This is a genomic window from Massilia sp. GER05 (assembly GCF_052056005.1).
GTDB classification, from domain to species: domain Bacteria; phylum Pseudomonadota; class Gammaproteobacteria; order Burkholderiales; family Burkholderiaceae_D; genus Telluria; species Telluria orientalis.
In genome coordinates, this window is sequence record NZ_CP178858.1 from 5,613,603 (window position 1) to 6,067,490 (window position 453,888).

Here is a 453,888-nt window from a genome sequence, read left to right on the forward strand (position 1 = left end):
CACGTCGCGGTAGGGCTGGTCCCAGGTCGTGTAGCCGAAGTGGGTCTGCGACATCATGTGGTTCCACTTGCCGCCGCTGATGCCCTGCTGGTACTGCTTGACGAGATCGGCGTCGCGCTGGAACAGCCGGCGCACCCGCGCGGCCATGTCGTTGGTGGTCACCCTGCCCTGGCGCGCGTACAGGCGGTTCCTGCCGGCCGAGACGAGCATGTCGACGGCGTTGGCGGAGGCGAGGACCGGATACTCGACGAGCTGGAAATAGGCGTCGCGCATGGTCTTCGGCAGCGACTGCCCGACGCGTTTCGCCTCGTCCGCCAGCTGGTTGTAGTCCGCCACGACGCGCTCCGCCTCGTCGTACGCGGTCAGGCTGTACGTGTCGGGATCGATCTGCTCCGGATGGCGGCGCGCGTTGTAGCGCGTGTAGCGTTCGACGATGGACGCGATCTCGTTCGCGTGCGCCGCGCCGAATTCACGCGCAGCCCATTCGCGCAGGAATTCCGGCAATCGCTCGGCCGGCCATGCCCGCGGGTTCCAGCCGTAGGCGAGGAAAAACTCGGTTGGGATTTCCATCGGCTTCAGGTCGCCCACGTTGACGATCCACAGCCGGTTCGCGCCATACTCGTTGGCCAGGTTCATCTGCTCCCACACCTTCGGGATCTGCGTGACGTTCAGCCACTTGTAGGAGCGGGGCACGCCGACATAGTCGAAGTGATAGTAGATGCCGGCACCGCCACTGCGCTTGCGCTCCTCGCTCGTCGGCAGGCGCCGGATATTGCCCCAGTTGTCGTCGCACCAGAGCAGCAGCATGTCGTCGGGAACGCGCATGCCCTTCTCGTAGTAGTCCTGCACTTCCTTGTACAGCGCCCACAGCTGCGGCACCTGTTCCGGCGGCTTGCCCAGTTCCTTGCGGATGATGGCGCGCTGGTCGCGGACGATGTTCTGCAGCAGTTCGACGTTGGCGTCCTGCGACATCGGCTCGTCGCCGTCGCCGCGCATGGCCATCGTGATCACCTTGTCGTAGTTGCCGGCATTGCGCAGGCCCTGCGCCCAGAATTCGCGCAGCACCTCGCCGTTGCGGTGATAGTCCCACGGACCCTTGCCGTAGCGGTGCCATTCCTTCTGCGCCCGCATCATGGGCTCGTGGTGCGACGTGCCCATGACGATGCCCATCCGGTCGGCCAGCGGCCAGTTTTCCTTGTCGTCGTCGAAGAACGACGAATTCCACATGGCCGGCCACAGATAGTTGGCACGCATCCTCAGCATCAGTTCGAACAGCTTTTCGTAGAACTTGTGATTGAAGCCGCCGAACCGTTCCTTCGCCCAGTTCGACAGGGCGGGCGCCTCGTCGTTCAGGAAGATGCCGCGATACTGGACCGCCGGCTTTTCCCCGATGCGCGTTCCCGCCGGGACGGTGAGCGCCTTGTGATGGGCCACCGGGACGTCCGCCCACCAGTACCAGGGCGACACGCCGATCTGCTCGGAGACGGCATATGTGCCGAATATCGTGCCGCGCTTGTCGCTGCCCACGACGACCAGCGCGCGCTGCACGCCGGGCATGGGGTTGTCGACGGCCTGGATGACGAAGCCTTCCCACTGCCCCGCGAGTTCGCGGACATCGAGCTTGCCTTGCTGCGCCAGGCGGTCGATCAGCGGATTCTTGCCGAGCGTCCCGATGATGATCACGTCGCGCGCGGTGCCCGGATCGCCCTCGATCCACTGCGGCGTCTTGCCGGTGACGCTGCCGATGTCGCGCTGCAGGTCGCGCGCCGCGCGCACCACGCCCGGGAAATCGTCCTTGCCGACGAGGATGGGCGCCACGCGCCCGCTCCCGGCCAGCACGACGCCGGCGCCGGCCTTCTCGTCGAGATCGACGAAATGCTTGATACCGAGCGCCTGCGCCTGCGGCGGGGCCGTTCCCAGGACGGCCGCGATGGCGAGGGCAAGCGCGCTCGCGACCCGCCTGTTCAACTTGTGCTTCATGTTTCCTGACTCCTTTGTTAACAAGAGGCGGGCACCACGAGGGAACGTGGTGCCCGCCCATGAACCGCTCACGCGATCCGGCCAGCCTTAGAACGACGTGCGCGCGGACAGCGTATAGCTGCGGCCGGGCTTGTACTGGTCATAGATGGCGTTCGGGAACTGGACATAACTCTGGCTGACGGCGTTATTCAGGTTCCAGGCACTCAACGTCACGTCCAGGTTGTTCTTCATGTCGAACAGTTGTTTCAGGTTGGCACCCAGCGACAGATCGATCGACTGGCGGCCGGACTGGTACGCATAGGCCGTCGCGCCATCCGGTGGGCTGATACCCGTGTTCGTCTGCGTGACCATCGAGGACTGATATTGGCGCGAGACGCGGACGTTGAAGCCCCTGCCCTCGTAATAGAGGGTCAGGTTGTTCGTGCGCTCGGGGACGCCTGCCACGGGCGGTGCCCCGGCCGTGGAGTCCTTTTGGTGAACGAACGTCATATTGCCCGTGAAGCCGAAGCCCTTGATCGGCAGCATGTCGAGCGGCTGCTGCCAGGTCAGCTCCAGGCCCCGTACCTTCAGCTTGGTGGCAATGTTCACCGGCTCGGACACCGTGACGATATGGTTGTCCGGACCGCCGTCGTTGTCCACCACCGTCTGCTGCGTCGTCGTCAGGGCGACCGCGTAGCCGTACTTCTGCTGGTACTGCGACAGCGACATCACGTTGCTCATCGTAACCGGACGATCGATCAGGTCCTTGGCAAAGCCTGCCACCGCGACATAGGCTTCCTTCGTGTAGTACCACTCGAGACCGACGTCCAGGTTGTTTGACTTGAACGGCTTCAGGTTCGGATTCGTCACCGTGATCTTGGCCAGGCTGATGTCCGACGTATCGTAGCGGGTCTGCTTCAGCGAATTCGGATCGGGCCGGGTCATCGACCTCGACGCCGCGATGCGCAGGAGCAGGTCGTTGCGCAGGTTGTACACGAGGGCGCCGGCCGGCAGGACGTTGTTGTAGTACCTCGTCTCGTACTCGAACGCGATCTTGTTCGGATACAGGCCGCCGTTCGCCAGCATCGCATTCCGTGGATCCGTCACGACGTTCGATGCGCCGATCGTCTGTCTCGTCCGCACGTAGCGCACGCCGGCGTCGTAGCGCAGGGTATGGCCGAACAGATTCACGCGACCATCGAACTGCACATAGGCCGCCCCCACGGTCTCGCGGAGATAGCCCCCGACATTGCTGGCGGTGCTGCCGGCGGCTGCGCTGTTGACGACCTGGTTCGCCATGTTCTCGAAGTACTGGTAATTCGTGTCCCTGGCGAACTTCGCCCAGTCCAGCGTGACGAAGCCGTGGTTGGTCGCTCTCAGATAATTGGCCACGGCGGCGTTCGGCACGACCGAACCCTGGTAAGCCAGCGGCTGCGCACCATTCGCCGACGACCCCGTGCCATAGCCGGGATAGGCCGTGGCCGCAACGGGGCCGGGTGCGACGCGTCCATCGCACGTGCCCTGCATCCCCGTATTCGGCGGCAGGAACGTGGCGTTCATGTTGTTCCCGCACGTGAGGTTCTGCCAGCCGTTCGCCGGCTGCTGGTCGTAGCTGAACGACCGGCGCGCAATATCGTCGTAGCTGACGCCGGTCTTGACGGTAAAGTCGCTGTCGCCCCATGCGACATTCAACCGCGAACCGCGCGTGGTGTTATACCGCTGGTACAGGTTCAGGCGCAGGCCGGACGTGCTGTTGCCGGCCTGGTACCAGCCGAAGCCGGCATTCGGGTCGTTGACGTCGATATTGCCCGTGTAGGTCGGCGGCTGGTCCGGCGTCGTGTTGTCGTAGCTGATGACCGATGGCGCGGACTGCGTCGCCACCAGCACGCCCGGCGTGATCCGGTAGAAGGAACTGCGCGTGTAGTTGATGTTGCCGTCGATCGTCAGCTTGTCGGTGGGACGCCATTCGAAGCCCGGGTTGGCGCTCTGGAAGTGCGTGTTTTCCTTGATGGGGTGGTATTCCAGGCCCCAGAACGTGTTGGCGAAGATGCCCTTCGTGATCGTGCAGCCGGTGGTGCAATCGCTCCGGTCGAACTCCAGCCCGATCGGAATCGGCGTCGAAGCGCGCGTACCGACGTTCATCTCCTGCTGGACGACGTTGCTGCCCTTCTGGGCGAACATGGTGTCCAGGTAGAGCATCAGGTCCTGGTTCGGCTGCCACTGCGCGCTGATCACCTCGCCCTTGCGATGGCGATCGCCGGAATTCAGCATATGGCGTCCCAGGCGTCCCATCAGGCCGTTGTCGATCTGCTGGATCGTCGCACCGGGGTTCAGGGCGAGCAACATGGCCCGGTCGATCGGCTTGCCGGGCACGAGTACGGCGCGGGCATAGTCGGGCAGCAAATTCAGCGGCAGGCCGGCGGGCACGGTGGCCGGCGTCGATTGCGAGCCGCCGCTGGTGGGATTCGGCTTTTCGCCCGGGCCGACCTGGCTGGACGTCAGCTGGAAATTGCGCATGTCGACCGACTGGAACGCGTCCGTCGAAAACTTGGTGTTACCGAAAGCGAATCCGCCCAGCAGGCCGACCTTGCCGAAGCGCGTGTTCCAGGTATTGCTGATCACGCCGGAACCCGTGTTGCCGGGCTTTTTGTCACGGTCGCGATAATTGCCGCTGAGTGTGAATGCCGAGCGGAAGCCGCTCTTGTCGAACGGCCGCACGCTGCGCATGTCGACGACGCCGGCGATGCCGCCCTCGATCATGCTCGCCGTCGAACTCTTGTACACCGTGGCGCGGCGGAACAGTTCGGACGGCAGGAAGTCCATGTCCACTTCACGATTGGCGCTCGGCGTGTTCCCGTAACCGCCACCGGAGGCCGACGCCATCGGTGCACCGTTGAGGATCACCCGGGTGAACGACGCCCCCATGCCGCGGATCGAGATGTTCGTTCCCTCGCCGTCGAGGGTACTGCGGGTGACCGTCACGCCCGGGACGCGCGCGAGCGCGTCGGCAATGTTCGGGTCGGGGAATTTACCCAGGTCTTCCGAAAACACCGAGTCGCTCAATCCGATATTGTCGCGCTTTTCCAGCGCCGACATCGCGAGCGACGAGCGAATGCCCTTTACCTCGACCTTGTTCGCGACGGGCACGACATCGCCCTGTACCGGTGCCGGATCGCTCTGCGCCGGCGCCGTCTGCGCATAAGCGCTCGAGATCAAACCCGCCAGGACGGTCATGGCAAACAGGTCGCGGCCTCCGAAAAGACAGCGCCGCGTATAAAAATTCGAATAATTATTCATTGGTTTTTCAAGTCTCCACTATTTCCTTTCCATGTTTAAAGCACGCAAACATGGAAGACTATTTATTAGCATTTCTGCTCTGCTAATTTACGTTAGCCGATATATAAGAACCAATCTTTTGTTTATATTGACCAATACAACTTCCGCATCCACGGGAAGTTTTTGAAATAGGAAATCGTGTGATCTCGAAGGTTCGCGGAGAAGCCAACCAAATGAATATGCAAACAGGCGGGAAGTCACGCCGGTATCTCGGAAAGCGGCGAGCCGGCGTGCGTATTGCTAGACCAGCTTGTAATACTGCTCCCACTCCTTGCGTGGCGGCATGCCGGCCAGCAGGGCGTTTGCCAGCTTGTGGTTGGTGATCTGTTTCGTCGCGGGATCGAACGCGAGCCTGGCGTTGACCCGCTGGGCGATCACGCCGAGCCCCATCGTCTGGCACAGGGGTCCCGCGACGGCAAAGCGCGAGCGGCAGGTTTCCTCGCCCATGCAGGCCTTGAGGAAGTTGGCGAAGTGGTTCGACGGACTCCTCGGCACGGCGGGCAGCGCGATATCCCGCGCGGCGTCGCCGAGGATCTGGAGCTCCGAGCCATGCGAACCGCCCTTGAAGGTCAGGCCGTCGCCGTAGATGACCTTCCCGGGCGGAAGCACGGCGCCGGTGGCGCTGCCTTTCGAAGGCGGCGGCACGCTCGGGTCCACGATTGCGGTGCCGAAGTTCTTCGGCAGCGGCGGCAGATTGTTCACGCCGTCGTACCAGGTCAGTTCCAGCGGCGGCAGCGCGCCGCGTTGCGGGAACCGGAATGCCAGCGTCGACGCCTGCGGGAAGATGAAGGGGCTGTGCCCTTCCAGCCGCACGGCTTCGACTTCGGTCGGCAGGCCAAGTTGCAGGAACTCGTGGGCGGTATCGAAGATATGCGCGCCCCAGTCGCCCAATGCACCGTTGCCGTAGTCGAACCAGGAGCGCCAGTCGCCATTGACGTATCCGCGATTGAAATCATGGTAAGGGCCGGTCGCGGTCCAGGCGTCCCAGTCCAGCGTTTCCGGTACCGGTTGCCGCGGCAGATATCCGGACACCGCCATGCCATGCCAGCGGCGCGGATTGTTCATGAACGCCGTGATCGCGCGCACGTTCTTGATGATGCCGGCGTCGACCCACGATTTGAATTGAAAGTAATTCGCCTCCGAATGGCCCTGGTTGCCCATCTGGGCAGCCACCTTGTACTTGCGCTCGGCGGCCATCATCATCTCGATTTCGCGGAAGCTTTGCCCCATCGGTTTCTCGCAATAGACATGTTTTCCCTGCGACATGGCGAGCATCGCGATCGGGAAATGCGAGAAATCGGGCGTGCCGACGCTGACCGCGTCGAATTCCTTGCCCATCTTGTCGAACATGCGGCGAAAATCCTGGAAGCGCGGCACGTCGGGGAACATTTTAAGGATCTCGACGGTATGCGGCGCGCCCATGTCGACGTCGCACAAGGCCACGACGTTCGCGAGCCCGGTCGCGTGCAGCGCCTTGATGACCTGGGCTGCGCGATTGCCGATGCCGACGCAGGCCAGGTTGACTTTGCCATTGGATGCCTTCGCCTGCGCCAGCATCGGCGTGGCCATCGCGGCCAGGGCGCCCTTGACGATCGTACGGCGACGGGTAGAGAAAAGCGGCTGCGGCATGGTGTCTCCTTGTAGTAGTCGGGTTGTCGTTATTGATAGCTGCCGGGCCAGGCGATCTCGCGGCCCTCGTCCATGGCCGCCTGCCCCATCAGCGCGGCGATCCCGGAACGGTAGGCGTGTTCGATCATGTGGGGCATCCGCTGGCCCAGGCGGATCGCGTTGGCGAAGGCGGCCATCGACAGCTCGGTGCCGTCGCCGCCGCCCAGTTCGTGCCGCAGCTGTTGTCCGACCTCGCCGGACTTCGCTTCCGGCTTCCAGCTCGGCGCACCGATCGGCACCGTCTCGGCCCTGCCCTGCCCGATTTGCTTGACGAGTGCCGCGACGGCGGGCGCCGGGGGCGGCCCCTCCGTGTAAAACCTGCCGCTCTCGCCTTCGATCGTTCCCCTGGGTCCCATGATCTGGATTTCCAGCCCGTGGTGACGGTTGCTGGTGAGCGAGTCGTAGACCAGGGTCACGCCGTCGCGGTAGCGGAACAGCACATTGACGTTGTCGTACACGTCGCGCCCGTCCTTCCAGTGATTGACGCTGCCGTAGCCGACGCAGGACAGCGGCGCGGCGTCGAGATACCAGTTGGCGACCTGCAGGTGATGCGACGCCAGCTCCGTCAGCAGGCCACCCGAGCTGGCGCGGTACAGCCGCCAGTTCAGCTTGCGCTCCAGGCGCGGGTCCGGCACCGGACGACGCCAGTCGTTGTTGCGGTGCCAACTGGCGCGGATCTGCGTGATCGGGCCGATGTGCCCGGAGCGCACCAGCGCGTGCGCATGCAGGAAGGTGGCGCTGAACAGGCGCTGGTGACCGACCTGGAACACCCGCGGGCTGGCGCTCGCCGCCCGCGCGATCGCCTTGCATTCGTCGACCGTGAGCGCCAGGCTCTTTTCGCAAAACACGTGCTTGTCGGCCGCGAACGCGGCCAGGCAGACCGGCGCGTGCTGGTGCAGCGGCGTGGCAACCACCACGCCGTCGATCCCCGGCATCGCCAGCAGCTTGCGGTAGTCGCTGAACGCCTTCGGCCGGCCGCCCGCCGCCGCCATGGCGTCGGCCAGGTGCGGCGGATAGTCGTCGCACAATGCCGCGACGTCGACGCCCGGGGTCCGCAGCAGGTACTGCAGCAGCAGGCTGCCGCGCGACCCGGTGCCGATCACGCCGATGCGCACCCGGTCCGAGGGCGCATCGCCCGCCGGCTGGGCGCGGAGCGGCGCCATCCACGGCAGCCCGCTCAGCAAGGAGGAGCCTGCCACCACGCCCGCCACGCGCGCCAGGAAGCGCCGCCGTTCCTGCGCCTCATGGCGAATGTCGTCCAAAGATTTACTGCGCATATCGCCATTCCTTTTCTACGCGCCAGGCCCCGCGCTCCAGGCCATAGTCGAACGCCACGGCCTGCGCGCCCCGATAGCGCCGCAACACCTCCGCACGCCGCGCTGCCGGCAGCACGAACAGGGCAGTCGACAACGCCTCGGCATCCGCGGCGCCGGCACAGGCGACGGACACGGTCCTGCACCCGGCCACCGCCCGGCCGTTCGCCGGATCGATGATGTGGGTCTCGCCGGGACGATTGCCCGACGTGGACATCGCGCCGTCGCGCAAGTCGAAGCGGTGCAACGACGTCCCGGGCGCGAACATGTGCTCGACGCCGACCGGCCAGCAGGCGCCGGCGGGGTGGCTGCCGATCACGGCCACCGAACTCTCCCCGAAACTGAGAAAGGCCTGGCCGACGTGCCGATCGAGCAGGACCTGCCTGATGAGGTCGAGTGCGATTCCCTTGCCGATACCGCCCAGGTCGAGTTGCCCCCCCGGCTCGGTGAAGCGCACGGTCTGCGCACCGGGATCGAGGTCCAGCAGGTGCATGCCATGGCCGGGACGGCCCGCGCCCTGGGCGATGTCGAATGCGCCCCCGGTCAGGCGGTGATGCCGCATGCAGGCGTCCAGGACCGTCCACAGGGCGTCGCTCACCCGGACGGCCCCTCGGCCGGCGTTCCGGTTGAGCACCGCCAGGTCGCCATCGGCCACGAAGCGGCTCATGATCGACTCCTGTTCGCGCAGCAGTCCCCGCACCTCGTCCGCAAGCCGCTCGCCGGCCTGGTCTGCCGTTGAGGGCAAGACCATGCTCAGCCGCGTGTTCATCGACGCGAAGGTCCGGTGAAACATCGGGCCGCTTATTTGCCGTGGAGGTCGCGGATCAGGACATTGCGGAAAGCAACCTCGTCGCCGTGATCCTGCAGGAGGATGTGCCCGTCGGCCCATTCGCCGAACCCGGGGATGTCGCGAAACTTGCTGGCCGCGACGGCTTCCCGAAAGGCGGCCGAGCCGCGCTCGAATTCCACGGTCTTCCTGCCGTTCAGCCAGAAAGTCACGGTCTTCCCTCGCGACAGGATCCGCACGTGATTCCATTGGCCGACCGGCGCGGGGATCTTGTCCTTTGCGGCTGGAATGAGGTCGTAGAGCGAACCGATGGTCCGGTTGCCGTTGCGTCCCAGTTTGGCATCGGGATGGCGCTCGTCATCCAGCAACTGGAACTCGAGGCCGATCGCCGAACCCACCGCGCCCGGCTTGCCCGTCACTTTGTCGATCGGCGCCAGATTCGGCTGGGTAAAGACCTTGACCCCGCTGTTCGCGCCGGGTGTGAGCCGCGCATCCAGCGTCAGCTCGAAATCGGCATAGCGCTTGCGGGTGATGATGTCGCCACCTCCGCGCGATTCCTCGCCGCCTTTCCCTGCCATCGTGAGCAGGCCGTCGCAGGTCCGCCATCCATGTTCCGGGAACCGGTCCGATTTCACGCTGCGCCAGGCGTCGGTCGAGGTGCCGTCCCATAAAACGGTCCAGCCTTCGGCTTTTTGCTGGGGCGTCAGCGCCAGGGCCGTCCTGGTGACGGCGCATTGACCGGATTGCGCCTGAGCGAAAGGCGAGGCGGAAAACATCGCGGCGACGAGGATCGCCGGTAACATGCGGTAGCGGGGCATTACGGTCTCCATGTGTACGAAACGCTAATCAGCAGGGCCGCGAGCACAACATGTGGAAACCCGCAATCGATTCCCTACCCGGATAACAGAATAAATAAAAAGACGTTATCCACGGGCGCATTTGTCAATACAAAGGATTCGATTCCATCGCGGGTTAATGCAACACGATGGTGGCCGGCACTCATTCATTCACTCTATTTCAATAAAATAGTTAGAACCAATGTTTTGTGTATATCGATTGGTTCAAAAAAGGTATTGGTGACGGGCTAATTGACGACGAATGCGTCGAATTTGGCCGCGCCATTTAACGCATCCAAACCGGTTCTCTTGTCCAAGGGATAAATCTTATGCCGCGAACCAGGCCATCTTCGAAAACTGCAGGAAGGCCTGGGCAGGGTGCCCAACCTGTACGCCACGCTGGCGCACTCCGAGCACGCACTCGGCAACTACCTGACCCTGCAGAACGGCAAGAGCTGGCTGAACGCGAAGGAGCGCGAGGTCATCAACCTGGTAGTCAGCCAGGCCAACGAATGCGCCTACTGCCTGGCGGCGCATACCGCGCTTGGCGGCATGGTCGGCTTCACGCCGGTCCAGATCATCGCGATCCGCAAGGGCAGCGCGCCCTTCGATTCATGACGCTGCAAGCCAAACTCGACGCATTCAAAGCCGACTTCAAGGGCGGCAAGGCCCCCTATTTCGCACCGCCGGAAATCCACCCGATCATGGAGCGCGCCACCGCCGAACTGGTCGCCTCGGGCCAGGCCGGCCGCGCGCTCAAGGCAGGCGACGGTGCACCGGTCTTCACGCTGAACGACCAGAACAAGCTGGACTTTCCGATCCTGAGCGACACGCACAACGATGTCGCCGCCGCGTTCGGCCTGGGCTTTGCGCTGCCGGACTACCTGGTCGACCTGTACAAGAGCCTGAAGAACGATCTGCCGGCCTTCGACGACGACCCTGCCTGGACGCTGCCGATGTCCACCCGCTACGTCATCGGCCACGACGGTGTCATCGCCTACGCCGAAGTCAAGCCCGACTACACGCGGCGTCCGGAGCCGGACAACATGCTGCCGGTCCTGCAGCAACTGCTGGCGACCACCGTCTGATCGGATCCCATCATGACCCGACGAACCTTCCTCGTCACCGGCCTGGCGCGCCACACCGAATGGCCCGACTTTCCCGGCACGCTGGTCGCCGTCGACCTGGACGCCATGGATGTCGTGCTCGACCCGAACCTCGGGTTGGCGTTTCGTGCCGGGCGTCGCTGGGGTAGAAAGCGGGCGCGCCTATAATTCATTCCTGTGCGGAATCCCGGCATCGAGACACGGGCGTATTGCAAGTGCGGACTCAGCCGCGCGCCGCGAGCCGGTTTCTGGCCAGCCATGCGCGCACCCGGTTGGCGTCGGCCGCCCGGGAAAATTTTCCCTGCGCGTCGAGGAACACCATGACCGTCGGGCGCCCCGCGACAGTGGCGTGCAGGACCATGCAACGGCCGGCCTCGGCGGTGTAACCCGTCTTCTGCAATCGGATCTTCCAGCGCGGGTTTGCCGTCAGCCGGTTCGTGTTGTGGTAGTCGGTATGCTGCCGGCCCTGGCGGATCGTGAAATGCCGGTCCGTCGAATACCGCCGTATGAGCGCATGGCGTTCGGCGGCAACGACGAGGCGGGCCAGGTCTTCCGGCGTGGAGACGTTGGCGCTCGACAGGCCGGTCGGTTCCACGAAATGCGTACGCCGCATGCCCAGCGCCCGTGCCTTCGCATTCATGGCCGCGACAAATGCCTTCGTTCCTCCCGGATAGTGCCGCCCGAGCGCCGACGCCGCGCGGTTCTCCGAACTCATCAGTGCAATGTGCAGCATGGCCGAGCGCGACAGGCGCGTACCGACGTGCAGCCGCGACGACGAGTATTTGAGACGGTCGACGTCCGCATCCGTGACGGCCAGCACCTCCGCCATGTCCTGCTTCGCTTCCAGGACGACCAGGGCCGTCATCAGCTTCGTCAGGGAAGCGATGGGCATGACGGCCTGCGCATTCTTCCCATACAGGACGGCCTTCGTCTTCGGGTCGAGGATGAGGACGGCGCTGGACTTCAGCGCCACCATCCTGGCCGCCCGCGCCGCCGGCGCCCGATGGCGCCTGTGCGGCCTGGCATGCCGGTGCGTATGTGCCGGTTTCGTCTTGACGACCTTGACGGTGCGCGCAGCGCGCGCCTGGACGCTGGATACCGGCCCTGACAGGAACGCCAGCGCCAGCATGAGAGATGCAAAGTATTTCATATCGCCGGATCGGCAGCTGAGGGAACCCGGCAATGGTAGGCAGGCCGACTTAGCAAACCCTTAGCGTCAGGAAATCAATACGGTTCATGTTTACGCCAGGTGCCGGTTACCGGCAACGCCATCGGTATGCCTCCATACCGCTGCGGCAGGGTGCGTAATGCGACTGCGCCGGCGGCTAAGTATTCGCTAAGTGAGGCCCCCTATCCTTGCGCTCGTCACGCGTTCAGGGAAGGAAGTCGAACATGGCTGGATCGATCCCGCCGCCGCGGTTCGCCGCCGCGCGGCCGGGCAGCATGAGGATCGGACTCGAGTGGATGGTGCTCGACCGCGAGACGTACGATCTGCATCCCGCGGCGCCCGACATCGCGTTCCGGCTGGAAGGGCAGGACGCGGCCTGGGCGGCGACGCCGGACATCGACGCGACGACACTCGACGTGGCCACCTCGGCGCTGGACGGCTACTGCGCGGCGGCGGACGCGCTCGAAGACATGCGGTGCCGCGTGCGGCGGGCCGCCCGCTCGGTCGGGGCCGCGGTCGCGGGCGGCGGCACCCATCCGGTCCGGACAGGCGGCAGGCAACGCAACCATGGCGCGGGCTTCGGCATGCACGTCCGGATCGGTGCGCCGAGCGCCGACGAGGCGGTGCGCATCGGCGCCTGGCTGAATCAGCGCGCGCCACTGTTCATCGCGCTTTCCGCAAGCTCGCCGTACTGGCGTGGGCACGACTCGGGCTTTTGCAGCGCACGCAACAACGTGGCCGGTACGTTCCAGGGCAGCGGCATCATGCCGCCCGCGCTGCGCAGCTGGCAGGATGTCGTGCAGCATGTCGCGCGTCTTGCGCGCTACGGCCTCGCCACGCGCGTCGAGGACGTCGACTGGGACGTCCGTCCGGATCCCGCGAATGGGGCGGTCGAGCTGCGCGCGCTCGATGCGCCTTTGCGTCCGGCCTATGCCGCGGCCCTCGCCTGCTACGCGCGCGAGTTGTGCGTCGAAGTCGCGGAACGCCCCGGCAGCTGGCCCGGCCGGCGGGCCGCCGACGTGTATCCATGGAACCGCCTCAACGCCACGCGGCGCGGCGTGCTGGGCGCGTGGATCGACCCGTGCACGCGGAAGAAACACAGCATAGCCCACGTGGTGCGAGACGACCTCGCCCGCCTGGCGGCACGCTCGGACGATCCGGACTTCCCGGCCGCGTGCGTATTGATCGATGAGCTGCTGCATAATGGTGGACAGGCACGCTGGCTGACCGCGCACATGGCCGCCGGCGCCCGGCCGGCTGACCTGGCGCGGCTGGCGAGCACGATGTTCGACAGCCCGGTGGTGCCCGGATGGAAAGTGGAACGATGAGAGTATTGCTGGTGGAAGACGATCCCATGATCGGCAGCGTCGTGCAGCATGCGCTGCGCGACGCCAGCTACGCGGCCGACTGGGTATGCGACGGCGAAGCGGCGCTGACCGCGCTGCTGGTGCATGAGTACGCGCTGGTCCTGCTGGACCTGAACCTGCCCCGCATGGACGGCATGGAGGTGCTGCGCCGCATCCGCGCGGCGCACAACGGCGTTCCGGTGCTGGTGCTGACGGCGCGCGAAACGACGGAAGACCGCGTGGCCGGCCTCGACGGCGGCGCGGACGACTATCTCGTCAAGCCGTTCGCGATGAGCGAACTGCTGGCGCGCATGCGCGCGCTGAGCCGGCGCGCCGAGGGTACGGGCTGCACCGTGCTGGGCAACGGCATCGTCGAACTCGATCCCGCGACCCACGAGGCGCGCGCCGGCACGGCGACCGTGCGCCTGACGGCGCGCGAATTCCCCCTGCTGCAGGCGCTGCTCGTACGGCCAGGCGCCATCCTCTCCCGCCTGGAACTCGAACACAGGGTCTACGGCTGGAACGAAGAGGTCGAGAGCAACGCGATCGAGTTCCTGATCCATTCGATCCGCAAGAAGCTGGGCAGCGACATCATCAAGAACGTCCGGGGCGTCGGATGGATGGTCGCGAAGGGCCGTTGACGGCGTCGTTGCGCTTCAGGCTGTCGCTGTGGATCTCGGCGGCCATCCTGATCGGTGCCGCCGTCGCCGGCCTCTACTCCTACCTGGCCGCCACCGCCGAGGCGCACCGCGGCCAAGACACGCAGCTGCGCCAGGTCGGCTACCTCATCAGCAGACTGGACGCCGTGCCGACATCGCCGATGGCGCGCGAAAAGGTGGGCGACGTCGATTTCGACGCACGCCTGGTCGTGCGTTTCATCGACGCGCCCGGCACGCGCATTCCCGAACCGGAAAGGCCCCCGCGTTTCGGCCCGTCCCTGCCCGACGGGTTGCAGACGGTTGCCATCGGCGACGAAACCTGGCGCGTCTTCGTCCGCACCAACGCGAAAGGCGTACGCGTCGCCGTCGCGCAGCAGACGGCGGTCCGCGACGCCGCGGCCCGCTCGAGCGCCCTGCGCACCGTGATGCCCATCCTGTTCCTCGGTCCGGTCCTCATCCTGCTGGCGGCGCTGCTGGTGCGTACGATGTTCCTGCCCCTGCAAAGGCTGGCCGTACAGCTCGGCAAGCGCCGCGGCCACGACTTGCGGGAACTGGACCGGACGCCGCTCCCGTCCGAGGTGTGGCCTTTCGTCAGCGAGATCAACAAGCTGATCGCCCGCACCGCGCGCGCGCTGGCGCTGCAGCGGCGCTTCATCGCGGACGCGGCGCATGAACTGCGTTCGCCGATGACGGCCATGTCGCTGCAGGCGGAACGCCTGGCGGCGACCGAGATGCCGTGCGAGGCGCGGGCCAGGCTCGACGCGCTGTCGGCGGGCCTGGCACGCACGCGCATCCTGCTCGACCAGTTGCTGACGCTGGCACGCTCCCAGGAGGGCGGCGGCGAGCCGTTGACGCAGGTACCGTTGCAAAAGGCGATCCAGGAAGCCTTCGAGGACCTCGTGCCGCTGGCGGAGGCCAAGGCGATCGATCTCGGCATGGTAGGCGATGCCGATGCGTCGGTTACGGGGCGCGCCATGGACATCCGGATCCTCGTCAAGAATCTCGTCGACAATGCGATTCGCTACACGCCGGAGGGCGGACGCATCGACATCCGCGTGACCGCCGCGAGCGACCGCATCGTTCTCGACGTCGACGACACGGGACCGGGCATCGTCCCCGCCGAGCGCGAGCGCGTGTTCGATCCGTTCTACCGCGTGCTCGGCAGCGGCGAGATCGGTTCGGGCCTGGGGCTCGCGATCACGGCGTCGATCGTCGACCGGATCGGCGCGACCATCTCCCTGCTCGACCGGCCGGACGGCGAGCGGGGGCTGCGCGCCCGCGTCATCTTCCGTTCTTCCAACATTACGCAAAGCTAGCCATAGATAACTTTGCTATTGGATTCCTGCTTCGCCGGGACCGGTTTCGCCCTGCGCTCGCGCGTGGGGCCAGCGTCTTCCCCTCCACAGGCAGATGCGGTAGAACTCACCGCCCTGTTTCTTGGATTGATCGCGGCGTTCACGTCGCGGTCATGGGATGCCCCGCAACCCGGGCAGGTCCAGCGACGCACATCGACGACGAGCGTTTCCAGCCGAAATCCGCAGCACGCGCACAGCTTGCTGCTTGGGAACCAGCGATCGGCCAGCGCGACCCGCCCGCCACGCCAGGCCGCCTTGTACTCGAGGTGGCGGCGCAGCTCGTGAAAGCCCATGGCGGCAATGGCCCGCCAGATGCCGGTTGCCCAGCATGCCTTTGACGTTGAGGTCTTCGCTACCGATCTGATGGCCATTTGCGGCGCGCACTTGGTAACCTCTAGCATCCAGGGAAACTGCTCGCGCTTGATGCTGTTGAGTAGACGCCGCAACCCGCTTCGGAAGGCTTGGGCAGCGTCGGATCGGTTTTGCAGGCTTCGTACTGTTTCCGCCACTCGCTCAATGCCCGGTTATAGGCGAAACGGGCCGTGCCGGCCGCGCGCGCACAGTAGGTCGCCGGCAACTTGTTCGGGTCCAGCCTGATGCGGTGCGCTACGAGCATTGCTCTTGCTCTGGTGTTGGTCGAGACGTCGGGAGGTTTGGTAGCCGTGCTGAAAGGAACAAACTTACGTGTTTTGCTTAAGATCGCAGAGAACTTGCTAAGTGCCGAACGAGCTGTTGCAACCCCCGCCGGCGTGCATGGCCAGGCCAACAGTGTAGCACGCGCGGCAGTACCACCTGAGAAACAGCGGTCGAGATGACTTCCAGGGACTATGTTCTGGCGAATCCCCCCGCAGGACGTACAAGCGTCCTGCTCGCCTGTTCTGTTCCAGAAAAGAAAAAGTCACTTTTTGCAGGTTCTTTGAATCTCTGGCGGAGGCGGTGGGATCCCTATTCTCTCCCAAACCCCGCATGATTACTGGCTTCGCCTCGACTCGCATCACGGTTCACCCTTACTCGTACCCTCACATATGCTGGTCGTGGCAGGACGATCCTGTACGCACCATGCAGTGCCCTGCAGACGCGCCGATTGTACTGCGGTTTGGGGCAGTGACGACTACTTACCTGGATTCGAGCCGCACACGACCATTCCGACGGTTCAACTAAGGCGCGACCGGAATGGCACACTTCCCTCCATTGTCATCAATGGCGCAAGCCAAGCCCTCCGCTTGCGCCCCTATCAAACCCAACTTTCCTAAACTCCAGCAATTTTCCGTGGATACATTGTTTTTGGACTGGATAAAACGGTCCTGCACAGACTTTGGAGAGTGGGCATGGTTGCAATTGTTGGCGGAAAAGGCTTTGGGCTGCTGAACGGTTCGGCTGGTGTGCTGGGACAAAACGGGTTATTCGGCAATGCGCTCTTCGGCTCTGCGAAAGAAAAAGCCGTCCTGAACGTTTCTAGCGGCAACCTGACACTCCAGGACGTCGACGGTCTCACCGTCAACACCGGCGTCGACCTTGCCCTCACCCGCACTTACAACTCGCTGGGGAATTATTTCGGAAGCGGGTTCGGCCACCAGTGGACGGATGGCCTGGCGAAACTCTCCGGGCTCCCTGCCACCCCCGACAATCCCACGAGCCTGCGCGGCACCACGCTCAGCCGCATGGCGCCCGACGGCAGCATCTCCCTGTTCACGTACGATACCGCGCGCGATGCCTACACGTCCACCGACGGTGGTGGCGCCTACCAGACGGTGCGTTACGACAAGACCCTGCAACAATGGTTCTGGAGTGGCGAGCGCGACGACAAGAAAGGCGTCTACGAGCGCTACAACCTCAGGGGAAGTCTCGTCGGCATGGGAGACGAGACAGGCATTCACAACACGTACAGCTACGACGCCAACGGCAGGGTGACGTGGATCGGCAACGGCAGCGAGCTCACGGGGTTCACGTACACGACGAACGCCGACGGCAGCACGACGATCGACATCCGCCAGACACTCAGCGGCAGCCAGTCGATCAAGACGTCGTACACGGTCGACACGCTGGGGCGCCTGACGACGGTCCGCAACACGGGCGTCGGCGCCGGGTACGCAGTGACCTACGGCTACGACGGCAACTCCGACCGGATCCGCTCAGTCGTCCAGTCGGACGGCTCGACGCTGGCAGTGACCTACGATGCCCAGGGACGCGTCGCCGAATTGGTCGAACACGACAATTCCGGCACGCCCGACCGCAGCACCCGGCTGTCGTATGCCGTTGCCACCGACGGCAGCGTCACCACGACGGTCCTGGACAAGCTCGGCCACCAAACGGTCTACGTCAGCGACGCACGGGGTCAACTGGTGCGTGTGACGACCCCGATCACGGGCGGCACGCCGATCACGCTGGTCTACAGCTATAACGACAATGGCGACGTGATCTCGGTGTCGGACGGCCCCGGCCGCCTGACGACGTACGAATACGACCCGCACGGCAACCGGACCGTCGAACGGCGCGCCGACGGCACCACGGTTACACGCACGTATGCCACCTACGATCCGGGCAAACCCACCGCCCAGTTCGGCAACCAGCTGTTGACGGAATCGGTCGCCGTGGGCACGGATGCGGACGGTACCGGGCCGCTCCTCGCCCCGGCGCTCACGACCCGCTACGTGCTGAACGCCGCCGGGAAAGTGCGTTTCGCGATCACGCCGCAAGGCCGTGTCACCGAATACACCTACAACCCAGAACGGGCTCGTGCAGCGCGAATGGACGTTCATGTCCGGTGCCTACGACGTCTCGGGCCTGCAGTCGAACCAGGTACCCACCGAAGCGGCCGTCGATCTCTGGTCGAAGGGCGCGGTCAGTACGGGCCTGGTCAGCAGGACCGATTACACCTACTTTCGCGGACGCGTCGCCACGAGCACGCATTTCCCGAACGCTCCTGCGAACAACACGGCCGCCCCCGGCGGGGTTGCCACGCTCTACACGTACGACCTCGCGGGCAACCTGTTGTCGGTAAAGGATGGCAACCTCAACACCACGACCTGGACCTACGACGCATTCGGGCGTCCGCTCACGCAGGTCGACGGGAACGGCACGACGCTGTACGCCTACGCCGGCAACGGCACGAGCGTCACTACGACCGATCCGTCCGGCGTGAGCACGCTGCGGGTGTACGACAGCAACGGCCGCCTCCTGAGCACCACGCAGTCGAAAGGCACGCTGACGCTGACCACGCGTAACGTCTACGACGCCGCGGGCCGGCTGCGCATGAGCATCGACCAGGCCGGCCGCCAGACCATCTGGCTGTACGACGACGCCGGCCGCAAGCTGGCCGAGATCGGCCCCGACGGCGCCATGACGGAATATGTGTATCAAACAAGTTCGAACGCGCTGCCGGGACGGATCATCCAGTACGCCACGCGCATCGCCACCAGTGCACTGTTCGATGCGACCGGCAAGCTGCTCGATACCATATCGTGGGCCAGCATCCGCCCAGCCGCCACGGCCTTCGACCGCCGCACCGCGCACTATTACGACGCGGCCGGACGGCTGCTCGCCGAGGTCGATCCGGAAGGCTACCTGAGCCGCAACCTGTACGATGCCGCCGGCCGCCTGAACAAGACGATCGAACGCGCGACCGCCGTGCGGGCCGACCAGCGCGACCGCGACACGCTGTGGAGCAGCGCGGAAGACACGGTCTCGGCGCAGGACCGGGTCACGGAGACCGGCTACGACGCCGACGGCAAGGTCATTTTGAAGATCGATCCGATGGGGTACCGCACCCAATACGTCTACAACGGCGGCGGCCTCCTGACCGATACGATCTCGTACAGCAAGGACAATACCGTCACCCTCCGCACGCACCGCATCTACGACGGATTCGGGCGAATGGTCGCGAGCGTCGATGGCGACAACTACGTCACCGAATACCTTTACGACGGCAACGGCAACGTCGTGCGCCAGATCCGCTACGGCACCCCGACGGTGTACCCGGCCGCCGCCACGCTCGCCGAGGTCAAGCAGGGCCTGTCGGCGACCCATCCTGACGTGCGCGCCACGACGTACACGTACAGCGCGCTGAACCAGGTGCTGACGGAAACCACGACGAATCCGGCCGGAACCGTCGCCGGCAAAAGCACCACGTACACGTACGACAAATTCGGCAACGTCAAGACGAAGGTCCGGACAGCCGGCATCGCCGCCCAGTACGATTACGACGACCTCGGCCGATTGATTACCGAAACGCCTTTCGCCGGCGCCAAGGCGATCCGCCACACCTACGATAACAAGGGCCGGCGACTCAGCACGACCGACAAGAACGGCAAGCGCACGCTGTTTTTCTACGATACCGCCGGCCGTCTGGTCTACACGGTGAACGCGCTGGGCGAAGTCAGCGAGCGCACCTATGATGCGTTCGGCGAGTTGGCCGGAGAGCGCCTCTATCGCACACGCATCGAAGCCTCGACTCTGGCGGCGCTCACCGGCGGCGATGCCGCCAGGCTGCCTGCGCCGACCCAGGCCCTGGCCGACGACCGCACATATTACTACTACGACCGCGACGGCCTGCTGCGCTACACGATCAACGGCGACGGCGAGGCGACCGGACGACAATACAATGCGTTCGGTCAGGTCGCAGTACTCCAGCGCTACACGACGCGCCTGTCGAGCCAAGCGGCGGCTGCGCTGACGGGAGGCCTGCCCCAGCCCGATCTGATCGCTGCGCTGGGCACGGCTGTGCAGAACACGCGCTACGGCTTCGACAACGACGGCCGCCTCAACTACACGGTGGACGCGCTCGGAAATGCCGAAAGCCGCGCTTATGACGCGTTCGGCCGCGTGACCTCGATCCGCCAGCACGCGCAGACGACGGCGGGCCAGCCCGTCAACAGCAGCAGCGACAGCGTCGTCACGATGGGTTACGACAACCGCGGCAACGTCGTCAGCTATGCGGACGCAGCCAGCGTGGTCACGACAACCTACGATGCCCAGGGCCAGGCGATCACGGTCAGCCGTGCCGGCAATTACGTCGGCCCGGCGGGGACCAGCGGCGCGGCGACCATCCTGCAGGCCGCAACCGAGCGGACACTCTACGATGCCGAAGGCCGGATCACCGGCAAGATCGACGCGACCGGCACGGTCACGGTCTTCAAATACGACGCCAACGACAACCTCGTCGAGCGCACCACGTTCGCCACCGCTGCGACCCCGGCCGCTGCCGCCGCGGCGACCTCGGCGACGATCGGCACGCTGGTCCCCGCCAACAATGCCCTGGATGCACGCGAACGCTATTTCTACGATGCCGCGGGGCGGCTCACGACGACGTTGACCGCATCGGGCGCCAACGCCTGGACGGTCCAGACGCGTCGCTACAACGACACGGACGACGTCGTGGAACGGCGGTCGTATGCGACGACCATGGCCGTGGCGGACAGGACGGCGCCGACCTCGGCTAGCACCGCCACGTGGATCGCGAGCAACGCCAACCCTGCGGATGCGGTCCAGCGCATGGTGTACGACGGCGCCGGGCGCCTGATCGCGACCGCAACGCGCCTGCTCGACAATCAATGGTCTATCGTCGCCCTGACGTACTACAGCGATGGCCGCGTCAGCCAGCGTACCGCGTTTGGCAAGCCGCTAACGGCCGTTGCGCCGACGGACGCCGACATCCTGGCCATGGCCCCGAGCACCGCGGACGCCATGACGGCTTACCGATACGACCAGGCCGGCCGCGTACTGACGACCGCGGTGGCGCAATCGATGGACGTCGATGCCGCTGGTGCGTTCACTGTCCGCTGGGCCGTGACCAACAACGACTACAATGCACTTGGTCTGTTGACCAGCACGACCCAGTACGCCACCCCCGCCACGAATAGCCGCCAGTTCAACTTTTTCACCACTCTGCAGGCGGCCGCCCTGGACCGCGTCGACCGTTACTACTACGATGCTGCCGGACGACTGGTCGGCACAGTCGATGCGATGCGGGCCTACGTCGGCATTGCCTACGATGCCAAGGGCAATGTAACCCAGCGAATTGCATATGCCACGACGTCGCCCGACGGCAAAGTGCCGCTGTCCAGCCCGCTCGACCGCGTCACGCAATACGTTTACAACCTCAACAATCAGGTCGCCTACGAAATCGATCCATCCCTTGCGGTGACGGCTCGCGACTACGACGCGTTCGGCAACGTGACCAGGGAAACCCGCTATGCGCAGCCGTTGAAGAGCGCCCCGGCGGCCAACTCGACCGTCGCCGCCGTCGCAGCGCTTGTCGTGGCGTCCAGTACCGACCGCACGACCCGCTTTTACCATGACGCGGCGGGTCGCCGCCGTTTCACGGCCGACCCGGCCGGCTACCTGACGGAAACGCAATACGATGCCCTCGGCCGCTCCTTGGTGGACCGCGCCTTCCAGACTGCCGTTCCGACGACCACCACGCTGGCCGACCTGGCCGCGGCCGCGGCCGCCCAGGCCAATGGCACCGTCAAGCCGCGCACAACGAGCCGAACCTACGATGCGCAGGGCAACGTGCTGACGACGACCGACGCCCTGGGGTACGTCGAGACCAACACGTATGATGCGCTCGGCAATCGCAAGACGCTGTCGAAACGGCCGGACGTCGCCTCGACGGCCACGGTGACGTGGACCTATTCCTACGACGCGGCCGGCCGCCTGATCTCGGAAATCACACCTCTCATCGACATCTATGCCGCCCCGGCCACCGAACCGGTCGACGGCTGGGCCAGCGTCGCGCCGACGAAAGGCACCCTGACCACGAGCTACGCCTACGACACACTGGGCAACCTGGCCCAGCGCGCCGAAGGCGTCACGGGCGCCACCGCCAGCCGGGTGACCTCCTACGCCTATGACCTAGTCGGACGCCAGATCCGTACGACGGTGCCGGACACCACGGTGTACGACGCCGCCAACGACAAGCCTCCCTATAGTGCACGCACCGAGAAAGCGGCAACCGCGCTCACGGTCGAGGTGACCTACAACGTGTTTGGCGATGCCATGGTCAACAAGGACGTCGGGGGCAATCTCAGCTACCAATTCTATGACAATCGCGGCCGCGTGATCCGCGACGTCGACGCATCGATGAACGCGACGACGTACGCGTACAATGCCTTCGGCGATGTCGTACAGGTGACGCGGCACACGGCGCGCGTGGCGACGCCCGACGGTCCGCTCACGGCATCGCCGGATGACCGATACGTCCGCACGCAGTACGACGTGCGCGGCAAGGCGATCGTGATCATGGAACCATCCGTCGCGATCAACGACGACTGGATGCAGCCGGGCGTGACACAACGCACAGCGGCACGTACCACGGCCAACGTGTACGACGCCTTTGGCGACCTGATCCGCCGCGACGTGTACGGCAGGGGCGCCAACGACGCGCAAGTTACCGTGAGCGCGTCGACGCTCATCGCCTACGACCTGCGCGGCAACGAGACCGCGCGGATCGAACGGGCAACGTATAAGGACAACGCGCAGACCGGCTACCTGACGACGTCCTCCTATGACTACGCGGGCCGGCTGCTGGTGCGCAAGGAATACGCCACGAGCACCACGAGCTGGACCCCGGCCACCGCCACCGTATCCGCGAGCGCGGCCGACCGCACGACGACCTACACATACGATAACCTCGGCAACAAACTGAGCGAGCGACACACCGGGTTGCTGACTGACGCCACGACGACATACAACTACGACGACCTGGGCCGCCAGCGCAGCACGACCGATGCCACGGGCGTCAAGACCGTCACGTACTACGACGCCCTGGGCCGCACCACCGGCACGGCCATGATCGAAAAGACGGCGAACGCCGCCCAGTCGATGCCGATGAGCGAATTCCGCCTGGACGCCTTCGGCAACGTCGTGTTCCGCATCGACTACGCCACCTCGGTCCCGGACGGTCTGGCCGAGACCACCCGGCCTGCCCTGCCTTACGACAAGGCGCGCGACCGCGTCACCGTCAACCAGTACGATGCGCTGGGCCGCCTGAAGACGAGCATCGATGCCGAGCGCCACGCCACCTGGTATTCGTACGACGTGTTCGGGCGCGTTGCCAAGCAGTGGGGCATCGTCAATGAAAACACGCCCTATGCGCAGACCGCGTTCGAGCTGAACCGCTACGACAACCTGGGCCGCCTGACCGACGTCGTGCGGCCCGGGAACTACAACGTCCTGACCGGCAGCGCCGCACCGGACACGACCGAACACCGCGCATACAATGCCTTCGGCGAGGTGACGGCGACGACGGTGTCCAGCGGCACCCAGGTGCTGCGCTCGGAAGAGACCCGCTACGACAACGCCGGCCGCGCGTGGCTGACCAATGCGGGCGACGGCGTCTATCGCGCGACGCTGTACGACGTGCGCGGCAACGCCACGGCCACCTTCATCAGCGCAGCGGACGGCGCCACGAGCCTGAAAAGCCTGAACAGCGCCGTGGAAGTGCTGGGGCGCGCCGACGTGCGGCGGGTCGACACGCGCTACGACCTGCTCGGGCACGTGGTGGACGTCAGCCAGTCGTACGCACCGCACCAGTTCTTCCTGCACCGCGAGCCGGACTACACCTGGATCCGCGTCGCCTACGATCCGGCCAAGCCGGAGCAGGATGGCCTGCTGGTGCTCGGCGACCGCAACGACGTCGGCAGCACGTTCACGGTGAACTACCGCATCAAGGGCACGCTGCCCTGGCGGACGTCGGCCGCGCGCGTCCAGTGGGTCGAAGGCTATCCCGTATTCAACACCGGCGCACTGGCGCAGGGTACGTACGAGCTGTCGATCACGGTGAAACCCACTTCCGGCGCGTCGTTCCAGCTCGACGCGGGCGAACTGGCGATCGTGGCCCAGCCCAGCGAAAAGAAGATCGGGCAGCTGATCGAGCTGTACCTGGCAATGAAGCAACAGGTACCTGACCCGAATGGTCTCGACTACTGGTTGGGACGCTTGAATGAAGGCAGCACGCTGGCACAGATTGCCACCGAAATGGTCGCGAACAAGGACGTCACGACCGTAATCGGCGGCACGACGACCACCCAGATTCTTACCAAGGTGCTCGTGATGTTGGGCTACACGGAGAACACGCCGGCGTTCGCCGATGCGCTCAAGACGTGGAGCGCACGGTACGACGAGGTGTCGTTCGGCACGACGGACCACGGCCAGGTCCTCGTCGACCTCGTCGCGGAAAGGGCGAGCGTGCTGTCCAACCAGGTGAAGGTCGCCCAGGCCTACCTGACCGGCGGCGGCAGCGACCCCGTCAAGGCCGAGCAATTCAGGAAGCAAGCTCTGACCGCCCCCGACGCGGCCCTCGTCGACGCGAAAGCGGCCGCGGCCGACGAACTGCGTTCGATGAAGCTGGCGCGCCTGTACATCGCCCTGCTCGGCCGCGCGCCGGATCCCGCGGGCTTCGCGGCCTTCGAATCGGGACTGCGCGGCACGCAGACGCTGACGACGACGGCGCAGAACATCCTCAACAGCACGGAGTTCCGCACGATCCTGCCCGCGACCGGGCTCACCACCGTCCAGTACAACGAGCAGTTCGTGAACCGCGCCTATATGGCGCTGGTCGGGCGCGTGCCCTCCACCGCCGAGCTGAACGACGCACAGGCCGCATTCGCAGCTGGCACGACGTTCGCCGACTGGACCGTGAAGCTCATCGACCGGATCGGCAGCTACGCCGGCACCGACGCCGGCGCCATTGCCGACCGCCGCACCTCGTTTGCGAAGACCGCACTCGCGCTGGCGTTCGCCCGCATGGACATGAGCGCCGTGGACACGCAAACGCAGGTGCAGATCGCCCGGACGCTGCTGGACGGCAGTGCCCCGAATGCCTCCGTGGCCACGGCAGCCGAACAGGTCAAGCTGAAGCTCAAGGCGCAGATGCTTGCCAAGGCTACGTACGCCGCCGCGGCGAACCTCGTAGTCAAGGACCACCCGCTGGAGGCGTTGCAACTGCGCCTGGCCCAGCTGTACGTCGCAGTGCTCGGCCGCGCACCGGACCGCAAGGGCTATGACTTCTGGACCGATTCCCTGGCGTCGGGCCAGGCCACGCTGGCCGGTGTCGCTAAAGACATGCTGGCGGCCGCGGGTGCCCCGGCCGCCGGCAGCACCGACGCGGACTTCATCCGTACGATCTACCAGCGCGCCTTCGGCAGCGCCATCGGTGCGGACGCGTTGACCCAATGGGTGGGCGAAGTGACCCGCAACGGCCGTGCCGCCGCCGTGATCGCCTTGATCGATGACGTGACGTCCAGCGCGGATCCGGCCCTGAAAACTGCCCGCGACCTGTTCAACAACCGCACCGCGGCCGGCATGACGTACGCGCTGTACATGGACGGCAACAACCTGCAGATGGCCGCCACCATGCTGGCGCAGGTCACCGCCACCGACACCAGCGCCGCCATCGCCACCGCCTACAAGGCGAGCGACGCGCTGGCCGCCGCCGCCGCGGCGGAAACCGCGAAAGCGGCGCAGAACGCGGCCAAGTTGCTGGCAGATGCGGCGACGGCGGCGCTCACGTTGGCGAGCCGCACCCGCAGCGAAGCCGATGCAGAAGCGCTGGCCGCCGCGAACCCGATGGCCAAGTACGTGCTGACGGCGGCTCGCCTGTACGTCGGCCTGCTGAACCGGGGAACCACCACCAAACCCCTCGACCTCAACGGCCTCGTCAACATGGCGGGCGAACTGATGTCGCAGACCGACGTGCAGATGGCGCAGAACATGCTCGTCAGCGCCGAGGGCGGCGTCATCTACCCCGCGACCCTGTCGAACGACGCGTTCGTCACGCAGATCTACAATCAGATCCTGCATCGTGTTCCCGATACGGCCGGCCTGGCCTTCTGGAGTAAGAGCCTGGCGTCGGGCCAGAGCCGGGCGGCGGTGGCCGTGTCCATCATGAACACGTTCCTCAACGGCAAACTCGCCAACACCGATCCGCTGAAGGACGACAACCTCGCCGGCCTGCAGACCTTCGACGCCCAGGTCGCGAACGCACTGACCGCCATCTCGCAGCAGGCCACGACCGCCTACAACGCCGCGACCGCCGCGCTCAATGCAGCCGTGAAGGCACAGGGGGCCGTGAAGGCGTACACCGACGCACTCGCGGCCCAGTCGGCGGCCGTGAACGCGGCGGCCGGCACCAACGCCCTCGTCACGCTTACGCTGGCGCGCCTGTATGTCGGCGTGTTGAACCGTCCGGCCAGCGGCATGGCGCTGGACTACACCGGCATGACGTTCTGGACGAATGCCCTGATCAAGAACCTCGACACGCCGGCATCGATCGCCCAGAAGTTCATCGACTCGGCCGAGGGCATGAGAGTCTTTGCCAATGCTTCGACACCGGAACAGTTCATTGCGCAGATCTACCAGCAAGTCCTGGGCCGCGCACCGGACGCCGGCGCCGCCGGCTGGGTCACGAACATCAAGAACGGCGTCAGGACGCGCGGCCAGACTGCGTGGGACATCATCGACAGTCTGGTCAACCATACGGCGCAGCTCGAATCGGAATACAACACCCGAGCGTCGTTCGACCAGCGCGTGGCCGACGCCGCGCGCGCCTACAGCACGGCCGCCACGACCACGAGTGGCATCGCCGGCGCCGCGGCCGATGTCAGTGCCGCACTGACCGCACTCAACAGCGCGAACAGCGCGTTGAATGACCGGCAGAACGAACTGAACGCGGCATGGACCGCGAAAACGAATGCGGATCAGGCTGTGGCTGCGGCCCGAGCCGGCCAGAACTTCTACAATTCCTCGTATCGCGACTCGCTGCAGGAACTGCTGGTGGCATTCGGCCGCGGCACGGCCTACTCAACCGTGGAGGCATTGCTTGCGGACCTGGGCGCTGGGCGCACGACGCTCCAGCAGCTCGCCGGTCAGGGCCTGTCGCTCTCCGACAAGTCGGCGTTCTACACGACGCTGTACAGCACGCTCCTGTGGCGCGCGCCGGACGCCGCGGGACTCGCCTGGTGGGTACAGAACACCTCGACGACCGACCCGGGCGCCGCCGCCTACAACTTCTTCCTGAGCGCGCTGGGCGAACTGAAGGGTGGGCAGACCAGCTACCGCGTCCGCAACAATTTTCCCGCCGAACTCAGCGCGGTGACCGGACCGAACAACCAGCGCGCGAAATCGCTGGCCGACGGCTACAGCGCCGCAGCGAGTACCGCGCAAGCGGCACTCGACAGGGTCCGGCAGGCACAGGTGACCTACGACACGGCCGCGGCGACACAGCGGCAGGCCAACTCCAACTACCTGGACAAGGTCGCCATCAACGACGTCGCGAAGAACACCCAGACCGCACTGGCGAGACTGCTGGCGATCCAGGACAAGGCCGTCCTGGCCGGCCGTACGGGCGCCACGTCGATCACGGCCATGGACGCGTCGCGCCTGGCCACGAAGAACTATGACGTGACGGCCATCACCTGGAGCCTGGACACGGTCATCAGGGAAAGCACCAAAGACGCCCAGGCCGACGCTGCCGTCGCGCAGGACAGCAACCTGAGCGCGGCGCTAGGACAGCTCGCGGGCGCCAACCTGCAACTGCTGCTCAGCGAACAGAAGATCGAGAGTACCGACAAGCCCACGCAAAACCTGATCCACGTGGTCCAGCTGTACACGACCTTGTTTGGCTCGACCCGGCAGCCGACACTGCTGGAGCTGAACAGCGCGATGATCCAGCTGCGCGACGGCGAATCGCTCGCCGCCATCGCCGACACGCTGATCGGACGCGACGCCACGCTCGGCGCGAAAACGAACTCGGCCTTCATCGACGCGCTGTACCAGAACACGAGCGGGCGCGCGTCGGACGCGACCGGTCTCGCCTTCTGGACGAAGGCACTGTCCGGCCCGCCGGCGATGACGCGCGGCGCGCTGGCCACGGGCTTCATCGACAGCCTCGTCATCGGCACGTTCAACAACGACACCGCCGTGTTCCACGGCAGGGTGTCGACCGCGCTCGCGTCCGTCAGCCAGAGCGCCGCGGCTGCGGCGCAGACGCCCAGTACCGCGGCCTTCGTCAACGCCATGGCGCTGGCGATGCGCGACATCCGGACGCGCAACGACGCCGCGGCCCAGGCCGCGCTCACGCCGGAAGCCCGCTACGCGATCGAGATCACCCAGCTCTACGTCACGCTGCTGGGCCGTACCCCCGAGCCGGCAGCCCTGCTGTCAGGTATCGACCAGCGGCGCCAGGGCACGCCGCTCGACACCATCGCGAGCAGCATCCTGGCCTCCAGGGAGATCCAGGGAAGGCTGCCCGCGACCGCGGACAACGCGACATTCGTGAGGCTGCTGTTCGCGCAATCCGTGGGCCGCGCGCCCACCACAGACGAGCTCAACAGCCTGACCGCGAAACTCGCAAATGGCACGTCGACCCGCGCGCGCCTGGTCATCGACTTCATCGCCAGCACCTATGCGTACACCGGTGCCGATCCGGCCGTGCTGACCGGCCGCGAACTCCTCATGGGCAAGGTCGAAACGGCGCTGGACGACGGCGCCGCGGGGCTGCAGGCATACCTCCAGGCGGTGAGCAGCACTACGTTCAACACGGCGCTCGCCGACGCATTGTCGAAGGCGACCTTGCGCTACGTGGACGGCTACCGCACCGTACTGGACAGCAAAACGACCGGTGCCCTGGTGCTGCACACGACGCCGAACCGGATGACGGTCGACCGCTGGGGCAACGTGCAAACCGTTGCCGACGCGCGCAATCCGAACTGGCTGACGACGTACACCTACAACGCCAACAACCAGATGCTCGACACCGCGCTGCCCGACACCGGCGCCGGCGTGCTGAAGGTGATAAACCGCTACGACAACATGGGCCGCCTGCTCAAGACGGCGGACGTCGACGCGGCCGGCACCATGAGCCATGCGACGGACTACGCCTATGACGACAAAGGCGCGCTCATCAGGGAAACCCGTGCGGACGGCGGCTCCACCCTCTACACGACCGACACGTTCGGCCAGCGCCTGACGAGCACCCAATACCTGTCCGGCAGCCAGTCGGTCACCTACTCCTATGCCTACGACCGCGTGGGCAACCTCGTCTCGCGCACGAGCGCGCCGGTGACGGTGTACGACTGGGCCGGCACCGGCACGGCCACCGCGGCCACCGCCGTGGCGAACCGCTCCATCGTCGACGCCTATTCGTACGACGAGCTGGGACACCGGACGGTCACGCGCAACTACACGGTCGATGCCGCCGGCAACAAGTACGGCGTGGTCAACACGGGCACGCAGGTGTACGACGTGGGCGGCAACATCATCAAGTCGACGGATGCCAATGGCCTGACGACCTATCGCGCCTACGATGCCTTCGGCAACAAGATCGCCGAGCGCGAAGCCAGCACGGCGGCGCCGGGCAGCGGCACGGCGCTCCGCCAGTCGTGGACGTACGATGGCTACGGCCGCGTGCTGACGCACGTCGACCTGGGCGGCAACACGACCGTCAACACCTATAACGGAGCGGGACAACTGGCCACGACCGAGCGGCGCGCCAACGGCGCCACGACGTGGGCCCGCAAGACCACCTTCGGCTACGAAGGCGGCACCGGTTATCTGGTGGAGGTGAGGGACAACGATGCCATCACCCCTGCCCTGAACCAGCTCGTACGCTACAGCTACGACCGCGCCGGCAACCGCATCACCGAACAGACCTGGCTGCTCGGCACCAACAACCTGCTGCAACGCGCGCTGCAGGACAACGTGCTCGGCTACAACGCGCGCAGCCAGCTGACCGACATCACCTCGTCGGTCCCCGGCGCCGACTACCGCATCCACTACGACTACGACGCCTTCGGCAACCGCAAGAAGGTCACGACCGGCTTCACCAACGACATCGGCGACAAGAAGGCCATCGAGGTCAACTACGAATACGACGCGATGGACCGCATGACCAAGGTCTCCGGCAACGTCAACACGACCTACCACGCCCCGGTCTACACGTCGACGTACCTCCCGAAGGAAAAGCCGGGGATGACGTACGAGGACATCGCGCCCGACGTCATCGTCACATGGACGTCTTTCGACAACAAGCCCATCGAGGCCCACACGATCACGTACGACTGGGCCGGCAACCGCGCCACCGACAACGGCGAGACGTACGGCTACGATGCGCTGGACCGCCTGTCGACCATCAGCACGTCCGCCGGCCAGACCGGCTACCGCTACTACGACAGCGCCAGCCGCGTGATCGAATCGCGCGACGGCGCCGACGTGCAGCTGAACGACTACGACGCGGGCGGCCGTCTCGTCGTGCAGCGCATGCAGGGCCAGTCGGACAGGGTCCAGCGCAGCCTGGTCAAGTACAACTACCACAACGAACTGGGCTACCTGGCCTCGTACACCGCCCAGGGCGCCAGCGGCGCGAAGCTGCAGACGACCACCAACACGGTCGACGTGCTGCGCGACACGCGCCTGACGAGCCTGACGAAGGTCCAGAACGACGGCGAGACGGCCTACAAGACCAGCGAGATGCAATTCAACCTCGCCGGCGCCATGACCGCCGTGACCGCGCGCAACTACAAGGACGGCGTGGCCACGGTCGACAACGCCAACTCGCGCTCGATGATCGGCGACTACGCCGGCCACGTTTTGGAAAAGACCCAGAACGGCCTGCGCACCCACACGCTGATGGCCGACGACGAGATGATCGGCTACAGCAGCGCCGCCTATGAATCGTTCAGCAGCGTGCACGAAGGCCTGAGCGCGGCCTCGAACGCCGACGTCGGCGTCTACGTCGTGCAATCGGCGACCGACACGCTGACGTCGATCGCCAAGTCGGTCTGGGGCGACGAGCGCCTGTGATATCTGATCGCGGACGCGAACGGCCTGACGATGGCAAACGGCACGCTGACGGTGGGCCAGTCGCTGAAGATCCCGGCCAAGGCCGGTGCGACCTACAACGGCGCCGGCACCTTCAAGCCGTACGACGCCGGCGCGATCGTCGGCAACACGACGCCCGAAATGGCGTTGCCGGTGCCGCAGCAGTCGAGGGGTGGTTGCGGGGGGCTGGGGCAGCTCGTCATGGTGGTCGTGGCCGTGGTGGCGACGATCTACACGGCGGGGGCTGCGGCGGGCATGCTCGGTGCCAGCGGCGGTGCCTGGAGCGCCGGACTGGCGGTGATGCAGGGCGCAGCGACCGGCACGATAGGCACAATGGGCACCGTCGCAGCGGGCGCGATTGGTGGCGCGGCCGGATCGATCGCCAGCCAGGCGGTTGGCATGGCCATCGGTGCGCAGGACAGCTTCAACTGGAAAGGTGTGGCGCTGTCGGCCGTGGGCGGCGGCGTCTCCGCGGGCGTCGCTTCGGCGAGCGCCGGTACGGCCCTGGGCGCGAAGGACATCGCCGGCGCCATCGGCCGCGCCGCTTTGTCCAACACGATCAGCCAGGGTGTCGGCATCGTAACCGGTCTGCAGAATGGGTTCAGCTGGCGCAGCGTGGCCGCGTCGGCGGCCGGCGCCGCGGCCGGCTATCGCTCGGCCCAGGCGCTGCAGGATTTTGACATGCAGGACCTGTTCAAGCAGACCGCGACCGGAATGGCGGCCGGGGCGACGACTGCCATCGCGCGCGGTGGGAAGTTCGATATTGTGCGGGTTGCGACGGATGCATTTGGCAATGCGCTGGGCAATAGCTTGGCGTACCAAGGTTTGTCCGCGCGAGAGCAGAAGTTCGCAGCCATGGACGCACGGGTCGACGACGTTATGGCCGACGTTCTTGGAAACGGAGAGAGACTGGTATCGAACACGGCCATTGACACTCGGTCCCTCAACTTGGTCGATAAGTTGCATGCCGAAGAAATGGCACGCATCACATCGCAAGCACGTGAAGAGAAACTAACTTGGGATTCCGACGTCGGCGGCTATCGAGACGCTGATGGCCTGTTTCATGTCGAGATGGCGCTCGACAGAGAAAAGCCACCAGTTGAGCGTGCAGATGACCTGATCGAGGCTGCTGGTGGCCTAGCTATCGAAACGCCACTCGCAGTCCTGTCGGGTACGGTTGCTTCGGTTGTAGCCCCACTTTATGGGGTCTACACAGATATCGCTAGCGGAAAGTTTGGCACTCCGGAGGGCATCCGAATTGGCGAAGAGGCGGCATCTCAGCTCGTGCAGCGCATGACCTTTAAACCTCAAACCGCCACTGCTCAGTACGTGCTCGGAAAAGCCGCTGACTTCGTGTCGTACAGCGGGATTCAAGGGCTAGGATTCTCGGAACTCTCAGCGCTGCGCTCAGCGTCCTCGACGGCGCCATTCATCACTAACGCGATGCGTGATGTAGAGTTCGTAGGTTCTGGAAGCGGATTTAAAAACCCACGCCTACAAATTGGAGCAATCAATCCGAACGGTCCGAAACCATCAGCAACAGGAAACTTTCTTGTAGCTAACCATGGCGACATGCCATCCCCGCGTCCAGGTCAGCAGTCACATCATGGCGTAATGTCTGCTTGGGTAAAGACGAACTATCCGAACTATGATCCGAACCTTGCACCCGCCATTTTGATGCCGGAAGCAAATCATCGTGCAACCTTCGGCGTCTACAATACATGGCGTGCGCAAGCGCGTGCAGAGATGGGAGGAACATTTGATTGGTCGAAAGTTCCTGAAACGAAGATGCTCGACCTATCGGAAAAAATGTTTGATGCGGCAAAAGTACCAAACGCAGTTCGCCAAAAATATTGGGAACAATATGTCAAGATGAAAGGCAAGCTTACAGATGAATAAATTGTTGACAGCGAAGGAAATTGAAGAAGCATGGGGCGATGCTTTTCCAGCCTCTGAGAAGGTAGTGCTAAATCGAGCCGAAGTGCCAAATGATCTATATGTGCTGATACCTTACGCCGAGATATGGGGAATTGCTGATGACTGGAAGCGAGAACACGTGTTGCAGGCTACTCCTAGCCAACTAAAAGAAAACCTTAAAGCTGTCGTCTCGCAAAATGATGATGTGCTGGACGCTTGGCTAGCCGGACCTGAGGCAACGAGTCCAGATCCCTCTGACGCATATGTAGCGTTTTCAGCAATGCGCATGGCTGCAGATTTTGCATAGTTTTCATCTGCTCGTTTCTTTAAAACCCGACGATTTCGGTCACAAGCCGCTCATCCTCGTCGAACACGCCCAGGCGCTGGTCCTTTAAACTGGCGCGGCAGGCGAGTTCGTAGAGGACGATGGCTTTCCGCAAAATCTCGGCTTTCGTCGCGCAGTTGGCCGTCGCCAGCTGCTCCAGTTTCGCGTTGAGCGCCGGCGACATGGTCAAGGTCAGGCGGATCGGTTCGTTGTCGGCGGCCATGGCGGAGTCCTCTCGTCGATGCGTGGATTATGCGTAGATTCTACGCCTGCGCTCGTGGTCGTCGCAAGCGGTACTCCGGCGTTTCGCGGGACACCCGCACCCGAAGTCATGTACACACATTACGCACGAAACGTGCAGGCGGTTTTTTAGCCGTAAGTGGTTGAATTCAAAGCTGATTCGCTGTTTACACTTTGGGCCTCGCTGCGCTCGTCAAAAGCCGCAGCATCGGGAAATCGTCGTGAAATCAATGGTGTAGGTGATTACAAATGAAAACGGGGCATGGCCCGCAATGCCACTGGCCGTGCCCTGTTCGTGTGCAATTATGAGGTTCTTCGCTCGCCGAGTCGCGCAGCTTTTTCTCTTTTTAGCAGCTAAAAAGATTCCCCAACCCCGGCGCCGCTGCGCGTGGGGTGCAAGGGTACAACCGAAACGCAAAACTCAGTCGGGCATGAAAAAGGTTTTTGCGTCCTGCTGGATGTGGGTCCATCTGGTGCTCTGGTTTCGCCGTTGCGCGAAGTCATGGGCACACTGGCCAAGTAGTCGCCGCGTCTTGTCCAGGTTCGCCAACGAGACCCGATTGCCCTGCTTGTTGTTGTCCAGCCAGCCGCAGAAGAAACGCTTCTGCGCATCCTCGATATCCGGGTAATGGCGTACCACGTCGTCCGGCGTGGGCGCCTGGTCAGGTGTGGCATGCTGGGGGATGTGCCGGTTGAACTCGACGAAGAACGTGGTCGGATCAAAACGGTGCTGGCTGCCGCCGCCTTGCTTCAAGGCGTCGCACAGCGCATAGAAGGTCGCCTTCGGCTCGATGTAGGGCGTGATTTCAAAACCTCTGCGCACCTCTACGAAGATCGCGAAATTGTGCCCGAGGCACCCCATCACCAGCTCGAACGGTTCGACGTCGGCGAAGAAGAGGCATTCGAACATCAGGTGATTGAGCTTGTAGCGAAACTTGACGCGTCCCATCCCTTGGTCACGCATGCTGCGGTACAGCGTCTGCAGGCCGGTCAACTTCATTTTTCTTTAGTCGCCGGCTGCCCGTTCACACGAGCCAGCGCCCCGGCCACCTGGCTCTTGACGATGATCGCGTCCAGCACCGCCTTGGCCACTTCCTGCTCTTCCGGCCGCATCGCCGCGATCGCCTCGAAGCGCAGTTTCATGTCGTCGTCCGGTTCGCGCTCGCCTTCCTCGAACAGCAGGAAGTCCGTGCTCACGTGCAGGGCCAGCGCGAGCTTCTTCAACGCCTCGGCCGTAGGCTGTGCGCTACCGGCCTCGTAGCGCTTTATCTGCTGGACATGGATGCCCGAGGCGTCGGCCAGGCCCAAGCGCTGCAGGACAACGTACTCGGCTACAACGCGCGCAGCCAGCTGACCGACATCACCTCGTCGGTCCCCGGCGCCGACTACCGCATCCACTACGACTACGACGCCTTCGGCAACCGCAAGAAGGTCACGACCGGCTTCACCAACGACATCGGCGACAAGAAGGCCATCGAGGTCAACTACGAATACGACGCCATGGACCGCATGACCAAGGTCTCCGGCAACGTCAACACGACCTACCACGCCCCGGTCTACACGTCGACGTACCTCCCGAAGGAAAAGCCGGGGATGACGTACGAGGACATCGCGCCCGACGTCATCGTCACATGGACGTCTTTCGACAACAAGCCCATCGAGGCCCACACGATCACGTACGACTGGGCCGGCAACCGCGCCATCGACAACGGCGAAACGTACGGCTACGATGCGCTGGGCCGCCTGTCGACCATCAGCACGTCCGCCGGCCAGACCGGCTACCGCTACTACGACAGCGCCAGCCGCGTGATCGAATCGCGCGACGGCGCCGACGTGCAGCTGAACGACTACGACGCGGGCGGCCGTCTCGTCGTGCAGCGCATGCAGGGCCAGTCGGACAGGGTCCAGCGCAGCCTGGTCAAGTACAACTACCACAACGAACTGGGCTACCTGGCCTCGTACACCGCCCAGGGCGCCAGCGGCGCGAAGCTGCAGACGGCCACCAACACGGTCGACGTGCTGCGCGACACGCGCCTGACGAGCCTGACGAAGGTCCAGAACGACGGCGAGACGGCCTACAAGACCAGCGAGATGCAATACAACCTCGCCGGCGCCATGACCGCCGTGACCGCGCGCAACTACAAGGACGGCGTGGCCACGGTCGACAACGCCAACTCGCGCTCGATGATCGGCGACTACGCCGGCCACGTTTTGGAAAAGACCCAGAACGGCCTGCGCACCCACACGCTGATGGCCGACGACGAGATGATCGGCTACAGCAGCGCCGCCTATGAATCGTTCAGCAGCGTGCACGAAGGCTTGAGCGCGGCCTCGAACGCCGACGTCGGCGTCTACGTCGTGCAAGCGGCGACTGAGACGCTGACGTCGATCGCCAAGTCGGTCTGGGGCGACGAGCGCCTGTGGTATCTGATCGCGGACGCGAACGGCCTGACGATGGCAAACGGCACGCTGACGGTGGGCCAGTCGCTGAAGATCCCGGCCAAGGCGGGCGCGACCTACAACGGCGCCGGCACCTTCAAGCCGTACGACGCCGGCGCGATCGTCGGCAGCACGACGCCCGAAATGGCGTTGCCGGTGCCGCAGCAGTCGAGGGGTGGTTGCGGGGGGCTGGGGCAGCTCGTCATGGTGGTCGTGGCCGTGGTGGCGACGATCTACACGGCGGGGGCTGCCGCGGGCATGCTCGGTGCCAGCGGCGGTGCCTGGAGCGCCGGGCTGGCGGTGATGCAGGGCGCAGCGACCGGCACGATAGGCACAATGGGCACCGTCGCAGCGGGCGCGATTGGTGGCGCGGCCGGATCGATCGCCAGCCAGGCGGTTGGCATGGCCATCGGTGCGCAGGACAGCTTCAACTGGAAAGGTGTGGCGCTGTCGGCCGTGGGCGGCGGCGTCTCCGCGGGCGTCGCTTCGGCGAGCGCCGGTACGGCCCTGGGCGCGAAGGACATCGCCGGCGCCATCGGCCGCGCCGCTTTGTCCAACACGATCAGCCAGGGTGTCGGCATCGTAACCGGTCTGCAGAATGGGTTCAGCTGGCGCAGCGTGGCCGCGTCGGCGGCCGGCGCCGCGGCCGGCTATCGCTCGGCCCAGGCGCTGCAGGATTTTGACATGCAGGACCTGTTCAAGCAGACCGCGACCGGAATGGCGGCCGGGGCGACGACTGCCATCGCGCGCGGTGGGAAGTTCGATATTGTGCGGGTTGCGACGGATGCATTTGGCAATGCGTTGGGCAATAGCCTGGCGTACCAAGGTTCGTCCTCACGAGAACAGAAGTTCGCGGCGATGGACAAGCAGGTCGACGAGGCCATGGCCAATGGCCTTGGAGATGGCGAAAGACTAGTTGCCAACACGCTCACCGATACTCGCTCCCGCAGCCTGCTTGATAAGCTTCGTGCCGAAGAAATGGCACGTATCACTTCTGGAGCGCGGGAAGAGAAACTTACTTGGGATTCAAATGATGGCGGCTATATAGACGCTGACGGTCGCCTTCACGTAGTCGTCAACGGAGTCAATCCACCGGTTGAGCGGCCAGACGACCTGATTGAGGCCGCTGGAGGTCTCGCTATCGAGACACCGCTCGCAATCGCGTCGGGCGCGGCTGCGGCCGTTGTGTCTCCGCTTTACGGGCTTTACACCGACATTGCTAGCGGAATTTTTCACTCCGGAGGGCATCCGACTTGGCGAAGAGGCGGCATCGCAGCTCGCGCAGCGCATGACGTTCAAGCCTCAAACGGCCACTGCTCAATACGTACTCGGAAAAGCCGCTGACTTTGTGTCGTACAGCGGCATTCAAGGACTGGGGTTCTCGGAGCTCTCAGCGCTGCGTTCAGCGTCCTCGACGGCGCCGCTCATCACTAACGCCATGCGTGCTGTAGAATTCGTAGGCTCTGGGAGCGGATTTAAAAACCCACGTCTACAAATCGGCGCAGTAGGAAATATTGATAAACTTATCGCAGATAGAGTTAGTGCTAAGCCGCTGAACTCCCCAAATCCGCAAAAATGGATAGACAACGGTGGCAGTGTGTGGAACGAGCTTGATGGGACGTGGGTGTATAGCGACAAAGTAGGTAACGTTGTTCGCTACCCGAACGGATTCCCTGATTTTGAAGGAGGCGGATACGTGCGACAATCTGTCGACATAGACATGGTGCCCAATCACACAACTGATTTCATTAACGCTAACAAGACCGCTCCACTAGGCCCAAAACTGCCGACAAATACATGGCACCATAACGAAAACGGCGTAACCATGCAAGAAATCGACAAAATTATCCATAGTCGCTTTACCCACCGAGGTGGCGTTTCCATTATGAAAGGTCAACAATAATGTTCACACCAAACGGAGCGATCAATGAGATGAACGTGGACGACTTTGAGAAAGCGATTGGTTTTTCCTTGCCGAGAGATTATCGGGATTTTTTGATTCATAAAAACGGAGGCGTGTTTAGCAACGCTCTGATAAATCCTGAAAAGCCAGGAGAACTGCTGATTGACTGTTTATTCGGTCTCGGCTTGCCAGATCAACTTAGCCTTCAATTCTGGTATGATGAGTTAAAGAACGACATCCCCAGCAACAGTCTCATTGTTGGTAGCGATGCCGGGGGAGGTTTTTTGCTCTTATGTATCGAAGAAGACTCTTCTCCCGTGTACTATTATGACCACTCTTACTTGTTCCAATCATCAAACGATGATCAAAATACATACTTGATATCGAAATCCTTCTCTGAGTTACTAATGCAATTAACTCGTACGAATGTCGCCTGAGTTATAGTCCCACAATTTCTACTACAAGCCGCTCATCCTCGTCGAACACACCCAGGCGCTGGTTCTTCAAACTGGCGCGACAGGCGAGTTCATAGAGGACGATGGCTTTCCGCAGAATCTCGGCTTTCGTCGCGCAGTTGGCCGCCGCCAACTGCTCCAGTTTCGCGTTGAGCGCTGGCGACATGGTCAGGGTCAGGCGGATCGGTTCGTTGTCGGTGGCCATGGCGCAGTCCTCTTGTTCATGCGTGGATTATGCGCAAATTCTACGCCTGCGTTTGTGGCCGTCGCAACCGGTGTTCCGACGTTTCGCGGGACACCCGCGCCCGAAATCAAGTACACACATTACGCACGAAACGCGCGGGCGGTTTTTCAGCTGTAAGTGATTGATTTCAAAGCAGATTCAGTGAATACATTTTCGCTCTCGCTGCGCTCGAAAAAAAACGGCTCATAACAAAACCGTCGTGAAATCAACGAGATGCGTGAGTTCAAATGAATACCGCGCTCAGTCGGCAGGGCTTTCGTCCTGCGAGCTGCCGGGTGTGATGTTTGTGTGTTCCTGCTGGATGAGTTGCACTGCCATTTCTCTTTTTAGCAGCTAAAAAGATCCCCCAACCCCGGCGCCGCCGCGCGTGGGGTGCGGTATTTCCATCGGATGTTCAGCGCCGTCCGCGCGTCACTTTTCCTTAGTCGCCGGCTGCCCGCTGACACGGGCCAGCGCACCCGCCACCTGGCTCTTGACGATGATCGCGTCGAGCACCGCCTTGGCCACTTCCTGTTCTTCCGGCCGCAACGCCGCGATCGCCTCGAAGCGCAGTTTCAGGTCGTCGTCCGGTTCGCGCTCGCCTTCCTCGAACAGCAAAAAGTCGGTACTTGCGTGCAGGGCCAGGGCGAGCTTCTTCAACGCCTCGGCCGTAGGCTGTGCGCTACCGGCCTCGTAGCGCTTTATCTGCTGGACATGGATGCCCGAGGCGTCGGCCAGGCCCAAGCGCTGCAGGACAACGTGCTCGGCTACAACGCGCGCAGCCAGCTGACCGACATCACCTCGTCGGTCCCCGGCGCCGACTACCGCATCCACTACGACTACGACGCCTTCGGCAACCGCAAGAAGGTCACGACCGGCTTCACCAACGACATCGGCGACAAGAAGGCCATCGAGGTCAACTACGAATACGACGCCATGGACCGCATGACCAAGGTCTCCGGCAACGTCAACACGACCTACCACGCCCCGGTCTACACGTCGACGTACCTCCCGAAGGAAAAGCCGGGGATGACGTACGAGGACATCGCGCCCGACGTCATCGTCACATGGACGTCTTTCGACAACAAGCCCATCGAGGCCCACACGATCACGTACGACTGGGCCGGCAACCGCGCCATCGACAACGGCGAAACGTACGGCTACGATGCGCTGGGCCGCCTGTCGACCATCAGCACGTCCGCCGGCCAGACCGGCTACCGCTACTACGACAGCGCCAGCCGCGTGATCGAATCGCGCGACGGCGCCGACGTGCAGCTGAACGACTACGACGCGGGCGGCCGTCTCGTCGTGCAGCGCATGCAGGGCCAGTCGGACAGGGTCCAGCGCAGCCTGGTCAAGTACAACTACCACAACGAACTGGGCTACCTGGCCTCGTACACCGCCCAGGGCGCCAGCGGCGCGAAGCTGCAGACGACCACCAACACGGTCGACGTGCTGCGCGACACGCGCCTGACGAGCCTGACGAAGGTCCAGAACGACGGCGAGACGGCCTACAAGACCAGCGAGATGCAATACAACCTCGCCGGCGCCATGACCGCCGTGACCGCGCGCAACTACAAGGACGGCGTGGCCACGGTCGACAACGCCAACTCGCGCTCGATGATCGGCGACTACGCCGGCCACGTTTTGGAAAAGACCCAGAACGGCCTGCGCACCCACACGCTGATGGCCGACGACGAGATGATCGGCTACAGCAGCGCCGCCTATGAATCGTTCAGCAGCGTGCACGAAGGCCTGAGCGCGGCCTCGAACGCCGACGTCGGCGTCTACGTCGTGCAATCGGCGACCGACACGCTGACGTCGATCGCCAAGTCGGTCTGGGGCGACGAGCGCCTGTGGTATCTGATCGCGGACGCGAACGGCCTGACGATGGCAAACGGCACGCTGACGGTGGGCCAGTCGCTGAAGATCCCGGCCAAGGCCGGTGCGACCTACAACGGCGCCGGCACCTTCAAGCCGTACGACGCCGGCGCGATCGTCGGCAGCACGACGCCCGAAATGGCGTTGCCGGTGCCGCAGCAGTCGAGGGGTGGTTGCGGGGGGCTGGGGCAGCTCGTCATGGTGGTCGTGGCCGTGGTGGCGACGATCTACACGGCGGGGGGCTGCGGCGGGCATGCTCGGTGCCAGCGGCGGTGCCTGGAGCGCCGGGCTGGCGGTGATGCAGGGCGCAGCGACCGGCACGATAGGCACAATGGGCACCGTCGCAGCGGGCGCGATTGGTGGCGCGGCCGGATCGATCGCCAGCCAGGCGGTTGGCATGGCCATCGGTGCGCAGGACAGCTTCAACTGGAAAGGTGTGGCGCTGTCGGCCGTGGGCGGCGGCGTCTCCGCGGGCGTCGCTTCGGCGCGCGCCGGTACGGCCCTGGGCGCGAAGGACATCGCCGGCGCCATCGGCCGCGCCGCTTTGTCCAACACGATCAGCCAGGGTGTCGGCATCGTAACCGGTCTGCAGAATGGGTTCAGCTGGCGCAGCGTGGCCGCGTCGGCGGCCGGCGCCGCGGCCGGCTATCGCTCGGCCCAGGCGCTGCAGGATTTTGACATGCAGGACCTGTTCAAGCAGACCGCGACCGGAATGGCGGCCGGGGCGACGACTGCCATCGCGCGCGGTGGGAAGTTCGATATTGTGCGGGTTGCGACGGATGCATTTGGCAATGCGCTGGGCAATAGTTTGGCCGGCATGACGACGCAATCTGGCGGTACTCAGGACACGCCAGGAACGTCCAAGCCGATCTCCCAAGAACAGGCTGAACGCAACATGTACGGTGGAATGACCTCGCGCCAAGTGCTTGGCGGAGATAAGGACTGGCTCAGCGCCCTGGGAGCTTACGACGGTCCTTACGGAACGGGTGGTAACGACGAACGCATTCCAAATTACCAGGCACCTATTCGACAAGTCGTTGTTGACGGGGGCGATGTAAACCAGCGGTTGAATGCCATCTTCGGCCTGACGCCGAAGAGTATTGGCAGCGCACAGGCATCCAATGACATCGTAGCGCAACAAATGTCCGATTTGGGAGCTGGTATTTGGGATGGCATCAAGGCGATTCCAAGTGGCATATGGAATGGCGTGGTCACGGTCGCTGATGGTTATCGGGGACTAGCTTATTTAGCCACTGGCAACATCAACAGCTTCCGACCGCGCTCCAACGTCACGCTGGATGGCATCGCTCGGGGCATTGTTGACAATAGTCCCGTTGGCGTACTAGGAGCCATGTTCGACAATAATTATCGAGCTGCAGGCAGCCGCTTCGTCGGCACTGTTGCGGGCTTGGGGGGCAGCTACGCTAGTCCATACCTGACCAAGATTCCGGGTATGAGCTACGATGTTGGCGCAACAGCGAAGTGGCTTGCGCCGAAGGCTGGAGAGCTTCTCGAAAATTACATGTACCGCTCCGGCAGCCTGACTTACGCGGTGCCGCCGGTGACTCGCTTAGGTAGCGGTGGTGCTAACGCACTTCTTCCGGAGTACGTTGCAGGCTTTTCGGAGTCGGATGTCTTGGCGGTTTCTAAGGGTTCGCGCCCAGATCCTGCAACCTATCTTACGCAATCCTATCAAGACGCCCACGCAGCACTTTTCCAGGACGGTGCCGTGCGAATTCAACCAACAGCACCGACCGGTACAATTGGAAGAACCGAAACTTGGGTTTTCCCGAAATCTCTTGCAGACGATGCTATAGCTGGTTCGGGTGGCAATGTCCGAGCGCTTGAGAAACTATTAGGCCTAAGTAGTCATGCAAAATTTATCGTGAACTTGCTGCCGAAGCCTCTCATCAAGGATTGAATCTCGTCGAGCAAATCTGCGCCGTTCCTGGCAACGAAGCGGCGCCAGAAATGCTTGGCATGCTTCCACAAGATCTCAATCCGATTGAGCTCCGGGCTATAGGGAGGCAAGTAGTACAGATACAGCCCGTGTTTGGCCCACTGGCGTCGCTTCTTCTCCATCAGGTCGCCCTTGTGAATACCTGCATTGTCGATCAAGACGATGCGTGGAACCGCGTAAGGCTGGAGCGCAATCCGATCGAAGAATGCGATCACATCGTCGCGTGTCGTCGGCCGTTGCTGAGTGCTCCAGGTCAGTTGGCCGTCGTGACGCAAGGCTCCAAGCACATTCACGCGCGGTCGGTGCGCGAGCGGTTCGACGGCCCGGGTCTCGCCGATCCTGCCCCAGCCGTACTGCACGGGAGGATTTGGACTGAAGCCTGATTCGTCGAAGTACAGCAGCTCGCAGCGTTGTTCATGGTCGAGCTTGGCCAGTGCGTTGATCACTTTTCTGGCGTGCTCGAACGCCACCTGATTTCGCTTTTTTTTAGAGCGTACCGATAGCGCTTGTACGTGAAATTCATCTCCTTGAGATACCGTTTGGCTGTGCTTTCGCTGATCGACGCATGGTCTCGGCATTGCTCGATCTGGCGCAGCAGTGCAACCACGCTTCCGCCCTCGGAATGCGCCAACTCGCCAAGAGCCTGCTGCTGCTGAGGCGTCCACTTCCTGGGTCGACCGGTATGACGCCCCTCGTACAATCCGGCCAGGCCAAGCTTGTTCCAGCGTTGCCTCCACTGCTCGACGCTGTTCAGGTGCACCCCGAACTCATCCGCCGTTTTCTGCAGCGTTAATCCCTGACTCAACCGCAAAATTCCCTGTGCGCGCATCCGTGTCCGCGGATGCGGGTGGAACACGCCCATCTCACGCAGCGTGCGCCGCTCGTCTTCGGACAACTCCAAGTGCTTCATCGCCCAACCCCTGCTGCGTGATCAATTTAGCTTTGACAGCAAAAATTGGGCGACTACTTAGATGATGGATATTTGGGAGGTGCACCCGTCCGAGTCGATATCCCGAAACCGCTTGGCTATAGAATCCCAACAGGAAATGAATTCGGAGCCAATTCATTCTGGCGGCCCGGTGGTGTGACCTGGCCAGGTGGCCTGCCTGAAGCTGTTATCAACCCGGTGCCGCCGGGAGGATATGTTGTGAACCCAGTATTTGGACGCTAAAGATGAAAAAAGTCATTTTCGATGCAGACGGTTTGGTGGTGTCCCAAGCGGGCACAAAGTTCTATGTACAGTACGATGCTGGTGCACACCAGATCGCTATTCGGGAGGATGAAATATCTGAGGAAGACGCACAGCGAATCATGTCCAGCCCGGCTGAAGCGAACAAGGTTCTATTTGAACTACAGAAAAGATTAACAGAGGCTGGAGTTGATCCGTACGTGTCAAACGTCAAGCATAGTACTTAACCCGATTCGCTCTGGAGGGAAAGCGAGAGCCTGAGTCCAACTCTACAGCCCAATGATTTCGGTCACAAGCCGCTCATCCTCATCGAACACGCCCAGACGCTGGTCCTTCAAACTGGCGCGGTAGGCGAGTTCGTAGAGGGCGATGGCCTTGCGCAAAATCTCGGCTTTCGTCGCGCAGTTGGCCGTCGCCAGTTGCTCCAGTTTCGCGTTGAGCGCTGGCGACATGGTCAGGGTCAGGCGGATCGGTTCGTTGTCGGTGGCCATGGCGCAGTCCTCTTGTTCATGCGTGGATTATGCGCAAATTCTACGCCTGCGTTTGTGGCCGTCGCAACCGGTGTTCCGACGTTTCGCGGGACACCCGCGCCCGAAATCAAGTACACACATTACGCACGAAACGCGCGGGCGGTTTTTCAGCTGTAAGTGATTGATTTCAAAGCAGATTCAGTGAATACATTTTCGCTCTCGCTGCGCTCGAAAAAAAACGGCTCATAACAAAACCGTCGTGAAATCAACGAGATGCGTGAGTTCAAATGAATACCGCGCTCAGTCGGCAGGGCTTTCGTCCTGCGAGCTGCCGGGTGTGATGTTTGTGTGTTCCTGCTGGATGAGTTGCACTGCCATTTCTCTTTTTAGCAGCTAAAAAGATCCCCCAACCCCGGCGCCGCCGCGCGTGGGGTGCGGTATTTCCATCGGATGTTCAGCGCCGTCCGCGCGTCACTTTTCCTTAGTCGCCGGCTGCCCGCTGACACGGGCCAGCGCACCCGCCACCTGGCTCTTGACGATGATCGCGTCGAGCACCGCCTTGGCCACTTCCTGTTCTTCCGGCCGCAACGCCGCGATCGCCTCGAAGCGCAGTTTCAGGTCGTCGTCCGGTTCGCGCTCGCCTTCCTCGAACAGCAAAAAGTCGGTACTTGCGTGCAGGGCCAGGGCGAGCTTCTTCAACGCCTCGGCCGTAGGCTGTGCGCTACCGGCCTCGTAGCGCTTTATCTGCTGGACATGGATGCCCGAGGCGTCGGCCAGGCCCAAGCGCTGCAGGACAACGTGCTCGGCTACAACGCGCGCAGCCAGCTGACCGACATCACCTCGTCGGTCCCCGGCGCCGACTACCGCATCCACTACGACTACGACGCCTTCGGCAACCGCAAGAAGGTCACGACCGGCTTCACCAACGACATCGGCGACAAGAAGGCCATCGAGGTCAACTACGAATACGACGCCATGGACCGCATGACCAAGGTCTCCGGCAACGTCAACACGACCTACCACGCCCCGGTCTACACGTCGACGTACCTCCCGAAGGAAAAGCCGGGGATGACGTACGAGGACATCGCGCCCGACGTCATCGTCACATGGACGTCTTTCGACAACAAGCCCATCGAGGCCCACACGATCACGTACGACTGGGCCGGCAACCGCGCCATCGACAACGGCGAAACGTACGGCTACGATGCGCTGGGCCGCCTGTCGACCATCAGCACGTCCGCCGGCCAGACCGGCTACCGCTACTACGACAGCGCCAGCCGCGTGATCGAATCGCGCGACGGCGCCGACGTGCAGCTGAACGACTACGACGCGGGCGGCCGTCTCGTCGTGCAGCGCATGCAGGGCCAGTCGGACAGGGTCCAGCGCAGCCTGGTCAAGTACAACTACCACAACGAACTGGGCTACCTGGCCTCGTACACCGCCCAGGGCGCCAGCGGCGCGAAGCTGCAGACGACCACCAACACGGTCGACGTGCTGCGCGACACGCGCCTGACGAGCCTGACGAAGGTCCAGAACGACGGCGAGACGGCCTACAAGACCAGCGAGATGCAATACAACCTCGCCGGCGCCATGACCGCCGTGACCGCGCGCAACTACAAGGACGGCGTGGCCACGGTCGACAACGCCAACTCGCGCTCGATGATCGGCGACTACGCCGGCCACGTTTTGGAAAAGACCCAGAACGGCCTGCGCACCCACACGCTGATGGCCGACGACGAGATGATCGGCTACAGCAGCGCCGCCTATGAATCGTTCAGCAGCGTGCACGAAGGCCTGAGCGCGGCCTCGAACGCCGACGTCGGCGTCTACGTCGTGCAATCGGCGACCGACACGCTGACGTCGATCGCCAAGTCGGTCTGGGGCGACGAGCGCCTGTGATATCTGATCGCGGACGCGAACGGCCTGACGATGGCAAACGGCACGCTGACGGTGGGCCAGTCGCTGAAGATCCCGGCCAAGGCCGGTGCGACCTACAACGGCGCCGGCACCTTCAAGCCGTACGACGCCGGCGCGATCGTCGGCAACACGACGCCCGAAATGGCGTTGCCGGTGCCGCAGCAGTCGAGGGGTGGTTGCGGGGGGCTGGGGCAGCTCGTCATGGTGGTCGTGGCCGTGGTGGCGACGATCTACACGGCGGGGGCTGCGGCGGGCATGCTCGGTGCCAGCGGCGGTGCCTGGAGCGCCGGACTGGCGGTGATGAGCGGCACCTCGAGTCTCACCGCGATGACTGCCATCGCAGCCGGCGCAATCGGCGGCGCGGCCGGATCGATCGCTAGCCAGGCGGTTGGCATCGCCATCGGTGCGCAGGACGGCTTCAACTGGAAAGGTGTGGCGCTGTCGGCGGTGGGCGGGGGCGTCTCGGCGGGCGTCGCTTCGGCGAGCGCCGGTACGGCCCTGGGCGCGAAAGAAATCGCCGGCGCCGTGAGCCGCGCCGCCCTGTCCGACACGATCGGCCAGGGCGTCGGCATCGTGACCGGCCTGCAGAGCGGGTTCAGCTGGCGCAGCGTGGCTGCGTCGGCGGCTGGCGCCGCTGCCGGCTAACGCGCGGCGGAAGCACTGCAGGGCGCCGACTTTCCGGCCTCCGGTGGCCTCAACCTCGCACTCACCCGCATCAACAATGCCGTATAGCCCGCGAAAGACCTCCGACTTCGGACTGATCTAAAGACGCAGTGGTGACACGATTTCTATAGAGCTTCGGACGAGGTCAGCGTGGGGGCACAGCCAAATGATGATGCCCGACGACCGGCCAAGCCCATCGAACCCTCAGCCGGTTCAAATAACTCACTGCGCAAACGGCGCTGGCTATGGCGGTCAAAATCACAATCCTGCAGAGAAGCGGTTTCCTACTGGATCGAGTTACACGCGAACACAGGTCTCGAACCGCCTCGCTGGCTTTGCAAGCCGTTGACGCACCTCAACGGAAGCGGCGCATCTCGCCCTACTACACAGCAATTTTTATTCGCCGCACACCGGTCCGTTCGCAGGAGCTCCCACTGCCGAGCTTTCGTCCACGACTGGGCGTCTCCTTAGGACTCCACGGCTCCCCAGAGGCCTCAACCCACCGGGGTCTGACGCATCCTAAGTCAGATCCGCCCATATAAATAATCTCAACGGATACGAATCCCATTGCGGGATTCATATCGATGTTAAATCAGGGCGTTAGAAAGACAAAAGACCCGCAGCTCACAGAGCTAGCGGGTCTCATGAATGTTAAAGATTTCTCTCTAACAATTGTCTTGGCGGAGGCGGTGGGATTCATATTGTCGCCCGATGTCAGCAGCGGTTGTAAACTGATACAGGCAGCGATTGAAAACTGATACACCGATTTGAGAAGATGGCCGCTTTGCGGAGCGGCCTTGAAACCCAAAGAGGTGTACGTGGAAGTCAAGCTACTGAAGAAGCATGGGTTGAGCCTTCGGCAGATTGCCGCTGAAGTCGGCTGCGCAGTGAACACGGTGCGCCGGCATCTGGCTCTGGAGGCCGTGCCGAAGTACGAGCGCAAGGTCAAGCGCCAGACGAAGCTGGCGCAATTCGAGCGGTATCTGAGGGATCGGCAGCAGGCCGCCCAGCCCGATACGATTCCAGCCACGGTGCTGTACCGTGAGATCGCAGCGCGCGGCTACGAAGGCGGCATGAGCCAGCTGCGCGCCTTCATGCGCACGCTGCGCCCGACGCCGCCGGTAGATCCGGTGGTGCGTTTCGAGACGGCGATGGGCGAGCAGCTGCAGGTGGACTGGGTCGAGTTCCGCAAGGGCAGCGCGCCGCTGTATGCATTTTGCGCCACGCTCGGCTTTAGCCGGGCCAGCTATGTGGAGTTCGTCAGCAACATGAAGGTGGAAACCCTGATCGCTTGCCACGAGCGCGCTTTCGCTGCCTTCGGTGGCGTGACGCGGCGGGTCCTGTACGACAACATGAAGACGGTGGTACTGGAGCGCGACGCTTACGGCGAAGGCGAGCACCGCTTCCATGCCGGCTTCCTGGACTATGCCAGGCATAGCGGCTTTGTGATCAAGCTGTGCCAGCCGTACCGTGCCAAGACCAAGGGCAAGGTCGAACGCTTCAACGGTTATCTGCGCCGTTCGTTCTACGTGCCGCTGGTGAGCCGGCTGGCGCAGAGCGGCCAGAAGCTTGATGTCGTAACGGCCAACGTGGAAGTGGCTCACTGGTTGCAAGAAGTGGCCAATGCACGCATCCACGGCACCACCGGGGAGCCGCCAGCCGCGGCGTTGAAGCGGGAGTCGGAGCACCTGCAGCCACTGCCAGCACCGTGGCGGGCAGACATTGCGGCAGCCCGGCCGCAACCGGCAGTAACGGCGCCTGCGGCACCACGGCCGGCGGCAGTGGTGGAGCGGATCGCGCAACCTTCTCCGGTACAGCATCCGCTGCAGGTCTACGACGCGCTGCTGATGCGGGTATCGGAAGGAGTGGTGGCATGAATCTGCAGCATGAGCGGATCGCGGCGCTGTGCGAGAGCCTGAACCTGCCGTTCGTGGCGCAGGGCTACAGCGCCGCAACCCAGAAGGCAGCCAAGCAGGGAACGGCCTACAGCGACTTCCTGGAAGGCTTGCTGAGGGAGGAAGTAGCTGGACGCAATGTGCGCAAGCAAAGCACGCTGACCCGGCTGGCCGGATTCCCGGCAGTGAAGACGCTGGATGAGTTCAACTACGACTTTGCCAAGGGCGTCAAACGCAGCCAGGTCGAGGAGTTGGCCGGCCTGGGCTTCGTCGAACGGCATGAAAACGTGGTACTGGTCGGCCCCAGCGGCGTGGGCAAGACGCACTTGGCAATGGCCCTCGGTTACAAGGCCACGCAGGCCGGCATCAAGACGCGCTTCACGACGGCAGCCGACCTGTTGCTGGCGTTGACGACGGCGCACACGCAGAACAATCTGAAGGCGGTGATGCACCGCGCGATCAAGGCATATCGGCTCCTGATCATCGACGAGATCGGCTACTTGCCGATGAACCGGGAACAGGCCAATTTGTTCTTCCAGGTGATCGCGGCCATGTACGAGCGCAGCAGCCTGGTCGTGACCAGCAACCTGCCGTTCGGGCAATGGGACACGACCTTCGCGCAGGACACGACGCTGACTGCGGCCCTGCTCGACCGGTTGCTGCACCATGCGCATATCGTGCCGATTGCAGGGGAAAGCTATCGCTTGAAACACCAGCGACAGGCCGGAATGATGAGGGGGAACGACGTTGCAGAACTGGGCTGAACACGGACGGTGTTCGGCGACGGCGGTGTATCAGTTTTAAATCGCTGGCATGACGAAATCTGTATCAGTTTTCAATCGCCGTTGACACCCGAAACCCGCATGTGTACTGGCCCGAGCCAATACGCCTTACGTGCGTACCCTTTCCCGTACCCTTACCTGTGCTGGTCAAGTCAAGACGACGATGGACAATCCTGGACTCATCGACGTCTGACCAGCCGAGTGTCATTTAGCGCTGATTTGCGGTGTGCTTGCAAAGGCGTCCTCGCAACGGCATGGAAGGCCTCTTTGGTCGCCACGGATCAAAGGGCATCGATCTTGCCGATACGTAAATCCGTAAAGGCCAGGAAGATCGCATCCCCACCCATCGGAAAAACCGGTAATGGCTATCCGGAATACCGTTTTTACATATCGGCGCCCAGCTGCTATCGTCGAACCATAACAAAGGAGACACGACGGCTGACTTGCCCTTGCCGGCACGCACCCGGGCAGCACGCTGCCATCTGGCCTGACGGGCCGTTCCATCATTACCATGCTTACGTTCTGGCGGCCCCGGCCGCATGCTCCTTTGCACCCGAGGACAAGGATCCGCCGCCGTATGGGGTCCTCCCCTTTGAACCCGCATTTCCGGACTGGAGCACCTCAGATGTCGACACCCATGAAGTCATACCATACAGCGGCCCTGCTGATCACTCACGTGGCAGGCATGATCGACCTGGTCGCCCTCCCCGTCTGGGTCGGCACGCTGGTACAGCATTACGCACTGGACTTCGAACAGGCCGGGCTGACCGTGACATCTTTCCTGCTCGGCGTCGTCGCCGCCAGCCTGCTGCTTGCGCCGCTGTTCAACCGTCTGCCCCGGCGCCTGATCGCCATCGGGGGCTACGGCACCGCGGCCGCTGCATTCTTCGCTGCGGCGCACGGCGCAGGATCGGCCAACCTGATCGGATTGCACGTCATCGCCGGCGCAGGTGTCGGATGCGGGCTGTCGATGACGCATGGCGCCATCGGCCGCAGCAGCAACCCGCACCGGCTGTTTGCGATCGCCGGTTCGGCACTCGGATTGTTCGCCGTCGCCTTCTATGGTTCCGTTCCAATCCTGATCGCCGCACGCGGCGGCCAGGTACTGTTTACGGTCATCGGCGCGCTGATGTCGATCGCGGCGTTTGCATCCGTGATGTTTCCACAAAAGCTGGACGATGCAGGCCGGGTGCCCGCTGCGGCCACGTCCACACCTATCACGCCTGCCACCTGGTACGCGCTCGCGGGCCTCGTCTGCCTGACCCTGAACCAGGCCACGATCTTCAGCTTCATGGAGCGGATCGGCGTGGCCCGCGGCTTCGGCCAGGACCGCGTGAACCTCGTCCTTGCCATCGTAGGGATCGTCAATCTCTTTCCCGCAGCGCTGGCCGGACTGCTTCAGCGACGCCTGTCGCCGCTGACCGTGGCCATTGCCGCCCCCGTCGTGCACAGCGGGCTGGCGATCGCCATCACGTCGTCCACGGTCTTCCTGCCATTTGCCGCCGCAGCCAGCGTGTTCGCGTTCGTCATGATCTTTGCGCACACGTTCCTGTTCGGACTGATTGCCCGGCTGGACCCGACCGGCCGCGCCACCGCGTCGATGCCCGCCGGGCTCATGATCGGTTCCGCGCTCGGCCCGGCGCTCGCTGGCACGGTCTCCCAGCGTTCTGGGGTTCGGTGGACTTGGCGTGAGCGCGGTATGCGTGGCAGTCGTCGGCATCCTCTGCTTCGTCAGGGCCGGGCGCGCGGGGAGTTCGGCGCCGGGCGCGTCCGACGGCTCGCCGGCCGTATCGACGACCTCGGCAGGCTGATTTATCTGCAGGACAACGAACTCGGTACGACAGTCGACGTTGTCCGGTCAAGTACGAACAGCTGTACCGAGTCGATCATGTCCCGGATACCCTTCGATCTCAAGCAGCACTGGCACCGAAGATGGCAGCGCCGTCGAGATCGGCGACGCAGGTTGCGGCCGCGTCCCGCCACGCCCGCCGTCCGGTACCGAGCCGTAATGCACCCGACGGACGACAGCGTGACACCGCCTTCGAGTTTGCGGCAACGGTCTTCCTGACATCGGCGCTGCCGCCGACTTCCTTCGGCGGCGTCGCCTTGCCGGTGAAGACCAGCTTGTACCACAACCCCTTCACTTGCGACATGTCCTTGTCCGCGCCCTTCTTGTAGAACTCGGCGCTGATCGACGCGCTTTCAGGTTGGTCGACCGGGGGTGGCGCCATGGATTTGCCGAGGAAGTACTGTACGACCTCATCCTTGGTCATCGATGCCTGCGCAGCAGCCGGATTGACAACGACGACTTCCGCGATCGCCGGCAGCGCGGCGCCAAGGGTCACGGCAAGGACGAGCGAGCGAATCATGTTGTTCATCTCTGGCTCATCAGAATACGAAGTCGACGGCAATCTTGTCGACGGTGACGGGGCCATGGAACACAAACTTGCCTCGACGCCATTCACCGGTTTCATCGATAGCTGCTATCGAAAAACTCCATTTCCCGTCCCGTCGCAAACGTCCTAGGATCGGACGCAATAGACACCAGATGCAGCGGTGGCACACGGTGCCGCCGGTCACCGCTTGAATACCGGTGCGACCGACATTGGAGGAGCACGCATGCACATCTCATTCGAAGGCAGCCTGCAGTTGCAGCTGCTCGTTCTCGCCTGCGGGCTGGTTTCTTTCTGGGCCGCGCTGGCGTGCGGCAGCAATCCGCTCTGCTCGTGGCTGGAATGGATCGACGGCCATGGCGGGGCCGCGGCGCGCGGCCCCGAGGCGCTACAGGTCGAGCATCAACACCCGGCTTAGCGCGCGTGAGCCTGAACGTGCGACCGCTCAGGCCTCGCCGGCGAGCAGCGCAGTCCCACCGTGCTGGACGCGGTGGCGTTCAGGCACGTGCACATCGGGCGTCAGCCTGAACCTGGCCACCACGGCCGCCAGCCGCTGCGCCTGTTCGCGCATGGCGGCGGCCGACGCCGCGCCTTGTTGCACGAGTACCGCGTTCTGCTGCGTCACCCCGTCCATGCCGACGATGGCCCGGCCGACCTGGTCGATCCCGCCGGACTGTTCCGCGCTTGCGCGCGCGATGTCGCCCACCATGGCCGTCGCACGGCGCACGCTCGCGACGACTTCCGCTATCGTCGCCCCCGCTTCGCCGGCCAGCCTGTTCCCGTCCTCGACCTGCGCCGTCGAAGCGCCAATCAGTGCCTTGATCTCCTTCGCGGCCGACGCGGACCGATGCGCAAGGTTGCGCACCTCGCCGGCGACCACGGCGAATCCGCGCCCCTGTTCCCCTGCCCGGGCCGCCTCCACGGCGGCGTTCAGCGCCAGCAGATTGGTCTGGAAAGCAATGCCGTCGATGACGCTGATGATGTCGACGATCCGGGCCGACGCGGCCCCGATGGACGCCATCGTGGTCACGACGTCGCCGACCACCTCGCCGCCCCGTGCCGCCACCTCGGCGGCCCCCTTGACCAGCGCGTCCACCTGCCGCGCGCTGTCCGCGTTCTGCTGGACGGTCGTCGTCAGCTCCTCCATGGATACCGCGGTGGTCGACAGTGCCGATACCTGCTCGTCATTGCGCTCGGCCAGCTCGCGACTGCCGCTCGCCAAGTCCTCCGCCATCGGCAATAGCATGCCTGTCGTCTCGCGCAGGTCCGCCACCATGCTCCGGATGCCTTCCTGCATGCGCGCGAGCGCCGCGGTGATCTGGCCGATCTCGTCGCCCGACGCGGGCTCGATGCGACGCGTCAGATCGCCCGCGGCGATCGCCTGCGTCAGGTCGATCACGTGACGCAGCGGCCTCGAGATGGAGCGCAGCAGCGACACCGCGACGGCCACCGCCGTCACCAGGCTGAGCAACAGGACGGTGAGCGCGCAGCGCATCGAGAACGCCAGGTCGTCGAGAGCCTGGCGGTAGGCGTGGCCGCCATCGCGCTCCTGGGCCATGCTGATGCGCTGCGCCTGCGCGATCGCAGTTGCCATGTCCTGCTGCAGGGCCGGCATCGACACGGCGGCATCCGGCTTCGACAGCGCGCGCAGGTCGCTGGCCAGTGCGCCCCAGGTACGGTCGAAGCCGTCCCCCAGCTTGCGCGTGTCCGCAGCTTGCGGCTTGCGGCGGTAGTCCGCCCAGTTGCGCGCGAGGTCGGCCGCCAAGCCATCCAGGACCTTGGCTTCGGCCGGTGCCGTCCCGCCCGCGTTCAGGATCGCGCCCTGCATCGAGAACAGGTCGACCTTTACGCGGTCGAGCAGCGCCATCGCCATCAGGCGCTGTTCGTACAACGTCCCCAGAGACGACTTCGAGGTATTGAAACTGGCGATGGCGCCCACGCTGGACACGACCGACAGGATGGACAGGATGGCGAGGCCGCACAGGAGCCGCGTCCTGATCGACAGATTGCGCAGCATGGCGTCAGTCCGCATGACGGGCAACGGCATTGACCACCAGCCGGTCGACGTCGCCGTCGTGGCGGAACCCGATCGCTTCGGCGGCCGTCGCATCGAGGGGCGGAAAGCGCCCGAATGCCTGCTCCAGCCCGTCGTTGGGCGCGTACGAGACCAGGCCGCGGCGGTCCTCGCCGTAGCGCCGCGCCAGCGCATCGACCAGCTCGGCGATGCGCAGCCGCAGCACGGGCAGCGTCCAGTCGCGCCGCATCTCGACCTCTTTCTCGTCCAGGGCGGCGGCATGCAGCAGGTTGTCGACGCAGCAGCCCACCGACATCCACCACGCCACCGCGTCGGCCGACACGGGACACGTGAACGGTTCGCCGGCGCGCAGCTTCCAGAAGATGTCACTCATGAACGCGGACAGCAGCCCCGATGGCTCGGCCGGCCGGGCGACGATGCCGGGCAAGCGCACGATACGACCGTCGATCCAGCCGCGCCTGCTGTAGTCCTTGATTAGGATTTCATCGACCAGCTTGTGCGCGCCATAGCTCAGACCAGGACGCATCGGAGTGGTGTCGTCGACCACCGCCGGCATGGGCGAACCGTACACCGCGATCGTGCTGGCGAACGTGAAACGCGCGGGTGGCGCCGGCTGGCCACGCAGCAGTTCCAGCATTGCCAAGGTCGCGCGCACGTTCACGTCCAGGCCCAGCGCAAAGCTCTTCTCGGCCGCGCCGCCTGGCACGCTGGCCAGGTGGAAAACATGGTCGACACGGTCGGAAAACGCCGCGCGCAGCACCGTGTCGTCGGCGATGCTTCCGCTGACGACGCGAACGCGCGCGTCGTCGATACAGTCGTCCGCGCCGAGGTCGACGAGGGTCAGGCGGGAGAACGGCACCTGGTTCGCGCCGATGCGCCCCGCGCGCAGCAGGCGCTGCACCAGGCGGCGGCCGACGAAGCCGTTTGCGCCCGTGATCAGGATGTTCATGCCGTGTCTCCCTGGCGTGCCGCCACGAAGCGATGCTCGATCGCGCCGAACACCGACTGCCCGTCGCCACCCTTCACGTCGAAACGCAGCCGGTCGCCAAAGCGCAGGAACGGGGTGCGCGGCTCGCCGTGATCGATGGTTTCGATCGCGCGCCGCTCCGCGAGGCAGGCGGACCCGACCTCGCGGTAGTTCTTGTTCGACACCGTGCCGGAGCCGACGATGGTCCCGGCACCCAGGTTGCGGTTGTAGGCGAGGTGGCGAATCAGTTCGCCGAAGCCGGCATCCATCTCGCCGCCGTTGGGGTGACCGAACCAGCCGCCGTTGCGCTCGACCTGCATGTCCAGGTGCACGCGGCCGTCGCGCCAGGCGTCTCCCAGCTCGTCCGGCGTCACGGCGACCGGTGCGAACACGGTGGCCGGCTTGGCCTGGATGAAGCCGAAGCCCATAGCCAGTTCGCGGAACAGGTGGGCGCGCATGCTGACGTCGTTGAAGATCGTGACGAGCTTGACATGGTCCAGCGCGTCCGCGGCATTCACGCCCATGCGGACGTCGTCGAGGATGACGGCGAATTCGCCCTCGAAATCGCCGTTGTCGTCTTCCGACGGGAAGGCATAGTCATCGCGCGGGCCGCGAAAATCGTCGCCCTGGCGCTGGATCAGGATCGGCACACCGGGCGTCTTCTTGACGGACAGGTTGTAGGCCCGCTCCATGATGTCGCCGTGGTTCGAGAATGCGGACCCGTCGACGAACTGGTAGGCGCGCGGCAGCGGCGCCGCCGCCTGCGCCGGATCGAAAGCAAAGGCGTCAGGTAGCGTTCCGGCGTTGAGGGCGTCGTAGCGGGCGCGCAGCAGTGGTTCGACGGTGCTCCAGCGCTCGATTGCATCCTGCATCGTCGCCGCGACGGGTGCTGCGTCCACGGCGCGGCCAAGGTCGCGCGAGACGACGACGAGGCGGCCGTCACGGAAACCGTTCTTGAGAGTTGCGAGTTTCATGTGTCTCCTTCGTTATTGTCGTTCGGGTTACCAGTGGATCAGCGGCAGGCCTGCCACCGGCGCCTGGAAATACGGGATCGTCGTGCCCATCAGGCTGCCCAGGTAAACCGTGCGCAGGTCGGGGCCGCCGAACGTCAGGCTCGCCATCCACGGCGCGAGCGGTCCGCGCGCCGCCTGCATGATCTCGGGCGTCAGTGTCTTGTCGGCGAAGTGGCGGTTCAAACGGGCCGTCGCTTCCGGGTTGCCGTCGTCGAGCAGGGTCAGGACCTCGCCCTCGGGCGTCAGCGCGATCAGCTTGTCGCTCATGATCAGGGTGATCCACAGGTTGCCGTAAGCGTCGAAGGCGAAGCCGTCAGGGAACCCTTCGAGTTCGGCCGGGCCGTAGACCTCGCGCCCGTACAGCGAGCCGTCGTCGCCCACGCGCAGGCGCGAGATGCGGCGCGCGTTGCTCTCCACGACATACAGCCACTCTTCCTTGGCGTCGAACCGGATCTCGTTGGTGCCGCCGAAGCCGTCCGCCACGATGCGGATGCCCTTCTCGTCCATCAGCGCGATATAGCCGTCGAGGACGCCCGAATTGATGGAATCGGTCCACGGCACGGTACGCGTCGTGACGGTCAGCCAGGTGCGGCCCTTCGAATCGCGCATGACGAAATTGGCCTTGCCGATCGGGCGGCCGTCGATCTCCGTGTACAGCGTGCGCAGGGTGCCCTCCGCCGTGAGCAGTTCGACGCTGTCGGTGCCCCAGTTGGCGATCAGGATGTCGCCGTTTTCCATCAGCGCGAGGCCGTTCGGCAGCGAGCCCTTGGCCATCACGTAGCGGTCGGCGAAGCTGTCCTGGGCGGCCGCCCCTTCCGCCCGCACGGGCACGATCAGGCGCTGGCTACCGTCCGGTTCGATGCGCATCACGCCACCCCTGGCGTCGGCCGCCAGCAGGCTGCCGTCGCGTTGCGCCAGGATGCACTCGGGGCGCTGCAGGTCGGTGCCGATGGTGCGGATCTGGCTGCGGTCGACCTGCCAGCCCTTGAGAGGATTCATGCTCATGCTTGTGTTGTCTTTCTGAATGATGTTGCGGGTACGGTCATCTTAGGGACCAAAAAAGCCTATGAATAACCGTTTATATCGATTTAAACTAACGGAAAAAGCGATAGAAGGCCGAAGGCCGCGGAGACACCATGCGATTCAAGAAACTCGACCTCAACCTCGTCGTCGTGCTCGATGCGCTGCTGGACGAGCGCAGCGTCACCCGGGCCGGCGTGCGGTTGAACGCGAGCCAGACCACCATCAGCGACGCGCTGGGCCGGCTGCGCCAGTACTTCAACGACGACCTCCTGACCCAGGTCGGCCGCAAGATGGTGCCGACGCCGCTCGGGGAGAGCCTCATCGGACCGGCGCGCACCTTGCTGCTGCAGGCGGAAGCGATGGTCAATACGAAGCCGAGCTTCGACCCCGCAGCCGCTGTCCGTACGTTCACGCTGATGGTGAGCGACTACGTCTACACCGTGTTGGTCGCGAAAGTGGCGGCGGAACTGAGCCGGATCGCGCCCGGCATCACGCTCGAGATCATTCCCCATTCGACCGTGCCGTGGGAATCGCTCGACCGGGGCGAGGCGGACTTCCTGATCATGCCGCAGAATTACATGACCGCCGGGCACCCGAGCTCCCTGTTGTTCGAGGACGACTTCTGCTGCATCGCCTGGCGCGACAACGATCTCGTGGACGATGCCATCACGCTGGACCGCTTCATGGAGCTGGGACATGTCGTGACGCGCTTCGGCCACAACCGCACCCCGGCGATCGACGAATGGTTCCTGCGGCGCTTCGGCGAGTTGCGCCGCATCGAGATGATCACGACGGGCTTCTACGGCCTGCCCCAGGCCGTGATCGGCACCAGACGCATCGCGACGATCCAGCGCACGCTGGCCGATTACTATGCCGACCTGCTGCCCATCAAGGTGATCGAGCCCTCGTTCGAACTGCCGACCGTCTCCGAGGCGATGCAGTGGAACCGGTTCGCCGACAGCGACCCGGGCATGGCCTGGATGCGGCAGGTGCTGGCCGAGCATAGCGCCACCATCCACGCCCGGCCCGTGCCGGGCGCTTAGGAGCGCGGCAACGCCAGCAGGCCGTCGTCGATGATGGCCACGGCGCGGGTCCAGCCGGCCGAGCCACGCCGGACCTTGTGCGGGAAGCAGCTGACGTAGAAGCCGTGGGCCGGCAGCGCTTCCAGGTTGTGCAGCTTCTCCAGGTGGCAGTAGCCGATGTCGCGGCCGGCCTTGTGGCCCTCCCAGATCAGCGACTTGTCGCCCGTCTCGGCGATCTTCTTCGCCGTGTACGAGAACGGCGCGTCCCAGCTCCACGCATCCGTGCCGGTGAGGCGCACGCCCCGCTCCAGCAGATACATCGTCGCCTCGTAGCCCATGCCGCAGCCGGCCGACACGTAGTCGTTATGGCCGTAGCGGCTGCCGGCGCGCGTATTGACCATGACGATGTCCAGCGGCTGCAGGTTATGGCCGATGCGCTTCAGTTCCGCCTCCACGTCGGCCGCCGTGGCGACGTAACCGTCAGGGAAGTGACGGAAATCCAGTTTCACGCCGGGCTGAAAACACCACCCGAGCGGCACCTCGTCGATGGTGATCGAGCGCTTCTTCTCGCCCGTCTTCGCATCCATCGTGGAGTGAAAATGATAAGGCGCGTCCAGGTGCGTGCCGCTGTGGGTAGTCATCGTGACCCATTCGGCGGCGGCGGCCTCGCCATCCGGATAGTCTTCCGGTGTCGTACCCGGAATCATCATCATGAATTCCGGGAGCGTTTCCTTGTGTCGTTGATAAGTGATCTTCGGCGCCAGTGGCGGGGGGTCCGAGAGGACTTCGTTTTCGAGATAGATCGACAGGTCGACGAAACGACGGGTCATGGTGTCTCCTGGTGGATATCAGTCGGTGATGAGGGTGCCGCCGTCGACGACGAGCGTCTGCCCCGTGATGAATGCGCCGGCGCGGCTCGCGAGCATGACGGCGACGCCCGCCACCTCGTGCGGCTCGCCCACGCGGCGCAGCGGCGTGAGCGCGAGGCGTCGCTCCATGAATGCGTCGGACGCGAGCAGCCCCTGCGCCAGCGGCGTACGGATCAGGCCCGGCGCGATGGCGTTGATCCTCACGCCGTGCGGTCCCCACTCGACGGCGAGGTTGCGCGCCAGTTGCGCCAGCGCCGCCTTGCTCATGCCATACAGGCCGATGGCCCTGTTGCCGCGCAGGGCCGCGATGCTGGCCATGAGCACGACGCTGCCCGCGCCCCGCGCCGCCATCGCCGGCACGACGAGGTTCGCGAGCCGCGCCGCACCGCGCAGGTTGACGCCGAATACGTGGTCCCAGTCGGCGTCGGTCGTGTCGGCAAGCGGCCCGGCCGGGCCCTGCACGCCGGCGTTGCAGACGAGCGTATCGATACGCCCGCGCCAGCCGGTCGCGGTCTCCGCCAGGCGGACGAGCGCCGCGGGGTCGGCGACGTCGCACGGAACGGCCAGCGCGTCGACGCCGTCCGCGCGCAGCGCCTCGGCCGCCGCCGCACAGCCGGCGGCGTCGCGGTCGGCCAGCACGACGGCCGCGCCGTGTGCCCCCAACGCCGCGGCGATGGCGCGGCCCAGGCCCTGCGCTGCGCCGGTGACGAGGGCGACCTGCCCGTCCAGGTCGAATAAGCCCTGCTCCAGATCCAGTGCGCGCGGCATCGCGGCCTCAGATCGGTTGCGCGAGCGCCATCAGCGACTCGCGCATGATGCGGCTGTGCTCGTCCTTGTCGCCGCCGGCGATCTCGATCTCGCCGAGGCGCCCCGAGTTCTCGACCACCATGCGGCAGCGTTCCCAGCGCCGTTCCTGGAACGCGTTCAAGGCCTGCACGAGATCGGTCGTTTTTTCCAGCTCGTCGGCGAGCACCAGCGCATCCTCGATGCCGATGCAGGCGCCGGAGGCCAGGTGCGGCGTGGTCGCGTGGACGGTGTCGCCGATCAGCACGACGCGGCCCTTGTTCCACGGGCGCGGCAGCAGCAGGCCTTCGAGCGGCCGGTAGATGATCTGCGACGTCTCGTCCAGCCTGGCGCGCACGTCCTGCAGCACGGGCACGTCGAACGGGGCCAGCAGGTCGCTGAGCATGGTCACGAACCGTGCCGGGTCGATGTGCACGTTCTCGACCCGGTCCTCGGTGACGTACAGGTAGATCTCGCTGTCCGACACGGGGCTTACGCCCGCCTTGATCTTCGGCCCCAGCCACATGGCGGCGCGGTTGACTTCCGGCGCGCGCGGCAGCACCGCGCGCCACACGCCCTGGCCGCTGTAGCGCGGCGCCGGCGCGTCCGGGAACAGCGCCGCACGCGTCTTCGAATACAGGCCGTCGGCCCCGATCACGAGGTCGTAGCGGCCGCTGGAGCCGTCGGTGAAGCCGACGTCGACGCCGGCGTCGTCCTGCGCGATGGTGGTGAACGAGCAGCCCAGGCGCACGTTGGCGCCGGACGCGCGCGTGGCCTCGGCGAGGATCGCTGCGAGCACCGGACGCATGATCGAGCCGCCGCCCGGCACGTCCGCGCCGGCGACGCGCGGCGTGGGCAGGGTGGCCACGTGCACGCCGTCCTGCCGTCCGATCTCGACGCCGTCGAACGCGGCGCCGCGGCGCAGGAATTCGTCCAGGATGCCAAGCGTGCGGAAGGCGCGCAGCGTGGCGCCGCCGAGGCTGATGCCGGCGCCGTAGGAACGCCAGCCCGGATCGATTTCGACGATGTCGACCTCGGCGCCGCGCTTGCGCAGTTCGATGGCGGCGGACATGCCGGAAAAACCGCCGCCGATGATGAGTACCTTGTTTGCTGCCGTCATGATGTCCCTCTTATGTCTCTTCCAGTACTGCATAGATGTCGTCCGGCGCGGCGAGCGCGAGCGGCACCGGGGTCAGGGCCTGTCCAAGGCACGGCCCCAGCGTGCAGATGCCCGTGTCGATCGCGAACTGCGCGCCGTGTGCGCTGCATACGATGCGCGTGGCGGCGCCGTCGAGGTAGGCATCCTTGCGCCAGGCCATCGGTGTGTCGCCGTAGTGCGGGCAGGCGTCGCGATACGCGTGCAGGCGGCCGTCCTTGCGCACGACGAAGATCGTGTCGTCGCCCTCGCCGCGCGGGTCGAACCCGCGCGCGCATCCCTCCGCCAGGTCGCTGCCCTTGCACAGGTAGTGATGCGCCATCGCTCAGTGGCGCTCGCCCGCGCCTGCTGCACCCGGCGGCGGCCCGCCCGGCGCCCACTTATCGCGCTGCTGGAACAGGAACAGCTGCGATGCATCGGCGCTCATCGGCACGGCGCGCGCGGTCCATGTGGCGTCGTGCAGGTCCATGTCCGCGTCGTACTCGACGTGGCAGCCGAGCGGGCTGTTGAAGTACCAGAACCAGTTCGATCCCATCTTGTGGCGGCCCGGGCCCCAGAACGACTGGTAGCCCTTGTTCACGAAGCGCGTACCGGCCTGCATGAGTTCCGTCGGGCCGCCCATGTGGAACGTGAAGTGCTCGCAGCCCTGCATGAACGGTGGCGTCTGGATCAGGAACAGCGTGTGGTGGTCGATCGTCCCGCCGGGCTGCAGGAACGGGCCGGCGCCGAGCAGGCGGTCGGTGCAGCGAAACCCCAGGCGCTGCACGTAGAACGCCTCGGCCTTCACCGCGTCGGGTACGAAATACACGACGTGCGACAACGTGCGCGGCAGCGCCTTCGCGTCTTCGTCCACGGCGACGTGGTTGACCGGGCGGTTGTGCGCCTCGGGCGCGTTCACCGCTTCGGCCGGCAGGTCGAGGGGACGGCGCACCGTCACCTGGAAGCCCAGCACGAAGCCCAGGTCGTCCATCGTTTCGAGGCTGCCATCGTCCAGGCGCTTGACATCACGATCGGAGGCGAGTTCGATGGCGATCTTGTCCAGCGACGCACGGTCGGCGACGCCGTATATCGTCTTGCGCAGCATGCTTGCTGTGCCCAGCGGCGGCGGTAATGCCGGGTCGTCCTTGTGCGCAAGGATGATTGAGGTGCCGTCCAGCGCCTCAAAGCGACCACCGCCCACATGAGTGAGGCCGTAGTCGGTGAGGTATTGGGAACAGGCGGCGACGTCGTCGACGCCGAAGACCAGTGCGTCGGGTCCGATGATGTTCATGGGGTTCTCTCTATCGTGTCGTGGTTCAGACGGCGGTACGGCCGCCCAGGGTTTCGGCCACCCAGTCGGCGATGTACGCGCCGGCATTGGCCGAGTTGTCGAAGCTGGAGTGCTGCACGCCGCCTTCGCGCTCGGTGAACACCTTCAGCTCGCGCTTCGGGCTGTTCACCAGCTGGTCGTACGTGCGGAGGGCCCACTGCAGCGGGATCTGCGAGTCCTTCTCGCCATGCGTGACGAGGAACGGCACTTTGATGCGGTCCAGGATGCCGTCCAGGTGGACGTTCTCGGCGATGCGCATGAAGTCGTCCTGGTCCTTCGCGCCCCACACCCAGCGCACGTGCTCCCAGTAGTGCGGCACCGGGAAGCTGCCCTCTTTCGCGAGGCGCTTGTTCTGCACGTCGCGCCAGTCGTGGTTCGCGCCCCAGACGACGCCCATGGCAAAGCGCGGCTCGAACGCCACCGCGCGCGGGCAGTAATAGCCACCCAGCGACACGCCTTCCAGGCCAATGCGTTTCGAATCGACGTCGGGGCGGGTCTCGAGCCAGTCGACCACCTTGCTGGCCCAGCGCTCGCTGTCGTAGACGGCATGCATGCCGTGCAGGCGCAGCGCTTCTCCGGTGCCCGGCTGGTCGATCACGAGCGACGACACGCCGCGCTTGGCGAGCCATTGCGGCAGGCCCACGCGGTATTTCATCTCCTTCGTGGAATCGAGGCCGTTGACCTGCACGAGGATGGGCGCCGGACCGTCCACGTTCTCGGCGCTCACGTACAGGCCCGCGATGTGCGCGTCGCCGTACGGGATCTCGACACGGACGCAGTTCTCGCCGCTGAGTTTCAGGCCGCGCGCGAAGACGTCGAGAAACCGTTTATACAGTTCCACGCGGCCGGGCGCGCCGTGCGCCTGCAGGCGCTCCGCCGTCAGGTAATAGGTGGCGGCGCGGTTGTACTTGTCGCCGGCCGAGATCAGGCGGCCGCGGGCCTCGTCTTCCTCCGCCAGGCCGCACAGCTTGTCGGCCATGCGCGCCCAGGTCTCGCGGAACGCCTTCGTGCCGGCGGCGTCGGGCTGCTTCGCCGCGTCCTGCAGTGGCGCACACATCTCCTCGATCTCGCCGATCTTCGCGCCCATCTCGATCGCCAGGTCGACCGAGAGGTTCCAGACGTAGTTGGTTGGGAAATACTTGAACATGTTTCGCTTTCTATCGTTGTTGGGTGGTTGGCATGGTGTTGGGAACGTCCGCCGCCACGCGGGATACCGGCGCCGAACGCAGGAGGAAATGGCCCAGCGCGGGCAGCAGCACGAGTGCGCCGAGCATGTTCAGCAAGAACATGAAGGCAAGCAGGATGCCCATATCGGCCTGAAACTTGATGGGCGAGAAGGCCCACGTTGCCACGCCGACGGCCAGGGTCACGCCCGTCAGCATCACGACCTTGCCCGTGAAGAGCAGCGCGCGGTAATACGCTTCGGACAGGCTCATGCCCTCCTTCATGCGCGCCTGCGTGACGCTCAGGATGTACAGCGCGTAGTCGATGCCGATGCCCACGCCCAATGCGATCACGGGCAGCGTCGCAACCTTGACGCCGATACCCAGGACCACCATCAGCGCTTCCGCGAGCACGGACGTCAGCATCAGCGGCATCACGGCCACGACGACGGCGCGCCAGGAGCGGAACGTAATAAAGCACAGGACGATCACGGCGCCGTACACGAGGAACAGCATCTCGTACCAGGAACGCTTCACGACGATGTTGGTCGCGGCCTCGATGCCGGCGCTGCCCGCCGCCTGCAGGAACTTGACGTCGGCGGTGTCGTTGGCGGCGGCGAACGCATCGACGTGCGCGACCACGCGCGACAGCGTGTCGGCGCGGTGATCCTTCAGGTAGACGTAGACCGTCAGCAGGTTGCAGGCATCGTTGTACAGGCCGCGCGGCGCGCCGGCGGTGATCGAATTCAGCATCTCCTGGTTGCGGGACATCTCGTACCATTTCGGATTGGCTTCGTTCAGGCCGCTGAGCATGCGGCGGTTCAGCAGCGCCAGCGTGTTCACCGATTCCACGCCCTCGACCTGGCGCAGCTGCCAGTCCAGCGCATCCACCCGTTTGAGCACGTCGTAGCCGGCGCAGCCGCCGTCCGGTGTTTTCACCAGCACGGCATACACGTCGCTGCTGGCGCCGTAGTGCGCGCTGATGTACGCCACGTCGCGGTTGTAGCGCGAGTCGGGACGCAGCTCCGGCGCGCCCGGATCGAGGTCGCCGATTTTCAGGTAATGGCTTGTGACGCCCGCGCCCACGGCCAGCACGCAGGCAGCGACCACGGCGACGCCCGCCCATGGCTTGCGCGTGAACAGGTCGAGGAAGCGCCACAGGCCTTCCTTGCCGCCGCCGGCCCGCTCCGTCTCTTCGGCGCGCAGGCTGCGCTGGGCCGCCGCGGCGCTCACGCCGGTGTACGACAGCAGGATCGGCAGCAGGATCAGGTTCGTGAAGATCAGCGCGGCGACGCCGATGCTGGCCGCGATGGCCAGTTCGCGGATCGCCTGGATGTCGATCACGAGCAGCACGGCGAAGCCGACGGCGTCCGCCAGCAGCGCCGTCAGCCCGGCCAGGAACAGGCGGCGGAACGTGAAGCGTGCCGCGACGAGCTTGTGGGCGCCGCGACCGATGTCCTGCATGATGCCATTCATCTTCTGCGCGCCGTGGCTCATGCCGATCGCGAAGATCAGGAACGGCACCAGCATCGAGTACGGGTCGAGCGCATAGCCCAGCGTCGGCAACAGGCCGAGCTGCCACACGACGGCGACGAGCGAACTCGCGACGACCAGCAGCGTCGAGCGCGCGCAGCGCGTGTACCAGAACACCATCGCGGCGGCGATGGCGATCGCTACGCCGAAGAACAGCAACACCTGGCGCAGGCCGTCGATCAGGTCGCCCGCGATCTTGGCGAACCCCGTCACGTGGATGCGCACGCCCTGCGCCTCGTATTTGGCGCGGATCGTCTCCAGTGCACCGGACAGGGCCTGGTAGTCGAGCGGCTTGCCCTGCGCGTCGACGGCCAGCAGCGGTACGTAGATGACGCTGGAGCCGGCGTCGCGCGCGACGATCTGGCCGATTTCTCCCGAGCGCGCGACGTTGGCCGCCATCTTGCGCAGGCTGTCCGGCGAGCCGTCGTAGCCTTCGGGGATCACGGGACCGCCGTCCATGCCTTCCTCCGTGACACCGACCCAGCGGGTGTTGGGCGTCCACAGCGATTTCATGAACGGACGGTCGACGCCGGGCAGCAGGAAGACCTCGTCGCTGATCCTGGCCAGCAGATCCAGGTAGCGCCGGTCGTATATCGTGCCATTCGGATTCTCGACGGCGATGCGTACGGCGTTGCCCAGGCCGCTCAACTCCTTCTGGTACTTCAGGTAGTTGGCGATGTACGGATGGCCGGCGGGGATCGCTTTCTCGAAGCTGGCGTTCAGGCGCAGTTTGCCGGCCTGCCAGCCGAGCAGCACGGTGACGACGGCACACAGCACCACGACGACGATGCGGTGGTTGAACAGCAGGCGTTCGAGGAACGAACCGGAGCGCGGATCGAACTGCGCCAGGTCGGCGGCGACTTGTTGGGGAGCGTGGGTCGGGTTCATCGTGAGGCCATGGACGTGGTGGTTGCGGCGTGCGCGGGCAGACGGACGACGCCGGCCACGCCGACTGTCACGATGGTGCCGTCGGGCAGTGCGATCAGGTCGTTGGGCTGGGGCAGCGCCTGCGTGTTCAGCGGTGCGATTGCGGTGGCGCCGGCGGCGCCGGCCAGCAGCATGCCGGCCTGGTTCGCCATCAGCAGGCGGCCGTCGCGTAGATGGGCTGCCGTCACGGAGACGGACGCGGGCACCGCCAGCGCGGTCCAGGTTGCGCCGCGGTCGTGCGATGAGAACGCGTTGCCCCCAAGGCCCGCAACGACCGCATCCGCGCCGCCCAGCGTCAGCGCAAAGAAGCTGCCCTTGTACGGCAGTGCGATGCGCGCAAAGGTGGCGCCGCCGTCCGTGGAGCGCAGCAGCACGCCCTGTTCGCCGACGATCAGCACGTCGCTGCCGGATGCCTCGACGGCGTACAGGTGGCTGGCCTTCGGGTTGTCCAGGCGGTTGCCGAATGGCGCCCAGGTCTCGCCGCCGTCGCGCGTGCGGAACGCCAGGTTGTAGGCGCCGACGATGAAGCCGTTGTTCTCGTCGGTGAAATGCAGGCCGAGGAAGGGCTTGTCCGGTCCGTCCGCGACGAGGCGCTGCGCGTCTGCCAGATAGGCTGCACCGCCCTGCGCCGCCTGGGCGTCGCGCAGTACCAACTGGGCCGCCTGTACGCCGTCGAGCTGGCGCGTCCAGGTCGCGCCGCCGTCGCCGCTGTGCAGCACGACGCCGTAATGGCCCACGGCCCAGCCCTGCGTCGGCGTGGGGAACTGGACCGCGGCCAGCGTCACGCTGACGGGGACGCTGGCCTGGCGCCAGGTGGCGCCGTCGTCGTCGGACAGCACGATGACGCCGCGTTCGCCCACGGCGATGAGGCGCTTGCCGGCGCGGGCGATGCCGGTGAGGTAGGCCCTGGCCGGCTGCGCCACCATCAGCGCGGGGCGCGCCATCGGATCGGCAACGGGGGCTGCGGCGACCGGCACGGTTGCGGCGCCGATCCAGGCCGCCGCGAGGGTCAATGTCAATCTGTTCAGGTACATGAAACGCTCCACGATGCTAATCAAGGACCGGTATCGCGGGCAGGCATGCGGCGGCCCGTCCGGCACGCCGTGGCGGCCGCCGGATGAACGATACTGGTCCTGGGGGCCAGCCCGCGCGTGCGGGCCGGCGCTGCGGTATTGCGAGGGATCAGCTCCGGCGCAATGGCGCCGAAGCGTGCATGCGTGGCTGCGGTGGGAGGGTAAACGTTGCGGTCATGATGCTCTCTCCTTGGTGGCGCCGGCTCGTGTGAGCTCTTTGCATGAATCCATCATAGTTCCGATCAATAGAGAGGAAAAATCGTTTGCACCGTTCCGAACTAACGGAAAATCCGATAACTTCGCGGAAGCCTTCCCGGCGCCATCCCGTTCACGGGAGCCCCCCCTGATCGCGGACGCCATGTCAGGTCCGGCCCGCATGCACGACGTCCTCGCGGGCGAGCAGCGCCACGACGCCGCCCGGGCAGGCCAGTCCCGGCTTCACGAGCTTATCGGCCAGCACCGCGGACCACGACGCAAGGAACCTCCGGGCGTCGGCTTCGTTCGGAAGCCAGAACTCGTCGATCGCGTCGGCTGCGGGCGCCGCGCCCGGCAATGCCACGACGTCGTTCTGCACGTGTCGCAGCGGGAGCGTGCCTGCTGCTCCGGCTGCATCGACCCACGCCTTTGCGTAGTCGCCTGGGTCGGCGTCGGCCGCCCGCCGCATCAGGGTGAACAGCTTGACGGACGTTGGCGGCTGGTCGCCACGCGCCACGATCTGCCGTTCCCGCGATGGCAGGAACACGACCGTCGCCTGGTCGACGAAATTGTCTTCGTCGTCCTTCAGGCTGGCGTTGTAGAACGGGTGGCGCCGCGACGCTTCGAGCATCGCGAAGTCGTCGACCCAGACCTGGGTCACGAAATCGCGGTTCAACGCGAAGGGGTCGGTGCCCGGTGGGGTCGTACGATACTGTCCGTCGAACACCGCGTTCTGCACGTAGCGGTGCGGGGCACAGTCCGGCGCCACCTCGATGAAACGCAGGACCATCTCCCCGTGCACCGCACGGATGTGATGGCGGTGGTCGGCAATGGTCGTGCCGGGCTTGCGGCGCCCGACGATATTGAGTTTGAGAGACATGCCATCCTCCTGATCAGCGTACGCCGCTGTTCAGCGAATCCTGCGAGAACGTCGTTTCCGGGTAGCGCGGCATCGTCTTGTATTGCTGCGGTTTTTCGTTCTCGATCCCGTTGACGAACCAGGTGCTCGACAGCAGGTCGTAGAAGCCGAATACGGTCGGGGTCGTCGCCGGCAGGTCGGGCATCATCACCGGCAGTTGCCACGTGGTCTTCCACAGCTGGCCCTTGGCATCCCAGCGATCGCCCAGCACCGCCGTCCAGGTATCCTCGTCGAGGTAGTAACGCCCTTTCGGCGCCACGTGCCGCATGCCGGGCTTCAGGTTCGCTTCCACGACCCAGACGCGGTGCAGCTCCCAGCGCACCATGTCGGGGTTCAAGTGGTTCGCGCCGATCAGGTCGAGATCCTTGCCCTTCAAGGAACGGTTCGTGTTGTACGGGATGAGCATCTCTTTCTTGCCGAGCAGCTTCCAGTCGAAGCGGTCGAGGCGTCCGCCGAACACGTTGACCTCGTCGAAGCTCATCACGCCTGCGGTCGCGGGCGTCGGGGTGTCGCAGCAGGCGTTCGGCAGCTTGCGCGTCCGGCGCTGGCCGGCCAGGTAGACATAGCTGCTGTCGCGATCCGCATCCAGGTTCAGGCGTCCCAGGATGGCCTCGCCGGCACGAATCGGCGGCCCGACGTTCACGAGCCGGATGTTCCAGTAATTACCCCCGGCCGCCTCGGCGCTGCCGTCCTTGAAGAAATACGGCATGCTCTGGGCGCCTACGGCGTCGACCGTCATCACCGGCTTGCCTTCGGCGGTGATCAGGTAGCCGCGAATGTTGAGCTCCCAGTTTTCGCCACGCCAGTTCAGCAAGTGGTTCCACATCGCCTCGGCACCGCTCTTCGGGATGGGAAACGGTATCCCGCCGTAGACTCCGGTGGGGAATTGTTTCTCGCCGAGCTTGCCGGCCGTCGCGTTCTTCGCCGTGTTTTCGTATACCCATTGCGGCGCCGCGGCCGTGCGGTGCGTCGGGTACACGTCAATGCGGTAGCTGGCGTGCTTCTTCAGCATCGCCTTCGTGCCGTCGGTCAGCTTGTCCGCGTACTGGTCCATGTTCTTCGCCGTGATCGAATACAGCGGCTTTTCGCCGGCGTAGGGATCCTGGTCGCGCCGCCCGCCGGCCTTATAGCCTGCCGCCGCCTTGGTCAGGCCGCCGTCCCAGGCCGGGATCGTGCCGTCCTTGTTGCCGGCTTTTTCGGCGCCGAACGGTGTCAGCGTCTTGCCCAGCTGCGCCGCCTCCTCGGGCGTGGCCGCGCCGACGGCACCCGTCATGGCCGCAGTCACCGCGGCGGTCACGATTGCTCGCGTGAAGTTCATTGTCGTCTCCTGACTATTATGTGATTAGAAGGTGCGGCGCAGCGAGAACGACGCGAAATCGCGGTCCTTCAACGCCTGCTTGTACGTGTAGACGGTGCCCGCGGCGCCGTTCGTCGCGATGGTCGCCGCCGCCCCGTAGTAATGCGTGACGTTGATGCTGGCGAACCAGACATCCTCGTAGCGGCCGTTGACGCCGATGCTGAAATCGCCGCCCTTGTCCGCGCCGAACGACGGGCCGAGCGCCCCGGAGCGGCCCTTCGGCGTGTAGCCGACGCCGACCGGCACATCGATGTCGAGGCCCGGCCGCACCTGGCGGTAGGACGGCGTGTACACGGCGCGCAGGCCCCACGCGTCGCGTGCGGCGTTCGGGTCGAGGTGGTCGGCGTTCTTCGTCACGCTGGTGACGCGGTTCCAGGCGATCTCGCCCGCCAGCGACGACTCGGCGGAGATCGCGTTCGGTGCGAGCGTGGCCAGCGTCGACACGTTCAGGTGCGCCGTCCGGCCCACCGGATACACCGGATTGCCACGGTTGTCGGAAGGCGCCACCGGGCCGCCGAACGCGGCCGGCACGACGCCGTAGAGGTCCGGCGAGCCGGCATTGCTCAACGCGGCGTTACGGCGCACCGAGGCTTCGGCGGACACGTTGAATTCGCCGAAGGTCTTGCTGGCGCTGACGCCGTACGTGAGGGTGCCCTCGTGGTAGAAGTGACGGAACGTGGCCGGGAACGCACCGACCGGCGTCGGCACGAGGCCCAGCACAACCTGGGGCGACTTGTCGTTGTAGCGCGCGGCGTAGAAGCCCAGGTCGACGTCGCTGCCCGCGGGCGTCCACTTGATCTGCATGCCGCCCTGCCCGGAATTCTTCGCGTTGACGACGCCCATGTAGATGCTGCGCGGCGTCGGCGGCGCGCCGAGGATCAGGCTCTCGACGCCGGTGCCCACGTTGTCGACGAAGTTGAAGTAGCTGCCGATACCGGGCAGCCGGTTCGCCTCCCAGCGATACTGGTAGTAGGCGCCGAGCGTCAGGTTCGACGCGAGCTGCACCTGGCCCGAGACCTGGCCGACCGGCCGGATCAGTTCCTTGAACTGCGTGTTCGGCACCGATTGCGCCTTGACGACGTCGATCGGCTGCTGGGCGGCGGCGATGCCGTTGGCGCCATAGAACAACGTTTCGCCATACACCAGCGCATGGCGGCCGAGACGCACGGAGACCGGTTTGCCCGCCACGTCGCCGTTGGCGAAGAGGAAGGCTTCCAGCAGCTCGGCCTTGCGTCCGTGCAGCGTGCGCGTCGCTTCGGTGAACTCGCTGGCAGGTACCGACAGTGCGTTGTAGGTGAAGGGGGAATCGTTGTCCGTATGGCGGTTGTAGACCGAGTCGTACCAGGCGGCGCCGCTCACGCGCGCGCCGACGTTCTTGTAGGTGAGGTCCATCTCCGACAGCAGGTCGACGCGATTCGAGATGAGACCCTTGCCGAAGTTGCGGTCGCCGTCGTCGAAATTGGGTGCGTCTGGCGTGGCGATCAACTCGGCGCTGCGTTCTTTCAGGCGGAACGCGGCACTGTATTTGATCGTGTTATCCCAGCGCAGCTTCAGTTCGGGGTTGCCGGTATCGATTTCGCCAGCGCCGGCGCCTGTGGCTGCGAACAGCGTCCCGAAGGCGGCGGCCAGCGTGCAGGCAGCGCCCTTCCGAAGTTTGGTGGTCATGTGGCCGAAGCCGAATGTGTGGTGGTGCATTGGGTCTCCATATAGTTATTCGTGCGCGGCGTGCCAGGCCTGCCGACGAGGAATCCCGACTGCGACGGACGTGATGCGGCCGCCGGAACTGCAGGTCGCACTACCGGGACTCCATCGAGTGATTGCGGCAGGAAGTCGGCGGACGCTTGATACGCCGCGAGATGCGGCTCGGTTCAGCCGGTGGTATGAGTCATCGATGTCATGCGCATGTCTCCGATTTGTGATTGGTTCTGCCAAGGCTTGGCTTAAAACTGATCATATCGGCGAATGAGAAACGTTTAAAACCGTTTCTACCGATTGTTAGTACCGGAAAAAACGATGCGTCCATGCGCATGTTGAGCGTCGACCTGCCAAAGCTGGCTGGTTCAATAAGCAAGTCCGAAACCGAACGGGAACAAGGGTCGTTCGCTGTCGTACGGCAGGTCCGAACGCTGCCTGGCGACGGCCGCCATCGAAGACGGCAGCTCCACCGGCAAGTGGCCTTCCGGCGTTCCCTTCCCGGTCACGACATCCAGCAAGGCCTCGTCGCTTATGCCGAAAGTGGCCAGCACCGCCCTTGTCTTGTCGACGACATTGGTTAGGATCGCGGGTCGCTCGAGGTTGACGGTGACGATGGTGGGGATGCGTGCGCCGGCGCGCTTGATCGCTTCGTAGTCGGGATTGCCGTCCACGAAGGCGAGGCTCCCTCGCTGGACAGTATCAGACAACAAAAAACCCGCTGTCTCTACGAGAACAGCGGGTTCTTTGATGTCCCTGAACACTCAGGGACGGTGTCCTGGCGGAGGCGGTGGGATTCGAACCCACGATACAGGTTTAAGCCCGTATGCTTCCTTAGCAGGGAAGTGCCTTCGGCCACTCGGCCACGCCTCCAGTCAGCTTCAACGTTTATGCGTCAGCGCTGAGTGCACGCATATTAATGGCCACACCCTTTTTGGTCAAGGAAGCACGGCCATTTTTTTGAAAAAAGTTAAGCTTGCTCCAGGTTAAACGCCTTGTGCAGGGCGCGCACGGCCAGCTCCATGTACTTCTCGTCGATCAGGACGGAGATCTTGATCTCCGACGTCGAGATCATCATGATGTTGATGCCCTCTTCCGACAGCGTACGGAACATCTGCGACGCGACGCCCACGTGGCTGCGCATGCCCACGCCCACGGCCGATACCTTCGAGACCTTGGCATCGCCCAGGATCCTGTCGGCGCCGATTTCGGCCTTCACGCCTTCCAGGACGCCCATGGCGCGCTGGTAATCGTTGCGCGACACGGTGAACGTGAAGTCGGTCTTACCGTCGACCGACTGGTTCTGTATGATCATGTCGACCTCGATATTGGCCTCCGAGATCGGCCCGAGGATGTGGAAGGCGACGCCCGGCTTGTCGGGCACGCCCAGGACAGTGATTTTGGCTTCATCGCGGTGGAAGGCGATGCCCGAGATGACGGCTTGTTCCATGTTGCTTTCTTCCTCAAACGAAATCAGGGTACCCGAGTTGGCTTCTTCTTCGAGCGACATCAGGGGGTCGGTCAGCGACGACAGCACGCGTGTCGGCACGCGGTAGTTGCCGGCAAATTCCACGGAGCGGGTCTGCAGGACTTTCGAGCCCAGCGACGCCAGTTCCAGCATTTCTTCGAACGTGATCTTCGACAGGCGGCGCGCTTCGCTCACGACGCGCGGGTCGGTCGTGTAGACGCCGTCGACGTCCGTGTAGATCAGGCATTCGTCGGCCTTCAGTGCGGCCGCGATCGCGACGGCGGAGGTGTCCGAACCACCACGGCCCAGCGTGGAGATATTACCGTCCTCATCCATGCCCTGGAAACCGGTGATGATGACGATCCTGCCAGCGTCCAGGTCGGCGCGCACGCGGGTGTCGTCGATCGACTGGATACGGGCCTTCGTGAAGGCCGAGTCCGTCTTGATGCCCACCTGCCAGCCCGTGTACGACACGGCATCCTTGCCACGCGCCAGCAGTGCCATGGCCAGCAGGCCGACCGACACCTGTTCGCCGGTCGATGCAATCATGTCCAGTTCACGCGGGTCCGGCTGCGACATAATCTCTTTCGCCAGGCCGATCAAACGGTTGGTTTCACCGGACATTGCCGAGGGGACGACAACGACTTGATGGCCGGCGTCGTGCCATTTGGCGACGCGGGCCGCGACGTTCTTGATGCGTTCCGTCGAACCCATCGACGTACCGCCATATTTGTGGACTATTAAGGCCATGACTGAAGGGATTTCCGCTTGTAAAAAATCAAATGAGCCTTTTACTCTACATGCTGCGGCGCGGAATCACAAGCCGTCAGGATGCGAAATCTATACCAAATAGGAATATGGTAATACGGAAAGGGTATTAACGCGGGATGGCTGCCGTCGCGCTTTCCCAACGCAACGCGACGCGCTCCGGGCCCTCGGTCACGTGCCGGCAATCCATGCCGAGCCCCGCCGCGAACAGCAGGTCGAAGCCGGCATTCACGATGGGCAGGCGCCCCCGTTCCCAGGCCGGGATGCCGCTCGCCTGGTAATGCATCTTGAGGCTGCGGCTGGGACGGTTGTGCGCCAGGCGCAGCCGTTCGCCGCCCTTGCGGAAATCGATCTCGAGTCCCTGCTCGCGCAGCCAGGCCGGATCGAACCCGCGTTCGGCCATATCGAAATGCAGCACGCCGCCGTAATCGGGAAACGCAATGGATGCCTCGCCATTCCAGCGGAACGGCTGGGCGTGCTTGTCGATGATGCCGGCGTCCTCGGGATCGCGCATCCCGGCGAGGTCCGGCAGGCGCGGCACGAGATACAAATGGTCGCGGTGGCGGCGCACGTCGACGTCCGGGTGTTCGACGAGCAATTGCGCGTCCTCGCGCGCGGACAGGATCTGCGCCACCATCTGCGCCAGCCAGGCCGTCGACGGCATCGCGAGGCGGCGCACGGTGAACCAGTGGCGCAGCAGGTTGTCGATGCGGTCGCGGCTCAGCGCGCGCACGCGGACGAGGTCGAGACCATCGCCGGCCAGGCAGGCCTGCAGGTCCTGCTCACCCAGCTCGTCCAGCAGGCGCTGGGCCGAGCGCGTGTGGGCGCTGCTGCGCGCCACGCGTTGCTGGTAGCCGGGAAACGCGGCGGCCAACGCCGGTATCACCTGGTGGCGCAGCGCGTTGCGGGCATAGCGCGGATCGGTATTGGATTCGTCTTCGACCCACGTGATGCCCCGCTCGCGCGCGACCTGTTCGAGGTCGGCGCGCGCGACGCCCAGCAGCGGGCGCGCCATGGCCAGGCGTTCGTCGCCCAGCAAACCGGGTGCGCGGTTGGCGGGATCCATGCCGGACAGGCCGGCCGGACCGGAACCGCGCAGCAATTGCAACAGCACCGTTTCGACCTGGTCGTCGAGGTGATGGGCGGTCAGCAGCACGCCGGCGCCATGGGCCCGGCACATCTCGCCGAGCGCCGCGTAGCGCAGCTTGCGCGCGGCAGCCTCGATGCCGCTCTTCCCTTTCGCGACGACGACAGCGCGCCAGTCGAACGGGATGCCCAGCGCAGCGGCGGCGGCCGCGCAATGGTCGCGCCAGGCGTCGGCGTTCGGGCTCAGCCCATGGTGGACGTGGAAGGCGCGGGCGTTCAGGCCGTGCGCGTGCACGAGGTGCAGCAGCACCATCGAATCGAGGCCGCCGCTGAGGGCGACCGCGACGGGCGGCATGGCATCGGGAAGGTATGCTTCGCGCAGGGCCGCGATGGCCTGCGCGAACTGGGCGACAAGCACGGCCGCCCCCTGCGTACGACGGCTCACTCTTCGCGCGGCGTCGTTTCCTTGAACTTGCCGTAGGCCAGCAGCTTGGCGTGGCGGGCATCCAGCAGTTCCCTGGTCTTCATGCCCTGGAACTGGCGCAGCGTGTCGGCCAGCGCGCGCTTGAGCATCTGGGCCATCTGGGCCGGGTCGCGGTGGGCGCCGCCCAGCGGTTCGTTGACGATCTTGTCGATCAGGCCCATCGCCTTCAGGCGGTGCGCCGTCAGGCCAAGGGCGTTTGCCGCGTCCGCCGCCCGCTCCGACGTCTTCCACAGGATCGACGCGCAGCCTTCCGGCGAAATCACGGAATACGTCGCGTACTGCAGCATCAGCACGGCGTCGCCGACGGCGATCGCCAGCGCGCCGCCCGAGCCGCCTTCGCCGATGATCGTGGCGATCAGCGGCACTTTCAGCTCGGCCATCACGTACAGGTTGTGGCCGATGGCTTCCGACTGGCCGCGCTCTTCCGCGTCGATGCCGGGGAAGGCGCCGGGAGTGTCCACGAACGTGAAGATCGGCAGGTTGAATTTCTCGGCCACCTTCATCAGGCGCATGGCCTTGCGGTAGCCTTCCGGACGCGGCATGCCGAAGTTGCGCATCGCGCGTTCCTTCGTGTCGCGGCCCTTCTGGTGGCCGATGACCATGCAGGACTGGCCGTTGAAGCGGGCCAGGCCGCCGATGATCGACTGGTCGTCGGCGAAGGTACGGTCGCCGTGCAGCTCATGGAAATCGGTGAAGATCGCGTTCACATAATCCATCGTGTACGGACGCTGCGGATGGCGGGCGATCTGGGAAACCTGCCAAGGGGTCAGCTTGGCATAGATGTCTTTCGTCAGTTGCTGGCTCTTCTTGGCCAGGCGGTCGATTTCTTCCGAGATGTCGACGGCGGAATCGTCCTGCACGAAGCGCAGCTCTTCGATTTTCGAATCGAGCTCGGCAATCGGCTGCTCGAAACTGAGGAAAGTTGTTTTACTCATTGTACCTCCGGGTGTGTTCGTGGCCGCGGAAGATCATCCGCGCGGCGGCAAGGGCGCTATTCTATACCGGAACCGGATCCAGGCTACGCCATAAATACCATGTAGCAACTGTTCGCCAGGGCTCCCAATTGGCGGCGACCTCGCGCGCATCGCTGCGCGAAACCGGCTCGCCGGAGAAGTAATTCTGGCTGATGCCCTGGATCAGGCCGGGATCGTCCAGGGGCAGGACGTTCGGTCTGAGCAGATTAAATATCAAAAACATCTCGGCTGTCCAGCGCGTGATGCCGCGGATCTGGACCAGCTCGGCGATGACGGCCTCGTCATCCATCTGCGACCATTGGTCGGCATGGACGCGCTTCGCCTTGAAGTGATCGGCCAGGTCGAGGATGTATTCCGTCTTCCGTTTCGACAGGCCGCAGCCCGCCAGTTCTTCCGCGCCGGCCTTGATGACCTGCGACGGCGTCATCTTCGGGCACAGCGTGCGCAGCTTCATCCAGGCGGTCTCGGCGGCCTTGACCGTCACCTGTTGGCCGACGATGGAGCGGGCCAGCGTGGTGAACGGGTCGGGATGGCCACGCAGGTGCATATCGCCGAATTGCGGGATCAGCTTGTTCATGATGCGGTCCCGACGCATGAGCTCGGCCTTCGCCTCCGCCCAGTACGGTGGGACGGAAGGCTGAACGTCCGGCGGCGCCGGGACGGCGCCCGCGAGGTCCTTGGAAAGTGCCATGCTCGTGCGCGGAGGGCCGGTCAGGCGCGACGCCAGTTGGTGCTGCCGTCCGGCTTGTCCTCGAGCACGACGCCGCCTGCGGTCAGCTCGGCGCGGATCGCGTCCGCCTCGGCGAAATTGCGCGCCTTCTTGGCGGCGGCGCGGCGCGCGATCGCGTCGACGATCGCAGCTTCGCCCAGGCCACCCTCGCCCGGCGTGCCGGCCTGCAGGAAGGCTTGCGGACTGCGTTCGAGCAGGCCCAGTACGGCGGCCAGCGCCTTCAGCTGGCGCGCGGCCGCGACGGATTTGCTCTTGTTGACTTCCGTGGCCAGGTCGAACAGCTCGGCCACCGCCAGCGGCGTATTGAAATCGTCGTCCATCGCGTCGCGGAAGCGCTGCGCATGGGCTTCGTCCCAGTCGACGGCGAGCGGCTCGAGGCCGACATCGACCTCGGACAAGGCCGTGTACAGGCGCGTCAGCGCGCCCTTCGCGTCGTCGATGTGGACGTCCGAGTAATTCAGCGGGCTGCGGTAGTGGGCACGCAGGATGAAGAAGCGGATGACTTCGGCATCGTATTTCTTGAGGACGTCGCGGATCGTGAAGAAATTGCCCAGCGACTTGGACATCTTCTCGTTGTCGACGCGCACGAAGCCATTGTGGATCCAGTAGTTCGCCATCGGCGGGCCGAACGCGCCTTCCGACTGGGCGATCTCGTTCTCGTGGTGCGGGAACTGCAGGTCGGCGCCGCCGCCGTGGATGTCGAAGTGTTCGCCCAGCATGGCGCACGACATGGCCGAGCACTCGATGTGCCAGCCCGGACGACCTTTACCCCATTTCGAATCCCATTTGGCTTCGTCGGGCTCGGATTCCTTGGCGGCCTTCCACAGCACGAAGTCGAGCGGATCGCGCTTGCCCGTGTTCACGTCCACGCGCTCGCCGGCGCGCAGGTCGTCCAGCGACTTGCCGGACAGCTTGCCGTAGCCCGGAAAATTCCGCACGGCATAGTTCACGTCGCCGTCCTCGCCCCGGTAGGCGAGTTCCTTCGTTTCCAGCTTTTCGATAATCGACAGCATGTGCGGCACGTACTCCGTCGCGCGCGGCGCGAAATCCGGCGGCAGGATGCCCAAGGCAGCAGTGTCTTCGTCCATCGCCTTGATGAAACGGGTCGTGAGCGACGTCATCGTTTCATTGTTCTCGACGGCGCGCTTGATGATCTTGTCGTCGATATCCGTGATGTTGCGGACGTATTTGACCTCGTAGCCCGATGCCTTGAGCCAGCGGTAGATGACGTCGAACGCCATCATCATCCGGCCGTGACCGACGTGGCAGTAATCGTAAACCGTCATCCCGCACACGTACATGTTGACCTTGCCGGACTGGAGGGGAACGAATACCTGCTTGTCACGCGCGAGCGTGTTGTAGATCTTGAGTTGGCTCATCGGATGTTTGCTAGAGGGTTGGAGCATGACGCTCGAAACGCAGCCTTGCGGCAGTGCCGTGACGTGGCAGGCGCGTCGGGAGTGTCAGGACAGCGAATCTTGGGAACCTTGTTCTTTTTGATAGAATCGGCAGTCCGTCGCAAAGTATAGCATTGATAAAATCCCGACTGGCCGCATATGCCATAGGTTTATTTTTCTGCAAAACCCTTGACAGCACTTTGCGCTATATCCACCGAGAGGAAGCTACGATGCACGTCCTGAAATCGCCCGGCGCCCGCTTTACTGCCCGCTTTGTCGCAGGTGTGGCCGCCCTGACCCTGTCCGCAGCCGCGTTCGCCGCCGACCCGCAAGTCTCGCTGAAAACGTCGATGGGCGAGATCGTGCTGGAGCTGAACCAGGAAAAAGCACCCATCACCGTGGACAATTTCCTCAAGTACGTCAAAGCCGGCTTCTACAAGGGCACGATCTTCCACCGCGTGATCGACGGCTTCATGATCCAGGCCGGCGGCATGGATGCCCAGTTCCATGGACGCAAGACGAACAAACCGATCAAGAACGAGTCCAACAACGGCCTGTCGAACGAAAAGTATACCGTCGCCATGGCGCGCGAATCCAATCCGGACTCGGCCACCTCGCAATTCTTCATCAACGTGGTCGACAATCCCGGGCTCGATTATCCGAACATGCAGGGCTCGGGCTACACCGTATTCGGCAAGGTCGTGAAGGGCCAGGACGTCGTCGACAAGATCAAGGCCGTCGTCGTGGACGACATCCGGGGCCTCGAAAACGTGCCGGTCACGCCCGTCACGATCCAGTCCGCGACCCTCCTCAAGGGCGATAAAGTAAAATAACGAACTCGCAACTCCAACGATAGGAAAAAACATGACCACCGTACTCATGACCACCAACAAGGGCAACATCAAGGTCGAACTGGACGCCGACAAGGCACCGAAGACCGTTGCCAACTTCCTGGACTACGTGAACAAGGGTCACTTCTCGAACACGATCTTCCATCGCGTGATCAAGGACTTCATGATCCAGGGCGGCGGTTTCGAGCCGGGCATGAAGCAAAAGCCGACCGAGCAGACCGTCGAGAACGAAGCGAAGAACGGCCTCAAGAACGACAAGTACACGATCGCCATGGCCCGCACGATGGCCCCGCACTCGGCATCGGCCCAGTTCTTCATCAACACCAAGAACAATGACTTCCTGAACTACCCGGGCCAGGACGGCTGGGGCTATGCCGTGTTCGGCAAGGTCGTCGAAGGCCAGGACATCGTCGACCAGATCAACAACGTCAAGACGAGCCGTGCCGGCATGCACTCGGACGTGCCGAGCGAAGACGTCGTCATCGAAAAGATCGAAGTCGTCCAGTAAACACGTCGCAAAACCTGCTGCGCGTTGCATATTGGCGGGGGCGCCTAGCCCTGCGATGCTCGCTGTACTCCTCGTACAGCTGCGCTTCCCGGCCAGATCCGCTGCCGCTCGCGACGGTTTTTCGAGGTGTTTAGCAATCCCAGACAGGCAGGCATGACGCACGGGATCCACCTCCCGGTCGTCCTGGCAACATGATGACCGCACCCGCGCGCACGCTCGCACTCTTCATTTCCGACCTGCACCTGCAGGCATCCCACCCGCGTACGGCCGAAGCGTTTTTCCGCTTCCTGGCCGAACGCGCGGTGCATGCCGAGCGGCTTTATCTGCTCGGCGACATCTTCGAATACTGGGCCGGCGACGATGACCTCGACGACCCGTTCAACCGCAGCGTCGCCACCGCGCTGCGCCGCGTGAGCGATGGCGGCACGGCCGTCTACTGGCTCGGCGGCAACCGCGACTTCCTCGTCGGCACGGGCTTCGCCGAGGCGGCCGGCCTCACCCTGCTGCCCGAGCCGCATGTAGCGACCATCGGCGGCTGCCAGGTCGTCCTCGTGCACGGCGACGCCCAGTGCACGGACGACGTCAAGTACATGGCGTTCCGCGCCCAGGTGCGCGACCCGGCATGGCAGACCCAATTCCTCGCCATGCCGCTGGCGCAGCGCAAGGCGATCATCGCCGGCCTGCGCGAAGGCAGCCGCGCGGCGCACGGCGAAAAATCGTACGAGATCATGGACGTCACCCCGGCCGCCGTCGCCACGCTGCATGCGGACACGGGTACGGACGTCATCATCCACGGCCACACCCACCGCCCCGCCCTGCACGAGGCCGGCGGCATGCGGCGCTATGTGCTGCCCGACTGGGAACTCGACGCGGATCCCGTCCGCGGCGGCTGGATCGCAATCGACGAGGACGGACGCATCCTGCGCTTCGACCTCGACGGACAAACAATCTAACCCCTCTCAATCCTGCTAGGTCACCCTCGTATTGACCGCTGCCGGCATGGTGTTATACTTAACTACAACACCACTACTCTACATCACCAACATGGAGGCAGGCATGACAAGTACTGCACCGCGACGAAAGGAGGCCGGCAATGACGATCGGCTGGAATGACAACTCTCCAATCTACCGGCAGTTGAAGGACAGGGTGATCGGTATGATGCTCGATGGCGCCCTGAAGGCCGGGGATCCGCTCCCCTCCGTGCGCCAGATCGCAGCGGAATACCAGCTGAATCCGATCACGGTCTCGAAGGCTTACCAGGAACTGGTCGACGACAACTTAGTAGAAAAACGAAGGGGGATCGGTATGTACGTCACGGAAGGCGCGAGCGAGAAACTGCTCGCCAGCGAAAGGGAGCGCTTCCTGCGCGAGGAATGGCCGGCGATGCTGGAGCGAATCCGCCGCCTCGGCCTCAATATCGATCAATTGCTGCGTGAACCGGCCGGAGGCGACAAATGAGCGCCGTGATCGAAGCGAAAAACCTGACGAAGCGCTACGGCAAGCGCACGGCGGTGAACGGCATCGACTTCACCATCCCCGCCGGCCGGATCGTCGGCCTGATCGGCCCGAACGGCTCGGGCAAGACCACTACCCTGAAGGCCGCGCTCGGTCTGATCCCGTTCGAGGGCCAGTTGTCCGTGCTGGGCCTCGACCCGCGCGCCCACCGCGACGAGCTGATGCAGGATGTCTGCTTCATCGCCGACGTCGCGATCCTGCCGCGCTGGCTGCGCGTGCGCGACGCCATCGACTTCGTGGCCGGCGTGCACCCGCGCTTCAACCGCGAGAAAGCGGAGCGCTATATCGCGAACACGAAGCTGCAGCCGGGCATGAAGGTCAAGGAAATGTCCAAGGGCATGATCGTGCAACTGCACCTGGCCCTCGTGATGGCCATCGATGCGAAGCTGCTCGTGCTGGACGAGCCCACGCTGGGCCTCGACATCATCTACCGCAAGCAGTTCTACCAGAACCTGCTGGAGGACTATTTTGACGAGCACAAGACGATCGTCATCACGACGCACCAGGTCGAGGAAGTCGAGCACATCCTGACCGACCTGATGTTCATCCGCGACGGCCGCATCGTGCTGGCCGCATCGATGGAAGAGATCGGCGAGCGCTATGTCGAAGTCATGGTGCCGCAGGAAAAACTGAGCGCCGCCAACGCGCTGCAGCCACTCGACCGCCGCACCGTGTTCGGCAAGGCCGTGATGCTGTTCGATGCCGGCCCCGGCGGCGCATCGCGCCAGCAGCTGGCCGCGCTCGGCGAAACCCGTAATCCCTCCGTCGCCGATTTGTTCGTCGCGACCATGAAAGGAACCTACGCATGAACTCGAACACCATGAAATGGCTGCTCAGGCGCGAGTTCTGGGAGCATAAAGGCTCGATGTTCTGGGCGCCGCTCATCGTCGGCTCGCTGCTCGTCGTGCTGCTGGGCTGCACCATCACCTACGGCATCATGCAGCACGGCATTCCCGCGCACGTGACGGTCAACGGCCAGACGCTGGATCACGCCCGCCTCGACCAGATCCTGCCCGAGGAAACGAAGCTGGTGGTCGCGAAGATCGCCACCGGCATGTACCTGGGCGCATCGGCGCCGCTGTTCGCAATCCTGGTCGGCGTCGTGTTCTTCTACTGCCTCGGTGCACTGTACGACGAGCGCCGCGACCGCAGCATCCTGTTCTGGAAGTCGCTGCCCGTGTCCGATCCGATGACGGTGCTGTCGAAGGCCGCCATGGCGACGGTCGTCGCGCCCGCGATCACGCTCGTGCTGGCCGTCGCCACCTCGCTGGCGCTGCTCGTCATCGCCTGCCTGGCGCTCAGTGCGCAGGGCCTGAACCTGTTCGCGTCGCTGCTGGCGTCGTCCGATCTGTACCTGTCGCCGCTGCGCCTCGCCGCACTGCTGCCGGTGTACGTCGTGTGGGCGCTGCCGACGGTGGGCTGGCTGATCCTCGTGTCCAGCTGGGCGAAATCGAAGCCGTTCCTGTGGGCCGTCGGCGTGCCGGTCGTCGCGCTCGTCATCATCAAGTGGATCAACGCGGCGCTCGAGAATTTCTCCGGCCAGACGCTGCTGCTGTCGCACTACGCGAGCGACGTCGTCGCCCGCATCCTCGGCGGCATCGTGCCCGGCATCTGGTTCACGTTCCAGCCGGCCCTGCAGACAGGGGTGCGCCCGACCGAGAACGGCGTCGACATGAGCGGGCTCGTGTCCCAGTCGTACCTGTCGCTGGCCGGGATCGATGCCTGGATCGGCGTCGCGATGGGCGTCGCAATGTTGTATGCCGCCATCCGCATGCGCCGCTGGCGCGACGAAGGCTGAGGCCATGCGCCCCGCCCTCGTCGCCCTCGCCCTGCTGTCCGCGACGGCTTACGCGCAGGACATCGAGCCGGGCGCAAACCCGAGCGCAAACGGCGCAGGCGTGGTGCACGTGAATGCGATCAAGAATCCGGAGATGCATTCCTACCGCGCCATCGCCGCCGGCCTCGACACCTTCGACGCGCAGCATGCGCTGGCGCCCGCCGTCCCGCAACTGCGGTTCGCCGTACGCAAGCGTGGCGGCGCCCTGCTGGAAGGCGACCTGCCGACGGCGAAGCTGACCGCCGACGCGTTCACGCTGGCACTGCCGGTCGGCACGGACGCGCTGTTCGACGTCCCGCGCAGCCAGCCGGCGTGGGATGCGGACGCGGAACTGGTGCTGAGCCGCAAGCGCAAGGACGTCCGGGTCTGGCCCTACGTGCGCACGCCCGGCCTGGCCGACAACCAACGCCGCCTGGGCGACCTGCGGCTCGAATGCCAGGTCTTCGTCACCGTCGCCAAGAAGGAGGCGCCGTTCTGGGTCGTCGCGCTGGCCAACACCGTGTTCCTGACGGGCGACTGGTGCAGCTTCTTCAAGGACCAGGACCGCACGTGGTCCGTGAACGTGGAATCGCCGCTCGCGTCCGCCATGTTGCGCGAAGGCGAGCGCACGCTGCCGCTGAAGGTGAAGGGTCGCCAGTTCGAGCTGCCGCTGTATGACGCCGGCTGGGGCAACGATGCCGTCGTCGACCTCGCGTTCGTCGCGCCCGAAGGAGCCACGCCATGAGAACCAGGCCTATCGGGTTATTGTTCGCGCTCGCTTGCATCCCGCCGGCCGCACACGCCGACGAGCCCGTGCCATCGGTCCAGGTGAAGGGCATCGCGGATCCGGAAATGCGCTCGTACCGCAGCGTCGTGGCCGGCCTCGACGCGTTCGACGCGCACCGCGCGCTGGCGCCGCACGCCCTGCTCCGCTTCCGCATGCGCCACGCGGAAGGCGCGCCGGCGAACGCGGGCGACGGCCTGCGGCTGCGGCTCGCGAGCGACGACGGGAGCTTCCAGGAAGACGTCCCCATCGATGCCGCCGGCCTGCTCACCGTCGGCCGCAACCAGGCCGCCTACGATGCGGACGCCACGTTCATCCTGAACCAGAAGAACGGTTTGTACACGGGACATCCGGAAGTGCGCACGGCCGGCCTGCCGGACAACGTCCGCCGGCTCGGCGACCTGCGCCTGGAGTGCCGCGTCACCATCGCCATCGTCAAGGACCAGATGCCGTTCATGGCGAAGGCTGCCATCAACACGCTGATGCTGACGTCGGACTGGTGCGCCAAGAAGGATTTCAACTACGGCACGCTGGCGCCGCGACCGGGCGGGCGTGCGGTGCTGCGCGACGGCGAACGGTCGCGCACGCTGGAAACGCAGGGCTGGAACATGATGGTGCCGATCGGCGACACGGGCTGGCCGGACGACGCCCTCGTGCAATTCGACGCGGGTGCAGACGAGCGCGCGCCCGCGAGCACTACTCGAACTGCTGGCGAAACGCCGCGAACTGCGCCTTGAGTTCGTCGACTTCGCTGCGCAACGCGGCCACTTCCTGCTCCAGCTGCGCCACGCGGGCGCCCGTCGTACCGCCGGCCGCGCCGGCGGCTGCGCCAGCGCCCGCATCCACGCGCGCGACGTCGATAGCCCCGCCGAGCAATTGCCCGTAGCGGGATTCCTTCGTGCCGGGCGCCCGTTCGAGCCGGACGACGAGCGGTGGGTACTTGTCGATGAGGAATTGCAGCGCGCTTTCCACCTCGGCCACCGATTTGAAATCGTGCAGGCGGCCCGTGCGGCTGCGGATTTCGCCCGCCGTCTGCAGGCCGCGCAGCATCAGCACGGCCAGCACGGCGACCTTGTCCTGCTCGAGCGTCCACTTGATGCGCATGCGGTGCTCGTACTTGATGACGCGCGCGCCGGCCTGGGCGATGCCGTTCACGAGCTTGCGCTGCATGAGGCGCTGCAGGGTGTCGTGGACGACGTCTTCCGACAGCTGCATCACGGGGTCGCGGCTGGACAGCTGGTTGCAGCCGTTCATCACCGCATTCAGCGACATGGGGTAATTGTCGGGCGTCAGCGCCTCTTTTTCGGCGAGGACGCCCAGTACGCGGATTTCGTTGGGGTCGAGGTCGGATGCCGGGTCGAAGCTGCCCGGGATGTCGTCTTGCATCGGTGGTCCTTTAGTCTACGAGCCGGTTCAGTTGTGCCTGGTCGAGTTTATCACTCTCGTCGGGGGTATGGCAGCGGATGCCGGCCGCCTTCATCGTCGCGCACATGCGCTCGATCTGCTCGTCCTGCTGGGCCACGTGGTTGATCAGGTTGCGCAGTGCCTTCGATAGCGGATCGTCGCCGTTCGGCGTGACGCCGTACGCGGCGAACATCTGCGCGCTGCGCGTCTGATCTTCCTTGCGCACGATGTGGGCCGGGTTGCCGACGGCCGTCGCGCCGGCCGGAACCGCCTTGACGACGACGGCGTTCGAACCCACCTTCGCGTATTCGCCGACCGTGAACGCGCCGAGCACCTGCGCGCCGGCCCCCACGATCACGCCGCGCTCCAGCGTCGGATGGCGCTTCGTGCCCGCGACCAGGGTCGTGCCGCCCAGGGTGACGCCCTGGTAGATCGTGCAATCGTCGCCGACGACGGCCGTCTCGCCGATCACGACGCCGAAGCCGTGGTCGATGAAGACGCGCCGGCCGATCGTCGCCCCGGGGTGGATTTCGATGCCCGTGAGAACGCGCGCGAAATACGAGATGAACCTGCCCAGCCAGCGGAAGTTGGCGCGCCAACAAGCATGCGCCCAGCGGTGCATGACGACGGCATGCAGGCCCGGGTAGCAGGTGAGCACTTCCCATGCGTTACGTGCCGCAGGGTCGCGTTCGATGATGCTCTGGATATCTTCGCGCAGGTTGGAAAACATAGTCGTGATTCGTGCAAGTGAAGCAGCATGGTAGCTTATCCGCGCCGTACTTGCTTATGAGGGAATCAATTTTGGGGAGGCGGAATGCCGGCGGTCGGTGGGCACAAGGTGCCCGCCCTACGGCGGTGATGCATGTCGTAGGGTGGGCTCCCCGAGCCCACCTTCGCGAACCGGATTATTAACCTTCGCGCGCCAGGCGCTGGCGGCGGGCCTCGTACAGGCAGACGCCCGAGGCCACGGAGACGTTCAGGCTCTCGACCGAGCCGAACATGGGAATGGAAACGAGGATGTCGCAGGTCTCGCGGGTCAGGCGGCGCATGCCCTCGCCTTCCGAGCCCATCACGAGCGCCGTCGGGCCCGTGAAATCGCCTTCGTACAAACCCTTGTCGGCATCGTCGGACGTGCCGATCAGCCAGATGCCCCGCTCCTTCAGGTCGCGCATCGTGCGCGCCAGGTTCGTCACGGTGATGTAAGGCACGGTCTCGGCGGCACCGCTGGCGACCTTCGCCGCAGTCGCGTTCAGGCCGACGGAGCGGTCCTTCGGGGCGATGACGGCATGCGCGCCGACGCCGTCCGCCACGCGCAGGCAGGCACCCAGGTTGTGCGGGTCGGTGATGCCGTCCAGGATCAGCAGCAGCGGCGGCCCTTCCACGGCATCCAGCAACTCGTCCAGGTTGCGCGCCAGCGACAGCTGGCTCGCGAACGCGATCACGCCCTGGTGGCGGCGGGTGCCGACGATCTTGTCGAGGCGCTCGGCGTCGACGGGCATCACGCGCACGCCGGCCGATTTCGCGTTGGCGATCAGGTCCTGCATGCGGCGGTCCTGGCGGCCGGCATCGACGAAGATCTCTTCCACGCTGGCGGCCTCGTGGCGGAGGCGCGAGGTCACGGCGTGGAAGCCGAAAATCATTTTATTTTTCATGCGTTACTTCTTCTTCCTGGTTTTGGAGGCGCTCTTGGTGGGAGCGCTTTTATTCGCCGCGGTCTTCTTGGACGCGGTCTGGTTTGCCGCGGCCGCTTTTGCGGCCGGCGATCCATTCCTGTTGCCGCGTCGGCTGCGCGTCGGCGGCACGAACACGACGTCTTCTTCGCTCTCGTCGGTGGCACCGAACGTCGATGCGGCCGGCTCGGCCGGCGTCGCGCGGGCTTCCTGCTGCGACACCGGTACGGCGCTCCCCTTCGCCTTGCGGCGACGCGGCGGCTTCGGTTCGCGGGCGTCCAGCGCAGCGGCGCGGGCGCGTTCCAGCGGCGCCGGCGCTGCCTCGCTCGGCTGGGCCAGCACGAGATCGATCTTGCGCGATTCCAGGTCGACACGCGCGACCTGTACCGTCACACGGCCCGTCAGCTGGTACACCTGGCCCGTGCGTTCGCCGCGCAGTTCGTGGCGGGCTTCGTCGTACTGGAAGTAATCGGTCCCGAGACCCGTGACGTGCACGAGGCCTTCGACGAACAACTGGTCGAGCTGGACGAAGATGCCGAACGGCGTCACGCCCGAGATCACGCCCGTAAATTCCTCGCCGAGTTTGTCCTTCATGTAGTAGCACTTGAGCCAGTTCTCGACGTCGCGCGACGCCTCGTCGGCACGGCGTTCGTTGGCCGAGCAGTGCACGCCCAGCGCATCCCAGATCGTCAGGTCCTTCGGATCCTTCTGCTTGCCTTCGGCCTTGTCCTTCGTTGCCTGCTTGCGCACCGCTTTCGACACGGTCGTGTTCAGCTTGGACAGGTCGATGCCGGTCGGCTCGTACTTCTTCCCCTTCAGCACGGCCTTGATGGCGCGGTGCGTCAGCAGGTCGGGGTAGCGGCGGATCGGGCTCGTGAAGTGCGCATAGGCTTCGTACGCGAGGCCGAAGTGGCCGACGTTGTCCGGGCTGTAGACGGCCTGCTGCATCGAGCGCAGCAGCATGGTCTGCAGCAGGGTCGCGTCCGGACGCTCCTTGATGCGCGTCATCAGTTCGGCGTAATCGCGCGCCTGCGGCGTCGTGCCGCCGCCCAGGTTCAGGCCCACCTGCTTCAGGAAGGTGCGCAGCTGGTTCAGCTTTTCCTCGGTCGGCACGGCGTGGATGCGGAACGTGCTCGGCTGGTCGTGGCGGATCAGGAAGTCGGCGGCGCACACGTTGGCGGCCAGCATGCATTCCTCGATCAGGCGGTGCGCGTCGTTGCGCGTGCGCGGCAGGATCTTCTCGATCTTGCCCATCGCATTGCAGACGATATACGTTTCCGTCGTCTCGAAATCGATGGCGCCCCGCTCCTGGCGCGCCTTCAGCAGCGAGCGGAACACTTCGTTCAGGTTCAGCAGGTGCGGCACGATGCCGGGACGGCGGCCCGCTTCCGGTCCGCTCGTGTTGCCCAGGATAGCGGCGACCTCGTCATAGGTCAGGCGCGCCGCCGAATGCATCACGGCCGGATAGAACTGGTAGGCCTTCACTTCGCCGTCGGTCGTCACGACCATGTCGCACACGAGCGTGAGGCGGTCGACGGCCGGGTTCAGCGAGCACAGGCCGTTCGACAGCTTTTCCGGCAGCATCGGGATCACGCGGCGCGGGAAATACACGGACGTCGAACGCTCGATCGCGTCGCCATCCAGCGCATCGTTCGGCTTGACGTAGTGGCTGACGTCGGCAATGGCGACGAGCAGGCGGTAGCCCTTCGTGCGGCCGATCTTGACGGGTTCGCAGTAGACGGCATCGTCGAAGTCGCGCGCATCCGCGCCGTCGATGGTGACGAGCGGCACGTCGCGCAGGTCGACGCGGTCTGCCAGGTCGGCGTCGCGCACCTCGTTCGGCAATTTATTGGCCTGCTTGATGGCGGCCGGCGAAAAGATATGCGGCACGCCGAACTTGCGCACGGCGATCTCGATCTCCATGCCCGGGTCGTCCAGTTCGCCGAGTACTTCGACGATCCTGCCGGTGGGCTGGCGGAAGCGCGACGGCTGCTCGAGGAGTTCGACGCTGACGACCTGGCCGGCCTTGGCCTTGCCGGGCGCGCCGGACACGAGGATGTCCTGGCCGATGCGCTGGTCTTCCGGCGCGACGACCCAGACGCCGTTCTCGTTCAGGAGGCGGCCGATGACGTGGGTGTTGGCGCGTTCCGTGACTTCGACGATCGTGCCTTCGGCGCGGCCGCGGCGGTCGGTACCGACGACGCGGGCCAGCACGCGGTCGCCGTGCAGGACCTTCTGCATTTCCTTATCGGGCAGGAACAGGTCTTCACCGCCCTCGTCGGGGATGACGAAGCCGAAGCCGTCGCGGTGCGCGCTGATACGGCCGGAAATGAAACTCGAGTGGTCCGTGAGCGCATATTCGCCCGCCGGATTGGCGCGCAACTGGCCGTCGCGCTCCATCGCATTCAAGCGGCGCGACAGGACGCCTTCCGCTTCCGGGTTGACTTGCAGGGCTCGGGCCAGGGCGCCGCTGTCGAGCGGCCCCTTGGCCTCACGGAACACGCCGAGGATTTCCTCGCGGCTTGGGATGGTATGAGTTGGGTGCTTCAAATTTGTATTCTTTATCTTCTCAGTGGTGGCGCCGTCCGTTTGACAGCGCGGATCTCGTTACATTGACACGCAGGCACGCGTAGTGTAACGGAGGACCGGCAAATTCGCCTAACGTCGCCCGTGAACCGTGCAGGGAATGTCCGGTTCGGAGGGTCTTTGACATTTGCCATCCATCCGCTATACTCTCGGTCTCTTCGGAAACGGCCCAGCCGGAAACGAAGGCGCTGCGCAGGCGGTGCGCGCCAGGATCGAACGAAAGTTGGTCTAGCGCAAAACGGCAAAGCCTGATATCGTAGCGGAATTCGACGGCAACGTCGAGCAATGCAAGCAAAGCGGTCCAATGCCCACGTGGCGGAATTGGTAGACGCGCATGGTTCAGGTCCATGTGCCGCGAGGTGTGGGGGTTCGAGTCCCTCCGTGGGCACCAGCTGGCGAGCATTGATGGTTGTTTTGTATGCCCACGTGGCGGAATTGGTAGACGCGCATGGTTCAGGTCCATGTGCCGCGAGGTGTGGGGGTTCGAGTCCCTCCGTGGGCACCAGAAGCTACCGCTGTTGTTGTACGTTTTGATGTTTTGCATGCCCACGTGGCGGAATTGGTAGACGCGCATGGTTCAGGTCCATGTGCCGCGAGGTGTGGGGGTTCGAGTCCCTCCGTGGGCACCAAAAGCTACCGCTGTTGTTGTACGTTTGATGTTTTGCATGCCCACGTGGCGGAATTGGTAGACGCGCATGGTTCAGGTCCATGTGCCGCGAGGTGTGGGGGTTCGAGTCCCTCCGTGGGCACCAAAAGCTACCCGGTCTTCGAGACCACCAGGATACTGGCGCAAAACGCCGCAATCTTTGCAAAAGGATTGCGGCGTTTTGCGTTTCAGCGTTCGTCCGCGACCGATACCGGATCCAGATGCGCCGCCAGGAACGCGCCGATGCGCCGCTCGTATTCCTCGCGCGCGTACGCATGCAGGTTCACGTGCGCGGCGCCCTCCACCACCCACAACGCTTTCGGCTGCGCGGCGGCCTCGTACAACCGCTGCGTTTCGGCCAGGGTCGTGTGCAAATCGGCACTGCCGGACGCGATCAGCACCGGTGCCTTCACCTGTCCCACGAATTTGATCGGGTGCAGCGCATCCGGCTGGATCCCGAGACGCAGCGGCAGCTGCCACAGCAGCAGCACGGACAGCGGCCCGCCCACCGGCCCCAGCCGCATGCGCAAGCGGTTGGCGACGGCTTCCTCGATCGTCGGATACATCGATTCCAGCACAACGGCATCGACGGGAGGGCAATCGCGGCACAGCACGAGCGACGCCGCGCCGAGCGACACGCCGATCACGCCGATGCGCTGCCCCGGCGCCCGCCGCCGCAACTCCTCGAGCGCGGCCCGCACGCCATCCGCCTCGCGCAGGCCGAACGTGACGCAGGAGGCCGTGCTGGCGCCCTGGCCCGGCAAGTCGATCAGCAGGACGGCATAGCCCTGGCCGTTCAGGAAACGGGCGCGATCGGCCATGTCGCGGCGGTCGCCGTGGATCCCGTGCAGCAGCAGGACGGCGCCGCGGCCTCGCCCCGGCAGCCACGAACCGATGACGCGCTGGTCCGGGGCCGCGCGCAGCACCACGTCCTCGAAGCCCGGGCCGGCCAGCGCCACGGGCCGCGACTCGACCGCGATCAACTTCGAACCGATCGCCCACACGATGACGGCGCCCACCAGCAGGAGGGCGGCGAGTGCGAACAGGCAGGCGGAGAGCGGCAGGCGGAGCGGCATGCCAGCCATTAGACCGCAATGCCGGCCTCCGGTCCAGCCGGCTCGTTCAGTGGGCCGCCAGATCGTCGAGGATGGGGCAGTCGGAGCGGGCGTCGCCATGGCAGGAGCTGGCCAGCGTGGCGAGGGTCCGCTTCATCGCTTCCAGTTCCGCGATCTTGCGGTCCAGCGCGGCTATGTGTTCGAGCGCCAGGCGGCGCACGTCGGCGCTGGCCCGGTGCTTGTCGCGCCACAGCGCCAGCAGGTCCGCGATCTGGTCGAGCGAAAAACCCAGCGCGCGGCCGCGATGGATGAATTGCAGCATGCGCACGTCGTCGTCGCCATACAGCCGGTAGCCCGCCTCCGTGCGCCGCGCCGGCGGCAACAGGCCAATCGATTCGTAATGACGCACCATCTTCGCCGTCACGCCGGACGCCTTCGCCGCCTCGCCGATGTTGAAATATGTGTCGTTCATGGCGCCAGCATACACCTTCCCACGATGGGAAGCTCAAAGGGCCGCTTGACTTGTCGCGCCAAGCGGTTAAGCTCGGCGAACCATGAAGAAGACTGTCCTCATCCTGTTCGCCATCGCCCTGGCCGGCCCCGTCGTCCTGAACGCGGCCCCGGCGCCGTGGTATCACTGGCGCAGCAAGAGCACGGGCACGATCGTCTGCTCGCAGACGCCGCTCGGCGAAGGCTGGGCGCGCGCCGACGGGCCGTATCGTGACGCCCGTTGCGAAAAACCATTGCCTGCTAAATAATCCACCAGAGGAGCTTGCAACAAGAAGGTCGCCGTAGTCCCCTAACCGAGGAGAAATCGATGTTCAACAACCCCGAGCAATTCGCAAACGCCACCAAGACCCTGTTCGATCTGCAGATGCAGACCTTCAATGCCCTGGCCACCAAGGCCGTGCAGGGCGTCGAGCAGGTGGTGGCGCTGAACCTGGCGACCGCCAAGCAATCGATGGAAAACACGCTGGAGGCCAGCCGCCAGTTCAGCCAGGCACCGGACCCGAAGACGGCCATTGATGCCCTGCAGGCGCGCGTGCAGCCGGGCGTGACGGAAGCGACGGCCTATGGCGAACAGCTCAAGCAGATCATCGGCGACATCAAGAGCGAATTCGAGCAGGCCGCCGACACCCACCTGGCCGAAGCGAAGAACACGCTGTCCGCGCTGATCTACGACGTCACGCAAAACGTCAAGCCGGGCCAGGAAAACGCGGTGGAAATCATCAAGGCCGCGATCGAGAATGCGTTCAAGGGCTACGAGCAGGTGACGCAGTCGACACGCGATGCCATGCGCCGCGTCGAGGAGGAGGTCGCGCGCGCGACCGAGCGGTTGAAAGCCGCCCAGTCGCAAGCGCCCACGTCGCACTGAATCAGGACGGCCGCGGCCCGACGCCCAGCATCTCTTCGATCTGGGCGAACGCCGCGTCGTCCTTCACCACCGACCGCAGCCACACGTGCAGCGGTTGCTCGCCCCAGTGCGCGGCCTTGTCGGCCAGGTAGGCGACGGGGCTGTGCGGCTCCGTGCGCCGGAAATAATCCGCCACCGCGCGCAGCTGGGCCAGTGCCTGGGCGCGCGATTGCAACGGCCCTCCCGCCACCGGCGATTGCGCCGGCGCCGCGACGACGACATCGTCCGCGCCGGGGACCGGCACCGCCGCCTTCAATGCGGGCTTGATGAACAGGACGAGGCCCTCCAGTCCCGAGCGTGCGGCGCTGAAACTGGGACCGTCCGCACCGACGACCGCGTCGACACTCTTTTCCAGCCGGTCGAGCGCACCCGCGCAATGCTCGCATTCGCGCATCAGGTTCGCATAGAACGTTTGCGACGTGCGCTGGCGCGCGCCTTCCAGCTTCGCCAGCGAATCTCCGCCCTGCATGCGCGCGGCGTCGAAGTCGCGCTGGGCGTGGCCGTCCGCGCCGTCGGTGAGCGGCACGGCGCGCAGCCACGGCGCGATGCGCGCCGCCAGCCAGGACAGGTTGCCGATGCGGCGCTCGACGCCGTCCTCGTCCGGCAGCGGATGCAGGCCGTCCCAGTAACGCTCGCACAGCATGGCGATCAGCAGCAGGCTGTCGGCCAGCGCGCGCACGCCGGCCGTCTGCACGCTGGCCTCGGCCAGCCACACGGCCAGCTGCAGGTCCTTGCTGCGCTGTTCGATCAGCCGGACACACTCCCGGCCCACGAACTTCCAATCCGCCTCCTTGAGTTCCGTGACCCAGGCGCCCTGCTCCAGCGACGGATCGTCGGCCTGGCGCGCACGCACGATGGCGTCGATCTCGCTGGAAAACGCGAGGTCGTCGCCGCAGGGCTTGTCCGCGCTGACGGGCGCGAGCAGCCGTTCCAGGTTCAGCATGGTGCCCTCCTCACGCCGGTTCGACGGCATATTTGATCTTGCCCGCCTTCGTGGCGCCGACCTTCACCTTGCCGATCGCGCCGCCTTCCGCCATGCGCGCCAGCACGGCATCCGCGATCTCGGGCAGCAGCGTGCCGTTCAGGATCGTGTCGACATTGCGCGCGCCCGAATCGACCTCCGTGCAGCGCGCCAGCACGGCCGCCACGAGCGCATCGTCGTATTCGAAGCGGGCGTTGTGGTTGACGGCCACACGCTGCTTGATGCGGTCCAGCTTCAACCGGATGATGTTGGCGAGGACGGCGTCGTCGATCGGATAGAACGGCACCACCGTCAGGCGGCCCAGGAACGCGGGCTTGAAATGCTTCATGAGGGCGGGCCGGATCAGTTCCGCCAGCTGGTCCGGCGTGGGCCGCTCGTTCGGCGCCTTGTTCAGGCAGGCCTGCATGATCTGGCTCGACGCCGTGTTCGACGTCAGGATGATGATCGTGTTGCGGAAGTCGATCTGGCGGCCCTCCGCGTCGTCCAGCACACCCTTGTCGAAGACCTGGAAGAACAGCTCGAGCACGTCGGCATGCGCCTTCTCGACTTCATCGAGCAGCACGACGCTGTACGGATTGCGCCGCACGGCTTCCGTCAGCACGCCGCCCTCGCCATAGCCGACATAACCCGGCGGCGAGCCTTTCAGGCCGGAGACGCTGTGCGCTTCCTGGTATTCGCTCATGTTGATGGTGACGAGTTTCCGTTCGCCGCCGTACAGCAGGTCCGCGAGCGCGAGCGCCGTCTCGGTCTTGCCGACCCCGGACGTGCCGACGAACAGGAACACGCCCTTCGGCTTGTTCGGATCCTCCAGGTTCGAACGCGCCGTGCGCACGCGCTGGGCGACGATCCCGCTCGCGTGGCCCTGGCCGAGTATCCGCTCGTCCAACAGGCCCTGCAGATTCATCACGGTGCGGATCTCGTCCTTCACCATGCGCCCGAGCGGGATCCCGGTCCACGCGGCGACGATGGCGGCCACCGTCTGGCCGTCGACCTGCACGGGCACGAGCGGCGTCTCGCCCTGCAGCGCATGCAGCTCCGCGATCTTCGCGCGCAGCGCGGGACTGTCGCCCTGCCCCGCTTCCAGCCGCGCGCGCATCGCGTGGATCTCGGCGCACAACGCCTGCTCGGCATCCCAGCGCGCGCGCAGGCGGTCCTGTTCTTCCAGCGCCTGGGCGCGCTCGGCGTGCAGCGCGGCCAGCGCGGTGCCGTGGTCCGCGCCCGCGCTTTCCTCGCGCACGAGCGCCTGGATGCGCGCGTCCAGGCGCTCCACCGCGCGCGCGCAATCCTCCAGCACGGCGGGCGTCGCCTTCTGCCCCAGCGCGACCTTGGCGCAGGCCGTATCGAGCACGCTGACGGCCTTGTCCGGAAGCTGGCGCCCGCTGATGTAGCGGTGCGACAGCCGGACGGCTTCCACGATCGCCTCGTCGTAGATGCGCACGCCGAAGTGCGCCTCCATCAGCGGCGCCATCGCGCGCAGCATCGCACTCGCCGTCTCCTCGTTCGGCTCCTCGACCTGCACGACCTGGAACCGGCGCGCCAGCGCGGCATCCTTCTCGAAGTATTTCTTGTACTCGCTCCACGTCGTGGCGGCCACGGTACGCAGCTCGCCCCGCGCCAGCGCAGGCTTCAGCAGGTTGGCCGCGTCGTTCTGGCCGGCCGTGCCGCCCGCGCCGATCATCGTGTGCGCCTCGTCGATGAACAGGATGATCGGATGCAGGCTTTTCTTCACCTCGTCGATCACGTTCTTCAGGCGGTTCTCGAACTCGCCCTTGACACTGGCGCCGGCCTGCAGCAGGCCCAGGTCCAGCGTGTGGATCTCGACGCCGCGCAGGACATCGGGCACGTCGCCCCGCGCGATGCGCAGCGCGAGGCCTTCGACGACGGCCGTCTTGCCCACGCCCGCCTCGCCCGTCAGGATCGGATTGTTCTGGCGCCGGCGCATCAGGATGTCGATCACTTGCCGGATCTCGGCATCGCGCCCGATCACGGGATCGAGCTTGCCCTCGCGCGCGCGCGCCGTGAGGCAGGCCGTGTACTGGTCGAGCGCGGGCGTCTTGCCGGGCGCGCTCGCCTGCAGTTCGGTGACTGGGTCCGCGGACGGCGCCGGGGTGGCGGCCAGCACGGCCGGCGCTTCGTCGGAGCCGTGCGTCAGCTTGTCGAAATCGTGTTTCAGGCGGTCGAGCGGGAAGCCGGCGAAGTGGCGCGATGCGCGCTGGGCCAGTTGCGCGAGGCCCGGCTCCGTCAGCAGCGCGAGCAGCAGGTGGCCGCTGCGGATGTGCTGCGGCTGGCCCGATGCACCAAGTGACGCGATCAGCCACGCATGCTCGAACAGCACGGGCAAATGGCGCGAGAACACGGGCGTGCGCGCGCTGCCCGACGGCAGGCGCTCCACTTCCTTGCGCAGATCGGATTCGAGGCCGGCCAGGCTGACGTCGGCCGCGCGCGCCACCACCACGAGGTCGCTCCCGGGCTGCTCCAGCAGCGCGAGGAACAGGTGCTCGATATCGACTTCGTACTGGCCGAGCCCCACGCAGATGCCGGCCGCGCGCGTGGCGGCCGAGCGCGTGACGTCGTTCAGCTTGGCGATCAGGGTCTTCAGGTTGATGTCCATGTCGAGGTCCTTTGTGGAGTTGACGCGGCAGCCTTGCAGATCGCGTAGTTCAGCGAGGACGGCTGCAGCACGGCGTTGAAGTTGACGGGAACGACAGCCGCGCCGGGGCCGGCGTGCAGGGTCGCGTTGATCACGAAATTCAGGTGGTTGACGCCGCCCTGCTCCGAAGCCAGGGCCGCGCTGACGTTTTTCAGGCGCGGCTCGTGGCGCTCGATGGCGTCCTTCAGGCAGGCGCAGATCGCGGCCCGGTCCTCGCTGCTCGACAGGCAAAACGCGGCGAAGTCGGTCAGGCCATAGTTCAGGACCGAGGCGCGCGCCAGCGGCCAGGCGTCGAATGCTCCGGGCGGCAGGCCGGCGCGGGCATTCAGCAGCGCTTCCAGGTCGCGCGCGATGCTGTCCCTGAGCTGCTCGCCCGCTGGTCGGCCGGGGTGGGCCCGCTCGCCCATCAGGCGCTCGAGCAGGCCGGGAAGATAGGCGGTCATCGCGGCTCCCGTACAAAGACGCAGTAAAAAAACCGCGGCCCGGGGGCCGCGGAAGACGCGGGGTAAGTCAGGAATGCCTGTTCAGACGACCCGGTTGGTGGCGAGATCCCAGCCGCCCGACGTGTTGCCGCCGGCGCCGCCGCCGATCTTCTGCTGGGTGTACTTCCATTTGATCTTCGAGAATTTCAGGCCGACTTTCTCGTGCAGGAAATCGCCTTCCGCGACCGTCGGCTTGACGGAGCCGATCAGCACGTTCTCGATCTCGATCTCGAAGTACTTGACGCGTTCGCCCTGCCCGTCGGCGCGCATGAATTCGAATTTCGCCTTCGGGATCGTCTTGCCCGACGAGCAGGTCTGCAGCAGCAGCGGCGAAGACAGGTCGGCCAGCTTGGCGATCTCGATCTCCTCGTGCTCGCAGCGCTCGGCCGTATGGCCGCCACCCGTCGACGCCGTGGCGGACTTCGGCTGGGTCACGCCCCAGTTGACCGCCTTGCACTCGATCCAGTCCTTGTGCTTGTCGTCGGCCGATTCGCCCTTGATGCCGTCGATTTGCAGGTATACGTCAATTGCCATGTTCTACTCCAGTTCAGGTTGTTGAAAAAATCAGTTCTTGGTCGATTGCGGCAACTCCGCGACCAATCGGAGCGAAACGGACAATTCGTCGAGCTGGAAATGGGGCCGCAGGAACGACACGGCCCGGTACACGCCCGGCCGCCCGGGCACCTCGGCCACCTGTACGCTCGCCTCGCGCAGCGGGAATTGCGCCTTCTGTTCCTGGCTCGCGTTGTCGTCCAGGAGGACGTATTGCGTCAGCCAGCGGTTCAGGTAATCCTCGACGTTCGATGCGGCGGCGAAGCTGCCGATCTTGTCGCGCATCATGGCCTTCATGTAGTGGGCGATGCGCGACACGGCGAAGATGTATTGCAGCTGCGACGACAGCAGCGCGTTGGCATTGGCCGCCTCGTTCGCGTACTTGCGCGCCTTCTGCGCCGACTGCGCGCCGAAGAACGCCGCGTACGACGTGTTCTTGCAGTGCACGAGCGAGATGAAGCCCAGGTCCGACAATTCCTTCTCGCGCCGGTCCGTGATCGCCAGCTCGGTCGGGCATTTCAGCGCGATCTCGCCCTCGTCCGTCTTGAACGTGTGCGTGGGCAGGTTTTCCACGAGGCCGCCGCCTTCGACGCCGCGGATCGCGGCGCACCAGCCATAATCCTCGAAGGCCTTGGTCAGCTTGGTCGCGAAGGCATACGCGGCGTTGCACCACAGGTATTTCTGGTGGTCGGTGCCGTCCACGTCCTCGACGTAGTTGAAGCCTTCCGTGGCGGTGCCGTCGGCCGGGTTGTATGGCAGGCGGCCCAGGAAGCGCGGCAACGTGAGGCCGACGTAGCGCGCGTCTTCCGATTCGCGGAACGCCTTCCATTTCGCGTATTCGACGGTATCGAACACCTTGGCCAGGTCGCGCGGCTTGCCCAGGTCGCCGAAGCTCTCGATACCGAACAGTTCCGGCCCGGCGGACGTGATGAACGGCGCATGACTGGCCGCGGCCACGTGCGACATCTGCTCGAGAAAATAGATGTCCTCGGGCTGGCGCGTGATCTCGAAGTCGCCGATCAGGGTGCCGTACGGCGCGCCGCCGAAGCTGCCGAATTCTTCTTCGTAGACTTTCTTGAACAGCGTGCTCTGGTCGAATTCCAGCGCCGACTGGAAGTCCTTCACCAGCTCGCGCTTGCTCGCATTGAGCATGCGCACCTGCAGGCCGTTGCTCGTCGCCGTGTTCTGGACGAGGTAGTGCAGTCCGGTCCAGCTGCGTTCCAGCTTCTGGAATTCGGGCGCGTGCATGATCGCGGACAACTGGGCCGAGATCATCCGGTCCAGCTCCGCCAGGCGCGCATCGATCGTGGCCGACAGATTCGTCGACACGACCATCGTGCCCTCCATCACCTGGCTGACGAGCTCGGAGATGATGTCGCGCGCCCGTTCGTGTTCGCTGCTCGATTTCGCCACCCGGCTCTGTTCCACGATCTGGTCGAGCAGGGACATGTTCAGTTCAGGCGCCGCTGCCTGCGCCACGTTCGCCGTATCGAGGATCGCGCTCATGCTTCCTCCTTGCCGCCCTTGCCGCTTTTGCCGCCTTTGCGGAGACTGCCGAGTTTTTCCGTATTCGACAGCACGTCGCTGAGCAGATCTTCCAATTTGTCGTTGCCGGCCAGCTTGTTGCGCAGGTCGGCCAGCTTGCCGCGCGCCTCCAGCAGGCCCTTCAACGGTGCCACCTGCTGCACGACGGCCTCGGGACGGAAGTCGTCCATCTGCTTGAACTGCAGCTGCACGGCGAATTCGCCGCCTTCCGGCGACAGATGGTTCTCCACGCGGAAGCTCGTCGCGGGGGCCACGCCGCCCAGCACTTCGTCGAAATTGTCGGCGTCGACGTTGACGAAGTTGCGGTCCTTGAGGCGCTTCTTCGCTGCCTCCGGATCTGCACCGAAGTCGCCCAGCACGCCGACCACGAACGGCAATTCCTTGTTTTCGATCGAATCGCCGATCTCGACGTCGTACGTCATCTGCACGCGCGGCGCGCGCACCTTCTGCAGGCGTTTCTGCACGCTTTCATTCTTTGCCATGTCGACTCCAGTGGGCTGTGGACGGATTATTTGAGCGCGCCGAACGGATCGCTCGATGCGGTGGTACGGGCAGTGGACGCGGCACCGACGGCCTTCTTGATCGTCTCCTTCACGCGCGGCGCCACGGGACGGTTGTTCGGCACCAGAACGTCTTCGTTGAGGCTCGTGCGCAGCAGCTTGGCCAGGTCCTGCGCCTCCGTGCGGACGTTGCCGGTGAGGTTGTTTTTCTGGCTCAGGTCGGACAGCGCCTTGCTCGTCACGCGCAGGCCGCTGACGGCGACGATGCTGTTGGCCAGCGTATCGTCCGGGTCGCGCTCGAGCGCTTCCAGCGCGTCGACGATCGCCTCGCCATAGTTGGTACTGTCGAAATGCATCTGGGCCATGCGCACCCACGGCGTCTTGTCGGTCGGGAAGGCGGTGCCGGCATTCTTCAGGATCGCGTAGGCCTTGTCGTTCTGGCCCGCGAGCACGGCGGCATCCACTTCGGCCATCGCGCTCGCCATCGTCGGCGCCGCCCTGGCCGCATGGCTTGCTGCCGGCGCGGTACTGGCACAGGCCGACAACAACATGACACATGTGATGGGCACCGCCGCAAGCGGCATCAGGCGTTCGAAAGTCATCTGGCTCTCCCGGGTTGAAATCAGACGCCATTATTGGTGAACGGTTTCTCGGGAGAATTGCGTGCCATCAACGCAGGTTTGCCGCCGCATTGCGCCGCGTCGAAGAGGCTGTTGCGCGGGTATTGCGCCTGCTCAGGGTGCATGGCGGGCGATCCCGTTAAATCGTCGTGTTCTCTTTATCAGATGCAAGGAGCAACGATGAAACGAACGTGGATCGTGTTGTGCGCCGCCGGTCTGCTCGGCGGTTGTGCCGGCGGCACGCTCGGGCTGCGCAAGCCGGCGCCCGTACCGGAATCCCAGCAGCCACCGCGCAGCGTCGTCATGCACCTGCATGCGGCGCCGCGTTTGAACGTCGACGCGCGCGGCCAGTCGCTGGCGCTGCTCGTCAAGATCTACAAGCTGCGCCAGCGCGGCGCGTTCGACCAGGCGCCCTACGCTGCGTTCCTGTCGCCGCAGACGGAGCGCGAGGCCCTCGGCGCCGACCTCGTCGAGGCCAGGGAAGTCACATTGGTGCCGGGCCAGCGCCTCGACATCACCGACAGGCTCGCGCGCGACACGCCCTGGCTCGGCGTCGCCGCCCTGTTTCACGCGCCGTCAGGCAATGCCTGGCGCGCCGTCATCCCGGCCGCGGATGCCGAAGGCGCCGGCGTGACCATCGGCCTGCATGCCTGTGCGTTGTCGGCCGGAAATGCCGCCAAGCCTTTGTCTCTTGTCCACTGTCAATAAGCCCCGCAACGTTTCCAGCAAGCTAGAGATTTGCGAAGGGAGGCTCATGAACATTCCGGCGAAGGTTTTATGGGGCGAAGGGCTGTTCCTGCGTCCCCAGCACTTCCAGCAACAGGACCGCTACCATGAAGCGCGCCTGAACGAGACAGCCAGCGCCCTGCATCCCTATTGCTGGGGCGTGCGCCGGCTGGCCATCGATGCCGACGCCCTCAAGGCGGACACGTTGCGCGTGACCGAACTGGCGCTGATCTTCCCGGACGGCGACCTCGTGCGCGCACCGGACCAGGATCCGCTGCCGCCCCAGGTTCACCTCGACGAGCTGCCGCCCGACGTCCAGACGATCACGTTTCACGCGGCCCTGCCCGTGTTGAAGCCGCACGGCGACAATTGTGCCGAGCGGGGCGCGACCCGGCCCGACGCCCGTTTCGGCCAGCGCGAGCACGACACGCAAGACCTCTTCAGCCAGGCCGCGCCTGCCCCGGTGGCCTACCTGACCCGCGCGATGCGGCTCGTGTCCGAGCTCGATGCGCTCGACGCCTACGACAGCTTTCCGCTCGTGCGCCTGCAGCGCGTGGCGACGGGCGGCTTCGAGATCGACCAGGCATTCACGCCGCCCAGCCTGTCCATCGCGGGCGCACAAGGCCTGCACGGGCGCCTCGTGCGCCTGATGGAAAAACTGCTCGCCAAGGTGAATGCGCTGTACGGCCATTACCGCGAACCGGGCCGCCACGTCGTCGAACTGCGCGGCGGCGACGTCGCGTCGTTCTGGCTGCTGCACACGGTCAGCACCGGCTACGCGGCGCTGACGCATTACCTCGCCCACCGGGAACTGCATCCGGAGCGCCTGTTCCAGGAGCTCCTGTCGCTGGCCGGCGGGCTGATGACGTTTTCGCGCACGGCCCGGCTGGAAGACCTGCCGGTCTATGCCCACCAGGATCCCGGACCGGCCTTCGCCCGCCTGGACGGCATCCTGCGCGAACTGCTCGACACCGTGATCTCGTCGCGCTACTTCGCGATCGCGCTGTCGAACGACCGTCCCTCGTACCACCTGGGCGCGCTCGACTCCGGCAAGATCAATGTCCAGACGACCTTGTACCTGGGCGTGGCCGCCGACCTGCCGGCGCTGCAGCTCGTCGACATCGTCCCGCTGCGCTTCAAGATCGGCGCCCCCGAAGACGTCGACAAGCTGGTACTGACCGCCATGCCCGGCGTGAAGCTGGCGCATGCGGCCCAGGTGCCCAGCGCGCTCCCCGTACGCCCGGACATGGTGTATTTCGTACTCGACAACCGCGGCGTGCTGTACGACAGCATGCTCAAGGCGCAGGCCATCTCGATCTATGTCCCGAACGGTATCCGTGACCTCAAACTCGAACTGATTGCGATCGCAGCATGAACCATCCCGTCGAACGGCGCACCGCGCCCTCCCCACGCGGCGCCGCCGGCACCGCCCCCGCCTCCCTCGTCGACCTGATGTACGAGGGTTTCTATGCCCTGTTCCTTCTGAAAAGCGGTTGCGGCCCGCAGGAGCAGGCCGCGTTCGCCGACCGCATGACGGGCTTCCTCGGCGAAGTCGATCGCAGCGCCAAGGCCCTCGGCATTCCGGCCGACGACGTGACGGCCGCCAAATATGCGTTCTGTGCGGCCGTCGACGAGATCATCCTCGGTTCCGAGTACGCCATCCGCGAAGCGTGGGAAACCCGTCCGCTGCAGCTGCGCCTGTTCGGCGACCAGCTCGCCGGCGAACATTTTTTCCAGCGCCTGGAAGACTTGCGCGCCAAGGGCAGCGCGCACCTGCAGGCGCTCGAGGTGTATCACCTGTGCCTGCTCCTCGGCTTCCAGGGCCGCTTCGCACTGGACGGCCGCGACAAGCTGAACTACCTGACGGCACGCCTGGGCGACGAAATCGCCCGCATGCGCGGCAAGAGCCGCACGTTCGCACCGCATGCGGAACGACCCGACCAGATCGCCCACAAGCTTGGGAGCGACACGTCGCTGTGGGTCCTGTGCGGCGTGTTTGCGCTGGCCGGCCTGGGCGCCTACCTGGGCTATCGCAGTGCGCTTGGGCGCGAGACCGATCGCGCGCTCGCCAGCTACAACGACCTCGTCAAGCTGCCGCCGCGGTCGGCCAATGTGACGATCACGCTACCGTGACGTGCCGGTGCGCGAACGCCTGCGTGACGAGCGCGACGGCCGCGTCGACGCCATGCTCGTGCTTCATCGCACCGGCGATGTCCGCGGCCCGCGCCGCCATCTCAGGTGACGCCAGCACGTGACGGAGCCGACTCGCCAGTGCCGGCGCCGTGACCTTGCGGCGCCTGGCCGGCCGGCCCGCGATGCCCAGGCGGCGCAGCTCCCTGCCCCAATGCTCCTGCTCACTGATGTTGGCGACGACGACCGACGGCTTCGCCGCGCGCATGACCGACTGCGTCGTTCCCGCGCCGCCGTGGTGCACGACGGCGTGGCAATGCGGGAAGATGGCGTGGTGCGGGGCTGCGGCGATGTATAGGATGTCGCCGTCGGACTGGAAGCCGCACGCCGCCGCGGAGGGTGCCTGGACAATGGCGCGGCATCCGGCCTGGCGCGCCGCGTCCGTCAGCAGACGCAAGGCTTTCGCCTGTCCCGTCGGGTCGCGCGGCATCCAGCTGCCGAACGTCATGTAGACAGGTGCGTCACCGGCCACGAGGAATCCGGCCGGGCCGGGCGGGATGTCCCCTTCCATCGCCAGGTTCAGCGTATCGAGGAAACCGCAGACGCGGACGGACTGGGGCCAGTCCGTCTGCGCGCGGCAGATCGTGGCACTGACTGCGGCCAGTGTCAGGTGGTGCGACAACCAGACCTGCGTGACGACGTCCCGCACCGGCGGCAACCCAAGCCGGCTGCGCAACCGGTCGGGATAATGCTTCAACGTGCGGTTGAGCAGCGTGCGGGTCAGCCACCAGAGCACGCGGTGGATGTATTTGCCGGCGCGAGACCCGGTCAATGGATGGTCGAAGTCGCTGGGGATCGCCGCGTGCGACAGCAAGACGCTGACATACGGCCGTCCCGCCGCCTCCGCCGCGGTCTGTAACGGGTGCATGAAGTAATGGCCGACCAGCACGTCGGACTCGGCGCACAGGCGGCGCGCGGCGTCGAACATGGCGTCTTCGACCGGGTCCAGGCACAACCGCAGGATGTGGCCATCTGCGTCATCGGATTGCGGATGGCGTACGCCGTCCGGCCGACGGTTTCCTGCTGTTCCGGTGTGAGCACGGGCGACGCCACCACGCTGATCTTCACCCCGTTCGCCGACGTCACGCTTTCGTAAGCACCACTGTCGACACAGGTAATCACGAGGTGCACGTCATTGCCCGCCGCCTGCAGGCCCTCCGCGAGCGCCAGGAAGGGCCGGATGTCGCCATGGCTGCCCCACTTTGCATGCCGATTTTCATACGCCCTATTGCAAGGATATTAACCTTGCAAATATACAATAAAAGTACGTGGGCGATTATTGGACGACCTTGAATTCGATGCGGCGGTTGCGTGCGCGTCCCTCCGGCGTACGGTTGTCGGCCACGGGCCGATCCGGGCCTTCGCCGGACACGGCGACCATGTCGGGCTTGACGCCGCGTCCGACGACGTACGCCTTGACGGCCTCCGCGCGCGCCTGGCTGAGCGATAAATTGCCCGCGCGCGAACCGGCATTATCCGTATGACCGATGACTTCGACCCGCTTGTCCTTCAGGCGCAACAGCGCCACGCTCATCTGGTCGAGAATGGCCTTGCCGGAATCCGTCAATGTGGCCTGGCCCGATTCGAATTCGATGATGCGGTTGGCGAGCGCCGCATCCAGCATGCCCTGCTCCGTCGCCGCCACGCGCAGGCCGTTGTTGACCGTGTAGCCCGGATCGAGGGCGAGCGCGATGTCGCTCGCGATCTGCGTGCGCTGGGCTTCGCTCGCGACGTCGCCGCGCAGGCTGACGCTCGTGCCGTCGACCTGCAGCTGGCCGCGGCTGATCAGCTTCAGGTTCGGGCCGATCAGCTTGCCGACATGGTCGTTCCAGTTCGCCGGCATCGACACCCGGCCGACCGCGAGCTGGTCCACGATCCGGTCCGCGCCGTACACCGCGCGCAGGCGGGCCAGCAGGGCGGCCTTGCTCGCGTCGTCGGCGACCGTGCCGGACACGACGATGGGTGCCGTGGCCTGGGCCTGGACCTGCGTCTGCGTCTGCGCGCTGACGGGCACGCTTGTGACGGCCGCAATGGCCGCGTAAAGGATCAATGTCTTCGGCATCACGGCGCGGCTCCGATAAAGGTTTTCAGGAACAGTTCGTGCGCGAGCCGCAGGGGCAACGCCGGCTGCTCGAGGTAGCTGGCCAGCGCACGCACGTCGACGTCCAGGCCGAGCTGCTCGTCGATCCAGGCATTGTCCGCGAGGTGCACCTGCTGGTCGGCGGCGACGATCGGATCGATCAGGGCATGCAGCGTACCGGCCGCCGCCCCGCCGAAGCCGACGACGAGCGCCGGATGCTCGCGCACGCGGGTGACGAACAGCACGAGGTCGAAGCCGCTGCGCCGGATGAACGGCAGCACCAGTTCCAGCCAGAAGGCGGCCGCCGCATAACGTTGGGAACCTTCACGCGGCAGCGGCAGCACGAGGCTCTTGTGCAGGCTGGCGGGACGGCTGCGCATCACGGGCTGCAGCAGCAGGCCGAGCCCGAGGATCATCCGGTTGACCTCCAGTTCCAGCTGCGCCGTCAGTTCGCCTACGGTGGACAGGGCCAGATAGCTGTCCACCGCGACGTCGTGTTCGCCCAACGCCACGGGTGCGTCCGCGATCGCCTGCAGGTGGGCGCTCGGGTCGGTGCTGCCCAGTATTTGCGACGCCATGCCCTCGAGGTAATCCCACAACGGCGCGAACGCGAGCGGGCAGCGCGCGACGAAGCCGGCGGGGTCGGGCAGGTCGACGGTCCGCATCATCAGGAACGGGAAGCGCCGCCCCGAGCGGTCGTGGCTGGCGACGAGGTGGCCGGCGACGGCATGGCGCCGGTCCGGCCCCACGAATGCGAAGCTGGCCGGGGCCATCGCATCGTAATTCAGCTTCCAGCGCGCATCGGACGGCAGCCGCGTCATGACCTGCGCGATCCAGTCGTCCAGCATGCCGATCACGGGTTGGTCGTCGGCCAGCTTCACGAAGTCGCTGTGCGCCGGGATCTTGCCGAAATAGCCGATGCGGCTCACGGCGGGCGCGCGCTGGGCGGCCCGGTTCGGGACGCGGTTCACTGCGCCGCTCCTGCAAGCGTCGGGCCGGTGCCGCTGGCGCCGACCGCACCTGCGCGGCCGACGATGGCGTCGGGCAGGCGCAGGCCGCGGAAGCCCTGGCCGGCCTGGGCGTTCCCGGCGGACGTGTCCGTGCTGCTGACGCGCTTCAGGTTGACGGCCACCGAGACGTTGCCTGCATTCCAGCGCAGTTCGTGCGTACCCGCATCGAGGCGCTTCTTGGCCGCCGCCTCGATCATCTTCTGCAGCCCGAACTCGCCCGCCTCGTTGAACAGTTCGACCGTGCGGCCGTCGAACGTCACGGCGCTGATCTTCGCACCGCTGCTGCCCTGCGGGCCGGGATGCACCATGTTGACCCAGGCCGGCGGCGTGTTCCGGTAGCGCAGTTGCTGGCCGTCGATCTCGATCGTGTATTCGGTGACGCCGGGCGCGGTCAGCGGCAGCAGCTGGAATACGGTCTGCGGGCCGCCGCCGGCCGCCACGCCATTGGCCGATAACGGCGCCACCCAGCCGGGGAAGCCACTGACCGCCTGCGGCGCCAGCGTGATGCCGATGTCGGCCCAGGTGCGGCTGCTGAGCACGTCGCCGCGGCGCACGACCAGCGGCCCCATCGTCGTGCCCACGAATTTGGCGACGACGCCGTCCGGACCGAACACCTGGCCGATCTCGGCCGGCGTGGCCTGGATCTGGGCCGACGGCGCGAACGGATACTTGGCCGCCAGCGTCTTCTGGAACGGCTCGACGACCTGGGCCTGCCACGTCTTGTTGATCTCCGATTCCGAGGGCAGCACGATCATCGCGAACGTCTGCACGAGCGGCCGCACGAGAAGCGGGCGCAGCATCTGCTTCTGGGTATCCGTCATCCCCGTCAGCATCTGTTCGTCGACGTACTTCAGTGCATCGGCCAGCTCGGAACCAGTGCCCTCCAGCGTCTGCTGCATCAGCTGCCTGGCGCCGGGGCCGGGATCGCCCTGGTTCTTCAACTGGTTCAGGCGGCTGCGCAGCTTCGACAACGCATCGAGGTAGCCGGTCATCAGCGACGCATCTTTTTCCTTGACGCCGACCAGGCGCGCGACGCCGGCGAATTCGCGGCCGACCGGGCCGGCCGCCTGCACGCCTCCCACCGGCAGCGGACCCATCGCATCGGCCACCTGGCGCGCCTCGCTCGGTGCCTGCCGCAGCACCACTTCGCGGAACCAGCCTGCGAGCCCCCGCTTGAGCTTGACGGTGTCGACGCGGGCTTGCGTGGGGTCGTCCCAGGACGTTTGTTCGTGGACAGTCTTGAGCACTTTCGCCAAGGGCGACGTCAACGGATCGCCGAGGCGGTTCATCGCCTGCACGCTGGCGTCGAAACCATTGAGGTCGGCGATCGTCACGCCCTGCACGAACTTGCTCCATTCGCGCGCATAGTCGGTCTTGTACATCTCGACGAGGGCTTTCTGGATCTGCTCCGGGCTGCCCTCCAGCGTGAGATCGTCCTTGGCGACGCTTTTCAATACCCAGTCGCTGCTCTGCAGTTCGCGCATCGACGCTTCGCGGATCGCGCCCTGCACGAATTTTTCCCACGCGTCGCGGGTGTACGCGCCGCCGACGGCGTAACTGCCGACGACCAGCGCCTGGTCCTGTTCACCGACGATGCGGGCCACCGTCACGCCCGGGAACCGCGTCGAGGCGCGGGTGCGGATATCGGCATACACGCGCTCGCGCGCGGGCGTGCCGCGCACGACGCGGCGCAGGTTCTCGCGAGCGGTGTCGAGCAGGCTGAGCTTGGGTGTGATTTGGGGCCACGCCTGGTCGTCGATATGGGCCAGCACGAAGGTCAACTGGCGCTCGGCGCTGCGGATCATCTGCTCGCGCGGCATCGTGCCCCGGTTCGCTTCCAGCCAGCCGCGCCAGAAGCGCGTCAGCTGGTCGTTCAGATGACCGGGTTCGGCATGGCTCTTGTCCGCCAGCATCAGGTAAGTCTTGAGTGCGTTATAGGCGTCGCCGACGTTCGTGGCCGATACGTCCTGGTAGGGCTGGCCGGGTTTGGCGGCCGGCGTCGCCCGCACGGTCGGGTCGAGCTGCGAGGCGTTCGCGTTCATCTCCGTCAACAGGTTCTCCAGCGCCCCCGCCACCGGCTGCACCATGACTTCGCGCACGCCGGCGAAATACTCGTCGCGCAGCTTGCGCTCCAGCGCCTCGCCCTGGTACAGGCCGAATGCCAGCGCCCACGGACGGTCCTGGCGATACTTGTCGAGCTGCTCGATACGGTCCTGCAGGATGTCGAGCCCTTCCAGCCGCGACTGCAGATCGGTCCGGCCAGCCTGCAGCTTCATGACCTTGTCCAGGTCGGCCCTGACGTTCGCGACCAGCTGCCGGTTCCCCATGTACGACCAGCTCCAGCCGCCCAGCGCACAGCCGAGCAGCAGGGTGGCGGCGAAGAACGCGCCGATCTTCACGCGTGTGGCGGCCGGGCTCGTATAGCGCTTGACCAGGTCGCGGTCGGCGAAGATCACCTTGCGGAACAGCTGCAGCAGGAAAAAGCCCGACTGCTCCGCGCCGGGCGCGGCGTCGTCGCCCGCTTTCTCGCCCAACGGGCGCAGCTGCAGGTCGAACCGTCCCGCGACGCGCCGTGCCGACTGGTTCTCCACGCTGCCCTCCTGCAGGGCGCTGGTGAAATAAAAGCCGCGGAACACGGGTTTGAACTGCCACGTGTTTTCCTCGAACAGCGTAGCGAGGAAGGCACGCAACTGGGGCTTGAGCGCGGCAAATTCGAGCGGGAACGTGAACACGCCAGGGCGCAGCGCGATGCTGCGGTTGCCCGCCATGCTGGCCACGCTCATCTCCTTGAGGCCGTCGTGCAATTCATCGAAATGCTGGTCGAAGAATGCCAGCACGTCCTGCGGCGTGCTGCGCCGGTTGTAGCGCAGGGTCGCGCCCCAGACGCGCTCGCGCTCGGTCAGTTCGCAGCCGTGGAAAAAATCGGCAAAGCCGGCGATCAGGTCGGCCTTCGTGAAGATCACGTACACGGGCGCGTGGACGCCCAGCCTTTCGGTCAGTTCCTGCACGCGCGTGCGCAGGCTCTTCGCCAGTTCGATCGAGGTCTCGGGACTCCCGCCAGCCAGCTCGGCAACGCTGACGGCGATCAGGATGCCGTTGATCGGCGCACGGGACCGGTATTTGCGCAGCAGGTCGAGGAAGCTGAACCACTCCGCGCGGTCCGCCTCGAATACGGAATAGCGCCCCGCCGTGTCGAGCAGGATGCCATCAGTCGTGAAGAACCAGTCGCAGTTGCGCGTGCCCCCGACGCCCTGCACCGCCTTGCTGCCGGGGATCGGGAACGTCAGCCCGGAATGCTTGATCGCGCTGCTCTTGCCGGCCGCGGGGTTCCCGATGATCATGTACCAAGGCAACTCGTACAGCGCCGCGGCGCCGCGCGTCAGGCCCAGCTTGGAAGTCTTGATCGTGTTGATGGCTTCCAGCATGCCCTTGCGCAGCACGGCCGCGTCGTTGCGCGCCGCCTGGGCCTTGCCGTCGGTCTCCGCGCCGGGCAGGATCGCTTCGCCCAGCCGGCTGGCCGCGCGCTTGCGCAGCCAGGCCCGGATGAGCCAGGCGATCCCTCCCGCACACAGGAGGAGCAGGCCCAGCAGTGCGGCCCAGATGAGGGCCACGTCGAGGGAATCCGCGCCCAGCAGCACGAGTGCTGCAAGCACGCCGATGCCGATCACGGCCAAAACGCGTCTGTCGGTGAGGAACTGCCAGAGTCGGGCCATCATGTTCGTTCGGAAGGTTGGTGAATACCATCGGCAATACTGGCACTATTTCCTTGTCGAAAATTTGAGGTGAGACAACGCTCCGGGAACCATCCGCCATCAGCGCCGCATCACCCCGCGCATCCGCAACTCCGTATGGCCGAAGTCCATCATCGTCCAGCGCCCACCCCAGGTCAGGCCCAGCGATTCGGCGACCTCGCCGTAGAGCTGGTAGCCACGCATGGCCCAGGGGTCTTTTTCCGAGATCACGAGTTTGCCGTCCCGCCAGAACGCACAGTCCGCCGCCAGCCCGTACTGGTGCCAGCTCTGGAATGCACGTGCGTTCGTCACCTGTGAACCCATGCCGGCCAGCATGTCCTGACGGGCCGGACTGCGGTACCCCTCCAGCAAGGCCATCTCGTAACCGTACTTCTCCTTCATGATCTTGAACACCAACAGCAGGCGCTGGCTGAACTCCGGCCGCAGCAGCCCCCAGTTGCGACTGGCGTCCACCAGCATCGGACGCACCAGTTCCACTTCGCGCGTGCCGAACGCGAGCGGCGGCAAGGCAGCCGGCGGCACCAGCTGCTCGCCCTTCAGCAACGCGGCCACCTGGGCATCGACGACGGTGTCGGGGGGCTCGTAGTCGGGCAGCATGTCGGGCCGGCGCATCAGCAACGCGAGCAGCGTCGGAATCAGCACGAGCGGCACGCCGACGGCGAACCACGCCCAGTGCCGCCGCAGCAGCCTGCGGCCGTCGTACCACACGCCGCGCGCGCCCGACCAGGACGCCCTCAGCGTGGCATTACCGCTGCGCTGCCAGCCCCCGACGCGCCATTGGAAGCGGCGTTGCAGCATGCCGAGCACGTGCAGCACAGAGGCCCGTCCGCCCGGGAACAGGGCGAGCCAAATGACGCTGCAAGCCAGGCAAAAGTACAAGAATGCGAGGAAGATCAGCATCGGCTTCTCCCGTTTGTTTCTAATTGGAATTAGTTTTCCAATCTTAGGAGTAATGCGGTGCGCCCTACAGATGAAAATCAACCCGGCTCCAGACGTCCCAACCTGATGTCGTCGTCGCGCCGGGCGACCAGCGAAATCAATATCCTTGCCATGCTCGACGGCCAGGCACCCGGGCGCCGGCTCCGCGCCCTGCCGGCCGTCGTCTGGTACGGCGCCGCCGGTGTGCTGGCGTGCTCCCTGCTCGTCGTCATCGCGTGGCTCGTCCGCGGCGCGACGCCGGCGCCCGACAGCACGCCCGTCGACGTGCCAGGCACGCGCGCCACGCTGGCTGCGGACGGTCCGGTGTCCATGCCGGCGCCCACTGCGTACGCGACACCTGCGGCAGCCGTCCCAGCGCGCGGCGCCGTCATCATCGATCTGCCCCAGCCTGCCACCGCCATCGCAGTGTCCGACGTGGCCGGACGTGCCCCGGCCAGTACGACGGCGCCCCCTTCGTCTGCCCCGTCGCGCCATCCGGTCACGCGTCCCGCCACGCCGGCCGTTCCTCATGCACGGCCGCATCCGGAGTCCCGGACGACCGCATCCCGGGTGCTGGCCCATGCGGACCCGGCGCCGCCGCGCCAGAAGCGGACCGCGAGCGCCGCCAGGACGACGCCGTCGACGGCCGGGGTCGATACGGACGTCGCCCTGATCTCGGCCATCCTCCAGCACACCGGCACCCGTAAGGAGGCGGCCGATGGCGCGGGAACCGCGGCGTGCGCCGACAAGCCGTGTGGCCCACGCATGCCACCCCGACAATAAGGCGGCCTGCGCGGAAAACCACGCCGCGGGCTGTAACCATAGCAAAACTGCTGGGCCATCGTCGCCGGCACCGTTATACTGTACAAAAGTACAGTTGGCGCGGTATGACGATGATCAGAGTCCTGGAAAACGAGTTTTATTATCTGGATAATTTCCAGCGCGTGCTGGACTGGATCGCCGAGCGCTACCCCGACCTCCTCATCGGCGAGGAACACGCGTTCATCGCCGCCTTCCCACAATTGCCGCAACCGGCCCGCGCCCTGTTCGTGCGGATGGTGATGCGCAAGGGCACCCTGTTCCGGGCGAGCAAGCTCAACTACGCGGAGATCGGCTGCCCGCGCGCAGCGGCGGAGGCGCTGCTGCCCAGCGGCTGGATCGAGTCCGATCCCGTACTGACGCTCGACGAGCTGTTCGACCTGCTGTCCAAGCCCGAACTGGCCGAGGCGTTCCGCCTGACGGGCGCGCAGAAGAGCGCGCGCAAGGCCGAGCAGCTCGAAGCGCTGCGCGCAGATCCCGCGCACGAGGTAGAGCGCCCGTTCTCGCATTGGCACCGGAGTTGCGACGACCTCGCATTGCGCCTGCTCGTGCAACCGCTGTGCGACCGCCTGCGCCTCATCTTCTTCGGCAACCTCTCGCAGGACTGGACGGAGTTCGTGCTGTCCGACCTCGGCCTGTTCCGCTACGAGCGCGTCGAATTCTCGCCGGCGTCGCGCGGCTTCCGGGCCCGCCACGACATCGACCACTACCTGCAGCTGCACGCGTGCAAGGAACGCTACTACGCGGGCGAGGCGGCGCTGGACGTGCTGGCCGACCTGCCCCGCCATGCATTCGGCAACGACTGGCTCGACAGCCGGCGCGAACGTCTGCTGTTCCAGCTTGGCCAACTGCTCGAAAAAGAGCGGGACTGGGACAATGCGTATGCCGTGTACGCGGATTGCCGCTATCCGGGTGCGCGCGGACGGGCGATCCGCGTGCTGGAAAAGCACGAGAAATTCGACGCAGCCTATGCGTTGTTCGAGACGGCGCAACAGGCCCCGGAAAGCGAGGCGGAGCGCCAGCACCTGCTGCGCCTGGGCCCGCGGCTGGCACGCAAGCTGGGCCACCCGAAGGGCCCGCCGCGCCGCGCGACGCCGGCCGCGCGGCTCGACCTGAGCCTGCCGCTGCCGGGCGGCGAATGGAGCGTCGAAGGCGTGGTGCTGGCGCATCTGGCGCGCGCCGACGCGCCTGTCTTCTACGTCGAGAACACGCTGGCCAACACACTGTTCGGCCTGTTGTGCTGGCGCACGATCTTCGCGGCCATCCCGGGCGCGTTCTTCCACCCGTTCCACCGCGGTCCGGCCGACCTGTTCGCGGCCGACTTCTACCAGCGCCGCAAGGACGACTTCGAGGCCTGCCTCGCCCTGCTGGACGACGGCCGCCACCGCGCCGCCATCCTGGCGACGTACGACGAGAAGGCAGGCCTGCAATCGCCGTTCGTCGCGTGGGACTGGCTCGATCGCGGCATCATCGAACTGGCGCTGGACTGCATCCCGGCGGCGCACCTGGCACTGTGGTTCCGCCGCATCCTGCAGGACGTGAAGGAAAACCGCACGGGCTTCCCCGACCTGGTCCAGTTCTGGCCTGAAGAAAAGCGCTACAACATGATCGAGGTGAAGGGCCCGGGCGACCGCCTGCAGGACAACCAGCTGCGCTGGATCGATTACTGCGCCGAGCACGGCATGCCGGTCACGGTGTGCTACCTGCAATGGGAGCAGGCCGCCGCATGAACGACGCACGCTACGTCGTGTCCGTGCGTGCCCTGTGCGAATTCACGGCCAAGCAGGGCGACCTCGACCTGCGCTTCACGCCGTCGCCCACGGCGCAGGAAGGCATCGCGGGCCATGCCGTCGTGGCATCCCGCCGCGACGACAACTACCGCAGCGAAGTGACGCTGGCGGGCGACTGGGGCCCGCTGCACGTGCGCGGGCGGGCCGACGGCTACGACCCCGACCGCAACCTGATCGAAGAGGTCAAGACGTACCGCGGCCAATTCGCGCGCATCCCCGACAACCACCTGCGCCTGGCCTGGGCCCAGCTGCGCGTCTACGGACACCTGATGTGCGAGGAGCTCGGCATGGACGACGTCAACCTGGCGCTCGTCTACTTCGACATCGGCACCCAGCAGGAAACCCTGCTGCGCGAGACCCGCACCCGCGCCGACCTCGCCGCGCTGTTCGAAGACCAGTGCCGCCGCTTCGTCGCCTGGGCCGAACAGGAACTCGCGCACCGCGGCGCGCGCGACGCCGCGTTGACGGCGCTGCGTTTTCCGCACGCTGACTTCCGTCCCGGCCAGCGCCAGCTCGCGGAAGCCATCTTCCGCGCCAATGCCGGCAAGCGCAGCCTGCTCGCGCAGGCCCCGACCGGCATCGGCAAGACCGTCGGCACCCTGTTCCCGGTGCTGAAAGCGGCGCCCGGCCAGGAGCTCGACAAGGTGTTCTTCCTGGCCGCGAAGACGCCGGGACGCCAGCTCGCGCTGGACGCCGCAGCGACACTCAAATCCGGCGGCACGCTGCCATTGCGCGTGCTCGAACTGAGCGCGCGCGACAAGGCCTGCGAGCACCCGGACAAAGCCTGCCATGGCGATTCGTGCCCGCTTGCCCAGGGCTTCTACGACCGCCTGCCGGCCGCGCGCGACGCGGCGGCGAACGCGGGCATGCTCGACCGCGCCGCGCTGCGCGAGATCGGTCTCGCGCACGACGTCTGCCCGTACTACCTGGGCAGCGAGATGGTGCGCTGGAGCGACGTCGTCGTGGGCGACTACAACTACTGGTTCGACGGCGGCGCGATGCTGTACGCGCTGGCGCTGGAACGCGGCTGGAAGGTCAGCGTGCTCGCGGACGAGGCGCACAACCTCGTATCCCGCGCACGTTCGATGTACACGGCGACGTTGCAACGCGCGGACCTGCGCGCGGCACGGGCCGTCGCACCGCCCGTGCTGCACAAGCCGCTCGACAAGGTCAAGCGCGCGTGGACGGACGTGAGCAAGTCCGCGCCCCTGCCCTACCAGGTGCTGGACGGCCTGCCCGACAAATTCCTCAACGCGCTGCAGGGCGCGGCCAGCGCCATCACGGAGCACATGGCCGCGTTCCCCGTACCGCTCGACCCGGAACTGCAGGATTTTTATTTCGGCGCGCTGCAGTTCGGCCGGCTCGCGGAATCGTTCGGCGCGCATTCGCTGTTCGACGTCACGCGCGAGGACGAGCGCAACACGACCCTCTGCATCCGCAACGTCGTCCCCGCATCTTTCCTCGGCCCGCGCTTTGCGTACGCCCATTCGACGACGCTGTTCTCCGCGACCCTGAGCCCCTGGCATTATTTCGCCGACCTGCTCGGCATGCCGGCGGACACCGCGTGGATCGACGTCGACTCCCCGTTCACCGCGAGCCAGCTGGACGTGCACGTCGCGCACGGCATCTCGACGCGCTACCAGGCCCGGGCCAGTTCGCTCGCGCCGATCGCGGCCCTGATGGCGGACCAGTACCACGAAAAGCCCGGCAACTACCTCGCGTTCTTTTCCAGCTTCGACTATCTGCAGCAGGTGGCGGACCGCTTCGAGCGCGACCATCCCGACATCCCCGCATGGAGACAGGCGCGCCGCATGAGCGAACCGGAACGTGCGGACTTCCTCGCGCGCTTCGTCGCGGGCGGCCGCGGGATCGGCTTCGCGGTGCTGGGCGGCTCGTTCGGCGAAGGCATCGACCTGCCCGGCGAGCGGCTCATCGGCGCCTTCGTCGCGACCCTTGGCCTGCCACAGGTAAACCCCGTCAACGAGCAGCTGCGCCAGCGCATGCAAGCGATGTTCGGCGTGGGCTACGACTACACCTATCTCTATCCCGGCATGCAGAAGGTCGTGCAGGCGGCGGGCCGCGTGATCCGCACGGAGCAGGACCGCGGCGTCGTATGGCTGATCGACGACCGCTTCGCGCGGCCCGACGTGCGGGCGCTGCTGCCCGCCTGGTGGCACGTCGACAAGGCCGCCTTCTAGCGGCTCATTCAGGGTGGACAGGGCCAGGCGCGGCGACGAAGACAGTGCGGTTGCACGGCGCGGAGCCGCAGCGACGCCATGGCCGCCCTGAATCAACCGCTAGCGCATCAGGTCGCGGACCTTTTGATAACCGCTGCGGCTGATCGGAATGCGCGCCCCGGACTTCAGCACCGCGCAGTGACCGTCCTTCCCGGTCGGCTCGATGCGCGCGATGGTGCCCAGGTTGACGATGTACGACCGGTGCACGCGCAGGAAGGCCTGCGGATCGAGCTGGCTTTCCAGTTCGGCCATGCGCTGGTTCTTCAGCCACTGGCGGCCTTCCGAGCAGATGGCCACGTAATCGTCCTGGGCCTCGATGTAGTCGATGCGCGCGACGGGGATGACCTGCACGCGCGCGCCGTCGCGGATCAGCACGCGCTCGATCGGCTGGTGGCGCGCCCGCGCATCGCTCATGAGCGCGCGCATCGCCGCCTCCCCCTCGGTCGCGGGCGCGGCGAGGCGTTCGCGCGCATGCGCCAGCGCCTGCGCGAGGCGTTCGCGCGTGAACGGTTTCAGCAGGTAGTCGAGCGCGTGGACGTCGAAGGCCCGCAACGCGAACTGGTCGTACGCCGTGACGAATACGTAGTGCGCCTTCGCGCCGGCCAGCTCGACGACTTCGAAGCCGTCCAGCTTGGGCATCTGGATGTCGAGGAACACGAGATCGGGCGCCAGCTCCGCGATGGCCTTCACGGCCTCGAAGCCGTTGGCGCATTCGCCGACGATCTCCACGTCGGGGTGTAGCCCGAGATGCTCGCGCAGCACGGCGCGCGCCAGCGGTTCGTCGTCCACGATGATCACGCGCATGCGTCAGGTCCTTTCGAGTTCGGGTTGGGGTTCGTCGGCCGTCACGGCCGGCAGTGCGAGCTCCACGATGAAGCGGCCGTCGCGCCGCATCCAGTGCGCGCTCGCCTCATGCCCATGGTCCGCCGCGAGGCGCTGGCGCACGTTGACGAGGCCCAGGCCCGTGCCGCGTGCCGAAGCGGCACCGTCGACGCTGTCGGGGTCGACGTCGTTCTCCACGCGGATGCGCAGGATCGATCCGGCACGCGTCGCTTCGATGCGCACGAGGCCGGGCTCGATCATCTGGCCGATGCCGTGCTTGATCGCGTTCTCCACGAGCGGTTGCAGCAGCATCGGCGCCAGCAGGCACTGGCCGGCGGCGGGATCGATGGCGGCATCGAAGCGCAGCCGGTCGCCGTAGCGCACCTGCTCGATGGCGACGAAATGCCGCACGAGCTGCAGTTCCTGGTCGAGCGTCACCTTGCGGTCGGCGCGCAGGCCCAGCGTGTGCCGGAAGAACTCGGCGAGCTGCACGGTCATGGCACGTGCGGCCGCCGGGTCGAGCGACGTCAGCGCGCTGATCGAATTCAGGCTGTTGAACAGGAAGTGCGGATCGACCTGGGCGCGCAACATGCGCAGCTCCGCATCCTGGGCCATCAGCTTCATCTCCAGGCGCTGCGTCTCGAGGTGGCGCACGCGTTCGGTCTCGATCAGCAGGTAATTCACGGCGGCCGCCAGGCCGTACAGTATCAGGCCGAGGCCGAACATCGACGCCAGCACGGGGCCGCTCGCGACGGGCACGTAAGCGTCCGGCGCCAGCGCGGCCAGCAGGCTGTTCCAGACCGCGCCCATGCCGCACCACAGCGCGGCCACGCAGGCCGCCGTCATGCCCACGCCGGCGGCGATGGCGAGCGGACGGCGCCGTCCCAGCGGGTACGCGCGGCACACGTAGTAGGCGGAAAAGCCCGCCGCGTACGCGAACCAAAGCGCCAGCGGCACGGCGAACAGCACGCTCGCCCCCCAGCCCGCCCCACTGACGGCCAGCATGACCGCCAGCAGCAGGCCCAGCATCAGCCAGGCCAGCAGGTAGAGCGCCGCCGCGCGCCAGCTCGCAAAAATACCGTGCACTGGCCGCGCCTTTAGTTGCGCACTTCCACGCCGCCCATGATGGCGTAGCCGGTGATGACGAGGCGCTTGCTGGCGTCGGGCGGCCGGGCCGTCTTTTCCGCGAAGCCGCCCATCACGGGCGTGCCGTTCAGGACGACGGTCCAGTCGGGCGGAACCTTGATGTTGATGCCGCCCCAAACCGTGAAGATGTTGATCACGGCTTCCTTGACGATGGACGCGTCGCGCAGGTCGAGCGCGCAGCCGCCCATCACGGCCGTGATCTCGCCGCCGCGGAAGTCCTGCGTGCCGACGCGCCGCTCGAAACCGCCCAGCACGGCGACGATGTCGACGACGTTGTCCGGACTCGCGCCTGCGGCAACGCCTTCGCGCGCCACCCGCCCCGGGCCCAGCGAGCGGTACAGCACGAGACCGCCGAGCGCGATCATCACGAGCGGCCACAGCGTGCCCCAGCTGATGGTGAAGTAGCCCATGCGGCTGACGATCATCAGGAGGCCGACCGCGATCAGCACGCCGCCCATGTAATTGCCGCTGCGGCCGCTGCGCGTCCCGTTGCCGAACAGCGCGACGCAGCCGGCCACGATGAAGGCGAGCGGCCAGAACCCGATCGCATGGCGGAAATTCAGGATGTCGAGGTTATCGAGCAGGAACAGGACGCCCATGCCCACGACGAGCAGGCCCAGCACGACCTGGCTCGACGCGCGGTTCGTGTTATTTTCCATGGCCGTCCCCTCCCTTCTGGCCGAAGCGGCGCTCGGCGATCGGCCGGATCGCCATCGTGATGCCGCTGATGATGATGAACAGGGGCCAGCTGTTGCCGAACGTGAGGCCCCACAGGCCCTCGAGCACGGCGAACAGCCACAGGCCGATGAAGACGGTCCACAGGCCGTTGGAGAATTCGCGGGCGCTCGGGTAGCCGATGGTCTGGTTGATGCCCACGACGACCAGCAGCAGCGGCGCATAATGCCACAGCGAGCGGACGTCGAACACATCCATCTGGTCCAGCAGGAAGGCCACGCCCAGCCCCACCAGGACCAGGCCCCACAACACCTGGCGCCGCAGGTGGTAGGACGCTTCGCTATTCATGTTTCCTCCATTGTGATCGAATGTCGACACGATAACGGAGGTCGGCGCGCGGGTGGAAGTGCTTTTCGGCCAATGGCGGCGCTTTGCCGGTGAATGGCGAAGGGCCCGCCATGTCGCCATGGCGGGCCCTTCGGAAAGCGGATGAATCAGGCCGCGGCTTGCGGACGCAGCCCCTTCTGCTGGTTGCGGTACCTGGCGCGGGCAGCGGCAATCTTGAGGGCTTCGCGCGCGACGTTCATCTTGTGGATCTCCTCGCGCTCTTTCTTGCCGCGGTGCTGGGCCACGTGTTTGCTGCCGATCTTGGCGGTCATGATGCTTCTCCTGTTCGGTGACGGTGAAACTGGTTCAGGAGCGGGAGGCGCCGATCCGGTCGTCCGACGGCATCAGCATGCCCCACCCCAGCTGGCGCCGGATTTCTTCCGGCGTCGGCGGCGGTTTCGGGTCTTTCGAACGCCGCTCGAGGTACTCGCGCACGAGATGCTTGGGGGGGTGGTTCGTCGTCGTGGTCATGGCAACCTCCGCTTCCGTTGAAGCCGGCGCGCTTGCCGCCGGCTTCGAAATTGGTGCCGGTCCTCGAGGCGACCGGCTGACCTGTCGAGGTGGTTGGCCACCTGCGGAAGATCGCTTGGTGCCTCACTCGACGCCTCCATCGTAGCGAGTCCGCCCGGGTCGTAACCGTTAGATGCCGCACACTGTGCGTCCCCATGAGTTCCAGTCCTACAGGCCACCTTCAAAGAGGCCTACGCGGCGTCGAGAAATGCAACAAAAAAGGGGGCCGCGGCCCCCTTGCACCCACTGGCGATGACGTCAGAAGCGGTATTTCAGGTTCACGTAGAACTGGCGGCCACTGACGTCCAGCTTCTGCTGCTCCTCCTCGCTGTAACGATAGTAGGCGCGCTTCACGTTCGTCAGGTTCGTCGCGTCGAACGTGAGCAGCAACCGCGGCGTGAGGTTGACGCTGGCGTTGAAGGCCAGCGTCGTCACCGGCGCGGCCATCGTCGGCGCGGTCGGCATCATGACACCATTGACGCTGTACAGGCCCTGGCTGTTCGCCGTCGGCGCGGGCGCCGTGGAGCTGTTCACGTATTCGCTGCGGTAGTTCGCGACGAGGCGCAGCGACACCTTGTCGTTCTCGAAATAGCCGCCCAGGTTCGCGGCCCATTCGGACGCGCCGACCATCGGCCGGCCGTCGTCGACCTTCGTGTGCGCGCGGCTGATGTTGCTGGTGAAGCCGAAGCCCGTCGTGCCGAACGGCTGTTCGTACGACAGTTCGAGGCCGGCGATGTGCGCCCCCTGCTGCTCCGACGTCTGGACCGTGTACGTCTTCATCGCCTGCGCCGCCGAATCCCACAGGTCGATCGTGGCGCCGCCCGTGGTGCCGGTCTTCGCATAGCCCTGGATGCGCGAGTAGAACAGGTCCACGCCCACCATCGAGCGGCGCGAGAAATACCACGCCCACGACGCATCGAGGTTGTCCGACGTGAGCGGCTTGATGCCCGGGTTCGGCCCCGTCACGCGGCATCCCTGCGCATCGCACGTCGGCGAGCCGAAGCCGGCGCCGAGCAGGTTGTAGTTCTGGCGGCCCACCGTGCGGCTCGCGCCGAAACGCAGGATCTGGTCCTTCGTCAGCTCGTAGCGCACGTTCATGCTGGGCAGCCAGTTGTTGAAGCGGCGGTCCGTCTTGATGAAATAGTAGGTGTTGCCCGTGTTGTTCTTGAAGGGCTCGTTGTCGTAGACCGGCTGCAGGTCGCCCGACGTCGTGATCGCATCCGGATAGGCCGCGCACGGAATTGCCGGCTGGCCGGGTGCGGCACGCAGGCAGACGCCGGCCGGAATCGGCGTCGGGATGTCGGCGTTGATACGCGTCTGCACGAAGCGCAGGCCCACGTTGCCGGACCAGCGCTCACCTTCCAGGTTGGCCATCACATAGGCCGCGCCCTGGCGTTCGCGCATGTGCAGTTCGGATGCGACGCGGCGCTCGTACTGGTCGCTCGTCGCCTTGGTCGCGCCCTGGAAATACGCCATCAGCACCGCCGGGTCGAACGTGTAGCCCGTGTTGTCCCAGCCGGCCGGGCCGTCGAGACCCGCACCGAAGTCGGACGGCCACGGAATCGTGCCGGTCGGCGCGCCGATCGTGATGTCGCGGTTGTGATAGGCCGGGTAGCGGCGCGCGCTCTCGCGGTGGTGGTCGGCGTAGCGCACGCCGCCTTCGACCGACTGGACCCAGCCGTTGTCGACGCGCCATTCGCCGTCGACCTGGCCGCTCGTCTCGCGGTCCGTCGTCTTCAGGCCGGAGATCGTACGCACCACCAGTTGGTCCGGCTTGGCGCCGGTGCCGTAGTACTTCACGTACGGCGCGTTGTCGACACCGGCCAGCGCGTACGACACGCCCGTGCCGAAGCTCGCATAGGTCAAGCCCTGGTCGTAGTCCGTCTTGCCGACGCCGCGCGTCGTCGACAGCAGCGTCTTCAACGTGAGGTTCTGGTTCACGCGCCACTTGCCGTCCAGGTCGAGGAAGGAGCTGGTGGCCCGCGCGCCCTGCCGATAAAAGCCTTCCGAGTTGCCGATGTACTGGGGCGGCGTCCCGTCGGGGAACATGATGTCGGCGCTTTTCAGCACGCGCAGCTGGTCGCCGTACATCGTCGTCTCGGTGACGATGACGGGATTGCGGATCGACGCGAACACCTGCTGCCCCTGGACGCCCACGGTGTTCGGCGCAGTCGCGCCGGTGGCGCCGTCGGCGAGCGACGCTTTCCCGAGCAGCATGCTGTACATGGCGCCGGCTTTAAGGCGGCCGTAGTTCGGTGCCTTCAAGGTGGAAGTAAAGCCTGTGACGGTGACGTCGACGTCCTGGTTCGGCTTGAACTCCAGCGAGAACATGCCGCCCTTGCGGTCGCGCACGCCCTCGACGAATTCCGTGCTCATCGAACCGGGCAGGCGCACGCCGTTCAGGTCCGCGGCCTTGTAGCCGCTGCCGGCCAGCGACGCGTCCGTGATGCCCTTCATGGTGGTCGTGTTGATGACGTCCCAGCCGCTGCTCGTGCCGTATGCGAGGCGCGACGCGGAATCGCGCCGGATGTAGCGCTTTTCCGCAAAGCCCTGCAGGATGAAGCCGAACGTGCCCGCCTCGTTCTTCCAGTTCACGGACGCGTTCAGGTCGGGCGCCGTCTTGCCCGGCAGGGTCGCGTAGCTGGCGCCGACGCTGGCCACGCCCGACAGGCGCTCCTTCTGCGCCAGGGGTTTGCGCGTCGTGACGTTGATGGTGCCCGCGAGACCACCGTCGACGATGTTCGCCTGCGACGTCTTGTACACGATGGCCTGGTTCAGGACCGACGACGGCATCAGGGACAGGCTCGTGGACCGGCTGCTCGATGCCTGGTCGGCGATGTACCAGTCGCCGCTGCTGACCGTGTGGCCGTTGAACACGATCAGCGACATGTCCGGATTGGTGCCGCGCATCGCCACCTTTTCCGCTTCGTCGTAGTCGGTCCGCACCGCCACGCCGGGCAGGCGCTGCAGCGAATCGGCGAGGTTCTTGTCCGGCATCTTGCCCACGTCCTCGGCCGTGATCACTTCGACGTTGGCGGTGGCGTCGCGCTTGACGGCCAGCGACTTCGCCATCGACGCGCGGATGCCCGTCACTTCGACCGTTTGCATCTGCGTGCTGCCGGCGTCGTTCTGGGCCAGCGCGGGCGTACCCGCCACGCCCAGCCATGCCAATGCGACAGCGGCCGCGAGCGGCTTCTGTTTCATCATTTCTCTCTCCTCTGTAGTCATCGTCGGGACCGGTGTTTCCCGGTCTCTCGCTCAGTATTGACTGATGACACAGCGGTTGGATAATGATTACTGTTGAACAATCTATAACTAAAAGGAATGCTCGGACTGCAATTGTTTTTGACGGCACCGTGCGGCCGGGTTAGCGTAGCGTTTTATCCATCGAGACCCATCATGCCTCCTGTCCGCGCGCTGCCCGCGCTCCTGCTTTCCATACTCGTTGCCGGCTGCGCGACGCCGCCCGCCGCCACACCGGTTGCCGCGCCGGCCGCCGCCGAACCCAGCCCGACCGCGCAGGCTGCGGCCACGGAGCCGCTCGAGACGATCCTGGGCAAGCCACTGTTCCGCATGCATCCCGTCGAAGCTGGCCGCTACATCGCCTGGGTGCACGAGGCCGAGCCCGACCTGCGCAAGCGCATCGCCGCCATCGGCCGCAAGAACCTCGGCCAGCCGTACCGCCTGAACCTGCTGGGCGAATTTCCGTACCAGGTCCATGACGACCTGCCGATGTTCAGCCTGGACCACAGCGACTGCGTCGTGTTCGCGGAGCACACCTACGCGATGGCCCTGTCGCAGTCGTGGGAAGAATTCTTCTGGATGCTGCAGCGCATCCGCTACCGCGACGGCGTCGTCGGCGTGGCCACGCGCAACCACTACACGGAGATGGATTGGAACGTGGCGAACCGCTGGCTCGTGACGGACATCAGCGCCGACCTGGCCGGCCCGGATGGCCCGGCGTACACGATGACGATCGACCGCGCCCGCTTCCTCAAGACGCGCCACCACACGGACGCCAGCATCCCCGTCGAGACGAGCCGCCAGGCCTACGTGCCGAAGGACCGCGTGACGGCCATCGCGGGCCAGCTGCGCGAAGGCGATCTCGTCAACGTGATCTCGACACGCGACGGCCAGTTCTGGGCTTCGCACGTGGGGCTCGTCGTGCTCGGGCCGGACGGCGAGCGCCACTTCCTCCATTCCTCCGAGCCGCAGGTGCGCGAGGAAACGTTCGAGTCCTACATGGCCCGCGCCGCCGCGCGCGAGGAACGCAACCGCCAGGCGGGCAAGAACGGCCAGGTGCTCGCCGGCTTCAAGTTCCTGAGCCTGAACGATGACATCGTGGTGCCGCCGATGGCACCGCAGCCGCGCCCGGGACGTCCTGCCGGCGCCTGAATCCCGCCGCCACGGCGTCCATCACGCGTGATGGACGCCCCTCTTCCATCCCCCTTCATTTGCTGCCTTCCGCCTTGCAGCCAGCCCCGTATTACATTTCGAATCGTCGCGAATTCCAATTTAAAAATAAAGGGAAATATTCTTTGAATTAATTTCCCAATGTTACCGTTTATGGGTTCCAAAAAGAATTCCCTATTGCCGGTTGAGCATGGTCAAATCTTTATCGATGTGTATCGAGATAATAAATAGACCTGCTCATCAAAATAACAAACAACAATTTATCCACGAATAAATATAAATTTTGAATTCGCTTTTCCGGGATACCAGTGCTTGTCTCAAACTTTGGAAGTTTGCATTCATCAACTCACGCAATGCTTCAGAATCATGCCCAAGCTCAACCAAGTATTCGTTCGCCGAATCTGCTCCCGGATGGTGTCCATGCACCGCACGTCGAAAATCGCGCTGATGATCACGGCCGATCTGATCGCACTGCCGTTTTGTTTCCTGGGCGCGATGCTCCTGCGCGGCGGCGATTTGAAACTCGCCTCCCATTTCGGGCCGGGTTCTTATGTTCTCGTAGCAATCGTCACGATAGCGGCGTTTTCCATTTCGGATCTTTATCGCGCAGTGATTCGCTTTATCGACCAGCGTCTATTGAGCGCGACAGGCCTGGCATTGGCGATTGCCGTTCTCTGCGCATACACCATCACGTTTTCGGTGAACGAAGCAAATTTTCCGCGCAGTGCTTTGGCCATTTATTGGTTTATCGCTTTTTCGTATGTCGTGGCATCGCGCATCGGAGTGCGCAATCTGCTGCGCAACCTGAACGGGAACCAGCGCGGCACGTCGGAGGTGGTGGCAATCTACGGCGCCGGCGAATCCGGGGCGCAGCTGGCCCAAACGATGCGCAACAGTGACGAATATCGCCCTGTCTGCTTTTTCGATGACAAACGCGCGCTCAGTGAACGCACGATCGGCGGCCTCCGCGTTTTTCACACCGATCGTCTGGTGGAAACGGTCAATGCGATGGGCATCCGCTCGATCGTGATCGCCATCCCGGCCGTGGCCCCCGGCCGCCTGCGCGACATCATGCAGCGGCTGGCCCAGGCCGGTATCACGACCAAGATCCTGAGCCGTCTCGTCGACCTTGGCGACGACAAGGTCACGCCGCGCGAGAGCATCCGCGACCTGAAGTTCGAAGACCTTCTTGGCCGCGCGCCCGTGCCGCCGCGCCTCGACCTGTTTGCGCTCTGCGTACGCACAAAAAATGTCATGGTCACGGGCGCAGGCGGCTCCATCGGCAGCGAACTCTGCCGCCAGATCGCCACCTTGAGGCCAAGCCGGCTGCATCTGCTCGACCACTCCGAATTTGCCTTGTACACGGTCCGCCAGGAGATGGCCAATCGCTATCCCGACGTGCCCGTGGTCGCCCATCTCGGCTCGGTCTGTAATACGGACCTGATCGAGCGCATCTTGCGCGACAACCGCGTCGACACCATCTACCACGCCGCCGCGTACAAGCACGTTCCTCTTGTGGAGACGAATATCGTCGAAGGCCTGCGCAACAACGTGATGGGCGCCCAGGTGATCGCCACACAGGCGGCAAGACACGGCGTCGAAACCTGCGTGCTGATTTCGAGCGACAAGGCGGTGCGTCCGACCAACATCATGGGCGCCAGCAAGCGCATCGCAGAACTCATCTTTCAGGCAGCGGCCGCGCGACCCGGCGCGGACACGACGTTCTGCATGGTCCGCTTCGGGAATGTGCTGGGGTCGTCGGGTTCGGTGATTCCGCTGTTCCAGCGTCAGATCGCACGGGGCGGCCCGGTCACCATCACACACCCCGACGTGTCGCGCTACTTCATGCTGATTCCCGAGGCGGCCCAGCTGGTGATCCAGGCAGGGGCGATGGCAAAGGGCGGCGACGTGTTCGTGCTCGACATGGGCGAGCCAGTACGTATCGTGGACCTCGCACGGACGCTGATCGCGTTGTCCGGCCTGACCGAGAAGACGCCGCAGAATCCGGGCGGGGATGTCGAGATCGACTATGTCGGCCTCTTCCCCGGCGAGAAGCTGCACGAGGAATTGCTGACCGACGGCGTCGTATTCCCGAGCGAACATCCGCGCATCATGCGCATGAAAGAGAACGCCTTGCGGCCGAGCGTGCTGGACACCTTCATCAACTGCCTCATGATGGCCTGCGACACGCATGAACGCGGCCTGATCGAAGGCATGGTCAAGGCCATCGTGACCGAGTACAACCCCGGCCGGCACGCCGAAGAGGCTGCACCGGTCCCCGTCCCGGCACCGGCCGTGGCCGCGCCGGCCCCCATCGCTGCGCCGCAGGAACGGCTGGCCCTGATCAAGAAATTCGTGCCGTTCCGGATCTAGGCGCGGCAACCGGAACGCCCCTTTTACCCAACCAGTTCGACGAGGATCCACATGCGTGACGAAAGCAAACCGGCTTATCTCGAACAGCTCACCGCCCGTCTGAGTGAGCGCACTGCCCTCATTGGCATTATCGGCCTGGGCTACGTGGGCCTGCCACTGACGCTACGCTATGCCGAAGCCGGCTTCCGCGTACTCGGGATCGATATCGACGGCAGCAAGGTCGAACGCCTCAACAGGGGTGAAAGCTACATCAACCACGTCCCTGCGGCCGACATCGCGCGGGCGCGCAGCCAGGGCTTCGAAGCGACCACCGATTTCACCCGCGCGGGCGAGCCGGATGCCTTGATCATCTGCGTGCCGACGCCGCTCAACCCGTATCGCGAACCCGACCTGTCTTTCGTACTGGAGACGACGGAAGCCCTGCTGCCGTTCATGCGGCCAGGCCAGGTTCTGTCGCTGGAAAGCACCACATACCCGGGTACGACTGAAGAGGAACTCAAGCCGCGCCTCGAATCGCGCAGCTTCGTGATCGGACGCGACATCTTTCTCGTCTTTTCTCCCGAGCGCGAAGACCCGGGCAATCCCGACTTTCACACCCGTACGATACCCAAGGTCTGCGGCGGCGTGACGCCGGCCTGCCTCGAAGCCGGAGTCGCCCTGTACAGCGCGGCCATCGACCGTGTCGTCCCGGTCAGTTCGACCCGCGCGGCGGAGCTGACCAAGCTGCTCGAGAACATCCACCGTGCCGTCAACATCGGTCTCGTCAACGAGATGAAGATCATCGCCGATCGCATGAAGATCGACATCCACGAAGTCATCCGCGCAGCCGCAACGAAACCGTTCGGCTTCACCCCCTATTACCCCGGCCCCGGCCTCGGTGGGCACTGTATCCCGATCGACCCGTTTTACCTGACGTGGAAAGCGCGCGAATACGGGCTGCACACGCGTTTCATCGAGCTCGCCGGCGAAATCAACAGCGACATGCCTCACTGGGTCGTCAGCAAGCTCACGGATGCGCTCAACCAGCGCGGAAAAGCCGTGATGGGAAGCCGCGTGCTGGTGCTGGGCATCGCCTACAAAAAAGACGTCGAGGACATGCGTGAATCGCCTTCGGTCGAACTGATGGAAATCCTGCGCGACAAAGGCGCCGTCGTCGACTATGCCGACCCACACGTGCCCGTCTTTCCACGCATGCGCGAACACCACTTCGACCTGAAAAGCGTCGAACTCACCCCGCAGCGTATCGCGTCCTATGACGTCGTACTCCTGGCCACGGCACACTCCGCCTTCGACTATGACCTCGTACGGCAATACGCCAGCCTCATCGTCGACACGCGCGGCGTCTACCTCGCCGCGCTACCCAACGTCGTGAAAGCCTGAGGACCGTCATGATGCGCCACTATCCTGCTCCCATCCAGGACCGCAAGATCCGCTTCGCGCTGGTCGGCTGCGGCCGCATCGCCAACAATCACTTCGAGGCCCTGCGCAAACACCAGGACCGCGCCGAGCTGGTCGGCATATGCGACGTCGACCCGCGTGCGCTCGACCGCGCGGTCGGACTGACCGGCGCCGAAGGCTACGCCAGCCTCCACGAGATGCTGCGCCGCGCCGACGCCGACATCGTCGTCGTCACCACGCCCTCGGGCCTGCACCCCGAGCAGTCGATCCAGATCGCCAACAGCGGCCGCCACGTGATGACGGAAAAGCCGATGGCGACCCGCTGGGAGGACGGCAAGCGCATGGTGGCCGCGGCCGACGCCGCCGGCGTACGCCTGTTCGTGGTCAAGCAGAACCGCCGCAACGCCACCCTGCAGCTTCTCAAGCTGGCCGTCGACAAGAAGCGCTTCGGCCGCATCTACATGGTCAACCTGAACGTGTTCTGGACCCGCCCGCCCGAGTACTACCACAGCGCCAAATGGCGCGGCACCTGGGAATTCGACGGCGGCGCCTTCATGAACCAGGCCAGCCACTATGTCGACCTGATCGACTGGATCGTCGGCCCGGTCGAGAGCCTGCAGGCCTATACCGCCACCCTGGCGCGCGACATCGAGGTCGAGGACACCGGGGTGCTCAGCCTGCGCTGGCGCAACGGCGCCCTGGGTTCGATGAACGTTACCATGCTGACCTACCCGCGCAACCTCGAAGGGTCGATCACTATCCTGGGCGAGCACGGCACGGTGCGCATCGGCGGGGTGGCCGTGAACGAGATTCAGCAATGGGAATTCGCCACCCCCGATCCCGACGACGACAGGGTACGCGACGCCAGCTATGAAACCACCTCGGTCTACGGATTTGGGCACCCGCTGTACTACGACAACGTGATCAAGGTGCTGCGCGGCGAAGCGGAGCCCGAGACCGACGGACGCGAAGGGCTGAAGTCGCTCGAAGTACTGATCGCCGCCTATAAATCGGCGCGCGACGGCAAGCGCGTGGCCCTGCCGCTGGAGTACTGATCATGAATGCTCCCATCGACAGCAGGGACGTCCACCCGAGCGCGATCGTCGACGATGGCGCTGTGCTCGGGCCCGGCACCCGGGTCTGGCACTTCGCGCATATCTGCGGCGGCGCCCGCATCGGCGCCGGCTGCTCGCTCGGCCAGAATGTCTTCGTGGGTAATGACGTCGTCATCGGCGACCGCGTCAAGATCCAGAACAACGTCTCCGTCTACGACGCCGTGACGCTCGAGGCCGAGGTGTTCTGCGGCCCCAGCATGGTGTTCACGAACGTCTACAACCCGCGTTCCGGCATCGTCCGCAAGGATCAATACCGGCGCACGCTGGTCAGGCGCGGCGCCAGCATCGGCGCCAATGCCACCATCGTCTGCGGCGTGACGATCGGCGCGTACGCATTCATCGGCGCCGGCGCCGTGGTCAAGCACGACGTGCCCGACTTCGCCTTGATGGCCGGCGTGCCGGCGCGCCAGGTCGGCTGGATCAGCCGTTTCGGCGAACGCCTGCCGCTGCCCACGGCCGGCAACGGCGAGGCGGTCTGCCCGCACACCGGCGAATCGTACGTCCTTGTCGACGGCGTCTGCAGCCTCGTTTCCGCCCCCTCCCGACTCTGAACCGCCCCGACTCGCGAACGGACCGACTACCATGGAATTCATCGACCTCAAGTCTCAATACCAGGCATCGCGCGACCTGATCAACGGCCGCATCCAGGCCGTCCTCGACCATGGCCAGTACATCATGGGTCCCGAAGTGGCCGAACTCGAGGCGCGCCTGGCCCAGTTTACGGGCGCCCGCCACTGCATCACCGTGGCCTCGGGCACGGAAGCGCTACTGATTGCGTTGATGGCGCTCGGCGTGGGCCGCGGCGACGAAGTGATCACCACCCCGTTCACGTTCATTGCCACCGCCGAGGCCATCGTGCTGCTCGGCGCGATCCCGGTGTTCGTGGATATCGATCCGGTCACCTGCAATCTCGCCCCGGCGCTGATCGAAGAGAAGATCACGGCGCGCACCCGCGCGATCATCCCCGTGTCGCTGTACGGGCAGCCGGCCGACATGGACGAGATCAACGCGATTGCCGTGCGCCACGGCCTTTCCGTCATCGAGGATGCCGCCCAGAGCTTCGGCGCCACCTACCGCGGCAGGCAGAGCTGCAACCTTTCCGGCATCGGCTGCACCAGCTTCTTTCCCAGCAAACCGCTCGGTTGCTATGGTGACGGGGGCGCCCTGTTCACCAGTGACGACGAGCTGGCCAAGGCCATGCGTGAAATCCGCGTGCACGGCCAGTCGAAGCGCTACGTGCACACGCGCATCGGCGTCGGCGGCCGCATGGACACCCTGCAGTGCGCGATCGTGCTGGCCAAGCTGGAGCTGTTCGATTGGGAACTGCAGCAGCGCCAGCGCGCCGCCTCCGCCTACGATGCGCTATTGCTCGGCAAGGACATGGGGGTTCGTCCGGTCGGCCGGCGGGACGACCGGACCAGTGTCTACGCCCAGTACACGGTGGTCGTGGAACAGCGCGATGCGCTGCAGGCGGCGCTGCACCGGGCCGCAATTCCGACCGCCATCCATTATCCCGTTCCCATCCACCGCCAGCCTGCCTATGCATCGCCGGGCGCGGCGGACGCTTGCCCCGTTGCCGTCGAGATGGCCGGAAAAGTGATGAGCCTGCCGATGGGCCCGTACCTGTCGACGGCGAGTGCGCAACACGTTGCAACGGTATTGCTGGACGCGGCCGACATCAGCCGGCGCAGCAGCGTGGAACCCGTGGCATTGCCGGAGTAGGCCGTTCACCAAAGGATGCCCCACAATGTGCAAGGTCGTTCATCTCACGTCCGCCCATCCTCGCAACGACACGCGTATCTTCATCAAGCAGTGTCGGACCCTGGTCGCGCACGGGTATGACGTGACGCTGGTCGTCGCCGACGGTCTGGGCGACGACCAGCTGGACGGGGTAGCGATCGCCGACGTCGGCCTCCCGGGTGGCCGCGTCAAGCGCATCCTGCGGACCACGCGCCGCGTCGGCGACAAGGCAATTGCGCTCGATGCCGATATCTATCAACTGCACGATCCCGAGCTGTTCCCCGTGGGATTGCGGCTCAAGCGACGCGGCAAGAAGGTGATCTTCGATTCGCATGAAGATGTTGCGCGCCAACTGCTGGGCAAGCCCTACCTGGGACCGCTCTCGCGCAGGCTGCTGTCCTCCGCCTATCTGGCCGTGGAGCGTCACGCCTGCTCGCGCTTCGACGGGATCATCACGGCAACTCCTTTTATTAGAGAAAATTTTCTCAAGATTCATCCTCTGACTGTCGATGTGAACAATTTCCCCATGGAGGGGGAACTCGACGGTGACGGTCCCTGGGAAAACAAGGAGGCCGAGGTCTGCTATGTCGGCGGTATCGGCAGTATTCGCGGCATCCGCGAGTTGGTCCAGGCGGGCGAATTGCTGGCCTCGGCGGCTCGGGTGAACCTGGTGGGGACATTTTCCGAACCCTCGGTCGAGGCGGAAGTGAAGGCGAGTCCTGGATGGCGCCGCGTGAATGCCCATGGGTTCCTCGACCGCCAGGGCGTGCGCGACGTGTTGAAACGTTCGATCGCAGGCATCGTGACGTTCCATCCGCTGCCGAACCACCTGGATTCCCACCCGACCAAGATGTTCGAGTACATGTCGTCCGGTATTCCCGTGATCGCCTCGAATTTCCCGCTCTGGCGCGACATCATCGAAGGCAATCGATGCGGGATCTGCGTCGACCCGCTCGATCCCGAAGCGATCGCAGCCGCGATAGATTACATCGTGACCCATCCGCAGGCCGCGAGGGCGATGGGCGAAAACGGCCGCCGGGCCGTGCTGGAAAAGTACAACTGGACTGTCGAGGCAAACAGGCTGACCGACTTCTACGGAGCGATATCCCATGACAAGCAAGCTGTCCCAGCTGTTTAACCTGGCCCTCGACATCAGCAAGCTTCCTGTCGCACGCCTCGAATTCCGCCTGGACCTGAACCCGGATAGCGTACGGCGCATGCACGCCCATTTCACGAAGCCTCACCCGAGGTACAGGATCTTCCAGAATAAATCGTTAGGTGCGGCACTCGTCGACCTGAAGCGCTTTGCGGACCCCGACGAGTATATGGCGAACATGAAAGGGCGTAACTCGGCGGGATACTACGCCAGGAAAGCCAGGTCGCGTGGTTACTCGGTCGTCGAGATCGACAGGAACGTGTTCGTCGAGGACATCCATGAAATCAACACCTCGCTCGATCAGCGCCAGGGCCGGCCGATGGCCGACGCATACCGGCAAAAACAAACGCACTTCAGCCCGGAGAAGAACTACAAATATTTCGGTGTGTTGAACTCCGCCGGGAAATTGGCAGCCTACAGTGATATTGGGTTTTTCGGCAATTTTGTCGCCTTCGACCGCCTGCTTGGCCTGCGCAACAATGACGGCGCCATGCACCTGATGGTAACGGAAATTATCTGCCGGATGATCGAAAGCCACGCCTACGGCTACCTCATGTATGACACGTTCTTTGGTGCCAGTCCCGGGCTCAGGACCTTCAAGACGATGCTCGGTTTCGAACCCTATCGCGCAAAATATTCACTCCAATGACTCCATTACTAAGGCGTATCTATAGCGATTACGGGATGCCGTCGCGCCTGCGTACGCACGAAAAACTGATTTGTGCCGCCAGGGACGCCGGCTACCTCCAGACCTCGATCCGCGATTTCCTCGACCGTACGCGGGCCGGCGTTTCGGCGACCTCGACATTCATCGTGCATCGGCACGACATCGATACGGACCTGCGCACGACCAGGAAATTATTTGAGATGGAAAAGAAGTATGGCGTCAAGGCGAGCTACTACTTCAGATTGTCCACGCTTGACTTTGGCCTGATGCGTGAAATCGAAGATTACGGCAGCGAGGCCAGCTACCACTACGAAGAAGTGGCCTCTTTCGCCAAGAAGAACAAGATCAAGGATCCTGCCCTCGTGCGCGACCGACTCCCGGAAATCAGGCATGTCTTCCGCAAGAACTTCCAGTGGCTCGAACAGCAGCTTGGAAAAAAGCTCCGCACCGTTGCCGGCCATGGGGACTTCGCGAACCGCCGCCTGAAGGTGAACAATACGGAAATCCTCGCGGACCAGCAGTTGCGCGAAGACTGTGGCATCGAGTGCGAGGCCTACGACCGCAACCTGCTCGACCATATCGACATGTATATCGTGGACCGGCCGCCTCCACAATATTACTGGCCGACCTCGCCCCTGAACGTGGTCTCCGCACACCGCAGCCTGTGCCTCGTGACCCACCCGCGGCAATTCGAAACGAACTGGAAGGAAAACACCAAGGACAATCTTTTCCGCTTTTATGAAGCTGTGACGTGGTAAGCGGCACCCCGCATTCAACCGGTAAGCAAAGAAAGCCCATGAATACAAAGAAAATCGTCACAGTGATCGGCGCTCGCCCCCAATTCATCAAGGCGAGTGCGGTCTCGGCCGTCCTTGCCGAATCCGGCCAACTTCGCGAGACCGTCGTACACACCGGCCAGCACTTCGACGCCAACATGTCGGATGTATTTTTTGCCGATCTGGGCATGAAGCCGCCCGCTTATCAGTGCGGGATCCACGGCGGCACCCATGGCGACATGACTGGACGCATGTTGATCGACATTGAAAATATATTGCTGCTGGAGACGCCCGATGCCGTCCTGGTATATGGCGATACCAATTCCACACTTGCAGCATCATTGGCGGCGGTCAAGCTCCATATGCCGGTCGCGCACGTCGAAGCAGGTCTGCGTTCATTCAACATGAGATCGCCGGAAGAGGTCAACCGTATCCTTACGGACCGGGTATCGCGTTGGCTCTTCACGCCGAACCATAAGGCGGGCGTGCATTTACTGAACGAAGGCGCCAGTGCCGATCGTATTCATCAAGTCGGCGACGTCATGCTCGATGTCGCGCTTCGGCATGGCGCACGGGTCACGCCCGACGGGGGTGTACTGGGGCGGCTGCGGGAAGAGCACGGTATCCGGGCAGGCGAGTATTGCCTGGCCACCATACACCGGGCAGAGAACACCGACGATCCCGTCAGGCTGACAACGATAGTCGACGCCCTTTCACGTTTCGCCAGCGATATCAACGTGGTACTGCCCCTGCACCCCCGTACGCGCAGCACTCTCGCGAAACAGGGCAAATTGAAGGCCTTGCAAAACGCGGTGATCGTGCTTGATCCACTGGGCTATCTGCCGATGGTGCAGCTGGAGAAATACGCTGCGATCATCGCTACCGATTCCGGTGGCGTCCAAAAGGAAGCCTTCTTCTATGGTGTTCCCTGCGTGACCTTACGGGATGAGACCGAGTGGACGGAGTTGGTGGACGCTGGATGGAACCGGCTGGCGCCACCAGTCGATGTCGCTTCCGTGCTGCATGCCCTGCAAGCCAGCCTTGGACTTACCGGTCAAGACATTGCCCCTTATGGCGTGGGCGACGCGGCGGCGCGGATCGTGAAACGTCTATCGGACGAGCTTGCCTGAACCACCGACGCTGTACCAGCGCGCCGTCGGCGGACACCACGGAGGTACGCATGAGAGAGTCAACACCCTACGAAAAGCCACGCCATGTGCCGAACCGTCACGAAGCCCGGGCCGGCGGCGAGGTGCAGCTTCAAGTGGCTGCGCACGTGGTTTCAATCATCAGCCTGGCTGCCCTGCTCGCCTCCTGTGCCGACACCAGACAGCTGTATGTGGCCCCCCATGGTGCCGACTCGAACCCTGGAACGAAAGACGCGCCCTTCCTGACAATCGGACGAGCAGATGCCGCCGCCGCTCCCGGCTACACGATCCATGTGGCGCCCGGCGAGTACAGGGTCTCCGCGCCACGCGCGGACAGCGCAGGCATCAGCACGCTGCGCAGCGGTACCTCCTCCGCTCGGCTCAAATTCGTATCCGACGTCAAATGGGGCGCAAAAATCATTGTGGTGGGAACCGGCATCGCCTGGCATTCAAAAGGCAGCCATGTCGATATCGAAGGTTTCGACATCAGCGGCACCGGGCGCCACGGCATACTAGCAGACGGCACGGATCTCACGATCGCGAATAACTTCATTCACGAGCTGACGGTCAGCGGCGGATGCACCGGTAATGGCGGCGCCGCGATCGATACCAACGGTGGTGACGGCAAGGTATTGATCAAAGGGAACGTGGTCAGGAATATTGGCCAATCGATGATTGGCAAGTGCAACACGGTGCAGGGGATCTACATCGCCAACCCGAAGAATACGGTCGTCGACAACATCGTGTCCGGTGTTGCGCTGGCAGGCATTCAACAGTGGCATGGCGCCACGGATTCAACCATTGTGCACAACACAGTCTTCGGCTGCAAAATCGGCATACTCATCGGCGGCGGAGACGCCGGCACCTTGCCGAACGGTTCAGAAAACAATTACGTCGCAAACAATATCGTCTACGACAACATGACCTACGGCATTATCGAAGCCGGCAAGGTCGGCGCGAACAACCGCTATGTCGATAACCTGGTGTATTTGAGCGGAACCAGTGTGCGCGCGGCCGGCCACATCAGCGGCACCATCTCAGCTGATCCCGAATTCGTGAATTATCAGGCTGACGGCACTGGCGATTATCGTTTGCGGAAAAGCTCGCCAGCCATCCGCAAATACGCCACCGCTTCTTCCCACGAAACGCGAGCAGAGCTCGGGGCATACAGTATTGGGGCTGCCGGACATTAACCGGGACTGTGCAAGCCCACTTTCGACGCACCTTGCAATGCTCGCGGCTGCCGAGCGGCACATGTGTCCACCCCGCCGGTCCATCGATAAGGCTGTTCACGCCCGGAGAAATAGAGCGCGACGTCGACCAGCCGGTGGTTGATCGTGGAGGGCTTCAAACTGCAGATAAAAAAGAAAGCAAGCAAGCTCATCGCCACGGTCTGGCGATTTGCACCGGGCGCCGGCAGTGTCGCCGACAGACGTACAAACACACGGCCGGCAGCGACGCCGAGCACCAGGCTCGCAAGAACCTCCGAAGCCGTGTGGAACCTGAAAAGAATGAGCAGTGCGCCGAGACCAATGCTGAACGCCACACCGGCCGCGAATCCGCGTTCGCGCCAGCGGTCAGGGGCGCCCTGCAGAAGGACGAACAACAGAACGGGCAGTACTGCCGCGGTCCGCCACGCGTGACCGCTGAGCGCCTTGAAACCAAGCGAAGGCACATGCAGTCCCCACCCGAGGAAGGCAATCTTGGACAGGGCCACCAACCCCAGGCCTGCGGCAAAGATCAGGCACCAGCATGACGCCAGCTTCCACGCCCGGCCGCAGATGAGCCAGACAGCGATCGCACCCGCCGTTGGCACCATCACCGCCGTATGGCCAATATCGATGACATGCATCCACGCCATCATGGACTCGTCGGCAATGCTGCGCCTTCCGCCACGGTCATGACTTCCCGGATGACCCGGCAGGTCTTCTGCATATCCTGCTCGCTCAGCGACGGGTGTACGAGGAACATCAGGCTTGTCTCGCCCAACGCCTTCGCGACCGGCAACCGGTACGTCGGGCGATAGCCTGTGTTATCGAAGGCCTTCTCCAGATAGAGTTCGGAACACGTGCCTTGAACGCACGGGACACCTCTTGCAGAGATTTCCTCGATGATCCGGTCACGCGTCCAGCCGCCTGCCAGTTTCTCGGGCTCCACGAACACGTAGAACTTGTAGAAGGCGTGCTGCACGTCAGCCGGCACGACGGGTACCCGCAATGCCGCAAATTCCCGGCATGTAGCAGCGATCCTCGATGCATTCGCCTGCCGCCGGGTCGTCCACATGGGCATGTGCTGGAGCTGGATACGCCCGATAACGGCCTGGATTTCCAACATCCGCCAATTGGTACCAAAGGACTCGTGTACCCACCGGTAGCCGGGGGGGTGCTGACGTTCGTACATGGCCTCCCACGACTTGCCATGATCCTTGTACGACCACATGGTGGTCCACCATTGGCGGGAATTGGTGGTCACCATGCCGCCCTCCCCGCCCGTGGTCATGATCTTGTCCTGGCAGAACGACCAGGCACCGATGTGGCCGATGCCTCCCACCATCCGGCCCTTGTAGCGCGCGCCGTGGGCCTGGGCACAATCCTCGATCACGAAGATGCCGCGTTCCTCGGCAAGCTCCATGATAGGGTCCATGTCACACGGCCAGCCCGCCAGGTGTACGCAGATGATGGCCCTGGTACGTGGTGTCAGCACGGCCCGGATGGTCTCGGCCGTAATATTCTGGCTGTCCCGGTCCACATCAGCGAACACAGGAACCGCGCCCGCATTGACGATGCAACTCGCGGACGCCAGGAAGGTCCTTGGCGTCACGATCACTTCGTCGCCCGGCGATATGCGGAGTGCCTTGAGAGCCACGTCCAGCGCGAGCGTACCGTTCGATAGCGCGACGGCGTACCGGGTCCCGACCCAAGCCGCAAATTCCTTTTCGAACTCCCGGCATTCCGTGCCCGTCCAATAATTGACCTTGTTCGACAGGATGACATTCTTGACAGCGGTTGCTTCCTCGAGTGAGAAGCTTGGCCAGGTAGCGCATGAAGTACTCATGACCTTATCCGAAAATGGTATAAAAAATATAGCGCAGATCGCGCAGCAGGGAATAATTATTGAAATACTCCCGGTTTATTTTTACCTTGTCGGGCCAGATGATCCGGTCGTTATACGTCTCTGGATCATCGACCGACGCCAATATGGCCTCCTCATCCTTGTACTTGATCGATGCCGGACCGGTAATTCCTGGCCGCAATGAGAGAATGATGCGGTCCTCACCCTGCAGACGGTCTGCATACCCAGGCACATCCGGCCTGGGGCCGACAAAGCTCATGCTTCCAGCCAGAACATTAAACAGCTGAGGTAATTCATCGAGTTTATATTTCCTGAGAAAGCGACCGGATTGCGAAATCGAAGCGAGATTTCTTGATGCGATGGGACTGCGCCGGGTGTCGCCCGGATACATGGTCTTGATTTTGCAAACGCGGATGATGCGGCCATGGCGCCCAATGCGCTTTTGTATAAAAAAACCATTGCTTCGGGTTTCAATCGCAGCGACCAACCAACATAAGAGTATGACTGGCGCGAGCAACAGCAATCCCGCAAGCGATGCAACGATATCAAATGCTCTTTTAAATAAAATGTCGGCTTTTGACATTTCATTCACCTCGTCGATCGGCTATACGCATGGCCCGCCTTTCAGGCACTGCAGGCAGCCAGAAAACGTTCGCTCAGGATTGGATAAACATGGTTATCCATGACAAAACGCTTGCCGCACAGCCCCATGGCTTGACGCTCGCCGGGACTCAAAGCCAGCAGATTCCGGATGCCTTGCGCCGCGACTGCCGGATTTTCCGGTGCGACCGTCAATCCGCAGCCTGCGTCGCCGACCGGATCGTTACCCGCGTCGACGGCATGCAATACCGGGCGGGCAGCCATCATGTAATCCATCAGTTTGTTTGGCGCAATACCGAAACGGTAGAGAGATTGGCGTTGCCAGCCGATATACGCGATGTCGAAGCGTTGAAGCAGGGCCGGAATCTGCTCCTTGGCAACCGGATCGATGAAACGAACGTTTTGCAACTCCTCTGCCTGCGCCCGGCGCTGCAAGCCCGCTTTTTCCGGACCGCCTCCGACCAGCACAAAAACCACTTTGTCGTCGCGCATGAGTGCTGCGGCATCAAGCAAGGTGTGCAGCGAGTTCGATACGCCATGCGTGCCTGCGTAGCCAACCACGAAGTTTCCCGCATCCCTGATAGCGGAAAGTGCCACCTCGACGCTTGCCTGGAGTTCGGCGCCACCTGTCGTCCACTCCCGCGGATCGACGCCATTCGGGACGATGTGCAATCTGTCACGCGTTACCCCGCGGGATTCCACGTAGTCATGCACTTTCGGAAGCATTGATACGACCGTATCCGCATGACGATAGGCATAATCCTCTGCTGCTTGCACCAGCATGATGAAGGGATGCCATTTCGACATCCGCCCGAGTTCCATTGGCGTCAGCGGCCATAAGTCATGTATTTCGAAGACGAGTTTCGCACCGGCCAATTTTGCTATCCGGCGCGCGGGCCAAATGTCCATTGGATAGGTGCTCGACGCAATGACCACATCCGGTTTGAACGATGCGGCAATTCGCTTGCTCTCGAAATACAAATGGCTGACGAAGGATGCCATATTGCGCACCCGTCCAATGCCGTTACCGCAATACGCGGGCGTCTCGAGCCACGTGTATTGAATACCGTCGATGGTTTCATTCAGGCGGTTTTGGCCTGCGAGCCGAGGCTGCCGGCTTCGGATATGAGATTGGGAAGCTGCAACAATCTGCACATTGTGCCCCATGCGCACCCATTCTCGTGCCAGGTAATACGGCCGATACTCCATGCCATAGTACGGCGAACCCGCATAATGATTGACGTAGAGAATGTGCATCGTTTCGACACCTGGCAATCCAGCACGACGATCGAACAACAGGTGCGATTATCATATTTTTAAGACCGCACAAACTGATTAACATCAATCGTAACCAATCCGAGTATTTATCGAATTTTTCTTTTATTCCATTGAGCGAACTTAAAAAGTCGACGTCGGAGTGTTTTCTCGTGTTTTGATGTGATTTAGCTTTATGCAGCATCAATAACGCTGGTGCCGGCATCGATATCGTCCGATAGAGAACCGGTCGCATAGCTCCCAAAAGGAAATGAATCATGGCTATCAATAAAATGCCTAGGATCACATTCCAGGCACACAGTCAGGCCGGCGACGACTGCTGGCATTCGGTCGTGATTTCGCTGTTGCGCGGGCTGGCGGCTATCGAGGTTGCCGCCGCGCACCTGCGCGCGGATGTGTACCCGAGCTTGCGTACGGTCGTGGATCCATCGATCTGGTTCAAAGGATTCACGTTCGCTACCGGCTTTGCGCACCATGCGGTACTGGTGTTTTTCGTCATCAGCGGCTGGCTGGTGGGGGGCAGCCTGCTGGACAAGATCCGGCAGCCCGATGCGATTGTCGGCTATGGGATCGACCGTGTAACACGTCTGTGGACGGTGCTGGTGCCGACCTTCGTGTTGACACTGCTGTTCGGCTTCGCCACCGGGATCGTGGATGCGCAAGACATCGATTTTCATCCTGCCAACGATTACTCCGCCGTGGTGTTCGGCGCCAACCTGGTCGGCCTGCAAACCATCGCCGTGCCTGCGTTCGGCGGCAACTTCCCGCTCTGGAGCCTCGCCAACGAGACCTGGTATTACATCCTGTTCCCGCTCCTGGTCGTGCTGTTGCGCGCACCTGGCCGCGCCCTGCGCGTAGCGTGCGGTGCCACGCTTCTCGTGCTGGCAGCCCTGTTGCCCGCCGCGATCGTCGGCTACTTCGGCATCTGGTTGCTGGGCGTGACATTTTCGCGGATCCGGATCGAGTGCAGCACCGGGCAGCGCACGGGCTGGTTGATACTGGTCGCCGCGCTGTGGGCGTATTACCGGCTGACTGGCGACATGAACGCGTTCACCCTTGCCAACCTCCTGCCGGATCTCGGGTGCAGCCTGGTATTCCTGGTGCTTTTGTCGAGCCTGCAATTCAAGGCCGCCGCAACGTCCAGGCTGCGGCCGCGCCTGAGCAGGATCGGCACCTTCTTCGCGGAATTCTCCTTCAGCCTCTATGTTGTGCACGTGCCGCTGATCGGCCTGCTGCAGCATTGGACATTGAAGCGCTGGGGGCTGCGCGAGTTGTCGCCGCACGAGCCGCTGCACTTCGCGATCTATCTGGCCATGCTGGCCACATTGCTTGTGGGTGCCTATTTATCATACCGGCTGTTCGAATCGCACACTTACCAGATTCGGCGGCTGCTCAAGCGCATGCTGCTGCAGCGCCCTGCCCGCACGCCCGTCGCACCGACCTTTCGCGCCGATTGAAGCCCGCGGACGGCTCGGCGCGCGCCTTCAGGGACGGGACGCGATGTCGACCAGGGATTGGCCGAACTGCGGGTAATTGTGGGCGGCGCTATATTTTTCCTGCCAATCGGCGCGCGCACGCGTCCGGTAGGCCACAGCCGACGCCCTGTCCCGGAAGCGCGCCAGCGCACTGGCGATGGTCGCGACGTCAGGATCGGCCGGGATCAGGATGCCATTGCTTTCATTGACGATTTCGCTGTTGCCGCCAACGTCGGTTGCCACCATCGGAATGCCGACCGAACTCGCCTCCATGAGACTGACAGGGATCCCTTCGCTCGAACTGACGTTAATGAATACATCAAAGGTTTGCTCCCGGTACAGCTTCATCACGTCTTCCTGCGCAAGATAGCCCGTGAACACGACCTCGGCGCGCATTCCCCCCAGCTTCGACTGGGCGTATGCCTGGAGCTCCTCGAACAGCCCGCCGTCCCCGATATGGGTCCACCGGACACTCAGCGATGGGGCTGCCTCCAGCAGGTGCGCAATCGCATCGACGATGAGATGCAGGCGCTTCTCCTCCACGACGAAGGAACACGAGACGACGGAGAGCGCTTCCTCGTGCGGCTGCGCATTCTCGAACCCGGGGTCATCCACGCCGAGGCGCGCGGTGAAGCACTTGCGTGCCGCCGCAGGATGCTCGCGCGCCACGTAGGCCCGGCCATGGTCGGAAATGCTGAAGACAGCGTCGATCCCGGCCAACACCCCCTGCCGCAAGCCTGCATACCCACCGCTGCGCTTGTCCTCGTACAGGTCGCCGCGATGGGCTCGCGACACCACCTTGAGCGAGGGCTGGTACACATTCCGGAAACGGATCGCGCCAGCGATTTCCGGGAACATCCAGTAAAAATAAACGATGTCGATTTTCTTGTTCGCGTACTGAACCTGCTCGACCAGAAAGCGCTCGAACAGGCGGGCGCGGTACAGGGCGCGCGCCAATTCCTTTACGTTCTCCCAGCGGTGCGCGCCGCGCATGACACGCCGCGCATCGTCGAGCCACGCGTAGCGCCACAGTCCTCCCAAGAATGAACTGACCAGCATGAAGCGTCGCTTCATGCCCCAACGCGCATTCGCGTAGTCGAGGTTGACCGGTAGCGAGGTCGGGCGCGGCGCGGCGTCCCGCGAGTAGAAACCCGGCACGAGTTCGACATGCGCGAAACACTGGGCAAGATATTCCAGCTCGGCCTTGATGAAGGCTTCATTCCGGCCGTAAGGGTAAGATGTGGTCACCACCAGTATGCGTTCCTGTTTCATTCACTCGTCTCCATCGACAAAGGTCTCGACATCGGTGCGCGCGCCACTCGCCTCCGCCCGCTTCGCGGCCATGATCTTCCTGTACATGACCACGGTATAAAGGGCAGTGATCGAGAACGCGACCGTCGACGCGAGTGCCGCACCGCTCGTTCCCATGACTGGAATGGCGAGGACGCCGCAGATGGCATTGATCACCAGGCACAAGATAGCGCCTTGGATATTCACTCTTTGAAATCCCATCCCGGCAAGGGCATTCGAAATGATGCTCATATAGCTCCAGGTGACGATCCCCGGCAGCAGAATGATGAACGGTGCGACACTGCCCCGGAAATCCTTGCCGAATGCGAGCGGGATCGCGAATGACGAGATGGCGGCAGCGGCCAGCGCGCCGGCCAACGTCACCTGCACGACCAGTCTCGCCACTTTCGTCACCATGGCTTCCAGCGCCTCCGGCGACCTGCTGTTGGCGGCCGACTCCGGGTACACGATCGACGACGCGGCGCCCGAGAACAGCCACAGCATCTCCGCCAGCTGTACCGCCAATGCGTAGAATCCAGTCGCGGTGGCGCCCAACATGAAGCTGACGAGATACAACGCGAGCCTGTAGTTAAGAAAGGTGATGACATTGCTGACGTGAGCGCGCAGCCCGAACGCAACCGCAGCGCGCAACCGGTACTGGCCGGTGGCGCCAGGCGCGATTTTCCCGAGCCGCGCTTCGCTCATCAGCCAGAGCGACAGTTGGCCGATGATGTGGCACGTCACGACGGCCGCCACGCTGACGCTGCCGGTCAGCCCCAATAAGGCAACCGCGGCGAAAAAAATGAACGGGTGGATCAACAGCGTTCTGTTGTAGGTGTGATAGTCACGCTGGCCCCGGATCATCGACGATGACCATCCTGCCAGCAGCAGCAGCGGGAACAGGAGACTGGCATACAGGGCCAGGCCTTTGTGTATGCCGGGAAGGTAACGGGCAATTCGTTGCTCGCTGCCGGCCGCCAGTACCAGCGCGACGACCACCCATAGCAGGGCTGCAAGAAGCCAGTTCGCGGCGCGCATCTGCCGCGGATTGCCGGAACCGGAGCTCAGGTGGTACACGTGGCTCGCACCCATGCCGAGGTTGAGAAATGCGTACAGCGCCTGGGGCAGCAGCATCGCCGTGGCCAGCACCCCGTTACCCGCCGGCCCGAGCAACCGCGCGGTGATGCACATCCCGGCAAAGTACAGGGAACCTGACAGGATCTGGCGGGCGACAGTCGCACCTATGGTGGCAGACAGGTTCAAGTGCGAATCCGGGGATCGCCCCAATGAGAACGCTGCAAACAGGCTTCGCATCATGGTCTTCATCGCTAGGCCGAGTAGCCCAGCTGCGCCGCCTCGTCGATGTACTGCGTACGACCGGCGCCAATTCGCAAGGCCATGTCGTTGAACAGCACCCCGCGCGGCGAAAGGCCTGCATGATTCAGGCGCTTGATCGATTCCGTGATCTCGGCGTCGGTCGTGACGCGCGCGCGCGCGAGGAGGAATATGGCACCGGCGTGATTGCCGATGATGAGGGCGTCGGAGGCCAGCAGGACTGGCGGCGTGTCGATCAGCACCAGGTCGTAGTTGGCGCCAGCGGCTTCGAGTAACGTGCTGAAATTCACGTGCAGCAAAAAGTCCGAGCGGTTCGGCGGCAACGGGCCCGTCGGGATGAAGTCGAGATTCTCGAAGACCTCGTGGTGCACGACGTCTTCGATCCGCATCGATCCATTGATGGCCTTGGACAATCCCTGGTCGCGGCTGACGCCGAAGTAGCGGTGCAGGTGGCCGCTGCGGAAGTCCGCATCGATCAGCAACACCCGCTTGCCGCTGGCCGCCATCACGGCTGCGAAGTTCGTCAGCACGAAGGACCTGCCGAGGCCGTGGGTCGGCCCGGCGAACATGACGATGTTGTTCCTGAAGTGGGGCATCGCGAACTGCAGGGCAGCCCGGAAGCTGCGCAGGCTTTCCACGGCGGCGTCCCCGGGAATGACACGGGCCAGCAGAGGCATGGGCTCCATGCCGCCCCGCGCCTTGTGCATCAGCTTGTCCTGGTTGCTGCTGTGCGGGATCGTGGCATAGACCACACGGGCATGCAGCAAGCGCTCGATCTTCTGCGGATCGTCGATGCCGCCCTTCATCGCATTGCGTGCAAACGCGACCATGGTGCCGAGCAAGAGCCCCGTGACCACCGCGAGCGCGACGATCAAGGGACGGTTCGGCTTGAGCGGCTTTTCGGGCGGCACCGGCTCATCGACCATGCGCACGTTGCTCACCCGGCCCACCGAAATCAGTCGCAACTGCTGGGCCGTGTTCGACAGTGCCGTGTACAGGTCCGTGCTGACCTTGATGTCCCGGGTCAGTCGCGCTTCTTCCTGCTCCAGTGCCGGCAAGGCCTTGATGCGCGCGTTGACTTCATCGATTTCCGCCTGGGCTTCCTTGCGCTGGCGATTGATGGTCGCGATGATCGGATGGTCTTCCGTGAAGCGTCCCAGCAATTCGGTTTTTTTCTGGATCAGGTCGAGGCTGCGGGTGCGCGTCGCTGCCGCCTGCGCGAGCATTTCCTTGGCCTCTTCCTGCAGGTCCACGGTGCCGTGGGTGTTGCGGAATTGGTTGTAACGGTCTTCGGCCTGCTCGAGCTGGCGCTTGAGGATCGGCAGTTGCTGGTTCAGGAAGGCCAGCGACTTTTCCGCTTCCTCGGTCTTGCGCGCCAGATTCTGGCGCATGTACTCGCGCCCGATCTCGCGCAGGACCGCGTAGGTGCGCTGGGCATTCTCGCCCTGCAGCTTGACCTCGATCACGCCGGACTGCTTGCCCTGTTCCGAGATCACGAGGGCGCTCTGGATCGCCTGGATCATGGCCACCCTCGAGATGCGGCGCAGGCGGAAACGCGCGCCGGCCTTCGCCTGGATCCGATCGACCTTCAGCTCGATGGTCCCCTCCGGCGTCGGTACGCGGTAGCGCTGGCCGACGATGCCGTCGAAAACGGTGCGCTGCCCGCCGCCGGAAAAACGGAAGCGCCCGCTCCCCAATGACGTCAGTGCGAACTCGCGGCCCAGCCAGGCCTCGGGTACCTCGAAAAGCGAAACTTCGGCCCTTTCCCCACCCCAGACATAGCCGCCGTAGCCGAACAGTCCCGGTTCGGACAGCGCGCCGCTGTTCTGGTTGGCGAACCAGAATCCGGCGACAGGGAAATACTTCGGCTGCGTGTCGATGTACAGCTGCAGGTTGTCGATTGCGCGCGATACGACCATCCGCGAGCGCAGCAACTCCATCTCGGCGATGGCTGCCTTCTTGGTCTCGAACAGCGACGACGCTTCGCTGAGGATGTTCTTCGTGGCGTTCGGGCTCTCCTCCTCGACGTGTATCAGCAGGTCCGCTTCGAACACCGGCATCGCAAGCAGCGCGTACAGTACGGCTGTCAGCGTGATGAGGGCCGTGATTCCGCCGATCAGCCAGCGGCTGTCATAGAGTGTGTGCAGGTGGCTCTTGAGGTCGAAAGGCGGGTCGTTTGCCCCACCCGCTGTCGCGCGCGGATCGAAAGGGACACTGATGATAGGCGGCGTATGGACCACAGGTGTCAGGGAATGCGACTCGCCGAGGGTGCTCATGGTCATGCTCCTGCAGGGTTCCGTGTGCGTGATCAAGCGTGCGTTCGTGTGCGCGGGTTTCAGGGCCGCGTGGTGGCGCTGACGGCCGACGTCAGTGCGCCCGGAAACAGGAGGCTCAGGTTCCGGTTCCAGTTAGCCAGGGGCGTCGCTGCCACGTAGACGATGTCCTTGGGCTGCAATTCGAAGCCTTCGGCCAGCGCCAGCGAACTGGCCTCGCGGGCGTCGAGCCGGAACACGCGGGTCCGGCCGGACGTCTTGCGCACCACGTAGACCTGCCGCGCATCGCCGCTCAGCGGACTGATGCCGCCGCTCTCGCCGAGCGCCTCGTTCAGCGTGAGGCGCCCATCGTGCATCGTCAGCGCCTTGGGCGTGATGACCTCGCCGGAAACGAAGACCTTGCTTTCGTCTCGCGATTGCACGCGGACCACGTCGCCCGGCTTGAGCATGACCAGTCCGGGATTGATGCCCTTCTGCACGAGGTCGCGCAGGTTGACGCGGTAGCGCTGCTGGCTGCGCTCGAGGACGATCCTGCTCTGGTCGGCGGTGGGCAGCAGGCCGCCGGCACGGTTGAGCGCCTCGACGAGGGTCATCGGGATGTCGTTGATGGCTTGCAGGCCGGGTGCCTTGACCTCGCCGTCGATGTACACGCGCTTGCTGCGGTAGGACTGGACCCGCAACGTGACGTTCGGGCCCGCAAGATACCTGGAAAGTTTCTTCGTCAGGACCGCGCGGGCCTCCTCCTCGGTCAGGCCCTCGACGGGCACGAGGCCGATGAGCGGAAACTGGATGCGCCCGAGATGGTCGACCACGAAACCCGGCGGCGCCGCGTTCGCTCCGCTGGGATCGGGTGCGCCAGGGGACGCGTTTACGGCAGTCCCGGCCAGTTCAGGGTGGTCCCAGACCACGATGGACAGCACGTCGCCGCTGCCGATCGCGTAGGGCGCCGGATTCTGCACGAGCAGCTCGTCCAGGCCCTGGTTGGCCACGTCCTGATGCTGCTGCCGTTCCACGGTGATCAGTTGTTCCGTGATCATTTCTGTCGGCGGCGCGGGTTCGTCGGTCCCCGCTTTGTCCTGCGAGCGGAACTGGATAACGGGGGCGCATCCGCCTAAGGCGAGCGCCAGCAAGGCGGCCGCCATAAATTGCGTAGAGGAAGCTCTCATGATTTGCCTGTCGGAATGTGCTGCCAACCCCTGGCGATCCGAGTCAGGGTAAGCCCGCTACCCGGAATGGCTTTGGCGCACGTCAAACGGCAGGCTCAGGTCAGCATTAACGCCAGCGGCAACAGTTTGCCCGCGAGTGTGCGTATAGGCGGCGGGGAAATAAAAATACCCGCATCGAACTTCGATGCGGGTATCGTTCTCGCTAGTGCGAGATGAGCGGATCAGCGTAAGCCGGTGCGATCAGTACTCGTAAGCGCCGACATCGACTGCCGCGCCGCGCGGACGGGCCACGCCTGCGAAATCGATCACCGGTGCCTTGGCCGACGTGCCGCGGTCGATTGCGGGCGAGCTGCTGTACACGCGGTAGTCGCCGGTGCCGTTCGCCAGGTAATTCCTGAACAGCGGATCCGACGAAATCGAACCGGACACGGAACCTTTCACTTTCCAGCTGGTGCCGCTGCGTGCGACCAGGTTGTTGGCATAACGGTTGTTACCGCCCATCTTGCCCATTTCGATCACGCCGTAAGCACGGTTGTCGTAGACGATATTGTTGGCGACGTAGTTGTTGGCAGAGCCGGTCGTGGTGCCCGCGTCGCCCTGGCCCAGCAGGATACCGATCTTGTTGTGGAACGACGTGTTGTTGACGATCGTCGACGCGGTGGCGCCGTGCCATTGCTGGATACCGGCCATTGCAACGCCCGAGACAATATTGTTCGTGACGACGTTGTTGGCATTGGCGATATAGATGCCCTGGATCGTATTGCATGCGCCGATATAGCGATAACCGATGTTGCGAACCACGTTGCGGTCGATGAGGACGTTACCGACCGGACCATACGTGTCGATCGCTGCGCCGCCGCTGCCGTTGCAGCCGCCGCTGACCGTCAGATCGTGGATGTAGTTGTTCTTGAACGTCAGGTACGCCCCCGAAGCCAGGAGACCGTGACGGCCCGAGCCGGTGATCTGGAAGCCGTCGATATCGACATAGCTGCCGCGCGAGTCCCACGTGATGCCGGTGCCCGACACGACGATCTTGGCGCCCCACTTCACATCCGACACGAAGCGGATACGCGCGCTCGAGGTGCCGCTCTTCCGGGTCACGATGCCGGCATTGCTTAAGGAAGGTGCCGACACATAATATGTACCAGCGGCAACGTGGACCGTCGATCCAGCGCTTGCCAGCGCGTCCGCACGCGTGATCGTCTTCACTGGCGCTGCCTGCGTGCCTGGGTTGGAATCGGAGCCCGTGGGCGATACGTAGATGTTAGTGGCTGCAACTGCGCTCCCACCGACTGCCAGCAACGCGACAGCGCCAAAGCACGACAACAGGTTGATACGAACGTTCGGAACAAGCTTGACTGCGTTTTGCATTTAACTGCCTCAACAAGTGAAAGGAGTAGCTTTGAGGCGTGGAAACTTCCTAAGTTCAATGAATTTGCAGAAAAATTTTTTAGGAGTAACAAACAATACAAAGAAATTTCCCCTGCGAAAAATTTCTTAGGAGGATATTCATTTATTGTTTGCTATCCCGTGACGCAGGCGTGGGACGGTCGCTGAAGGGCTGGACGGTGGGAATGCTGGACGAGCGACATGAACGCTGAAACATGTCGCATGCTTCAGCGTTCGAATGAGAACAGGATTGGTCGCGGCTCTGTGGCCGCGCCGACCACGGAGGTCAGCGCATCTCTTCCATCAGCCGCAGGGCACCTGCGAAACGCCACACGCGCCGCAGTTCGATCACATCGTAGTTCGCCGCGACGTTCGGCGGAAACGCCGAGTAACGCGCGTTCAGGCGCACGATGCGGCGCACGAAGTCGTCGATGTCGGCTCGGCCGCTGGAGCGCAGGATGGTCACGTCCTCGACACTGCCGTCGCTCCGGATGGCCACGCTGACGATGGGATCGGTGCGCACCACGTCGGCCGACAGTTGGGCGTCGCTCAGAACGGCGTTACGCTCGATTTTCTGGCGCACGCTGTCCATGTACATGCGCAGCGGAATGTCGTGGCGCGCCGCCTCGGCCAGGGCGCGCCGAACGGCACGTGCCGCGTCCTCGGCGGGCTGCACGGCCCGCGGCACGGGTTTCAGGATGTCGATGCCGCGCGTCATCTCGCGCGCACGCGAGGCCAGGTCGCTGCCCAGCGCGCCGCGCGGGAACGTGCCGTTGCCGCGCCCGGCGCCATCGCCGCTGCCGCCGTCCGCGCCTGCGCGCGCGGGGCCCGGTGCCGCGGCGTCGGGAACGGCACGCTCGCGTGCCTGGCGGGCCTGCTCCTGGGCCAGTCGGGCGTTCTCTTCCGCCTGGCGCCGTGCCGCCTGTTCGGCCTGGGCATGTTCCTGGCGCGACCTTTCTTCAGCGAGCCGGCGGGCCCGTTCCTGATCCGCCAGCTGTTGCCGGACGGTCTCCTCCGCGCGGCGTTGCTCGGCCAACTGCTGCGCGCGCGCCTGCTCGGCTTGCTCGATACGCTGCTGCTCGGCCAATTGCCGCGCCCGCTCCTGCTCCGCTTGCTGAATACGCTGCTGTTCGGCCAGCTGTTGTGCCCGCTCCTGCTCGGCTTGCCGGATACGCTGCTGTTCGGCCAGCTGTTGTGCCCGCTCCTGCTCGGCTTGCTGGATACGCTGCTGTTCGGCCAGCTGTTGTGCCCGCTCCTGCTCGACTTGCTGAATGCGCTGCTGTTCGGCCAGCTGTTGTGCCCGCTCCTGCTCGACTTGCTGAATGCGCTGCTGTTCGGCCAGCTCTTGTGCCCGCTCCTGCTCGGCTTGCCGGATACGCTGCTGTTCAGCCAGCTGTTGTGCCGTTTCCTGCTCCGCCTGCCGGATACGCTGCTGCTCGGCGAGCTGCTGCGCCCGCTCCTGCTCGGCCTGCCGAAGGCGGCGCTGCTCTTCCCGGCGCCGCTCTTCCTCTTCCTGGCGTACCCTCGCCTGCGCTTCCTCGGCCGCGCGCTGCCCGGCCAGCGCCGTCTCGTATTGCGCGGATTGCTCGGCGAGACGCTGGCGTTGCTGCTCGGCCTCGGCCCGCAGCCTGTCCTCGGCCTCGGCCCGCAGGCGGGCTTCGTCCGCTTCGCGCCGCAGCGCCCGCTCCTGCTCGCGTTCTTCCGCCACGCGGGCGCGCTCGGCCCGTGCGGATTCTTGCGCCATCGCATCGTCCTCGACGGGTGCATCGGCCTCGGCCGGCGGCTCGGCGCGGGCCACCGGGTCTGGCACGGGATCGGGCTCGACAGCCGGCAGCGGCACGTCGAACGTGTTGTCCTGATGGGTTTCCTGAGCGATCACCCGCGTGTGCAATCCGTCGGCCACGCGCGTGGCAGGCGGTTTGCGGCGGCGTTTGACGACGCGCCGCAGCGGCGGCGCGGGCGTGGGTGCCGGTGCCTTGGGCGCCGGTACCGGCACGACGGGATCGACGACCGTGAAACCGTGGCGCGCTGTGGCCGGCTGCTTCGGCGGAAAGGGCAGCGGCGCCGCTGCCGCGGGCGCAGATGTGGCTGCGGCGGGCGCAGGTGCGGCTGCGGCTGCGGCGGGCGCAGGTGCGGCTGCGGCGGGCGGCAACGCAGGTACCGGCGGCGGTGGCACGGGCGACGGGGCCGGCGCAGGCACCGCTGGCGTCGTCAGCCGGACCGATATCGGACCGCCGGGTCCCGGCCGTAACCCGGGAATGCCGAACTGCAGGGACAGTACGAGGGCATGCAGCAGCAGGGAAACCAGCACGCCCATTGCCAGCCTGCGCTCGGACGCATCATTGGATAGCACAGGTCGTACCGCAGTGGCATTGGGCATGCTGGTCGTGTCGCGTCAGGAGATGAAGAAATGAAATGTTGCTGTATTGATAGCACAGCTTACACGCGACAGTAAAGGGGGCGCGCGCAAATGGGGGCGCGCACGGTTCGGAACGCTGTTTGCAATCCCGGCTACAATGAATTGGACCGATCAGCAGCCAGAGGTTCGCATGTCGCCAGGATTTATTTTCGCTACGGGTATCGAAAACAGCATCCCCACGATCGACAACGGTCGCGTGCGTATGGACGAGATGGAAAAGTGCGGCCACTACAAATACTGGCGCACGGACTTCGACCTCGTGCAGGAACTCGGGTTGAAAGTCCTGCGCTACGGGCCGCCCTTGCACAAGACGTGGCTCGGGCCCAAGCGCTACGACTGGGAATTCGCCGACCTGGCGCTCAACGACCTGCGCCAGCGCAACATCGCATCGATCGTCGACCTGTGCCACTTCGGCGTGCCCGACTGGATCGGCAACTTCCAGAATCCGGATTTTCCCGAATTGTTCGCCGAGTATGCCGGCACCTTCGCGCGGCGCTACCCGTGGCTGCAGTTGTACACGCCGATCAACGAGATGTCGATCTGCGCCCTCTTCTCCGCCCTGTACGGCTGGTGGAACGAGCAGTTGACGACGGACCGCGGCTTCGTCACGGCGACGAAGAACCTCGTCAAGGCAAACATCCTGGCCATGCATGCGATCCTGCAAGTGCGTCCGGACGCCCTGTTCGTACAAAGCGAATCGACGGAATACTTTCACGCCGAAAGCCCGTCCGCCATCGGCCCCGCCGAGCTGTACAACGCCCGCCGCTTCCTGTCGCTGGACCTGAATTACGGCCGCCGCGTCGATTCCGAAATGTACGAATACATGATGGACAACGGCATGACGCGCGAGGAGTATCACTTCTTCCTGAACAATAATCTGAAGCACCACTGCATCATGGGCAACGATTATTACCAGACCAACGAGCACTATGTGTCGGCGGACGGGCTGACGCGGGCGGCGGGAGAGATTTTCGGCTATGCGGTCATCACGCACCAGTACTACAACCGCTACCGGCTGCCCGTGATGCACACGGAAACGAACTTGTGCGAAGGGCCGCGCGGCGACGAGGCCGTGCACTGGCTGCGCAAGGAGTGGGCGAACGTCCTGCGCGTGCGCAACAACGGCGTGCCGCTCGTCGGGTTCACCTGGTATTCGCTGACGGACCAGGTCGACTGGGACACGGCCCTGCGCGAGAACAACGGCAACGTCAATGCGCTGGGCCTGTTCGATCTCAACCGCAAGATCCGTCCCGTCGGCATCGCCTACAAGGAGCTCGTGCGCGCGTGGATGGAAGTGCTGCCGACGCAAAGCGTCTGCCTGCAAGTGCCGATCGTGATGCCGCACGAATTCCAGCGCCATGTGCCGCCGCCGAGCGGCTGGCCATTCGACGACGACGCAACCCTGGCGCCGCGCACCGAAGAGCGCGAGTAATCGATTAGTGTTCGCTGGGCCCGAACGTGTAGGTATCGCCGTGCGCCAGGTAAACGACCTGCTGGTCGAGTCCGGCCGCTTTCACTTCCCGTGCGAAGTCCGACAGCGGGGACTTGAACACGTCGTAGTCGTCGTAATGGATGGGAATCGTCTTTTTCGGCTGGACGATCTGCATCAGGGTCACGCCGTCCTTGCCGTCCATCGTGACCTTGAAGACACCCAGGATGCGCGTGCCGCCCAGGTGCAGCAGGGCCAGATCGACACCGGGAAACCGCTGCGGGATCGCCTTCAGGTCGTCGTAAATCAGCGTATCGCCGCTGACATACATGCGATAGGCCGGGGCCGCCGTGTTCGGGCCGAAGTCGAGGACCGATCCCATCACCGAGGGCAGCAGCGCCTGCATGCCCGCCTTGCCGTGGCGGCCCGGGGCTGCCGTGATGCGCAGCCGGGCCTCGCCTTTTTCGACGTCGATCCGGTCCCACGTCGACAGGCCGAACGTGCGCTGGAAGCCCATGTCCTTGAGCTTGTTCGCCGCCGACTTGGTCGTAATGATGGGAATGTTCTTGTCGAGTTTTTCCTGCACGAGCTTGTCGAAGTGATCCTCGTGCAAGTGCGACAGCACGACGAGATCGATCGGCGGCAACTGTTCGAGAGTCAGGGCAGGATTCGTGAGGCGTTCGGACGTGATGCCGTAGCCGAGGTGCACGTGGTCGCCCTTGTGCAGGAAATTGGGATCCGTCAGGATCGTGAAGCCCTGGTAGCGGATCAGCACCGTCGCGGTGCCGATGAACTGGACGGTGCCGTTCGCTTCAGCGGGCGCGCCCGCCGGTGGCAGCCTGAGCGCGAGCGTGGCGGATTCGGGCGCCTTCGTTTGCGCGTGTGCGACCGCGCAACCCGACAGGAACATCACCATCGTCAACACCGCCCGGACCATCACCATGCCGCCTCCTTGCCATTGTCGAGTCAAGGCTAGCATGGGGGTTTGCACGCCGGCGTTCGCTAGCCTGCAGTCAACGAAAGGATGGGGGATGGCCTGCCCAGCTGGGTTCGAACCAGCGACCCTCAGCTTAGAAGGCTGATGCTCTATCCAACTGAGCTATGGGCAGTATGGCTTCATAAATGAAAACGGGCCGTCGAGGACAGCCCGTTTGCAAACGGTGGTCGGAGTACAAGGATTCGAACCTTGGACCCCCTGCTCCCAAAGCAGGTGCGCTACCGGGCTGCGCTACACTCCGATTGGGACGATCATACCCCGCCGGGAGGGAGGCGTCAATGAAGGGGCTCGCCCCGGCGGATGGTCAGACTTCGAAGCGCGCGGCGATGCGTTTGGCCATCGACTCGGCCAGTTCCGCGTTCTTCGCCTCCACCATGACGCGCACGAGCGGTTCCGTGCCGGACGGGCGGATCAGCACGCGGCCATTGTCGCCCAGTTCGCGCTCGACGTTTTCCTTCTCCGCCACGACAGCCGCGTTCTTCGTCCAGTCGGTACCCGGCTGCACGCGCACGTTGATCAGGGTCTGCGGATACAGCGTCAGGTCGCTGCAGCACTCGGCCAGGCCCTGGCCGGAACGCTTGAGCGCGGTCAGGACCTGCAGTGCCGACACGATGCCGTCGCCGGTCGTATGCTTGTCCAGTGCCAGCAGGTGGCCCGAGCCTTCGCCGCCCAGCAGCCAGCCGCGGTCCTGCATCATTTCCAGCACGTAGCGGTCGCCGACCTTCGCGCGCGCGAAGCCGATGCCCATGTCCTTGAACGCCACTTCCAGCGCCATATTGGTCATCAGGGTGCCGACGGCACCGGCCACCGGGCCGGTCGCCATGCGCGCGCGCACCATCACGTACAGCAGCTCGTCGCCGTTGTACAGGCGGCCTTTGGCGTCGCACATGATCAAACGGTCGGCGTCGCCGTCCAGCGCGATGCCGAGGTCGGCCTCGTGCTCGACGACCGCGGCCGCCATCGCCTTCGGTGCCGTCGCGCCGACGCCGTCGTTGATGTTGAAGCCGTCCGGCTTGGTGCCCAGCTCGATGACTTCGGCGCCCAGTTCATGGAACACGTGCGGCGCAATGTTGTAGGCGGCGCCGTGGGCGCAGTCGACGACGATTTTCAGGCCGCGCAGGTCGAGCTCGTTCGGGAACGTGCTCTTGCAGAATTCGATGTAACGGCCCTGCGCGTCGCGCAGGCGCGTGGCCCGGCCCAGCTTTTCCGACGACACGCAGCCCATCGGCTGGTCGATCATCTCCTCGATTTCGAGCTCGACGGCATCGGGCAGCTTGGTGCCATGGCCGGAGAAGAACTTGATGCCGTTGTCCTGGAAAGGATTGTGCGAGGCCGAAATCACGACGCCCGCCTGCAGGCGCAGTGCGCGCGTCAGGTACGCGATGGCCGGGGTCGGCATCGGGCCGGCCAGCATCACGTCGACGCCGGCTGCCGAGAAACCGGCTTCCAACGCCGCTTCCAGCATGTAGCCGGAAATGCGCGTGTCCTTGCCGATCAGGACCGTGGGACGTTCGCTGGTGCCGGCCTTGTCCTTGGCCAGCACCTTGCCGGCGGCATAGCCCAGCCGCATCACGAAGTCAGGGGTGATGGGCGACTTGCCCACCAGGCCGCGTACGCCATCGGTACCGAAATATTTGCGTGCCATTAATTAAATTCTCTTCATCTATTGATTATTCGTAGTGGCCGCTTGCCAGACTTTCAGCGCATCCACCGTCTCTGCCACATCATGGACCCGTACGATCCGGGCGCCCTGCGCTACCGCAGCGAGCGCACCGGCCAGGCTGCCGGCCAGCCGCTGCTCGACGCTGCGGCCCGTCACGGCGCCGATCATCGATTTGCGCGACAGGCCCGCCAATACGGGCAGGCCGAGTTCGCTTTCCATGCGATTTATGCTCCGGAGCAAAGCATAATTATGCTCGACACTCTTCCCAAAACCAAATCCGGGATCAATCGTGATGCGTTCGCGTGCCACACCCGCCGCCAGCAGCGCATCGATCCGCTCGCGCAGGAACGCGATCACGTCGGCCACGACGTCGACGTATTCGGGCTGTGCCTGCATGTCCTGCGGGGTGCCCTGCATATGCATCACGCACAGCCCGCAGTCGCCGTCCTTCACGGCCTCGATCGCGCCGGGCGCCCGGAAGCCGTTGATGTCGTTGATCATGTCGGCGCCCGCGATGATCGCCTCGCGCATCACCTCGGGCTTGCAGGTATCGATCGACAGCGGATAGCCCAGTTCGCGCAACGCGTAGATCGCCGGCATGACGCGGCGCAGTTCTTCGTCGATGGGGACGCTGGGCGAGCCCGGCCGCGTGGATTCGCCGCCGATGTCGATGATGTCGACGCCGTCCTTGATCATCTGTTCGGCCCGCTCCACGGCGAATTCGAGGCCCTGGTAGCGGCCGCCGTCGGAAAAGGAATCGGGGGTGACGTTGAGGATGCCCATGACCAGCGGGCGCTGGGCGAGGTTATAGCCGAAACGGCCGCACTGCAGGTATTGACGCATGACGAAAAACCAACGGAATAAAGAATAAAAAGGCACCCGCTCGGGGTGCCTTTTCGAGGAGAGACCGCGCTGGTCAGGCCGGGGCGGTCGCGTTCGGGGCGACGCCGCTGTCGCTCGGAGGCGTGCGCTTGGTCAGGACCACCGACTTCGGCGGGCGCGGCTCGCGGCCGGCCATGATGTCGTTGATCTGGTCGGCATCGATGGTTTCCCATTCGAGCAGCGCCTTCGTCATCACTTCGACCTTGTCGCGGTTTTCTTCCAGCAGGCGACGGGCCAGCGTGTACTGCGTGTCGAGGATGTTGCGAATCTCGGCATCGACCTTTTGCTGCGTCGCTTCGGAGATGGTCTTCACGGAGCCGCCGAAGAAGCCTTCGTTCGGATCATCCTCGTAGACCATCACGCCCATGCTTTCCGACATGCCGAAACGGGTCACCATCGAGCGGGCCAGCTTGGTCGCGCGGGCGAAGTCGTTCGATGCGCCGGTCGACATCTGGCCGACGAAGATCTCCTCGGCGATACGGCCGCCGAACAGGATCGAGATCTCTTCCAGCATCTTGTCCTTGTAGCCGGACAGGCTGTCGTGCTCCGGCAACTGCCAGGTCAGGCCGAGGGCATAGCCGCGCGGCATGATCGTGACCTTGTGCACCGGATCGGCCTTCGGCAGCAGCTTGGCGATCACCGCGTGGCCCGACTCGTGGTACGCGGTGTTGCGGCGCTCTTCCTCGCGCATGACCATCGACTTGCGCTCCGGACCCATGAAGATCTTGTCCTTCGCGTCTTCGAAGTCGCTCATCTCGACCAGGCGCTTGCTGCGGCGCGCGGCGAACAGCGCGGCTTCGTTGACGAGGTTGGCCAGGTCGGCGCCGGAGAAGCCCGGGGTGCCGCGCGCCAGGATGTCCGCCTTCACGTCGGTGCCGATCGGCACTTTACGCATGTGCACATTCAGGATCTGCTCGCGGCCGCGGATGTCCGGCAGGCCCACCATCACCTGGCGGTCGAAACGGCCCGGACGCAGCAGCGCCTTGTCCAGCACGTCGGCACGGTTGGTCGCGGCGATCACGATCACGCCCGACGATGCCTCGAAGCCGTCCATCTCGACCAGCAGCTGGTTCAGCGTCTGTTCGCGCTCGTCGTTGCCGCCGCCCATGCCGGCGCCACGGTGGCGGCCGACGGCGTCGATCTCGTCGATGAAGATGATGCACGGCGAGTGTTTTTTCGCATTCTCGAACATGTCGCGCACGCGGGACGCGCCCACGCCGACGAACATCTCGACGAAGTCCGAACCGGAGATCGAGAAGAACGGGACCTTGGCTTCGCCGGCGATGGCGCGGGCCAGCAGCGTCTTACCGGTACCCGGGGGACCAACCATCAGCACGCCGCGCGGGATGCGGCCGCCCAGTTTCTGGAACTTGGTCGGATCCTTCAGGAAATCGACGATCTCGCCCACTTCTTCCTTCGCTTCGTCGCAGCCGGCGACGTCGGCGAACGTGACGGTGTTGTTCGTCTCGTCCATCATGCGCGCCTTCGACTTGCCGAACGAGAACGCCCCGCCCTTGCCGCCGCCCTGCATCTGGCGCATGAAGAACACCCAGACACCGATCAGGAGCAGCATCGGGAACCAGGAAATGAAGACTTGCTGGAGGAACGACGGTTCCTCGGGCGGCTTGACGTCGAAGCGCACGTTGTTGTCGCGCAGGTCGCCGATCAGGCCGCGGTCGAGCATGGTCGCGGTGGTGCGGACCTTGGTGTCGTCGGTGCGGGTCGCGGTGATGCTCGAACCTTCGATCACGACGTCCTTGATGCGTTTCGCCTTGACGTCATCGAGCAGCTCGGAATAAGCAATGGTCTTGCTGCCGCCCGCGACGCTGTGGTTGTCGAACTGCTTGAACAGCATGAACAACAGCAGCGCGACGACCACCCAGATGGCGGATTTGGAAAACATATTATTCACGAAGACTCCTCTGATGCGAACGCATCTTTTCCCATTTTTTCAAAGGCAGATTTTACCGCAATAAGCAGCCCGTGCCACGCACGACCGCCATAGTGCCTTCCGGGACGTTGAAAAACCTGCTGCGCGTTGCACTGTCGTGCTGCGATGCTCGCTGTACTCTCGTACAGCTGCGCTTCTCACACAACATTGCGGCCGCTCGCGACGGTTTTTCAAGGTTCCCTTTTCTCCACTATAGCCGGTTTTTATTTCCGTTGCGCAGCCATGATGCACACAGACGTGGCTGTCCTTTGCTGATGTGCGGTTGTACTGCAGGAAATCAAGGGCGTTTCCGTCGATTTTCGCAATTTCAGGCGGCCGGATTTTTCAACCCACGCCCCAGCAGGAAAATTTCCGAGGATTTGTCGCGGCTGGCCTTCGGTTTGATCTGTTTGACGACCTTGAATTCGGTGCGGAACTTCTCCAGGACCTGGGTGAATCCCATGTCCTTGAAGCATTTCACCAACAATGCCCCTGAAGGTTTGAGGTGCATTTGAGAGAACTCAATAGCGAGATCGATCAAATCCTCCATGCGCGCCGCATCCGCCGACGGAATACCGGACAGATTCGGCGCCATGTCGGACAACACGAGGTCGGCCATGCGGCCTTCGAGAACGCCCGCCAGCTCGTCGAGCACCTCCTGCTCGCGGAAATCGCCCTGGATGAAATGCATGTCGGCGATCGGCTCCATCGGCAGGATGTCCAGGCCGATCATCGTGCCCTTGATGCCGCCCTCCTCGCCGCCGGCCAGCTTGCGCCGCGTGTACTGGCCCCAGCTGCCGGGCGTGCAGCCGAGGTCGACGATCACCTGGCCCGCCTTGATGAGCTTTTCGCTTTCGTCGATTTCCTTCAGCTTGTAGGCCGCACGGGCCCGATAGCCCTCTTTCTGTGCCAATTTGACATACGGATCGTTGATGTGATCGTGGATCCAGTTTTTATTGAATTTGTTCTTGGCCATTCGCGTAAAATACTGCTTTTAATAGGTATCTCAAAATAACATCATGATCAAACTTACACCGGTCGAGCGTGCAGCGCTGCGTGCGGAAGCCCACGGCCTCAATCCTGTCGTCATGATCGGCGCAGACGGCCTGACCGAGGCCGTCATGAAGGAAATCGCGTCCAGCCTCGACGCACACGGCCTCATCAAGGTACGCGTGTTCGGCGACGACCGTGAAGAACGCATCGCGATCTACGAACGCATCTGCGCGGAACTCGACGCCGCGCCGGTCCAGCACATCGGCAAGCTGCTCGTGCTGTACCGCCCGAAGAAGGATGACATCAAGGAACGTTCGACGAAGGCCGGTAAGGGCCTGCGCGAAGTTACCATCGTCAAGCCGAGCCCGAGCGGCACCAAGAAGCCGACCGTAACCAAGGTCCTGCTGAAAGGTAACGAGCGCGTCACGCAAGGCGGCAACATCAAACGGGCCAAGCCACGTCAGGCCAGCACCAAGAAGACGGCCCTGAAATAAGCCGTGTTCACCAAAAATTAACCGGGGCCGCTACCCCGGTTTTTTTATGCCTCAGCGGGCCTTCACAACAAGAAGCGCACCAAGGATGCTCTCGGCCAGGTACAACACCTGCGAGACCCCGTGCAGCGCCGCGAACGTCCCCCACTGCGGCGACGCCCGCACGCCGGCCGGCCCGGCCGCTGCGCGGATCGCCGCCATCATCGGCTGCAGGCCCAGGTAGACGACGAGGCTGCATGCCAGCATGCCGGCGATCAGCGCATACAGCCAGCGCTTGCGCCGCGCGTCGACATCCGCCGCACGCGACGTCAGCAGCGCCAGCGGCACGGCGAGCGCGATCGCCAGCCAGGCCGAGCGCGTCAACATGACGCCGACGACATTGCCGGCCTGCGTGCTGTCGAGCACGGCAAAGGCGCTCGGCGCGGCCAGGTAGCTGACGGCCCACACGCTGCCGGCCCACAGGGCGGCCAGCAGCAGGCGCGCATTGGCAAGCATCGTGGCGAACTTAGACGTAACGGACTTCCAGGATTTCGTATTCGCGCGGACCGGACGGGGCCTGCACTTCGACCACGTCGCCGGCGTACTTGCCGATCAGCGCGCGCGCGATCGGCGAGGTGACGGAGACCTTGTTCTCCTTGAGGTCGGCTTCATCGATGCCCACGATCTGGTAGGTGACCTTCTGGCCGTTGTCGAGGTCTTCGAGGTCGACGGTCGAGGCGAACACCACGCGGCCTTCCGCATCCAGCGTGGCCGGGTCGATGATCTGCGCGGTGGACAGTTTCTGTTCCAGCTCGGCGATGCGGCCCTCGACGAAGGCCTGGCGCTCCTTGGCGGCGTCGTACTCGGCGTTTTCCGACAGGTCGCCGTGCGAGCGCGCCTCGGCGATCGCATCGATCACGTTGCGGCGTTCCTTGGTCTTGAGCTGGTGCAGCTCTTCCTTCAACTTCTCGGCGCCGAATTTGGTCAATGGAGTGTTCATCGTATTCTGTTCTCAGTGTTTGCGGACGTACCAAGTGAAAACCACAGAGCCGCACGGCGCAAGCCGCGCGAACTCTGTGGTCTTGGGTACTGCTAAGCGGTGCTGCTATGTTACCGCATCGCCGCTTAGTTTAAGGTTTTATGCAGGCCTTGTAAATCGTACACCCGCAACTCGTCCAGGTGACGCATGCCCTGCACGGCCGCCTCGGCGCCGGCGATGGTCGTATAGGTGACCACGCGCGCCTGCAGTGCCGACGTACGGATCGTACGCGAGTCGGCGATGGCGCTGCGCTTCTCTTCGACCGTGTTCACCACCATCGCGATCTCGTGGTTCTTGATCATGTCGACGATGTGCGGACGGCCTTCGATCACCTTGTTGACCGGGGTGACCGGGATGCCGGCGGCGGCGATGACGGCCGCGGTGCCCTTCGTCGCGACGAGCGAGAAGCCCAGTTCGACGAGGTCGCGCGCCACTTTCACGGTGCGCGGCTTGTCCGAACCCTTCACCGACAGGAACACGCGGCCCGTCGTCGGCAAGGTGATGCCGGCGGCCAGCTGCGACTTGACGAACGCTTCGCCGAACGTCGTGCCCACGCCCATCACTTCGCCCGTCGACTTCATCTCGGGGCCGAGGATCGTGTCGACGCCCGGGAATTTCACGAACGGGAACACGGCTTCCTTCACGCTGTAGAACGGCGGGACGATCTCTTTCGTGATGCCCTGCTGTGCGAGCGTCTGGCCGACCATGCAGCGCGCGGCGATCTTCGCCAGCTGCAGGCCCGTCGCCTTCGACACGAACGGCACGGTACGCGAGGCACGCGGGTTCACTTCCAGCACATACACGGTGTCCACGGTCTGGCCGTCGACTTCCGACTGCTGGATCGCGAACTGCACGTTCATCAGGCCGACGACGTTCAGCGCCTTCGCCATCAGCGAGGTCTGGCGCTTCAGTTCATCGATGGTCGCCTGGGACAGCGAGTACGGCGGCAGCGAGCACGCGGAGTCGCCCGAGTGCACGCCGGCCTGCTCGATGTGTTCCATCACGCCGCCGATGAACGTCGTCTCGCCGTCCGAGATGCAGTCGACGTCGACTTCGATCGCGTCGTTCAGGAAGCGGTCCAGCAGCACCGGCGAATCGTTCGACACCTTCACGGCTTCGCGCATGTAGCGCTCGAGGTCGCGCTGCTCGTGGACGATCTCCATCGCGCGGCCGCCCAGCACGTACGACGGACGCACGACGAGCGGATAGCCGATCTCGGACGCCAGCGCCAGCGCGTCGGCTTCCGTGCGCGCGGTGCGGTTCGGCGGCTGGCGCAGGCCCAGGTCCTGCAGCAGCTTCTGGAAGCGCTCGCGGTCTTCGGCCGCGTCGATCATGTCCGGCGACGTGCCGATGATCGGGACGCCGTTCTTTTCCAGATCCAGCGCGAGCTTCAGCGGGGTCTGGCCGCCGTACTGGACGATCACGCCTTCCGGCTTTTCCAGGTCGACGATTTCCAGCACGTCTTCCAGGGTCAGCGATTCGAAGTACAGGCGGTCGGAGGTGTCGTAGTCGGTCGACACGGTCTCCGGATTGCAGTTGACCATGATGGTCTCGTAGCCGTCTTCGCGCATCGCGAGGGCCGCGTGCACGCAGCAGTAGTCGAACTCGATGCCCTGGCCGATGCGGTTCGGGCCACCGCCCAGCACCATGATCTTCTTCTTGTCGGTCGGGTTCGACTCGCACTCTTCGTCGTACGTCGAGTACATGTACGCGGTATTGGTCGCGAATTCGGCGGCGCAGGTGTCGACGCGCTTGTAGACCGGACGGATGCCGAACTCGTGGCGTTTGGCGCGCACGGCTTCCGGCGTCGTCTGCATCAGGAACGCGAGGCGGCGGTCCGAGAAGCCCTTCTGCTTAAGCTTGTACAGCGTCGGCTTGTCGAGGCTTTCCAGCTTCTGGTGATCCAGCCACAGTTCGATGTCGACGATTTCCTTGATCTGGATGAGGAACCACGGATCGATCTTGGTGAGGTTGTGCACCTCTTCCAGCGTGAAGCCCTGTGCGAACGCGTCGCCCACGTACCAGATGCGTTCCGGACCCGGCTCGCCCAGTTCTTCCTCGATCTTTTCGCGGTCGCGGGTCTTTTCGTTCAGGCCGTCGACGCCGACTTCCAGGCCGCGCAGCGCTTTCTGGAACGATTCCTGGAACGTGCGGCCCATCGCCATCACTTCGCCGACGGACTTCATCTGCGTCGTCAGGTGCTTGTCCGCAGTCGGGAATTTCTCGAACGTGAAGCGCGGGATCTTGGTGACGACGTAGTCGATCGACGGCTCGAAGCTGGCCGGGGTCGCGCCGCCGGTGATCTCGTTGCGCAGCTCATCCAGCGTAAAACCAACGGCCAGTTTCGCCGCAACCTTCGCGATCGGGAAGCCGGTCGCCTTCGATGCCAGCGCGGACGAACGCGACACGCGCGGGTTCATCTCGATGACGATCATGCGGCCGTCCTTCGGGTTGATCGAGAATTGCACGTTCGAGCCGCCCGTGTCGACGCCGATCTCGCGCAGCACGTTGATCGACGCGTTGCGCATGATCTGGTATTCCTTGTCCGTCAGCGTCTGTGCCGGCGCGACGGTGATCGAGTCGCCGGTGTGCACGCCCATCGGATCCAGGTTCTCGATCGAGCAGACGATGATGCAGTTGTCCTTCTTGTCGCGGACGACTTCCATCTCGTACTCTTTCCAGCCGAGCAGCGATTCTTCGATCAGCAGTTCGGAGGTCGGCGACGCTTCCAGGCCGCGCTTGCAGATCGCTTCGAATTCTTCTTCGTTGTAAGCGATGCCGCCGCCCGAACCGCCCATCGTGAACGACGGACGGATGATGGTCGGGAAGCCCAGTTCGCGCTGCACGGCACGTGCTTCGTCCATCGAGTGGGCGATGCCGGAACGGGCCGAACCGAGGCCGATCTTCGTCATCGCTTCCTTGAACTTGAAGCGGTCCTCGGCCTTGTCGATGGCTTCCGGCGTGGCGCCGATCAGTTCGACCTTGTACTTGTCGAGGACGCCGTGGCGGTGCAGGTCCAGCGCGCAGTTCAGCGCGGTCTGGCCGCCCATCGTCGGCAGGATCGCGTCGGGACGCTCCTTGTCGATGATGCGCTCGACGGCCTTCCACGTGATCGGCTCGATGTAGGTGACGTCGGCCGTTTCCGGGTCCGTCATGATGGTCGCCGGGTTCGAGTTGACCAGGATGACCTTGTAGCCTTCTTCGCGCAGCGCCTTGCAGGCCTGGGCGCCGGAGTAGTCGAATTCGACCGCCTGGCCGATGACGATCGGGCCCGCGCCGATGATCAGGATGCTTTTGATGTCAGTACGTTTTGGCATTTATTTCTTCTCACTTGCTGGCGTGGGCTTGCATCTTGCTGATGAAACGGTCGAACAGGTAGGCGACGTCCGTCGGGCCGGGCGACGCTTCCGGGTGGCCCTGGAAGCAGAATGCCGGCTTGTCCGTGCGCTCGAAGCCCTGCAGCGAGCCGTCGAACAGCGAGACGTGCGTCACGCGGCAGTTGGCCGGCAAGGTCGCGGCATCCACTGCGAAACCGTGGTTCTGCGACGTGATCATGACCTGCTTCGAATCCAGGTCCTGCACCGGGTGGTTGGCACCATGGTGGCCGAACTTCATCTTGACGGTCTGCGCGCCCGAGGCCAGCGCCATGATCTGGTGGCCGAGGCAGATGCCGAACGTCGGGATGCCCGAGTCGATCACTTTCTTCGTCGCGGCGATCGCGTAGTCGCAGGCGGCCGGGTCGCCCGGACCGTTGGCGAGGAAGATGCCGTCCGGGTTCAGCGCCAGGGCTTCTTCCGCGGTGGCCTGCGCCGGCAGCACGGTGATCTTGCAGCCGCGCTCGGCCAGCATGCGCAGGATGTTGCGCTTGACGCCGTAGTCGAACGCGACGACGTGGAACTGCGGGTTTTCCTGCTTGCCGTAGCCCTCGCCCAGCTTCCATTCGGTCTGGTCGAAGGTGTACGGTTCCTTGACGGAGACCACTTTCGCCAGGTCCATGCCGTTCAGGCCCGGGAACGAGCGCGCCAGTTCCAGCGCCTGCGCTTCCGACGGCTCATTGCCCTGCGTGCCGGTCAGGATCGCGCCGTTCTGGGCACCCTTCTCACGCAGGATGCGGGTCAGCTTGCGGGTGTCGATACCGGCGATGGCGACGACGTTTTCCTGCTTCAGGTAGTCCGCCAGCGATTGGGTCGAGCGGAAATTCGAGGCCAGCAGCGGCAGGTCGCGGATGATCAGGCCGGCGGCGTGGACTTTCGAGGCTTCGACGTCTTCGGCATTGATGCCGTAGTTGCCGATATGGGGGTACGTCAGCGTGACGATCTGACGCGAATAGCTGGGGTCGGTCAGGATTTCCTGGTACCCGGTGATGGCGGTATTGAATACCACTTCACCGATGGTGTGACCGGCGGCGCCGATCGAATATCCTTTGAAAATGGTTCCGTCTGCCAGAGCGAGGATGGCTGGAACGGCTGGGCCAGAAAAAAATGGCGGCAAGGGCAACTCCCGATAAAGTTGCCGTAGGCTGCGCCACGTCAGACCGGCCCGGACAGGGGGTGTGGGCATGCATCTCGCCCAGTGTCACAGGTCGCTAGATAGAGGTTTGGGTGGGTAGTCGCTACGGCAGATAAGTGATGGCTAAACCTCTGAATTATAGCGTGATTTATATCGGCCGGCAATCGCCTTGCCTTCGGTTTTCGTCTAAATACTCTCTGGAAATCCATTCACATATCGAATCCAGCGCGTAGGGCGGGCTCCCCGAGCCCGCACGGCAGTGCGCGACACGCGGACGCACGCGTGGGCACAGGTGCCCACGCTACACACCACAAAAAAAATCGGCGGGCGGGCGCGACGTTTCATCGCACCACGCCCGCCGACTTGACGTAAACGTAAATTACAAGCCCAGCGCGGCGATACCGGCCTTGGCGATCTGCGCGTCTTCCGCCGATTTCACGCCCGACACACCCACGGCGCCGACGACTTCACCATTGACGACGATGGGCACGCCGCCTTCCAGCATGCCGTCCAGCTCCGGCGCGCGGGCGAACGACACGCGGCCGTTGTTGATCATGTCCTCGTAGATCTTCGACTCACGACGGCCCAGCGCGGCCGTCTTGGCCTTTTCCGGGGCGATGTGGGCCGACACCGGGGCGGCGCCGTCCAGGCGCTGCAGCCACAGCGGGTGGCCGCCGTCGTCGCAGATGGCGATGACGACTTTCCAGCCGTTCGCGACCGCTTCGGCTTCGGCACCGGCGGCGATCTTCTTGATGTCTTCGAGGGTAAGGACGGGCTTGGTTTGCATCTTGAGTCTTTCTTTCGTGTGGCGTTACAAAAAAGGTCTGCGATCAGCGCGCGGCCGACAGCGGGGCCGGCGTGCCCTGTTTGGCCCTCAGCCTGGCCTTGAGGTCGGCCATGACGCCGGCCGCGGCCTGCTCCCCGGCCAGCACGGCCAGGTTGCGGCCGGTGAAGTCGGCGCTGCCCATCGTGCCCAGCGCGGGCGTGATGACGACGTCGGCATCCTTCAGCTCGTACTGGTTCAGGCGCTGGCCCATGATGGTGAACGTCTGCATCAGCACGTCCACGGAACTCGCGGTGGCCTGCGCCTCGGTCGCACTGGAGATATTAACCGCGATGATGAATTCGGCGCCCATTTCCTTCGCGAAGCGAACGGGCACGGGGGCGACGAGGCCGCCGTCGACATAGCTGCGGCCGCTGATGACGACCGGCTGGAACACGCCGGGCACGGACGACGACGCGCGCACGGCCATGCCGGTGTTACCGCGGCGGAACAAGATCGGCTTGCCCGTCTTCAGGTCGGTGGCGACGGCGCCGAACGGAATCTTCAGTTTTTCGATCGGCTGGTTGTGCACGGCCTTGTTCACATAGGTCTGCAGCGCCTCCCCTTTCAGCACGCCGGGGGCCTTGCTGAAGAACGGGATGGCCCAGTCGGAGATCGTCGTCTCGTCCATGTCGAGGGCGATCTTCTGCAGCTGGAAGCCGTTGTAGCCGGACGCGTACAGCGCGCCGACGACGGAACCGGCACTCGTGCCGACGACGATGTCGGGCACGATGCCCTGGGCTTCCAGGGCCTTGATCACGCCGATGTGGGCAAAGCCGCGCGCGGCGCCGCCGCCGAGGGCGAGCGCGATTTTCACGTGACGCAGAGGAAGGGGCGCCGGCGTGGCGGCCACCGGGGCGGCCGGCTGCGTGGGCGTGGAGCCGCAGCCCGCGAGCAGTGCCGCGGCGCCGAGCGTGGCAAGAAGGGAACGTCGGGAGAAGGTCATCCCGAGATTGTAACCCGATCCCGCCCGTTTGCCGCCCCCGGTTTAAGCGCCGCGTAAGATGATGGTCGGACGATTAACCCGGCAGCGACGTATTCGGCAGCGTGGCCGTAAACACGCTGCCCTTGCCGGGCACCGAGCGGATCGCGAGCTTGCCGCCGTGGCGCAGCAGCACGTGCTTGACGATGGCGAGGCCGAGGCCCGTGCCCTGCGTCTCGCGCGAGCGGCTCTTGTCGACGCGGTAGAAGCGCTCCGTCAGGCGCGAGATGTGCTGCTCGTCGATGCCGATGCCGTTGTCGATCACTTCGAAGCGCAAGTCGTTCGGGCCGCGCAGCCAGCGCAGCTCGATCTTCCCGCCTTGCGGCGTGTAGCGCACGGCGTTGCTGGCCAGGTTGCCGAACGCGCTGCGCAGCTCTTCGCTGCTGCCCATCACGTCCGGACCGTCGACGGCGAAGTCGATCTCGTGGCGGCCGTTGGACAGCGCGCGCGCATCGTTCGCCACCTGTTCGACGAGAGCCCGCACGTCCACCCGCTCGCGCTTCAGGGGATACTCGTCCGATTCGAGGCGCGACAAGGTGAGCATGTCCTCGATCAGCCGCTGCATGCGCTGCGCCTGTTCCGTCATCAGCATCAGGTGCGCGGTGCGCGTCTTCTCGTCCAGGCCCGGATCCGCGAGCGCGATCTCGAGGAAGCCGACGATCACCGTCAGCGGCGTGCGCAGCTCGTGCGACGCGTTGGCGATGAAGTCGCGGCGCATCGCCTCGATGCGGTCCGTGTCCGTCGCGTCGTGGGTGACGAGGATTTGCCGGCGGTTCTCGAACGGGATGATCTGCACGATCAGCTTGCGGCCGCGGATCGACAGGGTGAGCGGCTGTTCGTAGCGGCCGAGGATCAGGTAGTCGATGAATTCGGGGTGGCGGATCAGGTTCGTCACACGCCGGCCCTTGTCGTGTTCCAGCGTGAGGCCCAGGTGGCGCTCGGCCGCCGGGTTGCACCATTCGAGGAACAGGACGTCGTCCATGATCGCCACGCCCTCCGGCAGCAGGTGCATGGCCTGGCGGAAGCGCGCGAGCCATTCCGTCAGCTCGTCGCGGTTGCGTTCGTCGTCGCGGCGGAGGCGGTACAAGCGCGCGAAGACGTCGGTCCACGCGCCCCACCCGTCCGGCAGCTTCGTGCTCTGCGGGTCGTCGAGCCACTCGCCCAGCTTGTGCAGGTAGGCCAGTTGGGAAATCAGCAGGCCGAGGGTAATGAGCAGCGCGAGCGCCAGCCCGGAGACAGGGCCCAGCAGCCACCAGGCGATGCCGGCGACCGCGAGCATCAGGCCCAGGCGCAGCAACGCCGGGACCCAGAACATGACGCGAGGATTCAAGCGGGCGACCTTTCTATTTTTCTTTTTCGGACAGCATGTAGCCCACGCTGCGCACGGTCTTGATCAGCTTTTCCGCTTCCTTCAGCGCCTTGCGCAGCCGGAGGACGTGGACGTCGACCGTGCGTTCCTCGACGGCCGCCGCGTCGCCCCACACCTTGTCGAGCAGCTGGCTGCGCGAGAACACGCGCTCGCGGTGCGCCATCAGGAATTTCAGCAGGCGGTATTCGGCATTGCCCATATCGAGCTGGCGGCCGTCCAGGGTGACCGTGCAGCTGGCCGGATCGAGCATGACCGGACCGGCCGACAGCGGCGCCTCGGCCAGGTGCGGGCTCTTGCGGCGCAGCAGCGCTTTCGAGCGGGCCACCAGTTCGCGCGGCGAGAACGGCTTCGTCACGTAGTCGTCGGCGCCGGTATTGAGCCCCGCGATCTTGTCCTCTTCCATGCTCTTCGCCGTCAGCATGATGACGGGGATGTCCTGGAAATCGCGGTCGCCGCGCAGGCGCGACAGCAACCGCAGGCCGCTCTGGTCGGGCAGCATCCAGTCCAGCAGCAGCAGGTCGGGCCTGCCGTGCACGATCGAATCCCAGGCCGCCGCCACGTTGGCGGCCGTGCGGATCTCCCAGCCCGTCTCGCGCAGCGAATAGCTCACCAGTTCGACGATCGCCGGCTCATCTTCGACAATCAGGACGCTCGTGTTGGCCGCCATCGATCACCCTTCTCCGCCAGCCGCGACGGCTTGTGGTTTGCTATGCCTGATGTCCCGCCCCTCGACGACGTAGATCACGTACTCGGCGATGTTCTTGGCGTGGTCGCCGATGCGCTCGATGGCCTTGGCCACCCACAGCACGTCCAGCGCCGACGAGATCGTGCGCGGGTCTTCCATCATGAACGTGATGGTACTGCGCATGATGGTGCGGAACTCGTGGTCGATCACGTCGTCCTGGGCGATGATCTGCACGGCAGCCTTGCCGTCCAGGCGCGCGAACGCGTCGAGCGCGTCGTGCAGCATGTCGGCCGTCGCGCGCGAGATCGTGCGCACCGTCTCGTAGTGGTTGAAGCTGACCATGCCGCGCTCGTGCAGGCTCTTGGCCGTGCGGGCGATCTTGGCGGCCTCGTCGCCGATGCGCTCGAGGTCCGTGATCACCTTGATCGTCGCCATGATCGTACGCAGGTCGTTGGCGGCCGGCTGGCGGCGCACGATCAGGTGGCTGCAGGCGTCGTCCAGCTGCACTTCGAGCTGGTTGACGGCGTGGTCGTCCGCCACCACCTTGTCGGCCTGCTCGGTGTTGCCGACGCGGAACGCATTCACCGCCTCGTCGAACTGCGTTTCCACCATGCCGCCCATGAGCAGCACTTTCGACCGGATCGCTTCCAGTTCCTGGTCGTACTGCTTGGAAGAGTGCTCGCCTACCATGTTTTCGGTTCCTATTGAATATCGTAATTTTAACTTGACTGGCGTATCGTTAGCTTTTCGGGGGGCTCTACAACCGTAGCGAGCGGCGGCAGGGGTGGCCGAGAAGCGCAGCCGTACATCCGGTACGGCCGGTCCGCCGTAGCGGAGCATCGCAGGCCGGCCCTGCAACGCGCAGTAGGTTGTAGAGCCTCCCCTCGCTCAACCGAAGCGGCCGGTGATGTAATCCTGGGTCTCTTTCCGCACCGGGTTCAGGAACAGCTGGTCGGTCTCGCCGAATTCCACCAGTTCGCCCAGGTACATGTACGCCGTGTAGTCCGAGCAGCGTGCGGCCTGCTGCATGTTGTGCGTGACGATGGCGATCGTGTAGTCGCCCTTCAGTTCGCTGATCAGTTCCTCGATCTTCGACGTCGAGATCGGGTCCAGCGCCGACGTCGGCTCGTCCAGCAGCAGCACGTCCGGCTTCACCGCGACGCCGCGCGCGATGCACAGGCGCTGCTGCTGGCCGCCGGACAACGACAGGCCGCTCTTGTTCAGCTTGTCCTTCACTTCGGTCCACAGCGCGGCCTTCTTGAGCGCCCATTCCACGCGCTCGTCCATCTCGCCTTTCGACAGGTCTTCGTACAGGCGCACGCCGAACGCGATGTTGTCGTAGATGGACATCGGGAACGGCGTCGGCTTCTGGAACACCATGCCGATCTTGGCGCGCAACATGTTCACGTCGACACCGGGCTCCAGGATATTCCGGCCGCGGTAAAGGATGGCGCCTTCCGCGCGCTGGCCCGGGTACAGGTCGTACATGCGGTTCAGCGTGCGCAGCAAGGTCGACTTGCCGCAGCCCGACGGACCGATGAATGCGGTGACCTGCTTGTCGTGGACGTCCAGGTTGACGTTCTTCAGGCTCTTCGTCTTGCCGTAATAAAAGTCCAGGCCGGAGATCTCGATGGTCTTGGTCTTGGGCTTCGAACCTTGCGTCGTTTGCGACGGGGTGGACAGGGTCTGGGTCATCATGGGATCTGGGATCTTCGTCAACTTATTGCGGGTTCTTTTGGCGGAACAGGGTCCGCGACAGGATATTCAGGAGCAGCACGCTGAACGTCACCAGCAGGGCGGCACCCCAGGCGAGGCTGCGCCAGTCTTCGTACGAACTCATCGCGAACAGGTAGATCGCCACCGGCAGGTTGGCCATCGGCTGTTTCATGTCGAGGCTGAAGAACTGATTGTTCAGCGCGGTGAACAGCAGCGGCGCCGTCTCGCCGGCGATGCGGGCCACGGCCAGCAGCACGCCGGTCACCACGCCCGCCTTCACGGCGCGCAGGCGCACCATCGTCGCCACTTTCCAGCGCGGCGCGCCCAGCGCGAACGCCGCTTCCAGCAGGCTGTTCGGCACCAGGTGCAGCATGTTGTCGGTCGTGCGGACGACGACGGGGATCGCGATCAGCGACAGCGCGATCGTGCCCGCATAGCCGGAGAAATGCCCAAAGCGCGCCACGCACAGGGCGTACACGAACAGGCCGATCACGATCGACGGCGCCGACAGCATGATGTCCGTGACGAAGCGCGTGACGGCGGCGAATTTGTTGTTCTGGCCGTACTCGGCGAGATAGATGCCGGCCAGGATGCCGACCGGCGTCGAGATCGCCGTGGACAGGCCTACCATCATGAGGCTGCCGACGATCGCGTTGCGCAGGCCGCCCGGGCTGCCCGGCGCCGGCGTGTCCATCGTGAACAGCGTGTGCGACAGTGCGCCGAAGCCATTGACCAGCAGGGTCTCCAGGATCCACAGCAGGAAGCCGAGGCCGACGGCCATCGCCAGCACGGACAGCGCGATGCCGATGCGATGGCCCAGCAGGCGGCGCCGATACACGGAATTGACAACGGCATCCATTACTTCACCCCTTCCTTGCGGGACATCCCGACGAGCATCAATTTGGCGGCCGACAGCACGATGAACGTGATGGCGAACAGGATCAGGCCCAGCGCGAACAGCGCGGACACGTGCAGTTGCGAGCTGGCTTCGGCGAATTCGTTGGCCAGCGTCGAGGAAATCGAATTACCCGGCGCGAACAGCGACAGCTTGATGTCGTTGGCATTGCCGATGACGAACGTGACGGCCATCGTCTCGCCCAGCGCGCGGCCGAGGCCCAGCATCACGCCGCCGACCACGCCGGCGCGGGTGTACGGCAGCACGATCTTGCGCACGACTTCCCATTTCGTGCAGCCGAGGCCGTATGCGGATTCCTTCAGCACGGCCGGCACGATCTCGAACACGTCGCGCATCACGGACGCGATGAACGGGATGATCATCACGGCAAGGATGATCCCGGCGGTCAGGAGGCCCAGGCCCATCGTCGGCCCCTGGAAGAACGGGCCGATGAACGGCAGCACACCGAGCGTCTCTTTCAGGAACGGCTGGATGGTGTCGCCGAACAGCGGCGCGAACACGAACAGGCCCCACATGCCGTAGATGATCGACGGCACGCCGGCCAGCAGTTCGACGGCCATGCCCATCGGGCGGCGCAGCCAGGCCGGGCAGATCTCGGTGAGGAACAGCGCGATGCCGAAGCTGATGGGAAAGGCAACGAGCAGCGCGATGATCGACGTGACCAGCGTACCCGTGATGGCGATCAGCGCGCCGAATTTGTCGTTGACGGGATCCCACTCGTTGGTGGTGAGGAAGGACGCGCCGAATTCGCGGAACGCAGGCGCCGCGCCGATCGCCAGGGAAATGATGATGCCCACGAGGACGATCAGGACGCTGGCGGCGAACAACAGGGTCACCTTGTGGAAGATGAAGTCCTGGATGCGCTGCACGCGCATGGTATTGCGCAGTGCGACGTTGCGGGCTTCTTCCTGCAACGCGGCCTGGCCGGCCTCGTCGGCGGCGAGCGCGGGGTGTGCGTTCATGTGTTTGTCCAATTTATTACCTAGAAGCAAAAACGCGCCACTCCCACCTGCCCGACCTCGCGCCGGGAGGTGGGAGCGGCGCTACCCACGTGTCGGGTATTGCTCAATTACCAGAGCGCTTTTCCCGAAGCATCCTTCAGGTTGGCCTTCCAGGCGTCTTCCACCAGCTTGGTGGTCGCAGCCGGCATCGGCACGTAGTCCAGTTCAGCGGCGGCGGCAGCACCGTTCTTGAACGCGTAGTCGAAGAACTTCAGCACTTCCTTGCCCTTGGCGCCATCGGCTTGCGACTTGTGCATGATTGCGTACGTCGCACCGACGATCGGCCATGCGGCCTTGCCGGGCTGGTCGGTCAGCACCACGCCGAAGCCCGGTGCCTTGGCCCAGTCGGCGTTGGCGGCGGCGGCCTTGAACGCGTCGTCGTCCGGCTGCAGGAAATTGCCGTCGCGGTTCTTCAGCTGGGTATGGGCCAGCTTGTTCTTCTTGGCATATGCCCATTCGACGTAGCCGATCGAGCCCTTGATGCGCTGGACGTTGGCGGCGACGCCGTCATTGCCCTTGCCGCCCACGCCGACAGCCCATTTCACGGCGGTGCCGGCACCGATCTTCGCCTTGAAGTCCGGGTTGGTCTGCGACAGGTAGTTCGTGAACAGGAACGAGGTGCCCGAGCCGTCGGCGCGGTGCACGACGGTGATGTCTTCGGCCGGCAGCTTCACGCCCGGATTCAGCGCGGCGATCGCCTTGTCATTCCACTTGGCGATCTTGCCCAGGTAGATGTCGGCGATGACCGGACCGGTCAGTTTCAGCTGGCCCGGCGCCACGCCGTCCAGGTTGACGATGGCGACGACGCCGCCCATGATGGTCGGGAACTGCACCAGGCCCGCCTCGTTCAGGTCTTCGACCGACAGCGGCATGTCCGATGCGCCGAAATCGACGGTCTTGGCCTTGATCTGCTTGATGCCGGCGCCGGAGCCAATCGATTGGTAATTCAGGCCGTTGCCGCTGGTCTTCTTGTACATCTCCGCCCATTTCGAATAGATCGGGTAGGCGAAGGTGGAACCAGCACCGGTGATGTCGGCAGCCAGGGTCGCGGTGCTCGCGAACGCGGCGGTGGTGCCGATGATGATGGTTGCCAGCAGTTGCTTCATGCGCATATCAAGGTCCTTTGGTTAGGTGTGACACGGTTGATGCTGCGCAGTGTAGTGAGGAAATATGACGGCTTTATGACATGGCCAGCCTGGCCATATGACATGCGCGGCGCATAATGTGACCGCCCGAAATAACATGTCACACAGCCCTTCGACCGCTGTCACAATCTACGGCTCTACCCTCTTCCGAGGTCGAGAAAAAGCGCCTTGTAAATACTCTTTCTTATGCTAATTTGAAAGTGTTCATGCAATATGGAGGAGTAGTCCTACAATCTCGAATGACAGATAGGGGGGAGCGCTCAACGGCGTTCGAACGGTATGTTATTCATTACAGGCATGCTGACCGGGATGGTCGTCCTCGTGCTGTATGGGGTGATTTCCGAAGGCATCGGCAGTTCACAAAGGTTGCACGACCGCTATCACGAATAGCATTGGGGGCCGCAGAGGTCTCATCAAAGAAAAAGCGGCGGGGCCCAAGGCACCCGCCGCTTTTCTTGTCAACCGGCCAATGAATCAGCGCAGGAAGCGTGACACCTGGCTCATCGCCGCCAGGTCCAGGTTCATGAACTGCAACCCGGCCTTGAACTCGCCATTGCTGAAAATGCAATACATCACCTTGACGCGCGCATGCAGGGGAAACGGCGTGCCGTCGACGAGCAGGTCGAAGCCGACCTGGCCCGTCTGCCCCGTCTGCAGCGGATGCGGCACGGTAATGCTGACGCCATTGGAGCCGATGTCGGATGTACGTCCCTGGGCGGGGGGCTGGCCCTCCATCGCCAGGACTGCCCGCACCTTCAGGATCTTGCGTGCGGATTGCCTCTGATCTATTGCCACGATAAGCCTGTGAATCTTTTAAAAACGAGGGGCATTATAGGTGCAAACGATAATCTTGCGTGTTACCGCTATTCACGTTAAGGTGATCAGTCGAGCTCGCGCAGCTTGCTGAACGCTTCATCGATCCGCTCGACGGCCACAATGGTCATCCCCTCGATCTTTTGCTTCGGCGCATTGGCTTTCGGGATCACGGCGACGGAAAAGCCCAGCTTCGCCGCCTCGCGCAAACGCTCCTGCCCACGCGGGGCGGGACGGATCTCGCCGGCCAGGCCCACCTCGCCGAACACGACGAGGCCGCGGGGCAGCGCCTTGTTGCGCATCGATGAATTGATCGCCAGCAGGACGGCCAGGTCGGCCGCAGGCTCCGTGATCTTGACGCCACCCACCGCGTTGATGAACACGTCCTGGTCGAACGCGGCAATGCCGGCATGACGGTGCAGCACCGCGAGGAGCATCGCGAGGCGGTTCTGCTCAAGGCCGACGGACAGCCGGCGCGCGTTCGGCAAATGGCTCGCGTCGACGAGCGCCTGCACTTCGACCAGCAGCGGCCGGGTGCCCTCCTGCGTCACCATCACGCAGGAACCGGGCACCTGGTTGTCGTGTTGCGACAGGAACAGTGCGGACGGGTTCGACACGCCCTTCAGGCCCTTTTCCGTCATCGCGAACACGCCCAGCTCGTTGACGGCGCCGAAACGGTTCTTGATGGCGCGCACGAGGCGGAAGCTGCTCTGCGTATCGCCTTCGAAATACAGCACGGTGTCGACGATGTGCTCCAGCACGCGCGGCCCCGCGAGCGCGCCTTCCTTCGTCACGTGGCCGACGAGGATGATCGTCACGCCCGTCTGCTTGGCCACGCGCGTGAGCTGCGCCGCGCATTCGCGCACCTGCGAGACGGAACCGGGGGCCGACGTCAGCGCATCCGAGTACACGGTCTGGATCGAGTCGATGACGGCGACCTCCGGCTTGAGGTCGGCAATGGTGCCGAGGATTTTTTCCAGCTGGATCTCGGCTTGCAGCTTCAGGTCTTTCGCCTCGACCTGCAGCCGGCGCGCGCGCAGGGCGATCTGGGCGCCGGATTCCTCGCCGGACACATACAGCGTGCTGCGCGCCGCGGCCAGGTTCGCCAGCGCCTGCAGCAGCAAGGTCGACTTGCCGATGCCGGGATCGCCGCCGATCAGCACGACGCCGCCCGCGACGAGGCCGCCGCCCAGCACGCGGTCGAATTCGTCGATGCCGGTGCCGAAGCGGGGCACGTCGATCGCCTCGATGTCGGCGAGCGACAGCACGGGGGCCGTTTGCGCGAGGCTCTTATGCATGTGCGGCGTTTGCGACATGCGATTCAGGCCGGCGGTCTCGACCTGCTCGGTCATCGTGTTCCAGGCCTTGCAATCGGCGCACTGGCCGGTCCAGCGGCTGGCGACGCTGCCGCAATCGCTGCAGACGAAACTGGTACGGGGTTTAGCCATGATTCCTTGGTTATAAAATGGGATCGCACCCGAGCGGCGCCTCGGCCACGCGCACGCGCGGCGCCACGGCGCACATCAACTCATAGCCGATCGTGCCGGCGGCATGCGCCACCTCGTCGATCGGGAGACCGTCGCCCCACAGGGTGACCTTGCTGCCCACGCGCGCGTTCGCAATGGGCGACAGGTCGACGGCCATCATGTCCATCGACACCCGGCCGACGAGCGTCGTGCGGACGCCGTCCACCAGCACGGGCGTGCCGTGCTCGGCATGGCGCGGGTAGCCGTCCGCATAGCCGCAGGCGACGATGCCCACCGTCAGCGCGCGGTCCGCCTGGAAGCGGCTGCCGTAGCCCACGCTGTCGCCCTGCTCCAGGTGCTGGATGCCGATGACTTCGGATTTCAGTGTCATCGTCGGCAACAGCCCGTAGTCCTTGGCCGAGCGGCCACCAGGCGTGCCGCCGTACAGCATGATGCCGGGGCGCACCCAGTCGCTCTGCAATTCCTGGACGAGCTCCGCCGTGTGCAGCACCCCGCCGGAATTCGACAGGCTGCGCTCGCCCGGCAAGCCGTCCGCGCCCAGCCGGAACCGGCGTACCTGCTCGCCGATCGACAGGCGCGGATGCTCCAGCTCGTCCGCGTTCGCGAAATGCGTCATCAACGTGATGTTGCGGATGCCCGGGATAGCGCGCAGCCGCTGGTAGGCCGCCGCGAACTCGTCCGGCTGAAAGCCGAGGCGGTTCATGCCCGTATTCATCTTGAGGTGCACGTCGATGGGACGGTAGAGCTGGGTGTACTCCAGCATCTTGACCTGCTCGATGCAATGGACCGTGCTGTTGACATTATGTTCAGCCAGCAAGGGGATGTCCGACGTGTCGAAGATTCCCTCTAATAAGAGGATCGGCTTCGCCCAGCCCAGCTCGCGCAGGCGCAGCGCGCTTTCCGTTTCGATCAGGGCCAGGCCGTCGGCCTGCGCGAAGCCGCGCATGCCCCGTTCCAGACCGTGTCCGTACGCGTTCGCCTTCACCACCGCCCAGACGTTCGCCTGCGGCGCACAGGCGCGCGCACGGGCCAGATTGTGCTGCATGGAGTCGAGGTGGATGGTGGCGTGCAGGGGACGTGGCATGGCTTTCAGATGGGGGCGACGGCTGAGAACGAAAGGTTTATTTTACTCCCGGCAGTGAAATGCCGTATTGTCGATTCCTTGGGCGAACCGGTCTTTCATGGTATAAAGCAACCCATCCAGTTTTTTGAACCTTTCGAATGAACCGTGGTTTTTATACCATCATGGCGGCGCAGTTCTTCTCGTCGCTGGCAGACAACGCGCTGATATTTGTCTCGATCGGTCTGCTAACGGCGATGAAAGCCCCGGCTTCGCTTACTCCGCTGCTGAAGCTGTCGTTCGTCTTGTTCTACGTCCTCCTGGCACCATTCGTCGGCGCGTTTGCCGATTCAATGCCCAAGGGACGGGTGATGTTCACCGCCAATTTAATCAAGGTTTTCGGCTGCTGCCTGATCTTCTTCGGCGCCCACCCCCTCATCGCCTGCACTGTCGTCGGCTTCGGCGCCGCCGTCTACTCTCCCGCCAAATACGGCATCCTGACCGAGCTGCTGCCGGCCGAACGACTCGTCGCGGCCAACGGCTGGATCGAGGGCCTGACCGTCATGTCCATCATCCTCGGCGCGGCCATGGGCGGCGCCCTCGTCAGTGCCCACGGCAGCGCCTGGCTGATGACGCTCGACGTGCCCTATATCGACACCGGCATCAACTCCTCGACCAAGGCCCAGCTCGCCGTGCTGATCGGCGTGTACGCGCTGGCGGCCGGCTTCAACCTGCGTATCCCCGACACCGGCGCCCGCTACGAGCACCAGGAACGCAATCCGGCCAAGCTGATCGCCGATTTCGCCGACTGCTCCGCCACGCTGTGGAAAGACAAGCTGGGCCAGATCTCGCTGGCCGTGACGACGCTGTTCTGGGGCGCCGGCGCGACGCTGCAATTGATCGTGCTGGAATGGGCCAAGCGCTCGCTGCACATGTCCCTCGACAAGGCGACGGGGCTGATCGGCGTCGTCGCCATCGGGTCCGCGATCGGCGCGGCGATGGCGGCGAAGATGATCCCGCTGAAGAAATCGCTGACCGTGATTCCGCTCGGCATCATCATGGGCCTCGTCGTGACCTCGATGACGATCGTGTATTCGCTGCCGATCGCCGTCGTGCTCCTGCTGCTCATCGGCCTCCTGTCCGGCTACTTCGTCGTGCCGATGAACGCCCTGCTGCAGCACCGCGGCCACGTGCTGATGAGCGCCGGCCACTCGATCGCCGTGCAGAACTTCAACGAAAACCTCTCCATCCTCACCATGCTGGCGCTGTACGCCATCATGATCACGCTGAGCCTGGACCTGGACGTCATCATCGTCCTGTTCGGCATGTCGCTGGCCGGCATCATGTGGCTGATCGGCCGCCGCCATGCGGCGAACCAGCGCGAGCACGACTCGCTCGCGCTGATCGGCGAGCACAAGCACTGATCCAGCCAATTCGGCAATTCGGGGTCAGAGCACTTTTTCGAGAAATTGATCGGTACGGGCAGCGATGCGCAAGCCGTGATCGCGCGAGGGCCTGCATGCGGGCGCGCGGCGTCAAACAATGCCGAAAAGACAGTGCGCCGAAATGTGCTCTGACCCCGAATCTTGAGGTCTGACCCCGGTCAGGGGTGCAGGCGGGCGTTGGCGCGGTCGCGCCAGTCGTTCGGGACGATGAAGCCCCGTTCGACTTCCACGATGTTGTCCGGCTCTTCGCGCACGAGCGCCACGAGCACGGGTGCGCTTGACGCCATGAAGTGGTCTTCCAGTTCCGCGGCCAGCTGGGCCTTGTCCAGCATCCACACCGCCGATTGCGCGCGGAACGGCGGCAGCCATTGCAGGCGCGGCAGGATCAGGAAGCGATCGCCGGGCAAGGCGTCGAGTTCTTCCAGTGCGCACCAGAAGCCGCGGCAGTGGCCCGCCGTGATGCCCTGCATGGCCTGGTACGTGCCGCGCGGGTAAAACAGCCAGCCCTTGACGAGCGCGCGCGCCGCGACGACGGGCCGCGGCAATACGTCCTGCGCGGCCGGGTGGCGGCCCAGCTCGAGCTGGCGCTCGAACACCTTGCGCATCTTGCGGCCCAGGCTGTCGGCCAGGTTCGGACCGACGAACGTGTCGAAGCCCGTCGCGGCATCGCCCTGCAGCAGGTAGAACTTGGTGGCGAACTCGATGTGTTCGGCACCCTCGCCCGCATCCAGCAGAAAATCGAACTCGCCGACGGTGTCGTTGCGGCTGGCCCGTACCTGCAGGCCGTGCGCGACGAGGCGGCCCTGGTGCGCGAAATAAAAGGCCATCAGCTTTTCCGCGTACAGGCCGAGGCGCGTATACATCTTCGAACCGAGTGCCGCGTCCAGCGGCGCCGGATCGGCATCGAGTTCGGCCAGCCAGCGCGCCGTGGCTTCCGTCATCGGACCGAGCGTCGCGATGCGGCCTTCCCAGTGCGGGTCGTGGATGTCGAGCAGGTCCGGGGCGTCCAGCAGCCAGGCCAGCGCCCGCACCCGCGCGCGCCGCAGATGGCGCCAGCGGCGTTCGAACAGCGCCTGGTACGTGTCAGCCTGAGCGCGCACGGGCGTTCCTTGCCCTGCACAAGTCGGCCCACGCGAGGGCCTTGTCGGCACCGCGCCGCAGCAGTTCGCCCGGATGCAAGGTCGCCACCAGGTTCACCGTGCGTCCGCCCGTCTCCAGCGCGTGAGCGCCGCCCCGCGCGCCGGCCAGCGGCTCCGGCAGCGCGCGGCCCAGCAAGGTGTTGGCGGCGATCTGGCCCAGGGTCAGCACGGTCTCCGCGCCCGTCAACGCCACCTCGCGTTCGAGGTAGGGACGGCACGCGGCCGCCTCCTGCGGCGTGGGCGCGCGCTCGCCGCCGTTCGGCGTCGTCGGGCGGCATTTGATGAGGTTCGTCACGTAGACGTCGCGCTCGCGGCCCATGCCGACGGCGGCCAGCATATTGTCCAGCAGCTTGCCGGAATCGCCCGCGAGCGGGACGCGCGCCTTTTCATCGGCAGCCGTCGTGGCGCCGGCCGCGACGACCCAGCGCGCCTGCTTCGCGCCCGTGCCCGGCACCGGCGCGCGCCCTTCGCGGCACGCGCTGCAGCGCCGGCACGCGGCGATGGCGATGGCGAGCTGGTCCCAGTCCATGGCCGCGATTTCTTCCGGCGTCGCATCGCTCGGCAACGCGGCATCGTCCCAGGCGGAATCGTGGTCGGCCGGCGGCGCCAGCGCGGATACGGATTGCGCGACCGGTTGCAGCGGCGTCGGGCCGGGCGGACGCGGCCCCGCCGGCGCGGGCCGTGGCGGCCGCGCGACCGGCGCGGGCGGTTCGACGACGGCCGCGGCGACGGGCGCCAGCGCGGACGCCGACTGCGCCACCGGCTGCAGCGGCGTCGGCTGCGGGGCAACCTCGCGCGGCGGCGCCGTGCGCAACTGCCACAGCGGCCCGAGGCCCATCTCGTTCAGGAAGATGGCGTCGCGTTCGCTGACACCGTTCATAACACATACCTCATCACGATCGCATCCTCGCGCCGCCCTTCGTGCGCGGGATAATAGCCCTTGCGGCGGCCGATCTCTTCATAGCCGTAGCGCCGGTACACCTCGAGTGCGCGCGTGTTGGACGGCCGCACCTCGAGCAGGATCGACGCCATGCGCTCTGCCCGCGACCTGGCCGCGATGCGGTCCAGCAGGTAGCGCCCGACGCCGCGTCCGTGCAGCGGCGCCGCGACGGCCACGTCGAGCAGGTGCGCTTCGTCCAGCGCATACATCAGCAGGAAATACCCGGCCAGCGCGCCCGCCGGGTCGCGCAGCACCCAGGCATCGTAGCCGCTCGCGAGCGAGTCCATGAAATTCGCGCGGCTCCACGGATGCGGAAACACGCTGCATTCGAGGGCATGCACCTCGTCGACGTCGCCCACGACCATCGGGCGCAGTTCCAGGTGCGCGGCGTCGGTCATCGCGCCTCCGCCCTGGCCGCGTTGATGGCCTGGCGTTCCGCGCTCGTGTACGCGACCTTGTTGCGCAGGTAGAGCGGCTGCGCCTCGTCGGCCGGCACCGCGCGGCCCGCCGCCAGCGCGGCCACGCCCAGCACCGCGAATTCGCGCGCATGCGGCAGGATGTCGCTGTGCGCACCGGCCACGAACGGCGCATCCGCGAAGGCTTCCGGATACGCCGCGAACCCGTTGCCGCAGGCAGTCAAGCCTTCGACCATCTCCGGCGCGACGGCGCCCGGCGCGCTCAGCGCAGGCGCGCGCACGGCCTGCCAGGCGCCGGTCCAGCGGTACTGCGCCCAATAGACTTCGCCCATGCGCGCATCCAGCACGGCGAGCACGTCGGACGCGCCCGTGCGTGCGCGGCACGCCTCGGCCATCGCTTCCAGCGTCACCAGCGGCAGCACCGGTTTGCGGGCGCCGAACGCGAGACCCTGCGCCACGCCGCACGCCGTGCGCACGCCCGTGAACGAACCCGGACCGGCGCCGAACGCGATCGCGTCGCAGTCGGCCAGCGCGATGCCGGCGTCGCGCAGCAGTTCCTGCACCATGGGCAGGACGGACTGCGAATGCGTGCGGACGCCGGACGATTCGCGGGTCAATACGCGAGTCAATACGTGGGGCAATCCGGAGGTGTCCGCGCCGTCCGCGCTGTTCAATAACGCGCAGGACGCCAGCTCGGACGAGGTTTCGATGGCGAGGATGATAGGCATGGCGTATTGTAACCCGGCGGCCCGGCCAGCCAAAAGCGCGGAACCGTTGTAGAATCGCGCCCATGTCCAGTCTGACCCTCGATCCCGATACCCGCGACCAGGTTGCCGCCGCCCTCCACGGCGACGGCTGGATCGTCGCCTGCCTGTGCGCTGCCTGGTGCGGCACCTGCTCGTCCTACCGCGCCGCGTTCGACGGCCTGGCCACGCGCCATCCCGACAAGACGTTCGTCTGGATCGACGTGGAAGACCAGGCCGACGTCGTCGGCGACCTCGACGTCGAAAATTTTCCCACGCTGCTCGTGCAGCGCGGCGATGCCGTCGCGTTCTTCGGCACGATGCTGCCGGATCCGAAAGTCGCGGACCGGCTGATCCAGGCGCAGGCGGAGTTGAGCGGCGACGAACTCACGCGCCAGGCGGCCTCCACGCCGGAACGGCAGGCATGGCAGCGCGAGTGCAACCTGCGCACGCTGTTCGCCAACGCCGATGATTAGGTAGCGGGTGGGACGGGCACAGGGGTACCCACCCTACGACAGTCGCAACGGTAATGTCCGCAACCGCTGGCCCGTCAATTTGAATACGGCGTTCGCCACCGCCGGCGCCACGGGCGGCACCGCGGGTTCGCCCATGCCTTCCGGCGGTTCCGCGCTCGGTACGATGACGGTCTCCACCTCGGGCGCCTGCGCCATCCGCAGCACGGGATAATCGCCGAAATTCGTCTGCTGCGGCTGGCCGTCCCTGAAGGTGATCTCCCCCGCCAGCGCGGCCGACAGGCCGAACACGACACCCGACTCGACCTGCTGCGCGACGATGTTCGGATTGACGACGAGGCCGCAATCGACGGCGCACACGACCTTGTGCACGCGGATCTCCTTGTCTTGCACCGACACTTCCGCGACCTGCGCCACCACGGTCCCGAACGACTGGTGCACGGCGACGCCGTGCGCGCGGCCCTCCGCCGGCGTGCCCGCACGCGCGAGCGCCGCGTCCAGCGCGGCCAGGTGGCGCGGATGGTCCTTCAGCAGCGCGCGCCGCCACGCGACCGGGTCCTGCCCCGCCGCATGGGCCACCTCGTCCGCGAAGCTCTCCTTGAAGAACGCGTTGTGCGAGTGGCCCACGGAGCGCCAGTACCCGATCGACACGACGCTGTCGACGGTCACGTGGCGGCTGCGGCGGTTCGCGATCGCGTACTGCAGGTCGTACTCGCCCTCGGCCGTCGTCTTGTCCGGACCGACGCCGGGCAGGCCGAGGTTGCGCGGGAAGTACTGGTGGCCGATGGCGCCGCTCGCGAGCTTGCTGTCCCACGCGAGCACGCGCCCGTCGGCGCCGACGTGCGCCGTGTACCGGGCCAGCGCGGCCGGGCGGTAGACGTCGTGGCCCGTGTCGTCCTCGCGCGTCCAGAGCAGTTGCACCGGGCGGCCGCGCGTCTGCATGGCCACGGCGACGGCCTGCGCCACCATGTCCGTCTCCAGGCGCCGGCCGAAGCCGCCGCCCAGCATCGTCACCTCGATGGTCACATCCTCGCGCGCGACGCCCGCGACCTTCGCCGCCACGTCCACCGCGATGCTCGGGACCTGCGTGGGCGACCACAGCGTCACTTTCCCGTCCAGGACCTGCGCCGTGCAGTTCTGCGGTTCCATCGTCGCGTGCGCGAGGAAGGGCGCGCGGTATTCGGCCTGCACGGTGCGCGTGCCCGCGAGTTCGGCCGCGTCCTGGCTGCCGGCCTCGAAATACGCATGGCCCGATTCTTCATCGAGCGCCTTCGCAAAACCGGCGAACACGGACTCGCTCGACAACGCGGCATGCGGGCTCGCGGTCCACTGCACGGGCAGCGCCAGCGCGGCCTGCTGCGCCTGCCACCAGCCCTTCGCCACGACCGCGACGCCGGCGCCCGCACCGGACAACGGCGCGAGCGCGGACGATACGTCGACGACGTGCTCGACGCCCGGCAGCGCGGCCACCTTGCCCGCATCGAACCCCGCGACACCTGCGCCCAGCACGGGCGCCATGCGCAGCGCCGCGTACAGCAGGCCTTCCGGCCGCACGTCGATGCCGAACACCGCGCGCCCGTTGACCTTCGATGGCGCGTCGCGCCGCGGCACCGGCTTGCCGATCAGGCGGAAGTCCGCGGGCGTCTTGAGGCGGACGTCGTCCGCATCGATGTCGCCGCCCAGCGCAGCCGCGCGCTGCGCGAGCAGGCCGTACGGCGCGCGCCGTCCGTCCGGATGGAGCACCATGCCGTCGCGCGTCGCCAGCGTCTCCGGTGTCGTCTTCCACTGCTCGGCGGCCGCGCGCAGCAGCATCGCGCGCGCGACGGCGCCGGCCGTCCGCATCGTCGGCCACGCATCCTTCACGCTCGTCGAACCGCCCGTGAACATGATGCCCAGCTCGCGCGCCACCTTGCCCGCGACCCAGCGCGCACCCAGCTGGAAGTTGCCGGCATCGTCCGGATGGAACGGCAGGGTGTCGCGCAGGACGGTGAGGTTGGCGAAGATCTTGTCGATGGGCGCCTGCACGACGCGCACGGCTGCCAGCGGCGCGTCCAGTTCCTCGGCCAGCAGCATGGGCAGCGCCGTGTGCACGCCCTGCCCCATCTCGCTGCGCGGGACGACGACGTCGATGGTGCCGTCGGGAGAGATCGCGACCCAGCCGTTCAGGGCGATGGCGCCGGCATCGCGCACGGCAGCCGGCCCGGTCGCGCGCAGGCGCTGGCGCGGCGGCGCGACGCCCCAGCCGACGACGAGCGCCGTGCCCGCGGCCAGGCCGCCCAGCAGGAACCGGCGCCGGCCCCCGCGCACGGTGCGTACAGGACCACCGTCCTCCTTATCCGAACCTGGTCCGCCCGTGTCCCGCATCGTCCTGCCTCCATGTCTCCAACAATTCAGCCGGCTCCACCGGCCGGCCGTACAGATAGCCCTGCGCGCGCCGGCAGCCGTGGCGCAGCAGGAAGGCCGCCTGCTCGGCGGTCTCCACGCCTTCCGCGATCACGGCGAGGTCCATGCTCTTGCCCAGCTGGACGATGGCGACCGCGATCGCCTCGTCGTCCTTGTCGGCAGCGATGTCCTTGATGAAGCTGCGGTCGATTTTCAATGTCTGCACCGGCAGCTGCTTCAGGTACGCGAGCGACGAATAACCCGTGCCGAAATCGTCGATCGCCAGTTCCACGCCCAGGGCGTGCAGGTCGTTGATGTACTGGAGCGCGTCGCCCGTATTCATGATCACGGACTCCGTCACCTCCAGCTGCAGCCGCTGCGGCGCGAGGCCAGCGTCGGCGAGTACGCGCGCGACGAGCGGCGCCACGCTGCCGCGGTCGAACTGGCGGCCGGACAGGTTCACCGCCACCTTCGGCACGTACAGCCCGGCCGTCTCCCAGCATACCACCTGGCGGCATGCCTCTTCCAGCACCCACGCGCCCAGCTGGCCGATGAAGCCGATGTCCTCGGCGAGCGGAATGAAGCGCACCGGGGGCACATGGCCCAGTTCCGCGCTGTGCCAGCGCACGAGCGCCTCGACGCCGATCAGGCGGCCCGTCTCGATCTCGACCTGCGGCTGGTAATGCAGGCGGATCTCGCCCCGCTCGATCGCGCGGCGCAGCAGGCCTTCCATGCGCAGGCGCTCGGCGCCGTCGCCATCCATCGACGGGGCATACAGCTGGTAGCCGTTGCGGCCACGCGCCTTGGCCTGGTACATGGCCACGTCGGCATTCCGGATCAAGACGTTCATGTCGACGGCATCCTGCGGGAACAGGCTGATGCCGACGCTGCCCGTGACGAACAGTTCGTAATCCGACACGAGCGCGGGCCGCTCGAACAGCTGCATCAGTTTTTCCGCGACCTGGCGCGCGCCGTGGGCGCCGTCGACGTCTTCCAGCAGCACGATGAATTCGTCGCCGCCCAGGCGCGCCAGCGTGTCGCCGTCGCGCAGGCACCCGGCCAGCTGGCCCGCCACCTGTTTCAGCAGCTCGTCGCCGACGTGGTGGCCGAGCGTGTCGTTGACGGTCTTGAAGCGGTCGAGGTCGATGAACATCACCGCGAGCTGGCGGTTGTTGCGCGCCGCGCGCACCATCGCGTGCTGCAGGCGGTCGTGGAACAGCAGGCGGTTCGGCAGGCCCGTGAGCGGGTCGTGGTGCGCCAGGTGGTCCAGCTTGTCCTGCGATTCCTTGACCTTCGTGATGTCGGAAAACACGCAGACGTAGTGCGTGACGGCGTCGGCATCGTCGCGCACCGCGGACACGGTCAGCCACTCGAGGTAAGTCTCGCCGTTCTTGCGGCGGTTCAGGAGTTCGCCGCGCCAGAAGCCCGTCTCCGCCAGGTCGGTCCACAGCGCCTCGGAGAACCCGGCGTCGTGGCTCGCCAGGCGCGTGAGGCTCGAATGCGTGCCGACCGCTTCGCTCTCCGTGTACCCGGTGATCTGCGTGAAGGCGGGGTTCGTCGCGACGATCTTGCCGTGCAGGTCGATCACCATCACGCCGTCGGCGATGTGTTCCAGCACGGTGGCCGACAGGCGCAGCTTTTCCTCGGTCTGGCGCCGCTCCGTGATATCGGCGAACACCCAGATGCTGCCGTCGTCCTGGCGTTCCGGGTCGAGCGCGCGGCCGCTCACGGTGCACCACACCAGGCTGCCGTCGCGGCGGCGGAACTGGCGCTCGTCGCCGAAATCGCCGCCGCGCGCCAGCACGGGTTCCGCCGCGTCGATGCCCTGCACGTAATCCTCGACGGTCGGGAACAGCACGCCGATCGGATCGCCCTGCAGCTCGCCCTCGCCGTAGCCGAACAATTCGTCGAAGCGGCGGTTGGTCGACACGACGCGGCGCTCGCGCACGTACATGATGCCGAACATGACGTTGTCCAGCACCGCGCCCTGCTCGGCCAGCAGCGCCTCGATGCGCATCTCGTTGTATTTGCGCTCGCTGATGTCGGAGATGATCCCGTCGATCCAGAACGCGGCGTTGCCGTCGAAGCCGACCGGCTGGCCGCTCTCCAGCACCCAGCGCTCGATGCCGGCGGCGTCCGTGATGCGGTATTCGATCTCGTAAGGCCGCACGGCCAGCACGGCCTCCTTGACGAGGTGCCGCTGCATCTTGCGGTCTTCCGGGCAGATGACGTCGGCCCAGCGGTCCGTGTGCGCGCCGATGAAGTGAGCCGCTGGATAGCCGGAGATGTCTTCGATGGCGTCGCTGACGAAGTCGATCGGCCCACCCGGCCGGGCACGGAACACGGCGCCCGGCACCTGCGTGACGATGGTGCGGAAGCGTTCCTCGCGCCGCGCGATGTCCTGGAACAGGTCGCCGATCGCGATACGCATGTGCTCCAGCTGGCCGCCGAGCCGGCCCAGTTCGTCGTTCGTGGACAGCGCGAGCGGCGCGTCGAACTGGCCGCGCGCCAGGTGATCGGAAAAGCTCATCAGGGTGCCCAGCGGCGCCAGCAGGCGGCGCCGCAGCAGCATCAGGATCAGCAGCAGCGACACGCCCAGCTGCACCGCCAGCACCAGCGCGTAGCGCACCTGCTTGGCGCGCAGCGATTGCTGGCTCAGGCTGTCGTCCATCTCGACCGTCACGTGGCCGATCGGCTGGCCGTGCACGACGACCTCGCGCTCGGCGCGCAGCACGTGGCCGCCGGGCGCGGCCGCCGCGCGGCGGTCGATGAAATCGCCCTCCGCCTGCGCGCCCACATGCACGCGCACGACGGCCGGGTCGCCCATCAGCGAATCGACGAGCGAGCGGGCCGCGTCGATGTTCATGTTCCACAGCGATTCCTGCATGCCGAGGGCGAGGATGTCGGCATTGCGCTGGAGGGTCTCGTCCAGCTCGCGGCGCGCCGCATGCTGTTCCTGCACGCCGATCATGAGGTAGCCGCCCACGACGGCCGGTATCGCCAGGCCGCCGGCCACCAGCACGAGCAGCGCGGCGTACAGCGAGCGGCCGTACAGCCGCGCGAGGCGCGACGGTAACGCGGACAGGGCGACACGGGACAGGAAGGACATGGCGGAGAGATGCGGTGCCGGTCAGCCTGTGGCTGATACGACATCTTTCTGTGGTAAATCAATAAGTTAATGTTTTTTTGATTATGCACGCAACAGTTGCCGTACGTCACACCTTTTTAGGCGTGCGCGCACGGTGATAGCGGTAACCGTTACCTGGTTGCCACGTTGGCGACGCGGATTTACGTAATTTTCCATGCCGGTTGTGGGATTTCGCGATTGCAAGCGTAATACGGCCGATCACAAAATCGATACGCCACTTATCACACCGACACATCATGCTCCCACCTCGACACCCACAAGGCTGCCTCGGCCTGGCCCTCGCGCTCGCCTGCGCCGCTGCGCACGGCGCCCCCATTCCCTATGCGACGGAACACGTCATCGCCGCGGACGACACCCCCGCCACGATCGTCGCCAAGGCCGCGACAACCCTGCCCCGCCCCAACCAGTCCGCCTGGATGCGGCTGGAGCGCACGTTCTTCCTGCACTTCGGCGTCAACACGTTCAATGAAGTGGAATGGGGCAACGGCAAGGAAGACCCTGCCCTGTTCAATCCCACGCAACTGGACGCGCACCAGTGGTTGCGCGCGGTGAAACAGCTCGACGGCAAGATGCTCGTGCTGGTGGCCAAGCACCACGACGGCTTCGCGATGTGGCCGTCGCGCTATACGAATCACTCGTCGGCCGCGAGTCCCTGGCGCGGCGGCAAGGGCGACCTCGTGCGCGAGGTGGCCGATGCGGCGCGCGGCGCCGGCGTCAAGCTCGGCATCTACCTGTCGCCGGCCGACCTGTACCAGCTGAAGACCAACGCCGCGAACCCGGCCGGTTATTACGGCAACGGCAGCGCGAAACGCCGCTCGACGATCCCGACCGACCCGGCCCGCTTCCAGAGCGACCCCGCGCAGGGGCGCACCCCGCCGCCGGGCCGGCCCGTGTTCACGTACGAGGTCGACGACTACAACCGCTACTTCCTGAACCAACTGTACGAACTGCTGACGGAATACGGACCGGTCCATGAAGTGTGGTTCGACGGCGCCAATCCCGACCCGAGCGTGGCCGAGACCTACGACTACGCGGCCTGGTACGACCTGATCCGCAAGCTGCAGCCGGACGCCGTCATCATGGGCAAGGGGCCGGACGTGCGCTGGGTCGGCACGGAAAGCGGCTACGGCCGCACCACCGAATGGAGCGTGATTCCACTGCCCACGGCCCCCGGCGCGTTCCAGTGGCCCGACATGCAGGGCGCGGACCTCGGCAGCCGGGCGCAGCTCAAGCCCGGATCGCACCTGTGGTGGTACCCGGCCGAGACCAACGCGACCCTGCTGGCGAACGGCCAGTGGTTCTGGGCGCACGACAAGCGGCCCCGTCCCGTCACGCAGCTGGTCGACATCTTTTATTCGTCGATCGGCCGCAACGCCAACCTGATCCTGAACCTGTCGCCGGACAAGAGCGGCCTCGTGCCCGACGACCAGGTCGCGACGCTGGGCCAGCTGGGCGCCATCGTGCGCGCCACGTTCGCCGTCAACCTCGCACGCGGCGCGCGCGTGACGGCCGACCACGCGGCCCCGCGCCATGCCGCCCCGGCCGTCCTCGACGGCAGCCTGGACACCTGGTGGGAGGCGGCGCCCGGGCGCAGCGACGGCACGCTCACGCTGACCCTGCCCCGGCGCACGCGCTTCGACGTCGTGTCGCTGCAGGAAGCGGTGGACCGGCGCGGCCAGCGCATCGAGTCGTTCGAGATCGAGACGTGGGACGGCACGGCGTGGACCGCGCCCGCGCGCCACCCGGCCGACGTGACGACGACGGTCGGCCACCGCCGCCTGATCCGGCTGCGCGCGCCGGTGACGACGGACCGCGTGCGCGTGCGCATCACGGGCGCGCGCCTCGAGCCGACGCTGGCGGAGATCGGGCTGTACAAGCAATCGGAAGACCTGTTGCCGCCCACGATCGCCGACCGCGACGCCGCCGGCGCCGTGCGGCTCGACCATCCGGCCGGCGGCACGATCGTCTACACGGTCGACGGCTCGGCCCCGACGGCCGCGTCGCCCGTGTACCGCGCGCCGCTGGCCATGCCCGGCAGCGGCATCGTGAAGGCGGCGCGCCTGCTGCCCGGCGGGCGGCTCGGCGTCGTCGGCGTGCGCGACTTCACGGGCTTGTCGCCGCGCGGCTTCACGGTCGTGGCGGCGGATGCCGAAGATGCCGGCCACGCGGCCGCACTCGCCGTCGACGGCGATCCCGCCACGTTCTGGCAGACGCCGTGGGGCGGCGGCCGGTCCATCCAGGTCGACATGGGCCAATCCCACCGCATCGCGGGCCTCGCCTACCTGCCGCGGCAGGATGGGCAGGTGGCGGGGACGGCCGTGAACTACCGCTTCGAGACGAGCGCGGACGGGACGCACTGGCAGGCCGCCGTCGAACGGGGCACGTTCGCGAACGTCCACAACAACCCCGACCTGCAGACGGCCCGTTTCGCGCCGGTCACCGCCCGCTTCTTCCGTTTCACGGTGCTGGACGATGTGTGGCGCTCCGGCTCGGCCAGCGCGGCCGAGCTGTCCGTCATTTCCGCCGACGCCGATTGAGCGCAGCCCGCATGATGACCGGCCACGACCACCGCGGCGCCTGGATGCGCGCCGCCCTCCACCGCCTGCTCACCGCCTGCGCCGTGCTGCTGGCAACGTTGCAACCCGCCCACGCGGCCCCGCGCGAGCGACTGTCGCTGGATGCGGGCTGGCGCTTCCTGCAGGGCGACGTGCCCCTGCCGGCCATCAAGGGCCATGGCGCCAGCTACCTCAATGCCAAGGCGGGCGAGGCGCAGGGCCCGGCCAATGCCGACTACGACGATTCAGGCTGGCGCCGGGTCGACCTGCCGCACGACTGGGCGGTGGAAGGCCCGTTCGACGCCGCACAGAACAAGTCGCAGGGCTACCGCGCGCGCGGCATCGGCTGGTACCGACGCTACTTCACCCTGCCGGCGTCCGACCGCGGACGGCACATCGAGCTGCGGTTCGACGGCATCGCCACGCACAGCACCGTGTGGGTCAACGGCATCGTGGTGAACCGCAACTGGTCGGGCTACAACGGCCGCCACATCGACATCACGCCGTACATGCGCTACGGCGCGGAGCCGAACACGATCGCCGTGCGCGTCGACGCCGAAGTGATGGAAGGCTGGTGGTACGAAGGCGCCGGCATCTACCGCCACACCTGGCTCGTCAAGCGCGACGCCATGCACATCGCCACCGACGGCATCCACGCGAATCCGGTGCGGAAGGACGGCCGCTGGACGCTGCCCGTGACGGTGGACGTCGACAGCAGCGCAGACAGCGCACGCAAGGCGCGCCTGGAAGTCAGCCTGCTCGATCCGGCCGGCCATGAAGTCGCGCACGCCGGCGCGCCCGTGCAGGTCGATGCGCTCGGCAGGGCCAGCACGCGGTTGGCCCTGGCCATACGCAATCCCCAGCCGTGGACGCTGGCCGGGCCGGCGCTGTACCGCGTGCGCGCCGTGCTGCGCGATGCGACCGGCGAGCTGGATCGCGCCGAGACGCACACGGGCTTCCGCACGATCCGCTTCGACGCCGACCGCGGCTTCTTCCTCAACGGCCAGCCCACGAAACTGCAGGGCGTGGCGATCCACCAGGACCATGCCGGCGTCGGTGTCGCCGTGCCCGACTCGATCTGGGAATTCCGCCTGCGCCAGCTGAAATCGATGGGGGTGAACGCGATCCGCTTCGCGCACAACGCGCCCGCGGCCGAAGTGCTGGACATCGCCGACCGCATCGGCCTACTCGTGATGGACGAGAACCGCAACTTCAACACGTCGCCCGACTACATGCAGCAACTGACCTGGCTCGTGAAGCGCGACCGCAACCGTCCGAGCGTCATCCTGTGGTCGATTTTCAACGAAGAGACGCTGCAGGGCACGGAGGTCGGCTACGAGATGGCGCGCCGGATGGTCGGCGCCATCAAGCAACTCGACACGACGCGCCCCGTCACCGCCGCGATGCACGGCGGCCTGTTCGCCGCCAGGAGCGCCGTGCAGGCGCTGGACGTGGCGGGCATCAATTACCAGGTGTGGGAATACGACCGCTTCCACAAGATGTACCCGCACAAGCCCGTGTTCAGTTCGGAGGACACGTCGGCCTTCATGTCGCGCGGCGAGTACACGACCGACCAGGACAAACACCTCGTCGCCAGCTATGACGACGACGCGGCCCAGTGGGGCCAGACGCAGCGCGGCAGCTGGAAGCAGATCAGCGCCCGCCCGTTCCTGGCCGGCAGCTTCGCGTGGACCGGTCTCGATTACCGCGGCGAACCGACGCCGCACGAGTGGCCCAGCGCCGGCTCGTTCTTCGGCATCATGGACCTGTGCGCGCTGCCGAAGAACGCGTACTGGTTCCGCCAGGCGCTGTGGCTGAAGGACCGCACCGTCGTCAAGGTCATGCCGCACTGGAACTGGGCCGGCAAGGAAGGACAGCCGGTCAAGGTGCGGGTCGCGACCAACGCGCCGCGCGTGCGCCTGGAGCTCAACGGCGCCGTCGTCGGCGAGCAGGACGTCGATCCGTTCGACATGGCCACGTTCCAGGTGCCGTATGCGCCGGGGCGGCTCGAGGCCGTGGCGCTGAAGGATGGCGCCGTGGTCGGGCGCGACCAGGTCGAGACGAGCGGCGCCCCCGCCCGCCTCGTGCTGGCGCCGGACCGTCCGGCGCTGGCCGGCGACGGCGCCGATGCCGTGCCCGTGACGGTGAGCGCCGTCGACGCGCGGGGCCGTCCCGTCCCCGACGCCAACCTGCACGTGACGTTCGACCTGGCCGGCCCCGGCGCGATCATCGGCGTCGGCAACGGCGACCCGAACTCGCACGAGTCCGAGAAGGCGCCCGAGCGCAACCTGTACAACGGCCTCGCCCAGGTGATCGTGCAAAGCCGCCGCGCCGGCCAGGGTCCGCTGACCTTGCGTGCGCACGCGGACGGCCTGCAATCCGCCGCACTGGCGCTGGACGTGCGCGCCGTCGCGCCCATCCCCGCCGTCGCCGAGGCGCAGCCGCTCGTGCGCCCGGCGCCGTGGCGCACGTCGCCGCCGCAGGCCGACCGTCCGGACCCGAACCGCGTCCTGGCCGACAACGACATGAACACGTGGGGCTGGGGCGAACCGCCGCTGAAGCAGGCGCCCGACGCGCTGCCGTGGCGCAGCTACCGCGTCGCGTTCGGCCTGCGCAGCGACCGCAACGACGGCCATGCGCGGCTCGTCATGCGCGAGATCGCCGGCAAGGCCGAGGTGTGGCTGGACGGCGTCAGGCTGGGCGAGAAGACGGCGTACGAACCGGGCCCGCTGACCCTGGCGGTGCCCAAAGGTGCGGGTTGGCGCACGCTCACCGTGCTGGTCCAGGCACAGCCAGGCCAGCCGTCCGGCCTGACGGGCGACGTGACGATCGAACCGGGTACGCCATAAAAAAAAGGCTGTGTTCGCGCTAGTTATGTGAACTGTAATTCGTTGCAGAGGTCATACGCATCGTCGAGTTAACTCATGAGGAGTGGCGATGCGCGGCCTGACGTTCGACGAATTGTTCGCCATGTTGCTGGCGGTGCGGTTGTCGCCAGAACGACCTGGCCCGGCTACGGGAATGGATCGGCGGCATCGCGGATCCGGCCGAGTGCATCGCCCTGATCGAGCAGGCGGCGGCGGGCCGGCCGTGTCCGCACTGCGGCTGCGCCCGCAAGCACCGCTGCGGCCAAGCGAGCGGAATGCAGCGCTTCCGTTGCCTCACATGTGGGCGCAGCCACAACGCATTGACCGGTACGCCGCTGGCGCGGCTGCGCAAGAAGGAGCTCTGGCTGCCGTATCTGCAATGCGTGCTCGAATCGCGCACGGTGCGTGATGCCGCGCAAGTCGTCGGGGTGCATCGTACGACCAGTTTTCGATGGCGCCACCGGTTCGTGCCCGGTGCGATGCGCGACCGGCCGGCAACGCTGTCGGCCATCGTCGAAGTCGACGAGACGTATCGGCTCGAATCGCAGAAGGGGGCACGGAATCTCGCGCGGCCGCCGCGAAAGCGGGGTGGCGTGGCCAAGCGGCGGGGCATCAACCGGGAACACGATTGCCTGCTCATCGCGCGCGACCGCAGTGGCCGTACGCTCGATTTTCATACGGGGCGCGGCCAAGTGACGGTGGCGCAATTGCATGAGTGCCTCAAACCCGTGCTGCAGGACGACGTCCTCTTGATCACCGACGGCGCCATCGTCTATCGGCATTTCGCGGAGCAGGCCGGCATCACGCATGAAGCGGTGAACGTGAAAGCGGGCATCCGGGCGCGCGGCGCGATTCACATTCAAAACGTGAATAGCTGGCACAGCCGCTTCAAGACCTGGCTGGTGCGGTTTCGCGGCGTGGCGAGCCGCTACCTGATCCATTACTCGGGATGGCAGCGCATGCTGGACGATCGTCGGCTCACGAAGCCGGCTCATCTGCTGTGCGCTGCGGTCCAGCTCGGCTAGACGAGCGGGTTACCGAATTATCGCGAACACAGCCAAAAAAAAAGCGGAGGCACACAGCCTCCGCTTTGCATCCCGCTCCCCGGATCAGGTCCGGCGGCGCGCCAGGCCGAAGGCCGCCACGCCGCCCAGCAGCAGCGGCAAGGTGCCCGGCAGCGGCACGGTTCCCGACGCTTCCACGTCGACGTTGGCGAGCGCATTGACCGCACCCGACGTGAAACGCAGCTCCGTGATGGCGTTCAGCGCCGTGTTCCAGGTGCCGCCGCCCTCCAGGAAGGCCTGCAGGTTGCCGTCGGTCGACAGCGCGCTGCCGGTCGTGTAGTAGTCGAAGCCGCGCAGGTCGAACAGGCCGCCGCCGATGCGCGTCAGCGTGACGAAGGTGTCGGCGCCGTTCTCGAAACCGTCGTGCCAGTTGTACGTCTGCGGGTCGAACGTGCCGTCGCCGACGTGGGCCGCGCCGGCGTCCGCCCCCGGCGCGTTCAGGGTCAGGCGGTAGCCCGACTCCTCGTACACGAGGTTCGTGCCGTCATAGCGCATGTTGGCGGCGAGCGGGAAGCCGTCGCCGTACATCATCTCGGTCAGGCTGTCGAACGTCAGGACGGTCGCGCCGGCGTTGGCGGCCGCGACGCCCAGTGCGAGCGCGGCCAGGATTGCTTTCAGTTTCATGTAGATGTCTCCAGGTATTCGGATAGAGGCCGGTCCCGTGTCCGACACGCGGGACCGGCGTTGCGTCAGTAGGTGTACAGGACGCCGCGGGCGGCGCCGGCGAAGTACACGCGGCCAGGCACGGTCTGGTCGGCCGCGAGGTTGCTGATGCCGGCGTACTGGTGCTGGTCGTCGTTGATGCGGGTCCAGTTGGCGGCGCCGTCATCCGAGCGATACAAGCCCCATTGGCCGTTGATCACGCCCACGATATAGATCGAGGACGAGTATTTGGCGCCGGCCGGGGCCTTGCCGAGCGCGATCGACGTGGCGCCATAGATCTTCGGCTCGTAGTAGTTGCTGGGGTTCGGAACCGACTGGGTCACGTTCAGCTTGGTCCAGTTGGCGCCCGCATCGGTCGAGTGCAGGATACTGAACCCGTCCGCCAGCCAGATGTCGCCTTCCGCGTTCGGGTTGACGGCGATCGAGGTCTGTCCGAACTGGTTCAACGCGGCGATGTTCTTGAACGTGGCGCTCTCGGTGAACGTGCGGCCGCCGTCGGTCGACGTGTAGAAGTGCGCCGCGCCGCCCCATTGCGCCCACCACGCGCCGCCCGAGTCGTACGCATAGACCTTGTTCGGGTTCTTGCGGTCGGCCACGACTTTATAGCCGCGCGACACGCTCATGCGGGGCAGCGCCGGCAGGTTCGTGTAGGTCCACGTGTTGCCGTTGTCGGCCGTCCAGGCCGGTACCGACTCGGCCGGCGCCCAGACCGCGTTGGCGGCCTTCGTGACCGCGATGCTGCCCGTTTCGGACTGGTGCGCCTTCGCGTCCGGGTGGTTGGTCGCGAACTTGTTCCAGCTTACCCCGCCGTTGGTGGAGTAGGCGCCGACGATGTCCGGGTAGTCGTACGACCCGGCGCCGATGGCGGCGATGTAGTTGGGGTTGGACCATGCGGCGTCGATGCCGAACGCGCTGCCGAACCAGTTGCCCGAGGTGCGCGTGGGCGACTTGAGAAGTTCCGTCTGCACGGTGACGCCGATGTCGAGGCCGGCGCGCATCAGCGAGTAGCCGGCGCCCGACGCCGGGGCCATCAGGGCCTTCGTCGCGACTTCCTCGACGCCGCTGACGATGAAGTTCCACGTCGGCTGCGCGGCCGACGCGTTGCGGGTCTCCCACACGCCGCCGCCGGTCACGTGCAGGACGCGGTCGGGATTGTTCGGGTCGATCTCGACGTCGTCCACCCAGCCGGAGTAGCCGCCATCGGTCGGGTTGCGCGGCATCAGGTTGGCGATTTCGCGCCAGGTCGCGCCGCCGTCGTCGGACATCTGCACGGCCGGCATGCCGACCCAGTTCCCCCACGTGTTGGTCACGCCCAGCGCGATACGGGTGTTGGCGCCGGTGCCGGACACCGACAGGCCGCCCATGCCGAAGCTGGACCACTGGGTGTCGTCGTAGCCTTTCAGCAGGGTCCAGTGGGTGCCGTCGAACTTGTACAGCCGGCACGGGCCGCCGGCGCCGGGACCCTCGCCCTTCGTGAACGCCACGTACATCATGCCGTCCTTCGCGCGCGCCATGTGCGGGATGATGTAGCCCTGCACGTCGGCCGGGACCGGAATGCTGGTCCACGACGCGCCGCCGTTGGTCGTCTTGTACAGGCCCGCGGTCAGGCCGGCCATGCCCGCGTAATCGGGCGCCACCGCCGTGTAGATCGTCTGCGTGGCGGTGCCTGTACCTTTGGTATCGGTGTCGAAGATCACCTGTTCGATGCCGACCGGGCTGCTCCAGTAGGTCGTGTCGATCTGCGCCTGGGTCATCGTCAGCGGCGAGAGCGACGTCACCTGGTTCCAGGTCTGGCCGCGGTCCATGCTCTTCCACAGGCCGGCCGTGCGCGTGGCGTAGAACAGGATCCTCGAGTCGTTCGGGTCGACCATCAGCCGTTCGCCGATCGCGCGGCCCTGGTTGTTGCCGCCCGCGGGGAACGGCAGGTCGACGTGCGTCCAGTGGCTGCCGCGGTCGGTGGAAATGTACAGGCGCGCGGTGCTGCTGGCCCAGTTGTACATGCCGGCGCTCATGTAGACGCGCTGGTCGTCGTTCGGGTCGAGCGCCATCGTTTCGCTGCCGTGGTAAAAGCCCTCGTCGGGGCCGAACATGTCCGTGATCGCGATCCAGGACGAGGTGGCCGCATCCCAGCGGTAGGCGCCGCCGACGTCGGTGCGCGCATACAGCACGTCCGGGCTGGTCGGGTGGAAGATCAGGCCCGGCACGTAGCCGCCGCCGCCGAACTTCACGCTCGCGAAGCGGGCGGGCTTGATGGTGGGACTGGCCGATCCGATGGTGCCCGCCAGGACGGTTTGACCGTTGCCGTGATCGGCGTTGCCGCCGCCGCAGCCGGCAGCGAGGCCCGCCACGACGCCAGCCAAGGCGATGAGTCGCATCTTGTGCATGTTTGTGTCTCCAGAATGATGTGATGTCGTACCGGCAGCGGGCACACCCGCCCGGATTCGATACATTCTGTGAGACTGTCCATACGGCGGCAATTTCGAAAACCCTCAGGCCAGCCACGAAATCCCGGAGCGTGCACGCGGCGCGACATGAAATTCCGCAGCGCCGGCAGAATTTTCACCAGCGGCGCCGGACGACGCCGGCGCGCGGCCGCGCCGGTGTTAGCATCCGCGCGCCAACCCATCACCTACGCCCATGACACCTCGACATCTCTCCCGGACCGTCCTTGCCGCGGCGGTCGCCCTGACGCTGTCCCTGCCCGCCCTGGCCGCGCAGGCCGATCCCGCCGCGCGCGCGCACGCCCTGCTGGCCCGCATGACGCTGGACGAAAAGGCCGGCCAGCTGCAATCCACTTCACCCGCCATCGCGCGGCTCGGCATCCCGGCCTACAACTGGTGGAACGAAGGCCTGCACGGCGTCGCTCGCGCCGGCAACGCCACCGTGTTCCCGCAGGCGATCGGCCTGGCCGCCACGTGGAACGCCGCGCTCGCCGAACGCGTCGCGGACACGGTCGGCACCGAGTTCCGCGCGAAGTACCTGGAAACCGTGCATCCCGACGGCGGCGCCGACATGTACCGCGGCCTCACGGTGTGGTCGCCGAACGTGAACATCTTCCGCGATCCGCGCTGGGGCCGCGGCCAGGAAACCTATGGCGAGGATCCCTACCTGACGTCGCGCCTGGGCGTGGCCTACATCCGCGGCCTGCAGGGTGCCGACCCGGGCGCGCCCAAGGTATCGGCGACGGTCAAGCACTTCGCCGTGCACAGCGGGCCGGAGGCCGACCGCCACCGCGAGGACGTGCATCCTTCCCCGCGCGACCTGACGGAAACGTACCTGCCCGCGTTCCACGCCGCCGTCACCGAGGGGCACGTGCTGTCCCTCATGTGCGCGTACAACGCGGTGAACGGCTTGCCCGCCTGCGCCAGCGCTCCCCTGCTCAAGGACCTCCTGCGCGATGCGTGGAAGTTCCAGGGCCATGTCGTGTCCGACTGCGGCGCCATCGCCGACATCCACTCGGAAGGCGCGCACCGCTACGTCGACACGCCGGAGAGGGCCGTCGCGGTCGCGATCAAGACCGGTACCGACGTGATGTGCGAATTCGGCAACAGCCCCACGGCGACGCCCGCTACGACCGTGCGCGCCGTGCAGCAGGGCCTGCTGGCCGAGGCCGACGTCGACCGTGCCGTGCTGCGCCTGCTGGAAGCGCGCATCCGCCTCGGCCTGCTCGATGCGCCGCGTCCTTGGGCCGGCATCACGGCGAAGGATTACGACACCCCGGCCGGCCGCCGCCTGAACCTGGAAGCGGCGCGCCAGTCGCTCGTGCTGCTGAAGAACGACGGCCTGCTGCCGCTCAAAACGGCGCCGCGCCGCATCGCCGTGATCGGCCCGAACGCCGACAGCGTCGACGCGCTGGTCGGCAACTACAGCGGCACCCCGTCGAAGCCGATCACCGTGCTGGCCGGCCTGCGCGCCCGTTTCCCGCAGGCGCAGGTCACGTTCGTGGAAGGCACGGGCTGGGTCGCGCCACCGCTGCAGGACGTGCCGGCGGACGCGCTGTGCCTGGACGCCGGCTGCGCCCAGCCCGGCGTGCGCACGGAACGGTTCGACAACCTCGACCTGGCGGGCACGCCGGCCGCCGTCACGACCAGTGCGCAGGCGGCGTTCCGCTGGGGCTGGCCGGACAACGTCGAGCGCAAGACCTCCACGCGCTGGAGCGGCTACCTGCGCGCCTTCGAAACCGGCCCGCATCACCTGCGGCTGAAAGGCGGCCAGGGCTATCGCATCCGCGTCGATGGACGCCTCGTCACGGACTTGTGGGACATCGCCTGGCCGACGTCGAACACGCCAGTCGAACTCGCGGCCGGCAAGGTGTACCGGATCGAGATCGAGGCCCGCCAGGCCGGCTGGGACGGCGACCAGAAGCTGCAGTGGACGCGGCCCAGCTTCGACGACACGGCCGCCCTGGAAGCGGCGCGTGCGGCGGATCTCGTCGTGTTCGCGGGCGGCCTGACGTGGCAGCTGGAGGGCGAGGAGATGGCGGTCAACGCGCCGGGCTTCGCGGGCGGCGACCGCACGAGCCTCGACCTCCCCGCGCCGCAGGAAGCGCTGCTCGAACGCCTGGGGGCGCTCGGCAAGCCGCTGGTACTCGTCAACATGAGCGGCAGCGCGGTGGCGCTGAACTGGGCCGACAAGCACGTGCCGGCCATCATCCAGGCCTGGTATCCGGGCGGCGAAGGCGGCCAGGCCGTGGCCGAACTGATCGCGGGCGACTTCAGCCCCGCCGGCCGCCTGCCGGTGACCTTTTATCGATCCGCCGCCGACCTGCCGCCGTTCAAGGACTACGGCATGCAGGGCCGGACGTACAAGTACTTCAAGGGCGAGCCGTTGTACCCGTTCGGCCATGGCCTGAGCTACACGCAGTTCTCGTACAAGCTCGCCGCGCCCGCGCCAAGGGCCGTGTGCGCCGGCTGCGCCGTCAAGGTCGCCGTCGACGTGAAGAACGACGGACCGCGCGCCGGGGACGAAGTCGTGCAGGTCTACGTCGCCAGGCCGCGGCCCGGGGCGCCCAACCGCACGCTCGTCCGCTTCGCCCGCGTCACGCTGCAGCCGGGCGAGAAGCGCCGGCTGACGTTCGACCTGGACGGCAAGGCCCTGAGCACGGTCGACGCGGCCGGCAAGCGCAGCGTCGAGCCGGGCCACGCCACCGTGTGGATCGGCGGCGGCCAGCCTGGCCCGCGGACCGCGGGCGTCGCGCTGAAGTTCGGCGTCAAGGGCCGCCGCAACCTGCCGTCGTTCTGACGCGCGCTACTCCTGCACGGCGACGACCACGACGGACTTCGCCGGCAGGGACAGCACCAGTTTTCCGTCCCGGGCCGCGGCCTGGAACGGCGCGGGCCTGACGGCATCGGGCGCTGCGAACGTGTTGTGCGCGTCCATCGCGGCCGCCGTCAGCACGGCACCGGCCGCCCCGCGTGCGGCGGTGCCGCTCACGTCGACCGTGACGTCGGCCGCCTCGCGCGGGTTCGCGTTGACGAGGGCAAGATACAGCTTGCCGTCCTTGCCGCGCGCCGCCGACGCGCTGACGGCCGGGATCGCGTCGGTGCCGAACGTGTACAGCGGATTGTGCGCCAGCGTCACCGGCACCGAGACCGCATCCTGGAATGGCACGTACATCCTGAAGACGTGGTAGGTCGGCGTCAGCACCATCCGCGCGCCGTCCGTGCGGACCATGGCCTGCAGCACGTTCACCATCTGCGCGATGCTCGTCATGCGCACGCGGTCCGCGTGGACGTGGAAGATGTTGAAGTTCAGGGCCGCGACGAGCGCGTCGCGCAGGGAGTTCTGCTGCTGGAGGAAGCCCGGCTTGCTGCCTTGTTCCGCGTCGTACCAGGTGCCCCATTCGTCGACGGCGAACATGAGTTTCTTCTGCGGGTCGTGCGTGTCCAGCTTCGCGACGTTGGCCGCGATGAACCCTTCCATGCGGCGCGTCTCGCTCAGCGTGTGGATCCAGCGGCTTTCGTCGAAGCCGGTCGCGCCATATTTGCCGTTCGCGTCCGCGCCGGGCGACGTGTAATAGTGGAACGAGATGCCGTGGGCGCGCACGCCCCAGCCGTGGATATGCTGGCTCAGGTACTCGGTCCAGCCAGTATCGTCGTCGTGGCCGCCGGCCGCGATGAATTGCGTGTCGTTGCCGCCGCCGGGATGCAGGAAGGTCGCGTAGCGGCGGTAGGCGTCGGCGTACTGCTCCGGCCGCATATTGCCGCCGCAGCCCCAGGCTTCGTTGCCGATGCCGAAGAACGCCACCTTGTACGGCGCCGGGTGGCCGTTGCGGGCACGCAGCCGGGCGAGGCTCGACGTGCCGTCCGCCGTCATGTATTCGATCCATTCCGCCATCTCCCGCACGGTGCCGGTGCCGAGGTTGCCGTTGACGTAGGCATCCGCGCCGAGCTGCTCGACGAGGTCGAAGAATTCGTGCGTGCCGACGGCATTGTCCTCGTCGACGCCGCCCCAGTTCGTGTTGATGCGCACGGGGCGCTGCGCGCGCGGGCCGATGCCGTCGCGCCAGTGGTACTGGTCGGCGAAGCAGCCGCCGGGCCAGCGCACGAGCGGCACGTGCAGCGCCTTCAGCGCGGCCACGACGTCGTTGCGCCAGCCGCGCGTGTTCGGGATCGTCGAGTCGGGACCGACCCACAGGCCGCCGTAGATGCCGGTGCCGAGGTGCTCGGCGAACTGGCCGTACACGTAGCGGCTGATGACGGAGCCCGGTTTGGCCGCGTCGATCGTGACGCCGACCTGCGCGGCGGCGCATGCGGATGCCCACATGCTGGCGGCCAGCGCGCCCATGCGAATGATCTTCATGACGAGCACTCCCTCTTCAATACGCGCGCAGCCGGATCTTCAGGATCGTGGGCCGCGCCGGCAGGTTGACACCATGGTCGACCTGGTCGCCATTCCAGTTGCGTTCCATGATCCAGCGCCCCTGCGGGTCGAACTGCCCTTCCTCCACGCGCGCGAACATGGAGCGTTTGCCCTCATTGGCGCCGGCCGGCCAGAAATGCAGGCGGACGTGCTGTCCGATCACGATGAACTCGTCGGCGCCGATCTGCGCGAACGCCGCGCCGCCGTTCGGGGCCGCCGTGCCGGGCGGGTAGTCTTCCTCCTTCGCGTCCTTGCCCATCGTGCCGAACTGCCACTCGCGGAACGAGGCGGAGACGCCCCAGTCCTTGAGTACCAGCGACTGCGGCTTGCGGTCGTCGCCTTCCGCGATGCCGGCCGTGCGGCCCTCCAGCGCCCATCGCCCCCACTGCCGCGCCAGCGGCGCGAACGCGGCATAGATGGTCCCGAACGGCTCGACCATGCTCTTGTCGGTGCGCTTGGAGCCCAGCGGATAATTGCTGTAGTCCGCGTAGTCGATGCCGAACGGCGCCACGCCGATCGCACCGGCGCCGAGGATCCGGTAGACATAGCGGGCATACGTGGCCGCGTTGCCCATCTCCGGCACGAACAGCGCGTTGTCCGGGCGCTGGAACTTGTCCAGCGTCGCCGCCACGCTGTTCGATTGCGGCGCGTACAGGTCGGGACCGGCGACGTCGATGTGCGGGGCGGCGGCCTTGTAGATGTCGATCACGTCGTACGTCGGACCGCCGCTGGCGAAGTTGCCCTTCCACGGTGCCAGCGGTTCGAGCGGATCGCGCAGCGCATTGTTGACGAACATCGGCAGGTCGTACACGGCGCGTCCCGCCTTCGCGATCTCTTCGATGTAGCTGGCCACGGCCCAGGCGTGGAAATATTCGTCGGCATACGGGCCATACACCTCGGACCACGTGCCGCTCGCGGCGCCGGGCACGGGCGGCTTCTTGCGCGCGAGGACGGCCGCCGGCACCGGCTGGCGGAACGCCGCCTCGCCCCGCGCTGCGAAATCGCGCACGGTGCCGTAGGTGCCGACCTCGTTCTCGACCTGCACCATGATCACGGTGCGCTGCGCTTCGTCGATCTGCTTCAGGTGGCGCATCAGGGCGACGAACGCCTTCCTGTCGGCCGCCAGGGTCTGCTCGCCCAGCGGCGACAGGCAGTAGCTGGCCTTGCCGTCGCGGCCGAGCATGCGCGGGAAACGCTTGTCGTCGAACTTGACCCATTCGGGCGTGTACGCGGGGCCGGTGTTCTTCCAGGTGCCGAACCACAGCAGCACGAGGCGCACGCCGTTGCGGCGGGCCTCGGCCACGAGCGTGTCGACGTAGCCGAAATCGAACTTGCCCTCGACGGGCTCGATCTGTTCCCACGCCACGGGGATCTCGAGTGTGTTGGCGTGGGCATCCTTGACGGCGGCCCAGACCTTGGGCAGCGCATTCGGATAGTTACTGGAATTGTGGGCCTGCACGCCCAGCATGGTGAACGGCTTGCCGTCGACCAGCAGCGCATGGTGGCCGTCTTGCTGGACCAGGCGCGGCATCGGGGCGGCGGCCAGCGCCTGGGTGGAGATCAGGACGAGCGTGGCCAGCAGGTGATTGGAGCGTTTTTTCATACGTGGATCCGTCGGGTTGAATGAAATGGCCTCCCGCGACCGGCAAAGGTCGCGGGAGGCCTGTTTTGCGGCGGCGTGCTTAGAACGTGTAGTTCATCTGGGCGCTGAACGTGCGGCCCGTGTAGAAGGCGTTGTGCAGTTTCATGCCGACCTGTTGCTGCATGTACTGCCGGTAGACCTGGTTCGTCAGGTTGCCCACCTGGCCGCCCAGGCGCAGGTGCTCGGTGAACTTGTACTGGAAGCCCAGGTCGAGCTGGCCGTATGCGCCGCCCCACGTCGGCAGACCGTAGTTGACCGAGTAACCCTGGCCGTAGTTCGGGCTGTCCGGGTTGCGGTCGATGCCATCGTTGCCGGCCGTGCCCCACGAGTTGGTCGACTGCAGGTACTTCGAGCGCCAGCTGTACGCCAGGCGCAACGACACCGCATCCTTGTCGTACAGCAGCGCCACGTTGTACGAGTTCTTCGACAGGCCCACCAGCGGCATGTCGCCGAACACCCTGCCGTCCGTGTCGCAGCCCTGCAGGTTGCGGACCATGTTGGCCATCAGCGTGTCCTTCGGCGTGCACCAGGTGCCGTTGACCGGGTTGTGGTACGTCGTGCTGCTGTCGATGTACGTGAAGTTGCTCGACACGCCGAGACCCGAGAACAGGCCCGGCAGCTTGTCGAAATAGGTCTGGAAGCCCGCCTCGACGCCGCTGACGCGGGCGTCCATGCCGTTCACGGGACCCGTGACCATGAAGTCGTGCGTCGTTCCGGTGACGTCCTTCAGCGGGTAGACCGTCGTCTGCGCGATGATGACGTCCTTCAGCCGCTTGTTGAAGACGCCGAACGTCGCCGAGCTGGCGCGGCCGAAGTAGTACTCGGCCGTCAGGTCGAGGTTGGTGGCCATGACCGGACGGAGCGACGTATTGCCGCGCAGCTGGCCGTTGTACGCGATCGAGTCGACCACCGGCTTCTGGTCGTCGCCGGGCGGCGTGTGCGTCTTGATGTCCATGCCCAGCGTCGTGTACGCCTGCAGCAGGTAGAAGTCCGGACGCGACATGCCCTTCGACAGCCCGAGGCGGAACTGCAGCTCGTCGCTGACCTTCAGTTTCAGGTTCAGGCTCGGCAGCACGCGCGTGTAGGTGCTCTCGAACGTCTGCTTCTCCGACTGTGCCGGAATGTCCGGCACGCCCGGCAGCAACGGCTTGTTGGGCGGCGTGAACAGCGTGTAGCCGATCGACTTCGGATTCGTGCGCACGACGCGCACGCCGACGTTGCCGTCGATGGGATACGCGAGCTTGTCGAACGCGAAACGCAGCTGGGCGTAGGCCGCCTGCGTGCGTTCGTGCTGGTCGTTCAGGCCGATCGCATCGCCGAACTTCGGCGGTTTGTAGCTGCAGTCGTTGTTGCGGCCGGTCGCGTTGGCTTCGTTGCACAGGGTCGTGTAGTAGTCGTGCAGCTTGTTGACGGCATCGACCGAGTTGGCCAGCGACGCATCGGGCACGATCACCGGTGCCGGCGACGCCGCGGAACCGCCGAAGAAGTTCTTGAACTGGTGCAGGCCGAAGCCCTGCGCGAAGCGCGGGTCGCCCAGGCCGGCGAACTGCGCCAGCGGCTGCCACGACTGGTTGCCGACCGCCCATCCCTGCGAGATCTGGACCCATTCCGAATCGTGGGTGGACTGCGTCACCGCCGAGCGGTCGGTCACGCGCACGCCGAAGCGCAGGTCGTTCAGGATCGGATGGTCGAACGTGTACTTGGCGTCCAGGCGCGCCGTGTTCATCTGCGCCTTCGCCACGTCATGGTGCACCTGCGTGAAGCCCCAGTAGTAGTGGGACGGATCGGCCAGGTATGCCCGCGACGCCTGGTCGAACGAGATCGTCGGCATGCCGCCGCGCAGGTCGACCGTCTGGCCTGGCACCCAGCCGCCCAGGCCCACCGTATTGTCGTAGCCGTCCGTCGTGGCCTGCACGTGCTGCAGGTCGGCCTTGAGGGTCCATGCGTCGCTGGCGCGCCAGGTGCCCGACCACGACACGTCGCGCGTGTCGGACGTGCGGCCGCTCGCGCGCGCGTCGGTGCCGAAGCCCAGGCCCGTACCGAAGCCCGGACCGCTGTTGGTGGTGTCGTGCAGCGTGCCGGTCAGCAGGGCGCCGTTGGCGTCGTACGTGGCGCCCGGATCCAGCGACAAGGTGGCCGGGTTCGTCCCGCCGAAGTAGGAATGCTCGTCCGAGTGCTGCTTGTAGCGCGAACGCAGGAACGTCACGTACGAACTGAAATCGCCCTTCTTCCACTGCAGCGCGCCATACAGGCCGTCGCGGGTGCGGTCGAAGGTGTTCTGGCCCCAGCTCGCGGACGGGGTGACCCAGACGCGCTTGCCGGGCACGAGGTCGTCGCGCGAGCTGTACGGGGCGATCGACAGGCTGTCGCTCTGGTTCGCGATCTTCGAGTGCGCGAGGTCGATCAGCACGCCGACCTGGCCGAACCGCGTGTCCCAGCGGTCCGAGTACAGGCCGGACACCGACGGCGGCGCGGTCTTCTGGCGCAGCGACGAGCGCGAGACCTCGGTCGACAACGCCACCTTGCGGCCCTTCGAATCGAACGGCAGCGCGGTGCGCAGGTTGACCAGGCCGCCGATGCCGCCTTCGATCTGCTCGGCGGACGGGTTCTTGTACACGTCCACGCCGGCCATCAGCTCGGGCGGCACGTCCTCGAAACTCAGCGCGCGGCCGCCGTTGGCGGAGAACGCGTCGCGGCCGTTGAACTCCGACCGGACCTGCCCGGCGCCCAGGCCGCGGATCGACACGCCCGTGCCTTCCGCCGCGTAGTGGTTGACGCTGTCGCCCACGCCCTGCTGCGGGTCGACCCGGTTCATCGTGCGGTCGATGCTCACGCCGACCACGCGCTGCAGCACTTCCGTCACCGACTTGTCCGGCAGCTTGCCGATGTCGTCGGCGACGATCGAGTCGACGATTTCGTCCGCGTTCTTCTTGATATTCTGCGCCGAATCGAGCGCCGCGCGCTGTCCGTACACCACGACGGTCGTCGGTTCGGTCTGCGCCAGTGCGGCGCCGCCCGCCATCAGGGCGAGCTGCGCGACGCCGATGGCGATCGCTGTTTTCCTGGTATTGTTCACGTTATCAAGTCTCCGTGTTGTCTTGGATGTCGTCGCCGTCGAGCACGCGCGGCGATCGTATGCATTCTGATTGCCGCCCCTGCCCCCAGCAATTTCGAAATCCGTCAAACAACCCACGAAAACACGGCGCGCCTGGGCGCGCGCGAAAAAAGGGACGGCCGAAGCCGTCCCTAACCCACTTGAACGCGGGAGGAGATGATGCTGCGCATCGAACGACGGAACGATGCGCGAGCCACCAATGCATTCTACGAACCGCCGCCCGGCGTCGCCAGAACGAAATCCGTCAATCGGCTGGTGAAAATCCGTGGGAGCGGGCGCGTTACGGCCCGGCGGATTCCGGTGCGCTGTCGCGCAGCTTGCGGAAGGTCTTCGGCGTGCAGCCGTATTCTTCCTTGAAGAGTTTGTTGAAGTACGAGACGTTCCGGTAGCCCACGGCATACGCGATTTCCGCCACGCTCGTGTCCTCCTTCGCGCCCAGCAGGCGCGCCGCCTCCGTCAACCTGAGCTTGTTCAGGTACGTGGAAAACGTGAAGCCCAGCTCCGCCTTGAGGATCTCGTTGATCTTGTTGCGGCTGATGCCGAGCGCGTTCACCGTGGTCTCGACATCCAGTTCCGGGTTGACGTATTCCGTCGCCATGAAGCGCAGGATGGCGCTCTGCTCCTTGTCGCGGTGCAGGTCCTGGGACAATTGCTGGTAGGCGACCAGGGGAATGTCGCGCCGCATCTTGTCCTTCACTTCCGCCAGCAATGCCTGTGTATGACGGCGGAAGAACCACAGGCCATAACCGGGCCAGGCGACGACCATGAATGCCGCGAACAGGTACAGGTAGCGCATGTCGCGCCCGGTCAGCGTCAGGTTCCTGACCTGGACTTTCGAGAGCACGCCGTAGGGACTCTGGAACGTGCTGCCGAACGAGAGCTTCGCGATCCGGGTCAGCGTGTGTTCCTGGCGCGCGAGGTTCTGCCCGTACCTGTCGAACCACCACTGGTCGGTCCGCAGGCGCGCCAGGTCGAGCTCGACGTGTTCGCCCTTCTTGTTGCAGAAAAAATAGGTGTACGGGGCGCGATAGGTATCGAACTGGCCGGGCACCGATACCTGGTCATCGAACATCACGAGGCCGAACGCCAGCGTGTTGGCCGGCGCGCAGTTGACGTCGAACTCCACGGCGCTGTAGCGGGACAGGTCGACGTGCGTGAACTTGCCGGCGCGGTCGCGGAACGCCAATTCCGCGTGGACGAACGGATACGCGGCCGCCTTGACGGACGTGAACTCGAAGCTCAGCGTGGCCGTGTCGTCGATCAGCCTGGCCGTCGAACGCCCGCCCACGGCCGAGTCGGCCATGAGCTCGGCGCGCCACGCCAGGCCGCTGTCCGCGGCGGGCAGCAGCGGAAGCCGGATCCAGGTGCTGCGGACACAGGCATAGCCGATGAGAACGCTCGCCACCACGAGACCCAGCAGCCCGGCGAGCGCTTTGTTGTAGAAACTCTGCATTACCTGCTGCCACCTCGACAAATATGGGCCTGGCGGCCGTCTTGCGGCCACATCAATATAATGACAGGTCGCCCATGGATTTGTCGAGATGCGCGCCGGGTGGCGCAGGCGTCAAGCCTGCAGCGCGGCCTCCTGCCGCGACGCCACGCGCTGCTGGTACTCCCGCGGCGAACAACCGAGCTCGCGCTTGAACACGGCGAACAGGTATTGCATCGATGTAAAGCCGCAACGCTGCGCCACCTCGGCCACGCTGCAATCCCCTTCCGCCAGCAGCGCGGTCGCGGCATCGAGCTTGAAGCGCAGGATCTCGTCGTGCACGCTGCAGGCCAGTTCCTGCTGGAAATACGTTTCGAGGGTGGAGCGCGAGACGCCGACGTAATCGGCGACCTGGTCGCCCTTGATGCCCTGGCAGGCATACTGGCGGATGAAATGCCGGGCACGCATGACGCGGGGGTTCTTGACGGGCTGGTGGCTGCTCGACGTGAGCACGTTGATGCCGGCGGGCGGCACCAGGATGCGCGAGCATTCCAGATACGTCCCTTCGAGCAGCTGATGCAGCATCCGGGCCGCGGTGCGGCCGATCTCGTTCGAGCCCTGGATCACGGAGCTGAGCGGGATACACGACAGCATGCGTGCCAGCGGATCGTTGTCGATGCCGATGATGGCGACCTGTTCCGGTACGGCGATATTGGCAAACTGACAAGCCTGCAGCAACTGGCGCGCGCGGGCATCGGTGGCGGCAATGATCCCGATGGGTTTTGGCAGACTCTGCAGCCACCGTACCTGCTGCGCGACGTCCTCCTCCCAGTTGCAGGCACCCTCTCCGCGCAAGATCTCGACATCGAATTTGTCGCGCTGCATCAGGAACCGGAACGCCTTTTCGCGCTCGAGCGCCCATGGGTGCCTCGTCCCGTCGGGCAGGGAAAACAGGGCGAACTGACGCAATCCGACGTCGATCAGGTGGGTATAGGCGAGGTTGACGAGCTTGAAGTTGTCAGTCGCGACATACGGCACGTTGGCCGGATAATCGGCCTCGTTCGCGTACGAGCCCCCGACGGCGACGACGGGCACGCGGCTGTCGGCCAGCGCCGCGGCCACGGCCGGGTCGTCGAAGTGGGCGATGATGCCGTCACCTTGCCAGCGCGCAAGACTCGACAGGCGCACACGAAAATCATCTTCGATGAACAATTCCCACGATGTACGCCGGCTCGACAGGTAAGCGGCGATCCCGCCGATGACCTCCCGGGCGAACGCCTGGTTGGCATCAAATAACAAAGCAATGCGATGTGTTTTTGGGCACTTCATTGGCGACGGTCTCCATGTTGCGTCCTGGCTGGACGTCTCTTTTCAATCCGGCAATGTCCCAAAGTATCTTTTCGAGTGCGCTGTTCTCTGTAGAATTTTTTTAATCGACTCCTATGAGGATACGAATAGTTGAAGTTTTACATGCCAAAAGTGTTATTTGCGGGCGCCAAGCAGCAACGATGCAGGCTTGCTATCATCGGGCTCTTTACATATTGAGGAGGCATCGATGACACTTTCCCTGTACACGGCTTCGGTCCCCGTGTTCCGCCAGATCCTGGGCAGCCTGTCCGCCATCCTGACGAAGGCCGAGGCGCACGTGGACGCGAAGAAGCTGGATCCGAACGCGCTGCTGCAGGCGCGCCTGTTCCCGGACATGTTCCCGCTCGTGCGCCAGGTGCAGCTGGCGACGGATTTCGCCAAGGGCGCGGCCGCGCGCCTCGCGGGCGCCGAGGTGCCGCGGTACGACGATGTGGAGACGGATTTCGCGGGCCTCCAGGCACGCCTGGAAAAGACGCTGGCCTTCCTGGACACGGTGGCGCGCGAGGCGGTGGATGCCGGCGGCGACCGCGACGTGACGATCGGCACGGGCGCCAACCAGCGCCAGTTCAAGGGCCAGGTCTATTTATTGCACTACGCGCTGCCGAACTTCTATTTCCACGCCGCGACGGCGTACGACATCCTGCGCCATAACGGGCTGGACATCGGCAAGCGGGATTTCGTCGGCACGTTCTGATCAGGTATTGCGGCGCGGGTAGCCCTGCGCCAGGATGCGCTGCCACACGACTTCCTTCTGCTCGGCCGTCATCGAGACCCAGTGGGCCACTTCGACGACGGTCCGGCCGCAGCCGCGGCAGATGTCGTCGAAGGTGGTCGAGCAGACCGCGACGCAGGGGGTGTCGGGGCGCTGCGGGAGCGCCCCGGCAAGTCGCACGGACGAGGACGCGGGCACCGTGTTCTCGTCCTCGGGGAGCGGTGCTCCCTGTGCATCAACGAGCGGGGCCGACATCGAGCTTGTCCCAGCCTTCATGGCCGAGCTTTTCCATGGTCTCGATATTCTTCTCGAAGATCTCGGCCGCATCGGGGATCGCTTCCACGGCGCGGTCGATGCTGTCTTCGCGCAAGAGCTGCAGCACCGGGTAAGGCGAACGGTTGGTAAAGTTCTCGATGCCGTTCGGGTCCGTGTCCGCGAACTGGTAGTCCGGGTGGAAGCTGGCGATCTGCAGCTCGCCGTCCAGGCTCATGTCTTCGACGGCGGCGTCGGCGACGTCGAGGAATTCATTGAAGTCCAGGAAATCCTGCAGCACGTACGGGTGGATCAGCAGGGTCGTGTCGACCTGTTCCGGGTCCGTGTCGGCCAGCAGCTGCAGCTCGTCCATCAGCGTGTCCAGCAGGGACTCGGGCGTGCGCGCATGCGCGACGACATAGCGCACCTGGTCCTTCACTTGCACCGCCTTCGCGAACGGACAAAGGTTCAGGCCGATCACGGCGCGGTCGACCCAGCGCCGGGTGGCGGCGATGACGGCGTCATCGTCCACGTTCTCGTTGGCAGTGCTCATTTCTTACTTTCAAAAAATACAAAACCGCGTCCTGCGGAGACGGCAATTGTACGCTTTTTGCGTCCTCTCATGGAGCATCCGACCAGCCGGACTAACTTGAAAGACAGGCTGGTATTACCCGGCAGTCCATGAAGTCCAGGTACAAATTTGACAATACCGGGCTCGTGAAAGCACCGATTTTCCTCTTGGAAATTTCATATACACCCAGGGGTATACATAAAAACGCTTGATCCTCGTCAGTCAAAGACGAGATCGCCGGAACCATACCCCCACATATATCGTCATAACGGGTGCCTGCGTTAGCAAAAAGAGTAGACAAGATTTTTTGTAACTGCGCCGACATACTTCTTGACTGACTCGGTAACTGGTCCGTACACTCCGACTTCACTCGTCAGTCCTGCCGTTCCTGGACGCAACACTGGAAAGCTATGAACGAAACGACTCGCTCCACTTACGCCCTGGCCATCGCGCTCCTGTCCGTCTCCGCGATCAGCCACGCCGCCGACAGCGCCCCGAGCCCGATCGCCCAGAGCAGCAGCAGCGCGGCCGCCATGGCCAAGGCGATCCTGCCGCAATCCCCGGCCCCGTCCAAGTCCGACGACTACAAGGACCCCGACCTGTGGGCCCGCATCCGCAGCGGCTATGCCATTCCCGACATCGACAACGCCCTCGTCGCCAAGCACGTGCAGTGGTACGCGAGCCGTCCGGACTACCTGACGCGCACCTCGGGCCGCGCGTCGCTGTACCTGTACCACGTCGTGCAGGAGCTGGAAAAGCGCGGCATGCCGACGGAACTGGCCCTGCTGCCCGTGATCGAATCCGCGTTCAACCCGCAGGCCCTGTCGAACGCCGACGCGGCCGGCATCTGGCAGTTCGTGCCGGGCACGGGACGCGACTTCAACCTGCAGCAGAACATGTTCAAGGACGAGCGCCGCGGCGTACTCGCCTCGACCGACGCCGCCCTCACCTACCTGCAACGCCTGTACACGATGTTCGGCGACTGGCAGCTGGCCCTCGCCGCCTATAACTGGGGCGAAGGCAATGTGCAGAAGGCGATCCAGAAGAACCGCGCGCTGGGCAAGCCGACCGACTTCGAGAGCTTGGCCGAGCTGATGCCGGCGGAAACCCGCAACTACGTGCCGAAGCTGCAGGCCGTCAAGAACATCATCGCCAATCCGGCCCAGTACGGCGTCGCGCTGCCGACGATCGACAACACGCCGTACTTTGTCGCCGTCGACAAGACGTCCGATATCGACCTGGCCGTGGCCGCCCAGCTGGCGGAAATGTCCGTCGACGAATTCAAGGCCCTGAACCCGCAATTCAAGAAGCCCGTGATCACTGGCGAATCGACCAAGATCCTGCTGCCGAAGGAAAACGCCGAGAAGTTCAACCTGAACCTCGCGCAATGGGGCCGCGCATTGTCCACCTGGACCACGCACAAGATCACGTCGGCCCGCGAAAGCATCGCTTCGCTGGCCGCGAAACTGGGCACGACCCCGGAAGTCATCCGCCAGGCCAACAATATCCCGCCGCAGATGCGCTTGAAGGCCGGCTCGACCATCCTCGTGCCGAAGACCAGTGCCACCGCCAGCAACGACATCGCCGAAAGCATCGTCGAGAACGCGTCGATGATGCTGGAAGCCGACCGCGGCGAGTCGCGCCGCAGCGGCCGCAGCGGCCGCAAGCTGTCCGGCGCCCAGCGCTTCAAGGCCAGCGCCGCGCATGCGGTAGCCGAGATCAAGAGCCGCGTGTCGCGGGGTTCCAAGCCCGCCGTCAACGCCAACGGCCGCAAGCGCCGTTGATATCGTGTCATTTTGACCACGCGACGGGCTCCTGGCCCGTCAATACGCGCACAACTCGACGCATGCCGTGCACGCTCTTCAAAAGTACGGTATAGTGTTGGTTGTGCGCTGCAATAAACGCGTTTGAAAAGACTTCCGCGGCAGTTCACCGACAGTAGTACAACTAGCAGCTACGCAAGCCCAGGCATCCACGAAGGATGTCCTTTCATAAAGCCCTCCCGCCCTGCGTGCCGAAAATGGCACCGTCCCGGCGCAAAGCTTTTGTGCCGAAATTTCTTTCGTTTCAGAGTCATTTCGTATTGTTGGCTCGCGTTGCTATTTCGCGTTCCGCTCCGAATAGCGTGGACGCTCACTGATCCATACCGAAAGTAAATAAACAATGAGTTTTGAAGCACTAGGCTTACACGCGTCCATCGTCAAGGCAGTTACCGAAGCAGGCTACGAAAAGCCGACCCCGGTGCAGGAGCAGGCGGTGCCGGCGGCGATCGCGGGCCGCGATCTGCTGGTCTCGTCCCAAACCGGTTCGGGCAAGACGGCAGCGTTCATGCTGCCCGCCCTGAACAAGTTCGCCAACGCCGAACCCGCCGCGGCCGGTCGCACCCCCGCACAGGAAGCGCAATCGACGCGCGCCCGTGGCGAGCGCGTCCGTTTCAAGGCAGCCCAGCCGAAAATGCTGGTCCTGACCCCGACCCGCGAACTGGCCCTGCAGGTGACCACCGCGACGGAACAGTACACGGCGCACATGCGCCGCATCCGCGCCGTCTCGATCCTGGGCGGCATGCCGTATCCGAAGCAGATGCAACTGCTGGCCAAGAATCCGGAAATCCTCGTCGCGACCCCGGGCCGCCTGATCGACCACATGGAGTCGGGCAAGATCGACTTCTCGCAGCTCGAGATCCTCGTGCTCGACGAAGCCGACCGCATGCTGGACATGGGCTTCATCGACGACATCGAGAAGATCGTCGCCGCGACGCCGGAATCGCGCCAGACCATGCTGTTCTCGGCCACGCTGGATGGCGTCGTCGGCAACATGGCGCGCCGCATCACCAGGAACCCGCAGGTGATCCAGATCATGAGCGCGGCCAACCGCCACGAGAACATCACGCAGAAGGTGCACTTCGTCGACGACCTGTCGCACAAGAACCGCCTGCTCGACCACCTGCTGCGCGACGAGACCATGGACCAGGCCGTCGTGTTCACGGCGACCAAGCGTGATGCCGACATGATCGCCGACCGCCTGAACATCGCCGGCTTCGCGGCTGCCGCACTGCATGGCGACATGCACCAGGGCGCCCGCAACCGCACGCTGGACAGCATGCGTCGCGGCCAGGTGCGCGTGCTCGTGGCAACCGACGTCGCCGCGCGCGGCATCGACGTGCCGTCGATCACCCACGTGGTCAACTACGACCTGCCGAAGTTCCCGGAAGACTACGTGCACCGCATCGGCCGCACGGGCCGCGCCGGCCGCAACGGTACGGCAGTCTCGCTGGTGAACCACGCGGAAAGCATGAACGTGCGCCGTATCGAACGCTTCACCAAGCAGACCATTCCGGTCGACGTGGTGGAAGGCTTCGAGCCGAAGCGTTCGGCGGCACCCCGTTCGGGCGCCCGTCCGGGCTGGAAACCGGGCGACGGCCGTAATGCCAGCGCCAAGCCGGGCCAGCGCAGCTTCCACAAGCCGGCCGGTGAAGGCTACCGCGGTGACGCACCGCGTCGCGAAGGCGGTTACCGCAGCGAAGGCGCACCGCGCACCGAAGGCGGCGGCTATCAAGGCCAGCGTCGCGAAGGCGGCTTCCGCACCGAAGGCGCCCCGCGCAGCGAAGGCGGCTACCAGGGCCAGCGCCGTGAAGGCGGCTTCCGCAGCGAAGGCGGCCAGCGCCGCGAACGCCCGGCCTTCGGCGCGCATCCGCGCTCGGCCGACTCGGCTCGTCGTACGTTCGGCGACCGCTAAGCGTCAGCAGGCATAACGAAACCCCCGGCATCGCAAGGTGCCGGGGGTTTTGCTTATTTTGTTCATAAGGCGCAGCTGCGGAATCCGGAAAAAATATCGTCCCGCTCCGGCGTGAAGAAATTGCGGAAGTGAGGCGAGCGCAGCCGTGCCGGCGTCGCGAACGACGCGCCGCGCAAGGTCTGGCGCGTGCCGAACCACGGCGCCGAATAATCGCGGTAGCGGTCCGCCTCGAAGCCCGCGAACGGCAGAAAGGCGGACGCCGTCCATTCCCACAGCTGCCCCCACGCAAAGCCCGGCTGGCTCGACCCCGCCGCGTATTCCCACTCGTCTTCCGTCGGCAGCCGGCGGCCCGCCCACGCGCACCAGGCCTGCGCTTCGTACAAATTCACGTGGCGCACGGGTTCCGCGAGGTCGAGGGCGACCGGCCGGCCGAAGCGCACCGTGTACCAATCCTCCCCTTCGCGCGCCCAATAGCGCGGCGCCGAGCGCTCCTGCGTCATGAGCCACGCGCGGCCCGCCTCCGTCCAGTACGGCGAACGTTCGTAGCCGCCGTCGTGCACGAAGTCGAGGTAGGCGGCCGTGCTGACGAGTCCCGCGTCGATGGCGAACGGCGCCACCCTGACGAGCGCGGCGTTGCGCTCGTTGTCGAACACGAAGCCCCTCGACTGGTCGCCGCCGCGCATGAACGCCCCGCCGGGGAACGCGATCTCGCCTGCCCGGCCCGCGGCCGTCGACTGCGCGCGTGGCGCCAGCGCACCCGCCGGCGCCGGCGTGCCGCGCGACTGCAGCGTCTGCAGGGAGTACAGGAAGGCTTCGCCGTGCATGTCCTCATGCGCCAGTGCCAGACGGTACGGATACAGCGCGAGGTCGTCGTCGGCCTCGTGCGCGAGGCGGTCGAGGATGCGGTCGAGCACCTCGTGGCAATAGGTTTTCACCGCACCCGGCGGCGGCAGGTCGAGCGTCCAGCGCGCGCTGTGCGGGACGGTGCCGGAATCGAACCAGTCGTCGCCGCGCGCCAGCAGCGAGTGGCCGCTGGCGGCGCCGGGCCGGCTGTCCAGCGCGCCGCGCAGCACGAACCATTCGGCGAACCAGGCCGTATGGCCCAGCTCCCACAACGGCGGATTCACGATGGGCAGGCGCGGCACGCGGGCCGCGTCGTCGTAGCCGGCGGCCGCGAGAGCCTCGAACAGCGCGAGCGTATAATGCCGCGCATCCTGCAATGCGACGGCCAGTTCCCTGGGTCCCGCGTGGCGGAACGATGCTTGATTGACGGTCATGCATCATTGTACGACCAATCCCGACTCCGATTCCTACCGATGCCCCGAGCGCACCTCCACATCGTCAGCCCCGCATCCGCCCGCGAAAACAACGGCAACTGGCAGACCGCCAGCCGCTGGCGGCGCCACCTCGCGCGCGACTACCGCGTCACGATCGGTCCCGGCTGGCAGGACGGAGACGCGGTACCCGACCTGTTGATCGCATTGCACGCGCGCCGGTCCGCCGCCGCGCTGGCAGCATTCGACGACGCGCACCCGGACCGGCCCACGCTGCTCGTCCTCACGGGCACGGACCTGTACCGCGACATCCGCGACGAGGCCAGCGCACAGGCCTCGCTCGCCCGCGCGCACGCGCTCGTCGTGCTGCAGCCGCGCGGCCTGGACGAACTGCCGGACGCCGTGCGCGCAAAGACGCACGTGATCTACCAGTCGGCCCCGCGCCTGCGTGCCGCCCGGCCACGGATGCCGCTCGACGTCGCGATGATCGGCCACCTGCGTGTCGAAAAGGATCCGCAAACGTTCATGGATGCGGCCCGCCTCGTCGGCACGCCGGGCGTGCGCCTCGTGCACATCGGCGCCGCGCTCGACCCGGACCTCGGCCGCCGCGCGCAGGAAACACAGGACGCGACCTCCACTTACCGCTGGCTCGGCGCCCTGCCCCACATGGCGACGCGGCGCCGGCTGCGGCGCTGCCACGCGATGGTCATCGCATCGCGCATGGAGGGCGGCGCGAACGTCATCATCGAAGCGGTGACGAGCGGCGTGCCCGTGCTTGCATCGAACATCTCAGGCAACGTCGGCATGCTGGGCGGCGACTACGCGGGCCTGTTCGCACCCGGCGATGCGCCGGCGCTGGCCCGTTTGATCGAACGCAGCGCGACCGACCCGCGCTTCGCCGCGCGCCTGCGCCGCCAGTGCGCGGCGCGCGCGGCACTGTTCGCTCCCGCCGCCGAGCGAGCGCGCCTGCTCGACTTGGTGGATAATCTTCTCTTCAGATCAACGCAAGTTTAAAAAAGAGCACCGTATGAACACATCCGCCGACCAACCCATCAAACTGACGTCGTTCTCCCACGGCGGCGGCTGCGGCTGCAAGATCGCGCCGGGCGTGCTGTCCGAGATCCTGAAGAAGTCGAGCGGCTTCCCCGTGCCGAAACAGCTCATGGTCGGCATCGAGACGGCCGACGACGCGGCCGTCTACAAGCTGAACGACGAGCAGGCGCTGATCGCGACGACCGACTTCTTCATGCCGATCGTCGACGATCCGTTCGACTTCGGCCGCATCGCCGCCACCAACGCGATCTCGGACGTGTACGCGATGGGCGGCACGCCGATCATGGCGCTGGCCCTCGTCGGCATGCCGATCAACAAGCTGCCGCTGGAGACGATCGGCAAGATCATCCAGGGCGGCGAATCGATCTGCGCGGAAGCGGGCATCCCCATCGCGGGCGGTCACACGATCGACTCCGTGGAACCCATCTACGGCCTCGTCGTGCTGGGCCTCGTGCACCCGTCGAAGGTGAAGCGCAACGCGGATGCGCGCGCGGGCGACGTGCTCGTCCTCGGCAAGCCGCTGGGCGTGGGCGTGCTGTCGGCCGCGTTGAAGAAGGATCAACTGGATGCGGACGGCTATGCCGCCATGGTCGCGAACACGACGAAGCTGAACAAGCCGGGCAAGGCCCTGTCGGAACTGGCCGGCGTGCACGCGCTGACGGACGTCACCGGCTTTGGCCTGCTGGGCCACCTGCTCGAGCTGGCGCGCGGCGCGCAGCTGACGGCGCGGCTGGACATGGCGAACATCCCGCTGCTGCCGGGCGTCGAGGCGCTGGCCCACGCCGGCTATTTCACGGGTGCGTCGGGCCGCAACTGGGATGCATACGGCCATGACGTCGAACTGGGCGGCGCGATCACGGACACGCAGCGCGTGCTGCTGACGGACCCGCAGACGTCGGGCGGCCTGCTCGTCTCGTGCGCCCCCGACAGCGTCGACGAGGTGCTGGCGCTGTTCCGCCGCGAAGGCTTCGGCGATGCGGCCGTCATCGGGTCGATGGCGGCCGGCGCGCCGCGAGTCGTCGTCGGCTGAACGCTCAGTTAAACCATGAACAAGCCGCCGTCGCGGTCCGGATGCGTCGCGTCCGGATCGACGTCGAGCACGATCCCGTCGGCACCCGGGATGCGCGCCGGAAGCAGCTGGATGATGTCGTAGCGCTTCTGTTCCGCGTACAGGCGCGAGCCCGCGAAGGCGGTCGACTGCGACAGCCAGGACAGGGCCGCCTGGCCCCGCTCGACGAGCGTGCCGCAGCACAGGCCCGAGCCGTACACGCCCACGCGGTACGACGGCTTGCCTTCCGCCGCCACGTACAGCGCCGCGTGCACGCCGGTAAAATAATGACTGACGGCGCCGTCGAGATCGGCCTGCGTCGGATCGTAGTCGACCGCGAAATAGATCGCGGAGCCGAACGGTTGCCCGATCACGTCACGCGCCATCCGGAAGGCCGCCGCGCCGTCCGCCAGGCCCTGCGCGCGGGTAAAGAAGCCGGCGCGGGTGCCGCTCGTTTCCCACACGGCGCCGAGCGCGAGTCCCGCCTGCGTCAGCGCCCGCGCCTCGCCGAGCGACAGATTCTTGGCCGCGTTGTGGCTGTAGTAGCGCAGCGCGAACGCGTAACCCTGTTCCTTGAGCGCCTGGGCGTGGCGCGTCAGTTCCATCGTCGTGTCGAGACCTTTCAGTACGGGCATGGTGTCCTCCCTGGCGACATGAAGCGCGTACTGTGACACTCGGCGCATCCGGAGAAGTTGATTGTTCGCAAAAAGCGTGGTGACCAAACGACAACACACGAAACGCTTGACACGCCAAACAAAATTCACTTAGAGTGGAGAAATGTTCTCCCCTCTGCCTCTGTCGACTTCCCTATCGCTTGCCCGCGCGCTAACGCCGGCAGCCCTGCTACTACGCGCGTAAATCGCCGCTGTCCCGCCCGGCCAAGGTTGCCGGATTCGTAGCCCAAGGAAAGTTGTACCGATGTTTGCCACTACCACATCCACGCTGTCTGTTATTTCCGCCGGAGCTATCCTGCTGTCTGCCGGCGCACGTGTGGTGTTTCGCTCGCTAAAACTACCGATCGGTTGCCGGGCCTAGCGTCCGTGGCCCGTCCGGCAGCCCCCCGCCACAACGATCGAAACGACACCTTCACCAGCATTTGATAATCAGGAGCACCGCCATGTTGACCAACCCTTCCGCCAAATACCGCCCCTTCCCCGCCGTCCCGTTGGCCGACCGTCAGTGGCCGAACCGCATCATCGACAAGCCGCCGGTCTGGATGAGCACGGACTTGCGCGACGGCAACCAGGCATTGATCGAGCCGATGAGCCCGGAAAAGAAACTGCGCTTCTTCGAAAAGCTCGTGCAGATCGGCGTGAAGGAAATCGAGGTGGGCTTCCCGTCCGCGTCGCAGACGGACTTCGACTTCGTGCGCATGCTGGTCGAGGAAAAACGCATCCCGGACGACGTCACCATCATCGTCCTGACGCAGGCCCGTGAAGAACTGATCCGCCGCACCGTCGAGTCGTGCGTCGGCGCGAAGCAGGCCATCGTCCACGTCTACAACTCGGTCGCGCCGGTGTTCCGCCGCGTCGTGTTCGGCATGAACCAGGACGAGATCGTGCAGATCGCCGTCAACGGCACGAAGCTGATCAAGGAGCTGGTCGCCCAGCATCCGGACACGAAGTGGGGCCTCGAATACTCGCCGGAATCGTTCTCGACGACCGAACTGGATTTCTCCAAGCGCATCGTCGACGCCGTCGTCGACGTATGGCAGCCGAGCGCGGACAACAAGGTGATCGTCAACCTGCCGTCGACCGTGGAAGCGGCGACGCCGAACGTCTACGCCGACCAGATCGAATGGATGTGCCGTAACCTGAAGCAGCGCGAGAACCTCGTGATCAGCGTGCACCCGCACAATGACCGCGGCACCGCCGTCGCCGCCGCCGAGCTGGCCGTGATGGCCGGCGCCGACCGCGTCGAAGGCTGCCTGTTCGGCAACGGCGAGCGCACCGGCAACGTCGATCTGGTCACCCTCGCGCTGAACCTGTACACGCAAGGCGTGCACCCGGGCCTGGACTTCTCGGACATCGATGCCGTCCGCCAGCTGGTCGAGGAATGCAACCAGATCCCCGTGCACCCGCGCCATCCGTACGTCGGCGACCTCGTGTTCACCGCGTTCTCCGGCTCGCACCAGGACGCGATCAAGAAGGGCTTCGCGAAGCAGCAGGCGGACGCCATCTGGGAAGTGCCGTACCTGCCGATCGACCCGGCCGACCTGGGCCGCAGCTACGACGCCGTGATCCGCGTGAACAGCCAGTCCGGCAAGGGCGGCATGGCCTACCTGCTCGAGCAGGAATACGGCCTCGAACTGCCGCGCCGCCTGCAGATCGAATTCTCGCGCGTCGTGCAGAAGCATGCCGACGCCACCGGCCGCGAAGTCGCCGCCGCCGACATCCACGCCCTGTTCGACCGTGAGTACTTCAACCAGGAAAACGCCGCCTACCGCTACGTCTCGCACCGCCTGGTCGAGAACAGCGAGGGCGAGGAGCGCGTGCAGATCGACACGACCGTGCAGCACAACCGCGTGACGGAACCGCACCAGGGCACCGGCAACGGCCCGATCGACGCCTTCGTCAACGCGCTCGGCCTGGACATCCGTTTGATGGACTACCACGAGCACTCGATCGGCTCGGGCGCCGATGCGCGCGCCGCCTGCTACGTCGAGCTGCGCCTCGCGAACGGCCCGACGCTGTTCGGCGCCGCCATCGACAGCAATATCGTGACCGCGTCGTTCAAGGCCGTGCTGTCGGCGGTGAACCGCCAGCTGGCGCTCAACGCGGAACAGGCGCCGCAGCAGGCCGCGTAGGGTGGCCGGCGCTCCGCCCAGGCGAACGCCGGCATGATGTTGGCGTCACGCGTGGGCACAGGGCGCCCACCCTATGGCAGCGTCTCCAGCACGTCGGCAATTGCTTCCGCCTGACGGTCCGCATCGAACGCCGCGTGGCGCCGCGCAAATGCTTGCGCCGCCACGCGCAAGCCGCTCCCCTCCAGCATCCGCCCCACGACGGCATCCCAGTCCAGCGGGCGCGCCATCTCGTTCACGTTGATACCGGCACCCAGCCGGCGCACGCGCCGCGCCGTCAGGAAGGACTCGGCCGTGCGCGGCAGCAGCAGCAACGGCACGCCGGCCAGCAGAGACTGCGATACGGTCGATTCGCCCGCATGGCAGACCGCGAAGGCCGACTCGCGCAAGGCCTTGTCCAAAGCCACCGGCCCCGCGGCCCACGCGATCAGCGGATGCGCGTACGGCGGCGCGGCGCCCGCCGCCACGTCGGGCAGGTAGCACAGCGTGTGGCAGCCGGCGCGCGCCAGCGCTTCCAGCATCGCCCCATGCTCCGGATGCGGCCCGCGCAGGTAGGCGAACACGCGCGGACCGGCGCCTTCCGGCCAGGCCGGCACGCCCGCGCCGGCGCCGCCGATCGTGGGGCCGAACCAGCGCGCATCCGTCTCCGCGCGGCCCCACGGGTCCAGTTCCGGCCACGTGCACAGCAGCGGCATGTCTCCCCGCAGCAGGTCGGCCGCGCGCGCGTACGGCGCCGCGCCGTGGCGGGCCAGCACGGCGTTGGCGGTCGCCAGCACGCGTGCCTCGGTCGCCGCCATGCGCGCCTGGGGGACCGCTTCCCAGTCGCGCAGCGGCGGCAGCGGTGCCGCAGGCGGAATCTGGAAGCCGGCGCCGACGGCGCTGCTCGCGATCCCGAGGCTGCGCGCGGCCAGCAGTGCGCCCGGTGCGTAATCGCCCACGACGACGTCAGCCTGGAGCGCGCCGAATAGATGGCGCCAGCCGTCGACGAGGCCCGCCATCGCGTCCGCGTCGAGCCAGCCGCAGGCGAGCAGGATGTCGGCGAGACTCGCCTCGCCGGGCGGCAGCCCTTCCACGCGGTGCAGCCACAGGGGCGCCTGGTAGACCGGAACCCCTGTCCCGGCCAGCAGGCGGCGCGTGTGCACGAGGTCGCGCAGCACGAAGGACACGGCGTGGCCGCGCGCGACGAGCGGTCGTGCGAGCGCTTTCAGGCGGCCGGCGTGGCCGAGCGCCGCGCCGAGTTCCCAGCAAAAGACGATGTTGGCCATCAGGGCGCCGTCCGCATCGGCTGCGGATCTTCTCCTTGTCCCTTCTGTCCCACGCGCTCGTATTCCGCGATGACCTGCGCGCCGAACAGCAGCAGGCTGGCCGCGATCTCGAGGCTGAACATGACGACGATCGCGGTGCTCATCGAGCCGTACACCAGGTTCACCTTGGACAGCGTCGTGAAGTACCACACGAGGACGTGACGGGCGGCTTCCCACAGCAGCGCGGCCGTCACGCCGCCGATGAGCGCATGCGACAGCGACAGCCGTCCCACCGGCATCACGAGGTAGATCGACGTCAGCACGAGGATCTCGCCCACGAGCCCCAGCAGGTACAGCAGCGCGCCGGATACGCCGTGCAGCGACCACGTGTGGCCGAACAGTTCGACGCTCTCCGAACCGATCACCTGCAGCGTGCCGGCGACGAGCGTCACGATCATCACGCCGAAGCCCAGCGCGAGGATGTAGCAGTACGGGAGCACGGCCGACACGAGGAAGTGACGGCGGCGCACGGCCACGCGGTGCACGAAGATCACGCTCATCGCGTTTTCCAGCACGGTGAACGCGAGGGAGCTGAAGAACAGCATCGTGAAGCCGAGCACCCACGTGATCAGGTCGCGCGTGTCGAGAAAATGCGCGACCTCCGCCACGATCGAGCCGGACTGCCCCGGCACGAGCAGTTCCAGGTAGCGGCGCAAGGTGAGCAGCAGGTTGACCTGGTCGATGAAGTGCGACAGCACGACGACGACCAGCATCAGGAACGGCACGATCGACAGCAGCGCGTAATAGGCGACGGCGCCCGCCAGCAGCAGGCCCTGGTTGGCGCGGAACGCGCGCACGCACTGCAGGGTGAAGTCGAGCGGGTGCGCGACGATCCACGCATTGGCGCGCCGGTTCAGCACGCGCAGGCGCAGGCCGCGCGCCGATTTCATCGCGCGAGCCTGATCCCGGTGAACTGCCAGCGCGCGCCGGCCGGGAAAAAGTTGCGGTAGCTGGCCCGCGCGTGGCCGTGGGGCGTCGCGCACGACGAGCCGCGCAGCACGTACTGGTTGACCATGAACTTGCCGTTGTACTCGCCGATCGCGCCCGCGGCCGGGGCGAAGCCGGGGTAAGGCGCGTAGCCGCTCGCGGTCCACTGCCAGCACTCGCCGAACATCTGCGCCAGGCCGCTGCTGCCCGCCGCGCGCGGATGCAGGTCGCCGCAGGTCAGCGCGGTGTCGCGCGCGGCGAATTCCCATTCCGCTTCGGTCGGCAGGCGCGCGCCGCGCCAGCGCGCGTACGCGTCGGCTTCGTACAGCGACACGTGGGTGACGGGCCGCGCCAGGTCCAGCGCCTGCAGGCCGTGCAAGGTGAACTCGCGCCGGCGGTCGCCGTCGCCGACCCAGTACAGCGGCGCGTCCAGCGTGCCGTTCGCGACGAGGTCCCAGCCGTCGGACAGCCACAGCGCCGGATCGCGGTACCCGCCCGCCTCGACGAATTCGAGGTACTCGCCGTTCGTCACGAGGCGCGACGCGAGCGCGAACGGTTGCAGGTACTGCCGGTGGCGCGGGCTTTCGTTGTCGAAGGCGAAGCCCTCGCCGGCGTGGCCGATCTCGGCGAGGCCGCCCTCGAAATCGATCCAGGTCAGCGGTTCCACCGGGCCCGAAGCGGGCAGCGGCGAATCGATATAGGCCGGGTACAGCGGATTGCGCGACAGCAGGTGCTTGACGTCCGTGAGGATCAGTTCCTGGTGTTGCTGCTCGTGCTGCAGGCCCAGCTCGACCAGGGCGGCCAGGTCGGCGTCGTCCGGCCTGGAAGCCAGCAGGCGCAGCATGCGGGTGTCGACGGCGGTCCGGTAGGCATGCACCTCGGCCAGCGTCGGCCGCGTCAAGAGGCCCCGCTGCGCGCGCGGATGCTTCGCGCCCACGCCGTTGTAGTATGAGTTGAACAGCACGCGGAACGCCGCGTCATGGGGCCGGAAGCCGGGTTCGCGCGGCTCGAGGATGAAGGTCTCGAAGAACCACGTCGTATGCGCCAGATGCCATTTGATCGGGCTCGCGTCGGGCATCGACTGGGCACAGCAGTCCTCGGCCGTCAGCGGTTCGGCCAGGTGCAGCGTGCGCTGCCGCACGTGTTCGAAAGCGGTGGACAGGCGGTGTTCGGAAGCTCCCATCGCGGCTCCTTCAATGCGATAGTGCGCGCGCGTAGATCACGGCGAACCACTGTTTCGGGTCCGTCCACACGCGCGTGGCCGCGAAGCCCGCCTGGGCCAGCAGGCCGACGGCGTCGCTCTGGCGGTATTTGTAGCTGTTTTCCGTGTGGATCCACTCGCCCGCCGCGAACCGGCGGCCGCCGCCGCGCCACGTCACCTGCTGCACGGTCTGCGCTTCCAGGTGCATCTCGACGCGGCCCTGGGCCGGGTTGTAGAAGCCGCGGTGGCGCCACTGGCGGATGTCGAAGTCGGCACCCAGCAGGCGATTCACGTGGCGCAGCACGTTGAGGTTGAACGCGGCCGTCACGCCCAGCGCATCGTCGTACGCCGCGTCCAGAACGGCGTGCTCCTTGGCAAGGTCGATGCCTATGAGGAGTCCCCCGTCGCGCCCGCACTGCGCGTGCACGCGCTGCAGGAAATCGCGCGCCTCGTCGGGCGTGAAATTGCCGATCGACGAACCGGGATAAAAGAACAGGCGGCGCTCCTCGCGCACGCTGTCGGGCAGCTCGAGGCTGCCGGAGAAATCCATGCCGAGCGGGCGCATCTCGATGTGGCGGAAGCGCTGGCGCAGGCGCTCGACGGCATCGGCCAGGAATTCCGCCGAGATGTCGACGGGGACGTACTGGCGCGGCTGCAGCAGCGGGAACAGGTTCGCCGCCTTCGCGCAATTGCCGGCGCCCAGGTCGATCAACGTGGCACCGGTGCCGACCGTACGCGCGATCTCGGGACCGTGCAGGTCGAAGATGCCGGCTTCCGTCCGCGTGGGGTAGTACTCGGGCAATTCGCAGATCGCCTCGAACAGCTTCGAACCCAGGGGGTCGTACAGGAACTTGGGCGAGATCCAGGCCTGGCGGGCCGTCAGGCTTTCTGCCAGCTCGGCGGGTACGTGCAATCCATCGTTGTTTACTACGGGCACTGCGGGCGATGTCGCGTTCAGCATCGGGTGTCCTCGGTGGTGCGGCCGCACCGTGCGGCCAGCTGGAATGTTGCCGTTCCGGCCATGATACGCGATTCCGCGATTCCGCACGCACGCCCTTACCCTGCAAGAATTCGGGGTCAGAGCACATTTTTCGGCGAATTCGGGGTCAGAGCACAATTTGATATGGCATAAAATTCGGGTTTCGAACGCTGCGGGCCGTCCCGATCAAGCCGTTTCGCGCATGTGTGGACGCGTCGTCGTCCGTAGCACAATTTCTCGAAACCGGGCTCTGACCCCGAATTTTGGCAAGAATGTGCTCTGACCCCGAATTGGGGGGCGTGCTAGAGTAGTGGTTTTGTCAATCGGCGTTCCATGCTCGAACTCGTCAATCTCAGCAAATCCTATGGCGGCCGCGCCGTGCTCGCGGCGCTGTCGCACCGCTTCGAACCCGGCGAGTTCGTCGCGATCATGGGGGAGTCGGGCGTCGGCAAGTCCACCTTGCTGAACCTGATTGCCGGACTCGACGCGCCCGATAGCGGCGAAGTCCGCGTCGATGGGACGCCGATGTCGGCGCTCGACGACGATGCCGCCACCCGGCTGCGCCGTACGCGCATGGGTTTTATCTTCCAGGCCTTCCACGTGCTGCCGCACCTGACGCTGCTGCAGAACGTCGCACTGCCGCTGCTGCTGAACGGCCGCCCCGACCCGGCCCGCGCCACACAGATGCTCGACGCCGTGGGCCTCGGGGGACGCGGCGCCGATTTTCCGCGCCAGCTGTCCGGCGGCGAGCTGCAGCGGGTGGCCATCGCGCGCGCCCTCGTGCACCGCCCCGCCCTGCTGCTGGCGGACGAGCCCACCGGCAACCTCGACCCCGACACGGCCGACGGCATCCTGCAACTGCTGCGCACCGAGATCAAGGCCAGCGGCGCCGGCGCCATCATGGTCACCCACTCCCATGCGGCCGCCGCGCTGGCCGACCGGACCTTCGTGTTGACCCGTGCCGGATTGAAATTAGCGTAAGTTCCCGCAAGAAAGACGAATCTTATGGCGTTTTAGTCATGAACAGTGCGTCATAATTGTCAACTCCGTAGTAGCATTCCAACAAACCCACCAGGCATAAGTCATCAACAAATCGGTCGGGCTGGATTCCGTTCGGGCGGGGGATGAGCCGGACGGACCCTGCAACTCTCCAAAACAGTCGATCTGTCTTGAACACAACCCCAAGGCGGAGGAGTTCATGAGCGTACGGCAGAAAAAACAGGAGTTGCTCGAGGCGATGCATCGCGCCCGGGCCATGGAGCCGTCGAGTTTTGTTCCGAACAAATTGCTCGACACATTGATTCAACGAATGCAGCTGAAGAACGACGCGGAACTGTGCCGCGTCCTGGAGGTACAGCCGCCCATCATCAGCAAGATCCGGCACCGCAAGCTGAACGTCGGCGCCACGATCCTGCTGCGGATGCACGAGAAGTCGAATATCCCGATCCGCGAGCTGAAGGAATTGACGGCGGAAGCGCGCACGGAGCCGCCGCCGACCCATCACTGAACGCGGTTCATTCGCCGGGCGGACGGCCGGTCTTGAGCTGGGGCAGGCTGCCGAGCACGGCGCGTAGCGACGCCGTGTCGAGCTGGCCGAGCAGCGCCACGCCGATGCGCAGCAGCTCGCTCTTCTTGACTTCGAAGCCGGCCTTCAGGCAGGCCTGCTTGACGGTGGCGAGCACGGCGTATTCCTGCTCCGGCATGGTGAAGCTGTCGCGCACGAGGTGCGGACGCGTGGCCGGTGCGGGCGCGGCCTTGGCACGCGTGGATTTCACCGGCGCCGCGACCGCGCGCGCGGCTTCGCGCGCCACCTTCGCCGGCGTGGGCGCGGCCTTCGCGCGCACCGGTTTGGCCGGCGCGGCAGCCGGCTTCTTCATGGCCGCCTTCTTCGCCGGCGCGGCCTTCGTCGCGGCCGCCTTCGTCGCCGCGGGCTTCGCGGCCGTCTTTACGGGCGTCTTCGCCGCCGTCGTCCTCGCCATGGGACCTCCATCTTCAAACAAGCCAAACAATATATATCATTTAGCCGTTTTCCGGAAGATCAGGCCTCGGGCTCCGCGTCGCGGAACTCCTCCGCGATCGCCGCGAACTGCCCTTCGATCTCGAAGAACGCATCCAGCACGTCCGGATCGAAATGCGTGCCGCGGCCCTTGCGCATCACCTCCAGCGCCTGCTGGTGCGTGAACGCGGGCTTGTACACGCGGCGCGAGATCAGCGCGTCGTACACGTCGGCCACGGCCATCAGGCGCGCCGACAGCGGGATCTGCTCGCCCGCCAGGCGGTCCGGATAGCCGGAACCATCCCACTTCTCCTGGTGCGAGTGGGCGATCTCGCGCGCGAACATCAGGAAGCCGTTGGTCCCGCCGATGTGCTTCTCGACGAGCATGATGGTGTCGCGCCCGTACACGGCGTGCAGCTTCATGACCTCGAATTCCTCCCGGTCGAGCACACCGGGTTTCAGCAGGATGCGGTCGGGGATGCCGACCTTGCCGATGTCGTGCAGCGGCACGGAGCGGTACAGGAGCTCGATGTTCTCGTCCGTGAGGTCCGCCGCGAAGCGCGGATGGTGCTGCAGGTGCCGCGCGAGCGCGCGCACGTAGTGCTGCGTGCGGCGGATGTGGTGGTCGCCCTTGGTCACGGCCGCGTTGTCGCGCGTCTCGGCCAGCGTGCCCATGGCCATGATGATCGCTTCCTGCATCAGTGCCAGCTGCGCCGTGCGGTCCTGCACGAGCTTTTCCAGGTTCTCGTTGTGCGCCTGCAGCTGACGGCGCGCATCGAGCAGCGTCAGTTGCGTGGCCACGCGGGCAAACAGGATCGGGGGGCTGATCGGCTTGGCGATGTAGTCGACGGCGCCCAGCGACAGGCCCATCGCCTCGTCCTCGACCTGGTTCTTCGCGGTCAGGAAGATCACGGGGATGTCGGCCGTGACCGGGTTCGCTTTCAGCTGGCGGCACGTCTCGTAGCCGTCCAGGCCGGGCATCATCACGTCGAGCAGGATCAGGTCCAGTCCGGGCGTGGACTGGGCGATCTGCAGCGCCAGGCTGCCGTTGTTGGCGACCTTCGTGTTGTAGCGGTCCTTCAGCAGGCGCGACAACAGCATGATGTTGTCGGGCGTGTCGTCGACGATCAGGATCGTCGGCTTGTCCTTGTTGCTCGTGCTCGTCTTTTCGGTGGTGACAATGTTCATCAGGTTTCCGCGGTATCGGGGCGGGTTGCGGCGGGCAACTGCTGGCGCGCCTCTTCGAATTCGTAACGGGACAGGTGCTGCTCCAGCCGCGCCATGTGCTCGGCGTCGAGCACGCCGGCCAGGCGCGCGCGCACCGTCTCGAAGTAGTCAATGGCATCGCCCGAGTACTCGGCCAGCAGCTGGTCGAGCTGGGCCACGGCGTCGAGCGCGGCGTCGTCCGCATCGGGAGCGACCGAAGGCGGCACGGGCGGCGGCGGGGCGATGGCGGCGCGGGCAAAATAGCGGTCGAGCGATTCCATGGTCGCATCGACGGCCGCTTCCAGCGCGCGCACGCCGGCCGCGAGACGGCCGCGGTCGGGCGCCGCCAGTCCGAGGCCCTCTTCCACCGACTGCGCCAGCGTCTGCAGCTCGCGCGCGCCGATGTTGCCGGCCACGCCGCGCAAAGTGTGCGCCCGCGCGGCCGCCTGGCGCAGGCGGCGCGCCTGGTAGTCCGCGCGGATCTGGGCGCCCGCGTCGCGCTGGGCGGCGCGGAAGCGGTCCAGCAGCTGCACGTACAGCGCGACGTTGCCGGCCACGTGGCGCAGGCCGTACGCGGAGTCGATGCCGGACACGGTCGACAGGCCGGGCAACGTCGGGCCGTCCGCCACGACGGCACCGCCGGCCGACAGCGGCGGCGGCACGGCCTGGCCGATCCAGCGCGCCAGGGTGGCGTACAGCTTCTCCGGCTCGACGGGCTTGGTGATGTAGTCCTGCATGCCCTCGCGCAGGCAGCGCTCGCGGATCTCGGCCAGCGCATGTGCCGTCATGGCGACGATCGGCAGCTTGTCGAAGCGCGCATCCTTGCGCAGCTCGACGGTGGCCGCGTGGCCGTCCAGCTGCGGCATCTCGAGGTCCATCAGCACCAGGTCGTAGGCCTGCGGGCCGCCTTCGTACAGCATGTCCAGCGCCTCGTTGCCGGTGGCGGCGACGTCCACCGCGATGTTCTGCGCCTGCAGCAGTTCCAGCGCGATCTCCTGGTTGACCTGGTTGTCCTCGACGAGCAGCACGCGCGCCGCGTGGTCGCCCGACGTCTCGAACCTGCTGCGCGCATTCGATACGCGCGGCGGCGCGAACAGGGCGACGAGCGTGTCGACGAGGGCGGACTGGCCGATCGGCTTGCACAAGAAGCCGCGGATGCCCGCCGCTTCCGCTTCTTTCTGCACTTCCTCGCGGCCGAACGCGGTCACGAGCACGGTCGACGGCGGATGGCGCAGCGCCGGATTGCCGGCGATGCGGCGCGCCAGTTCGATGCCGTTCATGCCCGGCATCTGCCAGTCCGTCAGCACGACGCGGTACGGGTCGCCGGCCGCATCGGCCGCGAGCAGCGCGCTTTCCGCTTCGGCGCCGCTGGCGGCGAGATCCACGCGCAGCGGCAGCGTCTGCAGCGCTTCGCTCATGATCTCGCGCGCGACGTCGGAATCGTCGACGAGCAGCAGGCGCGCGCCGTCCAGTTCCGGCGGCGCGACGGCCACGCGTTCCGGCTCGCCGGACAGGGGGAAGTCGAGGTCGAAGTGGAACGTCGAGCCCTTGCCCGGGCTGCTCGCGACGACGATGCGCCCGCCCATCAGGCCGACCAGTTGCTGCGAGATCGACAGGCCCAGGCCGGTGCCGCCGTATTCGCGCGTCGTGCTGCCGTTGGCCTGGCTGAACGCGCGGAACAGTTTCGCCTGCTGCTGTTCGCTCATGCCGATGCCGGTGTCGCGCACGGCGAAGCGCAGCGTCGCGTAGCCTTCGCGGAAGCGGTCCGCGGCCGGATCGTCGAGGCGCACGCACGACAGTTCCAGCTCGCCCGCCGGCGTGAATTTCACCGCGTTGTTGACGAGGTTGATGAGGACCTGGCCCAGGCGCAGCGGGTCGCCCACGAGCATGCGCGGGATCGCGTGCGGCACGTGGAACAGGTATTCCAGGTGCTTGTCGGCCGCCTTCTGGCTCGTCACGCTGGCCACGTTCGCGAGCACGTCGTCCAGGCAGAACGGGATGTGCTCGACGTCCAGCTTGCCCGCCTCGATCTTGGAAAAGTCGAGGATGTCGTTGATGATCCCCAGCAGCGACAGCGCGGCGCGGTGGATCTTGCCGACGTAGTCCTGCTGCTTGGGCGAGAGCTCCGTGCGCAGCGTGAGGTAGGCCATGCCGATGATCGCGCTCATCGGCGTGCGGATCTCGTGGCTCATGTTGGCGAGGAATTCGGATTTCGCCACGTTCGCCGCCTCCGCGCGCACGTTGGCCGCGACGAGCGACTGTTCGCGCTCGCGCCGCTCGGAGATGTCGCGGATGAACGAGCAGAATTCGTAGTCGTCGCTCGTGGCCAGCTGGACGCGCGTGATGGCCAGCTCGATCGGAAATTCCACGCCGTCGCGGCGCAGGGCATACGTCTCGATGCGGCTGTCCAGCACCCCGCCCACGCCGCTCCGTTCGTAGCGCGCGAGGCCGTTGCGGTGCGCGGCCCGGTGGCGCTCCGGCACGATGCATTCGGAGAGATCGCGGCCCAGCACCTCCTCGCCCTTCCAGCCGAACATCTTTTCCGCCTGCGCGTTCCAGCCGACGATGCGGCCTTGCCGGTCCATGCGCACGACAGCGTCCAGCGCCGTGTCGACGATGGCCTGCAGCTTGGCCTGGCTGCCCTGCGCCATGCGCATCGAGTCCAGCAGCTCGCGCGTGCGCGCGGCGATCTTCTGTTCGAGGTCTTCGTTCAGGTCGCGCAGCTGCTGTTCGATCACGCTCTTTTCGCGCAGCAGGCCGTTCGTCACCTGCTCGGCGCGGCGCAGCCGGTTCAACGTGTCGCGGAAGCTCCGCACGGCCGAGGACAGGCGGCCGATCTGGTCGCGCCGGCCGATGCCGGACAAGTGGATGTCGGTCTCGCCGCGCGCCAGCTTTTCCAGCGCTTCCTGGATGTCGGCGAACGGCTGCGTCATGCGGCGGCCGATCAGCAGCACGCACAGGGTGATGGCCAGGGTGAGGATCAGGTTGCCCAGCACGGTCTGGATGATCTGGCGGCGCAGGTCCGCGTCGATCTGGCGGCGCGAGATCGCCAGGTCGATCGAGCCGACCAGGTATTCGCGGTTGCCGTCGTGGTACACGACCTTCTGCTGGACCCGCTCGGCGCCCTCCTCGTCCGCGCCGGAGCCGAGCGACGCGAGCACCATGCCGTTCGGCGCCAGCACGCGCAGCATGATCACTTCCGGCGTGCCGCCCAGCGCATCGACGACCGAGGACACGGCCGCGCTGTTGATGTCGAACAGCGGACGCGCCAGCGCGTGCGACACCACGTTGGCCTGGCGTTCGACCCGTTCCCCCAGCCGCGCGCTCGCTTCGCGGTGCAGCGAATGCATCACCCAGGTCGTGTACACCGTCGTCGACAGGGCTACCGCCAGCACGATGCCGGCGCCGAGCCGGAACACGATGTTCTGGCGCCAGCTGTCGACCAGGCCGCGCACCAGGCCTCCCGGGCGGCGCGCGCCGGTGGAGATCAGCGGATTAATGACCGCCTCCCGCATGGCCGGTCAGCTCGCGCTCGCGGCGGCGGTAGGCGGGGCTCGTGCGCACGTCCTCGATCGTCTTCCAGATGCGTTCCGCAAGGTCCGGCCGCTGCGCGACGAAGGCGTGCGACAGCAGCAGGTAGTACGGCTTTTCGATCAGCGGCACGGGCAGCATTTCGATCTGGGTGGCGTACGCCGACCGCATCAGCCGCATCGCGTCGCCGCCGCCGAGGGCCGCCGCCACGAGGCGGCCGGCCAGCATCTTCTGCACCAGTTCGTCGGCCTGCTGGCTGCCCTCGTCCACGGGCACGTTCTGGGCGCGCAGGAAGTCGCCGACGGAGTAGCCGAGCTGGAAGCCGATGCGGCCGTCCACGTTGGCGAAACGCTTGCCGTCCCAGTCGACCTTGCCGCCCTTGCGGCGCACCAGGACGTAGCGGTCGACGTGCATGCGCCGGGCCGGATCGGCCAGGCCATCGCCGCCTTTCACGCCGGGATAGGCGCCCAGCGCCAGGCGCTCGCGGCTGAAGCTGACGGCGAAGGCGCCGTCGACCTGGTTCGCCTTGACCTGCGCGAGACAGCGCTTCCACGGCATGCTCTGGTAATCGAGCGTGAGCCCGAGGCGCCGCGCCACTTCGGCCAGCAGCTCGAAATTCAGGCCGCCGCCGTCGAGGGTGCGCCACGGCAGCACTTCCTGGCGTTCGAAACACAGGGACACGGTGCCCGCCGCGAACGACGGCGCGCCGACGAGCAAACAGCAGGCGATCGATCCGTGGCGAAGGAAGCGCAGCATGGCTTGGGTAGGGCGGCGGCGGCAATAATGATTAAAAACAGACAACAGTATGCCAGACCTTGCCGTCAAAACCTACCTGGACCGTCAAGCCGCCAGCGCGGCGCGGCCGTGGCGCAACTCGGCCAGCACGCCGGCGCGCAGCCCCGTCTTCGGCACCTCCAGTTCCTCGATCTCCAGCTCTTCCATGAGGCCCAGCAGGATGGCCAGCGCGGCCGTCACGTCGCGCAGGCGCAAGTGACCGAGGCCGGCCAGCGGCGCCCCGCCGCCGCCCTGGCCGAGCGCGCGCGCCGCGAGCGACTCGAGCCGGGCGCGCGTGATGGGACCGGCCAGGTCGTTGTCGGCCAGCAGCCGCGCCAGGGTGTGGATCGTGCCGGACGCGCCGCACGCGCGGTCGCGCCGGCCGGGGCCGAACGCGGGCGTCTCGTCGCCCAGCTTGGCGCGCGTGGAGGCGATCGCGGCCGCGAACGACACCGCGTCGATGCGCCCGCCGCTGAAGAACGTCAGTGCCAGCCGCGACGTACCCAGGCCCAGCGACGCCACCTTCTGCACGTGGCGCCCGGTGCCCAGCGCAAGCTGCGTCGAGCCACCGCCGATCCCCAGCACCAGCGTGCGCGTATCGCTTTCGTGCGCCGCGCTTTCGTGCGCCGCGCCGTCGGCCACGCCGAGATACGTCAGGACGGCTTCCTGCTCGCCGGTCAGCACGTGCACCGGATGGCCGAGCAGTTGCTGCGCGGCCGGCAGGAACAGGTGGCTGTTGCGGGCCATGCGCAGGGTCGACGTGGCGACCACGCGCACGGCGGCCAGCGCATGGTCGGACAGGCGCGCGCGGATCGTACGCAGGCAGTCGAAGGCGCTGTCCATCGCCTCGGGGCTCAGGCAGCCCTGCGCGTCCAGCGCGGCGGCCAGCCGCAGCGGCGCATGAAAACTGTCGAGGGGACGCAGCGCGCCGTCCTCGACGGTGCCGACGAGCAGGCGGAAACTGTCCGAGCCAAGGACGAGTGCGGCGTGAATGGGAGGTGTGGTGCTCATGCAGACTCCGAAGTCGAAAACGGCGCCACGATAGCGGGGCTGGATGACGGATCGATGACAGGAGCATCGTTGATCACATCATCATAAGCCATGCGCGCACAAGGCGCCATGGCTGACACGGGTGTTCGTACGCGCCCCGGCGCGGGGGCGTTCATTCTTCTACCGGCGCCAGTACGGCTGGCGCCACTTCGACCCGGTTGCGCCCCGCCTTCTTGGCCACCCGCAACGCCTCGTCGGCACGGGCCAGCAAGGTGACGGTGCTGTCGTCGGGGCGGATCGTCGTGACGCCGAAGCTGGCCGTCAATGAAATCATCGCGCGCTCGGTCTTGACGCGCTCCGCTTCGATCGCGCCGCGCATGCGCTCGGCGACCATCGCCGCATCGTCCAGGTTCGTGCGCGGCAGCAGGATCGCGAATTCCACGCCCACCAGGCGGCCCAGCAGGTCGCTGTCGCGCAACTGGCGCTTGCACGTATTGATCAGGTGCGCGAGCACGACGTCGCCGGCCGGGTGGCCGTAGCCGTCATTGATGCGCTTGAACTGGTCGAGGTCGAACACGACGAGCGCGGTCGGCTGGCCGGGACGGCGCGCCAGCGCCATCCACGGGGCCAGGGCCTGGAAGAAGCCGCGCCGGTTCGGCACGTCGGTGAGCGGGTCGTTGATTTCCAGGCGCGCCAGCTCGGCCTGTTCGCGCTCGCGGCCCAGCAGCAGCCAGCCGAAGCCGCCGACGAGGGCCAGCAGATACAGGGCGCCCGAGTGCAGCTGGCGCAGGATATCGCTCGTCATCCAGCCCCAGCCCTCGGGCGCCAGCAGCACGAGCGCCCCGCGCGCGCCCACGACGACGGCCAGCACGGTCGTCGCCAGCGCCAGGAAGCGTTGCAGCATCGATGCGGCCGCCCAGCCGCGCGCCAGCGCCGCCGCGAGCGACAAATAAAAGCCGCCGAGGACCAGGGACGCGGCCACGGCGCGCAGGCCGATCGGGTCGATCAGCCAGCACAGCAGGAAGGCGGCGACTGCCAGTCCCAGCGCGGGGAGCGTGGCGCGGCGCCAGCGCAGGCGGCCGGCGCGTTCCCACGCGGCACCGGATTCCCAGGCCACGCCGGCGAACACGAGGACGTAGGCAACGGGCAAGGCCAGGCCTTCCGGCACGACGCCCGCCGCGCCGATGGCCAGCAGCAGCCAGCCGGCGCCCTGGTAGAGGCGCGACCAGCCCCACGTGGGCACGGCCGGACGGCCGGCATGGCCGGACTGTTCGAAGAAAAACAGGGTGGCGCACAAGGCCAGGTTGCCGAGTGCCAGTGCCAGGACCATCGTGGTCGCGTCCATCGTCACCTCAGCATTCGTGCACGACCGCGGTCGTGCCGTCGCCGACGCGGCTGGACCAGGCACGCGCCCAGTACTCCCGTTCGGCCTCGGTGGGCTGCTCGTGCCAGAACACGATCAGGGTCCCTTTATGATCGTGGATCTGGGTCAGCTTTTCGACGAAACCCGGGTTGCCGTCCACGTCCGCCAGCGCCATCGCATATCCATAGACGCGATCCAGGCGCTCGATGCGGTCCGGCTCGGTCTGGCTGTTGGTGGCGGTAATGGTCGGGTGGTCCAGGAACATGAGGTCTCCGCTTGGGCTGCAACGGCCAGCTTATCAGAAACCTATCGACCGCAACAAGTTCACCTATACTTGACGGCATGCCTCACAACAGCCCCACCCCGCCGCTCGTACGTACGCGCCGGGGTCGCCGGACGCTCGAATTCGTCCCCGGCGACATCCAGAGCGAGATGCTGCTGGCCCGGCCCGACGCCCTCGTGCTGGCCTATTTGCGCGCCATGATGGGGTTTGTCCTGTTCGCGCCGGCTCCCGCCCGCATCGTGATGGTCGGGCTCGGCGGCGGCTCGCTGGCCAAGTTCTGCCACCGCCATTTTCCCGACGCGCACATCACCGTCATCGAACTCCGCGCCGACGTGATCGCCCTGCGCGACGCCTTCCACGTGCCGCCCGACAGCGCGCGCTTCGCGGTCGTCCAGGCCGACGCGGCCGAGTGGCTGGCCGCGCATCCCGGCTCGGCCGATGTACTTCTGGTCGACGGCTTCGACGCGCGCGGGCTGCCGCCCAGGCTGGCCGACACGCCCTTTTATACGGACTGCCGTCACGCGCTGCGGCCCGGCGGCGTGCTCGTGGCCAACGTCTTCACGTACGATCCGCGCTACCCGGACGTGATGGACGCGCTCGATACCGTGTTCGCCGGCCACACCTGCTGGTTCGACAAGGTCGCGGGCAACAACCGCATCGTGTATGCATTGCACGCCCCCGCGGATGCCGTCCTGCGCCGCCTGACGGCGCTGCGGCGCCGGCGCGGAATCGGCCTGGGATTATTGAATCGGCTAGCCGTTCGAGCCATCCTTGCCTGGATCGCATCGCGATCTGTTTTGGCCCTACCACACCTTCGCGCTACGCGGTCCCGCTTGTGACAATTTGTTTGCGGAAACTAGAGTTTCTGTGACAAACTGATGCCTCTTCATGCCTTAGGGCAAGCTCTCATCTTTCATGCATAGGGAACCCTGGATGTCGCGTCGCCGACTGCCGTTTTCGCTCACGCTCGCAGCAGGCCTCACGCTGGCCGGCGGCCTGGCCGCAACCGCGGTGCTGGCGGTTGCCGTCAGCCGTCTCGAATACGACAACAAGGCGCTGGCCTTCGAACAGGGGACCGGTGTGCGTGTGGCTGCCCTGCGCCAGGGCATGGACGATGCCGTCGAAGTCCTGAACGTCACCAACCAGTTGTTCACGACCGTGCAACCGGTCACGCGCGCGCAATTCCACGATTTCACGACGCCGCTGCTGCAGCGCAATCCGTACATCCGCGCCTTCAATTTCCACCGCGTCGTGGACGCCGCCGACCGCGCCGCGTTCGAAGCGGAACTGCGCCAGTTCCAGCCCGACCTCGTGGTGCGCCAGATGCGCGGCCCCGCGCGGGTGGCGGCCCCGGCGCGCGAACGCTACCACGTCGTCGACTATCTCGAACCCATGCAGGGTAACGAGGCGGCCCTCGGCCTGGACGTCAGCCAGAACCGCCAGGTCATGGACGCCCTCGGGCGGGCGCAGGCGAGCGGCCGTGCCGCCCTCACCAGCCTGCTGCAGATCGCCCAGGCACCGGGCGCCCCCAGTTTCGAAGTGCTGATGCCCGTGTACGCCCGCGGCGGCCGCCTGCTGGGCGACACCGCCGCCGTGGTCTCCGTGCCGACCCTCGCCAATGCCACGCTGGCCAGGGCCGGCCTGCTGGACGACCACAGCATCCAGTTGAAATTCTATGGCGGCGGCCGCGCCGATCCGGCCCGCCTCGCCTATGCGAGCCGCGACGTGACGGCGTCCGAATCGCCCGTCCCGCTGCTGTCGGGCGGGTACACGGGCCGCGCCTTGAACACCTTCACGGTCGGCGGCCAGAACGTGGACCGTGGAAGCCATCGCCGCGCCCAGCCCGTGGCTGGCCGACCATCTCGGCTCGACCCTGCTGCTGACCGGCGGCGTGCTGTCGACCCTGCTCCTGTGCGCCTTCGTGCAGGCGGCCGGCGAGCGCGCGCGGAAAGTCCAGGAACTGGTGCGCGAGCGCACCGCCGACCTGAAGCTGACGAACCAGCGCCTGATCGACGACGTCCTCGCGCGCAAGCGCACGGAAAAAGCGCTGCAGGAAAGCGAGCAGCGCTTCCGCCAGCTCGTCGCCATGTCATCCGACTGGTATTGGGAACAGGACGAGGAATTCCGTTTTACCCACGTCACCGGCGATTTCACGGAAAAATCCGGCATCGCCACCGAGCGCGTGCTCGGCCGCCGCCGCTGGGATTACGTGCCGGCGCTGACGGACACGGAACTGGGCCGCGACCACGTCGCCACCCTGGAAGCGCACGAGCCGTTCCGCAACCTCGAATACCGCGTCGTCGACGACAACGGCGAGGAGCGCTGGTTCTGCATCAACGGCCAGCCGACGTTCGACGAGACGGGCCGCTTCACCGGCTACCGCGGCACCGGCAGCGACATCACGGCGCGCAAGGTCACCGAGCAGCGCGTGCACCACGTGGCCCAGCACGACGTGCTGACGGGCCTGCCCAACCGCTCGCTGCTGCAGGACCGCCTGGGCCAGGCCGTCGCGTACGCCACCCGCAGCGGCCACCAGGTCTGGGTGATGCTGATCGACCTGGACCGCTTCAAGTACGTCAACGACAGCATGGGCCACAAGGCCGGCGACGTCCTGCTGATGACGGTCGCGGCGCGCCTGCGCTCGTCGCTGCGCGACACGGATACCGTCGCGCGCCTGTCCGGCGACGAATTCGTCGTGATCCTCTCCGAGCATCACGACCAGCCGCTGACGCCGGACATCGTGCAGCGCGTCATGGACTCCGTCGCGCAGCCCGTCATGCTGGGCACCAAGGAGTTCTTCGTCACCTGCAGCATCGGCGTGGCCGCGTTCCCGAGCGACGGCACGCCGTCCGAGAACCTGATCGAGCACGCGGACATCGCCATGTACCGCGCCAAGAAACTGGGCCGCAACAACTTCCAGTTCTACACGCCGGCCATGAACGAGGAATCGCTGGAGCGCGTGCGCATCGAGAGCGCGCTGCGCAACGCCCTCGAACGCAACGAATTCGTGCTGCACTACCAGCCGCAGGTCGACCTGCAGACGGGCCGCATCGTCGGCATGGAAGCGCTGATCCGCTGGAAGCATCCGGAACTGGGCATGGTGCCGCCGTCGCGCTTCGTCGGCATCGCCGAGGACACGGGCCTGATCGTGCCGATCGGCGCCTGGGTGATGCGCACCGCGTGCGCCCAGAACAAGGCCTGGCACGATGCGGGCCTGGGCAAGCTGCGCGTGGCCGTGAACCTGTCGGCGCGCCAGTTCGGCGCGGCCGACCTGCTGCCGGGCATCGAGGCCGTGCTCGACGACACGGGCCTGGATCCGTCCTGCCTCGAACTGGAACTGACGGAAAGCCTGTTCATGAGCGACGTCACGCCGGCCGTGGAATTGCTGCACCGCATGAAATCGCTGGGCGTGAACCTGTCGATCGACGATTTCGGCACGGGTTACTCCAGCTTCTCGTACCTGTCGCGCTTCCCGATCGACGTCCTGAAGATCGACCGCTCGTTCGTCAACGACATCACGCACGACGCCAACGATGCCGCCATCGTCGCCTCGATCATCGCGCTGGCGCACAACCTGCGCCTGTCCGTGATCGCCGAGGGTGTCGAAACGGCCGAACAGCTCGATTACCTGCGCCACCAGGGCTGCGACGAAATGCAGGGATATTATTTCTCGAAGCCGCTCCCGGCCCATGAATTCGAGCAATTGCTACGCCAGCGACGCGGCCTGACGGCCCCGGAAGACGAGCCGCAGACGGCCGCCGCCTGAAGAAATCTCGAATCCGCTTTAAGTTTGCATGACAAGTGCGAGATTTCGTGCAATTTCCTGTGGCTAAATCAATATCGTTCTCATACAATACTCCGTGATTCTTTAGCAATACACTCACCGAGCATAGATGATGACTGAACTGAATATCGACACCGCCACGGCCACCCTGGCGGAACGCAGGCCGCGCACCGACATGCGTACGCGCGACCTCGTCAACCAGGCCGTCGCGTCCGTTCCCACGCTGGGGCTGCAGCGCGCCGCGGAATTCCTCGCGGCGATGGGCGTGCCGGCGGAGATCGCGGTACGGGCACTGGTGTACCCGAACCGCCGCCGCACCAATTAATACGCGACGTCGGCAATACGTTGGGTGGGCTCCCCGAGCCCACGCGTAACGTGGCGTCCGCGTGGGCACAGGCGTGCCGACCCTACTCCTGGGCAGAGATATCTGCCAACGACTCGCGACCACGTTCCGTCAATTCGAACCCGCCCTCGGCCCGCGCCGCAATGTGCGACTTGCGGCTGAGGAACTGGGCGACGTCGTCATCCACATTCACCGCCGGGTCCGCCTCGAGCGCGCGCAGCGCCTGCACGCAGCGGCGCAGGAACAGCAGTTCCGTCCCCTGCGGCGTCAGCGCCAGGCTCCCGTTCTTCGCGTACTGGATCAGCTTCAGGCCCGACAGGCGCTTTGCGTTACGCCCGACACAGGCATTGACGCGGTCGGTCTTCGCGCCGCGCCGGATGAATTCGAGCGCATCGTATTCGTCGCCCGTCAGTTTCAGATTCTTCATTACCACTTTCCAAGAGAACAAGCCCGCCATGGTAACGGCGACGGGCCGTCCCGGCAACCTGTCTGGCCTTCAGCGCAACGCCCGCACGGCGGCCCAGACGAGGCCCGCCCCCGCCAGGACACCCAGCGCCACGGCCGCGTGCATCTTGTGCGACCCCAGCAGCGGGCCGCGGCCCAGCGGAATCTTGTTGTACAGGGTGGTGCTCATGCTTTTCTCCTCCGAGAGTCGTTGGCCTCAAGCCTATTATTAAAAAGTTCCTAAAAGATATATGTGCGCCAACGTACACAATCGGCGATCCTATTGCGCGCCGGGGCCGGACATGGACTGTTAGTATTGCGCCAACACGACAACGCAATGGAGCACACCATGAGAACCGACATTCCGAAACCGGATCCGGGCGCCGACGCCCCGCCCAATTTGCACGAAGCGGACATCGGCAGCGGGGAGCGCTCGCCAGGCCAGCATGAAACGGACGAGATGATTCGCGACATTCCCAAGCGCGGCAGCAATGAGGGTAACAAGCAGGACGCCGGCCAGGCCGGTAACCAGCAAACCGCCCCAGGCAAGGCCTGACCCTCTCGTGACAAAGGATGGGGCGACACGACGGTCCGCCCCATCCTATTCCCTTCACCTGCTTATTCCGCCTTGATGGGCGGTTCCGGCGCATCCGGCTCCTTCACCGGTGCGCGCGCCGGCGCCGGTACGTCGTCCGGATCCGGACTCGGCTGCGGCGGCGGCAGCTCCGGGTCGGGCGTCGTGGGGTCCGGCGTGGAATGTGCGTGTTCCGGCAAACTCATCGATTTTCTCCGGCGAACGGGCTCAACGGCCTTCTTTCTGCTTGGCGCCGCCGCCCGCACCCTTGTCCTTGCCGGCCTTCACGGTCGACATGTGGTCGTGGCTGCTTTTCTCCTTGACGCCCGCCTTCTGTTTCTGGACGTCTTCCTCGGACTGGTTACCCGACTGCTTGTTCTGGCTGCCTGTGGATTTCGATTGGGTCATGATGATCTCCCTATGGTTGCGGTTGACGTTGTGTGCAGCCTAGCATGGAAGATCGCGGCGGGTTTTCAATCGTGCGGGGCTGGTATAGTCGAGCCCATGACACGCCTCGCTGCCCTTGCGCTCACTCTCGCCATGACCTCTACCGTGTATGCCGCCCCGATGACGCTGGACGACTACCTGGCCCTGTCCGGTCCCGCGCCCGCCGCCACCCTGCGCTACGGCGCCGCGCCGTCGCAGTACGCCGAACTGTTCCTGCCGTCCGGCACGGGACCGTTCCCCGTGGCCGTGCTGGTGCACGGCGGCTGCTGGACGAAGGAATTCGGCGGCATCACGCAGCTGCGCAACGTGGCGGGGGCACTGGCGGCGCGCGGCATCGCCGTGTGGAACGTGGAATACCGCCGCGTCGACGAGGCCGGCGGCGGCTACCCGGGCACCTACCAGGACATGAACGCAGCCCTCGACCTGCTCGCGCGCACGGCCCGGGAACATCCGCTCGACCTCGGCCGACTCGTGGCCGTCGGGCACTCGGCCGGCGGCCAGCTCGTGCAATGGCTGGCGGCACGGCCCCGCATCCCCGCGTCGAGTCCGCTGTACCGCAAGGACATCGTCCCCGTGCGCCAGGTCGTCAGCCTGGGCGGCCTGGCCGACCTGCGGCGCGAAGCCGCGCTGCTGAAGACGAGTTGCGGCCGCGAGACCGCCGAACTGGCCGGCACGCCCGGCGAGGGCCGGCCGGACGTGTTCTCCGACACGAACGCGGGCGACCTGATGCCGAACGGCAGCCATACGATCCTCGTCACCGGCGAACTGGACACGATCTCGCCCCCGCGCGTCGCGCACGACTTCGCGGCCCGCGCCCGTGCGGCCGGCGACAGCGCGGAGGTCGTGATCCTGCCGGGCGCCAGCCATTACGACGAGGTGGCGGCGACGTCGGGCGCGTGGCCGCGCGTGCTGCGCGCGATCGAGTCGGCGCTGGGCCCGGACGCGCGCTGACGCGGCCTGCCATGGCCGCAGCGTGTGTCCGTTATCGCCCGAAGCCGCCATCGATTTTGCTAACTTATAGGACGCCGATTTCCTTGAGCCAGTTTTCCACCAACGAAGGCCAAGCTGCTAAAGGATGGTCTTTCTCCCGAAGACCGAAGGCGTGCCCTCCTTTTGCAAAAAGATGAACCTCGGCCGGTACGCCTGCCTGATTCAGCGCCCGGGCATACAGCGTGCTATTGCAGATAGGGTCGACCGGATCGTCCCAGGCTTGCAATAGAAATGTGGGCGGTGTTTCCTTCGTCACGCGAATGCCTGGTTCGAGTGTTCCAGAGCGACACAGGTGACCCGGATAAAGCGCAATAGCAAAGTCGGGGCGACTGCTTAACTTGTCCACGGCGTCGACCGGCGCGTAGGCAAACGCAACGATGTTGCTGGTTTGGGCGACCAGATAGCCCCCGGCCGAGAAGCCGATGACACCGATCTTGCGCGCGTCCAGGTTCAGTTCGGTTACCTTCGACCGCACGAGCTTGATGGTCCGCTGCGCATCCTGCAGCGCAAGCGGTATCTTTGGAAAGATTCTGCATCGACATTTCTCATCCCAGTAGTCGTTCCCTCCGGGGACGCGGTATTTGAGCAATACGCAGGTAATCCCGCGTGATGTCAGCCAGTCGCAGATTTCCGTCCCTTCCAGGTCAATGGCCAGGACTCGGAATCCTCCACCGGGAAATACGATGACAGCGGCTCCGGTGTTCACGCCCTTCGGCGAGTACACGGTCATCGTTGGATTGCTCACGTCATTGATCTGTGCCCATCCACCGTGTCCCGTCGCAGCGACGACCGATTCCGGCTGCTGGGTAGCCACCGCATTGGGGATTGCACCAGGCCAAATATCAATCTGCACATGTCCCGGCGACGGCTGCCAGGTCGCCGCTTGCGCAGACGCGAAGCCCATCAGGAAAACAACTAGACCTATCAAGAAACATGTACGCACGGCCTTCCCCTTGAATGATTTACATTTGCGCCCCTTCCCGGGCTGTGCGGGAAGTGTGTATCAGATAGGGGTTCAGCGGGCAGGCGTGTGACGAACCGAGCGGACTACGTGATGAGTTACCGGTACCGGCCTGGCAATCGGTCAGTTCCTGGCCCGATAGCGAACGTTGGTCAGCCGAGTGCATGAGGCTGTTGCTATCGAAGCAGGTCTGCAGCTGTGCCGGGCGCTCTCAGTCGGGAAACACGATCTTCTTCGCGAGCCGCTGGTCGACCACGAGATCGTCCTGCGCGACCGCGACGCACGGCAGGATATAGCCCTCGCGTTTTTCGTCGAGGGACAACCCCGGCCATTCCACGAGATAGCGCACCGTGCCGCGCGCGAGGCGGCAGATGCACGTGCGGCACGTGCCGTTGCGGCAGGAGCTGGGCAGGTCGATGCCGGCCCGTTCGGCGGCGTGCAGCACCGTCGTCTCCGTGTCGGTGTCGAAGGACCAGCCGGACGGCTGCAGGGTGATGGTCAACATGGTCATGCGGCGGATTGTACCGCCGGCCCGACGAAGCTGGGTTCGTTCCCGCACAGAGTCCCGTCTTGCGCGGCACTAACCTGAAGCCAACGCAATTTCAGGCAGGACACCATGTTGAAAACGACCCGCATTCCCCTTTTGATCGCCCTGCTGGCCGGCCTCGCCGGTCCGGCGGGCGCCGCGCAACCGCAGGCGCAGCCGGCCGCCGCCACCCCGGCCACGCAGGCCGAGCCGGCCGCCGCGCAGGCGGCCGAATTCGAGCGGCTGCTGCGCGCCCAGGTGCTGCTCGACCGCGCCCACTTCTCGCCGGGCGAAATCGACGGCGCCTACGGCTCCAACATGCGCCAGGCGCTGGCCGGCTTCCAGAAGGCGCGCGGCCTGAATCCGACCGGCAAGCTCGACGACGCCACATGGAACGCGCTGAACATCGACCAGACGCCGACCCTGCTGACCTACACGCTGGCCGACACCGACGTCGCGGGCCCGTTCCGCCCCGTGCCGGACGACATGATGGAAAAGGCCAAGCTACCCACGCTCGGCTACGCCACGCCGGCGGAAGGTCTCGGCGAGAAATTCCACGCGAGCCCGGCTCTGCTGGAAAAACTCAACCCCGGCAAGGACCTGGGCCGCGCCGGCGAGCAGATCGTCGTGCCGAATGTCGTCGGCACCCCGGCGCTGGCGGCGGCAGCGCGCGTCGTCGTGTCGAAGGAGGCCCGCATCCTGCAGCTGCAGGACGCCGGCGGCACCGTGCTGGCCCAGTATCCCGTGTCGAGCGGCAGCGAACACGATCCTCTGCCGATCGGCAACTGGAAAATCGAGGGCGTGCACCGCAACCCCACCTACCACTACAACCCGAAACTGTTCTGGGACGCCAAGCCGGGCGACAAGAAGACGACCGTCGCGGCGGGCCCCAACAACCCGGTCGGCGTCGTGTGGATCGACCTGACCAAGCCGCATTACGGCATCCACGGCACGCCGGTGCCGGCCTCGGTCGGCAAGAGCGAATCGCACGGCTGTATCCGCTTGACGAACTGGAGCGCATCGGAAGTGGCGGGCCTCGTCCAGGCGGGCACGGAGGTCGTGCTGCAAGACTGAACCGAAACAAAGGAGACGGCGATGAGATGGTTGATGACCTTCCTGCTCGGCGTGCTGGTGGGCGCCGGCGGCCTGTTCGTCTGGCTGCGCCAGATGCCCCACGAACCCGCCACCGCACCGGCCGTGGCCGCGAACACGGGTGCCCTGCCCGCGCCGCCGCCGCCCGCCAGCGGCATCGACGGCAAGCTGCCGCCGGCGCCGCAGGTCATGCCCGACCTCACGGAACTCGACCTGCCGCTGCGTCCCGCCGCGCCGGACACGCCCGCCGCCGCAGCGGGCACGGCCCCCGCGCCAAATGTCCCGCCGGGCAAGCTGCTCGTGCCCGTCGACGGCATGCCGTTCTCCAGGCTCGCCGACACGTACGACCAGCCGCGCGGCACCGAACGCCACCACGAAGCGCTGGACATCATGGCGCCGAAGGGCACGAAGGTGGTCGCGGTGGCGGACGGCAAGATCGTGAAGCTGTTCACGAGCAAGCCGGGCGGGCTGACCGTGTACCAGTTCGATCCGACCGAAAAATATGCCTATTACTATGCGCACCTGGACCGCTATGCGGACGGCCTGCAGGAAGGCGCGCAGGTCAGGCGCGGCGACCTGATCGGCTATGTGGGCGCGACCGGGAATGCCGATCCGAACGCGCCGCACCTGCACTTCGCCGTGTTCGAGCTGACGCCCGACAAGCAGTGGTGGAAGGGAACGCCCGTCAATCCGTATCCGTTGCTGCAGCCCTGAAGTTTTGCTTTTCGACCACTCCTCGGCCATTGCGATAAGATGAACAAAATCGCTGGCTGAGGAGACTATGAAGAAGATCGATCGACGCCGTCGCGCCGTATGCATGGGCATGCTGGGCGGACTTGCCGGACTCACCATGGGCAACGCCGCCCGGGCGCGCCCCACCATTGACGACGCGGCACGCGTCTTTCGTCTCGACGGCGGCGCCGTCACCTATGCGTTCGGCGTCAACCCGGATGGCCGTCTGCAGACCATCTACTGGGGCAGCGCGCTGGCCCCGGGCGATCCGCTGCCGGCGCCGGTGCCGGTCGCTGAGAACTCCAGCAACGAAACGTCGATCACCGTCACGCCGTTCGAGTATCCCGGCTTCGGCGCGGGCCTGACGGTGGAGCCGGCCCTGAAGATCACCTTCCCCGACGGCGTGCGCGACCTGGACCTGCGCTACGTCGACCACCAGCTCGACGGCGAACGCCTCGTGGTCAGGCTCAAGGACGTCAGTCGCGCCGTGCACGTCACGCTCGCCTATGCGATGGAGGCCGCAACCGGCATCCTGACGCGCAGTGCCGTCGTCGAGAACCGGACGGACGGCTGGATCCAGGTCGACCAGATGGCGGCGGCCAGCATCAACCTGCCTTACGACGACGATTACCGCGTGTCGTACCTGACCGGGCGCTGGGCCGGCGAGTTCGCGCTGCAAACCCGCCCGGTCGGTCCCGGCGCGACGGTGATCGAGAGCCGCAAGGGCGTGACGTCGCACCAGGCCAACCCGTGGATCGCGCTGAGCCGGGCCATGACCGAAGATGAGTCCGGCCCCGTGTGGTTCGGCGCACTGGGCTGGAGCGGCGCGTGGCGCATCGGTGTCGACATGGATGCGCTCGGCGGCGTCCGCGTGACCGCCGGCTACAACCCCTTCGATTTCGCGTATCGGCTCAAGCCCGGCGAACGCCTCTCCTCGCCCGTGTTCCATGCCGGGTTTTCCAATGACGGTTTCGGCGGCGCGTCGCGCCTGTTCCATCGCTACCAGCGCACGCGGATCCTGCCGGGCGCGCCGGCGCTCCGTCCGCGGCCCGTTCTCTACAATTCGTGGGAGGCGACCGAGTTCGCCGTCGACGAAGCGGGCCAGATGGCGCTCGCGGAGAAGGCCGCCAGCATCGGCATCGAACGCTTCGTCGTCGACGACGGCTGGTTCGGCGCGCGCAACAGTTCGAAAGCGGGCCTGGGCGACTGGGTCGTCAACACCAGGAAATTCCCGAACGGGCTGACGCCACTGATCAAACGCGTCAATGACCTGGGCATGGAATTCGGGCTGTGGGTCGAACCGGAGATGGTCAATCCGGACAGCGATTTGTACCGGGCCCATCCCGATTGGGTCATCCATTTTCCGGGACGCGCGCGCTCCGAAGCCCGCGACCAGCTGGTGCTCAACCTGGCGCGCAAGGACGTGTACGACCACCTTCTCATGGTATTGGACGGGCTGCTCGGCGCGAACGACATCGCCTTTCTCAAGTGGGACCATAACCGCGCCTGGTCCGAACCGGGCTGGCCGCAGGTGCCGCCCGCGGAGCAGCAACGCCTGTACGTGACGTACGTGGACAATCTCTACAAGCTGCTCGGCGAGCTGCGCCGGCGCCACCCGAAGGTCGAGATCGAATCGTGCGCCAGCGGTGGCGGCCGGGTCGATCTCGGCATCATGGCCCTGACCGACGAGGTCTGGGTGTCCGACAATACCGATCCGTACGACCGGCTGTTGATCCAGGACGGCTTCAGCCGGGCCTATGCGCCGGCGATCATGATGGCATGGGTCACCGACTCGCCCAACTGGGTCAACAAGCGCGCCACGTCGCTGGAATACCGGTTTCTGTCGTCCATGCAGGGGTCGCTCGGGGTCGGCGCGAACCTGAACCACTGGAGCGCGAACGACTTCGCGCAAGCGAAGCGCCTGATTGCCGAGTACAAGCGTATTCGCGTAACCGTCCAACAAGGCAATTTATACCGGTTGATATCGCCGCAGGGCGGCTCGGCACGGTCGGCGACGCTGTCGGTCGCGCAGGACGGTAACCAGGCCGTCCTCTTCGCCTTCCTCCACTCCGGCGGCATGCGCAATCCGGCGCCCCATATCCGGTTGCGCGGACTCGATCCACGGAAGACGTATGCGCTGCGCACCATCGCAGGCGGCGTGGCGCCGCGCACACCGAAACAGGCGAGCGGCGCCTACTGGATGGGACAGGGGATCCAGCCCAACCTCGCCGGCGACTTCCAGGCCGCGGCCATTGTCCTGGAAGCCGCCTGACGAGGTGCGTCTTTACTGCCCCGGCGCTTCGTCCACGTCCGCGCCCACGTTGATCGCGGCGTACGCCCGCTGCACGGCAATGGCTTCCTTGCTGTTCTTGCCGTACAGCTCGCCCGCCGCCTCGATCATCCCGGCGCGCGCATCCGCGTAATTGGTGCTCGACGTGAACTTGGTCGTGTTCGCCTTGAACCAGATCCGGTAGGCCTTGTCGAGCCCGATGCCCGTCATCGCGGCCGGCGTCTTGACGAGGTATTTGCTGTAATAATCGCCGGCCTTGTCCGCGCTGGAGCCCTGCGCGAGGAAGTAGAACATGCGGTTGTTCGGGCCGCTGCTGTAGTGCACGTCCAGGCGCTTGATCGAGCTGTTCCAGGCGTCCGGACTGCTGCCGTCCTTGCTGGGGCGGTACATCCAGCGCAGCGGCGTGCCCGACTTGCTGATTTCCTTGCCCAGCACCCAGTCGTTGCCCGTGAGCGGGATGCTGTCGCCCTTTCCGCCCCCGCGCGCATACGCTTCGACGGCCTCGCCGTTGATGTCCGACGACGATTCGTTCAGGCCGCCCGATTCGCCCGAATACGTCAGGTTCGACGTGGCGGCCGTCACGCCGTGGCCCATCTCGTGGCCGATGACGTCGATCGAGCCCAGGCTGTTGAAGCTGGAGCCGTCGCCGATGAACATGCAGCGGCACGTGTCGCTGTAATAGGCGTTGTCGTAGGCCGTGTTGACGTGCGCCGCGATGTACGTGGCCGTGTTGTGCCCGTCCAGCGACAACCAGTTGAACACGTTCTTCATCGTGTCGTAGGTGTTCATCAGGCCCCACATCGCGTTCACGGCGGCCGTCTGGCCGTTCGCGTTCGTCGTCGAGCCGCCGTTCACGTACTGCTTGCCGTCGCCCCACGTGTTCGTATCGTTGACGTAGACGCTGCCCGCGCTCGTGCCATGGTTCGCGTTCGTGATCGCCATCGCGCCGAACGTGCCGCCCGTGCCGCGGGTGTCGTCGATCATCCTGTACTTGCCCTCGGCGAGCGTCGTGTTGATGGGCACGTCGCCGTTGTACTGGCTGTGGCCCACGCCGACCACCGTCTGCAGCATGCTCCACTGCGCGAGGATGGCGCCGTCGCGCGCGCTCACGATGGTGTCGTGGTACACGGGCTTGTCGCCGACGACCATGCGCGTGTGCACGAGGTAGGCGAGTTCGTAGTGGTCGACGACTTCCTGCACGTCGAGCGCGTTGAGCTCCTGCTCCTGCTTGTCGCGCGCGTCCGGCACGCGTTCCGTGCGCATCGCGGGCCAGATGATCAGCTCCGCGCTGGGCGGCGTCTCGTGGCGCGCCGAAGCGCCCAGCGACGCCAGCGCCGCATCGATCGCGGCCTTCGACGAGATCGCGGGCACGACGCTGAAATCCGAACCCGGCCCGGTGGCGGCAGCCTTCACGAAGTTGGCGCGCTGCTCGGAGTCCGATTCGGACAGGATCTTGCCGTTGGCATCCAGCACGAGCACGGATTCGAAGCCGAAGATGCGCAGGTTCTTGTACGTATGGGCCACGCGCGCGACCTGCGTGCCCTGCGTGCCGGGATGCCGCGCGACGATCGCATACCCGTAGCGCGCATCCTGCCCGCGCGCGGCGCGGCGCGCGTCCAGCTGGGCCAGCAGCGCCGCGTCCAGCTGCGGGGACGCGGCAACCGCCGGGCTCATCGTGCCGGGGCCGGCCGCGCCCGCGGGCACGACGACCGCCAGGGACAGGGCGCCGAACGACGCCAGCAACATCTTGCGCTTGTTCATGAGATTTCCTTTCATTGAGCGGACACACCGATGCAGTGTGGCCGAGCTCGCTTAAAGGAATTTGCTCAAGCGCAAAGAGCCCCACGGCGCCTTGCGGCTGCCGTGAGGCGGTCTGTAGGGTGGACACCCTGTGCCCACGCGTGGGGCATGCAGTTTGTTGGCGTCAGGCGTAGGGCTCGGAGAGCCAGCCCTATGTTCGCATCAGCGCTCGCGCCGGCGCAGCAGGTACACGGCCGTGCCGACGACGGCACCGGCCAGCACCGCCTTCTTCACGAGGCCGGCCCGGTTGTGCTCCCACTCGGCCTTGATGCCCATTTCGCCCAGCACGTTCGGTACCTTGCCGTGGGCGAGGTCTTCGCCGATACCCTCGACGACGTTCACGCGGTCCGCCGCGAGCAGCAGCAGCCAATGGCGCAGGTCGTTTTCCGACCATTTGAAGGCGAGGCGGCGCATCATGCCGGACAGGCCTGTCGGCGGCTGCGCGGTGCCGAAGATCGGCGTGATGCCGGGCCGTTCGGTCGACACGAGAACCTCGACGTTTTCCGGCTGCTGCGGCAGCTTGCCGTCGTGCGCATGGATGAAGCGCGGCGGCGTGCGTTCCATCGGCACGGCGGGGCGGTTCTTGCGGTCGAGGTCGGCGCCCCAGCCCTCGATGTGCGACAACTCCTCGCGGCCTGGACGGCGCGGGCCTTCGGCCATGTCGCCCTGAAGCGGATGCGCATGCACGTGGTCCACGTCGCTGTCATGATGGTGATGTTGGTGTTCCATGGCGTCTCCTCAATGCAGTGCGGTGGCGTTCACGGCCTGGACTTCGCGCGCCGACGGCGGGATCAGGACGGGCTTGATGCAGTTGTCGAGCTTGCTCGAGAAGATGTGGTACGCGTCCGCCACCTCTTCCAGCGGCACCCGGTGCGTGATGATTTCTTTCGGGTTTATGCGGCCTGCGCGGATGTGTTCGATCAGGCGCGGCAGGTGGCGCTTCACGCTCGCCTGGTTGGCGCGGATCGTCAGGCCCTTGTTCACCACGTTGCCGATGGGGACCGCGTTGAACGTCGGGCCGTACACGCCCACGATCGACACGTTGCCGCCCTTGCGCACGCTGTTGATGGCCCAGTGCAGCACGGTCGAGGCGCCGGCCTGCATCTTCATCAGGCGGCCCGTCAGCGTCTGCGCGATGGAACCGGCCGCGTCGCCGCCCACGCAGTCGATGGTGACGTCCGCGCCCATCCAGTCGGTCATCTTCTTGATGTGCTCCGCCATGTCGTTCACTTCGCGGAAGTTCACGACCTCGCATTGGGCAAAGCGCTTGACGAATTCCAGGCGGTACTCGACCTCGTCCACGACGATCACCCTGCCCGCGCCCATCAGCCACGCGGCTTTCGCGGCGAAGATGCCGACGGGGCCGGCGCCGAAGACGACCACCGTGTCGCCTTCCTGGATGTCGCCCATCTCGGCGGCCTGGTAGCCCGTCGGGAGAGCGTCGGTCAGCAGCACGGCGTCGTCCAGGTGCAGGTCGTCGGGGATCGGATACGGGCCCACGTCGGCCATCGGCACGCGCACGTACTCGGCCTGGCCGCCGTCGTAGCCGCCCGCCGTATGCGAATAACCGTAGATGCCGCCGACGGCCGTCGCTTCCGGATTCGTGTTGTGGCAATTGCCGAAGAGTTCGCGCTGGCAGAAGAAACAGGAGCCGCAGAACAGGTTGAACGGCACCAATACCCGGTCGCCGGCCTTCAGCGTCTGCACGTCGCGGCCCACGTCCACGACTTCGCCGACGAATTCATGGCCGAACGTATGGCCCACGCGGGTGTCGGGCACCATGCCGTGGTAAAGGTGCAGGTCGGACCCGCAGATGCAGGAGCGCAGCACGCGCACGATGGCGTCGCCCGGATGTTCGATGACGGGATCGGGCTTGTAATCGGCGCGGACGCGATACGGTCCCCGGTAATTCATTGCCAGCATAATTCCTCCTCATTGGATGACGGCTCGCCGTAACGGACGAGCGCTTGACAACAAGGTATGTCAAAACGCTAAGGAAGGCGATAGGCGCACGGAAACGAACAGGGGTTTCGGAACGCTTTTTTCGAGGCTTCGTAGTGCTTTGTTTTTAAAAGGAAATTTATTGATTTTACGAACGAAAACGGCCGCACGCGGCGGCCGTTGTCCGGAGGCGGAGGCGGGTCAGAGCTGGCGCGCCTCGAACGTATTGCACTGCTCGACGGAGCCCGTCTCCAGGCCGCGCTTGAACCAGCGCACGCGCTGGGCCGACGTGCCGTGCGTGAACGAATCCGGCACGACCTCGCCGCGCGACTGGCGCTGCAGCGCGTCGTCGCCGATGGCGCTCGCCGCGTTCAGCGCGGATTCGACGTCGCCCTGTTCGATGATCTGCTTGGCCTGGTTCGTGTGGTAGGCCCACACGCCCGCGAAGCAGTCGGCCTGCAGTTCCAGCCGCACGGACGCCGCGTTGGCCTCCCGTTCCGACAGGTGCTGGCGCGCGCTGTCGACCTTGCCCGAGATGCCCAGCAGGTTCTGTACGTGGTGGCCGACCTCGTGCGCGATCACGTACGCCTGCGTGAATTCGCCGCCCACCTTGAAGCGTTGCTGCATCATGCGGAAAAACGTCAGGTCGATGTAGACCTTGCGATCGGCCGGGCAATAGAACGGCCCGACGGCGGACTGGCCCGTGCCGCAACCGCCGGTCGGCGTGCGGCCCGAGTACAGCACGAGATGCGGCGGCGAATACGTCGCGCCGTTGGCGCGGAAGATCTGCGACCACGTGTCTTCGGTGTAGCCGAGCACGGTGCGCACGAACTGCGTCTCGCGGTCGTTCGCGGGCGGATGCGCCGGCGCCTGCTGGACCTGGGCCGGGGAGCCGCCCGACAGCAGGCTCAGGATCGTGGACGGCGACACGCCGAAGAACCACGAGCCGATCAGTGCCACGACGATCGTGCCGATGCCGACGGTCCCGCCGCCGATGCCGAATCCGCCGCCGCCCCCACCGCCGCGGCGGTCCTCGATGTTGTCGCTCTGCCTGTCGCCTTCCCAACGCATGATGTTCTCCTTGCTTGTTGTCGAGCCGGAGGACCGTCAGCGCTCCTTGGCACGCCTGATCTTCACCGACCCCATGTTTTCGCGCGCATCCTTGAGGCGGAACTCGTCGTCCACCGCCAGGCCGGCGCGCTCTTCGTCGTGCAGCAGGCGTTCGTGGCGTTCCCGCTGGACCTCACGCTCCAGTCGCTCGCGAATGGTTACGTCCGGCGTCGTCTTCATGGTCATCCTCGTCTGTAGGGCCACGCTTCCTGCATCAGTCCGTCCATTGTGCATACGGCGCGCGGCCGCATCTGTTCGAACTTTCACATAAGCCGCATCATGCCATATGGCAGACCCGGCGTGCATGACGGCCTGTCCACGTCTCCGTGCGCTCCCGTACGGACGCGGGCACAGGCAACGCGCATGCTTGCGCGCATGACCCCCACCTTCGCCCACCACGACGCGCTGGCCGCGCTCGGCCGCAGTCTACAGGCCACCGGCTACCGTTTCGTGACCGTCACCCCCGCCACGCACCGCCGGGTCAACAATCGCCCGGAAAATGCCTGGGCCCTCGACCTGCGCGGCGTGTTCGGCTGGAGCCGGCCCTGGCGCGCCGGCGTGCTGCCCGAGCCCATGGCCGGCCAGCTGCGCGCGGCCGGCCTGGCGGTTGCGGAGGGCGCGGACGGCTGGCGTGCCGGCGTGCGCGCCTCGACCATCGGCGACCACCTGTACTTCCACTCGGCCTGGCCCACTTCCGACGAGGACGCCGTGTTCTTCGGTCCCGACACCTACCGTTACACGAGCGCCCTCAAGCGCGTCCTCGGTGCGCACGGGGGCTTGCGCCGCGCGGTGCGGCGCGCCGTCGACATCGGGGCCGGCGCCGGCCCGGGCGCGATCGAACTGGCGCTGCGCTGTCCCGACGCCACCGTCTACGCGGCCGACATCAACCCGGCCGCGCTGGCGCTCGCGGAAGTCAACGCGGGCCTGAACGGGGCGCACAACGTCGTGCCCTGCCACAGCGACCTGCTGGACGGCATCGAAGGCGGCTTCGACCTCATCATGTCGAACCCGCCGTACATCCTCGATCCGGACGAGCTGACGTACCGCCACGGCGGGGGCACGCACGGCGCCGAACTGTCGATCCGCATCGTGCACGCGGCGCTGGACCGGCTGCATCCCGGCGGCAGCCTGCTGCTGTACACGGGCGTGGCCATCGTCGACGGCGCCGATCCGTTCCTCGCCGCCATCCGCGACCGCCTCGATGCCGACACGGACGGCTGGTCGTACGAGGAACTCGACCCGGACGTCTTCGGCGGCCAGCTGGGCTGCGAAGGCTACGAACAGGTGGAGCGCATCGCGGCCGTGTGGCTGCACGCCGTCAAGCGCGGTTGACGCCGCACGTCACTCCCAGCCCGGCGTTCCGGTGACGAGGAGGCTCACCGGGTACCCGCGTTGGCCGAGCGGCTGGCGCAATACGATCCGGCTCACGAACTTTTCGATCCCGATATCGTCGTCCCGCAGCCGTTCCATGAGCGCGTGAAAATGCCCCATGCCGGGCACCACGATTTTCAGCAGGTAGTCGTAACCGCCGCTGACGTTGTAGCATTCGACGATCTCCGGGTACCTGCCGGCCCCCGCCTCGAACCTGGCGAAGTCGCTCAGCCGGTGATTGCCGATGGTGACCTCGCAAAACACGATGAGGTGATTGCCCAGCTTCTCCAGCGCGACATCGGCGCCGTAGCCGCGGATCACGCCGGTTTCCTGGAGCCGCTTCGTACGCGCCAGGCATGGACTCTCGCTGAGGCCGACGGCCGCGGCCAGATCGACGTTCGAACAGCGTCCCGCACGCTGGAGGTGCACGAGGATCTTGATGTCGAACTGGTCGAGGGACACTGTGGAATGCATGACGGTCAGCTTCGTAGCGCGGATTGCGCCGTGCCCAGCGCCTCGTCGATCACGTCGATCACCATGCCGGCCTGTTCCGCCGAGAGGACGAGCGGCGGCCGGATCTTGAGCACATTGTGCCCCATCGCGCAGGCGCTGAGCAAGACACCGTTGTCGCGCATCCGGTTCACGACCCGCGTGGTGAGCTCGCGAGCCGGCGCGCGCGATGCGCGGTCCGTCACGAGTTCGACGCCGACGAACATGCCCGCGCCACGCACGTCGCCGATGGCCTCGTGGCGTTTCGCCAGCTCGGCGACGCCATCGCGCAGGATCTTGCCGACCCTGGCGGCGTGCCGTACGAGATCTTCGCGCTCGATCGTGTCCAGCACCGCCAGCGCCGCCGCGCACGATACCGTATTGCCCCCGAACGTGTTGAAGTAGCGCGAGTTCTGTCCGAACTCCGCCAGCGCATCGGCGGTCGCGAGCAGACCTGCGACAGGTTGTCCGTTGCCCATCGGCTTGCCGAGCGTGACGATGTCGGGGACGACGCCGTGACGCTGGAAGCCCCACATATGTTCGCCCGTCCGGCCAAAACCGGGCTGGACCTCGTCCGCGATGAACAGGCCGCCGGCCCGCTTGATCGCGTCGACCGCGCCCTGCAGGAAGCCGGCCGGATCCGGAAGGATGCCGTCGCTCGTGAACATGGAATCGACGACCAGCGCCGCCGGTTTGATGCCGTGGCGGCGCAGGTCGGCGATGGCCGCCTCGACGTCGCGGGTAAAGCGTTCGGCCAGGTCGGCGTCCCCGGCATGATACAGGCGCGGTGCCGGCACCAGGCGGACATGCCCCCCCAGATCGACCGTCGTGCCGAGCGACGGCGAGAATTTCGACACGGCGTCGGTGAAGCCGTGATACGCCGTCTCCGTCACGATCACCCCCGTGCCGCCAGTACGGACCTGGGCGATGCGATAGGCGAGATCGTTCGCCTCGCTGCCGGTGCAGGTCAACATGAGATGCGCAAGCTTCGTCTCGGGTACGGTCGCCAGCAGGCGCTCGGCCAGTTCGAGGATCGTGTCGTGCAGGTAGCGGGTGTTCGTCGCGAGGGTGCGCGCCTGCGCGCAGATCGCCTCGGTCACCGCCGGGTGGCAATGCCCGAGCGAGGCAACGTTGTTGTATACGTCGAGATAACGGCGGCCGTCCGGATCGATCAGCCACACGCCTTCGCCCCGCACGATGTGCAGCGGGCGTTCGTACATTAGCCGGTAGGCCGGGCCAAGCAGCGCATCGCGCCGTTCGATCATCGCCGCAGTGAGCGGTCCCACGTCGGCGCGGCCGGGGATGTAGGCGTTCACCATATTGAAGTCAGTGGTGCTGTTCATTGGCGGTTCCTTTTCGTGCTTCGGTCAGTAATCGGTCGCGTGCCTCGTTGCGCGACATGTCGGCCATCTGGGTCAGCGCCTCCCATGCCGCCGGGTTGTGGCGCATGATGTAGGCGCGGTTCTCGGGGTAGCGCGCGGCGCGCCATTCGGAGATCAACACCGTGATGAGGTGGCGGGTCGCCATCAGGTCGGCCACGATCTCCTGCTCGACGGCGGCAAGCGGCAGCGCCGCGTGATAGGCGCCGACGAACTGCGCCGACCCCTCGAACGGATCGGCGTTGCCCGTCATGTGGAAGGCCGCCGCCGTGGCGACCTCGCCGACCAGCGGCGCGTGCAGCATGTCGCCGAAGTCGATGATGCCCACGATGCGTTCGTGATCGCCGGGTGCGACCAGCACGTTGTAGAAGTGATAGTCGTTGTGGATCACCTGCGCCCTGACCGAACCGAGACGCGGCAGGACATGGTCGATGAAGCGTCTCATGAACGCCTCGGCGAGTGCGCGGCGGGGGGCGTCCATGATGCCGCCGAGCTTGTCGACCAGGCGGTGCGCCGCCGCCACGTTCCACAGCAGGTCGTGCGTCGCGGCGGGATGCGCGAAGCCGTGCAGCGCCTGGTCCAGCCGCGCGAGCAGCGTCCCCATCGCCCGGCGCTGCGCCGCGGTCCGGGGCGTTTCGCGGATCTGGATGCCGTCGAGATAACTCAGCATCCGCACGGTGCACCGGCGCCCGTCGGGCAAGACCGTCGCGGCGCGCGCCTGGCCGTCCAGCGTCCGCACGACGCGCGGCACCGGCAGCCGGGCCGACGCGCGGGCGATGTGCTCGAGCGCGGCGATCTGGAAATCGACGACCGGCACCGGCTCCGACGGATTGCCGATCTTGACGACGTAACGCGTGCCGTCGGCCGTCTCGATGCGGCAATTCTGGTCGCGTTCGCCCGCCAGCGGCGTGACGGCGCCCTCGATACCATACAGACGGCGGACCAGGCGCCCCACGTCGTTCGGTGGAAGGCTGGGCGCCGTCGTGCTCAACGCCGCTTCCGCGTGCGGAGGGTTCCCGGCCATCATGCCACCCGTTTCGCCGCGCCGGCCTGGGGCAGGAGGTCGAGCCCCAGCAGGCCCGGAAGCTGACGGATATCGGTCAGCCGGTCGACGCCGTAGCCGTCGCAAGCGGGTTCGTGGCCGCGATCGATGAACGCTTTCGCCATGAATCCCAGGTCGGCCGCCGTCATGAGGTCGTAGCGGAAGCTCGACGAGACGTGCATCATCTGGTCCGGCCCGCAGCCGAGTCGATCGAACATGTATTCGAATATCTGTGCCCGCGGCTTGTAGGCGCGCGCTTCCTCGGCCGTGTACACGGCATGGAACGGCGCCTCGAGATGGGCGACGCTATGCGGAATCAGGTCGACCATCGAGTTCGACAGGATCACGAGCGGGACGTGCGGCGCGATCGCCTGCAGCGTCTCGACGACATGCGGATGCGGTTGCCAGGTCGGCACGGCCGCGTACAACATGGCCGCGTCCGAGTCCCGGTATTCGACGCCGTGCGTCCTGCACGCCCGCTGCACCGAATTGGCGATTACGTCGAAGAACGGTTTCCACTCGCCCAATACTTCATCCAGGCGGTAGTAGCGAAAACTGTCCAGGAACGCCGGCATCCGGCCGGGCGGAACCCGGTCTTCGAACAGCCGCCGTGCAGTGGGCCCCATGTCGAAGTCGATGAGCGTTCCGTAGCAATCGAAGCTGATGAATTTCGGCTTGTACTTCATTGGTTTGTCTCCTGCTGGTGGGTGACCGGTTGATGACAGTGGATGAGTACAAGTGTAGGGATGTCGCTGCCACGAAAATGCCGTATTGCCGCGCAGCTCGCGCAGTTTCCTTTTCATTCGGACGTCGTCCCGGAATTTTCTGTGGTCCGGCTCAAATCGAGACGATCGGGCAAAACGCTGCCGCATCCGGGCATGGCCGCACGCGCGCCGCGCCTCCAGAATGACCTCCTCAGCACGATCACGAGGAGGCATACCATGCAAGCCGCACGCCCCGCTGCCGCCGCCGCGCCGGCCGTTCCGACCACCCTGGCCTATTTGCCCGTCGGCCTGTTCGGCGCCGTCATGGGCCTCACGGGCCTGGCCGTCGCCTGGCGCCTCGCGCACCAGGCGTTCGGCGTGCCGGCAGCGATCGGCCAGGCCATCGGCGCCCTCGCCATCGGCACCTTCGCCGTGCTGGCCATCGCCTACGGCATCAAGGCCGCCGCCGGATGGTCCACGGTACGCGCCGAGTTCTCCCATCCGGTCGGCGGCAATCTGTTCGGCACGCCCCTCATCAGCCTCCTGTTGCTGCCGTTCCTGCTGGCCGACGTCAGCCTGGGCCTGGCCCGCCTCGCGTGGGTGCTGGGCGCCGTCGGGATGACCGTGTTCGCGTGGGCCATCGTCACCCGCTGGCTGTCCGTGCGCCATACGCCGGCCCAGGTGGCGCCGGCGTGGATCGTGCCGGTCGTCGGCATGCTCGACATCCCGCTGGCCGCGCCCGTGCTGCGCTGGGACGGCCTGCATGGCGTGATGGTGTTCGGCCTCGCCGTCGGCCTGTTCTTCGCGCTGCCGCTGCTGGCGATGCTGCTGTCGCGCCTCATCACGGAAGACCCGCTGCCGCCCGCGCTGCAGCCGTCGCTGCTGATCCTGCTGGCGCCGTTCGCGGTGGGCTATTCGGCGTACACGACGACGTTCGGCCGCGTCGACGCGTTCGCCCAGGGACTCGTCATGATCATGCTGTTCCTGCTGCCGGTGCTGCTGGCGCGCCTCGTGCACCTGCCGGCCTGCTCGCCGTTCCGCGTCGCGTGGTGGGCCGCCAGCTTCCCGCTCGCCGCCTCGGCCGTGACCGCGCTGCGCTACGCGGCGGTGGTAGACAGCCCGGTGATGGATGGCATTGCACTGCTCATCCTCGGCATCGCGATGCTCGTCATCGCCGTGTTTGCGGTGCAGACGCTGGCCGGCATCGTGCGCGGTCGGCTTCGTGAACTGAGTTAGATAGCCTCACACGTCGCCCCCGCGCAGGCGGGGGCCCAATATGCACGTGTTATCGCGATGCACGCAGAACTTGGGTCCCCGCCTCCGCGGAGACGACGGATCAAAAGTTAGATGCTCACAAGGCCGTTCTTCATCGCCATCGCCGCCGCATGCCCGCGCGTCGAGACGTTCAGCTTGGCCATGAAGTTGCGCACATGGACCTTGACCGTCCACGGGCTGATGCCGAGGATGGAGCCAATGGCCTCGTTGGTCTTGCCGACGCAGACCAGCTGCAGGACTTCGCGCTCGCGGGACGACAGCTCGACGTCCCGCGCGCGGACCTTGAGGCGGTAGTGCGTGCGCAGCGCCGTGTGCAGGTGCGGCACGATGAGCTGCGGCAGCCGCATCTTTTCTTCCCCGCCGTCCGGCACGCCCGCGAAGCAAAAGTAACGGGTCGCGCCGCCGTGCAGGTCCTTGACGCCGTGGGCCATCATGTTGCGCATGCCGTGCCGGCGGAACGACGCGAGCCACGCGGCATCCTCCGGCTCGACGAATGCGGCGCGCGCGGCCTCGTCGAAATAGACGGGCGCGTCATCCATCAGCCAGCGGCGGATCACGGGACTCGCGATGCGGCCGCGGCCGCGGCCGTCGACGATGCCGTCGACGAACCCACTCGGAAAGCCGGCATCGACGACGTCCAGCACGGCCACCGGAGCGGCCGAATTCGGGCGTGAGCAGGGCATGAGCCAGCTTGTCCCACTGGTCCGCCGCGCGGGGCGCGTCGAAGAACGCCGCGTCGAACGTGACCGTGTGGCTCGATTGCACGACGACCCGCGATACCGGCGCGCCGCCGGACAGGCGCATCATGTGGGCATGCGCCAGGCGTTCGAGGACGTGCAGCCGCGCGCGCATGAATTCGGCAAACACGACCGCATCGAGTGCGATCCAGCGCTCGCGCACGTGCGGGTACGTCGCGAAGAACCGGTCGAGCTGGGCGCGTTCCAGCGGCTTGCCGCGCTTCCGGCTCAACAAGCCTTCGGTTCCCCCGTCCAGCATCCGCCGCTTCAGCCGCTTGACTTGCCGGACGCTGATGCCCAGCCTTCCCGCCGCGCTCGCCTAATCCAGCTTCCCCTCCAGTACTTGGCCATCACCTGGCTGCGCAACACATCCTTGGCCGTCATCATTATCACTATCCCATCCTCCCCTACGACGAATGCTAGGGGACATTACTACTTTGCGCTAACAAGACACAGAGGCGACGCTTGCGATTCTCTTACCCACCGTCTATAATTCGGCCTCACGCGAAACGACCGCATGATAAAAGTTACCAGGAGAGGTGGCAGAGTGGTCGAATGTACCTGACTCGAAATCAGGCGTACGGGTGACCGTACCGTGGGTTCGAATCCCACCCTCTCCGCCAGGATTCAAAGAAAAGGCTCCCATCGGGAGCCTTTTTCTTTTGGCGGAAGAGCAGGCGCTCAGCCGAGCGGGACGCGGTTCACCAACTCCGTCCCCAGCTCGAACGCCGTCAAACTCTCGATGGTCGTCCGCATGATCTGTCCGATGGCTTCCACCGTGAAAAACGCCTGGTGCCCGGTGACGATCACATTCGGAAACGACACCAGCCGCTGGATGACGTCGTCGGTGATGATCGTCGACGACAGATCCTGGAAGAACAGGCTCGCTTCCTGCTCGTACACGTCGATCGCGAGACCGCCCAGCTGCCCCGTCTTCAGCGCGGCAATCGCGGCCTCCGTGTCGACCAGCCCGCCGCGGCTCGTGTTGACGAGGATGCTGCCCCGCTTCGCCCGCGCCAGCGATGCCGCGTTCACGATGTGGCGTGTCTCTTCCGTCAGCGGGCAGTGCAGCGAGACGACGTCGCTGCAGTCGAGCAGTTCGTCGATGGTGGCGTAGCGCCCGCCCAGCGCCTCGAAGGCGGGCGACGGGTAGCGGTCGTGGCCGACCACCGTGCAGCCGAAGCCGGTCATGATGCGGGCGAAGATCGTGCCGATCTTGCCCGTGCCGATCACGCCCACGATCTTGCCGTGCAGGTCGAAGCCCATCAGGCCGTGCAGGTCGAAGTTGCCGTCGCGCGTGCGGGCGCTCGCGCGGGCGATCTTGCGGTTGACGGCCAGCAGCAGGCCCACCGCGAATTCCGCCACCGAGTGCGGCGAATAGTCCGTCACACGCACGACGGCGATGCCGAGCCGTTCCGCCGCGGCGACGTCGATGTGGTTGTAGCCGGTGGAGCGCGTCGCCACCAGCCGCGTGCCCTGCCGGGCGAGCAGCGCGAGGACCTCTGCGTCGACCGCGTCGTTGACGAAGACGCAGACGGCCGCGCAGCCTGTCGCGAGTGCGGCCGTCGACGGCGTCAGGCGGTCTTCCAGGAAGCGCAGGTCGTGGCCGGCTTCCCGGTTGGCGTCCGACAGCATCGATTTGTCGTACGGACGGGCACTGAAGATGGCGGTTTTCATGACCGCCAGTCTAGCGCAATCAGGGAGCGAGGCCCGCCATCAACGCATCCAGTGTCGCCTGGCCGCGCACCTGGTACGTGCGGCGGTCGAAGATGCTGCCCGACTGGTCGTCCGGTGCCCCGACGTCCCAGAAGAACGGCAGCACGCCGTTGGCGCGGGCCTTCTTGACGACGTAGGTGTGGTAGTAGTTGCGCGACTTGAGGTGCAGCGCCAGCGAGTCGCCCGTCAGGTTCGTGCGACGCTGGGCAGCGAATTCGCCGAGCAGGACCGGAATGCCCTTGTCGACGAACGCCGTCTTCAGGCTCGCGAACTGGGCATCGACGTAGTCTTCCTCGCCCCACGTCGGATTGCGGTCGGTATCCGTCGTCGAGTGGTTGCCCGCGCCCCAGTAATAGGCCTGCTTGCCCCAGGATTCATCCTTGTTCATCAGCGCGAAATTGAACGGCGCGTAGAAGTGGATCTCGGCCATCATCCGGCCGGCGACCTTGTCGGCCGGCAGCGTCGGCATGTATTTCACCAGCAGGTCGATGTTGGTCTCCGGGGCCTGCACGACCAGCACGCGGTAGGCGTTGCGGCCGCCGGTGGAGCGCACGGCGTCGACGAAGGTCTGGTGATAGCTCTGCAGGACGGCGACTGCCGTTTTCAGCGTCGGCACGTCGGTATTCTGCTCGTTGCCCGTCGCCGGTTCGTTGGCGCTGGCGAACATCACGTGGTCGTCGAAATCGCGCAGCGTGGTCGCGATCTGTTCCCAGTATGCCTTCTGCTTGGCATTCACGGCATCCTTCTTGTCGGGTGTGATGTTCTTTTCCAGCCAGCCGCCGTCCCAGTGGATGTTGACCAGAACGTACATATCGTTGTCGACACAATACTGAACAACCTGTTTCACTCGGGCGAGCCAGGTGGCGCTGATCTGGCCCGTCTTCTGGTCCGCGTACTGGTCCCACGCCACGGGCAGGCGGATCGCGTTGAAGCCGGCTTTCTTGACGGTCTGGATGAGTTCGTTCGTGATCAGCGGATTGCCCCAGGCCGTTTCGCCGCCGATGGCTTCCATCGTATTGCCGATGTTGAAACCGATACGGATCGATGCCGCGATCTGCTGGGCGTCGTGCGACATGCCCGACATGTCGGCCGGGATGGGATTCGTGTTGTAGCTCGGGTAGGTGCCTGCGGTCGGTGCGGGCGTGGGTGTCGGCGTGGGTGTCGGCGTGGGCGTCGGCGTCGGCGTCGGCGTCGGCGTCGGCGCCGGTGCAGGCGCCGGTGTGGGCGTCACGGCAACCGGTGCGGTCGCCGGCGATGCGGAACCGCCGCCGCCGCCGCAACCGGCGAGCAATGCCGCGAGCAATGCGGCGGACAGCGTGGACAAGGCTTTCATGGATCTCCCCCAGGTATTTCTAATAAACCTGCAGGGTAGAAAAATCTTATGCCTTGAGGATAGCTATTGGCGGGAAAATGCTAACAATATGCAGATTGTTGAAGGATTTTTGGAGGCTGTGTTAGCGGCGCGGGCTTTGTGGGCTTTGCCCGCTTTGCAGCGCGCGCCCTCGGCGCGCGGGGCCGTCCGCAAGGCGGACGGCAGATGGGCGATTCGGAGAGGGCTGGCCTTGCAAGGCCAGCCCTTCGAATCCCACCGCGCAGGGCGCGCAGGCGCCCTGCTCTCTCCGCCAAAACAAAAAAGGCCCCGGTGGGGCCTTGTTTGTTCTGGCGGAGAGGGTGGGATTCGAACCCACGGTACGGTCACCCGTACGCCTGATTTCGAGTCAGGTACATTCGACCACTCTGCCACCTCTCCTGGTAACCGGTCGCTTGTATTCGCGTGAGGCCGCATTATAGACGGCCTCACGCGAAAACGGAAGGGCTATTTGATCACGCCGCCGGTGCCAGTCGCTCCAGCCCGCCCATGTACGGGCGCAGCACCTCCGGAATCACGACGCTGCCATCCGCCTGCTGGTAATTCTCCAGCACGGCGACGAGCGTGCGGCCCACGGCCAGGCCCGAACCGTTCAGCGTGTGCAGCAGTTCCGGCTTGCCCTTGGCGTTGCGGAAGCGGGCCTGCATGCGGCGGGCCTGGAATTCTTCGCAGTTCGACAGCGACGAGATCTCGCGGTACGTGTTCTGCGCCGGCAGCCACACTTCCAGGTCATAGGTCTTCGCGGCCGAAAAGCCCATGTCGCCCGTGCACAGTTGCATCACGCGGTACGGCAGCCCCAGGTTCTTCAGGATCGTCTCGGCCTGGCCCACCATCTCTTCCAGCGCGTCGTACGACTGTTCCGGATGCGCGATCTGCACGAGCTCGACCTTGTCGAACTGGTGCTGGCGGATCATGCCGCGGGTGTCACGGCCGTAGCTGCCCGCTTCCGAGCGGAAGCACGGGGTGTGCGCCGTCATCTTGATCGGCAGGGTGTCAAGCGCGACGATCTCGTCGCGCACCATGTTGGTCAGCGACACTTCCGACGTCGGGATCAGGTAGAAATTCTCGCCCTCGCCTTCCGCGCCGCCCTTTTTCACCGCGAACAGGTCTTCCTCGAACTTCGGCAGCTGGCCCGTGCCGCGCAGCGAATCGGCGTTGACCATGTACGGGGTGTAGCACTCGGTGTAGCCGTGCTGGCCCGTGTGCGTGTCCAGCATGTATTGCGCCAGCGCGCGGTGCAGGCGGGCGATGCCGCCTTTCATCACGGCGAAGCGCGAGCCCGTCAGCTTGGTCGCGGTGTCGAAATCGAGGCCCAGCGGGCTGCCGACGTCGACGTGGTCCTTCACTTCGAAATCGAAGGCGCGCGGCGTGCCCACCTTGCGGACTTCCACGTTGCCCGACTCGTCCTGGCCCACCGGCGTCGACGGGTGCGGCAGGTTCGGGATCGCGGCCATGAAGTGCGCCAGCTGGTCCTGCACCTGGGCGAGCGCGGTTTCGTTGGCCTTCAGCTCGTCGCCGATGCCGGCCACTTCCGCCATCACGGCGCTCGTGTCCTCGCCCTTGCCTTTCAGCATGCCGATCTGCTTGGACAGCGAGTTGCGCTTGCCCTGCAATTCCTCGGTGCGCGTCTGGATCGCCTTGCGCTCGGCTTCGAGGGCGCTGAAGCCGGCGACGTCGAGCTGGTACTTGCGGCTCGCGAGGCGTGCGGCGACGTTGTCGATGTCTTTGCGGAGGAGTTGAATGTCTATCATTGTCGGGATTGTCGCAGGGTGGGATATCGAAACCGCAATTGTACCAAGTCGTAGGCGGCGCATGTCCTCATCCGCGCGCCGATCTTTTGGGCATGCACGACAGTCCAATGGCCAGGAGGCCGTCCATGGATGTCGACTGGGAATCGCTGTTTACGTTCAGCTTGCCGCCGCTGGAACTGTTCGTGCGCGGCACGCTGACCTATCTTTTCCTGTTCTGCCTGTTCCGCTTCGTCGTGCGGCGCGACGCCGGGGCGCTGGGCCTGTCCGACCTGCTCGTGCTGGTGATCATCGCCGACGCCGCCCAGAACGCCATGGCCGGCGACTACCTCTCCATCGTCGACGGTTTCCTGCTGATCGGCACCATCATCGGCTGGAGCTACGGCCTGAACTGGCTGAGTTACCGCTTTCCCCGCTTCCGCCGCTTCGCGCTGGCGCCGCCGATCTGCATCATCAAGGATGGCGTCAAGCAGGACGCCGCGCTGCGCCGCGAGCTGATCAGCGACGAGGAATTGCGGGCGATGCTGCACGAGCACGAAGTCGAGGACGTCGCCCAGGTCCGCCGCGCCTGGCTGGAGCCGGACGGCCAGTTGACGGTGCTGCGCCGCCGCGGCGCGCGCGACGAAGGCGGCACGGACAGCCAGCCGCGCCGCGGGTTGTAGTCAGTCAGTGCGGGCGTCGTCGTCCAGGCTGCGCAGCCACGCCAGCTTTTCCGCGATCTTCGCCTCGATCCCGCGCGGCACCGGCTGGTACCAGCCCGGCTCCGGCATGCCGTCCGGCAAATAAGTTTCGCCGGCCGCGTACGCATGCGGCTCGTCGTGCGCGTAGCGGTATTCGTGGCCATAGCCCAGTTCCTTCATGAGCTTGGTCGGCGCGTTGCGCAGGTGGACGGGCACTTCGCGCGATTTGTCCTTGCGCACGAACGCCATCGCGGCATTGAACGCGTTGTAGCCGGCATTGCTCTTGGCGGCGATGGCGAGGTAGATGACGGCCTGGCCCAGCGCCAGTTCGCCCTCCGGCGACCCGAGGCGCTCGTAGGTCTCGACCGCATCGTTCGCGAGCTGGATGGCGCGCGGGTCGGCGATGCCGATATCTTCCCACGCCATGCGGACGATGCGCCGTCCCAGGTATTTCGGATCGGCGCCGCCGTCCAGCATGCGGCACAGCCAGTACAGCGCGGCGTCCGGATGCGAGCCGCGCACGGATTTATGCAGCGCGGAGATCTGGTCGTAGAAATTGTCGCCGCCCTTGTCGAAGCGGCGCGCGTTCAGGGTCAGCGCGTTTTCCACGAATTCGCGCGTGATGTGAATCGTCTGCGCGGTCTCCGCCGATGTCTTCGTCTGCTCCAGCAGGTTCAGGAAGCGGCGGGCGTCGCCGTCCGCGTAGCCGATCAGCGTCTGCACGGCGACGTCGTCGAACTGCAGGTGCGCCAGGCCGCCCTGCTGGCGCGCGCGTTCCAGCAACTGGCGCATCTCGTCGTCGTTCAGCGCCTTCAGCACGTACACCTGCGAGCGCGACAGCAGTGCCGAGTTGACTTCGAACGACGGGTTTTCCGTCGTCGCGCCGATCAGCGTGACGAGGCCCGACTCCACGAACGGCAGCAGCGCGTCCTGCTGCGACTTGTTGAAGCGGTGGATCTCGTCGATGAACAGGATCGTGTGGTGGCCGGACGCCAGGTAGTGCTCGGCCTGCTCGATGGCGGCGCGGATGTCCTTCACGCCCGACAGCACCGCGGACAGCGCGATGAATTCGCAGTCGAACGCGTTCGCCGTGAGGCGCGCCAGCGTGGTCTTGCCGACGCCCGGCGGGCCCCACAGGATCATCGAATGCGGCCGGCCCGACTTGAACACGAGGTTCAGCGGCTTGCCCTCGCCCAGCAAATGGCTCTGGCCGATCACCTCGGCGATCGTCTTCGGGCGCAGGCTTTCCGCCAGCGGGGCGGCGGGTTCGGTCTTGAAAAGGTCATCCATGGGCTGCGTTGTTATAGTTCATCCTGCCTATGTATGGCCGGCGCGTTGAAAGCGCAAGTGGCTTACTGCACGGGGTCTACTGATTGACGACCTCCGCGCCTTTCGGCACGTCGAACTTGAACGTTTGCGCGCCGAGCGCCGGGTTGCGCTGGACGTTCGTGAATTTCAGCAGCACGGTCTGGCCGAAGTTGTCCTTCAACTCCATCGCCTGCGGGAAGCCGTCCTTGAGGCCGATGCCGATCTGTTCGAACGTCGTGTCCTTCGATTTCGGCGTCGCGTTCAGCCATTCCAGGCCGTCGTGCGTGCCCGCTTCGGCCAAGGTGAAATTCTTGTCCAGGTCATTGCTGCCGAACAGGATCGCGGCCGGCGAGCTGCCCAGCGCGCCGCCCAGCTTGCGCGTCGTGACCTGGTTCAGGTCCTTGTCGTACAGGTACAGCGTCTCGCCGTCGGCCTGCAGCAGTTGCTCGTACGGCTTCCGGTACGTCCAGATGAATTTGCCGGGGCGCGCGAACACGAAGGTGCCGCTGGACGTCTTGCCGGTCTTGGTCTTCATGACCTGCGTCTGGGTGAATTCGCCGCGTGCGGATTTCGTACCCGACACGAAGGTCTTGAATTGGTCCAGCGCCGTGGCGTGGGCCACGCCGGCGATCAGCAGGGTTGCCGCCATCAGAGTAGTCTTCAGCTTGATGTTCACTTATCGGTTTCCTTTTTTTATATGCTGGCGACGCGGCCGTTCACACGCTGGCTGAACGCGGACGTTTGCGTGACGTCACTCGGCGTTCGTTGCAGGCACCAGGATGTCCCGGTTGCCGTTCGACTGCATCGGCGACACGATGCCGCTTTGCTCCATCTGCTCGAGCAGGCGTGCGGCGCGGTTGTAGCCGATACGCAGGTGGCGCTGCACCAGCGAGATCGACGCCCGGCGGTTCTTCAGCACCACGGCCACGGCCTGGTCGTACATCGCGTCGGACTCGCCGCCGCCTTCGCCGGCCGGCGCGCCGTCGGCACCGCCGCCGCCATCCTCAGCCACGCCGCCTTCGAGGATGCCCTCAATGTAATTCGGTTCGCCCGTGGACTGGAGATGTTTTACAACTCGATGCACTTCGTCGTCCGACACGAACGCGCCGTGCACGCGGATCGGCAGGCCCGTGCCCGGCGGCATGTACAGCATGTCGCCCATGCCCAGCAGCGTTTCCGCGCCCATCTGGTCGAGAATCGTGCGCGAGTCGATCTTGGACGACACCTGGAACGCGATACGCGTCGGGATGTTCGCCTTGATCAGGCCCGTGATGACGTCCACGGACGGACGCTGCGTCGCGAGGATCAGGTGGATGCCGGCCGCGCGCGCCTTCTGGGCGATACGGGCAATCAGCTCCTCGACCTTCTTGCCGACCACCATCATCAAGTCGGCCAGCTCGTCGATGATGATGACGATCGTCGGCAGTTTATCCAGCGGTTCCGGCGCGTCCGGCGTCAGCGAGAACGGATTCGGGATGTGTTCCTCGCGCTTGGCCGCGTCAAGGATCTTGCCGTTGTAGCCGGCCAGGTTGCGCACGCCCAGCTTCGACATCAGTTTATAGCGCCGCTCCATCTCGTTCACGGCCCAGTTCAGGGCGTGGCCGGCCTGGCGCATGTCCGTGACGACCGGCGCCAGCAGGTGCGGAATACCCTCGTACACCGACATCTCCAGCATCTTCGGGTCGATCAGGATCAGGCGCACGTCGGCCGGATCGGCTTTATAGAGCAGCGACAGGATCGTCGCGTTGATGCCGACGGATTTACCGGAACCGGTCGTACCCGCCACCAGCAGGTGCGGCATCTTCGCGAGGTCGGCGACGACCGGCTTGCCGGCGATATCCTTGCCCAGCGCGACCGTGAGGCTCGACGCGCTGTCGCCATAGACTTTCGAGCCGAGGATTTCCGTCAGGCGCACGATCTGGCGCTTCGGATTCGGCAGCTCGAGCGCCATGTAGTTCTTGCCGGGGATCGTCTCGACGACGCGGATCGACGTCAGCGACAGCGAACGCGCCAGGTCGCGCGCCAGGTTGACGATCTGGCTGCCCTTCACGCCCGTCGCCGGCTCGATTTCGTAGCGGGTGACGACCGGGCCCGGATACGCGGCCACGACCTTCGCCTCGACGCCAAAGTCGGACAGCTTCTTCTCGATCAGGCGGCTCGTGAATTCCAGCGTGTCGACGGCGACGGATTCCTGGACGGGCGGCGCCTCGTCCAGCAGCGCCAGCGGCGGCAGCGTGCTGTCGCCGTGGACCTCGAACAGGTGCGACTGGCGCTCCTTTTCGGCGCGTTCCGAGCGCGGCACGCTCGTCATCGCCGGTTCGATCTTGATCGGCGACGGGTTGGGCGCGGATGCCGGCGGCAGCGGCGCCTTTACGGGCGCGGGTGCGCGCGGCGCCTCGTCCGGCTCGTCGAACGACGGTTCCATGGCCACCTGTGCTGGCGCCTCCGCATCGTCGATCTGCGGCTCGGCGCGGGCGCGTGCCAGCTTCGCTTCGCCGCGCGCCTTCACCTTCGCCTTCATCTTCGCGAGGAAGCCCGGCGCCGGCGGCGCGGCGTCCTGTGCCTCGTCGAAGTCGTCGTCGCGCGGCGTTTCGATGCGGACCGGCGAACCGGCGTGTTTTTCCACGTACTTGGCGCGCTCGTGCACGACGACTTCATCGCGCTTGTTCGCGGCCACTTCGCCGTAGCGGCGGTCTTCGCGGTCTTCGTAGCGCAGGCGGAACCAGTCCCAGGTCGTCTCGACGGATTCGCCGATGCGCTCGGCCACCGCGAGCCACGACACCTGGAAATACCAGGAAAAACCGAGGCCGAAGAGCAGCAGCAGGAGCAAGGTCGCGCCCGTGAAACCGAATGCGGTGTGGGCGGAATGGCCGATCAGCTGGCCCAGCACGCCGCCGGCCGCGCGCGGCAGCTCGACTTTCAGCGACCACATGCGCAGGTATTCCAATCCCACACTGCCGGCGAACATCAGCACGAAGCCGATCCAGCGGATCAGGGTCTCGCCCTGGTGCTCGGGCTCCTGTTCCGCTTCCTGGACGATGAACCGGGTGTGCAGCCGCCGATAGCCCTTCCACACGGCGCGCGTAAAGCAGACGCACAGCCACCAGGCGGAAAAGCCGAAGATGAATAACAATAAGTCGGCCAGCCAGGCGCCGGCACGGCCGCCCAGGTTGGCGACGTGGGCGACGGCGTTCTCGTGCGACCAGCCCGGATCGGCCTTGTTATAGCTGAGCAAAATGAGGACGAAATACAACAGCGCGACGGCCGTGGCCAGCCACCGCGCCTCCGACAACAGGCGCACGAGCCGGTTCGGCAGCGGCTGGCGGGGCGGTCGCGGCTTGTGAGTATAGGTCGTGCTCGTCGATGGACTATTCTTGCTCATTGCGGTGTGAAACGGTACTGCCGGGTAACAATTCCCCAAAGATGACCATTCTAAGCGATATAGCGCCGCGATGGCCCCACGATTCATGCTTGTTTGCATCATCGACTATAATCGCGGGTTCGACGCCTCTTGATTCCCGCACTGCCCGGCCCCACTTTCCGGGCATCATCCAATAGAAGAAGTTCACACATGACCACTCGCAAACATGCCAAAGTCCTGATCCTCGGTTCCGGCCCCGCCGGTTACAGCGCTGCCGTGTACGCCGCGCGCGCCAATCTCAGTCCGATGCTGGTGACCGGTGTCGAGCAGGGTGGTCAACTGATGACGACGACCGACGTCGAGAACTGGCCGGGCGACCCGCTGGGCGTGCAAGGTCCGGAACTGATGCAGCGCCTGCTGCAGCACGCCGAGCGCTTCAATACCGAGATCGTGTTCGACCATATCCACACGACCTACCTGAACGAGAAGCCGATCCGGCTGGTAGGCGACTCGCACGAGTTCACGTGCGACGCGCTGATCATCGCGACCGGCGCCTCCGCGCAATACCTCGGCCTGCCCAGCGAACAGGAATTCATGGGCAAGGGCGTGTCCGCCTGCGCCACCTGCGACGGCTTCTTCTACCGCAACCAGGAAGTGGCGGTGATCGGCGGCGGCAACACCGCGGTCGAGGAAGCGCTGTACCTGTCGAACATCGCGACGAAGGTCACGCTGATCCACCGCCGCGACAAGTTCCGCGCCGAGCCGATCCTGGTCGACCGCCTCATGGCCAAGGTCGCAGAAGGCAAGATCGTGTTGGAACTGAACCAGACGCTGGACGAGGTCAAGGGCGACCAGAGCGGCGTGACCGGCCTGCAGCTGAAATCGACGGACGGCGGTTCGACCAAGGAGCTCAAGGTGCACGGCCTGTTCGTGGCGATCGGCCACAAGCCGAACACGGGCATCTTCGAAGGCCAGATCGACATGCACAACGGCTATATCAAGACCCGCGGCGGCAGCGAAGGCATGGCCACCGCGACCAACGTCCCGGGCGTGTTCGCGGCCGGCGACGTGCAGGACCACGTGTACCGCCAGGCGATCACGTCGTCGGGTTCGGGCTGCATGGCCGCGCTGGATGCCCAGCGTTACCTGGAAGCCCTGGAGTAACGCCGGGTTGCCGGGGCAACCCGGCGAATCTAGATGAGGTTTTATGGCGATGAAGGACTTCGCTGAACTGAAATCCCTGCGCGACAAGCTCAAGGAAGACGAAAGGCTGCGCGCCATCGAAAAGGCCGAGCGGGAAAAGCGCGAGCGCATCGCGCGCGAGCACGCCGTCGAATTCCGCACGGCCGTCACGGACGTCGTCAAGATGCCCGAGTCGGACCGCTACGTGTGGCGCCCGATGCACGAATTCGAAACGCGCGGCCAGCCCCTGCCCACGCGTCCCCGCACCCTGGAAGAAGAAACGGCCGCCGTGCTGCGCGAGTCGATGCTGTCCGACCAGTTCGACGTGGACGGCCTCCTCGACGAAGATCCGTCCCTCAGCTGGTCGGCGCCGGGCGTCGGCCCGGACGTGGTGAAAAAGCTGCGCAAGCGCCACTGGCCCGTCGAGGACGAGCTGGACCTGCACGGCCTCACACGCGACCTGGCGCGCCGCCACGTCGACGCCTATCTCCGCAAATCCACCCGGCGCGGCATCCGCTGCGTGCGCATCATCCACGGCGTGGGCTATGGTTCGGCCGGCGGCGAACCGGTCCTGCGCGGCATGGTCCACAGCTGGCTCGTGCAGACGGACGACGTGGTCGCGTTCTGCGTCGCGAACCGGGCCGACGGGGGCAATGGCGCATTGATCGTCCTCCTGCGCCCCGCACTGCTGGATTGAAGTACTCTTTCCCACTGTCAAGTCGTAGAATAAATCCGTTAAACCATGGCCATATTGGCATGTTTTATTGTCAGAAATACGCGCCGATTTGACGAAACGGGTAAGATGCATACGACGTAGTGCCGAGGTGGTGCTGCCAGCATAAGGATGAGCGAGTGAAGTCCAGTAGCCCGGTACCGATGGCAGCGCCGCAGCGGGTCGGCCTGCACAATTGTGCGGACGAGCCGATCCATATCCCCGGCTTCATCCAGCCGCATGGCGCCCTGCTCTTCCTGTCGGACGCCGGGCGCGTCGAAGGCTGGAGCACCAACATCGCCACCGTCATGGACCACGAACCCGCGCTGGGACAACCCTTCGGCACGCTCGGGCTGCCGGGGGCGGTGACTGAACTCATCCAGGAATGCCTGGCCACGATGGAGGACGGCGACGCGCCGGCCACGGTGGCGGCCCTGTCCATCGGCGGGCGCGAATACGACTGCGTCGTGCACGGGCACATGCGGCGCGTGCTCGTCGAATTCGAGATGCGCGAGGCCAGCATGGCGGAAGTGGCCCAGTTCGCGATCAAGGCGCACTCGTCGATCGACCGCCTGCGCCGCCAGCGCAGCATCGACGGCCTGCTGGAGGCCACCGTGCGCCAGATCCGCGAATTCACGGGCTTCGACCGCGTGATGGCCTACCGCTTCCGCGGCGACGATTCGGGCGATGTGGTGGCCGAGGCACGCCGTGACGACCTCGTGCCCTACCTCGGCCAGCGCTACCCGGCCGGCGACATCCCGCCGCAGGCGCGCCGCCTGTACGTGCTGAACACCCTGCGCATGATCGCCGACGTCGGCTACCACGCCGTGCCGCTGCTCGGCGCGGAAGGCGGCGCGCCGCTCGACATGAGCTTCGCCGTGCTGCGCAGCGTGTCGCCGATCCACGTGGAGTATCTGCAGAACATGGGCGTGGGCGCGTCGATGAGCGTGTCGATCGTCATCCACGGCCGCCTGTGGGGCCTGATCGCGTGCCACCACATGGCGCCGAAGCGCGTGCCCTACTCCGTGCGGATGGCGGCCGACGTGCTCGCGCAGGTGATCGCCTCGACCGTGCAAGGCATCGAGGCGCGCGAGGACGCGGAACTGGTCGAGCACGCGGCCAAGGTGCGCACGAGCCTCATCGAATCGCTGCTGCTGGAAGAAGACCCGCTCGAAGCCCTCGTCGAGCATGGCGACGGCCTGCTCGAATCCACGCATGCGCAGGCGCTCGTCGCCTGCCAGTACGGGCGCGTCGTGTGCCGCGGCGTCGACCAGGCGCTGGGGGACGCCATCGTCGCGTCGCTGCCGGCCGAGCCGCACGACACCGTCACCCGAACGTCCGTGAAGGAGTGGCCGGACGCGATCCAGGCCCGGCTCGGCAAATGGGTCGGCATGCTGGGCCACGACCTGCGCGATCCGCTCAACTCGATCAACATGGCCGGCATGGTCCTCGAACGCACGGACGGCGTCGGCAACAAGGGCACGCTGGGCAAGCGCATCCAGTCGTCCAGCAACCGCATGCAGCGCATGATCGGCCAGGTGCTGGACATGAGCCGCATCGACCGCGGCCTCTCGCTCGGCATCGACCTCCAGCCCGTCGACCTGGCGGCCCTCGCCTGCGACATGGTCGAGGAAGCGCGCCTCGCCTATCCGACCATCGTCTACGATTTGCACACCGCCGGGCCGGCGTTCGTGCTGGCGGATGGCGGCCGGCTCGGCCAGGTGATCTCGAACCTGCTGTCCAACGCCCGCCACCACGGCGAACCGAACCAGCCGATTACCATCCGCCTCGCGCCACGGGACGGTCCCGGTCTTGGCCTTGCCGTGCTGGAAATCGCGAACGCGGGCGCGCCGATCCCGGCGGAGACCGAGGCCGCCCTGTTCAACCCGTTCAAGCGCAGCTCGCTGAACAATCCCCGCAACCGCACGGGCATGGGGCTCGGCCTGTACATCGCCCAGCAGATCGTGCGCGAGCACGAGGGCGAGATCGACTACCGCCACGAGGGCGGCAAGGTGATCTTCGCCGTGCGCCTGCCGCTGGCACCGAACGCCAGCTGACGCGGCCCGGGCCCTCTCCTCCCGCATGCACCTCATCACCGTCATTGAAATCGTTGCGATCCTGGTGGGCGCGTTCTCGGGATTCATCGAGGCGCGGAGAAAGCGCATGGACGTGGTGGGGGTGTTCACGGTGGCCTTCATCGCCGCATTCGGCGGCGGTACCCTGCGCGACATCCTGCTGGATAAACGGCCGCTGTTCTGGGTGATCCACCAGGAATACGCGATCCTGATCTTCGTGCTGGCCCTCGTCGCGACGCCGCTGATCCGCACGCTGCGCCAGATCGTGTCGGAACGGCTGATCGTCATCGCCGACGCGGTCGGCCTGGGGCTGTTTTCCGTGGCGGGCGTGTCGTCCGCGCTGGACGCGCACATGCCGCTGTTCATCGCCTCGATGATGGGCGTGATCACGGGGATCTTCGGCGGCGTGATGCGCGACATCGTCTGCAACGAAGTGCCGATGGTGTTCAGGGACGGCAAGCCCTACGCCATCTGCGCGTTCCTCGGCAATTGGATGTTCCTGCTGCTGGGGATGAACGGCTTCCCGCACGATTTCGCGCTGTGGTCCAGCGCGATGTTCATCGTCGTGTTCCGGCTGGTGGCGTGGAGGTTCGATATGCGGGTGGGGCGCTAGGGCGTGTCTGACTGACCTCAGAGCAGCCATAAAACAATTGTCGCCACAAGCACGGCGGTGAAGAAGTTATGGCCGCGTTTATCGTATCGCGTTGCGACGGCGCGGAAGTCTTTTAATCGGTTGATGGCGCGCTCGACGACGTTACGCCCCTTGTACGCTTCAGCGTCGAAGCGCGGTGGCGATCCGCCCCGACGCCCTTTGCGCAGCCGGTTTTTCTGTGCATCGAGTCGTTCCGGGCAAACGCAGCGAATTCCCCGCTGCTGGATCTCTCGCCGATAATGACGCGCGCCATATGCCCGGTCGACACGTAGGCACGTCGGGCGTTTGCGCGGACGCCCTCGTCCCGATCGGGGCACGGAGATGGCATCAAGGACGGTGCCGATGTTCGCCGCGTCGCTGCATTGCCCGGCTGTGACTACGAAAGATAAAGGCAAGCCATGCCCGTCTACGCAGAGATGGATTTTGCTGGTGAGGCCACCACGCGAATGTCCCAGCCACTCGTCAGTTACATCCCCCTTTTTTCTGACGAAGGAAGCGTCTTCCGGGCGCCGGCCGCACTTCGTTGCGCCTTCACATGGGTCGCGTCAAGCGCAGCGCCATCCCAGTCGATGCGGCCAAACGCATCCGCTGCCGCTTGCATGATCTTGAGAAGGCGGTGCCATGTACCGTTGCGCGACCAGCGCACAAACCTGTCGTAGCAGGTCTGCCAGGGACCGTAGCGAGGCGGAATGTCGCGCCAGGGCGCGCCAGTTCGCAATCGCCACAAGATCCCGTTGATCACATGTCGATGCCCGACATACGCATGACCGTGACGTGGATTGGGCGGCAAATGTGGCTCCAGCTGCCGCCATTGCTGTTCAGTTAGATCAGTTCGGCTCATCGCCATCTGACCAACCAAACAAAATTTCGTTCACTCAGTCAGACAGACCCTAGTGCGTCCTTCCCGCGCAGGCGGGAATCCATGCTGAGCCTCAGAATACGCCCAACGCTGCATGACTGTATCGATTGCCGGAGCTTCAGTATGGGTCCCCGCCTTCGCGGGGACGACGTTATACGGCGTCCGGCCCCGTCTCGCCCGTACGGATACGAATCACCTGCTCCACTTCCTGCACGAAGATCTTGCCGTCGCCGATCTTGCCGGTACGCGCGGCCTTGATGATCGCATCCACGACCTGCTCGGTCAGCGCATCGTCGACCACCACTTCGATCTTCACCTTGGGCAGGAAGTCGACCACGTATTCGGCGCCGCGGTACAGTTCCGTGTGGCCTTTCTGGCGGCCGAAGCCCTTCACTTCCGTGACGGTCAGGCCGGTGACGTTCACTTCGGCCAGCGCCTCGCGCACTTCGTCCAGTTTGAACGGCTTGATCACGCAGGTAATCTGTTTCATGTTTATCTCCTAAAAATTTCCCGGGATTATCGCATGGTGCCCGGTCAGTCCGGAATCCTCGCCAGCTGGTCCATCCACACGGTTGCTTCCGAGTCGCTCGGCGCGCGCCAGTCGCCGCGCGGGGACAGCGAGCCGCCGTTGCCGACCTTCGGCCCGTTCGGCACGCACGAGCGCTTGAACTGGCTCGTCTTGAAGAAGCGCCACAGGAAGATGCCGAGGTTTTTCTTGATCGCGGCGAGGTCGTACTGGTTGCGCGCCGGGCTGCCGCCTTCCGGCCACGGACCGGCCGCGCGATCCTGCCACGCGCTCCACGACAGGAACGCGACCTTCGCCGGGCCGAAGCCGTAGCGCAGCGTGTAGTACAGGTTGAAATCCTGCAGCTCGTACGGACCGATGAAGTCTTCCGTCACCTGCGCCGGCTTGTTCGCCTCCCCCACCTTACCCGGGACCAGCTCCGGCGAGATCTCCGTCTCCAGCACGTTGATCAGGACGTCGGAGCCCGTGTCGCCGATCTGCTTCGTATCGGCGACCCAGCGCACGAGGTGGGAAATGAGCGTCTTGGGCACGCTCGCGTTGACGTTGTAGTGCGACATGTGGTCGCCCACGCCATACGTGCACCAGCCCAGCGCCAGCTCGGACAAATCGCCCGTGCCGATCACGATCGCATGATGGTGGTTCGCGAGACGGAACAGGTGACTGGTGCGCTCGCCCGCCTGCACGTTCTCGAACGTGACGTCGTACTGTTCCGCGCCTTCCGCATACGGGTGGCCGAGGTCCTTCAGCATCTGGATGCAGCTGGGGCGGATGTCGATCTCGTGCGCCGTGCAGCCCACGACGCGCATCAGTTCGCGCGCCTGGCGCAGCGTGCGTTCGCTCGTCGCGAAGCCGGGCATCGTGTACGCGAGGATGTTCGTGCGGGGAAGCCCCAGCTTGTCCAGCGCCTTGGCGCAGACGAGCAGCGCGTGTGTCGAATCCAGGCCACCGGAAATACCGATGACGACCTTCTCGTGCCCGGACGACTGCAGCCGCTGCACGAGCGCCTGCACCTGGATGTTGTAGACCTCCGTGCAGCGCTCGTCGCGGCGGCGGCCGTCGGCCGGCACGTACGGGAAGCGCTCGACGAGGCGGGCCAGCGGCAGGTCCCGGTCGACTGGCAGCGGCACGGCGAATTTCTGTACGCGGAATTTTTCGACCTCATGCGCGTGGCGGCGCACCGATTGCGCGAACGTCGTCGTGTGCATGCGGTCGACCGACAGGCGTTCCAGGTCGACGTCGCCGAAGATGATGTGCGAATCGGCCAGGAAGCGCCCCGACTCGGCCAGCTTGTCGCCCTTTTCGTAGATCAGCGACTGGCCGTCCCACGCCATGTCCGTCGTCGATTCGCCGCGGCCCGCCGATGTGTACAGGTACGCGGCCAGGCAGCGCGCCGACTGCTGCGACACGAGCTGGTGCCGGTAGCCGCTCTTCCCGACGACGACGTTCGACGCCGACAGGTTCACCAGCACCGTCGCGCCGGCCAGCGCGGCGTACGAGGACGGCGGGACCGGCACCCACACGTCTTCGCAGATCTCGACATGGAAGCGGAACAGCGGTTGATTCTCGAGCTCGAAGATCTGTTCGGGACCGAACGGCACGTCCTGGCCCAGCAAGGTGATCCGGTCGACGGCCGCGTTGTCCGCGGGACTGAACTGCCGACTTTCATAAAATTCGCCATAATTGGGCAGGTAGCTTTTCGGGACCACACCCAGGATGCGGCCACCCGCGACGACCACGGCACAGTTGAACAGCACGTGGTTGACGCGCAGCGGCGCGCCGACGACGAGGGCCAGCGGCAGAGTGCTCGACGCGGCGACCACCTCGGCCAGCGCGTCCAGCACGGCGTCGAGCAGCGCGCGCTGGTGGAACAGGTCGTCGCACGTGTAGGCCGACAGCCCCAGTTCGGGGAACGCGGCCAGCACGGCGCCATTCTCGGCGACTTCACGCGCAAGGCGGATCGTTTCCTGCGCATTGAACGCCGGGTCGGCAACCTTGCAACGCGGGCTGGCGACGGCCACGCGCGCGAAATCATGGGAATACAGGTTGAAGAATCGCTTATCCATAGGTCTCAACAGCTCACGGAAGTCATCTTGAATTATCGCACGCATATCGTTTCTTCTCTGTCCGAGATCGGGCAGGCGGACTGGGATGCCCTCGTGGCCCTGCAGCAGGATCCGAACCCGTTCCTGTCCTTTGCCTTCCTGCACGCACTGCACGAATCCGGCAGCGCCACGCCGGAGACGGGCTGGCAGCCGCAATACATCGCCCTGTACGACGCGGATGAGCAGCTGGTCGCCGCACTCCCCCTGTACGTGAAAGGCCATTCGTACGGCGAATACGTGTTCGACTGGGCCTGGGCCAACGCCTACCAGGAGCATGGGCTCGACTATTACCCGAAGCTGCTGTCCGCGATCCCGTTCACGCCCGTGAGCGGCCCGCGCCTGCTCGCGCGCGATGCGCCCGCGCGGGCGGCCCTCGTCGACGTGCTCGTGAAAACGCAGAAGGCGACGGACGTGTCGTCCACGCACGTGCTGTTCCCGCCGGACGAGCAGGCGAAGCAGCTGGCGGACGCCGGCTTCCTGCTGCGCAGCGGCGTGCAGTTCCACTGGATGAATGCGGGCTACGCCACGTTCGACGAGTTCCTCGCCACGCTCGAACAGAAGAAGCGCAAGAACATCCGCGCCGAGCGGCGCAAGGTGCGCGAGGCGGGCGTGACGTTGCGCCGGGTGCGCGGTCCGGCCATCACGGACGAGGAATGGCGGTTCTTCGCGCGCTGCTACCGCAACACCTATTCCGAACACTTCTCGAAGCCCTATTTGAACCTGGACTTCTTCCGCCGCATCGGCAAGACGATGCCGGACAACCTGCTGCTCGTGATCGCGGAACGGGACGGCCACCCGATCGCGGCATCGCTCGTCGTGCACGACAAGACCACCTTGTACGGCCGCTACTGGGGGGCGCTGGAACACGTGCCCTGCCTGCACTTCGAGACGGCCTATTACCAGCCGCTGGAATTCTGCATCGAACAGGGCATCCAGGTGTTCGAAGGCGGCGCGCAGGGCGAGCACAAGATGGCGCGCGGGTTCCTGCCGACGCGGACGTGGTCCGCGCACTGGCTCGCGCACCCGTCGTTCCTTGACGCCGTCGCGCGCTTCCTGGAACGGGAGGCCGGCGGCATCGACGATTACATCGATGAACTCAACGACCGGAGCCCGTTCCGGACCGAAGCGCGTTAGAAGACGCGAACGTTGACGTTGCCGTAGATACTGTTATCCCGGTCAAGCGGCGTGCAGGTCTGGATTGAACTTTTGTCCGGACTTCAGCACGCCGAAGGCGACATGAAGCAGCTTTCTCATCATGGCGACGATAATGACCATGGGCTTTTTTCCAGCGCTGGACAGACGAGCGAGGAAGCGCTTTCCCCAGTTCGTTCGATACAACGTGACCATAGCCGGCATGTACAAGCCTTTCCGGATCAGATTGTGACCGACCCTGGAGATGCGTGTCTTTCCTTGAACGCTGCTGCCTGACTCATGATGCCGCGGATCGAGCCCGGCATAGGCAGTCACCTGTCGGGCGTTCGCGAACCGGCCTGGAGCGAGCGAAAAAGCCAGCAGCAATGCGATCGTACGTTCACCGACGCCAGGAATGCTGTCCAGCAGCGCTTTCCGATCCTTCAAATCGGGATCGCTGTCGATGTGATCGCGAATTTTCTTGCTGAGATGCGCGATTTCCTCGTCAAGCCAGACGATATGGGATGTAATGCCGTCCTTGACGGCTTCACGCGCCACTTCGAGACGATTACTTTCCTGAGTCCGGATCTCCTGAAGAGCGTCCAGGCGCAGCACCATGGCCCGTAACTCTTGTTCTTGCAAAGACGGGGCCTTCCACGGTTCCGGCCGACTCTCCTTGCAGAAATCAGCGATCAACTTCGCGTCGACCTTGTCAGTCTTGGTCCTGACAAGACGCGACGCACCAAACGCTTTGATCTGCACCGGATTGACGATACTGACCACGTACTGATGGTTCGCCAGATACTCGGCGACGGCTTCCCAGTACACCCCGGTAGCCTCCATGCAGACGTGAAGCTGGGGCACGTCAAAGCTGCAAATCCATTGTTGTAACTCTTTAAATCCGTTGGGCGTATTGTCGAAAACCTTATGCTTGTGCTTGCCGTCCGGTTGGCGCAGCGCGCAGTCGAGCTTTTTCTTGGCAACGTCAATTCCCAGGTACCACTCTTGCATAGATATCCTCTTCTGATCCACCTTGCGAAATACGGGCTCACGGCTAGCCGGGCCAAAGATACTGTCCGATCTTCGAACGAGGGAGAGCAGCTGGTGCGAAATCTACGAAACTGGCTCGTGCCAAAGGGTGGGCTCGGCATCCAGCTGCTCAGAACCTGAGGTGCCCCTCAGGTAAGCAAATTGCTCAGAAGGATAATACAAGGGTGGGCTCCCCGTGCCCACCAAGCCGACGCATCATGTCACTGTTCGAGGACACCGCGCCGGCGCCACGCCCTCGCCCGGCGCCCGTCCCGCAAGCAGCGGCTGCAACGTCTGCGTCGCGCGGCTGCACGAATCCGATCCCCACGCGGCACCTGCTTCCGCGACCGCGCGTGCGTTCCCGGCCAGCAGCCGGCGCCGCGTCGCATCGTCCGGCTTCCAGTAGCCCTTCTCGATCGCGGACAGCATGCGGTCCGTGACGGCCTGCCACGCGCGCAGGCTCCCCGCCTGCGCGATGCGCTCGCGCACGTCGAAGCCGTGGCGGTCGGCGACCTACGTGTCGTACATGCGCTGCCACGTGCCGCCGTCGACGACTTCCGGCGCCGTCACACCATCTACGGCCTCGACGACCGCTACCGCGGCGTGTTCGGCATGCGCCGCGTCGTGTTCATCCACCGCGACGATCTCGCGATGCCGGGACTGGAGGCGGGCGACAAGGTCGACTTCGCGAGCGTGTGGAGCGACGGCATCGAACGCCGCGCGGACGGCTTCCTGCTCGTCGAATACGACATCCCGCGCGGCTGCGTCGGCGCCTGCTATCCGGAGACGAATCCCCTCGTGCCGCTGGACAGCGTGGCCGTGGGCGCGGGCACGCCGACGTCGAAGTCGATACCTGTGCCGCTGCATCCGGCGGACCAGGCCCGCGGCACATGAACTGTCGCCCCCCAATTTGCACGCGCTATCGCGAAGCTGGCGAACCTTGGGTTCCCGCCTTCGCGGGAACGACGTGTCGATGGCATGACGCCGTCCCCAGCTTGACCAGCGCCGCGGGGATGTGTGCGGCCGGCAGCATAAAACGCGCATACGGTACGCCGCGGTTGGGCGGCAGGTCGTGCTCGCGCAGAAAGCCGATGGATTCGTACAGCCGCAGCGCCGTCGCCATGATCGGACTCGTATGCAGTCCCACGGCCGGCGCGTCCGTACGCCGCGCCCGTTCGAGCGTGGCCGCGACGAGCGCGCGGCCGATGCCGCCGCCGCGCGCCGCCGGGTCGACGACCAGCATGCGGATCACCGACCAGTTGTCCGGATAGATCGCGCTGCGCGGCCGTCCCGGCCCCACATGCACGACGGCCCCCGCGACAACGCCGCCACGCTCGGCCACGAGCAGGTCGCCGTCCGCGGTCAGGTCGGCCATGCGGCCGATGCCCGCGCTGAACGTGGGCCAGTCGTCGTAGTCGCCCGCGTATTGCGCGAACGCGGCCAGCGCGACGGCGTTGACCGCGGCGTGGTCGGTCTCGACGTAGCCGCGGATCGTCGTCGCGTTCATGCCGCCTCCCCCATGTCGCCGTTGTGCCACCACAGCTTCGGATTGTTGTCGGCCAGGTCGCGCAGCAGGTCCCACACGACTTTCACGCGGCGCAGCCGGTACAGGTCCGTCGGTGCCGCGAGCCAGAACGAGCGCTCGGCATAAAAGCCCGGCAGCACGGGCACGAGGCGGCCGTCGTCCGGCACCGCGTACGGCGGCGCCATCATGAGGCCCATGCCCAGCGATGCCGCCTCGATCTGCGCCGTCATGCCCGAGCAGCACAGCCGGCGGCGCGGCGTGAATCCGAGCTCGTTCAGGTACGACAGCTCGCGGCTCGCGAGGCGGTCCTGCACGTAGTCGACGAAGTCGTGGCGCTCCAGGTCCGCGTGCGTGCGGATCGGCGGGTGCTTCGCCAGGTAGGTCGGCGCCGCGTACAAATAAAATCGAAAGGAGGCGAGACGGGTGACCATGTACCGCCCCGTCGACGGCGGGTCGAGCATCACGCCCAGGTCGGCCTCGCGGTTGGCGAGGTTGGCGAAGCGCGGCAGCGCCAGCAGGTCGATCGACAGATCCGGATGATCCTCGAACAGCTTCACGAGCAGCGGCGCGACGACCCGCGTGCCGAACACCTCGGGCACGCCCAGCCGCACGACGCCGGCCGCCGCGACCTCCGCGCCGCCCAGCTGCTCGGTGGCCGCGAGCGCCGCGCCTTCCATCGCTTCGGCGTGCGGCAGCAGCGCCTGGCCCATCTCCGTCAGCTCGTAGCCCTCGCGCGAACGGTCGAACAGCGTGGTGCCCAGTTGCTGCTCGAGGCGGTCGATGCGGCGCGCCACCGTCGTGTGCTCCACGTCCAGGCGGCGCGACGCCCCGGACAGGGTGCCGGCGCGCGCCAGCTCCAGGAAAAACCGCAGGTCCGTCCATTCCGGCAGGCTGTGCATGTCCGTCTCCCCCATTCTCCGACCCGCCACGCATGGGATCGCCATTCGCTGCGGCTTTTTCGGGAACCGTTGTTTGATATCAAGGTGACATATTGTGCACCAGTGCACATTGCCGCTGCAACGTTTTCGGAACAGCGCTTGCGTATGCACAGCAAACCCGCTTTCCGGACGTCGCGACACGCCGCGCCCTCTGGCGCCGCCCCTCACGGGACGTCCCGCGGCGTTGTGCATAAATGCACACCCTGTGGGCGCGGCGTTGTCTTTTCAGCCAAATTCATCCGAGGCACACTGTGATGCATGCGAAGACTGAACGCATGACACCACAACAAAATCAGGAGACCTCAATGCGTCTTAGCAAGAAGAAACAGCAGCTGCTCCAGCGCTCGGCTGCCGCCCTGCTCGTCCTGTCCGGCGGTGCCGCCGGCGCCGCGCACGCCCAGGACACGGGTGCCGCCAGCGGTGCCGCCGGCAGTGTCGTCACTGCACCGGAAGGCACGATCGAGAAAGTCGTCGTCACCGCGCGCCGGCGCGAGGAAACGCTGCAGGATGTCCCGGTGTCCGTTACTGCGTTCAGCGCCGACCAGCTGTCGAAGCAGGCCGTCCCCGACGTCGTCGCCCTGGCGACGGCGCTGCCGAACACCACCCTGAAGGCGTCGCGCGCCACCAACTCGACGCTGACCGCGTTCATCCGCGGCGTGGGCCAGGCCGACCCGCTGGCCGGCTTCGAATCCGGCGTCGGCATCTACCTGGACGACGTCTATCTCGCCCGTCCGCAAGGCGCCGTGGCCGACATCTACGACGTCGAGCGCATCGAGGTGCTGCGCGGCCCGCAGGGCACGCTGTACGGCCGCAACACCATCGGCGGCGCCGTCAAGTACGTCACCCGCAAGCTGGCCCCGCAGACGGACGTGCGCCTGCGCGGCACCCTGGGCAACTACCAGGAGCGCGACGCGGTCATCACGGCCAGCACGCCCGTCAACGAGCAGCTGCGCGTGGGCGGCACGGTCGCGCGCTTCAAGCACGGCGGCTACGGCACGAACCTGTTCGACGGCTCGCCGAACTACGACAAGGACCTGAAAGCCGCGCGCCTGTCGGCCGAATGGACGCCGACGCCCGACCTGTTCATCCGCCTCGCCGGCGACATCACGCAGGACGACTCGCATCCGAAGAACGGCCACCGCCTCATCGTCGGCCGCACGAGCGGCGCGCCGATCCTGTCGAACGTGTACGACACGAATGCGGAGATGCTGACGGCCCTCGGCCACAAGCAGTCGGTGCGCCAGCACGGCGTCGCCGCCACCGTCGAGTGGAACGTGTCGCCCGAGCTGACGTTCAAGTCGATCACCGCGCAGCGCCAGGATAAATCGTGGGCGCCGATCGACTTCGATTCCCTGCCCGTCGTCGACATGGAAGTGCCGGCGCTGTACACGAACCGCCAGTTCAGCCAGGAATTCAACCTGACCTACACGGGTCCGAAGATCCAGGGCGTGGCCGGCGTCTACTACATCGACGCGAACGCGTACAACAAGTTCGACACGATCCTCGCCGGCGCCGTCCCGACCAGCACCTTCACGAGCGGCAGCATCGACACGAAGGCCTGGGCCGCATACGCCGACGGCAGCTACAACCTGACCGACGCGCTGCAGCTGTCGCTGGGCGGCCGCTACACGGTGGACAAGCGCGACGCCGACATCTACCGCCAGATCTACCTGGGCATGAAAGGCACGCCGGAGATGGGCAACCCGGGCGCGATCCTGTTCCGCACCGACACCGACCTGCGCGACCTGTCGCGCGAGGACAAGAAGTTCACGCCGCGCATCGCCCTGGGCTGGAAGGCGACGCCGTCGCAGAACGTGTACGCGTCGTATTCGAAGGGTTTCAAGGGCGGCGGCTTCGATCCGCGCACGAACGTGGTCGGCACGAAGATCTCGCTGGCGCAGGCCCGCGCCGGCTACAAGCCCGAGACGATCGGCACCTATGAGCTGGGCCTGAAATCCTCGTTCAACGGCGGCCGCATCACGACCAACACGGCCGTGTTCTACAGCGACTACAAGGACGTGCAGATCCCGGGCTCGGTGGCCATCGACACGAACGGCGACGGCAAGGACGACAGCTTCGCGGGCCTCACGACCAACGCCGGCAAGGCCAAGATCAAGGGCTTCGAATTCGAGGCCGTGGCCCACCTGACGAAGGAATTCTCGCTGTCCGGCATGTACAGCTACATCGACGCCAAGTACAACGAGTACATCGTGGCGGGCGTGAACGTGGCCGACCAGCGCCACTTCCAGAACACGCCGCGCAACTCGGCGAACCTGCGCGCCACCTACGAGGTGCCGATGCCGCTGGCGGGCTACAACGGCCGCCTGTCGCTGATCGGCAGCGCGTCGTACCGCGGCCAGACGTACCAGTTCGAGACGCCGTCCGTGATCGACCAGGACGCGTACAAGCTGTACGACGCCAGCATCGTCTGGACCCGCGCCGACGGCAAGATCCGCGCCGGCCTGCACGGCAAGAACCTGTCGGACGTGCACTACAAGACGGCGGGCTATCTGTTCCCGACCCTGGGCAACGAAGGCACGCTGACGGCCTTCTACGGTGCGCCGCGCACCGTGCAGGGAACGATCGAGTATCGCTTCTGACTCGCCCCACCGCGTGGCCGGCCCGCCCGGCCACGCGCCCCACACCGGCATCCGCCGCACCACCGGACATCGAACGACAGGATATCGCCAGCGTGGCCAACTACACCTCCATCCGCTATACGAGCAACGACGGCCTCGCGCTGCATGCGCGGGACTACGCGGCGGCCGGCGCACCGGCGGCGGACGCCGACCAAGTCCGCCTGCCCGTGATCTGCATCCACGGGCTGACGCGCAATGCGTCCGACTTCGACGAGTTCGCACCGATCGTCGCGCGCCAGGGCCGGCGCGTGCTGGCGCTCGACATGCGCGGCCGCGGCGAGTCGCAGCGCGATCCGAATCCCGACAACTACACGCCGAGCGTGTACGCCGGGGACGTCGCCCGGTTCATGGCGAACCTGCACATCCCGCGCGCCGTGTTCGTCGGCACGTCAATGGGCGGCCTGATCACGATGACCCTGGCCGCGAAGCACATCGACCTGATCGCCGCCGCCGTGATCAACGACATCGGCCCCGTGATCTCGGAAAAAGGCCTGGCACGCATCGCCGGCTACGCGGGCCGGACGGCTACGTTGGATTCGTGGGCCGCCGCCGCCGGCTACGTCCGCGCCATCAACGCGTGCGCCTTCCCGGACAACGTCGATGCCGACTGGGACAAATGGGCGCGCCGCGCCTTCGCCCCGGACGCCGCCGGCCGGCTGGCGCCACGCTACGACCCGAATATTGCGATCGCGCTGCAAACCGGTAAACTCAGGCCGACGTCGCTGCCGCTGCGGATGGCGTTCCGCAAGCTCGCGCAGGAACGCCCCGTATTGCTCGTGCGCGGTACGCTGTCGGACCTGCTCGAAGAACGCCAGACTGCATGGATGCGGCGCGCGGCGCCGACGATGACCTGCGTCGAAGTCCCGAACGTTGGCCATGCGCCGATGCTGACGGAACCCGTCGCACTCGATGCGATCCTGCATTTCCTGGCCCAAGTACCCTAAAAAGTAGGGTGGGCACCTCGTGCCCACCATCTCAAGGAGACGAGATGAAATACGTAAAACCCCTGCCCTTCGCCCTGTTCGCCGCCTTCGCCATGACGGCGACCGCTTCCGCCCTCGCCGCCCCCGACCTGAAAGTCGCCCTCATCGCCGGCAAGACGGGCCAGCTGGAATCGTATGCCAGGGAAACGGAGACCGGCTTCATGCTGGGCCTCGAATACCTCACGGGCGGCAAGATGGAAATCAACGGCCGCAAGCTGAAGGTGATCGTCAAGGACGACCAGGGTAAGCCCGATCTCTCGCGCACGCTGCTGGCGGAAGCCTATGGCGACGACAAGGCCGACATCGCCGTCGGCACGACGTCGTCCGGCGCCGCGCTCGCGATGCTGCCCGTCGCGAAGGAATACAAAAAGGTGCTGATCGTCGAGCCGGCCGTGGCCGACGAGATCACGGGCGCCAAGTGGAACAAGTACATCTTCCGCACCGCGCGCAATTCGATGCAGGATGCGCTGGCCGCCGCGTCGACGCTGAAGAACGGCAGCGTCGCATTCCTCGCGCAGGATTACGCGTTCGGCCGCGACGCCATCAAGGCCGGCAAGGAAGCACTGGCCGCCACGGGCAGCAAGGCGAACGTCGTGCACGAGGAATATGCGCCGGCCGCCGCGACGGACTTCACCGCGCCCACGCAGCGCCTGTTCGACGCGCTGAAGGACAAGCCGCAGCCACGCGTACTGGCGATCGTCTGGGCCGGCCCGAACCCGATGAACAAGATCGCGGACATGAAGCCGGAACGCTACGGCATCTCGCTCGCCCCGGGCGGCAACATCCTGCCCGTGATGAAGACGTGGAAGGCGTACGCCGGCACGGAAGGCACGATCAATTACTACTACGGCTTCCCGAAGAACAAGATGAACGACTGGCTCGTGGCCGAGCACACGAAGCGCTACAAGGTGCCGCCCGACATGTTCACGGCAGGCGGCATGGCGGCGGCAGCGGCCGTCGTCGCGGCGCTGCAGAAAGTCCCGTCCGGGAACGGCGACCAGATGGCGGCGGCGATGGAAGGCATGTCGTTCGAGACGCCGAAGGGCACGATGACCTTCCGCAAGGAAGACCACCAGGCGCTGCAGCCAATGTACCACTTCCGCATCAAGAAGGACCAGAAGAACGAATGGGACTTGCTGGAACTGGTGCGCGAAATCCCGGCCAGCGAGCTGCCGCTGCCCGTGCGGAACAAACGCTGACATGGCCGCGCCTTCGCTCGCCACGCGCGATTTGACCATCCGCTTCGGCGGCCACGTGGCCGTCAACGCGGTGACGGCCGAGTTTTATCCGGGCACGCTGACCGTGATCGTGGGCCCGAACGGCGCCGGCAAGACGACGTACTTCAACCTGGTCTCGGGCCAGTTGCCCGCGACGTCCGGCAGCGTGTTCGTGGGTGGCCAGGACGTCACGCGGCTTGGGCCCGCGCGCCGCACGCGCCTGGGCGTCGGGCGCGCGTTCCAGCTGACGAACCTGTTCCCGCATTTGACGGTGCTGGAAAATGTGCGGCTCGCGGTGCAAAGCCGCGCCGGCATCGGCATGAGCATGCTGTCGCTGTGGTTCGGCCACAAGGAAGTCATCCAGCGCGCCGAACACTACCTCGAGCGCGTGTCGATGAGCGGCAAGCGCACCTCTCTCGTCGGCACGCTGTCGCACGGCGACCAGCGCAAGCTGGAGGTGGCGATCCTGCTCGCGCTGGAACCGTCCATCCTGATGTTCGACGAACCCACGGCCGGCATGAGCGTGGACGAGGTGCCGGTCGTGCTCGACCTGATCCACCAGGTCAAGGCCGAGCGCAACCGGACCGTCCTGCTCGTCGAACACAAGATGGACGTCGTGCGTGCACTCGCGGACCGCATCGTCGTGCTGCACAACGGCACCCTGGTGGCGGATGGCCAGCCGGCCGAGGTGATGCAATCGAAAATCGTGCAGGAGGCCTATCTTGGCACCCCCGAACCCGCATGACACGCTGAGAACGAAACTGCCCATGACCGAACCCATCCTCACGCTGTCCGGCGTCCACACCCACATCGGCCAGTACCACATCCTGCAGGGCGTCGACCTCGTCGTCCCGCGCGGCGGCCTGGCCGTGCTGCTGGGCCGCAACGGCGCCGGCAAGACGACGACCTTGCGCACCATCATGGGCCTGTGGAAGGCCAGCCGCGGGACGATCACGTTCGACGGCCGCGACATCACGAAGCTGTCCACGCCCGACATCGCCCGCGCCGGCATCGCCTACGTCCCCGAAAGCATGGCCGTGTTTTCCGAACTGACGGTGCGCGAGAACCTGTATCTCGCCGCGCGCAACGGCCCGCTGGACGCGGCACGCGTGGACTGGATCTGCGGCTTCTTCCCCGCGCTGAAGAAATTCTGGAACTACCCGGCGGGCAATCTGTCGGGCGGCCAGAAGCAGATGGTGGCCATCGCCCGGGCCATCGTCGAGCCGAAGAAGCTCCTGCTCGTGGACGAGCCGACCAAGGGCCTCGCACCCGCGATCGTGCAAAGCCTGATGGCGGCGTTCCGCGACCTCAAGGACACGAGCACGACCATCCTGCTCGTCGAACAGAATTTCAACTTCGTGCGCACCTTGGGCGACAGCGTGAGCGTGATGGACGACGGCCGTGTTGTCCACGCGGGCCTGATGCACGACCTGGCGCACGATGACGCCCTGCAGCAGCGCCTGCTGGGCCTGTCGCTCGACTCCCACCAATAGGACAACGATGAGTGCAACCTTACCTATTGCGCAGCAGGCGGACGCCCCGCTGCCGGCGGCACGGCGCGACCTCGCCCCGCTGCTGCTCGTGCCGGCCGTCGTGCTGGCGGCGCTGCCCTGCATGAGCCTGCCGACCTGGGTCACCCTGACGGTGGCCGGGCTCGCGATGGGCATGATGATCTTCATCATGGCCAGCGGCCTCACGCTGGTGTTCGGCCTGATGAGCGTGCTGAACTTCGGCCATGGCGCCTTCGTCTCCGTCGGCGCATTCACCGCGACGTTCGTGCTGCTGCCGATGCGCGGCTGGCTCGAGATGGATTCACTGCTCGCCAACCTCGGCGTGCTGGGCCTCGCGGTCCTCCTCGCGATGGTCGTGACGGCGCTGCTCGGCTGGGCGTTCGAACGGGTCGTCATCATGCCCGTCTACGGCCAGCATCTGAAACAGATCCTGATCACGATGGGCGGCATGATCGTGTCCGAACAACTCATCAACGTGATCTGGGGGTCCGAACAGATCGCCCTGCCGCTGCCGGCCGCGTTGCGCGGCGCCGTGTTCCTGGGCGAGGCGGCCATCGAGAAATACCGGCTGCTGGCGGTCGTCGTCGGCCTCGTCGTGTTCGCCGCGATGTTCGTCACCCTGAACCGCACCAGGATCGGCCTCCTGATCCGCGCCGGCGTCGAGAACGGCGAGATGGTCGAGGCGCTGGGCTACCGCATCCGCCGCCTGTTCGTGGGCGTGTTCGCGGCCGGCTCCGCGCTGGCGGGCCTCGGCGGCGTCATGTGGGGCCTGTACAAGGAAACGCTCGTGGCGCACATGGGCAGCGAGATCATGGTGCTGACGTTCATCGTCATCATCATCGGCGGCCTGGGGTCCGTCGGCGGCTGCTTCATCGGCTCCCTGCTGATCGCGCTCGTCGCCAACTACGCCGGCTTCCTCGCGCCGAAGGTGGCGCTCGTCTCGAACATCGTGCTGATGATCGCCGTCCTCCTGTGGCGCCCGGCCGGCCTGTACTCGAAAGGACGTCATTGACATGCTGACCCGGCTTCTCTCCGGCGACCTGCCGCGCAGCCGCGCGCTGACCGCCCTCCTCGTCGTCATCCTGCTCGGCCTGCTGTTCGCGCCGTTCCTCTTTTCCGGCGCGCGCCCGCTGAACACGGCGGCCACGATCTGCGTCTACATCGTGCTCGTGGCGTCGTACGACCTGCTGCTCGGCTATACCGGCATCGTCTCGTTCGCCCACACGATGTTCTACGGCATCGGCGCGTACGGCGTCGGCATCGCGCTGGCCAGCGTGGACGAGCCGACGTGGGGCGCCATCGTCACGGGCATCGTCGCCGCGCTCGCGCTGACCGTGGTCCTTGCGTTCGTCATCGGACTGTTCGCCCTGCGCGTGCGCGCCATCTTCTACGCGATGATCACGCTGGCCGTCGCGTCGTCGTTCTCCGTGCTCGCGTCGCAGCTGTCCGACTTCACGGGCGGCGAGGACGGCCGCACGTTCAGCGTGCCGGAAGTCCTGTCGCCGGGCTTCACGCTGATGGAGAACGACCTGTTCGGGCGCAGCGTCGACGGCAAGCTGGTCACCTATTACGTCGTGTTCGCGGGCTGCCTCGTGCTGTTCCTGTTCCTGCTGCGGCTCGTGAACTCGCCGTTCGGCCGCGTGCTGCAGGCGATCCGCGAGAACGAGTTCCGCGCGGAGGCGCTCGGCTACCGCACCGTCGTCTACCGCATCTGGGCCAACGTGCTGGGCGCGGTCGTGGCCGCGCTGGCCGGCGCGCTGATGGCCCTGTGGCTGCGCTACGTGGGGCCCAAGACGAGCCTCGGCTTCGAAGTGATGACGGACATCCTGCTCATCGTCGTCATCGGCGGCATGGGCACGATGTATGGCGCGGTCGTGGGCGCCACGCTGTTCATCCTCGCGCAGAACTATCTCAAGACCCTGATGGGCCAGGCCTCCGGGATGCTGTCCGGTGCCCCGCTGCTGGCCGCCGCGCTGCATCCGGACCGCTGGATGCTGTGGCTCGGCATGCTGTTCATCCTCTCCATCTACTTCTTCCCGATCGGCATCGTCGGCAAGCTGCGGATGCGCCGTCGCGCACGCTGAATCACACTACGTCGGTGGGCACGGGATGCCCACCGACTACGGTCGCAATAGCGTGGAGTCGGCTCCCCGTTCCCACGATGCAGCTCCGAAGTCCCTCCACACACCACCGCCCGGACCGCGTATCGGTACCTCCGTTTTGTCCAGGCTGTTCGTTAGCTTAAAATCAAGGATCGTTATCATCCGACTCATAAGATGGGCCCATTCATATTTCATGAAAGGGCTTCCATGAAACCCGTAAAAGCCTTGTTCGCGACAGCCGCGCTGTCGCTGGCCGCGTTGGGCGCGACGACCGCGCGGGCGGCCGGGGTCGAAGTGCTCAACGAAGGATTCGACGACGTGGCGGGCCTCGCCGGATGGGCCCAGGTGAACCACAGCGTGCCGGCCGGCAGCGCGTGGTTCCAGGGCAACCCGGCGCTGTTCCCGGCCCAGTCCGGCGCGCCCGACGCCTATGCGGCCGCCAACTTCCTCAGCGCCGCGAACGGCAGCGGCAGCGTCGACAACTGGCTGATCACGCCGGTGCTCGACCTGTCCGGCACCACGGTGCTGAGCTTTTACACGCGGCACGATGCCCTGCCCGGCTTCAACGACCTGCTCGAAGTGCGTTACGCGGCGGGCACGGGCACCGACATGGCCGACTTCACGACGCTGCTGACGACGATCGGCGGCACGGCCGGCTACCCGACGGACTGGCAGCAGTTCACGGCGACCATCACGAACAGCGGCAACGGCCGCTTCGCATTCCGCTACCTGGGACCGGCCGATACCCTGAACTATATCGGCCTCGATACGGTCTCGGTAGTGACGGCGGTGCCGGAGCCCGTGCACTGGATGATGCTGGCGCTGGGCCTGGGCATGATCACCCTGCTGCGCCGCCAGTCACGCCTTTGAACCGGAGGAAGCCATGTCCAAGGAAAAACTGCTCACCATCGGCACGCTGGCCGCCCTGTGCGTGCTGGCGGCCTTTTCGATGCACGCCAGGGCCGCGGGCCAGGAGGGCATGGTCGTCGTGCGCGATCCGCAGACCGGCCAGTTGCGCGCGCCGACGGCCGACGAGCTGAAGGAACTGCGCGCCAGGGCACCGGCCAACGCCGGCCTCGCCGCACCCCGCGCGCAAGGTACGATGAGCCGCCGCGACGGCTCGCGCGGCGTGCGCCTCGGCGAGAAAAGCATGGTCTACGAAGTCGTCACGCGCGGTCCCGACGGCAAGCTGACGAGCGAATGCGTGCAGGGCCAGACACTGGACCACAACCCGGACCACATCCACGGGGAGCCGAAGCATGAAAGCCGTTGAATCGTCGCGCCTGCAACGGGCCCTTGGCGCCCTCGCCGGCATCGCTGCCGCCTGTGCATTCACCTTCGGCGCGGCCGCCCCGGCCCAGGCCGCGGCCACCATCGTGATCGTCAACCTGAACGCGCCCGGCGTCGGATTCAACGACGCCACCCCGGTCGCGCCCGTCGGCGGCAATACCGGCACGACGCTTGGCGAGCAGCGCCTGAACGCATTCCGGCGCGCGGCCGACATCTGGGGCGCGACGCTCACGAGCAGCGTGCCGATCCGCATCGGCGCGTCGTTCGAGCCGCTGTCGTGCACGGCCACGAGTGCCGTCCTCGGCGCGGCCGGCGCCAACGAGGTCTGGTCCGACTTCCCCGGCGCGCCGCGCACGTCGACGTGGTATCCGAGCGCCCTGGCCAGCAAGCTGGCGGGCCAGGACGTTGCGACGCCGGGCGAGCCGCACATCATCGCCCGCTTCAACTCGCGCCTCGGGCTGTTCCCCGACTGCCTGCCCGGCTCCGGCTTCTACCTCGGCCTCGACGACCAGTTCGGCAGCCAGATCGACCTCGTCACGGTGCTGCTGCACGAATTCGCGCACGGCCTCGGCTTCCAGACGTTCACCGACGACGAGACGGGCGCCGAGATCCAGGGCATCCCGTCGATCTGGGATTACTACCTGCTGAACAACCGCACGGGCAAGCTGTGGGTGGAAATGACGGACGCCGAACGCGCCGCGTCGGCCGTGTCGTGGCGCGGGCTGTCCTGGAACGGGCCCATCGTGACGGCGGCCGTGCCGCAGGTGCTGGACCCGGTCTCGAACCTGGCCGTCAGCGGCGCCGCCGCCGGCACCGCCGCGGGCAACTATGCAGTGGGCGATGCGTCGTTCGGCCCGCCGCTGTCCAATCCGCCCGTCGCCGGCCAGCTGATGCCCGTCGTCGACCAGCCCACCGGCACGGGCCTCGCCTGCGATCCGCTGAATGCGGTGAACCGCCTCGCCGTGCGCGGCAACATCGCCCTCGTGGACCGCGGCACGTGCGACTTCGTCACCAAGGCGCGCAACGTGCAGGCGGCGGGTGCGCTGGGCATGGTCGTGGCGGACAACCAGCCGGGCGACGTCGGCGGCATGAGCGGCAACGACGCCAGCATCACGATCCCGTCCGTGCGCATCACGCAGGCCGACGGCATCCGGCTGAAGGCAGCGCTGGAGCGCCGCTCGCGCACGCAATCGGGCGTCGTGGCCGGCCTGGGGCTCGACACGACGCGCCTGGCCGGCACGGACGGCGCGGGCCGCATCCTGATGTACACGCCGACCACGTACTCGCCGGGCTCGACCGTGTCGCACTACACGACGGAGGCCAAGCCGAACCAGTTGATGGAACCGGCGATCAACACCGACCTGACGCACGAAGTGACGCCACCGCGCGACCTGACCTACCCGCTGCTGCGCGACATCGGGTGGTGACGTAAACGACAAAGGGCCGCTCACCCCGGGGTGGCGGCCCTTGCATCCGGAGGGGCGGGAGTTATGCGCCCTTCGACTCGTGGTTCTTCACGCCGGCAAGGATCTCTTCCTTGGCCGCGTCCGGGCCTTCCCAGCCTTCGACCTTGACCCACTTGCCCTTTTCCAGGTCCTTGTAGTGCTCGAAGAAGTGCTGGATCTGGCGCAGGGTCAGTTCCTGGACGTCTTCGACCTTTTGCAGGTGCGCGTAGACCGGCAGGATTTTTTCGACCGGCACGGCCAGGATCTTCGAGTCGCCGCCGGCTTCGTCCGTCATCTTCAGCACGCCCAGTGCGCGGCAACGCACGACGACGCCCGGGATCAGCGCGAATGGGGTGATGACCAGCACGTCGCACGGGTCGCCGTCGTCGGCGATCGTGTTCGGGATGTAGCCGTAGTTGCACGGGTAATGCATGGCGGTACCCATGAAGCGGTCGACGAAGATCGCGCCGGATTCCTTGTCCACTTCGTACTTGATCGGGTCGGCGTTCATCGGGATTTCGATGACGACGTTGAAGTCGTTCGGCACATCGCGGCCGGCGTTGACGTTATTCAGGCTCATGGATAGTCCTTGGTTGCTGGGGAAACAATAAAAGGTCGATTATAACGAATCGCCTTGGGCTTGTGCGCCGCACAAGGTTGCGTAAGCACCGAAATGCCCGCCGCAACAGGCAGTCTGTTGGTCCGCCCCCCACACACGGCAGCACAGTGTTGGCGGGGTCCCGACCCGGCAGGCCTCTTTTGCCACGGGAATCCCCCGATCGCGGGATGGCACGCCTCCTGCTGGATGGTCGTCGGCGGGCAGCCGCCCGCGTCACCAACCCGAGGGGAACAGCATGAACATCCAGAAACACATGGAAGCCATCTTCATCGCGACGCTGGCCATCGCCGGCGCCGGATCGATCGTCATCGACCGCCTCCCGGATGCCCGGGCAACGCCGGCCGTCCCGGTCGCGAACAGCATCGGCACGCCGGGCCACATGGCCGTGATCATCGTGCGCGGCAAGCGCGACGCACACCGCGCGTGACGGTCACAGCACCGTCGCCAGCGCGCACAACCGGTAATGCCTGTCGGCCTCTTCGCGCTGGCCCAGCGCCTCGTGCAGCTGCGCCAGTTTCAGGTGGGCTTCGCGCACCATGTGCGGCTCGGTGGCGTCGGACAGCGCCTGCTCCAGGTAGCGCTGGGCCTTGCCCCACAGTTTCTGGCGCAGGCACAGGGAACCCAGCGTCAGTTCCAGTTCCGGATCGTTCGGATGGGCGCGCAGCCAGGTTTCGCAATTTTCGATCTGCGCCAGCAGCGTGGCCGAACCTTCCGGACCGGCCGCCTCGCGGTAGGCGCGCACGACGCGCTCGTCCCAGCCGGCTTTCAGGGCATCCTCGACGATGCCGCGGGCGTCGTCGTGCAGGCCGCGCGCATTCAGGGCAGCCGCGGCACGCGCCGCGATGGTCGGTTTCACCCGGTCGCCGGCGGGGACGCCGGCCCACACGCGGCGGATCGATTCGGCGTCGTGGCCGCCTTCGGACAGCAGCGCGTCGTAGGCCAATTCGCGCAGGCGCGCGGACAGCGCGGGGTGCAAGGCGTTGCGCTTGTCGAGGATGCGCACCAGACGCAGCACCTCGGGCCAGTTGCGCGCCTGCTGGTTGGCCTTCATGGCCCATTGCAGCGCGTGGATATGGCGCTGGCCGCTGGCGTTCAGTTCGGCGACGGCTTCCAGCGCGCCTTCCGGCTTGTGGTCGTCGACGAGCAGTTCCGTGACCGTCATCAGGCGCGCCGTCTTGAGGGACTGGTCGTGCACGATGCCCGCGAGCCAGGCATCGCGGCGCGCCGGTTCGCGCATGCGGTGCGCGGCGCGGGCGCCGATCAGCGCGGCGAGGCCGGCGTTCTCGGGTAGGTCGGCGGCGCGCATGGCGGCCTTCTCGGCATGGCCGAAGCGGCCTTCGAACAAGGCTTTCAACGCTTCGCGCAGACCGCGATTCGCTTCGCGTTCACGCTTGCGGTAGCGGTACTGGGCCACGCGCTCGGGCATGCCCAGCGTGGCACGCACGGCGCGGACGAGGCCGTACAGCACGAGGAACAGCAGGAACGCCAGCACGACGAACAGGTTCAGCGACAAGTCGATCCGGTGCGGCGGATAGAAAAAGACGACGTTGCCGGGATTGAAGCGCGCGGTCACGGCGATGCCGATCGCCGCAGCCATCAAGGCGACTAACCAGAGTAATAAACGCATCGTTCAGGCCCCGCGCTTCACGGCTTCGATTTGTAATTGCGCACGGCGTTCAGGCTCTCCGACAAGTCGGGCACGTCGATGGTGACGTTGTTGGCCTGCACCTGGCGCAGCAGGGCCTGCGCGGCCTGCGTCGAGCGTGCCTTCGTGTCGAAGTACTTCACGAGCTGCTGCTGTGCGGTATTGATGTCGTCGCGGAACGTGCCTTCGTTGCGCGACAGCAGCGCCAGGCGCGCGTTCAGCAGGCGCAACTTGAGGTTCTCGCGCACGAAATACGATTCGCTCGGCGACAGCATCAGCGCATCCGGATTGTCGACCGTACGCACGCGGATCAATTGCCGGATGTCGTCCCACATCTCGTGGCTCCAGTTGCGCCACGTCTCGACGGCGCGCTGGGCCAGCGTCCGCTCGGCCGGCGCCGCCGTTTTCCCGGCGGCGGGCGCGTTGACGCGCGACGGCGCGATCGGCTCGGCCGGCTTTTCGTCGGACAGCAGCGGCAGATTGTCGATCTGCGAGATGACGTTGTCGAGGCGCAGCGCCATGCCGGGCTGGTCGACGGACGGCAGCGCCTTCAGTTTCTCGATGTCACGCGCAATGGCGCGGCGGATCGTGATGAATTGCGGCTTGTCGGAGCGCGACAGGGACCGGTCGGCGTTCTGCAGCGCGATCAGCGCGCCCTGCACGTTGCCGGCCAGCTGCAGCTGCTGGCTCGCGGTGGACAGCACCTGCTCGATCTCGGACAGCGCCCATTCGTCGCGGTTCTTCGAGATGTCCTGGTACATCTGCTCGAGCGCGGCCTGCTGGCTCTGCGCCTCGGTCTGGCGGTTTTCCAGCACGCCGACCTTCACCTGCAATTCCTTGGCCGTCTCCTGGATCTCGCGCACGGTCTGCGCCGTCTCGGCGTTCGAGGCATTGTCCTTTTGCAGCGTGCGCGCGACATCCTCGCGCAGCTTGTTGAAACGGCTGTGCGTGGAATATGTCTGGAGGGCAAGCAGAATGGCCAGGGCGAGGATCGCGACGTTCTGCGGCTTCTGCAGCAACCCGCCGACGCGGCCCCCCTCGGGGACGCGGGGCTCGCCCGGGCCCATCGGCGCCGGCGTCACATAGCTTTCCGGCGGAACGACCGGACCGCCCATGTTTGGTTTTTCTGGATTGTTGGGCAATTCGTTCATGCTCGTGATTGTAACGCGGCAAGCAGCCGCTCGTCGCCCGACCCCGTGAGCGTCACAGTGGCGAAACCGAGTGCGGAGGCCGTTTCCGCGATGCGGGCATGCGGAACGATCAGGTGCTGCCGTTGCAAATTTGCCACACTTATTCCACCGTCAAGCTGCTCGACGAGGGCCGCCAGCCCGCGCAGGGCTTCCGAGCTCGTGATTATCCAGTCGTTCGGGCCGGCCAGCAAGGCACGCAGCGACGCGGCCAGGTCCGGCGTCAGCACGGGAACGGCACGGCGGTAGGCGGCAACGGTCTCGACCTCGATGCCGGCCGCGCGCAACGCATCCGGCAACACTTCGCGCCCCGTCTCGCCGCGCACGACGAGCACCTTGCGGCCCGCCAGCGCGGCCAGGTCGAGCGCCTGCAGCAGGTGTTCGGAATCGCTGCGGGCCGGGTCGAGCGGCACATGGACGCGGTAACCGTCGCCGGCGATGCCGTGGCGGGCCAGCGCGGCCCGGCTGCCCTCGCCCACGACGGCGAGCGCCACCTCGGCCGGCCACGCCTCGAGATGGGCGAACGCGGCGTCGACGGCGTTGGGGGACACGAACGCGACCAGCGCATACTCGCGCAGGCGGGCGAGCGCGGCGCGCAGCGGGGTGGCATCAAGCAGCGGAGAAATTTCCAGCAATGGCAAGATGAACGGTGTGCGGCCGAGCGCCGCCACCGCGCGGGCCAGCGGCTCGGCCTGCTGGCGCGGACGGGTGATGACGACCGCGTCAGGCATCGCCCGCGGCGGTCGCCTTGCATTCGGCGAGGATCCCGGCGGCGTCCTGCGCGGCCAGCTTCTGCGCCACCTGCTCGCCCACGGCTTCCGGCAACGCGGCCGGGCCGCTGGCGTCCGCGAACGCGCTGCGGCGGCCGTCCGGCGTGGCGACCATGGCGCGCAGGTGCAGGGTATCGCCGTCGACGGTCGCGTGCGCCGCCAGCGGAATCTGACAGCTTCCGCCGAACACTTGTGACACTTTGCGTTCGGCCTGCACGGCCTGCGCCGTCTGCGTGTGGTTCAGCGGCGCCAGCAGTGCGCGGACGTCGAAACCGGCGGCATTGCCCGACAGGATCTCGATCGCCATCGCGCCCTGGCCGGCGGCCGGCAGGCTGTCTTCCGGCTCGAGGTAGGCACGGATGCGGCGCGTGAGGCCCAGGCGCTTGAGGCCGGCGGCGGCGAGGATGATCGCGGCGTAGTCGCCACGGTCGAGCTTGCCCAGACGCGTGTCGAGGTTGCCGCGCAGCGGCTTGATCACGAGCTGCGGATAGCGCGCGGCGATCAGGGCCTGGCGGCGCAGGCTGCTCGTGCCGACGATGCTGCCGGCCGGCAACGCGGCCAGGCTGTCGACATCGTTGGAGACGAAAGCGTCGCGCGGGTCTTCGCGTTCGAGGATGGCGGCCAATTCAAAGCCTTCCGGCAATTCCATCGGCACGTCCTTGAGGGAGTGCACGGCCAGGTGGGCACGGCCGTCGGCCATCGCCACTTCGAGCTCTTTCACGAACAAACCCTTGCCGCCGACCTTCGACAGCGTCTTGTCGAGAATCTGGTCGCCGCGCGTGGTCATGCCGAGAATGTCGATTTGGCACTGCGGATATAATGCTGCGAGGCGGTCGCGCACATGCGTGGCCTGCCACATGGCCAGGCGGCTTTCGCGCGATGCGATAATCAGTTGCGCGGGAACGTGCTGCGTCGTGTCGTTGGAGTTCAAAACGGTTTCTTTCACTGTCGTTGCGCCCGGATCGGGCAGCGCCGGTTAAGCCCATACCTGAGATCACAAATTCTAGCATGGGCCTACCCGCAGGCCATGGCAAACCGCCAGCGCGCCCCGCAGGACCTTTGGTAATACCGATTCGTTGTATCTGCAGTTTCAACAATTCAACCATGGTCGATATGGACAATCCCGCTGCACTCTCTCCCCAACCGCCCGGCAACGTCGACAAGGACGCGCCGCTGAAAGAAGACATCCGCCTGCTCGGCCGCCTCCTCGGCGACGTGCTGCGCGACCAGGAAGGCGAAGCCGTGTTCGACGTCGTCGAGACGATTCGCCAGACCGCCGTGCGCTTCCGTCGCGAAGACGACGAGCAAGCCGGCACCGAACTCAAGACGCTGCTGGCGAAACTGTCGCGCGAAGAGACGAACTCCGTCGTACGCGCCTTCTCGTACTTCTCGCACCTGGCCAACATCGCGGAAGACCAGCACCACATCCGCCGCCGCCGCGCCCACCTGCTGGCCGGTTCGAAGCCGCAACCGTCCAGCGTCGCCTACGCCCTCACCCGGTTGAAGGACGCCGGCGTCGCGCAGAGTGCGGTGGAGGCTTTTCTCCGCGAGGCCCTGATCGCGCCCGTGCTGACGGCGCACCCGACCGAAGTCCAGCGCAAGTCGACGCTCGACGCCGAACACGACATCGCCCGCCTGCTGGCCGAGCGCGACCTGCCGCTGACGCCGAAGGAACGCGCGCGCAACCTGCAACTGCTGCAGGCCCGCATCGCGACGTTGTGGCAGACCCGCATGCTGCGCTACGAAAAACTGACGGTGGCGGACGAGATCGAGAACGCCCTGTCCTACTACCGGACGACATTCCTGCGCGAGCTGCCGGCCGTGTACGACGACGTCGAGGAAGAGATCGCGGCGCAGTACGGCATGGCGGCCGCCGGCCTGGACGACGCGGCCTACATGCAGATGGGCAGCTGGATCGGCGGCGACCGCGACGGCAACCCGAACGTCAACGCCGCGACGATGCAGCGCGCGCTCGTGCGCCACTCGACGACCATCTTCGATTTCTATCTCGACGAAGTGCACGCGCTGGGCGCGGAGCTGTCGCCGTCCACGCTGCTCGTGTCCGCGAGCCCCGCGCTGCTGGCGCTGGCCGATGCGTCGCCCGACCACTCCCCGCACCGCAGCGACGAGCCGTACCGCCGCGCGCTGATCGGCGTCTACGCCCGCCTCGCGTCGACGGCGCGCGAACTGGGCGCCACCAACATCCTGCGCAAGGAAGTGGGCCATGCGGACGCGTACCGCGACGCATCCGAATTCCGCGCCGAGCTGCAGGTGCTCGTCGATTCGCTGAACGAAAACCACGGCGCGATCCTCGCGGTGCCGCGCCTGAACGGCCTCGTACGCGCCGCGCGCATCTTCGGCTTCCACCTCGCCTCGCTCGACATGCGCCAGAGCTCCGACGTGCACGAGAAAGTGCTGGCCGAGCTGTTCGCGCGCGCGGGCGTGGAAAGCGATTACGCCACGCTGTCCGAGGACGCGAAAGTCAGACTGCTGCTGGACGAACTGGCGCAGCCGCGCCTGCTGTACACGCCGTACGAAAGCTATTCGGACATCACGAATTCCGAACTGCAGATCCTGCGCACGGCGCGCGAGATCCGCAAGCGCTACGGCACGCGCGCGATCCGCAACTACATCATCTCGCACACGGAAGAAGTGTCCGACCTGCTGGAAGTCCTGCTGCTGCAAAAGGAAACGGGGCTCTTCCGCCCCAGCGAGAAGCAGAGCGACGCGATGGTGATCCCGCTGTTCGAGACCATCCCCGACCTGCAGCGCGCGGCCGAGATCATGGGCACGTGGATGGCGCTGCCTGTCGTATCGGACGTGATCGAGCGCCAGGGCCGCCTGCAGGAAGTCATGCTGGGCTATTCGGACTCGAACAAGGACGGCGGCTTCCTGACGTCGAACTGGGAGCTGTACCAGGCGGAGCTGAAGCTGGTGAAGGTGTTCGCGGACGCGAACGTCAAGCTGCGCCTGTTCCACGGCCGCGGCGGCACGGTGGGCCGCGGCGGCGGTCCGAGCTACGACGCGATCCTCGCGCAGCCGCCGGGCACCGTCAACGGCCAGATCCGCCTGACGGAACAGGGCGAGATCATCTCGTCGAAGTTCAGCAATCCGGAAATCGGCCGCCGCAACCTGGAACTGCTCGTCGCCGCGACCTTGGAAGCGGGCCTGATGCCGCACGACGCGGACCGCGAACAGATCGAACGCCTGGCGCGCTTCGAGCCCGTGATGGCCGAGCTGTCGCAGCGCGCCTACAAGGCGTACCGCGACCTCGTGTACGAGACGCCGGGCTTCACGGACTACTTCTTCGCCGCGACGCCGATCGCGGAAATCGCGGAACTGAACCTCGGTTCGCGCCCGGCGTCGCGCAAGTCGACGCGCCGCATCGAAGACCTGCGCGCGATCCCGTGGGGCTTCTCGTGGGGCCAGTGCCGGCTGCTGCTGCCGGGCTGGTTCGGCTTCGGCGCCGCCGTCTCCGGCTGGCTGGCGGAAGGCGACCGTGACCAGCGCCTGGCGCTGCTGCGCGAGATGGGGGAGCACTGGCCGTTCTTCGCGACGCTGCTGTCGAACATGGACATGGTGCTGGCCAAGACCGACCTCGCCATCGCGTCGCGCTACGCGGAACTGGTGCCGGACGCCGATCTGCGCGAGCGCATCTTCAAGCGCATCGCGGCCGAGTATGCGGAGACGCTGCATTGCCTCACGCTCGTCACGGGCACGGAGGAACGCCTCGTGAACAACCCGCTGCTGGCGCGCTCGATCCAGAACCGGTTTGCGTATCTCGATCCGTTGAATCACTTGCAGGTGGAGCTGATCCAGCGGCATCGCGCGCTGTCGGCCGAGGAGAAGGTCGACGAGCGGGTGCATCGCGGCATCCATCTCTCCATCAACGGCGTGGCGGCCGGGTTGCGCAACACGGGCTGACGGACCGCCCGCCCATCGTCCGGCGGTTCACCCCGAACCGCCGGGCTCCCGCCGCCTGAACGTCTCGCGCAGGAAGTCGACGAACGCCTTGACCTTCGCCGCGCGCAGGTGCTGCCGCTGGAACAGGACCGAGACGTCCGGCCCGGCGGCGGCGTAATCCGCCAGGACGGGAACGAGAACACCTCTTGCTATCTTGTCCTGCACGGACAACGACAAGACCTGGATGATGCCGCCCCCGGCCACCGCGGCCGCCACCAGCGTTTCGACGTGATCCGTGCCGAAGACACCGCGCGGCGCCAGCGGCGCGGGCTGTCCATCCCGTTCGAAGAACCACGGGCGGATGCGGCGCGATTTCGGATAAACGAAGTTCAGGCAGTCGAATGTCGTGAGATCGTCGGGCGACTGCGGCGTGCCGCGTCGTGCCAGATAATCCGGCGCGGCACAGCAGACATAACGCGTCGTCGCCAGGGTTTGTGCGACGAGGTGGGTATCGGGCAGGTCCCCGATCCGCACGAGGACGTCGATGCCCTCCTCGACCATGTCGACGAAGCGGTCGTTGGCCGTCATCCGGACCGTGATATCCGGATAGTCGCGGAAGAACAGCGGCAGCGCCGGCGCGACAATCAGGTCGCCAACGATGCCCGGCATGTCGACCCGCAGGACGCCGCTGGGCGTCGCATTCGACTGCCGCAGCGCGCTTTCGAGTTCATCCATGTCGCCCAGCAGCCGAACCGCGTTGTCGTAGCACTGGCGCCCCTCGTCGGTGAGGGACATGCGGCGCGTCGTGCGGTTCAGCAGCTTCACCCGAAAATGGCTCTCGAGCGACGCCACCTGGTTCGTCACCGAAGACGTGGAAATCCCCAGCCGGTCGGCCGCACGGCTGAACGCTCCAGCTTCCACGACGCAACAGAAGACTTTCAATGCATCCAGGCGGTCCATGCTTCCTCGTCCCGGTATGAGTGACAGGCGGGTATTGTAATAGTGGCAATCCGATTATCCACGAATCCGAAATTCTGCATTGGCGGCCGAGCCATTTTTCCGGCTGCGCATTTTTCCTACACTGGGTTCACTGGCGCTGCGATCGAAGCTGGTGCCAACCACAACCGCCCGAAAGGAAATATCATGAGCAACCCGACCACCATGCAAGCCGTTGTCCTGACCGCGTACAACGAACCCCTCGTGCTGCGCGACGTCGCCCGTCCGGTCGCCGGTCCCGGCCAGGTACTGGTCCGTGTCGCGGCGAGCGGCGTGAATCCGCTCGACACCAAGATCGTGGCCGGCAAGGCCGATCACGCACGCACCGTCCTGCCGGCGATCCTCGGCATCGACATGGCCGGCGTCGTGGAAGCCGTCGGCCCCGGCGTGGAAGGCTTCCGCCCCGGCGACGAGGTCTACGGCATGACGGGCGGCATCGCGGGCGTGCAAGGATCGCTGGCGCAATACGCCGCGGTCGATGCGGACCTGCTGGCACACAAACCGCGCAATATGTCGATGCGCGAAGCCGCGGCGCTGCCCCTCGTGTTCATCACGGCCTGGGAAGGCCTGGTGGATCGCGCCAAGGTCGGCGCGGGCATGAAAGTGCTGGTCCACGGCGGCGCGGGCGGCGTCGGCCACATCGCCGTGCAGATCGCCCGCGCTTTCGGCGCCGACGTGTATGCGACCGGCTCCGCAAGCCAGCGCGAGACCATCGAAGGATACGGCGCCACCGCGATCGACTACCGCACGCGCACCGTGGACGACTACGTGGCGCAGTACACGGACGGCGCAGGCTTCGACATCGTCTTCGACACGGTCGGCGGTGCCACCCTCGACGCCTCGTTCCGCGCCGCCCGCCTGTACGGGGGCCACGTCGTCAGCGCCCTCGGCTGGGGCACCCATGCGCTGGCGCCGCTGTCCTTCCGGGCCGCGACGTACTCGGGCGTCTTCACGCTGCTGCCCCTCATCAGCGGCAAGCGTCGCGCCGCGCACGGCGCCATCATGCGCGAAGCCAGCCGGCTGGTGGAAGCCGGCAAGGTCCATATTCGCATCGACCCGACCGAGTACACGCTCGCCAACGTGGCCGACGCGCATCGCGCCATCGCCGACGGCACGGCCGCCGGCAAGCTGGTCGTGTCGGTGGCCTGAGCAGGGGGACACGTCGCGTCCGGGATCAGCGCCGCACCGAGATCCCGAACGCGAGGCTGAGCCCCGGCGTCTGGCGATTCACTCCATGCACGACCATCGCGTCGATCTGGCAATCCCTGTTCACCAGCCACGCCACGCCCGTGTCCACGATCGCCTGCGTCCCGTGCCCGATCTGCGGCGCGGCCACTTCCGCGAAACCGTGCAGCCGCTCGCTGAACGCCTTCCCGACCGACGCCGCGAACACGCCGTACGTAACGTCGCTATCGCGCGCCATGCCCGGCATCACGCCCAGCGACCAGTCGTGCCCGAGATCCCACTCCACCGGCAGCTCGACCGCGGGCCGGAACCCGCTGCCGCGCAGCGCCGCACTGCCCGTGGGCAGCGCCACCTCGGCGATCATCCCGACGGATGGCCGCATGCCGTCCTGGTCGGCGACGTGCCACTTCACACCGGCGGACAGATCGGCCCAGCCCGCACTGACCGTGTGCGCGCCGGACGCGGGGTCGCTCGCGTGCTCGATCGTGCGCCCGTCCGTCTCCACGCGCAGTTCGAGCGCGTCGGCCACGCCGATGCGCAGCAGGGTCGGCGTCGTGAGCGTGCGCACGTGCGCGTCAAGGTCGCGCTGGCGGTCCCATTGCACGCCCGTCTCGAGCTGGACGCGGTGGCTGCCCACCACCTGGCTCGAGTTGGCGATGTTGGGACGGTCGGGGTTGATGGTGTCGTCGTCCGCATGGGCGGCCGGGACGGACAGGACGCCTGCCAGCAGGCAGGCCAGGGAAGCGGAGCGGATCGAAGTTTGCATACCGACAGTATGCCAAGGCCGGGCCGGCGCGGCCCAACCTGTCTACATCGTAATCATTGCAGGGCCAGGCGCGCGGCGTGGCCGCCGGCGGCGCGGGTGTCGTCCGACCCGGCTTCGATGCGTCCGGACAGCGTCTCCATGCTTTTTTCGAGTACGTGGAAGCGCTCCATGAACGCCGGATACGCGGCGCGCGCGGCGGCCCGGAGGGCGTCATGCGCCTGGTCGGCCTGCACCTGGTGGCGGATGGCGCTGCCGTTGCCGGTGATGGCGTCCATGGCGCCGTCGAGCGGTCCGACGGCCAGTTCGCCGATGCCGCCGGCCATCACGACGAAGACGATGGCGGTGACGTTCCAGGCCAGCATGGGATTCTCCTTCAGCGGCGCACCGACAGGCCCAGGCCGATGCCCAGGTCCGGCGTGCGGCGGTTCAGGCCGCGGCTCACCGCGGCGTCCAGTTGGATGTCGTTCGTGACCAGCCAGGTCACGCCGGCGTCGAAGACCGCCTGCGTACCGCCGCGGTTGGCGCGGGCGATCCGCGGCGCGGCCAGTTCGACGAAGCCGTGCAGGCGTTCCGTGATGTCGCGGCCGACCGTGGCGGCGAGGATGCCGTAGCCGCGGCGGGCGCCACGCTCGTCGTTGTCGGTCCCGACGCCGGGCATGATGCCGATTTCGACGCCATTCGCCAGCTCCCACTCGGCGGCGACACGCAGCGACGGGCGCACGCCGGCGCCCCGCAACGCCTTGCTGCCGCTGGGCAGGTCCGCGTGCAGCAGCCAGCCCAGCGACGGGGTGGCGCCATCCTGGCCGGCCGTGTGCCATTTGATGCCGACGGACGTGTCGGCGTAACCGGTCATCGTCGCGCCGCCCGCGTGCTCGATGGTGCGGCCGTCCGTTTCGAAGCGCAGTTCCATCGTCTCGCCGAGGCCGATGCGCAGCAGGGTCGGCATGGTCAGCGTGTGTACCGTGGCGCCGCCGGCGCGGTCGCGCTCCCACTGCAGGCTCGTTTCCAGCTGCAGGCGGCCTTTGCCGACGACCTGGCTCGATTCGACGACGTCGGGACGGTCGGAGGTCATCGTGTCGTCAGCGCCGGCCGATGCGGCGAGCGGCAGGCCGCAGACGGCGGCTAACAAAAGGGAAGAAAAGCGATCCATGCGGATATTCGGAACAGTCGATGTGCCCAGTATCCGCAAGCTGGCTCAGCAATACCAAACGGACTGTGAATTTCTCGATAGAACCATTTTTCGTTTGATAACTTGTGTCGGGGCGGCACAACACAGCTTGCCGGACCGCCATGTCGAACGCCGTGCATCAGCCCTGGAAAGAAATGCGATGACCAGGGCGCAATGGAATGGCGATGAGCGCCAGCACGAGGCACAGCGCGGCCATCAACCACCATGCGGGTGCTAGATTCGAGAGATGCTCGCGCAGCAGTCCGGCAACGAGCGGCAGGATCGCCGCAAGCAGGTAGCCGCCGCCCTGGACGAAACCCACGATGGCACCGGCATCCGCCGGGTTATCGCCATGGTCCATCGCGACGATGAGCGACAGGGGGAACAGGGCACCGATGCCGAACCCGGCCAGCAGTGCCGCCGGCCATGCGAGCGCGGCCGGGGCGACGGAAAAGCCGAGCATCCCCGCGAGGAGCGCGCCGATCGCCAGGAGCAGCACCACGCGCCGGTCGGGCGTCCGCCCGACCACGGCGGACACGGCGATCCCTGCCGCCACTTCCGCGCAGGTCAGGGCGCCGAGCAACGCCCCCGCCGCTTCCGGCGACCAGCCGAGCTGGGTGTAAAACGGCGGCAACCACGCCAGTACCAGGGTATAGGCACCGGTGCCCAGGCCGAAAAAACCCAGCAGGAGCCAGCCGCGCGGCTTCCGGTGGACCGGGCGCCGTGCCGTGGGCACAGGAAGTACGTCGGGTCGCGACGTGGCCAGGCACCAGGCCGCCAGTCCCACCAGGGCGGGAAACACCCATACGCCCAGGGCTGCGGTCCAGTCCATGCCTTGCGCCAGCCATGGACTGGCTGCGCTGGAGATCATCGCCCCGCCCATGATTGCCGTCGAATAAATCCCCATCACCGTTGCCGTGTGCCCTCCCGCGCGGTGCCGGATCACCATCGGCATCAAAGCCTGGACCAGCGCGATACCGATGCCGCCTGCGATCGCCGTCGCGAGTAACGCCGTGGGGCCGCTCCACACCCAGCGTCCAAGGCAGGCCAGCACGACGAGCAGCACGCCGGACGCGATGCCCCGGCGCGCGCCGAATACGGCTTGCAGACGGGACGCGCCCAGCATGCACACGCCCATCAATGCGACCGGAAGCGTGGTCAGCAGGCTGGCCCCGGTATCGCCCAGCCCCGTCTCGCGCTGGATCACGTCGAGCAGGGGTCCGATCGTCGCCATCGTGGGACGAAGATTGATTCCAACGAGCACTACCGCTGCCGGAAATGCAAATGCGCCGCGTGGTTTTACCATGATGAATTCCTGGAAGCGTTTGGCGCTTGGCTGCGCCATCGGCATTCCATATAATTTGACGTGAAGATATTTTATCTCTACATCAAGATACTTGCAAACATGGACAGAGCGCAGAAAGCAGCGGAACAATGGGCGCGCGAACGCCCGGATCTCGACGTGGGACCCATGATCCTGTTGGGACGACTGGGCGAAGCGGGCGTGGTGATCATGCGCGACCACCTCAATCCGCTATTCGCGCGCTTCGGCTTGCAGCCGGGCGAATTCGACGTGCTGGCAACGCTGAGGCGCAGCGGACCGCCCTTTGCGCTGACGCCGACCGACCTCTACGAAGCGGCCATGATCTCGTCGGGCAGCATGACGAACCGCATCGATCGGCTGGAAAAGGCCGGGCTCGTGCAACGGCAGCCCAATCCAAGGGATGGCCGGGGCACCCTGGTGGCGCTCTCCGCCGCGGGACTTGCCCTCATCGACGAGGCTGTTGCCGAGCATGTCGCCAACCAGCAGGCGATCGTCAGCGGGTTGACGGACAAGGAGCAGGCGCAACTTTCAACGCTCCTGGCCAAGCTCCTCGCCTCGACCAGCGGCAAGGCGCCAGGCTGATCACGTCGCGGCTTCGGCACGCAACGACGCCAGCACGGCGGGCCGCGCGCCAATCCGCCCCACATAGGCCTGCAACGCGGGCCAGTGGCCGAGATCGATGGCAAAGAACCTGCACCAGCCCAGCATGGTGAACAGGTATCGGGGGGCGTAGTACAGCTTCATGGAGCTACTCGGAACGTTGGACACAGTCGAGCAGCATCCTCGTGGCCCATTAGTCCGTTAAATTAACGCTTGATTTTCCACGTATTGCTGAGCTACTGATTCCCATGATGAACCTCTTGCATTGGCGCCTGCTGGTCGCCATGGCCGATGCCAGCCAGGCCATCGCGCAACTGGAAGCGTCGCTGGGATTCAAGGTGTTCACGCGCGAGCGGCGGCACATCGGCATCACGGCGCTGGGCGAGCAGGTCGTGGAGCAGGCCCGTGCACTGGTGGCACTGGTAGGCACGAACGAGGAAGTGGAAGCGTGGCTGGCCGCCGGCACGGTGGAGTTGCGCGTGGTGCTGAATCCCGCCCCGGGACGGGCGGCTGCGCCATGCACGGCCGGAGTCTCGTGGAACAGGCGGGCCTGCGCCTGCCCGACATCCGCGTGACCGTGCGCGACTGGGCCAGCGCCTGCATGCTGGTGCGCGAAGGCATGGGCGTCGCCCTCGTGCCCGAATCGACGTTGCCTGAAGACCGGCGCGGCCTACGCGTCATGCAGCTGACGCCGCCTGTTCACCGCGAATTCGGCCTGGTCTGCTCCGAGACCGGGAAGGCGTCCCGCCCGGTGCAGGCTTTCCTCACAGGACTTCTACCCGCGCAATGAAAAAGCCGCGCGGCCCGGACGGGCGGCGCGGCTGTTCGGGACTCGCGTAACGCTTACTGGTTCTGCAGGAACGTCTTGAGCTTGTCCGAGCGCGACGGCTGGCGCAGCTTGCTCATCGCCTTCGCTTCGATCTGGCGGATACGCTCGCGGGTCACGTCGAACTGCTTGCCCACTTCTTCCAGCGTGTGGTCGTTCGACATCTCGACGCCGTAGCGCATGCGCAGCACCTTCGCTTCGCGCGGGGTCAGCGAGTCCAGCACTTCCTTGATCACGTTGCGCATCGACGCGTGCATCGCGGCGTCCAGCGGCGCCAGGGTCGCGTTGTCTTCGATGAAGTCGCCCAGCTGCGAATCGCCGTCCTCGCCCATCGGGGTTTCCATCGAGATCGGCTCCTTCGCGATCTTCATGATCTCGCGGACCTTCGATTCCGGCATCTCCATCTTCGTCGCCAGCGTGGCCATGTCCGGCTCGGTGCCCGTTTCCTGCATGATCTGGCGCGAGATGCGGTTCATCTTGTTGATCGTCTCGATCATGTGCACCGGCACGCGGATCGTGCGGGCCATGTCGGCGATCGAACGCGTGATCGCCTGGCGGATCCACCACGTCGCGTACGTCGAGAATTTATAGCCGCGACGGTACTCGAACTTGTCGACTGCCTTCAGCAGGCCGATGTTGCCTTCCTGGATCAGGTCGAGGAACTGCAGGCCGCGGTTGATGTACTTCTTCGCGATCGAGATCACGAGACGCAGGTTGGCCACGGTCATTTCGCGCTTTGCCGTGCGGGCGCGCTTTTCGCCGGCCGCCATCTGGCGGTTGATGGTGCGCAGGTCCGCCAGCGGCAGCGCCACGCGCGCCTGCAAGTCGATCATGCGCTGCTGCAGTTCCAGGATCGCCGGGGCGTTGCGCTTCAACACGGCGCTGTACGGATACGCGCAATCGACTTCGCGCTGCACCCATTCCAGGTCCGTCTCGTTGCCCGGGAAGACCTTGATGAAGTGGGCGCGCGGCATGCCGCAGCGGTTCACGCAGATGTCCAGCACGGCGCGTTCGATCGAGCGCACCTCGTCCATCTGGTGGCGCAGCGTGTCGCACAGCTTTTCCACGACTTTCGCCGTGAAGCGGATGCCCAGCAGTTCCGACGAGATCACTTCCTGCGCGGCGGTGTAGGCCGGCGAGCCATAGCCCTGCGTCTTGAACGCGTGACCCATCTTGTCGAACTGCTTCTCGATGAGGGAGAACTTCTCCAGCGCGCCCTTCTTCAGCGCGGCCAGCTGTTCGGCCGAGTAGCCCGCCGCGGCGCTGCCGCCGGCACCGCCGTCGTCTTCCTCTTCCTCGACGTCGTCGTCTTCCTCGTCCTCGTCCTCGTCGCTCGCGCCGGTCACCGGCGCGGTGGCGGGGGCGCCTTCGTTGTGGTCGATCAGGCCGTCCACGACGTCATCGATCTTCAGCTCGTCCTTGGCGATCTTGTGCGACAGCGCGATGATCTCGGAAATCGTCACCGGGCACGCGGAGATCGCCTGCACCATGTCCTTCAGGCCATCCTCGATGCGCTTGGCGATGGCGATCTCGCCTTCGCGCGTCAGCAGCGACACGGCGCCCATCTCGCGCATGTACATGCGGACCGGATCGGTCGTGCGGCCGAAGTCGGAGTCGACGGTCGACAACGCGGTCGCGGCGGCCGCTTCCACTTCGTCTTCGGAGGTCGGCGTGACGACGGCGTCCGACAGCAGCATCATTTCCGCTTCCGGCGCGCGCTCGTAGACGGCGATGCCCATGTCGTTGAACGTCGCGATGATGCCTTCGATCGCTTCCGGATCGATGATGTTTTCCGGCAGCTGGTCGTTGATTTCCGCGTGGGTCAGGTAGCCGCGCTCCTTGCCCATGTTGATCAGGTTCTTCAGCTGCTGGCGGCGCTTTTCCAGTTCCTCGGCCGAAAAGCCTTCCGCGGCGCCGAACAGGTTGGCACTGCCCTTGGCCTTGCGCTCACGCAGTTTCGACGCGGCCTTCAGCTCGGCGCGCTCGACGGCGTTCAGCGCCGCGATCTCGTCGTTCTCCGGCACGAATTCGCTCGGCTTGCGGCCGCGGCGGCCCGGCACCTTCACTTGCGGCAGCAGGTAGCCGGACGTGTCGATCGCGGCCAGCGCGGCGGCGTCCGTCGTCGTGCTGACGGTGCCGGTCGGCTGCGCGGACGTCGTCGCGGCGGACGGCTCGATGCGGCGCGCCGTGCGGGTGCGCACGACGCGGGCGGCCGGCTCGGCGGCGGGCGCGGCCACGGCCGGCGCCTGCGGCGCGGCGGCGACCGGTTCCGGAACGGCGGCGGCGGCAGGCGCGGTGTCGGCTTTCAGCGCGGCCAGGCGCGAGATGCGCTTCTTGACGATCACCGGCGGCGCGGCGGGCGCGGTCGGCGTCGGGATCACGTCGTCCGTCTCATCGAAGGCCACGGCGGCGACGGGCGCGACGACGGGCTCGGCAGCCTCTGCGACAGGCTCGGCAACGTCTTCCGATGCCTGCACGTCGGCAGCGACGGCCTCGGCCTGCGCTTCGTCCGCGGCGGCGGCGTCGTCGAACTGTTCCGGTTGCAGACGCGGCGCTTCCTCGGCCTGCACTGCCTTCAGCGACGCCAGGCGCGAACGCGTCTTCACCACCGTCACCTTGGCTGCCGCTTCCGTTTCGAGGAAATACGAGGTCGCGGTCTTCGGCACCGACAGCTGGGCCGTGCTCTTGGCCGGCGCTTTCTTCGCTGTCAGTGTCAGGGTCTTGGCGGTGTTTTTCATAGTCTTTCTCCAGTCGAGGCGTGGCGCGGTGCCTGCGAAGTCAATAACCCACCTGGTCCGCTTGGCGGTCCTTGTGGGCGGGGATGAGGGGAAGGCCCTAGCTAGGGGCGGAAAGCCCGATATCAAGCACTCCTGCCGCTGCCCGGCGGGCGCCCCGGGCAGCCGGGATGGGCTGCGGCGCGCGTGCACAGTGGGTTCAAGCGGAACGGAACGTGGTCGAAATCGCGGGTTAACATGTCGGAACGAAAAAAAGCCCGTCAGACAACGGGCTTGAATCTATTTTCCAGAGAAGAAATAGAGGAGACGGAGGCATTATGCCTTAAGGAAATTTTTAGCGATAATTGAAATATCCGATATGGGATATCACTCAGACGCATATTTCCTTTTCCTCTTCCTGACCCTGGCTGCGTCGGCGCAAACCGTGCGCAAGGAAAGGGGCGGATCATACACGATTTCTTGCCCGCGCGCCGCTGTACATGCGTGAAATCGCAGTCGTCGACTCAATAAAACGATACGTTACATGGCTGAGCGGCACGCGCGCGGCGCGGCCATGCTATCCTTCCGCTTCCCGTTCTTACCATGAAGTCAATGAATACGATGAGTCCTGTCGCCGAGCTCCCCGAGGCCACCGAAAACGCCACCCCCGCCACGCCCGACGCGCCTGCGAATGACGCGCCGGCTGCGGCCCCGGAAGCCGCCCAGTCGCCCCGCGCCCTGCTCAAGCAGCTGCAACAAGAGTTCAAGGCCTTCCGCGACTGCCTGCCGCTGGCGATCGGCATCGACAAGCAGGTGCTGGCCCGCCTGCCCGGCCTGAACCGCAAGACCATGCGCGCCGCGCTCGGCATCCACACGGGCTCGATGCGCTACCTGCGCGCAATGGAAAAAGCCACCGTGCGCTACGACCTGGACGGCAATCCGGGCGCCGAAGTGACCGATACGCACCGCCAGCACGCCAAGGAACTCCTGCAGGAACGCTTCAAGAAAGAAGCCGAGCGCAAGAAGGCCGAGCGCGACGCCGCCGCCCAGGTGGAGGCCGACCGCAAGCGCCAGGAAAAGCTGCAGCAGCTGGCCTCCAAGTTCGCGAAACGCTGATCCGGCAGCACGGATGAGCGAGGCCGAGGACGCCCTCCCCCCTTACGAAGGCATCACCCTGGCCGACGTGCGTCTCGTACGCACGCGCCAGGATGCGGACGGCGCGCTGTCCGCGCTGCTGGCATCCGACGTCATCGGCTTCGACACCGAATCCAAGCCCACGTTCCAGAAGGGCGAGCAATCGACGGGGCCGCACCTCGTCCAGCTCGCTACCGACCAGCACGCCTATCTGTTCCAGATCGGCGTGCTCAAGCCGCGCGCGCCGGACGCGACTCCCGAGCTGCCGCCCGGCGTCGACGTGTTGCGCGCCGTGCTGGAATCGCCTGCCATCCTGAAAGTCGGCTTCGGCCTCGGCGACGACCTGCGCCGCCTACGCGCCAAGCTGGGCATCGAAACGTGCAACGTGCTCGACCTGTCCACGGCCCTGCGCCGCGGCGAGCGCAATGCGCTGGGCGCGAAGACGGCCGTCGCGCGCTTCTTCGGCAAGCGCCTGCAGAAATCGCGCAAGATCACGACGACCAACTGGGCCCTGCCGCGCCTGTCCGACAAGCAGATCCTGTACGCGGCCGACGACGCCCACGTCGCCCTGCGCATCTACCGCCACTGGCGCGCGAATCCGCCGCCGCCGTTGCCGCCGAAGCCCATCGCCGGCGGGCCGCGGCGCGCCGCGCAGCCCAAGCCGCGCACCTGAGCATGCGTGTCATCGTCGTCCGGCCGCTGTTGGCGGCCCTCTTGCTGGCCGGCTGCTCGCGCCACGAGGGTCCGGTCGACGGCGCCACAGTCTTCAAACCATGCGCGTCCTGCCACCAGATCGGCCCGAACGCGCGCGGCGGTTTTGGTCCGCAGCTCAACGGCCTGTTCGGCCGCCGCGCCGGCAGCACGCCCGATTTCAAATACTCGGATGCAATGATAGCGTCGGGCATCGTGTGGGACGAACGCACGCTGGCCGCGTACCTGCGCGATCCGGACAAGATGGTACCGGGCACGAAGATGCGCTTCTGGGGCATCCACGACGAGCAAGAGATGGCCGCGCTGCTGGCTTACCTGCGCACGTTCCAGGACGCGCGCTAGTTAGCTTTCTCAAAAGATTGCGTGAAGTTCAAGTCGACGCGGTATCATGCCGCTTGTACTTTCTCGTCGACCACAGGAACGTCATGCATTTGCGCCCTGCCCCGCTGTTGCCATTGCTATTGCTGGCAAGCTTGCACGCGGCGCCGGCACGGGCCCGGCAAGCCGTGCCGGACACGCTGGAACGCCGCGTGGCCGCGTGCACGTCGTGCCACGGCAGCCAGTCCGCGCCGGCGCCGCAGCCGTCGGCGGGTCCGAACTACTACCCGCGCATCGCCGGCAAGCCGGCCGGCTACCTGTATAACCAGTTGCAGAACTTCCGCGCGGGGCGCCGCCAGTACCCGTTGATGACCTACATGGTCGAGCACATGTCCGACGATTACCTGCGCGAGATCGCGACATGGTTCTCGACGCAGCACGTGCCCGCGCCCGTGCTGGCGCGCTCCAGCCTGCCGGCGGGCCAGCTCGAGCGGGGGCACGAACTCGTCACGCGCGGCGACGCCACGTTGAAGGTGCCGGCCTGCATCGCATGCCACGGCCAGCGCCTGACGGGCGCCCTGCCCGCCATCCCGGGCCTGCTCGGCCTGCCGCGCGACTACATCAACGCCCAGTTCGGCGCCTGGCGCAACGGCACCCGCCGCGCCCACGCGCCCGACTGCATGGCGACGATCGCCGGGCGCCTGTCGCTGGCGGACGTGGCCGCGATCTCGGGGTGGCTCGCGAGCGAACCGGTGCCGGACGATGCCACGCCCGCGCCCGACGTGCCACACCCGATGCCGCTGGCGTGCGGGAGCGAGCCGGAGCGGCGGCCATGAAGCGCATCGTCATCCTGGTCCTCATCGTGGCGGCGCTGGCCGCCCTGTTCGTCGCGTGGCCGCGCGCCGAATTCATCCCGTCGCGCTCGCAGGCAGCGTGGGCGGCGACACAAGCCAACATCGCCCGCGGCGCCTATCTCGCCCGCGCGGGCGACTGCATGGCGTGCCACACCGCGCGCGGCGGCACGCCGTACGCGGGCGGACGCGCGCTGGCCACGCCGTTCGGCACCGTCTACGCCCCGAACATCACGCCGGACGCGCAGACGGGCATCGGCGCCTGGACCGCGGACGATTTCTGGAATGCCCTGCACAACGGCATCGGAACAGGCGGCCGCTTGCTGTATCCGGCCTTCCCGTACCCGAACACGACGAAGGTCACGCGCGACGACGCCGACGCCCTGTACGCGTACTTGCGCAGCCTCGCGCCCGTCAACCAGCCGAATCGTCCACATGCATTGCGCTTCCCGTACGACCGGCAGATCGTGCTGGCCGGCTGGCGCCTGCTGTATTTCAAGCCGGGCGTGTACGCGCCGCAGCCAGCGAAAGGCGCCGAGTGGAACCGGGGCGCCTACCTCGTCGAGGGCCTGGGCCATTGCGGCGCCTGCCACAGCCCGCGCAACGGTCTCGGTGCGACGGGCGCCCGGCTGTCCGGCGGCCACATTCCGATCGTCGGCTGGTACGCGCCCGCGCTGGACGCCGACAACGAGGCAGGCCTCGGCAACTGGGACCGGGCGCACATCGTCCAGCTGCTGCGCACGGGCGTCGCGCCGCGCGGTGCCGTGTTCGGGCCGATGGCGGAAGTCGTGGGACAAAGCCTGCAATACCTGACGGACGCGGATGCGGGGGCATTGGCGACGTACCTGAAATCGCTGCCGGCCGATCCGGCGCCGCGGCGGCCAATCACGCCGCCGCCCGAGGAGATCATGAAGGCGGGCAGGAAGCTGTACGAACACCACTGCGCCGACTGCCACGGCGCCGACGGCCGCGGCACGAGCGTCGCCGGCCATCCCGCGTATCCGCCGCTGGCCGGCAATGGCGCGCTGACGATGATCGATCCGGTGAACGCCATCCGCGTCGTGCTGAACGGCGGCTTCCCGCCCACGACCGCGGGGAATCCGCGGCCGTTCGGCATGCCGCCGTACAGTCCCCTGCTGGACGACGCGGAGGTGGCGGCCGTCGTGACCTATGTGAGGAATAGCTGGGGCAATGCGGCACCTGCCGTCACGCCGCCGGAAGTCAACCGGTGGCGGGCGGTGCCGCTGGATTGAGCCGCGACCGCGTGAGAATTCACGCATTTTGCATCGGTATCGGTCGTGTAACCTTGCGGGGATATTGCCCGAGGAGTCAGACCGTTTGAAACCCAGCCTTGAAATCGCGCATCACCACGCAGCGGAACACAAAGCGCCACGCTGCTGTCCCAACTGCCAGGCCAGCGCACGGGATCATTTTTGTTCCCTGTGCGGCGAGACACTCACCGTCCACTCGCCGACGGCGGGGGAGTTCATTCATGAGTTCATCGGTCATTACGTGGCGCTGGAAGGCAGGTTATGGCGTACGCTGCGCCTGCTAATGACCAGGCCGGGGCAGTTGACGGTGGATTTCCTGCGCGGACGGCGCGTGCCCTACATCGACCCTTTACGCCTGTATCTGACGCTGAGTCTGGTGATGTTCGGGCTGATCAAACTGTATGGCGTCGACCTTCCCCAGGTCACGTTCGACGACCGGTCGTTCGGCGCCTCCTACAGCCACGCGATGCCCGGTCTGGCGAGGAACGACGGTACATTCCCTGTCGCGACACTGTCCATCAAAGGCGAATCGGACAGTGGGGCACACACGGTGGGGCAAGCGCTCATGACTCTCGGCAGTGTCGACCGGACCTGGGCAAAGAACGCCCAGCGCTTCATGGCTGCCGCGCCGGAAGAACAGGCTGACATCGTCAACCACGGTTTCCTGGCCAACCTGCCCTACATGTTGATCGGCGCGCTTCCGCTGTTCGCCTGTTATCTCAAGCTGATCTGGTGGCGCTCGCGCCGCCACTACGGCGAGCACCTCGTCTTCGCCCTGCACACCACGACGTTTGCATTCGTGCTCGCCAGCGTGATGATCGTAATACCGGGCAATCTGGGCTGGCTGATCGCCTGCGTGGCGCAAGGGAACTTCGCCCTCGTATCGGCCTGGGATATTGTGCAGTTGCTGCCCGTCGCGTGGATCGTGGCCTATGTGCCCGCCGCGATGCATACTGTCTACGGCGGCGGCAGATGGGCCGCCGTTGGGCGATCCCTCGTGCTGATGACGGTGCATGTCATGGTGATTTGCGGCCTCGTCGTCGGGGCCGAGATCATTGCGGTCCTCCGGCACGGATAACCCCATCACAAGGAGAACGATATGCCGAACTATCGCGTCTGGTACCGCAACAACGAGGAACCGCTGGAATTCACCACGCCCGGCCGCATCAGCGAAGCGGAGATGCTCGACCAGGTCCTCGCGCACGAAGGCATCGAGCCCACGGGCCCGACGACCGTGCAGGCGCTCATCGCCAGCCACGGCCTGGCGCCCGTGCGCTACACCGAAGACGAAAGCGAGATGAACGTCATCGGCTAGCCGCGGACACGTGGCCGACCGCATAGACCAGCGTCGCGGCGTCGGCCACCGGCTCGCTGTCCCACAGGCGGAAGCGCACCAGCGTCCACGTTCCCGGCTCGTAGCCGACGACCACCGCGAGCGCGCCGCCGCCGTCGGCCGTCTCTTCCCCGCGCAACGCTTCCAGGTCGGCGCCGGGCGGAATCGTCCGCCGCTCGACGGACGCGAAGCGCGCGCGCTCGAAGCCCGGCGCACATCGTGCCTGCCACACGAGCCACGTCGCCACCGACGGCCGGCCGAACGCCTGCGCCACGCCCGCGAATCCGGGGCCGTTCAGGAACGCGTGCATCCCGTCGACCGTGTTCCACACGTAGAACGGCGCGTACGCATTGTCCTGCGCCGGCCCCGACTTGCGCGCGCTGAGATAGGCCTTGAACAGGAGCCCCGGAAAACCGTCCATCAGGTGGCCCTTGTCCGCGATGCGCCGGTCGATGATCGCCATGTCGTAGTCGGCCGGCAGCGCAAAGCGGTACTGCATCGCGATCATGGTTTCTGCTCCGCCAGCGGCGCCGCGATGCCGTTGCTGAACGACCAGTCGGCGTAGTCCGTCGTCTGGACGATGACCATCAGGTCCTCCGGCCGCAGCCCGGGAGCCTCGGCCAGCAGGTCGGCAAGGCGCTTGTAAAACGCCTGCTTGGTGTCCGCGTCGCGCGGCTTGCCGCCGGTGACGCAGACGAGGATGAAATCGTCGCTGCGCGGCCCGCCGAGGTAATCGCGGTCGAAAACCAGTTCCTCGGGGTCGTGCTGGTGGATGGCCTGGAAGCGGTCCGCGACAGGGATGCGGAAGGCGTCGACCAGGGCCCGGTGCACGGCGTCGGACACGGCATGCAGGTACTCGCGCGGCTTGCCGCGGCGCAGGGAGATGCGGACGAATGGCATGGCGGCCTCCTCACTTCGGATCGCCGAGCAGGCGCGCGGCGGTGGCGGCCGCGGGCCAGCCGGCGTAGAAGGCCAGGTGCGTCACGACTTCTTCCAGCTCCTGCCGGGTGACGCCGTTGTCGAGCGCGGTCTGCAGGTGGAACGGCAGCTGACCGTCGCGGCACAGCGCGACCAGGCAGGCGACCGTCACGAGGCTGCGGTCCCGTTTGCTCAGTGCGTCCCGCTCCCACACTTCGCCGAACAGCACGCGGTCCGAAAGATCGGCCAGCGGCGGCACATTGCCGAGGGCACGCTGGCCCTGGCCTTTCAACGTGGTCGTCATCGTCTTGGCTCCTTGAATGGTTGACACGGCCATCGTAACGCCGTCAAACTATTCTGAAAATCGAATATATTTGAATCAACCATTCAATAAAACGGGACAATCATGCGGCGAACGAATTTCGACATGGACGCGCTGCGCAGCTTTTGCGAAGGCGTGGACCTCGGCAGTTTCGCGAAGGCGGCCGACAGGCTCGGGAGGTCGACGTCGGCCATCAGCATGCAGATGAAGAAGCTGGAAGGACAGGCCGGCACGGACCTGCTGCGCAAGTCGGGGCGCGGCCTGGAGCTGACCCCGGCCGGCGAAACGCTGCTCGGTTACGCGCGCCGCATCCTCGACCTGAACGACGAGGCGCGCACGGCACTGGCCGGCCTGGAGCTCGCAGGCACGGTCAGGCTGGGACTGCAGGAAGATTTCGGCGAACGCCTGCTGCCCAACGTGCTCGGCCGCTTCATGCGCAGCCATCCGGACTTGCAGATCGAAGCCGTCATCGCACGCAACAGCGAACTCGTCGCGCAGCTGCAGGCCGGGAAGATCGACCTCGCCCTCGCGTGGCACACGGGCCTCGACTTGCCGTACGCGGACTTGCTGGGCGAGTATCCGATGCGCTGGGTGGGCGCGGCCGCGCACGACCCCGTCGTCGAACCGGTGCGGCTCGTCGTGCTGCAGGCGCCCTGCCTCATGCGCAAGGCGGCGACGGACGCGCTCGACCGGGCCGGCATCGCCTGGCGCATCGTCTACACGAGCCCCAGCCTGGCGGGCATCTGGGCTGCGGTCGCGGCGGGGCTCGGCGTGACGGTGCGGACCAGCCTGGGGTTACCCGGAGACGTGCGCGTGCTCGATGGCTTGCCGGCGTTGCCCGGCATCCGGCTCGCGCTGTACAGCGGGGCCGCGACGCCCACGCCGGCCTGCGCGCGCATGCGGACGCTGATCAGGGAACACGTCGTGGCGGCGCCGGGCTAGCGGCTATGGCAGCCGCCACGACCGAAGTGTCGAGAGAACCGTCAACAGCTCGGCCGGTTCGACGGGTTTGGCGACGTGCATTTGAAAACCGCTCGTCAGCGCCCGCATGCGATCCTGGACGCGCGCATAGGCGGTCAACGCCACGGCCGGTACGCCGGGCAGGTTGCGCTCCTTTTCGCGCCGCCTTACCTCCGCGATGAACGCATGACCATCCATGCCGGGCATGCCGATATCGCTCACGATCAGGTCCGGGCGCATGCCGTCCCAGAGAATCAATGCCTCTTCCGCGTTCGATGCGGTCTCGACCACGGCATGCGCGCTCGACAGGACGGATGCGAGCATGTTGCGCGCATCGTGATCGTCCTCGACGAGGAGCACGACCACGCCCGATAGCCCGAACTCATCCGTATTCAGCGGCACCCGGTCGGATTGGACCGAGAGCTCTTGTTCGGTGGCCGCCGAACGCGTGGCCAGGGGTGCGATGGGCAGGCTCACGGTGAACGACGCCCCCTTGCCGAGGCCATCGCTATGGGCGCTTACCTGTCCCCCGTGCAGTTCGACCAGTTTCTTGACGATGGCCAGTCCGAGTCCCAGGCCGCCATGCTTGCGGCTCGACGACGAGTCCACCTGCGTGAAGCTGTCGAATACGCGCGGCAGGTATTCCGCCGGGATGCCTGCGCCGTTATCCGTCACGACGATGTGTACACTGGACTCGTGACGTTGCAGGGCGAGGTGCACGCGACCGTGCTTGGGCGTGAACTTGATCGCGTTGGAGACCAGGTTCCAGACGATCTGCTGCAGCCGCTCGGGATCGCCCGAGATCGGACCGGCCAGCGGATCGATCACCAACTGCAATGCCACCGACTTGGCCATCGCCGCCGGGCGCAGCGCCTCGATCGCCGCCTCCACGGAGGCCTGCGGCGAAAACAGCCGGACATTCAGGCGCAGCTTGCCGCTCACGATACGCGAGATGTCCAGCAAGTCCTCGACAATCTGGGCTTGCGCACGGGCATTGCGTTCGATCGTCTCGATCGCACGCTGGGTCATCGCACTGTCGAGGCGGCCCGACGTCAGCATTTGCGACCACCCGAGAATGGAGGTGAGCGGCGTGCGCAATTCGTGCGATACCGTCGCGAGAAACTGGTCCTTTGCTTCACTGGCGCGCGAGGCCGCTTCGTAGAGGCCCTGCTTCTCCTGGGCTTCCTGCTGCGCCCGACGCTGGGCGAACACGGCCTCCTGGTAGAGCGACGCCTTGTTCAAGCCGATGGCCGCCTGCGCGGCGAGTGTTTCCACGATCCGCTCGTGCTCTTCCTTGAAGACGCACGTCTCCTCATGCCCGAAGAACAGCCCGCCGATCACGTCGCCGGTGCCGAGCTTGACGGGAACGGCCAGGTAGGAACGTACCGGAAGGTGTCCCGGCGGCATGCCATGATGGGGCGACATTTTGCCGTAACGGGGATCGAGGCGGATGTCGTCGCTGCGGATCGTGCCTTCGCCGCGAAACGTCGGGCCGAAGACTGGGGTATTGCGGGGCAGCGGGAATCTGGAGAAGCGTTCCTTGGGTACGCCGGAGATGGTGTACAGGGTGTAGGACTCCCCCTCTTCGTTCCGTACGTTGTAGAAGAACGCGCCGAACTGCGCACCGGTCAGCCTGGTCGCGGTATCGGTCACCGCCTGCACGATTTTCTCGTGGTCGAGTTCTTGCAGGATCAGCAGGCCGATCTGGTACAGCGCCTCGCGCTCGTTCTCCTGTTTGCGGGCGGCGCTGGCATCCTGGACTTCGATGACGGTACCCACCACCTCGCCCTTCCGCCGGATCGGGCTGGCGGTGAATCTTACGGCGTAATGATGCCCGTCCTTGTGAACGAAGGTTTCTTCGCCCTGCTCCTGCATATTTGCGGGCGCGGCGCGATCGATCGGGCACGCTTCCAGCGGATAAGGTGTTCCATCGGGTTTCGTGTGATGGACAAAGTCATGCAGAGGTGCCCCCTGGACCTCGGCAAGCGTATATCCCGTCAAGTGTTCGGCCGCCGGATTCATGTAGACGCAATGCTGGCGGTTGTCCATGACGAACAGTGCAACCGTCGCGTTGTTACACAGATCTTCCAAGTCCACTAAGCGCTGGCTTTCCACTGGCTGCCGTACCCCAAAAAAAATAGTGCCGGGATTTTACATGGCGTACAGATCCATTGGCGCGCGCGTCGGTACGCAGCCATTATTGCAACTTGAGGAGGTCTCGAGGACGGTCTCCGGCGCGTCCCGGCGCGCTGTCCGCCCCGTTCGCGAGCAGGCGCAACAACGCCGTGATATCGACCGGTTTGGTGAGGTGATGGTCGAAGCCCGCAGCGATCGAACGTTCGCGGTCCGCCGCCTGGCCGTAGCCTGTCAACGCGATCAACGTGGCCTGTGCCGTCTGCGGCAATGCGCGAAACCGTTGCGCCAGCTGGTAGCCGTCGATATCGGGCAAGCCGATATCCAGCAGGAGCACGTCCGGCGCAGCCGCTTCCACCAGCGCCAGCCCGCGGCGTCCCTCGTAGGCGACATGCACCTGATGCCCGATCGAGCCCAGGTACATGGACAGCATGTCGGCCGCGTCGGCATTGTCGTCGACAATCAGGATGTTCAGCGGTCGGCCTGGCGCCGTATCGCCATGCCGCGGCATGTCCGGGACGGATGTCGCCTGCGCCCGCGGCAGCCAAACGGTAAATTCGCTGCCGGCGCCAGGTCCTCTGCTCGCCGCGCTGATGCATCCCCCGTGCCGCTCGACCAGGCTTTTCACGAGTGCCAGCCCAATCCCCAATCCGCCCTGGGCGCGATCGAACGAACGTTCGCCCTGGACGAACAGATCGAAGACATGAGGCAGCAGCGCGGCATCGATACCGATGCCGTTATCCCGCACGACCAGTTGCACCGTGCCCGCATCCGCGCTCAGTTCAAGCTCGATGCGGCCCCCTTCCGGTGTGTACCTGGCGGCGTTGTTGAGCAAATTCGTGACGATCTGCACCAGCCGGGTGCCGTCGCCGTGCACGTACGCGGCTGGCGTCGGCACCGACAGTGCCAGATGGTGACGGCGCGCGTCGATGAGAGGCCGCGCCTGTTCGACCGCATCGCGCACGATGGTCACGATGTCGTGCAGTCCCTCCGCCAGCACCACGAGGCCGCGCGTGACGCGCGAGACATCGAGCAGGTCGTCGAGCAGTTTGGTCATGTGTCCGATCTGGCGGTCGATGATCTCGCAGGTCTGCTTCACCCGATCGGGCGTGACGTGCCCGAGCCTCAGGATCCTGGCCGCCATGCCGATCGGCGCGAGCGGATTGCGCAGCTCGTGCGCCAGCATCGCCAGGAACTCGTCCTTGCGGCGGTCGGCATCGCGCAGCTTTGTCTCCGCCTCGCGCCGGAACACCAGTTCGTCTTCGATGCGCTGGTAGGCCGACTGCAGTTCGCGCCGGCTGACGTCGAGGGCCGTATTGAGTTCGTTGGCACGGCGGTGGCTTTCACGTGCGGCGGCGGCGAGCCCCACGGCGGCGATTTCAGCCCGTTCGCCGGCCAGCTTCGCACCCAGCAGGGGCAGCAGGGCGACAATGGCAGCACGGGTCGGCGCGGCAGGCTCCGCCCCAAGGAACACGACGATGACGTTGCCGTCCGAATCGCACTGCCCCCATGCCGGCGCGTCCGTATCGGATCCGGCCCACGGCAGGGCCGCCTCCGCGCTGCCGACGTCCGCACAACGGCGCAGGAACGCCTGCCAGCGTCCACCGGCACGCAACGTCTGGGGCAATCCGGGCGCAGGCAGGAATATCCCGACTTCCGCGTCCCTTCCAAACAATAGAACCTGTGCGACGCCGGCATAGCGTGCAAGGTTGGTCGTCCCGACAAGTCTCGTCCCGGCGTTCTGCAGCTCGCCAAAGATGGACACCAGCTCGAACGGGATCATCGCATGCTCAGCGCGGGATCGCACATACGACGGCAGTACAGTTGTGGAATCCGCTAAATTGTCCGGTGCTCCGGGCGATCTGGCCATACGTGTTACAACCGGCGAAATTTTCCGACCCGAGCGCCTCGCCCACGGCTTTCAGTTCGTCGTCGAATCCACGCCCGAGGCGCAGCCGGGTGGCGGCGCAATCGAACAGCAGCGAGCCGGCGTGTTCGCCCCCATCCAGACCCGCCAGCGCCGCCTGGGCCGCCTCGCGCGCCGCGTCGCAAGCAGAGGCGGCGTCCGCGACCATGATGTGCACGGTGGCCCCGACCGGCACCTCGGCGGCACAGGAAATCGAGCCGTCGTCATCGAGCGCAAGCGGCACGCGCAGCTTGTAGCCGTCGCCGGTGTCGATGCCGATCACGTTATGAAGGAAGAACGGGAGCGGATCGGCACGGTTGAACGTCTGGCCCGTGGCCTGGGCATGCTCTTCGAACGCTTCCACCGCGGACGTGGCGTTCAGGCTGACCAGGCGGGTGCCTTGCGCTTCGGTGACGCGCAGCGGGGGGCTGCCCGGTCGCCAGCCATGACGAACGCCGAGACCGATGGGCTTCTTCGACAGCATTTCAAGTACGACGATCGCATCGGTATGGGCTTCCGTCCCGATGAAAACATGCGTCTGCCTGAACCTGGCATCATCGGCCGCCCCGCCGCCGAACAGCTGGTAGGTGCCGCCGGTACGCAGCATCATCTCGTGGATGATCTCGTCGACATAGCCTGCCAGCGCATCGGTCAACACGAGCGCGCTGCGATACGGGAAATCGGGATGGTCGCTGCCGGTAAACACGGGCATGACCTGTTCGAGGGCGCCGCTGAAGTCTTGACGGAGTCCCGTGCCCAGTCCGGCTCGAAACAGGATCTCGTCCGTGCGGATGGCCATCACGGACACGGAACCGTCCCCCGTGGCGCAGCCGGAAAACTCGCCCGCCGACGAGCAGCCGACAAGCACGTGCGGCCGGCAGGCAGCCTCGAGTGCGGCCAGTAGCGGATGGTAATCGATTTCGGGAGATGCGAAGACGATCAGCACGTCGGGGCGGCCGCCGTCCAGTTTTTCAAGGAGAGAATCGGCCAGCACGCGGCTTGCCGTTTCCGGCGAGCATAGGAGAGTATGGCTGACCGCCACTTTGGTATATGCCATGGGTGATCGATACAGTGGGTAAACGCTGAGGAATGACTGGAGAGTTACCGAACAGCTCAACAAACTTTGGCTGTCTGCATACAATAGTGTAATCAGGAAAACCGTGCAAAGTTTGTCCGTGCGGCAACAATTCCAGTCGACTCAGCGCCCCGTCACACCATCTCGGCAAACCCGATCCGGTCCGTGGTCGCCGCGCGCGCCTCGTCCACGCCGACCACGTGCGCGGCCAGCAGCGCTTCCAGCACGCTGTTCATCGTGTGGCAGCCCGGCCCGCGCCCCGCGTTCATGTGCGCGCGGATGGCGCCCAGGTCACCCTCTTCGATCATCGCCGCGACGGCCGGATCGATGGTCAGGCATTCCGTGGCCAGGTGGTAGCGGTTGCCCTGCTTCGAGGGCAGCAGCGCCTGGCACAGCACGCCGCGCAGCGCGTGCGCGAGGGCCTGGCTTTGCGCCTCGGAATTGCCCAGCAGGCGCAGCATCTTCTGCAGGCCCAGTTCCGTCGAGCGCGCGTGCAAGGTCGCCAGCACGAGCGGGCCGGATTCGGCCAGCGCCAGCGCTTCCTGCGCGGTCTGCGCATCGCGGATCTCGCCGATGACGATCACGTCCGGACGCTCGCGCAGTGCGTCCAGCGCACCGAGGTAATAGCTTTCGACGTCGCCATCGACGCCCACCTCGCGCTGCGTGATGATGCATTTACGCTGCGGGATCAGGGTCTCGACCGGATCCTCGATGGTGATGATGTGGCCCGAGCGCTGCCGGTTGATCTCGTCGAGGATGGAAGCGATCGTGGTCGACTTGCCCTGGCACGTGTCGCCGATGATCAGCACGAGGCCACTGGTCAGGCGCGCGAATTCGCGCTCGTCCGCGTGCAGGCCGAGCGTGTCCAGCGCCAGCGGCTCCTTCGGGAAGCGGCGGATCACGCAGCCCAGGCGCTTCTTGCCCTGGAAGCTGAAGCAGTTGGCGCGGATACGGGCCGTGTGCAGGTCGATCGAGCGGTCGAAGGCACGGTCGGCGATGCGCTCGGCCCAGTTCGGTTCGATGACGTCGAAGAACTCTTCCAGCTCTTCCTTGGTGATGGGCGAGTCCGTCACCGCGACGAGGCCCTTCGGCTGCCGGAGCATCAGCGGACTGTTCTGGTGGATGATGATGTCGGAAAACACCAGCTTCGAATTCAGCAGGTGCAATATCTGCTCGACCAGGGTGCCGAACACCGGATGGTCTTCGTTTTCGATATACGACAAGGTGGGGATCTGCGAGGACTGGTGGTATTCCATCATGCGTCGAATGGCAAACGGGCCCGGATGAGCGATCCATTCATTATAAAACCGGCATCCTGTCAAAATTCCAATTGGAAAGATATTTTTTCTGGCACCAAGCTTCGACCGTGCCTTGGCCGCCACATCGTTTCGACTGTTAGCGCACGACATTTTCGTGTTAGCATCTTCGAAAACTTATAACAGGAGACTACGATGACTCGCCATCTTCCCTTCGCACTCGCACCAGTCGCCTTGGCTGCCCTGCTCGCCACGGCACCCGCGGTGGCCCAGCAGGATCCGGCCGCCCGCGCGGCCAGCCTCGTCGCCCAGATGACGCTGGAGGAAAAAGCGGCGCAGCTGGGCAACGACGCCCCCGCGATCCCGCGTTTGAAAATCCCGAAATACAACTGGTGGAACGAAGGCCTGCACGGCGTCGCGCGCGCCGGCTACGCGACCGTGTTCCCGCAGGCCGTCGGCATGGCCGCGACCTGGGACGAGCCGCTGATGCACGACGTGGGCGACGTCATCGCGACGGAATTCCGCGCGAAGTACCTCGCCACGCGCGCCCCCGACGGCGGTACGGACTGGTACCGCGGCCTCACCGTGTGGTCGCCCAACATCAACATCTTCCGCGACCCGCGCTGGGGCCGCGGCCAGGAAACCTATGGCGAAGACCCGTACCTGACGTCGCGCATCGCCATCAACTTCATCCACGGCCTGCAGGGCGACGACGCGCAATCGTTCAAGACGATCGCCACCGCCAAGCACTTCGCCGTGCACAGCGGGCCGGAATCGAACCGCCACCGCGAAGACGTCCACCCGTCGCCGCACGACCTCGAGGACACGTATTTGCCGGCGTTCCGCGCCACCGTCACGGAAGGCAAAGTGGCCTCCGTCATGTGCGCGTACAACGCCGTCAACGGCATACCCGCGTGCGCCAGCGACGACCTGATGGAGCAGCACCTGCGCCGCGCCTGGGGCTTCAAGGGCTTCGTCGTGTCGGACTGCGGCGCGGCCGCCAACATCTACCGCGACGACAGCCTGCACTACACGAAGACGCCCGAGCAGGCCGTGGCCGCCGCGTTCAGCGCGGGCATGGACCTGATCTGCGGCGACTACCGCAACAAGATGACGACGGAGGCCGGCCCCATCGTCAACGCCGTGCGCCAGGGCGAATTGAAGGAGGCCGTCGTCGACCGCGCGCTCGTGCGCCTGTTCGAATACCGCATCCGCCTGGGCTTGCTCGACGCGAACCCGCCGCAGGCGTACGCCGGCATCAAGCCGACCGACAACGACACCCCGGCCCACCGCGCCGTCGCGCTGAAGACGGCGCAAGAGGCGATGGTGCTGCTGAAGAACGACGGCCTGCTGCCGTTGAAAAAGACGCCGAAGACGATCGCCGTCATCGGCCCGAACGCGGACAGCGAGGATGCGCTGGTCGGCAACTACAACGGCCAGCCGTCGCATCCGGTGACGGTGCTGGCCGGCATCCGCGCCCGCTTCCCCGATGCGAAGGTGGTGTATGCGCCGGGCACGGGCCTCGTCGGCCCGGCCGAACCGCCCGTGCCCGACGCGAACCTGTGCGTCGACGCCGCGTGCCGCACGCCGGGCCTGAAGGCCGAGCATTTCGAGGGCCCGGACCTGGCGGGCACCGCGCACGGTGCCGTCGAAAAGAATGCCCGCGCCGCGTGGCAGGAAGGCGGTCACAATGCGTCGGCGCGCTGGACCGGCTACCTGAAGGCGCCGCGCACGGGCGATTACAGCCTGCGCTACCTGAGCAATGCCGGCTACCGCATCTGGGTCGACGGCAAGCAGATCGTGGATGCGTGGGACGTGACGGATTCGCCGTCGATCGAAGCGGGCAAGGCGAAGCTGCAGGCGGGTAAAACCTATCCGATCCGGATCGAGGCCGTGCAGCGGGGCGCGCGCGGCGACCAGAAACTGGTGTGGAGCACGCCCATCGACGGCGGCAAGGAAGCCGTCGACCTGGCCCGCCGCGCCGACCTCGTCGTGTTCGTGGCCGGCCTGTCCGCCAACCTGGAAGGCGAGGAACTGAAGCTGCAGGTGCCCGGTTTCGCGGGCGGCGACCGCACGAGCCTCGACCTGCCGGCGCCGCAGGAACGCCTGCTGGAAAAAGTCGTCGGCACCGGCAAGCCGACGGTGCTCGTGCTGATGAGCGGCAGCGCGCTGTCCGTCAACTGGGCCGACAAGCACGTGCCGGCGATCGTCCAGGCCTGGTATCCGGGCGGCGAAGGCGGCCATGCCGTGGCCGGCCTGATCGCGGGCGACTACAGCCCGGCGGGCCGCCTGCCCGTCACGTTCTACCGCGGCGTGGACGGCCTGCCCGCGTTCACCGACTACCGCATGGACGGCCGCACCTACCGCTATTTCAAGGGCGACGTGCTGTACCCGTTCGGCCACGGCCTGTCGTACACGACGTTCCGCTACGGGACGCCGGCGCTGTCGGCGCCGTCCGTCGCGGCGGGCAGCCCCGTCAACGTCGACGTCGAGGTGGCCAACACGGGCAAGCGTGACGGCGACGAAGTCGTCCAGCTGTACGTGGCCAAGCCGGGCGATGCCGCCAACCCGACCCTCGCGGGCTTCCGCCGCATCCACCTGAAGGCCGGGGAACGCCAGCGCGTCTCGCTGGCGCTGGATGCGCGCGCCCTGTCGCAGGTCGACGCGGCCGGCGCGCGCAAGGTCGTGCCGGGGGCGTACACCGTGTACCTGGGCGGCGGGCAGCCGGGGCATGCGCAGACGGTCAAGGCGGCGCTGACGGTGACGGGGGCGGCGTCCGAATTGCCGAAATAACTCCCAGCGTCGTTCCCGCGAAGGCGGGAACCCAAGTGCTGCATGCGTTTCGATAGCTCGTGCAAAATTGGGTCCCCGCCTCCGCGGGGACGACGTATTTATTGCGCGTTTCACCCCGCCTGCGTGCATTCCGGTCCGGTTTTCATGCGTTTTGTCGCAAACCGGTACCCCGCCCGCAGGCTCCCGCATACGATGTGCACATCGACACCATGCACATCAGGGAGACCACCATGACCCACCATACCACCCGCCGTTTCCTCCTCGCCGCCTGCGCCCTTGCCTGCATCGCCCTCGCGCCGCAGGCCGAAGCGGGCGATTGGCCCTGGAGCAGGAGCGAACAGGTGCAGGGCAGCGGCCGCGTGCAAAGCCAGGCACGCGAAGTCGCCCACTTCAGCGGTCTCGCGATGTCCCTGCCGGGCAACGTCGAGATCAGGAGCGGCAGCGGCCGCGAAGGCGTGACGGTCGAGGCGGACGACAACCTGCTGCCGCTGATCGAAACCGTCGTCGAGGACGGCACCCTGAAGATCCGCGCCAAGCGCAACACGAACCTGCGCACCCGCAACCTGAAAGTCGTCGTGCAGGCGCGCGACATCGACCGCCTCGCGCTGGGCGGCTCCGGCAATATCGATGCGGACGTCGTACGCGGCAGCCGCGTGCGCTTCGACGTGGGCGGCTCCGGCTCCATCAAGGTCCGCAAGCTGGAAGGCGAATCCATCAACGTCGCCCTGGGCGGCAGCGGCAACCTGCAGGCACTGGACGGCACGGCGCGCAGCACGTCGATCTCGATCGGCGGTTCGGGCACCGTCGACATGGGCCATGTGCGCACCGAGAACGCCAGCGTCACCGTGGCCGGCTCCGGCGACGCGACCTTGTGGGTGCGCGACAGCCTGAGCCTGACCGTGGCCGGTTCCGGCGACGTCAATTACTATGGCGATCCGCAGGTCACCCGCTCGGTGGTCGGCTCGGGCAATGTGAAACGCCTGGGCGCCTCTCCCCGCTGACGTTCGCGTGGGCACGGGGTGCCCACCCTACGGCCATGTGCTGAACACACCCCGTGTCGGCGCACCAATTACAGATCCCAACGTATTTCGCCTATCACGGTCCGCTGCGTGTACGGGTGAAACGCCCAGTAGGTACGGTCGTTGAGGTTGTCCACCCCGACCGCCGCGCTCCAGTGGCGGTCGAACCGGTAGCGCACCCGCGCATCGAACACGAGATAGTCCGACACCCCCATGTACGCATCGCCGTTCGGGTCGCTGTTGTCCAGCGTCCCGTACTGGCGGCCGCTGTAGCGACCTCCCAAGGTCGCGGTCCAGTGGTCGTTCGCCTTCCACGTCGCCAGCATCGTCGCGCGCCAGCGCGGCACGCGGGGCTGCCACTTGCCCACGCTTCCCGGGAAGCCCGCGTTCTCCGTGATGATGGAGTCGGCAAACGTGAGGCTCCCCGTCAGGTCGACCCCTTTTACCCCGACGTCGTCCGCCTGCGCCGATACCTCCAGGCCGTTCGTCCGGATGCGGCCCACGTTCTGCACCGTGTTCACGGTCGTGCCGGCAGACACCAGCAGCGGCTGCGAATACAGTGCGTCGCGCGTCGTTTCGCGGAACAGCGTGACGCGCAGCGAACCCTTGTCGTTCAGCGTCTCGGCCGACAGCTCGCTCGTCCACGACTTCTCGGCCTTGAGGTTCGGATTGCTGTTGACGATGGCATTGTCGACGATGGAACCCTGGAACAGCTCGGCCGCCGTCGGATAGCGCACGGCACGGCCCGTCGAGGCCTTCAAGGTCCAGTCGGGACTGGCGCGCCACGACAGCGCGGCCTTCGGCGACCATGCCGTCTCGCTGCGCGACGGAAAGCCCAGCGGCGCCGCCAGCACGGCGTTCGACAACTCGCCGCCATAGGCGCGCCACCGTTCGAAGCGGGCACCCACCGTCGCACGCCACGCGTCGCCGATGCGCCAGTTGTCCTGCGCATACAGGCTTTCCAGCCACGTGTTCCCGTTGAAGACGGAGACCTGGCGGCCGTCGCCCGCGTGCAGCCAGTCGCCCGCGCTGCCGAACACGCGCGTGCGCAGTTTCGCGTGGTCCGACTGCAGGCCGAATTCGACCGTGTGGTCCTCCGGCCGCCAGATGCCTTTCAGCGCCAGCGTGTTCCAGCCGCTGCCGTGCATGTCCGTGACCTGGCCCGCGCCGTTCGTGTCGGCGTCCGGCACCAGCACGGTCGGCGTGCGCACGAGGTCGCGCGCATAGTCGTACACGCTGGCGGCGATCTCCCAGTCGAACGTGTCGCGGCTGTGCTTCTTCAGCGACAGCCCGTGCATCGCGTGTTCCAGCGTGCCGCGGCTGGGTGCGAAATCGGAGGCGCGGATGTCGTACGCGCGGCCGTCGATGTTCACCCGCGTCGCCGTGGTGACGGGGTTGCCGGCCGCGTCGCGCAGATACGAATCGGCCACGCGCTTCGCCTCGTTGCGCCACCAGCCGAACGTGTAGCTGGCGCGCAGCTGCGGCGTGATGTCCCACGCGAGCTTGAATTTCGCGTGGTCCTGCACGGTGTGCGTCTGGCTCGTCGCGCCAATCAGCCACCAGTCCCTGTTCGACGGATTGCGCCCGGCGACGGCGCCCGTCACCGGGATGCCGCCACCGCCCGGCACGCCGGCCGACAGCAGTTTATTGGCGAACCCGATGGGCTGCGCATCGCTGTCCAGGCGCGACACGTCGATCCAGTACGACCACGCGCCGCTGCGGTCGCCCAGCGATGCGCTGCCCTGCCAGCCGTCGTAGCGGTCATCCGTGCGGTACAACGTGAACCCCTGCGAATGGCCGGACAGCTTGACGTGGGCTTCGCGCTTCGTCGGCATGCGCGTCTGGAAGTCGACGACGGCACCGACCGAATTGCCCGGGTAGGCGGCCGCGAACGGGCCATAGAGCACGTCGACGCGCTCGATCTCTTCCGGCGTGACGAGGCCCCAGCGCGGCGTGTACGTGGCGCCGTTGCCGAGCAGGTTGGAGAGCAGGATGCCGTCCGCGTACACGAGCGAGCGCGCGCTGTTGCCCGTGCCGGAGGCGCGGCTCGCGAGCACGGCGTGGTCGTAGTCGCCCGTGTAGCGCTTGCGCACGTTCAGGCTGGGCAGGTATTTCAGCGCGTCTTCGCTGTCGACCGCGTTGATCCGGTCCTCGACCTGGGCACCCGTGATGCCTTCGATCGTCGTCGGGATCTGCGCGGGCAGCGACGTCGGGCGGCCCCCGGTGATGACCACGGTTTCCAGGTGCGTGTCGTCCGCATGGACGTGCGCAGTCAGGCACGCCAGCGCGGCGAGCGCGAGGCGATGATGTTGGAATCGCATGGGCACCTCAGTGATGGTGCATCGGCATCGCGGCGGGTAGCACTTCCAGCACCGGCGCGGGCGTCTTCGATTCGGGGGCGACGTCGGCCCAGTCCACGCGGCCCTTCTCGCATTGCTGGCCGACCTTGAACACCAGGCGGCCCGGCGCCTCGGGGAGCCTGGCCTGCAGCGTGAACTCGTCGTAGTACGCGTCCGGCAGCGGGCCGCCGCGCCAGTTGATCTCGCGCGGGGCCAGCGTGATGGTCCAGCCCGGCTTGGGCATCGGCTTCGCGGTGACGCCTTCCGGCAGCTGCACCGTGATGCCGGTCGTGGCGCTGCCGGCGCAGCCGTGGCCGACCTTGAACACGAGGGTTTGATGGGCGCCGGCCGGGGCGGTGGCCGGGGCGACGGTGATATGGGCGTGCGCCAGCGGCGCCGCGAGCAAGGCAGCGATCCAGAGAGCTTTCATGTGGCCTCCGTCAGTGAGCAGCGATGTAAGTCAGCGGTTTGACCGGCACCTGCACGGTGACGTTCTCGCGCTTCTTGTCGGAACCGACGAAGGTCAACGTCAGCGGCACCTGCTGGCCTTCCTTGAGCTGCTGCTTCAGGTCGAACAGCATGACGTGGTAGCCGCCGGAGGACAGGTTGACGGGCTGGTTGGCCGGCAGGTCGATGCCGTCGACCTTTTGCATGCGCATCGTCTGGCCTTCCATGGCCATCTGGTGGACTTCGGCGCGGCCCGCGACGGGGCTTTGCACGTCGACGAGGCGCGTGGCCTTGGGCGAACGCAGCTGCATGAAGGCGCCGGCCGTCTTCTGGGCCGGCACGGTGGCGCGGATCCACGGGTCGCCGACGGTCACCTGGGCGAACGCGGCGGTCGTAACGAGGCTGGCCGCGGCCAGCACGAGGAATGGTTTGAACATGACTTTACCTGACAAAAAATGGAGCGAAGGGAAATTAGAGTCAGGCAAAGACAGGGGGACCGCGTGGCACGGCCGCCAGCCAAACGGCCAGCGGGCGGGGTGCGTGATGGAACAGGAAGGGACGGGCTTCCGCGCCGTCCATGAGCGCGAGCGGCGCGTGCACGGGGGGCGGCAGACCGTGGCTGCCCGCATGGGCGAGGCAGTAGCCGCAATCGTCGAGGACGCGCATGCCGGCATGCTCGTCCTGCACGAGCAGCGCGGCCGCGGCGGCGAACGCGGCGCCGCCGTCGACGCTGCAGACGTCCAGCGGAATCGTCGGCCGGCTGGCGGCCAGCGCATGCGAGACCGTCGGCGCGAGCGCGTTCAGCAGCACGGCGAACAGTGCCAGCCACACGAAACGCAGGCGCTTTGTCATCGAACGAATCGGCAGAATCGACATGTTCCGATTATAGCCGCGTATGCACGGTGTGGCGCACGCGGCCCCTGTGACATTTTGTCCAGTGCGATCAGCGCTCGGCCATCAGGACTTCGCGCTCGACCTGCACGGTGCGCTCGCCGTCCGTCAGCCACACCTGGCCGTCCTGGATCGTGCATTGCAGCTGCATCGAACGCTGGGCCATCTGCTCCAGCTGGGCGCTCGTTTCCGCCGGGATGTTGATGATGGAAATTTTCTTGGTACGTTCGAGCTTGCTGGCCAGGCCCTTGAACCAGATGTTGCTGGTGGCGCTGTAGCAGTACACGACCACGTGTTCGGCACGGCCGGCCGCCTTCATGAGGCGGCGTTCGTCGGGCTGGCCGACCTCGATCCAGAGGTCGATCGCACCGGTGAGGTCCTTGAGCCACAGGGCGGGCTCCTCGACGTCGAACAGGTCCTTGCCGTACGCGAGCGCCGGGTCGGCGTGCAAGGCGAAGGCGAGCAGGCGGATCATCACGCGCTCGTCGGTTTCCGAAGGATGCCGCGCGATCGTGAGCGCGTGCTCCTGGTAATAGTTGCGGTCCATGTCCGCAATGTTCAGGTCTGCCTTGTAAATCGTTGCTTTCAGGGCCATTCAGGTGCCTATTTCTATGGTTCAGCTGAACACGACAGTCTTGTCGCCATTCAGCAGGATACGGTGTTCCACGAACCACTTGACCGCACGGGCCAGCACGACGCTCTCGACGTCGCGGCCGATGGCCGTCAACTGCTCCACGCTCATGGCGTGGTCGACGCGCTCGACGTCCTGCTCGATGATCGGGCCTTCGTCCAGGTCGCCCGTGACGAAGTGGGCCGTCGCACCGATCAGCTTGACGCCGCGGCGATGCGCCTGCGCATACGGACGCGCGCCCTTGAAGCTGGGCAGGAACGAGTGGTGGATATTGATCGCCCTGCCCTTCAAGGCATCGCACAGCCCCGGCGACAGGATCTGCATGTAGCGCGCCAGCACGACCAGGTCGATGCGGTGGGTATCCAGCAAGTCGATGATGCGCGCCTCCTGGGCGAGCTTGGCCGATTCGCTGGCACCCGCCTCGAGCGGCAAGTGGTGGAACGGGATATTGTAACTGGCCGCGAGCTGGTAGAAGTCCATGTGGTTCGACACGATGGCCGGAATCTCCACCGGCAGCAGGCCGCTGCGGTAGCGGAACAGCAGGTCGTTGAGGCAATGGCCGATCTTCGACACCATGATCAGCACGCGCGGCTTGGCGCCGGCGTCGTGCAATGCGCCGTCCGCGCCCAGGTCCCCGCACAGCGAGCCGAAACCGGCGCGCAGCAATTCGTCCGAGATGGCATCGTCTTCCAGCGCGAAGTGGATGCGCATGAAGAACAGCTTCGATTCCGGATCGCCGAACTGGGCCGAGTCGATGATGTTGCAGCCGTGTTCGGCCAGAAAACCCGAGACGCGCAGCACGATGCCGCGGTGGTCCAGGCAGGACAAGGTCAGGATATATTCTGGATACATTGCTAAAAACTTCAGAATGGTTGAGGTTGACTGAGCCCGGCCATTGTCGCATAACCGGGGTCAGAGCCCGATTTAAAGAAATTGCCCAAAACCGGGCTCTGACCCCGGTTTCAACAGGAGACGCAAATGACAACGAATCGGCAATTCCGCCTCGCCGCCCGTCCCGTCGGCATGCCCAGGCCCACCGACTGGCAACAAACCGAGGAACCCCTCGCCCCGCTGCAGGACGGCGAGGTACGCGTGAAGGTGCTGTACCTGTCGCTCGATCCGGCCATGCGCGGCTGGATGAACGAAGGCAAGTCGTACATCCGTCCCGTCGCGATCGGCGAAGTGATGCGCGCGGGCGGGATCGGCCTCGTCGAGGCGTCCAACTCGCCGCATGTGGCCGTCGGCGACACCCTGACCGGCAGCTTCGGCGTGCAGCGGTACTGGACGGGCCCCGTCGACGCGAAGGCGGCCGCGGCCATGAAGATCGATCCCGCCCTCGCCCCGCTGCCGGCCTGGCTGAACGTGCTGGGCATGCCCGGCATGACCGCCTACTTCGGCCTCACGGACATCGGCCAGCCGAAGGCGGGAGAAACCGTCGTCGTGTCGGCGGCGGCGGGCGCCGTCGGTGCGACCGTCGGCCAGGTGGCGAAGCAGCTGGGTTGCCGCGTCGTCGGCATCGCCGGGGGGCCGGACAAATGCCGCTACGTCGTCGAGGAACTCGGGTTCGACGCGTGCATCGACTACAAGGCGGGGCCGGTGCCGGCGGGACTCGGGGAACATTGCCCGCAGGGCGTGGACGTCTATTTCGACAACGTGGGCGGCGACATCCTCGACGCCGTGCTGGCCCGCATCAACCTGAAGGCGCGCATCGTGATCTGCGGCGCGATCTCCCAGTACAACAACACGACGCCGGTGCGCGGCCCGGCCAATTACCTGTCGCTGCTCGTGAACCGGGCGCGCATGGAAGGCATGGTGGTATTCGACTATGCGGCGCGCTATCCGGAAGGCGTACAACGGCTCGGCGCGTGGCTGCGGGCAGGGGCGATCAAGAGCCGCGAGCACGTGGTCGAAGGCCTCGATCACTTCCCGGACGCCCTCACGATGCTGTTCGAAGGGAAGAACTTCGGGAAGCTGGTGCTGAAGGTCACAGACGACGCACATTGAACCAACCGCACGCCGCCGGAACCATTTGATCCCCTGCCTCTCTAACCGCACGAGCGCATCCATGAACGCTCGTTGATAGTTCAGGCACAAGGAGATCGATATGGCGACAAGCAAGGAAGGCGGCCACAAGAGCGCGGCCGACGCCGGCGGCAACGAGCAGAAAAGCCAGCCGGCCAAGCGCGGTTTCGCTGCGATGGACCAGAACCAGCAGCGTCAAATCGCCAGCAAGGGCGGCCAGGCCGCCCACCAGAAGGGGACGGCGCACGAATTCGATTCAGAAGAAGCGCGCCGGGCGGGCCAGAAAGGCGGGGAAGTGGTCAGCCGCAACCGCGCCCACATGGCCGACATCGGCCGCAAGGGCGGGGAAAGCCGGCAATCGGCCAACCGCGCCGCCGCCGCCGCGAAATCGGGCAACCAGGCGGGCACTCAGGCGGGCAACCGCCAGGGCAGCAAGGAGTCTTGAACTTTGGGGCGGTTCCCCTCACCACAGCGCGCAAGCGCCGACCGCGCCGCCGTGCCGGGCGCGGTTGCTCATCGCATTGCCGGAAGATGCGCCTGGAACATGGACGTGCTACAGTTCCACGCTTATGTCCACCGCTTCCCACCTCAAATACCTGGCCGCGTATCCCGCGCACATCCTGTCCCAGGTCGAGCGCCTGATCGCCGACAACCGCCTGGCCGACCACCTGCGCCAGCGCTATCCCGACGCGCACGACGTCCGCACCGACAAGGCCTTGTACGGCTACGTGCAGGATATGAAAGATGAATACCTGCGCAACGCCGAGCCCGTTTCGAAAGTGGCGTACGACAGCAAGATCGGCATCGTCCAGCAGGCCCTCGGCCTGCACACCGCGATCTCGCGCGTGCAGGGCGGCCGTTTGAAGGCCAAGCACGAGATCCGCATCGGCACCGTGTTCCGCGACGCGCCGCCGGCCTTCCTGCGCATGATTGCCGTGCACGAACTGGCGCACCTGAAGGAAAAGGACCACGACAAGGCCTTTTATAAACTGTGCTGCTGGATGGAGCCCGACTACCACCAGTTCGAATTCGACGTGCGCCTCTATCTCACCCAGCTGGACCTGGGCGGCGAACGGTTGTGGGCGTGATCGCTCCCGAGCGGTCCACGGAAATTGCAATATGCACCATGGATGGCCGAAATGACCATCATCCCTCGTTGCCGTAGCACAACAAGTTATTGAACATCAGCCGCCGCGGGCCAAAAGCTGTCGACTTCCGCATGCGCACCGATTACAGTCGAGATCCGCGCTTCCTGCGCCCAGCGCCTGCCATCCGCGCAGGCTGAATGAACTCCGGCCGGTCGGCCGATCCCGACGAGACCCATGCAGCGACAACGCCTCGCCCAATTCCTGTTTCTTTCGCTGTCCGGACTTGCCGTCGCCAGCGCCGCCCGCGCCCAGGACATGCCGGACTGGCGCATTTCCGGCTTCGGCACGCTGGGCGTCGTGCACACCGGCGAACGCGAGGCCGATTACACGTCGTCCGTCTTCAAGGCCAACGGTGCCGGCGCCACGCGCCGCTGGAGCACCGACGTCGACAGCCGCCTCGGCGTGCAACTCGACGCCACGCTCGCGCGCCACTGGTCGGCCGTGCTGCAGGTGGTCAGCGAACAAGGCCTCGACAACACTTACCGGCCGCGCGTCGAATGGGCCAACATCAAGTACCAGGCGACGCCCGAACTGGCGCTGCGCGTCGGCCGCATCGCGCTCCCCGTCTTCCTGACGGCCGACTACCGCAAGGTCGGCTATGCGTATCCGTGGGTGCGCCCGCCCGTCGAAGGCTATAACGTGTTGCCCGTGACGAGCAGCGACGGCATCGACGCTACCCTGCGCTGGAGCGTGGGGCGGGTCCGCAATGCATCGCAGGTGTTCTACGGCCACAATTCCGTTTCGCTGATCGAACCGCTGCACGTGTACGGTCGCCGCAGCATCGGCATCTCGAACACGAGCGACTGGGGCGCGCTCAGCGTGCGCGCCAACGTGGCCAGCGCCGAGATCTCCAGCGACATCGGCGCCGAATTGTTCCGCGCGTTCGACGCCTTCGGCCCAATCGGCCAGGACCTGACCCGGCGCTACGCGCTGGACCACAAGCGCATGATGCTCGCGAATATCGGCGTGAACTACGACCCGGGCGCGTGGTTCGTGATGGCCGAAGCGGGCCGCACGGTCAGCCCTTCCTTCCTGGGCTCGACGCGCAGCGCCTACGTCAGCGCGGGCTGGCGCTGGCGGGCGTTCACGCCGTACGCGACGTATGCGCGCGTGCGCGCCACCAACGCGACGACGGATTCCGGCCTGCCGGTCGCCGCCCTGCCCCCGGCGCTGGCGCCGACGGCGGCCGCGCTGAACGCCGGCCTGAACACCCTGCTGTGGACGATCCCGCAACAAACGTCGCAGGCGGCGGGCGTGCGCTGGGACCTGCGCACGAACATGGCCCTCAAGCTGCAATACGACCGCGTGACGCCGCAGGAAGGCTCGCGCGGCACGTTCATCAACCCGACGATGCGCTTCGTGCCAGGCCACCCGGTCCACGTGGCCAGCGTCGCACTCGACTTCGTGTACTAGCATGGCGACGCTCAAGTATTCCCGCCTGCTGGGCACGTCCCTGCTGTTCGGCATCCTGGCCGGCGCGCCGGCGACGGCGGCCGATCTCGTCGTGATCGTCTCCGCGCGCAATCCCGTCGCCACCTTGCGCGCCGACCAGGTGGCCGCGATCTTCCTCGGCCAATCCGTGCGCTTCCCGGACGGCACGGAAGCGGTGCCGTTCGACCTGCGCCTCGGCGCGCCGACGCGCGACGAATTCTATGCGCGCGTGACGAACAAGACGCCCGCGCTGCTGAAGGCGCACTGGTCGAAGATTGTCTTCACGGGCCGCGGCCAGCCGCCCTCGGAGCTGGCGGACAGCGCGGCCGTGCGGCGCAAGGTGGCCGGCGATCCGGAAGCGATCGGCTACATCGAACGCAGCGCGCTCGACGCGAGCGTGCACCCGGTCCTCATGGTGCAGTGATGACGCCGTCCGCCGACTCCGACCGCCGCCGTCCCCGTTGGCTCGCGCGCGCCCTCGAGACGCACATCGCGCTGCCGCTGTTCGCCCTGCTGCCGCTGGTGGCCATCTGGGCCGCCTGTTTCCACTTCGTCGAAACGGAGCGGCGCGCGGCCGTCGACGCGGCGCGCGATGCCGTGCGCGAGCAGCTCGAGACGTACGAGGCGCAGGTCGCGCGCAACCTGAACGCCATCGACCAGACGCTGAAGGTGATCAAGTATTCGGTCGAACTGAACGGCCCCCACGCCGCGCTGCCCACGCTGCGCGCCGAGGAACTGCTGCCGCCCGGCCTCGTGTTCCAGGTCAGCGTGGCGGACCGCGACGGCACCATCGTCGACAGCAATCCCCCCATGCCGGCGCATGATGTGTCGCGCGCGCCGTATTTCACCGTGCACGCGAACGGCGGCGGCCACGGGGTATTCGTCAGCCAGACCGTCGGCGACACCGCCCGGTCCGAGCCGCACCTGCACTTCACGCGCCGCATCGAGGACGGCCACGGGCGCTTCGCCGGCGTCGCCATCGTCGAAGTCGATCCGGCGTATTTCACCAGCTCGTACGAACGCTCGCGCGGGGGCGAACTGGGCCTGCTGGCGCTCGTCGGCAGCGACGGCGTCGCGCGCGCCGTGCGCATCGGCGACAAGGTGTCGTGGGGCCAGCCGATCGCGCTCGACGGCATCGGGGAGGAAGCGGTCGCCCCGCATCCGACGGCACCGGACGGCATCGAGCGCTATGCGGGCGCGCGCCGCCTGTCGGGCTTCCCGCTCACGGCCGTCGTGGGCCTGGCCGACAGCGAACAGATGGCGCAGTACGAGCAGCACTACGGCACCTACCTCGTCGGCGCGACGGCCGCGAGTTCGCTGCTCGTCGCCGTCGTCGCGATGATCAGCGCGTGGTCGTGGCAGGTGGCGAAGGCGCGCCGGCGCGAGCGCCAGGCGCAGCAGACTTATGCGGCCGCGTCGGAAGCGAGCCCGGACGCGTTCTTCGTGCTGCGCAGCGTGACGGACATGAACGGCACCATCGTCGACTTCCTCGTCGAGGACTCCAACAGCCGCTCCGAACTCTTCACCGGCATCGCCAGCGAGGCGCTGCGCGGCCAGCTGCTGGATGATGCGCTGCCGTTTTACCGCACGAACGGCATGTGGGAACACCTCGTGCAGGTGGTGCTCGAACAGCGCGTCATCGAGGCCGAGTGGCAGGCGACCGCTGGTCCGACGGCCGGGCGCTGGCTGCAGCGCCAGATCGTGCCCGTCGAAGGCGGCGCCGTCGCGATGGTGCGCGACATCACGGAGCGCAAGCTGGCCGAGGAACGCATCCGCCACATGGCCCACCACGACGAGCTGACCGGCCTCCCGAACCGCAGCCTGATCCGCGACCGCCTGGACCAGGCCGTGCGCAACGCCCAGCGCAACGGCGGCCATCTCGCCCTCGCCTTCGTCGACCTGGACGGTTTCAAGCTCGTCAACGACGGCCTCGGTCACAATGCCGGCGACGAATTGCTGAAGGTCGTGGGCGGCCGCATGCAGGCCTGCCTGCGCCGCACGGACACCCTCGGCCGCCTGGGCGGCGACGAGTTCGTGATCCTGTTGCCGGAGGCCGGCGAAAGTCCGCTCGCGCTCACGCCCGTGCTGGAAAAGATCCGGCAAGCCGTGACCGAACCCGTGCAGATCGGCGACCAGGCGGTGCGCGTGAGCTGCAGCATGGGGGTCGTCGTGTACCCGCGCGACGGCGAGGATCCGAAGACCCTCATGATGAACGCCGACGCCGCGATGTACCGCGCCAAGGACCTGGGCAGCAACAACTTCCAGTTCTACACGCGCGAGATGAATGCCAGCGTCGAGGCAAAGCTCGTGATGCTGGAAGACATGCGCAGGGCGCTGGACGCCACGCTGGCGGACGACACGCACGACGCCACCGATGGCCAGGCGCCCGCGTTGCAAGCCCCCGCGGGGCGCTTCCACCTGCTGTACCAGCCGAAGGTCGACCTGCGCACGGGCCGTTTGTTCGGCGTGGAAGCGCTGATCCGCTGGCGCCATCCGGAACACGGCATCGTGCCGCCGATGCGCTTCATCGGGCTCGCGGAGGAGTCGGGCCTGATCGTCGGCCTGGGCGAATGGGTCGTGCGCACCGCATGCCGCCAGGCCCAGTTGTGGCGCGCGGCGGGGCTGGATCCGCTGACGGTGTCGGTGAACGTGTCGGCCCGCCAGTTCGAGGAAAAGCGCCTCGTCGAACGCATCGCCGGCGCCCTGCGCGACACCGGCCTGCCGCCCTGCGCGCTGGACCTGGAAGTGACGGAAAGCCTGCTGATGCGCGACCTGAACCAGGCCATCGAACGCATGCGCGAACTGAAGGAGATGGGCGTCACGCTGTCGATCGACGATTTCGGCACCGGCTATTCGAGCCTGTCCGCGTTGAAATCGTTCCCGATCTCGACGCTCAAGATCGACAAGTCATTCGTGCGCGACCTGGCCTCCAACTCGGACGACCAGGCGATCGCCCTGGCCGTGATCTCGCTGGGCCACCGCCTGCACCTGCGCGTGATCGCCGAGGGCGTGGAGACGGTCGAACAGCGCGACTTCCTGGTGGCGAACGACTGCGACGAGATGCAGGGCTATCTGTTCAGCCCTCCGGTGCCGGCCGAGCGCATCACGGAGATGCTGCAGGCCCAGCAACGCCAGCCGCGCGACGTCACGCAATTGGCGAGGGCGTGAGCATGATCACCCGCCACCAGACCGCGCGCATGCTGTTCGGCGCGGACCGCAAGCTGCACCGCATGCTGCAATACTGGGCCGGCACGGCCATCATGTACACGATCGTCATCGGCATGTTGTTCGGCCCCGCGGCGCTCGCGGGACAGCCGCAGGCCCGTGCCATCTGCCTCTACGTCACCGCGGGCGTGGCCGTGTTCTACCCGCTGGTGCGCATCGGCGCCCGCATCGGGCTCGCGCCGACCATCCTGGCGGGCCTGCAGGGCATCTTCAGCATCAGCTGCCACGTCTGGGGCTATTCGATCGCCGGGCCGCTGCGCGGCGCGACCCTGGTGGGGTTGCCGGTCATCGTCGTGTTCTGCGTCTTCGCCCTGCGTCCGCGCCAGACCCTGATGCTGACCGCCTTCAACCTGTCCGTCATGGGCGCCACGATGTGGTGGCACGCAGCGCATGATCCGCTGCATTTTCCGCCTGAGGCCGAGGCCGTGAACTTCGTGTTCGTGACGGTCGCCTCGCTTGCGGTCACCCTGCTGACCGGCGAAATGAGCAAGCTGCGCGCACGCCTGAAGACCCAGAAGGACGAGCTGCTGACGGCGCTCGACACGATCCGCACGCTGGCCACCATCGACGAGCTGACCAAGCTGGCCAACCGCCGCCACATGAACGAGCTGCTGGCGCAGGAAGAGCGCCGGCGCGACGCCGCGCGCGGGCCGACCTGCATCGCCGTGCTCGACATCGACTTCTTCAAGCGGATCAACGACAGCTTCGGCCATGCGGCGGGCGACACCGTGCTGCGCGACTTCGCGCAGGCCACGCGCGCCGAACTGCGCGAAGGCGACGCGCTGGCGCGCTGGGGCGGCGAGGAATTCCTGCTGATGCTGCCGAACACGACGCCCGCCAACGCACGCGCCGTGCTGGAGCGCATGCGCGCGCGCGTGGCCGCACTGAAGCCCTGCGATAGCGCCGCAGGGCACGTCAGCTTCTCGGCCGGCCTGAGCATCTGGCATCCCGACGAGCCCATCGTCGAGACCGTGAACCGCGCCGACAAGGCCCTGTACGCGGCCAAGGTGGCGGGACGCAACCGGGTGATCGAGGCCTGACGCCGTCAGCGTCCGGACCGGGTCACGCGGAACCAGTCGACGTCGACGTAATCGCGCACGATCGGCCGCGGGCCGCCGCCCTCGCGCGGCGCGTCGGTGTCGCCCTTGATCCACGTGAACACGGCGGGCCGGCTGCCTTTCCACCACGAGAACGGCGCGAGCTTCACCGGCATACCGGCCGCGTGGAATTCGTCGGAGTCGTCGCGCGCATACGAGAAGCGCACGGTCTGGTCTTCCGCCACGGCCGCGCGCAGGACGATGGTCTTGCCGTCGACCTTGCCCACCCGGGTCTCCACGCCGCCGTTCGCCACCGTCACATAATCCTTGCCCTCCTCGTGCACGACACCGACCCACGGCACGCCCACGCCGAACAGCACGAGGCCCGCGCGCTGGCGCTCGCCCAGCCCCTTCAGTTCCAGCCGCGTCGTGATCTCGGACGCGGGGCCCTGCAGGATCTGCGTGAGGACGTTGCGCGCGCCGACGAGGTACTTCGCCTCGTTGGCCTGCAGGCGCAGATAGCCGGGCCGCTGCGTGAGGCTCCAGTGCGCATCGTCCGGATTGTGGTTCCACGACCATTGCAGGCCCAGCGCCGGCGCGGCGAATTCGTCCGAGTCCTGCAGCCGGTCCGCGGGCGCGCTGCGGCCCGTGTCCGGGACCGGTCCCTCGAGCACGGGCAGGCCGGCTTGTCCCATCTCCGGCCAGTCATCCTTCCACACGACCGGCTGCAGGTGCGCGACGCGCCCGAACGCGCCCGTGCTGTTGAAGTGGATGAACCAGCCCTGCCCCGACGGCGTCTCGACCCAGCCGCCCTGGTGCGGCCCCTCGATGCCGTTCCCCGGCACCAGCACCTTGCGCGCCTCGTACGGCCCGTCGATGCGGCGCGCGCGCAGCACGGCCTGCGGCCCGTGCCTCACGCCGCCGATGGGCGCGAAGATGTAGTAATAGCCGTTGCGCTTGTAGACCTTGGGGCCTTCCAGCGTGGGCTGGTTGACCTTGTCCTCGACGATCGTCCTGCCTGCGTCGAGCACGCGGGTGCCGTCCGCGCTCATCGCATGCAGGATCAACGGCCCGGCGCCGACCTTCGAGTGGACGAGGTAGGCCTTGCCGTCGTCGTCCCAGAACGGGCACGGGTCTTCGTAGCCGGGACCGGTGATGACGGCGACGGGCGCGCTCCACGGCCCGGCCGGGTCATTCGCCGTGCTCATGAAGATGCCCTCGTCCGGCGTCGCCCAGTACACGTAGAATTTGCCGGCGTGCTCGCGCAGCGACGGCGCCCACACGCCGCGGGCGTAGCGCTGGCCCGTGACGGGTTTCGACGTGGCGTCCGTCAGCGTGTACGGCGGCACCATGTCGTACACGGGATCGAACGGGAGCCGCGGCAGCACGTGGCCGGCGATGGTCCAGTGCACGAGATCCTTCGAACGCAGCACGGGCAGGCCCGGCGAGAAGTGGAAGCTCGACGCGACGAGCCAGTAATCGTCGCCGGACCGGATCACGTCCGGATCGGAGTAGTCGGCGTACAGGATCGGGTTGCGGTAGGTGCGCACGGGTTCCGCCGCGTGCGCGGTGCCCAGCAGGACGGCCAGCAGGAATACGAGTCGTTTCATGGTGTACAGGGAGAGTCGGCGTCGGGGCCCGCCAGCAGCATCGGGCGCGGGTCGGGGTCGGTGGTGGTGAAGCGCACGCGCTGCAAGGTCAGGCGGCGCACGTGGCGGGTCCACAGGCCGTAGGCCGGCATCACGGTCGAGAACATGTGCGGATCGGGATACTCCGCGGGTGCTTCCGGGATGTCCTGCTGCCGCACGGCGGGTTCGGTCGTCGCGGTCATGGGCAGGTCGACGTCGCGCAGCAGCACGTCCTCGATCGCGTGGCCCGGCACGCCCGTGAAGAACGAGCCGCGCCTGCCGTTGTCGCTGCCCGTGATGCGGTCGAACACGATGCGGCGCAGGCGGCCCGGCTGCGGGCGCGCCTGTTCCGGCCGCACGCGCCCGCGGTCGCCCAGGCGCAGGAACAGCGGGCTCTCGGCGCGCACGATGCGCGCATCGTGCACGAGCACCCGTTCGACCGTAGCACCGTCGACGGATTCCCACGAGATGCCGCCGTCGGCCTTGCGGCGCTTCATGGCCCGCATGTCGGCCGCCGGCCCGCCCACCTCCACGTGGCGCACGAGCACGTTGCGGAAATCGCCCTGCGAATCCGTGCCGAACTTCAGCGCATTGCACGTGCTGTACAGGCGGCAGTGCTCGACGAGCACCTGGTCGATCGGCCGCTGGCTCGCACCCTTGAAGCACAGGGCGTCGTCCTCGGCGCTGATGAAGCAGTTGCGCACGATGACGCGGCGGCAGCCGTCGATGTCGATGCCGTCGTTGTTGTGGTTCGCCTGGTTCTCGACGTGGATGCCGTCCACGATCAGGTCCTCGCAGTTCAGGTAGTTCTGCATCCAGCACGGCGAATCCTTCAACCGGACGTCCGCGATGACGACCCGGCTGCAATCGAGCATGCGGATGAGGAACGGCCGGCCCGGCGTGGCGCCGGTCGTTTCCTCGCCCGGGAAGTTGGCCGGCGTGCCGCGCCCGTCGATGAGCCCTTTGCCGCGGACGCCGACGCGCGTGCAGCCCTCGGCGAAGATCAGCGACTGGTTCATCCCCATATTGCTGTCCTGGACCGTGGGCCGGCGCGCGCGCCGCTCCGGATAGTCCTTCAGGTCCGTGCTGGCCAGCAGGCGCGCACCTTCGGCCACTTCCAGCATCACGCCGGAGCGCAGGTCGATGGTGCCGCTGACGTAGTCGCCCTGCGCCAACCGGACCACGCCGCCGCCGGCCGCCGCGCAGGCGTCGACCGCGCGCCGGATCGCGGCCGTCGCGGGTTCTCCGGGCCGCAGGCCGTAAGCCTCCGGCACGAACACCTTGTCCGGCACGGGCCACGGGTGCAGCGTGCGCGTCAGCTCGTCCGCCATCGCATCCAGGTCGCGCCGCAGCGCGTCCGCCCAGCCGGGCGTCGCGCACGCCGCGCCCCGCGCGACGGCGGGCAGCAGCCACGGCGCCAGCAGCGCCGCCTGCAGCAGGGTACGTCGTTCCATCATCGTGCGGGTCTCCTTCACAGCTTCACGTTCAGGGTCACGAACAGCTGGCGTCCGAGCGTGTCGTACGTGGCCGGGATCGTGTTATTCGCCGGCAGCTGCGCGGAACCGAGGATCGGCGGATCCTTGTCCAGCACATTGCGCACGCCGCCGGTCAGGTTGACCATGCGGCTGAATTCCCAGCCGGCGGTCAAATCCAGCCAAGTATAGGACTTGATCTTCGGATTCGTCAGCGATTCCAGCGCGGGCGGGTTCGCGGCCAGCGCGTACGAGTCCACCGTCACGGGGCCGGTATAGCGTGCGCGGGCCGAGAGCAGCAGCGGTCCCCGCTTCATGCTGACGCGCGTCGTACCCTTCCAGCGCGGCACCGGCTGGCCGCACGTGGCGCCCCACGTGCCCACGCAACGGTTCTTCAGCTCGGGCAGGTCCTGGATCGGCGTGAACGTCAGCTCGTTCACGTACGTCCAGTTGGAATCGAGCGTCCACTGGATGCCGTCCCTCGTAAAATTGTAGTGGCCCGCGAGGTCCACGCCGCGCGTCGCGATGCCGCCGATGTTGGCGTTCGTCGTCATCACATACGTCGGCGCCGCGATCTGGCCCGTGATCGGGTCCCGGTTGATCGCGCGGCAGTACACACTGGCCGCGTTGCGGATCGTGTTGTAGCACAGGTCCAGCACGGACTGGATGCCGCCGCCGCCCAGCGTCGAGATGGCGTCGTCGACGGTGATGCGGTACCAGTCCGCGCTCAGCTGCAGGCCTTTCACCGATGGCGGCATGAACACGGCGCCGACGGTGACGGTGTGCGACTTCTCGGCCGACAGGTCCGGGTTGCCGCCGACGACCTGCGTGATGAACGGCGACGGTTGCACGGCCGGGTCGAACACGAGGTTGGCGGGCACGCCCGTCGCTTCGCACAGCACGCGCACGGCCAGGGTCTGCTGCGCCAGCGGGGCGCGGCTCGAGCACGGGTCGGTGGCCGTCGGGCCGTTCGTGCCCTGCCCGCCGAACAATTCGCCCACGTTCGGCGCGCGGATCGATTTCTGCTTCTGCGCGCGGAACGTCAGTGCGCGCGTGGGTGCCCATTCCGAGCCGATGGAACTGGTCCAGACCTTGCCGACCGACGCGACGTCGTAATCGGACCGGCGGAACGCGCCCGATACCGACAGGCTTTTCGCGAACGGCTTGTCCGCCAGCAGCGGCACGCGCACCTCGCCGTACAGTTCCTTCACCGTGGTCGAACCCTTCGTCGCACGGGCCGCGTTCCAGCCGGAGACGTCGCCCGACGACAGGAACACGTCCGGGCTGTAGGCGCTGTACGCGTAGCGGCGCTCGAAGCCCGTCGAGAAGTCGATGGCGCCGGCCGGCACGTCCACCAGCGAACCCGCCACGTTACCGGCGAGGACGTTCTGCTCCGCCGTGATCTTCGATTTCGACGCCACCGAGATCGCATTGGCCGACGCTTCCGTCAGGTTCTGGCCGAACGGGTTCAGCATGGGCGCCGCGCCGTTCTGCGCCAGGATCGCGTTCTGGAAGCGGCTCAGCGAGATGGAGCCCGCCTGGTCCTGCGTCTCCGTCGTGCGCGCCTTCGTGTAGTACACGTCGTACTTCAGGTCGCGCAGCCAGCGGTCCGACACGTCCGGCAGGCTGCCGCGCAGGCCCAGCGCGATGCGGTAGACCTGGTGGTCCGTGTCCGCCACGCGTCCGCCCAGGTCGGAGAAGCGGCGATTGTAGTTCAACACGGCGAGGCCGTCGCCCGGCGTCGTGGTCAGGCTCGACGTGCCGTTCGTGACGCGCGTCGTGCCCGTCTCGCGCAGGTCGAGCTGGCGCAGCACCTCCTGCATCTGCGGACTCAGATACGGGTTGTTGGTATTGAAGAGGAAGTTGCCGCTGGCGCTCGTCGGGCCGATCTGCACGCTCGCGGAATTGCTGCTGAAGTGCGCCTCCATGTAGCCCGTGGCGCGCTCGCTGAAATCGTAGTGGGCGAACGCATTGCTCATCCAGCGCTTCTGCGGCGTGACCATGTACGACAGCGGGCCGAGGTCGTACGCGTCGCCCGGCGCCGCGTATGGCCGGACACTCCTGCCGGCCGGGTCGAAGATGGCGCCGAGGGTCGACATGTTCTGCAGCCCGGCCCCGATGAGCGCCGCGTTCAGGGCCGGATTCGACGCGGCGGAACCGACGACGGGCAGGTTGCCGATGCGTCCCGTCGGCACGTTCGACGAGCCGCTGAAGATCAGGCCCGGACGCCCGCCCGCCGACACACAGGTCTGCCCCGCCGGCACCGCGAGCGGCGTGCCGGGACGCGTGGACGACCAGGACGCCGCCGTCACGCAGCCATCGCCCAGCGACGGCAGCGCCCAGCCGCCACGCTCGCCGCGGGTAAAACCGTCGCGGTCCATGTAGTTGACGGAGACGACGACATTGCCCTTGCCGCCGCCGAAATTGCCGCCCACGGTCAGGTCGAGCGAATCGTTCGGCGTGCGCGTGGGCTGGTCGATACTCCGCTGCGCGTTGATCTCCACGCCTTCGAAGTTATCGCGCAGGATGAAGTTGACGACGCCGGAGATGGCGTCCGAGCCGTACACGGCGGACGAACCGCCCGTCACCGTCTCCACGCGTTTCACGAGCGCCGCGGGGATCGTGTTGACGTCGGTGGTGAAGTCCGGACCCGTGATGGCGAAGCGGCGGCCGTTCACGAGCACCAGGTTGCGGGTCGGTCCCAGGTTGCGCAGGTTCAGCGTGGACGTGCCGGACGGCTGGCCCGGCTGCACCGTGTTCGCCGTCGGGCTGCTGAGCTGGTTCGCGGTGAACTGCGGCGTATCCGACAGCATCACCTCGAGGTTCTGCGTGCCGGTCAATTTCAGTTCCTGCGCGTCGACCGTCGTCACGGGCGTCGGGGCGAGGAAGCCGCGGCTGACCAGGCGGGAGCCGGTCACGACGACTTTGTTCTCCTCGGGTTTCGATACGTCGGCTTCCTGCGCGTTCGCGTGGCAACCGAGATTTGCCGCGATCAGTAACGCGGACATCGTTGTGGTGTGGTGGGCGCGGGCCCGCTTGTGCTTGCGTCTCGTCTTCATGCCGTTTTTCCTTATGGATTATCGATGGGCGTAAAGATGGTAGACAGCCGCCGCGAACAGGGTCAATCGGCGACCGCTCAGTGGACTGACCGAAAGGAAATCTGGTCAAAAACGTGATCGCAATTGCGAAAACCGGCGGTTATCATCGACTGTCGCATCCCTGGAGACACCATGCCCGCCTTTGCCTTCGCCGCCCTGCTCCTGCTCGTGACGGTCCTGCCCGCGCACGCGGCCGACCGCATCGACCGCCAGGCCCTCGTCACGCGTCATTCACCGCACCTGGCGGCGCCCGACCCGTGGGCGCCGCTCAGCGTCGGCAATGGCCGCTTCTGTTTCACCGCCGACGTGACGGGCCTGCAGACCTTCGCCGACCATTACCGCGCCAACGGCATCGGCCTCGAAACGCAGGCACGGTGGGCGTGGCACGAAGATCCGAATCCGCACGGGTACCAGCTCGCCGATGCGAACAAGACTTACACGGCGCACGGCAAGACCGTGGACTATCCGACGCGGATGGACGTGCCGGCCGCCGCCTGGCTGCGCGAGAATCCGCACCCGCAGCCGCTCGCACAACTCGCCATCGCCTACACGCACCGCGACGGCAAACCGCTCGCGCTGGCGGACGTGGGCGCAATCGACCAGCGCCTCGACCTGTGGCGCGGCGTGCTCACGAGCGCGTACACCATCGACGGCGAACGGGTCGTCGTGACGACGGCCGTCGACCCGGACCGCGACACGCTCGCCGTGCGCATCGAATCGACGCTGCTCGCGCGCGGCCTGGCCGTGCGGCTCGCGCTACCGCGCGGCTACGTCGCGGGTATCAAGCAGAATCCGCCGCTGGACTGGTCGCAGCCGGCGTCGCACACGACGACGATCGTGACGCGCACGGCCGACACCCTCGTGCTCGCGCATGCGCGCGACGGCTATCGCTACGGCGCGGCGCTGCGCGCCTCGACGCCCGTGACCATAACGACACCGGCGCCGCACACGTTCGAGCTGCGGCCGAAGTCCGGGCGGGTGCTCGCTTTCACGCTGGCGTATGCGCCGGATACGCCGGCGCCGGATGCGGCGGACGTCTTCGCGCGCAGTGCCGCGCACTGGCCCGCGTTCTGGCGCAGCGGCGGGGCCGTCGATTTCAGCGGCAGCACGGACCCGCGCGCGGCCGAGCTGGAACGGCGCGTCGTGCTGTCGCAATACCTCACGGCGATCCAGGCGGGCGGCGACTTTCCGCCGCAGGAAAGCGGGCTGACGACGTCCACCTGGTACGGCAAGCACCACACGGAGATGATCTGGTGGCACACGGCGCACTTCGCGCTGTGGGGCCGTCCGGCGTATCTGGCGCGGGCGCTGGACTGGTTCCGGGCCACGCTGCCCGCCGCGCGCGCCGTCGCGGCAGCGCGCGGGCTGCAGGGTGCGCGCTGGCCCAAGATGACGAGTCCGCAGGGGCGCGAAAGCCCCGGCGGCAATCCGCTGATCGTGTGGAACCAGCCGCATCCTATCCACCTCGCGGAACTGCTGTACCGCGACGATCCCTCGCCCGCGACGCTCCAGCGTTACCGCGACCTCGTGTTCGCGACCGCCGATGCGATGGCGTCGATGCTCGCGTGGGACGACAGGAACAAGCGCTGGGTCCTGGGCCCGCCGCTGTGGATCGCGCAGGAGATCCACGATCCGGCCGCCAGCATGAATCCGGCGTACGAACTGTCGTACTGGTCGACGGCGCTGGACATCGCGCAGGCCTGGCGCACGCGCCTCGGCCTGCCGCGCAGCAGCGACTGGGACGAGAAACGCCGGCACCTGTCCGCCCTCCCGGTCAAGGACGGCAAATACGTCGCGCTCGAATCGATCCCGGACACGTGGGACGACGTCGCCAGCCGCCAGGACCACCCGTCGTTCCTGATGGCGCTGGGCCAGCTGCCGGGCGCGGGCGTCGACCGCGCCGTCATGGACCGCACCCTGGACGCCGTGCTCGCAGCATGGGACTGGAAGGCGAAGATCTGGGGCTGGGATTATCCGATGATCGCGATGACGGCGGCGCGCCTGGGCCGTCCGGAGACGGCCGTCGACGTCCTGATGAAGACGGGCGTGCCGAACAACGGCTACACGGCGGCCGGGCACAATCCGAACACGGACTTGCCCGTCTACCTGCCCGGCAACGGCGCGCTGCTGGCCGCCGTCGCGATGATGGCGGGCGGCTGGGATGGCGCGCCGGCCGGGGCGGCGCCCGGCTTTCCACACGATGGGACCTGGGTCGTGCGGGCGGAAGGGTTGAAGCCGCTACCCTAGGCCAGCATCGCGCACATGGTCCCGTGCAGCCCGAACTGCACCCCATCCAACGCAATGCAATCCTGCGCCGGCGGCGTCTCCGGCTCGACAACGATCACCTTCACGCCCGCCTGCTCCAGCCATTGCACGGACAGGTCGGCGACGCCGCTGTCCGTGATCACCGTGTGCACCTGCTTCAGGTTGCACAGGATCAGGCCCGCGCGGCGCGCGAACTTGGAGCTGTCGACCAGCACGACGAGCTTCTCGGCCTGGCCGATCAGGCGCCGTTCGGCGCGGATCAGCAGCGGGTCGGTCTCGACGAGGCCCAGCATCGACAGCCCGGACACGCTCATGAACATCTTCGACGCGTACTGGTCGCCCGTCGCATCGTTGTCGAACGGGGACAGGATCACGTTCTCGTCGCGGTAGACGGTCCCGCCCGGGATCAGCACTTCGTTCTGGCTCGTCGCCAGCAGCCGGTCGGCCATCAGGAACGAGTTGGTCATGATCTTGAGGCTGCGGTCGGCCAGGAAGTCGGCCATCATGAACGTCGTCGTGCCGCCGTTGATGATGATCGTTTCGCCGTCCTCGCACAGCGCGGCGGCGTGGCGGGCGATGGCGTACTTGCGCGCGGCGTTGGCGCGCAGGTTGTCGGCGAAGGTGTCGTTGGCGAGGCCGCCGAGGCGCTTCTTCCGCGGGGTCGTCTCGGCCCCGCCGCGCGTGCGGTGGATGAGGTTGCGGGCGGCGAGCCAGCTGATGTCGCGGCGGATCGTGGACGGCGACGCGTCCAGCGATTCGACCAGCTCGTGCACGGTGGCCGCCTTGCGCTCGTCGAGCAGCTTGAGCAGGCGGTTGCGACGCTTGTTGATCATGGTGTCTCCTTCTCGATATCGAAATCGATCCGGCGTGCGGCGGCCCCGTTTTAGTGGTGGATGGGGATCGACGCGTATCGCGTTCATCGTGCAAGCCGAATCGCCTTGTGCTGCTGCCAAAATATGATAGCGCACAACAATGATGTTAGGGACACGCGATCGATATCATTTCAAGGCGCACGGAGACCCCCGGATTCGCTCGTGTAACGATCAGGAAACGCTCAATGTTTCCGCAAACATCGAGCGATTGGATCAGGCTTGACGCAGGCGACGGATCAGCGTGTCGGGGTCGGCGTCGCGCACCAGCAACTCCGCGTGCGCGGGCCGCACGAAGCCGGTGCCGACGAGGTGGTCGATGAAGGACGCGAGGCCGTCGTAGAAGCCGTCCACGTTGAGGAGGCCGATGGGCTTGGCGTGGATGCCCAGCTGGGCCCACGTGACCATCTCGAACAGTTCTTCCAGCGTGCCCATCCCGCCCGGCATGGCGATGAAGCCTTCGGCCAGGTCGGACATCATCGCCTTCCGTTCGTGCATGTCCTTCACGACGAACAGCCGCGTGAGGCCGGCGTGGCCCACTTCGCGCTCGACGAGGTGCTTCGGGATCACGCCCGTCGCGTCGCCGCCGAGGCGCAATACTTCGTCGGCGATCACGCCCATCAGGCCCACCTTGCCGCCGCCGTAGACGAGGCCGATGTTGTGCTCGACGAGGGCGCGCGCCAGGCCGCGGGCGGCGTCGGCATAGACAGGATCGGCGCCCAGCGAGGCGCCGCAGTAGACGGCGATGGATTTCATGGCGCTTCCGGTGGCAGTTTGGCGAGGAAGTCGTCGGACAGGCGCTGGAACAGCGCGAGCGTGTCGCCGCGCAGGTAAGGCCCCAGCATCGACAGCACCTGGTAGCAGCCGCGCGCGAGTGCATCCGCGATGGCCTGCTGCTCGCTGTACTTGCGCGGATTGCGCACGTATTCGTACGACAGCCAGTACGTGGCGACGACGACCATGTTCGTGGCCATGGCGCCGATCTGCGCGTCGCCCGCTTCCAGCGAGCCTTCGCTGCGCAGGTCTTCGCACAGCTGGCGCGCGACCTTGATCTTGTGGGCGAGGATCGCCTTGAAGTGCAGTTCCAGCTTGCGATTGCGCGACAGGAGGTCGTTCAGGTCGCGGTAGAAGAACCGGTACTTCCAGATCAACTCGAACATGAGGTGCAGGTACAGCCACACGTCTTCCATGTTCGAGCGGCGGCCGGCCGGGACGGTCAGCATGCGCTCGATCTCCGCCTCGAACTGGACGAAGATCGAATTCACGATGTCGTCCTTGTTGCGGAAGTGGTAGTACAGGTTCCCCGGCGAGATGTTCATCTCGTCGGCGATCACGGTCGTGGTGATGTTCGGTTCGCCGAATTCGTTGAACAGCCGCAGCGACAGCTCGAGGATGCGTTCGCGGGTTCGGCGCGGGGCTTTCTGTTGCATGGAAACAAGTATGGGTGGACTCACGTGCAAGGATATCATCGACCGGACCCTCAGGCCATGGCCGGCTGCAGTTCTGTCAGAACGCGCAACACCTCGGCCAGCACGTCGGGGTTGCTGCCCAGCGCCACGTGCCCCACGCCGCCGAATGCGACGTTGCGCGCGCCCGGCAGGATACTCGAATCCTGCGGCGCGACGATGTTGTCGTGGTGGGTAAAGATGGAGACGATGCGTGCACGGACGTCCGGGGTCTCGCCCGCTGCGAGGTCGCGCAGCCACGCGCTGTCGCGGCGCATCTGCGCGGCGTTCACGCCCAGGCCGAGGTTCGCCAGCACGGTGCCGTGGTGCGGCGTGCCGAGCGTGATCAACTTCGCCACGTTGGCACTCCCGTACGAGCGCATCCACGCCCGCGCCGCCAGCCCACCCATGCTGTGGGCGACGATGGCGATGCGCGCGGCGCCCGTCGCGGCGCACAGCTCCCGCACGCGCGCCTCGACCAGCGGCGCGTAAGCGTCGATGCTTGCCGCGACCGGCTCCAGGTCGATGGTGGCGTGGCTGAAGCGCTCGCGGTCCAGCAACGGTTCCAGGTGCGCCCAGAAGCCGCTGTTGCAGCCGTAGCCGTGCACGAGCAGCACCGGCACGCGGCCACTGTCTCGATGGAGGGACATGCGCGCGCAGCCGCGCGGCACGTGCCAGGACGTCACCAGCATGCTGGCCCGGAATTCCTCGGCCAGCATGCGCAGGCGTGCCGCGGGTCCGAGACGGAACTCGGGCGGCGTATGGCTCGCCACGCGCGCCGCCATGACAAAATTGTTCATGTTGATCAGGAGACGCACCAGCGCGACGGCGCCGCCACCCGCCAGCAACGCGCCCCACACCGGCACGCCCCGGTGCCGCAGCGTCCACGCGATCAGCAGCGCCGCGGCCAGCTGCACGAACAGGACGAGGCGCAGCAGGGTGCGGGCGCTGGCCGGCATGCCTTACGCCTGCGGCCGCGCGGCCGGCCGGCCCGTGAGGGAGTGCGCCAGGTCGCTGGCGAGGCGTGCCGTGATGCCGTAGATCGACAGCTGCGGATTGGCGCCGATCGACGTCGGGAACAGCGAGCCGTCGTGCACGGACACGTTGGCCAGCCCGCGGTAACGGCCATCCGGCCCCGTCACCCCGCGATGTTGGTCTCCGTCCGCCATCCCGCAGCCGCCCATCACGTGCGCCGACACGACACGCGTGAGGTGGCGCTCGAACGGCAGCGCGGCGATGCCGGCCTTCGCCTCGGCCCAGCTGGCGTAGCGCGGCGCCCGTTCGTGCGCGACCTGCACGCCGCTGGCACCGGCCGCGAACTGGATCTCGGCCATCGTCAGCAGGGCGCGCCGGGCGCCGTCCCACACGGGATCGTTCAGCGGGTAGTCGAGTACGGGCGACCCGTCCCCGTTCAGGCCCACGGTGCCGCCCTGCGACTCCGCATGAAAACCGTCGCGCAGCAGCGCCAGCATCCCCTGCAGGTGCGGGAAGTGGCGCATCATCTCCGCGTGTTCGCGGCCGAAGCCCTGCATCGTCGTCGCCAGCAGCACGGGGTGCAGCGGCGGCGCTTCCAGCTTGAAGCCGAGCGGGCCGTCGATCGCCTGCGTGTGCAGGAAGTGGTCCGAATAGACCGTCTGCGGCGCGCCCGCGTAGCCGTCGACGCGCTGCGGGAACAGCGCCGCCGACACGAGCGTCGGATGGAGGAACGTGCGCTTGCCCAGCTTCCCGCTGGGGTCGGGCGCCTTCGACCGGAGCAGCAGCGCCGGCGTGTTGATGGCGCCGCCCGCGAGCACGTAGTGGCGGGCGCGCAGGCGCAGGCGGCGTCCGGTGGCGCGCAGGCCGCCCGCGTCGAGCAGCGTGCAATCGAGGCCGTCGGCCTGGTCGCCTGTGCATACGAGGCGCTCGGCGCGGGCGCGCGTGACGAGCGTCGCGCCGTGGTCCAGCGCGGACGGGATCGTCGTCACGAGCATCGACTGCTTCGCGTTCGTCGGACAGCCCATGCCGCAATAGCCGAGGTTCCAGCAGCCGTTGACGTTGCGGCGGATGAGGCCCGTCGGGATGCCGAGCTTGCCGGCGCCGCGCCGCAGCAGGTCGTTGTTCTCGTTCGGTGCGCCGGGCCAGTCGGCCACGTGCAGCCGCGCTTCCATCAGCGCGAACCACGGCGCCAGCTCGGCCTCGCCATACGTCGACAGGCCGAAGCGCTGCTGCCAGAACGCCAGCGTCGATGGTGGCGTGCGGAAGCTCGACGTCCAGTTCACCGTCGTCGACCCGCCCACCGTGCGGCCCTGCAGGATATTGATGCCCTTGTCGCGCGTCTTGCGGGCGGCCGATTCCTGGTACAGCGCCGGGTAGGCGTCCGCCTCGCGCATCCTGAAGTCGCGCGAGGACTTCAGCGCGCCCTCCTCCACGACGATCACGGACAGGCCGGACAGCGCGAGGATCTCCGCCGTCACGCCGCCGCCCGCGCCGCTGCCGACGATGACGACGTCGGCGCCGAGATCGCGGTCCTTGTCTTCGCGCGCGCCGTCGATGACCTTCCAGCCGCGCGCGAGGCCGGCCACGATCGGATCGGGAATCACGTTCTGGCTGCTCATGCCAGTTCCTTCAGCGGGCCGGGATAGCCGATGGCGTCCCAGTGCGCCGGCTCGCTGTACCAGGCGCCCAGCACGAGGTCGTGCAGCGCCGCGTACGCCGTGCGCAGCAGCGACAGGCGGTGCACGCGCCAGTCCTGCAGGAACGCGGCGACGTCCGCCTCGTTCGCGGCGGCCCAGCCGTCCGGGATGCCCGTCAGCAGGCGCCGCGCCGGACCGAGCGCGAGGAGGCCGAACAGGTCCCGCACTTCCTGCTGGGCCGGCAGCGGCAGGCCGAGGATGGTCTGGTGCACGCGCGCCGTCGTCGCGGCGATGGCGCGGGCCCGGTCGGCGGGCGCATCCGGCAAGGCCCCGGACAGGATCGCGGCGACGATGGCGTCGAGCGCGGCGCGCGCCTCGCCGTCGAGCACGAAGCCGCGCGGGGGCGCCGGATGCGTGTGCCGGTACCAGCCGCCGCCCGCGGCCAGGACCGCGGCGGACAGCAGGCCGGCTTTCAGGAAGGTTCTGCGGGTTGTCTCCATGCCTACCCTTTGTATGTGTTTTTCAAAGTGTAAGCGAAAGAACAGGTCAGGCGACCAACTCGGACTAGAGCAAGCCGTCTAGGAATCCCGCCCCGTGGATTTCATCATCTGGCGGGCAATGCCGCGCAGGATGTTGACTTCTTCCGTCTCCAGCTGCGTGCGCGCGAACAGGCGCTTCAGGCGCGGCATCAGCTTTTTCGGGTTGCTCGCGTTGAGGAAGCCGATCGCGACCAATGCCTCTTCCAGGTGGGCGTACATGCCCTCGATCTGCGCGACGCTCGCCGCCTCGCCGTGGAAGCCGATGCCTTCCTGCGTCCGGTTCTCCCCTTGCGCGGCCAGCCGGCATTCGTAGGCCAGCACCTGCGCGGCCTGGGACAGGTTCAGCGACGAATACTCGGGATTGGCCGGGATGTTGATCAGGACGTTGCACTGCTCGACGATCTGGTTCGGCAGGCCGAAGCGCTCGTTGCCGAGGATGAGCGCTGGATGCAGGTCTTCCGTCCCTGCCGCGTGCGCGGAAAATTCGCGCGGCGTCCATACAGGGGGCGAGAACTCGCGCAGGCGGGCCGACACGGCCGCCGCGAAATTGCAGCCGTCCAGCGCCTCGCCGATGGAATCCACGATCCGCGCGCCCTGGAGCACGTCGATGGCGCCGCTCGCGAAGGCGACGGCCTCCGGATCGTGCAACGGGTCGTTGCAGCGCGGCGCGACGAGCACGAGGTCGGAAAATCCCATCGTCTTCATGGCGCGCGCCACCGAGCCGACGTTGCCGGCGCGGCTCGTTTCCACCAGGACGAAGCGTAGACGAGTGAAAAGAGAAGAGACAGTTTCGGTCGGGTTCATTTAAAATAACGCCATCGCGCGGTGACGAGCGTTGAAATGCGGGCAAGAAGTTCGCGATTTTAACGGCTTCGGCACCGCTTTGCTCTTTAATTATTTCTCGTTCAGATCGTTCACGGCGCCCTTGCGCGGTGGGCGTCAGCATTTTTTTACGGAAGCCCTCTATGCATCCCATGCTCAACACGGCCATCAAGGCCGCCCGCCGCGCCGCGACCGTCATCAACCGCGCATCGTTCGACCTCGACCGCATCACCGTCAGCGAAAAAAGCCACAACAACTTCGTGACCGACATCGACCAGGCGTCGGAACAGGCGATCGTCGAAACCTTGCTGAAAGCCTACCCCGACCACGCCATCCTCGGCGAAGAATCGGGCCCCACCGCGAGCCTGAACGACGACAGCGAATACGTCTGGATCATCGATCCGATCGACGGCACCACCAACTTCCTCCACGGCTACCCGAACTACTGCATCTCGATCGCGCTGCAACAGCGCGGCGTGATCACGCAGGCCGTCATCTACGACCCGGTCCGCAACGACCTGTTCACCGCCACCAAGGGCGCCGGCGCCTACCTGAACGACAAGCGTATCCGCGTGCGCAATGCGGACCGCATCAACAAGGCCCTGATCGGCTCCGGCCACGGCGCCGAGCCGCGCGACCTGGCCGAATACCTGCGCATGTACGAAGTGGTCGCCCCGCGCTGCCACGGCCTGCGCTCGAGCGGTTCGGCCGCGCTGGAACTGGCCAACGTGGCCGCCGGCCGCGTCGACGGCTACTTCGAAAAGAACCTGAAAATCTGGGACATCGCCGCCGGTTCGCTGCTCGTGACCGAAGCGGGCGGCATCGTCGGCGAGTTCAACGGCGAGTCCGAATACCTCAACAAGGGCGACATCATCGCCGCCGGCCCGAAGGTCTTCGCCGGCATGGTCGCGCTGCTGAAGCCCTTTGCCTGAGCGGCCTCCCGCCGTTTCGCGTAAAATACGCCCTGTGTAAGTCCGGGGAATGCCGCGGGCCTTGCTGGCCGCGCGGCGTTCCCGCGTCAGGCGGCGTTGTCGGCCTGTCAAGATTGCCTCCGGTACCCACGAGGTGCCGCGCCCCCGCTTCCACCGGTCCTGTCATAAACGACACAGGCCGCGCTAAAATTTCCATAGCGAAACATATTTAACTATAATGTCGCGTGACCGTTGACGTTTGTGTCTACGTTTGCGTCTCGGCGTACCGGCTCCAGTACCGGGCGCCCTGTTGTGTAATCCGATCGGCTGGACTGGCGCTCCCAGGAGCGACGGGCCGATCCCTACCAGATAACTATGTCATTCAATACTCTCGGTCTGTCCGACGCCATCGTGCGCGCCGTCACTGAAGCGGGCTATACCGCCCCGACTCCGATCCAGGCCAAGGCGATCCCCGCCGTGATGAAAGGCGGCGACCTGCTGGCAGGCGCCCAGACGGGCACCGGCAAGACCGCCGGCTTCACGCTGCCCGTGCTGCACCGCCTGTCGACCGACAAATTCGGCGCCTCGCTGACCAGCAAGACGTCCAAGCGCCCGATCCGCGCCCTCGTGCTCGCCCCGACCCGCGAACTCGCGGCCCAGGTCGAGGAAAACGTGCGCATGTACGCCAAGCACACCAACCTGAACTCCGCCGTGATCTTCGGCGGCGTCGGCATCCACCCGCAGATCAAGCTGCTGGCGAACGGCGTCGACATCCTCGTCGCCACGCCGGGCCGCCTGCTCGACCACGTCGCCCAGGGCACGATCAAGCTCGACAAGATCGAGATCCTGATCCTGGACGAGGCCGACCGCATGCTGGACATGGGCTTCATCCACGACATCCGCAAAGTGCTGGCCGTGCTGCCGCCGAAGCGCCAGAACCTGCTGTTCTCGGCCACGTTCTCGGACGAGATCAAGGCCCTGGCCGACCGCCTGCTGGACAACCCGGCCATGATCGAAGTTGCGCCGCGCAACTCGACCGTCGAAGTCATCGCCCAGAAGATCCACCCGGTCGACCGCGACAAGAAGCACCCGATGCTGGCCCACCTGATCAAGACGCACGGCTGGAAACAGGTGCTCGTGTTCACGCGCACCAAGCACGGCGCAAATAAACTCGTCGAGCAGCTGGGCAAGGACGGCATCGGCGCGATGGCGATCCACGGCAACAAGAGCCAGTCGGCACGCACCAAGGCGCTGGCCGAGTTCAAGGACGGCAGCCTGACGGCGCTCGTCGCCACCGACATCGCGGCGCGCGGCATCGACATCGACCAGCTGCCGCACGTGGTGAACTACGACCTGCCGAACGTGCCGGAAGACTACGTGCACCGCATCGGCCGCACGGGCCGCGCCGGCGCCACCGGCGAGGCCGTGTCGCTCGTCTGCGTCGACGAGCACCAGATGCTGAAGGACATCGAAAAGCTGATCAAGCAGACGCTGCCCCGCCAGGTCATCGCGGGCTTCGAGCCGGATCCGACGGCGAAGCCGCAACCAATCCAGCTGCGCAGCGGCGTGCCGGGCCATCCGAACCGCGGCCGCCCGGGCGGCAACCGTGGCGCCGGCAACAGCGCGGGCGGTGCGCGCGCACAGGGCGCGGGCCAACGCACTGGCGGCAACGGCGGCAACGGTGGAAACAGCGGCGGCGGCGCGCGCACCGGCCAGCCGGGCAACCGCAACGGCGGCAACGGCGGCAACGGCGGCGGTCGCGGCCAGGGCCGCGGTCCGCGCCCGGCATCGGCAGCCCGTTCGGGCGGCGAGCGCTGATACGGAATACTGACGACATCACAAAGACCGGGACCTGCTCCCGGTTTTTTTTACCCATAACAAAGGCTCAAATTCGGGGTCAGAGCACTTTTTCGATCAATGTCCGGTAAGCCAAGATTTCGTGCGGTTTGCCCGTTGCACCCATGAGTAAATCGGCGTCCGCCGGCAGAACTTGCTTCGAAGATCATCCACCAAAATGAGCTCTGACCCCGAAGTTACAAAAAAATTGGACCTGACCCCGAATTTATTTGCGCACTCAAGTACTTGCCAAGGGTCGACATTCTCCATATACTTGACGAATCAAGTAACCATTAAGTACCAGGAGTCATTATGTCCGACAGTCTCACCACCGAATTCTGCCTGCGCCTCGCGCGGGCCTGGGCGACGCTCGCCCGCCGGCTCGACAGCGCCCTCGGCGGCCATCACGGCATCAGCTTTGCCGATTACCAGTTGCTACTGCACCTGCAGCGCGCACCGGGCGGGCGTTTGCGCCGTGTCGACCTGGCCGACCGGTTGGGACTGACCGCGTCCGGCGTCACCCGCTCGCTGCTGCCGCTGGAAAAGATCGGTCTCGTCACGCGCCAGAGCGATCCGCGCGACGCCCGCGTCGGCTACGCCCTGATCACGCCGACGGGCGACGAACTCGTGACGAACGCGACGACCGTCGTCGACAACATCAGCCGCGCCATGCTGGGCGCACCGTCCGGCGACCAGTTGCGCGCGACGTCCGACCTGCTCGCGCAGATCGCCGGCATCCAGCGCTGATCCACCTTCGCACCACCAACACGATGGCGTGCCGGCCAGGCCCGCGCACGCCCGCACGACGACAAGGAGACCAGCATGCAAGACGCACAAAACCCGCGCACCGCCCTGCTGCGCGACCGGAATTTCACGTGGCTGATGAGCGGCGGCGTCATCTCCACCCTCGGCGACCAGTTCACCCAGATCACCCTGCCCTGGCTCGTGCTCAAGCTGACCGGCGATGCCGTTGCGCTGGGCATGGCCGTCGCGCTGATGGGCATTCCGCGCGCGATCCTGATCCTGTTCGGCGGCGCGCTCGTCGACCGCCACTCGCCCAAGCGCATCCTGATGCTCACCAAGCACGTCAACACGGTGCTGCTGGCCGTGCTCGCGGTCCTCGTCTACACCGGCCAGGCGCACCTGCCCGTCGTGCTCGCGCTGGCGCTGGGCCTGTCGCTTGCGTCGGCGTTCAGTATCCCAGCCGGCACGTCGATGCTGCCGCACGCCGTCGCCCCGCAGCACCTGCAGGCCGCGAACGGCATGATGATGGGGCTGCGCCAGATCACGATGCTGGCCGGGCCGCTGCTGGCGGGCCTGCTGTTCGCGCTGGCCGGCGACGGCAGCGACGGTCCGCAGCACATGCGCGGCCTGGCGCTCGCGTTCGGCTTCGACTGCATCAGCTTCGCCCTGTCCGCCTGGACGCTCGCCAAGGTCCAGCCGCGCCCGTTCGCGCCGGCGGCCAGGCAGCCGGTATTCAAGTCCGTCGCGGACGGTCTCGCGGCCGTCTGGCGCGACACGATGATGCGCACGTGCTTCATCTACTGGGGCCTGTGCGCCTGCGTGATCGGCGGCGTGATGCAGGTCGCGTTGCCGCTGCTGGCGAGCAGCCGCCTGCACGGTGCGTCCGCGCTGGGCCTGCTGATGGGTGCGCACGGCGCCGGCGCGCTGCTGGGCATGGCGGCGAGCGGTGTCGCCGGAAAACGGCGTGCGGGCAACCTCGGCATGACCCTGCTGCTGATCGACGGCATCGCCGGCGTCCTGCTGATGCCGCTGGGCCTGATCACGGCCAGCTGGCAGGGCATGCTGATCAACGTCGCCATCGGTGTGCTGGGCGGGTTCGTGCAGGTCGCCGTGTTCACGTGGATCCAGCAGCGCGTGCCGCGCGAACTGCTGGGCCGGACGATGAGCCTGTTCATGTTCATCTTCATGGGCCTGGCGCCGCTGGCGGCCGTCGCGGCCGGCTGGATCGCCAGCCGCGTCACCCTGGCGACCCTGTTCGGCGGCTCTGGCCTGTTCCTCGTGGGCGCCGCGCTGCTGGCCTGGCTGTTCACGCCGATGCGCGCGCTGCGCGCTGCGCCGGCCGGCACGATGGTTTAGGATAGCGGGTTGTTTCACCGCCAAGAGGAATTCGCATGCCCCGCTTCGCCGCCAACCTGAGCCTGATGTTCAACGAGCTCGGCTTCCTGGAACGCTTTGCCGCCGCCCGTACGGCCGGTTTCGACGGCGTCGAGTTCCTGTTTCCTTACGCCTTCGAGGCGGAGCAGATCGCCGGCCGCCTGCAACGCTACCAGCTCGAACTGGCGCTGCATAATTTCCCGGCCGGCGACTGGGCGGCGGGCGAACGGGGCATGGCGTGCGATCCGCGCCGCGTGGGCGAATTCCAGGACACCGTCGAGCTGGCGCTGGAATACGCGCTCGACCTGGGCGTGAAGCGCCTGCACTGCCTGGCGGGCAAGCTGCCGCCGAACGTCGCCCCCGAGCGCGCGCACGCGACGTTCGTCGACAACCTGCGCTTCGCCGCCGCCGCGCTGGCCCCGCACGGCATCGACCTGCTGATCGAGCCGATCAACGACCGCGACATCCCCGGCTATTTCCTCACGAAGAGTGCGCAAGCCGCCGCCATCATCGCGGAAGCCGCCGTGCCGAACCTGTTCCTGCAATACGACATCTATCACATGCAGCGCATGGAGGGCGACCTCGCCAACACGCTGCGCGAGCGCATGGCGCTGATCCGCCACATCCAGCTGGCCGACGTGCCGGGCCGCCATGAGCCGGGCACCGGCGAGATCAATTTTCCCTTCCTGTTCCGCACGCTCGACGCGCTGGGCTACGACGGCTGGGTCGGCTGCGAATACATCCCGCTGGGCGATACCGTGGCCGGCCTGGGTTGGCGCACGGCCTTGACTTGAGCATTGGCAATGACAGCATCCGCCAGTTTGAAAGAATGAGGGCTTTTCGGGCCGGCCTTTTGCCGTCCAGAAAGGACCCATGGACCTGCGACGCTGTTTTACCCTGATCGTCCTCGCCGCCACCCTGGTGCTCGGCGGCTGCGCCAGTACCGGCCCCGTGAGCCTGGCGGAGGTGCGGCAATTTGCCGACGCGTCGGCCAAACTGGGCGGCTACGGCGAACTGTCGCGCCGCTATCGCGACACCTACGAGCGCGAACAACCGTACCTCTCTCCCGCCGCCGACCGCATCGCGAAGGAAAACGATGCCCGCCGGCGTGCCGTGTACGACGACTTCGTCAGCATCCAGAAGACCGTCGTGCTGTACATGCAGACGTTGAGCGTGCTGGCGGGCGACGCGCGCTACGACTTGTCCGACCGCATCGACGACCTCGGCAATGGTCTCAAGGCGAACGCGGAATCCGGCTTGCAGCAGCGCCAGATCGCCGCGTACACGGGCCTGACGCGGCTGCTGACGCGGGTGATTGCATCCGGCTACCAGAACCGCAGCGTCGAGACAATGGTGCGCGACGGCGACGCCGACGTGCAGGTCTTGCTGGAAGCCATGATCGAGCTGACCCGCCTGTACGCGAAGACCAACGACAACGAGAAGAAGACCGTGCTCGGCATCTTCGACGTCGAAATCCCCTTCTCCACCAAGACGTCCGACCGCATGCTCGTGACCCTGGCCAAGGTCCATTATCTCAACAAGTCGACCGAGTACAAACTGGTCGACAAACGCTACGACCTGGCCCTCCAGGGGTTGACGAAGGTCGCCCTGGGCCACCAGAAACTGCGCGAAAACCTGAATAACCTGCACGGCGACGAAGTGCGCAAGTTGCTGGCCGTCTATGCGCGCGACCTGACGAAACTGCGCGACGCCCTGTCCGATTGAGCGCACGAGGAGAGATCATGGCAAACGACGAGAAACCGAAACAGGCTGCGCCCGCCGCGGCGCCGCCGCCCAGCCCGGCCGAGGCGTTGTCGACCGCGCACCAGGTCGAGGAACTGGCCGACAAGCTGTCGGCGTGCGCGGACAGCATCCATCAGCGCGTCATGCGCGACATCCGCCGCCACCAGGGCCAGGACGTGCCGGAACCGGAGCAGATGGCCGCGCGCGCCCTGTTGAATGCCGAGATGGAATTGCGCCAGCGCGCCAACCGGCTGTATACGGAGGCGGCCGCATGCATCGTGTCGTCGCTGGGCCAGCCGCAAGCGCACCTGATCCAGCTGACGGTGGACGCCGCCGACAAGATCAAGCGCATCACCCGCATCGGCGACGGCATCACGCTCGTCGCGCGCCTGCTGGGGTTGGCCGCGGCCGCCAGCACGGGCCAGGTCGTGCCCATCCTCGCGGCCCTCGACGGGCTCAAGACCCAGCTCGACATCGTCGCCATCGACAACGCGCCGTCCCTGCCCGCATCGTCGGCCTGAATGCGGCCGCCGTGCGGCGGTATCCACGCCCCTCGTTCCGCGCTACACTGAAATCGCCGCCGCGCGGCTTCCAACGACACGAACGAGGGGACATCCATGAAAGCCAATCCGCACGCCGCTTCCGGCGCCTGTCGTCACGTGTTCGCTGTCGCGTGACCATGGAACCCCTCACACCCGAGCAGCTGGCGCTGCTCAAGACCATGCTGGAGCAGCGTCTTGCCGCGCTGTCCAGCATCGAGGAACCGCGCCCGGACGCGGGAGAAATGCCTGTGGAAGATGTGGAGACGTCGCCGCTGGACCGCGCCACCGTCCGTCTGCTGAACGACTTGTCGCGCGAAGCGGCCGGCCATCACTCGGCCGAGATGCGCCAGCTGCGCCAGGCGCTCGCCCGGATCGAGGACGGCAGCTACGGCTATTGCGAGGAATGCGGCCAGCCGATCGGCGCATCGCGGCTGCTGGCCCGGCCCGAGGCGCGCCTGTGCATCGACTGCCAGACGCGGGCCGAGCGGCGCTAACCCTTCGCGTCGCGCCGAATCGCGTCCGTGTCCGCCGGCGCGAGCCCGAGCGCGGCCAGGAAGGTGGCGTGGCCAGCCGGATCGTCGCGTTCGAATTCGGTATGCCAGGCACGCATGGCCGCGTCGTCGAAATCGGCGCGGCGCAGCAGGGCGACCCAGGACGCCTTGTCATGGACCCGCCCGCCGCCGCTGCCGGCCAGCGCCAGCAGACGGGCCACGCTGCGCTGCTGGGCACGTATCCGCTCCGCGTCGCGGCACAGCCCCAGTAGCCGTTGCTCGAGCAGCGCGGCCGGTTCCGGCGCGTCGCCCCGGTCGAGCAGCCCGCGGATATCCTCCAGCGACAGGCCGGCTTCGCGCAAGCGCCGGATCGTGCGCAGGCGCTCCAGTTGCGCGTCGCCATAGAGCCGATAGCCGGCTGGGCTGCGCCCTTGCGGCACGAGCAGGCCGATCGCTTCGTAATGCAGCACGGAGCTGCGCGCCAACCCGACCTCCTTGCAGAGTTGTCCGAGATTGAACGGGGCGGCACGGGAAACTGGCGTCATGGCAATGGTTCGAGGTCGGGCGGCACGAAGCGTTCCCGGGCCACCGTCGAATTCAGGAGCGCGTCCGAATAATACCGCGCCAGGACGCGGCGGCCATCCAGCAGCAGGTCGCCGTTGGCGGCAATGAACGCCTCCCACGACGCCGCGCCACCGCGGCCGGCGATGAGCCGCACGAATGCCTCGGTGACGGTGCGGTGGAATTTTTCGGGTGCGCCACAGCGCCGCGTCATGATGACGAGGGCGTCGCACATCCGGCCGGCGGCGCGGTCCGGCGGCATGTGTTGCAGCAGGAGCCAGGCGGCGCGCACGTGCTCGCGGTGGGTGAATGCGGCAGGCGCCAGGCGGGCCTCAAGGAATGCCGCGAGAAAAGAGTCGTTCGATGACAGGGCGGGGTCGGACATGGTCGCTCCTTCGCAAAAGAGCGCCATGGTCGACCCTACGGCCACCGTCAGGTCAAGCTCAATACATGTGTTGCCCGCCGTTGATGGCCAGGTTGGCGCCCGTCATGAAACCGGCGTCTTCCGACACGAGATAGGCGACGAGGCCAGCGATCTCGTCCGGCTCGCCCAGCCGCCCCATCGGGATCTGCGGCAGGATCTTGCCATTCATCACCTCGGCCGGTACGGCCTCGACCATCTTCGTGCGCAGATAGCCGGGCGACACCGTGTTGACGGTGACCCCATGGCGCGCCATCTCCAGCGCCAGTGCCTTCGTGAAGCCGTGCATGCCGGCCTTGGCGGCCGAATAATTGGCCTGCCCAAAGGCGCCCTGCTGGCCGTTGACGGACGAGATATTGACGATGCGGCCAAATTGCTGCGCCATCATCGGTTCGATCGCCTGCTTGCTCATGTTGAACACGCTGTCGAGATCGGCACGCAGGACGTCCTGCCAGTCCTCCAGCGTCATCTTGCGCAGGCTGCGGTCGCGCGTGATGCCGGCGTTGTTCACCAGCACGTCCAGCCGGCCCATTTCGGCCAGCAGTTTCTGCATCATCCATTCGCAGTCGCCGTAATCGGTGACGTCGACGCGATACGTCGTGAATCGGTATCCTTCGTCTCTCTGGGCGGCCTGCCACGCGTCAGGCGTGGCATTGCCGGGCGAATAGGTTGCCGCCACGCGGAACCCCTCCGCCTGCAGGCGCCGGCAGATCGCCGTGCCCAGTCCCCCCATCCCTCCAGTCACCAAGGCTACTTTGTTATCGTGCATGGTTTCGTCGTCCTTCATCAACCTGCCGCGCCGGGTGCGCAGCACGAAACATCGAGTCTAGGGCGATGGACAAAGACGTCGTTGACGAAACGCAAATAGACGCGGGGGGCGCGGACTCAGTGAATCATGTCGGGCGGCGACGCCGGATCGAAATCGGCCCAGTCGCCATCGACGATATTGCCCTTGGCGCGCTCGATGTGGTGGGCGCCCAGGCCGCGCAGCAGGTCGACGGCGCGCGACTCGAGGCCGGGATCGTCGAAGGCGACCGCGATGAGCATGCCGGCCGGACGGTTTTCCATCGGCGCGCGGCCGCCCTCCTCGCGTTCGCCCGGATCCTTCATCTTCGTAAAGCTGAACAGCGAGCCGACGTGGGCGCCCAGCAGGCCGCCGACCACGGGGCCCAGCGGTCCGGTCACGGGCGCCGTCGCGGCGCCGGCCACGATACCGACCGCCGCACCGGCACCGGCGCCCTGGGCCACGCCTTCCGGCGATTCCTTGGCGCCCGGCGAGTGGATGTTGTCGCCGCCAATCGGCGTCAGGTCGTGCTGGCCCGGCTGGCTCAGGTAGAAACCGCTGATGCGTTCGCTCGGGAACCCGGCGTCGATCAGGGCATGGCGCGCCCGCTCGACGTCATCCTGCAGCTGGAAGTGCCCTGCAATGATCGTGGACATGGATGACCTCCTGCATATAAAGGTGTGGCCATGATGCCTCCCGCTGGGCTCGGTCTCTGTACGCGAGCGCACGCAGCGTAGCCGCTAGCGCCACTGTCCGTAGACCATGCCGTAGTGCTCCGGTTCCGGCGCCGGCGCGGGAAACCAGTCGCGCGGGTCCACGCGGTAATACGCCTGGAACTCCGCATACAGATCCGGATGGCGCGCGGCCAGCTCGTGCGGCTGCTCGAAGAAACTCTCCGTCGCCACGGCAAAGAACTCGGCCGGATTCGTGGCGCCGTACGGATCGAGCACGTCGCGCTGGCCCCAGTAGGCATCGCGCCGCAGCAGCGCGAAATCGCGCGACAGCGTTTCCGACCAGCTCCGGTAGCGCTCCGGGCTGCCGAGGAAGGGCGCGCCGTTGTTGCTGCCCGATTCGCTGTCGAGCTGGTGCGCGAACTCGTGCAGCACGACGTTGTGCGTGCCCTCGGCCGCCAGGCCGGCGCGGCGCACGTGTTCCCACGACAGCACGACGCGCCCGTCGCCCCACGATTCGCCCAGCAGATCCTGGCGCGTTTCCGTGACGACGCCGGCCGCGTCGTGCTCGAGCCGCGGCACGAGGAACGCGCCCGGGTAGACCAGCACGGCGTGGAGGCCCGGATACACGCGGCTGGGCCGGTTCAGCAGCAGCAGGCACGCCTGCGCGGCGATCGTCACGCGCATCTCTTCCGTCACCTCGAGTCCGGCGCAGCCGACGAACGTCTTCTGGTGCAGGAACTGCTTGACGAGGCGCTGCAACTGCGCGCGCAGGTCGGGCGGCATGCCCCGGTACTGGTCGACGTTGCGCTCGATGATGCCGAGCTGGGCCGCGGTGAGCGGACGCGCCAGCACGCGGCGCAGGCGCCAGCGCGGCAGCAGCCACGCGAACAGCACGCCGAGCGCGAGCACGGCGCAGACGATAGCGGCTTCCATCGTGTTCTCCCGATACCGGCGTTACTGGGCCTCTTGTGCGCGCGGCGCGAAATATGCGGCGACCGCCTCCGCATCGCCGATCAGCTTGCCGCCGATGAAGACCTGCGGCCACGTGGTGGCGCCGGCGACGGCGCGCAGCACGCTGGTGGTGATCTTCGCATCCTGCGGGATGTCCGTAAAGACGATGCCATTTGCCTTCAGCACGGCCTTGGCGCGCGCGCAGAACGGGCAGCCCGGCTTGGAGAACATCACGACGGGCTCGCGCGGCGTGGCGTCCGGGTTGAGGTAGCGCAGCATGGTATCGGCGTCCGACACTTCGAACGGATCGCCTTCCTTGTCCGGCTCGATGAACGCCTTGGCGATGATGCCGTCCTTGACGAGCATCGAATAGCGCCACGACCGCTTGCCGAAGCCGAGGTCGCGCTTGTCGACGAGCAGTCCCATGCCTTCCGTGAAGTCGCCGTTGCCGTCGGGGATCATGGTGATGTTGCCCGCCTCCTGGCCGGCCTGCCAGGACTGCATCACGAAGGCATCGTTGACGGAGATGCAGACGATCTCATCGACACCGTTCTCGCGGAAGGCGGGTGCCAGCTCGTTGTAGCGTGGCAGGTGTGCCGAGGAACAGGTCGGCGTGAAGGCGCCGGGCAAGGCGAACACGACGACGGTCTTGCCCTTGAACAGTTCATCGGTCGTGAGGTCGCGCCACTGGTCGTCGGGGCGCGCCTTGAACGTCACCTGGGGAACGGGTTGGCCTTCCAGGGATTCGGCACTCGGCAGCATGGAGTCTCCTTGATGGGTAAGCGGTCGGGGTGCCGCACCCGGCATATGAGCACGCTTGTCGCCTTTTCAATTGGAATCCTGCAAAAAAAACAGCGCCACCCGGCCTCTCGGCGGGGTGGCGCAGCTGATAGCGGCCACGTCGTGCGACCGCTATCAACACCAGCGCGCTCAGACGCGCTCTTTGGCGACCTGGCTCGGCGGCGGGCCGAACAGTGCGGCGACGAGCGGGTCGCGGGTCACCGGGCTGCGGTTGACGCGGATCGCGTAATGGGTGTCGTCGGCCAGGATGTGGAAGTGGCGGCCGGTGCCGGCCATGCTCTGCTCGCGCAGGCCTGGACGCTCCTTGCGCGGGGCGGCGCCTTCGCGCTTGGGCTGGCAGATCGCGCCCAGGAAGGCCTTGACGCGCTCCGGATCCGGCGAAATACGGTACACGGCCTTGCCGAGGTAGGTGGCGGTACCTTCGATGTAGCGGGCCAGTTCGATGACGCCGGCTTCGCGCAGGTCGCGGATGTATTTGCGGGCGCCCGACGGCGAGAATTTGAGGAACCAGGCGATTTCGTCGGCGAGCATCTCGTGGGTCTGCAGCTCGCCGATCAGCTTCTGCATGTTTTCGATACGGCGCTGGGTAGCCGACGTCGACCGCACCCGCTCGATCGGCGCGAGCGAAATCGGAGCGCGCTCGGTCGGCTGCGGTGGGACGCGTTCGATCAGTGCAGAGTTACTGGAAGTGTGCACCGCGTTGAGTTCGCCTTGTACCGCATTATGGTGAGTCGCTGCATGCATATTGGTTTACTCCGTGAAAAGGACGATGTTCTGTGTATGGCCCGGACCGCCGTATTCGTGTATGACCACCTGACAACACGCCGGTTCCGCTTAACTGGATACAAGATTGCCTGCCTCATCACCCCCGGTCTGTGCGCCATCCAACATTTCTAAAAATTTCTGAAAAGTTATTCATCCTTAAAAGCAAGAGAAACGCGATTGCGTATTGACGCTCGACAAATTGGTGGGGCTCAACGGGAACCGGCTGCACGGCTTGAAATCGAAGCGGTATCGACCTGACCGCGTGACATGACAATTCCGTAATAAAAGGAGACGTGCATGCACGAAGGGCGACGTTATAAGAAGTAAGCGACGGTTAATCCGCAGTTCGTAACATCCTGAAACAAACCGCAATCATGGCATAAATGGCTACGTTGTAAAATCGCCACAACAACCGGCTGTTAGGTGCGCTGGCGCACTGACCCGAAAAATGGCCGACTTGTAAGCTTGACATCAACATCACTGCAAGCCATGCGATGTCAAGTACCTTTACAACTTATGGGAGTTACCTGTGAATAATACGAAGAAGATCGCTCTGGCCGCCGCCATTCTGTGCTCCGCCGGAACGGCCCTGGCTCAGGACACCACCGAGGTCATCAATCCGTCGTGGTACATCGCCCCGACGATCGTCGGCATCAAGCCCGACCATGATTTCCTGACCTCGAAGAAGGACTGGGGCGGCGGGTTGAAGTTCGGTAAGGCCGTGCATCCGCTGTGGGATATCCAGATTGGTGCCACCCAGGCACGCGTCGACGACAACGGTTACAACTACCGCCAGACCCTCGTCGGCGTCGACGCCCTGCTGATGCTGTCGCGTAAGACCTTCCGTCCGTACCTGCTGATCGGTGTCGGCGGCGAACGCGACCACGAGAGCAATCCGATCCGTAACGTCTCCGGCTGGTCGCCGTATTACCAGGCCGGCGTCGGTTTCCAGGTCAGCATGAACGAGCAGTGGTCCCTGCAGGCCGACGTGCGCGACGTGCGCGCCCACCTGCGCGACGACGACAAGTTCGGCTTCTCGCGCGCCAACACCAAGTACGCGACGTTCAGCCTGAACTACGCCTTCAACCCGCCGCCGCGCCCGGCACCAGCACCGGCGCCGGAACCTGCCCCGGCTCCGGTCGTCGAGGCGCCGGCCCCGGCACCGGCCGCTCCGCCGCCGCCGCCGGCCCGCTTCGAGAAGGTGACGCTGTCGGCCAGCGAACTGTTCGCCTTCGACAGCGCCACCCTCTCGTCGCCGCAGCCGAAGCTGGACGACATCGCCGCCGCGCTGCAGGCCGACCCGTCGATCACCGACGTGGACATCACCGGCTACACCGACCGCCTGGGCTCGACCAAGTACAACCAGAAGCTGTCGGAGCGCCGCGCCAACGCCGTGCGCGAGTACCTGATCGCCAAAGGCGTCGATTCCAACCGCCTGAAGGCCTACGGCAAGGGCGAGCAGAATCCGGTCGTGACCGACTGCCACCAGAAGAAACGTTCGGAGCTGATCGCCTGCCTGGCACCGAACCGCCGCGTGGAAGTGGAGCCGATCACCATCGAGCGCCGCGTACAGTAACGCCTCAACGCGGGGCTTCGTCCCCGCCCACCGCTGGGCGTAGGCCCCGGAACGCGCCTTCGGGCGCGTTCGTCTTTTTGGAGGTTACCTGATGGCAGTACAAAACTGGATCCCCTTCTCGCGCCAGGTCGTCCATGTGATGCGCTGCGCCGTGACCGAATGGCTGGACCACCGCGCATCGAGCAAAGGCGCCGCCCTCGCGTTCTACACGCTGTTCTCGCTGGCGCCCATTCTCGTGCTCGTTATCGCGATAGCCGGCTTTTTCTACGGCACCGACGCCGCGCAAGGCCAGCTGCTGGACGAGCTGCGCGGCCTCGTCGGCACCCAGGGCGCGGAAACCATCCAGGCGATCCTGGCCGGTGCCCGCAACAAGGAAAGCGGCAAGCTGGCGACGATCATCGCGACGGTCCTGCTGCTGGTCGGTGCGACGAGTGCGTTCGCGGAACTCAAGGACAGCCTGGACGAAATCTGGGACGTCCCGCCGCCGAAGGACGCCACCTGGTGGGACACCGTCCGCACCCGCCTGCTGTCGTTCGGCCTGATCCTGACCCTGGGCCTGCTGCTGATGTTCACGCTGGTCGTGTCCGCCGCATTGTCGGTGCTGGAAAAATACCTGGGCGGCATGTGGCACTCCGCGACGATCATCCTGGGCTGGGTGGCCTGGGCCGTCAGCTTCCTCGTCATCGCCGTGATGTTCGGCGCGATCTACAAGCTGCTGCCGCGCGTAAAACTGTCGTGGCACGACGTGACCATCGGCGCCCTCGGCACCGCGATCATGTTCACCGTGGGGAAGTTCGCGATCGGCCTGTACATCGGCAACAGCGGCACGACGAGCAGCTTCGGCGCGGCCGGTTCGCTGATCGCGCTGCTGCTATGGGTCTATTACTCGGCGCAGATTTTTTTCCTGGGCGCGGAATTCGCCCGCCAGTACGCGCTGCAGATGGGCAGCCTGAAGGACAAGCACGTCCCAGGTGCGCCGCCGCCGGATGCGCGCCCGTCGCCCGTACACTGAACCACCGCGGCGCCGTTGCCCCGGCGGGACGGCGCCGTCATTCGCCAAGCAGTTCGGCGATGACTTCCATCCCTTCCACGCGTTCCGCCACGACCTTGATCACGACGACGACGGGCACGCCGAGCAGCAATCCCCACATGCCCCACAGCCAGCCCCAGAACAGCAGGCTGACGAACACGGCCGCCGGATTCATCTTGGCGATCTTGCCCGTCATCCAGGTCGTGACCACCATGCCGACGAGCGTCGCGATCCCCAGCGACGCACCCGCCACGAGGATCACCATCTGCAGCGATTCGAACTGCAGGAAGGCGACGAGGCCCGTGGCCGACGTGATCAACAGCGGGCCGAAGTAAGGCATGATGTGGGCGACGCCGGCGAAGATCGCCCACGCGCCCGCATTTTCCAGGCCGATGAACCGCAGCGCCACCCACATCAGCAGCGCCAGCAGCACGTTCGTGACGAGCAGCATGAACATGTAGTTCTGAATGGACGTGTTGATGTCCTCGAGGATGTGCACCGTCACTTTTTTCTGCGTCAGCGACGGCCCTGTCAGCTTGACGAGCTTGCGCTTGAACGTGTCCCCGGCCAGCAGCAGGAAGAACACGAGGAACACGACCATCGTGGCTTGCGAGATGAAACTGGCCAGGCCGACGGAACCGGCCAGCAACCAGTCCATGATGCGGAAATTGCTGCCGCCGGGCGTCTGGGCGACGGCCGGTGCCGCTGCACGCCGCGGCGCCGCCGTCCGCTTCGCACTGCCCGCGTTGGCGGCGGCCTGTTCGAGTTCGGCCGCGGCGGCCTGGACCTGCTGGATCGTCGACGGCCCGTCCGAGCCATCCGTCAGGATGCGCGTGACCTTGTGCGTCAGGGTCGGGAGTTCGTCGACGATGTTGAGGAACTCGCCCTGCACCCGGTGCATGGTGAGCGCCATGCCGACGAGGATCAGGCCCGTGACGAGCGTCGCGCCGATGGCGCGCCGGATGTGCCAGCGCTCGAGCCAGCGCACGACGGGACTCAGCGTGTAGGCGATAAAAATGCCGAGCAAGAGCGGCACGAAGAAATTCTTGGCCCACTGCAGGCCGAAGACGAACGCGACGGTGGCGATCACGCCGAGCGTGAGACCGCGCGCGTTGACGTGGACGGGCAAGCGCAGGTTGCCGTGGGCAGCGCCGAGCTCTTCGCCCGTCGGTGCTCCATCGGTGTTGACGAGGCCGGCTTCACGCGCCGCCTGTTCGACATCCGCGGGCGCCGCGGCAACCGGCGTGACTGGGTTGGATGCCTCGGATGTTGCGGAGCCGGATTGGGCGAGCTGCATGGTACCTGCCTGAAAAAAAACAGCCGGTCCCGGGCACCCGCCGGCAGTTTCCTGCCAGGGCGGATGCCGCGTGGCGCGGCAATCGACACGACTGTCGGGCCGGCCCGCGCACGAGCCGCCCGGTCAGCTTATTTTACGCGGATGTCGTTCTTGACCGACGACACACCTTTCACGCCACGTGCGACGTCGGCGGCCTTCTGCGCATCCTGCGGCTGGGCCACGAAGCCCGACAGCTGCACGTCGCCCTTGTAGGTCTCGACATTGATCTCGGTGGCCTTCAGGGTCGGCTCGTTGAAGATCGCAGCCTTCACTTTTGCGGTGATGGCGGCGTCGTCGATGTACTCGCCGGTGCTTTCCTTGGTCGGGCTCGACGAGCAGCCGACGACGGTGAAGGCGACAGCGGCGGTGAAGATGGCGGTGGCGATGCGTTTGGTTGCGTTCATGGTGAACTCCTTGTTAGTGGTGGTACTTGGTTGTGCTCTTCATGAGCGGGGTGCGGTTATCATCCGGCTATTTTCCGAACTCGGCCTTCGCAGCCGAGACGCATTGATCCTTGGCGGCGCCGGCGAACGCGTCGCATTTCTCCATGGCGACACGGTACGCGGCGGACAGCTTGTCCTCGCGCGCTTCGTTGCGCGCTTCGATCGTTTTCTGGTCGGCCTTCGCGTCGGCCTGCGCGGCGACCAGACGGGCCTTGGCCTGTTCCTGGCACACGTCCTTGTCGTTGCCCGTCAGGCCGGCGCAACGTGCCTTGTCGAGGTCATAGTTGGCGGAGGCGATGCGCATCCGTGCCCGCGTATAGGCCTTCAGCGTGTCCTCGTACTTGGCGCGCGCTTCTTCCTCCATGCGCACGCGCGCGGCCTTCGCTTCCAGCACGCAGACGTCCTTTGGATTGCCGGTGATGGCATCGCAGCGGGCGCGTGCGTTCTTGTACTCGGCCGCCGCCGTGTCGCGTGCCTGCTGGTAAGCCAGCTTCGCTTCCGGCGTCGCCGCGCGGACATGGCCTGCAGCCCACATCAGGGCAGCGGCCAATAACAGGATCATGTGTGGTGTGCGCATTCTTGTTCTCCTTTTGACACTCTTTTTTTCAACCGATGTTGACGTTTTACTCTGCCGTAAGGACGATTTCTGTTCGCTGCCGAACACACGAAAAAAGATGATGAAAAAGCATCGGATGAGCACCCGCAGGTGAGTGCGTCATCGCACAGACCCCATACGCATGACTGCGTAATCTGGTCCCACATCTTTGCCAGGAGAACAAGTCATGAAAGCTACTCGTACCCTTGCCGCCCTCGTCGCGGCCAGTGCGCTCCTCGGTGGCTGCGCCAGCCAGTCGTCCCAGCCCAGCTACGCCAACAGCGGCTACAACAATGGCTACACCAACGGCTACGACAACACGGCTTCGACGGGCTACGGCACGATCGAATCGATCCAGGTGACCAGTGGTGAAGGCCGCACGAGCGGTGCCGGCGCGATCGTCGGCGGCCTCGTCGGTGCGTTGGCCGGCAACCAGGTCGGCAGCGGCGGCGGCCGCACGGCGGCAACCGTCGCCGGCGGCGTGGCGGGCGCAGCGATCGGCAACCGTGTGGAAGCGAACCGCGAGGGAGCAGGACAACAGCAGTACGCAGTCAATATCCGTCTAGACAATGGCGAATACCGCACCATCGTCCAGGACAATGTGTACGACCTGCGCGTGGGCAACCGCGTGCGCATCGTCGACGGCCGCGTCTATCGCTATTGAGCGGCGCGCCCCGTGCACACTTGAAGCCGGCTCTGCCGGCTTTTTTAATGGGAAGGATGCGGAGCGGATGCGGCGAAGGCATAAAAAGACGGCGTCCAATCGAAGATTGCGACGCCGCTCAAGCCCCACCATATTCGTGAAGGCGCGATCCGGTGGCGAATCGCGCCGCGTTGTCCTTAGTATGCCACTTGCTGCGCGCGTTTGCGCTGCAAGTACCAACCGAGCGCGCCCAGGACGGCGGCCACGCCCAGTGCCGGCTTGCCGAGATTGCGCTTGCGGATGAAGCCCAGCACGGTCAGCGCATACGGGGCCAGGACCGAAATGCTCGTGCCGGTCGGCTTGAGCAATGCATCGGCGCGGGTACGCAGCACCCAGGTCGCGTGGTCGAGCGCCGAATGAAAGATCACTTCGGGGCGCGCCGCGTGCTTGATCTGGGCGCGCGCGTGGGCGACGCCGCTGCGGTAGAACTCGCCGTCGCGCAACAGGGCCCGCTTGCGCTCTTCAAGGGAGCCATGTGTGTGATGGCCGATCGTTTTTTCCATAGCTCGTTCCTCCGGTTACAACAGCATGTCGCGGTCGTTGCGCAATTCCTTCATGGTCTCGGGGAACGCCAGCTTGCCCTGCTTGAGCAGCGAGAGTCCCTTCATCACGAGGATCAGGGTGATCACGGCGAACACGACGAACATGACGAGCAGGATCTTCCAGCCCATTTCTTCCCAGGCCAGCGCCACGATCGTCGCGGTACCGTAGGCCAGCGCGAACCACGTGGCCAGGGCGGCCATCGCGAAGATGACCACGAGTTCGATCACGTGATTGCGTACTTCCGACAGCTCGAGCGCGGCAAGTTCCACGCGCGACACCACGAGCCCGAACAGGTTCTTGGCCAGGCCCGTGATCCCACCCATGAGGCCGGGGCTATGCACGACGGTTTCATTATTATCCATGGCTGCCCCCGACCCGAATTATTTACGGCCCAGAATGACACCCAGCAGCAGGCCGACGCCGGCCGCCACGGCCACGGTGCGCCATGGGTTGTCCTTCACGTAGACATCGGTTGCGCGCGCCAGTTCCTTGCTCTTGACGAGGGCTTGATCCTGGTACTTGCCGGCCTTGCCCAGCGCCTGGTCGAGCAGTTCCATGCCGCGCTCGCGCAGTTCATCGGCCTTGTTGCCGGTGAGGGAAGCGGCGGCGCTCAGCAGCGACTGTGCGTCCTTGACGAGCGCTTTCATGTCGCCGGAAGCATTGTTCGCTGCGCCGTTCAGTTGGGAGGCGTTGGCATTGGCGCGGATGGACTCTAACATGATGTACTCCTTGTTGTAGGTAGTGGTGGGTAAGGGTTCAGGCCAGCAGGTCACGCATGTCGTCGGCGTGCTCTTCCTCGGTGGCCAGGATCTCGGTCAGCATGATCGTGGTGGTCGGATCCTTGTCGCCGATGGCCTGGATCATCTGGCGGTAGGATTCGATCGCCACGCGCTCGGCGATCAGGTCGGCGCGGATCATGGCTTGCACGTCTTCCGAATCGTCGTACTCCGCATGGCTGCGCTGGGTCAGCGTGGCCGGGTTGAAGTTCGGCGAACCGTTCAGCTGGACGATGCGCTCGGCGATGCGGTCGGCGTGGTCCTGCTCCTGCTGCGCATGCTCGAGGAACTCGGCCTTGATGTGACCCGTGTTCGGACCGCTGACCGTGTAGTAGTGGCGCTTGTAGCGCAGCACGCACAGCAGTTCCGTCGCCAGTGCGGCGTTGAGCATGCCGATGACGGCTTCGCGGTCGGCCGCGTAGCCCTCGGTGACGGCGCCGTCTTCGAGATTCGCGGCCGCGCGGCGGATTTCCGCGATGTCGAAACCGTGCGCCAGGTTGGATGCGTTCTGTTCCATGAATCTTCCTCTTTCAGTGAGTTTTCAATCCGGGGGCTCGAGATTTGCGAGGTCCCCATTCAGCGCTGTGCCGCTCGCGGCGGGATCGGTGCGCCGGCGTTCGACAGCACGATTTCCACGCGGCGGTTCAGCTGGCGGTTCGCGGCCGTGTCGTTCGACGCGACCGGGAATGCCTCGCCATAGCCGCGCATGCCGATGCGTTCGCGCGGCACGCCGAGGCCGACGAGGGCCTGGGCCACGGACGCCGCGCGGCGCTCGGACAGGTCCTTGTTGTGGGCCGCGGTGCCCGTGCTGTCGGTAAATCCTTCGACCATGACCGTGCGGTCGGGGTTCTGCGTCATGATCTCGGCCAGTTTTTTCACGGTTGCCATGCCGTTCGCGTTCAATTCCGCGCGGTCGGTGGCGAACAGCACGTCGCCGATGGTGACGACCATGCCGCGCTCCGTCTTCTGCGCATGCAGTTCGACGAGCAGGGCTTCCAGGCGCGCTGCGCGGTCGGCCTGCTGGGCGGCCTGCTGCTGGGCGGCGGCGGCCTGGGCCTGCGCATCCTGGGCCTGAGCCTGGGCCGCGGCGGCCTGGGCCTGGGCGGCGGCGGCGTCGCGCTTGGCACGGTCGGCCTCGGCGGTGCGGGCTTCCAGCTGGACGCGGTCGCGTTCGCGGGCCGCATTCGCGACCTCCGCCTCGGCGGACTTCGTCTTCGCCACTTCCTGGGCGGTGGCGATCTTCTGCTTGGCGATGTAGGCCAGGCGGTCGATCGTATCCAGGCTCTCGCGCTGGGCGGCGGCCTGGTTGGCGCGGTCGAGTGCTTCGCCGGCCTGCTTGAATTCCATTTGCGCGTACGTCGCGACCTGCGGATTGTTGTTCGCCGCGACGAAGTCGGCGCGCGCCTCGTCCAGCGTGGGTGTGGTGGTCGGGACGGTGCTGCAGCCGGCCAGGGCGATCGTGCCGGCAACGACGAGGGCCTTCAGGAAATTCATTTTCATGATGCTTCCTTTCTGCGGTTCTTGTTATTGGGCTTTATTGCTGCTGGTCGGAATTGGCGCGGTCGACTTCCTGGCGCAGCACGCGCAGGTCCTCGTTGAGCGCGTCGGCGGCGGCCGTGGCCTTGGCCGAATTGGCCTTGCTCTGCGCCAGCTTGGCGTCGGCCTGGGCCTGGATCGCGAGTTCGCGGGCCGTCTTGTAATCCTTGGCGGCGAGGGCCTGGTTGGCGCGCATCATCTTGTCGCGCGCAGCCGAGATCTCCGTCGGCGCCAGCTCGGGCGCGCCCGCCGACACGGCGTTTTCGACGGCATTGTGCGAAACCGCGACGGCAGCCGTGGCCGGGGTCTTTTCCGGGCTGGCGCAGGCAGCCAGCGAAAGCACCACGGCGGCTGCGCCGACCCGCGTCAGCAGGTTCATCGATTTCGTATCCATCTTGCGACTCCTGTTTTTAGATTGTGTTGGTAACGTTATAACCCTCGCGCCGGACGAGATCGGTTCGCTGGCGCACATAGACACGGCCTCGGCCCCCCTGCGGCCGGGCTAAGGTGCGGCACCGCACATTGACGCAAGGACCTTTACGTTAATCTGCGATCAACCCATCCCACCAGAAGGAAGGCCATGACAACCCAGCCCACCCAACAGCCCAGGCAGGGCGCGCGCATGTCGCGTCCGGTGAAGATCACGCTCGGCATCGTCGGCGTGCTGGTGGCGATTCCCGTCATCGCCATCATCATCGTCCTCACGTTCGACTGGAACCGCGCCAAACCCTGGCTCAACGACAAGGTCAGCGACGCGATCGACCGTCCGTTCGCCATTCGCGGCAATCTCGCCGTGCATTGGGAGCAGCCGTCGAAAAGCATACCGAAAGCGCAGCGCACGTGGCGCGACTACATCCCGTGGCCGCATTTGTACGCGGACGACGTCCACGTGGGCAACCCGGAAGGCCTGCCCCAGCGCGACATGGCCAGCGTGCGCCAGTTCTCGTTCTCGCTCGATCCGTTCGCGCTGCTGGGCCACCGCATCCACGTGCCCGTGCTGCGCTTCGACGGCCCGCAGGCCGAGCTGCTGCGCGTGGACGCCACGCACTACAATTGGGTCTACAAGCGCGAGGAAAAGAAATCGAAGTGGACGCTCGACCTCGAACGGGTCGTTCTGAACAAGGGCACGGTGCACGTGATCGACGCCGTGACCAAGGCCGACGTCACGGCCGACATCGACACGATCGCGAACGACCCGACCTATGGCATCGCCTTCAAGCTGCGCGGCGAGTACAACGGCGCGCCCGTGGGCGGCGGCGGCAAGACGGGTTCCGTGCTGTCGCTGCGCGACCAGGACGAGCCGTTCCCCGTCCAGGCCGACGTGCACTCGGCCAATACGCGCGTCGCCGTCGAAGGGACGGTCACCCGCCCCGCCCACCTCGCGGGCATCGATGTGAAACTGACGCTGGCGGCGCCGTCGATGGCGCGGCTGTATCCGTTCACGGGCGTGCTGCTGCCCGAGACGCCCGCGTTCTCGACCGACGGCCACCTGACGGGCGAACTGGGCGAGAACAAGAGCCGCTGGGTGTACGACAAGTTCAAGGGCAAGGTGGGCCAGTCCGACATCGCGGGCCGCCTCGAATTCGCGACGGGCAAGCCGCGCAACAAGCTCACCGGCAACGTCGTGTCGCACCAGCTGCGCTTTGCCGACCTCGGCCCGCTGATCGGCGCCGATTCCAACGCGAGCAAGCGCGCGCGGGGCGTCGAGGCCGTGCAGCCGGAAAACAAGGCCCTCCCCGTCGAGAAATTCCATACGGAGCGCTGGAAGGTGCTGGACGCCGACGTGCGCTTCACGGCCGACCGCATCGTCAAGGACAAGGACCTGCCCATCAGCAAGCTGCAAAGCCATGTCGTGATGAACAATGGCGTGCTCACGCTGGAGCCGCTGAATTTCGTGATGGCCGGCGGCAACGTCAACTCGAACATCAAGCTCGACGGCAGCAACGCCAACAGCCCGATCAAGGCGACCGCCGACGTCAAGGCGCGCGACATCCACATCAAGGAATTGTTCCCGCAAATCGAAAAGATGCAGGCGACCGTGGGCTCGATCTATGGCGAAGCGAAGCTCTCGGCAACGGGCGATTCCGTCGGCGCGATGCTGGCCGGTGCGAACGGCGAAGTGAAAGGTCTCGTCAGCCAGGGCGTCGTCAGCAAGCTGCTGCTCGAAGAGGCCGGGCTGAACGTCGGCAACGTCATCATCACGAAACTGTTCGGCGACAAGGAGGTCAAGCTGAACTGCCTCGCCGCCGACCTGGGCGTGAAGGATGGCGTGGCGCAGACCCGCACCTTCGTGCTCGACACGGAGGAAGCCATCGTCGACATCAATGGCTGGGTGAACATGTCGACCGAACAGATGGACCTGCGCATCAAGCCGGAGACCAAGGGGCTGCGCCTGTTCACGTTGCGCACGCCGTTCTATGTGCGCGGCACGTTCAAGAATCCGGACCTGTCGCTCGACAAGAAAGTGCTCGCGCTGAAAGGTGGCGCGGCGGCCGCGCTGGCCGTCGTCGCGGCACCGGCCGCCGCCCTGCTCCCGCTGATCAACACGGGGCCGGGCAAGGACAGCCCGTGCAATGCGCTGCTGGCCAGGGCGGGCGCGAAACCCGTTGCGCCGCCGCCCGGGAAAAGCGCCAAACGTTGAGCCCGGCATGTCACAGTGTTATTTGTCGTACAGACCGCTATGCGAACGACATTTATGCTGGAGTCATGGTAAGGCCGGCGCCGTTCCCGAACAGCAGGCCGGCATCGCGAGGAAGCGCAGAAGGCATGAAACGATTCGGTACAGGCAGGACCCCGGCAGCACTGTCGACATCGGCATTGCTGGCGGCTCTGGCCCTGTGCGGGATCGCGGGATGCGCGACGAACAGCCCGACGGCTGTCGTAGGGCAAACCGATGATGCCGGCATCACGGCCGGCGTGAAGGCCGCCCTCCTCGGCGATGCCAGCCTGAAGGCAAACGAGATCGACGTCGACACGGACCTGGGGGTCGTCAAGCTGAGCGGATTCGTGAGCTCCGCGGACGACGTGGCGGCGGCCGCCGCGGCCGCGCGCACCGTGAGGGGCGTCAGATCGGTCAGGAATGAGCTGCGCCTGAAGTGAGTATGTAACCCACCTTAAGGAGATCAACATGAAGACCATCAAGCACATCATCGCGACCGCAACGCTGGCAACCGTGGCCCTGGGCCTGACCGGCTGCGCCGGCATGTCGAAGCAGGACCGTAACACCGCCATCGGCGCCGGCGCCGGCGCAGTGGTCGGCGGCGCACTGACGGGCGGCAGCGCCGTCGGTACCGTCGGTGGCGCAGCCGTCGGCGGCGTGATCGGCAACCAGGTGAAGACCACGCACTGATCGCGGCTGCACCAAAAGACAATGCCCCGCTTGCCGGTAATGCCGTTCAGTTAAGCTAGCTTCTTGACCTTCCGGACGGCATAACGCTTTGGCGTTGCCTTGACGGCCCGGTCGCATTTGCGGCCGGGCCGTTCGTCTTTCAGGAGGCTAACCAGCCTTTCCCGCAAGTGTCTCATCGACGCAGGCAATTTTCCATACGATCTCGTGACGCCGGCCCAGTGCAGTTCGAATTGGATCAGGTGGAATGCCCGGATGAAGCTGACCTCGGTCGGCTCGCACTTCACCGCCAGCGCAGCCTTGGCGATCTCGAGCCGGATCAGGTTGTAGGCGATAAGCGTTCCCCAGATTTCCTGATATACGCCATCCGTTGTTTTCGAGCGCAGCGTCAGTGCCGTGCCGAGCATCGTTTGCTTGAGCTCCCGGTAGCTCGTTTCAATCCCCCAGCGCTTGTCGTAACAGGCGGCGATATCGCTTGGCTTGTAGCGACGACGGTCGCGCAGCGAGGTCAGCAGGATGCGTTTGCGCGCCTGTGCGTCGACGACGGTGATCGCGCGCGCTTCCCAGAACTCAGGCAATTCTGCGCACTTGGCCCTGGCCTGGGGCGACACACGCATGCGCACCAACATATCGTCGCTTTCGGCTTCGAGCGCTTCCCACTTGGTGTTCGATTTGGCTGGAATGATGTAGTGCCGTTCGGCGCCGCTGCCTGTCAGGCCGCACAAGATTTCGGCCGAGAGAAAGCCTCGATCGAAGACCGTCAGCGATTCATCCGGAATAGCCTCGATAAGCTGCTTTGCGTACAGCATTTCATTGGTCGAGTATGGGCCGAACGCGGCACTATGCACCAGGTGCGTGGGCAGCGACGTGAGGGTGACACCGCGCACTTGCGGATAGCTGGCGACCGTATCGCTGGCGTAACTCTGGGCGCCAAAGTGGTTGCGATTTTCCGCAGTGTCGTGCGTGCGCAAGGTCGTCCCGTCCATGGCGAACAGCTGCAGTCCTTTGAACAGGTAAGCCTTCCTGTCCTGCGTCACCCAATGCCTTGCCGAGCGCTCGAATAGCCACTTCAAGGGCTCAGGTCCGACGCGCTGGCGCGCTTGGGCCGCAGCGCTTTTGCTGACGAACGGCGTCTGCGCGTCCGGTAGCGCCAAACCAAGATCATCCAGCACTTCGCTGATCGATTTGTGCCGATACAAAGCCAGTGCCACCATCAGCCATACAACCTGCTCGGCAGGCAGGCGACGATGTCGGATACTCGTCGCTTCCGTGCTTATGACGGCCTGCTCGATCCATTCGTATGGCAAATGCTCCCCCAACCTTGCCCAGTCGGGAGCCTCAAGATGATTTGCCAGAAAATGCAGAGTGTCGTCGAACATGGCGACGAAGGTTAACAGCGATGCCCGGCGTTTACAACGATTAAATAAAAATGCCGTTCAGTCTTAACTGAACGGCATTACCGCTTGCCGGGGCATTTTTCTTTGGATCGACGACGGTCAGGCCAGCACGGGCGCGCCGACACCGGCCCCCGCTTCGCGCACGATCTCGTAGCAGGTGCAGGCAGCGGCGGCGAGACGTTCCGGATCGAGGATCTCGATATTGCCGCGGCTGTAGTTGATGAGCCCCTGCTGCTGCAACGCGCTGGCGGCCTTGGTGACGCCCACGCGGCGCACGCCCAGCGCATGGGCGAGGAATTCATGCGTCAGGTGGAATTTGTCGGACTGCAGGCGATCGCGCGTGACGAGCAGCGAGCGTGCGAGACGCGCCTCCAGCACGTGGTAGCGGCTGCACACCGCGATCTGGATGGCCTGGGCCAGCAGCGCATCCGTGTAGCGGTACAGCACGCGCTGCAGGGCCGGGTTGCGGGCAAATTCGATGCGCAGGCGGTCGGCGTCGATGCGGCTGGCGTTGCCGGCACGCTGCACGACGGCGCGCACCTGCGTCGTCTCGTGGCCGAGCGCGACGGTGGCGCCCAGCATGCCTTCGCGGCCCACGAGGCCCACCTCGAGCGTCATGCGGCCTTCGGCCACGGCCATCAGCGAAATCAGGCAGTCGTGCGGAAAATAGATGTGACGGATGATGTCGCCCGGCTCGCACAACACGGCGCCGACGTCCACCTTGACCTGGTCGAGCGCCGGCAGCATCCGTGCCATCTCCTGCGGCGGGAGCGATGCCAGCAGCAGGTTGGCATTGTGCTCGGCGACCACAGGTGGAGCGGCTGAATTCATCGGACCCTCGCGGTTGGACTTCATCGGTTCACACGTTTGGGAGATTGGCTATTTACACTGCCCGGAAACATTTACTGACAACTTTCAGTCAGCGTACCGGCCGCGCCAGGGCAAGTATGTACGGTGACGCACGGAACGGGGTGTTGTTGCCAGGGACAATGGAAACGTACCGGACTCGAGGCTCGCGACACGCCCTCGTCCCCACCGACACCGGAAAGGAAAGCCATGGACACGCACCCCACCCCGCCCGCCCGGGCGAAGCAACACCCGCTGCTGATCGCCGCCGCGATCGCGGTCATCCTGTTCTGCGCCATCGGCACGGCGGCCATCATGGGCTGGCTGCCGTCGTCGACCGGCCACAACCGCGGCCAGTTGAGCGACGCCGACCGCGCGGCCCTGTCGGCCGGCCTGCAACAGCCGGGCCAGCCGGGCTACGTGGCCCCGGCCACGGCGCCCGCCGCGCCGCTGGCGGGCCAGCCGCAAACCACCTACCCGGTGCAAACGCCGGTGCAGCCCACCTACCCCGTCCCGGCCGGCGCGCAATCCTATGCCGCGCCGACCACCGCATACGGCGACGGCGGCAGCCAGGGATCGACGAGTGCCGGCGCCGACTACGCGCCCGCCCCGGCCCCGCAATACGCGCCGGTCGAGCGCGCCCCGGCGCCGAAGGTCACGCATCAATCGACGAAGCTGGCATCCAACGACAGCGGCAGCAACTGGTGCAACAACTGCGGCAACATCGAGTCGATCCGCCAGATCAAGACGCGCGCCCAGGGCAGCGGCGTGGGCGCGGCCGGCGGCGCCATCCTCGGCGGCCTGCTGGGCAACCAGGTCGGCAGCGGTCACGGCCGGCAGCTGGCGACGGTCGCCGGCGCGGTCGGCGGTGCCGTCGTCGGCAACCAGGTGGAAGGCAACATGAAGGCCGACATCAGCTACGAGATCCGTGTCCGCCTCGACGACGGCACGCTGCGCACGTTCCACCAGCACAGCGCCCCGCCGTGGCGCACGGGCGACCGCGTGCGCATCGTGAAAGGATCGCTGCGTTCGGCGTGAGGGAACCCGCATCAACCGGTCAACCGGGGCTTCGGCCCCGGTTTTGTTTTGTCCAGCCGCGTGCTATGTTGGAGACGGGTGCGCGGCGTTTGCACCTTGCACGATCGCTCACTAAGTTTTCTTTTTCGCAATGTGCGTTGGCGCACGGATGAGTTTGCCTCCGCACAGCAGTATCGGCTTCGTACGGCAGAGCTCACTCAAGCGAAAGGACGCGACATGAACAGTCTGGCATGGATCGGCATCATTCTCTGGGGACTTCTTTTGACGGGCTTTGGCCTGGCAAGCGCGGAGCCGGCACCGCAGGCGACGGCGGCCGAGCTGGCGGCGCAGGACGTCTTTTTCCTGATCACGGGCGGCCTCCTGACCTGCCTGATCGGCTGTCTCGGCCTGATGGGCTTCATGGGCTGGATTCCCGGCTTGCACAAGGAACAAAAAAGCGCGACGTAATGTACGGCATCGTACGGAATACAAAGCTTGTTAGTTCGATACTGGATTCACGGCACAGCAACGCCGGTCAACCATGAGGACACTATCATGCTCTACACAATTGCCGTCATTCTCATCATTCTGTGGCTGCTCGGTCTGGTAACTTCCTATACCGTCGGCGGTTTCATCCACATCCTGCTGGTCGTCGCCGTCATCATGATCCTGGTGCGCCTGATCAGTGGCCGAGGCATATAGCAGTATCATAGCGGCACGCGGCGTCGTGCCGGACCGCAGTGACCTGCGGACCTGACCGATCCGTTTCGCGGTCGTGCCCACTGCTGCGGGTGCGACTACGAAACGGATATTTTTTTTTGAAGGAGACCACCATGAAAACAACCCTGATCCGTTCCACCCTGTGCGCCACCGCCTTTGCCGTGGCCGCCACCGGCTGCGCCGACATGAGCCAGACCCAGCGCGGCACTGCGACCGGCGCCGGCGTCGGTGCCGGCCTCGGCGCGATTCTCGGCGCCACGACGGGCGGCGGCGGTTCCGGCCGCGCCACCCGCGGCGCGGTGCTGGGCGCGGCGGCGGGCGCCGTCGTCGGCAACGTCTGGTCGCGCCACATGGAACAGCAGCGCCAGCAGATGGAACAGGCCACGCGCGGCACCGGCGTGCAGGTGTCGCAGACCTCGGACAACCGCCTGAAACTCGAGATCCCGAGCGACGTCTCGTTCGACACGAACCGCTCCGACATCAAGCCGAACTTCCGCCCGATCCTCGACCGCTTCGCCCAGACGCTGAACGAGAATCCGGCCACCAACGTCACCATCATCGGCCACACCGACAACACGGGCAGCGACCAGATCAACCAGCCGCTGTCGCTGGACCGCGCCGCCCACACGCGCGACTACCTGACGGCGCGCGGCATCAATCCGGCCCGCATCACCGTCGAAGGCCGCGCCTCCCGCGAACCGATCGCCACCAACGACGATCCGGCCGGCCGCGCGCGCAACCGCCGCGTCGAGATCTACGTCAGCGAACCGGCCCGCCAGGGTTGACCGCGCGGGCGCGCGCGCCCGTCCATGACGCGCACGGTGTATCCTCGGGCAAGGCCAACCACAGGAGATGCCATGACCCACGACACCGTGCGCATCGTCCGCGAGGAGATCCTCTCGGACCATTATCTGCCTCTCAAGAACGTCACCTATGCCCAGCGTCGCCAGGACGGCGAACTGCAAGTCCAGTCGCGCGAAATCTACGATTGCGCGGACGGCGCCGCCGTGCTGCTGTACAACCGCGCCCACCGGTCGGTGGTGCTGACGCGCCAGTTCCGCCTCGGCGCCCGTCTGGCCGGCCACGATGGCTACCTGCTCGAAGCGGCGGCCGGCATGCTGGACGGCGCCGACCCGGCCGAACGCGCCATCGCCGAAGCGCGCGAGGAAACCGGCTACGACATCGACCACGTGCAGTCCGCGCTGCAGTTGTACGTCAGCCCGGGATCGACGACGGAACGCATCCACCTGTTCGTCGCGGAGTATGATCGCGCGCGGCGCTGCGACGCCGGCGGCGGCAATCCCGGGGAAGGCGAAGACATCGAGGTCGTGGAACTGGATTTCGACGACGCCCTCGCGATGGTCGAGACGGGCGACATCGTCGATGCCAAGACCGTCCTGCTGCTCATGTACCTGGAGCGCAAGGTGCTGGGACGGCATGGCGAGGCGTCGTGATGCCGCCCAATGTTTAAAAGGAAGGAATAACGATGAACAAATCCATTGCATCCGCGCTCGTGCTGGCGTGTGCCTGCGCCGCGCTCCCGGCCGGCGCACAGGCGCTGAAACCCGGCCTGTGGTCGCTGTCGAACACGATGACGTCGAGCGACCCGCAGATATCGCAAGCGATGTCTGCCATGCAGCAGCACATGGCCAACATGTCGCCCGAACAGCGCCAGCAGATGCAGAAGATGATGCGGCAGAATGGCGTGCAGCTCGACGTCGGCGCCAACGGCGCGCTGCAGACCAAGCTGTGCATGACGCGCGAGATGGCCGAGCGCAAGGAATTCCCGGTCCAGCAGGGCGATTGCAGGCAGTCGTTCACGCAGCAATCGGCGACGCGCGGCCACATCACGTTCACCTGCACGACACCGAAGGTGAGCGGCGAAGGCGACCTGGTCGCCGACAACGACACGAGTTACCGTGCCCGCATGAAGATCCGGAGCGAAGAACAGGGGCGCAACCAGACCGTGGACGTGGATGTCAGCGGCAAGTGGCTGTCGGCCGACTGCGGCACCATCCGTGCGATCCCCATCCCCCGCGCAAAGTAGTAGCGATTGACCCCAATGGGATCTCCGGGCCAGGCCGCGCGCCTGGCTTTTTTTCGTCAACCTATTTCTCCAATTCGGGGTCAGAGCCCATTCGTTTGCAAATTCGGGGTCAGAGCACATTGCTCTGACCCCGAATTTTCTGACCCCGATTTTTTGTGTCAGGTCGTCTCGGTAAACGCGAGGTAGAGGTCGCGCGCCTGTTTCGCGATCGGGCCGGCCGGCAGTTCGCGCGATTCGTAGCGCGTGCACGGCGCAACCTTGCCGTAGTTGCCGGTGTTGAAGATTTCGCGCGCCGTGTCCAGCTCTTCCGGCTTGACGGTGCGCTCGACGACCTTCACGCCGGCCTCGCCCAGCAGCGCGATCACGCGGGCACGCGTGATGCCGGCGAGGAACGTGCCGTTCAGCGCGGGCGTGACGACGTCGCCGTCGGCCGTGACGAGGAACAGGTTCGACGTCGCGAACTCGGCCACGTTGCCCGCCGCGTCCAGCAGGACGGCGTTGTCGAAGCCGCGTGACTTTGCCTCGCGCAGCGCACGCGCCGTGTTGGCGTACAGCGCGGACGCCTTGGCATCCGTCGGGGCCATCGTCGGCTCCGGACGGCGCAGCGCCGACAAACAGGCCGAGAAGCCGGAGAACGGCGGCAGCGGCGCGTCGAACAGCGTCAGCGCGAAGGCGGCCGCTTCCGGCGTCGGGATCAGGAAACCTTCGGAGGCGAACACGAGCGGACGGATGTACAGCTCCGCGTCGGCCGGAAAGCGCGCGACGCCTTCGCGCACGAGCGCTTCCATCTCGTCCACGTTCAGCGGGCACTGCAAGCCCAATTTGTCCGCCGACGCGATCACGCGCTCCAGGTGCGGACGCAGGTCCGGCAGATGGCCGCGCAACGCCCGCGCGCCGTCGAAGACGGACGAACCCAGCCAGACGCTGTGGTCCATGGCACCGAACAACGGCGTATTCCCTTCGACCCATTGGCCGTTATAGTAAGTCAGATACATGCTGCTCCCCAGTGATGACGTCAAGCATCAAGTGTAACGCAGGCCTGCCTGCTCGGTTCGTCACCGTACAGTGGCCGCCGCGTATCCGCGCGTACACTGACCTTTCCTAGCTGCGAAGATTCCCATGCTCTCGATTCTCGAACATCTCGACCCGGACAGCGACCGCATCGACCTGCTGGTCGAGCTGGTCGACCAGTTGCGCCCACGCCGCGCAAGCGACCACGACTACGCGCGCGCCCAGGTGCGCACCTTGACCCAGCTGCTGAAGGGTCATCCCGGCCAGGCCTGGACGTTGCGCCGCTATCTGACCCGGCTGCTCGAAACGCGCCGCCACACGAGCCTGTATTCCGACGTCGGCATCCTGTCGAACGATGGCTTCTTCACGGAACTGAAAAAACGCATCGCCTACCGCGTCCTGCCGCCCGCGCTGGACGATTCATACCTGTCCGACACGCTCGACCGCGTGCTGTGCCGCGAAGACGATTACCAGTGGATCCGCGCCGTACCGAACGCCGACTGGCTCGAGCTGTTCGACGTGGTCGCGAACGCCGCGCCGCCGGACGGCGCGGAGCACGAATCCGCCGAGTCCTCGCGCGCGCAAAGGATCGTGCTGGCGGGCCTGCTGGACGCCATCCGCACCCTGTCGTGCCGCGTCTGCGCGCTGGGCCTGGAGCCGCGCCTGATCCACGCGCACATGGAAATCGAGGAAGTGGACTCGCCCTTCCTCATGCAGAACATCGAGGCGAACAAATACCTCGACGACTACGGCCGCCTGATGTGCGGCGAGGTCGACACGATGGAAGACGCGCGCCACCTGCTCGTCATGCTCGACCAATGCGAAGCGGTCGTGCTGAAGATCCGCAGCAAGGCCCTCGCCTCCGGCACGAGCGTCGCGCTGACCTATCTGCTCGTCGCGCTGACGCAGAGTATCGACCGCCTGAGAAAGCTGCTGTTCCTCGTCGACACGAGCGGAGAACTGCCGTCCGCGCCCACCGTGGACGTGGAAACGCTCGCGAACGAGGCGACGCCGCCCACCGAGCCGCCGACGAGCCTGCGCCGCGCGGCGGCCGTCGACCTCGCCCAGGAACTCGCGGAAGCGCACAACACGAAGTACGAGGTGCGCGGCCTGCTGCGCGACAACATCGACCTGCTGGCCCGCAACGTCACGGAGAACGCGAGCCGCACGGGCGAGCACTACATTGCCGAGCGGCGCGCGGACCTGCGCGGCATGTTCGCGTCGTCGGCCGGGGCCGGCATCATCATCGGCTTCATGGCGCTCATCAAGATCCTGATCTCGTACCAGCACCGCGCCCCGCTGATCGAAGCCCTGCTCTACAGCCTCAATTACGCGGCCGGCTTCATGCTCGTGCACGTGCTGCATTTCACCATCGCGACCAAGCAGCCGGCGATGACGGCCGCGCGCATCGCCGCCGCCCTGCACGATACGGCGCAGCGGGGCTCGAGCCGGCGCCAGGTCGACGTCGACAGCATGGCGGCCCTCGTGAATAAAGTGTTCCGGACGCAGATCGTCGCCGTGCTGGGCAATCTCGCGACCGTGATCCCGGTCGCGTGGGCCATCGCCCTCGCCTGGTACTGGATCTTCGGCACGCACCTCGTGAACCCCGCCAAGGCGGAGCACCTGATCGCGGACAGTCACCCGTGGCATTCGCTCGCGCTGCTGCATGCCGCGATCGCGGGCGTGTGGCTGTTCGTGTCGGGGCTCGTGTCCGGCTACTACGACAACAAGGCCCTGTACACGCGCATGGGCCAGCGCGTGCAGCAGCTGCGCTGGCTGCGCCGCCTGCTCGGCGAGGAACGGCGCGCCCGCTTCGCCCGCTACGTCGAGGACAACCTGGGCGGCCTGATGGGCAACTTCGTGTTCGGCGTGCTGATGGGGATCACGGGCACCGTCGGCTACCTCCTCGGCCTGCCGCTGGACGTACGCCACGTGACCTTTTCATCCGCCAATCTCGCCATCGGCTTCGTCGGGCTCGGCCAGCAGGTCGATCCGGAAACGATCGCCATCACGTTCCTCGGCATCGCGCTCATCGGCATGGTCAACCTGCTGGTGAGCTTCGGCCTCGCGCTGTGGGTGGCGCTGCGGGCGCGCAAGGTGCGCTTCCGCAACGGATTCCGCCTGCTGCGCGCACTGGGCCGCCGCCTGCGGGCGGCGCCGCTCGACTTTTTCATCGGACCGCGCGACCTCGACGAGGCCGTGGTTGCCAACCCGAGAGGTTTCAAATGAGACTCCGACAGCGCTTTGCACGTCACTGCTCCCCGTTCGCCTGGCTGATGGCCCTGTGCCTCAGTTGCGGCGTCGTCGCGTGCAAGTCGCTGCCGGATGTCGAACCCGAAGCGCCCGCGAAGGCCGTGCCCACGATCGCGACGACCAAGGGCGCCCTGGCGCCGAAGCAGGCGTCCGCCCTCGTGGCGCGGCGCTGGGCCAATGCGAGCGGCAACCTGAAGGCGCTGGCGGCGCTGGAAGAACAGGCGACGGGCGTCCCCCTCATCGCGGGCAACAAGGTCATGCTGCTGTTCGACGGCCCCGCGACGATGCGCGAAATGATGGCCGCCGCGCGCGCCGCCACCAGTTCCATCAACCTCGAAACCTATATCTTCGACCAGGACCAGGTCGGGATCGAATTCGCCGACGTGCTGATCGAGAAGCAGCGCCAGGGCGTGGCCGTGAACGTGATGGTCGACGCCGTCGGCGCCCTCGCGACACCGGCCGCCTTCTTCGACCGCATGCGCCAGGCCGGCATCCGCGTGCTGGTCTTCAATCCGGTGAATCCCGCCAAGGCGCGCGGCAAGTGGGAGCTGAACAACCGCAACCACCGCAAGCTGATGGTCGTCGACGGCAAGGTCGCGTTCACGGGCGGCATCAACATCAGCAGCACGTATGCGAACAGCTCGCTGTTCCGCTCGCGCCAGAAGCCGGACCAGGTCGACGGCGACAAGGTCGGCTGGCGCGACACGCACGTCAAGATCGAAGGCCCGGCCGTCGCGCCGCTGCAGTGGTCGTTCGTGAACCTGTGGGTGCAGCAGGAAGGCGGCGAGCTGCCGCAGGCCGAATATTTCCCGACGCTGGCGCCCGTCGGCGACAAGATCGTCCGCGTGCTCGCGTCCGACCCGGCTCACGAATCCGACATCTACAAGGCGCTCGTCGTCGCGATCAGCGAGGCGAAGAAATCGATCCACGTCACGTCGGCCTATTTCGTGCCGGACCAGCAGATCGTCGACGCGCTCATCGCCGCGGCGAAACGCGGCGTGGACGTGCGGCTCGTGCTGCCGGGCGTCTCGGACCACAGCCTGATCCGCTACGCCGGCCAGGGCTTCTACGACCAGTTGCTGGCCGGCGGTGTGCGTATCTTCGAGCTGCAGATCGCGGTGCTGCACGCCAAGACGGCCGTGATCGACGGCGGCTGGTCGACGATCGGCTCCGCCAACATCGACCGGCGCAGCTTCATCCACAACTACGAACTGAACGTGGTTGTCATCGATCCGGCGTTCGGCGCGGCGATGGAAAGCGCGTTCAACGAGGATTTGAGGGACTCGAAGGAAGTCACGCTGGAAAGGTGGCGGCACCGGCCGTGGTCCGACCGGATCAAGGAATGGATGGCGCGGCTCGGAGAATATTGGATCTGACCCGTCGCCCCCGCGAAGGCGGGGGTCCAATTTTGCATGAGCCGTCGATACGCGTACTTGGGTCCCCGCCTGCGCGGGGACGACGTTGCCATGCGCCTGCGGCTAAATTCCGGCCGCCATCATCCCATCCGGCACTTCCGTCCAGACGTTCCCGCTGCGCATGAACTTCTCCGTGTTCAGCACCTGGAACTGGTTGTGCACGCTGTCCCAGCCGTAGCGGTCGACTTCGATACGCTGGGGCTCGATACGGAGCACGTTGAACGAATTCACTTCACCCCGCCCGCGCGTGGAGGTCGCCGTGCCGGCCTGCACGACGAGCGCGGCGTATTCGCTGATCTTGTAGCGGGCCTGCGTGTTGCCCGCATGGCTCATGTGCAGGTGGCCCGCCATCAGCAGGTCGATGCCCAGTTCCGCGAACACGTCCATCGCCATCTGTGCGCGGTCGACGAGGTCATCCTCTTCGGCGCCCTTCGGCAGGTCGAACGGATGGTGCGTGACGACGACGCGCGTAACCTCCTTCGGCAGTCCGGACAGGGTCGCGCGGATCTTGTCCACCTGTTCCTTGTTGACGCGGCCGTCCTTGAACGTCAGCGAACGCGCCGTGTTCACGCCCAGCACCGCGATCTCGTCGTCGATATAGACGGGGTCGAGGTCGTCGGTGATGTAGCGCTTGTAGCGGTCGAGCGGCAGCAGGAACCGGCGGAACACGTTGTACAGCGAAATGTCGTGGTTGCCCGGCACGATGATCTGCGGGCCCGGCAACGTATCGAGCCAGGCCTTCGCTTCCTCGAACTGCTCGCTCCTGGCGCGCTGCGTCAGGTCGCCGGACACGACGACGACGTTCGGCGCCAGCTTGTGGACCAGTTCGCGCAGCGGGTCAAGCAGCATGGCGTCGACGCGGCCGAAGTGCAGGTCGGACAGGTGGACGAGTGTGCGCATGGGGTTCCCCTTTCCGTTATGGTTGATTGACGCCATTTTCTACCGGAGGCACCAGCACCGTCAGTGCGCCAGGCCGCATCCGGTAGCGTAACGGCGGGTGCATTTCCGTCACTTCGCCATCGGTCGCCACGAGCAGACGGTGGCGGTGCGTGTCGATGTCGAACTCGGGCGCCGTCAGCACGTCGAAGTCGCGCTCCTGGCCGAGGCGGCCGAGCAGCGCGTCGAACGCGAAGCGCAGCAGGCCCAGGCGCGTCGGATGCTGCGCCACGTACAGGCTCAGCACGCCCTCGTCGAGGCGCGCCCGCTCGCCGATCGCCAGGCCCTGCATCGTGTAGGCGTTGTTGCCGATGAAGACGAACGGCGTGCGCCGCGCGAGCCGCTCGCCGTTGACGGTCAGGCGCATCGACAGGAACGGATAGCGGCGCAGCGCCGCGAGCGCGGCCCAGGCGGCGGCCGGCCACTTGCCGCGGCCGAGGCGGCGCTGCTGTTTTTCGCGGTCGCGCACGATGTCCGGGTACAGGCCGAGGCTGGAATTGTTCAGGAAGATGCGGCCGTTCACCTCGCCCACGTCGACCTGCACGGGCCGCCCCGTCGCGAGGTTGCGCACGGCCGCGCCGAGGTCGAGCGGAATGCCGAGGTCCTTGGCGAAGTGGTTGAGCGTGCCCAGCGGCAGCACGCCGAACGGCACGCCGGAATCGACCATCACGGAGGCCACGGCATTGATCGTCCCGTCGCCCCCACCGGCCGCGACGAGGCGCGCGCCCTGCTCCAACGCGCGCCGTGCCGCACCGATCATCTGGTCGCCGCCGTCTGCCCGCACGAGCTCGGCGTCCAGCCCCGCGTCGGTTAGTTGCGTTCTCAGCGCATCGCACGCGGCCTCGTCGTGGCCGGTGCCGGCGCCCGCGTTGACAATCACGGTCACGGGATTCATTGCAGGTCCTCCGCCGCAGCGGCGCGATGCGCGCGCTCGCTCCACGACGTTTGCCCCCGCGCCAGCCGGCGCCGGTGCAGGGTCGACACGGCCGTGATGCAGATCGCAAGCCAGGCCGCCCCCTCCGCCGCCGCGGCCAGCACGTCGGACAGGTAGTGCACGCCCAGGTACATGCGCGACAGCGCGACGAGCGTCACCATCACGACGGCGCCGAGCATGACCAGCGCGCGCACGCGCCACGTCCGCACCCGCCGCACGAGGTAGCACGCGAGCAGGCCGTAGAACACGGTGGCGGCCGCCGTGTGGCCGCTGGGGAAGCTGTACGTCATCAGGCTCAGCAGCGGATCGTCGAAGCTGGGGCGGGTGCGCCGGAACACGTGCTTCAGCGCGACGTTCAGCAGCATGCCGCCCGGCACGGCGACAAGACAGACGATCAGCCAGTAATGCGCATGGCGGCGCCAGAACCACAGCGCCAGCAGCGCGGCCATGATGCTCGATCCGGCGATGCCGTTCCAGTGCGTGACGACCAGCATGGCGCGCGTGAAACCCGGCGTGGCGCGCTCGTGGAACCAGTGCGCGAGCTGGACGTCGACGAGCGTGATGGTGTCGCCGGTGACGACGTCCTCGGCGATCTCGCCGAAGATCCAGGCCGCCAGCACCAGCAGCGCGAGGCCGGCGGTGAGGTGCAGGCCCATCTGCCCTTCGGGCGACAGGCGGGCGGCGATGAAGCGGCGCAGGCGTGATGGAGCGGTGTTCAGCATACCGCTCCAGATGGGGCGAATTGGCGAAAAAGCCACACAAAAATGCAACAACTGTTTTTTTGTACAGTAACTGTGGATTTATACAGTAGTTGTGCTATTCTGTGCCTACTCGAGCAAGACAACTTGCCAACGCTAACGCAACCTAACTCGATAAAGGGATCGTCATGTCGACTCTGAACAGCTCCTTCGGCCTTGAATATGCTCCGACGCCTTTCCTCGTGCGCTTTGGTCGCCGCGAGATCCTGGTAACGCGCGACTTCCGCAAGCGCTTCTACCCGGTCAACCCGATCATCGAGTGCGATACCGGCGTCGAGCCGGGCCACGTGGAAGTGCTGCTGCTGCGCCGTTGGCTGCTCATCCTGTCCAAAGCGCATTAAGTTCATCAGGTTCTCCGAGGAAACCCCGTCTTTCAGGGCGGGGAAGAAAGAAGACGATTGCGCGTCAATCGATGCCTTTCGGTTGCTAAAAACGCTGCATATAATCGGAGCATGATTCTGGTTTATCGTTACCGGGTGAAATCCCTGAACGGGCTGCTTGACAGGCAGTCGCGTGCGTGTAACGTCGTCTGGAATTACTGCAACGATCGGCAAAAGGATGCGCTGCGTTTCGGCCGCCCCTGGCTTTCGGGCTTTGACCTGAACAAGCTGACGACCGGCAGCAGCAAGGAACTGGGCCTGCATTCCGGGACCGTGAATGCGGTCTGCGAACAGTATGCAAGATCGCGTTCGCAAAAGAAGCGACCTTATCTTCGCTATCGCGGCAAGCGTTCCTTGGGCTGGGTGCCGATCAAGGGACGGGAACTGAAGCGGGAAGGTGATGCGTTTCGCTTCGCAGGCAATACTTTTCGCGTCTTTAACAGCCGGCCGCTGCCCGAAGGGAAGATCAAGGACGGCACCAACTTTTCGCGTGACACGCGAGGGAACTGGTACCTGAATATCGTGATCGATGTGGTCACGCCCGATATCCATGCCCGCCAACCGTTGCGCGGTGTCGGTATCGACCTTGGACTGAAAGACTTCGCGACGCTTTCCACCGGCGAAAAGATTGAAGCGCAGCGTATCTATCGTGGTGCCGAGCAAGCGCTCGCGCTGGCGCAGCGCGCCCACAAGAAGCGGCGCGTCAGGGCGATCCACGCAAAGATAGCGAACCGTCGCAACGACTTTCTGCACAAGCTCTCGGACCGCATTGTCCGGCAATTCGACTATATCGCGGTCGGCAATGTGGCGGCCGCCAGACTTGCCAGGACCAGCATGGCCAAGTCTGTACTTGATGCTGGCTGGTCGCGCTTCCGACATCAACTGGCGTCCAAGGCTGTTAAGCATGGCGCGTGGTTCGAGGAAGTCGACGAAAGCTTTACTTCCCAAGTCTGTTCGAATTGTGGCGCCATGCCAGATTCGCGGCCGAAAGGTATCGCAGACCTTGGAATAAGAGAGTGGCAGTGTAATGTTTGCGGTTGTGCACATGATCGCGATATCAATGCTGCGATAAACATTCTCCGTCGCGGACGTGCGACGCTGGCTGCAGGAATCCCCGTCCTTTAAGGTGGGGAGGACGTCAAAAGCTTCATCGTTTTCTTTCGCTGGGCAGGCACCTACCTTACGGCGCTGCTTATAGACACTCAACCGAAAGAAAACGATGTGCAATAAAAAGTCGCCTCCGCGTTCGCCACTGTTTTCGCCGTTGCGTTCTTCGTGGCCGCTGCGCTAGGCTCGTCCGCCGCAAGGGCGACGAACATCACCCTGCAGAACGTGTCCTACGACCCGACGCGCGAGTTGTACCAGGACCGTAATGCCGCGTTCGCGCGGCAGTACCAAGTCAAGACGGGCGACGACGTGACGGTCAGGCAGTCGCATGGCGCCTCCGGCAAGCAAGCGCATTCCGTGATCGGCAGACTGCAGGCCGACCTCGTCACGCTGAGCCCTCGCGTACGACATCGATGCTATCAGCGAACGCGGCCTTATCGCGCACAACTGGCAACAGGGCCGAGCAGTACACGGTGCAATTCCCGGCGATCAAGCTATGCACGATCGGCGAACTCGCCGTCGGCTGAACGAAAGCGCACAAGACCCATGTCGCGGACGGCGGCCTGTTCGACCAGATCTATTAGCCGGGCCGCAGGTACTCCGCCTGCGTACGCCACCGGACCGCGTTGGCGAGATCCGCGAGCGGCGACAGGATGGCCGGATCGAATGATGCGAGCGTGGCGCCGTCCCTGACGCGCCGCGGCCAGTCCGCCTGGGCCAGCGCGCCGCGGCCGAGCGACACGACGTCCGCCTCGCCCCGCTCGACCATGCCCATGGCCTGCGCCGGATCGTGCAGCGAACCGTTGGCGATGACCGGCTTGCCGCCGTGGCGCTTCGCCAGTGCGGCCAGGCTCGGCCCTGTCTCGAAGGCGGGCTTCCATGCTTCGTACTCGGTCACGTGCACGTAGTCGACGTCCAGTCCGCCAACCGTACGGAAGATCGCGGCGGCCTCTTCCTCTCCTCCCCAGCGATGCGTGAAATCGTTGACCTTCGCCTGCGACAGGCGCACGCCGACGACGTAGTTCGTCCCCACCGCGGCCCGCACCGCGTCGACGACTTCCACGAGCAAACGCAACCTACCGTCGAGGCCGCCGCCGTAGCGGTCGTCGCGCAGATTGATGCCTTCCGACAGGAACTGGTCCAGCAAATAACCGTTCGCGCCATGGATCTCGACGCCATCGAACCCCGCTTCACGAGCTCGGAGGGCTGCCCGCGCGAAGCCGGCCACGGCCGTGTCGATATCCTCCGGTGTCATCGCGGCAGGCACGGCGTACTCACCCGTCCCGCGATAGAACGTCATCTGCTTGCCCTTCGGCTGCACGGCCGACGGACCGATGGTGCCCGTCCGGTATGGGTTCCCCTGCGACAGTGCGCCCGCATGCATCAATTGCGCGATTACACGGCCGCCGCGTGACTGCACGCCTGCGACGATGGGTCGCCACGCATCGCGCTGCGCCGCGTTCGCGAGCCCCGGCTGGTGCAGATAACCCTGAGAGTACGCCTCATCCGTGTACAGGCCTTCCGTGATGACGAGGCCGAAGCCGCCGTCCGCGAACTGCGCGTAATAGCCGGCCATGCACGTCGTCGGCACGCCATCGGCGCCCGCACTCACGCGCGTCATCGGCGCGACGGCCAGACGGTTGGGCAACGCCAGCGAACCCAGGGCCAGCGGTTCGAAGAGAATGGCAACGTGACCGTTATCGCGCATCGCCGCCGCCCTCCCTGCGTACGGCCGCGATCGCCTCGATCTCGATCATCGCCCGCGGATCGTAGAGCGCCTTGATCTCGGCAATCGTATCGGCGGGATACGGCGCCGAGAAAAATTTCCTGCGCAGCGCCACGACGTCCTGGAAATGGCCCATGTCGGTCACGAAGATCGTCACCTTGATGACGTCGCGCAGGCTGGATCCGCCTGCTTCCAGCGCGCGCCGCAGGTTGGCAAAAGCCTGCTCGCCTTGGGCGAGGAAGCCGCCGGCGACGATGCGTCCGTCGTCGCCGGCACCGGCCTGGCCGGAGATGAACAGCAAATCGCCGAACCGAATGCCCTGCGACAGCAGATAGGGTTCATACGGATCCGGCTGCGTGATGATACGTTCGAGCATGTCTGCCTCCTGAATTCGAAAAGAAGAACGGGATGAGATCAACTCACCCATGTATGGAATAATCGCCCCCAGCAGCCCTTACGACAAACGATGGTTTTTCACGCATCAGATGACTTCAAATCACCCATTCGGCGAACGGACGACACGCCGGCTGCCACCGCTCTCCTCCCTGCGCGCGTTCGAGGCGGCGGCGCGGCACGGCAGCTTCAAGCGAGCTGCCGATGAGCTCGCCGTGACACCGACGGCGATCAGCCACCGCATCCGCGCCCTCGAAGACTTCACGGGCCTGAAACTCTTCGTGCGCCAGGTGCGGCAAGTCACGCTGACCGACGCGGGGGCGCAGCTGTATCCCGTGCTGCGCCAGGGCTTCGATGCCATCGAAGCCATGCTGGCGCGCCTCACGCAGCCGAACCGGAGAGACAGGGTCACGGTGTCCGCGACGCACGCGTTCACCGCGAAATGGCTCGTACCGCGGGGCGCCCGCTTTCACACATTGCATCCGGACATCGACCTGCAATTGCATGCGTCCGATGCGACGGTCGATTTCGACGCGCACGGCATCGACGTCGCCGTGCGCTACGGCAGCGGCCCCTACCCCGGACTGATGACCGAGGTCATGTTCGCCGACACGTACGCGCCGGTCGTCAACCCGATGCTGGGCGTCCGCTCGATCGAGGATCTGCAATCCGTGCCGCTCATCCACTTCGACTGGCAAAAAGCGTCCCCGGCCAATCCCACATGGGAAACATGGTTCGCGCGCACGGGGCTCGCATGGCAACCTGCGCGCGGACAACTCCGGTATTCGGACGAAGGCCATGCGATCCAGGCCGCCGTCGCAGGCCAGGGCGTCGCCTTGCTGAGTCTTGCCCTGGTGGCCGAAGAGATCGCGGCGGGCTATCTCGTGCAACCGTTCGGACCGGCCATCCCCGGGTACACATACCACTTGGCAATGCGCGCCGACCCGCCGCCGGGCCCCGCGGCGCTGGCCGTCGCCCACTGGCTGCGCCGCGAGGCGGAGGCTTGCAAATCCTGAACAAGGCGCAATCTTGTAACAAATGACTTGAAATCCGCTGTGCGGCTACGATTGTCGTGTTCAGCAACGAACTCGTAATCACGGAGCCGCACGGATCGCTTGACGCGCACTGCGGCGGCTTTTCTCCAACCTGAGCGAAGGAGCATTCATGTCAGTGCAATTACGCAAGATTAACGAGCAGGTGATGGTCATCACCGGCGCCACGAGCGGCATCGGTCTCACGACGGCACGTATGGCCGCCGAGCAATGTGCCAAACTGGTACTCGCAGCCCGCAGCGCCGACGCGCTCGACCAGCTGGCGAGCGAACTGCGCCGCACCGGTACGCAAGTCGCGACGGTCGTGGCCGACGTCGGCAACCCAGCCGACGTGGAACGCATCGGCCAGGCCGCGATGGAGCGCTTCGGCCGCATCGACACCTGGGTCAACAACGCCGGCATCTCGATCTTCGGCCGCAACGAAGACGTCTCGCTGGAAGACATGCAACGCCTGTTCGACACGAATTACTGGGGTGTCGTCCACGGCTCGCTGGAAGCCGTCAAGCACATGAAGTCGCGCGGCGGCGGCGCCATCATCAACCTGGGCAGCGAACTGTCCGACGTCTCGATCCCGCTGCAGGGCATCTACGCCGCGTCGAAGCACGCGGTGAAGGCGTTCACGGATTCGCTGCGCGTCGAACTGGACAAGGACAAGGCGCCGATCGCCGTCACGCTCATCAAGCCGGCCGCCGTCGACACGATGTTCGTCGCGCACGCGAAGAACTACATGGACAAGGAACCGACCCTGCCGCCGCCGATCTACGCGCCGGAACTGGTCGCGAAATCCATCCTGTACGCGGCCCAGCATCCGAAGCGCGACGTGTTCGTCGGCGGCGCGGCCAAGGCCTTCTCCGTCGGCAACTTCGCAATGCCCTCGGTGCTCGACCGCATGATGCGCGCGACGATGTTCAAGCAGCAGCAGACCGACATCCCGAGCGCCCCGAACCGCCGCGACGCCCTGCACGCCCCGAACCCGCAGCACGAACTGCGCGAACGCCAGGGCCTCTCGGAACACGTGGTCGAGACGTGTCCGTACACCGCGCTGTCGCTGCGCAAGGGCAAGGTGGTCGGTGTGCTGCTGGGCGCCGGCGCGCTGTTCGCCGCATGGAAGCTGGCGGGCCGTCCGGCCAGCCGCACCTCGGCCAGCCGCATCTGGTCATCCAACCGTCTGCGCCAGGCGCTGTGAGGAGGCAACATGTCGATCAAGCTGAAAAAACTGAATGAACAAGTCATGGTGATCACGGGCGCGACGAGCGGCATCGGCCTGGCCACCGCCCGCATGGCGGCGGAAGGCGGCGCCCATCTCGTGCTGGCCGCGCGCGACGGCGACGCCCTCGACACCCTGGCCCACGAAATGCGCCAGCGCGGCGTGGAAGTGGCGACCGTTACGGCGGACGTCGGCAACCCGGCGGACGTCGCCCGCATCAGCCAGGTGGCGATGGAGCGCTTCGGGCGCGTCGACACGTGGGTCAACAACGCGGGCATCAGCGTCTACGGCCGGAACGAGGACGTCGCGCTGGAAGACATGCGCAAGGTCATGCAGACGAATTTCTGGGGCGTCGTGCACGGCTCGCTGGAAGCCGTCAAGCTCATGAAGGGCCGCGGCGGCGGCGCCCTCATCAACCTGGGCAGCGAAGTGTCGGACCGCTCGGTGCCGCTGCAGGGCACCTATTCGGCGTCCAAGCACGCGATCAAGGGTTTCACGGAATCGCTGCGCATGGAGCTGGACAAGGAAGACGCCGGCATCTCGCTCACGGTGATCAAGCCGGCCGCGATTGCGACGCCATTCCCGAACCACGCCAAGAGCTACATGGAACACGAGCCCGACCTGCCGCCGCCGAACTACGCGCCGGAACTGGTGGCGCAGGCCATCGTGCACGCGGCCCAGGTGCCCGAGCGCGACCTGTACGTGGGCGGCCACTCGAAGCTGACGTCGGTGGCGGGCTACCTGATGCCGCGCGCGCTGGACCGCTTCATGAGCCGCACGATGTTCGGCCAGCAGCAATCCGAGCGCCCGAACTCGAGCGCGCGCCGCGACAGCCTGTACGCGCCTGTCGCCGAGCAGGAGCTCCGCCAGCGCAACAACGGCGAGCGCCGGGTCGTCGAGCGGAGTCCGTACACGTCGTTCGAGATGCGGTCGGCATCCACGAAGACCGTGCTGCTCGGCGGGGCGCTGCTGGCGGCGTGGGCGTTGACGCGCAGGCCGTGGCAGCGGACGGTGTGGCATGCATAACGCCGCGTAGGGTGGCACCCTGTGCCCACGCGCGAGGCTTGCGTCGGGTTGACATTCGCGTGGGCACGGTGTGCCCCACCCTACATAAAAAAGGCCGGAAAGCCGGCCTTTGGTCGTTTGGTTCCCCCCGCTTATTTGCCCGGCGCCGGCCCCTTCGGCGGCTCGCTGCCGAGGAAGTCGACATCCTCGTCCGTCAGCGGCAGGTTCGGAATCGATTCGATGTGGTCCGTGTCGATGTCGGCACCGTCCCGCGCCAGGATGTCGCGGCCCGCGGCCGCCCGTTCTCCCGTGCCGCCGAAGTCGCTGTCGCTTTCGAAGTTCGGGTCGCCGACGTCGGCGCCCGCGCTGTCGTGCGCGTAGCTCGCTTCGTTGTCTGACGTCGTGCCGGTGTCCAGGTCGATCTTCTGGTCATCGTCCAGGTTCGCGGCAAAGCCGGGGCCGCCAACGACGTCGCTGCCCGTGTCCGAAATATCGCTCGGGCCGAGCGAATCGACGCCGTGGCCCTTGCCCAGGCTGCGGTCGGGTGCTTCCGGAAAGTTATCCGGATCAAGTGTGCTCGTGCCAGTCATGTTGCCTCCAAAATAATGCAAAAATCATGAGGACAGGCTACCTGCTTTTGTCGCGCGACGGCGCAACGCAGGGCAGCCTCGGTGGGAACGCTAGAACGCGTGGCGCATGCCGACGTTCACGGCCGAGCTGCCGCTCGGGCGGGCGGCGCCGCCGATCAGGATGCCGGTGCCGTTCGTGTTGACGGTGCGCGAGAACGCGGCGTAGAAGTCGGTGCTGCGCGAGACGACGTAGCTGGCGCCGATCGCGAACTGGTTGGCGTCGCGGTTGGCCAGGTCGCGGTCGTTCTTGTGGATGAACGAGGCGAGGAACGTCGTCGAGCGCGTGATGGGGACGGCCACGCCGACGAGGGTGTCGCGGCTGTCGGTCGACGACGTGCTCGCCACGCCCGCACCGTACGGATTGTCGGGGTTGTACAGCGGCGAGCTGCCCCAGCCGCGGTTGGCGGAATACGCGGCATACGCGGTGCCCCAGCGCGTGTGCAGGTTGGCCGCGATCAGGGAATTCTTGGCATCCATATTGCTGCCGGCCAAATCGTACAAATGGACCTGGGCCACATGCCGGTTCTGGTGCGCCGCCCGCAGCGACACCGGGCCGTAGTCGAAGCCGATCGTCATGCCCCAGGCGCGGTCGGCCATCGGATCGCCGCCGAGCGTGTCGATGGTGTACGACGCGCCCGTACTCAGGTGCTTGAATTGGGTGTTGTAGTAGCGCACGCCGCTGTCGACGGGCATGCCGCTTTGCGTGACGAGATTGCTGGCCTTGCCGGCCGTGCCGGCGTGGAAGGGGTCGCCGACGTCCGGGCGCGCGAGGTATTCGAAGTTGTACTGGTGACCCAGCGTGAAACCACCGATGCCCGGGCGCACGCCAATGTCGTCGAGACGGCCGTAGGTGCGGCGCGGCTGCGCGTGCCAGGCGGCGCCGTTGCTCCTGCTCGGCTGTCCCGTGAAGACGGCGATATCGTGGCCACCCGGCGTTTCGCCGACGTAGTCCAGCCCCGAGCGCTTGCCGGCGCCGGCAGCGCTTCCCGAATCCTGTGCACATGCTAGCGACGTACATCCGCCCAGCAATACGCACGCAACGAAACCCTTGTTCATGGCGTGTCCCTCTCTACGCCTTAACATTAGCTGTTACACCGCGGTCCTATCTGTCCAATATCGCACAAATCGACTCTCATCTTATCCCGCGTTGTTGTCAGCATATTCTGACATCTGCATGTCGGCAAGATGACAGCCCGGGAATTCCGCTTTAGAATCGCATCGGCAGGTTTTGTAACTAAACTACATGAAAATTAGAACGATGAGACAGCTACGCCGTACCCTGACTACACTTTCCTTGGCGTTATGCGCGGCCCTGCCCGCGGTCGCCGCGACAGACGCAGCGCCGATGCCGCACGTGAGCTGGTCGCGCAACGCCAATATCTACGAAGTGAACATCCGGCAATACACGCCCGATGGCACGTTCAAGGCATTTGCGCAACACCTGCCCCGCCTGAAAAAGATGGGTGTGGACATCCTGTGGCTGATGCCGATCCAGCCGATCGGCGAAAAGAACCGCAAGGGCACGCTGGGCAGCTATTACGCCGTGCGCGACTACACGGCCGTGAACCCGGAATTCGGCACGCTCGACGACCTCAAGGCACTCGTGAAGCAGGCGCACGGGCTGGGCATGCACGTGATCATCGACTGGGTGGCAAACCACACCGCATTCGACAACCCGTGGACGCAGGAACACAGCGACTGGTATCTGAAGAATGACAAGGGCGAGATCTATCCCGTCACCTACACGGACGGCGCCGAGCCCGAGTACTGGACCGACGTGACGGGTCTCGACTGGAGCAAACCCGGCCTGTGGAAAGGCATGACGGACGCGATGTTGTACTGGGTGCGCGAAGCCGATATCGACGGCTTCCGCTGCGACGTCGCCGGCAAGGTGCCGACGCCGTTCTGGAACCAGGCGCGCGCCGAACTCGACCGCGTCAAACCCGTGTTCATGCTGGCCGAGGCGGACAAGCCCGACCTGCACGAGCACGCCTTCGACATGACGTACGGTTGGGACACAAAAGACCTGTTCAAAGCCATTGCGAAAGGCAAGGCGGACGCGCGCACGCTGGCGAACTTCCTCGAGCACCCGCCGAAAGCGTTCCCGCCCGGCGCGTATCGGATGCGCTTCACGAGCAATCACGACGAGAATTCCTGGGCCGGCAGCGACGTCGAGCTGTACGGCCCGGCCTTCAAGGCGATGGCCGTGCTGGCCGCCACGTTGCCCGGCATGCCGCTGATCTATGGCGGCCAGGAAGCCGGCCTCGACAAGCGCATCGCGTTCTTCGAAAAGGATCCGATCCAGTGGAAAGACTACGCCTACGCGCCCTTCTACACGAAGCTGCTCGCGCTCAAGCACGCCAATCCGGCGCTGTGGAACGGCCAGTACGGCGGTCCCGTGCAGGTGCTGCAGACGGGTAACGACAAGGTGTTCGCGTTCCGCCGCGCGTTGAAGGGCAACAGCGTGCAGGTGACGGTCAACGTGTCGAACGAGGCGCAGCGTTTCAGCCTGCCGGGGGGCAAGCAGCAGACGCTGGCGGCGTGGGATTACCGCATCGACGCGCGCGGCAAGTAATCAGCGACTCAGCGGCGCAGCGCGGTGAAGCCGGCCGGCTCCCACTCGCGCAGCGCCAGCAACAGCCCGCTTCCCCGCCGCTTGGGCAGCGGCGACGCTAGGCTTTCCTCGTGCAGCTCGGCGAAGCGCGCACGTAGCCGGCGCAGTTCCACCTGCATGGACGCGAGCGCGCTCTCCGTCAGCATCCCGTGCGTGAAGGCGAGCGTCTCGTCGGACCGGTCGAAGTGGCCGTCGAGGAAATCGGCCAGGCCCTGCGTGCGGAAGTACTGGCGGATGGGGCCGTCGGGCAGCCAGTCGAAATCGCGCGCGACGTTCAGGCGGATGCGGTTGCCGGGCATCAGCGCGATCAGGTGCAGGCGGTCGAGGTGCAGCAGTTTTTGCAGGCACTCGGCTTCCGTGAGGCGGTAGACGGCGAGGATGTCCGCCAGCGTCCAGTGATTCAGCGCGCATGCGGCCACGAGCAACAGCTTCGTATCGGACACGAGCTCCTTTTCCTGTTCGGCGCTCAAGGTGTGCAGGCGGGTGCCGGAGAGCGCGGCCTCCTGCGCGAGCTCGGCCAACGTAAAGCCCAGCATGTTGCTGATGTCGACGAGGCGGTCGACACCGAGCGTGTCCGACGTCAGCAGCCGCTTGACGCTCGCCTCCGACAGGCCAAGTGCACTGGCCACGTCGCGGTACGTCTTGCCTTGCAGCTTCAGTTGGCGCTTGATCGTGCTGATGATTTGCGTGACTTCGGACATGGTCGCGGATTCCGATACGAAGGTCTAGAGGATGGCCTCGGATTCCCGCGATCGTAGCACGCCCGGCCTTGCGGCAACAATTCCTTCATGACAAGATGGCCAGCTGGCCAGCACGACATGAAAGAGACACGATGAATCACGCCGACTACCTGGCCCACGACGCCACCGCCCTCGCCGCCCGCGTGGCCGCCGGCGACGTCACGCCCGCCGCACTGCTCGACCTCGCCCTCGCGCAACACGCGCGCGTGCACGGCCGCGTGAACGCCGTCGTGCGGCTGATGGAACGCGAGGCGCGGGCCCGGGTCGCGGGACCATTGACCGGCCCGCTGGCGGGCGTCCCCTTCCTCATCAAGGACGGCGTGCAGGACTATGCGGGCATCCCGACGACCTATGGCAGCCGCAGCATGAACAACAACGTGCCGGCGCGCCACGCCCACGTCGTGCAGCGCTATCTCGACGCGGGCCTCGTCATCTTCGGCAAGACGAATTTGCCGGAGTTCGCGACGCGCGGCGTCACCGATCCGGAGCTGTACGGGCGCACGAACAACCCGTGGGACCTGGCGCGCACGCCGGGCGGATCGAGCGGCGGCGCGGCGGCGGCGGTCGCCGCCGGCATCGTGCCGATGGCGGCCGGCAACGACGGCGGCGGCTCACTCCGGATCCCGGCCGCGTGCTGCGGGCTGTTCACGCTGCGGCCGTCGCGCGGGCGCGTGTCGTCCGGGCCGGGCATCGGCGAAGTCTGGTTCGGCGCGTCGAGCGAAGGCGTGATTTCGCGCAGCGTGCGCGATTCCGCGCTCGCGCTGGACGTGCTGCAGGGTGCGGAGCCGGGCGATCCGTTCGTCATTGCGCCGCCGGCCGCGCCCTACGTCGCGCTGATGCGGCGCGATCCGGGCAGGCTGCGCATCGGGTATTCGACAGTGTCGCCGATTGGGACGGAGGTGCATCCGGAGGCCGTGCTTGCTGTGTCGCGGACGGCCGAGTTATTGGCTCATTTGGGCCACGACGTCGAGGAAGCGGCGCCTGCTATCGATGGCGCCGCCCTCGCAAAAAGTTATTTGCACGTGTACTTCGGGCAGATCCCGGCGGCCGTACGGCGTGCGCAGGCGCTGGGGGCGCGGCGCGATGAGGTGGAACTGATGAACCGGATTCTCGTTACGCTGGGCGACAGTGTGTCGGCGACGCGGCTGACCACCGAACTGAATCGCTGGAACGAGTTTTCGCGCGCGGTGGGAGATTACTTTGGACGCTACGATCTGTTTTTGACGCCGACGCTGGCGCATCCGCCGATTGCGCATGGGACCGGGGATCCGTCGGCGGCGGAGCAGCGCGTGCTGGGGTTCCTGCACGGGACGGGCATCCTCGGTGTGCTGGCGCGGCTTGGGTTGCTTGACAGGACGGTCGACAAGATTGCGACCGACAACCTGCGTTATGTGCCCTTTACCCAGTTGTCGAACCTGACCGGAACGCCGGCGATGAGCGTGCCGTTGCACTGGACGGCGGAGGGATTGCCGCTCGGGGTGCAGTTCATGGGGCCGTTCGGGAGCGAGGAGCGGTTGTTGCAGGTGGCAAGGCAGTTGGAGGGCGTACAGCCGTGGTTCGAACGGATGCCGGGGATGGCGCGCGGGTGACGGACCCGCGGCTCTTACATGCTGTCGAGCTGGGACACGATCTCTCGGACACGCGCGTCGCCACCACCCAGCAGTGCGAGCAAATCGGCCTTGGCATCCGGTTGCGCCAAGCGTGCGCGGAGGTCGTCCGTCGGCCGGGTGTAATGGAGACGGCTGTTGTCGATCCAGGCAATCAATTCATGACGCAAACGCTCCCTAAGTGCCGCATCCGACCGCGATGCGGTCTCCAATTCCGCGATGAGTGCGAGATGGTGCCACGGCTCGCTCTGGACGTAGCGCAGCATCAGGTCGACGTCGCCGCGCTCCCGCAACAACGACAATGCGACGTCGGCGGGAACGAATGCGCCATGCTTGCGGCTCAAGGTCAGCACGGCCTTGCGCACGCGGGGCGACTCGTCCGCCAGCACACGCTGTGCGATGTGATCCTTGTCCCCAGGTGCAAGTTGGCGCCAAGCGGAGAATGCGTAGCTGCGCACGCGCGCCGACGGGTGCATCGTCATCCGCAGCACCAGGTCGACATGATCGCGTTTCCCGGTTTCGGCCAGTCCCATCAGGCAAGCGCGCAGCACGGCAATGGCGCTGTCGGGCGCTGCCAACCGCGCCGCGAACAACGGCCCGCTGTCGATGCCGTGGCGTTCGAGCCAGCTGTTTGCGACGAGTCTTACCCAGCTATTCGGGTCGGCGAGCATATCGGTGGCAAGCGTCCGATGCGTCTCGGTCCCGTCGGACAACAGGCTTCGCAATGCGCTCGCGCGGACCATGCCGAAGTGCGAACGCAATGCGAGACGGCCCAGCGCCTCGCGGTCGTCCGCACTCAACCGGACGAGCGACTCGGCGGCCTTGTGTGCCAGGACGATATCCATGCCGTTCGACAAGCCCAGGCGGACAAGCGCGGCGGGATCCACCAGGCCATGCTCCGCCAGCAGGCGATAGCAGGTGCGCGCAACGATCGCGTCGCCACCCGAGGCCGCCGCGGCGATGCGGTCGGCACCGACCTGCGCCACGACCGCCTGTTCGAACGCCTGCAGCCACGCGGAGTGATCGGTCCGTTCTGGCCACTCGCAGATGCTGGACCGTGCCGAGCAGACGAATACCCGCATCGGCATCCAGCAGCGGCAGCCAGTCCAGCACGAGTGCTTGCGCGCGCTGGCGGACCTGCGGCACCCAGTCGTTGAGGCGATCGACGATGGCCGGGAGCAGGTCCGGCGAGCGCAATTCGGCCGCGCGTTCCAATGCCACTTCGCGCACAAAGCCGCTGTAGTGGCACATGTCGGCGCTCAGCGCGTCCACGCTATTCCGCCGGCGCACTTTGACAATCAACCCGGCGACAGGTCTCATGTATGCAGACAATGTCGGTGCTGGGGGCGGCTGGGCCGGTGCGTCAGGCGCGGGATGCGGCTGTGTAAACCAGGACTTGATCTTGTCGAGAAATGTCATGGCGCTGCGCGGCCGGAGTGACGTGCATGGGCACCTCGATGGACACAGTGGACTTCGCTGCCTCGGCCCGGATCCGATAGCTCTGGTACGCGGGGATCGCGATCGCTGCAAGCACACCGACGACGAAGGCCACAGGGAAGATCAGGACGAGGACTCTGATCGCGATGTGGACGGGCTCGCTGATCACGCCATTGTTGTACTTCCTGGCCCAGCTCTGCTGGCTCATGAAGGCGTACACGAACGTTTCGATGAGAGCGATCAGTCCCGGGATGCCTGTCCAGCAGAACAGGATGTAGAAAATGCCAGTGACCGGACTCCGCAAATAAAACCGGTGAATGCCGACGCCACCTACGAAAGCCGCCAGCACCGTGGCCACGCTCTGGCTTTTGACGTTGCCGGCGACAGCGGCTGCTTGCTGACATCCGCAATGAGGGCACGAGATCGCCGTTTCGTGGATTTCTTTTCCGCAGCCTCTGCAAAACACCATTGCCATGCTTCCTCCAACAGCTGATTTCGAAATGACAACTATTGCCTCAGGGTACCGCATGTATTTCATGTTGGCAATGAAATATCGATCAGCAGAGACGAACAGTGCATTCCGAATGCTGACGATTACTCATGAACGACACGCGTATACAATTCGGCCACGCGCTGGACGGAAATGCCTTCACGCTGTTTGACTGCCAGCGGATGGTCGGTCGATGATGCACGCATCCGAATCCAGCTGGCACCGTGTTCCGCGTTCGTCTTCCGGCACGGCGTAATAGCTCAGCGGCGCAGCGGCGTCGAGCGCGGGCATGCCGTGGTGGGTTTGGCCGCAGGCGGTGCAATGACATTCGAATGACATTGGTTGTGGTCTTCTGGCGTTTTGGTGGCTGTTGCGGCTTGCTTGCTTTTGGTATGCGCCTGCGGCGCGCTGTCCGCGTTGCGGACAGCAAACGGGCGATTCGGAGAGGGCTGCGCTTGCAAGCGCAGCCCTTCGAATCTCACACGGGAAGCGCTCAGGCGCTTCCCTCGCTTCCGCCAGGAAACAAAAAAACCGCCTTCGGGCGGTTTCTTTTGTTTCCTGGCGGAAGCGGTGAGATTCGAACTCACGAACGGGTTCCCCCGTCGGCAGTTTTCAAGACTGCTGCCTTCAACCACTCGGCCACGCTTCCTGAGGAACCGGCATTATACATAAATCATTGCCCCACGGGCAGCAAACGGACGGCCGACGGTGCCGCCTCCCCCATGCCCATCAGCAGCCAGTTCTCCCGCAAGCTTTTCTCGAACTCATACGCCGGCAGCGGCTTCCCATACAGATAGCCCTGCACCTCGTCGCATCCGGCCTGGCGCAGGAATTCCAGCTGCTCCAGCGTCTCCACGCCTTCCGCGATCACGCGGTGCCCCAGCTTGCGCCCCATGCCGATGATGGTGCTCGCGATCGCGCAATCGCTCGGGTCCAGCGGGATGCCCGTCGTGAACGAGCGGTCGATCTTCAAGGTGTCGATCGGGAAGCGCTTCAGGTACGACAGGCTCGAATAGCCCGTGCCGAAATCGTCCAGCGACAGCGCCACGCCCAGCGCGCTGATGCGGTCCATGATGGCGATCACGTGCTCGATGTCGTGCATCAGCGTGCTTTCCGTGATCTCCAGTTCCAGCCAGTGCGGATCCAGGCGGTAGCGGCGCAGTGTCTCCGCGACGCGGCCCGGCAGCGACGGCGTGAACTCGCGTGCGGACACGTTCACCGCCAGGCGGAACGGCGGCAGGCCCGCGCGTTGCCAGATCGCGGCCTGGGCGCAGGCCTGTTCCAGCACCCACTCGCCCACCTGCACGATCAGGCCCGTGCTTTCGGCCAGCGGGATGAATTCGATCGGCGGGACCATGCCGCGCACCGGATGCCTCCAGCGCACGAGGGCTTCGGCGCCCACCACGCGGCTCGAGCCGATTTCGAATTTCGGCTGGTAGTGCAGGATCAGTTCGCCGTTGCCGAGAGCGTGGCGCAGGCCGGATTCGATCAGCATGCGCTGCTGCATGCCCTCGTTCATGTCGAGGCGGTAGAAGGCGACGCTGCGGTCCGGGTTTTCCGCGTGTTCCTTGGCGCGCTCCATCGCGATGTCGGCCATGCGCAGCAGCGTTTCCGCATCCTGGCCGTCCTGCGGGTAGACGGAAATGCCGATGCTCGCGCCCACGCGCAGGTCGTGACCCTGCACGAGGAACGGCGCTTCCAGCGCGGTCTGCAGCTTCTGCGCGACCGTCGTGGCCTCGAAGTGCTGGCGGATGTCGAACAGGCCGACGGCGAATTCGTCGCCGGACAGGTGCGCCACGACGTCCTCGTCGCGCAGCGCGTTGCGCAGGCGTTCGGCGACCAGGCGCAGCAGGTCGTCGCCGACCCGGCGGCCCAACGTGCCGTTGATCAGCTTAAAACGGTTCAGGTCCAGGTACAGCACGCAGGCCGTCGATTCGTTGCGCTGGGCGACCATCAGGGCCTGGTCGACGAGGCGGCCGAACAGCGTACGGTTCGGCAGGCCGGTCAGCTCCTGGTAGTAGGCCAGGTGGTGCAGGCGTTCCTCGGCCAGCTTGCGTTCCGTGATGTCGGTGAGATACGCGATCAGGCCGGTCGGGCGGTCTTCCAGGTCGCACAGCGGCGACAGCGACAGGCTGGCCCAGAAGATCTCGCCCGATTTCTTCCGGCGCCGCACTTCCATCATGCGGCCGCCCTGCTCCGCGAAGGCGTCCTGGAAGTCCTGGTCCTCGTCCGCGTACAGGAACAGGATGTTGCGGCCGACGGCTTCCAGCGCCGTGTAGCCGAACAGGCGCTCGGCGCCCTTGTTCCAGCTGGTGATGTAGCCCATGCGGTCCAGCGTCAGCACGGATTCGTGGATCTGGTCGAGGATCTGCGACTGGTGCGCCAGCTGCGCTTCGACCTGGGCATAGGCGTGCGTCGTGCGCTGGGCCAGCGAATGCACCTGCATCAGCGTGCCGGTGAGGCCGGCCAGCGCTTCCAGCTGGCGCAGGTCGTCCACGCTGTAGGCGCGGCCGGCGACTTCGTAGCGGCCGAAGCACACGCCGTCGGCGCGCACTTCCTGCAGCAGCGCACCCTCCACCATGTGCGGATGCAGGACGCCTTCCGGGATGTATGCGCAGTGCGGGCTCGCGAGCAGCGCGCCGGCGATGCGTCCCAGCTCGGCCCACAGGTCGTCCCCACGGAGTTTCAACACGGCGTCGCAGACGGCAGCGCTGCCGCCCGCGAAATCGATCGGCGCAGCGGCTGGCATCCTAGACATTGCGGGCTACCTGGATGGCCCAGTGATAGGCGTGCAACTCGCTCTGCCACCAGTCCGGCCCGTCGACGCCCGCTGCCTCCAGCGTCTCCGGATCCGGCCGCCCCGCTTCGGCGAGCCGCAACCGTTGGCCCAGTTGCCCTTCACGTCGCAGCAGGGCCGCTTCGACGTGCCCGGGCAGGTTCAGGTCCTGCACGATCTCCGCCATCGGAATCTGGAACAGGCGATCCAGCAGCGAGAACACGCCGGCCATGAAGGCGAGGTCCTGCTCGTCGCGGTCGCCGCCGTCGCGCTTGCACAGCGACTCCAGCGCGGCGCCGCGCAATGCGGCCACCGGCAACATCAGGTTCGGCGGGCTGTCCGGATGCTGGCGCGCGTACAGCAGCAGTTGCAGCCAGCGTTGCAGCTGGCGCCGGCCCAGGCGGCTGATCGCCTGGCCAAAGCTCGTGATCTGGGTACCGACCGAGAACGCGGCGGAGTTCACCAGTTTCAAAAGGTGATAAGACAGCGCCGGATCCGCTTTCAGCTGCGCTTCCAGTTCGCGCGAGTCGGCGTCGCGCGCCAGCAGCGCGAGCATCGTCAGCATGCGCCGGCGCGACGTGCCGTCGTCGCCTTCGGCCACGCTGCCTTCCAGCGCGTAGTCGCCGCTGAACCAGGAAAAGCCCGCGTTCTCGCAGGCGCGATACGCGTCCGCGTCGTCGACGTTGTAGGCGAGGTGCGGTCCGAACAACGTCGGCAGCGCGCCGGCGCGCGGCAGCGCCGTGCGGCCATCGCGCGCCACGGTGCGCAGCGCGATCGGTGCGGCGACGCCTTCGGGCAGCGCGCCGTCGATCAGCACGCGGTAGCCGGCCATCTGCAGTTCCGCCAGGCGGCGCGCCGTGCCGTCCGTCGCCAGCGCGTCCGCGCGCACGGCCAGCAGCACGCGGTTGGCCGGCAGCACGTTCAGGACGGGCGGCGTCAGGACAGCCGCATCGTCCAGCAGCACGATGCAGTCGAGGGGGGCGATGGCGGCCAGCAGGTCCGGCGTGCCGAACAGGCCCTGCAACGCGGGATCGTCGAGTCCTGCTCCCGGCGTGCCAAGCAACAGAGCGACCCACTCGTTCTGCGCGTTGGCGACGGAGCGTACTTCAACCACCGGGAACGGGGCGCTGGACATTAGCGGATATGCATTGATAGTAACCAGCTAATGGTAGAGCACGGCTTATTGGAAAGCAACTGTTTCTGTTTCCTCTAGGACACGGTTTTACAGATATATTTACGCACCCGCGCCGCCGACGCGGCCATGCTGCAGGGCGAACTTGATCAGCTCCGCCTGCCCTTCGATGCCGAGCTTGCGCTTGATGTTCAGGCGATGCGTCTCGACGGTGCGCACGGACAGGTCGAGCGCCTTCGCGATCTGCTTGTTCGACTCGCCGTTGGCGATGTGGCGCAGCACTTCCTGTTCGCGCGAGGTCAGCTGGTTGTCCTGCGCGGCCGGGCGCGCGAGCTGGCGCGCGACGGCGGCGCTGTAGTAGATGCCGCCGGCCACGACGGTGTCGATGGCGAGGACGATGTCCTTGCCCGGCGCATCCTTCAGCACGTAGCCGCGCGCCCCCGCCTGCATCGCCTGCGTGACGTATTCCAGCTTGTCGTGCATGGACAGGATCAGCACCGCGATGTCCGGATAGTTCGCGTACAGGCGCGCGGTGGCTTCGATGCCGCTGCCGTCGCGCATGGTGATGTCCATCAGCACGAGGTCGATGCGTGTGCTCCCCGCGAGCGCCAGCGCATCAAAGCCGGAATCCGCTTCCGCCACGACGCGGAAGTGAGGTACCGCTTCCAGCCGCGCGCGCAGGCCGTCGCGCACGAGGGGGTGGTCGTCGACCAGCATGATGTGGACGGTCTTCTCGGTCATTCAGGTCTCCAGTTCGACGCTCGCGCACACGGTGGTGCCGGCCGCGGACGATGCGATGTCGAGGTGGCCGCCGATCGCGTCCAGCCGCTCCATCATGTTGCGCAGGCCGATGCCGCGTTGCGGGTGCGTGGCCACGCCCTCGGCGTCGAAGCCGGCGCCGTCGTCCGCGATGGTCAACAGCACGCGGCCGCCGCCGGCATGCAGCGCCAGGTCGATGTGGCGCGCGCCCGCGTGCCGCTCGATGTTCGTCAGCGCTTCCTGGGCAATGCGGAACAGCACCGTGCCGACGGTCTGCGGCAGGTGCTCGGCGTCGCCCGTCACGTCGAACGTCACGGGCATGCCGCTGTGCTGCGAGAATTCCTCGGCCAGGTGGTCGAGCGCCGCCGCGAGTCCGAGGTCGTCCAGCAAGGTCGGCCGCAGGTCGTGCGAAATACGCCGCACCTCGCCCAGCACCTTGTTGAGTTCTTCCGCCGTGCGCTCGAAGCTGGCGTGGGCCTGGCGCTGCTGGTCCGGCGTGCCTTTCATGCGGATGATGCCGGCCTCGATCTGCAGCTTGATCGACACGAGCCACTGGCTGATGCCGTCGTGCAGGTCGCGCGACAGGCGCGCCCGTTCCTGCTCCTGCGAATCGACGACGCGCTGCGCCAGCGCCTTCAGCTTGGTGTCGGCCACGCGCGATTCGCTGATGTTCAACGCGAGGCCGGCGCCGCCGATGACGAGCGTGGCGAGGATGGCGAGGCCGGCGATCCACCACATCGTCGTCTCGATGTTGCGCGACTGCTGGGCGTCGACCTGGTCGAGCGCGGCCTGCACGTCGTCGAGATACAGGCCGCTGCCCATGATCCAGCCCCATTGCGGCACCGGCACGACGTAGCCGAGCTTGGGCGCGGACTTGTTCGTGGACGGCTTGACCCAGTTGTAGCGCACGAGTCCCCCGCCCTGCTTCGCGACGGCGACGATGTTCTGGATGGTCGGCGCGCCGAACTGGTCGTGCAGGTTCCACAGGTCGCGTCCGACCAGCTCCGGCTGGCGCGGATGCATCAGGTTGCGGCCGTCCATGTCGTAGACGAAGAAATAGCCGTCGTCGCCGAAGCTCAGGGATTGCAGGATGCGCTTGGCCTCGGCCAGCGTGGCCGGGTCGTTGCGCCCGGACGCGGTCAGGTGGGCGATCGAGTGCGACGCGAGATCCACGTAATGCCGCAGTTCCGCCTGCTTGCTGGCCAGGTAGGCCCGCTGGATGGTGGCGTGCTGCTCGTGCGCGAGCGCGATCGCCTGCTGCCGGACGAACAGGGCGATCGCGCACAGCGCCACGATCAGCGGGGCGATCGCGAGAAAGATGACCTTCTGCCGTAATTGCATGCCGTGCGCGTCGAAATAGTCGTAACATGAAATTGTACGACTGATCTACTGTTGCTGCTTGCCGGAATTGCCGTTCCCCGTTGGGTGGGGGGCCCCGCGCCCACGCGTGATGTCGACGCAACGTACGCCTTCGCGTGGGCGGGGGCCGCCCACCCTACGTAGTATCACGTAGAAGCCTGCGTAATCATGCGCTTGTGAGTCACGGACCCGTGCAAGATACTGACAGGCACGCTGCTGTTCGTGCAAGCCGGCATCGACCGGTCGCGCAGCGCAACATAATCGGAGGAGTCAACATGAAACGTCTAACAAGCCAGCTCGGATGGGCTGCGCTTTCGCTCGTGGGCGCCGTCTCGCTCGCCTACGTCGCCCTCAAGCGCGGCGAATCCATCAACGCGGTCTGGGTCGTCATGGCCGCCGTCTGCGTCTACCTGATCGCGTACCGCTTCTACAGCCTGTTCATCGCCGACAAGGTGATGGGCCTCGACCCGCGCCGGCAAACCCCGGCGTACAAGTACAACGACGGCCTCGACTTCGTGCCGACGAACCGCTACGTGCTGTTCGGCCACCACTTCGCCGCGATCGCCGGCGCCGGTCCGCTCGTCGGCCCCGTGCTCGCCGCGCAGATGGGCTACCTGCCCGGCATGCTGTGGATCCTGGCCGGCGTCGTGTTCGCGGGCGCCGTGCAGGACTTCATGGTGCTGTTCATCTCGATGCGCCGCGACGGCCGCTCGCTCGGCGACCTGATCAAGTCGGAAATGGGCGAGATCCCCGGCGTGATCGCCCTGTTCGGCACCTTCATGATCATGGTGATCATCCTGGCCGTGCTGGCGCTGATCGTCGTGAAGGCCCTGGCCGGTTCGCCCTGGGGTTCGTTCACCGTGATGGCGACGATCCCGATCGCGCTGTTCATGGGCATCTATTCGCGCTACATCCGCGTGGGCCGCATCGGCGAGGTGTCGCTGATCGGCTTCGTGCTGCTGATCGGCGCCATCGTCGGCGGCCAGTACGTGCACGATTCCGCCACCTGGGGTCCGATGTTCACGTTCAACGGCACCCAGCTGACCTGGATGCTGATCGGCTACGGTTTCGTCGCCTCCGTGATCCCCGTGTGGCTGCTGCTGGCGCCGCGCGACTACCTGTCGACCTTCCTCAAGATCGGCACCATCGTCGGCCTCGCGCTGGGCATCGTGTTCGTCGCCCCGATGATGCAGATGCCGTCGATCACCCGCTTCATCGACGGCACCGGTCCGGCCTGGTCCGGCTCGCTGTTCCCGTTCCTGTTCATCACCATCGCATGCGGCGCCGTGTCCGGCTTCCACGCGCTGATCTCGTCGGGCACCACGCCGAAGATGATCGAGAACGAGCAGCACGCCCGCTTCATCGGCTACGGCGGCATGCTGATGGAATCGTTCGTCGCCATCATGGCCCTCGTCGCCGCGTCGACCATCGACCCGGGCGTCTATTTCGCGATGAACAGCCCGGCCGCCGTGATCGGCACCACCGCCCAGACGGCCGCCGCCGCGGTCTCGAACTGGGGCTTCGTGATCACGCCCGACCAGCTGACGCAGATCGCGAAGGACGTCGGCGAGCACACCATCATCTCGCGCGCCGGCGGCGCCCCGACGCTGGCCGTCGGCATGGCCCACATCCTGTCGAACGTCATCGGCGGCAAGGTCATGATGGCGTTCTGGTACCACTTCGCGATCCTGTTCGAAGCACTGTTCATCCTGACCGCCGTCGACGCGGGCACGCGCGCCGGCCGCTTCATGCTGCAGGACCTGCTGGGTGCCTTCGTCCCGTCGTTCAAGCGCACGGAGTCGCTGCCGGCGAACCTGATCGCCACCGGCCTGTGCGTCGCCGCGTGGGGCTACTTCCTGTACCAGGGCGTCGTCGATCCGCTGGGCGGCATCAACACGCTGTGGCCGCTGTTCGGCATCGCCAACCAGATGCTGGCCGGTATCGCCCTCACCTTGGGCACCGTCGTGCTGTTCAAGATGAAGCGCGGCCAGTACGCGTGGGTCTCGATCGTGCCGACCATCTGGCTGCTGATCTGCACGCTGTCGGCCGGCTGGCTGAAGATCTTCGACCCGAACGTCAAGGTCGGCTTCATGGCCCACGCCCACAAGTTCCAGGCCGCGCTCGACCAGGGCCAGGTGCTGGCGCCGGCCAAGTCGCTCGACCAGATGAGCCGCATCATCTTCAACGACTACGTCGATGCCACGCTGTGCGGCTTCTTCATGGTCGTCGTGATCGCGGTGCTGCTGTACGGCATCCGCACGGCGCTGGCGGCGCGCAAGAACGCCAAACCGAGCGCCCAGGAGACGCCTTTCGTCGCGGCGCCTGCCGCCTCGATGGCCGAGGTGCAGTGATGCTCGGCGCGCTCGCACAGGCTGGCCGCTATCTCGGGCAAAGCATGCGCCTGATGGTCGGCCTGCCGGAATACGACACCTATGTGGCACACATGGAGAAGAACCATCCGGATCAGCCGGTCATGAGCTACGAGGAATTCTTCCGCGAGCGCCAGGAAGCGCGGTACGGTAGCGGCAAGCGCGGGGGTTGTTGCTGAGCTAGCACTTTTACCGTAACGCAATATATCGTCGCCCCCGCTTCGCCGGGGGCGATGTTTTATCGGCCCTCCCCTTCCCCGCGCCCCCCGCTTTGCGCCAGCACAAACGGCGCCCCATATCCCTCACCTATAGTCAGTTCCTGCAAGAATTTGCTTTCTTGCATGGTGAACCTGTGCGACAGGTTCGTTCGCAGCGCCGACCGCCGGATCCGCCCAACCCATGCAGACTCTCGAGCGCTCAAGCCTCAACCGAAAACTGACGTCGATGTGCCTGCAGGCCGCCGCCAGCGCGCTGCTCGTCGTGTACGTCGCCTTTGCCCTGGCGACGGTGACCGGCGAGCGCCGCGAGGAACGGCAGGAACTGGAGGCGCTGGCCGCCGTGCTCGCGCAGGGCGGCCTCGATGCCGTGCAGTTCAACGACCGCCGCCTCGCCACGCAGCTGCTGGCCGCGCTGGAAGCGCGCCGCGGTCTCGCCTCGGCCGTCCTGTACGACCGCAAGGGGCAACCGTTCGCCACCTGGCGTGCAACCGGCCAGGATGCCGTGGACAAGATCGAGGCGCTCGGCGGGCTCGATCCCGACACCGTCGCCGCGGCCGCCGATGCCGGCAGCCGCCCCTGGCTGCCCGTGCTGCGCGTCTACCGCGTGCTCGGCGCGCCGGCCGCCGCCGGCGGCCGCGCACTGCCGCCCGTGGGCGCCGTCATGATCGAGAGCGACCTCGTGCCCCTGTGGCTGGACATCGCGCGCGCACTGGGCGTGATGGCCGCCGCGCTGGCCGCCGCGCTGCTGACGGCGTTCGTGCTCGTGCGGCGGCTGCGGCGCAGCATCAGCGACCCGATCGGCAAGTTGATCAACGCGGCGCAAAAAGTCTCCGCCAGCCAGAACTACACGCTGCGCATCGCCCACAACCGCAACGACGAGCTGGGCGTGCTGATCGACAGCTTCAACAACATGCTCGCGCAGATCGAAGGCCGCGGCGCCGCGCTCACGCACCACCGCGACGAACTGGAACGCCAGGTCGGCGTGCGCACCGAGCAGCTGGAAAAGGCGAAGAACGCGGCCGAGGCGGCGAGCCGCGCGAAAAGCGCCTTCCTCGCCACGATGAGCCACGAGATCCGCACCCCGATGAACGGCGTGCTGGGGATGACGGAAATGCTGCTGGGGACGGAGCTCACCGAAACACAGCGCAACTACACACGGCTGGTGAAGCAGTCGGGCGAGCACCTGCTGGTGATCATCAACGACATCCTCGACTTTTCCAAGATCGAGGCGGGCAAGCTCACCGTCGAGTACATCAATTTCAACCTGTGGGACCTGCTGGACGACATCCATACCGTCTACACGCCGCAGGCCGAGGCGAAGAACATCCCGCTCCATTTCGACATCGCCAACGACATCCCCGTCGCCATCTGCGGCGACCCGAACCGGCTGCGCCAGATCATGGCCAACCTGCTCGGCAACGCCGTCAAGTTCACCGACCACGGACGCATCCTCGCCAGGGTGCGCATCGCGAGCGAGGACAACCAGGCCGTGATGCTGCGCTTCGAAGTGCACGACACGGGCATCGGCATCTCGCGGGAAGCCCGCAGCCGCATCTTCGAGGCGTTCTCGCAGGCCGACGATTCCACGACGCGCAAATACGGCGGCACGGGCCTGGGCCTGGCGATCTCGAAACAGCTCGTCGAACTGATGGGCGGTTCCATCGGGGTCGAGAACGCCCTCACGCAAGGATCCGTGTTCTGGTTCACGGTCGCCTTCGACAAGCGCCGCGTCGATCCGGATGCGCCGGGCGACCACCAGCACACGATCGACGGCCTGCGCGTGCTCCTCGTCGACGAGAGCGAAACGAGCCGCATCGGCCTCGAACGCCACCTGGCCACGTGGCGCGTCGAATGCGACGCGGCGGAGAGCGCGGACGAAGCACTGGAGCGGCTGGACGAGGCGGCGCGCGCGGGCCGGCCGTACGACGCCGCGATCCTCGACATGGAGCTCGCGCACACGAGCGGCCTGCTGCTGGCCGCGCAGATCAAGCTTGATGCGGCCGCGCGCGCCACGCGGCTCGTGCTGCTGAGCCCCGAACGGCTGGCCGCCGATCCGGTGCAGCGGCGCGAGGCCGGCGTCGCCTACCAGCTCATCAAACCCGCGCGCGCGGCGGATCTGTTCGCGTGCCTGGCGACGCCGCCGCGCGGCCAGGTGGCGCCGGCGCCGCGATTCATGCCGGCGCGCCCGCTGCAACTGGACGCCAGCCGCCCGCGCACGCGGCGCGTGCTGCTGGCCGAGGACAATCCCGTCAACATCGAGGTGGCCCGGGCAATGCTGGAAAGCCTCGACCTGCAAGTGGACTGCGCGCGCAACGGCGAAGATGCATTGCAGGCCGTACGCACGAACTCCTACGACGCCGTGCTGATGGATTGCCAGATGCCCGTGATGGACGGTTTCGCCGCGACGGCCGCGATGCGGCGCGAAGAGCGCGAAGCGGGCCGCGGCCGCGTGCTGCCGATTATCGCGATCACGGCGAACGCGCTGCAGGGCGACCGCGAAGCCTGCCTCGCCGCCGGCATGGACGATTACCTGTCGAAGCCGTTCAGCCAGCAGGAAATCGCGGCCGTGATCGGGCGCTGGATGGCGCTGCCGCTCGCGGCCACCGTGCACCATGACGACGAGCCGCCGCGGCTGCCGCCCGCATCCGTCGAAGTGATCCAGCGCGACGTCATCAACCGCGTGGCGCTGGACAAGATCCGCGCCCTGTCGCGCGACCGCGGCGACGCGCTTGTGCAAAAGGTGATCGCCGCCTACGTCGACGACACGCCGCAGCAGCTGCGCACCCTGCGCTCCGCCATCGACGGCCTCGACACGGGCAACGTGCGCCGCATCGCGCACACCCTGAAATCGGCCAGCGCCAACGTCGGCGCCGAGGCACTCGCCGCCCTGTGCAAGGAACTCGAGCACCTGGGCCGCGCCGACACCACCGAAGGCGCGGACGCGATCCTGACCGACATGGAACAGGAGTTCCAGGCCGTCCGGCATTCGCTCACCGCCATCCTCGAAAAGGAAACCTGACATGCCAGCCCAAACTGCCACCGTCCTGGTCGCGGACGACGATCCGGTGATGCGCCTCCTGATGCTCGAGATGCTGGAAGGCGTCGGGCTGGAAGGCATCGAGGCCGCGGACGGCCGGGAAGCCGTGGCCCTCGCGCACGCCCGCGCGCCCGACCTGATCCTGCTGGACGTCGAGATGCCGAAGATGGACGGCTTTGCCGCATGCCGCGCGATCCGCGACCTGCCGAACGGCGCAATGGTCCCGATCGTGATGGTGACCGGCGGCGACGACCTGGAAGCCGTCACCAACGCGTACGAGGCCGGCGCCACCGACTTCGTCTCGAAGCCGATCAACTGGCCCATCCTCGGCCACCGCGTGCTGTACGTGCTGCGTGCAAGCGATGCCATCGTCCGCCTGCGCATCGCCGACGCCCAGAACCGCGCGGTGCTGGCCGCCATTCCCGACACCTTCTTCCGCATGTCGCGCGACGGCTTCTATCTCGATTACGAGCCGGGCCGCGACGGGCCGGGCCGCGGCGTGCGCGACGCCGGCGCGGACGAACAGATCGTCGGCCGCCACGTGACGGACGTCCTGCCGCGCGACATCGCCGAGCGCCTGTTCGAGCAGGTGGGCATGGCCCTGCACGTGCAGCAGGTACGCTCGGTCGAATACGAGTTGATCCGTTTCGGCGAGGCCCAGCACTTCGAGGCGCGCCTCGTCGCCACCGGTCCGAACGAAGTGCTGGGCCTCGTGCGCGACATCAGCGAGCGAAAGCGCGCGGAAGAACAGATCCGGCGCCTGGCCTATTGCGACAGCCTCACCGGCATCCCGAACCGCCAGGCCTTCCTGGAAATGCTGGAACGCGAGCTGCAGCGCTCCAAGATCGGCAACAAGAAATTCGCCGTGCTGTTCATGGACCTGGACGCGTTCAAGCGCATCAACGACACGCTGGGCCACGACGTGGGCGACCAGTTGCTGAAGCAGGTGTCGGACCGCCTGCGCGAGACGATCCGCCCGAACGACCTGCTGTCGCGCGGCGACCTGGTCCCGCGCGCGGACACTCCCAACAGCGCGGGCACGAACCTCGCGCGCCTGGGCGGCGACGAATTCACGATCCTGATCCCCGACCTCGAACGGGTCGAACACGCCCTCAACGTGGCGCACCGCGTGAAGGATGCCATGCGCCGCCCCTTCGTCATCGAAGGCAACGAGATCTTCGTGACGGCCAGTATCGGCATTTCGCTGTTCCCGGAAGACGGCGACGACTGCACCTCGCTGCTGAAGTACGCGGACACCGCGATGTACCACGCGAAGAACTGCGGCAAGAACAACGCCAAACTGTACTCGTCGTCGCTGACGATGCAGATCATGAGCCACGTGAAGCTGGAAGTCGGCCTGCGCCGCGCGCTGCAGAACGACGAGTTGTACCTGCTCTATCAACCGCAGCTCGACGTGCGCTCGAACGAGATCGTCGGCGTGGAAGCCCTCGTGCGCTGGCGCCATGCGGAACGGGGCGTCGTCTCGCCCAACGAGTTCATCCCGCTGGCCGAAGAGACGGGCCTGATCGTGCCGATCGGCGAATGGGTGCTGCGTACCGCGTGCAGCCAGGCGCGCCACTGGCAGAAACTGGGGCGCCGTCCCGTGCGCATCGCCGTGAACCTGTCGGCCAAGCAGTTCAAGGACGAGAACCTGTCGCAGATCGTGCTCTCGGCCTTGCACGACACGGGCCTCGACCCGCGCCTGCTCGAACTCGAGCTGACGGAAGGCACGCTGATGGACGATGCGAAGGCCACGCTGGCCACCCTGGAGCAACTGCGCGGCATCGGCGTGTACCTGTCGATCGACGACTTCGGCACCGGCTATTCATCGATGAACTACCTGAAGCGCTTCGACGTGCGCGCGTTGAAGATCGACCGCAGCTTCATCAGCGGCCTGCCGCAGGATTCCGAGAATGCCGCGATCACGCGCGCCATCATCGCGATGGCGCACGGTCTCAAGATGATCGTCGTGGCGGAAGGCGTCGAGACGGGAGAACAGCTCGTGCTGCTGGAAGAATACGGCTGCGATCTCGTGCAGGGCTTCTACCTCGGACGGCCGGCGCCGCCGGAAGCGGTGACCGGCATGCTGCAGAAGTTGTGGGTGCCGATGGCGGCCCGGTAACCGCACAGTAAAACAACGTCGCCCCCGCGAAGGCGGGGGCCCAATTTAGCGCCGTCGATACGCCAAACTTGGGTTCCCGCCTTCGCGGGAACGACGGGTTACTGCTTCGTGAATTTCAACGTGTGCACCACCGCCCCCGGCAGCAGCGGGGTCGGCTTCCCGCGCACCCAATCCTCGTGTCCTTTCAGGAAGTACGGCGACAGCGGATGCCCGCTCTGCCCGCCGGGCATGTCGAACAGCCCTTCTTCCTCGCGCCCCGGCGCCACCGTCAGGCGCTCCGACTGCCCGAACTTCGGCCCCGCCACGCGCGGCATGTTGGCATCGCCCGGTAACTGGTCCGGCGGGACGCTGAGCCAACGGCGCAGCGCCGGCAGCGCGATCGTGAACGGATGCGCGATCGTCGCCGTGTTGCGCTGGCCCCAGGTGGCCTGCGCGAGCGGCGTGCCGTCTTCCTTGATCTCGGCGATGGCGCGGTCGATGGCCGCCAGCTGCAGGTCTTGCCAGCTCGCGTAACCGGCCGGCAGCCACGCGGCCGGACGTTCGTCCAGCAGGCGCGCCACGACGTCCGGCCAGCGCGACGTCGCGACCACGATGCTGGCCTTCGGATCGAGTTTCGCCAGCTCCGCATCGACGCCGGCGAACAACAGCTCGTGCAGCGACCACATGAACTGGCGCGCGAGGCGATAGCCGACGGACGTCGTGCTCGCGCGGCCGTCCCAGCTCGTCTCCAGCAGGCGGCGGAACTCGGCGCGCTCCGGATGCCGGTCCAGCGCCTGGGCATCCAGCGCGGCCAGGGCGCGCTCGCGCCAGCCGGCGATGAACGGTGCGCGGTCGTCGAGGGACGCCTGGAACGCGGCCGGCACGTCCGTCCTGTCGCCCAGTTGGCGCACGTTGCCGCTCAACTGGTGCACGCGCGCGCCCAGGTCGAAGCCGCCGTCGCCGATGATGCCGGTGCCCTCGCCCGCGAGCTGGCGGCTGTTCGCCGTCACCAGCTGGCCGCCGGGCGGATTGACGACGCGCGGATGCTGCGCCGGCGCGAGCAGGCCGCTCCACGTGGGCACGGCACCGTCGGCCGCGAGCGGGAACGACACCCTGGGGCCGCCCTGCGCGCGCTGCGGCAGCGCGCCGCCGATGGTCCACGCGATGCCGCCGCGGTCGTCGCCGAGGACGACGTTCTGCGCCGGGATGCCGTCGCCGGCGGCCGCGGCGAGCGCCTCGTCGAGGTTCGTCGACGCTTCCAGCTTCAGGTGGTTCAGGTTCAGCGCGCCGGGATCGTGCGCGACCCAGTGCACCGCGTACTGGACGCCGTCGACGGTGCGCACCGGACCGAGGCTCGTCTCGACCACGGTCATCGTCTGCGCCGGTTCGCCCTTCACGAGCAGCGTTTCCGTGTGCGCGACGGGCGTTTCCCAGCCGTTCGTCGTGCGCACCTGGCCGGGATGGTCGGCATCAAGGCCGAGGCGGACGAGGTCGAGCGTGTCCGCATAGCTGTTGGTAAAGGCCCAGGCGACATGGCCATTGCTGCCGACGATGACGGCCGGCGGCGTCCCCGGCAGGCTCACGCCGACGACGCGGCGCGGCTGCCCCTGCGCGTCCGGGAAGCGCAGCGCGACGCGGTACCACGTGTTCGGCAGCTGCAGGCCCAGGTGCATGTCGTCGGAGACGATGGCGGCGCCGTTGGCCGTGCGCGTCCCGGCGATGACGTAATTATTGCTGCCCACGGAATCCGTGAACGCGATCCCCGCCACCTGGCGCGCAGGGACGCCCGCCCTGCGGCCCCACCAGGCCGGCGCCGTGGCCGGAATCGGGGCCGGCGCCAGCGCGACGGCGTCCGCATCCATCGGCGTATCCCAGCGGGTCGCCTCGGGCAGCAGGAAGGCCAGCTGGGCCGGATCGAGGTGCGCGGCGAGCCAGCCCCGCGCCAGTTCGCGCGGTTCCTGGTTCCCCTGCAAATCGAAGTACATGGCCCACACGGCCAGCAGCGAATCGGCGGGTGTCCACGGACGCGGCGTCGCGCGGCTCAGCAGGTATTCGAACGGGCGCGCGCGCAGGCCGTTCAGGCCGTCGTTGACGCCGGCGGCGTAGCGGTCCAGGAACGCGCGCTCGGCCGGCGCCATGCGCTGCACGGCCTGTTCGGCGCGGGCGCGGAAACGGTGCAGGCGGTGCGCACGGTCGAGCGGCAGCGCCTTGGCGCCGAACAGCTCGGCGAGTTCGCCGGCGGCACTGCGGCGCAGCAGGTCCATCTGGAAGAAGCGCTCCTGGCCGTGCACGAACCCGGTGGCGTACGCGACGTCGAGCCGGTTCGCCCCGCTGATGGTCGGCACGCCGTTCGCGTCGCGCTCCACGGTGACGGGCGCCGACAGCAGCGGCGAGCGATGCTGGCCGTCGAGCTCGGGCAGGCTCGCGCGCAAGGCCATCCAGGCGCCGCCCGCGACGAGCACCGGCAGCACCACGACCCCGACCGCAACCCGCCGCCCCCATTTGCCCCATCCACGTTGTCGCATGCGCTCATCCCTTTGGAGAAAGCGGCATCTTGCCAGAAATTGCACGTGCGGGCGAGTACGCGACAACCGTTACCCGCGATGGTTCCCCGTGCGCGATTGAGCTAGCTCTCTCGTAGGCTTTTACTGTCTTCTAAGCTGTGGAAAGGCGCGCAAGACGCGCGTGTTGGTTGGAGGAAGCACCATGATTCGGGTGCTGGGTATTGGGTTGGTGCTCACGCTCGCCGCGTGCACGACACCACAGGAGCGCGCGGCCCAGGCGCAAGCCGATGTCGAGCGGATGATGGCGGTCTACGGCCCTGCCTGTGTCCGGCTGGGCTATGCGGCCCAGACGGATGCGTGGCGCAGTTGCGTGATCAGCCTGGGTGCGAAGTACGATCTGCAGCACTATGGACCGCCTGCGGGCTACTACGGCTGGGGTCCGGGTTACTGGCGGGGTGGCTGGTGGGATCCGTATTGGTAACGCGCGGGGTGAGGCGCGGGGTAAAGCGCTGAACGACGCGGCGCGCAAACTCGGCTTTCGTCACCGCTTCACGACCTTCCAGCAGGCGCTCCAGCGACCGCTGGATGTGGCGGACCAGTTCCGGATAGCGCGCATCCGGCGGATGCAGGCTGAAACGCACGAGCGGCGAGCGCGCCAGCATGGCTGCCGTGGCGTCCGCGACGCGCGGCGAGAGGATGCGCCCACCGCGGTTGCGTGCCGCGTACACGAGCGACGGCGACAGGATCGCGTGCGTGCCGTGGCGGTTGTTTTGCGTGAATGGCGTAGACGTCGCGGGAGAGATGTCCGGGTTCGGTTCGTCTTCCAGCCGATCTTGCGGCCGATCTTGCGACTGATCTTGCGACTGATCTTGCGACTGATCTTGCGACTGATCTTGCGACTGATCTTGCGGCAGACCTTGCCGCAGACCTTGCGGCCAATCTTGCGGCAGCGCCGGATCGGCGCGGCCGGGCACATCGTGACGCCGGTCGGGGCCGGTCGCGCCCGTCCAGTTGCGCGCATCGAACTGCCTGTTGCCCGGGCCGCGGGCAGACTGGTTGCCTTCGCCGGCCTGGACAGTCCCGCTGCCATACTGGACGCTCGCGCCGCCGTATTGCACATTCTCGCCGCGGTAACCTGGCCGATCACCGGTGTCATGCAAAACCTGCTGACGCTGCGGCCGCGCGGCGGGGTGGCGCTCGCGGGCCGGCAGGCAATGAAAATGGCTGAACGTGGTCGTGTACGTGAACGGCGCGTCGCGCAGCGCCCGCCAGGCGCCCTCGCCCAGCAGCCAGGCCGGGGGCACGAAGCCGGTGGGCGTCCAGCCGCGCGCCGCGAACCAGTCGAGGCCCAGCTCCAGGCGCCGCCGCGCTTCCGCCTCCATGAGCGCCGCGAATTCTCCCTCGCGCCGCGTGTACACGTTGCGCAGGAAGCGCGCGCGCAGGCCGCCGGTGCCCGCCTCCGTGTCGAGATGGCTGTAGCCGTGCAGCGCCAGCTCGTCGCCGCGCTCCAGGGCCACGTTCAGGCAGGCTTCCATCGCGGGCGACTGCTCGGGGCGGAAATGGTAATGCGGGACGACGAGCCACGTCAGCGGGATGTCCGCCACGGCGCGCACCGCTTCCACGAGACGCAGGCAATCGCTCCACGTGGCCGGCGCCACGTCGTGGATCGAGACGCACAGCATGTGCTCGTCAGGGGACCAGTCAGTCTGTGACACGGATGCGCTCCCGTTCATGGATCAGGTCGATGGCGATGTCGGCGGCCGCGTGCGGATACCCGTGCAGCAGGCCTTCGTAGCGGCCGATCACCTGCGGCAGGATCTCGTTCCAGTCGTAGCGTTCGACGGCCCTGCGCCGTGCAGCCTGCCCCATGCGGACGAGGTCGCGCTGGTAGATGGCCTCGATCGCGCCGGCCAGGCTGTCGACGCGGTTCGGCTCGGCCAGGATGCCCGTCTCCGTGTCGACCAGCTCGGCCACGCCGCCCTTGTTCGTGGCGACGACGGGCAGGCCGCACGCCATCGCTTCCAGCACGATCAGGCCGAACGTCTCGCAATCGCCCGGGTGGACGAGCACGTCGCAGCTGGCCAGCAGGCGGGCAAGCTGGCGCTGGTCGCGCCGGAACGGGATGTGCGTGACGCGGTCGCAATACGGCAGCACGCCGCCGCCGCCCACGAGGACCAGGTGGTACGGGTCGCCCAGCTTGCGCACGGCTTCGATGAGGACGTGCAGCTTCTTTTCCGGCGTGAAGCGGCCCGCGTAGACGAGCAGGCGCGCGTCCGGCGCGAGTCCCAGGTGTTCGCGCAGGGTCCCGTCGCGGCGCTGCGGACGGAACACGCTGCTGTCGATCCCGAGCGGTTGGTGGACCGCGCCGGACACGCCGATCGCGTCCAGCTGCTGCACCATGACGCGGCTGGGTGCCAGCACGAGGTCGAACTGGCGGTACAGGTTGGCGAGGTAGCGGCAGGTGCCGCGCGCGATCCAGCGGCCGAAGCGCGGCTGCACGAGGCGCGGCAGGTCCGAGTGGTAGAAGGCGACGGCCGGGATGTCGTAGCGCCGGCGCATGCGCAGCGCGGCCCAGGCGCAGTGGCCGGCGTCGCCCGCTTCGACGACGTCGGGGTGGACCGATTCCAGCAGACGCAACGGCCCTTCGACGGACAGCGGCATGCGGAAGCCGTGGAAACCCGGCAGGCCGGCGGACGGTATCTTGACGAGCGCGGGCACCGTGTCGTCGCATGTCTCCACGTTGGAGCTCATGATCGTGTGCCGGACGCGGCTGCGCCGTGCCAGCCAGTGGGCCTTGGCATTCAGATAGGTGCTGACGCCGCCTCCTTCGGCCGCGTAGAACATCGTGATGTCGACGAGATGCATGCTTGGGGTCCGGTCAAAGTATCCCCACAATAGCAGCGTAGACGGTGCGCCGGGTTTGCGCACTGTCAAGCGAACACCGCCTGCTGCCGGGAGCCGTCCTGGCCGCGCAGGCGCCGTCCGGCGCCGCTACGATGCCGTCACTGTTGCGTGACGGTGCGAGGGCTCCCCGTTGTGGGGAGGCCCATTATGCACTGCGCCTGTCGAGCATGGCGCGCGCGATGGTGCCCGCGTCCACGTACTCGAGTTCGCCCCCGACGGGAACACCGCGTGCGAGGCGGCTGACCGTGAGTCCGCGCGCCTTCAGCATTTCGCTGATGTAATGGGCGGTCGCTTCGCCCTCGTTCGTGAAATTGGTGGCGAGTACGACTTCCTTCACGTCGCCATCGGCCGCGCGGCCGATCAATTTTTCCAGGTGCAGGTCCTTGGGACCGATGCCGTCCAGCGGCGACAGCCGGCCCATCAGCACGAAGTACAGGCCCTTGTACGTCAGGGTCTGCTCGATCATCATCTGGTCGGCCGGCGTCTCGACGATGCACAGGAGTGTCCGGTCGCGCTGCTCGTCGGCGCACAGGTCGCAGACCTCGGTCTCCGAGAACGTATTGCACAGCGCGCAGTGATGCACCGCGTCGACGGCCTGGTACAGCGCGCGCGACAGCATCGCGGCGCCTTCGCGGTCGTGCTGCAGCAGGTGGAAGGCCATGCGCTGCGCCGACTTCGGCCCGACGCCCGGCAGGCGGCGCAGTGCCTCGGTGAGGAAGTCGAGCGATTTGGACATAATTGACTCCTGGACCCCGGGGACGCCGAGCCTCCGCCGGTGCTTACTGTGCGCGCCAGGCGGACAGCGCCTCGGCGGTCATGGTGGGAACGAATTCGGTGACCGCATAGGTCGCGAGGCCCGCCTGCGCGAACGGATCGTCGCGCAGCGCGGCGTCGAGCGTGGCGCGGTCGGCCGCATGGGCGACGAGGATGCCGCCGTCGCGCGGCTCCTTGCGGCCCGCCATCAGGAGCAGCCCACGCGCGGTGTGCTCCTGCAGCCAGGCGCGGTGCGCCGGCAGGTAAGCGTCGATGCGCTCGAGCGGCGCCGTATAAGTGAGGGTAACAATAAACATCAGAACGGCATCTTGAAGCCCGGCGGCAGCGGCAGGCCGGCGGTCAGTCCGCTCATCTTTTCCTGGGCGGTGGTTTCGGCCTTGCGCACGGCGTCGTTGAACGCGGCGGCGACCAGGTCTTCCAGCATGTCGCGGTCGTCGCCCAGCAGCGACGGGTCGATCGACACGCGCTTGACGTCGTTCTTGCACGTCATGACGACCTTCACCAGGCCGGCGCCCGACTGCCCTTCGACTTCGATCTGGGCCAGCTGCTCCTGCGCCTTCTTCATGTTGTCCTGCATGGCCTGCGCCTGCTTCATCAGGCCTGCGAGCTGGTTTTTCATCATGATGTGTTCTCCAAAAAAGTCGGATGGGTAAATCGTTTATACAGTTTATACCGGCGCGGGCACGGGCCCGGCTCAGGACGCGGTCGGCCGCACGGAACCGGGCACGACGAACGCGTCGAACGTGCGCACCATGTCCTGCACGAACGGATCGGCATCGACGGCCGCTTCCGCTTCGCGCTGCAGCCGCTCGCGCCGCGCCTTGGCTTCGGCGCTGGCCGTGTACCAGGTCGGCGCGATCTCGGTCTCGACGTTCACGCGCACGGCCGGGAAGCGTTCCTGCAGCGCCGCGCACAGTTTTTCGCTGTTGCCGCTGGCGCGCAGCGTGTCGACGGGGACGCGCAGGCGGAACGTCGCGGCGGCACCATCCGCCACGCACTCGACCAGCTCGGTCTGGAAGGCGAGCTGCTGGGCCACGCCGCGCAGCGGCAGCGAAGCGGCCAGCGCGGGCCAGTTGCCGTCCCAGTCGATGGCCGGCACGGGCGTGATGACGTAGGCGTACGGCGGCGCGGACGGTGCCGCGACGCGGGCCGGGGTGGGCGGCGCCTGCACAGCCGGGGCGTCCATGGCCACGGCACTGTCGTCGGAAAACTCGGTGACCCAGGCCGGCGGTTCGTCGTCGGCGACGGCCTGCTCGTCGGCGTGCCCCTGGGCGGCCTGGCGCATCATCGCCGGCTGCGGCTGGGCGGCGGCCTGGGGCTGCGTGCGCGTGGCGGCAGCGGCGGCGCCGTTCGGCGCGCCCTGGTCCCACGGTGCCGGCGCGGCCGCGCGCGCGGGCGCGCTCGGGGCGGTCGCAGCCGGCGCGGCAGAAGGTGCGGCAGCGGGCGCCGGATCCGCGGCCGGTGCCGGACGGCGTGGCGCGCCACCCATGCGGGAACCAGCGCGCGCCGCTTCCAGCGCGGCATCGAGGGCTGCACGGGCCGACGTCATGGCGCGGCCGGCACCCTGTGCGGACGGCGCGGAAGCCGGTGCGGATGCGGGAGCCGCGGAAGCCGCCGGGCCGGCCGGACGCGCCGCGGCGGCCGGCGCCGTGGAGGCAGCAACAGTGGGACGCGCCGGTGCCGCCTGCGGCATCGTGCGCGCCAGCCCGGCCGGTGCCGGCGATGCGGCCTGCTCGGCCCCGCCCTGTCCGGGGCGGAACGCCAGCATGCGCAGCAGGGTCATCGTGAAGCCCGCGTACTCGTCCGGCGCGAGGCCGATCTCGTTGCGGCCGATCACGGCGATCTGGTAATACAGCTGCACTTCCTGCGGATCGAATTGCGTGGCGAGACGCTGGATGTCGGCCAGTTCCGGCAGGTCGTCCGGCAGCGCGGCCGGCACGGTCTGCGCCAGCGCGATCCGGTGCAGCAGGGTGCCCAGGTCCTGCAGCGCGCCGTTGTACGACAGGCTGCGGCTGGCCATCTCGTCGGCGACGGCCATCAGGTCGGCGCCATCCTGGTTCGCGAGCGCATCGAGCAGGCGGACCAGGTAGGACTGGTCGAGCGCGCCCAGCATGCCCTGCACGGCGTCGAGCGTGACGGCGCCGGCCGCATACGCGATGGCCTGGTCGGTCAGCGACAGCGCGTCGCGCATCGACCCGTGCGCGCCCTGCGCGAGCAGGCGCAGCGCGGGCTGTTCGAACGTCACGCCTTCCTGGCCGAGGATGTTTTCCAGGTGACCCACGATGTGGCCGGGCGGCATCTGCTTGAGGTTGAACTGCAGGCAGCGCGACAACACGGTCACGGGAATCTTTTGCGGGTCCGTCGTCGCGAGGATGAATTTCACGTGCTCGGGCGGTTCTTCCAGCGTCTTCAGCATCGCGTTGAAGGCGTGGTTCGTGAGCATGTGCACCTCGTCGATCATGTAGACCTTGAAGCGTGCATTGCTCGGCGCGTAGACCGCCTGCTCCAGCAGCTGGGCCATCTCGTCGACGCCGCGGTTCGACGCGGCGTCCATCTCGACGTAGTCGACGAAGCGGCCGGCGTCGATCGCGCGGCACGGTTCGCACTGGCCGCACGGCTCGGCCGTGATCGACCCGTTGCCATCCGGCCCGACGCAGTTGAGCGACTTGGCCAGGATGCGCGACAGCGTGGTCTTGCCCACCCCGCGCGTGCCGGTGAACAGATAGGCGTGGTGCAGCCGTCCGGTACGCAAGGCATGGGTCAGCGCACGGACGACGTGCTCCTGGCCAACCAGCGTTTCAAAGTTCCGGGGACGGTATTTGCGGGCGAGGACTTGATAGGACATACCGGGATTTTACCGTAGACCGGGCGAGGCGCGGCAACATTAGACGCTCATCGGGACTTCCCCTGCACTGATATTTTTCTTTCAACAAGGTACTCTCGCCGCCCGATGCCGGCGACGACAAGCGCCATGCCAGGCTCAAGCTCGACGAGCACATGCTGAAGGAAAATCCGCTGGTGGAGGTGTCGATGCGCCCGCTGGAAGCGGAGATCGATGAACAAGGAAGGTAGTAGGCGAGCCTGATCTGCGGCACTTGCGGTGAACGGCTTTGGCTGCTTCGTTCCCGACCTGACCAGGTAAACCATGCCACAATGCGCAGGGGCCCGCCAGCTCGCATTATAACCGGTTACGGGCATACCGGCAAACCACCGCCGGGATGCGCCGCGCATACCTATATAGAGTGCCCCGCATCAAGCGGACGTCACAGCCCCAGCTGCTGCCAGATCCCGTCCACGCGCGCCTTGACTTCCGGCGTCATGACGATGGGTGTGCCCCACTCCCGGTTCGTTTCGCCCGGCCATTTATTAGTGGCATCGATACCCATCTTGCTGCCCAGGCCGCTGATCGGCGACGCGAAGTCGAGGTAGTCGATCGGCGTATTGTCGACCAGGACCGTGTCGCGGGTCGGGTCCACGCGGGTCGTGATGGCCCAGATCACTTCCTTCCAGTCGCGCACGTCGACGTCTTCGTCCACGACGACGATGAACTTGGTATACATGAACTGGCGCAGGAAGCTCCACACGCCGAACATCACGCGCTTGGCGTGGCCGGCGTACTGCTTCTTCATCTGCACGACGGCCATGCGGTAGCTGCAGCCTTCCGGCGGCAGGTAGAAATCCGTGATCTCGGTGAACTGTTTTTGCAGCAGCGGAACGAACACTTCGTTCAGCGCCACGCCAAGCACGGCCGGCTCGTCGGGTGGTTTGCCCGTGTAGGTCGAGTGATAGATGGGGTCGCGGCGCATCGTGATGCGGTCGATCGTGAACACCGGGAACCAGTCCTGCTCATTGTAATAGCCGGTGTGGTCACCGTACGGGCCTTCCAGCGCATGCTCGAAGCCGGACGGGTGGGTCTCGTCCGGATAGATATGGCCTTCCAGCACGATCTCGGCCGACGCCGGCACGCGCAACTCGCTGCCGATCGCCTTCGTCAGGACGGTGCGCTGGCCGCGCAGCAGGCCGGCGAACTGGTATTCGGACAGCGTGTCCGGCACGGGCGTCACCGCGCCCAGGATCGTGGCCGGGTCGGCGCCCAGCGCCACCGCCACCGGATACGGCTTGCCGGGATTGGCGATGCAGTGTTCGCGGAAGTCGAGCGCGCCGCCGCGATGCGCGAGCCAGCGCATGATGACCTTGTTCGGCCCCAGCACCTGCTGGCGGTAGATGCCCAGGTTCTGGCGCTTCTTGTTCGGTCCTTTGGTGATCACGAGGCCCCAGGTAATCAGGGGCGCGACGTCGCCCGGCCAGCAATGCTGGATCGGCAGGCGGGCCAGGTCGACGTCGGCGCCTTCCCAGACGATTTCCTGGCACGGCGCGCCCTTTACTTCCTTGGGCGCCATGTCCCATACGGCCTTGACGAGCGAACCCAGGTCCATGATGTCCCGAAAACCCTTGGGCGGCTCGGGCTCCTTCAGGCGCGCCAGCACGTGGCCGATCTTGCGCAGCTCGCCGACGTCGTCGGCGCCCATGCCCAGCGCCACCCGCTGCGGCGTGCCAAACAGGTTGGCCAGCACGGGGATCGGATAGCGCTTGCCGGCGGCATCGACCGGGTTCTCGAACAGCAGCGCCGGCCCGCCGGCACGCAACGTCCGGTCGCACACCTCCGTCATTTCAAGATTCGGTGAAATAGGCGCGGATACGCGCTTGAAGTCGCCGTTTTCTTGCAACTTAGCAATAAAATCCCGCAGATCAGAGTAGTTCATTGAATTTTTAATTCTTTTTTACATCTTTTGATGAGTGCTAACAATCGCCGGCAAGTGGTTGATTTGCCAAAGAATTGATGAGCGCCTGTACGTTCTTTAGATCTAAAAGTAATAGAACGCGTGAGTGCTAGTATTGACTTGATATAAACGAGCTTCTACAATCCGCCGTATCAAGTGAGGCAGGCCCGTCCAAGACGTGATTCTAGCCGGTCTCATTCTTTCACGGGGTCGGGGCCCCAGCGACATTTTAGGAGTGTTTTCACTGGGCGTTTGCCCAACCAACCCCGAGACAGTTGTTAGCTACTGGGCGCCTCCACTGCAGCGCGGCCCAGCTGAAGCAAGCAATGACGGCGTTCCTCGACCGCTACAGGCGGCGACGGACGGTTTTCTGATGCACGGCATGAGTTCGTTCGAACGCTGCGCTTCCAGCGCTGCGACGGGATGACTTTTTCCGCGACAAAGGAGAGACGATGATCCATCGCTTCATCGGCACGAGCGCAAGGCTCGTCCAACAGATGGCCAGCCAGCCAGTCACGTGGTCTTCCGTGATCAAAGCGGCACGTGGTGTTTTGACCACCGCACAACATACCTTGACCGTTTTCGGTCTTTCCGCAGTAGCAATGATTGCCCTGCTGTACAGCCGCCCCGATTTCGCAAAACGGGTGTCGGATTTCCTGAGCCCGCAACACGCCATGCCGGCGCAGGTTGCCACCGCCAATCCCGCGGTCCAACTCGTCGCGGCGCGCGGCGCGGACGCCGTCGAGATCGCGAACGACGACAAGGCGGCGAACCGCCCCACCCGTCAGCAGAAGTACGTGACGGACTGGCTGTCGCGCCGCTACCGCGTGGCCGGCGACGCCGCCAACATGCTCGTCACGACCGCGTACAGCACGGCGCACGAGATCAAGCTGGATCCCCTGCTGATCCTGGCCGTGATGGCCATCGAATCGGGCCTGAATCCGTTCGCGGAAAGCCCGATGGGCGCGCAGGGCCTGATGCAGGTGATGTCCAAGGTTCACAGCGACAAGTTCGAGGAAGTCGGCGGCTCGCAGGCTGCCCTGAATCCGGTTGCCAACATCCGTGTCGGCGCCCTGATCCTGAAGGATTACGTGAAGCGCACGGGCTCCGTCGAAGGCGCCCTCAAGAGCTACGTCGGCGCCGCGGCAGCCGACGACGACTCCGGCTACGGCTCCAAGGTCCTGACCGAATACAAGCGCCTGAAACAGGTCGCGAGCGGCAAGAACGTCCCGATCTACTTCCCGCCGGCATCGGCTGCGGCCCCGAGCACGACCCTGGCCCAGAAAGCGGCCAGCGCGCCGGCCAAGCCGGACACCGCGGCGCCGGATACGGCCCACGGCAGCACCCAGACCGGCGAGACCGTCGCCGGACTCTGAGCCTCACCCTTACACTCCTTTCCTGGTCGAAAGCCACCGTCGGCGCAAGCTACGGTGGCTTTCATTTATGGATTACCAGTCAATCGAGTCGACATGGACGGTGCCCGTCCACGCGCCCCCCGTCGTCAGGTTCAGCCCAAGGCGCTGCAGCGGCGTGACCGACGTCGCCGGCACCGTGAGCGTAAACGTATTCCAGGTGCCCGGCGTGAACGTCGTCGACGGATTCGAGAACCAGCCCCAGTTGTAGTCCATCAGATAGGGCTCGACCTTCGTGATCCGGCTGCCGGCCGGGATGAAGACGTGGAAGGTGATCGTCGCGCCGGGCGGCACGATCACGCCGCTCTGCTCCAGCGACGCCGACCCCGCCGCCGTGCCCGCGACGTTCACGGCGAGCGACCGCTGGCCCGCATAGTGCCGGGCGGTCGACGTCGCGATGCCGCTGATCAGCGCACCGCTGGGCGTCCACAACTGGGTGTCGGTCTCGAAATGGAACTTCGTCGGGTCGGGGTTGGTGCCGGGCGTACGCGCGCTCGCTTCGGTCGAGAACCCGGATGCGCCCGCGCCGTTCACCGCCACCACGCGGTAATAATACGTCGTGCCGGGATTCAGGCCCGTGTCCGTGAACGTCGTGCCGGTGAGGCCGGTGACGGAAGGCGTCGCCGGTTCGCTGCCGGAGTTCGCCGTCCGATAGAGCTGGTAACCGGTGGCGCCGCGCACGGCATTCCACTGCACGGTCACCTGGCCGGCGGCGGCCGTGGCGACCACACCCGCGACCGCGTACGGTGCGCCGTTCGGCGGCGGCGGAACGGCGCCGTCGGTCAGCGCGGTGACCAGGGCCGGATCGGTGATGGCGCCCGTGTCATACATGAACGGGGCGTTCGGCGTGCTCCAGTAGAACGGGCTCAGACCGTGGGCGCGGGCGGATTCGCCTACATACTTGTTCCAGTAGAGATGGGACGCATTGTTCCAGAGCTGTTCGTCGCCCGTCAGGCCCGGGGTGGCGGCCGCATGGAACTCGCCTATCATCACGGGTACGCCCTTGCTGGCGAACTGGTCCTTCAACTGCTGCATGCCGGCGTCGATATTGCCTTCCTCGCCCCAGGTGGCGTTGCGCGTCGGATCGCCTGCATAGTGGTAGGACTGGCCCCAGAAATAGATGGCTTTGCCCCACGACTGGTCGCCATGGATGATCGTGAACAGCGACGGCGTGTAGTTGTGGTATTCGACCATCAGCCGGCCGGGAGTCGAATCGGACGGCAAGTTGGTGAACCACGACGGGTCGCCCTGGCCCTGCAGCACGAGCCAGCGGCTGGTGTTCTTGCCGCCGGCGCCGCGCACCGCATCGACGAAGGTCTGGTAGTACTTCGCCACCGTCGCCATGTGCGCGGGCTTGTACACGTTCGGCTCGTTGGCGGCCGCGAACAGCAGGTGGTTGTCGTACCCCGCGAAGGCGGTCGCGATCTGCGTCCACAGGTTGCGCATCTGCGCGTCGACGGCCGGATCGACCGTGTCGCCGATATGGTTCTCGAACCACCCGCCGTCCCAGTGATCATTGATGACCACATACATGCCGGCCGCGATGCTGTAGTCGACGGCCTGCTTGACCTTGGCCATGTAGGCGGGATCGATCTTGCCGGTGGCATCGGAATTCGTCACCCACGCGCACGGGATGCGCACGGCGTTGAAGCCGGCGTTGGCGGCGGCGGTGTACACGGCCTGGCTCGGGAATGCATAACCCCACATGGCTTCGAGCGAATTCCCGAGGTTGAAGCCGCGGGTAGGCATCGGCAGCGCCGTCGTGATCGGCGGCGGGGTCGTCGCCTGCACGTACACCGCGCCCGTGTAGAGCACCGTATCGCTGGACTTGTCCCGGACCGAGATCGTCTTCATGCCGTCCGCGACACCCGGCGTGCAGCGGAAGCGGACTTCGGTGGGCGTGACCGACAGCTTCGCCGGATGGGCGCAATCGGTGACGTCGAGCGCCAGCGCGGCGGGCAGGTTGGTGCCCAGTATCTGGAAATAAGCCGTCTGCCCCACGTGCAGCGTCGACAGCGTCGTGAAGCTTGGGTCGGTCGAGTTGACGGTGCCGACGGTGCCGGTCGCGCGCTTGCCGGCCTGGTCCTGGGACATGTGCGCGCCGCCGCCGGCGCTGACGGCCATGCTGGTGTCCCTGCCACTGCCGCCGCAGCCCGCCAGCAGGATGGCACCCGCCATCGCTGCAAGAACGAAATGTGTTTTCATGGTCTCCACTTCAATGTTGTTGGGTGAGTGGTCATCATTCGCAGTCGCGGCCATGAACTCAATTTCGTTTTCCCGTAAGGTCCCACGTAAAACCAGTGGACATAAAAAAACCGCCCCGGTCTCCCGGGGCGGCTTTCTCACTACTATATATAGTGGGTAACGGATCAGCGTCGCGAATCCGCCGCCACCTCGTCCGGACGCAGCTCGCCGGCCAGGCGGTCGAGCACGCCGTTCACGTACTTGTGGCCATCGATACCGCCGAACGACTTGGCCAGTTCCACGGCTTCGTTGATCACGACGCGGTACGGGATCTCGATCTGGTTCTTCAGCTCGTACGCGCCGAGCAGCAGCACGGCGTGCTCGATCGGCGACACTTCCGCGATCGGGCGGTCGACGGTGGGTGCGATCACCTCGCGCAGCTCGACCGACTGTGCGATCGCGCCGTTCAGCAGTTCCGTGAAGTACTCGCCGTCGGCCTTGTCGAAGCCGTGCGCGGTGCGGATGTTGGTGACGACCGTGGAGGCCGGCTCATTGTTCAGCAGCCATTGATACAGCCCCTGCAGTGCGAACTCGCGCGCGCGGTGGCGCGGCGTGCGGTTCTTGATGGGATTGGCGTGCGATGTCTTGTCAGTCATGGTTGTACTCGATTTACTCTTCTTCGGCCTGCAGTTCTTCGAGGCCCAGCAGCAGGTTGGCCATCTCGACCGCGACGCGTGCCGCGTCGGTGCCCTTCTCGGCCATGCGGGCTTCCGCCTGCTCGTCGTTTTCCGTCGTCAACACGGCGTTGGCGATCGGCATGCCGTAATCCAGGCCGATGCGGGTGATGCCGGCGCCCGACTCGTTCGACACGAGCTCGAAATGGTAGGTTTCACCGCGGATGACGGCGCCCAGCGCGATCAGCGCGTCGAATTGCTGCGTCTCGGCCATCTTTTGCAGGGCCAGCGGGATTTCCAGCGCGCCCGGGACGGTCACGTGCAGGATGTCCTCGTCGGCCACGCCCAGGTGCTTCAGTTCTGCCAGGCATGCCGACAGCAGGCCATGGCCGACATCGGCATTGAAACGTGCCTGCACGATACCGATGCGCAGGCCTTCACCTGTCAGATTGCTTTCAAAAGTTCCTACCGTCATGGCTATGCCTCTTGTTCTTTCGTTGATGAATAGTTCAATGGTACCGCGTTATGCAGACGCATTACGAGCTCACCTCGCATCCGGGCTTGGCCAGGTAGCCGGTGACTTCAAGGTCGAAACCGGCCATCGACGGCATCTTGCGCGGGTTGGCCAGCAGCTTCATCTTGCGCACACCGAGCTGGCGCAGGATCTGCGCGCCGATACCGTAGGTGCGCAGGTCCAGGTTGGCCGCGCGGCCGACCGGGCGCGTCGGCTTGTCCTGGAACTGGGCGAACAGTTCGTCGGCCGTCTCGGCGCAGTCGAGCAGGACGATGACGCCCGCCTCCGCCCGCTGCACGGCCTGCATCGCGGCCGCGAGATTCCACGAGTGCGACGTCGAGGCGCTGTCCAGCAGGTCGAGGATCGACACCGGCTGGTGCACGCGCACGAGCGTCTCGCGGTCTTCCTGCGGATTGCCGTGGACGAGCGCCAGGTGCGCCGAGCCGCTCGGCTTGTCGCGGAAGGCGACCAGCTTGAACTCGCCGTGCACGGTGGCCAGCGAACGCTCCGCCACGCGCTCGACGAGGGTCTCGTTCTGGCTGCGGTAATGGATCAGGTCGGCGATGGTGCCGATCTTGAGGTTGTGCTCCTGCGCGAATTCCAGCAGGTCCGGCAGGCGCGCCATCGTGCCGTCTTCCTTGATGATCTCGCAGATCACGGACGCCGGGGTCAGGCCCGCCATTTCCGTGAGGTCGCAGCCCGCTTCCGTATGGCCGGCGCGCATCAGCACGCCGCCCTTGACGGCACGCAACGGGAAGATGTGGCCCGGCTGGACGAGGTCTTCCGGCTTCGCGTCCTTCGCCACCGCCACCTGGATGGTGCGGGCGCGGTCGGCCGCCGAGATGCCCGTCGTGACGCCTTCCGCCGCCTCGATCGAGACGGTGAAGTTGGTGCCGAAGGACGTGCCGTTACGGGTCGTCATCATCGGCAGTTCGAGGCGGTCGCAGATCTCCTCGGACAGGGTCAGGCAGACGAGGCCGCGCGCGTGGCGGATCATGAAATTGATCGCCTCGGGCGTGACGTGTTCGGCGGCGAGCACCAGGTCGCCTTCGTTCTCGCGGTCTTCCTCGTCGACCAAAATGACCATGCGCCCGGCGCGCAGTTCGTCAACGATTTCCTGGGTGGTGGAGATGGGCATGTGGATTCCTCGAGAGTACGGACCGGCTGGTGCGGAAATCCGCTATTTTAAAGGATTTGCCAGTCCTCGGCCGTATCCCCGTCGGGGGGCCGCGCACTCTAGAGTCCCGCTACCACTGCCGCGGCATTGTTTCGTTGCATAATGACAACGACCCGCTTTGTTCGGCCTGCATTACATCATGCTCATTTACAAGTGTGGCCCAAGTCGGGCAAGGTAGAATGATTTTTTTCCGTGCCGAGGACGTCGTCGCATGCTCATCCGTATCGCCCGCATCACTTTTCTCGTCGCCGCCCTGCTCGTGCAGGGCGTGGCGCCGGGCGCGTCCCTCAAGCTCGACGATCCGCTGCCGGTCGGGGCCCAGGTCAAGGTCGGCAAGCTCGACAATGGCCTGACCTACTACATCCAGCGCAACCGCATGCCAGAGCACAAGCTGGAACTGCGCCTCGTCGTCAAGGCCGGCTCGATCCTCGAGGACGAGGACCAGCAGGGCCTGGCCCACTTCACCGAGCACATGGCCTTCAACGGCTCGCGCCATTTCAAGAAGCACGAGCTCGTCTCTTACCTGCAGTCGATCGGCGTGAAGTTCGGCGCCGACCTGAACGCCTACACGTCGTTCGACGAAACCGTCTACATCCTGCCCGTGCCGTCCGACCGCAACGACGAACTCGACAAGGCCTTCCTCGTGCTGGAAGACTGGGCCCACGGCCTCACGCTGACGGACGCCGACATCGACAAGGAACGCGACATCGTCCTCGAGGAAGCCCGCCTCGGCAAGGGCGCCGGCGACCGCATGCAGAAAGTGCTGATGCCGAAGATCTACAACGGCTCGCGCTATGCCGACCGCCTGCCGATCGGCCAGGAAGACGTCATCCGCACCTTCAAGCCGGACACGCTGCGCCGCTTCTACAAGGACTGGTACCGCCCGGACCTGATGGCGGTCGTCGCCGTGGGCGACATCGATCCCGCCCAGGCCGAGAAATTGATCCGCCGTCATTTCGCCGGCCTGAAGAACCCCGTCCACGCGCGTCCGCGCGACTACGCGAAGATCCCGGCACGCACGGACAACGAGGCACTCGTCGTCACCGACAAGGAAGCGGGCCCGGCATCGATCCTGATCCGCTACCCGCTGCAGCCGTTCCACGAGCGCGCCACCCTGCGCGGCTACCGCGAGCAACTGGTCGAAGCGCTGTTCGCGGGCATGCTGAACCAGCGCTTGCAGGAACTGTCGGCGCTGCCCTCCCCGCCGTTCATCGGCGCCAGCAGCGCCCTGTCGCGCCTGACGCCGCGCTACCGGTCGTACAACGCGATGGCCGCGCTGGGCATGAACGGCGCCACCGTCGCCATCGACGCGCTCGTGCAGGAAAACGAGCGGGCCCGCCGCTTCGGCTTCACGACGGCCGAACTCGAGCGCATGAAGAAAACGATGATGCGCACCTACGAGCGCGCCTGGAACGAGCGCGACAAGACGGATTCCGCCGTCCACGCGGCCGAACTGATGCGCAACTTCCTCGAAGGCGAATCGATTCCCGGCATCGATGCGGAGTACCGCTACGTGAAGGAACTGGCGCCCGGGATCACGCTCGCGGAGATCAATGCCTATGCCGCCAGGACCATCCCGGCCGACTCCGGCAAGCTCGTGATCTACACGGGCTCGACCAAGACGGAAGGCGACGCCCCGATTCCCACCGGCGAGCAATTGCTGGCGGCCGTCACCAACGCCGAGAAGCGCGACGTGAAGGCGCACGACGAAAAGGCCGTGGCCGCGCACCTGATGGACCAGCCGCCCGCGCCCGGCAAGATCGTCGACGAAAGCCGGGATGCGAGCCTTGGCCTCACCCGGTTGACGCTGTCGAACGGCGTCAAGGTGATCCTCAAGCCGACGACGTTCCGCAACGACCAGGTCCTGATGAGCGCCGCGCGCTTCGGCGGCCAGAGCCTGTTCGACGACAAGGACATGTTCAACGCCCGCTACGCCGACACGATCGTCGCCGCGATGGGCCTGAAGGATTTCTCGCCGCTCGACATGCGCAAGATCCTGGCCGGCAAGGCCGCCTCCGTGAGCGCGGGCCTGGGCAACAACACGGATGTCGTCGCGGGCACGGCGGGCGCCACCGACGTCGAGACGATGCTGCAGATGGTGTGGCTGAAATTCGCCGGCGTGCGCCGCGACGAAGACCTGTACAAATCCTTCATCGGCAAGCAGATGGAACTGGCGCGCAACCGCCTGTCGCAGCCGGGCGCCCTGTTCGGCGACACCGTGCTGGCCACGCTGTACGACAATAACCCGCGTGCGCCGCGCGCGCTGCGCCCCGAGGACATCAACAAGATCGACCTCGACCGCGCGATCGCCATCTACCGCCAGCGCTTTTCCAGTGCCAAGGACCTGACGTTCATCTTCGTGGGCAGTTTCGACGTCGCCGCCATCAAGCCGCTGATCGCGACTTACCTCGGCAGCCTGCCCACGCCGGACATCCCGACCGCCTACCGCGACCTCGGCATCCGTCCCGTGACGGGCGTCGTCAAGCGCGAGATCAAGAGCGGCTCGGAAGACCGCAGCAACGTGTCGCTGACGTTCACTGGCCCCAGCGAGGTCACGGAACTGGAAGAACTGCGCCTGTCCGCGCTGGCGGAAGTAATGAACATCCGCATCATCGATATCCTGCGCGAAAAGTTGGGCCTCATCTACGGCGGCGGCATGGAAGCGTCGATGACGCGCATCCCGTACAGCCACTACACGATCGGCGTCCAGTTGCCGACGGGCCCGGACAACGTCGACAAGGTGCTGGCGGCGACGTTCGCGGAGATCGACCGCATGCGCAAGGAAGGCCCCACGCAGGAAGACCTGGACAAGGTCAAGACGAACTGGCAGCAGACCTACCGCAAGTCGCTGCAGGAAAACGCGTACTGGCTGGCCGCCCTGCAAACCTCGCTGACGGAAGGGACCGATCCGGGCACCATCCTCACGTTCGACAAGGACATCCAGAACCTCACCGTGGACGACGTCAAGCGGGCCGCGCAGCGCTACCTGAACACGGAGAATTATGTGCAGGTGGTGCTGAATCCCGAGGCCAGTGCCGCCGCGGCCCAGGCCAGGAACGACACGGAGAAGAAGCCGGACAAATCGTAGGGTGGGCGGTCTCCGCCCACGCGAAAGTCAGCGTGACGCGGACGATCGCGTGGGCACGGGGTGCCCGCCCAACGCGTTCATTCAAGGTATTTATTGAACCACGCGATCTCGCGTGGGCACGGGGTGCCCACCCAACGCGTTCATTCAAGGTACTTGTTGAACCACGCGACCTCGCGCGCCCGCAGGTCGCGCTGGTTCTCCGGCCTGCGGAACGCGTGTCCCTCGCCGTCATACACGAGCAAGGTGGTCGGCACGCCCATCGCCTTCAGGCCGTGCCAGAACTCGAACGATTGCGCCGGCGGGCACTCGACGTCGCGCTCGCCCACGTAGATGAAGGTCGGCGTGCGCGCCGCCTTGATCGATGCGATCGGCGACGCGGCGCGGTAGACGGCGGGATCGTCGTACATCGTCGCGCCGAAGTACGGCACCATCCACTGGTCGATGCCGTTCTGGCCATAGTAACTGATCCAGTTGGCGATGCCGGCGCCGGCCACGGCGGCCTTGAAGCGCTGGTTGTGCGTGACGCCCCACATCGTCATGAAGCCGCCGTAGGAATGCCCCATCAGGCCGAGGCGGTTGCCGTCGATGGGCGCGCGGGCGATGACCGCGTCGACGCCGGCCAGGATGTCGCGCCAGTCGCCGCCGCCGAAGTCGCGCCGGTTCGCGCGCGTAAACGCCGCGCCCTGGCCATAGCTGCCGCGCGGGTTCGGCATGAAGACGAAATACCCTTCCTTCACGAGGTCGCGCACGAGCGGGTTGCCGTTGTCGCCGGCCGCCACGTAGCGCGGCGACGCGGCCGCCGCCGGGCCGCCATGCACCTGCACGATCATCGGGTAGGTGCGGCCCGCCTCGACGCTGCGCGGCCCCAACAGCCAGCCCTGCACGTCGAACCCGTCGTTGGTCCAGCCGATACTGCGCGCGGCGACCTGCGGCAGGAACCCGTCGTTGTCGCGGGTGATGGGCACCAGTTCCGGCAGGCGTCCGGCGACGATGCGCGGCGCGTGCTCGAAGTCTTCCGTCACCGACGCGGCCACGCGGCCGTCCGCGCTGAACACGACCCGCCCGTCGCGTCCCGCCGAGAGGCCCACGGGGGCCTGCCACAGCATGCGCGCGCTCCGCGCCGCGGGATCGATCGCGGCGATGCCGGCGTCGCTGCCGCCCAGCACGGACGCGAGCAACTCCTTGCCGCGCCACGTGATGCCGTTGAACGTGCCCTTGTAGTCCGGCGTGACGTCGACCGGTTCGCCGCCTTCCAGCGGCACGGTGTACACGTCGCCGCCGACGGAACCGAAGTCGCTCATCAGGCCGCCGATGAAGGCGACCGTGCGCCCGTCCGGCGACACGTGCGGCATGTTCATCTGCATGTGCGGCGCGGCGATGACGCGCAGGCGGCCGCTCGCCGCGTCGACGTGGCCAAGCGTCGCGATCCACCAGTTATTGTCGCCGTTCCCCTGCGCGCTCGTGACGACGAAGCCCTTGCCGTCCGGCGTCCAGTCGTATTCGTAGACGAACGTGTCGGCTGGCGACACGAGACGGTAGTCGCCACCCGCCGCCGGCACGATGGCGATGCGCTGCTCGTCCTCGTCCTGCGCGAGGCCGATCTCGCCGACCTGGCGCGCGCCCGCCTCGACGGCGCCCGTCAGCTTTTTCGCGCCGACCGTCGCGAGGAAGGCGACCTGGCGGCCGTCCGGCGACCAGCGCACCGTGCCGGCGACGCCCCGGATCGTGGCCAGCGGCGTCACGCGCCCGTCGCGCACCAGCACGACGGCGGCGGTACCGGCCCTCGGGTCGGCGACGACGGCGGCCAGTGTCTTCTGGTCCGGTGACCACGCGAGGGACTCCAGGCGGCATGGCGCGCAATCGGCCTTCTGCCACGTCGATGCGATGCGGCCGGTGGCCGTGTCGCGCACGACGATCCGCGGCCCCATTCTCGCTTCCCCTTCCACCGCCTCCACCGCCGCGATGCGCTCGCCGCCTGCCGTCATCGCGAGCGTGCGGTAGGTGCGCATGCCGGCCGGATCGGCATGTGCCAACGCGGCCGCCGCCAGCAGCACGGTCAATGCCGCGCCGCGCGCGACGGTCTTGCCATCGAGGGAAAGGTGCCGGGTCATGTCTCGTCCTTGTTATCGTTGTGATGCCAACGTAAAGACGGACAGGCCGGCTACGCTGGCACGGAGGCCAGCAGGGAGTCTACGCCATCCGCTCAGGCCTTGGCGGCGCTGAGCATGCGTTCCACGTAGCGTGCGATGAGGTCGATCTCGAGATTGACCTTCTTGCCGGCGCGCAGGTGCTTCAGCGTCGTGACGGCGATCGTGTGCGGAATCAGGTTGATCGAGAAGCGGCAGCACTGGCTGCCGGCGGCGTCGATGTCCTCGACGCTGTTGACCGTCAGCGACACGCCGTTCACGACGACGGAACCTTTATAGGCCAGGTACTTGCCCAGGTCGCGGGGCGCGTCGACGACGAGCTTCCACGACTCGCCCACCTGCTCGAAGCTGTGCACGTCGCCGAGGCCGTCGACGTGGCCCGAGACGAGGTGGCCGCCCAGGCGCTCGGCCAGGGTCAGTGCCTTTTCCAGGTTCACTTCGCCCGGCTGGTCGAGGCCCACGGTGCGATTGAGGCTCTCGCGCGAGACGTCGACGGCGAAGGCGCTGTCCGTCTTTTCGACGACGGTCATGCAGGCGCCGTTGATGGCGATCGAGTCGCCCAGCGCGACGTCGGCCAGCGGCAGGCCGCCCGCGTCGATGTCCAGGCGCACGCCGGCATCCGCGCCGTCCGCCAGCGGGGTAACCGATTTGATGCTGCCGACGGCAGCGACGATTCCGGTGAACATGATCTCTTCCTTTGTTTTGACAATATCGGTGCGGTATTACGCGTGGCGGCTCGGATCCTCGTCCCGCTTGAAACGCGCCAGGATGCGCAGGTCCGGCCCGACCTGGGCCACGCCGCGGAAATGCAGCGGCAGCTTGTCGGACAGGTGCGCAAGCGGCGGCAGCGCGAACATCCCCTGCCCCGGGCCGACGAGGCTGGGCGCCAGGTAGACGAGCAGCTCGTCCACGCAGCCCTCGCGCACGAGCGACGCGTTCAGCTTGGAACCGGCCTCGACGTGCAGCTCGTTGATCTCGCGCCGTCCCAGCTCGCGCATCAGTGCCGGCAGGTCGACCTTGCCGGACGCATTCGGCAACATGAGGATCTCGTGTCCCAGCGCCTGCAGCGCCGCTTCCTTGTCCGCGTTCGGCACGGCGGCCACGATCCAGCACGGCTCGCCCTGCAGGATGCACGCGTCGAGGTCGATGTCGAGGCGGCTGTCGACGATCACGCGGCGCGGCTGCAGCGGCGTGTCGATGCCGCGCACCGTCAGCTGCGGGTTGTCGACCTTGATCGTGCCGATGCCGGTCAGGATCGCGCTCGCGCGCGCGCGCCACGCGTGGCCGTCCGCGCGCGCCTGGGGGCTCGTGATCCACTGGCTCTCGCCATTGTCCAGCGCCGTGACGCCATCCAGGCTGGCCGCCGTCTTCAGGCGCACCCACGGCCGCCCGTGACGCATGCGCGTGAAGAAGCCGATGTTCAATTCATGGGCCGGTTCGGCCAGCAGGCCCGCGCTGACCTCGATCCCGGCCGCTTCCAGCTGCGCGAGGCCGCGCCCGGCGACGAGCGGATTCGGATCGACCATCGCCGCGACGACGCGGCCGAGCCCCGCCTGGATCAGCGCGTTCGAGCACGGCGGCGTGCGGCCGTAGTGGCTGCACGGCTCCAGCGTGACGTAGGCGGTGGCGCCGCGCACGTCGTTGCCGCGCGCCTGGGCATCGCGCAGCGCCTGGATCTCGGCATGGGCCTGGCCGGCGGCCTGCGTGTGGCCGGCGCCGACGACGGTGCCGTCGCGCACGATCACGCAGCCGATGCGCGGGTTGGGCGCGGTGATGTACATGCCCTTCGCAGCCCATTCCAGGGCCAGCGCCATGCCGTCGGTATCGCTCTGTATCTGCACTCTCGTTTCCGGTCTCGCTACGTTGTGTTGCCAGGTTCGCACCGGCGGCGTCCCGCCGCCCGAAGGTTCACGCTGGCGGCCTCTCGCCGCCAAACGTCATGGCGCCGGTGCGCCGTCGCAACCTGCATCGCGCGCCGGATCGCACACGCGCGCCCGGCCCAGCATGTTGATTTTAATACGGCGGATGTGCCCGCCATGAAACAGCGACACCGTTCCCCAGCGCGCCGCCGCGCTGTTACCGTCGGCGCAACTGCGTCCCGCGCCATTGTAGGCGATATAGTACGGCCGTGCGACATTCGTGAAAGCGAAGTCGATGGCGATCCCCGGCGCCAGCGGCCCGTGCTCCGCGATCAGCTCGCCCTCTCCCGGTTGGCCGCCGCCGTCGCGGTCGCGGTCAGGGTCACCGAGCACTTGCCAGCCCAGGCGCCAGTCGGCCCCGAGCGGATCGCGCGGCACCACCTTGACGCGCCGCCCGCGCGCGAGCGCCTGCGCCCGCGCGAGGTCGATCGCCGCGAACAGGTCGCCGGTGGCCGCCTTCAGCTGCTGCGTCCGCACGAGATCGCGCAGGTCCGGCACGGCGATGGCCAGCACGATGGCGGACACGGCGAGGACGATGCCCAGTTCGGGCAGCGTCACCCCGTCCGCCCGCCGGGCGCGCCCGGGAATGGATGTCACGGCCAACATCGCACCTCCGGGTGTTCCGCGCCCTGGTGCCCGGTACTGTCGAGCGTCAGCGCGCCGCAATCGGGATCGCGGAAGCGCATGTCGACGCGGGCCGTGCCGGGACGGGCGCGGATCTCGACGCAGTCCCCGATCTCGCGGCCGGGACAGGCATGCGCGTCGAGCTCGTAGGCGCTGGCGGCCGCGCTCGAGCCCGACCACCACGCGAAGCCGTCCGCGCCGGGCTCGGTCGCCGAGAACTCGACATACGTTTGATGCTGGAGGCGGTAGCGTTCCTGGCGCTGCATGGCGTCGATCAGCGCCACCTGGCCCTCGACGCGTCTGACGCGCACGGTGTAGCCGGCGTAGGACGGGTACGCGAGCGCGCCGAGGATGCAGACAATGGTCAGGACGATCATCAGTTCGACGAGCGTGAATCCCGCATCATGGCCGGGTACGGGCGTGCAGCTCGTCCCAGTTCGCGATCTCGCGCCAGCCGATCCGGCCGGCCGGAAGCCGGCGCTCCGGCGGCCGGGGCGGCTGCCCATCGCCGTTGCCGCCGCCGCGTGCGTCCTCGTTGCCATTGTCATGTCCTTCATCATCGTCGTTTCCATGTCCGTGATCGCCTCCGGTACCACCCGCCGGCGGCGGCACCCGGACCAGCGACTGCAATACGACCCGCGTCGACGTCCGGGTCCCGAAGCCGATGGCCGTGACGCGATAAAAGCTGCCCAGTTGCGTCGTCGCCCCCGCCGGCGCGATCCTTTCGATGACGTAGGCCGGCCGCCGCGCGGTCAAGCCCCCACGGCCGGCCGCCAGCACGGCGCCCGTGAACCGGCCATAGGGCACGAGCGCCGGGTTGCCGGCGTTCGCGAGGTCGAGCGCCTGCCACGCCGGCGGCGAACGCTCGCGGCACAGCCCAAGGTCGTCCGCGCCGCGGCCGCAGTCCTCCGCGAACGCCTGGCCGCCCGCGGGACCGAAGTGCGCGGTGCGCTCCGCCGGCACGCCGGCCGCGCCGGCAATGTCGTGCTCGGCGTCGCGCAGGGCCGCCTCGGCCGCCGCCTGCGCCACGTCGCGGTCGCGCTCGTTGCGCGCGGACGCCAGCAGGACGAATGCCCCGCGCGCGACGGCCACGCCGATCACCATCGTCGCCAGCATCATGGCCAGCGCGCAGGCGAGGGCCAGTCCGCGTTCGTGTGCGGGCGTTCTCATGATGGCGGCGCCGGCACCGCGGCCGTGAACGTGAACAGCCGCCGCTCGCGTCGGCGCAGGTCCGGCGTCATGCGGGCCTCGTCGAGCGAGCTGCCGGGATCGTCAACGCCCGCCGCGGTCGCATACCCGGTGCCCAGCAGGTCGTAGCGCGCGCCGCCGGGTGCACGCGTGGGACGGTTGCCGTGCAGCAGCAGGCCGACGCGTAGGCCGACGACGCGTTTCCAGTGCGTCCGCCGGTTGAACTCGGCCGGAGGCAGGCCGGCGTAGCCGGCATCGAGCGCGTCGATCCCCGTCGCGTTCACATAGCGGTTGGGGGTGCCGTCCGGCGGGTCGTCCGTATCGACGCCATACAGCACCTGGAAGCCGTCCACGCCGCTCACCACCGCGTCCGCGCTCCAGTGCGCGGCGCCGCGGTACTTGCAGTGCAGCTCGGCCTCGCCTTCACCGTTGCGCGCCACGTAGAAGATGCTCCAGCCCTCCTCGCCCGCCGCGACCGGGAAGCCGGCGCAATCGACGGCGCTGGCGTCGCCGGGAAAGCGGACGGCCAGCACGTCGCTGCCGTTGACGGCGGCCGGCAGCGGATCGTCGATGCCGGCCGTGGCGCGGGACAAGGTGCGCGCATCCAGTCCCGCGAGGCGGGCCGGGGCATTGTCCGCCGCAGGGTCGGCCAGCATGTCGGGGTCGACGGCGCCGGTCTGGCGTATGGCGCGGCCGATGAGGTCGATGGCGAAGCGTCCGCCGTCCTCCACGCCGCCCGACTCGGCCTGGGCCGCGTACGCGCCGTTCGCGAGCACGAGCAGGCGTCCGGCCATCAGCACGATGCCGAGGCCGATCGTCAGCGCCACCATCAGTTCGACCAGCGTCAGGCCACGCTGATGGCGCAATGCGTTCATGGCGCCGCTCCCGCCAGCGGCATCATCAGCTTCGGCGCGCCGGTCTCGCGATCGTCTTGCGCGCGCCAGCCGAGCTTGACCACAACGGGCGCGCCGTCTTCCTCGTCGCAGGTCCAGGGCAACACGCCGGCCGCATCGGGCGAGCCCGCATCACGGCATACGCGCAGGCGTCCACCAGGGAAACCGGCAGCCACGGCCTCGGCCACTTCGAACACGTCGAAACGCGCCAGGTCGTCCGCGTCGCAGTCCGCGTCCGCATAGCACGGCGCCGGTGCGGTGGGCGCGCCGCCGCTGGCGTCGTAATCGAGATGGAGATAGGGGTTGTCGGACTGCGCCAGCGCGCGGGGATTGGCGCGCATGCGCTCGGCCAGCGAGCGCGCCAGGCGGGTGCCGTCGGACAGGCGGGCCGCGTCGCGCGCAGAGCGCACGGCCAGCGTCTGCAGCGCGGCCGCGCCGGCGATGCCGAGCGCGACGACGAACAGGGCGACAAGCACTTCGACCAGCGTAAAGCCCGCGCGCACGCTCAGTGGCGAACCCGACAGCGACCGCATCGACGACCTCCAGCGTTGCGTTGAACAGAGCTGAGAAGGTAACAGTCGAGCTCCGGCAAGCCGTGTGACGACTCAACCGTGAGGAGGGAACTAAAAACCGGGAAAAGTGACGCGCTTATTTACTCGATTACTTGCGCGGCTGGCCCACTTCGGCGATGGCTTCCTGGAACTCGGCCAGGTCTTCGAAGTTCTTGTAGACGGAGGCGAAGCGGATGTAGGCGATCTTGTCGAGGCGCTTGAGTTCCTGCATCACGAGTTCGCCCACATGGCCCGTGTCGACTTCGCGCCGGCCGCTGGTAAGGAGTTTCTCTTCGATGGAGGCGACGGCGCGGTCGATGGCTTCGGCCGCCACCGGGCGCTTGCGCAGTGCGAGCATCAGGCTGCCGCGCAGCTTGGAGGATTCGTATTCGGTACGGCTGCCGTTCTTCTTGACGATGAACGGCATCGAGAGCTCGATCCGTTCGTACGTGGTGAACCGCTTGTCGCACGCGACGCAGCGGCGCCGGCGGCGGATGGCGTCGCCTTCCTCGGATACGCGGGTATCGAGGACCTGGGTGTCTTCATGCTGACAGAACGGACATTTCATGGGGCTTGTAGAGGGCGCCGCAAGGGCGCCCTCCCTATCGCATTACGCTTCGTAGACCGGGTACTTGTCGGTCAGTTGCTTGACTTCCGCCTTGACGCGCTCGATGGTCGCGGCGTCGTGCGGGTTGTCCAGCACGTCGGCGATCAGGTGGCCGACCTTGACGGCGTCTTCTTCCTTGAAGCCGCGGGTCGTGAAGGCCGGGCTGCCCAGGCGGATGCCCGACGTCACGAACGGCTTCTGCGGGTCGTTCGGGATGCCGTTCTTGTTGCAGGTCATGTGCGCCTGGCCCAGGATCGCTTCCGCTTCCTTGCCGGTCAGGCCTTTCGAACGCAGGTCGACGAGCATCACGTGGGATTCGGTACGGCCCGAGACGATGCGCAGGCCGCGGGAGATCAGGGTCTCGGCCAGTGCCTTGGCGTTCTTGACGACCTGCTGCTGGTAGGCCTTGAATTCCGGCGACAGCGCTTCCTTGAAGGCGACCGCCTTACCGGCGATCACGTGCATCAGCGGACCGCCCTGGATGCCCGGGAAGATCGCGGAGTTGATGGCCTTCTCGTGCTCGGCCTTCATCAGAATGATGCCGCCGCGCGGGCCGCGCAGCGACTTGTGCGTCGTCGACGTGACGAAGTCGGCGTGCGGGACCGGGTTCGGGTATTCGCCCGCGGCGATCAGGCCGGCGTAGTGGGCCATGTCGACCATGAAGTACGCGCCGACTTCCTTCGCCACGCGGGCGAAGCGTTCGAAGTCGATGCGCAGGGCGAAGGCGGAGGCGCCGGCGATGATCAGCTTCGGCTTGTGCTCGCGCGCCAGGCGTTCCATCTGCTCGTAGTCGATGTCTTCCTGCTCGGTCAGGCCGTAGGAGATGACGTTGAACCACTTGCCCGACATGTTCAGCGCCATGCCGTGGGTCAGGTGGCCGCCTTCGGCCAGCGACATGCCCATGATGGTGTCGCCCGGCTTCAGCATTGCGAAGAACACGCCCTGGTTCGCCTGCGAACCCGAGTTCGGCTGGACGTTCGCGGCTTCGGCGCCGAACAGTTCCTTCACGCGGTCGATCGCCAGCTGCTCGGCGACGTCGACGTATTCGCAGCCGCCGTAGTAGCGCTTGCCCGGATAGCCTTCGGCGTACTTGTTGGTCAGTTGCGAGCCCTGGGCCTGCATCACGGCCGGCGACGTGTAGTTTTCGGATGCGATCAGCTCGATGTGGTCCTGCTGGCGCTTGTTTTCCTTCTGGATGGCATCAAACAGTTCCGGGTCAACCTTGGCGAGCGTGTGATCTTTTGCAAACATGAAAAAACTCCAATCGATAAGAGAACCAGGCAACGGTCAGCGCTGAACAGGCGGGAGCCGAAACACATGCGGGGCAGCCGCGATACCAACGCGTACCAGTCGGTGGCTGCCCAGGCGAACGGCAAGTTTGAAATCTCACGTTCCCCGGTGGGTGCCCACCTTCGCCACGCGCCGGCAGGCCGATCGCTCCTGATCGGACGGCAGCGCACGGTTTTCGCCAGTCACGTGAGATGTAAATGGAACTCCGGATTGTACGGGATTGTGCGGCTGCCAGGCAAGGAAACTGATGCCGACCTGTCAACCCGGCTTCCGGCGCTGCCCCGCGTGGTCATTTCAGCTACAATCTCACGGTTACCACCTGCCAGGCAAAAACCAAAATGATCGTTTTCATCACCGGCGCATCGGCCGGATTCGGCGCCGCCATGGCGCGCACTTTCGTCAAGAACGGCCACCAGGTGGTGCTGGCGGCGCGTCGCAAGGACCGTCTGGAGGCGTTGGCGCGGGAACTGGGCGAATCCGCCCTGCCGATCGCGATGGACGTCACCGACAAGAATTCGATCGAGGAAGCGCTGTCGATGCTGCCGCAATCCTGGCGCCAGATCGACGTCCTGATCAACAATGCCGGCCTGGCCCTGAACACGAAGCCGGCGTACGAGGTGCCGCTGGAGGACTGGGAGACGATGATCGCCACGAACATCAAGGGCCTCGTCACGATGACGCACGCCCTGCTGCCGGCGATGGTCGAGCGCGGCAGTGGCCTGGTCATCAACATCGGCTCCGTGGCCGGCCGCACCCCGTATCCGGGCGGGAACGTGTACGGCGCCACCAAGGCCTTCGTCGAGCAGTTCACGCTGAACCTGCGCGCCGACCTCGCCGGCACGGGCGTGCGCGCGACGAACATCGCGCCGGGCCTGTGCGGCGGCACCGAGTTCTCGAACGTGCGCCTGCGCGACGATGCGGCCGCGGCCAAGGTCTACGAAGGCACGCAGCCGCTGACGGCCGAAGACATCGCCGAGACCGCCTACTGGGTCGCCTCCCTGCCGCCGCACGTCAACATCAACCAGATCGAGATGATGCCGACCTGCCAGGGCTACGGTCCGCTCAACATCAAGCGCAACCTGGGCTGAGGCGCCAAGCACAAAAATCGGCCGACCGGCGAACGAATTGTTTTCGCTTTGTAACAGCGGCGCCGGCCAAAATGAAAAAGTGCTACAGTTGCTGGCTTGGCATGAGCCTCTCACATTCTCACGCCGGCCACTCATACCCAGGTATACGTACCCTGGCGCACATATAACGGGTATAAATGGCGTAAAATGTTTCCCATTTTCATTTATGGCAGCTGAAATGCCTTCAGTTTTCACCTGGACAGTTCGCGTCTATTACGAGGATACGGACGCCGGCGGCATCGTGTACTACGCCAATTACCTGAAGTTCTTCGAACGTGCGCGCACCGAATGGCTGCGTTCGCTCGGCATCGATCAGCAAACCCTGCGCGACGAGGACGGCGCGCTGTTCGTCGTGCGCAATGCCAGCGTCGACTACGTCGCGTCCGCGCGCCTGGACGATGAAGTGAAACTGACCCTGAACGTGGAAAAGCTCGGCCGCGCGTCCGTCGAGTTCGCCCAGCAGGCCTGGCGCGGCGATACGCTGCTCGCCAGCGCCGACGTGAAAGTCGGCTGCATCGATGCCGTCACGATGCGTCCACGTTCCCTCCCCGACCTTGCCGCTGCTAAAATGCGTGCCGCCTGATCATCCATTTGACCAAATATATATCCAATGAACGCAGTCCAAGACCTCTCATTCATTGAACTGATCCGCCATGCCCACGTGCTGGTGCAGTTGCTGATGGCCCTGCTGTTCGCGATTTCCCTGATGAGCTGGACATATATTTTCCGCAAGCTGTTCGCGATCCGCGCGGCACGCCGCCAGACGGAACAGTTCGAACGCAGCTTCTGGGCCGGCGGCAACCTGCACACCCTGCACCAGAGCGCCAGCAGCCAGCGCGACCAGAGCGGCCCGCTGGCCCGCATCTTCGAAGCGGGCATGGGCGAGTTCATCAAGGGCAAGCAAGCGTCGCGCGACGCGCTCGACATGGGTGCCGTGCTGGATGGCGCCCGCCGTGCGATGCGCGCCGCGTTCCACCGCGAACTGGATCAGATGGACACGCACCTGAACTTCCTGGCGTCGGTCGGTTCGGTCTCGCCGTACATCGGCCTGCTCGGTACCGTGTGGGGCATCATGAACGCGTTCCGCGGCCTCGCGAACGTGCAGCAGGCCACGCTGGCCACGGTTGCACCGGGCATCGCCGAAGCGCTGATCGCCACCGCCATCGGCCTGTTCGCCGCCATTCCTGCCGTGGTCGCGTACAACCGCTTCACCCACGACATCGACCGCCTCGCGATCCGCTTCGAAAGCTTCGTCGAGGAATTCTCGAACATCCTGCAGCGCCAGTCGCGCTGATCGCCGTCACGAGGAACCGACATGGCCTTCAACAGCAGCCTGCGGGGCAGCCGTCGCAAGCTCAAGTCCGAGATCAACGTCGTGCCGTACATCGACGTGATGCTGGTGCTGCTCATCATCTTCATGGCGGTACCGCCGACGCAGAACCCCAGCGAGATCAAGCTGCCCAGCGCCGAGCGCTCGACGCAGCCGCCGGACGACTACATCCAGATCGCGATCAAGGAGAACGCCCAGCTGCAGATCGGCATCACGGGCAAGAATCCACAGCCGCTGGAAGACGTATCGAGCCGGTCGACGCTCGTCACGCGCCTGCGCGACCTGCACGCCGAGCATCCGGATTACCCGGTCTTGATAGCTGGCGACCGCGACAGCAAATACGACGACGTCATCCAGCTGATTTCGGAAGCCAAGAAGATGGGTATCAACCGCGTCGGCCTGGCCACGAAGTGAAGACGAACTGATGTCAGCAACGAAGCAGACCAACATCGGCAACGGCGCGCCTTACAGCGTGCCGCCTGAACCGAACCGCTGGCCGGCCATCGGCCTGGCGGTGGGCGTGCACGCCATGTTGCTGGCGTTCCTGTGGATCGGCGTGAGCTGGCAGAACAATGCGCCCGTCGCCGTCGAGGCGGAAATCTGGGACGTGACGACGCAGACCGCCGCGCCGCCGCCCGCGCCTGCCCCGGCGCCCGAGCCGGA

402 protein-coding genes, 10 tRNA genes, 1 other RNA gene, 7 pseudogenes and 1 riboswitch (2 of these 421 running past the window's edge) are annotated in these 453,888 nt (G+C 66.0%); of the genes and pseudogenes, 165 read left to right on the plus strand and 255 right to left on the minus strand.

From position 1 onward, the window contains the following. The 6 genes from ACL58G_RS24765 to ACL58G_RS24790 all read right to left on the minus strand — a co-directional run. Positions 1–1,980: the 5' portion of a glycosyl hydrolase 115 family protein gene (locus ACL58G_RS24765; RefSeq protein ID WP_440963513.1), read on the minus strand. 957 nt of this gene lie to the left of the window's left edge; 1,980 of the gene's 2,937 nt are visible here — the first part of the coding sequence; it begins with the start codon at positions 1,978–1,980; the stop codon falls past the left edge of the window. 87 nt (positions 1,981–2,067) lie between these two features. Continuing rightward, positions 2,068–5,256 (minus strand): TonB-dependent receptor, encoded by a 3,189-nt coding sequence (locus tag ACL58G_RS24770; RefSeq protein ID WP_440963514.1) that lies wholly within the window; start codon positions 5,254–5,256, stop codon positions 2,068–2,070. Between the two features lie 279 nt (positions 5,257–5,535). Beyond that, entirely contained in the window at positions 5,536–6,924 is a 1,389-nt protein-coding gene (locus ACL58G_RS24775; protein ID WP_440963515.1) for a Gfo/Idh/MocA family oxidoreductase, read from the minus strand. A gap of 29 nt (positions 6,925–6,953) precedes the next feature. Next, complete coding sequence (locus ACL58G_RS24780) at positions 6,954–8,240, minus strand: Gfo/Idh/MocA family protein (protein ID WP_440963516.1); 1,287 nt, start codon at positions 8,238–8,240, stop codon at positions 6,954–6,956. Beyond that, a complete protein-coding gene (locus ACL58G_RS24785; protein WP_440963517.1) occupies positions 8,230–9,069 on the minus strand; it encodes an FAD:protein FMN transferase in 840 nt (279 codons plus the stop codon). The genes ACL58G_RS24780 and ACL58G_RS24785 overlap by 11 nt, the downstream gene beginning before the upstream one ends. A gap of 8 nt (positions 9,070–9,077) precedes the next feature. After that, positions 9,078–9,881, minus strand: a complete 804-nt coding sequence (locus ACL58G_RS24790) for a 3-keto-disaccharide hydrolase (protein ID WP_440963518.1) — start codon at positions 9,879–9,881, stop codon at positions 9,078–9,080. Between the two features lie 396 nt (positions 9,882–10,277). On the opposite strand from ACL58G_RS24790, the gene ACL58G_RS24795 reads away from it, so the two are divergent. Genes ACL58G_RS24795 through ACL58G_RS24805 form a run of 3 tightly spaced genes read left to right on the plus strand, consistent with a single transcriptional unit; the run spans position 10,278 to position 11,173 of the window. Further along, the gene (locus ACL58G_RS24795) at positions 10,278–10,517 is read left to right on the plus strand and encodes a carboxymuconolactone decarboxylase family protein (protein WP_440963519.1); all 240 of its coding nucleotides are present in this window, start codon (positions 10,278–10,280) and stop codon (positions 10,515–10,517) included. Then, positions 10,514–10,987: a hypothetical protein gene (locus ACL58G_RS24800; protein ID WP_440963520.1), complete on the plus strand. Its 474-nt coding sequence runs from the start codon at positions 10,514–10,516 to the stop codon at positions 10,985–10,987. Before ACL58G_RS24795 ends, ACL58G_RS24800 begins: the two co-directional genes overlap by 4 nt. 12 nt (positions 10,988–10,999) lie before the next feature. Then, positions 11,000–11,173 carry a hypothetical protein gene (locus ACL58G_RS24805; RefSeq protein WP_440963521.1) on the plus strand — a complete coding sequence of 58 codons (174 nt, stop codon included), beginning with the start codon at positions 11,000–11,002 and terminating at the stop codon, positions 11,171–11,173. 55 nt (positions 11,174–11,228) lie between these two features. Here the strand turns inward: ACL58G_RS24805 and pbpG are convergent, their stop codons facing one another. Then, positions 11,229–12,155: a D-alanyl-D-alanine endopeptidase gene (gene pbpG / locus ACL58G_RS24810; protein WP_440963522.1), complete on the minus strand. Its 927-nt coding sequence runs from the start codon at positions 12,153–12,155 to the stop codon at positions 11,229–11,231. 242 nt (positions 12,156–12,397) lie between these two features. Here pbpG and ACL58G_RS24815 point away from each other — a divergent pair, with 242 nt between their 5' ends. Genes ACL58G_RS24815 through ACL58G_RS24825 form a run of 3 tightly spaced genes read left to right on the plus strand, consistent with a single transcriptional unit; the run spans position 12,398 to position 15,494 of the window. After that, positions 12,398–13,501, plus strand: a complete 1,104-nt coding sequence (locus ACL58G_RS24815; RefSeq protein WP_440963523.1) for a glutamate-cysteine ligase family protein — start codon at positions 12,398–12,400, stop codon at positions 13,499–13,501. Next, on the plus strand, positions 13,498–14,160 hold the full coding sequence (locus tag ACL58G_RS24820) for a response regulator transcription factor (RefSeq protein ID WP_440963524.1): 663 nt from the start codon (positions 13,498–13,500) through the stop codon (positions 14,158–14,160). Before ACL58G_RS24815 ends, ACL58G_RS24820 begins: the two co-directional genes overlap by 4 nt. After that, positions 14,136–15,494, plus strand: coding sequence for an ATP-binding protein (locus ACL58G_RS24825; protein ID WP_440963525.1), 1,359 nt, complete (start codon positions 14,136–14,138; stop codon positions 15,492–15,494). Before ACL58G_RS24820 ends, ACL58G_RS24825 begins: the two co-directional genes overlap by 25 nt. On the opposite strand, the gene ACL58G_RS24830 is transcribed toward ACL58G_RS24825, so the two are convergent. Together ACL58G_RS24830 and ACL58G_RS24835 are read right to left on the minus strand one after the other, a co-directional pair. Next, positions 15,491–15,904 (minus strand): zinc ribbon domain-containing protein, encoded by a 414-nt coding sequence (locus tag ACL58G_RS24830; protein WP_440963526.1) that lies wholly within the window; start codon positions 15,902–15,904, stop codon positions 15,491–15,493. The two genes, ACL58G_RS24825 and ACL58G_RS24830, sit on opposite strands and share 4 nt — an antisense overlap. A 23-nt stretch (positions 15,905–15,927) precedes the next feature. After that, the gene (locus ACL58G_RS24835; RefSeq protein ID WP_440963527.1) at positions 15,928–16,149 is read right to left on the minus strand and encodes a helix-turn-helix domain-containing protein; all 222 of its coding nucleotides are present in this window, start codon (positions 16,147–16,149) and stop codon (positions 15,928–15,930) included. 2,141 nt (positions 16,150–18,290) lie between these two features. On the opposite strand from ACL58G_RS24835, the gene ACL58G_RS24840 reads away from it, so the two are divergent. From ACL58G_RS24840 to ACL58G_RS24850, 3 genes are read left to right on the plus strand one after another with little or no spacing between them, the layout of a single operon-like run. Continuing rightward, a complete protein-coding gene (locus ACL58G_RS24840) occupies positions 18,291–31,331 on the plus strand; it encodes a DUF4214 domain-containing protein (protein WP_440963528.1) in 13,041 nt (4,346 codons plus the stop codon). A 30-nt stretch (positions 31,332–31,361) separates the two neighbouring features. After that, positions 31,362–33,248 (plus strand): hypothetical protein, encoded by a 1,887-nt coding sequence (locus tag ACL58G_RS24845; protein ID WP_440963529.1) that lies wholly within the window; start codon positions 31,362–31,364, stop codon positions 33,246–33,248. Beyond that, on the plus strand, positions 33,241–33,573 hold the full coding sequence (locus tag ACL58G_RS24850) for a hypothetical protein (protein WP_440963530.1): 333 nt from the start codon (positions 33,241–33,243) through the stop codon (positions 33,571–33,573). Before ACL58G_RS24845 ends, ACL58G_RS24850 begins: the two co-directional genes overlap by 8 nt. 19 nt (positions 33,574–33,592) lie before the next feature. On the opposite strand, the gene ACL58G_RS24855 is transcribed toward ACL58G_RS24850, so the two are convergent. The 3 genes from ACL58G_RS24855 to ACL58G_RS24865 form a co-directional block, all read right to left on the minus strand. Continuing rightward, the gene (locus tag ACL58G_RS24855; RefSeq protein WP_440963531.1) at positions 33,593–33,814 is read right to left on the minus strand and encodes a hypothetical protein; all 222 of its coding nucleotides are present in this window, start codon (positions 33,812–33,814) and stop codon (positions 33,593–33,595) included. A 438-nt stretch (positions 33,815–34,252) separates the two neighbouring features. After that, positions 34,253–34,831: a DUF6037 family protein gene (locus ACL58G_RS24860; protein WP_440963532.1), complete on the minus strand. Its 579-nt coding sequence runs from the start codon at positions 34,829–34,831 to the stop codon at positions 34,253–34,255. After that, a complete protein-coding gene (locus ACL58G_RS24865; protein WP_440963533.1) occupies positions 34,828–35,229 on the minus strand; it encodes a helix-turn-helix domain-containing protein in 402 nt (133 codons plus the stop codon). Before ACL58G_RS24865 ends, ACL58G_RS24860 begins: the two co-directional genes overlap by 4 nt. Between ACL58G_RS24865 and ACL58G_RS24870 the strand changes: the two genes are divergently transcribed. Genes ACL58G_RS24870 through ACL58G_RS24880 form a run of 3 tightly spaced genes read left to right on the plus strand, consistent with a single transcriptional unit; the run spans position 35,110 to position 38,610 of the window. Next, positions 35,110–37,614: a hypothetical protein gene (locus tag ACL58G_RS24870; protein WP_440968193.1), complete on the plus strand. Its 2,505-nt coding sequence runs from the start codon at positions 35,110–35,112 to the stop codon at positions 37,612–37,614. The two genes, ACL58G_RS24865 and ACL58G_RS24870, sit on opposite strands and share 120 nt — an antisense overlap. Continuing rightward, entirely contained in the window at positions 37,559–38,173 is a 615-nt protein-coding gene (locus ACL58G_RS24875; RefSeq protein WP_440963534.1) for an HNH endonuclease, read from the plus strand. Before ACL58G_RS24870 ends, ACL58G_RS24875 begins: the two co-directional genes overlap by 56 nt. A 35-nt stretch (positions 38,174–38,208) precedes the next feature. Beyond that, on the plus strand, positions 38,209–38,610 hold the full coding sequence (locus ACL58G_RS24880; RefSeq protein ID WP_440963535.1) for an SMI1/KNR4 family protein: 402 nt from the start codon (positions 38,209–38,211) through the stop codon (positions 38,608–38,610). 1 nt (position 38,611) lies between these two features. Here ACL58G_RS24880 and ACL58G_RS24885 read toward each other — a convergent pair whose 3' ends face one another. Both ACL58G_RS24885 and ACL58G_RS24890 read right to left on the minus strand, forming a co-directional pair. Continuing rightward, on the minus strand, positions 38,612–38,833 hold the full coding sequence (locus ACL58G_RS24885; RefSeq protein ID WP_440963536.1) for a hypothetical protein: 222 nt from the start codon (positions 38,831–38,833) through the stop codon (positions 38,612–38,614). Between the two features lie 450 nt (positions 38,834–39,283). Continuing rightward, positions 39,284–39,685 carry a helix-turn-helix domain-containing protein gene (locus tag ACL58G_RS24890; protein WP_440963537.1) on the minus strand — a complete coding sequence of 134 codons (402 nt, stop codon included), beginning with the start codon at positions 39,683–39,685 and terminating at the stop codon, positions 39,284–39,286. On the opposite strand from ACL58G_RS24890, the gene ACL58G_RS24895 reads away from it, so the two are divergent. Together ACL58G_RS24895 and ACL58G_RS24900 are read left to right on the plus strand one after the other, a co-directional pair. Continuing rightward, positions 39,566–41,410 (plus strand): hypothetical protein, encoded by a 1,845-nt coding sequence (locus tag ACL58G_RS24895; RefSeq protein WP_440968195.1) that lies wholly within the window; start codon positions 39,566–39,568, stop codon positions 41,408–41,410. The two genes, ACL58G_RS24890 and ACL58G_RS24895, sit on opposite strands and share 120 nt — an antisense overlap. Before the next feature lies 1 nt (position 41,411). Further along, positions 41,412–42,653 (plus strand): hypothetical protein, encoded by a 1,242-nt coding sequence (locus ACL58G_RS24900; RefSeq protein WP_440963538.1) that lies wholly within the window; start codon positions 41,412–41,414, stop codon positions 42,651–42,653. Here ACL58G_RS24900 and ACL58G_RS24905 read toward each other — a convergent pair. Together ACL58G_RS24905 and ACL58G_RS24910 are read right to left on the minus strand one after the other, a co-directional pair. Next, positions 42,602–43,162, minus strand: a complete 561-nt coding sequence (locus tag ACL58G_RS24905; RefSeq protein WP_440963539.1) for an IS630 family transposase — start codon at positions 43,160–43,162, stop codon at positions 42,602–42,604. The genes ACL58G_RS24900 and ACL58G_RS24905 overlap by 52 nt on opposite strands. Next, positions 43,135–43,602: a helix-turn-helix domain-containing protein gene (locus ACL58G_RS24910; protein ID WP_413346384.1), complete on the minus strand. Its 468-nt coding sequence runs from the start codon at positions 43,600–43,602 to the stop codon at positions 43,135–43,137. Before ACL58G_RS24910 ends, ACL58G_RS24905 begins: the two co-directional genes overlap by 28 nt. A gap of 263 nt (positions 43,603–43,865) precedes the next feature. Here ACL58G_RS24910 and ACL58G_RS24915 point away from each other — a divergent pair, with 263 nt between their 5' ends. Next, positions 43,866–44,108: a hypothetical protein gene (locus tag ACL58G_RS24915; RefSeq protein ID WP_440963540.1), complete on the plus strand. Its 243-nt coding sequence runs from the start codon at positions 43,866–43,868 to the stop codon at positions 44,106–44,108. 42 nt (positions 44,109–44,150) lie between these two features. Here the strand turns inward: ACL58G_RS24915 and ACL58G_RS24920 are convergent, their stop codons facing one another. Both ACL58G_RS24920 and ACL58G_RS24925 read right to left on the minus strand, forming a co-directional pair. Beyond that, entirely contained in the window at positions 44,151–44,372 is a 222-nt protein-coding gene (locus tag ACL58G_RS24920; RefSeq protein ID WP_440963541.1) for a hypothetical protein, read from the minus strand. Between the two features lie 450 nt (positions 44,373–44,822). After that, a complete protein-coding gene (locus tag ACL58G_RS24925; protein ID WP_440963537.1) occupies positions 44,823–45,224 on the minus strand; it encodes a helix-turn-helix domain-containing protein in 402 nt (133 codons plus the stop codon). On the opposite strand from ACL58G_RS24925, the gene ACL58G_RS24930 reads away from it, so the two are divergent. The 5 genes and pseudogenes from ACL58G_RS24930 to ACL58G_RS24950 form a co-directional block, all read left to right on the plus strand. Further along, a complete protein-coding gene (locus ACL58G_RS24930) occupies positions 45,105–46,250 on the plus strand; it encodes a hypothetical protein (protein ID WP_440968197.1) in 1,146 nt (381 codons plus the stop codon). The genes ACL58G_RS24925 and ACL58G_RS24930 overlap by 120 nt on opposite strands. A 30-nt stretch (positions 46,251–46,280) precedes the next feature. Further along, positions 46,281–46,913: a hypothetical protein gene (locus ACL58G_RS24935; RefSeq protein WP_440963542.1), complete on the plus strand. Its 633-nt coding sequence runs from the start codon at positions 46,281–46,283 to the stop codon at positions 46,911–46,913. 815 nt (positions 46,914–47,728) lie between these two features. After that, positions 47,729–48,808 carry an IS21 family transposase gene (gene istA, locus ACL58G_RS24940; RefSeq protein WP_440962794.1) on the plus strand — a complete coding sequence of 360 codons (1,080 nt, stop codon included), beginning with the start codon at positions 47,729–47,731 and terminating at the stop codon, positions 48,806–48,808. Further along, positions 48,805–49,590, plus strand: a complete 786-nt coding sequence (gene istB / locus ACL58G_RS24945; protein WP_413382469.1) for an IS21-like element helper ATPase IstB — start codon at positions 48,805–48,807, stop codon at positions 49,588–49,590. The genes istA and istB overlap by 4 nt, the downstream gene beginning before the upstream one ends. Positions 49,591–50,293: 703 nt before the next feature. Then, positions 50,294–51,109 (plus strand): annotated as a pseudogene (locus ACL58G_RS24950) (MFS transporter); the annotation flags it as partial. A 409-nt stretch (positions 51,110–51,518) separates the two neighbouring features. Here the strand turns inward: ACL58G_RS24950 and ACL58G_RS24955 are convergent. Continuing rightward, positions 51,519–51,986: a hypothetical protein gene (locus tag ACL58G_RS24955; protein WP_440963543.1), complete on the minus strand. Its 468-nt coding sequence runs from the start codon at positions 51,984–51,986 to the stop codon at positions 51,519–51,521. 241 nt (positions 51,987–52,227) lie between these two features. On the opposite strand from ACL58G_RS24955, the gene ACL58G_RS24960 reads away from it, so the two are divergent. Further along, complete coding sequence (locus tag ACL58G_RS24960) at positions 52,228–52,419, plus strand: hypothetical protein (RefSeq protein ID WP_440963544.1); 192 nt, start codon at positions 52,228–52,230, stop codon at positions 52,417–52,419. A gap of 27 nt (positions 52,420–52,446) precedes the next feature. Here the strand turns inward: ACL58G_RS24960 and ACL58G_RS24965 are convergent, their stop codons facing one another. The 4 genes from ACL58G_RS24965 to ACL58G_RS24980 are packed head-to-tail and all read right to left on the minus strand — an operon-like array spanning position 52,447 to position 57,021. After that, a complete protein-coding gene (locus ACL58G_RS24965) occupies positions 52,447–54,033 on the minus strand; it encodes a methyl-accepting chemotaxis protein (protein WP_440963545.1) in 1,587 nt (528 codons plus the stop codon). Further along, positions 54,023–54,985 (minus strand): NAD-dependent epimerase/dehydratase family protein, encoded by a 963-nt coding sequence (locus tag ACL58G_RS24970; protein ID WP_440963546.1) that lies wholly within the window; start codon positions 54,983–54,985, stop codon positions 54,023–54,025. The genes ACL58G_RS24965 and ACL58G_RS24970 overlap by 11 nt, the downstream gene beginning before the upstream one ends. Continuing rightward, positions 54,982–55,977, minus strand: coding sequence for a fumarylacetoacetate hydrolase family protein (locus tag ACL58G_RS24975; protein ID WP_440963547.1), 996 nt, complete (start codon positions 55,975–55,977; stop codon positions 54,982–54,984). Before ACL58G_RS24975 ends, ACL58G_RS24970 begins: the two co-directional genes overlap by 4 nt. 27 nt (positions 55,978–56,004) lie before the next feature. Then, complete coding sequence (locus ACL58G_RS24980; protein ID WP_440963548.1) at positions 56,005–57,021, minus strand: SMP-30/gluconolactonase/LRE family protein; 1,017 nt, start codon at positions 57,019–57,021, stop codon at positions 56,005–56,007. 131 nt (positions 57,022–57,152) lie between these two features. On the opposite strand from ACL58G_RS24980, the gene ACL58G_RS24985 reads away from it, so the two are divergent. Next, positions 57,153–58,082 carry a LysR family transcriptional regulator gene (locus ACL58G_RS24985; RefSeq protein WP_440963549.1) on the plus strand — a complete coding sequence of 310 codons (930 nt, stop codon included), beginning with the start codon at positions 57,153–57,155 and terminating at the stop codon, positions 58,080–58,082. Here ACL58G_RS24985 and ACL58G_RS24990 read toward each other — a convergent pair. The 18 genes from ACL58G_RS24990 to cysS all read right to left on the minus strand — a co-directional run bounded on the left by ACL58G_RS24990 (position 58,079) and on the right by cysS (position 77,926). Continuing rightward, entirely contained in the window at positions 58,079–58,891 is an 813-nt protein-coding gene (locus ACL58G_RS24990) for a cyclase family protein (protein ID WP_440963550.1), read from the minus strand. The two genes, ACL58G_RS24985 and ACL58G_RS24990, sit on opposite strands and share 4 nt — an antisense overlap. 18 nt (positions 58,892–58,909) lie before the next feature. After that, positions 58,910–59,698, minus strand: coding sequence for an SDR family NAD(P)-dependent oxidoreductase (locus tag ACL58G_RS24995; RefSeq protein WP_440963551.1), 789 nt, complete (start codon positions 59,696–59,698; stop codon positions 58,910–58,912). Between the two features lie 7 nt (positions 59,699–59,705). Next, the gene (locus tag ACL58G_RS25000) at positions 59,706–60,836 is read right to left on the minus strand and encodes an FAD-dependent oxidoreductase (RefSeq protein WP_440968108.1); all 1,131 of its coding nucleotides are present in this window, start codon (positions 60,834–60,836) and stop codon (positions 59,706–59,708) included. A gap of 7 nt (positions 60,837–60,843) precedes the next feature. Further along, the gene (locus tag ACL58G_RS25005; protein ID WP_440963552.1) at positions 60,844–61,191 is read right to left on the minus strand and encodes a Rieske (2Fe-2S) protein; all 348 of its coding nucleotides are present in this window, start codon (positions 61,189–61,191) and stop codon (positions 60,844–60,846) included. A 3-nt stretch (positions 61,192–61,194) separates the two neighbouring features. Beyond that, the gene (locus tag ACL58G_RS25010) at positions 61,195–62,139 is read right to left on the minus strand and encodes a VOC family protein (RefSeq protein ID WP_440963553.1); all 945 of its coding nucleotides are present in this window, start codon (positions 62,137–62,139) and stop codon (positions 61,195–61,197) included. A gap of 25 nt (positions 62,140–62,164) precedes the next feature. Next, positions 62,165–63,325 carry an alpha/beta hydrolase family protein gene (locus tag ACL58G_RS25015; protein ID WP_440963554.1) on the minus strand — a complete coding sequence of 387 codons (1,161 nt, stop codon included), beginning with the start codon at positions 63,323–63,325 and terminating at the stop codon, positions 62,165–62,167. Between the two features lie 10 nt (positions 63,326–63,335). Beyond that, positions 63,336–65,762 carry an efflux RND transporter permease subunit gene (locus tag ACL58G_RS25020; protein WP_440963555.1) on the minus strand — a complete coding sequence of 809 codons (2,427 nt, stop codon included), beginning with the start codon at positions 65,760–65,762 and terminating at the stop codon, positions 63,336–63,338. Beyond that, a complete protein-coding gene (locus ACL58G_RS25025; RefSeq protein WP_413387833.1) occupies positions 65,759–66,835 on the minus strand; it encodes a WD40/YVTN/BNR-like repeat-containing protein in 1,077 nt (358 codons plus the stop codon). The genes ACL58G_RS25020 and ACL58G_RS25025 overlap by 4 nt, the downstream gene beginning before the upstream one ends. A gap of 400 nt (positions 66,836–67,235) precedes the next feature. After that, positions 67,236–67,949 carry an EthD domain-containing protein gene (locus ACL58G_RS25030; RefSeq protein ID WP_413387832.1) on the minus strand — a complete coding sequence of 238 codons (714 nt, stop codon included), beginning with the start codon at positions 67,947–67,949 and terminating at the stop codon, positions 67,236–67,238. A gap of 13 nt (positions 67,950–67,962) precedes the next feature. Further along, positions 67,963–69,306: a DUF1329 domain-containing protein gene (locus ACL58G_RS25035; RefSeq protein WP_413387831.1), complete on the minus strand. Its 1,344-nt coding sequence runs from the start codon at positions 69,304–69,306 to the stop codon at positions 67,963–67,965. A gap of 24 nt (positions 69,307–69,330) precedes the next feature. Then, on the minus strand, positions 69,331–71,040 hold the full coding sequence (locus tag ACL58G_RS25040) for a DUF1302 domain-containing protein (protein ID WP_413387830.1): 1,710 nt from the start codon (positions 71,038–71,040) through the stop codon (positions 69,331–69,333). Positions 71,041–71,405: 365 nt separating this feature from the next. Beyond that, the gene (locus ACL58G_RS25045; protein WP_413387829.1) at positions 71,406–71,711 is read right to left on the minus strand and encodes a glycoside hydrolase family 3 C-terminal domain-containing protein; all 306 of its coding nucleotides are present in this window, start codon (positions 71,709–71,711) and stop codon (positions 71,406–71,408) included. A gap of 105 nt (positions 71,712–71,816) precedes the next feature. Further along, positions 71,817–71,910: transfer RNA gene (locus tag ACL58G_RS25050), tRNA-Ser, on the minus strand. 97 nt (positions 71,911–72,007) lie between these two features. Then, positions 72,008–73,255 (minus strand): aspartate kinase, encoded by a 1,248-nt coding sequence (locus ACL58G_RS25055; RefSeq protein WP_413387828.1) that lies wholly within the window; start codon positions 73,253–73,255, stop codon positions 72,008–72,010. 127 nt (positions 73,256–73,382) lie between these two features. Continuing rightward, positions 73,383–74,804, minus strand: a complete 1,422-nt coding sequence (gene tilS, locus ACL58G_RS25060; protein WP_440963556.1) for a tRNA lysidine(34) synthetase TilS — start codon at positions 74,802–74,804, stop codon at positions 73,383–73,385. Next, positions 74,801–75,778, minus strand: a complete 978-nt coding sequence (locus tag ACL58G_RS25065) for an acetyl-CoA carboxylase carboxyltransferase subunit alpha (protein WP_440963557.1) — start codon at positions 75,776–75,778, stop codon at positions 74,801–74,803. Before ACL58G_RS25065 ends, tilS begins: the two co-directional genes overlap by 4 nt. A gap of 61 nt (positions 75,779–75,839) precedes the next feature. Beyond that, entirely contained in the window at positions 75,840–76,508 is a 669-nt protein-coding gene (locus ACL58G_RS25070) for a DNA-3-methyladenine glycosylase family protein (RefSeq protein WP_413341595.1), read from the minus strand. A gap of 20 nt (positions 76,509–76,528) precedes the next feature. Beyond that, positions 76,529–77,926: a cysteine--tRNA ligase gene (cysS, locus tag ACL58G_RS25075; RefSeq protein ID WP_440963558.1), complete on the minus strand. Its 1,398-nt coding sequence runs from the start codon at positions 77,924–77,926 to the stop codon at positions 76,529–76,531. Positions 77,927–78,174: 248 nt separating this feature from the next. Between cysS and ACL58G_RS25080 the strand changes: the two genes are divergently transcribed. From ACL58G_RS25080 to ACL58G_RS25115, 8 genes are all read left to right on the plus strand, one after another. Continuing rightward, complete coding sequence (locus tag ACL58G_RS25080; protein ID WP_413387825.1) at positions 78,175–78,777, plus strand: peptidylprolyl isomerase; 603 nt, start codon at positions 78,175–78,177, stop codon at positions 78,775–78,777. Between the two features lie 31 nt (positions 78,778–78,808). Continuing rightward, positions 78,809–79,303, plus strand: a complete 495-nt coding sequence (locus tag ACL58G_RS25085; RefSeq protein ID WP_056128158.1) for a peptidylprolyl isomerase — start codon at positions 78,809–78,811, stop codon at positions 79,301–79,303. Positions 79,304–79,497: 194 nt separating this feature from the next. Further along, positions 79,498–80,256, plus strand: coding sequence for a UDP-2,3-diacylglucosamine diphosphatase (locus tag ACL58G_RS25090; RefSeq protein ID WP_440968110.1), 759 nt, complete (start codon positions 79,498–79,500; stop codon positions 80,254–80,256). 140 nt (positions 80,257–80,396) lie between these two features. Further along, positions 80,397–80,762: a GntR family transcriptional regulator gene (locus ACL58G_RS25095; RefSeq protein ID WP_413341605.1), complete on the plus strand. Its 366-nt coding sequence runs from the start codon at positions 80,397–80,399 to the stop codon at positions 80,760–80,762. Continuing rightward, a complete protein-coding gene (locus tag ACL58G_RS25100; protein ID WP_440963559.1) occupies positions 80,759–81,628 on the plus strand; it encodes an ABC transporter ATP-binding protein in 870 nt (289 codons plus the stop codon). Before ACL58G_RS25095 ends, ACL58G_RS25100 begins: the two co-directional genes overlap by 4 nt. Then, positions 81,625–82,617 carry a hypothetical protein gene (locus tag ACL58G_RS25105; RefSeq protein ID WP_413387824.1) on the plus strand — a complete coding sequence of 331 codons (993 nt, stop codon included), beginning with the start codon at positions 81,625–81,627 and terminating at the stop codon, positions 82,615–82,617. The genes ACL58G_RS25100 and ACL58G_RS25105 overlap by 4 nt, the downstream gene beginning before the upstream one ends. Before the next feature lie 4 nt (positions 82,618–82,621). Further along, positions 82,622–83,380 (plus strand): hypothetical protein, encoded by a 759-nt coding sequence (locus ACL58G_RS25110; RefSeq protein ID WP_440963560.1) that lies wholly within the window; start codon positions 82,622–82,624, stop codon positions 83,378–83,380. After that, positions 83,377–84,156 (plus strand): hypothetical protein, encoded by a 780-nt coding sequence (locus ACL58G_RS25115; protein ID WP_440963561.1) that lies wholly within the window; start codon positions 83,377–83,379, stop codon positions 84,154–84,156. The genes ACL58G_RS25110 and ACL58G_RS25115 overlap by 4 nt, the downstream gene beginning before the upstream one ends. Here the strand turns inward: ACL58G_RS25115 and ACL58G_RS25120 are convergent. The 4 genes from ACL58G_RS25120 to rnr form a co-directional block, all read right to left on the minus strand. After that, complete coding sequence (locus ACL58G_RS25120; RefSeq protein ID WP_440963562.1) at positions 84,116–84,805, minus strand: YceH family protein; 690 nt, start codon at positions 84,803–84,805, stop codon at positions 84,116–84,118. The genes ACL58G_RS25115 and ACL58G_RS25120 overlap by 41 nt on opposite strands. Positions 84,806–84,815: 10 nt before the next feature. Further along, on the minus strand, positions 84,816–85,553 hold the full coding sequence (gene cysE / locus ACL58G_RS25125) for a serine O-acetyltransferase (protein WP_440963563.1): 738 nt from the start codon (positions 85,551–85,553) through the stop codon (positions 84,816–84,818). A gap of 178 nt (positions 85,554–85,731) precedes the next feature. Further along, positions 85,732–86,475, minus strand: a complete 744-nt coding sequence (gene rlmB, locus ACL58G_RS25130) for a 23S rRNA (guanosine(2251)-2'-O)-methyltransferase RlmB (protein WP_413387819.1) — start codon at positions 86,473–86,475, stop codon at positions 85,732–85,734. Positions 86,476–86,478: 3 nt separating this feature from the next. Continuing rightward, positions 86,479–89,043, minus strand: a complete 2,565-nt coding sequence (rnr, locus tag ACL58G_RS25135; RefSeq protein ID WP_440963564.1) for a ribonuclease R — start codon at positions 89,041–89,043, stop codon at positions 86,479–86,481. A gap of 342 nt (positions 89,044–89,385) precedes the next feature. Between rnr and ACL58G_RS25140 the strand changes: the two genes are divergently transcribed. The 4 genes from ACL58G_RS25140 to ACL58G_RS25155 all read left to right on the plus strand — a co-directional run bounded on the left by ACL58G_RS25140 (position 89,386) and on the right by ACL58G_RS25155 (position 89,831). Continuing rightward, positions 89,386–89,470 (plus strand) — tRNA-Leu (locus ACL58G_RS25140). 29 nt (positions 89,471–89,499) lie between these two features. Beyond that, positions 89,500–89,584: transfer RNA gene (locus ACL58G_RS25145), tRNA-Leu, on the plus strand. Positions 89,585–89,623: 39 nt separating this feature from the next. Continuing rightward, positions 89,624–89,708 (plus strand) — tRNA-Leu (locus tag ACL58G_RS25150). A gap of 38 nt (positions 89,709–89,746) precedes the next feature. Continuing rightward, positions 89,747–89,831, plus strand: a tRNA-Leu gene (locus ACL58G_RS25155). An 82-nt stretch (positions 89,832–89,913) separates the two neighbouring features. On the opposite strand, the gene ACL58G_RS25160 is transcribed toward ACL58G_RS25155, so the two are convergent. Both ACL58G_RS25160 and cueR read right to left on the minus strand, forming a co-directional pair. Next, positions 89,914–90,801 carry an alpha/beta hydrolase gene (locus tag ACL58G_RS25160; protein WP_413387817.1) on the minus strand — a complete coding sequence of 296 codons (888 nt, stop codon included), beginning with the start codon at positions 90,799–90,801 and terminating at the stop codon, positions 89,914–89,916. Positions 90,802–90,847: 46 nt separating this feature from the next. Then, positions 90,848–91,252 carry a Cu(I)-responsive transcriptional regulator gene (gene cueR / locus ACL58G_RS25165; protein WP_413387816.1) on the minus strand — a complete coding sequence of 135 codons (405 nt, stop codon included), beginning with the start codon at positions 91,250–91,252 and terminating at the stop codon, positions 90,848–90,850. Between the two features lie 82 nt (positions 91,253–91,334). Between cueR and ACL58G_RS25170 the strand changes: the two genes are divergently transcribed. After that, positions 91,335–91,538: a hypothetical protein gene (locus ACL58G_RS25170; RefSeq protein WP_371762304.1), complete on the plus strand. Its 204-nt coding sequence runs from the start codon at positions 91,335–91,337 to the stop codon at positions 91,536–91,538. A gap of 59 nt (positions 91,539–91,597) precedes the next feature. Then, positions 91,598–92,155: a TIGR01841 family phasin gene (gene phaP, locus ACL58G_RS25175; RefSeq protein ID WP_056128124.1), complete on the plus strand. Its 558-nt coding sequence runs from the start codon at positions 91,598–91,600 to the stop codon at positions 92,153–92,155. A gap of 1 nt (position 92,156) precedes the next feature. On the opposite strand, the gene tssA is transcribed toward phaP, so the two are convergent. The 8 genes from tssA to ACL58G_RS25215 form a co-directional block, all read right to left on the minus strand. Next, entirely contained in the window at positions 92,157–93,137 is a 981-nt protein-coding gene (gene tssA / locus ACL58G_RS25180; RefSeq protein WP_440963565.1) for a type VI secretion system protein TssA, read from the minus strand. 10 nt (positions 93,138–93,147) lie between these two features. After that, complete coding sequence (gene tssH / locus ACL58G_RS25185) at positions 93,148–95,787, minus strand: type VI secretion system ATPase TssH (protein ID WP_440963566.1); 2,640 nt, start codon at positions 95,785–95,787, stop codon at positions 93,148–93,150. Further along, complete coding sequence (gene tssE / locus ACL58G_RS25190) at positions 95,772–96,269, minus strand: type VI secretion system baseplate subunit TssE (RefSeq protein ID WP_440963567.1); 498 nt, start codon at positions 96,267–96,269, stop codon at positions 95,772–95,774. Before tssE ends, tssH begins: the two co-directional genes overlap by 16 nt. A gap of 81 nt (positions 96,270–96,350) precedes the next feature. Beyond that, positions 96,351–96,842, minus strand: a complete 492-nt coding sequence (locus ACL58G_RS25195) for an Hcp family type VI secretion system effector (RefSeq protein WP_371762614.1) — start codon at positions 96,840–96,842, stop codon at positions 96,351–96,353. A 30-nt stretch (positions 96,843–96,872) separates the two neighbouring features. Further along, positions 96,873–98,366: a type VI secretion system contractile sheath large subunit gene (gene tssC / locus ACL58G_RS25200; protein ID WP_440963568.1), complete on the minus strand. Its 1,494-nt coding sequence runs from the start codon at positions 98,364–98,366 to the stop codon at positions 96,873–96,875. Continuing rightward, positions 98,363–98,887, minus strand: coding sequence for a type VI secretion system contractile sheath small subunit (gene tssB / locus ACL58G_RS25205; protein WP_440963569.1), 525 nt, complete (start codon positions 98,885–98,887; stop codon positions 98,363–98,365). Before tssB ends, tssC begins: the two co-directional genes overlap by 4 nt. A gap of 26 nt (positions 98,888–98,913) precedes the next feature. Continuing rightward, positions 98,914–99,507: a tetratricopeptide repeat protein gene (locus ACL58G_RS25210; RefSeq protein WP_440963570.1), complete on the minus strand. Its 594-nt coding sequence runs from the start codon at positions 99,505–99,507 to the stop codon at positions 98,914–98,916. 20 nt (positions 99,508–99,527) lie between these two features. After that, on the minus strand, positions 99,528–99,650 hold the full coding sequence (locus ACL58G_RS25215; RefSeq protein WP_413337963.1) for a hypothetical protein: 123 nt from the start codon (positions 99,648–99,650) through the stop codon (positions 99,528–99,530). Between the two features lie 55 nt (positions 99,651–99,705). Between ACL58G_RS25215 and tssJ the strand changes: the two genes are divergently transcribed. From tssJ to icmH, 3 genes are read left to right on the plus strand one after another with little or no spacing between them, the layout of a single operon-like run. After that, a complete protein-coding gene (gene tssJ, locus ACL58G_RS25220; RefSeq protein WP_440963571.1) occupies positions 99,706–100,233 on the plus strand; it encodes a type VI secretion system lipoprotein TssJ in 528 nt (175 codons plus the stop codon). 46 nt (positions 100,234–100,279) lie between these two features. Next, a complete protein-coding gene (gene tssK / locus ACL58G_RS25225; RefSeq protein WP_440963572.1) occupies positions 100,280–101,626 on the plus strand; it encodes a type VI secretion system baseplate subunit TssK in 1,347 nt (448 codons plus the stop codon). Beyond that, entirely contained in the window at positions 101,623–102,384 is a 762-nt protein-coding gene (gene icmH / locus ACL58G_RS25230; protein WP_440963573.1) for a type IVB secretion system protein IcmH/DotU, read from the plus strand. The genes tssK and icmH overlap by 4 nt, the downstream gene beginning before the upstream one ends. Here the strand turns inward: icmH and ACL58G_RS25235 are convergent. Beyond that, positions 102,371–103,309: a glycosyltransferase gene (locus tag ACL58G_RS25235; RefSeq protein WP_440963574.1), complete on the minus strand. Its 939-nt coding sequence runs from the start codon at positions 103,307–103,309 to the stop codon at positions 102,371–102,373. The two genes, icmH and ACL58G_RS25235, sit on opposite strands and share 14 nt — an antisense overlap. A gap of 6 nt (positions 103,310–103,315) precedes the next feature. Between ACL58G_RS25235 and ACL58G_RS25240 the strand changes: the two genes are divergently transcribed. Continuing rightward, positions 103,316–103,537 carry a hypothetical protein gene (locus ACL58G_RS25240; RefSeq protein WP_413387806.1) on the plus strand — a complete coding sequence of 74 codons (222 nt, stop codon included), beginning with the start codon at positions 103,316–103,318 and terminating at the stop codon, positions 103,535–103,537. A gap of 180 nt (positions 103,538–103,717) precedes the next feature. Here ACL58G_RS25240 and ACL58G_RS25245 read toward each other — a convergent pair whose 3' ends face one another. From ACL58G_RS25245 to ACL58G_RS25260, 4 genes are all read right to left on the minus strand, one after another. Further along, positions 103,718–104,503, minus strand: a complete 786-nt coding sequence (locus ACL58G_RS25245; protein ID WP_413387805.1) for an OmpA family protein — start codon at positions 104,501–104,503, stop codon at positions 103,718–103,720. Then, positions 104,503–105,492, minus strand: a complete 990-nt coding sequence (gene tagF / locus ACL58G_RS25250) for a type VI secretion system-associated protein TagF (RefSeq protein WP_440963575.1) — start codon at positions 105,490–105,492, stop codon at positions 104,503–104,505. The genes ACL58G_RS25245 and tagF overlap by 1 nt, the downstream gene beginning before the upstream one ends. Then, positions 105,489–109,244, minus strand: a complete 3,756-nt coding sequence (gene tssM / locus ACL58G_RS25255; protein ID WP_440968112.1) for a type VI secretion system membrane subunit TssM — start codon at positions 109,242–109,244, stop codon at positions 105,489–105,491. Before tssM ends, tagF begins: the two co-directional genes overlap by 4 nt. A gap of 99 nt (positions 109,245–109,343) precedes the next feature. After that, positions 109,344–110,183, minus strand: coding sequence for a M15 family metallopeptidase (locus tag ACL58G_RS25260; RefSeq protein WP_440963576.1), 840 nt, complete (start codon positions 110,181–110,183; stop codon positions 109,344–109,346). A 57-nt stretch (positions 110,184–110,240) separates the two neighbouring features. Between ACL58G_RS25260 and ACL58G_RS25265 the strand changes: the two genes are divergently transcribed. The 3 genes from ACL58G_RS25265 to ACL58G_RS25275 all read left to right on the plus strand — a co-directional run bounded on the left by ACL58G_RS25265 (position 110,241) and on the right by ACL58G_RS25275 (position 115,008). Continuing rightward, positions 110,241–110,984 (plus strand): hypothetical protein, encoded by a 744-nt coding sequence (locus ACL58G_RS25265; RefSeq protein ID WP_413387801.1) that lies wholly within the window; start codon positions 110,241–110,243, stop codon positions 110,982–110,984. 110 nt (positions 110,985–111,094) lie between these two features. Then, positions 111,095–112,750: a VRR-NUC domain-containing protein gene (locus tag ACL58G_RS25270; RefSeq protein WP_440968114.1), complete on the plus strand. Its 1,656-nt coding sequence runs from the start codon at positions 111,095–111,097 to the stop codon at positions 112,748–112,750. Beyond that, positions 112,747–115,008 (plus strand): ATP-dependent DNA helicase, encoded by a 2,262-nt coding sequence (locus ACL58G_RS25275; RefSeq protein ID WP_440963577.1) that lies wholly within the window; start codon positions 112,747–112,749, stop codon positions 115,006–115,008. Before ACL58G_RS25270 ends, ACL58G_RS25275 begins: the two co-directional genes overlap by 4 nt. A gap of 99 nt (positions 115,009–115,107) precedes the next feature. On the opposite strand, the gene ACL58G_RS25280 is transcribed toward ACL58G_RS25275, so the two are convergent. The 7 genes from ACL58G_RS25280 to ACL58G_RS25310 all read right to left on the minus strand — a co-directional run bounded on the left by ACL58G_RS25280 (position 115,108) and on the right by ACL58G_RS25310 (position 121,794). Beyond that, positions 115,108–115,851 (minus strand): LytR/AlgR family response regulator transcription factor, encoded by a 744-nt coding sequence (locus ACL58G_RS25280; protein ID WP_440963578.1) that lies wholly within the window; start codon positions 115,849–115,851, stop codon positions 115,108–115,110. Between the two features lie 3 nt (positions 115,852–115,854). Further along, the gene (locus ACL58G_RS25285; RefSeq protein ID WP_413387798.1) at positions 115,855–116,955 is read right to left on the minus strand and encodes a sensor histidine kinase; all 1,101 of its coding nucleotides are present in this window, start codon (positions 116,953–116,955) and stop codon (positions 115,855–115,857) included. A gap of 11 nt (positions 116,956–116,966) precedes the next feature. Continuing rightward, entirely contained in the window at positions 116,967–117,674 is a 708-nt protein-coding gene (locus tag ACL58G_RS25290) for a LiaI-LiaF-like domain-containing protein (RefSeq protein ID WP_413387797.1), read from the minus strand. Next, a complete protein-coding gene (locus ACL58G_RS25295) occupies positions 117,664–118,038 on the minus strand; it encodes a LiaF transmembrane domain-containing protein (protein ID WP_056128071.1) in 375 nt (124 codons plus the stop codon). The genes ACL58G_RS25290 and ACL58G_RS25295 overlap by 11 nt, the downstream gene beginning before the upstream one ends. Positions 118,039–118,184: 146 nt before the next feature. Further along, positions 118,185–118,349: a hypothetical protein gene (locus tag ACL58G_RS25300; RefSeq protein WP_413387796.1), complete on the minus strand. Its 165-nt coding sequence runs from the start codon at positions 118,347–118,349 to the stop codon at positions 118,185–118,187. Between the two features lie 34 nt (positions 118,350–118,383). Beyond that, entirely contained in the window at positions 118,384–118,548 is a 165-nt protein-coding gene (locus ACL58G_RS25305; RefSeq protein WP_440963579.1) for a hypothetical protein, read from the minus strand. Between the two features lie 297 nt (positions 118,549–118,845). Further along, positions 118,846–121,794 carry a TonB-dependent receptor gene (locus ACL58G_RS25310; RefSeq protein ID WP_440963580.1) on the minus strand — a complete coding sequence of 983 codons (2,949 nt, stop codon included), beginning with the start codon at positions 121,792–121,794 and terminating at the stop codon, positions 118,846–118,848. 192 nt (positions 121,795–121,986) lie between these two features. Between ACL58G_RS25310 and ACL58G_RS25315 the strand changes: the two genes are divergently transcribed. The 11 genes from ACL58G_RS25315 to ACL58G_RS25365 all read left to right on the plus strand — a co-directional run bounded on the left by ACL58G_RS25315 (position 121,987) and on the right by ACL58G_RS25365 (position 134,566). After that, positions 121,987–122,982: an N-acetylmuramoyl-L-alanine amidase-like domain-containing protein gene (locus tag ACL58G_RS25315; RefSeq protein ID WP_440963581.1), complete on the plus strand. Its 996-nt coding sequence runs from the start codon at positions 121,987–121,989 to the stop codon at positions 122,980–122,982. A gap of 438 nt (positions 122,983–123,420) precedes the next feature. Next, entirely contained in the window at positions 123,421–125,373 is a 1,953-nt protein-coding gene (locus tag ACL58G_RS25320; protein ID WP_440963582.1) for a polysaccharide biosynthesis protein, read from the plus strand. A 51-nt stretch (positions 125,374–125,424) separates the two neighbouring features. Further along, positions 125,425–126,753 (plus strand): nucleotide sugar dehydrogenase, encoded by a 1,329-nt coding sequence (locus ACL58G_RS25325; protein WP_371769869.1) that lies wholly within the window; start codon positions 125,425–125,427, stop codon positions 126,751–126,753. A gap of 11 nt (positions 126,754–126,764) precedes the next feature. Continuing rightward, positions 126,765–127,826 carry a Gfo/Idh/MocA family protein gene (locus ACL58G_RS25330; RefSeq protein WP_413337680.1) on the plus strand — a complete coding sequence of 354 codons (1,062 nt, stop codon included), beginning with the start codon at positions 126,765–126,767 and terminating at the stop codon, positions 127,824–127,826. Between the two features lie 2 nt (positions 127,827–127,828). Next, positions 127,829–128,437, plus strand: coding sequence for an acyltransferase (locus tag ACL58G_RS25335; RefSeq protein WP_440963583.1), 609 nt, complete (start codon positions 127,829–127,831; stop codon positions 128,435–128,437). A gap of 31 nt (positions 128,438–128,468) precedes the next feature. Continuing rightward, a complete protein-coding gene (locus ACL58G_RS25340; protein ID WP_440963584.1) occupies positions 128,469–129,608 on the plus strand; it encodes a DegT/DnrJ/EryC1/StrS family aminotransferase in 1,140 nt (379 codons plus the stop codon). 25 nt (positions 129,609–129,633) lie between these two features. Further along, a complete protein-coding gene (locus tag ACL58G_RS25345) occupies positions 129,634–130,764 on the plus strand; it encodes a glycosyltransferase family 4 protein (RefSeq protein WP_440963585.1) in 1,131 nt (376 codons plus the stop codon). Next, complete coding sequence (locus ACL58G_RS25350; protein ID WP_440963586.1) at positions 130,736–131,431, plus strand: hypothetical protein; 696 nt, start codon at positions 130,736–130,738, stop codon at positions 131,429–131,431. Before ACL58G_RS25345 ends, ACL58G_RS25350 begins: the two co-directional genes overlap by 29 nt. A 35-nt stretch (positions 131,432–131,466) precedes the next feature. After that, positions 131,467–132,207, plus strand: coding sequence for a hypothetical protein (locus tag ACL58G_RS25355; RefSeq protein ID WP_413337668.1), 741 nt, complete (start codon positions 131,467–131,469; stop codon positions 132,205–132,207). 38 nt (positions 132,208–132,245) lie between these two features. Then, positions 132,246–133,355: a non-hydrolyzing UDP-N-acetylglucosamine 2-epimerase gene (gene wecB, locus ACL58G_RS25360; protein ID WP_440963587.1), complete on the plus strand. Its 1,110-nt coding sequence runs from the start codon at positions 132,246–132,248 to the stop codon at positions 133,353–133,355. Between the two features lie 50 nt (positions 133,356–133,405). Then, entirely contained in the window at positions 133,406–134,566 is a 1,161-nt protein-coding gene (locus tag ACL58G_RS25365) for a right-handed parallel beta-helix repeat-containing protein (RefSeq protein ID WP_440963588.1), read from the plus strand. On the opposite strand, the gene ACL58G_RS25370 is transcribed toward ACL58G_RS25365, so the two are convergent. The 4 genes from ACL58G_RS25370 to ACL58G_RS25385 are packed head-to-tail and all read right to left on the minus strand — an operon-like array spanning position 134,563 to position 138,302. Beyond that, positions 134,563–135,237: a membrane-associated phospholipid phosphatase gene (locus ACL58G_RS25370; RefSeq protein WP_413387785.1), complete on the minus strand. Its 675-nt coding sequence runs from the start codon at positions 135,235–135,237 to the stop codon at positions 134,563–134,565. The two genes, ACL58G_RS25365 and ACL58G_RS25370, sit on opposite strands and share 4 nt — an antisense overlap. Continuing rightward, the gene (locus tag ACL58G_RS25375; RefSeq protein ID WP_440963589.1) at positions 135,234–136,427 is read right to left on the minus strand and encodes a DegT/DnrJ/EryC1/StrS family aminotransferase; all 1,194 of its coding nucleotides are present in this window, start codon (positions 136,425–136,427) and stop codon (positions 135,234–135,236) included. The genes ACL58G_RS25370 and ACL58G_RS25375 overlap by 4 nt, the downstream gene beginning before the upstream one ends. Before the next feature lie 4 nt (positions 136,428–136,431). Next, a complete protein-coding gene (locus tag ACL58G_RS25380) occupies positions 136,432–137,028 on the minus strand; it encodes a sugar transferase (RefSeq protein WP_440963590.1) in 597 nt (198 codons plus the stop codon). A gap of 41 nt (positions 137,029–137,069) precedes the next feature. Then, positions 137,070–138,302 carry a glycosyltransferase family 4 protein gene (locus ACL58G_RS25385; RefSeq protein WP_440963591.1) on the minus strand — a complete coding sequence of 411 codons (1,233 nt, stop codon included), beginning with the start codon at positions 138,300–138,302 and terminating at the stop codon, positions 137,070–137,072. 275 nt (positions 138,303–138,577) lie between these two features. Between ACL58G_RS25385 and ACL58G_RS25390 the strand changes: the two genes are divergently transcribed. Further along, on the plus strand, positions 138,578–139,777 hold the full coding sequence (locus tag ACL58G_RS25390) for an acyltransferase family protein (protein WP_440963592.1): 1,200 nt from the start codon (positions 138,578–138,580) through the stop codon (positions 139,775–139,777). 27 nt (positions 139,778–139,804) lie between these two features. Here the strand turns inward: ACL58G_RS25390 and ACL58G_RS25395 are convergent, their stop codons facing one another. From ACL58G_RS25395 to ACL58G_RS25425, 7 genes and pseudogenes are all read right to left on the minus strand, one after another. Beyond that, on the minus strand, positions 139,805–141,067 hold the full coding sequence (locus ACL58G_RS25395) for a glycosyltransferase (protein ID WP_440963593.1): 1,263 nt from the start codon (positions 141,065–141,067) through the stop codon (positions 139,805–139,807). Then, positions 141,068–142,348 (minus strand): lipopolysaccharide biosynthesis protein, encoded by a 1,281-nt coding sequence (locus tag ACL58G_RS25400; protein WP_440963594.1) that lies wholly within the window; start codon positions 142,346–142,348, stop codon positions 141,068–141,070. 65 nt (positions 142,349–142,413) lie between these two features. After that, a complete protein-coding gene (locus ACL58G_RS25405) occupies positions 142,414–144,696 on the minus strand; it encodes a polysaccharide biosynthesis tyrosine autokinase (protein WP_440963595.1) in 2,283 nt (760 codons plus the stop codon). A gap of 59 nt (positions 144,697–144,755) precedes the next feature. Next, on the minus strand, positions 144,756–145,859 hold the full coding sequence (locus tag ACL58G_RS25410; protein ID WP_413387776.1) for a polysaccharide biosynthesis/export family protein: 1,104 nt from the start codon (positions 145,857–145,859) through the stop codon (positions 144,756–144,758). Positions 145,860–146,099: 240 nt separating this feature from the next. Next, positions 146,100–146,960 (minus strand): choice-of-anchor Q domain-containing protein, encoded by an 861-nt coding sequence (locus ACL58G_RS25415; protein ID WP_413389090.1) that lies wholly within the window; start codon positions 146,958–146,960, stop codon positions 146,100–146,102. A 27-nt stretch (positions 146,961–146,987) separates the two neighbouring features. Next, positions 146,988–147,230: pseudogene (locus tag ACL58G_RS25420) on the minus strand (DUF1565 domain-containing protein); the annotation flags it as partial. A 304-nt stretch (positions 147,231–147,534) separates the two neighbouring features. Beyond that, entirely contained in the window at positions 147,535–149,628 is a 2,094-nt protein-coding gene (locus ACL58G_RS25425; protein WP_440963596.1) for a TonB C-terminal domain-containing protein, read from the minus strand. A gap of 241 nt (positions 149,629–149,869) precedes the next feature. On the opposite strand from ACL58G_RS25425, the gene ACL58G_RS25430 reads away from it, so the two are divergent. Continuing rightward, positions 149,870–151,099: a family 1 glycosylhydrolase gene (locus ACL58G_RS25430; RefSeq protein WP_413387774.1), complete on the plus strand. Its 1,230-nt coding sequence runs from the start codon at positions 149,870–149,872 to the stop codon at positions 151,097–151,099. A 4-nt stretch (positions 151,100–151,103) separates the two neighbouring features. Here the strand turns inward: ACL58G_RS25430 and ACL58G_RS25435 are convergent, their stop codons facing one another. From ACL58G_RS25435 to ACL58G_RS25465, 7 genes are all read right to left on the minus strand, one after another. Beyond that, positions 151,104–152,039: an MBL fold metallo-hydrolase gene (locus ACL58G_RS25435; RefSeq protein ID WP_440963597.1), complete on the minus strand. Its 936-nt coding sequence runs from the start codon at positions 152,037–152,039 to the stop codon at positions 151,104–151,106. A gap of 89 nt (positions 152,040–152,128) precedes the next feature. After that, positions 152,129–152,205 (minus strand) — tRNA-Arg (locus ACL58G_RS25440). 52 nt (positions 152,206–152,257) lie between these two features. Continuing rightward, positions 152,258–152,334: transfer RNA gene (locus tag ACL58G_RS25445), tRNA-Pro, on the minus strand. A 63-nt stretch (positions 152,335–152,397) separates the two neighbouring features. Further along, positions 152,398–153,738: a phosphoglucosamine mutase gene (glmM, locus tag ACL58G_RS25450; RefSeq protein ID WP_056127993.1), complete on the minus strand. Its 1,341-nt coding sequence runs from the start codon at positions 153,736–153,738 to the stop codon at positions 152,398–152,400. A gap of 18 nt (positions 153,739–153,756) precedes the next feature. Continuing rightward, positions 153,757–154,599 (minus strand): dihydropteroate synthase, encoded by an 843-nt coding sequence (gene folP / locus ACL58G_RS25455; protein WP_413387692.1) that lies wholly within the window; start codon positions 154,597–154,599, stop codon positions 153,757–153,759. A 73-nt stretch (positions 154,600–154,672) separates the two neighbouring features. After that, complete coding sequence (gene ftsH / locus ACL58G_RS25460) at positions 154,673–156,550, minus strand: ATP-dependent zinc metalloprotease FtsH (RefSeq protein ID WP_036234132.1); 1,878 nt, start codon at positions 156,548–156,550, stop codon at positions 154,673–154,675. A 346-nt stretch (positions 156,551–156,896) separates the two neighbouring features. After that, positions 156,897–157,544: an RlmE family RNA methyltransferase gene (locus ACL58G_RS25465; protein WP_413387691.1), complete on the minus strand. Its 648-nt coding sequence runs from the start codon at positions 157,542–157,544 to the stop codon at positions 156,897–156,899. Positions 157,545–157,587: 43 nt separating this feature from the next. Between ACL58G_RS25465 and yhbY the strand changes: the two genes are divergently transcribed. Then, on the plus strand, positions 157,588–158,055 hold the full coding sequence (gene yhbY / locus ACL58G_RS25470; RefSeq protein ID WP_440963598.1) for a ribosome assembly RNA-binding protein YhbY: 468 nt from the start codon (positions 157,588–157,590) through the stop codon (positions 158,053–158,055). Between the two features lie 51 nt (positions 158,056–158,106). On the opposite strand, the gene ACL58G_RS25475 is transcribed toward yhbY, so the two are convergent. From ACL58G_RS25475 to alr, 16 genes are all read right to left on the minus strand, one after another. Next, positions 158,107–158,547 (minus strand): DUF4149 domain-containing protein, encoded by a 441-nt coding sequence (locus ACL58G_RS25475; RefSeq protein ID WP_440963599.1) that lies wholly within the window; start codon positions 158,545–158,547, stop codon positions 158,107–158,109. 10 nt (positions 158,548–158,557) lie between these two features. Further along, on the minus strand, positions 158,558–159,031 hold the full coding sequence (greA, locus tag ACL58G_RS25480) for a transcription elongation factor GreA (protein ID WP_036234141.1): 474 nt from the start codon (positions 159,029–159,031) through the stop codon (positions 158,558–158,560). Positions 159,032–159,156: 125 nt separating this feature from the next. Next, complete coding sequence (carB, locus tag ACL58G_RS25485; protein WP_413387688.1) at positions 159,157–162,387, minus strand: carbamoyl-phosphate synthase large subunit; 3,231 nt, start codon at positions 162,385–162,387, stop codon at positions 159,157–159,159. 10 nt (positions 162,388–162,397) lie between these two features. Further along, a complete protein-coding gene (gene carA / locus ACL58G_RS25490; protein ID WP_413339243.1) occupies positions 162,398–163,561 on the minus strand; it encodes a glutamine-hydrolyzing carbamoyl-phosphate synthase small subunit in 1,164 nt (387 codons plus the stop codon). Positions 163,562–163,958: 397 nt separating this feature from the next. Next, on the minus strand, positions 163,959–164,366 hold the full coding sequence (locus ACL58G_RS25495; RefSeq protein WP_440963600.1) for a heme-binding protein: 408 nt from the start codon (positions 164,364–164,366) through the stop codon (positions 163,959–163,961). 43 nt (positions 164,367–164,409) lie between these two features. Further along, entirely contained in the window at positions 164,410–165,348 is a 939-nt protein-coding gene (locus ACL58G_RS25500) for a patatin-like phospholipase family protein (protein WP_413387686.1), read from the minus strand. 73 nt (positions 165,349–165,421) lie between these two features. Next, positions 165,422–166,714: a phosphate regulon sensor histidine kinase PhoR gene (gene phoR / locus ACL58G_RS25505; RefSeq protein WP_413340066.1), complete on the minus strand. Its 1,293-nt coding sequence runs from the start codon at positions 166,712–166,714 to the stop codon at positions 165,422–165,424. Between the two features lie 13 nt (positions 166,715–166,727). Then, complete coding sequence (locus ACL58G_RS25510; protein ID WP_413340064.1) at positions 166,728–167,420, minus strand: response regulator; 693 nt, start codon at positions 167,418–167,420, stop codon at positions 166,728–166,730. Between the two features lie 3 nt (positions 167,421–167,423). After that, on the minus strand, positions 167,424–168,128 hold the full coding sequence (phoU, locus tag ACL58G_RS25515) for a phosphate signaling complex protein PhoU (RefSeq protein ID WP_056127954.1): 705 nt from the start codon (positions 168,126–168,128) through the stop codon (positions 167,424–167,426). Positions 168,129–168,326: 198 nt separating this feature from the next. Beyond that, positions 168,327–169,133 carry a phosphate ABC transporter ATP-binding protein PstB gene (gene pstB, locus ACL58G_RS25520; protein ID WP_413340069.1) on the minus strand — a complete coding sequence of 269 codons (807 nt, stop codon included), beginning with the start codon at positions 169,131–169,133 and terminating at the stop codon, positions 168,327–168,329. Between the two features lie 25 nt (positions 169,134–169,158). Continuing rightward, the gene (pstA, locus tag ACL58G_RS25525) at positions 169,159–170,013 is read right to left on the minus strand and encodes a phosphate ABC transporter permease PstA (RefSeq protein ID WP_413387684.1); all 855 of its coding nucleotides are present in this window, start codon (positions 170,011–170,013) and stop codon (positions 169,159–169,161) included. Then, a complete protein-coding gene (pstC, locus tag ACL58G_RS25530) occupies positions 170,013–170,945 on the minus strand; it encodes a phosphate ABC transporter permease subunit PstC (RefSeq protein WP_413389089.1) in 933 nt (310 codons plus the stop codon). Before pstC ends, pstA begins: the two co-directional genes overlap by 1 nt. 194 nt (positions 170,946–171,139) lie before the next feature. Then, positions 171,140–172,183: a phosphate ABC transporter substrate-binding protein PstS gene (pstS, locus tag ACL58G_RS25535; protein WP_413340059.1), complete on the minus strand. Its 1,044-nt coding sequence runs from the start codon at positions 172,181–172,183 to the stop codon at positions 171,140–171,142. 507 nt (positions 172,184–172,690) lie between these two features. Then, the gene (locus tag ACL58G_RS25540; protein WP_440963601.1) at positions 172,691–173,011 is read right to left on the minus strand and encodes a PilZ domain-containing protein; all 321 of its coding nucleotides are present in this window, start codon (positions 173,009–173,011) and stop codon (positions 172,691–172,693) included. Between the two features lie 86 nt (positions 173,012–173,097). Next, positions 173,098–174,477, minus strand: coding sequence for a DNA repair protein RadA (gene radA / locus ACL58G_RS25545; protein ID WP_413387682.1), 1,380 nt, complete (start codon positions 174,475–174,477; stop codon positions 173,098–173,100). A gap of 10 nt (positions 174,478–174,487) precedes the next feature. Then, entirely contained in the window at positions 174,488–175,600 is a 1,113-nt protein-coding gene (alr, locus tag ACL58G_RS25550; RefSeq protein ID WP_440963602.1) for an alanine racemase, read from the minus strand. Between the two features lie 137 nt (positions 175,601–175,737). Here alr and lplT point away from each other — a divergent pair, with 137 nt between their 5' ends. After that, positions 175,738–177,000, plus strand: coding sequence for a lysophospholipid transporter LplT (gene lplT / locus ACL58G_RS25555; protein WP_413340052.1), 1,263 nt, complete (start codon positions 175,738–175,740; stop codon positions 176,998–177,000). Between the two features lie 179 nt (positions 177,001–177,179). On the opposite strand, the gene ACL58G_RS25560 is transcribed toward lplT, so the two are convergent. From ACL58G_RS25560 to tsaB, 4 genes are read right to left on the minus strand one after another with little or no spacing between them, the layout of a single operon-like run. Next, entirely contained in the window at positions 177,180–178,121 is a 942-nt protein-coding gene (locus tag ACL58G_RS25560; RefSeq protein WP_413387680.1) for a DUF1853 family protein, read from the minus strand. Further along, the gene (locus ACL58G_RS25565; RefSeq protein WP_440963603.1) at positions 178,105–179,040 is read right to left on the minus strand and encodes a uracil-DNA glycosylase; all 936 of its coding nucleotides are present in this window, start codon (positions 179,038–179,040) and stop codon (positions 178,105–178,107) included. Before ACL58G_RS25565 ends, ACL58G_RS25560 begins: the two co-directional genes overlap by 17 nt. Then, positions 179,037–179,498: a ribosomal protein S18-alanine N-acetyltransferase gene (rimI, locus tag ACL58G_RS25570; RefSeq protein ID WP_440963604.1), complete on the minus strand. Its 462-nt coding sequence runs from the start codon at positions 179,496–179,498 to the stop codon at positions 179,037–179,039. Before rimI ends, ACL58G_RS25565 begins: the two co-directional genes overlap by 4 nt. Further along, positions 179,495–180,244 carry a tRNA (adenosine(37)-N6)-threonylcarbamoyltransferase complex dimerization subunit type 1 TsaB gene (gene tsaB, locus ACL58G_RS25575; protein WP_440963605.1) on the minus strand — a complete coding sequence of 250 codons (750 nt, stop codon included), beginning with the start codon at positions 180,242–180,244 and terminating at the stop codon, positions 179,495–179,497. Before tsaB ends, rimI begins: the two co-directional genes overlap by 4 nt. Before the next feature lie 62 nt (positions 180,245–180,306). On the opposite strand from tsaB, the gene ACL58G_RS25580 reads away from it, so the two are divergent. After that, positions 180,307–180,735: a thioredoxin family protein gene (locus ACL58G_RS25580; protein ID WP_413387675.1), complete on the plus strand. Its 429-nt coding sequence runs from the start codon at positions 180,307–180,309 to the stop codon at positions 180,733–180,735. 33 nt (positions 180,736–180,768) lie between these two features. Here ACL58G_RS25580 and ACL58G_RS25585 read toward each other — a convergent pair whose 3' ends face one another. Both ACL58G_RS25585 and ACL58G_RS25590 read right to left on the minus strand, forming a co-directional pair. Then, positions 180,769–183,096: a molybdopterin cofactor-binding domain-containing protein gene (locus tag ACL58G_RS25585; protein WP_440963606.1), complete on the minus strand. Its 2,328-nt coding sequence runs from the start codon at positions 183,094–183,096 to the stop codon at positions 180,769–180,771. Further along, positions 183,065–186,223, minus strand: coding sequence for a sensor domain-containing protein (locus tag ACL58G_RS25590; protein WP_440963607.1), 3,159 nt, complete (start codon positions 186,221–186,223; stop codon positions 183,065–183,067). Before ACL58G_RS25590 ends, ACL58G_RS25585 begins: the two co-directional genes overlap by 32 nt. 275 nt (positions 186,224–186,498) lie before the next feature. Between ACL58G_RS25590 and ACL58G_RS25595 the strand changes: the two genes are divergently transcribed. The 3 genes from ACL58G_RS25595 to ACL58G_RS25605 all read left to right on the plus strand — a co-directional run bounded on the left by ACL58G_RS25595 (position 186,499) and on the right by ACL58G_RS25605 (position 192,709). Then, entirely contained in the window at positions 186,499–188,799 is a 2,301-nt protein-coding gene (locus tag ACL58G_RS25595) for an alpha-L-fucosidase (RefSeq protein ID WP_440963608.1), read from the plus strand. A gap of 11 nt (positions 188,800–188,810) precedes the next feature. After that, a complete protein-coding gene (gene galA / locus ACL58G_RS25600; protein WP_440963609.1) occupies positions 188,811–191,666 on the plus strand; it encodes a beta-galactosidase GalA in 2,856 nt (951 codons plus the stop codon). Positions 191,667–192,004: 338 nt separating this feature from the next. Next, positions 192,005–192,709 (plus strand): IS1595 family transposase, encoded by a 705-nt coding sequence (locus ACL58G_RS25605; protein WP_440963610.1) that lies wholly within the window; start codon positions 192,005–192,007, stop codon positions 192,707–192,709. An 84-nt stretch (positions 192,710–192,793) separates the two neighbouring features. Here ACL58G_RS25605 and ACL58G_RS25610 read toward each other — a convergent pair whose 3' ends face one another. Next, positions 192,794–193,372 (minus strand): hypothetical protein, encoded by a 579-nt coding sequence (locus ACL58G_RS25610; protein ID WP_440963611.1) that lies wholly within the window; start codon positions 193,370–193,372, stop codon positions 192,794–192,796. Between the two features lie 65 nt (positions 193,373–193,437). After that, positions 193,438–195,795, minus strand: a complete 2,358-nt coding sequence (locus ACL58G_RS25615) for a WD40/YVTN/BNR-like repeat-containing protein (RefSeq protein ID WP_440963612.1) — start codon at positions 195,793–195,795, stop codon at positions 193,438–193,440. A gap of 253 nt (positions 195,796–196,048) precedes the next feature. Between ACL58G_RS25615 and ACL58G_RS25620 the strand changes: the two genes are divergently transcribed. Continuing rightward, the gene (locus tag ACL58G_RS25620; RefSeq protein WP_440963613.1) at positions 196,049–198,652 is read left to right on the plus strand and encodes a glycoside hydrolase family 3 C-terminal domain-containing protein; all 2,604 of its coding nucleotides are present in this window, start codon (positions 196,049–196,051) and stop codon (positions 198,650–198,652) included. Between the two features lie 6 nt (positions 198,653–198,658). On the opposite strand, the gene ACL58G_RS25625 is transcribed toward ACL58G_RS25620, so the two are convergent. From ACL58G_RS25625 to ACL58G_RS25645, 5 genes are all read right to left on the minus strand, one after another. Next, on the minus strand, positions 198,659–200,212 hold the full coding sequence (locus ACL58G_RS25625; protein WP_440963614.1) for an alpha-N-arabinofuranosidase: 1,554 nt from the start codon (positions 200,210–200,212) through the stop codon (positions 198,659–198,661). Positions 200,213–200,228: 16 nt separating this feature from the next. Next, positions 200,229–201,875 carry a DUF5597 domain-containing protein gene (locus ACL58G_RS25630; RefSeq protein ID WP_440963615.1) on the minus strand — a complete coding sequence of 549 codons (1,647 nt, stop codon included), beginning with the start codon at positions 201,873–201,875 and terminating at the stop codon, positions 200,229–200,231. A 79-nt stretch (positions 201,876–201,954) separates the two neighbouring features. Then, positions 201,955–204,990: a TonB-dependent receptor gene (locus ACL58G_RS25635; RefSeq protein ID WP_413387665.1), complete on the minus strand. Its 3,036-nt coding sequence runs from the start codon at positions 204,988–204,990 to the stop codon at positions 201,955–201,957. Between the two features lie 319 nt (positions 204,991–205,309). Continuing rightward, positions 205,310–206,482 carry a helix-turn-helix domain-containing protein gene (locus ACL58G_RS25640; protein ID WP_413387664.1) on the minus strand — a complete coding sequence of 391 codons (1,173 nt, stop codon included), beginning with the start codon at positions 206,480–206,482 and terminating at the stop codon, positions 205,310–205,312. A gap of 111 nt (positions 206,483–206,593) precedes the next feature. Continuing rightward, on the minus strand, positions 206,594–207,787 hold the full coding sequence (locus ACL58G_RS25645; protein ID WP_440963616.1) for a XylR family transcriptional regulator: 1,194 nt from the start codon (positions 207,785–207,787) through the stop codon (positions 206,594–206,596). A 226-nt stretch (positions 207,788–208,013) separates the two neighbouring features. Here ACL58G_RS25645 and ACL58G_RS25650 point away from each other — a divergent pair, with 226 nt between their 5' ends. Further along, positions 208,014–208,520, plus strand: a complete 507-nt coding sequence (locus ACL58G_RS25650) for a DUF1993 domain-containing protein (protein ID WP_413387662.1) — start codon at positions 208,014–208,016, stop codon at positions 208,518–208,520. Here the strand turns inward: ACL58G_RS25650 and ACL58G_RS25655 are convergent, their stop codons facing one another. Together ACL58G_RS25655 and ACL58G_RS25660 are read right to left on the minus strand one after the other, a co-directional pair. Further along, entirely contained in the window at positions 208,521–208,718 is a 198-nt protein-coding gene (locus ACL58G_RS25655) for a DUF1289 domain-containing protein (RefSeq protein WP_440968118.1), read from the minus strand. It lies immediately after the preceding gene. Between the two features lie 55 nt (positions 208,719–208,773). Further along, positions 208,774–209,343, minus strand: a complete 570-nt coding sequence (locus ACL58G_RS25660) for a DUF1415 domain-containing protein (protein WP_440963617.1) — start codon at positions 209,341–209,343, stop codon at positions 208,774–208,776. A 428-nt stretch (positions 209,344–209,771) separates the two neighbouring features. On the opposite strand from ACL58G_RS25660, the gene ACL58G_RS25665 reads away from it, so the two are divergent. Continuing rightward, entirely contained in the window at positions 209,772–211,145 is a 1,374-nt protein-coding gene (locus ACL58G_RS25665) for a transglycosylase SLT domain-containing protein (RefSeq protein ID WP_413387660.1), read from the plus strand. Positions 211,146–211,524: 379 nt separating this feature from the next. Further along, the gene (locus ACL58G_RS25670; protein ID WP_440963618.1) at positions 211,525–213,096 is read left to right on the plus strand and encodes a DEAD/DEAH box helicase; all 1,572 of its coding nucleotides are present in this window, start codon (positions 211,525–211,527) and stop codon (positions 213,094–213,096) included. A 62-nt stretch (positions 213,097–213,158) separates the two neighbouring features. Here the strand turns inward: ACL58G_RS25670 and senA are convergent, their stop codons facing one another. Further along, the gene (senA, locus tag ACL58G_RS25675) at positions 213,159–214,373 is read right to left on the minus strand and encodes a selenoneine synthase SenA (protein WP_440963619.1); all 1,215 of its coding nucleotides are present in this window, start codon (positions 214,371–214,373) and stop codon (positions 213,159–213,161) included. Between the two features lie 39 nt (positions 214,374–214,412). On the opposite strand from senA, the gene senB reads away from it, so the two are divergent. Continuing rightward, the gene (senB, locus tag ACL58G_RS25680; protein ID WP_440963620.1) at positions 214,413–215,384 is read left to right on the plus strand and encodes a selenoneine biosynthesis selenosugar synthase SenB; all 972 of its coding nucleotides are present in this window, start codon (positions 214,413–214,415) and stop codon (positions 215,382–215,384) included. A 13-nt stretch (positions 215,385–215,397) separates the two neighbouring features. Beyond that, the gene (gene selD / locus ACL58G_RS25685; protein WP_440963621.1) at positions 215,398–216,453 is read left to right on the plus strand and encodes a selenide, water dikinase SelD; all 1,056 of its coding nucleotides are present in this window, start codon (positions 215,398–215,400) and stop codon (positions 216,451–216,453) included. Between the two features lie 8 nt (positions 216,454–216,461). On the opposite strand, the gene ACL58G_RS25690 is transcribed toward selD, so the two are convergent. Then, positions 216,462–217,106 carry a DUF1906 domain-containing protein gene (locus ACL58G_RS25690; RefSeq protein ID WP_440963622.1) on the minus strand — a complete coding sequence of 215 codons (645 nt, stop codon included), beginning with the start codon at positions 217,104–217,106 and terminating at the stop codon, positions 216,462–216,464. 482 nt (positions 217,107–217,588) lie between these two features. Here ACL58G_RS25690 and leuA point away from each other — a divergent pair, with 482 nt between their 5' ends. After that, entirely contained in the window at positions 217,589–219,277 is a 1,689-nt protein-coding gene (gene leuA / locus ACL58G_RS25695) for a 2-isopropylmalate synthase (protein WP_440963623.1), read from the plus strand. A gap of 71 nt (positions 219,278–219,348) precedes the next feature. Here the strand turns inward: leuA and ACL58G_RS25700 are convergent, their stop codons facing one another. From ACL58G_RS25700 to egtD, 4 genes are read right to left on the minus strand one after another with little or no spacing between them, the layout of a single operon-like run. Beyond that, entirely contained in the window at positions 219,349–220,539 is a 1,191-nt protein-coding gene (locus tag ACL58G_RS25700) for a glycosyltransferase (protein WP_440963624.1), read from the minus strand. Then, on the minus strand, positions 220,539–221,468 hold the full coding sequence (locus tag ACL58G_RS25705; RefSeq protein ID WP_413387653.1) for a YihY/virulence factor BrkB family protein: 930 nt from the start codon (positions 221,466–221,468) through the stop codon (positions 220,539–220,541). Before ACL58G_RS25705 ends, ACL58G_RS25700 begins: the two co-directional genes overlap by 1 nt. Continuing rightward, the gene (gene egtB / locus ACL58G_RS25710; protein WP_440963625.1) at positions 221,465–222,688 is read right to left on the minus strand and encodes an ergothioneine biosynthesis protein EgtB; all 1,224 of its coding nucleotides are present in this window, start codon (positions 222,686–222,688) and stop codon (positions 221,465–221,467) included. Before egtB ends, ACL58G_RS25705 begins: the two co-directional genes overlap by 4 nt. 10 nt (positions 222,689–222,698) lie before the next feature. Then, positions 222,699–223,667 (minus strand): L-histidine N(alpha)-methyltransferase, encoded by a 969-nt coding sequence (gene egtD / locus ACL58G_RS25715; protein ID WP_413387651.1) that lies wholly within the window; start codon positions 223,665–223,667, stop codon positions 222,699–222,701. A gap of 351 nt (positions 223,668–224,018) precedes the next feature. On the opposite strand from egtD, the gene ACL58G_RS25720 reads away from it, so the two are divergent. Then, positions 224,019–224,666, plus strand: a complete 648-nt coding sequence (locus ACL58G_RS25720) for an ABC transporter ATP-binding protein (RefSeq protein WP_440963626.1) — start codon at positions 224,019–224,021, stop codon at positions 224,664–224,666. Between the two features lie 217 nt (positions 224,667–224,883). After that, positions 224,884–225,192, plus strand: a complete 309-nt coding sequence (locus ACL58G_RS25725) for a hypothetical protein (RefSeq protein WP_371762533.1) — start codon at positions 224,884–224,886, stop codon at positions 225,190–225,192. A 7-nt stretch (positions 225,193–225,199) separates the two neighbouring features. On the opposite strand, the gene ACL58G_RS25730 is transcribed toward ACL58G_RS25725, so the two are convergent. The 7 genes from ACL58G_RS25730 to ACL58G_RS25760 all read right to left on the minus strand — a co-directional run bounded on the left by ACL58G_RS25730 (position 225,200) and on the right by ACL58G_RS25760 (position 233,810). Further along, the gene (locus tag ACL58G_RS25730) at positions 225,200–225,664 is read right to left on the minus strand and encodes a hypothetical protein (protein WP_413387649.1); all 465 of its coding nucleotides are present in this window, start codon (positions 225,662–225,664) and stop codon (positions 225,200–225,202) included. A gap of 59 nt (positions 225,665–225,723) precedes the next feature. Further along, entirely contained in the window at positions 225,724–226,869 is a 1,146-nt protein-coding gene (locus ACL58G_RS25735; RefSeq protein ID WP_413387648.1) for a response regulator, read from the minus strand. Next, positions 226,869–230,402 (minus strand): response regulator, encoded by a 3,534-nt coding sequence (locus ACL58G_RS25740; protein ID WP_440963627.1) that lies wholly within the window; start codon positions 230,400–230,402, stop codon positions 226,869–226,871. Before ACL58G_RS25740 ends, ACL58G_RS25735 begins: the two co-directional genes overlap by 1 nt. Continuing rightward, positions 230,383–231,174: a substrate-binding periplasmic protein gene (locus ACL58G_RS25745; RefSeq protein WP_440963628.1), complete on the minus strand. Its 792-nt coding sequence runs from the start codon at positions 231,172–231,174 to the stop codon at positions 230,383–230,385. The genes ACL58G_RS25740 and ACL58G_RS25745 overlap by 20 nt, the downstream gene beginning before the upstream one ends. An 84-nt stretch (positions 231,175–231,258) precedes the next feature. Next, positions 231,259–232,203: a Ppx/GppA phosphatase family protein gene (locus tag ACL58G_RS25750; RefSeq protein WP_440963629.1), complete on the minus strand. Its 945-nt coding sequence runs from the start codon at positions 232,201–232,203 to the stop codon at positions 231,259–231,261. Positions 232,204–232,354: 151 nt separating this feature from the next. Continuing rightward, a complete protein-coding gene (locus ACL58G_RS25755; protein ID WP_440963630.1) occupies positions 232,355–233,527 on the minus strand; it encodes a GGDEF domain-containing protein in 1,173 nt (390 codons plus the stop codon). A 7-nt stretch (positions 233,528–233,534) separates the two neighbouring features. Further along, positions 233,535–233,810, minus strand: coding sequence for a hypothetical protein (locus ACL58G_RS25760; RefSeq protein WP_413387639.1), 276 nt, complete (start codon positions 233,808–233,810; stop codon positions 233,535–233,537). 77 nt (positions 233,811–233,887) lie between these two features. Here ACL58G_RS25760 and ACL58G_RS25765 point away from each other — a divergent pair, with 77 nt between their 5' ends. From ACL58G_RS25765 to ACL58G_RS25780, 4 genes and pseudogenes are all read left to right on the plus strand, one after another. Further along, a complete protein-coding gene (locus ACL58G_RS25765; RefSeq protein WP_413387638.1) occupies positions 233,888–234,667 on the plus strand; it encodes a fused MFS/spermidine synthase in 780 nt (259 codons plus the stop codon). Between the two features lie 268 nt (positions 234,668–234,935). Further along, positions 234,936–235,481: pseudogene (locus tag ACL58G_RS25770) on the plus strand (CHASE domain-containing protein); the annotation flags it as partial. Positions 235,482–235,647: 166 nt separating this feature from the next. Next, positions 235,648–237,594: a putative bifunctional diguanylate cyclase/phosphodiesterase gene (locus tag ACL58G_RS25775; RefSeq protein ID WP_440963631.1), complete on the plus strand. Its 1,947-nt coding sequence runs from the start codon at positions 235,648–235,650 to the stop codon at positions 237,592–237,594. 127 nt (positions 237,595–237,721) lie between these two features. Then, positions 237,722–237,937 carry a hypothetical protein gene (locus tag ACL58G_RS25780; RefSeq protein ID WP_105378146.1) on the plus strand — a complete coding sequence of 72 codons (216 nt, stop codon included), beginning with the start codon at positions 237,722–237,724 and terminating at the stop codon, positions 237,935–237,937. Between the two features lie 82 nt (positions 237,938–238,019). Here the strand turns inward: ACL58G_RS25780 and ACL58G_RS25785 are convergent, their stop codons facing one another. After that, on the minus strand, positions 238,020–238,382 hold the full coding sequence (locus tag ACL58G_RS25785; RefSeq protein ID WP_413387636.1) for a hypothetical protein: 363 nt from the start codon (positions 238,380–238,382) through the stop codon (positions 238,020–238,022). A gap of 69 nt (positions 238,383–238,451) precedes the next feature. Continuing rightward, entirely contained in the window at positions 238,452–238,589 is a 138-nt protein-coding gene (locus ACL58G_RS25790) for a hypothetical protein (RefSeq protein ID WP_181158819.1), read from the minus strand. 159 nt (positions 238,590–238,748) lie between these two features. Between ACL58G_RS25790 and ACL58G_RS25795 the strand changes: the two genes are divergently transcribed. Further along, positions 238,749–238,955, plus strand: coding sequence for a hypothetical protein (locus ACL58G_RS25795; protein ID WP_413342667.1), 207 nt, complete (start codon positions 238,749–238,751; stop codon positions 238,953–238,955). 62 nt (positions 238,956–239,017) lie between these two features. Here ACL58G_RS25795 and ACL58G_RS25800 read toward each other — a convergent pair whose 3' ends face one another. Together ACL58G_RS25800 and ACL58G_RS25805 are read right to left on the minus strand one after the other, a co-directional pair. After that, the gene (locus tag ACL58G_RS25800) at positions 239,018–239,179 is read right to left on the minus strand and encodes a hypothetical protein (RefSeq protein WP_413342669.1); all 162 of its coding nucleotides are present in this window, start codon (positions 239,177–239,179) and stop codon (positions 239,018–239,020) included. 22 nt (positions 239,180–239,201) lie between these two features. After that, positions 239,202–239,381: a hypothetical protein gene (locus tag ACL58G_RS25805; RefSeq protein ID WP_413342671.1), complete on the minus strand. Its 180-nt coding sequence runs from the start codon at positions 239,379–239,381 to the stop codon at positions 239,202–239,204. Between the two features lie 96 nt (positions 239,382–239,477). Between ACL58G_RS25805 and ACL58G_RS25810 the strand changes: the two genes are divergently transcribed. After that, a complete protein-coding gene (locus tag ACL58G_RS25810) occupies positions 239,478–240,371 on the plus strand; it encodes an alpha/beta hydrolase (RefSeq protein WP_413387635.1) in 894 nt (297 codons plus the stop codon). 64 nt (positions 240,372–240,435) lie between these two features. On the opposite strand, the gene ACL58G_RS25815 is transcribed toward ACL58G_RS25810, so the two are convergent. Both ACL58G_RS25815 and ACL58G_RS25820 read right to left on the minus strand, forming a co-directional pair. Beyond that, positions 240,436–241,353, minus strand: coding sequence for an alpha/beta hydrolase (locus ACL58G_RS25815; protein WP_440963632.1), 918 nt, complete (start codon positions 241,351–241,353; stop codon positions 240,436–240,438). Positions 241,354–241,582: 229 nt separating this feature from the next. Then, on the minus strand, positions 241,583–241,882 hold the full coding sequence (locus ACL58G_RS25820; protein ID WP_413387633.1) for a 2Fe-2S iron-sulfur cluster-binding protein: 300 nt from the start codon (positions 241,880–241,882) through the stop codon (positions 241,583–241,585). Between the two features lie 105 nt (positions 241,883–241,987). On the opposite strand from ACL58G_RS25820, the gene ACL58G_RS25825 reads away from it, so the two are divergent. The 3 genes from ACL58G_RS25825 to ACL58G_RS25835 all read left to right on the plus strand — a co-directional run bounded on the left by ACL58G_RS25825 (position 241,988) and on the right by ACL58G_RS25835 (position 245,993). After that, a complete protein-coding gene (locus ACL58G_RS25825) occupies positions 241,988–242,971 on the plus strand; it encodes a L,D-transpeptidase family protein (RefSeq protein ID WP_413387632.1) in 984 nt (327 codons plus the stop codon). Positions 242,972–242,992: 21 nt separating this feature from the next. Beyond that, complete coding sequence (locus tag ACL58G_RS25830) at positions 242,993–243,703, plus strand: M23 family metallopeptidase (protein ID WP_413387631.1); 711 nt, start codon at positions 242,993–242,995, stop codon at positions 243,701–243,703. 67 nt (positions 243,704–243,770) lie between these two features. Further along, entirely contained in the window at positions 243,771–245,993 is a 2,223-nt protein-coding gene (locus ACL58G_RS25835; protein WP_440963633.1) for an alpha-galactosidase, read from the plus strand. A 12-nt stretch (positions 245,994–246,005) separates the two neighbouring features. On the opposite strand, the gene ACL58G_RS25840 is transcribed toward ACL58G_RS25835, so the two are convergent. From ACL58G_RS25840 to ACL58G_RS25860, 5 genes are all read right to left on the minus strand, one after another. Further along, a complete protein-coding gene (locus ACL58G_RS25840; RefSeq protein ID WP_440963634.1) occupies positions 246,006–247,772 on the minus strand; it encodes a M4 family metallopeptidase in 1,767 nt (588 codons plus the stop codon). A 201-nt stretch (positions 247,773–247,973) separates the two neighbouring features. Beyond that, entirely contained in the window at positions 247,974–248,540 is a 567-nt protein-coding gene (locus tag ACL58G_RS25845; RefSeq protein ID WP_413387628.1) for a hypothetical protein, read from the minus strand. A gap of 9 nt (positions 248,541–248,549) precedes the next feature. Beyond that, positions 248,550–249,734, minus strand: a complete 1,185-nt coding sequence (locus ACL58G_RS25850; protein ID WP_413344467.1) for a zinc-dependent alcohol dehydrogenase — start codon at positions 249,732–249,734, stop codon at positions 248,550–248,552. A 219-nt stretch (positions 249,735–249,953) separates the two neighbouring features. Next, entirely contained in the window at positions 249,954–250,823 is an 870-nt protein-coding gene (gene ypfJ / locus ACL58G_RS25855) for a KPN_02809 family neutral zinc metallopeptidase (RefSeq protein WP_413387627.1), read from the minus strand. Positions 250,824–250,859: 36 nt separating this feature from the next. Continuing rightward, positions 250,860–251,042 carry a hypothetical protein gene (locus tag ACL58G_RS25860; RefSeq protein ID WP_413344471.1) on the minus strand — a complete coding sequence of 61 codons (183 nt, stop codon included), beginning with the start codon at positions 251,040–251,042 and terminating at the stop codon, positions 250,860–250,862. Positions 251,043–251,237: 195 nt separating this feature from the next. On the opposite strand from ACL58G_RS25860, the gene ACL58G_RS25865 reads away from it, so the two are divergent. Further along, positions 251,238–252,194 carry a methyltransferase gene (locus tag ACL58G_RS25865; RefSeq protein ID WP_440963635.1) on the plus strand — a complete coding sequence of 319 codons (957 nt, stop codon included), beginning with the start codon at positions 251,238–251,240 and terminating at the stop codon, positions 252,192–252,194. Between the two features lie 9 nt (positions 252,195–252,203). Here the strand turns inward: ACL58G_RS25865 and ACL58G_RS25870 are convergent, their stop codons facing one another. The 4 genes from ACL58G_RS25870 to ACL58G_RS25885 are packed head-to-tail and all read right to left on the minus strand — an operon-like array spanning position 252,204 to position 255,829. Next, positions 252,204–252,707, minus strand: coding sequence for an Lrp/AsnC family transcriptional regulator (locus ACL58G_RS25870; protein WP_440963636.1), 504 nt, complete (start codon positions 252,705–252,707; stop codon positions 252,204–252,206). A 5-nt stretch (positions 252,708–252,712) separates the two neighbouring features. Beyond that, positions 252,713–254,065: an aspartate aminotransferase family protein gene (locus ACL58G_RS25875; protein ID WP_440963637.1), complete on the minus strand. Its 1,353-nt coding sequence runs from the start codon at positions 254,063–254,065 to the stop codon at positions 252,713–252,715. Beyond that, positions 254,049–255,128, minus strand: coding sequence for a phosphotransferase (locus ACL58G_RS25880; protein ID WP_440963638.1), 1,080 nt, complete (start codon positions 255,126–255,128; stop codon positions 254,049–254,051). Before ACL58G_RS25880 ends, ACL58G_RS25875 begins: the two co-directional genes overlap by 17 nt. Next, entirely contained in the window at positions 255,125–255,829 is a 705-nt protein-coding gene (locus ACL58G_RS25885; protein WP_413340010.1) for a haloacid dehalogenase type II, read from the minus strand. Before ACL58G_RS25885 ends, ACL58G_RS25880 begins: the two co-directional genes overlap by 4 nt. A gap of 255 nt (positions 255,830–256,084) precedes the next feature. Here ACL58G_RS25885 and ACL58G_RS25890 point away from each other — a divergent pair, with 255 nt between their 5' ends. Continuing rightward, positions 256,085–257,083, plus strand: a complete 999-nt coding sequence (locus ACL58G_RS25890; RefSeq protein ID WP_440963639.1) for an SLAC1 anion channel family protein — start codon at positions 256,085–256,087, stop codon at positions 257,081–257,083. 107 nt (positions 257,084–257,190) lie between these two features. On the opposite strand, the gene ACL58G_RS25895 is transcribed toward ACL58G_RS25890, so the two are convergent. After that, on the minus strand, positions 257,191–257,772 hold the full coding sequence (locus ACL58G_RS25895; protein ID WP_440963640.1) for a helix-turn-helix transcriptional regulator: 582 nt from the start codon (positions 257,770–257,772) through the stop codon (positions 257,191–257,193). Next, entirely contained in the window at positions 257,654–258,091 is a 438-nt protein-coding gene (locus tag ACL58G_RS25900; protein WP_440963641.1) for a hypothetical protein, read from the minus strand. The genes ACL58G_RS25895 and ACL58G_RS25900 overlap by 119 nt, the downstream gene beginning before the upstream one ends. 301 nt (positions 258,092–258,392) lie before the next feature. Between ACL58G_RS25900 and ACL58G_RS25905 the strand changes: the two genes are divergently transcribed. Beyond that, positions 258,393–258,482: transfer RNA gene (locus tag ACL58G_RS25905), tRNA-Ser, on the plus strand. A 58-nt stretch (positions 258,483–258,540) separates the two neighbouring features. Here the strand turns inward: ACL58G_RS25905 and ACL58G_RS25910 are convergent. From ACL58G_RS25910 to serS, 4 genes are all read right to left on the minus strand, one after another. Beyond that, on the minus strand, positions 258,541–259,536 hold the full coding sequence (locus ACL58G_RS25910; protein ID WP_440963642.1) for a 2-hydroxyacid dehydrogenase: 996 nt from the start codon (positions 259,534–259,536) through the stop codon (positions 258,541–258,543). A gap of 19 nt (positions 259,537–259,555) precedes the next feature. After that, positions 259,556–260,908, minus strand: a complete 1,353-nt coding sequence (locus ACL58G_RS25915; protein ID WP_440963643.1) for a glycoside hydrolase family 5 protein — start codon at positions 260,906–260,908, stop codon at positions 259,556–259,558. 327 nt (positions 260,909–261,235) lie between these two features. Next, positions 261,236–261,325: transfer RNA gene (locus tag ACL58G_RS25920), tRNA-Ser, on the minus strand. A 74-nt stretch (positions 261,326–261,399) separates the two neighbouring features. Next, the gene (gene serS / locus ACL58G_RS25925; RefSeq protein WP_440963644.1) at positions 261,400–262,695 is read right to left on the minus strand and encodes a serine--tRNA ligase; all 1,296 of its coding nucleotides are present in this window, start codon (positions 262,693–262,695) and stop codon (positions 261,400–261,402) included. Positions 262,696–262,820: 125 nt separating this feature from the next. Between serS and ACL58G_RS25930 the strand changes: the two genes are divergently transcribed. Beyond that, a complete protein-coding gene (locus tag ACL58G_RS25930) occupies positions 262,821–263,354 on the plus strand; it encodes a DUF421 domain-containing protein (protein WP_413387622.1) in 534 nt (177 codons plus the stop codon). Here ACL58G_RS25930 and ACL58G_RS25935 read toward each other — a convergent pair whose 3' ends face one another. From ACL58G_RS25935 to ACL58G_RS25950, 4 genes and pseudogenes are all read right to left on the minus strand, one after another. Next, positions 263,355–264,662: a replication-associated recombination protein A gene (locus tag ACL58G_RS25935; protein WP_413387621.1), complete on the minus strand. Its 1,308-nt coding sequence runs from the start codon at positions 264,660–264,662 to the stop codon at positions 263,355–263,357. A 76-nt stretch (positions 264,663–264,738) separates the two neighbouring features. Next, positions 264,739–265,329 carry an outer membrane lipoprotein chaperone LolA gene (lolA, locus tag ACL58G_RS25940; protein ID WP_413389085.1) on the minus strand — a complete coding sequence of 197 codons (591 nt, stop codon included), beginning with the start codon at positions 265,327–265,329 and terminating at the stop codon, positions 264,739–264,741. 102 nt (positions 265,330–265,431) lie between these two features. Continuing rightward, a pseudogene (locus ACL58G_RS25945) lies at positions 265,432–266,976 on the minus strand (DNA translocase FtsK); the annotation flags it as partial. A 465-nt stretch (positions 266,977–267,441) separates the two neighbouring features. Next, positions 267,442–268,164: pseudogene (locus tag ACL58G_RS25950) on the minus strand (DNA translocase FtsK 4TM domain-containing protein); the annotation flags it as partial. An 87-nt stretch (positions 268,165–268,251) separates the two neighbouring features. Between ACL58G_RS25950 and trxB the strand changes: the two are divergent. The 4 genes from trxB (at position 268,252) to ACL58G_RS25970 (ending at position 272,623) form a co-directional block, all read left to right on the plus strand. Then, positions 268,252–269,205 carry a thioredoxin-disulfide reductase gene (gene trxB, locus ACL58G_RS25955; RefSeq protein WP_413345516.1) on the plus strand — a complete coding sequence of 318 codons (954 nt, stop codon included), beginning with the start codon at positions 268,252–268,254 and terminating at the stop codon, positions 269,203–269,205. A 49-nt stretch (positions 269,206–269,254) separates the two neighbouring features. Beyond that, positions 269,255–269,920 carry a Smr/MutS family protein gene (locus ACL58G_RS25960; protein WP_413387620.1) on the plus strand — a complete coding sequence of 222 codons (666 nt, stop codon included), beginning with the start codon at positions 269,255–269,257 and terminating at the stop codon, positions 269,918–269,920. A 179-nt stretch (positions 269,921–270,099) separates the two neighbouring features. Then, positions 270,100–271,992 carry an ATP-binding protein gene (locus ACL58G_RS25965; RefSeq protein ID WP_440968120.1) on the plus strand — a complete coding sequence of 631 codons (1,893 nt, stop codon included), beginning with the start codon at positions 270,100–270,102 and terminating at the stop codon, positions 271,990–271,992. A 25-nt stretch (positions 271,993–272,017) separates the two neighbouring features. Then, the gene (locus tag ACL58G_RS25970; RefSeq protein WP_413387617.1) at positions 272,018–272,623 is read left to right on the plus strand and encodes a trimeric intracellular cation channel family protein; all 606 of its coding nucleotides are present in this window, start codon (positions 272,018–272,020) and stop codon (positions 272,621–272,623) included. A gap of 17 nt (positions 272,624–272,640) precedes the next feature. Here the strand turns inward: ACL58G_RS25970 and ACL58G_RS25975 are convergent. From ACL58G_RS25975 to ACL58G_RS25985, 3 genes are all read right to left on the minus strand, one after another. Continuing rightward, a protein-coding gene (locus ACL58G_RS25975; protein ID WP_440968122.1) for an IS5 family transposase occupies positions 272,641–273,503 on the minus strand; the annotation gives its coding sequence in 2 pieces (ribosomal slippage) (positions 272,641–273,161 and positions 273,161–273,503; 864 coding nt in all). A gap of 169 nt (positions 273,504–273,672) precedes the next feature. Beyond that, positions 273,673–274,011: a P-II family nitrogen regulator gene (locus ACL58G_RS25980; protein ID WP_036236923.1), complete on the minus strand. Its 339-nt coding sequence runs from the start codon at positions 274,009–274,011 to the stop codon at positions 273,673–273,675. Between the two features lie 44 nt (positions 274,012–274,055). Further along, complete coding sequence (locus ACL58G_RS25985; RefSeq protein WP_440963645.1) at positions 274,056–276,110, minus strand: NAD(+) synthase; 2,055 nt, start codon at positions 276,108–276,110, stop codon at positions 274,056–274,058. Positions 276,111–276,137: 27 nt separating this feature from the next. On the opposite strand from ACL58G_RS25985, the gene ACL58G_RS25990 reads away from it, so the two are divergent. Beyond that, complete coding sequence (locus ACL58G_RS25990) at positions 276,138–277,283, plus strand: GNAT family N-acetyltransferase (RefSeq protein WP_440963646.1); 1,146 nt, start codon at positions 276,138–276,140, stop codon at positions 277,281–277,283. A gap of 42 nt (positions 277,284–277,325) precedes the next feature. Here the strand turns inward: ACL58G_RS25990 and ACL58G_RS25995 are convergent, their stop codons facing one another. Together ACL58G_RS25995 and ACL58G_RS26000 are read right to left on the minus strand one after the other, a co-directional pair. Beyond that, positions 277,326–278,291 carry an IS110 family transposase gene (locus tag ACL58G_RS25995; RefSeq protein WP_413381204.1) on the minus strand — a complete coding sequence of 322 codons (966 nt, stop codon included), beginning with the start codon at positions 278,289–278,291 and terminating at the stop codon, positions 277,326–277,328. Positions 278,292–278,525: 234 nt separating this feature from the next. Then, entirely contained in the window at positions 278,526–278,798 is a 273-nt protein-coding gene (locus ACL58G_RS26000; protein WP_440963647.1) for a hypothetical protein, read from the minus strand. Between the two features lie 81 nt (positions 278,799–278,879). On the opposite strand from ACL58G_RS26000, the pseudogene ACL58G_RS26005 reads away from it, so the two are divergent. Then, positions 278,880–279,203, plus strand: a pseudogene (locus ACL58G_RS26005) (CbbBc protein); the annotation flags it as partial. 25 nt (positions 279,204–279,228) lie between these two features. On the opposite strand, the gene ACL58G_RS26010 reads toward ACL58G_RS26005, so the two are convergent. Together ACL58G_RS26010 and ACL58G_RS26015 are read right to left on the minus strand one after the other, a co-directional pair. Further along, positions 279,229–279,816, minus strand: coding sequence for a GNAT family N-acetyltransferase (locus ACL58G_RS26010; RefSeq protein WP_440963648.1), 588 nt, complete (start codon positions 279,814–279,816; stop codon positions 279,229–279,231). Beyond that, on the minus strand, positions 279,813–280,733 hold the full coding sequence (locus ACL58G_RS26015) for a LysR family transcriptional regulator (protein WP_440963649.1): 921 nt from the start codon (positions 280,731–280,733) through the stop codon (positions 279,813–279,815). The genes ACL58G_RS26010 and ACL58G_RS26015 overlap by 4 nt, the downstream gene beginning before the upstream one ends. Positions 280,734–281,077: 344 nt before the next feature. Here ACL58G_RS26015 and ACL58G_RS26020 point away from each other — a divergent pair, with 344 nt between their 5' ends. The 10 genes from ACL58G_RS26020 to ACL58G_RS26065 all read left to right on the plus strand — a co-directional run bounded on the left by ACL58G_RS26020 (position 281,078) and on the right by ACL58G_RS26065 (position 291,941). After that, on the plus strand, positions 281,078–283,372 hold the full coding sequence (locus ACL58G_RS26020) for a TonB-dependent receptor (RefSeq protein ID WP_440963650.1): 2,295 nt from the start codon (positions 281,078–281,080) through the stop codon (positions 283,370–283,372). Positions 283,373–283,464: 92 nt separating this feature from the next. Further along, entirely contained in the window at positions 283,465–284,355 is an 891-nt protein-coding gene (locus ACL58G_RS26025; RefSeq protein WP_440963651.1) for an alpha/beta fold hydrolase, read from the plus strand. Between the two features lie 44 nt (positions 284,356–284,399). Further along, positions 284,400–285,593 carry a substrate-binding domain-containing protein gene (locus ACL58G_RS26030; RefSeq protein ID WP_440963652.1) on the plus strand — a complete coding sequence of 398 codons (1,194 nt, stop codon included), beginning with the start codon at positions 284,400–284,402 and terminating at the stop codon, positions 285,591–285,593. Between the two features lies 1 nt (position 285,594). Beyond that, entirely contained in the window at positions 285,595–286,356 is a 762-nt protein-coding gene (locus tag ACL58G_RS26035) for an ABC transporter ATP-binding protein (RefSeq protein WP_440963653.1), read from the plus strand. Between the two features lie 22 nt (positions 286,357–286,378). Continuing rightward, positions 286,379–287,104, plus strand: a complete 726-nt coding sequence (locus tag ACL58G_RS26040) for an ABC transporter ATP-binding protein (protein WP_056127698.1) — start codon at positions 286,379–286,381, stop codon at positions 287,102–287,104. Positions 287,105–287,111: 7 nt separating this feature from the next. After that, entirely contained in the window at positions 287,112–288,134 is a 1,023-nt protein-coding gene (locus tag ACL58G_RS26045; protein ID WP_440963654.1) for a branched-chain amino acid ABC transporter permease, read from the plus strand. 1 nt (position 288,135) lies between these two features. Next, positions 288,136–289,206 (plus strand): branched-chain amino acid ABC transporter permease, encoded by a 1,071-nt coding sequence (locus tag ACL58G_RS26050; RefSeq protein ID WP_413387604.1) that lies wholly within the window; start codon positions 288,136–288,138, stop codon positions 289,204–289,206. 225 nt (positions 289,207–289,431) lie between these two features. Beyond that, positions 289,432–290,094, plus strand: coding sequence for a choice-of-anchor J domain-containing protein (locus tag ACL58G_RS26055; protein ID WP_440963655.1), 663 nt, complete (start codon positions 289,432–289,434; stop codon positions 290,092–290,094). A gap of 13 nt (positions 290,095–290,107) precedes the next feature. After that, a complete protein-coding gene (locus ACL58G_RS26060; protein ID WP_413387602.1) occupies positions 290,108–290,497 on the plus strand; it encodes a post-PEP-CTERM-1 domain-containing protein in 390 nt (129 codons plus the stop codon). Beyond that, positions 290,484–291,941, plus strand: coding sequence for a PA domain-containing protein (locus ACL58G_RS26065; RefSeq protein ID WP_440963656.1), 1,458 nt, complete (start codon positions 290,484–290,486; stop codon positions 291,939–291,941). Before ACL58G_RS26060 ends, ACL58G_RS26065 begins: the two co-directional genes overlap by 14 nt. A gap of 61 nt (positions 291,942–292,002) precedes the next feature. Here ACL58G_RS26065 and ppa read toward each other — a convergent pair whose 3' ends face one another. Continuing rightward, complete coding sequence (ppa, locus tag ACL58G_RS26070) at positions 292,003–292,539, minus strand: inorganic diphosphatase (protein ID WP_413339843.1); 537 nt, start codon at positions 292,537–292,539, stop codon at positions 292,003–292,005. Between the two features lie 274 nt (positions 292,540–292,813). On the opposite strand from ppa, the gene ACL58G_RS26075 reads away from it, so the two are divergent. After that, on the plus strand, positions 292,814–293,005 hold the full coding sequence (locus ACL58G_RS26075) for a hypothetical protein (protein ID WP_413387600.1): 192 nt from the start codon (positions 292,814–292,816) through the stop codon (positions 293,003–293,005). Positions 293,006–293,008: 3 nt separating this feature from the next. On the opposite strand, the gene ACL58G_RS26080 is transcribed toward ACL58G_RS26075, so the two are convergent. Genes ACL58G_RS26080 through hemC form a run of 4 tightly spaced genes read right to left on the minus strand, consistent with a single transcriptional unit; the run spans position 293,009 to position 297,111 of the window. Further along, the gene (locus tag ACL58G_RS26080; protein WP_413387599.1) at positions 293,009–294,205 is read right to left on the minus strand and encodes a heme biosynthesis protein HemY; all 1,197 of its coding nucleotides are present in this window, start codon (positions 294,203–294,205) and stop codon (positions 293,009–293,011) included. A 17-nt stretch (positions 294,206–294,222) separates the two neighbouring features. Further along, entirely contained in the window at positions 294,223–295,374 is a 1,152-nt protein-coding gene (locus ACL58G_RS26085) for a uroporphyrinogen-III C-methyltransferase (protein WP_413387597.1), read from the minus strand. Next, positions 295,371–296,141 carry a uroporphyrinogen-III synthase gene (locus tag ACL58G_RS26090; RefSeq protein ID WP_440963657.1) on the minus strand — a complete coding sequence of 257 codons (771 nt, stop codon included), beginning with the start codon at positions 296,139–296,141 and terminating at the stop codon, positions 295,371–295,373. The genes ACL58G_RS26085 and ACL58G_RS26090 overlap by 4 nt, the downstream gene beginning before the upstream one ends. After that, entirely contained in the window at positions 296,134–297,111 is a 978-nt protein-coding gene (gene hemC, locus ACL58G_RS26095) for a hydroxymethylbilane synthase (protein ID WP_440963658.1), read from the minus strand. Before hemC ends, ACL58G_RS26090 begins: the two co-directional genes overlap by 8 nt. Before the next feature lie 77 nt (positions 297,112–297,188). Between hemC and ppc the strand changes: the two genes are divergently transcribed. Continuing rightward, entirely contained in the window at positions 297,189–300,104 is a 2,916-nt protein-coding gene (gene ppc, locus ACL58G_RS26100) for a phosphoenolpyruvate carboxylase (protein WP_440963659.1), read from the plus strand. 27 nt (positions 300,105–300,131) lie between these two features. Here ppc and ACL58G_RS26105 read toward each other — a convergent pair whose 3' ends face one another. Next, positions 300,132–301,043 carry a LysR substrate-binding domain-containing protein gene (locus ACL58G_RS26105; RefSeq protein ID WP_440963660.1) on the minus strand — a complete coding sequence of 304 codons (912 nt, stop codon included), beginning with the start codon at positions 301,041–301,043 and terminating at the stop codon, positions 300,132–300,134. 183 nt (positions 301,044–301,226) lie between these two features. On the opposite strand from ACL58G_RS26105, the gene ACL58G_RS26110 reads away from it, so the two are divergent. Then, positions 301,227–302,228, plus strand: a complete 1,002-nt coding sequence (locus tag ACL58G_RS26110; protein ID WP_440963661.1) for a zinc-dependent alcohol dehydrogenase family protein — start codon at positions 301,227–301,229, stop codon at positions 302,226–302,228. A 25-nt stretch (positions 302,229–302,253) separates the two neighbouring features. On the opposite strand, the gene ACL58G_RS26115 is transcribed toward ACL58G_RS26110, so the two are convergent. The 4 genes from ACL58G_RS26115 to ACL58G_RS26130 form a co-directional block, all read right to left on the minus strand. Beyond that, entirely contained in the window at positions 302,254–303,030 is a 777-nt protein-coding gene (locus ACL58G_RS26115) for a transporter (RefSeq protein ID WP_440963662.1), read from the minus strand. 53 nt (positions 303,031–303,083) lie between these two features. Next, entirely contained in the window at positions 303,084–303,392 is a 309-nt protein-coding gene (locus ACL58G_RS26120) for a hypothetical protein (RefSeq protein ID WP_440963663.1), read from the minus strand. Positions 303,393–303,403: 11 nt separating this feature from the next. Further along, on the minus strand, positions 303,404–304,180 hold the full coding sequence (locus ACL58G_RS26125; protein WP_413387585.1) for a transporter: 777 nt from the start codon (positions 304,178–304,180) through the stop codon (positions 303,404–303,406). A 157-nt stretch (positions 304,181–304,337) separates the two neighbouring features. Continuing rightward, positions 304,338–305,504 (minus strand): MFS transporter, encoded by a 1,167-nt coding sequence (locus ACL58G_RS26130; RefSeq protein ID WP_440968124.1) that lies wholly within the window; start codon positions 305,502–305,504, stop codon positions 304,338–304,340. Between the two features lie 99 nt (positions 305,505–305,603). On the opposite strand from ACL58G_RS26130, the gene ACL58G_RS26135 reads away from it, so the two are divergent. After that, positions 305,604–306,104 (plus strand): MarR family winged helix-turn-helix transcriptional regulator, encoded by a 501-nt coding sequence (locus ACL58G_RS26135; protein ID WP_413389083.1) that lies wholly within the window; start codon positions 305,604–305,606, stop codon positions 306,102–306,104. On the opposite strand, the gene ACL58G_RS26140 is transcribed toward ACL58G_RS26135, so the two are convergent. Beyond that, on the minus strand, positions 306,105–306,266 hold the full coding sequence (locus ACL58G_RS26140) for a hypothetical protein (RefSeq protein WP_440963664.1): 162 nt from the start codon (positions 306,264–306,266) through the stop codon (positions 306,105–306,107). It lies immediately after the preceding gene. Positions 306,267–306,370: 104 nt separating this feature from the next. Between ACL58G_RS26140 and ACL58G_RS26145 the strand changes: the two genes are divergently transcribed. Together ACL58G_RS26145 and ACL58G_RS26150 are read left to right on the plus strand one after the other, a co-directional pair. Continuing rightward, a complete protein-coding gene (locus tag ACL58G_RS26145) occupies positions 306,371–306,697 on the plus strand; it encodes a hypothetical protein (RefSeq protein ID WP_413387583.1) in 327 nt (108 codons plus the stop codon). Continuing rightward, entirely contained in the window at positions 306,658–306,912 is a 255-nt protein-coding gene (locus ACL58G_RS26150; protein ID WP_440963665.1) for a LysR family transcriptional regulator substrate-binding protein, read from the plus strand. Before ACL58G_RS26145 ends, ACL58G_RS26150 begins: the two co-directional genes overlap by 40 nt. Positions 306,913–306,965: 53 nt before the next feature. On the opposite strand, the gene rpoD is transcribed toward ACL58G_RS26150, so the two are convergent. Then, positions 306,966–309,686 carry an RNA polymerase sigma factor RpoD gene (gene rpoD / locus ACL58G_RS26155; protein ID WP_440963666.1) on the minus strand — a complete coding sequence of 907 codons (2,721 nt, stop codon included), beginning with the start codon at positions 309,684–309,686 and terminating at the stop codon, positions 306,966–306,968. 588 nt (positions 309,687–310,274) lie between these two features. On the opposite strand from rpoD, the gene ACL58G_RS26160 reads away from it, so the two are divergent. From ACL58G_RS26160 to ACL58G_RS26190, 7 genes are all read left to right on the plus strand, one after another. Beyond that, the gene (locus ACL58G_RS26160) at positions 310,275–310,778 is read left to right on the plus strand and encodes a ProQ/FINO family protein (RefSeq protein ID WP_413345500.1); all 504 of its coding nucleotides are present in this window, start codon (positions 310,275–310,277) and stop codon (positions 310,776–310,778) included. Positions 310,779–310,791: 13 nt separating this feature from the next. Further along, a complete protein-coding gene (locus tag ACL58G_RS26165; RefSeq protein WP_413387580.1) occupies positions 310,792–311,469 on the plus strand; it encodes a 3'-5' exonuclease in 678 nt (225 codons plus the stop codon). 2 nt (positions 311,470–311,471) lie between these two features. Next, positions 311,472–311,849 carry a c-type cytochrome gene (locus ACL58G_RS26170; protein ID WP_413387579.1) on the plus strand — a complete coding sequence of 126 codons (378 nt, stop codon included), beginning with the start codon at positions 311,472–311,474 and terminating at the stop codon, positions 311,847–311,849. 83 nt (positions 311,850–311,932) lie between these two features. Further along, entirely contained in the window at positions 311,933–312,661 is a 729-nt protein-coding gene (locus ACL58G_RS26175) for a c-type cytochrome (protein WP_440963667.1), read from the plus strand. Next, positions 312,658–313,929, plus strand: coding sequence for a cytochrome c (locus ACL58G_RS26180; protein ID WP_440963668.1), 1,272 nt, complete (start codon positions 312,658–312,660; stop codon positions 313,927–313,929). Before ACL58G_RS26175 ends, ACL58G_RS26180 begins: the two co-directional genes overlap by 4 nt. Positions 313,930–314,014: 85 nt before the next feature. Beyond that, positions 314,015–315,025, plus strand: a complete 1,011-nt coding sequence (locus ACL58G_RS26185; protein ID WP_440963669.1) for a DUF3667 domain-containing protein — start codon at positions 314,015–314,017, stop codon at positions 315,023–315,025. A gap of 21 nt (positions 315,026–315,046) precedes the next feature. Then, positions 315,047–315,262 (plus strand): hypothetical protein, encoded by a 216-nt coding sequence (locus ACL58G_RS26190; RefSeq protein ID WP_371769966.1) that lies wholly within the window; start codon positions 315,047–315,049, stop codon positions 315,260–315,262. Here the strand turns inward: ACL58G_RS26190 and ACL58G_RS26195 are convergent. Genes ACL58G_RS26195 through ACL58G_RS26205 form a run of 3 tightly spaced genes read right to left on the minus strand, consistent with a single transcriptional unit; the run spans position 315,252 to position 316,502 of the window. After that, positions 315,252–315,788: a DUF4865 family protein gene (locus ACL58G_RS26195; RefSeq protein ID WP_440963670.1), complete on the minus strand. Its 537-nt coding sequence runs from the start codon at positions 315,786–315,788 to the stop codon at positions 315,252–315,254. The two genes, ACL58G_RS26190 and ACL58G_RS26195, sit on opposite strands and share 11 nt — an antisense overlap. Continuing rightward, the gene (locus ACL58G_RS26200) at positions 315,785–316,180 is read right to left on the minus strand and encodes a tautomerase family protein (RefSeq protein ID WP_440963671.1); all 396 of its coding nucleotides are present in this window, start codon (positions 316,178–316,180) and stop codon (positions 315,785–315,787) included. The genes ACL58G_RS26195 and ACL58G_RS26200 overlap by 4 nt, the downstream gene beginning before the upstream one ends. Before the next feature lie 10 nt (positions 316,181–316,190). Further along, positions 316,191–316,502 (minus strand): carboxymuconolactone decarboxylase family protein, encoded by a 312-nt coding sequence (locus ACL58G_RS26205; protein WP_413338608.1) that lies wholly within the window; start codon positions 316,500–316,502, stop codon positions 316,191–316,193. A 102-nt stretch (positions 316,503–316,604) separates the two neighbouring features. Here ACL58G_RS26205 and ACL58G_RS26210 point away from each other — a divergent pair, with 102 nt between their 5' ends. Continuing rightward, a complete protein-coding gene (locus ACL58G_RS26210) occupies positions 316,605–317,462 on the plus strand; it encodes a LysR substrate-binding domain-containing protein (RefSeq protein WP_440963672.1) in 858 nt (285 codons plus the stop codon). A 3-nt stretch (positions 317,463–317,465) separates the two neighbouring features. Here the strand turns inward: ACL58G_RS26210 and ACL58G_RS26215 are convergent, their stop codons facing one another. From ACL58G_RS26215 to ACL58G_RS26230, 4 genes are all read right to left on the minus strand, one after another. Then, complete coding sequence (locus ACL58G_RS26215) at positions 317,466–319,595, minus strand: ATP-binding protein (RefSeq protein ID WP_440963673.1); 2,130 nt, start codon at positions 319,593–319,595, stop codon at positions 317,466–317,468. 82 nt (positions 319,596–319,677) lie between these two features. Then, positions 319,678–321,396, minus strand: coding sequence for a hybrid sensor histidine kinase/response regulator (locus ACL58G_RS26220; RefSeq protein ID WP_440963674.1), 1,719 nt, complete (start codon positions 321,394–321,396; stop codon positions 319,678–319,680). A gap of 7 nt (positions 321,397–321,403) precedes the next feature. Further along, complete coding sequence (locus ACL58G_RS26225) at positions 321,404–322,576, minus strand: FIST signal transduction protein (RefSeq protein ID WP_440963675.1); 1,173 nt, start codon at positions 322,574–322,576, stop codon at positions 321,404–321,406. Positions 322,577–322,728: 152 nt separating this feature from the next. Beyond that, positions 322,729–323,850, minus strand: coding sequence for a type IV pilus twitching motility protein PilT (locus tag ACL58G_RS26230; RefSeq protein WP_413389081.1), 1,122 nt, complete (start codon positions 323,848–323,850; stop codon positions 322,729–322,731). A 195-nt stretch (positions 323,851–324,045) separates the two neighbouring features. On the opposite strand from ACL58G_RS26230, the gene ACL58G_RS26235 reads away from it, so the two are divergent. Both ACL58G_RS26235 and ACL58G_RS26240 read left to right on the plus strand, forming a co-directional pair. Beyond that, positions 324,046–326,643, plus strand: a complete 2,598-nt coding sequence (locus tag ACL58G_RS26235) for a glycoside hydrolase family 3 C-terminal domain-containing protein (RefSeq protein ID WP_440963676.1) — start codon at positions 324,046–324,048, stop codon at positions 326,641–326,643. A 230-nt stretch (positions 326,644–326,873) separates the two neighbouring features. Further along, positions 326,874–327,644 (plus strand): head GIN domain-containing protein, encoded by a 771-nt coding sequence (locus ACL58G_RS26240; RefSeq protein WP_440963677.1) that lies wholly within the window; start codon positions 326,874–326,876, stop codon positions 327,642–327,644. Positions 327,645–327,712: 68 nt separating this feature from the next. On the opposite strand, the gene ACL58G_RS26245 is transcribed toward ACL58G_RS26240, so the two are convergent. The 6 genes from ACL58G_RS26245 to purU form a co-directional block, all read right to left on the minus strand. Continuing rightward, on the minus strand, positions 327,713–329,983 hold the full coding sequence (locus ACL58G_RS26245) for a TonB-dependent receptor (RefSeq protein WP_440963678.1): 2,271 nt from the start codon (positions 329,981–329,983) through the stop codon (positions 327,713–327,715). Positions 329,984–329,990: 7 nt separating this feature from the next. Beyond that, positions 329,991–330,431, minus strand: a complete 441-nt coding sequence (locus ACL58G_RS26250) for a YcnI family copper-binding membrane protein (protein WP_440963679.1) — start codon at positions 330,429–330,431, stop codon at positions 329,991–329,993. A gap of 10 nt (positions 330,432–330,441) precedes the next feature. Then, positions 330,442–330,885: a copper chaperone PCu(A)C gene (locus tag ACL58G_RS26255; RefSeq protein WP_440963680.1), complete on the minus strand. Its 444-nt coding sequence runs from the start codon at positions 330,883–330,885 to the stop codon at positions 330,442–330,444. A 40-nt stretch (positions 330,886–330,925) separates the two neighbouring features. Next, positions 330,926–331,300, minus strand: coding sequence for a DUF2946 domain-containing protein (locus tag ACL58G_RS26260; RefSeq protein ID WP_413387566.1), 375 nt, complete (start codon positions 331,298–331,300; stop codon positions 330,926–330,928). 91 nt (positions 331,301–331,391) lie between these two features. Then, positions 331,392–331,934, minus strand: a complete 543-nt coding sequence (locus tag ACL58G_RS26265; protein WP_371766214.1) for a YaeQ family protein — start codon at positions 331,932–331,934, stop codon at positions 331,392–331,394. A gap of 21 nt (positions 331,935–331,955) precedes the next feature. Then, a complete protein-coding gene (gene purU / locus ACL58G_RS26270; RefSeq protein WP_056127582.1) occupies positions 331,956–332,822 on the minus strand; it encodes a formyltetrahydrofolate deformylase in 867 nt (288 codons plus the stop codon). A 126-nt stretch (positions 332,823–332,948) separates the two neighbouring features. Between purU and ACL58G_RS26275 the strand changes: the two genes are divergently transcribed. The 7 genes from ACL58G_RS26275 (at position 332,949) to ACL58G_RS26305 (ending at position 340,836) form a co-directional block, all read left to right on the plus strand. After that, entirely contained in the window at positions 332,949–333,974 is a 1,026-nt protein-coding gene (locus ACL58G_RS26275) for an NADP-dependent oxidoreductase (RefSeq protein ID WP_440963681.1), read from the plus strand. 100 nt (positions 333,975–334,074) lie between these two features. Then, positions 334,075–334,437 (plus strand): KGG domain-containing protein, encoded by a 363-nt coding sequence (locus ACL58G_RS26280; protein ID WP_056127576.1) that lies wholly within the window; start codon positions 334,075–334,077, stop codon positions 334,435–334,437. A gap of 124 nt (positions 334,438–334,561) precedes the next feature. Beyond that, positions 334,562–335,080: a M48 metallopeptidase family protein gene (locus ACL58G_RS26285; protein WP_440963682.1), complete on the plus strand. Its 519-nt coding sequence runs from the start codon at positions 334,562–334,564 to the stop codon at positions 335,078–335,080. Positions 335,081–335,314: 234 nt separating this feature from the next. Then, positions 335,315–336,553: a porin gene (locus ACL58G_RS26290; protein WP_413387563.1), complete on the plus strand. Its 1,239-nt coding sequence runs from the start codon at positions 335,315–335,317 to the stop codon at positions 336,551–336,553. 1 nt (position 336,554) lies between these two features. Next, positions 336,555–336,995 carry a phosphate ABC transporter substrate-binding protein gene (locus tag ACL58G_RS26295; protein WP_413343305.1) on the plus strand — a complete coding sequence of 147 codons (441 nt, stop codon included), beginning with the start codon at positions 336,555–336,557 and terminating at the stop codon, positions 336,993–336,995. Continuing rightward, positions 336,995–339,739: a bifunctional diguanylate cyclase/phosphodiesterase gene (locus ACL58G_RS26300; RefSeq protein ID WP_440963683.1), complete on the plus strand. Its 2,745-nt coding sequence runs from the start codon at positions 336,995–336,997 to the stop codon at positions 339,737–339,739. The genes ACL58G_RS26295 and ACL58G_RS26300 overlap by 1 nt, the downstream gene beginning before the upstream one ends. 2 nt (positions 339,740–339,741) lie before the next feature. Beyond that, positions 339,742–340,836, plus strand: coding sequence for a GGDEF domain-containing protein (locus tag ACL58G_RS26305; RefSeq protein WP_413343307.1), 1,095 nt, complete (start codon positions 339,742–339,744; stop codon positions 340,834–340,836). Between the two features lie 5 nt (positions 340,837–340,841). On the opposite strand, the gene ACL58G_RS26310 is transcribed toward ACL58G_RS26305, so the two are convergent. The 3 genes from ACL58G_RS26310 to ACL58G_RS26320 are packed head-to-tail and all read right to left on the minus strand — an operon-like array spanning position 340,842 to position 346,992. Then, positions 340,842–342,443: a glycoside hydrolase family 43 protein gene (locus ACL58G_RS26310; protein ID WP_440963684.1), complete on the minus strand. Its 1,602-nt coding sequence runs from the start codon at positions 342,441–342,443 to the stop codon at positions 340,842–340,844. After that, positions 342,440–343,918 carry a glycoside hydrolase family 28 protein gene (locus ACL58G_RS26315; RefSeq protein ID WP_440963685.1) on the minus strand — a complete coding sequence of 493 codons (1,479 nt, stop codon included), beginning with the start codon at positions 343,916–343,918 and terminating at the stop codon, positions 342,440–342,442. Before ACL58G_RS26315 ends, ACL58G_RS26310 begins: the two co-directional genes overlap by 4 nt. 14 nt (positions 343,919–343,932) lie before the next feature. Then, positions 343,933–346,992, minus strand: coding sequence for a TonB-dependent receptor domain-containing protein (locus tag ACL58G_RS26320; protein WP_440963686.1), 3,060 nt, complete (start codon positions 346,990–346,992; stop codon positions 343,933–343,935). 171 nt (positions 346,993–347,163) lie between these two features. Between ACL58G_RS26320 and ACL58G_RS26325 the strand changes: the two genes are divergently transcribed. Beyond that, entirely contained in the window at positions 347,164–349,278 is a 2,115-nt protein-coding gene (locus tag ACL58G_RS26325; RefSeq protein ID WP_440963687.1) for a hypothetical protein, read from the plus strand. Here ACL58G_RS26325 and ACL58G_RS26330 read toward each other — a convergent pair. From ACL58G_RS26330 to ACL58G_RS26360, 7 genes are all read right to left on the minus strand, one after another. Then, positions 349,275–350,129 carry a DeoR/GlpR family DNA-binding transcription regulator gene (locus tag ACL58G_RS26330; RefSeq protein ID WP_413387557.1) on the minus strand — a complete coding sequence of 285 codons (855 nt, stop codon included), beginning with the start codon at positions 350,127–350,129 and terminating at the stop codon, positions 349,275–349,277. The two genes, ACL58G_RS26325 and ACL58G_RS26330, sit on opposite strands and share 4 nt — an antisense overlap. Before the next feature lie 252 nt (positions 350,130–350,381). Continuing rightward, positions 350,382–350,921 (minus strand): TIGR00730 family Rossman fold protein, encoded by a 540-nt coding sequence (locus tag ACL58G_RS26335; RefSeq protein ID WP_413343227.1) that lies wholly within the window; start codon positions 350,919–350,921, stop codon positions 350,382–350,384. After that, positions 350,918–351,595: a TetR/AcrR family transcriptional regulator gene (locus tag ACL58G_RS26340; protein ID WP_413343225.1), complete on the minus strand. Its 678-nt coding sequence runs from the start codon at positions 351,593–351,595 to the stop codon at positions 350,918–350,920. The genes ACL58G_RS26335 and ACL58G_RS26340 overlap by 4 nt, the downstream gene beginning before the upstream one ends. A 50-nt stretch (positions 351,596–351,645) precedes the next feature. Continuing rightward, positions 351,646–352,569 carry a lipase family alpha/beta hydrolase gene (locus ACL58G_RS26345; protein ID WP_440963688.1) on the minus strand — a complete coding sequence of 308 codons (924 nt, stop codon included), beginning with the start codon at positions 352,567–352,569 and terminating at the stop codon, positions 351,646–351,648. Between the two features lie 3 nt (positions 352,570–352,572). Beyond that, positions 352,573–354,204, minus strand: coding sequence for a GMC family oxidoreductase N-terminal domain-containing protein (locus ACL58G_RS26350; protein ID WP_440963689.1), 1,632 nt, complete (start codon positions 354,202–354,204; stop codon positions 352,573–352,575). Further along, entirely contained in the window at positions 354,201–354,722 is a 522-nt protein-coding gene (locus ACL58G_RS26355; RefSeq protein ID WP_440963690.1) for a twin-arginine translocation signal domain-containing protein, read from the minus strand. The genes ACL58G_RS26350 and ACL58G_RS26355 overlap by 4 nt, the downstream gene beginning before the upstream one ends. 78 nt (positions 354,723–354,800) lie before the next feature. Next, positions 354,801–355,565, minus strand: a complete 765-nt coding sequence (locus ACL58G_RS26360; protein ID WP_413345180.1) for an RNA methyltransferase — start codon at positions 355,563–355,565, stop codon at positions 354,801–354,803. A 170-nt stretch (positions 355,566–355,735) separates the two neighbouring features. Here ACL58G_RS26360 and ACL58G_RS26365 point away from each other — a divergent pair, with 170 nt between their 5' ends. The 8 genes from ACL58G_RS26365 (at position 355,736) to ACL58G_RS26400 (ending at position 363,227) form a co-directional block, all read left to right on the plus strand. Beyond that, the gene (locus ACL58G_RS26365) at positions 355,736–356,515 is read left to right on the plus strand and encodes an inositol monophosphatase family protein (RefSeq protein WP_440968128.1); all 780 of its coding nucleotides are present in this window, start codon (positions 355,736–355,738) and stop codon (positions 356,513–356,515) included. Positions 356,516–356,869: 354 nt separating this feature from the next. Then, the gene (locus tag ACL58G_RS26370; protein WP_440963691.1) at positions 356,870–358,312 is read left to right on the plus strand and encodes a DEAD/DEAH box helicase; all 1,443 of its coding nucleotides are present in this window, start codon (positions 356,870–356,872) and stop codon (positions 358,310–358,312) included. A 330-nt stretch (positions 358,313–358,642) separates the two neighbouring features. Then, the gene (locus ACL58G_RS26375) at positions 358,643–359,077 is read left to right on the plus strand and encodes a MarR family winged helix-turn-helix transcriptional regulator (RefSeq protein ID WP_440963692.1); all 435 of its coding nucleotides are present in this window, start codon (positions 358,643–358,645) and stop codon (positions 359,075–359,077) included. Between the two features lie 75 nt (positions 359,078–359,152). Then, entirely contained in the window at positions 359,153–360,430 is a 1,278-nt protein-coding gene (locus ACL58G_RS26380; RefSeq protein ID WP_440963693.1) for an MFS transporter, read from the plus strand. Between the two features lie 35 nt (positions 360,431–360,465). Then, positions 360,466–361,242, plus strand: coding sequence for a 2-oxo-tetronate isomerase (gene otnI / locus ACL58G_RS26385; protein WP_413387549.1), 777 nt, complete (start codon positions 360,466–360,468; stop codon positions 361,240–361,242). Positions 361,243–361,321: 79 nt separating this feature from the next. Then, positions 361,322–362,173, plus strand: coding sequence for a hypothetical protein (locus ACL58G_RS26390; RefSeq protein WP_056127517.1), 852 nt, complete (start codon positions 361,322–361,324; stop codon positions 362,171–362,173). A gap of 17 nt (positions 362,174–362,190) precedes the next feature. Continuing rightward, positions 362,191–362,712: a hypothetical protein gene (locus ACL58G_RS26395; protein ID WP_413387548.1), complete on the plus strand. Its 522-nt coding sequence runs from the start codon at positions 362,191–362,193 to the stop codon at positions 362,710–362,712. A 158-nt stretch (positions 362,713–362,870) separates the two neighbouring features. Beyond that, the gene (locus tag ACL58G_RS26400) at positions 362,871–363,227 is read left to right on the plus strand and encodes a TraR/DksA family transcriptional regulator (RefSeq protein WP_413387547.1); all 357 of its coding nucleotides are present in this window, start codon (positions 362,871–362,873) and stop codon (positions 363,225–363,227) included. Here ACL58G_RS26400 and ACL58G_RS26405 read toward each other — a convergent pair. The 7 genes from ACL58G_RS26405 to ACL58G_RS26435 all read right to left on the minus strand — a co-directional run bounded on the left by ACL58G_RS26405 (position 363,224) and on the right by ACL58G_RS26435 (position 368,160). Next, complete coding sequence (locus ACL58G_RS26405) at positions 363,224–363,769, minus strand: MerR family transcriptional regulator (protein ID WP_440963694.1); 546 nt, start codon at positions 363,767–363,769, stop codon at positions 363,224–363,226. The genes ACL58G_RS26400 and ACL58G_RS26405 overlap by 4 nt on opposite strands. Beyond that, positions 363,766–364,170, minus strand: coding sequence for a hypothetical protein (locus ACL58G_RS26410; RefSeq protein ID WP_440963695.1), 405 nt, complete (start codon positions 364,168–364,170; stop codon positions 363,766–363,768). Before ACL58G_RS26410 ends, ACL58G_RS26405 begins: the two co-directional genes overlap by 4 nt. A gap of 58 nt (positions 364,171–364,228) precedes the next feature. Then, positions 364,229–364,975, minus strand: a complete 747-nt coding sequence (gene phbB / locus ACL58G_RS26415; protein ID WP_413387544.1) for an acetoacetyl-CoA reductase — start codon at positions 364,973–364,975, stop codon at positions 364,229–364,231. A 116-nt stretch (positions 364,976–365,091) separates the two neighbouring features. After that, positions 365,092–365,646: a hypothetical protein gene (locus ACL58G_RS26420; RefSeq protein ID WP_413387543.1), complete on the minus strand. Its 555-nt coding sequence runs from the start codon at positions 365,644–365,646 to the stop codon at positions 365,092–365,094. Between the two features lie 84 nt (positions 365,647–365,730). Beyond that, a complete protein-coding gene (locus tag ACL58G_RS26425) occupies positions 365,731–366,597 on the minus strand; it encodes a zinc-dependent peptidase (RefSeq protein WP_440963696.1) in 867 nt (288 codons plus the stop codon). Between the two features lie 21 nt (positions 366,598–366,618). Then, entirely contained in the window at positions 366,619–367,377 is a 759-nt protein-coding gene (locus ACL58G_RS26430) for a glutathione peroxidase (protein WP_413387541.1), read from the minus strand. A 168-nt stretch (positions 367,378–367,545) separates the two neighbouring features. Then, positions 367,546–368,160, minus strand: a complete 615-nt coding sequence (locus tag ACL58G_RS26435) for a winged helix-turn-helix domain-containing protein (RefSeq protein ID WP_198119214.1) — start codon at positions 368,158–368,160, stop codon at positions 367,546–367,548. A gap of 550 nt (positions 368,161–368,710) precedes the next feature. Here ACL58G_RS26435 and ACL58G_RS26440 point away from each other — a divergent pair. Both ACL58G_RS26440 and ACL58G_RS26445 read left to right on the plus strand, forming a co-directional pair. Then, a complete protein-coding gene (locus tag ACL58G_RS26440; RefSeq protein WP_413387540.1) occupies positions 368,711–369,757 on the plus strand; it encodes an OmpA family protein in 1,047 nt (348 codons plus the stop codon). A 91-nt stretch (positions 369,758–369,848) separates the two neighbouring features. Further along, positions 369,849–370,769, plus strand: a complete 921-nt coding sequence (locus ACL58G_RS26445) for a YihY/virulence factor BrkB family protein (protein ID WP_440963697.1) — start codon at positions 369,849–369,851, stop codon at positions 370,767–370,769. A 37-nt stretch (positions 370,770–370,806) separates the two neighbouring features. On the opposite strand, the gene ACL58G_RS26450 is transcribed toward ACL58G_RS26445, so the two are convergent. From ACL58G_RS26450 to ACL58G_RS26460, 3 genes are all read right to left on the minus strand, one after another. Then, positions 370,807–372,084, minus strand: a complete 1,278-nt coding sequence (locus tag ACL58G_RS26450) for an AI-2E family transporter (RefSeq protein WP_413387538.1) — start codon at positions 372,082–372,084, stop codon at positions 370,807–370,809. A 128-nt stretch (positions 372,085–372,212) separates the two neighbouring features. Beyond that, positions 372,213–372,527 (minus strand): BON domain-containing protein, encoded by a 315-nt coding sequence (locus tag ACL58G_RS26455; protein WP_056127494.1) that lies wholly within the window; start codon positions 372,525–372,527, stop codon positions 372,213–372,215. 67 nt (positions 372,528–372,594) lie between these two features. Then, complete coding sequence (locus tag ACL58G_RS26460) at positions 372,595–373,143, minus strand: hypothetical protein (protein WP_413344246.1); 549 nt, start codon at positions 373,141–373,143, stop codon at positions 372,595–372,597. A 205-nt stretch (positions 373,144–373,348) separates the two neighbouring features. Between ACL58G_RS26460 and ACL58G_RS26465 the strand changes: the two genes are divergently transcribed. Beyond that, positions 373,349–373,825 (plus strand): glycine zipper 2TM domain-containing protein, encoded by a 477-nt coding sequence (locus ACL58G_RS26465; protein ID WP_440963698.1) that lies wholly within the window; start codon positions 373,349–373,351, stop codon positions 373,823–373,825. A 176-nt stretch (positions 373,826–374,001) separates the two neighbouring features. Here ACL58G_RS26465 and ACL58G_RS26470 read toward each other — a convergent pair whose 3' ends face one another. The 6 genes from ACL58G_RS26470 to ACL58G_RS26495 are packed head-to-tail and all read right to left on the minus strand — an operon-like array spanning position 374,002 to position 377,113. Further along, entirely contained in the window at positions 374,002–374,367 is a 366-nt protein-coding gene (locus ACL58G_RS26470; protein ID WP_413387536.1) for a hypothetical protein, read from the minus strand. Between the two features lie 15 nt (positions 374,368–374,382). Beyond that, a complete protein-coding gene (locus ACL58G_RS26475; RefSeq protein WP_056127481.1) occupies positions 374,383–374,769 on the minus strand; it encodes a phage holin family protein in 387 nt (128 codons plus the stop codon). Positions 374,770–374,787: 18 nt separating this feature from the next. Further along, positions 374,788–375,126: a DUF883 family protein gene (locus tag ACL58G_RS26480; protein WP_413345247.1), complete on the minus strand. Its 339-nt coding sequence runs from the start codon at positions 375,124–375,126 to the stop codon at positions 374,788–374,790. 37 nt (positions 375,127–375,163) lie between these two features. After that, a complete protein-coding gene (locus tag ACL58G_RS26485) occupies positions 375,164–375,700 on the minus strand; it encodes a ferritin-like domain-containing protein (RefSeq protein ID WP_413345245.1) in 537 nt (178 codons plus the stop codon). Between the two features lie 59 nt (positions 375,701–375,759). Next, positions 375,760–376,677 carry an OmpA family protein gene (locus tag ACL58G_RS26490; protein ID WP_371762989.1) on the minus strand — a complete coding sequence of 306 codons (918 nt, stop codon included), beginning with the start codon at positions 376,675–376,677 and terminating at the stop codon, positions 375,760–375,762. A gap of 40 nt (positions 376,678–376,717) precedes the next feature. Then, positions 376,718–377,113: a DUF4398 domain-containing protein gene (locus ACL58G_RS26495; RefSeq protein WP_413387535.1), complete on the minus strand. Its 396-nt coding sequence runs from the start codon at positions 377,111–377,113 to the stop codon at positions 376,718–376,720. A gap of 186 nt (positions 377,114–377,299) precedes the next feature. Between ACL58G_RS26495 and ACL58G_RS26500 the strand changes: the two genes are divergently transcribed. The 3 genes from ACL58G_RS26500 (at position 377,300) to ACL58G_RS26510 (ending at position 380,068) form a co-directional block, all read left to right on the plus strand. After that, positions 377,300–379,360, plus strand: coding sequence for an AsmA family protein (locus tag ACL58G_RS26500; RefSeq protein ID WP_440963699.1), 2,061 nt, complete (start codon positions 377,300–377,302; stop codon positions 379,358–379,360). Between the two features lie 125 nt (positions 379,361–379,485). Continuing rightward, positions 379,486–379,818 carry a BON domain-containing protein gene (locus ACL58G_RS26505; protein WP_413387533.1) on the plus strand — a complete coding sequence of 111 codons (333 nt, stop codon included), beginning with the start codon at positions 379,486–379,488 and terminating at the stop codon, positions 379,816–379,818. Positions 379,819–379,846: 28 nt separating this feature from the next. Continuing rightward, complete coding sequence (locus ACL58G_RS26510) at positions 379,847–380,068, plus strand: glycine zipper 2TM domain-containing protein (RefSeq protein ID WP_036237051.1); 222 nt, start codon at positions 379,847–379,849, stop codon at positions 380,066–380,068. Between the two features lie 50 nt (positions 380,069–380,118). Here the strand turns inward: ACL58G_RS26510 and ACL58G_RS26515 are convergent, their stop codons facing one another. Next, the gene (locus ACL58G_RS26515) at positions 380,119–381,444 is read right to left on the minus strand and encodes an IS4 family transposase (protein ID WP_440963700.1); all 1,326 of its coding nucleotides are present in this window, start codon (positions 381,442–381,444) and stop codon (positions 380,119–380,121) included. A 117-nt stretch (positions 381,445–381,561) separates the two neighbouring features. Then, a complete protein-coding gene (locus ACL58G_RS26520; protein ID WP_440963701.1) occupies positions 381,562–382,293 on the minus strand; it encodes a Crp/Fnr family transcriptional regulator in 732 nt (243 codons plus the stop codon). Between the two features lie 225 nt (positions 382,294–382,518). On the opposite strand from ACL58G_RS26520, the gene ACL58G_RS26525 reads away from it, so the two are divergent. From ACL58G_RS26525 to ACL58G_RS26550, 6 genes are all read left to right on the plus strand, one after another. After that, the gene (locus ACL58G_RS26525; protein ID WP_440963702.1) at positions 382,519–383,346 is read left to right on the plus strand and encodes a glycine zipper 2TM domain-containing protein; all 828 of its coding nucleotides are present in this window, start codon (positions 382,519–382,521) and stop codon (positions 383,344–383,346) included. A 216-nt stretch (positions 383,347–383,562) separates the two neighbouring features. Next, a complete protein-coding gene (locus tag ACL58G_RS26530; protein ID WP_413387530.1) occupies positions 383,563–383,793 on the plus strand; it encodes a hypothetical protein in 231 nt (76 codons plus the stop codon). 87 nt (positions 383,794–383,880) lie between these two features. Further along, positions 383,881–384,027 carry a lmo0937 family membrane protein gene (locus ACL58G_RS26535; protein WP_105378160.1) on the plus strand — a complete coding sequence of 49 codons (147 nt, stop codon included), beginning with the start codon at positions 383,881–383,883 and terminating at the stop codon, positions 384,025–384,027. Between the two features lie 131 nt (positions 384,028–384,158). Further along, the gene (locus ACL58G_RS26540) at positions 384,159–384,830 is read left to right on the plus strand and encodes an OmpA family protein (protein ID WP_413387529.1); all 672 of its coding nucleotides are present in this window, start codon (positions 384,159–384,161) and stop codon (positions 384,828–384,830) included. Between the two features lie 72 nt (positions 384,831–384,902). After that, entirely contained in the window at positions 384,903–385,499 is a 597-nt protein-coding gene (locus ACL58G_RS26545; protein ID WP_440963703.1) for an NUDIX domain-containing protein, read from the plus strand. Between the two features lie 32 nt (positions 385,500–385,531). Further along, positions 385,532–386,092: a DUF3617 domain-containing protein gene (locus ACL58G_RS26550; protein ID WP_440963704.1), complete on the plus strand. Its 561-nt coding sequence runs from the start codon at positions 385,532–385,534 to the stop codon at positions 386,090–386,092. A 158-nt stretch (positions 386,093–386,250) separates the two neighbouring features. Here ACL58G_RS26550 and ACL58G_RS26555 read toward each other — a convergent pair whose 3' ends face one another. Then, complete coding sequence (locus ACL58G_RS26555; protein ID WP_440963705.1) at positions 386,251–387,087, minus strand: branched-chain amino acid aminotransferase; 837 nt, start codon at positions 387,085–387,087, stop codon at positions 386,251–386,253. Between the two features lie 124 nt (positions 387,088–387,211). Here ACL58G_RS26555 and ACL58G_RS26560 point away from each other — a divergent pair, with 124 nt between their 5' ends. Further along, positions 387,212–389,332, plus strand: coding sequence for a site-specific recombinase (locus tag ACL58G_RS26560; protein WP_440963706.1), 2,121 nt, complete (start codon positions 387,212–387,214; stop codon positions 389,330–389,332). Then, positions 389,329–390,732 carry a cardiolipin synthase gene (cls, locus tag ACL58G_RS26565; RefSeq protein WP_440963707.1) on the plus strand — a complete coding sequence of 468 codons (1,404 nt, stop codon included), beginning with the start codon at positions 389,329–389,331 and terminating at the stop codon, positions 390,730–390,732. Before ACL58G_RS26560 ends, cls begins: the two co-directional genes overlap by 4 nt. A gap of 102 nt (positions 390,733–390,834) precedes the next feature. Here cls and ACL58G_RS26570 read toward each other — a convergent pair whose 3' ends face one another. From ACL58G_RS26570 to ACL58G_RS26580, 3 genes are read right to left on the minus strand one after another with little or no spacing between them, the layout of a single operon-like run. Next, a complete protein-coding gene (locus ACL58G_RS26570; RefSeq protein WP_413341576.1) occupies positions 390,835–391,671 on the minus strand; it encodes a metallophosphoesterase family protein in 837 nt (278 codons plus the stop codon). Positions 391,672–391,687: 16 nt separating this feature from the next. Next, complete coding sequence (locus tag ACL58G_RS26575) at positions 391,688–392,602, minus strand: diacylglycerol/lipid kinase family protein (protein WP_440963708.1); 915 nt, start codon at positions 392,600–392,602, stop codon at positions 391,688–391,690. Continuing rightward, positions 392,599–393,363 (minus strand): phosphatase PAP2 family protein, encoded by a 765-nt coding sequence (locus ACL58G_RS26580; RefSeq protein WP_440963709.1) that lies wholly within the window; start codon positions 393,361–393,363, stop codon positions 392,599–392,601. The genes ACL58G_RS26575 and ACL58G_RS26580 overlap by 4 nt, the downstream gene beginning before the upstream one ends. A gap of 164 nt (positions 393,364–393,527) precedes the next feature. Between ACL58G_RS26580 and ACL58G_RS26585 the strand changes: the two genes are divergently transcribed. The 3 genes and pseudogenes from ACL58G_RS26585 to ACL58G_RS26595 all read left to right on the plus strand — a co-directional run. Continuing rightward, positions 393,528–393,740, plus strand: coding sequence for a hypothetical protein (locus tag ACL58G_RS26585; protein ID WP_413387521.1), 213 nt, complete (start codon positions 393,528–393,530; stop codon positions 393,738–393,740). Between the two features lie 111 nt (positions 393,741–393,851). Beyond that, positions 393,852–394,904 carry an RNA-guided endonuclease InsQ/TnpB family protein gene (locus ACL58G_RS26590; protein WP_413340165.1) on the plus strand — a complete coding sequence of 351 codons (1,053 nt, stop codon included), beginning with the start codon at positions 393,852–393,854 and terminating at the stop codon, positions 394,902–394,904. Between the two features lie 150 nt (positions 394,905–395,054). Continuing rightward, positions 395,055–395,343: pseudogene (locus ACL58G_RS26595) on the plus strand (sulfate transporter subunit); the annotation flags it as partial. A gap of 123 nt (positions 395,344–395,466) precedes the next feature. On the opposite strand, the gene ACL58G_RS26600 reads toward ACL58G_RS26595, so the two are convergent. Together ACL58G_RS26600 and ACL58G_RS26605 are read right to left on the minus strand one after the other, a co-directional pair. Beyond that, positions 395,467–396,594 (minus strand): oxidoreductase, encoded by a 1,128-nt coding sequence (locus ACL58G_RS26600; protein WP_413387520.1) that lies wholly within the window; start codon positions 396,592–396,594, stop codon positions 395,467–395,469. After that, a complete protein-coding gene (locus ACL58G_RS26605) occupies positions 396,584–396,988 on the minus strand; it encodes a RidA family protein (RefSeq protein ID WP_413387519.1) in 405 nt (134 codons plus the stop codon). The genes ACL58G_RS26600 and ACL58G_RS26605 overlap by 11 nt, the downstream gene beginning before the upstream one ends. A gap of 109 nt (positions 396,989–397,097) precedes the next feature. Here ACL58G_RS26605 and ACL58G_RS26610 point away from each other — a divergent pair, with 109 nt between their 5' ends. The 3 genes from ACL58G_RS26610 to ACL58G_RS26620 all read left to right on the plus strand — a co-directional run bounded on the left by ACL58G_RS26610 (position 397,098) and on the right by ACL58G_RS26620 (position 400,290). After that, positions 397,098–398,021 carry a LysR substrate-binding domain-containing protein gene (locus ACL58G_RS26610; protein ID WP_440963710.1) on the plus strand — a complete coding sequence of 308 codons (924 nt, stop codon included), beginning with the start codon at positions 397,098–397,100 and terminating at the stop codon, positions 398,019–398,021. Positions 398,022–398,169: 148 nt separating this feature from the next. Next, entirely contained in the window at positions 398,170–399,243 is a 1,074-nt protein-coding gene (locus ACL58G_RS26615) for an SDR family oxidoreductase (RefSeq protein ID WP_440963711.1), read from the plus strand. A gap of 9 nt (positions 399,244–399,252) precedes the next feature. Next, a complete protein-coding gene (locus ACL58G_RS26620) occupies positions 399,253–400,290 on the plus strand; it encodes an SDR family oxidoreductase (protein ID WP_440963712.1) in 1,038 nt (345 codons plus the stop codon). A 131-nt stretch (positions 400,291–400,421) separates the two neighbouring features. On the opposite strand, the gene ACL58G_RS26625 is transcribed toward ACL58G_RS26620, so the two are convergent. Beyond that, positions 400,422–400,859 carry a hypothetical protein gene (locus ACL58G_RS26625; protein WP_413340154.1) on the minus strand — a complete coding sequence of 146 codons (438 nt, stop codon included), beginning with the start codon at positions 400,857–400,859 and terminating at the stop codon, positions 400,422–400,424. Positions 400,860–400,949: 90 nt separating this feature from the next. Next, complete coding sequence (locus ACL58G_RS26630; RefSeq protein ID WP_440963713.1) at positions 400,950–401,954, minus strand: porin; 1,005 nt, start codon at positions 401,952–401,954, stop codon at positions 400,950–400,952. Positions 401,955–402,243: 289 nt separating this feature from the next. On the opposite strand from ACL58G_RS26630, the gene ACL58G_RS26635 reads away from it, so the two are divergent. Then, positions 402,244–403,473 carry an alpha-amylase family glycosyl hydrolase gene (locus tag ACL58G_RS26635; RefSeq protein WP_440963714.1) on the plus strand — a complete coding sequence of 410 codons (1,230 nt, stop codon included), beginning with the start codon at positions 402,244–402,246 and terminating at the stop codon, positions 403,471–403,473. Positions 403,474–403,481: 8 nt separating this feature from the next. On the opposite strand, the gene ACL58G_RS26640 is transcribed toward ACL58G_RS26635, so the two are convergent. Next, the gene (locus tag ACL58G_RS26640; RefSeq protein WP_440963715.1) at positions 403,482–404,213 is read right to left on the minus strand and encodes a helix-turn-helix domain-containing protein; all 732 of its coding nucleotides are present in this window, start codon (positions 404,211–404,213) and stop codon (positions 403,482–403,484) included. Between the two features lie 131 nt (positions 404,214–404,344). Between ACL58G_RS26640 and ACL58G_RS26645 the strand changes: the two genes are divergently transcribed. Further along, entirely contained in the window at positions 404,345–405,841 is a 1,497-nt protein-coding gene (locus ACL58G_RS26645) for an amidase (RefSeq protein ID WP_440963716.1), read from the plus strand. 14 nt (positions 405,842–405,855) lie between these two features. Here ACL58G_RS26645 and ACL58G_RS26650 read toward each other — a convergent pair whose 3' ends face one another. From ACL58G_RS26650 to ACL58G_RS26690, 9 genes are all read right to left on the minus strand, one after another. Continuing rightward, the gene (locus ACL58G_RS26650) at positions 405,856–406,941 is read right to left on the minus strand and encodes a hypothetical protein (RefSeq protein ID WP_440963717.1); all 1,086 of its coding nucleotides are present in this window, start codon (positions 406,939–406,941) and stop codon (positions 405,856–405,858) included. Between the two features lie 281 nt (positions 406,942–407,222). Further along, positions 407,223–407,771 carry a zinc-ribbon domain and TM2 domain-containing protein gene (locus ACL58G_RS26655; RefSeq protein ID WP_413387510.1) on the minus strand — a complete coding sequence of 183 codons (549 nt, stop codon included), beginning with the start codon at positions 407,769–407,771 and terminating at the stop codon, positions 407,223–407,225. 174 nt (positions 407,772–407,945) lie between these two features. Beyond that, entirely contained in the window at positions 407,946–408,125 is a 180-nt protein-coding gene (locus ACL58G_RS26660; protein WP_440963718.1) for a DUF2199 domain-containing protein, read from the minus strand. After that, a complete protein-coding gene (locus ACL58G_RS26665; protein WP_440968199.1) occupies positions 408,047–408,373 on the minus strand; it encodes a hypothetical protein in 327 nt (108 codons plus the stop codon). The genes ACL58G_RS26660 and ACL58G_RS26665 overlap by 79 nt, the downstream gene beginning before the upstream one ends. Continuing rightward, positions 408,346–408,435: transfer RNA gene (locus ACL58G_RS26670), tRNA-Ser, on the minus strand. Before ACL58G_RS26670 ends, ACL58G_RS26665 begins: the two co-directional genes overlap by 28 nt. Before the next feature lie 24 nt (positions 408,436–408,459). After that, a complete protein-coding gene (locus ACL58G_RS26675) occupies positions 408,460–410,535 on the minus strand; it encodes a putative bifunctional diguanylate cyclase/phosphodiesterase (protein WP_413344099.1) in 2,076 nt (691 codons plus the stop codon). Position 410,536: 1 nt separating this feature from the next. Then, on the minus strand, positions 410,537–411,697 hold the full coding sequence (locus ACL58G_RS26680) for an EAL and HDOD domain-containing protein (RefSeq protein WP_440963719.1): 1,161 nt from the start codon (positions 411,695–411,697) through the stop codon (positions 410,537–410,539). A gap of 99 nt (positions 411,698–411,796) precedes the next feature. After that, on the minus strand, positions 411,797–412,435 hold the full coding sequence (locus ACL58G_RS26685; protein WP_413343755.1) for a response regulator: 639 nt from the start codon (positions 412,433–412,435) through the stop codon (positions 411,797–411,799). Then, entirely contained in the window at positions 412,436–413,794 is a 1,359-nt protein-coding gene (locus tag ACL58G_RS26690; RefSeq protein WP_413343757.1) for a cache domain-containing protein, read from the minus strand. Between the two features lie 293 nt (positions 413,795–414,087). On the opposite strand from ACL58G_RS26690, the gene ACL58G_RS26695 reads away from it, so the two are divergent. The 4 genes from ACL58G_RS26695 to ACL58G_RS26710 all read left to right on the plus strand — a co-directional run bounded on the left by ACL58G_RS26695 (position 414,088) and on the right by ACL58G_RS26710 (position 421,558). Continuing rightward, positions 414,088–416,163 (plus strand): carbon starvation CstA family protein, encoded by a 2,076-nt coding sequence (locus ACL58G_RS26695; RefSeq protein ID WP_413387505.1) that lies wholly within the window; start codon positions 414,088–414,090, stop codon positions 416,161–416,163. Then, the gene (locus tag ACL58G_RS26700) at positions 416,163–416,360 is read left to right on the plus strand and encodes a YbdD/YjiX family protein (protein ID WP_413343761.1); all 198 of its coding nucleotides are present in this window, start codon (positions 416,163–416,165) and stop codon (positions 416,358–416,360) included. Before ACL58G_RS26695 ends, ACL58G_RS26700 begins: the two co-directional genes overlap by 1 nt. Positions 416,361–416,580: 220 nt before the next feature. Continuing rightward, positions 416,581–419,418 carry a response regulator gene (locus ACL58G_RS26705; protein WP_440963720.1) on the plus strand — a complete coding sequence of 946 codons (2,838 nt, stop codon included), beginning with the start codon at positions 416,581–416,583 and terminating at the stop codon, positions 419,416–419,418. Between the two features lies 1 nt (position 419,419). Further along, positions 419,420–421,558: a putative bifunctional diguanylate cyclase/phosphodiesterase gene (locus ACL58G_RS26710; RefSeq protein ID WP_440963721.1), complete on the plus strand. Its 2,139-nt coding sequence runs from the start codon at positions 419,420–419,422 to the stop codon at positions 421,556–421,558. Positions 421,559–421,656: 98 nt separating this feature from the next. Here ACL58G_RS26710 and ACL58G_RS26715 read toward each other — a convergent pair whose 3' ends face one another. The 9 genes from ACL58G_RS26715 to ubiD all read right to left on the minus strand — a co-directional run bounded on the left by ACL58G_RS26715 (position 421,657) and on the right by ubiD (position 432,482). Continuing rightward, positions 421,657–424,062, minus strand: coding sequence for a penicillin acylase family protein (locus ACL58G_RS26715; RefSeq protein ID WP_440963722.1), 2,406 nt, complete (start codon positions 424,060–424,062; stop codon positions 421,657–421,659). A gap of 353 nt (positions 424,063–424,415) precedes the next feature. Further along, a complete protein-coding gene (locus ACL58G_RS26720) occupies positions 424,416–425,756 on the minus strand; it encodes a DUF2334 domain-containing protein (RefSeq protein ID WP_440963723.1) in 1,341 nt (446 codons plus the stop codon). Then, positions 425,743–426,906 carry a glycosyltransferase gene (locus tag ACL58G_RS26725; RefSeq protein WP_440963724.1) on the minus strand — a complete coding sequence of 388 codons (1,164 nt, stop codon included), beginning with the start codon at positions 426,904–426,906 and terminating at the stop codon, positions 425,743–425,745. The genes ACL58G_RS26720 and ACL58G_RS26725 overlap by 14 nt, the downstream gene beginning before the upstream one ends. 184 nt (positions 426,907–427,090) lie before the next feature. Then, entirely contained in the window at positions 427,091–427,681 is a 591-nt protein-coding gene (recR, locus tag ACL58G_RS26730; RefSeq protein ID WP_413344738.1) for a recombination mediator RecR, read from the minus strand. A 43-nt stretch (positions 427,682–427,724) separates the two neighbouring features. Continuing rightward, positions 427,725–428,015: a YciI family protein gene (locus ACL58G_RS26735; RefSeq protein WP_413387498.1), complete on the minus strand. Its 291-nt coding sequence runs from the start codon at positions 428,013–428,015 to the stop codon at positions 427,725–427,727. Further along, positions 428,015–428,341 carry a YbaB/EbfC family nucleoid-associated protein gene (locus ACL58G_RS26740; RefSeq protein WP_413344741.1) on the minus strand — a complete coding sequence of 109 codons (327 nt, stop codon included), beginning with the start codon at positions 428,339–428,341 and terminating at the stop codon, positions 428,015–428,017. Before ACL58G_RS26740 ends, ACL58G_RS26735 begins: the two co-directional genes overlap by 1 nt. Positions 428,342–428,413: 72 nt before the next feature. Continuing rightward, the gene (locus ACL58G_RS26745) at positions 428,414–430,564 is read right to left on the minus strand and encodes a DNA polymerase III subunit gamma/tau (RefSeq protein WP_440963725.1); all 2,151 of its coding nucleotides are present in this window, start codon (positions 430,562–430,564) and stop codon (positions 428,414–428,416) included. Between the two features lie 226 nt (positions 430,565–430,790). Then, positions 430,791–430,889, minus strand: an RNA gene (gene ffs / locus ACL58G_RS26750) — signal recognition particle sRNA small type. A gap of 93 nt (positions 430,890–430,982) precedes the next feature. Beyond that, a complete protein-coding gene (gene ubiD / locus ACL58G_RS26755) occupies positions 430,983–432,482 on the minus strand; it encodes a 4-hydroxy-3-polyprenylbenzoate decarboxylase (RefSeq protein WP_413387496.1) in 1,500 nt (499 codons plus the stop codon). Positions 432,483–433,102: 620 nt separating this feature from the next. On the opposite strand from ubiD, the gene ACL58G_RS26760 reads away from it, so the two are divergent. Continuing rightward, the gene (locus ACL58G_RS26760; RefSeq protein WP_413387495.1) at positions 433,103–433,876 is read left to right on the plus strand and encodes a transglycosylase SLT domain-containing protein; all 774 of its coding nucleotides are present in this window, start codon (positions 433,103–433,105) and stop codon (positions 433,874–433,876) included. Between the two features lie 72 nt (positions 433,877–433,948). Here ACL58G_RS26760 and ACL58G_RS26765 read toward each other — a convergent pair whose 3' ends face one another. The 4 genes from ACL58G_RS26765 to ribBA all read right to left on the minus strand — a co-directional run bounded on the left by ACL58G_RS26765 (position 433,949) and on the right by ribBA (position 438,422). Next, positions 433,949–436,117 carry a cellulase family glycosylhydrolase gene (locus tag ACL58G_RS26765; protein WP_440963726.1) on the minus strand — a complete coding sequence of 723 codons (2,169 nt, stop codon included), beginning with the start codon at positions 436,115–436,117 and terminating at the stop codon, positions 433,949–433,951. A gap of 164 nt (positions 436,118–436,281) precedes the next feature. Beyond that, entirely contained in the window at positions 436,282–436,752 is a 471-nt protein-coding gene (gene nusB / locus ACL58G_RS26770; protein WP_413339119.1) for a transcription antitermination factor NusB, read from the minus strand. A gap of 13 nt (positions 436,753–436,765) precedes the next feature. Then, positions 436,766–437,245, minus strand: a complete 480-nt coding sequence (gene ribH, locus ACL58G_RS26775) for a 6,7-dimethyl-8-ribityllumazine synthase (RefSeq protein ID WP_413387493.1) — start codon at positions 437,243–437,245, stop codon at positions 436,766–436,768. A 61-nt stretch (positions 437,246–437,306) separates the two neighbouring features. Then, positions 437,307–438,422, minus strand: coding sequence for a bifunctional 3,4-dihydroxy-2-butanone-4-phosphate synthase/GTP cyclohydrolase II (ribBA, locus tag ACL58G_RS26780; RefSeq protein WP_413339117.1), 1,116 nt, complete (start codon positions 438,420–438,422; stop codon positions 437,307–437,309). Positions 438,423–438,672: 250 nt separating this feature from the next. Here ribBA and ACL58G_RS26785 point away from each other — a divergent pair, with 250 nt between their 5' ends. Next, positions 438,673–441,549, plus strand: a complete 2,877-nt coding sequence (locus ACL58G_RS26785) for a M16 family metallopeptidase (protein ID WP_413387492.1) — start codon at positions 438,673–438,675, stop codon at positions 441,547–441,549. A gap of 140 nt (positions 441,550–441,689) precedes the next feature. Here ACL58G_RS26785 and ACL58G_RS26790 read toward each other — a convergent pair whose 3' ends face one another. From ACL58G_RS26790 to glyA, 10 genes are all read right to left on the minus strand, one after another. Continuing rightward, positions 441,690–443,660, minus strand: a complete 1,971-nt coding sequence (locus tag ACL58G_RS26790) for a prolyl oligopeptidase family serine peptidase (RefSeq protein ID WP_440963727.1) — start codon at positions 443,658–443,660, stop codon at positions 441,690–441,692. 92 nt (positions 443,661–443,752) lie between these two features. After that, positions 443,753–444,382: a riboflavin synthase gene (locus ACL58G_RS26795; RefSeq protein WP_056127327.1), complete on the minus strand. Its 630-nt coding sequence runs from the start codon at positions 444,380–444,382 to the stop codon at positions 443,753–443,755. 36 nt (positions 444,383–444,418) lie between these two features. Then, positions 444,419–445,537 (minus strand): bifunctional diaminohydroxyphosphoribosylaminopyrimidine deaminase/5-amino-6-(5-phosphoribosylamino)uracil reductase RibD, encoded by a 1,119-nt coding sequence (ribD, locus tag ACL58G_RS26800; RefSeq protein WP_440963728.1) that lies wholly within the window; start codon positions 445,535–445,537, stop codon positions 444,419–444,421. A gap of 96 nt (positions 445,538–445,633) precedes the next feature. Next, positions 445,634–446,221 carry a GspH/FimT family pseudopilin gene (locus ACL58G_RS26805; RefSeq protein WP_413387488.1) on the minus strand — a complete coding sequence of 196 codons (588 nt, stop codon included), beginning with the start codon at positions 446,219–446,221 and terminating at the stop codon, positions 445,634–445,636. Beyond that, a complete protein-coding gene (locus ACL58G_RS26810; RefSeq protein WP_440968132.1) occupies positions 446,209–446,745 on the minus strand; it encodes a type IV pilin protein in 537 nt (178 codons plus the stop codon). The genes ACL58G_RS26805 and ACL58G_RS26810 overlap by 13 nt, the downstream gene beginning before the upstream one ends. Beyond that, complete coding sequence (locus ACL58G_RS26815) at positions 446,642–447,409, minus strand: pilus assembly PilX family protein (RefSeq protein WP_440963729.1); 768 nt, start codon at positions 447,407–447,409, stop codon at positions 446,642–446,644. Before ACL58G_RS26815 ends, ACL58G_RS26810 begins: the two co-directional genes overlap by 104 nt. After that, on the minus strand, positions 447,406–448,302 hold the full coding sequence (locus tag ACL58G_RS26820) for a PilW family protein (RefSeq protein WP_440963730.1): 897 nt from the start codon (positions 448,300–448,302) through the stop codon (positions 447,406–447,408). Before ACL58G_RS26820 ends, ACL58G_RS26815 begins: the two co-directional genes overlap by 4 nt. Then, positions 448,299–448,853 carry a type IV pilus modification protein PilV gene (gene pilV / locus ACL58G_RS26825; protein ID WP_440963731.1) on the minus strand — a complete coding sequence of 185 codons (555 nt, stop codon included), beginning with the start codon at positions 448,851–448,853 and terminating at the stop codon, positions 448,299–448,301. Before pilV ends, ACL58G_RS26820 begins: the two co-directional genes overlap by 4 nt. 127 nt (positions 448,854–448,980) lie before the next feature. Beyond that, complete coding sequence (nrdR, locus tag ACL58G_RS26830) at positions 448,981–449,439, minus strand: transcriptional regulator NrdR (protein ID WP_056127307.1); 459 nt, start codon at positions 449,437–449,439, stop codon at positions 448,981–448,983. A 42-nt stretch (positions 449,440–449,481) separates the two neighbouring features. Further along, positions 449,482–450,729, minus strand: a complete 1,248-nt coding sequence (gene glyA, locus ACL58G_RS26835; RefSeq protein ID WP_371772071.1) for a serine hydroxymethyltransferase — start codon at positions 450,727–450,729, stop codon at positions 449,482–449,484. A gap of 101 nt (positions 450,730–450,830) precedes the next feature. Further along, a riboswitch (ZMP/ZTP riboswitch) is annotated at positions 450,831–450,964 on the minus strand. A gap of 142 nt (positions 450,965–451,106) precedes the next feature. Between glyA and ACL58G_RS26840 the strand changes: the two genes are divergently transcribed. From ACL58G_RS26840 to tolA, 5 genes are all read left to right on the plus strand, one after another. Continuing rightward, positions 451,107–451,856, plus strand: coding sequence for an SDR family oxidoreductase (locus tag ACL58G_RS26840; RefSeq protein WP_413387483.1), 750 nt, complete (start codon positions 451,107–451,109; stop codon positions 451,854–451,856). Positions 451,857–452,073: 217 nt separating this feature from the next. Next, on the plus strand, positions 452,074–452,478 hold the full coding sequence (ybgC, locus tag ACL58G_RS26845) for a tol-pal system-associated acyl-CoA thioesterase (protein WP_413341182.1): 405 nt from the start codon (positions 452,074–452,076) through the stop codon (positions 452,476–452,478). 27 nt (positions 452,479–452,505) lie between these two features. Beyond that, positions 452,506–453,189, plus strand: coding sequence for a protein TolQ (tolQ, locus tag ACL58G_RS26850; RefSeq protein ID WP_036237603.1), 684 nt, complete (start codon positions 452,506–452,508; stop codon positions 453,187–453,189). A gap of 21 nt (positions 453,190–453,210) precedes the next feature. After that, positions 453,211–453,639 (plus strand): biopolymer transporter ExbD, encoded by a 429-nt coding sequence (locus tag ACL58G_RS26855; RefSeq protein WP_056127297.1) that lies wholly within the window; start codon positions 453,211–453,213, stop codon positions 453,637–453,639. A gap of 10 nt (positions 453,640–453,649) precedes the next feature. Next, a protein-coding gene (gene tolA / locus ACL58G_RS26860) for a cell envelope integrity protein TolA (protein ID WP_440963732.1) crosses the window boundary here: on the plus strand, positions 453,650–453,888 show its beginning. It continues 754 nt past the right edge of the window; only the first 239 of its 993 coding nucleotides appear in the window; it begins with the start codon at positions 453,650–453,652; its stop codon lies off the right edge, out of view.

What these genes read in the sequence shown, in the direction of transcription:
- radA (WP_413387682.1), bottom strand. Translation starts at nt 174,477, where the DNA reads ATGGCTAAACCCCGTACCAGTTTCGTCTGCAGCGATTGCGGCAGCGTC.
- senA (WP_440963619.1), bottom strand. Translation starts at nt 214,373, where the DNA reads ATGACCGTCAATCAAGCATCGTTCCGCCACGCGGGACCCAGGGAACTG.
- ACL58G_RS26855 (WP_056127297.1), top strand. Translation starts at nt 453,211, where the DNA reads ATGGCCTTCAACAGCAGCCTGCGGGGCAGCCGTCGCAAGCTCAAGTCC.
- ACL58G_RS25110 (WP_440963560.1), top strand. Translation starts at nt 82,622, where the DNA reads ATGCGCCCCGCCCTCGTCGCCCTCGCCCTGCTGTCCGCGACGGCTTAC.
- ACL58G_RS26515 (WP_440963700.1), bottom strand. Translation starts at nt 381,444, where the DNA reads ATGTTCGACGACACTCTGCATTTTCTGGCAAATCATCTTGAGGCTCCC.
- ACL58G_RS26080 (WP_413387599.1), bottom strand. Translation starts at nt 294,205, where the DNA reads ATGCGTTTATTACTCTGGTTAGTCGCCTTGATGGCTGCGGCGATCGGC.
- ACL58G_RS25960 (WP_413387620.1), top strand. Translation starts at nt 269,255, where the DNA reads ATGAAGGACTTCGCTGAACTGAAATCCCTGCGCGACAAGCTCAAGGAA.
- ribH (WP_413387493.1), bottom strand. Translation starts at nt 437,245, where the DNA reads ATGACGGTAGGAACTTTTGAAAGCAATCTGACAGGTGAAGGCCTGCGC.
- ACL58G_RS26710 (WP_440963721.1), top strand. Translation starts at nt 419,420, where the DNA reads ATGCCAGCCCAAACTGCCACCGTCCTGGTCGCGGACGACGATCCGGTG.
- tsaB (WP_440963605.1), bottom strand. Translation starts at nt 180,244, where the DNA reads ATGCCTATCATCCTCGCCATCGAAACCTCGTCCGAGCTGGCGTCCTGC.
- ACL58G_RS25750 (WP_440963629.1), bottom strand. Translation starts at nt 232,203, where the DNA reads ATGAGCACCACACCTCCCATTCACGCCGCACTCGTCCTTGGCTCGGAC.
- ACL58G_RS26685 (WP_413343755.1), bottom strand. Translation starts at nt 412,435, where the DNA reads ATGACCGAGAAGACCGTCCACATCATGCTGGTCGACGACCACCCCCTC.
- ACL58G_RS26695 (WP_413387505.1), top strand. Translation starts at nt 414,088, where the DNA reads ATGAAACGTCTAACAAGCCAGCTCGGATGGGCTGCGCTTTCGCTCGTG.
- ACL58G_RS25865 (WP_440963635.1), top strand. Translation starts at nt 251,238, where the DNA reads ATGACCCCCACCTTCGCCCACCACGACGCGCTGGCCGCGCTCGGCCGC.
- recR (WP_413344738.1), bottom strand. Translation starts at nt 427,681, where the DNA reads ATGTCCAAATCGCTCGACTTCCTCACCGAGGCACTGCGCCGCCTGCCG.
- ACL58G_RS26475 (WP_056127481.1), bottom strand. Translation starts at nt 374,769, where the DNA reads ATGGATAATAATGAAACCGTCGTGCATAGCCCCGGCCTCATGGGTGGG.
- ACL58G_RS24900 (WP_440963538.1), top strand. Translation starts at nt 41,412, where the DNA reads ATGCAGGACCTGTTCAAGCAGACCGCGACCGGAATGGCGGCCGGGGCG.
- ACL58G_RS26200 (WP_440963671.1), bottom strand. Translation starts at nt 316,180, where the DNA reads ATGCCATTCGTCCGCATCTCCCTGCGCCGCGGCAAGCCGCGCGAGTAC.
- ACL58G_RS26235 (WP_440963676.1), top strand. Translation starts at nt 324,046, where the DNA reads ATGACTCGCCATCTTCCCTTCGCACTCGCACCAGTCGCCTTGGCTGCC.
- ACL58G_RS25170 (WP_371762304.1), top strand. Translation starts at nt 91,335, where the DNA reads ATGAAGAAGACTGTCCTCATCCTGTTCGCCATCGCCCTGGCCGGCCCC.
- ACL58G_RS25670 (WP_440963618.1), top strand. Translation starts at nt 211,525, where the DNA reads ATGAGTTTTGAAGCACTAGGCTTACACGCGTCCATCGTCAAGGCAGTT.
- ACL58G_RS25295 (WP_056128071.1), bottom strand. Translation starts at nt 118,038, where the DNA reads ATGAATAGCGAAGCGTCCTACCACCTGCGGCGCCAGGTGTTGTGGGGC.
- ACL58G_RS25310 (WP_440963580.1), bottom strand. Translation starts at nt 121,794, where the DNA reads ATGATGAAACAGAAGCCGCTCGCGGCCGCTGTCGCATTGGCATGGCTG.
- ACL58G_RS25985 (WP_440963645.1), bottom strand. Translation starts at nt 276,110, where the DNA reads ATGGATAAGCGATTCTTCAACCTGTATTCCCATGATTTCGCGCGCGTG.
- pstC (WP_413389089.1), bottom strand. Translation starts at nt 170,945, where the DNA reads ATGCGCGTGCAGCGCATCCAGGACTTCATCTTCCACAAGGTGACCCTG.
- ACL58G_RS26110 (WP_440963661.1), top strand. Translation starts at nt 301,227, where the DNA reads ATGAGCAACCCGACCACCATGCAAGCCGTTGTCCTGACCGCGTACAAC.
- ACL58G_RS25405 (WP_440963595.1), bottom strand. Translation starts at nt 144,696, where the DNA reads ATGAGCACCCTCGGCGAGTCGCATTCCCTGACACCTGTGGTCCATACG.
- ACL58G_RS25690 (WP_440963622.1), bottom strand. Translation starts at nt 217,106, where the DNA reads ATGCCCGTACTGAAAGGTCTCGACACGACGATGGAACTGACGCGCCAC.
- ACL58G_RS25325 (WP_371769869.1), top strand. Translation starts at nt 125,425, where the DNA reads ATGCGTGACGAAAGCAAACCGGCTTATCTCGAACAGCTCACCGCCCGT.
- ACL58G_RS26245 (WP_440963678.1), bottom strand. Translation starts at nt 329,983, where the DNA reads ATGCGATTCCAACATCATCGCCTCGCGCTCGCCGCGCTGGCGTGCCTG.
- ACL58G_RS26605 (WP_413387519.1), bottom strand. Translation starts at nt 396,988, where the DNA reads ATGCTCGAACGTATCATCACGCAGCCGGATCCGTATGAACCCTATCTG.
- ACL58G_RS26540 (WP_413387529.1), top strand. Translation starts at nt 384,159, where the DNA reads ATGAAAACAACCCTGATCCGTTCCACCCTGTGCGCCACCGCCTTTGCC.
- ACL58G_RS26250 (WP_440963679.1), bottom strand. Translation starts at nt 330,431, where the DNA reads ATGAAAGCTCTCTGGATCGCTGCCTTGCTCGCGGCGCCGCTGGCGCAC.
- ACL58G_RS26500 (WP_440963699.1), top strand. Translation starts at nt 377,300, where the DNA reads ATGACAACCCAGCCCACCCAACAGCCCAGGCAGGGCGCGCGCATGTCG.
- ACL58G_RS24955 (WP_440963543.1), bottom strand. Translation starts at nt 51,986, where the DNA reads ATGAACAACATGATTCGCTCGCTCGTCCTTGCCGTGACCCTTGGCGCC.
- ACL58G_RS26425 (WP_440963696.1), bottom strand. Translation starts at nt 366,597, where the DNA reads ATGGAAGCCGCTATCGTCTGCGCCGTGCTCGCGCTCGGCGTGCTGTTC.
- ACL58G_RS24780 (WP_440963516.1), bottom strand. Translation starts at nt 8,240, where the DNA reads ATGCGCAGTAAATCTTTGGACGACATTCGCCATGAGGCGCAGGAACGG.
- glmM (WP_056127993.1), bottom strand. Translation starts at nt 153,738, where the DNA reads ATGGCACGCAAATATTTCGGTACCGATGGCGTACGCGGCCTGGTGGGC.
- ACL58G_RS25825 (WP_413387632.1), top strand. Translation starts at nt 241,988, where the DNA reads ATGTTGAAAACGACCCGCATTCCCCTTTTGATCGCCCTGCTGGCCGGC.
- ACL58G_RS25495 (WP_440963600.1), bottom strand. Translation starts at nt 164,366, where the DNA reads ATGCAAACCAAGCCCGTCCTTACCCTCGAAGACATCAAGAAGATCGCC.
- ACL58G_RS26520 (WP_440963701.1), bottom strand. Translation starts at nt 382,293, where the DNA reads ATGAATTCAGCCGCTCCACCTGTGGTCGCCGAGCACAATGCCAACCTG.
- ACL58G_RS26170 (WP_413387579.1), top strand. Translation starts at nt 311,472, where the DNA reads ATGCGTGTCATCGTCGTCCGGCCGCTGTTGGCGGCCCTCTTGCTGGCC.
- ACL58G_RS25335 (WP_440963583.1), top strand. Translation starts at nt 127,829, where the DNA reads ATGAATGCTCCCATCGACAGCAGGGACGTCCACCCGAGCGCGATCGTC.
- ACL58G_RS25395 (WP_440963593.1), bottom strand. Translation starts at nt 141,067, where the DNA reads ATGAAACAGGAACGCATACTGGTGGTGACCACATCTTACCCTTACGGC.
- ACL58G_RS26600 (WP_413387520.1), bottom strand. Translation starts at nt 396,594, where the DNA reads ATGCGCGATAACGGTCACGTTGCCATTCTCTTCGAACCGCTGGCCCTG.
- ACL58G_RS25620 (WP_440963613.1), top strand. Translation starts at nt 196,049, where the DNA reads ATGACACCTCGACATCTCTCCCGGACCGTCCTTGCCGCGGCGGTCGCC.
- ACL58G_RS25100 (WP_440963559.1), top strand. Translation starts at nt 80,759, where the DNA reads ATGAGCGCCGTGATCGAAGCGAAAAACCTGACGAAGCGCTACGGCAAG.
- ACL58G_RS26065 (WP_440963656.1), top strand. Translation starts at nt 290,484, where the DNA reads ATGAAAGCCGTTGAATCGTCGCGCCTGCAACGGGCCCTTGGCGCCCTC.
- ACL58G_RS26635 (WP_440963714.1), top strand. Translation starts at nt 402,244, where the DNA reads ATGCCGCACGTGAGCTGGTCGCGCAACGCCAATATCTACGAAGTGAAC.
- ACL58G_RS25340 (WP_440963584.1), top strand. Translation starts at nt 128,469, where the DNA reads ATGGAATTCATCGACCTCAAGTCTCAATACCAGGCATCGCGCGACCTG.
- ACL58G_RS25765 (WP_413387638.1), top strand. Translation starts at nt 233,888, where the DNA reads ATGCCTCACAACAGCCCCACCCCGCCGCTCGTACGTACGCGCCGGGGT.
- ACL58G_RS25780 (WP_105378146.1), top strand. Translation starts at nt 237,722, where the DNA reads ATGATGACTGAACTGAATATCGACACCGCCACGGCCACCCTGGCGGAA.
- ACL58G_RS26140 (WP_440963664.1), bottom strand. Translation starts at nt 306,266, where the DNA reads ATGAAGCTGTACTACGCCCCCCGATACCTGTTCACCATGCTGGGCTGG.
- ACL58G_RS26320 (WP_440963686.1), bottom strand. Translation starts at nt 346,992, where the DNA reads ATGAAGACGAGACGCAAGCACAAGCGGGCCCGCGCCCACCACACCACA.
- ACL58G_RS24910 (WP_413346384.1), bottom strand. Translation starts at nt 43,602, where the DNA reads ATGAAGCACTTGGAGTTGTCCGAAGACGAGCGGCGCACGCTGCGTGAG.
- ACL58G_RS26075 (WP_413387600.1), top strand. Translation starts at nt 292,814, where the DNA reads ATGAACATCCAGAAACACATGGAAGCCATCTTCATCGCGACGCTGGCC.
- ribBA (WP_413339117.1), bottom strand. Translation starts at nt 438,422, where the DNA reads ATGCCCATCTCCACCACCCAGGAAATCGTTGACGAACTGCGCGCCGGG.
- ACL58G_RS26175 (WP_440963667.1), top strand. Translation starts at nt 311,933, where the DNA reads ATGCATTTGCGCCCTGCCCCGCTGTTGCCATTGCTATTGCTGGCAAGC.
- ACL58G_RS25565 (WP_440963603.1), bottom strand. Translation starts at nt 179,040, where the DNA reads ATGAACGGTGTCAGCGAACGCGACGCCATCTTCCTGAACGAGATGGGC.
- ACL58G_RS26370 (WP_440963691.1), top strand. Translation starts at nt 356,870, where the DNA reads ATGTCATTCAATACTCTCGGTCTGTCCGACGCCATCGTGCGCGCCGTC.
- purU (WP_056127582.1), bottom strand. Translation starts at nt 332,822, where the DNA reads ATGTATCCAGAATATATCCTGACCTTGTCCTGCCTGGACCACCGCGGC.
- trxB (WP_413345516.1), top strand. Translation starts at nt 268,252, where the DNA reads ATGACCACTCGCAAACATGCCAAAGTCCTGATCCTCGGTTCCGGCCCC.
- ACL58G_RS24860 (WP_440963532.1), bottom strand. Translation starts at nt 34,831, where the DNA reads ATGAAGTTGACCGGCCTGCAGACGCTGTACCGCAGCATGCGTGACCAA.
- ACL58G_RS25755 (WP_440963630.1), bottom strand. Translation starts at nt 233,527, where the DNA reads ATGGACGCGACCACGATGGTCCTGGCACTGGCACTCGGCAACCTGGCC.
- ACL58G_RS25835 (WP_440963633.1), top strand. Translation starts at nt 243,771, where the DNA reads ATGAAGAAGATCGATCGACGCCGTCGCGCCGTATGCATGGGCATGCTG.
- ACL58G_RS26745 (WP_440963725.1), bottom strand. Translation starts at nt 430,564, where the DNA reads ATGTCCTATCAAGTCCTCGCCCGCAAATACCGTCCCCGGAACTTTGAA.
- ACL58G_RS26390 (WP_056127517.1), top strand. Translation starts at nt 361,322, where the DNA reads ATGGACCTGCGACGCTGTTTTACCCTGATCGTCCTCGCCGCCACCCTG.
- ACL58G_RS26815 (WP_440963729.1), bottom strand. Translation starts at nt 447,409, where the DNA reads ATGAGAACGCCCGCACACGAACGCGGACTGGCCCTCGCCTGCGCGCTG.
- ACL58G_RS24870 (WP_440968193.1), top strand. Translation starts at nt 35,110, where the DNA reads ATGGATGCCCGAGGCGTCGGCCAGGCCCAAGCGCTGCAGGACAACGTA.
- ACL58G_RS25300 (WP_413387796.1), bottom strand. Translation starts at nt 118,349, where the DNA reads ATGACCGCCAAGATCGGCAGCAAACACGTGGCCCAGCACCGCGGCAAG.
- ACL58G_RS24770 (WP_440963514.1), bottom strand. Translation starts at nt 5,256, where the DNA reads ATGAATAATTATTCGAATTTTTATACGCGGCGCTGTCTTTTCGGAGGC.
- ACL58G_RS26675 (WP_413344099.1), bottom strand. Translation starts at nt 410,535, where the DNA reads ATGCCAGCCGCTGCGCCGATCGATTTCGCGGGCGGCAGCGCTGCCGTC.
- ACL58G_RS24995 (WP_440963551.1), bottom strand. Translation starts at nt 59,698, where the DNA reads ATGCCGCGCGCACTGGATCTGGAGCAGGGCTTATTCGACCTGGACGGG.
- cysE (WP_440963563.1), bottom strand. Translation starts at nt 85,553, where the DNA reads ATGTTTTCCAACCTGCGCGAAGATATCCAGAGCATCATCGAACGCGAC.
- ACL58G_RS25840 (WP_440963634.1), bottom strand. Translation starts at nt 247,772, where the DNA reads ATGAACAAGCGCAAGATGTTGCTGGCGTCGTTCGGCGCCCTGTCCCTG.
- ACL58G_RS25320 (WP_440963582.1), top strand. Translation starts at nt 123,421, where the DNA reads ATGCACCGCACGTCGAAAATCGCGCTGATGATCACGGCCGATCTGATC.
- rlmB (WP_413387819.1), bottom strand. Translation starts at nt 86,475, where the DNA reads ATGAAAAATAAAATGATTTTCGGCTTCCACGCCGTGACCTCGCGCCTC.
- ACL58G_RS25090 (WP_440968110.1), top strand. Translation starts at nt 79,498, where the DNA reads ATGACCGCACCCGCGCGCACGCTCGCACTCTTCATTTCCGACCTGCAC.
- ACL58G_RS25720 (WP_440963626.1), top strand. Translation starts at nt 224,019, where the DNA reads ATGCTCGAACTCGTCAATCTCAGCAAATCCTATGGCGGCCGCGCCGTG.
- ACL58G_RS25760 (WP_413387639.1), bottom strand. Translation starts at nt 233,810, where the DNA reads ATGTTCCTGGACCACCCGACCATTACCGCCACCAACAGCCAGACCGAG.
- ACL58G_RS26615 (WP_440963711.1), top strand. Translation starts at nt 398,170, where the DNA reads ATGTCAGTGCAATTACGCAAGATTAACGAGCAGGTGATGGTCATCACC.
- ACL58G_RS24830 (WP_440963526.1), bottom strand. Translation starts at nt 15,904, where the DNA reads ATGGCCATCAGATCGGTAGCGAAGACCTCAACGTCAAAGGCATGCTGG.
- ACL58G_RS25260 (WP_440963576.1), bottom strand. Translation starts at nt 110,183, where the DNA reads ATGCTGATCTTCCTCGCATTCTTGTACTTTTGCCTGGCTTGCAGCGTC.
- ACL58G_RS25700 (WP_440963624.1), bottom strand. Translation starts at nt 220,539, where the DNA reads ATGGCCAACATCGTCTTTTGCTGGGAACTCGGCGCGGCGCTCGGCCAC.
- ACL58G_RS25345 (WP_440963585.1), top strand. Translation starts at nt 129,634, where the DNA reads ATGTGCAAGGTCGTTCATCTCACGTCCGCCCATCCTCGCAACGACACG.
- ACL58G_RS25725 (WP_371762533.1), top strand. Translation starts at nt 224,884, where the DNA reads ATGAGCGTACGGCAGAAAAAACAGGAGTTGCTCGAGGCGATGCATCGC.
- ACL58G_RS25500 (WP_413387686.1), bottom strand. Translation starts at nt 165,348, where the DNA reads ATGACCTTCTCCCGACGTTCCCTTCTTGCCACGCTCGGCGCCGCGGCA.
- ACL58G_RS26220 (WP_440963674.1), bottom strand. Translation starts at nt 321,396, where the DNA reads ATGATCCCGTTCGAGCTGGTGTCCATCTTTGGCGAGCTGCAGAACGCC.
- tssC (WP_440963568.1), bottom strand. Translation starts at nt 98,366, where the DNA reads ATGAGCGCGATCCTCGATACGGCGAACGTGGCGCAGGCAGCGGCGCCT.
- cysS (WP_440963558.1), bottom strand. Translation starts at nt 77,926, where the DNA reads ATGAGCCAACTCAAGATCTACAACACGCTCGCGCGTGACAAGCAGGTA.
- ACL58G_RS25215 (WP_413337963.1), bottom strand. Translation starts at nt 99,650, where the DNA reads ATGCACCCTGAGCAGGCGCAATACCCGCGCAACAGCCTCTTCGACGCG.
- ACL58G_RS25115 (WP_440963561.1), top strand. Translation starts at nt 83,377, where the DNA reads ATGAGAACCAGGCCTATCGGGTTATTGTTCGCGCTCGCTTGCATCCCG.
- greA (WP_036234141.1), bottom strand. Translation starts at nt 159,031, where the DNA reads ATGAACACTCCATTGACCAAATTCGGCGCCGAGAAGTTGAAGGAAGAG.
- ACL58G_RS25790 (WP_181158819.1), bottom strand. Translation starts at nt 238,589, where the DNA reads ATGAGCACCACCCTGTACAACAAGATTCCGCTGGGCCGCGGCCCGCTG.
- ACL58G_RS24975 (WP_440963547.1), bottom strand. Translation starts at nt 55,977, where the DNA reads ATGAAACTCGCAACTCTCAAGAACGGTTTCCGTGACGGCCGCCTCGTC.
- ACL58G_RS24840 (WP_440963528.1), top strand. Translation starts at nt 18,291, where the DNA reads ATGTCCGGTGCCTACGACGTCTCGGGCCTGCAGTCGAACCAGGTACCC.
- ACL58G_RS25935 (WP_413387621.1), bottom strand. Translation starts at nt 264,662, where the DNA reads ATGGATGACCTTTTCAAGACCGAACCCGCCGCCCCGCTGGCGGAAAGC.
- ACL58G_RS25040 (WP_413387830.1), bottom strand. Translation starts at nt 71,040, where the DNA reads ATGCACCACCACACATTCGGCTTCGGCCACATGACCACCAAACTTCGG.
- galA (WP_440963609.1), top strand. Translation starts at nt 188,811, where the DNA reads ATGATGACCGGCCACGACCACCGCGGCGCCTGGATGCGCGCCGCCCTC.
- ACL58G_RS26735 (WP_413387498.1), bottom strand. Translation starts at nt 428,015, where the DNA reads ATGTTTATTGTTACCCTCACTTATACGGCGCCGCTCGAGCGCATCGAC.
- egtB (WP_440963625.1), bottom strand. Translation starts at nt 222,688, where the DNA reads ATGGGAGCTTCCGAACACCGCCTGTCCACCGCTTTCGAACACGTGCGG.
- istB (WP_413382469.1), top strand. Translation starts at nt 48,805, where the DNA reads ATGAATCTGCAGCATGAGCGGATCGCGGCGCTGTGCGAGAGCCTGAAC.
- ACL58G_RS25880 (WP_440963638.1), bottom strand. Translation starts at nt 255,128, where the DNA reads ATGATGGCCGGGAACCCTCCGCACGCGGAAGCGGCGTTGAGCACGACG.
- ACL58G_RS26020 (WP_440963650.1), top strand. Translation starts at nt 281,078, where the DNA reads ATGCGTCTTAGCAAGAAGAAACAGCAGCTGCTCCAGCGCTCGGCTGCC.
- ACL58G_RS25830 (WP_413387631.1), top strand. Translation starts at nt 242,993, where the DNA reads ATGAGATGGTTGATGACCTTCCTGCTCGGCGTGCTGGTGGGCGCCGGC.
- ACL58G_RS25005 (WP_440963552.1), bottom strand. Translation starts at nt 61,191, where the DNA reads ATGGCGCATCACTACCTGTGCAAGGGCAGCGACCTGGCGGAGGGATGC.
- ACL58G_RS26805 (WP_413387488.1), bottom strand. Translation starts at nt 446,221, where the DNA reads ATGTTGGCCGTGACATCCATTCCCGGGCGCGCCCGGCGGGCGGACGGG.
- ACL58G_RS25330 (WP_413337680.1), top strand. Translation starts at nt 126,765, where the DNA reads ATGCGCCACTATCCTGCTCCCATCCAGGACCGCAAGATCCGCTTCGCG.
- ACL58G_RS26575 (WP_440963708.1), bottom strand. Translation starts at nt 392,602, where the DNA reads ATGAATCCCGTGACCGTGATTGTCAACGCGGGCGCCGGCACCGGCCAC.
- ACL58G_RS24825 (WP_440963525.1), top strand. Translation starts at nt 14,136, where the DNA reads ATGGATGGTCGCGAAGGGCCGTTGACGGCGTCGTTGCGCTTCAGGCTG.
- ACL58G_RS26545 (WP_440963703.1), top strand. Translation starts at nt 384,903, where the DNA reads ATGACCCACGACACCGTGCGCATCGTCCGCGAGGAGATCCTCTCGGAC.
- tssH (WP_440963566.1), bottom strand. Translation starts at nt 95,787, where the DNA reads ATGGACATCAACCTGAAGACCCTGATCGCCAAGCTGAACGACGTCACG.
- ACL58G_RS26465 (WP_440963698.1), top strand. Translation starts at nt 373,349, where the DNA reads ATGAAAGCTACTCGTACCCTTGCCGCCCTCGTCGCGGCCAGTGCGCTC.
- tssB (WP_440963569.1), bottom strand. Translation starts at nt 98,887, where the DNA reads ATGGCAAAGAATGAAAGCGTGCAGAAACGCCTGCAGAAGGTGCGCGCG.
- ACL58G_RS25510 (WP_413340064.1), bottom strand. Translation starts at nt 167,420, where the DNA reads ATGGCGGCCAACACGAGCGTCCTGATTGTCGAAGATGAGCCGGCGATC.
- ACL58G_RS26300 (WP_440963683.1), top strand. Translation starts at nt 336,995, where the DNA reads ATGACGCCGTCCGCCGACTCCGACCGCCGCCGTCCCCGTTGGCTCGCG.
- ACL58G_RS26015 (WP_440963649.1), bottom strand. Translation starts at nt 280,733, where the DNA reads ATGCACAGCCTGCCGGAATGGACGGACCTGCGGTTTTTCCTGGAGCTG.
- ACL58G_RS26570 (WP_413341576.1), bottom strand. Translation starts at nt 391,671, where the DNA reads ATGCGCACACTCGTCCACCTGTCCGACCTGCACTTCGGCCGCGTCGAC.
- ACL58G_RS25275 (WP_440963577.1), top strand. Translation starts at nt 112,747, where the DNA reads ATGAACGACGCACGCTACGTCGTGTCCGTGCGTGCCCTGTGCGAATTC.
- ACL58G_RS26585 (WP_413387521.1), top strand. Translation starts at nt 393,528, where the DNA reads ATGTCGACTCTGAACAGCTCCTTCGGCCTTGAATATGCTCCGACGCCT.
- ACL58G_RS25645 (WP_440963616.1), bottom strand. Translation starts at nt 207,787, where the DNA reads ATGAAGTGCCCAAAAACACATCGCATTGCTTTGTTATTTGATGCCAAC.
- ACL58G_RS24785 (WP_440963517.1), bottom strand. Translation starts at nt 9,069, where the DNA reads ATGTTTCACCGGACCTTCGCGTCGATGAACACGCGGCTGAGCATGGTC.
- pilV (WP_440963731.1), bottom strand. Translation starts at nt 448,853, where the DNA reads ATGCGGTCGCTGTCGGGTTCGCCACTGAGCGTGCGCGCGGGCTTTACG.
- ACL58G_RS25820 (WP_413387633.1), bottom strand. Translation starts at nt 241,882, where the DNA reads ATGACCATGTTGACCATCACCCTGCAGCCGTCCGGCTGGTCCTTCGAC.
- ACL58G_RS25080 (WP_413387825.1), top strand. Translation starts at nt 78,175, where the DNA reads ATGCACGTCCTGAAATCGCCCGGCGCCCGCTTTACTGCCCGCTTTGTC.
- ACL58G_RS26470 (WP_413387536.1), bottom strand. Translation starts at nt 374,367, where the DNA reads ATGGAAAAAACGATCGGCCATCACACACATGGCTCCCTTGAAGAGCGC.
- ACL58G_RS25465 (WP_413387691.1), bottom strand. Translation starts at nt 157,544, where the DNA reads ATGGCCAAGAACAAATTCAATAAAAACTGGATCCACGATCACATCAAC.
- ACL58G_RS26345 (WP_440963688.1), bottom strand. Translation starts at nt 352,569, where the DNA reads ATGCCGGCCAGCGCCCGCACCCTGCTGCGCCTCGTCCTGTTCGTGCAG.
- pstA (WP_413387684.1), bottom strand. Translation starts at nt 170,013, where the DNA reads ATGGATGCCGTTGTCAATTCCGTGTATCGGCGCCGCCTGCTGGGCCAT.
- ACL58G_RS26650 (WP_440963717.1), bottom strand. Translation starts at nt 406,941, where the DNA reads ATGCGGGTATTCGTCTGCTCGGCACGGTCCAGCATCTGCGAGTGGCCA.
- ACL58G_RS26135 (WP_413389083.1), top strand. Translation starts at nt 305,604, where the DNA reads ATGGACAGAGCGCAGAAAGCAGCGGAACAATGGGCGCGCGAACGCCCG.
- ACL58G_RS25730 (WP_413387649.1), bottom strand. Translation starts at nt 225,664, where the DNA reads ATGGCGAGGACGACGGCGGCGAAGACGCCCGTAAAGACGGCCGCGAAG.
- nusB (WP_413339119.1), bottom strand. Translation starts at nt 436,752, where the DNA reads ATGACTGACAAGACATCGCACGCCAATCCCATCAAGAACCGCACGCCG.
- ACL58G_RS26290 (WP_413387563.1), top strand. Translation starts at nt 335,315, where the DNA reads ATGCAGCGACAACGCCTCGCCCAATTCCTGTTTCTTTCGCTGTCCGGA.
- ACL58G_RS25055 (WP_413387828.1), bottom strand. Translation starts at nt 73,255, where the DNA reads ATGGCCTTAATAGTCCACAAATATGGCGGTACGTCGATGGGTTCGACG.
- ACL58G_RS26700 (WP_413343761.1), top strand. Translation starts at nt 416,163, where the DNA reads ATGCTCGGCGCGCTCGCACAGGCTGGCCGCTATCTCGGGCAAAGCATG.
- ACL58G_RS26625 (WP_413340154.1), bottom strand. Translation starts at nt 400,859, where the DNA reads ATGACTGGCACGAGCACACTTGATCCGGATAACTTTCCGGAAGCACCC.
- ACL58G_RS24930 (WP_440968197.1), top strand. Translation starts at nt 45,105, where the DNA reads ATGGATGCCCGAGGCGTCGGCCAGGCCCAAGCGCTGCAGGACAACGTG.
- ACL58G_RS25435 (WP_440963597.1), bottom strand. Translation starts at nt 152,039, where the DNA reads ATGGTGATGGTCCGGGCGGTGTTGACGATGGTGATGTTCCTGTCGGGT.
- ACL58G_RS25615 (WP_440963612.1), bottom strand. Translation starts at nt 195,795, where the DNA reads ATGCACAAGATGCGACTCATCGCCTTGGCTGGCGTCGTGGCGGGCCTC.
- phaP (WP_056128124.1), top strand. Translation starts at nt 91,598, where the DNA reads ATGTTCAACAACCCCGAGCAATTCGCAAACGCCACCAAGACCCTGTTC.
- ACL58G_RS26785 (WP_413387492.1), top strand. Translation starts at nt 438,673, where the DNA reads ATGCTCATCCGTATCGCCCGCATCACTTTTCTCGTCGCCGCCCTGCTC.
- ACL58G_RS26325 (WP_440963687.1), top strand. Translation starts at nt 347,164, where the DNA reads ATGCCCGCCTTTGCCTTCGCCGCCCTGCTCCTGCTCGTGACGGTCCTG.
- ACL58G_RS25630 (WP_440963615.1), bottom strand. Translation starts at nt 201,875, where the DNA reads ATGAAAAAACGCTCCAATCACCTGCTGGCCACGCTCGTCCTGATCTCC.
- ACL58G_RS24970 (WP_440963546.1), bottom strand. Translation starts at nt 54,985, where the DNA reads ATGAACATCCTGATCACGGGCGCAAACGGCTTCGTCGGCCGCCGCCTG.
- ACL58G_RS25375 (WP_440963589.1), bottom strand. Translation starts at nt 136,427, where the DNA reads ATGAGTACTTCATGCGCTACCTGGCCAAGCTTCTCACTCGAGGAAGCA.
- ACL58G_RS25425 (WP_440963596.1), bottom strand. Translation starts at nt 149,628, where the DNA reads ATGCCCAATGCCACTGCGGTACGACCTGTGCTATCCAATGATGCGTCC.
- ACL58G_RS26050 (WP_413387604.1), top strand. Translation starts at nt 288,136, where the DNA reads ATGCTGACCCGGCTTCTCTCCGGCGACCTGCCGCGCAGCCGCGCGCTG.
- ACL58G_RS26310 (WP_440963684.1), bottom strand. Translation starts at nt 342,443, where the DNA reads ATGAAACGACTCGTATTCCTGCTGGCCGTCCTGCTGGGCACCGCGCAC.
- ACL58G_RS24915 (WP_440963540.1), top strand. Translation starts at nt 43,866, where the DNA reads ATGAAAAAAGTCATTTTCGATGCAGACGGTTTGGTGGTGTCCCAAGCG.
- ybgC (WP_413341182.1), top strand. Translation starts at nt 452,074, where the DNA reads ATGCCTTCAGTTTTCACCTGGACAGTTCGCGTCTATTACGAGGATACG.
- wecB (WP_440963587.1), top strand. Translation starts at nt 132,246, where the DNA reads ATGAATACAAAGAAAATCGTCACAGTGATCGGCGCTCGCCCCCAATTC.
- ACL58G_RS26275 (WP_440963681.1), top strand. Translation starts at nt 332,949, where the DNA reads ATGACAACGAATCGGCAATTCCGCCTCGCCGCCCGTCCCGTCGGCATG.
- ACL58G_RS26165 (WP_413387580.1), top strand. Translation starts at nt 310,792, where the DNA reads ATGAGCGAGGCCGAGGACGCCCTCCCCCCTTACGAAGGCATCACCCTG.
- ACL58G_RS26450 (WP_413387538.1), bottom strand. Translation starts at nt 372,084, where the DNA reads ATGCAGCTCGCCCAATCCGGCTCCGCAACATCCGAGGCATCCAACCCA.
- ACL58G_RS25970 (WP_413387617.1), top strand. Translation starts at nt 272,018, where the DNA reads ATGCACCTCATCACCGTCATTGAAATCGTTGCGATCCTGGTGGGCGCG.
- ACL58G_RS25665 (WP_413387660.1), top strand. Translation starts at nt 209,772, where the DNA reads ATGAACGAAACGACTCGCTCCACTTACGCCCTGGCCATCGCGCTCCTG.
- ACL58G_RS24835 (WP_440963527.1), bottom strand. Translation starts at nt 16,149, where the DNA reads ATGCTCGTAGCGCACCGCATCAGGCTGGACCCGAACAAGTTGCCGGCG.
- nrdR (WP_056127307.1), bottom strand. Translation starts at nt 449,439, where the DNA reads ATGAAATGTCCGTTCTGTCAGCATGAAGACACCCAGGTCCTCGATACC.
- ACL58G_RS26400 (WP_413387547.1), top strand. Translation starts at nt 362,871, where the DNA reads ATGGAACCCCTCACACCCGAGCAGCTGGCGCTGCTCAAGACCATGCTG.
- ACL58G_RS26045 (WP_440963654.1), top strand. Translation starts at nt 287,112, where the DNA reads ATGAGTGCAACCTTACCTATTGCGCAGCAGGCGGACGCCCCGCTGCCG.
- ACL58G_RS25965 (WP_440968120.1), top strand. Translation starts at nt 270,100, where the DNA reads ATGGCAGCGCCGCAGCGGGTCGGCCTGCACAATTGTGCGGACGAGCCG.
- pbpG (WP_440963522.1), bottom strand. Translation starts at nt 12,155, where the DNA reads ATGAAATACTTTGCATCTCTCATGCTGGCGCTGGCGTTCCTGTCAGGG.
- ACL58G_RS25390 (WP_440963592.1), top strand. Translation starts at nt 138,578, where the DNA reads ATGGCTATCAATAAAATGCCTAGGATCACATTCCAGGCACACAGTCAG.
- alr (WP_440963602.1), bottom strand. Translation starts at nt 175,600, where the DNA reads ATGCCACGTCCCCTGCACGCCACCATCCACCTCGACTCCATGCAGCAC.
- ACL58G_RS25650 (WP_413387662.1), top strand. Translation starts at nt 208,014, where the DNA reads ATGACACTTTCCCTGTACACGGCTTCGGTCCCCGTGTTCCGCCAGATC.
- phoU (WP_056127954.1), bottom strand. Translation starts at nt 168,128, where the DNA reads ATGGTAGGCGAGCACTCTTCCAAGCAGTACGACCAGGAACTGGAAGCG.
- ACL58G_RS25745 (WP_440963628.1), bottom strand. Translation starts at nt 231,174, where the DNA reads ATGCTGCGCTTCCTTCGCCACGGATCGATCGCCTGCTGTTTGCTCGTC.
- pstB (WP_413340069.1), bottom strand. Translation starts at nt 169,133, where the DNA reads ATGACCCAGACCCTGTCCACCCCGTCGCAAACGACGCAAGGTTCGAAG.
- ACL58G_RS26435 (WP_198119214.1), bottom strand. Translation starts at nt 368,160, where the DNA reads ATGCATGCAGCGACTCACCATAATGCGGTACAAGGCGAACTCAACGCG.
- ACL58G_RS26010 (WP_440963648.1), bottom strand. Translation starts at nt 279,816, where the DNA reads ATGAACGCGACGACGATCCGCGGCTACGTCGAGACCGACCACGCCGCG.
- ACL58G_RS26480 (WP_413345247.1), bottom strand. Translation starts at nt 375,126, where the DNA reads ATGTTAGAGTCCATCCGCGCCAATGCCAACGCCTCCCAACTGAACGGC.
- ACL58G_RS25845 (WP_413387628.1), bottom strand. Translation starts at nt 248,540, where the DNA reads ATGGAACACCAACATCACCATCATGACAGCGACGTGGACCACGTGCAT.
- ACL58G_RS26590 (WP_413340165.1), top strand. Translation starts at nt 393,852, where the DNA reads ATGATTCTGGTTTATCGTTACCGGGTGAAATCCCTGAACGGGCTGCTT.
- ubiD (WP_413387496.1), bottom strand. Translation starts at nt 432,482, where the DNA reads ATGAACTACTCTGATCTGCGGGATTTTATTGCTAAGTTGCAAGAAAAC.
- ACL58G_RS26040 (WP_056127698.1), top strand. Translation starts at nt 286,379, where the DNA reads ATGACCGAACCCATCCTCACGCTGTCCGGCGTCCACACCCACATCGGC.
- ACL58G_RS25020 (WP_440963555.1), bottom strand. Translation starts at nt 65,762, where the DNA reads ATGAACCCGACCCACGCTCCCCAACAAGTCGCCGCCGACCTGGCGCAG.
- ACL58G_RS25585 (WP_440963606.1), bottom strand. Translation starts at nt 183,096, where the DNA reads ATGCGGGACACGGGCGGACCAGGTTCGGATAAGGAGGACGGTGGTCCT.
- ACL58G_RS24775 (WP_440963515.1), bottom strand. Translation starts at nt 6,924, where the DNA reads ATGCCGCAGCCGCTTTTCTCTACCCGTCGCCGTACGATCGTCAAGGGC.
- ACL58G_RS25735 (WP_413387648.1), bottom strand. Translation starts at nt 226,869, where the DNA reads ATGAACATTGTCACCACCGAAAAGACGAGCACGAGCAACAAGGACAAG.
- ACL58G_RS26790 (WP_440963727.1), bottom strand. Translation starts at nt 443,660, where the DNA reads ATGACCCGGCACCTTTCCCTCGATGGCAAGACCGTCGCGCGCGGCGCG.
- tssA (WP_440963565.1), bottom strand. Translation starts at nt 93,137, where the DNA reads ATGCTGAACCTGGAACGGCTGCTCGCGCCCGTCAGCGCGGACAAGCCC.
- ACL58G_RS25160 (WP_413387817.1), bottom strand. Translation starts at nt 90,801, where the DNA reads ATGCCGCTCCGCCTGCCGCTCTCCGCCTGCCTGTTCGCACTCGCCGCC.
- ACL58G_RS24960 (WP_440963544.1), top strand. Translation starts at nt 52,228, where the DNA reads ATGCACATCTCATTCGAAGGCAGCCTGCAGTTGCAGCTGCTCGTTCTC.
- tssJ (WP_440963571.1), top strand. Translation starts at nt 99,706, where the DNA reads ATGAAACGAACGTGGATCGTGTTGTGCGCCGCCGGTCTGCTCGGCGGT.
- ACL58G_RS26680 (WP_440963719.1), bottom strand. Translation starts at nt 411,697, where the DNA reads ATGTCCAGCGCCCCGTTCCCGGTGGTTGAAGTACGCTCCGTCGCCAAC.
- ACL58G_RS25410 (WP_413387776.1), bottom strand. Translation starts at nt 145,859, where the DNA reads ATGAGAGCTTCCTCTACGCAATTTATGGCGGCCGCCTTGCTGGCGCTC.
- ACL58G_RS25195 (WP_371762614.1), bottom strand. Translation starts at nt 96,842, where the DNA reads ATGGCAATTGACGTATACCTGCAAATCGACGGCATCAAGGGCGAATCG.
- glyA (WP_371772071.1), bottom strand. Translation starts at nt 450,729, where the DNA reads ATGTTTGCAAAAGATCACACGCTCGCCAAGGTTGACCCGGAACTGTTT.
- selD (WP_440963621.1), top strand. Translation starts at nt 215,398, where the DNA reads ATGAACACATCCGCCGACCAACCCATCAAACTGACGTCGTTCTCCCAC.
- ACL58G_RS26360 (WP_413345180.1), bottom strand. Translation starts at nt 355,565, where the DNA reads ATGAACCCGACCGAAACTGTCTCTTCTCTTTTCACTCGTCTACGCTTC.
- ACL58G_RS26035 (WP_440963653.1), top strand. Translation starts at nt 285,595, where the DNA reads ATGGCCGCGCCTTCGCTCGCCACGCGCGATTTGACCATCCGCTTCGGC.
- ACL58G_RS25210 (WP_440963570.1), bottom strand. Translation starts at nt 99,507, where the DNA reads ATGACTTTCGAACGCCTGATGCCGCTTGCGGCGGTGCCCATCACATGT.
- ACL58G_RS25910 (WP_440963642.1), bottom strand. Translation starts at nt 259,536, where the DNA reads ATGAAAACCGCCATCTTCAGTGCCCGTCCGTACGACAAATCGATGCTG.
- ACL58G_RS25640 (WP_413387664.1), bottom strand. Translation starts at nt 206,482, where the DNA reads ATGCAGAGTTTCTACAACAAAGCGCTCGCCGGGCTGCTGGGTCTCGTG.
- ACL58G_RS25810 (WP_413387635.1), top strand. Translation starts at nt 239,478, where the DNA reads ATGACACGCCTCGCTGCCCTTGCGCTCACTCTCGCCATGACCTCTACC.
- cls (WP_440963707.1), top strand. Translation starts at nt 389,329, where the DNA reads ATGAGACTCCGACAGCGCTTTGCACGTCACTGCTCCCCGTTCGCCTGG.
- ACL58G_RS26405 (WP_440963694.1), bottom strand. Translation starts at nt 363,769, where the DNA reads ATGACGCCAGTTTCCCGTGCCGCCCCGTTCAATCTCGGACAACTCTGC.
- ACL58G_RS26660 (WP_440963718.1), bottom strand. Translation starts at nt 408,125, where the DNA reads ATGTCATTCGAATGTCATTGCACCGCCTGCGGCCAAACCCACCACGGC.
- ACL58G_RS26315 (WP_440963685.1), bottom strand. Translation starts at nt 343,918, where the DNA reads ATGATGGAACGACGTACCCTGCTGCAGGCGGCGCTGCTGGCGCCGTGG.
- ACL58G_RS25035 (WP_413387831.1), bottom strand. Translation starts at nt 69,306, where the DNA reads ATGAACTTCACGCGAGCAATCGTGACCGCCGCGGTGACTGCGGCCATG.
- ACL58G_RS26340 (WP_413343225.1), bottom strand. Translation starts at nt 351,595, where the DNA reads ATGCAACAGAAAGCCCCGCGCCGAACCCGCGAACGCATCCTCGAGCTG.
- ACL58G_RS26330 (WP_413387557.1), bottom strand. Translation starts at nt 350,129, where the DNA reads ATGATCAACAAGCGTCGCAACCGCCTGCTCAAGCTGCTCGACGAGCGC.
- otnI (WP_413387549.1), top strand. Translation starts at nt 360,466, where the DNA reads ATGCCCCGCTTCGCCGCCAACCTGAGCCTGATGTTCAACGAGCTCGGC.
- ACL58G_RS26130 (WP_440968124.1), bottom strand. Translation starts at nt 305,504, where the DNA reads ATGGTAAAACCACGCGGCGCATTTGCATTTCCGGCAGCGGTAGTGCTC.
- ACL58G_RS25315 (WP_440963581.1), top strand. Translation starts at nt 121,987, where the DNA reads ATGCCTCCTGTCCGCGCGCTGCCCGCGCTCCTGCTTTCCATACTCGTT.
- ACL58G_RS25240 (WP_413387806.1), top strand. Translation starts at nt 103,316, where the DNA reads ATGGCCGACCAGCACGTCGGACTCGGCGCACAGGCGGCGCGCGGCGTC.
- ACL58G_RS25370 (WP_413387785.1), bottom strand. Translation starts at nt 135,237, where the DNA reads ATGATGGCGTGGATGCATGTCATCGATATTGGCCATACGGCGGTGATG.
- ACL58G_RS26820 (WP_440963730.1), bottom strand. Translation starts at nt 448,302, where the DNA reads ATGAACGCATTGCGCCATCAGCGTGGCCTGACGCTGGTCGAACTGATG.
- ACL58G_RS26335 (WP_413343227.1), bottom strand. Translation starts at nt 350,921, where the DNA reads ATGAAATCCATCGCCGTCTACTGCGGCGCCTCGCTGGGCGCCGATCCT.
- ppc (WP_440963659.1), top strand. Translation starts at nt 297,189, where the DNA reads ATGGGCCTACCCGCAGGCCATGGCAAACCGCCAGCGCGCCCCGCAGGA.
- lplT (WP_413340052.1), top strand. Translation starts at nt 175,738, where the DNA reads ATGAACCGTGGTTTTTATACCATCATGGCGGCGCAGTTCTTCTCGTCG.
- ACL58G_RS24935 (WP_440963542.1), top strand. Translation starts at nt 46,281, where the DNA reads ATGGCAAACGGCACGCTGACGGTGGGCCAGTCGCTGAAGATCCCGGCC.
- ACL58G_RS26840 (WP_413387483.1), top strand. Translation starts at nt 451,107, where the DNA reads ATGATCGTTTTCATCACCGGCGCATCGGCCGGATTCGGCGCCGCCATG.
- ACL58G_RS26620 (WP_440963712.1), top strand. Translation starts at nt 399,253, where the DNA reads ATGTCGATCAAGCTGAAAAAACTGAATGAACAAGTCATGGTGATCACG.
- ACL58G_RS25580 (WP_413387675.1), top strand. Translation starts at nt 180,307, where the DNA reads ATGTCCAGTCTGACCCTCGATCCCGATACCCGCGACCAGGTTGCCGCC.
- ACL58G_RS25010 (WP_440963553.1), bottom strand. Translation starts at nt 62,139, where the DNA reads ATGAACATCATCGGACCCGACGCACTGGTCTTCGGCGTCGACGACGTC.
- ACL58G_RS24845 (WP_440963529.1), top strand. Translation starts at nt 31,362, where the DNA reads ATGGCAAACGGCACGCTGACGGTGGGCCAGTCGCTGAAGATCCCGGCC.
- ACL58G_RS26255 (WP_440963680.1), bottom strand. Translation starts at nt 330,885, where the DNA reads ATGTTCAAACCATTCCTCGTGCTGGCCGCGGCCAGCCTCGTTACGACC.
- ACL58G_RS26610 (WP_440963710.1), top strand. Translation starts at nt 397,098, where the DNA reads ATGACTTCAAATCACCCATTCGGCGAACGGACGACACGCCGGCTGCCA.
- senB (WP_440963620.1), top strand. Translation starts at nt 214,413, where the DNA reads ATGCCCCGAGCGCACCTCCACATCGTCAGCCCCGCATCCGCCCGCGAA.
- ACL58G_RS25890 (WP_440963639.1), top strand. Translation starts at nt 256,085, where the DNA reads ATGCAAGCCGCACGCCCCGCTGCCGCCGCCGCGCCGGCCGTTCCGACC.
- ACL58G_RS26485 (WP_413345245.1), bottom strand. Translation starts at nt 375,700, where the DNA reads ATGGAACAGAACGCATCCAACCTGGCGCACGGTTTCGACATCGCGGAA.
- ACL58G_RS25885 (WP_413340010.1), bottom strand. Translation starts at nt 255,829, where the DNA reads ATGAAGTACAAGCCGAAATTCATCAGCTTCGATTGCTACGGAACGCTC.
- ACL58G_RS25930 (WP_413387622.1), top strand. Translation starts at nt 262,821, where the DNA reads ATGGATGTCGACTGGGAATCGCTGTTTACGTTCAGCTTGCCGCCGCTG.
- carB (WP_413387688.1), bottom strand. Translation starts at nt 162,387, where the DNA reads ATGCCAAAACGTACTGACATCAAAAGCATCCTGATCATCGGCGCGGGC.
- tssM (WP_440968112.1), bottom strand. Translation starts at nt 109,244, where the DNA reads ATGGCCCGACTCTGGCAGTTCCTCACCGACAGACGCGTTTTGGCCGTG.
- ACL58G_RS25025 (WP_413387833.1), bottom strand. Translation starts at nt 66,835, where the DNA reads ATGTACCTGAACAGATTGACATTGACCCTCGCGGCGGCCTGGATCGGC.
- ACL58G_RS24790 (WP_440963518.1), bottom strand. Translation starts at nt 9,881, where the DNA reads ATGCCCCGCTACCGCATGTTACCGGCGATCCTCGTCGCCGCGATGTTT.
- ACL58G_RS25995 (WP_413381204.1), bottom strand. Translation starts at nt 278,291, where the DNA reads ATGCAAGAGTGGTACCTGGGAATTGACGTTGCCAAGAAAAAGCTCGAC.
- ACL58G_RS26365 (WP_440968128.1), top strand. Translation starts at nt 355,736, where the DNA reads ATGCTCAACACGGCCATCAAGGCCGCCCGCCGCGCCGCGACCGTCATC.
- ACL58G_RS26115 (WP_440963662.1), bottom strand. Translation starts at nt 303,030, where the DNA reads ATGCAAACTTCGATCCGCTCCGCTTCCCTGGCCTGCCTGCTGGCAGGC.
- pstS (WP_413340059.1), bottom strand. Translation starts at nt 172,183, where the DNA reads ATGCGCATGAAGCAACTGCTGGCAACCATCATCATCGGCACCACCGCC.
- ACL58G_RS26690 (WP_413343757.1), bottom strand. Translation starts at nt 413,794, where the DNA reads ATGCAATTACGGCAGAAGGTCATCTTTCTCGCGATCGCCCCGCTGATC.
- ACL58G_RS25385 (WP_440963591.1), bottom strand. Translation starts at nt 138,302, where the DNA reads ATGCACATTCTCTACGTCAATCATTATGCGGGTTCGCCGTACTATGGC.
- ACL58G_RS24850 (WP_440963530.1), top strand. Translation starts at nt 33,241, where the DNA reads ATGAATAAATTGTTGACAGCGAAGGAAATTGAAGAAGCATGGGGCGAT.
- ACL58G_RS25805 (WP_413342671.1), bottom strand. Translation starts at nt 239,381, where the DNA reads ATGACCCAATCGAAATCCACAGGCAGCCAGAACAAGCAGTCGGGTAAC.
- ACL58G_RS26105 (WP_440963660.1), bottom strand. Translation starts at nt 301,043, where the DNA reads ATGGACCGCCTGGATGCATTGAAAGTCTTCTGTTGCGTCGTGGAAGCT.
- cueR (WP_413387816.1), bottom strand. Translation starts at nt 91,252, where the DNA reads ATGAACGACACATATTTCAACATCGGCGAGGCGGCGAAGGCGTCCGGC.
- rimI (WP_440963604.1), bottom strand. Translation starts at nt 179,498, where the DNA reads ATGACCGACGCCGCGCACCTGGAACTGCGCCCGATGGTCGTGGGCGAC.
- ACL58G_RS25430 (WP_413387774.1), top strand. Translation starts at nt 149,870, where the DNA reads ATGGACGAGATGGAAAAGTGCGGCCACTACAAATACTGGCGCACGGAC.
- ACL58G_RS26355 (WP_440963690.1), bottom strand. Translation starts at nt 354,722, where the DNA reads ATGGAGACAACCCGCAGAACCTTCCTGAAAGCCGGCCTGCTGTCCGCC.
- ACL58G_RS25085 (WP_056128158.1), top strand. Translation starts at nt 78,809, where the DNA reads ATGACCACCGTACTCATGACCACCAACAAGGGCAACATCAAGGTCGAA.
- ACL58G_RS26225 (WP_440963675.1), bottom strand. Translation starts at nt 322,576, where the DNA reads ATGGCATATACCAAAGTGGCGGTCAGCCATACTCTCCTATGCTCGCCG.
- ACL58G_RS26195 (WP_440963670.1), bottom strand. Translation starts at nt 315,788, where the DNA reads ATGATCGCGATGCAGTACCGCTTTGCGCTGCCGGCCGACTACGACATG.
- ACL58G_RS25120 (WP_440963562.1), bottom strand. Translation starts at nt 84,805, where the DNA reads ATGCAAGACGACATCCCGGGCAGCTTCGACCCGGCATCCGACCTCGAC.
- ACL58G_RS25705 (WP_413387653.1), bottom strand. Translation starts at nt 221,468, where the DNA reads ATGAAATCGGCGCGCGGCCTGCGCCTGCGCGTGCTGAACCGGCGCGCC.
- ACL58G_RS24885 (WP_440963536.1), bottom strand. Translation starts at nt 38,833, where the DNA reads ATGGCCACCGACAACGAACCGATCCGCCTGACCCTGACCATGTCGCCA.
- phbB (WP_413387544.1), bottom strand. Translation starts at nt 364,975, where the DNA reads ATGCACGATAACAAAGTAGCCTTGGTGACTGGAGGGATGGGGGGACTG.
- ACL58G_RS26240 (WP_440963677.1), top strand. Translation starts at nt 326,874, where the DNA reads ATGACCCACCATACCACCCGCCGTTTCCTCCTCGCCGCCTGCGCCCTT.
- ACL58G_RS26180 (WP_440963668.1), top strand. Translation starts at nt 312,658, where the DNA reads ATGAAGCGCATCGTCATCCTGGTCCTCATCGTGGCGGCGCTGGCCGCC.
- ACL58G_RS26410 (WP_440963695.1), bottom strand. Translation starts at nt 364,170, where the DNA reads ATGTCCGACCCCGCCCTGTCATCGAACGACTCTTTTCTCGCGGCATTC.
- ACL58G_RS26085 (WP_413387597.1), bottom strand. Translation starts at nt 295,374, where the DNA reads ATGAACGAATTGCCCAACAATCCAGAAAAACCAAACATGGGCGGTCCG.
- ACL58G_RS24895 (WP_440968195.1), top strand. Translation starts at nt 39,566, where the DNA reads ATGGATGCCCGAGGCGTCGGCCAGGCCCAAGCGCTGCAGGACAACGTG.
- ACL58G_RS26305 (WP_413343307.1), top strand. Translation starts at nt 339,742, where the DNA reads ATGATCACCCGCCACCAGACCGCGCGCATGCTGTTCGGCGCGGACCGC.
- ACL58G_RS26810 (WP_440968132.1), bottom strand. Translation starts at nt 446,745, where the DNA reads ATGGGCAGCCGCCCCGGCCGCCGGAGCGCCGGCTTCCGGCCGGCCGGA.
- ACL58G_RS26260 (WP_413387566.1), bottom strand. Translation starts at nt 331,300, where the DNA reads ATGACAAAGCGCCTGCGTTTCGTGTGGCTGGCACTGTTCGCCGTGCTG.
- ACL58G_RS25980 (WP_036236923.1), bottom strand. Translation starts at nt 274,011, where the DNA reads ATGAAACAGATTACCTGCGTGATCAAGCCGTTCAAACTGGACGAAGTG.
- ACL58G_RS25280 (WP_440963578.1), bottom strand. Translation starts at nt 115,851, where the DNA reads ATGCGCGTGATCATCGTGGACGACGAACCGCTGGCGCGCGCCGTGCTG.
- ACL58G_RS26640 (WP_440963715.1), bottom strand. Translation starts at nt 404,213, where the DNA reads ATGTCCGAAGTCACGCAAATCATCAGCACGATCAAGCGCCAACTGAAG.
- ACL58G_RS26505 (WP_413387533.1), top strand. Translation starts at nt 379,486, where the DNA reads ATGAAACGATTCGGTACAGGCAGGACCCCGGCAGCACTGTCGACATCG.
- ACL58G_RS26230 (WP_413389081.1), bottom strand. Translation starts at nt 323,850, where the DNA reads ATGGAATACCACCAGTCCTCGCAGATCCCCACCTTGTCGTATATCGAA.
- ACL58G_RS25860 (WP_413344471.1), bottom strand. Translation starts at nt 251,042, where the DNA reads ATGAAGACGACGCCGGACGTAACCATTCGCGAGCGACTGGAGCGTGAG.
- ACL58G_RS26655 (WP_413387510.1), bottom strand. Translation starts at nt 407,771, where the DNA reads ATGGCAATGGTGTTTTGCAGAGGCTGCGGAAAAGAAATCCACGAAACG.
- ACL58G_RS25610 (WP_440963611.1), bottom strand. Translation starts at nt 193,372, where the DNA reads ATGAAACTGAAAGCAATCCTGGCCGCGCTCGCACTGGGCGTCGCGGCC.
- ACL58G_RS25590 (WP_440963607.1), bottom strand. Translation starts at nt 186,223, where the DNA reads ATGTCCTTCCTGTCCCGTGTCGCCCTGTCCGCGTTACCGTCGCGCCTC.
- ACL58G_RS26740 (WP_413344741.1), bottom strand. Translation starts at nt 428,341, where the DNA reads ATGATGAAAAACCAGCTCGCAGGCCTGATGAAGCAGGCGCAGGCCATG.
- ACL58G_RS25355 (WP_413337668.1), top strand. Translation starts at nt 131,467, where the DNA reads ATGCCGTCGCGCCTGCGTACGCACGAAAAACTGATTTGTGCCGCCAGG.
- ACL58G_RS26795 (WP_056127327.1), bottom strand. Translation starts at nt 444,382, where the DNA reads ATGTTCACCGGAATCGTCGCTGCCGTCGGCAGCATCAAATCGGTTACC.
- ACL58G_RS25015 (WP_440963554.1), bottom strand. Translation starts at nt 63,325, where the DNA reads ATGTTCAAGTATTTCCCAACCAACTACGTCTGGAACCTCTCGGTCGAC.
- ACL58G_RS26765 (WP_440963726.1), bottom strand. Translation starts at nt 436,117, where the DNA reads ATGAAAACACATTTCGTTCTTGCAGCGATGGCGGGTGCCATCCTGCTG.
- ACL58G_RS25270 (WP_440968114.1), top strand. Translation starts at nt 111,095, where the DNA reads ATGATCAGAGTCCTGGAAAACGAGTTTTATTATCTGGATAATTTCCAG.
- ACL58G_RS26380 (WP_440963693.1), top strand. Translation starts at nt 359,153, where the DNA reads ATGCAAGACGCACAAAACCCGCGCACCGCCCTGCTGCGCGACCGGAAT.
- rpoD (WP_440963666.1), bottom strand. Translation starts at nt 309,686, where the DNA reads ATGAAAAACACCGCCAAGACCCTGACACTGACAGCGAAGAAAGCGCCG.
- ACL58G_RS24815 (WP_440963523.1), top strand. Translation starts at nt 12,398, where the DNA reads ATGGCTGGATCGATCCCGCCGCCGCGGTTCGCCGCCGCGCGGCCGGGC.
- ACL58G_RS26550 (WP_440963704.1), top strand. Translation starts at nt 385,532, where the DNA reads ATGAACAAATCCATTGCATCCGCGCTCGTGCTGGCGTGTGCCTGCGCC.
- ACL58G_RS25785 (WP_413387636.1), bottom strand. Translation starts at nt 238,382, where the DNA reads ATGAAGAATCTGAAACTGACGGGCGACGAATACGATGCGCTCGAATTC.
- ACL58G_RS25350 (WP_440963586.1), top strand. Translation starts at nt 130,736, where the DNA reads ATGACAAGCAAGCTGTCCCAGCTGTTTAACCTGGCCCTCGACATCAGC.
- icmH (WP_440963573.1), top strand. Translation starts at nt 101,623, where the DNA reads ATGAACCATCCCGTCGAACGGCGCACCGCGCCCTCCCCACGCGGCGCC.
- serS (WP_440963644.1), bottom strand. Translation starts at nt 262,695, where the DNA reads ATGATAGACATTCAACTCCTCCGCAAAGACATCGACAACGTCGCCGCA.
- ACL58G_RS26210 (WP_440963672.1), top strand. Translation starts at nt 316,605, where the DNA reads ATGCGGCGAACGAATTTCGACATGGACGCGCTGCGCAGCTTTTGCGAA.
- tolQ (WP_036237603.1), top strand. Translation starts at nt 452,506, where the DNA reads ATGAACGCAGTCCAAGACCTCTCATTCATTGAACTGATCCGCCATGCC.
- ACL58G_RS26145 (WP_413387583.1), top strand. Translation starts at nt 306,371, where the DNA reads ATGATGAACCTCTTGCATTGGCGCCTGCTGGTCGCCATGGCCGATGCC.
- ACL58G_RS26525 (WP_440963702.1), top strand. Translation starts at nt 382,519, where the DNA reads ATGGACACGCACCCCACCCCGCCCGCCCGGGCGAAGCAACACCCGCTG.
- ACL58G_RS25740 (WP_440963627.1), bottom strand. Translation starts at nt 230,402, where the DNA reads ATGCGGGAGGCGGTCATTAATCCGCTGATCTCCACCGGCGCGCGCCGC.
- ACL58G_RS24980 (WP_440963548.1), bottom strand. Translation starts at nt 57,021, where the DNA reads ATGAGCATGAATCCTCTCAAGGGCTGGCAGGTCGACCGCAGCCAGATC.
- ACL58G_RS24820 (WP_440963524.1), top strand. Translation starts at nt 13,498, where the DNA reads ATGAGAGTATTGCTGGTGGAAGACGATCCCATGATCGGCAGCGTCGTG.
- ACL58G_RS25365 (WP_440963588.1), top strand. Translation starts at nt 133,406, where the DNA reads ATGAGAGAGTCAACACCCTACGAAAAGCCACGCCATGTGCCGAACCGT.
- leuA (WP_440963623.1), top strand. Translation starts at nt 217,589, where the DNA reads ATGTTGACCAACCCTTCCGCCAAATACCGCCCCTTCCCCGCCGTCCCG.
- ACL58G_RS25660 (WP_440963617.1), bottom strand. Translation starts at nt 209,343, where the DNA reads ATGAGCACTGCCAACGAGAACGTGGACGATGACGCCGTCATCGCCGCC.
- ACL58G_RS26705 (WP_440963720.1), top strand. Translation starts at nt 416,581, where the DNA reads ATGCAGACTCTCGAGCGCTCAAGCCTCAACCGAAAACTGACGTCGATG.
- ACL58G_RS26580 (WP_440963709.1), bottom strand. Translation starts at nt 393,363, where the DNA reads ATGCTGAACACCGCTCCATCACGCCTGCGCCGCTTCATCGCCGCCCGC.
- ppa (WP_413339843.1), bottom strand. Translation starts at nt 292,539, where the DNA reads ATGAGCCTGAATAACGTCAACGCCGGCCGCGATGTGCCGAACGACTTC.
- ACL58G_RS26090 (WP_440963657.1), bottom strand. Translation starts at nt 296,141, where the DNA reads ATGCCTGACGCGGTCGTCATCACCCGTCCGCGCCAGCAGGCCGAGCCG.
- ACL58G_RS26160 (WP_413345500.1), top strand. Translation starts at nt 310,275, where the DNA reads ATGAATACGATGAGTCCTGTCGCCGAGCTCCCCGAGGCCACCGAAAAC.
- ACL58G_RS25065 (WP_440963557.1), bottom strand. Translation starts at nt 75,778, where the DNA reads ATGAGTAAAACAACTTTCCTCAGTTTCGAGCAGCCGATTGCCGAGCTC.
- ACL58G_RS25235 (WP_440963574.1), bottom strand. Translation starts at nt 103,309, where the DNA reads ATGCACCCGTTACAGACCGCGGCGGAGGCGGCGGGACGGCCGTATGTC.
- ACL58G_RS26715 (WP_440963722.1), bottom strand. Translation starts at nt 424,062, where the DNA reads ATGCGACAACGTGGATGGGGCAAATGGGGGCGGCGGGTTGCGGTCGGG.
- ACL58G_RS26265 (WP_371766214.1), bottom strand. Translation starts at nt 331,934, where the DNA reads ATGGCCCTGAAAGCAACGATTTACAAGGCAGACCTGAACATTGCGGAC.
- ACL58G_RS25795 (WP_413342667.1), top strand. Translation starts at nt 238,749, where the DNA reads ATGAGAACCGACATTCCGAAACCGGATCCGGGCGCCGACGCCCCGCCC.
- egtD (WP_413387651.1), bottom strand. Translation starts at nt 223,667, where the DNA reads ATGCTGAACGCGACATCGCCCGCAGTGCCCGTAGTAAACAACGATGGA.
- ACL58G_RS25850 (WP_413344467.1), bottom strand. Translation starts at nt 249,734, where the DNA reads ATGCTGGCAATGAATTACCGGGGACCGTATCGCGTCCGCGCCGATTAC.
- ACL58G_RS25030 (WP_413387832.1), bottom strand. Translation starts at nt 67,949, where the DNA reads ATGTCTCTCAAACTCAATATCGTCGGGCGCCGCAAGCCCGGCACGACC.
- ACL58G_RS26645 (WP_440963716.1), top strand. Translation starts at nt 404,345, where the DNA reads ATGAATCACGCCGACTACCTGGCCCACGACGCCACCGCCCTCGCCGCC.
- ACL58G_RS25290 (WP_413387797.1), bottom strand. Translation starts at nt 117,674, where the DNA reads ATGGAAAATAACACGAACCGCGCGTCGAGCCAGGTCGTGCTGGGCCTG.
- ACL58G_RS26055 (WP_440963655.1), top strand. Translation starts at nt 289,432, where the DNA reads ATGAAACCCGTAAAAGCCTTGTTCGCGACAGCCGCGCTGTCGCTGGCC.
- ACL58G_RS25915 (WP_440963643.1), bottom strand. Translation starts at nt 260,908, where the DNA reads ATGAAAGCCTTGTCCACGCTGTCCGCCGCATTGCTCGCGGCATTGCTC.
- ACL58G_RS24855 (WP_440963531.1), bottom strand. Translation starts at nt 33,814, where the DNA reads ATGGCCGCCGACAACGAACCGATCCGCCTGACCTTGACCATGTCGCCG.
- ACL58G_RS26445 (WP_440963697.1), top strand. Translation starts at nt 369,849, where the DNA reads ATGGCAGTACAAAACTGGATCCCCTTCTCGCGCCAGGTCGTCCATGTG.
- ACL58G_RS26060 (WP_413387602.1), top strand. Translation starts at nt 290,108, where the DNA reads ATGTCCAAGGAAAAACTGCTCACCATCGGCACGCTGGCCGCCCTGTGC.
- ACL58G_RS25105 (WP_413387824.1), top strand. Translation starts at nt 81,625, where the DNA reads ATGAACTCGAACACCATGAAATGGCTGCTCAGGCGCGAGTTCTGGGAG.
- ACL58G_RS26490 (WP_371762989.1), bottom strand. Translation starts at nt 376,677, where the DNA reads ATGAATTTCCTGAAGGCCCTCGTCGTTGCCGGCACGATCGCCCTGGCC.
- ACL58G_RS24800 (WP_440963520.1), top strand. Translation starts at nt 10,514, where the DNA reads ATGACGCTGCAAGCCAAACTCGACGCATTCAAAGCCGACTTCAAGGGC.
- ACL58G_RS24875 (WP_440963534.1), top strand. Translation starts at nt 37,559, where the DNA reads ATGACGTTCAAGCCTCAAACGGCCACTGCTCAATACGTACTCGGAAAA.
- ACL58G_RS24805 (WP_440963521.1), top strand. Translation starts at nt 11,000, where the DNA reads ATGACCCGACGAACCTTCCTCGTCACCGGCCTGGCGCGCCACACCGAA.
- ACL58G_RS26190 (WP_371769966.1), top strand. Translation starts at nt 315,047, where the DNA reads ATGCCGAACTATCGCGTCTGGTACCGCAACAACGAGGAACCGCTGGAA.
- ACL58G_RS26535 (WP_105378160.1), top strand. Translation starts at nt 383,881, where the DNA reads ATGCTCTACACAATTGCCGTCATTCTCATCATTCTGTGGCTGCTCGGT.
- ACL58G_RS24990 (WP_440963550.1), bottom strand. Translation starts at nt 58,891, where the DNA reads ATGACCCGTCGTTTCGTCGACCTGTCGATCTATCTCGAAAACGAAGTC.
- ACL58G_RS25800 (WP_413342669.1), bottom strand. Translation starts at nt 239,179, where the DNA reads ATGAGTTTGCCGGAACACGCACATTCCACGCCGGACCCCACGACGCCC.
- ACL58G_RS24920 (WP_440963541.1), bottom strand. Translation starts at nt 44,372, where the DNA reads ATGGCCACCGACAACGAACCGATCCGCCTGACCCTGACCATGTCGCCA.
- ACL58G_RS26630 (WP_440963713.1), bottom strand. Translation starts at nt 401,954, where the DNA reads ATGAACAAGGGTTTCGTTGCGTGCGTATTGCTGGGCGGATGTACGTCG.
- ACL58G_RS26460 (WP_413344246.1), bottom strand. Translation starts at nt 373,143, where the DNA reads ATGCGCACACCACACATGATCCTGTTATTGGCCGCTGCCCTGATGTGG.
- ACL58G_RS25625 (WP_440963614.1), bottom strand. Translation starts at nt 200,212, where the DNA reads ATGAAGATCATTCGCATGGGCGCGCTGGCCGCCAGCATGTGGGCATCC.
- ACL58G_RS26125 (WP_413387585.1), bottom strand. Translation starts at nt 304,180, where the DNA reads ATGGATCGCTTTTCTTCCCTTTTGTTAGCCGCCGTCTGCGGCCTGCCG.
- ACL58G_RS26295 (WP_413343305.1), top strand. Translation starts at nt 336,555, where the DNA reads ATGGCGACGCTCAAGTATTCCCGCCTGCTGGGCACGTCCCTGCTGTTC.
- ypfJ (WP_413387627.1), bottom strand. Translation starts at nt 250,823, where the DNA reads ATGCGTTGGGAAGGCGACAGGCAGAGCGACAACATCGAGGACCGCCGC.
- ACL58G_RS26030 (WP_440963652.1), top strand. Translation starts at nt 284,400, where the DNA reads ATGAAATACGTAAAACCCCTGCCCTTCGCCCTGTTCGCCGCCTTCGCC.
- tssK (WP_440963572.1), top strand. Translation starts at nt 100,280, where the DNA reads ATGAACATTCCGGCGAAGGTTTTATGGGGCGAAGGGCTGTTCCTGCGT.
- ACL58G_RS26725 (WP_440963724.1), bottom strand. Translation starts at nt 426,906, where the DNA reads ATGCATCTCGTCGACATCACGATGTTCTACGCGGCCGAAGGAGGCGGC.
- ACL58G_RS24965 (WP_440963545.1), bottom strand. Translation starts at nt 54,033, where the DNA reads ATGCGGACTGACGCCATGCTGCGCAATCTGTCGATCAGGACGCGGCTC.
- ACL58G_RS26280 (WP_056127576.1), top strand. Translation starts at nt 334,075, where the DNA reads ATGGCGACAAGCAAGGAAGGCGGCCACAAGAGCGCGGCCGACGCCGGC.
- ACL58G_RS26530 (WP_413387530.1), top strand. Translation starts at nt 383,563, where the DNA reads ATGAACAGTCTGGCATGGATCGGCATCATTCTCTGGGGACTTCTTTTG.
- ACL58G_RS26120 (WP_440963663.1), bottom strand. Translation starts at nt 303,392, where the DNA reads ATGCTGGCCTGGAACGTCACCGCCATCGTCTTCGTCGTGATGGCCGGC.
- ACL58G_RS26560 (WP_440963706.1), top strand. Translation starts at nt 387,212, where the DNA reads ATGCTCTCGATTCTCGAACATCTCGACCCGGACAGCGACCGCATCGAC.
- ACL58G_RS26395 (WP_413387548.1), top strand. Translation starts at nt 362,191, where the DNA reads ATGGCAAACGACGAGAAACCGAAACAGGCTGCGCCCGCCGCGGCGCCG.
- ACL58G_RS26510 (WP_036237051.1), top strand. Translation starts at nt 379,847, where the DNA reads ATGAAGACCATCAAGCACATCATCGCGACCGCAACGCTGGCAACCGTG.
- lolA (WP_413389085.1), bottom strand. Translation starts at nt 265,329, where the DNA reads ATGGCGGCAACCCTGCTGATCGCCGGCGTGGCCCACGCCACGGCGCTG.
- ACL58G_RS25070 (WP_413341595.1), bottom strand. Translation starts at nt 76,508, where the DNA reads ATGGCACTTTCCAAGGACCTCGCGGGCGCCGTCCCGGCGCCGCCGGAC.
- ACL58G_RS26495 (WP_413387535.1), bottom strand. Translation starts at nt 377,113, where the DNA reads ATGGATACGAAATCGATGAACCTGCTGACGCGGGTCGGCGCAGCCGCC.
- ACL58G_RS26430 (WP_413387541.1), bottom strand. Translation starts at nt 367,377, where the DNA reads ATGCTGCCGAGTGCCGAATCCCTGGAAGGCCAACCCGTTCCCCAGGTG.
- tssE (WP_440963567.1), bottom strand. Translation starts at nt 96,269, where the DNA reads ATGACCGCCTATCTTCCCGGCCTGCTCGAGCGCCTGATGGGCGAGCGG.
- ACL58G_RS26455 (WP_056127494.1), bottom strand. Translation starts at nt 372,527, where the DNA reads ATGAACGCAACCAAACGCATCGCCACCGCCATCTTCACCGCCGCTGTC.
- ACL58G_RS26420 (WP_413387543.1), bottom strand. Translation starts at nt 365,646, where the DNA reads ATGTCCACGATCATTGCAGGGCACTTCCAGCTGCAGGATGACGTCGAG.
- ACL58G_RS26350 (WP_440963689.1), bottom strand. Translation starts at nt 354,204, where the DNA reads ATGAGCAGCCAGAACGTGATTCCCGATCCGATCGTGGCCGGCCTCGCG.
- ACL58G_RS24985 (WP_440963549.1), top strand. Translation starts at nt 57,153, where the DNA reads ATGCGATTCAAGAAACTCGACCTCAACCTCGTCGTCGTGCTCGATGCG.
- ACL58G_RS26205 (WP_413338608.1), bottom strand. Translation starts at nt 316,502, where the DNA reads ATGACGACCACGTTGAAAGGCCAGGGCCAGCGTGCCCTCGGCAATGTG.
- yhbY (WP_440963598.1), top strand. Translation starts at nt 157,588, where the DNA reads ATGATCAAACTTACACCGGTCGAGCGTGCAGCGCTGCGTGCGGAAGCC.
- ACL58G_RS25245 (WP_413387805.1), bottom strand. Translation starts at nt 104,503, where the DNA reads ATGCCGAAGACATTGATCCTTTACGCGGCCATTGCGGCCGTCACAAGC.
- ACL58G_RS25595 (WP_440963608.1), top strand. Translation starts at nt 186,499, where the DNA reads ATGCTCCCACCTCGACACCCACAAGGCTGCCTCGGCCTGGCCCTCGCG.
- ACL58G_RS25380 (WP_440963590.1), bottom strand. Translation starts at nt 137,028, where the DNA reads ATGTCAAAAGCCGACATTTTATTTAAAAGAGCATTTGATATCGTTGCA.
- ACL58G_RS26760 (WP_413387495.1), top strand. Translation starts at nt 433,103, where the DNA reads ATGATTGCCCTGCTGTACAGCCGCCCCGATTTCGCAAAACGGGTGTCG.
- ACL58G_RS25870 (WP_440963636.1), bottom strand. Translation starts at nt 252,707, where the DNA reads ATGCATTCCACAGTGTCCCTCGACCAGTTCGACATCAAGATCCTCGTG.
- ACL58G_RS25095 (WP_413341605.1), top strand. Translation starts at nt 80,397, where the DNA reads ATGACGATCGGCTGGAATGACAACTCTCCAATCTACCGGCAGTTGAAG.
- ACL58G_RS26285 (WP_440963682.1), top strand. Translation starts at nt 334,562, where the DNA reads ATGTCCACCGCTTCCCACCTCAAATACCTGGCCGCGTATCCCGCGCAC.
- ACL58G_RS26555 (WP_440963705.1), bottom strand. Translation starts at nt 387,087, where the DNA reads ATGTATCTGACTTACTATAACGGCCAATGGGTCGAAGGGAATACGCCG.
- ACL58G_RS25305 (WP_440963579.1), bottom strand. Translation starts at nt 118,548, where the DNA reads ATGACCACGACGACGAACCACCCCCCCAAGCATCTCGTGCGCGAGTAC.
- ACL58G_RS25475 (WP_440963599.1), bottom strand. Translation starts at nt 158,547, where the DNA reads ATGCTTGCCAATGCGCGCCTGCTGCTGGCCGCCCTGTGGGCCGGCAGC.
- ACL58G_RS26375 (WP_440963692.1), top strand. Translation starts at nt 358,643, where the DNA reads ATGTCCGACAGTCTCACCACCGAATTCTGCCTGCGCCTCGCGCGGGCC.
- folP (WP_413387692.1), bottom strand. Translation starts at nt 154,599, where the DNA reads ATGCGTCAATACCTGCAGTGCGGCCGTTTCGGCTATAACCTCGCCCAG.
- ACL58G_RS25875 (WP_440963637.1), bottom strand. Translation starts at nt 254,065, where the DNA reads ATGAACAGCACCACTGACTTCAATATGGTGAACGCCTACATCCCCGGC.